Annotated in this window: 413 protein-coding genes, 7 tRNA genes, 1 pseudogene and 1 riboswitch (2 of these 422 only partly in view); of the genes and pseudogenes, 221 read left to right on the forward strand and 200 right to left on the reverse strand. The window is 59.0% G+C overall.

Annotated features, from left to right (window positions below; all coding sequences use genetic code 11):
* On the reverse strand, positions 1-700 hold the 5' portion of the coding sequence (locus tag AC22G1_RS04015) for an oxidoreductase (RefSeq protein WP_487315621.1). The gene continues 404 nt to the left of window position 1, outside the view; 700 of the gene's 1,104 nt are visible here — the first part of the coding sequence; the start codon lies at positions 698-700; its stop codon lies off the left edge, out of view.
* A 168-nt stretch (positions 701-868) separates the two neighbouring features.
* Here AC22G1_RS04015 and AC22G1_RS04020 point away from each other — a divergent pair, with 168 nt between their 5' ends.
* Positions 869-1,780 (forward strand): LysR family transcriptional regulator, encoded by a 912-nt coding sequence (locus AC22G1_RS04020; RefSeq protein WP_115717848.1) that lies wholly within the window; start codon positions 869-871, stop codon positions 1,778-1,780.
* A gap of 664 nt (positions 1,781-2,444) precedes the next feature.
* Here AC22G1_RS04020 and AC22G1_RS04025 read toward each other — a convergent pair.
* The 3 genes from AC22G1_RS04025 to AC22G1_RS04035 form a co-directional block, all read right to left on the reverse strand.
* A complete protein-coding gene (locus AC22G1_RS04025; protein ID WP_487315622.1) occupies positions 2,445-2,969 on the reverse strand; it encodes a hypothetical protein in 525 nt (174 codons plus the stop codon).
* Between the two features lie 11 nt (positions 2,970-2,980).
* Positions 2,981-3,694 (reverse strand): hypothetical protein, encoded by a 714-nt coding sequence (locus AC22G1_RS04030; RefSeq protein WP_487315623.1) that lies wholly within the window; start codon positions 3,692-3,694, stop codon positions 2,981-2,983.
* Positions 3,695-4,480: 786 nt separating this feature from the next.
* Positions 4,481-5,191: a class I SAM-dependent methyltransferase gene (locus tag AC22G1_RS04035; protein WP_487315624.1), complete on the reverse strand. Its 711-nt coding sequence runs from the start codon at positions 5,189-5,191 to the stop codon at positions 4,481-4,483.
* A 78-nt stretch (positions 5,192-5,269) separates the two neighbouring features.
* Here AC22G1_RS04035 and AC22G1_RS04040 point away from each other — a divergent pair, with 78 nt between their 5' ends.
* Together AC22G1_RS04040 and AC22G1_RS04045 are read left to right on the forward strand one after the other, a co-directional pair.
* Positions 5,270-5,728: an Rrf2 family transcriptional regulator gene (locus AC22G1_RS04040; protein ID WP_487315625.1), complete on the forward strand. Its 459-nt coding sequence runs from the start codon at positions 5,270-5,272 to the stop codon at positions 5,726-5,728.
* Entirely contained in the window at positions 5,721-6,107 is a 387-nt protein-coding gene (locus AC22G1_RS04045) for a DUF1360 domain-containing protein (RefSeq protein WP_487315626.1), read from the forward strand. The genes AC22G1_RS04040 and AC22G1_RS04045 overlap by 8 nt, the downstream gene beginning before the upstream one ends.
* 51 nt (positions 6,108-6,158) lie before the next feature.
* On the opposite strand, the gene AC22G1_RS04050 is transcribed toward AC22G1_RS04045, so the two are convergent.
* The 4 genes from AC22G1_RS04050 to AC22G1_RS04065 all read right to left on the reverse strand — a co-directional run bounded on the left by AC22G1_RS04050 (position 6,159) and on the right by AC22G1_RS04065 (position 10,152).
* Positions 6,159-6,878, reverse strand: coding sequence for a YebC/PmpR family DNA-binding transcriptional regulator (locus AC22G1_RS04050; RefSeq protein ID WP_487315627.1), 720 nt, complete (start codon positions 6,876-6,878; stop codon positions 6,159-6,161).
* Between the two features lie 126 nt (positions 6,879-7,004).
* Complete coding sequence (gene ribB, locus AC22G1_RS04055) at positions 7,005-7,670, reverse strand: 3,4-dihydroxy-2-butanone-4-phosphate synthase (protein ID WP_487315628.1); 666 nt, start codon at positions 7,668-7,670, stop codon at positions 7,005-7,007.
* A 94-nt stretch (positions 7,671-7,764) separates the two neighbouring features.
* A riboswitch (FMN riboswitch) is annotated at positions 7,765-7,907 on the reverse strand.
* Positions 7,908-8,002: 95 nt separating this feature from the next.
* Positions 8,003-8,935, reverse strand: a complete 933-nt coding sequence (locus AC22G1_RS04060; protein ID WP_487315629.1) for a TIGR03571 family LLM class oxidoreductase — start codon at positions 8,933-8,935, stop codon at positions 8,003-8,005.
* A 41-nt stretch (positions 8,936-8,976) separates the two neighbouring features.
* On the reverse strand, positions 8,977-10,152 hold the full coding sequence (locus AC22G1_RS04065) for an MFS transporter (RefSeq protein WP_487315630.1): 1,176 nt from the start codon (positions 10,150-10,152) through the stop codon (positions 8,977-8,979).
* Positions 10,153-10,248: 96 nt separating this feature from the next.
* On the opposite strand from AC22G1_RS04065, the gene AC22G1_RS04070 reads away from it, so the two are divergent.
* The 4 genes from AC22G1_RS04070 (at position 10,249) to AC22G1_RS04085 (ending at position 15,349) form a co-directional block, all read left to right on the forward strand.
* Positions 10,249-11,130 (forward strand): LysR family transcriptional regulator, encoded by an 882-nt coding sequence (locus tag AC22G1_RS04070; protein ID WP_487315631.1) that lies wholly within the window; start codon positions 10,249-10,251, stop codon positions 11,128-11,130.
* A gap of 434 nt (positions 11,131-11,564) precedes the next feature.
* A complete protein-coding gene (locus AC22G1_RS04075) occupies positions 11,565-12,239 on the forward strand; it encodes a gluconate 2-dehydrogenase subunit 3 family protein (protein ID WP_487315632.1) in 675 nt (224 codons plus the stop codon).
* Between the two features lie 14 nt (positions 12,240-12,253).
* Positions 12,254-14,023, forward strand: coding sequence for a GMC family oxidoreductase (locus AC22G1_RS04080; RefSeq protein WP_487316686.1), 1,770 nt, complete (start codon positions 12,254-12,256; stop codon positions 14,021-14,023).
* Positions 14,024-14,026: 3 nt separating this feature from the next.
* Positions 14,027-15,349 carry a c-type cytochrome gene (locus AC22G1_RS04085; protein WP_487315633.1) on the forward strand — a complete coding sequence of 441 codons (1,323 nt, stop codon included), beginning with the start codon at positions 14,027-14,029 and terminating at the stop codon, positions 15,347-15,349.
* 29 nt (positions 15,350-15,378) lie between these two features.
* Here AC22G1_RS04085 and AC22G1_RS04090 read toward each other — a convergent pair whose 3' ends face one another.
* Entirely contained in the window at positions 15,379-16,251 is an 873-nt protein-coding gene (locus AC22G1_RS04090) for a LysR family transcriptional regulator (RefSeq protein WP_487315634.1), read from the reverse strand.
* 99 nt (positions 16,252-16,350) lie between these two features.
* On the opposite strand from AC22G1_RS04090, the gene AC22G1_RS04095 reads away from it, so the two are divergent.
* A complete protein-coding gene (locus AC22G1_RS04095) occupies positions 16,351-17,301 on the forward strand; it encodes a TDT family transporter (protein ID WP_487315635.1) in 951 nt (316 codons plus the stop codon).
* A gap of 40 nt (positions 17,302-17,341) precedes the next feature.
* On the opposite strand, the gene AC22G1_RS04100 is transcribed toward AC22G1_RS04095, so the two are convergent.
* The 7 genes from AC22G1_RS04100 to AC22G1_RS04130 form a co-directional block, all read right to left on the reverse strand.
* Positions 17,342-18,427 carry an ABC transporter permease gene (locus AC22G1_RS04100; protein WP_487315636.1) on the reverse strand — a complete coding sequence of 362 codons (1,086 nt, stop codon included), beginning with the start codon at positions 18,425-18,427 and terminating at the stop codon, positions 17,342-17,344.
* The gene (locus AC22G1_RS04105) at positions 18,427-19,521 is read right to left on the reverse strand and encodes an ABC transporter permease (protein WP_487315637.1); all 1,095 of its coding nucleotides are present in this window, start codon (positions 19,519-19,521) and stop codon (positions 18,427-18,429) included. The genes AC22G1_RS04100 and AC22G1_RS04105 overlap by 1 nt, the downstream gene beginning before the upstream one ends.
* The gene (locus AC22G1_RS04110; protein ID WP_487315638.1) at positions 19,515-21,194 is read right to left on the reverse strand and encodes an ATP-binding cassette domain-containing protein; all 1,680 of its coding nucleotides are present in this window, start codon (positions 21,192-21,194) and stop codon (positions 19,515-19,517) included. Before AC22G1_RS04110 ends, AC22G1_RS04105 begins: the two co-directional genes overlap by 7 nt.
* Positions 21,194-22,168: a secretion protein HlyD gene (hlyD, locus tag AC22G1_RS04115; RefSeq protein ID WP_487315639.1), complete on the reverse strand. Its 975-nt coding sequence runs from the start codon at positions 22,166-22,168 to the stop codon at positions 21,194-21,196. The genes AC22G1_RS04110 and hlyD overlap by 1 nt, the downstream gene beginning before the upstream one ends.
* On the reverse strand, positions 22,168-22,833 hold the full coding sequence (locus AC22G1_RS04120; protein ID WP_487315640.1) for a CerR family C-terminal domain-containing protein: 666 nt from the start codon (positions 22,831-22,833) through the stop codon (positions 22,168-22,170). The genes hlyD and AC22G1_RS04120 overlap by 1 nt, the downstream gene beginning before the upstream one ends.
* Before the next feature lie 110 nt (positions 22,834-22,943).
* The gene (locus AC22G1_RS04125) at positions 22,944-23,468 is read right to left on the reverse strand and encodes a cytochrome b (protein ID WP_487316687.1); all 525 of its coding nucleotides are present in this window, start codon (positions 23,466-23,468) and stop codon (positions 22,944-22,946) included.
* Complete coding sequence (locus AC22G1_RS04130; RefSeq protein WP_487315641.1) at positions 23,468-24,496, reverse strand: catalase family peroxidase; 1,029 nt, start codon at positions 24,494-24,496, stop codon at positions 23,468-23,470. The genes AC22G1_RS04125 and AC22G1_RS04130 overlap by 1 nt, the downstream gene beginning before the upstream one ends.
* 115 nt (positions 24,497-24,611) lie before the next feature.
* Here AC22G1_RS04130 and AC22G1_RS04135 point away from each other — a divergent pair, with 115 nt between their 5' ends.
* Both AC22G1_RS04135 and AC22G1_RS04140 read left to right on the forward strand, forming a co-directional pair.
* Complete coding sequence (locus AC22G1_RS04135; protein WP_487315642.1) at positions 24,612-25,130, forward strand: sigma-70 family RNA polymerase sigma factor; 519 nt, start codon at positions 24,612-24,614, stop codon at positions 25,128-25,130.
* Complete coding sequence (locus AC22G1_RS04140) at positions 25,127-25,849, forward strand: anti-sigma factor family protein (RefSeq protein WP_487315643.1); 723 nt, start codon at positions 25,127-25,129, stop codon at positions 25,847-25,849. Before AC22G1_RS04135 ends, AC22G1_RS04140 begins: the two co-directional genes overlap by 4 nt.
* Here AC22G1_RS04140 and AC22G1_RS04145 read toward each other — a convergent pair.
* From AC22G1_RS04145 to mdcA, 11 genes are all read right to left on the reverse strand, one after another.
* A complete protein-coding gene (locus AC22G1_RS04145; RefSeq protein ID WP_487315644.1) occupies positions 25,846-26,415 on the reverse strand; it encodes a hypothetical protein in 570 nt (189 codons plus the stop codon). The genes AC22G1_RS04140 and AC22G1_RS04145 overlap by 4 nt on opposite strands.
* Positions 26,416-26,491: 76 nt before the next feature.
* Positions 26,492-27,403, reverse strand: coding sequence for a LysR family transcriptional regulator (locus tag AC22G1_RS04150; protein ID WP_487315645.1), 912 nt, complete (start codon positions 27,401-27,403; stop codon positions 26,492-26,494).
* 75 nt (positions 27,404-27,478) lie between these two features.
* Positions 27,479-28,249, reverse strand: a complete 771-nt coding sequence (gene madM, locus AC22G1_RS04155) for a malonate transporter subunit MadM (protein WP_487315646.1) — start codon at positions 28,247-28,249, stop codon at positions 27,479-27,481.
* A complete protein-coding gene (gene madL / locus AC22G1_RS04160; RefSeq protein ID WP_487315647.1) occupies positions 28,242-28,652 on the reverse strand; it encodes a malonate transporter subunit MadL in 411 nt (136 codons plus the stop codon). The genes madM and madL overlap by 8 nt, the downstream gene beginning before the upstream one ends.
* Before the next feature lie 67 nt (positions 28,653-28,719).
* Positions 28,720-29,628 (reverse strand): malonate decarboxylase subunit epsilon, encoded by a 909-nt coding sequence (locus AC22G1_RS04165; RefSeq protein WP_487315648.1) that lies wholly within the window; start codon positions 29,626-29,628, stop codon positions 28,720-28,722.
* A complete protein-coding gene (locus tag AC22G1_RS04170) occupies positions 29,625-30,245 on the reverse strand; it encodes a malonate decarboxylase holo-ACP synthase (RefSeq protein ID WP_487315649.1) in 621 nt (206 codons plus the stop codon). Before AC22G1_RS04170 ends, AC22G1_RS04165 begins: the two co-directional genes overlap by 4 nt.
* Positions 30,242-31,024 (reverse strand): biotin-independent malonate decarboxylase subunit gamma, encoded by a 783-nt coding sequence (gene mdcE, locus AC22G1_RS04175; RefSeq protein WP_487315650.1) that lies wholly within the window; start codon positions 31,022-31,024, stop codon positions 30,242-30,244. Before mdcE ends, AC22G1_RS04170 begins: the two co-directional genes overlap by 4 nt.
* Complete coding sequence (locus tag AC22G1_RS04180; RefSeq protein ID WP_008485081.1) at positions 31,021-31,848, reverse strand: biotin-independent malonate decarboxylase subunit beta; 828 nt, start codon at positions 31,846-31,848, stop codon at positions 31,021-31,023. The genes mdcE and AC22G1_RS04180 overlap by 4 nt, the downstream gene beginning before the upstream one ends.
* A complete protein-coding gene (mdcC, locus tag AC22G1_RS04185) occupies positions 31,838-32,149 on the reverse strand; it encodes a malonate decarboxylase acyl carrier protein (protein ID WP_487315651.1) in 312 nt (103 codons plus the stop codon). Before mdcC ends, AC22G1_RS04180 begins: the two co-directional genes overlap by 11 nt.
* Positions 32,149-32,976 carry a triphosphoribosyl-dephospho-CoA synthase gene (locus AC22G1_RS04190; protein ID WP_008485085.1) on the reverse strand — a complete coding sequence of 276 codons (828 nt, stop codon included), beginning with the start codon at positions 32,974-32,976 and terminating at the stop codon, positions 32,149-32,151. The genes mdcC and AC22G1_RS04190 overlap by 1 nt, the downstream gene beginning before the upstream one ends.
* The gene (gene mdcA / locus AC22G1_RS04195) at positions 32,976-34,631 is read right to left on the reverse strand and encodes a malonate decarboxylase subunit alpha (RefSeq protein WP_487315652.1); all 1,656 of its coding nucleotides are present in this window, start codon (positions 34,629-34,631) and stop codon (positions 32,976-32,978) included. The genes AC22G1_RS04190 and mdcA overlap by 1 nt, the downstream gene beginning before the upstream one ends.
* Before the next feature lie 481 nt (positions 34,632-35,112).
* Between mdcA and AC22G1_RS04200 the strand changes: the two genes are divergently transcribed.
* Positions 35,113-37,389, forward strand: coding sequence for a S9 family peptidase (locus AC22G1_RS04200; RefSeq protein WP_487315653.1), 2,277 nt, complete (start codon positions 35,113-35,115; stop codon positions 37,387-37,389).
* 42 nt (positions 37,390-37,431) lie between these two features.
* On the opposite strand, the gene AC22G1_RS04205 is transcribed toward AC22G1_RS04200, so the two are convergent.
* The 7 genes from AC22G1_RS04205 to AC22G1_RS04235 form a co-directional block, all read right to left on the reverse strand.
* Positions 37,432-37,911 (reverse strand): nuclear transport factor 2 family protein, encoded by a 480-nt coding sequence (locus AC22G1_RS04205; RefSeq protein WP_123421164.1) that lies wholly within the window; start codon positions 37,909-37,911, stop codon positions 37,432-37,434.
* Positions 37,904-38,125, reverse strand: a complete 222-nt coding sequence (locus AC22G1_RS04210; protein WP_487315654.1) for a hypothetical protein — start codon at positions 38,123-38,125, stop codon at positions 37,904-37,906. Before AC22G1_RS04210 ends, AC22G1_RS04205 begins: the two co-directional genes overlap by 8 nt.
* A gap of 10 nt (positions 38,126-38,135) precedes the next feature.
* Entirely contained in the window at positions 38,136-40,190 is a 2,055-nt protein-coding gene (locus AC22G1_RS04215; protein ID WP_487315655.1) for a pyridoxamine 5'-phosphate oxidase family protein, read from the reverse strand.
* Positions 40,191-40,241: 51 nt separating this feature from the next.
* On the reverse strand, positions 40,242-40,868 hold the full coding sequence (locus AC22G1_RS04220) for a glutathione S-transferase family protein (RefSeq protein ID WP_487315656.1): 627 nt from the start codon (positions 40,866-40,868) through the stop codon (positions 40,242-40,244).
* 146 nt (positions 40,869-41,014) lie between these two features.
* A complete protein-coding gene (locus tag AC22G1_RS04225) occupies positions 41,015-41,911 on the reverse strand; it encodes a LysR family transcriptional regulator (RefSeq protein WP_487315657.1) in 897 nt (298 codons plus the stop codon).
* A 2-nt stretch (positions 41,912-41,913) separates the two neighbouring features.
* On the reverse strand, positions 41,914-42,828 hold the full coding sequence (locus AC22G1_RS04230) for a LysR family transcriptional regulator (RefSeq protein ID WP_123421159.1): 915 nt from the start codon (positions 42,826-42,828) through the stop codon (positions 41,914-41,916).
* 313 nt (positions 42,829-43,141) lie between these two features.
* Entirely contained in the window at positions 43,142-43,966 is an 825-nt protein-coding gene (locus AC22G1_RS04235) for an oxidoreductase (RefSeq protein ID WP_487315658.1), read from the reverse strand.
* Positions 43,967-44,112: 146 nt separating this feature from the next.
* Between AC22G1_RS04235 and AC22G1_RS04240 the strand changes: the two genes are divergently transcribed.
* Positions 44,113-45,033 carry an AraC family transcriptional regulator gene (locus AC22G1_RS04240; protein WP_487315659.1) on the forward strand — a complete coding sequence of 307 codons (921 nt, stop codon included), beginning with the start codon at positions 44,113-44,115 and terminating at the stop codon, positions 45,031-45,033.
* Between the two features lie 33 nt (positions 45,034-45,066).
* On the opposite strand, the gene AC22G1_RS04245 is transcribed toward AC22G1_RS04240, so the two are convergent.
* Complete coding sequence (locus AC22G1_RS04245; RefSeq protein WP_487315660.1) at positions 45,067-45,462, reverse strand: hypothetical protein; 396 nt, start codon at positions 45,460-45,462, stop codon at positions 45,067-45,069.
* 293 nt (positions 45,463-45,755) lie between these two features.
* Between AC22G1_RS04245 and AC22G1_RS04250 the strand changes: the two genes are divergently transcribed.
* The 5 genes from AC22G1_RS04250 (at position 45,756) to fusA (ending at position 55,645) form a co-directional block, all read left to right on the forward strand.
* The gene (locus tag AC22G1_RS04250; RefSeq protein ID WP_487315661.1) at positions 45,756-48,134 is read left to right on the forward strand and encodes a S9 family peptidase; all 2,379 of its coding nucleotides are present in this window, start codon (positions 45,756-45,758) and stop codon (positions 48,132-48,134) included.
* A 171-nt stretch (positions 48,135-48,305) separates the two neighbouring features.
* Positions 48,306-50,489, forward strand: coding sequence for a TonB-dependent receptor (locus AC22G1_RS04255; protein WP_487315662.1), 2,184 nt, complete (start codon positions 48,306-48,308; stop codon positions 50,487-50,489).
* 206 nt (positions 50,490-50,695) lie between these two features.
* Positions 50,696-52,315: a hypothetical protein gene (locus tag AC22G1_RS04260; protein ID WP_487315663.1), complete on the forward strand. Its 1,620-nt coding sequence runs from the start codon at positions 50,696-50,698 to the stop codon at positions 52,313-52,315.
* Between the two features lie 171 nt (positions 52,316-52,486).
* Positions 52,487-53,275: a thiol:disulfide interchange protein DsbG gene (dsbG, locus tag AC22G1_RS04265; protein ID WP_487315664.1), complete on the forward strand. Its 789-nt coding sequence runs from the start codon at positions 52,487-52,489 to the stop codon at positions 53,273-53,275.
* A gap of 276 nt (positions 53,276-53,551) precedes the next feature.
* The gene (fusA, locus tag AC22G1_RS04270; protein WP_487315665.1) at positions 53,552-55,645 is read left to right on the forward strand and encodes an elongation factor G; all 2,094 of its coding nucleotides are present in this window, start codon (positions 53,552-53,554) and stop codon (positions 55,643-55,645) included.
* A 39-nt stretch (positions 55,646-55,684) separates the two neighbouring features.
* Here fusA and AC22G1_RS04275 read toward each other — a convergent pair whose 3' ends face one another.
* The 6 genes from AC22G1_RS04275 to acuR form a co-directional block, all read right to left on the reverse strand.
* Positions 55,685-56,644, reverse strand: a complete 960-nt coding sequence (locus tag AC22G1_RS04275; RefSeq protein ID WP_487315666.1) for a GlxA family transcriptional regulator — start codon at positions 56,642-56,644, stop codon at positions 55,685-55,687.
* A 79-nt stretch (positions 56,645-56,723) separates the two neighbouring features.
* The gene (locus AC22G1_RS04280) at positions 56,724-57,488 is read right to left on the reverse strand and encodes an SDR family oxidoreductase (RefSeq protein ID WP_487315667.1); all 765 of its coding nucleotides are present in this window, start codon (positions 57,486-57,488) and stop codon (positions 56,724-56,726) included.
* A gap of 30 nt (positions 57,489-57,518) precedes the next feature.
* Entirely contained in the window at positions 57,519-58,319 is an 801-nt protein-coding gene (locus AC22G1_RS04285) for an SDR family NAD(P)-dependent oxidoreductase (protein WP_487315668.1), read from the reverse strand.
* Positions 58,320-58,464: 145 nt separating this feature from the next.
* Positions 58,465-59,100 carry a thiopurine S-methyltransferase gene (tmpT, locus tag AC22G1_RS04290; protein ID WP_487315669.1) on the reverse strand — a complete coding sequence of 212 codons (636 nt, stop codon included), beginning with the start codon at positions 59,098-59,100 and terminating at the stop codon, positions 58,465-58,467.
* An 82-nt stretch (positions 59,101-59,182) separates the two neighbouring features.
* Positions 59,183-60,166 carry an acrylyl-CoA reductase (NADPH) gene (acuI, locus tag AC22G1_RS04295; protein WP_487315670.1) on the reverse strand — a complete coding sequence of 328 codons (984 nt, stop codon included), beginning with the start codon at positions 60,164-60,166 and terminating at the stop codon, positions 59,183-59,185.
* Position 60,167: 1 nt separating this feature from the next.
* On the reverse strand, positions 60,168-60,809 hold the full coding sequence (gene acuR, locus AC22G1_RS04300) for an acrylate utilization transcriptional regulator AcuR (RefSeq protein WP_487315671.1): 642 nt from the start codon (positions 60,807-60,809) through the stop codon (positions 60,168-60,170).
* A gap of 91 nt (positions 60,810-60,900) precedes the next feature.
* Between acuR and AC22G1_RS04305 the strand changes: the two genes are divergently transcribed.
* The gene (locus tag AC22G1_RS04305; RefSeq protein WP_487315672.1) at positions 60,901-61,944 is read left to right on the forward strand and encodes an NAD(P)H-dependent flavin oxidoreductase; all 1,044 of its coding nucleotides are present in this window, start codon (positions 60,901-60,903) and stop codon (positions 61,942-61,944) included.
* A gap of 24 nt (positions 61,945-61,968) precedes the next feature.
* Here the strand turns inward: AC22G1_RS04305 and AC22G1_RS04310 are convergent, their stop codons facing one another.
* The 4 genes from AC22G1_RS04310 to AC22G1_RS04325 all read right to left on the reverse strand — a co-directional run bounded on the left by AC22G1_RS04310 (position 61,969) and on the right by AC22G1_RS04325 (position 66,044).
* On the reverse strand, positions 61,969-63,603 hold the full coding sequence (locus AC22G1_RS04310) for an MFS transporter (protein ID WP_487315673.1): 1,635 nt from the start codon (positions 63,601-63,603) through the stop codon (positions 61,969-61,971).
* A 115-nt stretch (positions 63,604-63,718) separates the two neighbouring features.
* Positions 63,719-64,405, reverse strand: coding sequence for a hydrolase (locus AC22G1_RS04315; RefSeq protein ID WP_487315674.1), 687 nt, complete (start codon positions 64,403-64,405; stop codon positions 63,719-63,721).
* A gap of 208 nt (positions 64,406-64,613) precedes the next feature.
* On the reverse strand, positions 64,614-65,486 hold the full coding sequence (locus tag AC22G1_RS04320) for a LysR family transcriptional regulator (protein ID WP_417357925.1): 873 nt from the start codon (positions 65,484-65,486) through the stop codon (positions 64,614-64,616).
* Between the two features lie 481 nt (positions 65,487-65,967).
* Positions 65,968-66,044: transfer RNA gene (locus AC22G1_RS04325), tRNA-Ile, on the reverse strand.
* Positions 66,045-66,229: 185 nt separating this feature from the next.
* Here AC22G1_RS04325 and AC22G1_RS04330 point away from each other — a divergent pair.
* From AC22G1_RS04330 to AC22G1_RS04340, 3 genes are read left to right on the forward strand one after another with little or no spacing between them, the layout of a single operon-like run.
* Positions 66,230-66,433: a hypothetical protein gene (locus AC22G1_RS04330; RefSeq protein WP_487315675.1), complete on the forward strand. Its 204-nt coding sequence runs from the start codon at positions 66,230-66,232 to the stop codon at positions 66,431-66,433.
* 44 nt (positions 66,434-66,477) lie between these two features.
* Positions 66,478-67,368 carry a LysO family transporter gene (locus AC22G1_RS04335; protein WP_487315676.1) on the forward strand — a complete coding sequence of 297 codons (891 nt, stop codon included), beginning with the start codon at positions 66,478-66,480 and terminating at the stop codon, positions 67,366-67,368.
* A complete protein-coding gene (locus AC22G1_RS04340; protein WP_487315677.1) occupies positions 67,365-67,688 on the forward strand; it encodes a cupin domain-containing protein in 324 nt (107 codons plus the stop codon). Before AC22G1_RS04335 ends, AC22G1_RS04340 begins: the two co-directional genes overlap by 4 nt.
* Before the next feature lie 42 nt (positions 67,689-67,730).
* On the opposite strand, the gene rpoD is transcribed toward AC22G1_RS04340, so the two are convergent.
* From rpoD to rpsU, 4 genes are all read right to left on the reverse strand, one after another.
* Entirely contained in the window at positions 67,731-69,566 is a 1,836-nt protein-coding gene (rpoD, locus tag AC22G1_RS04345) for an RNA polymerase sigma factor RpoD (RefSeq protein WP_487316688.1), read from the reverse strand.
* A 92-nt stretch (positions 69,567-69,658) separates the two neighbouring features.
* On the reverse strand, positions 69,659-71,410 hold the full coding sequence (gene dnaG / locus AC22G1_RS04350) for a DNA primase (protein WP_487315678.1): 1,752 nt from the start codon (positions 71,408-71,410) through the stop codon (positions 69,659-69,661).
* A 69-nt stretch (positions 71,411-71,479) separates the two neighbouring features.
* Positions 71,480-71,926 (reverse strand): GatB/YqeY domain-containing protein, encoded by a 447-nt coding sequence (locus tag AC22G1_RS04355; RefSeq protein ID WP_487315679.1) that lies wholly within the window; start codon positions 71,924-71,926, stop codon positions 71,480-71,482.
* 24 nt (positions 71,927-71,950) lie between these two features.
* Complete coding sequence (rpsU, locus tag AC22G1_RS04360) at positions 71,951-72,166, reverse strand: 30S ribosomal protein S21 (protein ID WP_008485630.1); 216 nt, start codon at positions 72,164-72,166, stop codon at positions 71,951-71,953.
* A gap of 181 nt (positions 72,167-72,347) precedes the next feature.
* On the opposite strand from rpsU, the gene tsaD reads away from it, so the two are divergent.
* The gene (tsaD, locus tag AC22G1_RS04365) at positions 72,348-73,364 is read left to right on the forward strand and encodes a tRNA (adenosine(37)-N6)-threonylcarbamoyltransferase complex transferase subunit TsaD (protein ID WP_487315680.1); all 1,017 of its coding nucleotides are present in this window, start codon (positions 72,348-72,350) and stop codon (positions 73,362-73,364) included.
* A 43-nt stretch (positions 73,365-73,407) separates the two neighbouring features.
* On the opposite strand, the gene plsY is transcribed toward tsaD, so the two are convergent.
* Positions 73,408-74,010, reverse strand: a complete 603-nt coding sequence (plsY, locus tag AC22G1_RS04370; RefSeq protein WP_123421142.1) for a glycerol-3-phosphate 1-O-acyltransferase PlsY — start codon at positions 74,008-74,010, stop codon at positions 73,408-73,410.
* A gap of 108 nt (positions 74,011-74,118) precedes the next feature.
* Here plsY and folB point away from each other — a divergent pair, with 108 nt between their 5' ends.
* Genes folB through AC22G1_RS04385 form a run of 3 tightly spaced genes read left to right on the forward strand, consistent with a single transcriptional unit; the run spans position 74,119 to position 75,755 of the window.
* Entirely contained in the window at positions 74,119-74,472 is a 354-nt protein-coding gene (gene folB / locus AC22G1_RS04375; protein ID WP_050657145.1) for a dihydroneopterin aldolase, read from the forward strand.
* On the forward strand, positions 74,469-74,951 hold the full coding sequence (gene folK, locus AC22G1_RS04380; RefSeq protein WP_487315681.1) for a 2-amino-4-hydroxy-6-hydroxymethyldihydropteridine diphosphokinase: 483 nt from the start codon (positions 74,469-74,471) through the stop codon (positions 74,949-74,951). The genes folB and folK overlap by 4 nt, the downstream gene beginning before the upstream one ends.
* A gap of 3 nt (positions 74,952-74,954) precedes the next feature.
* On the forward strand, positions 74,955-75,755 hold the full coding sequence (locus tag AC22G1_RS04385) for an undecaprenyl-diphosphate phosphatase (RefSeq protein WP_487315682.1): 801 nt from the start codon (positions 74,955-74,957) through the stop codon (positions 75,753-75,755).
* On the opposite strand, the gene AC22G1_RS04390 is transcribed toward AC22G1_RS04385, so the two are convergent.
* On the reverse strand, positions 75,717-76,961 hold the full coding sequence (locus AC22G1_RS04390) for a multifunctional CCA addition/repair protein (RefSeq protein WP_487315683.1): 1,245 nt from the start codon (positions 76,959-76,961) through the stop codon (positions 75,717-75,719). The two genes, AC22G1_RS04385 and AC22G1_RS04390, sit on opposite strands and share 39 nt — an antisense overlap.
* Positions 76,962-77,050: 89 nt before the next feature.
* Between AC22G1_RS04390 and AC22G1_RS04395 the strand changes: the two genes are divergently transcribed.
* A complete protein-coding gene (locus AC22G1_RS04395; protein WP_487315684.1) occupies positions 77,051-78,613 on the forward strand; it encodes an ExeA family protein in 1,563 nt (520 codons plus the stop codon).
* A complete protein-coding gene (locus AC22G1_RS04400) occupies positions 78,610-79,206 on the forward strand; it encodes a general secretion pathway protein GspB (protein WP_487315685.1) in 597 nt (198 codons plus the stop codon). The genes AC22G1_RS04395 and AC22G1_RS04400 overlap by 4 nt, the downstream gene beginning before the upstream one ends.
* A gap of 6 nt (positions 79,207-79,212) precedes the next feature.
* On the opposite strand, the gene AC22G1_RS04405 is transcribed toward AC22G1_RS04400, so the two are convergent.
* From AC22G1_RS04405 to AC22G1_RS04425, 5 genes are all read right to left on the reverse strand, one after another.
* Entirely contained in the window at positions 79,213-80,010 is a 798-nt protein-coding gene (locus tag AC22G1_RS04405; protein WP_487315686.1) for a phosphatase PAP2 family protein, read from the reverse strand.
* Between the two features lie 187 nt (positions 80,011-80,197).
* On the reverse strand, positions 80,198-83,359 hold the full coding sequence (gene putA / locus AC22G1_RS04410) for a bifunctional proline dehydrogenase/L-glutamate gamma-semialdehyde dehydrogenase PutA (RefSeq protein WP_487315687.1): 3,162 nt from the start codon (positions 83,357-83,359) through the stop codon (positions 80,198-80,200).
* A gap of 467 nt (positions 83,360-83,826) precedes the next feature.
* Positions 83,827-84,393 (reverse strand): TIGR04211 family SH3 domain-containing protein, encoded by a 567-nt coding sequence (locus tag AC22G1_RS04415; RefSeq protein WP_487315688.1) that lies wholly within the window; start codon positions 84,391-84,393, stop codon positions 83,827-83,829.
* Positions 84,394-84,474: 81 nt separating this feature from the next.
* A complete protein-coding gene (locus AC22G1_RS04420; protein WP_487315689.1) occupies positions 84,475-85,743 on the reverse strand; it encodes an inorganic phosphate transporter in 1,269 nt (422 codons plus the stop codon).
* 12 nt (positions 85,744-85,755) lie between these two features.
* A complete protein-coding gene (locus AC22G1_RS04425) occupies positions 85,756-86,373 on the reverse strand; it encodes a TIGR00153 family protein (protein ID WP_487315690.1) in 618 nt (205 codons plus the stop codon).
* Between the two features lie 214 nt (positions 86,374-86,587).
* On the opposite strand from AC22G1_RS04425, the gene AC22G1_RS04430 reads away from it, so the two are divergent.
* Complete coding sequence (locus AC22G1_RS04430; protein ID WP_487315691.1) at positions 86,588-88,078, forward strand: CYTH domain-containing protein; 1,491 nt, start codon at positions 86,588-86,590, stop codon at positions 88,076-88,078.
* On the opposite strand, the gene AC22G1_RS04435 is transcribed toward AC22G1_RS04430, so the two are convergent.
* From AC22G1_RS04435 to AC22G1_RS04450, 4 genes are read right to left on the reverse strand one after another with little or no spacing between them, the layout of a single operon-like run.
* The gene (locus AC22G1_RS04435; RefSeq protein ID WP_487315692.1) at positions 87,996-88,820 is read right to left on the reverse strand and encodes an ion transporter; all 825 of its coding nucleotides are present in this window, start codon (positions 88,818-88,820) and stop codon (positions 87,996-87,998) included. The genes AC22G1_RS04430 and AC22G1_RS04435 overlap by 83 nt on opposite strands.
* A 1-nt stretch (position 88,821) precedes the next feature.
* Positions 88,822-89,154, reverse strand: a complete 333-nt coding sequence (locus AC22G1_RS04440; protein ID WP_487315693.1) for a hypothetical protein — start codon at positions 89,152-89,154, stop codon at positions 88,822-88,824.
* Positions 89,147-89,713: an AAA family ATPase gene (locus AC22G1_RS04445; protein ID WP_487315694.1), complete on the reverse strand. Its 567-nt coding sequence runs from the start codon at positions 89,711-89,713 to the stop codon at positions 89,147-89,149. The genes AC22G1_RS04440 and AC22G1_RS04445 overlap by 8 nt, the downstream gene beginning before the upstream one ends.
* Entirely contained in the window at positions 89,710-90,147 is a 438-nt protein-coding gene (locus AC22G1_RS04450) for a YjfI family protein (RefSeq protein WP_487315695.1), read from the reverse strand. Before AC22G1_RS04450 ends, AC22G1_RS04445 begins: the two co-directional genes overlap by 4 nt.
* 58 nt (positions 90,148-90,205) lie before the next feature.
* Between AC22G1_RS04450 and glnE the strand changes: the two genes are divergently transcribed.
* Positions 90,206-93,037, forward strand: a complete 2,832-nt coding sequence (gene glnE, locus AC22G1_RS04455) for a bifunctional [glutamate--ammonia ligase]-adenylyl-L-tyrosine phosphorylase/[glutamate--ammonia-ligase] adenylyltransferase (protein ID WP_487315696.1) — start codon at positions 90,206-90,208, stop codon at positions 93,035-93,037.
* On the opposite strand, the gene lpxL is transcribed toward glnE, so the two are convergent.
* The gene (gene lpxL, locus AC22G1_RS04460; RefSeq protein ID WP_487315697.1) at positions 93,034-93,969 is read right to left on the reverse strand and encodes an LpxL/LpxP family Kdo(2)-lipid IV(A) lauroyl/palmitoleoyl acyltransferase; all 936 of its coding nucleotides are present in this window, start codon (positions 93,967-93,969) and stop codon (positions 93,034-93,036) included. The two genes, glnE and lpxL, sit on opposite strands and share 4 nt — an antisense overlap.
* Positions 93,970-94,089: 120 nt before the next feature.
* Between lpxL and hldE the strand changes: the two genes are divergently transcribed.
* Together hldE and waaA are read left to right on the forward strand one after the other, a co-directional pair.
* Positions 94,090-95,514, forward strand: coding sequence for a bifunctional D-glycero-beta-D-manno-heptose-7-phosphate kinase/D-glycero-beta-D-manno-heptose 1-phosphate adenylyltransferase HldE (gene hldE, locus AC22G1_RS04465; RefSeq protein WP_487315698.1), 1,425 nt, complete (start codon positions 94,090-94,092; stop codon positions 95,512-95,514).
* Complete coding sequence (gene waaA, locus AC22G1_RS04470) at positions 95,511-96,752, forward strand: lipid IV(A) 3-deoxy-D-manno-octulosonic acid transferase (protein ID WP_487315699.1); 1,242 nt, start codon at positions 95,511-95,513, stop codon at positions 96,750-96,752. Before hldE ends, waaA begins: the two co-directional genes overlap by 4 nt.
* A gap of 42 nt (positions 96,753-96,794) precedes the next feature.
* On the opposite strand, the gene tolC is transcribed toward waaA, so the two are convergent.
* A complete protein-coding gene (gene tolC / locus AC22G1_RS04475) occupies positions 96,795-98,180 on the reverse strand; it encodes an outer membrane channel protein TolC (RefSeq protein ID WP_487315700.1) in 1,386 nt (461 codons plus the stop codon).
* A 180-nt stretch (positions 98,181-98,360) separates the two neighbouring features.
* Here tolC and nudF point away from each other — a divergent pair, with 180 nt between their 5' ends.
* Genes nudF through parC form a run of 7 tightly spaced genes read left to right on the forward strand, consistent with a single transcriptional unit; the run spans position 98,361 to position 107,084 of the window.
* Positions 98,361-98,972: an ADP-ribose diphosphatase gene (gene nudF / locus AC22G1_RS04480; protein ID WP_487315701.1), complete on the forward strand. Its 612-nt coding sequence runs from the start codon at positions 98,361-98,363 to the stop codon at positions 98,970-98,972.
* Positions 98,963-99,409, forward strand: a complete 447-nt coding sequence (locus tag AC22G1_RS04485) for a DUF1249 domain-containing protein (protein ID WP_487315702.1) — start codon at positions 98,963-98,965, stop codon at positions 99,407-99,409. The genes nudF and AC22G1_RS04485 overlap by 10 nt, the downstream gene beginning before the upstream one ends.
* Before the next feature lie 60 nt (positions 99,410-99,469).
* Positions 99,470-100,204: a 3',5'-cyclic-AMP phosphodiesterase gene (cpdA, locus tag AC22G1_RS04490; RefSeq protein ID WP_487315703.1), complete on the forward strand. Its 735-nt coding sequence runs from the start codon at positions 99,470-99,472 to the stop codon at positions 100,202-100,204.
* Positions 100,204-100,773: a YqiA/YcfP family alpha/beta fold hydrolase gene (locus tag AC22G1_RS04495; RefSeq protein WP_487315704.1), complete on the forward strand. Its 570-nt coding sequence runs from the start codon at positions 100,204-100,206 to the stop codon at positions 100,771-100,773. The genes cpdA and AC22G1_RS04495 overlap by 1 nt, the downstream gene beginning before the upstream one ends.
* Positions 100,774-100,828: 55 nt before the next feature.
* Positions 100,829-102,718 carry a DNA topoisomerase IV subunit B gene (parE, locus tag AC22G1_RS04500; RefSeq protein ID WP_487315705.1) on the forward strand — a complete coding sequence of 630 codons (1,890 nt, stop codon included), beginning with the start codon at positions 100,829-100,831 and terminating at the stop codon, positions 102,716-102,718.
* A complete protein-coding gene (locus tag AC22G1_RS04505) occupies positions 102,715-104,760 on the forward strand; it encodes a putative bifunctional diguanylate cyclase/phosphodiesterase (protein WP_487315706.1) in 2,046 nt (681 codons plus the stop codon). Before parE ends, AC22G1_RS04505 begins: the two co-directional genes overlap by 4 nt.
* 29 nt (positions 104,761-104,789) lie before the next feature.
* Entirely contained in the window at positions 104,790-107,084 is a 2,295-nt protein-coding gene (parC, locus tag AC22G1_RS04510) for a DNA topoisomerase IV subunit A (RefSeq protein WP_487315707.1), read from the forward strand.
* A 13-nt stretch (positions 107,085-107,097) separates the two neighbouring features.
* Here parC and AC22G1_RS04515 read toward each other — a convergent pair whose 3' ends face one another.
* Positions 107,098-107,820 carry a 3-deoxy-D-manno-octulosonic acid kinase gene (locus AC22G1_RS04515; protein ID WP_487315708.1) on the reverse strand — a complete coding sequence of 241 codons (723 nt, stop codon included), beginning with the start codon at positions 107,818-107,820 and terminating at the stop codon, positions 107,098-107,100.
* 80 nt (positions 107,821-107,900) lie between these two features.
* On the opposite strand from AC22G1_RS04515, the gene AC22G1_RS04520 reads away from it, so the two are divergent.
* The 3 genes from AC22G1_RS04520 to rraB all read left to right on the forward strand — a co-directional run bounded on the left by AC22G1_RS04520 (position 107,901) and on the right by rraB (position 110,161).
* A complete protein-coding gene (locus AC22G1_RS04520; RefSeq protein ID WP_050657172.1) occupies positions 107,901-108,923 on the forward strand; it encodes a glycosyltransferase family 9 protein in 1,023 nt (340 codons plus the stop codon).
* Positions 108,924-109,000: 77 nt separating this feature from the next.
* Positions 109,001-109,723 (forward strand): 1-acylglycerol-3-phosphate O-acyltransferase, encoded by a 723-nt coding sequence (locus AC22G1_RS04525; protein WP_487315709.1) that lies wholly within the window; start codon positions 109,001-109,003, stop codon positions 109,721-109,723.
* A 48-nt stretch (positions 109,724-109,771) separates the two neighbouring features.
* Entirely contained in the window at positions 109,772-110,161 is a 390-nt protein-coding gene (gene rraB / locus AC22G1_RS04530; protein ID WP_123421120.1) for a ribonuclease E inhibitor RraB, read from the forward strand.
* Between the two features lie 112 nt (positions 110,162-110,273).
* On the opposite strand, the gene AC22G1_RS04535 is transcribed toward rraB, so the two are convergent.
* From AC22G1_RS04535 to AC22G1_RS04560, 6 genes are all read right to left on the reverse strand, one after another.
* Positions 110,274-113,840: a S8 family serine peptidase gene (locus AC22G1_RS04535; protein ID WP_487315710.1), complete on the reverse strand. Its 3,567-nt coding sequence runs from the start codon at positions 113,838-113,840 to the stop codon at positions 110,274-110,276.
* A gap of 541 nt (positions 113,841-114,381) precedes the next feature.
* Positions 114,382-116,544: a xanthine dehydrogenase family protein molybdopterin-binding subunit gene (locus tag AC22G1_RS04540; protein ID WP_487315711.1), complete on the reverse strand. Its 2,163-nt coding sequence runs from the start codon at positions 116,542-116,544 to the stop codon at positions 114,382-114,384.
* Complete coding sequence (locus AC22G1_RS04545) at positions 116,528-117,022, reverse strand: (2Fe-2S)-binding protein (protein WP_487315712.1); 495 nt, start codon at positions 117,020-117,022, stop codon at positions 116,528-116,530. The genes AC22G1_RS04540 and AC22G1_RS04545 overlap by 17 nt, the downstream gene beginning before the upstream one ends.
* Before the next feature lie 210 nt (positions 117,023-117,232).
* Positions 117,233-118,420: an MFS transporter gene (locus AC22G1_RS04550; protein ID WP_487315713.1), complete on the reverse strand. Its 1,188-nt coding sequence runs from the start codon at positions 118,418-118,420 to the stop codon at positions 117,233-117,235.
* A gap of 65 nt (positions 118,421-118,485) precedes the next feature.
* Positions 118,486-120,342 (reverse strand): methyl-accepting chemotaxis protein, encoded by a 1,857-nt coding sequence (locus tag AC22G1_RS04555; RefSeq protein ID WP_487315714.1) that lies wholly within the window; start codon positions 120,340-120,342, stop codon positions 118,486-118,488.
* Positions 120,343-120,511: 169 nt separating this feature from the next.
* Positions 120,512-121,009 carry a MarR family winged helix-turn-helix transcriptional regulator gene (locus AC22G1_RS04560; RefSeq protein ID WP_487315715.1) on the reverse strand — a complete coding sequence of 166 codons (498 nt, stop codon included), beginning with the start codon at positions 121,007-121,009 and terminating at the stop codon, positions 120,512-120,514.
* An 80-nt stretch (positions 121,010-121,089) separates the two neighbouring features.
* On the opposite strand from AC22G1_RS04560, the gene AC22G1_RS04565 reads away from it, so the two are divergent.
* Positions 121,090-121,407: a DMT family transporter gene (locus AC22G1_RS04565; protein WP_464950341.1), complete on the forward strand. Its 318-nt coding sequence runs from the start codon at positions 121,090-121,092 to the stop codon at positions 121,405-121,407.
* 27 nt (positions 121,408-121,434) lie between these two features.
* Here the strand turns inward: AC22G1_RS04565 and AC22G1_RS04570 are convergent, their stop codons facing one another.
* The 4 genes from AC22G1_RS04570 to pepA form a co-directional block, all read right to left on the reverse strand.
* On the reverse strand, positions 121,435-123,303 hold the full coding sequence (locus AC22G1_RS04570) for a putative bifunctional diguanylate cyclase/phosphodiesterase (protein ID WP_487315716.1): 1,869 nt from the start codon (positions 123,301-123,303) through the stop codon (positions 121,435-121,437).
* Between the two features lie 164 nt (positions 123,304-123,467).
* The gene (locus AC22G1_RS04575; RefSeq protein WP_487315717.1) at positions 123,468-126,317 is read right to left on the reverse strand and encodes a valine--tRNA ligase; all 2,850 of its coding nucleotides are present in this window, start codon (positions 126,315-126,317) and stop codon (positions 123,468-123,470) included.
* Between the two features lie 14 nt (positions 126,318-126,331).
* Positions 126,332-126,775, reverse strand: a complete 444-nt coding sequence (locus AC22G1_RS04580; protein ID WP_487315718.1) for a DNA polymerase III subunit chi — start codon at positions 126,773-126,775, stop codon at positions 126,332-126,334.
* Between the two features lie 59 nt (positions 126,776-126,834).
* Positions 126,835-128,343: a leucyl aminopeptidase gene (gene pepA, locus AC22G1_RS04585; RefSeq protein ID WP_487315719.1), complete on the reverse strand. Its 1,509-nt coding sequence runs from the start codon at positions 128,341-128,343 to the stop codon at positions 126,835-126,837.
* A gap of 232 nt (positions 128,344-128,575) precedes the next feature.
* On the opposite strand from pepA, the gene lptF reads away from it, so the two are divergent.
* Both lptF and lptG read left to right on the forward strand, forming a co-directional pair.
* Positions 128,576-129,667 carry an LPS export ABC transporter permease LptF gene (lptF, locus tag AC22G1_RS04590; protein ID WP_487315720.1) on the forward strand — a complete coding sequence of 364 codons (1,092 nt, stop codon included), beginning with the start codon at positions 128,576-128,578 and terminating at the stop codon, positions 129,665-129,667.
* Positions 129,664-130,725: an LPS export ABC transporter permease LptG gene (gene lptG, locus AC22G1_RS04595; RefSeq protein WP_487315721.1), complete on the forward strand. Its 1,062-nt coding sequence runs from the start codon at positions 129,664-129,666 to the stop codon at positions 130,723-130,725. Before lptF ends, lptG begins: the two co-directional genes overlap by 4 nt.
* 44 nt (positions 130,726-130,769) lie before the next feature.
* On the opposite strand, the gene AC22G1_RS04600 is transcribed toward lptG, so the two are convergent.
* Positions 130,770-131,231: an RDD family protein gene (locus AC22G1_RS04600; protein WP_487315722.1), complete on the reverse strand. Its 462-nt coding sequence runs from the start codon at positions 131,229-131,231 to the stop codon at positions 130,770-130,772.
* Between the two features lie 98 nt (positions 131,232-131,329).
* Here AC22G1_RS04600 and AC22G1_RS04605 point away from each other — a divergent pair.
* Positions 131,330-131,414 (forward strand) — tRNA-Leu (locus AC22G1_RS04605).
* Positions 131,415-131,527: 113 nt separating this feature from the next.
* Positions 131,528-132,232, forward strand: coding sequence for a substrate-binding periplasmic protein (locus AC22G1_RS04610; RefSeq protein WP_487315723.1), 705 nt, complete (start codon positions 131,528-131,530; stop codon positions 132,230-132,232).
* Here the strand turns inward: AC22G1_RS04610 and AC22G1_RS04615 are convergent.
* Entirely contained in the window at positions 132,226-132,489 is a 264-nt protein-coding gene (locus tag AC22G1_RS04615; RefSeq protein ID WP_487315724.1) for a late competence development ComFB family protein, read from the reverse strand. The two genes, AC22G1_RS04610 and AC22G1_RS04615, sit on opposite strands and share 7 nt — an antisense overlap.
* A 79-nt stretch (positions 132,490-132,568) precedes the next feature.
* Here AC22G1_RS04615 and AC22G1_RS04620 point away from each other — a divergent pair, with 79 nt between their 5' ends.
* The gene (locus tag AC22G1_RS04620; protein WP_487315725.1) at positions 132,569-133,234 is read left to right on the forward strand and encodes a tRNA/rRNA methyltransferase; all 666 of its coding nucleotides are present in this window, start codon (positions 132,569-132,571) and stop codon (positions 133,232-133,234) included.
* Here AC22G1_RS04620 and AC22G1_RS04625 read toward each other — a convergent pair.
* Positions 133,196-134,821, reverse strand: a complete 1,626-nt coding sequence (locus tag AC22G1_RS04625; RefSeq protein ID WP_487315726.1) for an alkaline phosphatase — start codon at positions 134,819-134,821, stop codon at positions 133,196-133,198. The two genes, AC22G1_RS04620 and AC22G1_RS04625, sit on opposite strands and share 39 nt — an antisense overlap.
* 44 nt (positions 134,822-134,865) lie before the next feature.
* Complete coding sequence (gene aceK, locus AC22G1_RS04630; protein WP_487315727.1) at positions 134,866-136,494, reverse strand: bifunctional isocitrate dehydrogenase kinase/phosphatase; 1,629 nt, start codon at positions 136,492-136,494, stop codon at positions 134,866-134,868.
* Between the two features lie 71 nt (positions 136,495-136,565).
* On the opposite strand from aceK, the gene ung reads away from it, so the two are divergent.
* Positions 136,566-137,228, forward strand: a complete 663-nt coding sequence (gene ung, locus AC22G1_RS04635) for a uracil-DNA glycosylase (RefSeq protein WP_487315728.1) — start codon at positions 136,566-136,568, stop codon at positions 137,226-137,228.
* Positions 137,229-137,288: 60 nt separating this feature from the next.
* Positions 137,289-137,822 (forward strand): hemerythrin domain-containing protein, encoded by a 534-nt coding sequence (locus AC22G1_RS04640; RefSeq protein ID WP_487315729.1) that lies wholly within the window; start codon positions 137,289-137,291, stop codon positions 137,820-137,822.
* Positions 137,823-137,868: 46 nt separating this feature from the next.
* Here AC22G1_RS04640 and AC22G1_RS04645 read toward each other — a convergent pair whose 3' ends face one another.
* The 3 genes from AC22G1_RS04645 to tal form a co-directional block, all read right to left on the reverse strand.
* Positions 137,869-138,057, reverse strand: coding sequence for a DUF3545 family protein (locus AC22G1_RS04645; protein WP_050657197.1), 189 nt, complete (start codon positions 138,055-138,057; stop codon positions 137,869-137,871).
* An 84-nt stretch (positions 138,058-138,141) separates the two neighbouring features.
* Complete coding sequence (gene pgi, locus AC22G1_RS04650; RefSeq protein ID WP_487315730.1) at positions 138,142-139,794, reverse strand: glucose-6-phosphate isomerase; 1,653 nt, start codon at positions 139,792-139,794, stop codon at positions 138,142-138,144.
* Between the two features lie 41 nt (positions 139,795-139,835).
* Positions 139,836-140,786, reverse strand: a complete 951-nt coding sequence (gene tal, locus AC22G1_RS04655; protein WP_487315731.1) for a transaldolase — start codon at positions 140,784-140,786, stop codon at positions 139,836-139,838.
* A gap of 148 nt (positions 140,787-140,934) precedes the next feature.
* Here tal and AC22G1_RS04660 point away from each other — a divergent pair, with 148 nt between their 5' ends.
* The 5 genes from AC22G1_RS04660 to AC22G1_RS04680 all read left to right on the forward strand — a co-directional run bounded on the left by AC22G1_RS04660 (position 140,935) and on the right by AC22G1_RS04680 (position 145,951).
* A complete protein-coding gene (locus AC22G1_RS04660) occupies positions 140,935-141,474 on the forward strand; it encodes an O-acetyl-ADP-ribose deacetylase (protein ID WP_487315732.1) in 540 nt (179 codons plus the stop codon).
* Between the two features lie 186 nt (positions 141,475-141,660).
* Positions 141,661-142,650: a porin gene (locus tag AC22G1_RS04665; RefSeq protein WP_487315733.1), complete on the forward strand. Its 990-nt coding sequence runs from the start codon at positions 141,661-141,663 to the stop codon at positions 142,648-142,650.
* 247 nt (positions 142,651-142,897) lie between these two features.
* The gene (gene phoB / locus AC22G1_RS04670; RefSeq protein WP_050657201.1) at positions 142,898-143,587 is read left to right on the forward strand and encodes a phosphate regulon transcriptional regulator PhoB; all 690 of its coding nucleotides are present in this window, start codon (positions 142,898-142,900) and stop codon (positions 143,585-143,587) included.
* Between the two features lie 3 nt (positions 143,588-143,590).
* Entirely contained in the window at positions 143,591-144,907 is a 1,317-nt protein-coding gene (phoR, locus tag AC22G1_RS04675; protein ID WP_487315734.1) for a phosphate regulon sensor histidine kinase PhoR, read from the forward strand.
* 72 nt (positions 144,908-144,979) lie between these two features.
* Positions 144,980-145,951: a PstS family phosphate ABC transporter substrate-binding protein gene (locus tag AC22G1_RS04680; RefSeq protein WP_487315735.1), complete on the forward strand. Its 972-nt coding sequence runs from the start codon at positions 144,980-144,982 to the stop codon at positions 145,949-145,951.
* A 25-nt stretch (positions 145,952-145,976) separates the two neighbouring features.
* Here AC22G1_RS04680 and AC22G1_RS04685 read toward each other — a convergent pair whose 3' ends face one another.
* The gene (locus AC22G1_RS04685; protein ID WP_487315736.1) at positions 145,977-146,747 is read right to left on the reverse strand and encodes an arylamine N-acetyltransferase family protein; all 771 of its coding nucleotides are present in this window, start codon (positions 146,745-146,747) and stop codon (positions 145,977-145,979) included.
* 142 nt (positions 146,748-146,889) lie between these two features.
* On the opposite strand from AC22G1_RS04685, the gene AC22G1_RS04690 reads away from it, so the two are divergent.
* Genes AC22G1_RS04690 through AC22G1_RS04700 form a run of 3 tightly spaced genes read left to right on the forward strand, consistent with a single transcriptional unit; the run spans position 146,890 to position 149,433 of the window.
* Positions 146,890-147,330, forward strand: a complete 441-nt coding sequence (locus tag AC22G1_RS04690) for a MarR family transcriptional regulator (RefSeq protein ID WP_487315737.1) — start codon at positions 146,890-146,892, stop codon at positions 147,328-147,330.
* Positions 147,327-148,394 carry an HlyD family secretion protein gene (locus tag AC22G1_RS04695; protein ID WP_487315738.1) on the forward strand — a complete coding sequence of 356 codons (1,068 nt, stop codon included), beginning with the start codon at positions 147,327-147,329 and terminating at the stop codon, positions 148,392-148,394. The genes AC22G1_RS04690 and AC22G1_RS04695 overlap by 4 nt, the downstream gene beginning before the upstream one ends.
* On the forward strand, positions 148,384-149,433 hold the full coding sequence (locus tag AC22G1_RS04700; RefSeq protein ID WP_487315739.1) for a DUF2955 domain-containing protein: 1,050 nt from the start codon (positions 148,384-148,386) through the stop codon (positions 149,431-149,433). Before AC22G1_RS04695 ends, AC22G1_RS04700 begins: the two co-directional genes overlap by 11 nt.
* A gap of 27 nt (positions 149,434-149,460) precedes the next feature.
* Here the strand turns inward: AC22G1_RS04700 and ppx are convergent, their stop codons facing one another.
* Genes ppx through AC22G1_RS04715 form a run of 3 tightly spaced genes read right to left on the reverse strand, consistent with a single transcriptional unit; the run spans position 149,461 to position 153,545 of the window.
* Positions 149,461-150,954: an exopolyphosphatase gene (gene ppx / locus AC22G1_RS04705; protein WP_487315740.1), complete on the reverse strand. Its 1,494-nt coding sequence runs from the start codon at positions 150,952-150,954 to the stop codon at positions 149,461-149,463.
* On the reverse strand, positions 150,951-153,032 hold the full coding sequence (gene ppk1 / locus AC22G1_RS04710) for a polyphosphate kinase 1 (protein ID WP_487315741.1): 2,082 nt from the start codon (positions 153,030-153,032) through the stop codon (positions 150,951-150,953). Before ppk1 ends, ppx begins: the two co-directional genes overlap by 4 nt.
* 54 nt (positions 153,033-153,086) lie before the next feature.
* Complete coding sequence (locus AC22G1_RS04715; RefSeq protein WP_487315742.1) at positions 153,087-153,545, reverse strand: glycine cleavage system transcriptional repressor; 459 nt, start codon at positions 153,543-153,545, stop codon at positions 153,087-153,089.
* Between the two features lie 188 nt (positions 153,546-153,733).
* On the opposite strand from AC22G1_RS04715, the gene AC22G1_RS04720 reads away from it, so the two are divergent.
* Genes AC22G1_RS04720 through phoU form a run of 4 tightly spaced genes read left to right on the forward strand, consistent with a single transcriptional unit; the run spans position 153,734 to position 159,187 of the window.
* Positions 153,734-155,953: an ABC transporter permease subunit gene (locus AC22G1_RS04720; protein WP_487315743.1), complete on the forward strand. Its 2,220-nt coding sequence runs from the start codon at positions 153,734-153,736 to the stop codon at positions 155,951-155,953.
* Positions 155,954-155,970: 17 nt separating this feature from the next.
* The gene (pstA, locus tag AC22G1_RS04725) at positions 155,971-157,626 is read left to right on the forward strand and encodes a phosphate ABC transporter permease PstA (RefSeq protein WP_487315744.1); all 1,656 of its coding nucleotides are present in this window, start codon (positions 155,971-155,973) and stop codon (positions 157,624-157,626) included.
* A 37-nt stretch (positions 157,627-157,663) separates the two neighbouring features.
* Positions 157,664-158,464 carry a phosphate ABC transporter ATP-binding protein PstB gene (gene pstB, locus AC22G1_RS04730; protein ID WP_336391513.1) on the forward strand — a complete coding sequence of 267 codons (801 nt, stop codon included), beginning with the start codon at positions 157,664-157,666 and terminating at the stop codon, positions 158,462-158,464.
* Between the two features lie 9 nt (positions 158,465-158,473).
* Positions 158,474-159,187, forward strand: a complete 714-nt coding sequence (phoU, locus tag AC22G1_RS04735) for a phosphate signaling complex protein PhoU (RefSeq protein ID WP_487315745.1) — start codon at positions 158,474-158,476, stop codon at positions 159,185-159,187.
* 23 nt (positions 159,188-159,210) lie between these two features.
* Here phoU and ppk2 read toward each other — a convergent pair whose 3' ends face one another.
* Together ppk2 and AC22G1_RS04745 are read right to left on the reverse strand one after the other, a co-directional pair.
* Positions 159,211-159,972, reverse strand: a complete 762-nt coding sequence (gene ppk2 / locus AC22G1_RS04740) for a polyphosphate kinase 2 (RefSeq protein WP_487315746.1) — start codon at positions 159,970-159,972, stop codon at positions 159,211-159,213.
* Complete coding sequence (locus AC22G1_RS04745) at positions 159,969-160,421, reverse strand: EVE domain-containing protein (RefSeq protein WP_487315747.1); 453 nt, start codon at positions 160,419-160,421, stop codon at positions 159,969-159,971. Before AC22G1_RS04745 ends, ppk2 begins: the two co-directional genes overlap by 4 nt.
* 60 nt (positions 160,422-160,481) lie before the next feature.
* On the opposite strand from AC22G1_RS04745, the gene AC22G1_RS04750 reads away from it, so the two are divergent.
* From AC22G1_RS04750 to AC22G1_RS04835, 18 genes are all read left to right on the forward strand, one after another.
* Entirely contained in the window at positions 160,482-160,682 is a 201-nt protein-coding gene (locus tag AC22G1_RS04750) for a hypothetical protein (RefSeq protein WP_050657217.1), read from the forward strand.
* A gap of 294 nt (positions 160,683-160,976) precedes the next feature.
* Positions 160,977-161,885 carry a hydrogen peroxide-inducible genes activator gene (locus AC22G1_RS04755; RefSeq protein WP_487315748.1) on the forward strand — a complete coding sequence of 303 codons (909 nt, stop codon included), beginning with the start codon at positions 160,977-160,979 and terminating at the stop codon, positions 161,883-161,885.
* A 513-nt stretch (positions 161,886-162,398) separates the two neighbouring features.
* Positions 162,399-163,976: a malate synthase A gene (gene aceB / locus AC22G1_RS04760; protein WP_487315749.1), complete on the forward strand. Its 1,578-nt coding sequence runs from the start codon at positions 162,399-162,401 to the stop codon at positions 163,974-163,976.
* A 15-nt stretch (positions 163,977-163,991) separates the two neighbouring features.
* Entirely contained in the window at positions 163,992-165,311 is a 1,320-nt protein-coding gene (gene aceA / locus AC22G1_RS04765) for an isocitrate lyase (protein WP_487315750.1), read from the forward strand.
* A 273-nt stretch (positions 165,312-165,584) separates the two neighbouring features.
* Positions 165,585-166,190: a thermostable hemolysin gene (locus tag AC22G1_RS04770; protein ID WP_487315751.1), complete on the forward strand. Its 606-nt coding sequence runs from the start codon at positions 165,585-165,587 to the stop codon at positions 166,188-166,190.
* Entirely contained in the window at positions 166,180-168,234 is a 2,055-nt protein-coding gene (locus tag AC22G1_RS04775) for an AMP-binding protein (RefSeq protein ID WP_487315752.1), read from the forward strand. Before AC22G1_RS04770 ends, AC22G1_RS04775 begins: the two co-directional genes overlap by 11 nt.
* Positions 168,234-169,010, forward strand: a complete 777-nt coding sequence (locus tag AC22G1_RS04780) for an SDR family oxidoreductase (protein WP_487315753.1) — start codon at positions 168,234-168,236, stop codon at positions 169,008-169,010. The genes AC22G1_RS04775 and AC22G1_RS04780 overlap by 1 nt, the downstream gene beginning before the upstream one ends.
* Positions 169,007-169,630 carry a tetratricopeptide repeat protein gene (locus AC22G1_RS04785; RefSeq protein WP_487315754.1) on the forward strand — a complete coding sequence of 208 codons (624 nt, stop codon included), beginning with the start codon at positions 169,007-169,009 and terminating at the stop codon, positions 169,628-169,630. Before AC22G1_RS04780 ends, AC22G1_RS04785 begins: the two co-directional genes overlap by 4 nt.
* A 7-nt stretch (positions 169,631-169,637) precedes the next feature.
* A complete protein-coding gene (locus tag AC22G1_RS04790; RefSeq protein WP_487315755.1) occupies positions 169,638-170,300 on the forward strand; it encodes a response regulator in 663 nt (220 codons plus the stop codon).
* A complete protein-coding gene (locus AC22G1_RS04795) occupies positions 170,297-171,673 on the forward strand; it encodes an ATP-binding protein (RefSeq protein ID WP_487315756.1) in 1,377 nt (458 codons plus the stop codon). The genes AC22G1_RS04790 and AC22G1_RS04795 overlap by 4 nt, the downstream gene beginning before the upstream one ends.
* A gap of 288 nt (positions 171,674-171,961) precedes the next feature.
* Positions 171,962-173,026, forward strand: coding sequence for a tRNA preQ1(34) S-adenosylmethionine ribosyltransferase-isomerase QueA (queA, locus tag AC22G1_RS04800; protein WP_487315757.1), 1,065 nt, complete (start codon positions 171,962-171,964; stop codon positions 173,024-173,026).
* A gap of 37 nt (positions 173,027-173,063) precedes the next feature.
* Positions 173,064-174,182, forward strand: a complete 1,119-nt coding sequence (gene tgt / locus AC22G1_RS04805) for a tRNA guanosine(34) transglycosylase Tgt (protein ID WP_487315758.1) — start codon at positions 173,064-173,066, stop codon at positions 174,180-174,182.
* 18 nt (positions 174,183-174,200) lie between these two features.
* On the forward strand, positions 174,201-174,533 hold the full coding sequence (gene yajC / locus AC22G1_RS04810; protein ID WP_487315759.1) for a preprotein translocase subunit YajC: 333 nt from the start codon (positions 174,201-174,203) through the stop codon (positions 174,531-174,533).
* 25 nt (positions 174,534-174,558) lie between these two features.
* Positions 174,559-176,406 carry a protein translocase subunit SecD gene (gene secD, locus AC22G1_RS04815; RefSeq protein ID WP_487315760.1) on the forward strand — a complete coding sequence of 616 codons (1,848 nt, stop codon included), beginning with the start codon at positions 174,559-174,561 and terminating at the stop codon, positions 176,404-176,406.
* Positions 176,407-176,414: 8 nt separating this feature from the next.
* Positions 176,415-177,359 (forward strand): protein translocase subunit SecF, encoded by a 945-nt coding sequence (gene secF / locus AC22G1_RS04820; RefSeq protein ID WP_487315761.1) that lies wholly within the window; start codon positions 176,415-176,417, stop codon positions 177,357-177,359.
* 77 nt (positions 177,360-177,436) lie between these two features.
* Positions 177,437-177,727, forward strand: coding sequence for a hypothetical protein (locus tag AC22G1_RS04825; protein WP_487315762.1), 291 nt, complete (start codon positions 177,437-177,439; stop codon positions 177,725-177,727).
* A 138-nt stretch (positions 177,728-177,865) separates the two neighbouring features.
* Entirely contained in the window at positions 177,866-178,216 is a 351-nt protein-coding gene (locus tag AC22G1_RS04830; RefSeq protein ID WP_487315763.1) for a hypothetical protein, read from the forward strand.
* Between the two features lie 103 nt (positions 178,217-178,319).
* Positions 178,320-178,652, forward strand: coding sequence for a hypothetical protein (locus tag AC22G1_RS04835; RefSeq protein WP_487315764.1), 333 nt, complete (start codon positions 178,320-178,322; stop codon positions 178,650-178,652).
* A 46-nt stretch (positions 178,653-178,698) separates the two neighbouring features.
* Here AC22G1_RS04835 and AC22G1_RS04840 read toward each other — a convergent pair whose 3' ends face one another.
* Together AC22G1_RS04840 and suhB are read right to left on the reverse strand one after the other, a co-directional pair.
* Positions 178,699-180,615 carry an LTA synthase family protein gene (locus AC22G1_RS04840; protein WP_487315765.1) on the reverse strand — a complete coding sequence of 639 codons (1,917 nt, stop codon included), beginning with the start codon at positions 180,613-180,615 and terminating at the stop codon, positions 178,699-178,701.
* 122 nt (positions 180,616-180,737) lie between these two features.
* On the reverse strand, positions 180,738-181,535 hold the full coding sequence (gene suhB, locus AC22G1_RS04845) for an inositol-1-monophosphatase (RefSeq protein WP_487315766.1): 798 nt from the start codon (positions 181,533-181,535) through the stop codon (positions 180,738-180,740).
* A gap of 141 nt (positions 181,536-181,676) precedes the next feature.
* On the opposite strand from suhB, the gene trmJ reads away from it, so the two are divergent.
* From trmJ to AC22G1_RS04945, 20 genes are all read left to right on the forward strand, one after another.
* Entirely contained in the window at positions 181,677-182,399 is a 723-nt protein-coding gene (gene trmJ, locus AC22G1_RS04850) for a tRNA (cytosine(32)/uridine(32)-2'-O)-methyltransferase TrmJ (protein ID WP_487315767.1), read from the forward strand.
* A gap of 1 nt (position 182,400) precedes the next feature.
* Entirely contained in the window at positions 182,401-183,213 is an 813-nt protein-coding gene (cysE, locus tag AC22G1_RS04855; RefSeq protein ID WP_487315768.1) for a serine O-acetyltransferase, read from the forward strand.
* Positions 183,214-183,302: 89 nt separating this feature from the next.
* Positions 183,303-183,776: a Fe-S cluster assembly transcriptional regulator IscR gene (gene iscR / locus AC22G1_RS04860; protein WP_050657239.1), complete on the forward strand. Its 474-nt coding sequence runs from the start codon at positions 183,303-183,305 to the stop codon at positions 183,774-183,776.
* A gap of 28 nt (positions 183,777-183,804) precedes the next feature.
* Entirely contained in the window at positions 183,805-185,019 is a 1,215-nt protein-coding gene (locus tag AC22G1_RS04865) for an IscS subfamily cysteine desulfurase (protein WP_487315769.1), read from the forward strand.
* An 18-nt stretch (positions 185,020-185,037) separates the two neighbouring features.
* Positions 185,038-185,424, forward strand: coding sequence for a Fe-S cluster assembly scaffold IscU (gene iscU, locus AC22G1_RS04870; protein WP_050657241.1), 387 nt, complete (start codon positions 185,038-185,040; stop codon positions 185,422-185,424).
* On the forward strand, positions 185,425-185,748 hold the full coding sequence (gene iscA, locus AC22G1_RS04875) for an iron-sulfur cluster assembly protein IscA (protein ID WP_050657242.1): 324 nt from the start codon (positions 185,425-185,427) through the stop codon (positions 185,746-185,748).
* A complete protein-coding gene (gene hscB, locus AC22G1_RS04880; protein WP_050657243.1) occupies positions 185,726-186,250 on the forward strand; it encodes a Fe-S protein assembly co-chaperone HscB in 525 nt (174 codons plus the stop codon). Before iscA ends, hscB begins: the two co-directional genes overlap by 23 nt.
* 14 nt (positions 186,251-186,264) lie before the next feature.
* The gene (hscA, locus tag AC22G1_RS04885) at positions 186,265-188,127 is read left to right on the forward strand and encodes a Fe-S protein assembly chaperone HscA (protein WP_487315770.1); all 1,863 of its coding nucleotides are present in this window, start codon (positions 186,265-186,267) and stop codon (positions 188,125-188,127) included.
* Between the two features lies 1 nt (position 188,128).
* Entirely contained in the window at positions 188,129-188,467 is a 339-nt protein-coding gene (gene fdx, locus AC22G1_RS04890; protein WP_050657245.1) for an ISC system 2Fe-2S type ferredoxin, read from the forward strand.
* Between the two features lie 48 nt (positions 188,468-188,515).
* A complete protein-coding gene (gene iscX, locus AC22G1_RS04895) occupies positions 188,516-188,719 on the forward strand; it encodes a Fe-S cluster assembly protein IscX (protein ID WP_487315771.1) in 204 nt (67 codons plus the stop codon).
* Between the two features lie 113 nt (positions 188,720-188,832).
* A complete protein-coding gene (gene ndk, locus AC22G1_RS04900) occupies positions 188,833-189,264 on the forward strand; it encodes a nucleoside-diphosphate kinase (RefSeq protein ID WP_050657247.1) in 432 nt (143 codons plus the stop codon).
* A 104-nt stretch (positions 189,265-189,368) separates the two neighbouring features.
* On the forward strand, positions 189,369-190,490 hold the full coding sequence (gene rlmN / locus AC22G1_RS04905) for a dual-specificity RNA methyltransferase RlmN (protein WP_487315772.1): 1,122 nt from the start codon (positions 189,369-189,371) through the stop codon (positions 190,488-190,490).
* A gap of 58 nt (positions 190,491-190,548) precedes the next feature.
* Positions 190,549-191,301 (forward strand): type IV pilus biogenesis/stability protein PilW, encoded by a 753-nt coding sequence (gene pilW, locus AC22G1_RS04910; protein WP_487315773.1) that lies wholly within the window; start codon positions 190,549-190,551, stop codon positions 191,299-191,301.
* Complete coding sequence (locus tag AC22G1_RS04915) at positions 191,301-192,233, forward strand: RodZ domain-containing protein (RefSeq protein WP_487315774.1); 933 nt, start codon at positions 191,301-191,303, stop codon at positions 192,231-192,233. Before pilW ends, AC22G1_RS04915 begins: the two co-directional genes overlap by 1 nt.
* Before the next feature lie 14 nt (positions 192,234-192,247).
* Positions 192,248-193,360, forward strand: a complete 1,113-nt coding sequence (ispG, locus tag AC22G1_RS04920) for a flavodoxin-dependent (E)-4-hydroxy-3-methylbut-2-enyl-diphosphate synthase (protein WP_417358937.1) — start codon at positions 192,248-192,250, stop codon at positions 193,358-193,360.
* A gap of 75 nt (positions 193,361-193,435) precedes the next feature.
* Complete coding sequence (gene hisS / locus AC22G1_RS04925) at positions 193,436-194,674, forward strand: histidine--tRNA ligase (protein WP_487316689.1); 1,239 nt, start codon at positions 193,436-193,438, stop codon at positions 194,672-194,674.
* Positions 194,675-194,689: 15 nt separating this feature from the next.
* On the forward strand, positions 194,690-195,301 hold the full coding sequence (locus tag AC22G1_RS04930; RefSeq protein WP_487315775.1) for a YfgM family protein: 612 nt from the start codon (positions 194,690-194,692) through the stop codon (positions 195,299-195,301).
* Positions 195,302-195,303: 2 nt separating this feature from the next.
* Positions 195,304-196,482 carry an outer membrane protein assembly factor BamB gene (bamB, locus tag AC22G1_RS04935; RefSeq protein WP_487315776.1) on the forward strand — a complete coding sequence of 393 codons (1,179 nt, stop codon included), beginning with the start codon at positions 195,304-195,306 and terminating at the stop codon, positions 196,480-196,482.
* Positions 196,483-196,546: 64 nt separating this feature from the next.
* Positions 196,547-198,034, forward strand: coding sequence for a ribosome biogenesis GTPase Der (gene der / locus AC22G1_RS04940; protein ID WP_487315777.1), 1,488 nt, complete (start codon positions 196,547-196,549; stop codon positions 198,032-198,034).
* A gap of 81 nt (positions 198,035-198,115) precedes the next feature.
* Positions 198,116-198,514 carry an OsmC family protein gene (locus AC22G1_RS04945; RefSeq protein ID WP_487315778.1) on the forward strand — a complete coding sequence of 133 codons (399 nt, stop codon included), beginning with the start codon at positions 198,116-198,118 and terminating at the stop codon, positions 198,512-198,514.
* Positions 198,515-198,567: 53 nt separating this feature from the next.
* Here AC22G1_RS04945 and AC22G1_RS04950 read toward each other — a convergent pair whose 3' ends face one another.
* From AC22G1_RS04950 to xseA, 7 genes and pseudogenes are all read right to left on the reverse strand, one after another.
* Positions 198,568-201,696, reverse strand: a complete 3,129-nt coding sequence (locus AC22G1_RS04950; RefSeq protein ID WP_487315779.1) for an efflux RND transporter permease subunit — start codon at positions 201,694-201,696, stop codon at positions 198,568-198,570.
* Positions 201,686-202,753: an efflux RND transporter periplasmic adaptor subunit gene (locus AC22G1_RS04955; RefSeq protein WP_487315780.1), complete on the reverse strand. Its 1,068-nt coding sequence runs from the start codon at positions 202,751-202,753 to the stop codon at positions 201,686-201,688. The genes AC22G1_RS04950 and AC22G1_RS04955 overlap by 11 nt, the downstream gene beginning before the upstream one ends.
* 385 nt (positions 202,754-203,138) lie before the next feature.
* Positions 203,139-203,525, reverse strand: coding sequence for a hypothetical protein (locus tag AC22G1_RS04960; RefSeq protein WP_487316764.1), 387 nt, complete (start codon positions 203,523-203,525; stop codon positions 203,139-203,141).
* Between the two features lie 98 nt (positions 203,526-203,623).
* Positions 203,624-203,764, reverse strand: a pseudogene (locus tag AC22G1_RS04965) (hypothetical protein); the annotation flags it as partial.
* A 546-nt stretch (positions 203,765-204,310) separates the two neighbouring features.
* Positions 204,311-205,402, reverse strand: coding sequence for an agmatine deiminase (gene aguA / locus AC22G1_RS04970; protein ID WP_487315781.1), 1,092 nt, complete (start codon positions 205,400-205,402; stop codon positions 204,311-204,313).
* Positions 205,402-206,283, reverse strand: coding sequence for an N-carbamoylputrescine amidase (gene aguB / locus AC22G1_RS04975; RefSeq protein WP_487315782.1), 882 nt, complete (start codon positions 206,281-206,283; stop codon positions 205,402-205,404). Before aguB ends, aguA begins: the two co-directional genes overlap by 1 nt.
* Before the next feature lie 237 nt (positions 206,284-206,520).
* A complete protein-coding gene (gene xseA / locus AC22G1_RS04980) occupies positions 206,521-207,852 on the reverse strand; it encodes an exodeoxyribonuclease VII large subunit (protein WP_487315783.1) in 1,332 nt (443 codons plus the stop codon).
* A gap of 135 nt (positions 207,853-207,987) precedes the next feature.
* On the opposite strand from xseA, the gene guaB reads away from it, so the two are divergent.
* Together guaB and guaA are read left to right on the forward strand one after the other, a co-directional pair.
* Positions 207,988-209,451, forward strand: coding sequence for an IMP dehydrogenase (gene guaB / locus AC22G1_RS04985; protein ID WP_487315784.1), 1,464 nt, complete (start codon positions 207,988-207,990; stop codon positions 209,449-209,451).
* Positions 209,452-209,513: 62 nt separating this feature from the next.
* Positions 209,514-211,091: a glutamine-hydrolyzing GMP synthase gene (guaA, locus tag AC22G1_RS04990; RefSeq protein WP_487315785.1), complete on the forward strand. Its 1,578-nt coding sequence runs from the start codon at positions 209,514-209,516 to the stop codon at positions 211,089-211,091.
* An 860-nt stretch (positions 211,092-211,951) separates the two neighbouring features.
* On the opposite strand, the gene AC22G1_RS04995 is transcribed toward guaA, so the two are convergent.
* Both AC22G1_RS04995 and AC22G1_RS05000 read right to left on the reverse strand, forming a co-directional pair.
* The gene (locus AC22G1_RS04995) at positions 211,952-212,815 is read right to left on the reverse strand and encodes an SDR family oxidoreductase (RefSeq protein ID WP_487315786.1); all 864 of its coding nucleotides are present in this window, start codon (positions 212,813-212,815) and stop codon (positions 211,952-211,954) included.
* A 47-nt stretch (positions 212,816-212,862) separates the two neighbouring features.
* On the reverse strand, positions 212,863-213,597 hold the full coding sequence (locus tag AC22G1_RS05000; RefSeq protein ID WP_487315787.1) for a DsbA family oxidoreductase: 735 nt from the start codon (positions 213,595-213,597) through the stop codon (positions 212,863-212,865).
* 177 nt (positions 213,598-213,774) lie between these two features.
* Between AC22G1_RS05000 and AC22G1_RS05005 the strand changes: the two genes are divergently transcribed.
* Positions 213,775-214,299, forward strand: a complete 525-nt coding sequence (locus AC22G1_RS05005; RefSeq protein WP_487315788.1) for a TetR/AcrR family transcriptional regulator — start codon at positions 213,775-213,777, stop codon at positions 214,297-214,299.
* Between the two features lie 1,331 nt (positions 214,300-215,630).
* Here AC22G1_RS05005 and AC22G1_RS05010 read toward each other — a convergent pair.
* From AC22G1_RS05010 to AC22G1_RS05020, 3 genes are all read right to left on the reverse strand, one after another.
* Entirely contained in the window at positions 215,631-219,239 is a 3,609-nt protein-coding gene (locus AC22G1_RS05010; RefSeq protein ID WP_487315789.1) for a YobI family P-loop NTPase, read from the reverse strand.
* A 165-nt stretch (positions 219,240-219,404) separates the two neighbouring features.
* A complete protein-coding gene (locus AC22G1_RS05015) occupies positions 219,405-219,773 on the reverse strand; it encodes a hypothetical protein (protein ID WP_487315790.1) in 369 nt (122 codons plus the stop codon).
* 113 nt (positions 219,774-219,886) lie between these two features.
* Entirely contained in the window at positions 219,887-220,750 is an 864-nt protein-coding gene (locus AC22G1_RS05020) for a LysR family transcriptional regulator (RefSeq protein ID WP_487315791.1), read from the reverse strand.
* Between the two features lie 90 nt (positions 220,751-220,840).
* Between AC22G1_RS05020 and AC22G1_RS05025 the strand changes: the two genes are divergently transcribed.
* Positions 220,841-221,338, forward strand: a complete 498-nt coding sequence (locus AC22G1_RS05025) for a lactoylglutathione lyase family protein (RefSeq protein WP_487315792.1) — start codon at positions 220,841-220,843, stop codon at positions 221,336-221,338.
* Between the two features lie 227 nt (positions 221,339-221,565).
* The gene (locus AC22G1_RS05030; RefSeq protein ID WP_487316690.1) at positions 221,566-222,699 is read left to right on the forward strand and encodes an MFS transporter; all 1,134 of its coding nucleotides are present in this window, start codon (positions 221,566-221,568) and stop codon (positions 222,697-222,699) included.
* Between the two features lie 39 nt (positions 222,700-222,738).
* Here AC22G1_RS05030 and AC22G1_RS05035 read toward each other — a convergent pair whose 3' ends face one another.
* Positions 222,739-223,494 carry an SDR family NAD(P)-dependent oxidoreductase gene (locus AC22G1_RS05035; RefSeq protein WP_487315793.1) on the reverse strand — a complete coding sequence of 252 codons (756 nt, stop codon included), beginning with the start codon at positions 223,492-223,494 and terminating at the stop codon, positions 222,739-222,741.
* Positions 223,495-223,689: 195 nt separating this feature from the next.
* Here AC22G1_RS05035 and AC22G1_RS05040 point away from each other — a divergent pair, with 195 nt between their 5' ends.
* Positions 223,690-224,577, forward strand: coding sequence for an AraC family transcriptional regulator (locus tag AC22G1_RS05040; RefSeq protein WP_487315794.1), 888 nt, complete (start codon positions 223,690-223,692; stop codon positions 224,575-224,577).
* A 209-nt stretch (positions 224,578-224,786) separates the two neighbouring features.
* Here the strand turns inward: AC22G1_RS05040 and AC22G1_RS05045 are convergent, their stop codons facing one another.
* Positions 224,787-225,806 (reverse strand): NADP-dependent oxidoreductase, encoded by a 1,020-nt coding sequence (locus AC22G1_RS05045; protein ID WP_487315795.1) that lies wholly within the window; start codon positions 225,804-225,806, stop codon positions 224,787-224,789.
* An 89-nt stretch (positions 225,807-225,895) separates the two neighbouring features.
* On the opposite strand from AC22G1_RS05045, the gene AC22G1_RS05050 reads away from it, so the two are divergent.
* Positions 225,896-226,825, forward strand: a complete 930-nt coding sequence (locus tag AC22G1_RS05050) for a LysR family transcriptional regulator (RefSeq protein ID WP_487315796.1) — start codon at positions 225,896-225,898, stop codon at positions 226,823-226,825.
* 54 nt (positions 226,826-226,879) lie between these two features.
* Here the strand turns inward: AC22G1_RS05050 and AC22G1_RS05055 are convergent, their stop codons facing one another.
* The 3 genes from AC22G1_RS05055 to AC22G1_RS05065 all read right to left on the reverse strand — a co-directional run bounded on the left by AC22G1_RS05055 (position 226,880) and on the right by AC22G1_RS05065 (position 231,357).
* Positions 226,880-229,540, reverse strand: a complete 2,661-nt coding sequence (locus AC22G1_RS05055) for a M16 family metallopeptidase (RefSeq protein ID WP_487315797.1) — start codon at positions 229,538-229,540, stop codon at positions 226,880-226,882.
* A gap of 151 nt (positions 229,541-229,691) precedes the next feature.
* Positions 229,692-230,564 carry an endo alpha-1,4 polygalactosaminidase gene (locus tag AC22G1_RS05060; protein WP_487315798.1) on the reverse strand — a complete coding sequence of 291 codons (873 nt, stop codon included), beginning with the start codon at positions 230,562-230,564 and terminating at the stop codon, positions 229,692-229,694.
* Positions 230,565-230,697: 133 nt separating this feature from the next.
* Positions 230,698-231,357: a DsbA family oxidoreductase gene (locus tag AC22G1_RS05065; protein WP_487315799.1), complete on the reverse strand. Its 660-nt coding sequence runs from the start codon at positions 231,355-231,357 to the stop codon at positions 230,698-230,700.
* A gap of 236 nt (positions 231,358-231,593) precedes the next feature.
* Here AC22G1_RS05065 and AC22G1_RS05070 point away from each other — a divergent pair, with 236 nt between their 5' ends.
* The 5 genes from AC22G1_RS05070 to AC22G1_RS05090 all read left to right on the forward strand — a co-directional run bounded on the left by AC22G1_RS05070 (position 231,594) and on the right by AC22G1_RS05090 (position 235,786).
* Positions 231,594-232,757: an FAD binding domain-containing protein gene (locus tag AC22G1_RS05070; protein WP_487315800.1), complete on the forward strand. Its 1,164-nt coding sequence runs from the start codon at positions 231,594-231,596 to the stop codon at positions 232,755-232,757.
* 195 nt (positions 232,758-232,952) lie between these two features.
* Positions 232,953-233,702, forward strand: coding sequence for an NRDE family protein (locus tag AC22G1_RS05075; RefSeq protein WP_487315801.1), 750 nt, complete (start codon positions 232,953-232,955; stop codon positions 233,700-233,702).
* 96 nt (positions 233,703-233,798) lie between these two features.
* Positions 233,799-234,344, forward strand: a complete 546-nt coding sequence (locus AC22G1_RS05080) for a helix-turn-helix domain-containing protein (RefSeq protein ID WP_487315802.1) — start codon at positions 233,799-233,801, stop codon at positions 234,342-234,344.
* Positions 234,345-234,355: 11 nt separating this feature from the next.
* Positions 234,356-234,871 carry a GNAT family N-acetyltransferase gene (locus tag AC22G1_RS05085; RefSeq protein WP_487315803.1) on the forward strand — a complete coding sequence of 172 codons (516 nt, stop codon included), beginning with the start codon at positions 234,356-234,358 and terminating at the stop codon, positions 234,869-234,871.
* Positions 234,872-234,940: 69 nt separating this feature from the next.
* Positions 234,941-235,786: an alpha/beta hydrolase gene (locus AC22G1_RS05090; RefSeq protein WP_487315804.1), complete on the forward strand. Its 846-nt coding sequence runs from the start codon at positions 234,941-234,943 to the stop codon at positions 235,784-235,786.
* 31 nt (positions 235,787-235,817) lie between these two features.
* Here the strand turns inward: AC22G1_RS05090 and AC22G1_RS05095 are convergent, their stop codons facing one another.
* The 4 genes from AC22G1_RS05095 to ggt all read right to left on the reverse strand — a co-directional run bounded on the left by AC22G1_RS05095 (position 235,818) and on the right by ggt (position 239,530).
* Positions 235,818-236,297, reverse strand: coding sequence for a hypothetical protein (locus AC22G1_RS05095; protein WP_487315805.1), 480 nt, complete (start codon positions 236,295-236,297; stop codon positions 235,818-235,820).
* A gap of 24 nt (positions 236,298-236,321) precedes the next feature.
* Positions 236,322-236,861: an inosine/xanthosine triphosphatase gene (gene yjjX, locus AC22G1_RS05100; RefSeq protein ID WP_050657293.1), complete on the reverse strand. Its 540-nt coding sequence runs from the start codon at positions 236,859-236,861 to the stop codon at positions 236,322-236,324.
* Between the two features lie 50 nt (positions 236,862-236,911).
* Positions 236,912-237,613 carry a DUF3592 domain-containing protein gene (locus AC22G1_RS05105; RefSeq protein WP_487315806.1) on the reverse strand — a complete coding sequence of 234 codons (702 nt, stop codon included), beginning with the start codon at positions 237,611-237,613 and terminating at the stop codon, positions 236,912-236,914.
* Positions 237,614-237,754: 141 nt separating this feature from the next.
* On the reverse strand, positions 237,755-239,530 hold the full coding sequence (gene ggt, locus AC22G1_RS05110; protein ID WP_487315807.1) for a gamma-glutamyltransferase: 1,776 nt from the start codon (positions 239,528-239,530) through the stop codon (positions 237,755-237,757).
* 169 nt (positions 239,531-239,699) lie between these two features.
* On the opposite strand from ggt, the gene AC22G1_RS05115 reads away from it, so the two are divergent.
* Positions 239,700-240,575 carry an NAD(P)-dependent oxidoreductase gene (locus AC22G1_RS05115; RefSeq protein ID WP_487315808.1) on the forward strand — a complete coding sequence of 292 codons (876 nt, stop codon included), beginning with the start codon at positions 239,700-239,702 and terminating at the stop codon, positions 240,573-240,575.
* Here AC22G1_RS05115 and AC22G1_RS05120 read toward each other — a convergent pair.
* Complete coding sequence (locus tag AC22G1_RS05120; protein WP_487315809.1) at positions 240,568-241,452, reverse strand: LysR family transcriptional regulator; 885 nt, start codon at positions 241,450-241,452, stop codon at positions 240,568-240,570. The two genes, AC22G1_RS05115 and AC22G1_RS05120, sit on opposite strands and share 8 nt — an antisense overlap.
* A gap of 90 nt (positions 241,453-241,542) precedes the next feature.
* On the opposite strand from AC22G1_RS05120, the gene AC22G1_RS05125 reads away from it, so the two are divergent.
* Positions 241,543-241,947, forward strand: coding sequence for a CidA/LrgA family protein (locus AC22G1_RS05125; protein WP_487315810.1), 405 nt, complete (start codon positions 241,543-241,545; stop codon positions 241,945-241,947).
* A complete protein-coding gene (locus AC22G1_RS05130; protein ID WP_487315811.1) occupies positions 241,937-242,632 on the forward strand; it encodes an LrgB family protein in 696 nt (231 codons plus the stop codon). Before AC22G1_RS05125 ends, AC22G1_RS05130 begins: the two co-directional genes overlap by 11 nt.
* A 24-nt stretch (positions 242,633-242,656) precedes the next feature.
* Here AC22G1_RS05130 and AC22G1_RS05135 read toward each other — a convergent pair whose 3' ends face one another.
* Entirely contained in the window at positions 242,657-244,240 is a 1,584-nt protein-coding gene (locus AC22G1_RS05135) for an RICIN domain-containing protein (RefSeq protein ID WP_487315812.1), read from the reverse strand.
* 271 nt (positions 244,241-244,511) lie between these two features.
* Between AC22G1_RS05135 and AC22G1_RS05140 the strand changes: the two genes are divergently transcribed.
* Genes AC22G1_RS05140 through AC22G1_RS05150 form a run of 3 tightly spaced genes read left to right on the forward strand, consistent with a single transcriptional unit; the run spans position 244,512 to position 245,492 of the window.
* Complete coding sequence (locus AC22G1_RS05140) at positions 244,512-244,817, forward strand: ElaB/YgaM/YqjD family protein (RefSeq protein ID WP_487315813.1); 306 nt, start codon at positions 244,512-244,514, stop codon at positions 244,815-244,817.
* Positions 244,814-245,212, forward strand: a complete 399-nt coding sequence (locus tag AC22G1_RS05145) for a hypothetical protein (protein ID WP_487315814.1) — start codon at positions 244,814-244,816, stop codon at positions 245,210-245,212. The genes AC22G1_RS05140 and AC22G1_RS05145 overlap by 4 nt, the downstream gene beginning before the upstream one ends.
* Positions 245,196-245,492 (forward strand): hypothetical protein, encoded by a 297-nt coding sequence (locus tag AC22G1_RS05150; RefSeq protein WP_487315815.1) that lies wholly within the window; start codon positions 245,196-245,198, stop codon positions 245,490-245,492. Before AC22G1_RS05145 ends, AC22G1_RS05150 begins: the two co-directional genes overlap by 17 nt.
* Positions 245,493-245,518: 26 nt before the next feature.
* Here the strand turns inward: AC22G1_RS05150 and AC22G1_RS05155 are convergent, their stop codons facing one another.
* Positions 245,519-246,748, reverse strand: a complete 1,230-nt coding sequence (locus AC22G1_RS05155; protein WP_487315816.1) for a YbfB/YjiJ family MFS transporter — start codon at positions 246,746-246,748, stop codon at positions 245,519-245,521.
* Positions 246,749-246,879: 131 nt separating this feature from the next.
* Between AC22G1_RS05155 and AC22G1_RS05160 the strand changes: the two genes are divergently transcribed.
* Positions 246,880-247,440 carry a TetR/AcrR family transcriptional regulator gene (locus tag AC22G1_RS05160; RefSeq protein ID WP_487315817.1) on the forward strand — a complete coding sequence of 187 codons (561 nt, stop codon included), beginning with the start codon at positions 246,880-246,882 and terminating at the stop codon, positions 247,438-247,440.
* A 42-nt stretch (positions 247,441-247,482) separates the two neighbouring features.
* On the opposite strand, the gene pyrC is transcribed toward AC22G1_RS05160, so the two are convergent.
* Complete coding sequence (gene pyrC / locus AC22G1_RS05165) at positions 247,483-248,520, reverse strand: dihydroorotase (protein WP_487315818.1); 1,038 nt, start codon at positions 248,518-248,520, stop codon at positions 247,483-247,485.
* A gap of 200 nt (positions 248,521-248,720) precedes the next feature.
* Between pyrC and AC22G1_RS05170 the strand changes: the two genes are divergently transcribed.
* Positions 248,721-249,839, forward strand: a complete 1,119-nt coding sequence (locus tag AC22G1_RS05170) for a 5-methyltetrahydropteroyltriglutamate--homocysteine S-methyltransferase (protein ID WP_487315819.1) — start codon at positions 248,721-248,723, stop codon at positions 249,837-249,839.
* Positions 249,840-249,879: 40 nt separating this feature from the next.
* On the opposite strand, the gene AC22G1_RS05175 is transcribed toward AC22G1_RS05170, so the two are convergent.
* Entirely contained in the window at positions 249,880-250,728 is an 849-nt protein-coding gene (locus tag AC22G1_RS05175) for a helix-turn-helix transcriptional regulator (RefSeq protein ID WP_487315820.1), read from the reverse strand.
* Positions 250,729-250,834: 106 nt separating this feature from the next.
* Here AC22G1_RS05175 and AC22G1_RS05180 point away from each other — a divergent pair, with 106 nt between their 5' ends.
* Complete coding sequence (locus AC22G1_RS05180) at positions 250,835-252,250, forward strand: MFS transporter (RefSeq protein ID WP_487315821.1); 1,416 nt, start codon at positions 250,835-250,837, stop codon at positions 252,248-252,250.
* Here AC22G1_RS05180 and AC22G1_RS05185 read toward each other — a convergent pair.
* Entirely contained in the window at positions 252,247-253,122 is an 876-nt protein-coding gene (locus AC22G1_RS05185; RefSeq protein WP_487315822.1) for a LysR family transcriptional regulator, read from the reverse strand. The genes AC22G1_RS05180 and AC22G1_RS05185 overlap by 4 nt on opposite strands.
* Positions 253,123-253,254: 132 nt before the next feature.
* Between AC22G1_RS05185 and AC22G1_RS05190 the strand changes: the two genes are divergently transcribed.
* Together AC22G1_RS05190 and AC22G1_RS05195 are read left to right on the forward strand one after the other, a co-directional pair.
* Positions 253,255-254,208, forward strand: a complete 954-nt coding sequence (locus AC22G1_RS05190; protein ID WP_487315823.1) for an aldo/keto reductase — start codon at positions 253,255-253,257, stop codon at positions 254,206-254,208.
* Positions 254,209-254,233: 25 nt separating this feature from the next.
* Positions 254,234-255,028: an SDR family NAD(P)-dependent oxidoreductase gene (locus AC22G1_RS05195; RefSeq protein WP_487315824.1), complete on the forward strand. Its 795-nt coding sequence runs from the start codon at positions 254,234-254,236 to the stop codon at positions 255,026-255,028.
* 50 nt (positions 255,029-255,078) lie between these two features.
* On the opposite strand, the gene AC22G1_RS05200 is transcribed toward AC22G1_RS05195, so the two are convergent.
* Positions 255,079-257,625: a M6 family metalloprotease domain-containing protein gene (locus tag AC22G1_RS05200; protein ID WP_487315825.1), complete on the reverse strand. Its 2,547-nt coding sequence runs from the start codon at positions 257,623-257,625 to the stop codon at positions 255,079-255,081.
* A gap of 348 nt (positions 257,626-257,973) precedes the next feature.
* Positions 257,974-258,801, reverse strand: coding sequence for a mechanosensitive ion channel family protein (locus tag AC22G1_RS05205; protein WP_487315826.1), 828 nt, complete (start codon positions 258,799-258,801; stop codon positions 257,974-257,976).
* 104 nt (positions 258,802-258,905) lie between these two features.
* On the opposite strand from AC22G1_RS05205, the gene tadA reads away from it, so the two are divergent.
* A complete protein-coding gene (tadA, locus tag AC22G1_RS05210; RefSeq protein ID WP_487315827.1) occupies positions 258,906-259,439 on the forward strand; it encodes a tRNA adenosine(34) deaminase TadA in 534 nt (177 codons plus the stop codon).
* Here tadA and AC22G1_RS05215 read toward each other — a convergent pair.
* Complete coding sequence (locus tag AC22G1_RS05215; RefSeq protein WP_157052851.1) at positions 259,394-259,552, reverse strand: hypothetical protein; 159 nt, start codon at positions 259,550-259,552, stop codon at positions 259,394-259,396. The genes tadA and AC22G1_RS05215 overlap by 46 nt on opposite strands.
* A gap of 89 nt (positions 259,553-259,641) precedes the next feature.
* The gene (gene mltF / locus AC22G1_RS05220; protein WP_487315828.1) at positions 259,642-261,117 is read right to left on the reverse strand and encodes a membrane-bound lytic murein transglycosylase MltF; all 1,476 of its coding nucleotides are present in this window, start codon (positions 261,115-261,117) and stop codon (positions 259,642-259,644) included.
* Between the two features lie 125 nt (positions 261,118-261,242).
* Here mltF and purL point away from each other — a divergent pair, with 125 nt between their 5' ends.
* On the forward strand, positions 261,243-265,121 hold the full coding sequence (gene purL, locus AC22G1_RS05225) for a phosphoribosylformylglycinamidine synthase (RefSeq protein ID WP_487315829.1): 3,879 nt from the start codon (positions 261,243-261,245) through the stop codon (positions 265,119-265,121).
* Between the two features lie 373 nt (positions 265,122-265,494).
* Here purL and AC22G1_RS05230 read toward each other — a convergent pair whose 3' ends face one another.
* Positions 265,495-267,435, reverse strand: coding sequence for an AAA family ATPase (locus tag AC22G1_RS05230; protein WP_487315830.1), 1,941 nt, complete (start codon positions 267,433-267,435; stop codon positions 265,495-265,497).
* A 635-nt stretch (positions 267,436-268,070) separates the two neighbouring features.
* Between AC22G1_RS05230 and AC22G1_RS05235 the strand changes: the two genes are divergently transcribed.
* The 3 genes from AC22G1_RS05235 to AC22G1_RS05245 all read left to right on the forward strand — a co-directional run bounded on the left by AC22G1_RS05235 (position 268,071) and on the right by AC22G1_RS05245 (position 270,127).
* Positions 268,071-268,337: a type II toxin-antitoxin system TacA family antitoxin gene (locus AC22G1_RS05235; protein WP_487315831.1), complete on the forward strand. Its 267-nt coding sequence runs from the start codon at positions 268,071-268,073 to the stop codon at positions 268,335-268,337.
* Complete coding sequence (locus AC22G1_RS05240) at positions 268,338-268,871, forward strand: GNAT family N-acetyltransferase (RefSeq protein ID WP_487315832.1); 534 nt, start codon at positions 268,338-268,340, stop codon at positions 268,869-268,871.
* 497 nt (positions 268,872-269,368) lie between these two features.
* Positions 269,369-270,127, forward strand: coding sequence for a COG4705 family protein (locus AC22G1_RS05245; RefSeq protein WP_487315833.1), 759 nt, complete (start codon positions 269,369-269,371; stop codon positions 270,125-270,127).
* Positions 270,128-270,130: 3 nt separating this feature from the next.
* Here the strand turns inward: AC22G1_RS05245 and AC22G1_RS05250 are convergent, their stop codons facing one another.
* Complete coding sequence (locus AC22G1_RS05250; RefSeq protein WP_487315834.1) at positions 270,131-271,318, reverse strand: N-acetylmuramoyl-L-alanine amidase; 1,188 nt, start codon at positions 271,316-271,318, stop codon at positions 270,131-270,133.
* A gap of 118 nt (positions 271,319-271,436) precedes the next feature.
* Positions 271,437-273,350, reverse strand: a complete 1,914-nt coding sequence (locus tag AC22G1_RS05255) for a methyl-accepting chemotaxis protein (protein WP_487315835.1) — start codon at positions 273,348-273,350, stop codon at positions 271,437-271,439.
* Between the two features lie 214 nt (positions 273,351-273,564).
* Here AC22G1_RS05255 and AC22G1_RS05260 point away from each other — a divergent pair, with 214 nt between their 5' ends.
* The 3 genes from AC22G1_RS05260 to AC22G1_RS05270 all read left to right on the forward strand — a co-directional run bounded on the left by AC22G1_RS05260 (position 273,565) and on the right by AC22G1_RS05270 (position 276,046).
* The gene (locus AC22G1_RS05260) at positions 273,565-275,025 is read left to right on the forward strand and encodes a glycosyl hydrolase family 79 N-terminal domain-containing protein (RefSeq protein ID WP_487315836.1); all 1,461 of its coding nucleotides are present in this window, start codon (positions 273,565-273,567) and stop codon (positions 275,023-275,025) included.
* Positions 275,026-275,058: 33 nt separating this feature from the next.
* Positions 275,059-275,619, forward strand: a complete 561-nt coding sequence (locus AC22G1_RS05265) for a hypothetical protein (protein ID WP_487315837.1) — start codon at positions 275,059-275,061, stop codon at positions 275,617-275,619.
* A 67-nt stretch (positions 275,620-275,686) separates the two neighbouring features.
* Positions 275,687-276,046 (forward strand): RidA family protein, encoded by a 360-nt coding sequence (locus tag AC22G1_RS05270; RefSeq protein WP_487315838.1) that lies wholly within the window; start codon positions 275,687-275,689, stop codon positions 276,044-276,046.
* Between the two features lie 9 nt (positions 276,047-276,055).
* Here AC22G1_RS05270 and AC22G1_RS05275 read toward each other — a convergent pair whose 3' ends face one another.
* Positions 276,056-276,562, reverse strand: coding sequence for an RrF2 family transcriptional regulator (locus AC22G1_RS05275; protein WP_487315839.1), 507 nt, complete (start codon positions 276,560-276,562; stop codon positions 276,056-276,058).
* Positions 276,563-276,860: 298 nt separating this feature from the next.
* On the opposite strand from AC22G1_RS05275, the gene AC22G1_RS05280 reads away from it, so the two are divergent.
* From AC22G1_RS05280 to AC22G1_RS05300, 5 genes are all read left to right on the forward strand, one after another.
* On the forward strand, positions 276,861-278,063 hold the full coding sequence (locus AC22G1_RS05280; RefSeq protein ID WP_487315840.1) for an NAD(P)/FAD-dependent oxidoreductase: 1,203 nt from the start codon (positions 276,861-276,863) through the stop codon (positions 278,061-278,063).
* 114 nt (positions 278,064-278,177) lie between these two features.
* Positions 278,178-278,876, forward strand: coding sequence for a two-component system response regulator RstA (rstA, locus tag AC22G1_RS05285; RefSeq protein WP_487315841.1), 699 nt, complete (start codon positions 278,178-278,180; stop codon positions 278,874-278,876).
* 3 nt (positions 278,877-278,879) lie between these two features.
* Positions 278,880-280,193 carry a two-component system sensor histidine kinase RstB gene (gene rstB, locus AC22G1_RS05290; RefSeq protein WP_487315842.1) on the forward strand — a complete coding sequence of 438 codons (1,314 nt, stop codon included), beginning with the start codon at positions 278,880-278,882 and terminating at the stop codon, positions 280,191-280,193.
* A gap of 62 nt (positions 280,194-280,255) precedes the next feature.
* Complete coding sequence (locus AC22G1_RS05295) at positions 280,256-280,537, forward strand: acid resistance repetitive basic protein Asr (RefSeq protein ID WP_487315843.1); 282 nt, start codon at positions 280,256-280,258, stop codon at positions 280,535-280,537.
* 79 nt (positions 280,538-280,616) lie between these two features.
* Entirely contained in the window at positions 280,617-281,780 is a 1,164-nt protein-coding gene (locus tag AC22G1_RS05300; RefSeq protein ID WP_487315844.1) for a pyridoxal phosphate-dependent aminotransferase, read from the forward strand.
* On the opposite strand, the gene AC22G1_RS05305 is transcribed toward AC22G1_RS05300, so the two are convergent.
* The 3 genes from AC22G1_RS05305 to AC22G1_RS05315 form a co-directional block, all read right to left on the reverse strand.
* The gene (locus tag AC22G1_RS05305; protein ID WP_487315845.1) at positions 281,764-282,969 is read right to left on the reverse strand and encodes an iron-containing alcohol dehydrogenase; all 1,206 of its coding nucleotides are present in this window, start codon (positions 282,967-282,969) and stop codon (positions 281,764-281,766) included. The two genes, AC22G1_RS05300 and AC22G1_RS05305, sit on opposite strands and share 17 nt — an antisense overlap.
* 62 nt (positions 282,970-283,031) lie before the next feature.
* Positions 283,032-283,982: a VTT domain-containing protein gene (locus AC22G1_RS05310; RefSeq protein ID WP_487315846.1), complete on the reverse strand. Its 951-nt coding sequence runs from the start codon at positions 283,980-283,982 to the stop codon at positions 283,032-283,034.
* A gap of 125 nt (positions 283,983-284,107) precedes the next feature.
* Complete coding sequence (locus AC22G1_RS05315; RefSeq protein WP_487315847.1) at positions 284,108-284,974, reverse strand: D-hexose-6-phosphate mutarotase; 867 nt, start codon at positions 284,972-284,974, stop codon at positions 284,108-284,110.
* A 145-nt stretch (positions 284,975-285,119) separates the two neighbouring features.
* On the opposite strand from AC22G1_RS05315, the gene AC22G1_RS05320 reads away from it, so the two are divergent.
* Together AC22G1_RS05320 and AC22G1_RS05325 are read left to right on the forward strand one after the other, a co-directional pair.
* Positions 285,120-286,376, forward strand: a complete 1,257-nt coding sequence (locus AC22G1_RS05320) for an MFS transporter (protein ID WP_487315848.1) — start codon at positions 285,120-285,122, stop codon at positions 286,374-286,376.
* Positions 286,377-286,422: 46 nt separating this feature from the next.
* Complete coding sequence (locus tag AC22G1_RS05325) at positions 286,423-286,860, forward strand: CBS domain-containing protein (protein ID WP_487315849.1); 438 nt, start codon at positions 286,423-286,425, stop codon at positions 286,858-286,860.
* Here the strand turns inward: AC22G1_RS05325 and AC22G1_RS05330 are convergent.
* Positions 286,857-288,044 carry a GGDEF domain-containing protein gene (locus AC22G1_RS05330; protein ID WP_487315850.1) on the reverse strand — a complete coding sequence of 396 codons (1,188 nt, stop codon included), beginning with the start codon at positions 288,042-288,044 and terminating at the stop codon, positions 286,857-286,859. The genes AC22G1_RS05325 and AC22G1_RS05330 overlap by 4 nt on opposite strands.
* Positions 288,045-288,249: 205 nt before the next feature.
* Here AC22G1_RS05330 and AC22G1_RS05335 point away from each other — a divergent pair, with 205 nt between their 5' ends.
* Positions 288,250-289,476: an Nramp family divalent metal transporter gene (locus AC22G1_RS05335; RefSeq protein WP_487315851.1), complete on the forward strand. Its 1,227-nt coding sequence runs from the start codon at positions 288,250-288,252 to the stop codon at positions 289,474-289,476.
* Positions 289,477-289,507: 31 nt separating this feature from the next.
* Here AC22G1_RS05335 and AC22G1_RS05340 read toward each other — a convergent pair whose 3' ends face one another.
* The 5 genes from AC22G1_RS05340 to lolB form a co-directional block, all read right to left on the reverse strand.
* On the reverse strand, positions 289,508-291,067 hold the full coding sequence (locus AC22G1_RS05340; protein WP_487315852.1) for an OpgD/OpgG family glucan biosynthesis protein: 1,560 nt from the start codon (positions 291,065-291,067) through the stop codon (positions 289,508-289,510).
* 114 nt (positions 291,068-291,181) lie between these two features.
* A complete protein-coding gene (locus AC22G1_RS05345; protein ID WP_487315853.1) occupies positions 291,182-292,759 on the reverse strand; it encodes a M28 family metallopeptidase in 1,578 nt (525 codons plus the stop codon).
* A gap of 148 nt (positions 292,760-292,907) precedes the next feature.
* A complete protein-coding gene (locus AC22G1_RS05350; protein WP_050657339.1) occupies positions 292,908-293,852 on the reverse strand; it encodes a ribose-phosphate pyrophosphokinase in 945 nt (314 codons plus the stop codon).
* Positions 293,853-293,911: 59 nt separating this feature from the next.
* Positions 293,912-294,760 carry a 4-(cytidine 5'-diphospho)-2-C-methyl-D-erythritol kinase gene (ispE, locus tag AC22G1_RS05355; RefSeq protein WP_487315854.1) on the reverse strand — a complete coding sequence of 283 codons (849 nt, stop codon included), beginning with the start codon at positions 294,758-294,760 and terminating at the stop codon, positions 293,912-293,914.
* Positions 294,745-295,302, reverse strand: a complete 558-nt coding sequence (lolB, locus tag AC22G1_RS05360) for a lipoprotein insertase outer membrane protein LolB (protein WP_487315855.1) — start codon at positions 295,300-295,302, stop codon at positions 294,745-294,747. Before lolB ends, ispE begins: the two co-directional genes overlap by 16 nt.
* A gap of 94 nt (positions 295,303-295,396) precedes the next feature.
* On the opposite strand from lolB, the gene hemA reads away from it, so the two are divergent.
* The 8 genes from hemA (at position 295,397) to AC22G1_RS05400 (ending at position 304,139) form a co-directional block, all read left to right on the forward strand.
* A complete protein-coding gene (gene hemA / locus AC22G1_RS05365; protein WP_487315856.1) occupies positions 295,397-296,656 on the forward strand; it encodes a glutamyl-tRNA reductase in 1,260 nt (419 codons plus the stop codon).
* On the forward strand, positions 296,653-297,744 hold the full coding sequence (prfA, locus tag AC22G1_RS05370) for a peptide chain release factor 1 (RefSeq protein ID WP_487315857.1): 1,092 nt from the start codon (positions 296,653-296,655) through the stop codon (positions 297,742-297,744). Before hemA ends, prfA begins: the two co-directional genes overlap by 4 nt.
* Positions 297,741-298,589, forward strand: a complete 849-nt coding sequence (prmC, locus tag AC22G1_RS05375; RefSeq protein WP_487315858.1) for a peptide chain release factor N(5)-glutamine methyltransferase — start codon at positions 297,741-297,743, stop codon at positions 298,587-298,589. Before prfA ends, prmC begins: the two co-directional genes overlap by 4 nt.
* Positions 298,590-298,622: 33 nt before the next feature.
* Positions 298,623-299,012 carry a SirB2 family protein gene (locus AC22G1_RS05380; RefSeq protein WP_487315859.1) on the forward strand — a complete coding sequence of 130 codons (390 nt, stop codon included), beginning with the start codon at positions 298,623-298,625 and terminating at the stop codon, positions 299,010-299,012.
* Positions 299,012-299,815 carry a transglutaminase family protein gene (locus AC22G1_RS05385; RefSeq protein WP_487316691.1) on the forward strand — a complete coding sequence of 268 codons (804 nt, stop codon included), beginning with the start codon at positions 299,012-299,014 and terminating at the stop codon, positions 299,813-299,815. The genes AC22G1_RS05380 and AC22G1_RS05385 overlap by 1 nt, the downstream gene beginning before the upstream one ends.
* A gap of 18 nt (positions 299,816-299,833) precedes the next feature.
* Positions 299,834-301,081 carry a DUF819 family protein gene (locus AC22G1_RS05390; protein WP_123421026.1) on the forward strand — a complete coding sequence of 416 codons (1,248 nt, stop codon included), beginning with the start codon at positions 299,834-299,836 and terminating at the stop codon, positions 301,079-301,081.
* A gap of 9 nt (positions 301,082-301,090) precedes the next feature.
* On the forward strand, positions 301,091-301,936 hold the full coding sequence (kdsA, locus tag AC22G1_RS05395; protein ID WP_050657348.1) for a 3-deoxy-8-phosphooctulonate synthase: 846 nt from the start codon (positions 301,091-301,093) through the stop codon (positions 301,934-301,936).
* A gap of 115 nt (positions 301,937-302,051) precedes the next feature.
* Entirely contained in the window at positions 302,052-304,139 is a 2,088-nt protein-coding gene (locus AC22G1_RS05400; RefSeq protein WP_487315860.1) for a TonB-dependent receptor, read from the forward strand.
* Positions 304,140-304,337: 198 nt separating this feature from the next.
* Here the strand turns inward: AC22G1_RS05400 and AC22G1_RS05405 are convergent, their stop codons facing one another.
* A complete protein-coding gene (locus AC22G1_RS05405) occupies positions 304,338-304,553 on the reverse strand; it encodes a hypothetical protein (protein WP_050657351.1) in 216 nt (71 codons plus the stop codon).
* A 200-nt stretch (positions 304,554-304,753) separates the two neighbouring features.
* Between AC22G1_RS05405 and gcvA the strand changes: the two genes are divergently transcribed.
* The 4 genes from gcvA to rlmM are packed head-to-tail and all read left to right on the forward strand — an operon-like array spanning position 304,754 to position 307,692.
* Positions 304,754-305,683 carry a transcriptional regulator GcvA gene (gcvA, locus tag AC22G1_RS05410; RefSeq protein WP_050657352.1) on the forward strand — a complete coding sequence of 310 codons (930 nt, stop codon included), beginning with the start codon at positions 304,754-304,756 and terminating at the stop codon, positions 305,681-305,683.
* Positions 305,670-306,257 (forward strand): alpha/beta family hydrolase, encoded by a 588-nt coding sequence (locus tag AC22G1_RS05415; protein WP_050657353.1) that lies wholly within the window; start codon positions 305,670-305,672, stop codon positions 306,255-306,257. The genes gcvA and AC22G1_RS05415 overlap by 14 nt, the downstream gene beginning before the upstream one ends.
* A complete protein-coding gene (locus AC22G1_RS05420) occupies positions 306,257-306,628 on the forward strand; it encodes a DUF423 domain-containing protein (RefSeq protein ID WP_336391506.1) in 372 nt (123 codons plus the stop codon). The genes AC22G1_RS05415 and AC22G1_RS05420 overlap by 1 nt, the downstream gene beginning before the upstream one ends.
* Positions 306,625-307,692 carry a 23S rRNA (cytidine(2498)-2'-O)-methyltransferase RlmM gene (gene rlmM / locus AC22G1_RS05425; protein WP_487315861.1) on the forward strand — a complete coding sequence of 356 codons (1,068 nt, stop codon included), beginning with the start codon at positions 306,625-306,627 and terminating at the stop codon, positions 307,690-307,692. The genes AC22G1_RS05420 and rlmM overlap by 4 nt, the downstream gene beginning before the upstream one ends.
* 24 nt (positions 307,693-307,716) lie before the next feature.
* On the opposite strand, the gene AC22G1_RS05430 is transcribed toward rlmM, so the two are convergent.
* Both AC22G1_RS05430 and AC22G1_RS05435 read right to left on the reverse strand, forming a co-directional pair.
* On the reverse strand, positions 307,717-308,043 hold the full coding sequence (locus AC22G1_RS05430; RefSeq protein WP_487315862.1) for a hypothetical protein: 327 nt from the start codon (positions 308,041-308,043) through the stop codon (positions 307,717-307,719).
* A 43-nt stretch (positions 308,044-308,086) separates the two neighbouring features.
* Positions 308,087-308,431 (reverse strand): PilZ domain-containing protein, encoded by a 345-nt coding sequence (locus AC22G1_RS05435; protein ID WP_050657357.1) that lies wholly within the window; start codon positions 308,429-308,431, stop codon positions 308,087-308,089.
* A gap of 134 nt (positions 308,432-308,565) precedes the next feature.
* Between AC22G1_RS05435 and AC22G1_RS05440 the strand changes: the two genes are divergently transcribed.
* Positions 308,566-308,958: a phosphate-starvation-inducible protein PsiE gene (locus AC22G1_RS05440; protein ID WP_083445700.1), complete on the forward strand. Its 393-nt coding sequence runs from the start codon at positions 308,566-308,568 to the stop codon at positions 308,956-308,958.
* Here the strand turns inward: AC22G1_RS05440 and AC22G1_RS05445 are convergent.
* Both AC22G1_RS05445 and AC22G1_RS05450 read right to left on the reverse strand, forming a co-directional pair.
* Positions 308,955-309,479, reverse strand: a complete 525-nt coding sequence (locus AC22G1_RS05445; RefSeq protein ID WP_487315863.1) for a hypothetical protein — start codon at positions 309,477-309,479, stop codon at positions 308,955-308,957. The genes AC22G1_RS05440 and AC22G1_RS05445 overlap by 4 nt on opposite strands.
* 48 nt (positions 309,480-309,527) lie before the next feature.
* Entirely contained in the window at positions 309,528-310,409 is an 882-nt protein-coding gene (locus AC22G1_RS05450) for a LysR family transcriptional regulator (protein ID WP_050657359.1), read from the reverse strand.
* A gap of 113 nt (positions 310,410-310,522) precedes the next feature.
* Here AC22G1_RS05450 and AC22G1_RS05455 point away from each other — a divergent pair, with 113 nt between their 5' ends.
* A complete protein-coding gene (locus AC22G1_RS05455) occupies positions 310,523-311,626 on the forward strand; it encodes a citrate/2-methylcitrate synthase (RefSeq protein ID WP_487315864.1) in 1,104 nt (367 codons plus the stop codon).
* A gap of 39 nt (positions 311,627-311,665) precedes the next feature.
* Here AC22G1_RS05455 and AC22G1_RS05460 read toward each other — a convergent pair whose 3' ends face one another.
* The 9 genes from AC22G1_RS05460 to AC22G1_RS05500 all read right to left on the reverse strand — a co-directional run bounded on the left by AC22G1_RS05460 (position 311,666) and on the right by AC22G1_RS05500 (position 317,146).
* On the reverse strand, positions 311,666-312,664 hold the full coding sequence (locus AC22G1_RS05460) for an META domain-containing protein (RefSeq protein ID WP_487315865.1): 999 nt from the start codon (positions 312,662-312,664) through the stop codon (positions 311,666-311,668).
* A gap of 146 nt (positions 312,665-312,810) precedes the next feature.
* Positions 312,811-313,704 carry a DUF2167 domain-containing protein gene (locus tag AC22G1_RS05465; protein WP_487315866.1) on the reverse strand — a complete coding sequence of 298 codons (894 nt, stop codon included), beginning with the start codon at positions 313,702-313,704 and terminating at the stop codon, positions 312,811-312,813.
* 95 nt (positions 313,705-313,799) lie between these two features.
* Positions 313,800-314,201, reverse strand: coding sequence for a GNAT family N-acetyltransferase (locus AC22G1_RS05470; RefSeq protein ID WP_487316692.1), 402 nt, complete (start codon positions 314,199-314,201; stop codon positions 313,800-313,802).
* A gap of 34 nt (positions 314,202-314,235) precedes the next feature.
* The gene (locus AC22G1_RS05475) at positions 314,236-314,838 is read right to left on the reverse strand and encodes a GNAT family N-acetyltransferase (RefSeq protein ID WP_487315867.1); all 603 of its coding nucleotides are present in this window, start codon (positions 314,836-314,838) and stop codon (positions 314,236-314,238) included.
* A gap of 68 nt (positions 314,839-314,906) precedes the next feature.
* The gene (locus AC22G1_RS05480; RefSeq protein WP_487315868.1) at positions 314,907-315,485 is read right to left on the reverse strand and encodes a GNAT family N-acetyltransferase; all 579 of its coding nucleotides are present in this window, start codon (positions 315,483-315,485) and stop codon (positions 314,907-314,909) included.
* Positions 315,482-315,691: a hypothetical protein gene (locus AC22G1_RS05485; protein WP_487315869.1), complete on the reverse strand. Its 210-nt coding sequence runs from the start codon at positions 315,689-315,691 to the stop codon at positions 315,482-315,484. The genes AC22G1_RS05480 and AC22G1_RS05485 overlap by 4 nt, the downstream gene beginning before the upstream one ends.
* A gap of 28 nt (positions 315,692-315,719) precedes the next feature.
* Positions 315,720-316,355 carry an alpha/beta fold hydrolase gene (locus AC22G1_RS05490; RefSeq protein ID WP_487315870.1) on the reverse strand — a complete coding sequence of 212 codons (636 nt, stop codon included), beginning with the start codon at positions 316,353-316,355 and terminating at the stop codon, positions 315,720-315,722.
* A 45-nt stretch (positions 316,356-316,400) separates the two neighbouring features.
* Entirely contained in the window at positions 316,401-316,676 is a 276-nt protein-coding gene (locus tag AC22G1_RS05495) for a hypothetical protein (RefSeq protein WP_487315871.1), read from the reverse strand.
* The gene (locus tag AC22G1_RS05500; protein ID WP_487315872.1) at positions 316,673-317,146 is read right to left on the reverse strand and encodes a hypothetical protein; all 474 of its coding nucleotides are present in this window, start codon (positions 317,144-317,146) and stop codon (positions 316,673-316,675) included. Before AC22G1_RS05500 ends, AC22G1_RS05495 begins: the two co-directional genes overlap by 4 nt.
* Positions 317,147-317,961: 815 nt before the next feature.
* Between AC22G1_RS05500 and AC22G1_RS05505 the strand changes: the two genes are divergently transcribed.
* The 4 genes from AC22G1_RS05505 (at position 317,962) to AC22G1_RS05520 (ending at position 322,952) form a co-directional block, all read left to right on the forward strand.
* Positions 317,962-318,423: a (2Fe-2S)-binding protein gene (locus AC22G1_RS05505; RefSeq protein WP_487315873.1), complete on the forward strand. Its 462-nt coding sequence runs from the start codon at positions 317,962-317,964 to the stop codon at positions 318,421-318,423.
* Positions 318,420-320,663: a xanthine dehydrogenase family protein molybdopterin-binding subunit gene (locus tag AC22G1_RS05510; RefSeq protein WP_487315874.1), complete on the forward strand. Its 2,244-nt coding sequence runs from the start codon at positions 318,420-318,422 to the stop codon at positions 320,661-320,663. Before AC22G1_RS05505 ends, AC22G1_RS05510 begins: the two co-directional genes overlap by 4 nt.
* An 18-nt stretch (positions 320,664-320,681) precedes the next feature.
* Positions 320,682-321,998: a c-type cytochrome gene (locus AC22G1_RS05515; RefSeq protein ID WP_487315875.1), complete on the forward strand. Its 1,317-nt coding sequence runs from the start codon at positions 320,682-320,684 to the stop codon at positions 321,996-321,998.
* Positions 321,999-322,118: 120 nt separating this feature from the next.
* On the forward strand, positions 322,119-322,952 hold the full coding sequence (locus AC22G1_RS05520; protein WP_487315876.1) for an acyl-CoA thioesterase: 834 nt from the start codon (positions 322,119-322,121) through the stop codon (positions 322,950-322,952).
* On the opposite strand, the gene AC22G1_RS05525 is transcribed toward AC22G1_RS05520, so the two are convergent.
* Complete coding sequence (locus AC22G1_RS05525) at positions 322,940-323,839, reverse strand: LysR family transcriptional regulator (RefSeq protein WP_487315877.1); 900 nt, start codon at positions 323,837-323,839, stop codon at positions 322,940-322,942. The two genes, AC22G1_RS05520 and AC22G1_RS05525, sit on opposite strands and share 13 nt — an antisense overlap.
* Positions 323,840-323,930: 91 nt before the next feature.
* On the opposite strand from AC22G1_RS05525, the gene AC22G1_RS05530 reads away from it, so the two are divergent.
* Positions 323,931-324,881, forward strand: coding sequence for an NAD-dependent epimerase/dehydratase family protein (locus tag AC22G1_RS05530; RefSeq protein ID WP_487315878.1), 951 nt, complete (start codon positions 323,931-323,933; stop codon positions 324,879-324,881).
* An 18-nt stretch (positions 324,882-324,899) separates the two neighbouring features.
* Here the strand turns inward: AC22G1_RS05530 and AC22G1_RS05535 are convergent, their stop codons facing one another.
* From AC22G1_RS05535 to AC22G1_RS05555, 5 genes are all read right to left on the reverse strand, one after another.
* Positions 324,900-326,264: a sensor histidine kinase gene (locus AC22G1_RS05535; protein WP_487315879.1), complete on the reverse strand. Its 1,365-nt coding sequence runs from the start codon at positions 326,262-326,264 to the stop codon at positions 324,900-324,902.
* On the reverse strand, positions 326,236-326,919 hold the full coding sequence (locus tag AC22G1_RS05540; protein ID WP_487315880.1) for a response regulator transcription factor: 684 nt from the start codon (positions 326,917-326,919) through the stop codon (positions 326,236-326,238). Before AC22G1_RS05540 ends, AC22G1_RS05535 begins: the two co-directional genes overlap by 29 nt.
* The gene (locus AC22G1_RS05545; protein ID WP_487315881.1) at positions 326,919-327,710 is read right to left on the reverse strand and encodes a MipA/OmpV family protein; all 792 of its coding nucleotides are present in this window, start codon (positions 327,708-327,710) and stop codon (positions 326,919-326,921) included. The genes AC22G1_RS05540 and AC22G1_RS05545 overlap by 1 nt, the downstream gene beginning before the upstream one ends.
* Positions 327,711-327,823: 113 nt before the next feature.
* Entirely contained in the window at positions 327,824-329,281 is a 1,458-nt protein-coding gene (locus AC22G1_RS05550; RefSeq protein ID WP_487315882.1) for a serine hydrolase domain-containing protein, read from the reverse strand.
* 138 nt (positions 329,282-329,419) lie between these two features.
* On the reverse strand, positions 329,420-330,367 hold the full coding sequence (locus AC22G1_RS05555) for a diguanylate cyclase domain-containing protein (RefSeq protein ID WP_487315883.1): 948 nt from the start codon (positions 330,365-330,367) through the stop codon (positions 329,420-329,422).
* Between the two features lie 168 nt (positions 330,368-330,535).
* On the opposite strand from AC22G1_RS05555, the gene AC22G1_RS05560 reads away from it, so the two are divergent.
* From AC22G1_RS05560 to AC22G1_RS05585, 6 genes are all read left to right on the forward strand, one after another.
* Positions 330,536-331,099, forward strand: coding sequence for an RNA polymerase sigma factor (locus tag AC22G1_RS05560; protein ID WP_487315884.1), 564 nt, complete (start codon positions 330,536-330,538; stop codon positions 331,097-331,099).
* The gene (locus AC22G1_RS05565) at positions 331,063-331,719 is read left to right on the forward strand and encodes an anti-sigma factor (RefSeq protein WP_487315885.1); all 657 of its coding nucleotides are present in this window, start codon (positions 331,063-331,065) and stop codon (positions 331,717-331,719) included. The genes AC22G1_RS05560 and AC22G1_RS05565 overlap by 37 nt, the downstream gene beginning before the upstream one ends.
* A gap of 79 nt (positions 331,720-331,798) precedes the next feature.
* Complete coding sequence (locus tag AC22G1_RS05570) at positions 331,799-333,340, forward strand: DUF4331 domain-containing protein (RefSeq protein WP_487315886.1); 1,542 nt, start codon at positions 331,799-331,801, stop codon at positions 333,338-333,340.
* A 10-nt stretch (positions 333,341-333,350) separates the two neighbouring features.
* A complete protein-coding gene (locus AC22G1_RS05575) occupies positions 333,351-333,830 on the forward strand; it encodes an Ig-like domain-containing protein (RefSeq protein WP_487315887.1) in 480 nt (159 codons plus the stop codon).
* Positions 333,827-334,795, forward strand: coding sequence for a tetratricopeptide repeat protein (locus tag AC22G1_RS05580; protein WP_487315888.1), 969 nt, complete (start codon positions 333,827-333,829; stop codon positions 334,793-334,795). The genes AC22G1_RS05575 and AC22G1_RS05580 overlap by 4 nt, the downstream gene beginning before the upstream one ends.
* Positions 334,792-335,868 (forward strand): HupE/UreJ family protein, encoded by a 1,077-nt coding sequence (locus tag AC22G1_RS05585; RefSeq protein WP_487315889.1) that lies wholly within the window; start codon positions 334,792-334,794, stop codon positions 335,866-335,868. Before AC22G1_RS05580 ends, AC22G1_RS05585 begins: the two co-directional genes overlap by 4 nt.
* Before the next feature lie 38 nt (positions 335,869-335,906).
* Here the strand turns inward: AC22G1_RS05585 and AC22G1_RS05590 are convergent, their stop codons facing one another.
* From AC22G1_RS05590 to AC22G1_RS05610, 5 genes are all read right to left on the reverse strand, one after another.
* Complete coding sequence (locus AC22G1_RS05590) at positions 335,907-337,562, reverse strand: DUF8614 domain-containing protein (RefSeq protein WP_487315890.1); 1,656 nt, start codon at positions 337,560-337,562, stop codon at positions 335,907-335,909.
* Positions 337,563-337,717: 155 nt separating this feature from the next.
* Positions 337,718-339,979 (reverse strand): Ig-like domain-containing protein, encoded by a 2,262-nt coding sequence (locus tag AC22G1_RS05595; RefSeq protein ID WP_487315891.1) that lies wholly within the window; start codon positions 339,977-339,979, stop codon positions 337,718-337,720.
* 153 nt (positions 339,980-340,132) lie between these two features.
* A complete protein-coding gene (locus AC22G1_RS05600; RefSeq protein ID WP_487315892.1) occupies positions 340,133-340,993 on the reverse strand; it encodes a winged helix-turn-helix domain-containing protein in 861 nt (286 codons plus the stop codon).
* Between the two features lie 107 nt (positions 340,994-341,100).
* The gene (locus AC22G1_RS05605; RefSeq protein WP_487315893.1) at positions 341,101-342,972 is read right to left on the reverse strand and encodes an MFS transporter; all 1,872 of its coding nucleotides are present in this window, start codon (positions 342,970-342,972) and stop codon (positions 341,101-341,103) included.
* Positions 342,969-343,562, reverse strand: a complete 594-nt coding sequence (locus AC22G1_RS05610; RefSeq protein ID WP_487315894.1) for a TetR/AcrR family transcriptional regulator — start codon at positions 343,560-343,562, stop codon at positions 342,969-342,971. Before AC22G1_RS05610 ends, AC22G1_RS05605 begins: the two co-directional genes overlap by 4 nt.
* Before the next feature lie 229 nt (positions 343,563-343,791).
* Here AC22G1_RS05610 and cfa point away from each other — a divergent pair, with 229 nt between their 5' ends.
* Positions 343,792-344,919, forward strand: a complete 1,128-nt coding sequence (gene cfa, locus AC22G1_RS05615) for a cyclopropane fatty acyl phospholipid synthase (RefSeq protein WP_487316693.1) — start codon at positions 343,792-343,794, stop codon at positions 344,917-344,919.
* A gap of 26 nt (positions 344,920-344,945) precedes the next feature.
* On the opposite strand, the gene AC22G1_RS05620 is transcribed toward cfa, so the two are convergent.
* Genes AC22G1_RS05620 through AC22G1_RS05635 form a run of 4 tightly spaced genes read right to left on the reverse strand, consistent with a single transcriptional unit; the run spans position 344,946 to position 347,954 of the window.
* Complete coding sequence (locus tag AC22G1_RS05620) at positions 344,946-345,602, reverse strand: hypothetical protein (protein WP_487315895.1); 657 nt, start codon at positions 345,600-345,602, stop codon at positions 344,946-344,948.
* 2 nt (positions 345,603-345,604) lie between these two features.
* On the reverse strand, positions 345,605-346,756 hold the full coding sequence (locus AC22G1_RS05625) for a flagellar assembly protein T N-terminal domain-containing protein (protein ID WP_487315896.1): 1,152 nt from the start codon (positions 346,754-346,756) through the stop codon (positions 345,605-345,607).
* Positions 346,756-347,202 (reverse strand): LPP20 family lipoprotein, encoded by a 447-nt coding sequence (locus tag AC22G1_RS05630; protein WP_487315897.1) that lies wholly within the window; start codon positions 347,200-347,202, stop codon positions 346,756-346,758. Before AC22G1_RS05630 ends, AC22G1_RS05625 begins: the two co-directional genes overlap by 1 nt.
* Positions 347,202-347,954 (reverse strand): flagellar basal body L-ring protein FlgH, encoded by a 753-nt coding sequence (locus AC22G1_RS05635; RefSeq protein WP_487315898.1) that lies wholly within the window; start codon positions 347,952-347,954, stop codon positions 347,202-347,204. The genes AC22G1_RS05630 and AC22G1_RS05635 overlap by 1 nt, the downstream gene beginning before the upstream one ends.
* A 155-nt stretch (positions 347,955-348,109) precedes the next feature.
* Here AC22G1_RS05635 and AC22G1_RS05640 point away from each other — a divergent pair, with 155 nt between their 5' ends.
* From AC22G1_RS05640 to AC22G1_RS05660, 5 genes are all read left to right on the forward strand, one after another.
* Positions 348,110-349,774: an ATP-binding protein gene (locus tag AC22G1_RS05640; RefSeq protein ID WP_487315899.1), complete on the forward strand. Its 1,665-nt coding sequence runs from the start codon at positions 348,110-348,112 to the stop codon at positions 349,772-349,774.
* Positions 349,761-350,435 carry a response regulator gene (locus AC22G1_RS05645; protein WP_487315900.1) on the forward strand — a complete coding sequence of 225 codons (675 nt, stop codon included), beginning with the start codon at positions 349,761-349,763 and terminating at the stop codon, positions 350,433-350,435. The genes AC22G1_RS05640 and AC22G1_RS05645 overlap by 14 nt, the downstream gene beginning before the upstream one ends.
* Before the next feature lie 106 nt (positions 350,436-350,541).
* Positions 350,542-351,732: a macrolide transporter subunit MacA gene (gene macA, locus AC22G1_RS05650; protein ID WP_487315901.1), complete on the forward strand. Its 1,191-nt coding sequence runs from the start codon at positions 350,542-350,544 to the stop codon at positions 351,730-351,732.
* A gap of 3 nt (positions 351,733-351,735) precedes the next feature.
* The gene (locus AC22G1_RS05655) at positions 351,736-353,688 is read left to right on the forward strand and encodes a MacB family efflux pump subunit (protein WP_417359112.1); all 1,953 of its coding nucleotides are present in this window, start codon (positions 351,736-351,738) and stop codon (positions 353,686-353,688) included.
* Complete coding sequence (locus tag AC22G1_RS05660) at positions 353,681-355,087, forward strand: efflux transporter outer membrane subunit (RefSeq protein WP_487315902.1); 1,407 nt, start codon at positions 353,681-353,683, stop codon at positions 355,085-355,087. The genes AC22G1_RS05655 and AC22G1_RS05660 overlap by 8 nt, the downstream gene beginning before the upstream one ends.
* 26 nt (positions 355,088-355,113) lie before the next feature.
* On the opposite strand, the gene AC22G1_RS05665 is transcribed toward AC22G1_RS05660, so the two are convergent.
* Together AC22G1_RS05665 and AC22G1_RS05670 are read right to left on the reverse strand one after the other, a co-directional pair.
* Positions 355,114-355,806: a tRNA-uridine aminocarboxypropyltransferase gene (locus AC22G1_RS05665; RefSeq protein ID WP_487315903.1), complete on the reverse strand. Its 693-nt coding sequence runs from the start codon at positions 355,804-355,806 to the stop codon at positions 355,114-355,116.
* A 54-nt stretch (positions 355,807-355,860) separates the two neighbouring features.
* Positions 355,861-356,868 (reverse strand): isocitrate dehydrogenase, encoded by a 1,008-nt coding sequence (locus AC22G1_RS05670; protein ID WP_487315904.1) that lies wholly within the window; start codon positions 356,866-356,868, stop codon positions 355,861-355,863.
* Positions 356,869-357,113: 245 nt separating this feature from the next.
* Here AC22G1_RS05670 and AC22G1_RS05675 point away from each other — a divergent pair, with 245 nt between their 5' ends.
* On the forward strand, positions 357,114-359,855 hold the full coding sequence (locus AC22G1_RS05675; RefSeq protein ID WP_487315905.1) for an alpha/beta hydrolase family protein: 2,742 nt from the start codon (positions 357,114-357,116) through the stop codon (positions 359,853-359,855).
* A 26-nt stretch (positions 359,856-359,881) separates the two neighbouring features.
* Here the strand turns inward: AC22G1_RS05675 and AC22G1_RS05680 are convergent, their stop codons facing one another.
* The 5 genes from AC22G1_RS05680 to AC22G1_RS05700 are packed head-to-tail and all read right to left on the reverse strand — an operon-like array spanning position 359,882 to position 366,336.
* Positions 359,882-360,550 (reverse strand): SDR family oxidoreductase, encoded by a 669-nt coding sequence (locus AC22G1_RS05680; protein WP_487315906.1) that lies wholly within the window; start codon positions 360,548-360,550, stop codon positions 359,882-359,884.
* Positions 360,551-360,552: 2 nt separating this feature from the next.
* Positions 360,553-361,290 carry a 5'-3' exonuclease H3TH domain-containing protein gene (locus tag AC22G1_RS05685; protein WP_487315907.1) on the reverse strand — a complete coding sequence of 246 codons (738 nt, stop codon included), beginning with the start codon at positions 361,288-361,290 and terminating at the stop codon, positions 360,553-360,555.
* Positions 361,290-362,645 (reverse strand): nucleotide 5'-monophosphate nucleosidase PpnN, encoded by a 1,356-nt coding sequence (gene ppnN / locus AC22G1_RS05690; protein ID WP_487315908.1) that lies wholly within the window; start codon positions 362,643-362,645, stop codon positions 361,290-361,292. Before ppnN ends, AC22G1_RS05685 begins: the two co-directional genes overlap by 1 nt.
* Positions 362,646-362,647: 2 nt before the next feature.
* Positions 362,648-364,183, reverse strand: a complete 1,536-nt coding sequence (locus AC22G1_RS05695) for a GGDEF domain-containing protein (protein WP_487315909.1) — start codon at positions 364,181-364,183, stop codon at positions 362,648-362,650.
* Positions 364,180-366,336 (reverse strand): tetratricopeptide repeat protein, encoded by a 2,157-nt coding sequence (locus AC22G1_RS05700; protein ID WP_487315910.1) that lies wholly within the window; start codon positions 366,334-366,336, stop codon positions 364,180-364,182. The genes AC22G1_RS05695 and AC22G1_RS05700 overlap by 4 nt, the downstream gene beginning before the upstream one ends.
* A gap of 92 nt (positions 366,337-366,428) precedes the next feature.
* Between AC22G1_RS05700 and AC22G1_RS05705 the strand changes: the two genes are divergently transcribed.
* A complete protein-coding gene (locus AC22G1_RS05705) occupies positions 366,429-368,213 on the forward strand; it encodes a M61 family metallopeptidase (protein WP_487315911.1) in 1,785 nt (594 codons plus the stop codon).
* A gap of 28 nt (positions 368,214-368,241) precedes the next feature.
* Here AC22G1_RS05705 and queF read toward each other — a convergent pair whose 3' ends face one another.
* On the reverse strand, positions 368,242-369,093 hold the full coding sequence (queF, locus tag AC22G1_RS05710; RefSeq protein ID WP_487315912.1) for an NADPH-dependent 7-cyano-7-deazaguanine reductase QueF: 852 nt from the start codon (positions 369,091-369,093) through the stop codon (positions 368,242-368,244).
* A gap of 53 nt (positions 369,094-369,146) precedes the next feature.
* Here queF and syd point away from each other — a divergent pair, with 53 nt between their 5' ends.
* A complete protein-coding gene (gene syd / locus AC22G1_RS05715; protein WP_487315913.1) occupies positions 369,147-369,659 on the forward strand; it encodes a SecY-interacting protein in 513 nt (170 codons plus the stop codon).
* Here syd and AC22G1_RS05720 read toward each other — a convergent pair.
* The 5 genes from AC22G1_RS05720 to AC22G1_RS05740 all read right to left on the reverse strand — a co-directional run bounded on the left by AC22G1_RS05720 (position 369,640) and on the right by AC22G1_RS05740 (position 373,724).
* Positions 369,640-370,410 (reverse strand): Zn-ribbon-containing protein, encoded by a 771-nt coding sequence (locus AC22G1_RS05720; protein ID WP_487315914.1) that lies wholly within the window; start codon positions 370,408-370,410, stop codon positions 369,640-369,642. The two genes, syd and AC22G1_RS05720, sit on opposite strands and share 20 nt — an antisense overlap.
* Positions 370,410-370,691 carry a hypothetical protein gene (locus tag AC22G1_RS05725; protein WP_487315915.1) on the reverse strand — a complete coding sequence of 94 codons (282 nt, stop codon included), beginning with the start codon at positions 370,689-370,691 and terminating at the stop codon, positions 370,410-370,412. Before AC22G1_RS05725 ends, AC22G1_RS05720 begins: the two co-directional genes overlap by 1 nt.
* Before the next feature lie 42 nt (positions 370,692-370,733).
* On the reverse strand, positions 370,734-370,964 hold the full coding sequence (locus AC22G1_RS05730; RefSeq protein WP_487315916.1) for a DUF2789 domain-containing protein: 231 nt from the start codon (positions 370,962-370,964) through the stop codon (positions 370,734-370,736).
* A gap of 1,546 nt (positions 370,965-372,510) precedes the next feature.
* Positions 372,511-372,798 carry a DUF3301 domain-containing protein gene (locus AC22G1_RS05735; RefSeq protein WP_487315917.1) on the reverse strand — a complete coding sequence of 96 codons (288 nt, stop codon included), beginning with the start codon at positions 372,796-372,798 and terminating at the stop codon, positions 372,511-372,513.
* Complete coding sequence (locus AC22G1_RS05740; RefSeq protein ID WP_487315918.1) at positions 372,795-373,724, reverse strand: DUF3549 family protein; 930 nt, start codon at positions 373,722-373,724, stop codon at positions 372,795-372,797. The genes AC22G1_RS05735 and AC22G1_RS05740 overlap by 4 nt, the downstream gene beginning before the upstream one ends.
* 79 nt (positions 373,725-373,803) lie before the next feature.
* Between AC22G1_RS05740 and AC22G1_RS05745 the strand changes: the two genes are divergently transcribed.
* Genes AC22G1_RS05745 through AC22G1_RS05760 form a run of 4 tightly spaced genes read left to right on the forward strand, consistent with a single transcriptional unit; the run spans position 373,804 to position 376,774 of the window.
* Positions 373,804-374,139, forward strand: coding sequence for a YqcC family protein (locus tag AC22G1_RS05745; protein WP_487315919.1), 336 nt, complete (start codon positions 373,804-373,806; stop codon positions 374,137-374,139).
* The gene (gene truC / locus AC22G1_RS05750; RefSeq protein WP_487315920.1) at positions 374,136-374,897 is read left to right on the forward strand and encodes a tRNA pseudouridine(65) synthase TruC; all 762 of its coding nucleotides are present in this window, start codon (positions 374,136-374,138) and stop codon (positions 374,895-374,897) included. The genes AC22G1_RS05745 and truC overlap by 4 nt, the downstream gene beginning before the upstream one ends.
* Entirely contained in the window at positions 374,897-375,346 is a 450-nt protein-coding gene (locus AC22G1_RS05755) for a flavodoxin (RefSeq protein WP_487315921.1), read from the forward strand. The genes truC and AC22G1_RS05755 overlap by 1 nt, the downstream gene beginning before the upstream one ends.
* The gene (locus AC22G1_RS05760; protein WP_487315922.1) at positions 375,347-376,774 is read left to right on the forward strand and encodes a PTS transporter subunit EIIC; all 1,428 of its coding nucleotides are present in this window, start codon (positions 375,347-375,349) and stop codon (positions 376,772-376,774) included. It begins immediately after the preceding gene.
* Between the two features lie 44 nt (positions 376,775-376,818).
* Here AC22G1_RS05760 and AC22G1_RS05765 read toward each other — a convergent pair whose 3' ends face one another.
* From AC22G1_RS05765 to map, 4 genes are all read right to left on the reverse strand, one after another.
* Positions 376,819-377,334 carry a CHRD domain-containing protein gene (locus AC22G1_RS05765; RefSeq protein WP_487315923.1) on the reverse strand — a complete coding sequence of 172 codons (516 nt, stop codon included), beginning with the start codon at positions 377,332-377,334 and terminating at the stop codon, positions 376,819-376,821.
* Positions 377,335-377,482: 148 nt separating this feature from the next.
* Positions 377,483-378,520 carry a 2,3,4,5-tetrahydropyridine-2,6-dicarboxylate N-succinyltransferase gene (gene dapD / locus AC22G1_RS05770; protein WP_487315924.1) on the reverse strand — a complete coding sequence of 346 codons (1,038 nt, stop codon included), beginning with the start codon at positions 378,518-378,520 and terminating at the stop codon, positions 377,483-377,485.
* Between the two features lie 131 nt (positions 378,521-378,651).
* Positions 378,652-381,231 carry a [protein-PII] uridylyltransferase gene (glnD, locus tag AC22G1_RS05775; protein ID WP_487315925.1) on the reverse strand — a complete coding sequence of 860 codons (2,580 nt, stop codon included), beginning with the start codon at positions 381,229-381,231 and terminating at the stop codon, positions 378,652-378,654.
* A 46-nt stretch (positions 381,232-381,277) separates the two neighbouring features.
* On the reverse strand, positions 381,278-382,069 hold the full coding sequence (map, locus tag AC22G1_RS05780; protein ID WP_487315926.1) for a type I methionyl aminopeptidase: 792 nt from the start codon (positions 382,067-382,069) through the stop codon (positions 381,278-381,280).
* Between the two features lie 199 nt (positions 382,070-382,268).
* Here map and rpsB point away from each other — a divergent pair, with 199 nt between their 5' ends.
* From rpsB to tilS, 19 genes are all read left to right on the forward strand, one after another.
* Positions 382,269-382,991, forward strand: coding sequence for a 30S ribosomal protein S2 (rpsB, locus tag AC22G1_RS05785; protein WP_487315927.1), 723 nt, complete (start codon positions 382,269-382,271; stop codon positions 382,989-382,991).
* 98 nt (positions 382,992-383,089) lie between these two features.
* The gene (tsf, locus tag AC22G1_RS05790; protein WP_050657421.1) at positions 383,090-383,980 is read left to right on the forward strand and encodes a translation elongation factor Ts; all 891 of its coding nucleotides are present in this window, start codon (positions 383,090-383,092) and stop codon (positions 383,978-383,980) included.
* Positions 383,981-384,071: 91 nt separating this feature from the next.
* Positions 384,072-384,803, forward strand: a complete 732-nt coding sequence (gene pyrH / locus AC22G1_RS05795) for a UMP kinase (protein WP_050657422.1) — start codon at positions 384,072-384,074, stop codon at positions 384,801-384,803.
* 20 nt (positions 384,804-384,823) lie between these two features.
* Positions 384,824-385,381 (forward strand): ribosome recycling factor, encoded by a 558-nt coding sequence (gene frr, locus AC22G1_RS05800; RefSeq protein WP_487315928.1) that lies wholly within the window; start codon positions 384,824-384,826, stop codon positions 385,379-385,381.
* An 80-nt stretch (positions 385,382-385,461) separates the two neighbouring features.
* Complete coding sequence (gene uppS, locus AC22G1_RS05805) at positions 385,462-386,232, forward strand: polyprenyl diphosphate synthase (RefSeq protein ID WP_050657424.1); 771 nt, start codon at positions 385,462-385,464, stop codon at positions 386,230-386,232.
* Positions 386,233-386,261: 29 nt separating this feature from the next.
* Entirely contained in the window at positions 386,262-387,104 is an 843-nt protein-coding gene (locus tag AC22G1_RS05810) for a phosphatidate cytidylyltransferase (protein WP_244946549.1), read from the forward strand.
* Entirely contained in the window at positions 387,104-388,282 is a 1,179-nt protein-coding gene (gene ispC, locus AC22G1_RS05815) for a 1-deoxy-D-xylulose-5-phosphate reductoisomerase (protein WP_487315929.1), read from the forward strand. The genes AC22G1_RS05810 and ispC overlap by 1 nt, the downstream gene beginning before the upstream one ends.
* Positions 388,276-389,613 (forward strand): sigma E protease regulator RseP, encoded by a 1,338-nt coding sequence (rseP, locus tag AC22G1_RS05820; RefSeq protein WP_487315930.1) that lies wholly within the window; start codon positions 388,276-388,278, stop codon positions 389,611-389,613. Before ispC ends, rseP begins: the two co-directional genes overlap by 7 nt.
* Positions 389,614-389,640: 27 nt before the next feature.
* On the forward strand, positions 389,641-392,106 hold the full coding sequence (gene bamA / locus AC22G1_RS05825) for an outer membrane protein assembly factor BamA (protein WP_487315931.1): 2,466 nt from the start codon (positions 389,641-389,643) through the stop codon (positions 392,104-392,106).
* Positions 392,107-392,114: 8 nt separating this feature from the next.
* The gene (gene udp, locus AC22G1_RS05830) at positions 392,115-392,879 is read left to right on the forward strand and encodes a uridine phosphorylase (RefSeq protein WP_487315932.1); all 765 of its coding nucleotides are present in this window, start codon (positions 392,115-392,117) and stop codon (positions 392,877-392,879) included.
* Between the two features lie 10 nt (positions 392,880-392,889).
* Positions 392,890-393,399, forward strand: a complete 510-nt coding sequence (locus tag AC22G1_RS05835; protein WP_123420973.1) for an OmpH/Skp family outer membrane protein — start codon at positions 392,890-392,892, stop codon at positions 393,397-393,399.
* Between the two features lie 3 nt (positions 393,400-393,402).
* A complete protein-coding gene (gene lpxD, locus AC22G1_RS05840) occupies positions 393,403-394,440 on the forward strand; it encodes a UDP-3-O-(3-hydroxymyristoyl)glucosamine N-acyltransferase (protein WP_487315933.1) in 1,038 nt (345 codons plus the stop codon).
* Between the two features lie 22 nt (positions 394,441-394,462).
* Positions 394,463-394,915, forward strand: a complete 453-nt coding sequence (gene fabZ, locus AC22G1_RS05845) for a 3-hydroxyacyl-ACP dehydratase FabZ (RefSeq protein WP_050657431.1) — start codon at positions 394,463-394,465, stop codon at positions 394,913-394,915.
* Between the two features lie 2 nt (positions 394,916-394,917).
* Positions 394,918-395,688 carry an acyl-ACP--UDP-N-acetylglucosamine O-acyltransferase gene (gene lpxA, locus AC22G1_RS05850; RefSeq protein WP_487315934.1) on the forward strand — a complete coding sequence of 257 codons (771 nt, stop codon included), beginning with the start codon at positions 394,918-394,920 and terminating at the stop codon, positions 395,686-395,688.
* Between the two features lie 4 nt (positions 395,689-395,692).
* Positions 395,693-396,823, forward strand: a complete 1,131-nt coding sequence (gene lpxB / locus AC22G1_RS05855; protein WP_487316694.1) for a lipid-A-disaccharide synthase — start codon at positions 395,693-395,695, stop codon at positions 396,821-396,823.
* The gene (gene rnhB, locus AC22G1_RS05860; protein ID WP_050657433.1) at positions 396,817-397,386 is read left to right on the forward strand and encodes a ribonuclease HII; all 570 of its coding nucleotides are present in this window, start codon (positions 396,817-396,819) and stop codon (positions 397,384-397,386) included. The genes lpxB and rnhB overlap by 7 nt, the downstream gene beginning before the upstream one ends.
* On the forward strand, positions 397,383-400,889 hold the full coding sequence (gene dnaE / locus AC22G1_RS05865) for a DNA polymerase III subunit alpha (protein ID WP_487315935.1): 3,507 nt from the start codon (positions 397,383-397,385) through the stop codon (positions 400,887-400,889). Before rnhB ends, dnaE begins: the two co-directional genes overlap by 4 nt.
* A gap of 29 nt (positions 400,890-400,918) precedes the next feature.
* Complete coding sequence (accA, locus tag AC22G1_RS05870; protein WP_487315936.1) at positions 400,919-401,875, forward strand: acetyl-CoA carboxylase carboxyl transferase subunit alpha; 957 nt, start codon at positions 400,919-400,921, stop codon at positions 401,873-401,875.
* Positions 401,875-403,152, forward strand: a complete 1,278-nt coding sequence (tilS, locus tag AC22G1_RS05875) for a tRNA lysidine(34) synthetase TilS (protein ID WP_487315937.1) — start codon at positions 401,875-401,877, stop codon at positions 403,150-403,152. Before accA ends, tilS begins: the two co-directional genes overlap by 1 nt.
* Here the strand turns inward: tilS and AC22G1_RS05880 are convergent.
* The 15 genes from AC22G1_RS05880 to AC22G1_RS05950 all read right to left on the reverse strand — a co-directional run bounded on the left by AC22G1_RS05880 (position 403,110) and on the right by AC22G1_RS05950 (position 422,647).
* A complete protein-coding gene (locus AC22G1_RS05880; protein WP_487315938.1) occupies positions 403,110-403,949 on the reverse strand; it encodes a GGDEF domain-containing protein in 840 nt (279 codons plus the stop codon). The genes tilS and AC22G1_RS05880 overlap by 43 nt on opposite strands.
* 41 nt (positions 403,950-403,990) lie before the next feature.
* Complete coding sequence (locus tag AC22G1_RS05885) at positions 403,991-405,127, reverse strand: patatin-like phospholipase family protein (protein WP_487315939.1); 1,137 nt, start codon at positions 405,125-405,127, stop codon at positions 403,991-403,993.
* Between the two features lie 112 nt (positions 405,128-405,239).
* Positions 405,240-406,955 (reverse strand): proline--tRNA ligase, encoded by a 1,716-nt coding sequence (locus AC22G1_RS05890; RefSeq protein ID WP_487316695.1) that lies wholly within the window; start codon positions 406,953-406,955, stop codon positions 405,240-405,242.
* Positions 406,956-407,017: 62 nt separating this feature from the next.
* Positions 407,018-408,505 (reverse strand): ABC transporter substrate-binding protein, encoded by a 1,488-nt coding sequence (locus AC22G1_RS05895; RefSeq protein ID WP_487315940.1) that lies wholly within the window; start codon positions 408,503-408,505, stop codon positions 407,018-407,020.
* A 38-nt stretch (positions 408,506-408,543) separates the two neighbouring features.
* Positions 408,544-409,248, reverse strand: coding sequence for a tRNA (N6-threonylcarbamoyladenosine(37)-N6)-methyltransferase TrmO (gene tsaA / locus AC22G1_RS05900; protein ID WP_487315941.1), 705 nt, complete (start codon positions 409,246-409,248; stop codon positions 408,544-408,546).
* Complete coding sequence (gene rcsF, locus AC22G1_RS05905) at positions 409,248-409,628, reverse strand: Rcs stress response system protein RcsF (RefSeq protein WP_487315942.1); 381 nt, start codon at positions 409,626-409,628, stop codon at positions 409,248-409,250. Before rcsF ends, tsaA begins: the two co-directional genes overlap by 1 nt.
* Positions 409,629-410,858: an amidohydrolase family protein gene (locus AC22G1_RS05910; RefSeq protein ID WP_487315943.1), complete on the reverse strand. Its 1,230-nt coding sequence runs from the start codon at positions 410,856-410,858 to the stop codon at positions 409,629-409,631.
* Positions 410,858-413,806 (reverse strand): amidohydrolase family protein, encoded by a 2,949-nt coding sequence (locus AC22G1_RS05915; protein WP_487315944.1) that lies wholly within the window; start codon positions 413,804-413,806, stop codon positions 410,858-410,860. The genes AC22G1_RS05910 and AC22G1_RS05915 overlap by 1 nt, the downstream gene beginning before the upstream one ends.
* A 166-nt stretch (positions 413,807-413,972) precedes the next feature.
* Positions 413,973-414,410, reverse strand: coding sequence for a hypothetical protein (locus tag AC22G1_RS05920; protein ID WP_487315945.1), 438 nt, complete (start codon positions 414,408-414,410; stop codon positions 413,973-413,975).
* A 101-nt stretch (positions 414,411-414,511) separates the two neighbouring features.
* Positions 414,512-415,411, reverse strand: coding sequence for a LysR family transcriptional regulator (locus tag AC22G1_RS05925; protein ID WP_487315946.1), 900 nt, complete (start codon positions 415,409-415,411; stop codon positions 414,512-414,514).
* A gap of 223 nt (positions 415,412-415,634) precedes the next feature.
* On the reverse strand, positions 415,635-416,693 hold the full coding sequence (locus tag AC22G1_RS05930) for a DUF3541 domain-containing protein (protein WP_487315947.1): 1,059 nt from the start codon (positions 416,691-416,693) through the stop codon (positions 415,635-415,637).
* A gap of 3 nt (positions 416,694-416,696) precedes the next feature.
* Positions 416,697-417,770: a DUF3541 domain-containing protein gene (locus AC22G1_RS05935; protein ID WP_487315948.1), complete on the reverse strand. Its 1,074-nt coding sequence runs from the start codon at positions 417,768-417,770 to the stop codon at positions 416,697-416,699.
* A gap of 14 nt (positions 417,771-417,784) precedes the next feature.
* Positions 417,785-419,473: a M3 family metallopeptidase gene (locus AC22G1_RS05940; RefSeq protein ID WP_487315949.1), complete on the reverse strand. Its 1,689-nt coding sequence runs from the start codon at positions 419,471-419,473 to the stop codon at positions 417,785-417,787.
* Between the two features lie 153 nt (positions 419,474-419,626).
* Positions 419,627-422,353 carry a beta-glucosidase gene (locus AC22G1_RS05945; RefSeq protein WP_487315950.1) on the reverse strand — a complete coding sequence of 909 codons (2,727 nt, stop codon included), beginning with the start codon at positions 422,351-422,353 and terminating at the stop codon, positions 419,627-419,629.
* 33 nt (positions 422,354-422,386) lie between these two features.
* Positions 422,387-422,647, reverse strand: a complete 261-nt coding sequence (locus AC22G1_RS05950) for a hypothetical protein (protein WP_487315951.1) — start codon at positions 422,645-422,647, stop codon at positions 422,387-422,389.
* Between the two features lie 341 nt (positions 422,648-422,988).
* Between AC22G1_RS05950 and AC22G1_RS05955 the strand changes: the two genes are divergently transcribed.
* The 3 genes from AC22G1_RS05955 (at position 422,989) to AC22G1_RS05965 (ending at position 427,291) form a co-directional block, all read left to right on the forward strand.
* Positions 422,989-424,101 (forward strand): glycosyl hydrolase, encoded by a 1,113-nt coding sequence (locus AC22G1_RS05955; RefSeq protein ID WP_487315952.1) that lies wholly within the window; start codon positions 422,989-422,991, stop codon positions 424,099-424,101.
* 181 nt (positions 424,102-424,282) lie between these two features.
* Positions 424,283-424,567: a hypothetical protein gene (locus AC22G1_RS05960; RefSeq protein WP_487315953.1), complete on the forward strand. Its 285-nt coding sequence runs from the start codon at positions 424,283-424,285 to the stop codon at positions 424,565-424,567.
* A gap of 21 nt (positions 424,568-424,588) precedes the next feature.
* Entirely contained in the window at positions 424,589-427,291 is a 2,703-nt protein-coding gene (locus AC22G1_RS05965; protein ID WP_487315954.1) for a beta-glucosidase, read from the forward strand.
* Positions 427,292-427,389: 98 nt separating this feature from the next.
* Here the strand turns inward: AC22G1_RS05965 and AC22G1_RS05970 are convergent, their stop codons facing one another.
* The 3 genes from AC22G1_RS05970 to AC22G1_RS05980 are packed head-to-tail and all read right to left on the reverse strand — an operon-like array spanning position 427,390 to position 430,642.
* Entirely contained in the window at positions 427,390-428,364 is a 975-nt protein-coding gene (locus AC22G1_RS05970; protein ID WP_487315955.1) for an alpha-L-glutamate ligase-like protein, read from the reverse strand.
* Entirely contained in the window at positions 428,361-429,872 is a 1,512-nt protein-coding gene (locus tag AC22G1_RS05975) for a UUP1 family membrane protein (protein ID WP_487315956.1), read from the reverse strand. Before AC22G1_RS05975 ends, AC22G1_RS05970 begins: the two co-directional genes overlap by 4 nt.
* On the reverse strand, positions 429,869-430,642 hold the full coding sequence (locus AC22G1_RS05980; RefSeq protein ID WP_050657452.1) for an ATP-dependent zinc protease family protein: 774 nt from the start codon (positions 430,640-430,642) through the stop codon (positions 429,869-429,871). The genes AC22G1_RS05975 and AC22G1_RS05980 overlap by 4 nt, the downstream gene beginning before the upstream one ends.
* 149 nt (positions 430,643-430,791) lie before the next feature.
* Here AC22G1_RS05980 and glsB point away from each other — a divergent pair, with 149 nt between their 5' ends.
* The gene (gene glsB / locus AC22G1_RS05985) at positions 430,792-431,706 is read left to right on the forward strand and encodes a glutaminase B (protein ID WP_487315957.1); all 915 of its coding nucleotides are present in this window, start codon (positions 430,792-430,794) and stop codon (positions 431,704-431,706) included.
* Here the strand turns inward: glsB and cmoB are convergent.
* The 3 genes from cmoB to AC22G1_RS06000 all read right to left on the reverse strand — a co-directional run bounded on the left by cmoB (position 431,703) and on the right by AC22G1_RS06000 (position 434,323).
* Positions 431,703-432,683, reverse strand: coding sequence for a tRNA 5-methoxyuridine(34)/uridine 5-oxyacetic acid(34) synthase CmoB (gene cmoB, locus AC22G1_RS05990; RefSeq protein ID WP_487315958.1), 981 nt, complete (start codon positions 432,681-432,683; stop codon positions 431,703-431,705). The genes glsB and cmoB overlap by 4 nt on opposite strands.
* Complete coding sequence (gene cmoA, locus AC22G1_RS05995) at positions 432,680-433,405, reverse strand: carboxy-S-adenosyl-L-methionine synthase CmoA (protein WP_487315959.1); 726 nt, start codon at positions 433,403-433,405, stop codon at positions 432,680-432,682. The genes cmoB and cmoA overlap by 4 nt, the downstream gene beginning before the upstream one ends.
* 81 nt (positions 433,406-433,486) lie before the next feature.
* Positions 433,487-434,323: a DUF72 domain-containing protein gene (locus AC22G1_RS06000; RefSeq protein ID WP_487315960.1), complete on the reverse strand. Its 837-nt coding sequence runs from the start codon at positions 434,321-434,323 to the stop codon at positions 433,487-433,489.
* Positions 434,324-434,431: 108 nt separating this feature from the next.
* Here AC22G1_RS06000 and aspS point away from each other — a divergent pair, with 108 nt between their 5' ends.
* The 22 genes from aspS to AC22G1_RS06110 all read left to right on the forward strand — a co-directional run bounded on the left by aspS (position 434,432) and on the right by AC22G1_RS06110 (position 455,722).
* The gene (gene aspS, locus AC22G1_RS06005; RefSeq protein WP_487315961.1) at positions 434,432-436,201 is read left to right on the forward strand and encodes an aspartate--tRNA ligase; all 1,770 of its coding nucleotides are present in this window, start codon (positions 434,432-434,434) and stop codon (positions 436,199-436,201) included.
* Positions 436,202-436,319: 118 nt separating this feature from the next.
* Complete coding sequence (ruvC, locus tag AC22G1_RS06010) at positions 436,320-436,847, forward strand: crossover junction endodeoxyribonuclease RuvC (protein ID WP_464950459.1); 528 nt, start codon at positions 436,320-436,322, stop codon at positions 436,845-436,847.
* Positions 436,848-436,856: 9 nt separating this feature from the next.
* Positions 436,857-437,468, forward strand: a complete 612-nt coding sequence (gene ruvA, locus AC22G1_RS06015) for a Holliday junction branch migration protein RuvA (RefSeq protein WP_487315962.1) — start codon at positions 436,857-436,859, stop codon at positions 437,466-437,468.
* Between the two features lie 8 nt (positions 437,469-437,476).
* Complete coding sequence (gene ruvB, locus AC22G1_RS06020) at positions 437,477-438,481, forward strand: Holliday junction branch migration DNA helicase RuvB (protein WP_487315963.1); 1,005 nt, start codon at positions 437,477-437,479, stop codon at positions 438,479-438,481.
* 24 nt (positions 438,482-438,505) lie between these two features.
* The gene (gene tamA / locus AC22G1_RS06025) at positions 438,506-440,260 is read left to right on the forward strand and encodes an autotransporter assembly complex protein TamA (RefSeq protein ID WP_487315964.1); all 1,755 of its coding nucleotides are present in this window, start codon (positions 438,506-438,508) and stop codon (positions 440,258-440,260) included.
* Positions 440,260-443,952 carry an autotransporter assembly complex protein TamB gene (gene tamB / locus AC22G1_RS06030; RefSeq protein ID WP_487315965.1) on the forward strand — a complete coding sequence of 1,231 codons (3,693 nt, stop codon included), beginning with the start codon at positions 440,260-440,262 and terminating at the stop codon, positions 443,950-443,952. Before tamA ends, tamB begins: the two co-directional genes overlap by 1 nt.
* Positions 443,953-444,436: 484 nt before the next feature.
* Complete coding sequence (locus AC22G1_RS06035) at positions 444,437-446,578, forward strand: prolyl oligopeptidase family serine peptidase (protein ID WP_487315966.1); 2,142 nt, start codon at positions 444,437-444,439, stop codon at positions 446,576-446,578.
* Between the two features lie 46 nt (positions 446,579-446,624).
* Positions 446,625-447,020: a tol-pal system-associated acyl-CoA thioesterase gene (ybgC, locus tag AC22G1_RS06040; RefSeq protein WP_487315967.1), complete on the forward strand. Its 396-nt coding sequence runs from the start codon at positions 446,625-446,627 to the stop codon at positions 447,018-447,020.
* The gene (gene tolQ, locus AC22G1_RS06045) at positions 447,017-447,709 is read left to right on the forward strand and encodes a protein TolQ (protein ID WP_336391505.1); all 693 of its coding nucleotides are present in this window, start codon (positions 447,017-447,019) and stop codon (positions 447,707-447,709) included. Before ybgC ends, tolQ begins: the two co-directional genes overlap by 4 nt.
* Positions 447,706-448,143: a protein TolR gene (gene tolR, locus AC22G1_RS06050; RefSeq protein WP_050657465.1), complete on the forward strand. Its 438-nt coding sequence runs from the start codon at positions 447,706-447,708 to the stop codon at positions 448,141-448,143. Before tolQ ends, tolR begins: the two co-directional genes overlap by 4 nt.
* 2 nt (positions 448,144-448,145) lie before the next feature.
* On the forward strand, positions 448,146-449,096 hold the full coding sequence (gene tolA, locus AC22G1_RS06055) for a cell envelope integrity protein TolA (protein ID WP_487315968.1): 951 nt from the start codon (positions 448,146-448,148) through the stop codon (positions 449,094-449,096).
* A gap of 10 nt (positions 449,097-449,106) precedes the next feature.
* Positions 449,107-450,450, forward strand: a complete 1,344-nt coding sequence (gene tolB, locus AC22G1_RS06060; RefSeq protein WP_487315969.1) for a Tol-Pal system beta propeller repeat protein TolB — start codon at positions 449,107-449,109, stop codon at positions 450,448-450,450.
* Between the two features lie 40 nt (positions 450,451-450,490).
* A complete protein-coding gene (gene pal / locus AC22G1_RS06065) occupies positions 450,491-451,012 on the forward strand; it encodes a peptidoglycan-associated lipoprotein Pal (protein ID WP_050657468.1) in 522 nt (173 codons plus the stop codon).
* Positions 451,013-451,015: 3 nt separating this feature from the next.
* Complete coding sequence (gene ybgF, locus AC22G1_RS06070; RefSeq protein WP_487315970.1) at positions 451,016-451,792, forward strand: tol-pal system protein YbgF; 777 nt, start codon at positions 451,016-451,018, stop codon at positions 451,790-451,792.
* 88 nt (positions 451,793-451,880) lie between these two features.
* Positions 451,881-451,956: transfer RNA gene (locus AC22G1_RS06075), tRNA-Lys, on the forward strand.
* Positions 451,957-452,049: 93 nt separating this feature from the next.
* A tRNA-Lys gene (locus AC22G1_RS06080) sits at positions 452,050-452,125 on the forward strand.
* Between the two features lie 62 nt (positions 452,126-452,187).
* Positions 452,188-452,263, forward strand: a tRNA-Lys gene (locus tag AC22G1_RS06085).
* A 62-nt stretch (positions 452,264-452,325) separates the two neighbouring features.
* A tRNA-Lys gene (locus AC22G1_RS06090) sits at positions 452,326-452,401 on the forward strand.
* Between the two features lie 93 nt (positions 452,402-452,494).
* Positions 452,495-453,556 carry a quinolinate synthase NadA gene (nadA, locus tag AC22G1_RS06095; protein WP_487316696.1) on the forward strand — a complete coding sequence of 354 codons (1,062 nt, stop codon included), beginning with the start codon at positions 452,495-452,497 and terminating at the stop codon, positions 453,554-453,556.
* Positions 453,557-453,714: 158 nt separating this feature from the next.
* Positions 453,715-453,802 (forward strand) — tRNA-Ser (locus tag AC22G1_RS06100).
* Positions 453,803-454,721: 919 nt separating this feature from the next.
* Entirely contained in the window at positions 454,722-455,003 is a 282-nt protein-coding gene (locus tag AC22G1_RS06105; RefSeq protein ID WP_487316697.1) for a D-Ala-D-Ala carboxypeptidase family metallohydrolase, read from the forward strand.
* 95 nt (positions 455,004-455,098) lie between these two features.
* Positions 455,099-455,722 (forward strand): LysE family translocator, encoded by a 624-nt coding sequence (locus AC22G1_RS06110; RefSeq protein ID WP_487315971.1) that lies wholly within the window; start codon positions 455,099-455,101, stop codon positions 455,720-455,722.
* 13 nt (positions 455,723-455,735) lie between these two features.
* Here AC22G1_RS06110 and AC22G1_RS06115 read toward each other — a convergent pair whose 3' ends face one another.
* Positions 455,736-455,863, reverse strand: the end of a protein-coding gene (locus AC22G1_RS06115) for a methylated-DNA--[protein]-cysteine S-methyltransferase (protein ID WP_487315972.1). 352 nt of this gene lie beyond the right edge of the window; the window shows 128 of its 480 coding nt (coding positions 353-480); its start codon lies off the right edge, out of view — the gene reads right to left on this strand; it ends in the stop codon at positions 455,736-455,738.

Here is a 455,863-nt window from a genome sequence, read left to right on the forward strand (position 1 = left end):
TTTCAATTTCCGGTACCTCTTCCGGGGTTAAGCGGTAACCGATAATGAAATCGGGGCGCTTTGCCTCTGCCGCCGCCTTTATCACTGTATCGACAGCCGCTAACGGAAAACGGCAACGTTTTTCGAGGGTGCCGCCCCAATCGTCACTGCGCTGGTTGGTGGCGGCAGATAAAAACTGCTGAAACAGATAGCCGTTTGCCCCGTGGATCTCAATGCCGTCAAAGCCAGCGGCAATGGCGCGGTGGGTAACCTCGGCGAAGGATTGCAGCAGTTGCAGCATCTCCGCTTCGCTTATTTCACGTGGGTTGGTGTGGTATTGAAAACGCTCCCGGATGGCCGAGGCGCTAACGATATCGTCAGACAGCTCCGGGCTGGTTGAGCGCCCAGCATGGAAAATTTGCAATATCGCCTTTGCACCGCCGCTGTGAATAGCCTCGGCCAGCGCCGTGAGTTGCGCTAAACAAGCATCGTTGCCGCAAAAGAACTGCCCGGGAAAACCACGGCCATTGGCCAAGGTATGGCTGGTGGCGGTTATTACCATTCCCACTTCCTTGGCGCGCGCCCGGTAATAGGCCAGCTCTTGCTCACTCAGCTCGCCTTTGTCATTACCGGCCCAGGTAGTCATAGGGGCCATCACCACCGGGTTACGAATTTCAGTTCCGTTATTAAAAACAAAGGGTTGGTTAACTTTAGGGGACATAAGCACTCCGCTGGCAGTCAAAGTTGATGCCAAAAAAGTACCCCAGCCAAGACCGCCAGATATATGGCGATGTTAGGAATTCATTATCCCCCAATTGGAATAATTAAATTAAAAAGATAAATTTTAAGAGATAATATTGTCGTCCCCACCGCATCCGCTAAGGCAAACATGGCCAGCCGTTTAGATAACCTGCACGTGTTTTGTACCGTCGCCGACAGTGCCACCTTTAAAGAGGCCGCCATAAAGCTGCACATCTCGGCGCAAGCCGTTACCCGCAGCATTCAGGAACTGGAAAAGACCCTGGGCGAGATTTTGTTTTTACGCAGTACTCGCAAGGTGCAAATCACCCCCTTTGGTGAAGCGGTGTATCGCCAGGCCCAACCCGCCATTGACTCCCTAGACCAAGTCTTTACCCAGCAAAACGCCGCCTTGGCACCGGTGCGCATCGCCGCTCCGGCGCTACTTTATAAACACCTGATGCAGGCCCCCATTGCCAAGCTTCGCCAGGACTACAGCGACATTCATTTTGACCTTCGCCTCTCGGATGCCCGCTCAGATGTGGTGTCAGAACGTATCGATATTGGCTTTCGTATTGGCGCTGGCATTAACGACAACCGCTTTATTGCCCGCTCCTTTGGCCCCTTTAACTTTGTGGTGGTGGCAACCCCGGCACTGATTGCACAATACGGCGCCCCAGCCAGCCTTGAAGCACTAAACCAGCGCCCCACCGTTGCCCTTTATAACCTTGCAAAGCAGCAGCTCTGGCCCTGGTTTTTTAAAAACAACACCACCTTTCGGCCAGAAAACCCGGTGATTGTTAGCAACGATGCCGACAGCGAATTTGAAGCCGTGAAAAACGGCATGGGCTTTGGCCACCTGCCACTGAGCCTTGCCGCCCCCCTTATCGCCGCAGGCAAATTGGTGCCAGTGCTTAGCCACCTTGAACGCCAAGGCCCTTGGGAGCTTTTTATCTACCGCCCGCAAAGCGGCCCGGTGCCCAGCAGGATAAGAACCGTTTACGACAGCTTTGTTAGTTATTTCAGCGACGAAGCGCATTTCGTGAAAAAGTTATTGGTTTGAATAGATTGGGCTTGAATATAAAATCTGCGGCACTAATCGAGCTCATTTGTATGCCGGGTCTCGCCCCGGCAGGCGAGGTACTTTGTTTAACTCGGACCATCGTCGCTGCGTTCCAATGTTCAAAACTGTTCCCGACAATTTTGTCGCACAAAGTCAGCGGGGCTGCCCACCCAACGGCATCGCCCCCGACGTTACGCGATGTCCTTACCTCTGGTCGCTCGATGCAATAGAAAAATGAGGGTCTTTGAAACCTTCCCTGGTGGTTATTCCCTGCTCGCACGTCCTGTGCTCGTGCTCAGCAGCATTAAAGCCGCACTTTGATGCGCAAGCTTCGCCCCGACGCGTCCTCCGCTCGACCAAGCTGGCCGCCTCCCATCCCTGTCTCGCGCCAGCTCACACTCCCAACGGCAAAGCGCTCCACTTAAAGGGGCTCCGGGGTCCCACCTACAGGATGTGGATGAAGATAAGAAGATCTGCAGCTTTGCCCCGTAATTTGTAAGATTTTGATCTTAAAAAAGAATCAAAGTGGGTGTCCCCTTGAAATCCTTCAAGGCTGATTAATACCGCACTGTCGATGTATTGCGAAAAATAGATTTTTGGTTCTTCAGAAGATGGATGTCCTTTATTTTTCTTATTTTTTGCGTTTTCATTTATACGAACCACATTAATGGGCAAGTAAAATGAACGAGTCCATGACGTGAATACACGCTGATTTGACTGTCATAATTTTATTGTTCACTTTCCACAAACGAAGACCAAAAGGGTATTCAACCAACCCCATAGAAAAAGTAAACATTTGAGGATATCCGCCAGTATCGTTCGCTCGAATATGACCATCACCACTTTTATAAAACTTCACTTCCAATCCGCCTCTTTGAATACAGAAGCCAAAGCTTTCATTTCTAATAGTAATCTTTGCTTTACTATCTGCCTTGGAGTTTATCTTTTCAGCTATTTTCTCAATATTGTTTTTGCACTTTTCAAGTGCTGCTGTTGTATCACCAACTAAATGAGATCTTGGATTACTAAATTGCACCCTTGGAAGAGTTTTTGATTTCAATTTAATCAGAGGCAAAACTATACAGTAAGATGAAACCTGTCTTATTAGAGCCTCCAAAAGAGCACCAATTAATTGAATGACCTTGACAGGATAGGCAGCCATCTTTTTTAGAACCCAAACAGGTTTCATTAAATAAAAACCTATATATTCCCCGCTACTCCTTTATAAATTCCGACTTCAGGCTGTTTTAATGATTTGGAAGCTTCTTTCCTTGTAACTGCATTATCTAATAAGGAGTATTCTATGATTCCATTTGGGTCTTCTTGATCGTTGTGCCCCTTAAAGTAATGCGGTGAAAAAGTGCCAACAAATCTCCAGCCCTTTTTGGGAAGATAATATAGCAAATCCATTTTTAAGCTTCCTTCAGGGTTTATGGTGGCTCCCATATATTTTTCAGTCTTAAATTCGACAACAATATTTTTAGTTGATCGCCCTAAAATAGAAACGGGAGAAAATGAGTGAAATTCATCTTTTGCGAAAGATGAAGATATACTTGGTAGCCGCTCAAGAACATTCTCAGCATAAAGCATATAGCCTGAAGGGCAAGTCGCTCTTGAGTCATATACCCTTACTGCAAAATCATCAATTCGACCAATTTTGTTTCTCCCATTAATGGCTTCAATCTTCAATATGAGAGATTCAAGAGTTCTCCCTTGAATTGCTGGGTTTTTCTCTTCAGTTTTATAACGAAAAAACAATCTATTTGAAATGTTCAGTCTTGGTTTAAATTTCAAGATGTAATTATCGAAGAAAACAAAAAAACCTAAGAGACCACCAATCATGCCAATAACGGAGCTTAGTGTTTTTAAGGAATCTAAATTTAAAAAAGCACCTATATTCAAAATCAACTCCATATTTAGCTTCTAACGCCCAAAGCAGCGGCGTGCGTTAGCGCGGGTAAAATCCAGGCGGCACCTCTTTTGCCCGTTAAGTGGAGCGCTTTGCTGGCGGGGCGAGCGCGTTAAGAAATCAGTCGGTGGACTGATTTTAGCTGGTGAGCGCGAGCGGCTTGTCCGCGAGCTGACGTGGAGGGTCAGCCGAGACAAGGATGTCGAGGCAGGTGAATACGTGTCGGGACACGCGTATGAACCGGTGAACCGGGAGCGACCAGAAGCAAAGACATCGCGGAACATGGGCGATGCTTTTGCCTACTTTTGGCGAAACAAAAGTAGGGCGCCTGCCGGTGCGCGAACCGGCGTATAGAACAACGTTCAGGGAAAAATGAACGCAATAAAATCAGTGGCCTACACGCATTGTTCTAAGAACCAAAATTGACGCTACCGCCCCTGAGTCACAGCTCCCACATGCTGATAGCGTCCCTGTTATCACTTAGCCAAGCGTTGGCAAACCTTCCCTGGCGCGTCACCCAGCTCGTACATCCTCTGTACTCGCGTTCACCTGCGTCAAAGCAGTGCTTTGACTTCGAGGTTCACCCCCTGAGTCGCAGCTCCCACATGCTGATGTCGTCCCTGTTATCAGTAAAAGGTCCTTACTCTGGACCCTTCCTTGGTGGGCCTGCCGGCTCGGCCTTCCGGGGGCCAGGGGTAAAGCTGCCCAAGCTCAATGGCGCCACTCGCCAAGCAATAACAGTAACTTAACAAGCACCCGCTAATGGGTAAAGCCGCTAACAGGCTGAATCATCACAAAATCTCGTCATCCCCTCGTTGCCCAAACCAGCCATGGATAAGCCCTGCCTGGAAGAAGGGGGTCACTCCGGTAAAACCGCCTTGGCGGATAAGGGCGGCGACCTGGGGGGAGGGTAGTACTGCGACATCTTGGCGGTAGGCTTGGCGCATCTTGGCGAGGGCTTCGGCAGAGGGCAGGGCCTGGGACATCACCTTGAACCACAGCGCCAGCTGCGCTTCGCCTTCGGCGCTATCAAGATCGGCGGCAAGGTCGCAGCTGGCCAGTATGGCGCCGGGGTGCAGGCGCCGGGCAATGGCCTTGAAAAAGTCGATTCGTGCTTTGTCTTCCAGCAAGAACTGGGAGACCAGCAAGCAGGTGGCGCCATCAAAGGCGGGCCTTGGGGGTAGGGCATCGAGGTAGCCTTCGATAAAGGTGCAGCGTTCGCTGATGCCGGCGGCTTCGGCTTTCTGGCGGCACACCGCTAGCATGGCTGCCGAGGGCTCTACGGCACTAAAGCGCCAGCCGGGAAAGGCCGAGGCGAGGTGGAGCAATTCGCGGCCGGTGCCAGCGCCCACACAAAGTAGATGGGCGTTTTGAGGCAAGCCTGCAAACACTGAGCCCAGCAGCAGGTAAAGGCTGTGGTTGATGGGGGCAAGCCTTGCCCAGTGCTGGTCGTAGCCTTGGGCTTGTTGGTCGAAGAGGGCGATTAACGCGTCGTTGTTCATGGCGGCTCCGAGTTGGCTTGACCTGTGATGATTCACGTAATATTGTTTGTTACATTAAATCGTAACGGATAAAGTTACATGAAGCAAAACAACAGTCTTTCTTCCTGCCTGCACCTGCTGCTGCATATGGCGCAGGAGGACAAAGCCGTGACCTCAGAGCAACTGGCCACCTTTTTGGATACCAACCCGGTGGTGGTCAGGAAGATGCTGGGCGGCCTTCGCGAGCATCAACTGGTGCAGTCGGATAAGGGCCACAAGGGCGGCTGGCAGCTGAAAAAGCCGCTGGCGCACATCACCTTGCTGGATGTTTACCAGGCCCTTGGCTCCCCCGGGCTTTTTGCCATAGGTAACCGCAACGACAACCCCCAATGCCTGGTAGAGCAAGGGGTCAACCGGGTGATGAACCAAACCTTGGCCAGCGCCGAAGCGTTGCTGTTAAAGGAATTTGGCACCCTGACCCTGCTGGATATCGGCAAAGAATTTCTGGCCTATCCCTGGCACGCCGCCCCTAAACACCTTGGAGAACACCATGACTGATCTACTACCTTCTGGCGCCCTGCTGGCGCTCTGGCAATGCCTGGTGGTGGCCGTGGCGGCCAGCAGCATTGCTATCACCGTCACCCAGACCGAGCTGTTTCGGCCCTGGCGGGAATGGATTGCCGCCAGAAACCACATGATTGGTTATCTTTTCAAATGCTTTTACTGCTTTAGCCACTGGGTGGTCTTTGCCGGTATCGCCATCTACCGGCCGGTGCTGGTGGCAAGCGGTGCGCTGTGGGTGGACTGGATAGTCTCGGCCTTCTTTACCCTGACCCTGTCGGCTTTTGTCAGCGGCCTGTTCTTTAAAGTGTTCCAGGCCGCCATGGCCAAGGCCATGCTGGAAAAAGACATGCGCATCAAGCTGGGGCTGGAATAAGCCCATAAAAAAACGGCGCCCTTGGGCGCCATTTTTTCTAGCCGTTACCGCTTAGGCAAATTTGCCGTTGTGGTACACGTCTTGTACGTCTTCCAGATCGTTCATCATGCCCACGAAGCGCTCGAACTGCTCGGCGTCGTCACCGGCCAGCTCGTGGTCAACGTGGGGCAGGTAGGTGATCTCCTCGACTTCGAAATCGATGTCGGGGTTCATTTCCTGCAGCGCGGTCTTGGCTTTGAAGAACTCGGTAGGCGGCACCAGCACGGTGACCATGCCTTCGTCCGCTTCCACGTCGGAGACGTCTACGTCGGCTTCCATCAGCGCTTCCAGTACCGGCTCATCGTCGTCACCGGCAAAAACAAACATGGCGCGGTGGTCGAACATGTGGGACACGGAACCCTGGCTGCCCAGTTTGGCTTTGCAGCGGGAGAACACGCCGCGAATTTCGCCAAAGGTGCGGTTGGGGTTGTCGGTCAGGGCGCTGATCAGCACCAGGGCGCCGCCGGGGGCAATGCCTTCGTAGACGGCGGGCAGGAAGTCTTCACCACCGGCACCGGCGGCCTTGTCGAGGGCCTTTTCGATAACGTGGGTAGGCACCTGGTCTTTCTTGGCGCGGTCAATCAGGCTGCGCAGGGTGGTGTTACCGTTGGGATCGGTACCGCCTTGCTTGGCGCAGACATAAATGCTGCGGCCGTACTTGGAATAGATCTTGGTTTTGGTGGCGGCCGTTTTGGCCATGGATTCTTTACGGTTGTTAAACGCTCGGCCCATGGGAATTCTTCTTGGCTAATTAAAAAAACAGCAGGATTGTAACCGCTGGCGGCGCTGCTGTCTTGTTTGCTTGGTGGGAATCAAAAAGCGGGCCCTTGGGCCCGCTTTTGTGCGCTGTAACCGCTGTTATACCGCTTGTTGCTGGGTGGCCAGGCGGTATTGCACTAAGTCTTCAATGCTGAGCACCGGCATAGCGTGCTTTTTACCAAAGGCGATAATTTCGGGCAGGCGGGCCATGGTGCCGTCTTCCAAGGTGACTTCACACAAGACCCCGGCCGGGGTCAGCCCTGCCAGGCGCATTAAATCGACGGTGCCTTCGGTGTGGCCGCGGCGCTCCAGCACGCCGCCAGCCTTGGCGCGCAGCGGAAACACATGGCCGGGGCGGGCCAGGTGCTCGGGCTTGGCGCCTTGGGCCACGGCGGTCTTGATGGTGGTTACCCGGTCGGCAGCGCTAACGCCGGTGGTCACACCTTCTTTGGCCTCAATGGTCACGGTAAAGGCGGTTTGGTTCTTGGAGTTGTTGGCGGCCACCATGGGCGGCAGCTCCAGTTGGTTGGCCTGGGCGTCGGTAAGGCACAGGCAAACAATGCCGGAGCACTCGCGGATCATCAGCGCCATCTGGGCAGCGGTGAGGTGGTCGGTGCTATAGATGAGGTCGCCTTCGTTTTCGCGATCTTCATCGTCCACCACCAGTACCCCTTGGCCTTGTTGCAAGGCGGCAAGGGCGGCTTCAACGCGCTCGATGGGACTGCCGAATTCGGCCAGTAAAGACGTGTGGTTGGTCTGACTCATGGTAATAACGCTCCTAAAGCTACCAGAATCAGGGCACAGGAATGGCTGCAAAAAACTGCATGCAGGCATGGGCGCAGCCAGGCCGCGCCTATACCCTTATCCTCTTCCATCCGGACTATGACCGTCGGCTCTGGACTTTGACCAGATCTGCTAGACCCCGGCTGTGCCGGGCGCTCGCGGGCTTGCCCCTGGGGGCCTACCGCCGGTGGGGAATTTCGCCCCGCCCTGAGAATAAGTAATCAACAAAGGTGATTGCCGTCACAAAACGGCGGGCACATGCTACTGCGCCCCGCCGCAATTGAAAAGCGCCTGGGCAAAAAAGGCTGTTGCAGTTAATCGATTAATGGCTTCTGGCCATGAAACTGCGGCAGCACGTCGCTGGCGATCTCCATAAAGGTTTCGCTAAGGGGCCGCTGGTTGCGGCGAAAGTGCAGGCCGATATGGTCCACGCCTACCTCTTGCATGGCGGCAAGCTCCGCCACCAGCGCCTTGCTGCCGCCGCTCATGCCAAAGTGGTGGCGCTTTAGGGGAGCGTTTTTGTCGGCCTGCAGATCCAGGTGGATAAAGCTCACATAGGGCTTGTTGCCAGCCAATTGCCGCCACTGGGCAACCCGGCGCTTGTGGTCGCTTGGGGTGCCGGGGTAGGCCAAAAGACCCTGGATGTTGTCCGCCACCCATTGCAGTGATTGCTGGGCAAAACCGGCCACCAACAGCGGCGGCTGTGGGGCTTTGGGCAAAATGGCCTGGCCGGGGGCGAGTTGGTGGTCCCGCTCCCCTTTAAGCACCGCCACGCTTTCGCGAAAGGCGTCCCCTCGGCTGGCAAAATCTTCACCAAAAAGGGGGTATTCGGCCGGCCTGTCGCCACTGGCCACCCCCAACAGCAGGCGGTTGTGGCTAAGGGCTTGTACTGAGGCGGCGGCCTTTCTGACCAGCCAGGACTGGCGCAGCGGCAACACCACCGCCGCCGTGCCTAGCAAGATGTTCTGGGTCACGCCGGCCAGGTAGCCAAGGTAGCTGAAGGTTTCAAATACCTGGGCGGCGTCGCCAAAGGCAGGGTCGTACAAGGGTACGTCTCTGACCCAGGCGGCCCGAAAGCCCAGTTGGTCGGCCAGTTTTACCAGCGCTTGGTGCTGGCTCATGTCTGGCTCGCCCGGTTTGCGGCCGGTGGCCAGGCGGCGGGCTTCACCTTGAGGTGTCCAGTCGTTGTCCAGTGGCAGCTCAACGCCGATGGAAAAGCCGCCTTGAGTGAGGGTATTGATGCTCATGGTGCACTCCCGGGGCAGGTCAGCCCTGCCCCTTGATTGGGTTAAAGGGCTTGGGCCTCGCCACGGCGGTCCAAGAAGCCGGACAAGCGGGTCAGCAGCAGGGCCAGCACCACGATGAGGGCGCCTATCCAGGGGGTGTCCATCAGGTTGAGGCTGTCGATAACAGTGCCGCCGATGATGGAGCCAAGGGCAATGCCGACGTTAAAGGCGGCGATATTGAGGCCAGAGGCCACGTCTACTGCGTGCGGGGTGTATTTCTCGGCCAGCTGCACCACGTACACCTGCAGGCCGGGCACGTTGCCAAAGGCAAAGGCGCCCCACAGCAGCACGGTCAGCACCGCGCCTACCGGGCTTTGAGCGGTGAAGGTGAAGGCCAGCAGCACCAGCGCCAGGGCGGTAAAGATGATGTGCAGCGCTTTGATTGGGCCCATGCGGTCGGCCAGGCGGCCGCCCCAGATGTTGCCCACGGCTACCGACACCCCGTACACCAGCATGATGAGACCCACAGCGCTGGACTGGAACCCAGACACCTGCTCCAAAATGGGGGCCAGGTAGGTAAAGGCCACGAAGGTGCCGCCGTAGCCCACCGCCGTCATGGCGTACACCAGCAGCAGCCGGGGCTGGGTCAGCACTTTCAGTTGCGAAGAAAGCCTGGCCGGAGCCGGTTGCTTGAGGTCCTTGGGCACCAGCAAGGCGCTGCCGATAAGGGCCAACAGCCCCAGCGCAGATACCACCAGGAAGGTGGTGCGCCACCCCAGATGCTGGCCGATAAAGGTACCCAGCGGCACACCGGTGACCAGGGCCACAGTGAGGCCGGTAAACATGATGGCGATGGCGCTGGCTTCTTTATCCTTGCTGACCAGGCTGGTGGCGATGGTCGAGCCGATGGAAAAGAACACCCCGTGGGCAAGGCCGGTCAGTATCCGCGCCAAAATCAGGCTCGAATAACTGGGGGCCTGCCAGGCCAACAGGTTACCCAGCACAAAGAGGGTCATCACCGACAGCAGCACCGTTTTGCGGTTCCAGCGGCCGGTAAGGGCGGTTAGCACCGGGGCGCCGATGGCCACCCCCAGGGCATAGAGGCTGACCAAGAGGCCGGCCGAGGGCAGGGTAACGCCAAGGTCATTGGCGATGGTGGGCACCAAACCGACTATTACAAACTCGGTGGTGCCTATGGCAAAGGCGCTTAAGGTGAGCGCCAGCAAGGCGATGGGCATGACAAATCTCCGTCAGTTTTTGATGACGGCATTCTTGCCAAGCTTACTTTTGTGATAAATGTGCGTTATCTGAAATGATTTTTTCCAAGGTGGAAAATGAAAACCCGTTCCGACAACCTTGCGGTGCTGCTGGCGGTGGTGGACAGCGGCAGTTTCTCTCGGGCCGCCGAGCAGCTGGACGTGCAGGTAGCCACAGTGTCCAAGGCGGTCAGCCGCATCGAGGCGGAGCTGGGCACCACCTTGCTGGCCCGCACCACTCGCCGCCTGGAGCTGACCGAAGAGGGCCGCCACTTTGTCCAAAGGGTGCGCCAGGGTTTGAAATTATTGGAAGAAGCCGAAGAGGAGCTGGACGCCAGCCAGGGCAAGCCTCGGGGGCGGCTGCGTGTGGATGCGGCCAGCCCCTTTGTGCTGCACCAGATAGTGCCTTTTGTCAGCGAGTTTCGGGCCGAGTTTCCGGCCATCGAGCTGGAGCTGACCAGCAGCGACGGCATCATCGACCTTTTGGAGAAGCGCACCGACCTGGCCATTCGTATCGGTGGCCTGAGTGATTCGAGCCTGCACGCCCGCGCCCTTGGCCAAAGCCCGCTGCATCTGGTGGCAAGCCCGGCCTATCTCGCCAAACGCGGGGTGCCCCAGCACCCTTCGGAGCTTGGCCAGCATCAGCTGCTGGGGTTTGTGAGCCCGGCCAGCCTCAACCGCTGGCCGCTGCCGGGTAAGCCCCAGGTAGAGCCCGCCATTAGGGTGTCTAGCGGCGAAACCCTGCGCCAGTTGGCCTTGGCTGGCAACGGCATTGCCTGCTTGTCCAACTTTATGGTGGCGGCCGATCTGAAAGCCGGGACCCTGGTCAAGGTGCTGGTTCAGCATCAGGTTGACCAACCGGAGCGCCAGAGCGTTAACGCGGTGTATTACCGCAACAGCGGTCTTTCTAAACGTATCCAAGCATTTTTGGATTTTTATCAGCCCCGTTTTTCGCTTTGAGCAGGCATGGCGAAAAAAGGCGTTTAATTTTCGATGCTATAAAAAAGTGATTTGCGCGCCAAACAAATTGCCCGGTAAAAACCGGGTTTTTTGCCCCCATTTTTGATTTCAATCAAATAATGCCTAAGCCGCTAACGCCGCGCCCCTGCGGGGGTTTTTCCTGTTCATACTTTCCAAAATCAGGCTTTTTTCTTTTCTTGGACACCCGTTAAAGGCCTCGCCCCGTGCCCTGGGTCTGGTTGGCAAGGGCCCTGCCAATGGCGCTATATTGCCCAGCCCAAATCGGCCTGGGCCACGCCTTTTCTTGTATTTACCTCTGTGGCTTTGTGAGCAGGCTAGGTTTAGCAGTGACGTCATTTTAAAAAAAGACAAAGAGGCAGGTTATGAACCGCAGAGACGCTCTATTTTCCCTTGGGAAGATAGCCGCTTTAGTCGTGGCCCCCGCCGTCGCGGCAAAAGAATTAACGGGCTTTCCCAAAGAGACGCAGCTAAATGCCGACAGCCTGCCCAAGGCGGCGCGCCTTGGTGGCGCCCAGGTACTGACCGACCCCACCGACCGCGCCACCCTGGCCGCGGTGTTTAACCGTTTGATCCCGGCTGACCAATACGGGCCCTCGGCGGTTGAAGCCGGTTGCCTTGAGTTTATCGACAACCAGTTGGCCGGTGATTACGGCAACGGCAAGGCCCTGTACCTCGACAAACCCCTCAACCCCAAGAACGAGGCGGCCATCATGGGTGCGCCCCAGTTTCTGGCTACCCCTAAAGAGCGCTACCTCACCGGCCTTAAAGCCCTGGAGGCATATGCCCGCCAGCAACACGGCAAGGCTTTTGCCGAGCTGGGGGACGACGCCATCGACCAGCTGCTTGGGGGCCTGGAAGCCGGCACTGTCAGCCTTGGCAACGAGGTGGATGGCCAGGCCTTTTTCGAGCTGATGCTGCAAAACGTCCGCGAAGGCTACCTGGCCGACCCCTTATACGGCGGCAACAAAGGCATGGCCGGCTGGAAGATGATTGGCTTTCCCGGCGCCCGTTACGACTACCGCCCCTATATCGATCGCCGCGGCGAAGATCTGCAACTGATCCCGGTCAGCCTCGTTCCTGAAGATTGAGCCAAGGAAATTCCATCATGAAAATACGTCCAAAAGCCGATGTAGTGATTTGTGGCCTGGGCTGGGCCGGTTCAATCATGGCCGAAGAACTGACCCGTGCCGGCCTTAACGTGGTGGCCATTGAGCGTGGCGCCTGGCGTGACACCTCCACCGATTTCCCCCCGGCAGTCGACCCCGACGAGCTTCGCTGGCACACCCGCCGCGAGCTGCTGCAACCGATGAGCGTGGAGACCACCACCTTTCGTAATCGCAGTAACCAAGAGGCGGCGCCGGTGCGCAACTGGTCTGCCTATCAGTTCGGCTGGAACGTCGGTGGCGCCGGTACCCACTGGGCCGGTATGTCCTGGCGCTTTACCCCCTGGGATTTCCAGGTGGCCAGCCGCACTGCCGAGCGTTACGGTAAAAAGCGCACCGAAGGCCTGCAATTGCAGGACTGGGGCGTTACCTACGAAGACATGGAGCCTTTCTACGACCGTTTCGAGCGCATTGCCGGTACCTCCGGTTATGCCGGTAACCTGCAAGGCCAGCAGCGTAAAGGCGGCAACGTTTTTGAAGGGGCGCGGCGCCGCGATTACCCCACGCCGGCCCTCAAAGACACGCACTGGATGCGCATGTACCGCGAAACCGTTGAGAGGATGGGCTACAACCCCTTCACGGTGCCGGCCGGTAATATCTCCCAGGCCTATGTAAACCCCCTTGGGGTCAGCATGGGGCCTTGTACCTACTGCGGCTTTTGCGATTTCCACGGCTGCGGCAACTTCTCCAAATCGTCGCCTCAGGCCTGCATCCTGCCAGCACTGATGCGCCGCCCCAACTTCACGGTGCTTACCGAGACCGAAGTGCTTCATGCGGTAAAACATGACGACGGCAAAACCGCCAAAGGGGTGAAATTCATCACCAAAGAGGGGGAGCTGGGCTTCCAGCCCGCCGATGTGGTCTGTATCACCGCCTACCAGATGGACAACGTGCGGCTGATGCTGCTGTCTGGCATTGGCACCCAGTACGATCCTGTTACCGGCAAAGGCACGGTGGGGCGTAACTACAGCTACCAGACCTGCTCCTCGGTGACCGGCTTTTTTACCGGCCAGAAGATGAACCCCTTTATCGGCGGCGGCGCCCTGGCCGTGCAGATAGACGACTTTAACGGCGACAACTTCGACCACAGCGACCTCGATTTTATCGGTGGCGCCGGCATTATGGGCTTTAGCACCAACGGCAGGCCGATCCAGAACATGAACGGCCTGCGCCCCGGCACCAAACGCTGGGGCAGCGAGTGGAAAAAAGGCTACGCCCGCGACTACCAGGAAGCGGCCACCATCTTCTGCCAGGGTACCTCCATGCCCATGCGCGAAGCCTATCTTGATCTGGACACCCACTACCGGGACCGCCATGGCCAGCCTTTACTGCGCCTGACGTTCGACTGGAACGACAACGACAAAAAGATGGCCCGTTTCGTTACCGACAAAGCGGTGCAGATCATGAAAGAAGTGGGCGGCAAAGACATCAGTATCGACAACCAGGCCGACAGCAGCTGGAACCCCTACAAGCAGCACAGCTCCCACACCATAGGCGGCGCTGTGATGGGGGCTGACCCTGCCACCTCAGCCCTTAACACTTACCTGCAAAGCTGGGACGTACCCAACGTCTTTGTGGTGGGGGCCTCGGCCTTCCCCAATAACGGCGGCTACAACCCCACTCTGACGGTGGGCGCCCTGGCAGTGCGGGCGGCGCGGGCCATTGCCGAGCAGTACGTGAAAAATCCCGGCAAACTGGTGGGGGTGTAAGGCATGGTTAACTGGAAAAAAACCGCCAAAGGCGCGGCGGCTCTGGTAGTGGTAGCAGCCCTTGGCGCCAGCCTTTGGTTGTGGAAGACCCTGGATACCTCCCGCTCGAACGTTGCCGACGCCACCACGCCGCTGGCCAAGGTCAACATCACCGACCAGGCCGCTATCCAACGCGGCGAATACGTGATGCGCCTGGGAGACTGCGCGGCCTGCCACACCGCTGGCAAAGGCGCTTTTGCCGGTGGTTACGCCATTGCCACGCCCTTTGGTACTTTGGTCAGCTCGAACATCACCCCTGACCTTAAAACCGGCATCGGCAGCATGACCGAGCGTGATTTTTTCAATGCCGTGCGCCAAGGCATCGGCTCCCATGGCCTGCTTTACCCGGCCATGCCCTTTACTGCTTACACCCAGTTCAGCGACCAGGACATGCACGATCTGTGGGCCTACTTCTCCACCATCAAACCGGTGGCCAACCCGGTGGACGAGAACGGCGGCATGAGCTTTCCCTACAACATTCGCCTGGCCATGGCCGGTTGGGACCTGTTGTTCTTTAACAACCAGGGTTTTGAGCCCGACCCGCACCAAGATGCCCAGTGGAACCGTGGCAAATACATCGTGGATGGCGGTGGCCACTGCTCGGCCTGCCATAGCCCCCGTAATGCCTTGGGCGGCGAGAAGGGCGGCCAGTATCTCCATGGCGGCAACCTTGGTGAATGGCGGGCGCCAGACATTACCTCCAACCCTCACACCGGTATTGGTGCCAGCAGCGTTGCCGACTTAGCCCGTTACCTGCAAACCGGTACCGACGGTGTGGCCGTTGCCGGTGGCGACATGGCCGAGGCGGTGGAGCACTCTACCCAGTACTTCACCGAGGCTGACCTCAAGGCGGTCGCTACCTACCTTAAAACCGTGCCGCCTTCACCGGGCAAGTCGCGCCAGCCCATGGCCCTTGCTGGCAAAGCCGCTGCCGAGGGGGCGCTCAGTTACGAGGTGAACTGTTCAGCCTGTCACGGCTTGCAAGGGGAAGGCATCGAAGGGTTGGCCCCGGCTTTTGCTGGCAACCATGCCTTGCTGTCGGACGACCCAACCAACCTTATCCACGCCATGCTCATGGGCACCCGGGCACCTCATACCGCCAAGGTGCAAACCGCTGCCGGTATGCCGTCCTTTGCCTGGAAGCTCAGCGACGGGCAGGTCGCGTTGGTGCTCAACTATGTGCGCAACAGTTGGGGCAATGGCGCCGTGCCCATCAAGGCCGAAGAGGTGGCACAGATGCGGGCCGAGCTAAAAGCCAGGGCCAAGCTGGCTGCCCCTCGGCAATAACAGAAAAAAGCTCCCGTTCGGGAGCTTTTTTATTGGCCGGCTTGCTGTTGGCAAAAATGGATAAAGTGGCGCAGCAGGGCGCTGTGGTATTTGTTTTTGTGCCAGGCAAGGCTCAGCTGGCGCGGGTAGCGGCCGGCGACCGGCAAGGCGCAGAGGCGGCCACTGGCCAGGCGGTCTTGCACCGCCAGCTTTGAGACGAAGGTCAGCCCCAGGTTTTGCTCCACCGCCAGCATTACCGCCTCCAGGGCGTTAAGCTCCAACACCTTGCCCACAGCGCCGATGCGGGGCGCCAGTTCCCGGTCAAACTGCTCGCGGCTGCCCGAGTGGTTCTCCCGCAATACCCAGTCGTTACCGCCCAGCGCCTTGAGGCTTACTGCCCTTTGGGCGGCCAGGGGGTGGCTGGGGGCGCACACCACCAGCATTTCGTCTTCCAGCCAGGGCTGGGTGACGAGGTCGGGGTGGTGGTTTTCCCCTTCGATTAGGGCAAGGTCCAGCTCAAAGTGGGCCAGCTTTTCGCAAAGCTCGAAGGTGTTGTTGATCTGCACCCTGGCCTCGGCGCCGGGCACCTTGGCCAGCAGCACCGGCAGCAGGTAATTGCCGATGGTCTGGCTGGCACCCAGGATAAGGGTGCCAGTGGGGGCACCGCCATCGTCAAAGAGATGCTCGATATCCTGGATGCGGCTCAGCACCTCTTCGGCCAGTGGCTGTAGCGCCCGGCCTTGATCGTTGAGTTTGAGGCGGGGGTGAACCCGGTCAAAGAGCGGGGTGCCCAGGCGTTTTTCCAGTTCCCCCAGTGCCTGCGACACTGCGCCCTTACTGAGGAACACCTCGTCGGCGGCCTGGCCCAGGTTGCCATGGCGGGCAATGCTGGCAAAAACCTTGAGTTGCTTGATGCTTGGCATTTGGTTTTTCTAAACGTTTGGTTTGGATCATTTAGATATCACGAACACGAATGCCTTTCTATGATGACGCCATCAAAACAGCGAAGGGAGTATCCCCTCATGCGTGACTTAACCCGTTTTGCCGGCGCCCCCACCCCCATGGCCGGCCTTGCCCTAGGTATTGGCAGCCTCGGCTGGAGCTGGGAGAACATGGGCATTTTCGATGGCAAGGCCCAGGCCCTGGGCGCTGCCATTGCCGGCGTGCTGCTGCTGGTGCTGGCCATTAAATTCCTGCTGCACCCGCACCTGTTGAAAGACGATTTAGCCCACCCTGTGGTAGGCAGTGTGGTGCCCACCTTCGCCATGGCTACCATGGTGGTGTCCAAGGCCATTGGCGGTCAGTTAGGCAGCGGCCTGTGGCTCTTTGCCGTGGCGCTGCACCTGGTGTTTTTGGCCACCTTTGCCTGGCACCGGGCCAGGGATTTTAAACTGCACCACATGGTGCCCAGCTGGTTCGTGCCGCCGGTGGGGATTATCGTTGCCGACGTAGCCAGCCCCGGCGGCGCCCTGGCGCCCTTGGCTCACGGCCTGCTGTGGTTTGGTATCGCCTGTTACGCCGTGATGCTGCCGGTGATGCTGTACCGGCTGATTTTCGCCGCCGAGGTGCCGGATGCCGCCAAGCCCACCATCGCCATCCTGGCGGCTCCGGCCAGCCTGTCTTTGGCCGGTTACCTGACCGTGGTGGCCCATCCTTCGCCGCTGCTGGTGGACCTGCTGCTGGGCATTGCGGTGCTGATGACCGCCATCATCTACCTGGCCTTTGCCAAGCTGCTGCGCCTGCCCTTTAGCCCTGGCTACGCCGCCTTTACCTTCCCCATGGTGATTGGCGCCACCGCGCTCTTTAAGGTGGTGCATCTGTTCGCCGCCTGGGGTATCGACAGCACCTCAATCGCCCAGCTCACCTTCCTGGCGGAACTGGAGCTGTGGGTAGCGACGGTGATAGTGAGCTACGTGGCGCTGCGTTACGCACTTTTCTTTAGCCCCCTTCGCCGAGCGCACCTTGCTGCTTGAAAAAACACACTGCAAAAGCGCCACCTTGAGGTGGCGTTTTTTATGACAGCCGGCTTCGCACCAGCGCCGTGGCGCCGCCCAGGCTCAATAGGGCGGCCAGGGCCATGGGCCAGAGGTGGCTTAAGATAACCGCAGGCGCCAGGGCCTTTAAAAAGCTGCCTTGCACTATCACCAGAAAATGGGTGAGGGGAATGGCCTGGGCCAGGTATTGCAGCAACAGCGGCATGTTCTCTACCGGGGTGGCAAAGCCCGACATCAAGATCATCGGCACCCCCAGGGCAAAGGCCCCTAATATGGCTTGCTGCTGGGTGGCGGCCAGGGCCGAGACCATCAGGCCGATCCCCACCACCGACAGAATAAACACCAGTAGCGAAGCCAGCAGCCACAGCACCTGGCCGGTAAAGGGCACGGCAAAGACCCAATGGGCCGCCAGCACCATCACCAGCCCCAGGCTAAAGCCCACCAGCACCGCCGGCAGGCATTTGGCGATGATGATCTCCATGGGCGTGGTGGGGGACACCAGCAGTTGGTCGAAGGTGCCCAGCTCCCGCTCCCGGGCGATAGACAGCGCCGTGACGATAAGGGAGATAAACATCGCCAGTATCCCCGCCAACCCCGGCACCACAAACCAGCGGTAAATGAGGTTGGGGTTGAACTGGTGGCGAAGGGCCACCGGCTCCAGGCTACCGCCCTGGCGCGCCGCAATGCGCTGCAAATATCCCAGGGCCACCTGAGCGGCGTTGGCGCGCCGGCCATCCAGCAGCACCTGAATGGGGGCGCTTTGGCCGGCCAGGCGTTTACGCGAATAATCCTGGGGAATGTGCACCGCCAGCAGCACTTTGCGGTTATCAAGCAAGCGGCCAAGCTCGGCCGGGTTTTGCACCCGGGTGAGGGTACCGACAAAGCTGGCGTGGCGGATATCGCTAGCCAGGGCCACCGCCGGGGCGCCCTGGTCTTCGCTGTATAAGGCAATGTTGGCGTTTTTGACTTCCAGAGTGGCGGCAAAGGCAAAAACGCACAGTTGCAGCAGGGGCGGCAGCACCAGAATGGCCCTGGCCCTGGGGTCGCGCAGCAGGCTGAGCCATTCTTTGATGATTTGCGCTTTAAGGCGCGGCCAGCTTGGCATCATCCCTCCAGGCTTTTACGGGTTTTGGCCCGGGCCAGGGCGAAAAACAGCAGGCCGATGCCCGCCATGGCGGCCATGTCTTTTAAAAAGAGCGGCCACAAATCTCCCACCAAAAACACCGTCTGCAACGACTCGATAAAGTAGCGGGCCGGAATAAGCTGGGTCAGCCAGCGGATGGGGGCGGGCATGGAGTCGATTTCAAACAAAAAGCCCGACAACAAAAAGGCCGGCAAGAAACCTGAGAACAGGGCGGCCTGGGCGGCAATAAACTGGTTTTTGGCCAGCGCCGAGATCACCAGCCCCTGGCCAAGGGCGGGGATTAAAAACACCGCCGACAGCGCCATCAGGCTCAGCCAACTGCCCCGCAGCGGCACATCGAACACCCCTATGGCCAGCAGCGCCGAGCCCAGGGTGGCCAGTAGCCCCAGAGCAAAGTAGGGCAGCAGTTTGCCCAGCAAAATTTCCACCACCCGGGCCGGGGTGGCCAGCAGCGCCTCCATGGTGCCCCGCTCCCATTCCCGGGCCACCACCAGGGCGGTGAGCAGGGTGCCAATCATGGTCATGATGATGGCGATGGCCCCCGGCACCAAAAAGCGGCGGCTCTCCACCTCGGGGTTGTACCAGACCCGTGGCACTACCTCGGTGGCGGGGCTGATACCTTGCCAGCCGGACACCACCCCTTCGGCATAAAGGGCCACAAAGTTGGCGGTATTGGGCTGGGTGCCGTCGGTAACCACCTGCACCAAAGGCGGGCGGCGCCGGGCCAGGCGCTGGTCAAAGTCGGCGGGGATCACCACAAAGCCCTTGATGCGCCCTTCACTCAGCAGGGCCTGGGCCGGGCGGCGGTCACGCAGCGGCACCACGTCAAAGTAACGGCTGGCGGCAAAAGCGCTACTCAAGGCCTGGGCCTTGGCGCTGTCGCTTTCGCGCACCACTCCCAGGCGGATATGGCTGATGTCCAGCGACACCGCATAGGCAAACAAAAACAGCAGCACCACCGGCAGCACAAAGGCAATGAGGATGGCGGCCGGGTCCCGCAGTACCTGCCGGCTCTCTTTTACCACCAAGGCCCATAGCCGTTTGCCGCTCAGCATGCCTCGGCCTCCTCGATAAGCTTGATAAAGGCCGCTTCCATCGAATCGCTACCGGCCTGCTGGCGAAGCTGGTCGGGGCTGCCAAGGGCGATGATGTTGCCACGGTGCATCAGGGCTACCCGGTCGCAGTATTCGGCTTCGTCCATGAAATGGGTGGTTACCAGCACCGTTACCCCTTTTCGCACCAGACCGTTGATGTGGGTCCAGAATTCGCGGCGGGTCAAAGGGTCGACCCCTGAGGTGGGTTCGTCCAAAAAGAGGATGGGCGGGCTGTGCATCAAGGCGCAGGCCAGGGCCAGGCGCTGCTTGAACCCTAGCGACAGGGCGTCAGGGGCGCTGCCAAGGAGTGGCGCCAGTGAAAAGCAATCCACCATCTCGTCGATGCGCTTGGCGGCCGCCTTACCGGCAAGGCCGTACACCCCGGCGCTAAAACGCAGGTTCTGGGCCACCGACAACAAACCGTACAGGGAGAACTTCTGAGCCATGTAGCCGAGCTGGCTTTTGGCGGCGCTGGGGGCGCGGGCGAGGTCGATGCCCAGCACCCGGGCGGTGCCGGCGCTGGGTTTTAACAGCCCGCACAGCATCTTGAAGGTGGTGGATTTGCCGGCGCCGTTGGGGCCCAGCAGGCCAAAAATTTCCCCCTGGCGCACCGCAAAGGTACTGTCGGCGGTAGCCACGAAATCGCCAAAGCGGCGGCAAAGGTGCTCGCATTGCACCACCGGCGCCTCTTGGCGTGGCAGGGGCGAAAAAGTGTCGGCCAGGGCCGAATGGCCGCCGGGGCCGCCCCCTAGCAAATCCACAAAGGCATCTTCAAAGCGTGGCGCCACCGGGCTTAAGGTGCCGCCAAGGTCGCCAAGCGCCTCGGCGGTTTGCCCTTCGGCCAGCACCAGGCGCAGCGCTTCGCCTTCGATAACCCCGTCTCGCACCGCCGGCATTGCCAGGGCGCGGGCCAGGAGCTGGCGTTTGTCCTCGTCGGTTTTGCTGAGCCGAACGCAGCGCCCTTCAAGGCGGCCGGTCAGGCGGGCCGGCGGCCCTTGGAATACCAGCTCGCCTTCGCTTAGCAGCAGCACGTCTTCACAGCGCTCGGCTTCGTCGAGATAAGCCGTGGCCCACAGCACCGCCATGCCGTCGTCGGTGAGCGCCTTGACCATCCGCCACAGCTCCTGGCGGCTCACCGGGTCGACCCCAACCCCGGGTTCGTCCAGCAGCAACACCTTGGGGCTACCCATCAGGGCGCAGGCCAGCCCCAGCTTTTGTTTCATACCGCCGGAGAGCTTGCCGGCCAGGCGCGCGGTAAAGGGCGCCAGTTGGGTAAAGCTCAGCAGCTTGGCGATATCGGCTTGGCGGCTTTGGGGCGGCAGGGATTTGAGGTCGGCATAGAGATTGAGGTTCTCGATAACCGATAAATCTTCGTAAAGGCCAAAGCGCTGGGGCATGTAGCCCACCACTGTTGCCAGGTCGGTGGAAGCCAGCGGCTCCCTGCCTGCCACTGCCAAGGCGCCGCTGCTGGGGGCCAGCAGCCCTGCCATCAGCCGCAGCAAGGTGGTTTTGCCGGCGCCGTCGGGGCCCACCAGACCGGTCAGGCGGCCAGCGGCAATGTTTGCCGACAAGCCCTTCAAGGCGGCCTTGCCGCCAAAGGCCTTGCTTAGCTTGTCAAAGCGGACGGCGCTCATTACCGGGCCAGGGTGATGGTGACCGGCATGCCCTGTTGCAGGCCGTTGTCGCCGTGGCTGACCACGATGCGAAGCCGGTACACCAAGTCGGTGCGAAGCCCGGGGGTCTGCACCGATTTGGGGGTGAATTCGGCCCGGGGAGAGACAAAGCCCACCTGGCCGTCGAAGCTCTTGGCTGAGCTGTCGGTGCGGATGTGCACTTTGGTGCCGGGAGGCACCAGGCCCAGTTGGGCTTCCGAGACATAGGCGCGGATATACACAGGATCCCGTAGCGCCAGGTTATAAACCGGGCTGGCGGCACTAACCATGGCCCCCGGCTCTACCAGGCGGCTCAGTACCACCGCGTCTGATGGCGCTATCAGCCGGGTGTCCGCAAGGGCGGTGCTGGCTTGGTCGACCCTCGCCTTGGCGGCGGCAAGGTTGGCGGTGGCGGCGGCAATGTCTTCGCTGCGGGCCCCTTCTTGCAGCAACGACAGGTTGGCCTTGGCCGAGTCGCGGCTGGCGATGGCTTCGGCAAAGGCGTAGCGGGCGCTGTCCAGGGCCTGCTTGCTGGTAGAACCGCTTTGCTCAAGGCCTTGCTGGCGCTTGAGTTCGCGCTGGCGGTCAGCCAATGCCGCTTCTTTTTGTGCCAAGAGCGCCTGGGCCTGGGTTATTTCCTGGCGGCGGTTGCCGGCGGTTAGCTTGTCGAGCTCGGCCTTCGCTTGCTGCTGCTGGGCCTTGGCGGCGGCCAGGGCCTCGCGAAAGGGCTGGTCGTCAAGGGTGGCCACCTCTTGCCCGGCGCTGAGGCTATCGCCTTCTTGCAAGGCAAGGCTTGCCAGGCGCCCGCTTTGGCGAAAGGCCAGCGACAACTCGCGAATATCCACGTTGCCGTAGAGGGTCAGGGGGGCGTTTTGTGGCTGCTGGCTTCGGTACCAGCCGTAACCGGCCAGGGCCAATATCGCCAGGGCCAGCAGCAGGAGCAGCGGCTTTTTCATCACAGTTCTCCTTTTACCAAGAGGCGGATGTTCTGGTGCAGCAGCTGTTGGATGGCGGCCAGATCCGGCTGTTGTTGCCACCCCATATGGCGCGCTACCGCCTCCCTGGCAAAGCGCCACACCAGAATTTGCCCCAGCAGGCTGATGGCCAGCATGGCGTGGCCCTTGGCGTCGAGATCGCCTCGCAGCTCGGCCAACAGCCGGGTAAGGGCGCCCAGCATGGGCTGCATTAAACGCTCGAATAACAGCTCGAAGGCCTGGCTGGGGTTCTGCTGCTCGCGCAGGATCAGCTGGGCCCAGTATTCGGTTTGCGGGCTCAGCAGCAGCTCGCTCATCACGTTGCAGAGGTTATCCAAAAGCGGCAGGTACAGGGCCAGGCGGGCAGGGCGGTCAAGGTTGGCCGGGGCGTCGTCCACCACCTGGCGCAGTTTCTGGCCAAGGGGCGAGAGGTGCTGGCCAAGGCTTTGGCCTATGGCCTCGAACACCGCCAGATACAGCCCTTCTTTGTTGCCAAAGTGATAGCCAATCAGCGCCTGATTGACCCCGGCGGCGGTGGCAATGGCGCGGGTGCTGACCCCGTGAAAGCCCTGCTGGGCAAACACCTGGGTGGCGGTTTTAATGAGGGCGTCGCGGGTGTCGATGCCGCGGCTGGCGGTGTCTGGCATAAGTTAGTTAATCGATTGACTAAATTAATGCTCAAACTATAGACAGCAAAAAGCCCCGGCGCAACAACTGCGCCGGGGAAGCAACCAGCTACCACACTGGAAGACGTGAATTACTTACCGAAAGTGATGCTCCTGAGCACGCCGTCACGGCGGATAAGGCCGTGGAACAGCGCCGCCGCCATATGCCCCAGCACCAGCAGCAACAGGCTGTAGGCCAGCAAGGTGTGCAGGGGGCGAAGCACGGCGTAAAGGCTATTGGATTTAGCCACCAATGCCGGCAGTTCGATGCCGCCGCCCAAGGTTACCGGGTAGCCGCCGGCACTTAGCATCAGCCAGCCGATCATCGGCAGGGCCAGCATCAGGCCGTAGAGCAGCACATGGGAGAACTTTGCCACCAACTGCATAAAGAGCGGCATGTCGCTGGGCAGGGGCGGGGTGCGGGTACTGAGGCGCACTACCAGCCGCAAAATGGCCAACACCAAAATGGTGATGCCCAGAGGCTTGTGCAGGTCGTATAGCCAATCGCGATTGGCTACCGAGCTCACCATGCCGGCTCCCACAAACAGCATGGTGAAGATGGCCAGGGCCATCAGCCAGTGCAGCAGGCGAATAACAATATGAAATTGTTCTTTCATCATTTTTTCTCCAGCTTGGCCTGTTCACCAATGCGGCGGGTGAAGTCGTCGGAATACACGGCCGAACGGGCCGGCAGCAGCGGGTCGGCCGAGGGGCTCAGGCCGTCCGGCAGGATGGTGGGGTCGAAGTTGGTGTCGCGGCAGGCGCCGCTACTCTCTGGCTCGGTTTGGATCAGCACCAGGGTACCTACGTCGATATGCTGGCGATCGGCAGGCCAGGCCTTGGTGGCATCAACGATGGGGTCGCCGGGGTTGGCCACCTGCAATTGCAGCTGCCAGCTGACCGGGCCTTTTTTGAGGCGCTGGGTGATGTCGTCAAACAAAAAGTCAGGGCCAGCGTCTGCCGGCTGGGCGGCAAAAGGGGTTTGCGGCAGGAAGGACCAGCGCACAAAGTGATGCTCGCCATTGGCGTTGGTGGCTTCAAAGGCGTTGAGGCTGTTAAACGGCGTGCTGGCAAAGCTGTCGGAGCGCTTGTGGTTTTTGGCCCAGTCAAGGAAGGGCGCGCTCTCGGGGTGCGCCTTGAAGAAAGCGCCAATCTTGGCGCCATCGGGCTTGCCGGTGGCAGGATCTGGCTGCTGAAGTTGCATCAGGCGGTAAAAATCCTTGGGGTAGCTCAGTACAAACACCGGTGAAGACAGCATGGCCATACGCCACTGCTGGCCGGCGCCACCGTCAATCTTAAGGCCCAGGGCGCGGGGCGCCGCTTTGGCGTCATTGCCGTGGGGGTTGCCGCCGGGGAGCGAAAAGCGCCCGCTTACCGGGTAGCGGCCTTTCGCAAACACCGTGGCGCTGGAGATGGCCGAGCCCATGCCGTTGCCCTCGAAGTAACCACTGACACACAGGCCTTTGGTGTGGTTGCGCCGCTCACCGATGTTGTCGCCACCGTTGGCTTGCAATTGGTTGACGAACTTAGCCGGGGTTAGCCTTGATGGGCTCAGCCAGCCGGCCGAGTAGGCAAAAAAAGCTGCCGGCACCGCTACCGCCACGGCGATAATGGCCAGACGCAGCTTGGTGTTGGGAGTGTCCATGTGATGTCCTTGTGGTTAACTACTCAAGCAAGACGCCCGGGACTTTTTTTTATTCCACGGGAATAAAAAAAAGCGCCACACGTTTTATAAGCGTACTTAGTGGATGAACTCGGACATGAATGAACTGGATTCGGTCATTGTTGACCAACTGCCAAGCCTGAGGCGCTTCGCCCTGTCGCTGACCCGCACGCCCTATGACGCTGACGACCTGGTCCAGGCCACGGTGGAAAAAGCCATCCTCGGCTGGCACCAACGCCAGCAGGAAGGTGCGGTAAGGCCTTGGCTGTTCTCCATTCTTTATCGCCATTTTATCGACGGCCAGCGCCGCGCCGGCCGCTTTAAAAAGCTGATGCAGCTTTTTAGCGGTGATGAGGGCGAAACCGCCACCTTGGAGCAGCAACTGGAAGAGGACCACTCCCTGGCCCTTTTTGCGAAGCTTCCTGAGCAGCAGCGCAGCATTCTGGTGCTGGTGTCGGTAGAGGGCATGAGCTACCAGGAAGTGAGCGAGGCCCTTGATATTCCCATGGGTACCGTGATGTCGCGGTTGTCGCGGGCCCGCCAGGCCTATCGCCAGTTACTTGAAGAGGTTCCGGCCCAAAGCAATGCCAAGGGCCGGCTGAGGGTGATCCGATGAAACCGAGCGAAGAGCAGCTCCAGGCGTACCTGGACGACGAACTGGCCGCCACCGAGCGCGCCATGGTGGAAGACTACCTGGCCCGCAACCCCGAGGCGGCCGAGCAGCTGGCCCGCTACCGCCGCGACGCCGAGGTGCTGCGTAAGGGGTTAAAAGCCTTGCCTCAGGCTGCTAACCCGGCGCTGCACCCCTTTGCGGTGCGCCGGGAGCTCAAAGCCCGGCGCCGGCGCCGCTTTGCCACCGCCGCCACCCTGGTGCTGGCCCTGGGCGGTGGTTGGCTGGGTGGCAGCCAATGGCAAAGTCACCTTTATGCCAAGGCCACCTTGCCCATGAACGATGCGGTAGAGGCTTACCGGCTCTTTAGCCAGGCCCCTGGCGAGCGCATCAGCCAAGCCCAGTTGACGGCGCTGTTTAACGACCATTTCAAGGGTGCCAGCCTGCCGCCTGAGCTGAACAACTATGGCCTGAAACGGGTAAGCGCCGAGTTGATGGCCACCGCCGAGGGGCCGGCCGCCATGGTGCTGTATCGCAACGACGAAGGCCAAGCGCTGCTGTACTTTATCCGCCCGCCGGGGCCGCGCCATCACTTGCTGCCCAAGGGCCAGCGCCAAGACGGCGGCCTGTTGGCACGGTATTGGTCAGACAGCGATTTTAACTACGCCCTGGTCAGCCCCCACGACAGCCCGCTGGTGCCCAGCGGCCCCTTCGGCAGCATTTAATACAGGAACAGAGCGCGTACCTGCTGTAGCCCATCTTTGGGAGCCCTCAGTGCCACATGTGCCTCACTGCCGTTACCGCCCAGCGCGGTAACGGCTTTTTTGTCGGTTTCGCTGTAACTGGTAAAGACGAGGGCGCAGAGGTCGGCGGCGCAGCCGTAGTGATAATCCCCGGCGGTGTTGCCAAATTGGTGTTGAAAGGCATCGACTAGGGCGTCCAGGCGCTCGGCGGCGAGGCCATCAGCCAGAGCGTCTAGGTTATCGATAAAGTCCCCAAGGCGTGGCTCGGCCAGCAGCGCCTGAAGATGGCCGCCATTGGCTTTGCCCTTTTGGCCAAGGTACTCGCGAAGCGCCCCGCTGCTGTTGATATCCCAAAGCCCGGTGTGGGGGCGGGCGTTGGCTTGAAAATGGGCAGGCTTTAGCACCTGGGGCTCGCCGCCTGGGCGGCTTGGGGGCGGGGTGAAGGCACCTGGGGGTGCTGGCGGCGTATCGTCCGGCCATAGTTTGGCGCCAAGGGCGATAAAAAAGGCCACCAGGGCGGCAGGGTAGGCAAGGCGTGATAACAGCATCGGCAGCTCCTGTAGAGTGTGCCTGCTGTGACCGGGCGACGCGGCGCGAGTTTGGGGAAAGATGGTGCAGCTTTACCTAGCCTGCCACCTTGCGGGCGTAACTGCGGCACTCTGCAATGCAGCTTAAAATGCGCGGGTCCCGCTCGCGGCTCGCCAGGCACACCATGGAAATTTGCTGGGTCACCTGGCACTCGGGAGTCAGGGGAATAAGGCGGATTTTATTCTCGAACACCGCTTCGACTCGCCGTGGTAGCAGCGCCAAGCCCACCCCGGCGCTGACCATGGAAATAAGCGAGAAAATATCCGACACCTGCATCACCACATTGGGGGTCATGCCGGCCTTGTTAAAGGCACGGTAGCTGTCCTGGCTGGTGGCAAAGCCCTTGGCCAGGGTCACGAAGGTGGCGTCGTTGAGGTTATCAAGGTTGGTCTGGGGCAGGGCCTGTAAGGGCGAATCTGGCGGCACCGCCAGGCAGATATCGTCTTGGTAGAGGGGCAGGGTGATGAACTCCGGATCTTCAAAGCCGGGCTCCAGCGCCACCAGGATCACGTCCAGCTCCAGGGCCTTGAGCTTGGCAAAAAGCTGGGTGTTGGAGTCGAGGGTCAGCTCAATGTTGAGCTCGCCCTTGCGAAGCTTAAGGCCGGCAATAAGCTGCGGCACAGTGCCGAGGGTCAGCGAATAGAGCGCCCCCAACTTGAACTGGTTGGAATACACCCCGGCGGTTTCCCGCACCGCCTTGATGGCATCGTCGAGGGACGCCAGCACCTGCTGGCCTTGCTCGGCCAATACCTGGGCGCTGGGCAGCGGCACCAGCAAGCGCCCCTCCTGGCGAAACAGCGGGCATTTCAATGCCTCTTCCAGGGAATGGATGGCTCTGTGCACGCTCACCACGCTCAGCCCCAGCTGATCGGCCGCTTCCGCTAAGGTGCCGGTGCGCATAAAGGTCAGAAAAATATCGAGTTTTTTAAGTGTTATTCCGTCGTCCACGACGCCCCCAACAAAAAGGGCCGGTTGCCCGGCCCTTTGACTATCTGCTGCCAAGCCATGGCAGGCAATGGGACTTTAGTGGTGGCCGGTGATGGCCAGCATCGCCAGGAACAGTACCGACGGGCCCATCAGGCAGCCGGCGGCGGTGTAGAAGGCGGCGGTCAGGCAGCCGTAAGGCACCAGTTTCGGGTCGGTAGCGGCAAGGCCGGCTGCCACGCCGCTGGAGGTGCCCATCAGGCCGCCGAACAGCACGGCGGTGCGGGGGTTGTTAAGGCCGATGTACTTGGCCACAAAGGGGGTGGTGACCATCACCAGGATGGATTTAACCAAACCGGCGGCGATGGACAGCGCCATCACTTCCGAGCTGGCACCGATGGCGGCGCCGGTAACCGGGCCAACGATGTAGGTTACGGCGCCAGCGCCGATGGTGGTCAGGCTCACCGCGTCGGTATAGCCAAAGGCCATGGCCACCGCTACCCCGGCCACAAAGGAGGAAAGGACCCCCAGCAGCAGCGCCACCACCCCGGAGATGCCGGCTTTTTTCAGCTCCTGCACGTTAACCCCGAAGCCGGTGGCAACGATGGCAAAGTCCCGCAGCATGGTGCCGCCGACAATACCGATGCCAGAGAGCAGTGGCAGATCCATCAGGCCGTGCTTGCCGCCGCTGATAACGCCGCCGATGTAGGCCAGCACCAGGCCGCAAAGGATGGCGATGGCGCTGCCGTGGATGCGGCCGGAGGTGAGCTTGGCCGACAGCCAGTACGACAGCCACATGATAAGGCCGATAACCGCGAAGCCCACCACCATGCTGTAGGTGTTGGATACCTTAAGCAGTGCTTCAAACATGGCGGCTCTCCTCGGCGGTCAGGGGTTCGGTGGGGTCTTCGCTTCGACTTTCCCGCCCCCAGCGGTCCAGTACCGGCACCAGCGCAAAGCCAATTACCACCGCGGTTACGCCAGCGGTAATGGCCATTGGGCCACCGGTGAGAGCGCCGTAGACGTTTTGCTTGGCGGCCATGGCCACCACGACCGGGATGTAAATGGCACTGAAGAACTCGATGCCCTGTTCGCTTTTGATGTCCAGCACGCCGCGTTTTTGCAAGGCACTGCCCACCAAGACCAACAGCACCATGGCGATACCGACGCCGCCCACGTTGGCGGGTATCCCTATCAAGGTGCCAAGAACCTGGCCGATGGCCACACCCAGCAAGGTGCATACCGCCAGTAAGGTAACGCCGTAGATGATCATGTTGTTTCTCCGCTGTCGTCGTTTTTATGTGCCAGGGCGTACAGCTGACGCGCCCCGGTGTTGGCCTTCAGCCGCTGCATAAAAGCTGAAGGCTATCGAGCCGGGTGCTGTCTGCCCCGACGCAGTGCCCCTGCGGCATCACCCGGCGAAATAAGCCGGTGAGAGTGCCGCTGGGGGGCAGTTCGATGGCGGCTTGGATGCCGCGCTCGGCCAGCAGGCGGCTGGCATCGAGCCAGTGCACCTGCCGCGCCATGTTCATGGCCAAATCGTCCCGGATGGCGTCTTTGTCCCGCAGCAGTCGCGCCTTGCTGGCGCTGACATAGCCGATGCGGGGCGCCTGCATGCTTACCTTGTCCAAGGCGGATCTCAGTACCAGGGCCTGCTCGTCCAGCAGCGGGCAGTGCGACGGCACCGTGACACTCAGGGCCTGGCAATGGCCGCCTGCATTGGCAATCAGCGGCTTAAGGGCGTCCAGCTCGGCCCAAGAGCCTGAGAGCACGCACTGGTTGTCGGCATTGATATTGGCCAGATACAGCCCGTTGGAGTCTTGCTGGTCCAGCAGGGCTTGTACCTGGTAACGGTCCAGGCCCGTTACCGCCATCATGCCAAAGCCGCTGGGAAAGGCGTTTTGCATCAGGTCCCCGCGCAGGGCCACCAGTTGCAAAGCGTCTTCAAAAGCCAGGCTGTCGGCCAGCACCGCCGCCGGGAAGGCGCCGATGGAAAGCCCCAGCACAAAGCGCGGCTTGCAGCCTTCGCTCAGCAGGTAGCGGCCCCAGGCAACGCTACTTATCAAAAGCGACAACTGCACGTTGCGACTGTGGCCAAGGGCCTGGGGGCTGTCGAGGGCGCCGAGGGCCAGGCCCAGCACCGCCTCGGCGCTGGCAGCGACTGCTTGGGCGGCAGGATGCGCCGGCAGCTTTTGCAGCATGCCGGGGCGCTGGGCCCCCTGGCCTGGGCAGGTAAAGACGGCGCTCATGCCACCAACTCCTGCCAGGGCTGGCTGGTCAAAAGCGGCCCCTGGTCGGTTTTTAAAAGGACCTTGGTGCTGGGGCCTGCCCACTCGGCAAGCGCCACGGCGCCCCCCGGCAGAGCCAGCTGCACGTCGAGCTGGCAAGGGCCAAGGTTGAGCGCCTGCCAAAGCGCTTTGGCCTCGCTTCTTGCCAAAGGCCCCTGGCAGCGCAGCAGCAGGTCAAGGTCTGAGCTGTCGGTCAGCTGGCGGATGCCGCTTGCCAGTTCATACCCCAGGCTGCCGGTGATGCCCCACTGATAATCGCCAAGGAGCCCGGCTACCCGGTCAAGGGTTACCAGCACCGGGTGCTGGCCGCGAAGAGGGTGGCCGAACCAGCTTTTGTGGCGCACCAGATCAAAGGGCGTCAGGGCCTTTTCCACCGCGGCCTTGGGTACAAAGGCGCCCTGGCGCTCGGCCTTATTGCTGCCGCGAAGCCCCACCGGCACCAAGGTGGCGCTACTGGGGGCCCGGCGCACCACCACCGGGCCGGTAAGCGTATTGGCCCAGGGCGCCAGCTGCTCCCCGGCCGGCGCCAACAGGCTGCCGGGTTTCACCCACAACAAGTCGTGGGGCTGCCAGTTCATGACTCCAGCCCCCATTGCTGGCGCAGCAGCTGGCGCACTTTCTTGGAGGCTTGGCGGTTTTCGCCGTCCAGGCGGTGGGCAAGGCTGGTGCTGCCAAGGGCTTGCTGCTGGGCAGCGGCAAGGGCCGCGTTGACCTTTTCAAGGTCGCTGCCGCTGGGGGCCTCGGCGCTTGACACCTCAATGCGGCCGCTCAGCAGCCCCAAAGAGGCGTAGTTTTTAAGGTCGTAGGCCATGGGCGGGATGCTGGCGGCCAGGCGGTCCAAGTCTTCTTCGCTGCGCTGGGTGACCCTGGCCGCAGCGGCTTTGCCCATGGCGTGCACCATGACACCGGCATCGTCCAGGGCCAGGATGGCGTTGGCTTGGTAGCCGTGGGCCAAAAAGGCGCCGGACATGGCCTTGCCTACCAACAGCGCCAGCACCGGGTGCCCGGCCTGGCGGGCCTTGGCGTAGGCGCCGGCCGCGGCGGCCAGGGCCTGGTGAATACCCAGCGCCTCTTCGCGCCGCCCATAGGCTTGGCTGGGCACATCGACAATGGCCAGCAGGGTGCGCTTATCGCCGGTGGCTTCTTGCACCACCTTGGCCAGCGCCCAGCCTTCCAGCAGCCCCACTTCGCCATGGCGGGCGCGGGGGAAGGGGTTGGCGGCATCGGGGCGCACCAAAATGACCCGGCAGGGGCGGCCGGCCAGCTCGCCGTCGGCAACGCACACCGAGGGCACGGGGCCAGGCTTTTGCTGCATGTTCTGGGTCAGGGCGTCAAACCAGTGTTGGCCACGGCTCATGCTTGCACTCCTTTTAAAATGGCCCGGGCGCCGGCGGCGTCCAGCTGCTGGCTGTTGTCGAGTTCCAAAAGGGCCGGCAGGAAACGGTCAAAGGCGTCGCTACGCTGCACCTTGGGCAGGCCCTTTTTCAGGTAGTAACGCAGGGCGCTGGCAACGCTGCCTGTGCTCTCGCCGGTGCAGGCGTCAACCAGGCCGCCGGCCAGGCGCTGCTCGCCGCCAGAAAGGCTCCAGATAAAGGGGCGGTCGGCGGCGTTGTATTCGCCAATGCCCGCTTCTTGCTCGATAACCAGCGGGCCGTTAAGGCCCAGGCGCCCCTCGCGGGTCATGATGAGGTAGCTGCAAAGGCCAGCGGCGATGGACATGCCGCCAAAGCAGCCCACGGGCCCGGTGATAATGCCGATAACCGGCTGGTGGGCGCGAAGGGCAACAATGGCCGATTGAATTTCGGCGATGGCGGCCAGGCCCAGGTTGGCCTCTTGCAGGCGCACGCCGCCGGTTTCCAGCACCAGCACGGCAGCGGTGGGAATGCCCTTTTGGTTGTCTTCCAGGGCCAGCTCCAGGGCGCCGGCGATTTTGGCGCCGGCGACTTCGCCAAGGCTGCCGCCCTGAAAGCCCCCTTCGATGGCCGCTACCACGGCGCTTTGGCCGTCGATGCGGCCTTTGGCGATCACCACGCCGTCGTCAAACTGCGGCACTATGCCCTGGCGCTCAAGCCAGGGAGATGTGAGGCGGTCAAAGGGGCCTAGGAGTTCGCGAAAGCTGCCGTCATCGAGCAGCAATTTGGCCCGCTGGCGGGCGCTGGCGTCGGCAAAGTTATGCGACATGGTTAGCCTCCTCTTTGGCCAGTTCCAGGGCCTGCTCGATGCGCAGGCGAATCACTCCCGGGGTGGCGGCAAAGTCGTGAATGTCCATGCGCATGGCCGGCAGCGGCTGGCTTTGGGCGATGGCGCTCAGTATTTGTTGCCAGCGGCCGGGGTTGGCGCTGTTGCTGGTGATGTGGATCTGCGCCTTGGCATCGGTGGCCGGCTCAATCATCACTTCCAGGTCCCCTGAGGCAACGCAGCCTACCAGGGCCCGGCCCAGGGGCTGGTTGGTGGCGTCTTGGGTCAGTGCGAAGGTTTCCATTACCCCTCCTGTTCTGGGCAAAGCTTGTCGGTCAGCAAGGTGGCGGCCAGCAGATCGGCAGCGCCCCCGGCCGAGGCATTTAGGGCTAAAAGGGTGGCGTCCAGCCGTTTGAGGGCGCGCCTGCCAGCGAGGGTGCCGGCGCCGCCGGCGTCCAGCACGGCCTGGGCGCCTTGCTGCATGGCATCAAGGCCCTTGAGCCCGGCGCGGTGCAGCACGCAGGTGTCGCTGAGCGCCGTCATGATGGCCAAAAGGCTGTTAAGGCGAGCGGTCTGTTCGCTGTCGCCACGCGCGCGGCTTTGGCGAAGGGCCGGCAGGCCCTGGTCACGAATTTGTGGGAAACCGGCCTGGGCCTGGGCCCGGGCGCCGCCAAGCTTATAGCGGGCCATGGCCTGCTCGCCGTGGCTTGGGGGCAGGGCCGGGGAGAACGGGTCTGCCAGTTGGGCAAGGGTCCCGGCGCTTGCCAGCAGCGCTTCTGCCTGGGGAGCGTCAGGCGCGGCCAGCAGTAACCCCAAGGCCCAGATGGCGCCCTTGTGGGTATTGATGCCGCCGGTGGCGGCAAGCATGGCGCTTTCGGCCTCACGGCCTAAAAGGCCAAGGGCGGCGCGAAAATCTCCGTTGCGGGGGCCGGTTAGCGCCGCCATTTTTTCAAACCAGGGCTCAAGGGCGGCGGCGGAGCGGCGCATCAGCGCCAAGTCCATATCGCCATGGGCGCCGCTTGAGCGCCTGTCCACCAACGCCGGTTTGGGGGTGAGTTCGGCCTCGGCCAGCAAGGCCCAGCGGGCCAGGGCCGCTTTGTGCGCCGAAGGGGTGAGGGCGAGGGCTTTCATCACCAGCTCCGAAATTTGGCAGGGGGCTGATAGAGGCCGCCGGACCAGGCCTGCAGCTCGCTGATGCTCTTGGCGGCCAGTTTGTCGCGGGTGGCCTCCGAGCGTTTGATGCCCAAATCTTCCGGGTAGGCCACCAGCCCTTCGGCGCGAAGGCGTGCGGTCTCAACCGGGTCGCGGGCAAGGCCAATGGCGGTAATGCCCGCCACCGCCGCCACCATGGCCCGGCGCTCCTCTGGGGATTTGGCCAGATACAGGTAGGCAATGCCTTCTTCGGTGAGCACGTGGGTCACGTCGCTGGCGTAGATCATCACTGGCGCCAGGGGCATCTGGTAATCGCTGGCCATGGCGATGGCATCCAGCTCGGCCACCAGGGTGGGTTTGTTGGCGTCCTGGAAGGTCTCCACCATCTGCACCACCAGCTTTTTACCCTTGGTCAGGGGATTGGTGTCGGTGCGCATATCGAGCCACGCCGGGCTGGCGTGGCGGCGGCCGCCTGGGTCGTGGCCCATGTTGGGGGCGCCGCCAAAGCCTGCTACCCGGCCCCGGGTCACGGTTGAAGAGTTGCCATCGCCGTCCACCTGCAAGGTGGCGCCGATAAACATGTCCACTGCGTACTGGCCGGCCAACTGGCAAAAGGCGCGGTTGGAGCGCAAGGAGCCGTCGCTGCCGGTAAAGAAGATGTCGGGGCGGGCGGCCACGTAGTCTTCCATGCCCAGCTCAGTGCCAAAGCAGTGCACGCTTTCCACCCAGCCGCTTTCGATGGCGGGGATAAGGGTCGGGTGGGGGTTTAGGGTCCAGTTGCGGCAAATTTTGCCTTTGAGGCCCAGCTCTTCGCCGTAGGTGGGCAGCAACAGCTCGATGGCGGCGGTGTTAAAGCCGATGCCGTGGTTCAACGATTGCACCTGGTGGCGGGCGTAGATGCCTTTTAGGGCCATCATCGCCATCAGTACGTGCACGTCGGTAATAAGGCGCGGGTCGCGGGTAAAGAGCGGCTCGATATAAAAGGGCTTGTCGGCCAGCACGATAAAATCGACCCAGCTGGCGGGGATATCCACTCGTGGCAGGTCGCTTACATCGTCAACGATTTCATTAACCTGGAAGATAACGATGCCGTCTTTAAAGGCGGCGGCTTCCACTAGCGCCGGGGTGTCTTCGGTAGATGGCCCGGTGTAGATATTGCCGGCCCGGTCGGCTTTAAAGCCGGCCAGCAGCGCCATCCTGGGGGTGAGGTCCACAAAGAGCCGGGCGTAAAGTTCGATATAGGTGTGGATGGCGCCCACTTCCAAGAGGCCGTCTTCCATCAGCTGGCCGATGCGAAGGCTCTGGGGGCCGGAGAAGGAAAAGTCCAGTTTGCGGGCCACGCCGTTTTCAAACAAATCCAGGTGCTCGGGGCGGCCGACGCTTGGCATCACCATGTGCAGGTCGTGGATTTTGCTGCTGTCCACCTGGCCTAGGGAGCGGGAGAGAAAATCGGCCTGCTTCTGGTTGTTGCCTTCCAGCACCACTTTGTCGCCCGGTTCGAGCAGCAATTCCAGGGCCTCGACAATGCGGGCGGTGGGGATTTCCTTACCGGTGGCGAGCGATTCAAGCTGGCTTATGCGCCGGGCTTTGTCCTGGCGGCGGCTGCACCAGTTGCGTTGGGTATCGGCCTGCATGGCGGCTCCTCGTCATAGCGTTTACGTCAACGTTATGGTGAGGTTGCCAGGCTATCAATGAACTTTAGTGTTTAATCATTACCCTGAGAGTAATGAACCCGAGGTAAGCCAGCAGCAAGGCCCTGGCTGTGGGCTTTGGGGGGTAAATGTTGGCTTTGCGGCGACGGCTTTTTCCATTCCAGCAAGGCTAGGGCCAAAGCCAATGACAGCAGAAAAACCACCAGGGCATAACAGAGGATCCGTTTGATGCTCGGCATGGTGCCCTTGTTGTTGTGAGTGAGTGGGGTCACGCATTTTCCGCACTCAATCGCTGCGGTCAACGGCAAGTTCGGGGAAATTTGGCGCAATAATGGCGACAAATGTGCAACTGGCCTTGGCTGGCGGTTTGTCTTTTGCCAGCAGGCATTGGCCGCATTGTGTTGGGCGCCGTCCCGCTTTACAGTAACGTATATCGTATACCGTTTTGTGAGGTGGAAGTCCGGTGAGAAATTTCGTCTTTAAAGGCCTGTCAGGCCTGCTGCTGGCCATGGCCAGCCAGGTTCAGGCCGCCCCTAGCGCTGCTGACATCAACGCCAGTCTGGATCTGCGTGAGCATTGGATTGGCTTGACCCGGGATATCGTGTTTCCTGCCCAGTGGATGCCGGGCAGCCACGATTTTTATTACCGCAAGACGGTCGCCGGCGGCTACGACTTTGTGATGGAAAACGCCGAGACCGGCCAAACCCGCCCGGCCTTTGACAAGGCCATTGTTGCCAAGGGCCTCACCGCCGCCTTGGGCAAAACCGTCACGCCCTTGCAGCTGCCCATCAAGCATTTCAGCCTAAGTGATGGCCGCATCGATTTTGATATCGACTACGAGCCCTGGCATTGCAGCCTGAAAGTGGCCCAGTGTGAAGCCGGCAGCTGGCCGGGCCGCCCCTCGGGCTTTGGGGTGGTGCGTGACCTGCGCTTCCCGGCCGACAACCACCTGCGCGCCGCTCCCAACGGTAAGCTAAGCGCCATGGTCGAGGGCCACAACCTGGTGCTGGTCGATAAAGACGGCCACAAGCGCATCCTCAGCCAAGACGGCAGCGCCGGTAACTTCTACGATCCCGAGACCATTGCGTGGTCCCCCGATTCCAAGCACATCGTGCTGTACCGGGTGCGCCCCGGTTATGCCCGCTTTGTGACCCGGGTGCTCTCTTCCCCCACCGACCAACTGCAACCCAAGGTAGTGAAACAGCTCTACCCCAAACCGGGCGACGCCATCGACATCGAACAGCCGGTGCTCTTTGAGGTGGCAACCGGCAAGGAAACCGTGATTGATAACGCCCTGTTTCCCAACCCCTACCAGCTCACCGACCTGCGCTGGCGAAAAGACGGCAACAGCTTTGCCTTTCGCTACAACCAGCGCGGCTTTCAAGCGGCCCGGGTAATTGAAGTGAGCACCGCCACCGGCAAGGCCCGCGCCGTGGTGAATGAAACCGCCAAAACCTTTATCTACCAGGACCGGGAATTCGGCCATGACGTGAATGGCCTCGCTAAAGAGTTCATCTGGCTGTCCGAGCGTGACGGCTGGGCCCATCTCTACCTCTACGACGGCCGCACCGGCAAGGTGAAAAACCGTATCACCAAAGGCGACTGGCCGGTACGGGAAGTGGTGAAGGTGGACGATGCCAAGCGCCAGATCTGGTTTGCTGCCAGCGGCATGCACCAAGGGGAAGACCCTTACTTTGTGCACTACTACCGCATCGATTTTGACGGCTCAAACCTCACCGAGCTGACCAAGGCGCCAGCCAACCATCACCTGGCCTTCTCGGACGACATGCAGTACTACGTGGACGTTTATTCGCGGGTAGACCTTCCCAATATCGCCGAGCTCCATAAAGCCGATGGCAGCCTGGTGCGCACCATCGCCAAAGGCGACATCTCCAAACTGCTGGCGGCGGGTTTCAAATTCCCAGAGCCTTTCGTGGCCAAGGGCCGCGACGGCAAAACCGATATTTACGGGCTCATCGTCAAGCCCCTGAACTTTGACCCGAACAAACGCTACCCGGTGATTGAGAACATCTACGCCGGCCCCCACGACAGCTTTGTGCCCAAGGATTTTTGGCCCTTTGGCTACCACAGCGGTGGCGACAAGGTGATTGGCATGCAGTCGCTGGCCAACCTCGGCTTTATCGTGGTGCAGATTGACGGCATGGGCACCGCCAACCGCTCCAAAGCCTTTCAGGACGTGGCCTGGAAGAACCTTGGCGATTCCGGCTTCCCTGACCGCATCCTCTGGCACCAGGCGGCCGCCAAAAAGTATCCCTGGTATGACATTGCCAAGGGCGTGGGCATTTACGGCGGCTCGGCTGGTGGCCAAAGCACCCTGAGCGCCCTGGTGTTCCACCCCGAGTTCTATAGCGTTGGCGTGGCCTATGCCGGTTGCTATGACAACCGTATGGACAAGATCAGCTGGAACGAGCAGTGGATGGGCTGGCCGGTGGACGACAGCTACAAAAAAGCCTCGGCGGTGGAACATGCCGCCAATCTCAAGGGCAACGTATTGATTGTCTTTGGCGAGCAAGACAGCAATGTTGACCCGTCCTCGTCCTTGCAACTGGTCAATGCCCTCATCAAGGCTGGTAAAGACTTTGATCTGCTGGAAGTACCCGGCGGCGAGCACTCGGCGGGCCGCTCCACCGGCCCCACCCGCTACGCCTGGCGCCGCCAGTTCGACTTCTTCCTCAATCACCTCAAGGGCGAAGCGACGCCGGATTGGAACAAGCACTAAAAAAGGCCCCGCAAGGGGCCTTTTTGCAGGTACATCGCGCTGTTACAAGCCCAACTCGGACAAACCGGGGTGGTCGTCAGGGCGCCGCCCGAGCGGCCAGTGAAATAGCCGCTCGGATGGGCTTATCGGCAGATCGTTGATACAGGCAAAACGTCTTGCCATCAGGCCTTGCTCATTGAATTCCCAGTTTTCGTTACCGTAGGAGCGGAACCAGTTGCCGGCTTCGTCATGCCATTCGTAGGCGTAACGTACGGCGATGCGGTTGTCGGTGAATGCCCACAGTTCCTTGATGAGCCGGTAATCCAGCTCTTTAGCCCATTTACGGGCCAAAAAGGCCTTGGCTTCGGTTCGGCTGCTGGCGAACTCGGCACGGTTGCGCCAGCGAGTGTCCTCGGTGTAGGCCAAAGACACCTTTTCAGGGTCGCGGCTGTTCCAGCCGTCTTCGGCCAGACGGATCTTCTCGATGGCACTTTCCCGGGTAAAGGGCGGCAAAGGTGGCCTTGATGCAGATTTCTCAGTCATGGTGGCGCTCCTGGTTGGCGGCCGTGCTGCTCTGGGAGTGACCACCAAACCCGCTTTGAAACCAATGCCAGAGTCGTAGCAGCCCATGCCCTTGTGGCTCGGTGGCCGGCTCCGGGCCGTGAAGCTCGCTGCCGTAGTCGCCGTACGGCGAATAAAACATTATCTCGTACTGGGATTCCACCAGCAGGATCGGTGCATCGTAATAGGGTCTCATGGGGGGCTCCTTATAAATCCAGAACAAGGGGGGGGCCGTTATCTTCGCCCTTGGCCGGCACGGCGCAGCAGATCAGCACCTCACCGTTTGGGGGCATTTGTGCCGGTGGATTGGGGTAGTGCACTTGGCCACTTAGCAGGCGGGTACGGCAGGTACCACAGGAGCCGCCCCTACAGCTGAAGTCCGGATTGAGGCCGCTGCTCTCGGACAACTCCAGCAAGGAGCCGCTGTCAGGCTGCCATCTGGCTTCTTTTTTCGAGGCCGAAAACATCACAGGCACCGCCTCGGTGGCGGCCGGCGGCTGAACCAGCACGGCGCCCTTGCCATCGGTATGGCGGCGCAGGCTGGAAGGGCCAAAAGCCTCGGCGTGGATACGGCAATCGTCCATACCCATGGCCCGCAGGCCGTCGTAAACGCCCTGGGTGTAAGGGCCGGGGCCACAGAGGTAGAAGTCGTAGTCGTCAAAGGGCAGCACCGCTTTGAGGTGATCCATACTCAGGCGCCCGACATGGTCGAATGCCTCACCCACTGTGGCCTCCGGCTCGGGTTCGCTAAGCAGCCGAACGACCTTGAATACACCCTGGCTGCCGGCCACCAGGTCGTCCAGCTCCTGGAGAAAGGGCAGCTGCGCCAGGCTGCGGGCGCTGTGAAAGAGGTAGACCCGTCTTGGCTCGGCTCTTTGGGCATTGCGGGCCAGGGCCTCGCGGGCCATAGACAGCAGCGGTGTGATGCCGATACCGCCAGCCAGCAGCACCAAGGGCCGGGACGACTCGACGTCGATGTAAAAGTTGCCTTCGGGGGCTCGGGTTTGCAGCACACTGCCGGCCACGATGGCATCGTGCAAAAAGCTCGACGCCAGGCCCTCGCGCTTGACGCTGATGCGCAAGAACTCGTCCGCCGGCGCACAAGACAGGCTATAAGTGCGCACCACCGCCTTGTCCTGTCCGGGTACTGCCAGGCGCAGGGCCAAATGCTGGCCGGGGGCGAAGTCCGGTAAGGCAGCGCCCTGGGGAGCGAGATAAAAAGAGCGGATCTGCTCGGCTTCGTCCTGCACCGCCATCACTTTCATGTCTTGCCATTGCTGGCTGGTGGACTGCAACCTGGCCTTGGCATCCAAATAAGTGCCGGTTTCCAGGCTGTAGGGCGAGTACGCTTCAAAACGCCAACGCAGTGCCAGGGCGGCAGGACGACGCACCATTTTATCGACATGCACTTTCCACAGCCGCTCGGCTCCGGAAAATACCTCCACTTCCGGTCCTTCCAGTACCAACTCGGTGTGGCCACTAATTTGCAGCAGATCGCCGCTGACAAAATCAATGAATACCAAGCCAGCTTTGGGGTTGACGGCCAGGTTGCCCAGGGTGTTGAAGAACTTGTTACCCGAGTAATCGGGGATGATCAGGGTGTTGCCCTCTACACCGACAAAACCGGACTGGCCGCCCCGGTGGGAAACATCAACTGAGCGGCCGCCGCCCGGGTGGTCCACATAGCTGGCGACAAACAGTGTGTCGGCGGTAGCGATAAAGGCGGCTGCGGCGCTGTCGAGCTGGCTGTGATGCTCGGCAATGCTTTGCTCGGCTTGGCTTGGCGGTACGGCCTCCATTTCACGCAATTGGATGTATTGGGGGCAGTTACCGTAAGAATGCTCGACCTTGACCATCAAAGCGTCCCCGTCCAGAGCCTGAACGTGGCCGTTGATACGGTTTCGCCTGCGGCTATGCAACTCGATACCCAATAACCCCAACGCCCGCCCTGGGCCGATACCTGGCGCGGCCGGATCGCTTGGCGCAGGCCGGCTGGCGATGCGCAGTTGCTGAGGGTTAGGGGAGGTAACAAAACCCGGCTTCCCCTCCAGTAAGGTCGCCCAGGGGTAGCCTTTATCGTCCACCGCACCTACCACCATGAACGGCAATTGATGATAAAAGTCGCGGTGCTGGTCGGGCATGAAATCGCGGATTACCCGCTGACCTATATCGTCCATGCGCTCGGAGACACCTACTTTCTCCTGGAGCAGTTTTTCCCCTTGATGCCAAGGTGAGGAGGCTAGCTTAGATAAGTTGTCCATGGCGCGTTTCCCCTGAGAGAGAAAGGGCCGCAGCGGCGACCCAGACCGGTGTTAGAGGCTTTGCAGGCCGACAGCAGTTTTCTGCATCGGCACGAAATCAGGCAGGGCTTCGATACGTTTTAGCCAGGCCCGAACATGGGGGTAGTCTGACAGCGACACGTTGCCTTCGGGAGCGTGGGCAATGTAGGCGTATGCCGCGATGTCGGCGATGGTGGCCTCGTTCCCCACGAGGAAGGCGCTTTGCCCTAGCTCCTGCTCCAGTACGTTAAGCAGGCTGTGAGATTGTGCGATGAGGTCAGGGGCATGGTATGGGGCACCAAAAACAGTCACCAGACGGGCGCGAGCTGGGCCATAGGCTATCTGCCCCGCAACCACCGACATCCAGCGCTGGGTTTTGGCGGCGGCCACCGGCTCTTCTGGCAGCCATTTGCCTTTGCCGTAGCGCTTGGCCAGATACACCAAAATGGCGTTGGAATCTGCCAGTACTGTGCCGTTATCGTCGATAACCGGTACCTGGCCAAAGCTGTTGAGTGCCAAGAACTCGGGCTGTTTATGGGCGCCCTTGGCTAAATCGACATTGATGATTTCAGTGTGCTGCCCCAGCAAAGACAACATCAGCTCGACACGATGAGAATGGCCGGACAGGGGATGGCGATAAAGTTTGATGGCGTTGGTCATGGCATGGCTCCTTTTGAGGTCAGATGTCAGGGCCGGATTGGCGCGCTGATGGGATTCATACTGATCCTCGAGCCGGGATTGGAGAACGGCTAAGAATAACAATCCACTATTTCACCTCCTGAAAGAATGGCCAGAGTCAAGGAGGCTCATTGTGGTGTTATGGCCGGGTGGGCCCGCATCAGCGGCAGTACAAAATCGATAAAGGAGCGTATCCGTGCCGCCGCTTTGCGGCCTTCGCGGTAAACCAGGTATACGGGGCGGGCAGGTTCGGTTGACCCAGCCAAAAGTTCAACCAGCAGCCCTTGTTGAAGCTCATGGTAAACCTCGTGGCTTGAAAAACGGCCGATGCCTAGCCCCTCTTTAACGGCACTGATGGCCCCTTGCTGAGTTGTGCAGGACAAAATGGGCCGGCACTTAAGCTGTGCAAGCTCGGGGATGCGCCAGTCCAGCTGCTGGGAGTAGGCCCGGGACTGCACCAGAGGGTGCAGGGCGACCTGCTCCAGGCTCTTGGGTGTGCCGTGTTTCGCCAAATAAGCAGGGGTGGCGCAAAAAAGTGGGCGTACTTGGCCTAGGGGCAGGGCAAAGGCCGATGAATCGGGCTGCGCCCCCAGGGTTACGGCCAGGTCGATCCCCTGTTCGTGGAGGTTGACTGGGGTCTCGACGCAACGCAGTGACAAATTCATCTTGGGATAGGCTTTTAGGTACTCAAGCAGGACCGGCAAAAAAAGTTGCTGTGCCATTATCAGCGGCATCGCCAGGATCAGTTGGCCGCTGGCTTCTCCATGTATGCCTTTGGCTGAATCGGCCGCCGAGATAGTGGCGTCAAGGATATGGGCGCAGCGTTCGGCAAAGGCTTTCCCTGCTTTGGTCAACACTATGCCCCGGGTGCTGCGCTCAGCAAAAGTTGCGCCTAGGCGCCGCTCCAGGTTGCCAAGGGCGCGGCTGACTGTCGCCTCCGATAATGCCAAGGTCCGCGCCGCGCCAGCGAGGCTGTCGGTTTGGCTGATTGCCCTGAAAATCGTCATTTCCTGGAACCGGTCCACGTTCAGCTCCTGCCCTGTAATTGCAGAGCCGGGTTGGCCTTGAGTGCCGCCACACAGTGGTCGACAAAGGTGGTTACCTTTGCCGGCAGCATTCGCCCGCCTTGATAGAAGAGTCTTATGGGCAGGGGCGGCGTTTCAAACTCATCCAGAACAATTTCCAACTCGCCAGCTGCCACCTTGTCCGCCACCTGATAGGACAGCACCCTAGTAAAGCCCCAGCCCAGGCTGGCCGCGTTAATGGCCGCCTGATTGGAGTTAACCACCAACCGGGACTGGGGGTGAAAACTCAAGGTGCCCTGGCCGGTTTGGAACTGCCATTCGGTAAGCAGGGCGCTTGCCGAGGATTGCACTACCGGTGCATCGATGAGGTCGCTGGGGCGAGCAGGACGCGTGCGGCGGTCAAGGAAGGACGGCGCGGCACAGATAACCGGCCGGATATGGCCCACCGTTACTGCGCACATGCCGCCGTCAGGCAGGTTGCCGATACGAAAGGCCACGTCGACCCCCTCATCGATGAGGTTGACTACCCGGTCGACCAGCATGGCGTTGATGTTAACCTCAGAATGCTTGGCCAAGTACTGTGCCATCAACGGAACCACATAAAGTTCGCCAAAGAGCACTGGCGCCGTGACCAGCAACTGGCCGCAAGCCTTGGTTTGGTTACCGGCTGCCAGTTCTTCTGCCTCATGGAGCTCGCTCAGAATGCGTTTGCAGTCTTCCACATAACGCCGGCCGGCATCGGTGAGGCGAACACTGCGGGTGGTGCGGGCCAGCAACAATATACCGAGTCGGCTTTCCATGGCTGAAATGGCCCTGGTGACGCTGGGCGCAGACATCCCCAACCGCTGCGCTGCGGCGCTGAAACTTTCCTGCTCCGACACCGCGATAAGCACCTGCATTTCTTGAAACCTATCCACACCTTCCCCTTGGTCACGTCAGCTTGGGCAATGCCCTTGGTGGCGCTGGGCGCAACGGCCGCCTGTGTAGCTGAGCGGTCGATGGGCTTAAGCGAAACCTTGGCCTTTGGGTGCCAGATCGGCACTGGTATTGAAAACCATACCGCTTTTTTACCCCGGAATAACTGTTTTGCCTTCAACCGGTTGCCTCAGCTCCACCGGCCCCACCCGCTACGCCTGGCGCCGCCAGTTCGACTTCTTCCTCAATCACCTCAAGGGTGAAGCGACGCCGGATTGGAATAAGCACTAAAAAAGGCCCCGAAAGGGGCCTTTTTTATCCGTCGGTGGAGCGGGTAAGGGCTTGCCACTCCTCAAAACTGGCGCCAAGGCTTGCCAGCTTTTGCTGCACCAGGGCCAGGGCATCGCTGCCCAGTAGCAAGTGGGCCGGGGGCTTGGGGTGGCGGATAAGCGCGAGGATAGCCTCGGCGGCCTTTTGCGGGTCGCCCAATTGCTTGCCGCTTTTTTGCTGGCGGGCCTGGCGCACCGGGTCAAAGAGGGCGTCGTAATCGCTGATGGCGCGCTCGCTTCGCACCATGGAGCGGCCGGCCCAGTCGGTGCGAAAGGAGCCCGGCGCCACGGCGGTCACGGCAATGTTAAAGCCGGTCAGCTCTTGGCTCAGGGTCTCGCTAAAGGCCTCCAGGGCGAACTTGCTGGCACAGTAATCGCTGATACCGGGCATGGTGATAAAGCCGCCCATGGAGGTGATGTTGATGATGTGCCCGGCGCGGCGCGCCCGAAAGCGCGGTACCAGCGCCTTCATCATCGCCACTGCGCCCCAGACGTTCACGTCGAACTGGTGGCGCATTTGCTCCAGGCTGGCTTCTTCAAAGATGCCCTCGTGGCCGTAGCCGGCGTTATTGACCAGCACGTCGATGGCGCCATGGCGCGCCTCAAGCTCGGCCACCAGGGCCGGGATGCGGGCAAAGTCGGTAACGTCCAGCAAGGCGCCATGGGCGCGCCCTGGCGCCAGGGCGGCAAAGCTATCAAGGGCGGCTTGGCTGCGCACTGTGCCCAGCACCTTGTGGCCAGCTTTCAGGGCCTTTTGGGCCAAGGCTTGGCCAAAGCCGCTGCTCACGCCGGTAATCAGTAAGGTTTTCATGTTGCGCTCCTTAAAATCCAGGGGCGTCCAGCATGCCGGTAGTTAAGGCCGATGATGAGACCCGTTGCTCTGCCGTCCTTGCCTAAAACTCTGGGTTTTTGGTTGTTATGGTGGTGATTGGCCAGATATGCTGCATAATCCTCGCCATGACCGACTTAAGCCTTATCCCGCTGCTGGCCGAGCTGGCGCCCCTTGAGGGCTATAACCTGACGCCCCTGGATGACGTGCGCCTGCTGCGCTCCAACCGCCCCCTGGCTCGCACCCCGGTGCTTTACGACCCAGGCATTGTCTTTGTGCTGCAAGGCACCAAGCGCGGCTTTTTTGGCGACCAGGTGTATCTCTATGACGCTGAGCACTACCTGGCGGTGTCGGTGCCGGTGCCCTTTACCATGGAAACCGACGCCAGCGCCGATGCGCCGCTGCTGGCTATTTATATGCACCTGGATTTACCGGTGGTGGCCGAGCTGTTGCTGCAAATGCTGCAAGGGGGCGCGAGCTTTGACCACCCGCCGACCGGCATGCAATCAACGCCCCTTGATGGCACTTTGCGCCTGTCTTTGCTGCGGCTGCTCAAAGCCCTTCGCAGCCCCCTGGAGGCAAAGCTGTTGGGGCCGGGGCTGGTGCGGGAGATTTACTTTCATGTGCTGGCCGGGGAGCAGGGCGGCCAGCTGCGCTCGGCGCTGACCCAGCAAGGGGCATTTGGCCAAATCTCCCAGGCCCTTCGCCATATCCATGGCCATTTTGCCGAGCACCTAGAGGTGGCAGCGCTCGCCGGCCTTGCCGGTATGAGCCATGCCACCTTTCACAGCCACTTTCGCGCCGTTACCCAAACCTCGCCCATGCAGTACTTAAAATCCATTCGCCTGCATCAGGCGCGGCTACTGATGGTGCGCGAAGGGGTAAACGCCGCTGCGGCCGCCATTGCCGTGGGGTACGAGAGCCCGTCGCAGTTCAGCCGCGAGTTTAAAAGGCTGTTTGCGTTAACGCCCCAGCAGGAGGCGCGGCGGCTGCGCCAGGCTTTTGCCTTGCCGCCCAAGGCGGCGGGAGACTTTATTGCCTCGCACTGAGCATCAAAAAAGCCGCCCGCGGGCGGCTTTTTATCAGCGGTAGTCGACAACCTGGTAGCTGCCGGCGGGAGGCGCCGAGACATACTCGTAACGCTCGCCGCGCTGCTTGTAGTAGACGTTATCAACGATGGCGTAAGTCACCCCGGCCAGCACCGCAAAGGTGGCAATGTTGGCGAGATCGCTGCGGTGGTAGTAACGGTGGCGGGGCGCCGGGCCACGGTGATGGTAACCCTCTCGCACTACTATCACCCGGTCGCGGCTGTAGTGGTGGCCGCCGCGGTCCCAGCGGTCATGGTTGTCATGGCGCTGGTGGTGGTCGTGACCGCGGCCTTTGTCATGGCCGTGGCCATTGCCGTTGCCATGGGCATAGGCTCCCATGGGAGCCAGGATAAAGGCGGCGATGGCAAGACTGGTTGTTATCTTTTTCATGGCGGTTTCCTCCGTCTTCGGACTGCTGCCAAGGTAAAAGCCCCCGCCAAAAGGGGCTCTGAACATTGTGCAGAAAGTTTGCAAGATATTGATTTTTGGTTACGGATAAGCAACCGGCTTCAGGGTGCTGTCAGCTTAAGAAGCGGTTTTGGGGCCAAAAGCGCCACGACCAGCCGCCCCTTATCGCCGCCCAGCGGTAGGATTGTTAGCCGCCAACAGCTTAGAATCGATGCTTTAACGCAGTTTCGTGGCGAGATACGCCAATAAAACATAACAATCACAAGGTGGGATGGATGAAGAGCAGAGTCTCGATGCTGGGAGTTGGCGTGTCGCTGGCCCTGGTAACCCTGGGCGCCAGCGCGGTAACAAAAGACGATTACGCCAGGGCGGAGAAATTCCTCAGTTATAAAACCCAGCCGCTGGTGGACCACGATGTGCGCAGCGCCCACTGGTTTAACGACCGCCAGTTCTGGTTTGTCGACACCGACCACGAGGTGAAAACCTACCTGCGCATGGATGTGGCCAGCCTCAAGCCCGAGCCCCTTTTCGACCAGAAAAAGCTGGCCAAGGCCATTGATAAGGTGCGCGCCAAAGCCGCTGCCGAAGACAAAAAAGCCAAAGACAAACCCAAGGCCCTGGACGCCAGCAAGCTGGCCATCTCCGATATCCGCCTGCCAACAGACGGCCATATCCAGCTGACCCTCGAAGGCGATGTTTACAGCTGCGATTACCCCGCCCTCAAAGCCTGCCAAAGCGGTGAGCTCAGTGCGCTGTTGGCCGGTAACAAAGACAAGGCCGACATTACCAAGCTGCACGGCGTCACCTCGCCAGATGGCAAGAAAGTGGCCTTTATCCGCGACTGGAACCTCTGGGAGCATGACATTGCCAGTGGCAAGGAGCGCCAGCTCACCACCGATGGCGTAACCGATTTTGGCTACGCCACCGACAACTCCGGCTGGATGCACTCAGAGCAAGCGGTGCTGGTGTGGTCCCCTGATTCCAAGCGCATCGCCACCTACCAGCAAGATCAGCGCAAGGTTGCCGATTTTGTGCTGGCCAGCGCCGAGCTGGGTAATCCCAAGATTGAGAAATGGAAGTACCCCTTCGCCGGTGACGAGCATGTGTTCATGCTGCGCCGGGTGGTGATTGACGTGGCCAAAGCCAAGGTGGTGCCGCTGCAAATGGACGCGGACTATCGCCGCTCCACCCTTTGCGACGATGTCAGCTGCCACGGCCACGGCGCCTGGGACGACGTGCAATGGGCCGCCGACAGCAAGAGCCTGGCTTTTGTTTCCACCTCCCGTGACCACAAACACGAGTGGGTGCGCATTGCCAACCCCGACACCGGCGCCATCTTCACCTCTTTTGAAGAGTCGGTACCCACTTACTTTGAAAGCGGCGTCAAAGGCGTGAGCTGGCGTTATCTCTCGGCCAGCCAGCAAATTCTCTGGTACTCCGAGCGCAGCGACTGGGGCAACCTGTATCTCTATGACATTAAATCCGGCAAGCTGATTAACCCGGTCACCAGCGGCCAAGGCCCGGTGGTGGATGTTAAACACCTGGACGCCAACCAGCGGGAAGTCTGGTTTACTGCCGTCGGCCGGGAAAAGGGGGTTAACCCTTACTATCGCCAGTTCTACAAGGCGCCGCTGGACGGTGGCCAACCGCAGTTGCTGACCCCGGAAGTGGCTGACCACAGCATCAGCGTCTCTGAAGATGGCAGCTATTTTGTCGACAGCTACTCCACCCCCACCACCCCGGCGGTAACGGTGCTACGCTCGGCAAAGGACGGCAAAGTGCTGGCGACGCTGGCCAAAGCGGATATCTCCCGCCTCAAAGCCGCTGGCTGGGTAGCGCCGGAGCAAATCACCGTGACCGGCCGTGACGGCAAAACCACCCTCTACGGGTTGATGTTCAAACCGACGAACTTTGACCCCAGCAAGAAGTACCCCATCATCGATTACGTCTATCCCGGCCCGCAAACCGGCTCGGTGCGGGGCCGCAGCTTCCTGGCTGCTCGCGCTGACCACCAGGCCCTGGCGGAGCTTGGCTTTATCGTGGTGGCCATCGACGGCATGGGCACCCCTTGGCGCTCTAAATCCTTCCACGACACCTGGTATGGCGACATGGGCGACAACACCTTGCCGGATCAGGTGAAAGCTGTGAAGGAGCTGGGCGCCAAATACCAGTGGATAGACATGAGCCGCATCGGCATCTGGGGCCACTCCGGTGGCGGCAACACCACCGCCGATGCCATGTTCCGCTACCCGGATTTCTTCAAGGTGGGTTGGGCCGAGTCCGGCAACCACGACAACCGCATCTATGAGGCGGACTGGGGTGAGCGCTACCAGGGCCTGCTGGTGAAAAACGCCGACGGCACCACCAGCTACGACAACCAATCCAACCCGGCGCTGGTGAAAAACCTCAAAGGTAAGTTGATGCTCACCTACGGCACCCTGGACGACAACGTACCGCCCCAGAACACCCAGGTGGTGATTGAGGCCCTTATCAAGGCCAACAAGAAGTTCGACATGATGGCCATTCCCAATGCCCGCCATGCTTACGGCTACGCCACGCCTTACATTACCAAGGCGCGCTGGGATTACTTTATCGAGCACCTGGCTGGCGGCACCAGTGGCGACTACCCCCTCAAAGCCTGGCCCTGGTACTAAGGGCAATACAGAAAAGCCGGCCTTTTGGCCGGTTTTTTTATGCTGTTGCCCAGCAAGCTTGAAAGTGACAAAAAGCGGGCAATACAAAAGCGATTGCTAATAAGATTTGATCTCATCTTTTACAAAGATGATAATCATGCGCATTTCCTGCTGCAGTCTTAAGGCGTAACCGTGAAGCAACGCTCCCTCACTCTTCTCCCGATAGCCCTTGGTGTTCAACTGGCCCTCAGTGGCGGCGCCTTTGCGGCCGACAAAGCCAAAGACGGCGACAACGACGTGGAAACCATCACCGTTACCGCCAGCGCTGACGCCAGTGCCGACGGCCTTATCGGCGCTTACGCCGGCGGCCAGGTGGCCCGTGGCCAAAAAGCCGGCCTGCTGGGCACCACCGACTACATGGACAGCCCCTTTAGCGGCCTGGCCTTTACCGACCAGTACATGAAGGACATCCAGGCCCAGGGCATTGGCGATGTCATTCAAAACGACCCTGGTGTGCGGGTGGCGCGCGGTTTTGGCAACTTCCAGGAAAGCTACTTTATCCGCGGCTTTACCCTTTCTTCTGACGAAATCGCCTACAACGGCCTTTATGGGGTGCTGCCGCGCCAATACGTGGCGGCGGAGCTGATTGAGCGGGTTGAAGTGCTGCGCGGAGCCAGCGCCTTTTTGAATGGCATGGCCCCCGGTGGCGGCGCCATCGGCGGCAGCATCAACCTGGTGCCCAAGCGCGCCAGTAACGACGAGAAAACCGACATCACCCTCGGCTTTAACGACCAGGGCCAGGGCTACGGCTCGGCCGATGTCAGCCGCCGCTTCGGCAGCGACGGCCAGCACGGCATCCGGGTTAACGTTGCCCACCGTGACGGTGACACCGGCGTAGACGGCGAGAAGGAAAAAACCGACCTGGCTTCACTGGGTTATGACTGGCGCGGCGAGCGGGCCCGGGTGTCGGCCGATGCCACCTTCCAGGAGCACAAGCTGTACGGCGGCCGCCCCAACGTGACCTTGTCTGGCACCAGCGACGTACCGGCGCCGCCCAAGGCCGACGCCAACTACGCCCAGGACTGGACCCACTCCAACGAGAAAGACTGGTTCGGCACCCTGCGCGGTGAATACGATCTGAGTGACAACATCACTGCCTGGGCGGCGGTGGGTGGCCGTTACTCCAAAGAAGACAACTCCCTGGCCAACCTCTATGTCACCGACAGCCAAAGCGGCGCGGCCAACACCTACCGGGCCGACAACGCCCGTGAAGATACGGTGTACAGCGGCGAAGTGGGGGTGCGCGGCCATTTTGATACCGGCCCTGTCAGCCATAAATGGGTGGTTGCCGGCTCCTATTACGATCTGGACTCCAAAAACGCCTACGCCTGGAGCAGCTACCTGGGCCTGGCCACCAACCTGTACCACCCGGTGCAGCTGGCCCGCCCCATCACCGACGGCTTTACCGGCGGTGACATGAGCGACCCAAGAACCACCAGCACCACTAAGCTGCCGAGCCTGGCTTTCTCCGACACTCTGGGCTTTTGGGACGACAAACTGCTGCTGACCTTAGGTGGCCGCTACCAGCATATGGATCTGCGCAGCTACGCCTACGGCACTGCCGACCAGACCAGCAAGTACAGCAAGTCGCGCTTCTCGCCCTCGGCCGGGCTGGTGTACAAGGCCACTGATGCTGTCTCCCTGTATGCCAACTACATCGAGGCCTTGGCCCAGGGCGATACCGCCGGTACCACTACCTTGAACCCCGGCACCATGCTGTCGCCTTATGTCTCCAAGCAAAAAGAGCTGGGGGTGAAGGTCGATACCGGTAGCCTGGGCGGTACCTTTGCGGTCTTTACCACCTCCAAGCCCGGCGGTTATGTCAACGAGCAGAACATCTTTGGTGAATACGGCAAGGACCGCCATCGCGGCGCCGAGTTGACCGTCTTTGGCGAGCCGGTTGAAGGGCTGCGGGTTCTGGGCGGGGTAACCTACCTTGATGCCAAGCAAAAGGATGTCAAAATCGCCGCCAACGAAGGCAACCGGGTGATTGGTACCGCCAAGTGGCAGGGTAACCTTGGCCTGCAATGGGACCTGCCCTGGGTCTATGGCCTGAGCCTGGATATGCAAGCCATCAGCACCGGCGCCCGTTATGCCGATGCCGCCAACACCCTGGAAGTGGCTGGCTGGACCCGCTATGACCTTGGCGCCAAATACGGCACCACGGTGATGAACCACGACGTGACCTTCCACGCCCGCCTGGAAAACCTCACCGACAAAGAATACTGGGCCTCAGTGGGTGGCTACCCCGGCAATGGTTACCTGGTGCAGGGCGCGCCCCGCACCTTTAGCCTGAGCGCCAGCATGGCGTTTTGATAAAGGGGCTTAGGCCCCTTTTTTAATACCCGGAGGCGGCCCTAGTGGCCGCTTTTTTTGTCAGCCTTTGTAGACCTGTCCAAGAGAGCGACTTTGTCACACCGTATTTTTCATCAGTTGTAAGCGTATTACTAATGACTGAATTTTAACCGTGCCTGCCTGGGGCTTCGGGATGCCCGGGCCATCATCTCAATGGAGAATCGGTTATGAAAAGGACCTTGCTTTGGGGGGCTGCCTTGTTTGGCGCCATCTTTACGGTGGCCGCCCCTGCCGCCAACTTTGTACCTTATGGCAGCTATCAGCGCAGCTGCACCAATATCAGCGTGTCGGGAGACAGCCTGAGCGCCAGCTGCACCACCCTCTCTGGCAGCCAGCTAAAAACCACCCTGGTTGAGCTGGGCCAGTGCATGAATTCCATCACCCACTACGGCGATATTGCCAACCTCAACGGCAGCCTGGTGTGCATGCCGGACTTACCCAAGGTGGTGGCGGGCTTTGAGTTTCCCCGTGCCGAGAGCGAGATAAACAGCTGGGTATACGGCAGTGACAACACCGCTATGTATCGCCACGGCTGGGGCATTTGGGCGGGGCTGACCCACTATGTGGGCACTGTTGGCGGCGCCGAACTGCGGGCCTTTGAAACCTGGGATACCCCGGATAACATGCTCTACGCCATAGGCCAGGCCAGTAAGGCCAAAACCAAAATGCTGGGTAGCGAGGTGCGAAAAGCACAGGGGCTGCGCCTGCAACTGCCGCACCAGTTTCGTAACACCGCCAAGGCCAAGGGCGATTTAAAGCTGCTGCTAAAAGAGTGGCAATCAGCCAAAGCGGCCACCTCGGCCGACACCAATATCTTTGTGTCGGTGGCTTATAACCCGCCGGCGTCCAGCCATGCGGTATCCAACAAGCTCTTTTATGCCAGCACCCTGAAGAACTACATCAAAGAGGGTTATAAGGAGATCCCCAATTTCCCGGCCAACGCCATCACCATCAAGCCGGTGTATAAGGTGATCACCCAAAGCAAGGTGGTAGACGGTATCTACACCTTCCCCGGCTGGCCCGGCACCCCAGACCCGGCCCGCACCTTCCCCGAAAGTGATTGGGCCAACTGCGTTTATGTGGCGGTCAAAGGCACCGGCAAGGGCGGCAACAGCATCGACCCAAGCTGCGCCAACCCCAATGCCAGCAACACCTTCTACCTGAATAACTTCATCCACCAGACCATCAGCAAGGACGACGCCGCTTACCTCAACAGCCAGTTGGGGCTGACCGCCAAGGCCGGGGATATCGCCATTTTGGTGGGCATGCATGTCACCACCCGCGAGATAAAACGCTGGGCCTGGCAAACCTTCTGGTGGTCGGCCGATGCCAACAGCCCGAAACTGCCAAGCTCAGATACCATTGCCAAGCTGCGGCCCAAGGAGCTGGATGAAGCCGCCGGCCATTACGCCATGAGCCTTGCCTATCAGATGGTGTCGCCGGCCCAGCCCATTAACGGCGGCGCCAGTGAAGGGGAGTCGGTTATCGCCTACAACCCCCACCTGGAAGCGGGCTTTGACCCTGGCGTCTTTCAAATTTTGAAAGCCGTGACCAAGTCGCCCAGCGCGGTGCAGATGAACCAGTACGGGGTGCAAACCAACTGCATGACCTGCCACAACCTGGCCCTGTATTCCCCCAGCACCGATTACCAGGCCGACAACGGCGCCAACCGGGAGCGGCCCTACGGCACCGACTATTACATGAGCCTGGACGACACCACCTTTGACGGCGTACTGCGCCTCGATTTTGCCTGGTCCATCCTCGGTTCTTTGGATACCGACAAGTAAAAAGCAGCGCCCCAAGGGCCTGACAGATAATGCCGCACGATAGTGCGGCTTTTTTGTGGCCCGGGTTTAGGGCAAAGTAGTCAGCTTTGCAATAAAACCTCCCGGGCAACGGTCTTGGAGGTAAGCCCTGGCCCCGAACCTGGCCAGCCATGACGACCAAAAGGAGCCTGTATGGTCTTTAAAAGCGCCCGTGTGGCCTTGTTATCCGCCCTTTTTGTGGGACAGGCCATGGCGGCCAGTACCAGCGAACTGCCAGCCCCCGTTAAGGCCCTGACCGAGCGCGGCCTGGAAGTGGTGGGCACCTTTGCCGCCCCTGGCGGCCTCACCGGTTATGCCGGTACCGTGCAAGGCCAGCCCATCGCGGTGTATCTCACTTCCGACGGCAAGCATGTGGTGGTGGGTAACCTGCTGGACGAGCACGGCAAGGACTTGACCTCGGCGCCCCTGGACAAGCTGGTTAATGGCCCCCGCAACGAAGCAGCCTGGAAAAAACTCCCCGAAAGCGGCTGGGTACGTGACGGCAAGGAAGATGCGCCGCGCATCATCTACATGTTCGACGACCCCGAATGCCCCTACTGCCATAAATTCTGGAAGGAAGCCCGCCCCTGGGTGGATGCCGGCAAGGTACAAATTCGCCACGTGATGGTAGGCATCATCACCCGCAACAGCCCGGACGAAGCAGCGGTTATTCTTGCTTCCAAAGATCCTGCGGCGCTGCTGGCCAAGCACGAGCAAAACTACCGCGGCGAAGGCAAAAACCAACTGGATGCCAGCAAGGTGCCCCAGTCTGCCCACGACAAGGTGCAGGCCAATGCCGAGCTGATGCAGGAGCTGGGCCTGAGCGCCACTCCGGCCATCTTCTATCAAAAACCGGACGGCTCCATCGGCCTGCTCTCCGGCGCCCCGCAAGGGCCGCTGATGGAAGAGGTGATGGGCGGCCCGATGCCCAAAGGCAAATAAGCCAAAGCCCGGCAGCGCCGGGCTTTTTTGTGCCTGTTTGGCAAGACTTTTAAAACGATAGTGACAATAGGGTAAAACCCTCACACCCCGCCAAACGAGCGGCGGCGCCGCTTGCAGCCATTACTACCCTAAAAGGCAACGCAGCTTTCGGTTATGGGCAGTTGTTAGTGCAAAAACAGAGGCATACCTTCTGTCCTGCAAATAAGCAGGCGCCGTGCCCCGGGCTGGAGAATACTCAAAGCTTGGCACCGCGCATTCCTAACCTGGAGACATACCATGACCCGCAAGATCCCTATCGAGCGATACAGGAACATCGGTATCAGTGCTCACATTGATGCCGGTAAAACCACCACCACAGAGCGCATTCTGTTTTACACCGGGATCAGTCACAAGATAGGCGAAGTGCACGAAGGCTCCGCCGTCATGGACTGGATGGCCCAGGAACAGGAACGCGGTATCACTATTACCTCGGCGGCCACCACTACCTCGTGGAAGGGCATGGCCGGTAATTTTGACGAGCACCGCATCAACATCATCGACACCCCCGGCCACGTGGATTTCACCATCGAGGTGGAACGCTCCATGCGGGTGCTGGACGGCGCGGTGATGGTGTACGACGCCGTGGGCGGCGTGCAGCCGCAATCGGAAACCGTCTGGCGCCAGGCCAATAAATACCGGGTGCCGCGCATTGCCTTTGTCAACAAGATGGACCGCATCGGTGCCAACTTTCTAAGGGTGCAAAAGCAGATAGCCGAGCGCCTCAAAGGCCAGGCCGTGCCCATCCAGCTGCCCCTGGGAGCCGAGGACGAGTTTCACGGCGTTATCGACTTGGTGAAGATGCAGGCTATCTACTGGGACGATGCCAGCCAGGGTGTGACGTTCAGCTACCAGGACATCCCTGCCGAGATGCAGGCCGATGCCGAGCATTGGCGCGAGCAGATGGTAGAGGCCGCCGCCGAAGGCTCAGCAGAGCTTTTGGACAAATACCTGGCCGGTGAGGCCCTTAGCGAAGCCGAGATCAAAGCCGGGCTCAGGGCGCGCACCATCAACAATGAAATAGTGCCGATGCTGGCCGGTAGCGCCTATAAAAACCGTGGCGTGCAGGCGCTTTTGGACGCGGTGGTGGAATATCTGCCGTCGCCGCTGGACGTGCCGGCCATTAACGGCCACGACATGGACGATGTGGAAGCCGAGCGCCACCCCAGTGACGACGAGCCCTTCTCGGCGCTCGCCTTTAAGATAATGACCGACCCTTTTGTCGGCCAGCTGACCTTCTTTAGGGTGTACTCCGGTGTCGCCAAAACCGGCGATATGGTGTTCAACCCCACCAAGGGCCAGCGTGAGCGTTTGGGGCGCATCCTGCAGATGCACGCCAACAGCCGCCAGGAGATAAAAGAAGTGCACGCCGGGGAAATTGCCGCCGCCGTGGGCCTCAAAAGCGTCACCACGGGGGACACCCTGAGTGACCCTAACAAACTGATTGTGCTTGAGAAGATGACCTTTCCCGAGCCGGTGATTGCCCAGGCCATCGAGCCCAAGACCAAGACCGACCAGGAGAAAATGGGCCTGGCCCTTGGCCGCCTGGCTCAGGAAGACCCGTCCTTTAGGGTCTACACCGACGAGGAATCGGGCCAGACCATCATCGCCGGTATGGGCGAGCTGCACCTGGACATAATCGTTGACCGTATGCGCCGCGAGTTTGGCGTCGAGGCCAACGTTGGTAAGCCCCAGGTGGCGTACCGCGAGACCATACAGGCGCCGGTGGCCGATGTGGAAGGCAAGTTCGTCAAACAATCGGGCGGGCGCGGCCAGTATGGCCATGTGGTGCTGAACATTGAGCCTTTACCCGAAGGCGGCGGCTACCAGTTTGTAGACGCCATCAAGGGCGGGGTGGTGCCACGGGAATACATCCCGGCGGTGGACAAAGGCATCCAGGAAACCCTTGGCACCGGTGTGCTGGCGGGCTTTCCGGTGGTGGATGTCAAAGTCACCCTGGTAGACGGCTCCTACCACGACGTGGACTCTAACGAGAACGCCTTTCGTACCGCTGCCTCCATGGCCTTTAAGGACGGTATGCGAAAAGCAAGGCCGGTACTGCTGGAGCCGATGATGGACGTGGAAGTGGAAACCCCTGAGGAGTTTATGGGTAACGTGATTGGCGATCTCACTTCCCGGCGCGGGGTGATGCAGGGCATGGACGACATTCCCGGCGGCACCAAGCAAATCAAGGCGCTGGTGCCATTGTCGGAGATGTTCGGCTATTCCACCTCGCTGCGTTCCCTAACCCAGGGCCGCGCCACCTTCAGCATGGAGTTCAAGCACTATGCCGGTGCGCCCCAGCAGGTGCTGGATGAGGTGCTCAAAGGCTAAAATCCCAAAGGGGTAAGGGCAGAGCCCTTACCCCTTTTTTTATCCGGCGATGGGCTCGGCCCTTGCCTGCTGGCGCAGCAGCTGTGGCGAGAGGCCAAAACTGCGCACAAACACTTCCCGCATATGGCGCCGGTCCCGAAAACCGGTCTCCCGGGCCACCACATCCAGGCTGTGGCGGCTTTTTTCTATCATTAGCCGCGCCGCTTCCAGGCGCAGCAGCTCAATGCCTTTGGCCGGTGTCCTACCGGTTTCCTCCCTGAAAATACGGCTGAACTGGCGGGGGCTTAAATGCACCGCTGCTGCTAAGTCGTCCACCGTCAAAGGTTGGCGCAGGTGGTTGCGGGCGTAATCGAGGGCACTTTGAATGCGGTCTGATTTGGGGGAAAGGGCCAGCATCTGTGAATGTTGGCTTTGGCCGCCGGCCCGTTTTTGGTTCATCACCAGCAGGTGGGCAACAGAGCGGGCCACGTCGTTGCCAAGGTCTTTTTCCACCATGGCCAGGGCCATGTCCAGGCCTGAGGTCATGCCGGCTGAGGTCCAGATATGGCCATCGATGATGTAGATGCGGTTGGCATCCATGGCGATGTTTGGGAACTGCTGCTGCATGATGTCTGCCAGGGCCCAGTGGGTGGTGGCGCGGCGCCCGTCAAGCAGCCCAGCCTGGGCCAGGAAGTAGGCGCCGGTACAGATGGCGGCAAGGCGCCGGGTCTGGCCGCTGGCCTTGCGTAAAAAGTGGCTGCGCTCCACCACCTCGGGCAGCAAGTGCGGGTCGTTGACACCGGTAACCACCCAGGTGTCGGCCTGAACGTCCTGCCCGCTAAGGGGCCGGGTCTCTACCCCCACAGCGAGGGATGAGGGAACGCTGCCCCCTTCAAGGGAATAAAGGCTTATCTGGTAGAAAGGCTCGCCGGCAACCTTGTTGGCAAATTCAAAAACCGCCTGGGCCGAGAGCGAGAGGATCTGAAACCCCGGCTCGACGATAAAAGCTACCTTGTGCATGTCTGTCTTTCCTGAGCCAAGTTGCCATCACCCTATACGAGGGGTAAAACCTTGGCCACCTTGTGTGGCCAAGAACGGGTTATTGCAAGGGGATGGGGTTATCCACCAGGGACTGGTTGAACTGGTTAATCAGTGCATGTTCGTTGCTGCCCGGGTTGTCACGGATGGGGGCGATGCTTTGCACCAGTACCTCGATGTTGCCCTCGGCAAGGCCGGCCAGGGTTTCACGGACAAAGGCGTCCAACGGCATGGCGCGCGGGTCGCCGCTTTTATAAATCAGGTCGGTATCCACCCAGGGCGGCGCTATCTCAATCACCTTCACCGAGCTGTCTCGCAGGGCAAAGCGCTGGGACAGGGTGTAGGAATGCACGGCGGCTTTGGTGGCGGAGTACAAGGCGTTGTTAGCCAGGGGCAGGAACGCCACCACCGAGCTGTTGTTGATAAGGTAAGCCTGGGGCTGGGTTTTGAGGTGTTCGATAAAGGCGGCGCTGATGCGGGCCGGGCCCAGCAGGTTGGTATCCACCATGGCGACCAGTTGCTCGTCGTCAAACTGCCCTTGGGACGGGTCGTCAAAGGGCATGACCCCAGCGTTGTTCAGCACCGCATTGAGCTTGGGGTAACGGGCGATAAGGTCTTTTGCTACCGCCGCTATCTGGGCCGGATCGGTAACATCCAGTTCCACGTAATCCATTCCCGGGTTGGCGGCGGTGACCTCTTGTAGCAAGGCCTTGCGGCGCCCGGAGATGATCACCTGGTTACCGGCCTGGTGAAACTGCTCGGCCAGCGCCCGGCCAATGCCGGAGGTACCACCGGTGATGAAGATAGTGTTGCCTGACATATTCATGGGATTTCCTCTTAAGTGTCTTTAACGGAATTAGTGAGTGTTGGTGTAACGGCTGGCGGGGCTGTTGCTGCCGAGGTTTGGCAACATGGCTTGGCGGGCCTGCTCATAGGCGTCCCACAAGGCGGCGTCGTGCAGGGAGGGGATGGTCACTTGCTCGTTACGGTCAAAGCCCACCAGCGCGGCATCCACCATGGCTTCGGCGCTCATCACGATTTGCGGGTCAAGGTGCTCGATGGGCAGGCCACCGGTCGCCCAAAAATCGGTGGCGGTGGCGCCGGGCAGCACTGCCTGCACCTGCACGCCTTTGCCGCCCAGCTCATGGTGCAACGAGGTGCTGAAGGCATGGACATACGCCTTGGAGCCGCCGTAAACGCCGTTAAGGATCTCGGGGCCGATGCTGACGATAGAAGAAATGTTGATGATGGCGCCCAGGCCTCGCTTGGCGAGCCCCGGCGTAACGGCGTAGGTGAGGCGGGTCAGCGCGGTGACGTTAAGGGCGATCATGCTGTCCATCTGCTCGATATCGCTATCAAGGAGCGGGGTGTGGGTACCGACCCCGGCGTTGTTGACCAGCAGGGTGATGCTGGCGTCTTGGCGCAGGGCGTCTTCCACGGCATGAAGGTCACCAGGGTTGGCCAGATCGGCCGCTATCACCTCGACACTTTGGCCGGTCTCATCGCTGATGCGTTTGGCCAGGGCATTGAGGCGGTCTCGGCTGCGGGCAACCAAGATCAGGTTGTAGCCACGTTTGGCCAGGCGGTCGGCATAGATGGCGCCGATACCGGATGAAGCGCCAGTGATGACAGCTGTCCCCAACTCTTTGTTACTCATGATGTTTCTCCTGATTAAATGCGCTGTGTGCAGTTCAGGTTTTCATCATAGGAGGGAGTGGGGTGTCCGAAATGTCGTTTATGGTTATGATTTCAGACATCTTGCGTCTGAAACAAAAAAGCCCGGCTTGGCCGGGCTTTTCTTATCAGGGTTTGGCAAGTTGCCAGAGCGCTTCACTGGCCTCGACCCCTTTAAAGCCGCCGGCCAGGGGCTCTTGGGTGAGCAGGGTGAGCCGATGGCTGGCGCCGTAGTGGCTGGCCACTTCCTGGGGCATTACCGCAAAGGGCGGGCCTTTGAGCGCGCTTTGGTCGTATTCCATGGTGATAAGGAGCTGCGGGGCGCCGGCGCTTAGCGTCTTTAACTGGCGCACATAATCGGCGCGCATGGCAGCGGGCATGGCCACCAGCGCGGCCCTGTCGTACACCCAATCCACCTGACCAAGTAGCGCCGGGGTGAGGGCGAAAATATCCCCTACCCACACATCCAGCATCGGCCCCTGGTAGTGACTCAGGGCGCCGTGGCGCGACACTGTTGGCGCCAGTTTTAGGTCGTCAAACAGCGCTTTGACGGCGGTCTCGCTCAGCTCGGCGCCAGCCACCGGGTAGCCTTTTGCCAGCAGCCAGGCGATGTCGCGGGTCTTGCCGCAAAGGGGCACGAACAGGCGGCTGCCGGCAGGGGGCTTAACCTGGTCAAAGTGGGCGGCCAGCAGCGGGTTGACATCATTTTGGTGAAACCCGGTCTCGCCTTTGGCCCATTTTTGGTGCCAAAAATCTGCTTCCATGGTGGCCTCTTCAAGCATTGTCAGAGCCGCCAAGGCTACCAGTTAAGGGCGCCTGACGGTTAAGGCGCGGCAGAAAAAAGTGTCAGCGGTTTACGTCCACCACCAGCCGGCCACGAACCTTGCCATCGAGCAGGGCCTGAGCCTTGCTGACCGCTTCGCCAAGGATGATTTCTTCGGTGATGGCGGCAAGCTTTGCAGGGTCTAAGTCCTTTGCCAGCCGCTGCCAGGCAATCAGGCGCTCGGCCTTGGGGCGGGTGACGCTGTTGATGCCTAAAAGGCTCACCCCACGCAGGATAAAGGGCGCCACAGTGGCGGGCAGATCCATGCCTTGGGCAAGACCACAAGCCGCCACCAGGCCGTCACTTTGGGTTGCGGCGCAGGCGTTGGCGAGGGTATGGCTGCCCACCGAGTCTACCACCGCAGCAAAACGCTCTTTGGCTAGCGGCTTGCCGGGCTCGCTCAGCTCGCGCCTGTCGACGATGTGGCTGGCGCCAAGGGCCTTTAAGCCATCGGCCAGTACCGGGCGGCCGGTGGCGGCGGTAACCTGATAACCGAGCTTGGCTAAAAGGGCGATGGCGACGCTGCCCACGCCGCCGTTGGCGCCGGTCACCAGCACTTCGCCTTTACTTGGGGTCAGGCCGTGGCGCTCAAGGGCGAGGATGCAAAGCATGGCGGTGTAGCCGGCGGTGCCGATGGCCATGGCCTGGCGGCTATCAAAGGCCTCGGGCAGGGGCACCAACCAGTCGCCGCTCACCGAGGCCTTTTGGGACAGCCCGCCCCAGTGCTGTTCGCCAACCCCCCAGCCGTTCAGCACCACCTTGTCGCCGGTCTTGAAATCCGGGTGCTGGCTGTGGCAGACGGTGCCGGCAAAGTCGATACCCGGCACCATGGGAAAGCGGCGCACCACCGGGCTGGTGCCACAAATGGCCAGGGCGTCTTTGTAGTTGAGGGTGCTGTGGCTGATATCCACCTGCACGTCCCCTTGGGGCAGGGCGCTTTCGTCCAGGCTTTGCAGATTGCAGCGGTAACCTTGCTGGTCTTTTTCGACAACCAATGCGTTGAACATGTTAACTCCGTGACTGTGGCAGACCGGCCATAAAGCCGTTGATAAAGGTGTTCAGAGGGGCCGCCGAGCGGCTTAGGCGAGCGCGCAGCACGGCGCCCTCCCAACCTATCCAGAAAAAGGCGGCAAGCTCTTGGGTGTCGGCGTTTTCGGCCAAGGCGCCTTCTGTTTTGGCACGTTCCAGGCACTGGGCCAGGCGGCGCTGCCAGCCGGTCAACACCGCTTCTAAGCGCTCACGAAAAGGCGCCGGCAACAAGGTAACCTCCTGGCCGAGGTTGCCCACCAGGCAACCGCGCTCAAAGTGGTATCTGACCATGCCGGCCTTGGCCTCTTCGGCAAAGTCGGTGAGCCTTGCAAGGGCCGGGCGGGCAGGGTTGGTCAGGCATTTATCCAGCAGGTGGCAAAAGAAGGCGTCGTAGCTGTCCAGCACCGCCAGGCCGTAGGCCTCCTTGCTGGCAAAGTAGTAGTAAAAAGAGCCTTTGGGCACGGCTACCGAGCGCAAAATGGCGTCAAGGCCGGTGGCGCTAAAGCCTTGGCTGGTATAGGTTTCGATACCGGCCCTTAGCAAGTCGGCTTTGATTTGCTCGGGGCTTCGGTCCTGGCGGGGCGGGCGGCCCCGGCGTTTGGGTTGGGTCGGATTTTCCATGGAAAATTAATTTAGACCAACCGTCTATTAAATGGCAAGGTAAAAGCCCTGCCGGTTATCTGGCAGGCATGAAAGCCAAGCAGGAGGTGCCATGAAATCCCAGTTGCTGTCGCGTCTCGGTATGACAGTGCCCATTATCCAAGCGCCCATGGTGGGGGTGTCTACGGCCCGGCTGGCGGCGGCGGTGTCGAACGCCGGTGGCCTTGGCAGCATTGGCGCCGGTGCCAGCACTGCCGAACAGGCCAGGGCGCAAATCGCCGAGGTGCGGGTCCTCACTGACAAGCCTTTTAACCTCAACCTGTTTTGCCATCAGCCGGCCCAGGCCGACCCGCTGCGAGAGGCGGCCTGGCTGGCGCACCTGGCCCCCTTCTTTGCCGAATTGGGCGCCAAGGCGCCCGCGGCCATTGGCGAGATTTATCAAAGCTTTGTAGGCGACGAGGCGATGCTCGCCATGCTGCTGGAAGAAAAGCCGGCGGTGGTGAGCTTTCATTTTGGCCTGCCGCCGCAAGGGGCCATTGACGCCCTGAAAAAGGCCGGTATCACCTTGCTGGCCACCGCCACCAATCTGGCAGAAGCCAAGCAGATTGAAGCGGCCGGTATTGATGCCATCGTTGCCCAAGGGGTAGAAGCCGGTGGCCACCGGGGCGTATTTAACCCTGTTGATGACGATGAAATTGGCACCCTGGCGCTGGTCAGGCAGCTTACCCAGGCCTGCCAAGTGCCGGTTATGGCCGCTGGCGGCATTATGGACGGCGCCGGTATTCGCGCCGCCATGGCGCTTGGGGCGCAAGGGGTGCAGCTGGGCACCGCCTTTATTCTTTGCCCCGAATCGGCGGCTAACGACGCCTACCGCGCCGCCATGAAAAGCGAGCGCGCCCTGCATACCGCCATTACCAGCAATATCTCCGGCCGCCCGGCCCGGGGCCTACCTAACCGCTTTTACCAGCCGCTTGATGATTTAGCGCCAGCGCTGCCGGATTACCCCATCGCCTATGACGCCGGTAAAGCCCTGGTAGCGGCCGCCAAAGCCTCAGGAAGTGAGGATTTTGCGGTGCAGTGGGCCGGGCAGGGGGCGCCACTGGCCCGCGCCCTGCCAGCCGCCGAGCTGATCGCGCTATTGATGAGCGAGTTATGAAAAAGCGGCCCTGAGGCCGCTTTTTTAGGTCGATTCTTTAGCGCCTTTGGGCAGCACCGGTTTGGGCGCCACAAAGTGCTCAACCTTGGGAGGCTGCTCGCCAATGTGAAAGGCCAGCATGTTCTTTTGCAGATCTTGGTCGGAGCGAGTTGCCCTGTGGTGCTGGCGAAGGTGTTCAAGCCAGGATTGGACCAAAAAATACTCAAGGTAGCGGCCAGGCTTGGCGGTGTCTTCGAACAATCCCCAAGCGTAGGCGCCGTCGCGCTGGCGGTGGCGGCGAAGGTCTTGGGCGGCGCGGCAAAAATCGGCGCCCTTGGCCGGGTCGATTAAATACTCGACGGTGATCATCACCGGGCCTTGGTCTTCATCTACCTGGGCTTCCACCACCGGCTCTGGCCAGTGCATGGACGGCGCCAAATCGAGGCTGGCACCTACCTGCAACTTATTGCGCCAGGTCAGGGGAATGGCCAGCAAGGCTCCACAGGCGGCGATGGTCAGGGCCATGGGAATACCCACCTTGGTGGACAGCTGGCCCCAGATAAGGCTGCCGGCACTCATGGCACCGAAGAACACGGTGACGAAGATGGCAAGGCCCCTGGCCCTGACCCACTCGGGCAGTGCTACCTGGGCCGAGACGTTAAGGCTGGTGAGCACGAAGATCCAGGACACACCGGCCAGCAAACAGACCGCGACGGCAACCAGGTGGCCAAAACCGGCGGCGAGGATCAGCATGGCGCTGGCGGTGCCGATAGTGCCAAGGGCCACCAGTTTGTCGGCGCCGAGTCTGGCTTTGAAAAAGGGCATGATAAAGGCGCCGGAAACCGCGCCTACCCCAACGGCCCCCATCATCATGCCGTACAGGGAGGCGTCTCCCTTAAGTACGTTGCGGGCAATGAGCGGCAGCAGCGCCCAGTAGGCACTGGCAAACAGGAAGAACCCTAGGGCCCTGGCCATGGTGGCCTTCAAGGGCGCACTGTGCAGCGCATAACGCACGCCGGCTCTTACCGCTCCCCACAAGTCTTCATTGGGCAACAGGCGCTCGGGCTTTTGCGGCGGCTTCCACCATAGCAGGGCCATGATCACCATCAAAAAGCTCAGGCCGTTGCTGAAAAACGGCATGGCCACCGAAATACCGATGATGATGCCGCCAAGGGCCGGCCCTATGGCGCGGCTGATATTGATGCCCACGCTGTTGATGGCCACCGCCTGTTGCAGCACCGGTTTGGGTACCAGGCTCGGCACGATGGCCTGCCAAGCCGGAGCTGTCAGGGCTGCGCCAATCCCCATAACAAAGGTGAAGATCAGCAGCAGGGTGGGGGTGATAAGTCCGGTGTAAACCACGTACCCCAACGACAAAGCGGTAACGGCCAGCACGCATTGCACCGACAGCAATAATTTGCGTTTATCGAGGATGTCGGCCAGGGCACCGGCTGGCAGCGCAAACAGGAACAATGGCAGGCTGGTGGCGGTTTGCACCAAGGCCACCAGCAGCGGCGAGGGCGCCATGGAGGTCATCAACCAGCCGGCCCCCACGTCGTGCATCCAGGTGCCGACGTTGGACAACACGGTGGCCAGCCACAGCACTGTAAAGCTGGCATGTGAGAAGGGCGCCATCGCCGATGGCGAGGCCTGGGAAGATGTTGGGGGAGATGAAGACATGTCAGGGTGTATCCTTGTGCCGAAAACTCACTGCGCCTGAAAACGGCAAGGCCCGGCGTTGGCCGGGTCCCAAAATCGCTGAGTAAAAAAGGGGCCGGTGGCCCCCTTTTTTGTGTTACTTGGCAGGTACGGCAGCCAGGATCTGGTGCTCAACCTTGGTGCGCTCAGGGGCACCGTGCACCATGGTGTAAGCGTAATCTACGCCCATACCGTAGGCACCGGAGTGCTCCTTAACGATAGCCATAACGGCGTCATAAGTGTCGCGGCGAGCCCAGTCGCGTTGCCACTCCAGCATGACCTGTTGCCAGGTTACCGGCACGACGCCAGCTTGCACCATACGCTGCATGGCGTAGTCGTGAGCGGCCAGAGAGGTACCACCGGAAGCGTCAGCCACCATGTAGATCTCGTAGTCGCCTTCGAGCATGGCGCACAGGGCAAAGCTGTTGTTACACACTTCGGTCCAAAGGCCGGAGACGATAACTTTCTTTTTGCCGTTGGCTGCCAGGGCGTCACGTACTTTCTGGTCGTCCCAGGAGTTCATGGAAGTACGCTCAAGCAGCTTGTTGTCAGGGAAGACGTCCAGCAACTCGGGATAGGTGTGGCCGGAGAAGCTCTCGGTTTCAACGGTGGTGATGGTGGTAGGGATACCGAACACCTTGGCGGCTTTGGCCAGGGCAACGGTGTTGTTTTTCAATACCTGACGGTCGATAGATTGCACACCGAAGGCCATTTGCGGCTGGTGGTCAATGAAGATGATTTGGCAGTTATCAGGTGTCAGGACTTCGAGTTTAGTATCGGCCATGCTTATAGCTCCTAGGCTGGCTTGTTTAACCTAATCATATGATTAGGCTGGTTTTTTCATAGTAATAGTGATAGTGAGAGTTGCTATCGTTTGGTTTATCTAAGGGAGTGTAATGTAAACGGGATGTGTTCTTTGCAGTCTGGGTGGAGACGGATTGTCTCCACCCAGTAGACTTCTGGGGGTCATGAAGTAGTGTAGTTTTAGCGCATCAATCCAAGTTGTCGACGAGGTGCTCAATCAGTAGGCGTTGGCGTACCGGCATCCCCAGGTTGGGTGGCCACACCGCGAAGATCTCGATGGGCAGAGGCTCAAGGGTAGGCAGGTGTTGCTCAACCAGTTGGCCGCTGTCCAGATAGGGTTGGATGAGGCTGCGAGGCATCAGGGCAATACCCTGGCCATCCAGCGCAGCGCCCATCAGCATTTCGTAGCTGTCTGCGGTAAAAACGGTGGGCAGCTCTTGAGCGCTGTTGTCATGAGATTGCATGACTTCCCACTTGGGCTCTTGGCGCAGGGCCAGGAAGCGTTGGAATTTGAGTTGTTCAAAGCCGATAACGGCATTTTTGCCCTTGGCGTAGGCCGGTGAGGCGCAAAAGCAACGCTCAAGGCTGGCCAGACGTCTGGCGACCAGGTTGCAATCATCCAGGCGGCCCACACACAGGGCCATGTCATAGCCATCGGCAATGGGGTTAAGCTGGCGGCCGGCTTGGTGAAGCTTGAGATGGATATCGGGGTAATGGTTGATAAAATCCATCAAAATCGGTTGCAGCAGCTTGGCAACACACAGGGGAATGGCCAGTTTCAGCTCACCTTCGGGTTTGTCCTGGCCCTGGCGCAGGGTCTCGCTGGCCTGGTTGAAATCGCGAACAATATTGCTGCAGTAGTTATAAAATGCCGCACCTTGGCTGGTTACACACACCTGGCGGGTGTTACGGTTCAGCAACTGCACTCCAAGGTGGCGTTCAAGGGAAGAGACCCTCTTGCTGACCACGGCTTTGGAAAGATGCAGGCGCATGGCAGCGCCACTGAAACTTCCGGCGTCAACCACCGCCTGGAAGGACTCCATAGCTGTTAACCTGTCCATAACTCCTCCTGAACTCTTGCCAATGTACTGATAAGCGAGGGGCAAAATACCCTCTTAAAGTGCGCGGCAAACCACTGATGTCGCTTGGTATAAAGTTAAAACACCGTCAAAAATGCAGAAACTATGCCTAGGTATAAAAAACGCCTTTTGGTCCAAAAATGTCTGTTTTTGGCCCCTGGCATTAAAAACAGTCAATGTGGCTGGAAGTCGCTAATGGCAAGGCTTTCAGCCGTTATCGCGCTTCGTAAATACCATTGAGAAAAAGGTCGTTGTTCAGGTGAAGCAGCACTGGAAAAAGGTCAGGGATAAGCCTTTGGTATAGGCCGGTAGTGCAAAGGTGAGTGTCTGGAACAGAGGATGTTGGGGGAGCTGGAATGGCAAGATTGCCGGAGCGAGTTTGGCGTGTTGAGAGAGGCTTGGCAATGCAGCCTCACAAACGCAAAAAGGGCTAGCGGCAAAACCGGCTAGCCCTTTTGGTATTTGGTGGCCCCTGCCCGACTTGAACGGGCGACCAATCGATTATGAGTCGACTGCTCTAACCAACTGAGCTAAGGGGCCGTGGCTGGGGAGTATAAGGGGTTTGGACTTGGCTTGTCATCACCTTGACCGGGCCAAAACCCAAGGGATTGAAGGGTTTGGCGAAGAATTAAGCATGGCGAACATGCTGTTCGGTTTTCTCAGTTAGATGCGTGTATTCAAATCGGTAATCCTATACGCATCATTTTTCGGCCGGAGACAAGGTCATGGTTATCCGTTTCGTTTTGGCATCGCTGCAGGCAGCTTTTGCCCTGGTTTTGTCCCTGGTGGTGCTGGGGTCGGTGATAGTGCGCAATCTGGCGTTGATGGCAGCCGCCACCGGCAGCCTGGCAGGGCGCGCCGCACTTGGCTTGCAGGGGCGTGTCAGAGCCCTGCGGCGCCAAGCGCACAGGGCCATGCTGAGCATGTAAAAAGGTGATAACCTGCGGCCTTTATTGCCGTCTCTGAGTTATCCATGCTTGCCTCCCTGCTTGTGATCCTGGTGCCCCTGCTGGTGGGCTACGCTGTACCTGTTTTGAATGCATCCTGGATGGCCCGGGTTAACCGGGCTGTCAGCTACCTCGTTTATTTCATCTTATTTTTCATGGGTATGGGGTTGGCGGCTATCGACAACCTAGGGCCGGCTTTAATGAAAATGGCCGGTACCACCGCCGGTATATTCGCTGCCATCACCGCTGCCAATGTGCTGGGGCTGTGGGGGCTGTCCAGGCTCTTTCACGACCATGGCCGGCAAGGGGAGCGCCAGCCCATCGCCTGGGCCAGCGTCTTTAAGGATTCCGGCATCCTGATTGGCACTGTGGCGGCAGGCACCTTGCTGGGCCTGGTGTTACCCGTTAATGCCCATCTCTTTTCAGAGGCTGCGCTTATCCTGCTTTTACTGCTCATCGGTATGCAGCTGCGCGCGGCCGGCATGAGCCTGCGCCAGCTGTTCTTAAATCGCCTCGGCGTCTTTATCGCTTTGACGGTCTTTGCCAGTACCTTGCTGGCCGGTGCCCTGCTGGCCCCTTGGCTGGGGTTGCCGGTGCGCCATGCCATGGGGGTGGTGAGTGGTTTTGGCTGGTACAGCTTGTCGGGCATTCTGGTGAGCGATGCCCTGGGGCCGCTGTGGGGTGCCACCAGCTTCTTTGTGGACCTTTTCCGCGAACTGGTGGCCCTGGCGCTTATTCCTACTTTGATGCAGCGGGCTTTGCCGCTGGCCATAGGCTATGCCGGGGCTACCGCCATGGACTTTTCCCTGCCGGTTATCCAAAAAAGTGGCGGCGCCAGCGCCGTGCCGGTGGCCATTGTCTCGGGTTTTATGCTGAGCCTGGCAACCCCGGTATTGATGGCCATACTCTTGGCATGAACAAAGCCAACTTGTTTACGCCGCTACCCGATGCCTTTGACGGCGAAGTCTTTGAAACCCTGCTAAGGCGCAGCGATATGCGCGTCGAGCGTATTGTCTCCCATGGCCAAAGCTCGCCGGATGGCTTTTGGTACGAGCAAAGCGAAGGAGAATGGGTGTTGGTGCTGGCTGGCGAGGCGGAGCTGGGATTTGAAGACGGCAGCGCCGTGAGATTGGGGCCGGGCAACTACATTGAGCTGCCGCCTGGTTGCAAGCATAGGGTGAACTGGACCTGCCCAGACGCCCCCACCATCTGGTTGGCGGTGTTTTACCCGCCATAAAAAAACGGCACCCTAGGGTGCCGTTTTTGTTAAGCGCTGAGCTTATTCGTCGAGGAAGCTGCGCAAAATCTCGGAGCGAGAAGGGTGGCGCAGTTTACGCAGGGCCTTGGCCTCGATTTGACGGATACGCTCACGGGTAACGTCAAACTGCTTGCCCACTTCTTCCAGGGTGTGGTCGGTGTTCATATCGATACCGAACCGCATGCGCAGTACCTTGGCTTCACGGGGGGTGAGGCTGGACAGCACTTCCTGAGTGGCAAACTTGAGGCTTTCGCTGGTGGCCGCGTCCGCTGGCAGCTCGAGGGTGTTGTCCTCGATGAAATCCCCCAGATGCGAATCTTCATCGTCACCGATGGGAGTTTCCATGGAGATCGGCTCTTTGGCGATCTTCAGCACCTTGCGGATTTTGTCTTCCGGCATAGCCATGCGAATGGCCAGCTCTTCCGGGGTCGGTTCGCGGCCCATTTCCTGCAGCATTTGGCGGGAAATACGGTTGAGCTTGTTGATGGTCTCAATCATGTGCACCGGGATACGGATGGTGCGGGCCTGGTCCGCGATAGAGCGGGTAATGGCCTGACGGATCCACCAAGTGGCGTAGGTTGAGAACTTGTAGCCGCGGCGGTATTCGAACTTGTCTACCGCCTTCATCAGGCCGATGTTGCCTTCCTGGATGAGGTCCAGGAACTGCAGGCCGCGGTTGGTGTATTTCTTGGCGATAGAAATAACCAGACGCAAGTTGGCTTCCACCATCTCTTTCTTGGCACGACGGGCCTTGGCTTCGCCAATGCTCATGCGGCGGTTGATGTCCTTGATGGACTCGATGGTCAGGCCGGTTTCCTGCTCGATCTGTTGCAGCTTCTGTACGCAGCGGCGCAGATCTTCTTCGAGGGCCTTCATGGTGTCGGAATACGGCTTGGCCGCTTCCAGGTGGCCGTCTAGCCAGCCCATGTTGGACTCGTTGCCCGGGAAGGTTTTGATAAACACCTTGCGGGGCATTTTGGAATCGTCCACCGCCAGCTTCATGATCAACCGTTCCTGAGTACGGACGCGGTCCATCATGTCGCGCATCTCGGCAACCAGACGGTCGAACTGCTTGGGCACCAGGCGGAATTCTTTGAAGATCTCCGCCAGTTTCAGTACTTCGTCTCGGGCTTCGTCAGAAGCACGGCCCTTGGCCTTGATGGCAACACGGGCGGTCTCGTACTGAGCGCGCAACGCGGCGAATTTTTCACGGGCCAGCTCCGGGTCGAGGCTGTTGTCGTCCTCGGAGTTGTCCTCTTCTTCTTCCTCGTCGTCTTCATCTTCGTTCTGCTGATCCTGAGTCAGTTCAGAACCGACATGGGTCGCGGTCGGTGCCGCATCTTCAACAGCGTTAGGGTCGATGAAACCGGCAATAATGTCGGACAGACGCGCTTCGCCTGCTTCTACTCGGTCGTATTGATCGAGCAGGTAGGTGATGGCTTCAGGGTATTCGGCAACAGAGCTCTGTACCTGGTTGATACCGTCTTCGATACGCTTGGCGATGTCGATTTCGCCTTCACGAGTCAGCAGTTCAACGGTACCCATTTCGCGCATATACATGCGTACCGGGTCGGTAGTGCGGCCCAGTTCGCTTTCAACGGTGGCAAGAGCTTGGGCAGCAGCTTCGACGGCATCTTCGTCGGTGGAATCTTCAGACATCATCAGGGTATCGGCGTCAGGTGCACTTTCGAACACCTGGATACCCATGTCATTGATCATCTGTATGATGTCTTCTATCTGATCGGAATCGACGATGTCGTCCGGCAGATGGTCGTTCACTTCGGCATAAGTCAGGTAGCCCTGTTCTTTACCTTTAGCGACCAGAAGTTTAAGCTGCGACTGTGGGGTTTGCTCCATAGACATCATCCGCTCAGGTTGAATAGCCATGCCAAAAAGTGAATACGACAGTATAGCGAGTCGTACTGCTCACTGCTAGCACAGTCTGTGTGTCAATCAATCCCGGCCTTCGCCGAAATCAATGCCATAAGTTCTTGAATTTCTTCTTCTGTAGCCTGTTTCCTGTCTTGCTTGGCAACAAGCTCTTGGTAGCGAATCTCAAGCGATTCGTTCAATAGGCGCTCAACGGCGCCAAGTAGTTCCGGGGCCAGATTGTCTTCGACGGCAGAAAGGTCAAGTTCTGCCAGCTTGTTATAGATGGGGGCATGTTGGCTATTTTCAAGCCTGCGCAGTAATTGACCCGTTGTCGGGATACTGCCTTCCTTTATAACCCGCACCGCTTCGTCCAGTACCTCTGCCCCGGGCAGACGTAATGCACGAAAATCCATATCAGGTAAATCGTTGGCCAAGGCCGGGTGTTGCACCAAAATGGCGATGGTCAGCCGCATCAGTGGCGGCCTTCCGGCTTTGCCTTTGGTTTTGTTGGCGGCCCCAGCTGCGTTGGCAGGGGTTTTGGCCACAAAACGTTCTAATTGTTCCTCGGCAACCCCAAGGCGCTTGGCCAGGTTTTCCCGCAGCATCACCCGGTAGACCGAGTCGGGCAGCCTATCGAGCAGCGGCACCGCCTTTTCTGCCAGGCGCGAGCGGCTGTCGGGGCTGCTCATGTCGATGCTCTTTTCCAGCTCCTGAAACAGAAACTGCGACAAGGGCAGGGCACCGGCCAGGGCTGCTTCAAAGGCGGCTTTGCCTTCTTTTCGCACCATGGAGTCTGGATCTTCGCCATCGGCCAGGAAGATAAACTTCAAGGTGCGGCCGTCGCGCAGCAGCGGTAGGGCGTTTTCCATGGCGCGCCAGGCAGCTTCGCGGCCAGCGCGGTCACCGTCGTAACAGCAAATCACTTCCGGGCTGGAGCGAAACAGCAGTTCGAGCTGGTCACTGGTGGTGGAGGTGCCAAGGCTTGCCACCGCATAGGTGATACCAGCCTGGAACAGCGCCACCACGTCCATATAACCTTCCACCACCACCAACCGCTCTAAATCGCGGTTGGCTTGGCGGGCCTCATATAAGCCGTACAGCTCGGAGCCCTTGTGGTAAATGCGGGTTTCCGGCGAGTTTAAGTATTTGGGAGTGCCGTCTCCCAGCACCCGGCCACCAAAGGCGATGGTGCGGCCGCGGCGGTCACGAATGGGGAACATGACCCGGTCACGAAAGCGGTCATAACGGCGGCCGCTGTCGTTTTGCACCAGCATGCCGGTGTCCATCAGCAGCTGTTGGCGCTCAAAGCTGGTGCCGAACTTTTTAAGGACGCTGTCCCATTCGTCGGGCACAAAGCCGATACCGAACTGCTTGACGATATCTCCCGACAAGCCGCGGCCCTTGAGGTAGTCCACTGCCGCCGGGTGCTCTTTTAAATTCTGGTAGTACTGGTGCTGGATGCTTTGCATCAGGGCGTAGGCGTCTTCCCGGCGCTCCTGGGCCTTGGCATTACGCTGCGGGCCTTGGGCTTCGCGGGGCACTTCCAGGCCGTGCATGGCGGCCAGCTCTTCGACGGCTTCGGCAAAGTTGATGCGGTCGAACTCTTCGACAAACTTGATGGCATCGCCTTTGGCACCACAGCCAAAGCAGTAATAAAACTGTTTTTGCGGGCTGACTGAGAAAGACGGCGTCTTTTCGCTGTGAAAAGGGCAGCAGGCGCTGTAGTTCTTACCGGCTTTCTTGAGTTTGACGCGGCTACTGACTAGCTCAACGATGTCGGTTCTGGCCAACAGATCGTCGATGAAATCACGGGGAATGGTTCCAGCCATGATGCTCCAGCCAGCGCGAAAAATAAGGGATCGGGTGAAGGAGTTATCCTATCACCCGTATCAGAATTGTCAGGCGCTTAATTTGGCCTTGACCTGGCCGCTGATGGGGCCCATCTCGGCACGGCCTTGCAGCTTGGGCTTGAGCCACCCCATGACCTTGCCCATGTCCGCCGGGCCGTTGGCACCGGTTTCTTGAATGGCTTGGTCAATCAGCGCGGCGACTTCGTCGCTGCTGAGCTGCTTGGGCAGGAAATCCTGCAGAACTGTTATCTCGCCAGCTTCGGCATCGGCCAGTTCTTGGCGGCCTGCAGCTTCATACTGGGAGATGGAGTCACGGCGTTGCTTAATCATCTTGGTGATGATGGCAATGATATCGTCGTCACTCAGTTCGCGACGCTCATCCACTTCTACCTGTTTAATGGCAGAAAGGGCGAGGCGCAACGTGCCAAGGCGCGGTTTGTCCTTGGCACGCATAGCATCTTTTTGCGCGTCGGTGAGTTGCTCTCTGAGACTCATAACGGCTCCGGATGCCTGAACGAATTAGTACAGACGAACGCGACGAGCGTTTTCGCGAGCCAGTTTCTTGGCGTGACGCTTAACGGCAGCAGCTTTCTTGCGCTTACGCTCAGTGGTGGGCTTCTCGTAGAATTCGCGCTTGCGACACTCGGCCAGCACGCCTGCTTTTTCACAGGAGCGCTTGAAACGACGCAGGGCTACGTCGAAAGGTTCGTTCTCACGTACTTTGATTACCGGCATGTACCATCACCTCAGGGGTTATACGGTTAGGTGGTCTGCAATATGACCACATATGACTAAAAATGGTGCGGAATTCTAACGTAGCCCAAAGGGCAATGTAAAGCCGATATGTCACCATAAAGGTGGAGATGGGGTCTGGCTATGGGTAAGATAGCGGCCCCCTGTGGTTGCGAGGCTCCCCATGCGCGTTTTAGGTATCGAAACCTCCTGTGACGAAACCGGCATTGCCATCTACGACACCGAGCAAGGCTTGTTGGCCCACCGGCTCTATAGCCAGGTAAAGCTGCACGCCGATTACGGCGGTGTGGTGCCTGAGCTGGCGTCTCGCGACCACGTGCGTAAAACCCTGCCGCTGATAAAAGAAGCGCTGAACGAGGTGGGCCTTAGCGGTGAAGACCTCGACGGCGTGGCCTACACCGCTGGCCCAGGGCTGGTTGGCGCCTTGCTGGTAGGGGCCACCATAGGTAAAAGCCTGGCTTACGGCTGGAACATTCCCGCCATTGGCGTACACCACATGGAAGGGCACCTGCTGGCGCCCATGCTTGAAGAGCGCCCGCCTGAATTTCCTTTTGTGGCGCTGCTGGTCTCCGGTGGCCACACCCAGTTGGTGGCGGTAGAAGGCATAGGCAAATACCGCATTCTTGGCGAGTCTATCGATGACGCTGCAGGTGAAGCCTTTGATAAAACCGCCAAGCTCCTGGGCCTTGATTACCCCGGCGGCCCGCGCTTGGCGATGCTGGCTGAAAAGGGTAACCCCGAGCGCTTTACCTTCCCGCGGCCCATGACCGACAGGCCGGGCCTGGATTTTAGCTTCTCAGGCCTTAAAACCGCCGCCGCTAATGTCATTCGCAGCGAAGGGGACGACGAGCAGACCCAGGCCGATATCGCCCGCGCCTTTGAAGAAGCGGTAGTGGATACCCTGGTTATCAAATGCCGCCGCGCACTCAAGGAAACCGGCTATAACCGCATCGTTATCGCCGGTGGCGTCAGTGCCAACAAGCGCCTGCGCGCTGCCTTGGAAAAACTGATGGCTGGCAGAAAAGGCGAGGTGTTCTACGCCCGCCCCGAGTTCTGCACCGACAACGGCGCCATGATCGCGCTGGCAGGTGCCCTGCGCCTGGCCAAAGAAGGCAACCGTGAATTGGGGGTAAAAGCCCAGCCGCGCTGGTCCCTCGAATCCTTGGCGAGCATCGACTAAAAAAGGCGGCCTAGGCCGCCTTTTTTAATGCCCACTGTCACCTTTATTGCGGCTTGGAGCGGCGAAACTTCATCTTGGGCTCGGTGCCGTTCCACAAGCGGCGCAGGTTGTCCTTGTGGCGGATGATTATCAGCAGCGACAACATGGCCACCGGGATCACATAGGCTGGCTTGATAAACCAGGTAAAGAGCGGTGACAGCCCGGCGGTGAGAATGGCCGCCAGGGAAGAGAGCCGGGTCAGAATCACCAGCAGCAGCCAAGTGAGAATTTGCAGCCCGGCGAGGCTCAAACCGATGGGCAGCATGGCGCCAAAGGCGGTTGCCACGCCTTTACCACCACGAAAATGAAAGAAAATGGGGAAGATATGGCCGAGGCAGGCGGCAATGGCGATAACCCCCAGCCAGATGGCCTCGATACCCAGGAAGTAACTGGTCCACACCGGGATGGTGCCCTTGAGTACATCGCTTACCAGCACCATGGCGGCAGCGCCTTTGCCGCCCAGGCGCAACACGTTGGTGGCGCCGGGGTTGCCGGAGCCGTGCTGGCGCGGGTCGGGTAGGGCAAAGAGGCGGCAAACGATCACGGCACTGGAGACTGATCCCATCAGGTAGGCAAGCAGGGTCATCAGTACGGCAGTGGCTATCATGATAGGGCTTAGTTTTTTCCGTTTAATCGATAAGGTAAACTCGGCTGCCGTTGTCACACCAGCAGGCCCAAAGCTTAACAGGGCCGGCGCCTAAACGAGAACCGACCTGTGACCGATCGCATCTTTATAGAAGGCCTGGAAGTCTATGCCGTCATTGGTATTTTCGACTGGGAAAAGACCCACAAGCGCAAGCTGGTGTTTGACTTGGAACTGGCTACCGACATTCAGGCCGCAGCCAGGGGCGATGACTACGGTCAGGCCTTATGTTACGGGAAAATCAGCGCTTTTATTAGCCAATTTGCCGAAACCCACCAATTCGAGTTAATTGAGACCCTGGCCGAGCGTATTGCCGAGCAGTTGCTGAGCCAATTTGGGGTCAGCTGGCTGAAGATGAAGCTCTCCAAACCCGGCGCCGTGCCCAATGCCCGCAATGTGGGGCTGATCATCGAGCGCCGCGCATGACCCCAATGCTCTTTAGCCTCGGCTCCAATGTTACCCCGGAGCTGCACTTGCGGGCCGGGCTCAAGGCCCTGCGCGACGCCTTTGGCGACATTCAGTGTTCGCCAGTGTTTGAGGCCGAGCCGGTGGGGTTTAACGGCACCAATTTTTTGAACATGGCGGTCAAAGCCTGGACCGACTGGCCCGTGGATGCGGTGCTGGCCTGGATAAAAGACGTGGAATTTGCCCACGGCCGCCCCGAAAACGCCAAGAAATACGCCCCCCGCACCCTGGATATCGACCTTTTGACCTTCGGCGACCGGGTTTGCCTGGAACCCACCGTGCTACCAAGGCCCGATATCCTCAAACTCGCCTTTGTGCTCTGGCCCCTGGCCGAACTGGTGCCTGATGAAACCTTGCCGGGCACCCAGTACAGCTACAAGAGCCTATGGCAGGGGTTCGACAAGAACCAACCCCTGTGGAAAGTGCCATTCGAGGAATAAGTCTTGAGTTTTATTGAAATTATTGTCCTGGCGTTGCTGCAGGGCCTCACCGAATTTTTGCCCATTTCATCCTCTGCTCACCTGATTTTGCCGTCCCAGTTGCTGGGCTGGCAGGATCAGGGCGTGGGCTTTGACGTAGCGGTGCACGTAGGCACCTTGTTGGCGGTGGTGTGGTATTTTCGCCAGGACGTGGGCCGCATGCTGGTGGCCTGGGTGCAGTCTTTTAGCGGCCGGCGTGACCAAGACAGCCGCCTGGCCTGGCAAATCATCGTGGCCACTATCCCGGCTGGCGCCTTTGGGCTGCTGGCGTCTGATCTCATCGAACAATACGGCCGCTCGGCCTATGTGATTGCCAGCACCACCATCCTCTTCGGTTTATTGCTGTGGTGGAGCGATGCCAAAGCCAAGGGTAATAAGGATGAGCATCAGGCCAGCTGGAAAGACGCCATCCTTATCGGTTTTGCCCAGGCGCTGGCGCTTATCCCCGGCACCTCCCGCTCTGGGGTAACAATGACCGCCGCCTTGATGCTGGGTCTTAACCGGGTGGCGGCGGCGCGCTTTTCGTTTTTGATGTCCATTCCGGTCATCGTCATGGCGGGGGGCTACGAGGGCCTGAAGATGGTCAAGGCCGGGGCTATGGTCGATTGGAACGAAATCGCCCTGGGTACGGCCATTTCCTTTGCCAGCGCCCTGGCCTGTATTCACTGGTTTTTAAAGATACTGGCGCGCCTTGGCATGTTGCCGTTCGTGCTGTATCGCCAGGCCTTAGGCATCGGCCTTTTTGTGTTTCTCGGCGTTTTTTAAGGCCTGAACCTTCTCGATACGGGCGCGATTTACCGCCTCACCTACCGCAGGGCCTTTGAGGCCCTGCGCCACTATGGCCTTCACATCCACCGTTCTTGCTTCGCTAAAGCACCGTCTTACCCAGTCGGCCTGGGGGTAGGGGTGCTGCTCAAAACCGGTGCGGCCACGGATATCGGCAATGCAGGCCAGCACCAGTTTTTCAACCCGCTCGGGTTTGCGCCAGGCGTCCAGCTTGTCAAAAAGCCGGATAAGGGTGGCGGCCCTCAACTCAAAGGCGGTGTGTACCTGGCAGTGGAGGTCGGAGACCAAGAGCGCCAAATCCCGGCAGCCATTGGGCACCCGAAACCGTTCGCAAAAGTTTTTGATAAGGGGCAGGCCGCTTTGGCCATGGCCGTGATGGCTGGGCCATTTTTCCGGCGGGGTCAGCCCCTTGCCAAAGTCGTGACACAGGGCGGCAAAGCGCACTTCGATGTCAGTGGTGAGCTTGGCGGCCTGGGCCAGCACCAGCAGGGTGTGAATGCCGGTATCCACCTCCGGGTGCCACTTTTCAGGGGCTGGCACCCCAAAGAGGTTGGCCAGTTCCGGGAACAGCACATCAAGGGCGCCGCAGGCGCGAAGCACCTCAAAAAACACCTGGGGCGAGGGGGTGTTAAGGGCCTTTTCCAGCTCTTTCCATACTCGCTCCGGGGTCAGGGCATCCAGCTCGCCGGAGGCGGCCATGGTTTGCAGCAGCGCCTGGGTCTCTGGTGCCACGGTAAAGCCCAGATGGGCAAAGCGGGCGGCAAAACGGGCCAGGCGCAGCACCCGCAGAGGGTCTTCGACAAAGGCGTCTGAGACATGGCGCAGCAGCCGGCTATCCAAGTCGCGCTTGCCGCCGTAAGGGTCAATCAGGGTGCCGTCTTCGGCTTTGGCCATGGCGTTGATGGTCAAGTCGCGGCGGATAAGGTCTTCTTCCAGGGTGACATCGGGGCTGGCCGACACTTCAAAGCCGGTATAGCCGCTGCCTTTTTTACGCTCGGTGCGGGCCAGGGCATACTCTTCATGGGTCTTGGGGTGCAAGAACACCGGGAAATCCCGGCCAACTTGCTCGAAACCGTTTTTTTTCATGGCATCGATTGTTTCGCCTACCACCACCCAATCGCGGTCCTGGACCTCAAAACCCAACAGCTCATCGCGGACAGCGCCGCCAACCAGATAACAGTTCACAAATCCTCCTGCTTGAGCGGCCATTATACCTTGCCAAAGCAGCACTGGCGCGTAACCATATGGGCGGAAAACTGCACAACAGACGAGCCATGTACGAATCTTTCTTTGGGCTGACGGAAAACCCGTTCTCCATCGCGCCAAACCCACACTTCCTTTATATGAGCGAGCGCCACCGCGAGGCCCTGGCGCATTTGAAGTTTGGGCTGCGCGATACCGGCGGTTTTGTGCTGCTGACCGGCGAAGTGGGTACCGGCAAAACCACGGTGTCGCGCCGCCTGCTCAAAGAGCTGCCCGAACTGACTGACCTTGCTTTTGTGCTCAACCCCATGCTCACCGAGAGTGAGCTGCTGGCCACCTTGTGCGACGAGCTCAAGATCCCTTATCCCGAGCAGCCGAGCCTCAAGCAGTTGACCGACGTGATTCAGGCGTTCTTGCTGCAAAACCATCAGCAAGGCCGGCAAACGGTGCTGCTGGTAGACGAAGCCCAGCACCTCAAGGTGTCGGTGCTCGAGCAACTGAGGCTCTTGACCAATCTTGAAACCGATACCCAAAAGCTCCTGAAAATCATCCTTATCGGCCAGCCGGAGCTTAATCAGCTACTGCGCCGCCAGGAGCTTCGCCAGCTCTCGCAGCGCATTACCGCCCGCTACCACCTGTTGCCGCTTAGCCGCAAAGATTGCGCCCAGTATGTGCTGCACCGCCTGCGCATTGCCGGGCGTGAGCGCCCACTCTTTACCCGCGCCGCCGTTAGCCGCCTGCACAAACACAGCGGCGGCATTCCGCGGCTGATGAACCTGCTGTGCGACAGGGCGATGATGGGGGCCTACGGCGCCCAGCAAGACAAAGTAGACGCGCGGATGATGGACGAAGCGGCCCGTGAGATCATCGGCCAGGAGCTGTGCCCGGCCAAAAGGCCGATGCCCTGGTGGCCTTGGGCGCTGCTGGCCTTGGCAGGAGCTGGCGCCATGGCCGCCTACCCCTGGATGCAGCAAGGCCAGCACAGTGCGCCAGCCCCAATGGCACCGGTTGCGGCGCCCGTTACCAAGGCCAGTACTGATGTGGCTGCCGTTGCCGATATTGTGCCGGCGGCCCGAGACCGTATTTCCCTAGCCGCTTTTGATGCGCTTTTTGCCGCCTGGGGCATGCAGGCTCCGGACGGCGAGCCCTGCACCCAGGCCCAGCGCCTTGGCTTTCGTTGCCTGCGCCAAGAAGGCCCCTGGCGAGAACTGGTCGCCCTTGGCCGCCCTGCGGTGCTGGAGCTGCTGGATGACAGCGGCGAGCGCTTTTTTGCCGCCCTTACCAAGGCAGGCAAGGATTACCAACTGGTGCTCAGCAACAAAACGGTGTCGGTGAGCAGCCATTGGCTGGACCAGCATTATCGCGGCAACGCCATTTTGCTGTGGCGCCCGCCGCCGCAATTCGACAACGCTCTGGTGCCTGGTAATCAGGGCGATCTGGTGGCCTGGCTCGATGGCGCCCTAAGCCAGGTGCTGCACGACCAGCCCCAAAATACCCAGCGTTATGACGACGCCATGCAAAACCGGGTGCGCAGTTTCCAGCGCCAGTCTGGCCTAAAGGCCGACGGCCTTGCCGGAGAAAACACCCTGGTACGCCTTAACCGCGCCCTTGGGGCGCCCGGACCCGTGTTATGAGCCTGCTTGCCAAAGCCCTGGCCCGGCGCCAGCCGCAGCCAGCCCCTGCAGCTATTGAAGGGGGCTTTATCGCCGACACGCGCCTGTGGTGGCGCCGCGCCTTTACCTTGGTGGCGTTGCTGGCCTTGGCGCTGGCGTCCTGGCTGAGCCTGTCGGCCCTGGAGCCGGTGTTAACTGCGCCCAACGCCATCATCCCCAAGGCGGCGCCGGCGCCCAGCAACGACTCCACCGCTCCTATGGTGCGGGTACGAGAGCCGGCCATCAGCCAGGACCCTTTCTTTATCAACGCCCAAAAACCGGTCTCGGCGCCGGTGTTAAAAGACGACGCCGCGCCTGCATCTCGCGGCATCAAGGCTGACCATATCTTTTATACCGGCCATTTTTACGCCTCAGAACCCTCTGAGCGCTGGGTGAAATTTAACGGCCGCAAGCTGCACCAGGGCGAGAGCTATGAGCAGATTGATGTGCTGGAGATAGGGCCGGACAGCGCCAAGGTGCGCTTTGACGGCAAGATAATCTGGCTAAATGCTCTGACCAACTGGCCCCTGGACAACAGCGCCCAGGGACCAGCCAATACCAAGACCGCCGATTAACGAAAGTTAAGGCTGCGGGTTGAAGAGCCGGCTGTGGGTTAGTAGCGGCAGCTTGCCAAGGCGGTTCATCAGCGGCGCCGCCAGGCGCTCCACCAAAGCCTCTGCCCGCGCTAGGAAGGGGGTGTAACAGCCCCAGGCGATGGACATCAGGCTGATAAAGAGCCCGCCGACAAAATCATCCGAGCCCCAATGGGCTCCGGCCACCAGCCTTGGCAGCATGAAAAGTGCCGTCAGGGCCCACACCAAGGCAAGCTTCCAGCCCCGGGCAAAGAAGCTTAAAAAGAGCGCCCACAGCAGCACCACCGAGGCGTGATCCCCTGGGAAGCTATGGCCTGCGCTGTCTTTGAGGGCCACCTTTTCCCAATCGGGGAAGAGTTCGGTCAGGCGCACCGCGTGAGACTCTATCAGCGACGGGCTGGCGTGCTCCCAGCCGAGCTTGTAGGACACCGAGGTGAACAGTATCCGGGTGACCAGCAGCACCGCCAGCAAAATTAAAAAGCCAAACAGGGCTTTGCGAAGGTGCAGGGCGCTAAATACCAGATCCCGGCGCACCAGAAACCACATCATCACCAAGCCCACGGCGATGTCCATGGGCCTGATGCTACCCAGCGCCCACACCAGGGCGTAGGAGTGGGAATGCTGCAAGGGGCTGTTGAGCAGGGTAAAAAGCTGGTCGTCAAAACTGTCCCACAAAGCCCGGGTCACGGGCCAGAGCCAGGAAGCGAGCAGCAGCAGGGAAAGGACGTTGAGCGTCAAAAGTGGACGCAGACGCCAGTGGGCGTCAAAAGGAGCAGGGCGCATCATCAAATACCAAGTACGGCAAAACCTTAATGTTTTCTTAAGGCGCCTGTCTTGAATGTGAACGAGCGCTGTCATCGTCCTGAAACATACCGCTATGCCGGGTCATGGCAGTCATAACCGCGCTCAGGGTGATGAGGACTGGAATAAAAAAGCCGCAGCGGATGCTGCGGCTTTTGCCTAGCTTGCGCCCTTAGTCGCCCAGGGTCAGCAGGGTGGCGTTACCACCCACGGCGGTGATGTTGTTGGTGCGGGTCTTTTCGGTGACAAACCGGAACAGGTAGTGCGGGCCACCGGCTTTGGGGCCGGTGCCGGACAGGCCCTGGCCGCCGAAGGGCTGGGTGCCGACCATGGCGCCTATCTGGTTACGGTTGATGTAGCAGTTACCCACGTTGGCCTTGTCGGCGATTTCCAAGGCCAGGCCTTCGTTACGGCTGTGCACACCGAGGGTCAGGCCGTAGCCGGTGGCGTTGATGGCGTCTACCACGCTGTCCAGTTCTTCGGCCTTGAAGCGCACCACGTGCAGGATGGGGCCGAAATTCTCTTTGGTCAGCTGGTCGATGCTGCTTATCTCAACCGCGGTCGGGGTGACAAAAGAGCCGTTGCGGGTGGCCTCACCCATGGGGGTGGTGGCGATGGGCTTGGCAAAGCCTTTGAGCGCTTCGAGGTGAGCTTCCAGCTGGGCCTTGGCATCGTTGTCGATAACGGCGCCGATGTCGGTTTTGTAATCCCAGGGGTCCCCTACCACCAGCTCCTGCATGGCGCCTTTTAACAGCTCCAGAATGCGGTCGGCCACGTCGGCTTGCACGTACAGGACCCTAAGGGCTGAGCAGCGCTGGCCGGCGGAGGTAAAGGAAGAGCCAATGACATCGTTCACCACCTGCTCGGGGAGGGCGGTGGAGTCGACGATCATGGCGTTCTGGCCACCAGTTTCGGCGATCAGGGTCTTGATGGCGCCGTCGTGGTCGGCCAGGGCCTTGTTGATGGCTTTGGCGGTAGCGGTAGAGCCGGTAAATACCACGCCAGCGATACGGTCGTCGCCGGTCAGGGCCGCGCCGACACCGGCGCCGTCACCGGGCAGGAAGTGCAGCACGTCGCCGGGGACACCAGCTTTGAGGGCCAGCTCAATGGCGCGAAACGCCACCAGGCAGGTTTGCTCGGCCGGTTTGGCAATCACGGTGTTACCGGTGGCGAGGGCCGCCGCTACCTGGCCAACAAAGATGGCCAGCGGGAAGTTCCAGGGGCTGATACAAACGAACACGCCTTTGCCTTGCACGTACAGCTCGTTGAGCTCGCCGGTGGGGCCAGGCAGCACTTCGGCGCCGTTGAACATCTTGCGGGCCTGCTGGGCGTAATAGCGGCAGAAATCCACGGCTTCGCGCACTTCGTCGATGCCGTCTTGCAGGATACGGCCAGCTTCACGGGCAACCAGGGCGATCAGCTCTGCCTGATGCTCTTCCATCAGGTCGGCGAAGGTTTCCAGGGCCTTGGCCCGCACTTCGACGTTGCTGTTGCGCCAGGCCGGGAAGGCGGCCTTGGCCAAGGTGATGGCTTCTTTGGCCTGGGCGGCGCCGGCAAAACCGACGGTGCCTACCACATCGCTGTGGTTATGGGGCGACACCACCTGCTGCGGCTCGCCGCTTTGTACCTTGCCGCCGATGATGGGGCCGGCTTGCCACTGGTGATTTTTAAAGGGCGCCAGGGCGTCGAAGAAAGGCTTGGCTTCAGACTGGATATGCAAGTTGGTGCCTCCGGAATTCTTGCGGGTGCCGTAAATGGCCGCGGGCATCGGAATTTTGTGGTTGGCCAGGCTCGGGGCCTCGGCCAGGGTTTTCAACGGGTGGGTGGCCAGGCTCTCAACCGGAGTTTTCGGGTCCACCAGCTTGTGTACAAAGGAGCTGTTGGCGCCGTTTTCCAGCAGGCGGCGCACCAGGTAGGGCAGCAGATCTTTGTGGCTGCCCACCGGGGCGTAGATACGAACTGACTGGCCGGGGTTTTCTTCCAGCACGGTGTCGTACAGCTCGTCGCCCATGCCCCACAGCCGCTGATATTCAAAAGGCCGGCCAGCGGCCATAGCCTTGATGGCGGTGACTGTGTGGGCGTTGTGGGACGCAAACTGCGGGTAAATCACGCCTTTGGTGTGCTCGCTCAGCAAGAAGCGGGCACAGGCCAGGTAGGAGGCATCGGTGCTGGCTTTACGGGTATAAACCGGGTAGCCACTGAGGCCCGCGGCCTGGCACAGCTTGATCTCGGTATCCCAGTAAGCGCCTTTTACCAGCCGCACCGGGATAAGGTCCCCTTGCTCTTGGCCAAGGCGGGCCAGCCAGTTCAGTACCGGCAGGGCGCGTTTGGAAAAGGCCTGTACCACCAGGCCGAAATTGCCCCAGCCCTTGGCGGCATCGCTGCGATACACCGCTTCAAAGATATCCAGGGAGATCTCCAGGCGGTCGGCTTCTTCGGCATCAATTTGCAGGCCGATATTGGCGGCGCGAGCCTTTTCGACCAGTTGGCGAACGATCTCCACCATCTCGGTGCGTACCCTATCGACGTTCTGCACGTCGTAGCGCGGGTGCAGGGCCGAGAGCTTGATGGAGATGGTGGGGCGGGGGGCCTGTTTTTCGTCGTACTCGGCGCTACCCAGGGCGGCAATGGCGCTGGCGTAGTCGTCAAAATACTTGCGGGCGTCTTTGGCAGTCAGGGCCGCTTCGCCCAGCATGTCGTAGGAGTGGGTGTAGCCCAGCTTGCGGGACTTTTGCGAGTTCTTCAGGGCTTCCTTGATGGTGCGCCCCAGCACGAACTGCTTACCCATGATCTTCATGGCCGCGTACATGGCCTTACGCACCACCGGCTCGCCCAGGCGATTGACCATGCGGTTCAATAGGTTCGCCGGGCTGCCGTCAATGCGGCGGTCCATGGTGATCACTTTACCGGTCAGCATCAGGCCCCAGGTGGAAGCGTTCACCAGCAAGGATTCGGACTGATTAAAGTGCCTGGCCCAATCGGCGCCGGACAGCTTGTCCTTGATGAGGGCGTCGGCGGTGTCTGGGTCGGGAATGCGCAGCAAGGCTTCTGCCAGGCACATCAGGATAATGCCTTCCTGGGTGTCTAGGCTGTATTGCTGCAAGAAGGCCTGGATACCGTCGCCGTTGTCGTGGTGGGCGCGGATCTTGGTGACCAGCCGCTCGGTTTCCTTGGTGGTCGCCTGCACCTGCTCTTCGGCGCTTGGCACCAGCTTTAACAGCTCGGTCAGGTAGCTTTCTTCATCTACCGCGTAGTTGTCGGTAATGGCTTGGCGCAGCGCATCGAGGCTGGGCAGCTGGTAATCCGGTGCAATCACCTGGCTTGGATTGAACATAGGGCTAGACACCTTTGCTACAGGGCTCTTTTGTGAGCCAAAGGCTGATGAATTTTCCACCCTCGGCGGGCAGGACGGCGCAGAGTATACAATATACACGGTGCATGAAAATCCCCTTTTCACCGCATTTGAGCAGCGCGTGAAAGCACTGAAGAATGGCTCACAAAACGCCCCTTTACCGCTCCCTTCTATCATTGATGGTCAACTGTTTACAGTGCGAATGATTGTGCTGTTAAGGCACTAAAAATAAGGCTTTGCGGTTAGATGGGTTGGCTGCATGACTAGAGCGTGGGCTCTAAAATGACAAGCGCCGCCTGTGGCGGGTGTTATGGCAGGAATGGTGTTCTTTTGAATGCTGCTGCATTTGGATTTTAATTCTGTATTTTTGGTTTTTTATTTCATCCGTTGCGTTCGGTATACAAATAAAAAGGCCGCTTGTCGCGGCCTTTTTATTTGGGGGCAATATATTAAACCCACATGTCCTTGCGCTTCTTGCGGGGCACTAGGTGCGGCAGCACCAACCCCAGCAGCAAACCGGCACCGGCTACGCCGCCACCGTACATGAACCAACGCATCAGGTTGCTTTGGTCCATGCCTTTCACCTGGCTTTGCAACTGGCTGATGGTGGCCTGTTGTTCCTGCACCTGTTGGGTCAGCTGCACTTTGTCCTGCTTGAGGTTGTCCAGGGTGCTGGCAAGCGCCTCGTGGCCGGAAGACAGCTCAGTGATTTTGTCCTGGGCAGCCTTAAGGGAGGCCTGGAGCTTGGGAATGGTGACCCTGAACGACGGGGTGGTGGTTACGAACTGGCTTTCAACCCAGCCGTCACGGCCCTGATCGTCTTCCACTTTGGTGAAATCACCGCTGTGGTCCAGCACTTTGAGCTCGGTACCGGCGTTGATTGAACCGATGATGCGGTAATCGCGGGACGGACCGGAGTGCAAGAAAATGTATACGTCTTCACTGACGTAGGCAGGATCGGCAAAGGAAAGCCCTGGCGTCAAAGCCAGCAGCAGAAGCAGCGCACGCTTTAGCATTGTGTTGATTATCCGAATAAAAGTCGCCGCACAATCCTAGATAGCAAAAAAGGCCATGGCAAGTGCCATGGCCTTTGATGTTCAGGAGAGGATCAGTGCTTCGAGGATCCAGAAGATGATGATGGACAGCAAAGCCCCTGCCGGCAGGGTAACAACCCAAGACACCACGATGTTGCGGATAACCGACAGGTTAAGGGCGGCGATACCGCGGGCCAGGCCTACACCCATGATGGCCCCTACCAGGGTCTGGGTGGTGGAGATGGGCAGGCCGGTGCCTGATGCCAATACCACAGTGGTGGCGGTGGCAAACTGGGCAGCAAAACCGCGGCTGGGGGTGAGGTGAGTAATGCCGGTGCCGACAGTTGCCATCACCTTTTTACCCATCACCGCCAGGCCCAGTACGATACCGAAGCCGCCAAGGGGCAATATCCACCAGGCGATAGAGGATTTGGAGGCGATCACGCCGCCCGCTTCCACCACGCTCACGACCGCCGACAGCGGCCCAATGGCGTTGGCCACGTCATTGGAGCCATGGGCAAAAGCCATGGCGCAGGCGGTCAGTACCATCAGGATGGCGAACACCTTCTCAACGTTGGCAAAACCCATGTCCTTGTCGTCGGAGGGGTTGTACTGCTTGCGGCCGATAAAGAGGTAGCCGCCAATCATCACCACCAGGGAGGTGAGGAAGGAGTAGAGCCAGTCTTCGCCGTTGCTCAGGTTCAGGCCGATGTGGGACAAGCCCTTTTTCAGGGTGACCAGGCTGATGACGAAAGCGGTCAGGAACATGTACACCGGCACGAAGCGCTTGGCATTTTTCAGCGGATCTTCGGTGTCGAAGATAAAGCGCTGCACGCTGACGAAGATAAAGTAGGCGATAAGGCCTGAGATGGCGGGGGTGATTATCCAGGAGCCGACAATGCCCAGGGTCTTGCCCCACTGCACCGCGTCACTGCCAAGGGCCACGGTGGCAAAGCCGATGATGGCACCGATGATGGAGTGGGTGGTGGACACCGGCCAGCCATAGTGGGAGGCCACAATCAGCCAGATCCCGGCGGCCAGCAGGGAGGCTATCATCCCCAGCACCAACACGTCAGCGTGGCCGACAAAGGCGCTGGAATCGATAATGCCCTTGCGAATGGTGGAGGTGACTTCGCCGCCGGCCAGGTAGGCCCCGGCAAACTCGAACACCATGGCAATGATGATGGCTTGTTTTACGGTCAGAGAACGGGTGCCTACGGAGGTACCCATGGCGTTGGCTACGTCGTTGGCACCAATACCCCATGCCATCAAAAAGCCGACAAAAGCCGCAAGCAGCACCAGAACGGTACCGTAGTTAGCGATGATATCCATGTTTGTTTCCTGTTAGCTGCGCGCCAGGAGCAGCTCCAAGCGTGACCCCACGCCCTCGGCACGGTCGGCCAGATCGCCAACCCATTCGAGGATGGAGTAAAGGAACATGACGTCGATCGGGCTCAGATCTTTCTCAATCGCCAGCAGTTGGCGACGCAGGCGGATCTGCAACTCGTCGGTATCGTGCTCGATGTCATCGAGCTCGTTGATCATCCGATTGACCAGCTCAACCTCACGGCCACGGAAACCGGTTTCGAGTAACTCGTCCAGTTCGTTGATGGCCTTGGCGGCAAGCGCTGTTGCATCCAGGCAACGGGAAAGGTAGGCGCCGAATTCTTCAGCGAAGATGGAAGGGATCTTGAGCTTACGACCCAGCACCCGGCCAGCAATGTCCTTGGCCTTGTTGGCGATACGGTCTTGCTCTTTGACCAGTTCCAGCAGGTCGGTACGTTCAACCGGCATGAATAGGCCGGACGGCAGCGTCAGGCGGATCTCCCGCTTCAGTGCGTCGGCTTCTTTTTCAAGCTGGCTGATAAGGTTGCGCAATTCCCCGGCTTGGTGCCAGTCGTCGGCGAGGACCGCCTCAAAGAATGGCAACAATTTCTGGCAGCATTCGTGGACCTTGTCCATGTGTTGCTGCAGGGGCCGGATCGGCGATTTGGCGAAAAGACCTAAGATACTGTTTGCAGGCATGGTTGCCCCTCATATTTGACGATAATGTCGGCATCAGGCCAATGCGGCGCGAAGAATAGCGCAAAGGTCTGCTGTAATAAAACGGTAATGGCGTTTTTTTTGTGGCTATGGCCGTTATAATCAGCCCGACACCTGTCAACCAAAAGCCACGATGGCCATCGAAACTGAACTTAAATTACGCGTAGCAAGCCAGGTCGACACCGACAGCTGGCTTGCGCCCCTTCTCGGTGAGGCGGCCAGTCGCCACCTCAAAAACACCTACTTTGACACCGCTGACGGTCTGTTGGCCGGCTGGCGCATGGGCCTTCGCATCCGCGAAGTAGACGGCCAGCGGGAGCAAACCCTCAAGCTGGCTGGCAATTCGGGTTCGGCGCTCTCTGCCAGACCTGAATATAACCTGCCCATCGACGGCGACAAGCCAGACTTGCATGCTTTCCCGGCCGAGGTCTGGCCCCAGGGCACTGATTTATCTGCCCTGGCGCAAGCGCTGGTGCCGGTGTTCTCCACCGACTTTGCCCGCCAGAAAACCCTGGTGGCCAATGGCCAAGTGGAGTTCTGCTGGGACCAGGGCGAAGTGTGCGCCGGCGAGCGCTGCCTGCCCATTCGCGAGCTTGAGCTGGAAATGCAGGGCGAGGACCTCAAGGCCCTGTTTGATTTTGCCAGCGGCTTGCTGCGCGACGGCGTGCAGTGCTTTGGCCTGTCCAAGGCTGCCCGCGGCAACTGGCTGGCCAAGGGCCAGGGCAGTCTCGACATGGACGCCCCGGTGCCCGCCGTTGACCGGCAAATGAGCAATGACGACGTGCTGCAACAAGCGCTGGCCTGTGCCATCAGCGAGTGGCAGCAAGCCGAAGATGCGTTTTTGCTGCAACCGGGCTGGCAGGCACTGCTGGCCATCAGCGAGGCCTTGCAGTACTTCCGCCAAGTATTGAGCCTCTTTGGCGGCCTGGTGCCGCGCAAGGCCTCAAGCGAGCTGCGCCAAGAATGCCAATGGCTGGCCGACCAGCTGGCCCAGGCCCAAGCCCAGGTGCGCATTGCCAAGGTGCTGGGCAGCAAAGGCAGCGGCTTTCGAAAGCTCAGCATCAGCGATGAGCTTTTGGAGCAGGCCAATGCCCGCCAACAGGCGCTGCCGAACCTGGCCTTCTTTACCCAACTGCTGGCCGGTGAGCGCGCCAATCGCCTGAAACTTTCAGCCCTGAAGTTTGTGGCGCTCAAAGAGTGGCGAGTCAAGCTTGACGCCTCGGCGCTTGCCGAGCTCGACAAACCCATCAAATGGTTTGCTGATACCCACCTCGCCAAGGCCTTTGCCGATATCAAGCGGCACCTGACCCGGGGCATGAGTCTGACGCAATATGTGGATCAGGAAGGGCGGGTACTGCGTTACCTCACGTGCTGCCGCACTTTCGCCGGCCTCTATCAGGACGGCCTGGCCATGGCGGCGCTGGAGCTGTGGCAGGATTTCCTGTTCGGTCTGGAAGAAGCGCGCCGCCTGGAAGGGCTGGGGCAACTGGCTGGCCGCCTGGATTTGTCCGACGAGGACGAAGAGCAGCTGGAAGCCTGGCTTAATCGCAAGCGCCAGTCGTTGGTGGTGGCGATGGATCAGTCTCGTCAGCTGGGGCTGGATCAGCCGATTTACTGGCCTTGAGTTGGTCGCTGAGCGCGCCAAGCTGCGCGCTCAGTGCCTGCACCTGCTGCTCAAGATTATCGAGCTTATGCTGCACCGTCCTGTGGTGCAGCTCTTCGGTCTCGCCGCTGCGGGTCAGCCGGGCCGCCATCAAACCGCTTAATCCCCCGAAAATAGACACCCCGGTGATGATCACCAGGGCGCTGATGATGCGCCCGGCGGTGGTAATGGGGTAATAGTCGCCATAACCGACGGTGGAAATAGTCACCAGCGACCACCAGATGGCGTCTTCGGCGGTGTGGATATTGGAGGCGGGGTTGTTGCTCTCGGCCAGCAAAATGGCGATGGAGCTGCCCCCTATCACCACCACCAGGGTCACCAAGATGGTGGCCAGCACCGCATGGGTGCTTTCCTTTAACAGCTGCTGGATAACCTGGTTGGCCATGCGCAGTACCCTAAGTACCCGCAATACCTGGAACAGCCGGCCGTAACGCAGCACATCCACCGCCGGGATACTGGACAGCACATCTATCCAGTGGGCACGCACATAAGCCCATTTGTCCTGGGCTTTTACCAGGCCAATGGCAAAGCGGGTCAGGAATATCACGCAGATGACGGTGTCCATCAGCAGCAGCAATTCCCGCTCGTCTCTGTCGAGGGGCGCAAACTGCAACACCAGCACCACCGCTACGGCAATGATCGAGAGGATCATCATCGCCAGTTCGATGGGGGTGGGGGCCAGTACCCTGAGCTCGGGTTTCACGCTAATCGTCCTTTAGTAACGCATCTGCCTGTTCGGCCAATTCTTGCATGACCCTTTTCTTAATTTCCAATTGATCGTCAGGCAGCACCCCGTAACGCTCGCCAAGGCGCAGGTAGTCGTCGCCGCTTAAGGTCACGGTCAGGCGGGGCCGTTTGGGGCGGGTGGTGACTGGCAGATCAAGCATGGCGCGGATTTGGTCCGACGGGCTCAAGCCTTCTTCAAGGGCGGCCAGGCGAATGGCGTACTGGAGCTTGCTGTCCAGGTCAAAGGCTACCTGCACCGCCTTCATCACGGCGATGGACGAGGCCCATTTCTGTTCCAGCTTTCTACTCATCGGCCTGCCCCTTGAGCCGTGCCAGCACAGTGGCGGCAGAGCTGGGGGCCGGCACTTTGGCCTCGGTGTCGGTGCAGGCTTCGCGCTGGCGAATGGCCTTGAGGGCGGCTTGGGTACTGGTGCCCTGGCGCTTTAAGAGTGGGTCCAGGGTGTGCTGCATGCGGGCTAGCTCCCGGGCGGCACTCACCAGGATGAGCTGGCGGCGAAGGTCCACCAGTTGCCGCTCCAGTTGCCGGTAAAGGCGCTCTTCTTCTTCAACGGCCTGGCGGCGGCTGGCGATAAGCAGCAACTGGTTTTCCAGGTTGGCGAGCAGCTCAGCGCCGTGCTGGGCGGCTTTCATATCGCCTTTGGCCAGCACCGCGCGAAGGGCCGCTTCCTGCTCCACTGCCGCCTGCTGGCACTGGGCGTGGTCGCTGGCGATGGTGTCCAGGCGGGCCTGCCAATGGGGAGCTTGGTCTTGCAGCTGCGCCAGGCGCTGGCGGGTGTCTTGCAGTTGCAGGTTAAGGCTCTTGGCGTCGCCCTTGATGTCGCTGGCCAGCAGATCCTTTATCAGCGTCATACCGCCTCCAGGAAGTGGCTCATGTCATCGAGGATGTCCAGGGTGTTGTCCGACAGCACCACCAGTTCGTGTTCGATGTCAAAAAGGCTCGAATGCACCGACAGCGCCCCGAAGATCACAAAGCGCTCGCCCATCTTGGCAAAAGCCGACAGCGGCATGGGAATATTGAGCTCGAGCATGGTCTCCAGCATGGCCAGGCGCCGCTCGGCCAGCACTTCGCTTTCGTCCCATAAAAAGCTCATCACCAGTACCTGATCTTCGGCCACCGACAAAAACACTGGCAGCTCTTCGCGGCCCTGCACCACAATTTGCAGCACTTCCACCTCGCCGCTGATGGGCAGGCAGTCAAAACTGTAGCCGGTGTGGCTGTCGCGGCCTAAACCATTGAGATGGCGCGCGATGATATCGGTGGTAACAGGCTGTGGTGCTGGCACTGAGGGGCCTTTGGGTTTTATGCTCTTGAGGTCCTTTGTCTACCAAATTCGACATAATATGTCTACCGAGCGCCTCCTGACCGGCCAGGCCGACAAAGCCCTGGCCAGCCTTATCGAACGTCACCCCCATTGCCTGGAAGGGCTGGACGAGGCGCGCCTGGAGCGATTGCGCCAAGGCCTGGCCTGTTCCGACTTCCTGCTCACCCACTTGCTGCGCCGCCCCGACTGGCTGCCCTGGCTGCTGGCCCAGAGCGAGCAAAGCCTGGCTGGCGGCCCCTGGCAACCGCCTTTGGAGGCGGGCGCCACCGAGGCGCAGGTGCAGCGCGAGCTGCGGCTTTTTCGCCACCGCTATCTTTGCGCTTTGGCGCTGTTGGGGGCCAACCAAGACATCAGCGAAGAAGCGCGGCTGGCGGCGCTGTCAAAGCTTGCCGAGGGGCTTATCGATTGCGCCCGCAACTGGGCTTATCAAGACCTTTGCCAGAGCCGGGGCACCCCCCGCGATAGCGAAGGCAAGGCAGTGCCGCTGTTGGTGCTGGGCATGGGTAAGCTGGGCGGCGGCGAGCTGAACTTTTCTTCCGATATTGACCTTATCTTCATCTACCCCCGAGGCGGGGTCACCGAGGGCGGGCGCAAGGAAATCGACAACCACGAGTTCTTCGCCCGCCTTGGCCAGCGGCTGATTGCGCTTTTGGATGCGGTCACCACCGACGGCTTTGTCTACCGGGTGGATATGCGCCTGCGCCCCTTTGGTGATTCGGGGCCGCTGGTGATGTCCTTTGACGCGCTGGAAGATTACTACCAGTCCCAGGGCCGCGAGTGGGAACGCTACGCCATGGTCAAAGGGCGGTTGATGGGCGGCGGCTTTGGTTATGAAGAGGAGCTGTCGCAGCTGCTGCGGCCCTTTGTCTATCGCCGTTACCTTGATTACTCGGCCATCCATTCGCTGCGCGACATGAAGCGGCTTATCGAGGCCGAAGTGCGGCGCCGGGGCCTTAAGGGCAACATCAAGCTGGGGGCCGGGGGGATCCGGGAGGTGGAATTCCTGGTGCAGGTGTTCCAGCTTATTCGTGGCGGCCGCGAGCCCAAGCTTCGCACGCCTTCCTTGCTGGCGGCGCTGGCCATGCTGCCGGGGCTGGGGGTAATGAGCGAAGCGGAGGCCCAAGCGCTGGCCGAGGCCTATCTCTTCCTTCGCGCCAGCGAGAACAACCTGCAAGCCATCAACGACGAGCAAACCCAGACCCTGCCAGACGATGCCCTCAACCAGGCCCGCCTTGCCGCCATGCAGGGCTTTGGCAGTTTTGGCGCCTTTATGGCCCGCCTTGAGCAGCACCTGCAACTGGTGCACAGCCTGTTTCGGGATGTGGTGAGCGAAGACAACCCCGAGGACGACCTCCCCGGCGGCCTGCGCTCCTTGATGGAGGCCGACTGGTCGGTAGATGAGGTGGCCGGCAGCCTGAGTGAAGAGGGCCTGGCCGAGCCAGAGGCCCTGGCCGCCGTTTTTGTGTCGCTCAAAGACAGCCTTGAAAAGCGCAGCATGGGCGAGCGGGGCCGCAAACAGCTCGACAAACTGCTGCCCCAGCTGCTGCTTGGCCTTAAAGACCAACCCCAGGGGGTGCGCACCCTACGCCGCCTTGGCAAGCTGCTAGAGCAAATCGCCAGCCGCACCGCCTACCTAGAGCTGCTGGTGGAAAACCCCGGCGCCCGGGCCCAGCTTATCAAGCTGATGGGGGAGTCTGCTTTTATCAGCGACAGCCTCACCCAGATGCCCATCTTGCTGGACGAGCTTATCGACCCGCGCCATCTTTATGCGCCGCTGGCCCTGGAAGATTACGGCTCAGAGCTGCGCCGCTTTATGCTGCGTATCGAGCCGGGTGACTTGGAAGGGCAGATGGAGGCGCTGCGCCAGTTCAAAGCGGCGCAAACCCTGCGCATTGCCGCCGCCGATGTCACCGGGGTGCTGCCGCTGATGAAGGTGAGCGATCACTTGAGCATCCTGGCCGAGACCCTGTTGGCCGCTTGCCTGCCCCTGGCCTGGCAAGACTTGGTTAAGCGCCACGGCGAGCCGCCGGGGCTGAGCCCGGAGCACCCCGGCATCTTGGTGGTGGCCTACGGTAAGCTCGGCGGCCTGGAACTGGGCTACAGCTCGGATCTGGATATCGTGTTTTTAACCGACCTTGGCGCCGAGCAGGCCGACAGCGAAACCCCAGGGCCAAGGGCCATCACCGTCAAAGAGTTCTTCTTTAAATTGGTGCAGCGGCTCAGCCACTGGCTCACCACCCGCACCCTAAGCGGCGTGCTCTATGAAATCGACATGCGGCTTCGCCCCTCCGGCGCCTCGGGGCTGTTGGTGAGCACCCTGGAGAGCTTTGAAGATTACCAGCTCAACGAAGCCTGGCTCTGGGAGCATCAGGCGCTGGTCAGGACCCGGCCGGTGCTTGGCGACAACGCCCTTCGCGAGCGTTTTGCCGGTATTCGCCTCAAGGCCCTTGGCAAGGCGCGGGACGCGGCGGCCCTCAAGGAAGAAGTGCGGGCCATGCGCCAGAAGATGCGCGGCCACCTGGATAAATCCGGCAAGGGCCTTTTTGACCTCAAACAGGGCAGGGGCGGCATTACCGATATCGAGTTTTTGGTTCAGTACTGGCTACTGGCAAGCGCCGAGCCGGCGCTGCTGCGCTACAGCGACAACATTCGTCAACTTGAGGCCCTCAGCCAAAGCCAGGTGATAGATGACGCCACCGCCGAGCGCCTGGCCGAGATTTACGTGGCACTTCGCCAACAGCAGCATCGCCAGAGCCTGGACGAAGGCGGCCGGTTGGTAGAAGACAGCTGCTTTAGCGAAGAGCGCGCCTTTGTGGGCGCGCTCTGGGACAAGACAATGGGCGAGGCTTAGTAGTAAGAGGGGTCGTCCTCGTTGGGGCGGGTTTTAAAGCGCCGGTGCACCCACATGTATTGCTCCGGCTGTTTTTGGATCTCCCGGGCCACGATATGGTTCACAAGCTTGGTGTCTTGTACCTCGTCGCCGCTTGGCAGGGTATTGAGGGCCGGGGAGAAGCTCAGCTTGTAGCCTGAGCCGTCTGCCAGGCGGGTCTGCACGAAGGGCACCACCTTGGCCTTGCCCTGCTTGGCAAACATGGAGGTGGCGGTAACGGTGGCGGCGTCCGGCACCGCGAAAAAGGGCACGAACACGGCGCGGCGGCGGCCGTAGTCCTGGTCGGGGGCGTACCACACCACATCGCCCTGGCGAAGGGCTTGGACCATGCCGCGCACATCGCGCTTGTCCACTAGGTATTTATTGGAGCGCACCCGGCCGTGGTATTGCAGGTACTCCATCAGCGCGTTGTTGTGGGGGCGATAAAAGCCCACCCCCGGCTGCAAGGTGCCGAACATCCGGGCGCCTATCTCCAGGGTCACAAAGTGCATGGCCATCAGGATCACGCCCTGGCCCCGGTCCAGCACTTCTTGTACGTATTGGAAGTTCTCCACCTGCATGTGCTTTTTAATGCGCCACTGGGGCCACCACCAGGCCATGCCGGTTTCCAGCATCGCCACCCCGGTTGCCTCGAAGTTGGCTACCAGCAGCCGCTGGCGCTCGTCTTCGCTTTGCTCGGGAAAGCACAGCTCTAAGTTGCGCTTGGCAATGCGCGCCCGCTTTTTCAAGATTTTTCCCAAAAGGCGGCCAAGGCCCTTACCCAGGGCAACCTGCAACCGGTAGGGCAGCCAGGACAGCAGGTACATCACTATCACCCCCAGCCAGGTAAGCCAGTAGCGGGGATGGAGCAGCCGGGCGGAAAAACGCGGGGCTTCGATTTTGTTGATTGCCAAGGGCTGAGCCTCCTTCCTTCGAGCAACAGGCGGCAAGTTTACCCCAAAGCGGAAGGCTCTGTAGGGGGCAATTGCTATGGTAAGATCGCCGCCAACTGAGTCAGAGGAAGCAATCCCCCAATGAAACTGAATTTGCCCGCTTTCGAAAAGGCCAAAGTGCTGGTGGTCGGTGATGTGATGCTGGACCGCTATTGGCATGGCGCCACCAAGCGCATCTCCCCGGAAGCGCCGGTGCCGGTGGTGAAGGTAGAGCAGCGCGAAGACAGGCCCGGCGGCGCCGCCAACGTGGCCCTGAACGTGGCGGCCTTGGGGGGCAAAACCCTGCTGCAAGGGCTGGTGGGTAACGACGAGCCGGCCCAGACCCTCAAAGACAGCCTGGGTAGTGTTGGGGTACAGAGCGAACTAGTCACGGTAGACACCCACCCCACTATCACCAAGCTGCGGGTGCTGTCACGCCACCAGCAGCTGCTGCGTCTCGATTTTGAAGACGCTTTTAGCGCCGAAAACGCCGCCCTGTTGCGTGCCCCTTTCGCCAAAGCCCTGGGCCAGTGCGATGTGGTGGTGCTGTCTGATTACGCCAAAGGCGCCCTGGCTGATGTTGAGCATTTGATTGTTGAGGCGCGGCTGGCCGGCAAGCCGGTGTTGGTCGACCCCAAGGGCACTGACTTTGGCCGCTACCGGGGCGCCACCCTGCTCACCCCCAATCTCAGCGAGTTTGAAGCGGTGGTGGGGCACTGCGCCGACGAAGAGACCCTGGTCAGCAAAGGGCTGGAGCTTATTGAGCGCTTTGAACTGCAAGCCATGCTGGTTACCCGCTCAGAGCACGGCATGACCTTGCTGCAAAAAGGCCTGCCACCGGTGCACCTGCCGGCCACCGCCAAGGAAGTGTTCGATGTGACCGGCGCCGGGGATACCGTTATCTCCACCTTGGCTTCGGCCCTTTCCGCCGGTTGCACCCTGGCTGAATCTTGCGCCCTGGCCAACCTTGCCGCCGGTATCGTGGTGGGCAAAGTGGGTACCTCCACCGTTTCCACCGTTGAGCTGGCCGCCATTTTGGGCCAGGACCGCGAATTGGGCTTTGGCGCCCTGAGCGAAGACCAACTGGTGCTGGCGGTGCGCGATGCCCAGCGCCGCGGCGAAAAGGTGGTGATGACCAACGGCTGCTTTGACATTCTTCATGCCGGCCACGTCAGCTACCTGCAACAGGCCAGAGCCCAGGGTGACCGGTTGATCGTGGCGGTCAACAGCGACGACTCGGTGCGCCGCCTCAAAGGCGACGGCCGGCCGGTCAACAACCTGGAGCGGCGCATGGCGGTGCTGGCGGCCCTTGGCGCCGTGGACTGGGTGGTGGATTTTGGCGAAGACACCCCCCAGCGCCTTATTGCCCGAGTGCTGCCCAATCTTTTGGTCAAAGGCGGCGATTACAAGCCAGAAGATATCGCCGGTGGCAAGGAAGTGATTGCCAACGGCGGCGAGGTTCGGGTGCTGGGGTTTGAAGACGGGGTGTCCACCACCGCCATCATCAACCGCATTAAAAGCAAATGAGCCGCTTCCTTTATAACCTCGCGTTGCTATGCCTGTTTCCGCTGATTGTGCTCTGGCTGTATTGGCCGGGGCGCAAGCCGGATTTTGCCGGGCGCGCCTTTGAGCACTTCGGTTTTGGGCCGCGCATCGGCGAGGTAGACCTGTGGGTGCACGCGGTCAGTGTTGGCGAGTCCATGGCTGCCATCGCCCTTATCAAGGCCTGGCGGCTGCAATACCCCAAGGCGCGGCTGCTGCTAACCACCAGCTCCCGCACCGGTTATGACCGCCTCAAGGCCGCCTTTGGCGACAAGCTCCTGCACAGCTATGCCCCTTATGATTTCTGGCCCTGCGTGTGGCTGTTCTTTCGCCGGGTTAAACCCAAAGCCTTGTGGGTGATGGAGACCGAGCTGTGGCCCAACTGGCTGGCCTTTTGCCGCTGCCGTGATATCCCGGTCAAGCTAGTCAATGCCCGCTTGTCGGCCAGCTCTGCCAAGCGCTACCGCCGTTTTGCTGGGTTGTCCCGTGGCCTAATGCAGGGCCTGGATAAGGTGCTGGCGCAAACCGCCGAAGAGGCGGCGCGCTTTAAGGCGCTGGGGTTGGCGGCCAGTAAGCTGGCGGTTACCGGGTCGGTGAAGTTCGATTTGGAGGTTAGCCACGAGCAGCGCGCTGCCGGGCAAGCCCTGGCCGAAGGGTTTGGCGAGCGGCCAGTGTGGATAGCGGCCTCTACCCACCAGGGGGAAGACACCCTGATGCTCGCCGCCCACAAGGCCCTTCGTGAGCAGTATTCCGATGCCTTGTTGCTGCTAGTGCCCCGCCATCCCCAGCGTTTTGAGGAAGTGGCTAAGCTCCTTGAGCGCCAAGGCTGGCAGGCGGCCCGGCGCAGCCGCGAGGAGCCGGTTGGCCTGGAAACCGCTGTGTATCTTTGTGACACCATGGGCGAGATGATGACCTTGCTGGCCGCCGCCCAGGTGGCGGTGGTGGCGGGCTCTTTTGTCAATGTTGGCGGCCATAACCTGTTGGAGCCGGCGGCCTTTGCCCTGCCTACCCTAACCGGCCCGGTGTATTTTAACTTCAAGGACATCACTGACGCCCTGGTGGCGGCCGGTAACTGCCAGGTGGTGAGCGCCAATGAGCTGGCCCCAGCTCTTGCCGCGCTCTTTGCCGACCCAGCCAAGCGCCAGGCCGCCGGCCAAGCCGGGCTCAAGGTGCTGGAGGCCAACAGCGGCGCCATCCGCCGCAGCCTCGAACTGCTGGCATAAAAAAGGCCCTCATCTGAGGGCCTTTTCTTTATCAAGCAACCGTTATTGCGGTTTGGGCGCTTCGGCGGCCGGGCTCAGGATGCGGTTGATCATGTCCAGGTCGGAATCGGCCAGGGTGCCGTCGTACTGCTTCAGGGCCAGGTTGTTCAGGATGAAGTTGTAGCGGGCTTGGGCCAGCTGCTGTTTGGCCTGATACAGGTTCTGGTTGGAGTTGAGCACGTCAACGATGGTACGGGTACCCACTTCAAAGCCGGCTTCGGTGGCTTCCAGCGCAGACTGGCTGGAAATGACCGACTGCTCGTAGGCTTTTACCGACGACAGGCTGGCTTTGACGTTGTTGTAGGTGTTGCGCACGTTACGCACCACTTGGCGGTGGATACGCTCCAGTTCCTCGGAGCTGATCAGGAACTGGCTTTGGGCCTGTTCGACCTGGCTGGAGGTACGGAAACCAGAGAAGATAGGTACGCTGACACCAATACCGATGCTGGCATTGTTCAGTGACGGCTGGTCCAAGTCGCGGTTAACCGGCTCGTCCAGGTTGACGTCGGTCTTGCTGGTGCCGTAGCTACCGGTCAGGTTGACGGTGGGGTAGTGGCCGGACTGGGCATATTTGATCTGGTCGCGGGCAATATCCACGCTCATGCGCTGGGCTTGCAGGCTGAGGTTGTTGTCCTCGGCGCGCTTGACCCAATCGCTGACCGCACCCTGGGGCAGGTTGGGGTCAAATTTGTTGGTATTGAGCACGTCCAGGTTGGTGTAGTTAACACCGGTGATCTCGGTCAGGCCTTCGTAGCTGTTGTCCAGGGTGTTCTGGGCGTTGATCACGTTGGCAACGGAGGCATCGTATTGCGCCTGGGCTTCGTGCACATCGGTGATGGCGGTCAGGCCCACGGCAAAGCGCTGCTTGGTTTGCTCCAACTGACGCTCGATGGCCTTTTGCTCGGCTTTACGGAAGGCCAGGGTGTCCTGGGCTTGCAGCACGGCAAAGTAGGCGTTGGCCACACGGTTGATAAGGTCCTGGCGGGCAGAGCCGTAGCTGACTTCAGTCTGGGCCGCGGTCTTTTCGGCCTGGTCCAGCTTGACCCACACACCATGGTCGAAGATCAGCTGTTGCAGGTTCAGGGTGGCGCCCCAGGATTTGGTGTCGCCTTTTTGTTTCACCATGGCCAGGTTACCGTTGGCATCGGTCGTGCTGGTCACAGATTCGTATTTGGGTTGGAATTGGTAGTCCAACTGGCCAGTCAACTGCGGCAGCAGGTCGGCTTTGCTGATGTCCACACCGGACATGGCCACCTTGCGCTGGGCATCGGCCTGTTGCAATACCGGATCATGCTGCAGAGCCTGCTGATACACTTCTACCAGGTTTACGGCCTGAGCTTGTGCTACAAAACCGGCACTGACCAGTAGACTCAAAAGGGTACGCTTCATTCGTTTGCTTCCTCATGTCCGCAACGGCGACAATGGCTGGAACAGTAATTAAGGGACTGATTTCACATCAAGTCGCAAGTGTAACAGATTATAAATTGGGCACGCTTGCAGGTAACAATGTGTTACCTGCCTGACAGGTTCTGGCTGACGCCTCAAACTGCCGGCCTGCGGAGAATGAACATGCACCAGAATTTCACGGCATCCGATGTTGAAGTAAAGGAAAAACAGCCGCTTTACCGGGGGTTTTTCACCATGATGCGCTACGTTTTGCGCCACCGGAAATTCGACGGTGGCTGGAGCCCCTGGCTGACCCGCGAAGTGTTCGAGCGGGGCCATGCCGCCGTGGCTTTGCCTTACGATCCCCGCACCGACGAAGTGGTGCTGCTGCGCCAGTTTCGCGTTGGCGCCATGGCCACTTCCCAGGACCCCTGGCTCTATGAACTGGTGGCCGGGATCATAGAAGAAGGGGAGTCGCCAGAAGAAGTGGCGGTGCGAGAAACCGCCGAGGAATCGGGACTGACCGTCGGCCGGGTCAAGCCGGTGCTGAGTTATCTCGCCTCCCCCGGCGGCACCACCGAGCGCCTGCATATCTTTGCCGTGGAGGTCGACGCCAGTAAGGCGCAAGGCGTTCATGGCCTGGACGAAGAAGGCGAAGACATCGCCGTTTATCGCCTGCCCCGCAAAGAAGCCCTGGCCATGTTGGAACAAGGCCGGATAGACAACGCCGCCAGTGTTATCGGACTGCAATGGCTGGCGCTTCATGTTGAGGAACTGCGCGCCTTATGGCGGTAAAGAAGAAAGGCTACCGGCCCAGTTTACGGGCCTTACACACCACCTGCGAGCACAACTATGCGGCGCTGATGAAGCTGGCGCGGCGGCTCAATAACGTGGGTGACAGCGTGTCCTACCAGGTTGGCCACAGCCAGCGTTATCGGCTGCGCCTGGACGAAGATTTCCCTTACACCTCTACCATCACTATCGAGCAGCAGGGCGGTTTACCCCAGTACCTCAAAGCCTTGATGATGGTGCGCCTCTACCATGATGTACGTATGGCTGAAGTGTGCGCGAGCCAGCACTTTTCACGCCTGGCACCCCGCTACCCATACCCCAATGATAAGATGCATCTGCCTGACGAAAAAATGCAGGTTAATCTGTTCCTTACCGAGTGGCTCAAGCTGTGTCTCAAGGACGGGAGGAGCAGTTCAGATTTTCTTGCCAGCTTGCAATAGAGGCCTTATTTGACCCTGCAGACCCTTGTTCCTAAAAAGGACGTCCTGAGCTTTTGGGTGTTGACCGATCCCCATCTTTTTAAAGATGACAGTGGTGCCCTGATGGGCATACCCACCTGGCAAAGCTTTGCTGCGGCCCAGCAGCTTCTGGACGAAGAGGCCGACGCCTGGTTGTTGACCGGCGATTTGGCGCAGGACCATAAACCACAAACCTATCAGCTGCTTAAAGACGAGCTGGCCGATCGTCCCTGGTTTGCCATTCCCGGCAACCATGACGACCCCGCCGCCATGCGTGCTGTTTTCGGTGAGCCTGTAAAACGTTTGCGCGCCAAGCACTGGCAGGTATTGCTGCTCGACTCGCACGACCCGGGCAAAGTAAGCGGCTGGCTGAGCGACGCCGAGCTTGCCCTTATCGACGAGGCTGCTAACGACAACCTGCACACCCTGGTGGTGGTGCACCATCACCCCTTGCCCTGCGGTTCTTCCTGGCTTGACCAGCACCAGCTGAAAAACGGCGAGGCGCTGCTGGCGCGCATGGCCAACCTGCCCAAGGCCAAGGCGGTGCTCTTTGGCCATATCCACCAGGAAGTGGATCGCCTGGCCGGAGATGTCCGGCTGCTGGCTACCCCTTCTACCTGCGTGCAGTTCATGCCCAACAGCCAGGATTTTGCCGTGGACGCCCTGGGGCCCGGTTGTCGCCAGCTTAAATTGCTGGCAGACGGGCGCATCGAAACCCGGGTGCTGCGGGTGGCGCCAGAGCAGTTCGCGGTGGACAAACACGCCAGCGGCTACTGATGCGGCTCTATTACCTGCACGGCTTCAACTCCTCACCCCAGTCCGACAAGGCCAGGGTGGTGAGCCATTATGTAACCAAACATTGCCCCGGCACTGAGCTGGTGTTGCCGACGCTGCATTTTGCGCCCGCCGAGGCGATTGCCCTTTTGAATGCCGACATTGCCGCCCACCCTGGCCCCAAGGCCTTGATTGGCAGCTCCCTTGGCGGCTTTTACGCCACTTATCTGGCCGAGCGCCATGGCCTAAAAGCGGTGCTGATGAACCCGGCGGTCAGGCCCTTTGAGCTGTTGGCCGATTATCTCGGCCCCCAGGTGAACCCCTATACCGGCGAGACCTTTGAGGTCAGCCACCGGCACATGGCTGAGCTGCAAGCCCTTTTTGTACCGGTGCTCAGCCACCCCCAGCGGTTGTGGCTGTTGCAAAAAGAAGGGGATGAAGTGCTCGACTGGCGCCAGGCCCGCGACCACTACCAAGGGGCGCGCCAAACCATTGAAGCCGGCGGCGACCATGCCTTTACTGACCTGGATAAGCACCTGGGCCAGATGGCCGCCTTTTTAGACTTGTGTTGACAAGTTTTCTGGCAATGAAGACCATTGCCCCTAACTCAGCTTAATTAGCCCTGTCATGAGCAATCAGTACACCTCACAAGATCTGGAAGTCCTCGAAGGCCTGGAACCGGTAAAACGCCGCCCCGGCATGTACACCGACACCACCAGGCCCAACCACCTTGGTCAGGAAGTCATCGACAACTCCGTCGACGAAGCCCTGGCCGGGCACGCCAGCAAGGTGGAGGTGATACTGCATGAAGACCAGTCTCTGGAGGTCATCGACGACGGCCGCGGCATGCCGGTGGATATCCACCCCGAAAAAGGCGTGCCGGGGGTGGAGCTGATCCTCTGTAAACTCCATGCTGGCGGTAAGTTCTCCAGCAAGAACTACCAGTTCTCCGGCGGTTTGCACGGGGTGGGTATTTCGGTGGTGAACGCGCTTTCCAGCCGGGTGGAAGTGGGCATCAAGCGTGACGGCCAGGAATACACCATCGCCTTTGAACACGGCGCCAAAGTCGAAGACTTGACCGTGGTGGGCACCGTCGGCAAGCGCAACACCGGCACCCGGGTGCGCTTTTGGCCGGACGCCAGCTATTTTGACTCTCCTCGTTTTTCGGTCAATCGCCTTAAGCACATCCTCAAGGCCAAGGCGGTACTGTGCCCGGGCCTGACCATAAAGTTCGACGACAGGGTCAACAAGGAAAGCCATGAGTGGCATTTCGAGCGGGGCCTGGAAGATTACTTGAGTGACGCCGTGGCCGATTGGCCCAAACTCCCCCAGGCGCCTTTTGTGGGCTGTATGGCGGCGGCCACCGAAGCGGTGGACTGGGCGGTATTGTGGCTGCACGAAGGCGGCGAGCTGACCCAGGAATCCTACGTTAACCTCATCCCCACCGCCCAGGGCGGCACCCACGTGAACGGTTTGCGCCAGGGCCTGCTGGAGGCCATGCGCGAGTTTTGCGAATTTCGTAACCTCTTGCCCCGTGGCCTGAAATTAACCCCGGAAGATGTCTGGGAACGCTGCGCCTTTGTGCTTAGCGTGAAAATGCAGGACCCGCAGTTTGCCGGCCAGACCAAAGAGCGCTTGTCCTCGCGCCAGTGCGCCAGCTTTGTGTCCGGGGTGGTCAAGGACAGCTTCAGCCTGTGGCTGAACTCCAACACCGAAGTGGCGGAGATGCTGGCCGAGCACTTTATCTCCAACGCCCAGCGCCGCACCCGCAGCGCCAAGAAGGTGGCCCGTAAGAAGGTCACCTCAGGCCCGGCCCTGCCGGGCAAACTCACCGATTGCACCAGCGACGACCCGGCCCGCACCGAGCTGTTTTTGGTGGAAGGGGACTCGGCCGGCGGCAGCGCCAAGCAGGCCCGCGACCGGGATTTTCAGGCGGTGATGCCGCTTCGCGGTAAAATCCTCAACACCTGGGAAGTGGACTCAGGGGAGATCCTTGCCAGCCAGGAAGTGCACGATATTTCGGTGGCCATCGGCATGGACCCGGATTCTGCGGTGATGGACGGGCTTCGCTACGGCAAGGTCTGTATCCTTGCCGATGCCGACTCCGACGGCCTGCACATCGCCACCTTGCTGTGCGCGCTGTTCCTGCGCCACTTTAGGCCGCTGGTGGATAACGGCCATGTCTATGTGGCCATGCCGCCGCTGTTTCGTATCGACCTGGGTAAAGACGTGTTCTATGCCCTTGATGAAGAAGAAAAGCAGGGCGTGCTTGACCGCCTGAGCGGCGAAGGCCGGCGCGGCAAACCCCAGGTCACCCGCTTTAAGGGCCTTGGCGAAATGAACCCGCTGCAACTGCGCGAAACCACCATGGATCCAGCCACCCGCCGCCTGGTGCAGCTCACCGTCGATGACGCCGAGCAAACCCTGGCGCTGATGGACATGTTGCTGGCCAAGAAGCGCTCTGGCGATCGTAAAGAGTGGCTCGAAGCCAACGGCCACCAGGCGGAGCTGGCGTGAAACCACAAGGTGCCATGTTAAGCCTGCGCTGGCAGTTGCTAGTGCCGGTCTTCTGCCTGCTGGTGCTTATCTTTGCCGGCTTTGTGGCGGTGCATCAGCGCAGCCTCGATAACCTCTATGGCAAAATTCGCGACATGGCCGGCCAGTACACCCAAAGCGATGTGCTCTACCGCCTTGACCGCCAGCAATACGCCAACGCGACCTTAAATTGCGCCGACGGCTGCCGGGTGCAAAGTGGCGAGGGCAGCCTGTCTTTGCAAACCCTTAGCCAGCAGGTCAACCTGCCGCTGATGGTGATTAAAGACCAAGGCAGTGTGGCAATAGTGCAAAGCACGGCCGCACTCAAACCCCACCTTAGCCACCAGTGCCTGAGCCGCGCCGTCTGCGACGTGGACGGCTACTGGTATATCCCGATGCTAAAAAGTGGCGATCTGATGCTGGTGGGGGTGCTGGACGCCCAATCCCTTCTTGGCGAAAAAGACCAGGCGCTGCTGACCTCACTTATCCCCGGCGTATTGGGGCTGCTGGTGTGTTTGGGGCTCTTTTACTTGCTGCTGCGCCGCCCCTTGGAGCGGCTTAGCGCCATCAGTGATGCCCTGCCGCTCTTGGCGCGTGGCGCCTACGAGGGCTTTCGCATTCGCCTGCGCGCCATCGGCCGCCAGCAAAAGCTGCTAGACGAGCCCACCTTGCTGGCCCAGCGCCTCGAAGAGATGTCGCTGCAGCTTGAGAGCATGGAAAGCCAGCTACAGCGCCGCGCCGATGAGCTGGAATGGCTGGCCAGCCACGATGTGCTCACCAACCTGATGAACCGGCGCCGTTTTGAAAACGAACTGCAGGGTTATCTGAAAAGCCGCCGGGTGATGACCCTGCTGTTTATGGATCTCGACGACTTTAAATTCGTCAACGACGTGGCTGGCCACAAGGTGGGCGACCGCCTCCTGGTGCGGGTCGCCAAGGTGCTACAGCAACTAATGCCTGAGAGTGCCAGCGTGTGCCGGGTCGGTGGCGACGAGTTTGCGGTGCTTATTCCGGGGCTTTCTGAGGCCGGTGAAGAAGCGCTGCTGGCCAAGCTGTTTCGGGCCCTTCGTGAAGTGCGGGTGAGTGGCGGTGGCCAGCTGCACTCGCCGTCGGTTTCCATTGGTGTGGCGCGGCTGCCGCAAGACGGCGATGACCTTGAAGAAGTGATGGCCCGGGTGGACGTGGCCATGTACAAGGCCAAGGAGCTGGGTAAAAACCGCTTTGTGCGGGCCACCGGCCAGGGCAGCGAGCAAGAGCTTGGCCGCCACCTCTACTGGCTGGAAAAATCCAAGCACGGCATCAATGCCAGCAACCTGTGTTTGTACTTCCAGCCCATCGTCGACACCGAAACCCGCGATGTGGCCCATTTCGAGACCCTGCTGCGTACCCGTGACCGGGACGGCGCCTGGGTGTCGCCGGTAGATTTCATCCGTGCTGCCGAGCAGACCGGCCGCACCGCCGAGCTGGACCTGTGGGTCTTTAGAAGCCTGCTGGCATTGATGGAGAAGCTGCCGGTCGATGACCGGGTGCGATTCTCGGTCAACCTCTCGCCCAAGACCTTCAGCGAGTTGGACGCCATGGCTCAAATAGCCGAAGAGCTGCAGCAAAAGTCGCAGCTGGCGCACAAGCTCATTATCGAGATCACCGAAACGGCGGCGCTGACCAACCTCGAGCAGGCGCGCCGCTCCATCCAGCAGCTCAAGGCCATCGGTTGCCATTTTGCGCTGGACGACTTCGGGGTAGGGTATTCGTCCTTCCATACCCTCAAGACCCTGCCGGTTGATTTCATCAAGATTGACGGCTCCTTTATTCGCGGCCTTGCCAGCCAGGATGCCGACTCTATTTTCGTGCGCGCCCTGGTGGAGATCGCCAGCCATTTTGGCTACCGCACCATTGCCGAATTTGTCGAAGACGAAGAAGTGGCCGAGCTGCTGGATATCCTGCAGGTCAGCTTCATGCAGGGCTACCTGTTCGGCAAGCCCCAGGCGGCAGACGTGCTCTGGCCCGATATGGCCGTAGCGTAACCTATTGATTGATAAAACCGGATAAGCCCATGGATGACATCGCAGCGAGTCTCGACGGCATCGAACGCATGCCCCTGCGCCGCTTCACCGAATCGGCCTATTTGAACTATTCCATGTACGTTATCCAGGACCGCGCCCTGCCGCACCTGGGGGACGGCCTCAAGCCGGTGCAGCGCCGTATCGTGTACGCCATGAGCGAGCTGGGCCTGAGCGCTGCCGCCAAGTACAAGAAGTCGGCCCGTACCGTCGGTGACGTGCTGGGTAAATACCACCCCCACGGCGACAGCGCCTGCTACGAAGCCATGGTGCTGATGGCCCAGCCCTTTTCCTACCGTTACCCGCTGGTAGACGGCCAGGGTAACTGGGGGGCACCGGACGACCCCAAATCCTTCGCCGCCATGCGTTACACCGAGTCGCGGCTGGCGAAATTCTCCGAGGTGCTGCTGTCTGAGCTGGGCCAGGGCACGGTGGACTGGGTACCCAACTTCGATGGCACCCTGGACGAGCCGGCGGTGTTGCCGGCGCGCCTGCCTCATGTGCTCATCAACGGCACCACCGGCATTGCCGTGGGCATGGCTACCGACATTCCGCCCCATAACGCGCGGGAGCTGACGGCGGCCTGTGTGCACCTGCTGGCTCACCCCAAGGCCACGGTAGAAGAGCTGATGCACTTTGTGCCGGGGCCCGATTACCCCACCGAGGCTGAGATAATCACCCCCGGCGACGACCTCAGAAAACTCTACGAGACCGGCCGTGGCAGCGTGAAGATGCGCGCCAAGTATGAAGTGGCCGACGGCGAAGTGGTGGTCACGGCGCTGCCGCACCAGGCCAGCTCCGGTAAAATTTTGGAGCAAATTGCCGCCCAGATGCAGGCCAAGAAGCTGCCGATGGTGGCCGACCTTCGCGACGAGTCCGACCACGAAAACCCGGTGCGGCTGGTGATCGTGCCCAAGTCCAACCGGGTCGATTTGGACGCGGTGATGGCGCACCTTTTTGCCACCACCGACCTTGAGAAGAGCTACCGGGTCAACCTTAACGTCATCGGCCTCGATGGCCGGCCCCAGGTCAAGCCGCTCAATGTGATGCTGGGCGAATGGCTGCAATATCGCACCGGGGTCGTGACCCGCCGACTGCAATATCGCCTCGACAAAGTGGAAGCCCGCCTGCACGTGCTGGCCGGCCTGTTGATTGCTTTTCTCAATATCGATGAAGTCATTCACATCATCCGCACCGAAGACCAGCCCAAGCCGGCGCTGATGGCCCGCTTTGGCCTCTCCGCTACCCAGGCCGAAGCCATCCTTGAGCTGAAATTGCGCCACTTGGCCAAGCTCGAAGAGATGAAAATTCGCGGCGAGCAGGATGAGCTGGCCAAAGAGCGCGACGAGCTTAACCGCCTGCTGGGCTCTGAAAAGGCACTCAAAGCCCTTATCAAGAAAGAACTGGAAGCGGACGCCAAAACCTACGGTGACGACCGCCGTTCACCACTGGTGGTGCGCAGCGAGGCCAAGGCCCTTAGCGAAAAAGAGCTGATGCCCACCGAAGCGGTGACCGTGGTGCTGTCCACCAATGGCTGGGCCCGCACCGCCAAGGGCCACGACATCGAGCCCGAGAATTTAAGTTACAAATCCGGCGACGGCTTCAAGGCGGCGGCGCGCGGCAAGAGCAACCAGCCGGTGGTGTTTATCGACAGCTCCGGGCGCAGCTTTGCCTGCGACGCCTTTGCGCTGCCGTCGGCCCGCTCCCAGGGCGAGCCGCTGACCACCCGCTTTAACCCGGTGGCAGGGGAGACCTTCGACCAGGTATTGCTGGGCGAGGATAACGACCTGTTCTTGATGGCCTCCGACGCCGGTTACGGTTTTGTCTGTAAATTCAGCGACATGGTCAGCCGCCAAAAAGCCGGTAAGGCACTGGTGAGCCTGCCCACCGGCGCCAAGTTGCTGCCGCCGGTGGCCATCGGCAAGGCCGCTGAAGATGCCAGGGTCTTGGCCATCACCAACGAAGGGCGGATGTTGCTGTTCCCGCTGGCCGATTTACCGGCGCTGGCCAAGGGCAAGGGCAATAAGATCATCTCCATTCCCTCGGCCCGGGCCGCCAGCCGCGAAGAAGTGGTGCGCCAGCTGACCGTGCTGCGCCCCGGCGACAGCCTGGTAGCCTATGCCGGCAAGCGCAAGCTGACCCTCAAACCTGACGACCTGGAGCACTACCTGGGTGAGCGTGGCCGCCGCGGCGCCAAGCTGCCCCGAGGCCTGCAACGGGTAGACGAGGTGGAAGTGAGCGCCCCTGGCAGCAGCCAGAGCGAGCCACAGGGCGTGGACGAAGAGTAAGAAAAAGGCGCCTTTAGGCGCCTTTTTCGTAACCGGCCATCAGGGCCTGCCAGTCTTGCTGGGCCTGCCAGTGAAAGCCGGGCAGCTTGCCTTGCTCTTTGTTAAAAGAGCGCAGCAGCCTTGCCAGGTTGTCTTCCTTCCAGACCCCATCGGCGCGGCAGGCGCCGCGATCAAAATCGATAAGCCACAGCTCGCCATCTTCTGCCATCAGGATGTTGTGGGCGTTGAGGTCAGCGTGATAGACCCCGGCATCGTGAAAGCGGCGCACCAGCGCGCCGACGGCTTGCCACTGCTGGGCTGAGAGCGCCTTTTCTTTGAGCCAGGCCACCAAATCCCGGGCGCCGGGTATCTGCTCGATAAGGATGTCGCCGCGATAACGGATGCCAAGGCGCTCCACATGGGCCGCTACCGGCTTGGGTACCGGCAGCCCCATCTGGTGGAGCTTGGCCAGCAGCCTGTATTCGGCCACAGGGCGGGTGCGCTCGATCCCGGTGTAGAGGTAGCTGTCTTTGACCAGCTTGCCCACCATGCCGCCACGGCGATAGTGGCGCAGCACCCAGTTTTGCTGGTCTTGGCGCACAAAGTAGGTGGTGCCGCGGCCATGGGAGGTGCCGGTGACGGCGTCTCGGTCCTGCCAGTATTTTGGGGAGAATTCGTCGGGCCCGGCCAGGGGCATCAGAGCCCTGTCGTGCAGCAGAAAATGGCGGCGGCTCCAGAGCTGGTGTTGGCTGTCCATAAAGGCCCTCAAAAACGCAGGCGGCCATTGTACATCAGCAATTTAGCCCTGCATAATGGCCGCGTCTTTAGGGAGCCCCCATGAAATCCGTCTGTATCCTGCGCCTTTCCGCTATCGGTGATGTCTGCCATGCCCTGGCTCTGGTCAATGTGCTTAAAGCCCGTTGGCCCGAGTGCGCCATTACCTGGGTATTGGGTAAGGCAGAAGCGCAGCTGATGGCGGGCCTTGAGGGCGTGGAGCTGGTGGTCTTTGACAAAAAGGCCGGTTTCAAAGGGATGAAGGCGGTATGGCAGCAGCTTAAAGGCCGCCGTTTTGACGCCTTGCTGCACATGCAAATTGCCCTGCGCGCTTCCTTGCTCAGTACCGGCATCAAAGCCGAACGGCGCATCGGTTTTGACCGCAGCCGCGCCGGGGAAGGCCAGTGGCTTTTTACCCGCGAAAGTATCGCCAGGCCCGAGGGGTACCATGTACTGGATAACTTCCTCGAATTTGCCCGTTACCTTGGCATTGACGACCCTAGGCCCAACTGGCAATTGCCGGTGCCGCAGCAGGCGCTGGAAAAGGCCAAAGAGCTCATTCCCGACGGCAAAAAGACCCTGGTGATTTGCCACAGCGCCTCCAAGCCCCAGCGGGCCTGGCTGGCCGAGCGTTACGCGGCGGTGGCCGACTGGGCGGTGGGCGAGGGCATTCGGGTGCTGCTTTGTGGCGGCCCGGCGCCGGCGGAGCTGGCCCTTGGCAAAGCCATAGAGGAAGAAGCCAGCGAGAAGCTGGTCAACCTTACCGGCCAGACCGACCTTAAAACCCTGTGGGCGATTTTGGGGCGCGCCAGTGCGGTACTGGCCCCCGACACCGGCCCAACCCATATGGCGTCCAGCCAGAAGGTGCCCACAGTGGGGCTCTACGCCCACTCCAACCCCCGGCGCACCGGCCCCTACAATCACCAAAAACTGGTGGTGAATCGCTACGACGCCAATATCCTTGCCCAAACCGCCAAGCCTTGGACCGAGCTGCCCTGGGGCCAGCGAGCCAAGGGTGACCACCTGATGGCCGGTATCGGCGTCGACGAAGTGATAGGCCGGCTCAAGCCCTTATTGATTAAGTGAACAATTGTTCGCTGATCGGAGGTGCACTGCCGGGCACAGCCGTTATAATGCCAGCCGCTCTATAAACAGGTATCGCCATGCTCGCTTTACTACGTCTGCTGTTGTTGGCTGTTTTCTTCCTGCTGGTTTGTGTGCTGGGCTCACTGTTCTGCCTGCTCCGGCCCTTCCACGCCAACCACGTTTACCGCTTTTCGCACCTGTTTGCCGCTTTTGCGCCGATGCTGGGCATCAAGATCAAGGTGGAAGGGAGCGAGCATCTGCCCAAGGGCAACGCCGTTTTCATCGGTAACCACCAAAGCACCTGGGATCTGTTTACCGCCTCCAAAGCGGTGCGCCCCGGCACCGTTACCGTGGGTAAAAAGAGCCTGGTGTGGATCCCCTTTTTCGGCCCCCTTTACTGGCTGACCGGCAATATCCTGATTGACCGCAAGAACAGCTCCAAGGCCAAGGGCACCATCGACCAGACCGCCAAGCGCATCCGCGATGAACATCTGTCGGTATGGCTGTTCCCCGAAGGCACCCGCAGCTATGGCCGCGGTCTGCTGCCCTTTAAAACCGGCGCCTTTCACACCGCCATTGCCGCCAAAGTGCCGGTCGTGCCCATCGCGGTATCGAGCCTCGATAATATTCGCCTCAACAAGTGGAATAACGGCCAAGTGGTGGTGCGCTACCTGCCGGCCATCGAGACCAAAGATCTGGATAAAAGCGATGCCCGGGAACTGACCGAGCGCTGCTACCAACTGATGAGCCAGACCCTTGGCGAACTCAATGGCGCCACGGCCCAAAAGGGCAGCGAGTAACAACACCATTTCGTGCTAGGCTATCGCCACTTGCTATTGGAGGTCGTTATGTCCCTTGCCGCCCGCCTGGAAGCCCAACATCAGGACAACCAGGATATTGTCGATACCCTCATTGAAGACGGTGCCGATCTGAATGACGAATTCGTGGTGGAACACCACTTTGCCTGCGCCAATTTCGACAAATTGGAGAAGCTGGCGGTAGAGGTGTTCAAGCTGGGCTTTGACGTTACCGATGCCGAAGAGATGCGCGAAGGGCGCAACATCCTGTTCTGCTTCGACGCCGTCCGCGAAGGCCCATTGGTGCTCGAAGAACTCAACGAAGACACCGACACCCTGATGAAGCTCGCCGACCGCTTTGGCGTCGACTACGACGGCTGGGGCACCTACTTCGGTGAAGAAGTCGACGAAGACTACGAAGAAGAAGACGAAGACGAGTAACCTCTCATCTCACAAAAAAGCCGGCGCAAGCCGGCTTTTTTGTTGGCAGCGGATGCTTGAGCCGCGTTATGAAAAAGCCCCGCACTGCGGGGCTTTTACTTATGCAGCGTTGTTAGCGGCGGGGCGGAATGTGGCCCGGGCCTGGGTGGGCGCTGTCATCTTTACTGATGGTGATGGTTACCACCCCTGGGCTGCTGGTGCTGCCGGCTTCGTCGGTCAGGCGATAGCCGAAGCTGTCGGTGCCGATAAAGCCGCCCCTTGGGGTGTAGGTGGCGATGCCAGCGTTATCCACTGTCACCCAGCCGTGCTTGGGCTGGCGGAGAATAACGGCGCTGGCAGCATTGCCTGCTGGCGTGACTACCAGCAGCGCCTTGGCGCTGGCGCTTTTCTCGGCGCTGGCTAGTGCCGAGTCAATAACATGGCGACTGCCGGTCAGGCCGGCGCCAAGGTCGATAGTCACGGCGGTGCGCTGATGGGTGTCAACGCTTAGGTCTTCGGCATGGATGGCGCTGGCGGTGATGGCGTAGTCGAGGGTAACGCTGCCGCCTTCTTGATGGCTGACCTGATAGGTCGAGGCCGAAGCCGGGGCGCTGCCGGTGCCGTCAACATAGAGCGAGCTGCCGGTGCCGATGGCGTTTTGCAGGCCGGCAGTGACGTTGGCCGGCATATCGCCCATGGCCACGTAATGCACGTAGGCCTCGTCACTACCCAGTTTGAACAGCACCTGGAAGGTATAGGTGTTGCCACTGGCATCATCCCACAGCGGCACATCCTTCCACTCGAACACCAAGTAATCGGCGCTGCCGTCATTGAGGAACTGATAGTACCAGCCGCCGGTGTTGGTCATGTCCAAGTCGGTCCAGAACGGGGCAAGGGCGGCGCCGCTGACCTTGGTACTGGGCATGGTGTCGTTGTAGTAGGAGGCGCTGATGGTGGCGCCGTTGAAGGTCACATAACCGTTGGTGCCCAGGGTCAGGGTAGAGATGGGCTGGCCCATAAAGTAGGCGCCAAGGCCAGCGAGGTTGAGGGTGAGGGTGCCCTCGTCACAGGCCGCCCCACAGCTCAAGAAGCTGGGGTTAAAGCCATCGGTCAGCGACGGCAGGCTGTCGAGCCAGGCCGGGCCTGGTTGCAGGCTGCCTTCTGGGGTGTTGACGGTACCAGTCCAGGTCGCGGTTTTGGTGGCACCGTCAAAGGCGAGGCTACCGCTGCCGTTAACCACGTTTGCCACCGGCTCGGTACTGACCGTCACCGCCTCTGGGAAGCTTACGGTGACAGTGGCGGCGCCGGTGATGCCTTGGTTGGTAAAGACGGTTTGGCCAAGGGCCGGCGTACCGGCCTCGGTGGTGCCGGCGCTTGAGCGCAGCAAGGCGGCGTCGGTGCTGTTACCGGCATAAACGGCAATGGCCATATGCATGGCCGGCAGCGCCTGGCGGGGGCTGGTGAGGGTTAGGGTGCCGAAATACCAACGGTCACGCTCGCCAAGGTGGGTGTCTACCGTGACATCAAAGCTCGCTTCGCCCCCTGCTTTTAGAGCGAATTGCCCCGGCGCCTTCAGCGGCCCGTGGTGGCCCGGTGTGGCGACGCTGCCCTTGATGTTGGGGTCGTCAAAGCTCAGCTCGGCCTGCCAGGTGGCCCGCTGGCCGATAAGGCTGGTGGCGTTGACCTCAAAGCTACAGGCCGACATACAGCTTGGCGCTGCCAGGGACACTGGCGCCAGCGCCATAGGGCTGTCGATGGCCTGGCTGACATCCAGGCGCCCGGCGCCTTTGGCAAAGGGCGTGGCCGGGGTGATGCCGTCGTCGTCCAGTATCGCGCCGTTACTGGTGTTTACCAGCGCCGATTTGATTTGCAGCGGGCTCCAGTCGGGGTGAGCGGCCTTGAGCAATGCTGCCGCGCCGGCCACATGGGGGCTGGCCATGGAGGTGCCGGTCAGCACCGCAAACTGGGTGTCGGGGTTACCGGCCTGATCCGGGGAATAGGCCGAGAGGATATTGGTGCCCGGCGCGGCGAGATCCGGCTTAATAAAGCTGGCATCGCCGTTGGGGCCGCGGGACGAAGAGCTGTTCATCACATCGACCAGCGCCTCGTTGACATAGGAGCGAAGGGCGGGGTCGAGGGTAGCGCTGAGGCTGGCTGTGCTCGCGGCGGCCACCAAGGTAGCGCCATCGTCTTGGCTTACCATGACCCCGGGGATGGTGGCATCGTCCATGGCCATGGTGATGGGGGCGCCAGCGGCGTTGTTGTAAACAATGATGCCTTTGGCACCGGCGGCAGCGGCGTTGGCGGCTTTGGCCGAGAAGGCGCAAGTGCCACGGGATACCAGGGCGAAGCTGCCGGCAAACGCGTCGCTGGCAAAGGCGCTACAGCCCTCCACATTGGCGCTATCGAGGCTGGCAGCGGCCACCAGCGGCGCGCTGAAATCACTCAGGTCTGCCACCCGGGCAGGGGAAGAGCCTTCCACGGCGTTGAAATCGCCCACCCCATCTACCGAGACGGTTTCGACAAAGCTGCGCCCGGTTTGGGTGTTGGCAACGGTAATGCCCGATTCCACGCAGCCTGGGCAGCCGATGGTGCTGGCCTCGTTGCCGTCGTTACCGGCGGCAGTGACCACCACCACCCCGGCCGCTTCGGCGTTTTCCCACACCTGCTTGTAAGCGCTCTGGTTCGGATCGCCACCAGGGCCACCACCCCAGGAGTTGTTGATGACATCGGCGCCGTCCGCCACTGCGTCTTCCACGGCGGCGATAAGGCTGCTGCCCATGCCGCTGCCGGTGGTGCCGTTGTAATAAAGGGCCTTATAAGCCATCAGGTAAGCGCCGGGGGCAACCCCTGACAAGTCATAACTTTGCGCGCCATAGCTAACTTCGACCGGTATACCCACGGCGGTGCCTGCCACGTGGGTGCCGTGGCCGTTCCAGCCCAGCGGGCTGTCGGTGTATTCGTAACTGGCAGTGCTGGAAGAGGCGGGGTAAAAGCGGGCCACGATCAGCTTGTTGTTACAAAAGCTCGGATCGGTGGTGTGGCAGTAATCGTCGCTCGGCAGGCTGGCCGGCGGTGCCATGCCGGTATCGTCAAACATGGGGTTTTCCGGGCGAATACCCGAGTCCACCACCGCAACCCTGATGCCTTGCCCGGCACTGGCGCGGCCACCGAGCTCGGCCCAGACGGCCGGCGCCTTGATGATGGGCAGCGACTGGTCCATTTTCACGGTGATGATTTCATCCCGGTACACCGCCTTCACATTGGGCAGCTTTTTCAGCTCGGCCATGTCGATGTCTTTGCCCTGTACCACCATGCCGTTAAAGACCAGGTTGAACTGGCGGCGCACCTTGGCGTTGGGGTATTGGCGGTTAAGGCTGCGAATGGCATTGGCCTGCGCCGCTTTGAGGTTGGCGCGGCGGCTTTGCACCTTGCTGCTGGCCAAATCGAGCTTGGTTTTCAGGGCACTGGCACTGGCCACCGTAGTGGCGGCTACCGGGGTGTCGCTGAATTCGACAATGTACTGGTCGGGAATAGACTGGCGCTGGGGCAGGGCCGATTTATCCACCTGTTCGGTGTGAAGTGTGGCCTGGTCCAGTACTGAAAAGTGGGTCGATGGGCTGAGCGTTGCGGCAGTAGCGGACGCAGCCACCAGCGTCAGCATCAAAGGGCTGAGCTTGAATGAAAGCTTGGGTGTCACGGTTTGTCCCTCAGGTTGTCATTGTTGGCGGGCAGGTCTTGCGCCTACTGCGCCCGTTCCTTCATATCGCAACTGAGTAAAGACAAGGATTGCTCAAAAAGAAAACGGCTTGGCACATATTCAGGGCGCTTTGTCCGGAACTCGGCTCTGGGGCATAAAAACGCCATTTATTGTTTTCAGGAAATGGCCGCCATGAGTGAGGCGTTTGGTTTGAGGTGGCAAATTTTGGGCAAAAAAAACCTGGCTCGGGGGAGAAGCCAGGTGTCGAGATGGAAAACGACCAAGACCTGATGGAAATGCGGATAAGTGATAACCAATCAACTTCCGTGGCAACCCCGAGGGGCGCCGCAGGGACACACGAGACAAGCAGCAAAGAATGTCTCTGAAAACGCTGGAGCCCTTAACATCCAGCGTTGAATTAATCCTATAAGGGGGGAGCCTGGTTGTCTGTCATACGTGGGGTTGGGCATTGTTATATCCTGTGGTGTGCTGTTAATACCTTGGTATAAAAAAGGCCGTCATTGACGGCCTTTTCAGCGGATTAGCTCAATTGTCCGGGGTCTATGGGCAAACGGCGGATGCGTTTACCGGTGGCAGCAAAGAGGGCGTTACATAGGGCTGGTAACACCGGCGGCAGCGCCGGTTCCCCCAAGCCGGTGGTGGGGTAGCTTGAGGGCAGGAAATGCACGTCAATCTCTGGCACCTGGGGCATGCTCATCAACCGGTGCTGGTGGAAGTTACTCACTTGCGCGCCCCCCTCAATCGGCACCTGCTGGTAAAGTGCCTGGCTTAGCCCCTCGATGATGGCGCCCTGGGCCTGTTGCATGGCGCCGCTGGGGTTAACGATAAACTCTCCCACGTCTCCTACCGCCCACACCTTGTGTACCACTACCTGGCCGCCGCTAACACTGGCCTCCACCACTTCGGCAAAGTAACCGGCGTGACTGAAATAGCAGCCAAACCCAAGGCCCCGCCCCTCGGCCGGTTTACGGCCCCAGCCACTGCGCTCGGCAACTGCCTTTAACACGCTTTGCATCCGCGTAGCGTTGAAGTTGGTATTGCCTTGAGCTTGGCGCGCCAGCAGCGCCCTTTGAAAAGCCAGCGGATCTTTACCGGCGGCATGGGCCGCCTCATCGAGGATGGACTGAAACACCCAGGCCAGGGCATTACTGGACGGTGCCCGCAGCCAGCCGGTGGGGATCTGGGCCTCGATAAGAGAGCTGTCATAACGCAGGTTATCGACAAAACCAGCCGGGAACTGGTTGTCGCCCATGCTGGCGGCCAGTAGCGGCCGGCCTTGACTGGCAAAGCTGACAAAGTGGTCACTCAGCGCCGTCAGCTCTCCGGCCTGGTTAAGGGCCGCCTTGAAGCGGTGATAGCCGCCTGGGCGGTAGTAATCGTGCTGAAAGTCATCCTCGCGGGACCACAGCAATTTCACAGGGGCGCCATCAAGGGCGCGGGCTATCCAGCCGGCCTCGGCCATGTAGTCGTTAAAAAGGCGCCGGCCAAAGCCGCCCCCCATGCGGGTCACGTTCACTGTGATGTCGCCCTCGGCCATACCCAGCACCTTGGCCACCTGCTGGCGGCCACCGGCCGGGTTTTGGGTTGGTGCCCAAAAGGTCAGTTTGCCGCCTTGCCACTGGGCGGTGCAGTTGATGGGCTCAAGCTGGCCGTGGGCAACGAAGGGGTATTGATAATCGGCTTCAACCACCTGGCTGGCCTCGCTCAGCGCCTTGGCGACATCGCCTTGCCGGGCAATGGCTTGTTGTGGCGGCTTTTGCCATAGCGCCTGGGCCTGGCGGCCAAAGTCGCTGCTGTTTTGGTTATCTCCAGGGGTTTGATGCCATTCAACCTTGAGGGCGCGGCGGGCCTTTTGCGCTTGCCACCAGCTGCTTGCCACTATGGCTACTCCGCCTTGCAGGCCGTAAAAGTCGCCGTCGCCTTCAATAACAAAGGCTTTTTTTACCCCTGGCATTTGCTGCAACTCGGCCAGGTTGGCGCTTTTCACCTTGGCCCCGAATACCGGGCCCTTTTGGTAAACGGCGTAGAGCATGCCGGGCAGGGTGACATCGATACCAAAAAGCGGCCGGCCGTTGACGATGTCGTCGTTGTCTACCCCAGGGGTGAACTGGCCGATAAGGCGAAACTCCCCTGGTTTTTTAAGGGCTACCTTCTCTGGCACCGCCATGGCGGCGGCGTCACTGGCTAACTGGCCATAGCCCAGGCGGCGGCCCGTGGCCTTGTGGACAACTTCGCCTAGCTCGGTATGGCACTGCGCAACCGGTACCTGCCAGCGCTTGGCGGCAGCGGCTTTGAGCATCTGCCTGGCGGTAGCGCCGATACGGCGGTGCTCGTCAAAATGGGTGGGCATGCTGCGGCTGCCGCCGGCGGATTGGCGCCCGTAAATCTCTGGTGCCAATGGCGCTTGCTGCACTTTGACCTTGGCCCAATCGGCGTCCAGTTCATCGGCGATGATCATTGGCAGCGAGGTTTTAATCCCCTGGCCTATCTCCGGTGCCACCGACATGATTTCGACCGTGCCGTCCGGGGTGATGCGGATATAAGCATTAAGGGCCGCTTTTTGCGGCGCGCCGGCGGCGGCCAGAGGCGGCAGGTAGAGGCTTACCATCAGGCCGCCGCCAAGGGCAGCCCCCGCCTTTAAAAAGGCGCGCCGTGACAAACCTTGCTCAGCTATGGGCTGCATCTTCGCTCTCCTTTGCTGGCGCCAGTTCACCGGCTACCTGGTGGATGGCTTGGCGAATACGAAGGTAGGTACTGCAACGGCACAGGTTCATGCCCATGCCGATGTCAATTTGCTCGTCGGTGGGCTTGGGGTGCTGGCGCAGCAGGGCGAGGGCACTCATCATCTGCCCGGCCTGGCAATAGCCACACTGGGGCACGTCAAGGCTCTTCCAAATGTGTTGAATGCGCTGGCCAAGCTCGTCGTCACTGATGCCCTCCACCGTGGTAATAGCGCCATCGCCCACCGCCGCCACCGGGGTCACGCAGCTACGGATGGGGTTGCCGTTAAGATGCACGGTGCAGGCGCCGCACAGCGACATGCCGCAGCCGAACTTGGTGCCCTTCATATCGAGGGTGTCCCTCAGGACCCACAGCAACGGGGTGTCGGCGTCGACGTCAGCCTGAAGCTGTTGGCCATTTATCTTAAGTTGATACGCCACGGCGTCCTCCTTGAGCGGTTGCGAGGGGGCCTCGCGCTGGTATGGGCGCCCGCCTTAGGATGTGGTTATGGCTGTGACGGCAGGCAAAGCAGTTGTTCAAATAAGCATCACACAAGGTTTGGCTGGCCGACAGCGCCCTTCGGCCAACGGTTAGGGCCGAGCGGTAAAGTTAATTTCGTTAACAAAAAGGCCGTCGATGACGGCCTTTTTTCAAGGGTTGCTGCGCTTTTCAATGGCAAAGGCCAGCCAAATAACCAACAGCCCTCCCAGGGCAAGCAGGGCGCCTACCCAGCCGGTGGCGGTCCAGCCAAGGCCGGCGCTGATGGCAAGGCCGCCCAGCCAGGCGCCGTTGGCATTGCCGATGTTAAAGGCCGAGTGGTTAAGGGCGGCCGACAGGGTCTGGGCCTTTTTGCCCACGTCCATCAGCCGGGTTTGCATGGCTGGCACCACCGCCACGCTGCAGCCGATACAAAACACCAGCAGCGCCGCGCTCCACAGCGCCTTTGCGGCAAACACAAAGAGCCCCAGTGCCACGGCGCTCCAGATAAAGGAGCCGAGAATGGTGCCTTTGAGGGAGCGGTCGGCCAGTTTGCCGCCAAAGATATTGCCGGCAATGTTGCCTAGGCCAAACAGGGACAGCAGCCAGGGCACGGTGCTTTCCTGGATGCCGGTGACCTCGGTGAGGGTGGGGGTGATGTAGCTGTACACCGCAAAGATGCCTCCAAAGCCTACAGATGCGGCCAGCAGGGTCAGCCAAATTTGCCCTTCTTTAAAGGCGCTCAATTCGTTGCGCACACTGGCGCCCTCGGCCACTGCCACCCGTGGCACAAATAGCCTCACCATCACTGCGGTCAGCACCGCCAGGGCACCCACTATCACAAACAGGCTGCGCCAACCCAGCCATTGGCCTGCCCAGGTGGCAAGGGGCACGCCAATGACGTTGGCGGTACTGAGCCCGAGCATCACTCGGCCTACCGCCGAGGCGCGCTGGCTATGGGGGACGATGGAAGCGGCCACCAACGAGGCCACCCCAAAGTAGGCGCCGTGGGGCAGGCCCGCTACGAAACGGGCGGCAATGAGCGGCAGGTACTGGCTCATAGCGGCGCTCAGCAGGTTACCGAAGGCAAAGATGGCCATCAGCAGCACTAGCAGCATGCGCCTTGGCATACGGGCGCCCAAGATGGCAAAGAGCGGCGCCCCTACCACCACACCCAGGGCATAGGCGCTGATGGTGTGGCCAGCGGTAGGAATATCCACGCCAATGCCTTGGGCTAGGTTTGGCAAGATGCCCATGGCGGCGAACTCGCCGGTGCCGATGGCAAGGCCGCCAACGGCCAGGGAAAACTCGGCCAGGCCCGTGCCTTGGGGCCGGACCTGAATGCTCTGTGCTTGATTCATACTGCGCTCGGGGAGGGGAGAAAACCGCCCATGCTACCAGAAGCCCCCTGGCCAGCCCAACCGGCTCAGCGGTGCTGAAAGTGCCGGACCAACTCTTCCTGGGCCTGGATAAGCTCTTCGATACGTTGGCTCGAATCACTGAACGCCGCCACGCCCTGGTGGTTTTGCTCGGTGATGTGGGCGATTTGGCTAAGGCTCTGGGCGATGTCTTCGGTGGTGGCCTGCTGCTGGGTGGCGGCGGAGGCAATGTGCTCGCTGTTGGCGGTGACATCGCTGATAAGGGCGCGGATCTGCCCCATGGCCTCGGCGGCCCTGCTGTTTTGCTCCAGCCCCTTTTCCATCTGTTGCTGGCTGTCTTTCATCAGGGAGACAGCCTGGCGGGTGCTTTGCTGGAGGCTATCAATCATGCCGTGAATGGTCTTGGCCGATTCAGAGGTTTGCTGGGCAAGGCCTCTGACTTCACTGGCCACCACCGCAAAGCCGCGGCCATGGTCGCCGGCCCGGGCCGCCTCGATGGCGGCGTTCAGGGCCAGCAGATTGGTCTGCTCCGCCACCCCTTGAATAACATCCAGCACACTGCCTATCTGCTGGGAGTAATTGTGCGCGTCGTCAATGGCCTTGCCGGTATTATCCAGGCGCTGAGCCAGGCTGTGGCTGGCGTCGCTGCTGCCGTTCACCAGTTTTTGGCCCTGGCCGACCGCATCGTCCATCTCCATCACCCGGCTTAAGGTACGGGCGGTGGACTGGGCCACTTCCTGCACCGCCTTTTCCATCTCTGCCATGGCGGTGGTGACCTGCTGGGTCTGGCGCCGTTGCAGCTCCAGGGCCTGGCGGGTCTCAAGGGATTGGTCGCGGTTCAGTTGCGACACCTCGCCCAACTGGCGGGCACCGTCGCTAAGCTGGCTTATCAACTGGCGAAGGTGGCTCAGCAGTTGGTTGGTGCTGGCCGAGAGCAGACCAAACTCGTTATGGCTGGTAAAGGCCACTTCTTGGGTGATGTCGCCATGGGCCGCCGCCCTTTGTACCGACAACAGCTCGGCCAGCGGTTTTTTGATGGAGCGGTACACGCTCCAGGCCACCAATGCCGCCAGCAGCAAGGAAATGCCAAGGGCCAGCAAGGTCAGCCAGAAGCTCAAGCTCAATGAGCGATTGACGGTTGCCGCGCCACTGTCGACCCGGTCATGGGCGGTCTGGTCGACGGTGCCCATCACGGCGATGGCGTAATCGATGGTGCCGCTGGTCTGGTCGGCAAGGGCGGCCACTTCGTCTTTTAAAGCCAGGTACTGCTCTTTGGCATCCATCAGCTGCTGGGCATCGCCTGCCAGGGCGCTGTTACCGGCCAGCAGCGTATCCAAAGCCTGTTTGGGCCTGTTGATAGCAAAGCTGTCAGTGGCGGCCAGCACTTCGTCGATGTTTTCCTGGATGGCGATTTCGCTTGCCAGCTTGGCGCCTTGCAGGGCCTGTCGCCACTGCTGGCGGGCGCTGTTGATATCTTCCTGGGCCTTGAGCAGCGCCTGCTGTTTGTCGCCCAGCTCCTGGCCCAGGGCAAAGTAGTCCTGGTCTAGGGTGCCGAGGGGTTCGAGCAGGTCCAATACGTCCTTGGAGTCTTTGGCCAGGGTTTTGAGCTTATCGAGGGTGCCTTGGAAGCTGGCCTTGAGATCGCCAAAGTTGTTCATGGTGGTAATGGCGATATGGGGGTCGGTGCTACCCGGCACCGCCTTTAATTGGCGGTCGGCGTTGAGCAGCACAACCGACAGCTGGCTGGTTTGCAGCACCAGCGGGGTGGCCTTGGTGGTCATGGCCTGAATTTGGGTGCGAATTTGTTGCCCGGCCAATAAGGTCACCAGGCTGCTGGCCAGCAGGCACAGTACCAGCAGCAGAAAACCCAGCATCACTTTCTGGGTTATGGAAAGTTTCGGCACCAGGCGCCCAAGGCGGGCAAACGGCGTGAAAAGTCTCGTGGGCAGGATAGCCATAGGCCGAAAGACTCCCTTGAACTGCTATCAGGGTCTGAACATGACCCATCCGGGAGCGTATTGTGGCGGCCAGGCTGGTTATCGCGATGACACTTCGGTGACAGTTTGGTGACAGTTAACGCTTTTCTAATTTGCCAAGCCAGTCCTGTAATTGCCGGCTAAGGGCCGGCAGGTGCCCACCAAGGCTGGCGCAGCTTTGGGCTTCAGCAGCCAGCAAGGCCTGGTTGCAACTCTCCACCAAAGCCAGGCCTTTATCGGTGAGTTTTACCCGCTTGGAGCGGCCGTCATCGGGGTTGGCAGGGCGGCTTATCAGGGCTTTGTCTTCCATGCGCAGCAAGATTTTGGTCATGCCGCCGGAGGACACCAGCATCAAGCGGTACAGCTCGGTAGGGCTCAGGCAATGCTCGCCGCCCACCGAGCGCAAGGTGGCCAGCACTTCAAACTCGGCCGGTTGCAGACCAAAGCGGGCAAACACGGCGCCGTCGAGCTCGGCGAAATATTCCTGCAGGCGATAGAGCGCGGCTACCAGCTCGCCAGCCTTGTCGCAGGCCTGGGGCCAATGGTTCTGCCAGTTGTCCTTGAGTTCGCTTAACGCGGCGCGGGCACGGGCCATGGAAGACTCCTTGAATTTATCTTTCCGGGAAGATACTATCACGGCGAAATATCTTTCTGGGAAGATAGTTGGAGGTGTCTATGGGTCCCTGGGGTTTTCTTGTTTTGGCCGGTGTCTTTGAAGTGGGCTTTGCCAGCTGCCTGAAGTTGTCCGAGGGCTTTACCCGGCACTGGGCCACGGCGGCGTTTATCGCGTTGGGGGCGGCCAGCTTTTACTGCCTGACCAAGGCCATGGCCCAAATCCCGGTAGGCACCGCTTATGCCATCTGGACCGGTATCGGCGCGCTGGGTACGGCGCTGGTGGGGGTGTGCTTTTTCAACGATCCGGCCACCTTGGCGCGGATGGGCTTTTTAACCCTGCTGGTGGTGTCCCTGGTGGGGCTTAAGTTGGTGTCATAAAAAAACGGGAGCCGATGCTCCCGTTTTTTATGGCTGAATGCCGCCTCGTACCAGGTTGAAGTTGTGGTACCAGGTGATGAAGTCTTCACTGCCCATGGGCTCGGATACCGCAAAGCCTTGTACCTGATCGCAGTGCTCGTTACGCAGGAAGTTAAGCTGGTCCAGCTCTTCAACCCCCACGGCGCTGGTGCGAATACCCAAGTCTTTACCCAGCCGCAAGATGGCTTTGACCAAGGTCTCGGCATCGGGATCTTTACCCAGCTTGGCGATAAAGTGCCGGTCAATCTTGATGGTGTCGATGGGCAGCTTGGTGAGGTTGTTAAGGGCGCCGTTGATGGAGCCGAACTCGTCGATAGAGAGCCTAATGCCCATTTTTTTCAGTTCATGGAGCTGCTGGGCATAGCGCTGGCCGTCGTTGTGAATGGCCGCTTCGTTAAGCTCAAGCTCCAGAGTGAACTGATCGGCGCCGCCAAGCTGGGCCAGTAATTCACGGGTCTTGTCAAAAAGCCCCTGGCCCTTTAACTGCTGCGGCGAGATGTTCACGGTCAGGCACAGGTTGTAGACCCCGTAATCCAGCCACTGGTTCAAATCGCGGGTCAGCATTGCCAGCACGTGTTCGCCCAGCTCGTTAATCAGCCCCACATGTTCGGCGATATAGACAAACTCCTGGGGCACCAGGGTGCCGTGCTGGGGGTGTTCCCAGCGGACCAGGGTTTCCACCCCCAACAGCTTGTTACCATAGGCGCTGACAATAGGCTGGTAGCGCAGGAAGAACTCGCCCCGGTCGGTGGCGCCGCGCAGATCCTTACCCAGCTCGCGGGTCAGGCGCACCATGGCATCGATGCGCTCGTCGTAAAAACGCACATCGCCGCCGTCTCTTTTCAGTTGGTGCAGGGTTAGCTCGGCGTTGTTAAAGAGGCTGTTGGCGTTGTCGGCGTCGTCCGGGTAAATGGCCACCCCGGCCCGAAAGCCCATCGGCACCGGTTTACCATCTATCTCAAAAGGTTGCTCAAAGGCCAACGCCAGCTTGTGGTGCACCTGGGCCATGGCCTCGGAGTTTTTAAGGTGCACCGCCATGATGGCAAAGCGGTCACCTTCCTGGCGAGCCAGGATGTCGGTTTCCCGCAAGGTTTGCTGAATGCGCTGGGCCACGGCTCTTAGCAGCGCATCCCCCACCTGGTGGCCAAAGTCGTCGTTGATCTGCTGGAAGCTTTTCAGATCCAGCAGCATCAACCCCAGTTTCATCTGGATGCGTTTGGCCACATGGAGCTGTTCATCGAGCTGATGCAAAAACTCGTCGCGGGACATCAAGCCGGTGAGCTTGTCCGCTGACTGCATGGCAGAGAGTTCGGCCTCCATTTGCAACTGGCGGGTGATGTCCCACATCTCGCTGATAATGGCCAAGTGTTGGTCGTTTTGGGTGATAAGGCGCTTTTGGATCCACCAAATTTTGCCATCGGGGCGGCTGACCTTGATGGGCTCAAGGCTGCCATTTTCAAGCAGTTGCTCGCGGCCACTGTCGATTCCTTGCTGGCCGTCGCCACCAAAAAGGCGGCTGGCCTCAAGGCCGATAAGGGCGCTGCGCTCGGAGCCCATGAAGTTGGCAAAGCTGTTGTTGCTGGCCAGCAGGCTGCCGTCGGGGCACTGAATAAAGATGGGGTGGGCCAGCAGGTCCAGCACCGAGCCGTGCAAGTCCACCACCGGCTGGACGAAAAAGAGATAGGCCTTGCTGCCCGGCAAGTGGCTGACATGCACCCGCATCAGCCCTTTGCCGGGCAGGGCGTCGCGCCAAAAGTGGCTGTCCTGGCATTTGGTCAGCCAGTGGCTGCCGGCGCCTTGGGTAAAGAAGTGCTGTGGGTCTTCAACCAGATCGGCAAAGGCCGGGTTGAAACCCAATAGGGTCCCGCCCGGTTCCAGCCAGGCTAAAGGACAAGGAAGGTGTTCAAGCAAGGTATCCGTGTTGGCCACGGCCGTCCTCAGTATTATTGTCGTTACATTAATGTAGCCATTTCTGATGGCGAATAAAAAGGCCCGGTCCTATCAGCCGGGCCTTAATTTGCTTAGAGCGCCTCGATACTGGCGTATTGGGCCTTGAGTTTGGCCTGGGTTTCCTCAAGCTCGGCAAGCTTTTCACGCTCTTTGGCAATTACCGCTTCCGGGGCCTTGGCCACGAAACCTTCATTACCCAGCTTGCCGGCTACCCGGCCACGCTCTTGCTCCACCTTTTCAAGCTGCTTGGCAAGGCGGGCAAGCTCCGCGTCCTTGTCAATCAGGCCTGCCATGGGAATACGCACTTCCATGGCGCCCACCAGTTGGGTAACGGTGGGGGGCAGCTCGCCGCTGGCCACGGTGATGGACTCAAGCTTGGCCATATTGGTGAGGAAGCTCAGGTTCTCTTCCAGGCGGCGTTGGTCGGTCTCAGACACATTCACCAGCAGCACTTCGAGGAGCTTGCTGGGGGCAATGTCCATCTCGGCGCGGATGTTGCGAATGGCCACGATAAACTGCTTCACCCACTCCAAATCGGCCATGGCATCGGCGTTAACCTTGGCGGCGTCAAATTCGGGGTAGGACTGGAGCATGATGGTGTCGCCATCGATGCCGGCCAGCACTTTCACCCGCTGCCAGATGGTCTCGGTGATGTAAGGCATGACCGGGTGCATCAGGCGCAGCAGCGCTTCCAGTACTGTCACCAGGGTGTGGCGAGTGCCGCGCTGCTGGGCTTCTGAGCCTTTGAACAGCACCGGCTTGGTGAGCTCCAGATACCAGTCGCAGAACTGGTTCCAGGTGAACTCGTACAGGGTGTTGGCGGCCAAGTCGAAGCGGTAGCTGTCCATGGCCTGGCGCACCGCCTTGACGGTTTCTTCAAACTGACCCAGCACCCAGCGGTCAGCCAGGCTCAACTCCAGTTCACCGCCGTTAAAGCCGCAATCTTTGTCTTCGGTGTTCATCAGCACAAAGCGGCTGGCGTTCCACAGCTTGTTGCAGAAGTTGCGGTAGCCTTCCAGGCGGCGCATGTCCCAGTTGATGTCGCGGCCGGTAGAGGCCAGGGCCGCCAGGGTAAAGCGCAGGGCGTCGGTGCCGTGGGCAACGATACCTTCGGGGAACTGGGCTTCGGTGCGCTTGGCAATCTTCTCGGCCAGCTGCGGCTGCATCATGTTGCCGGTACGCTTTTCCAGAAGTTCGGGCAAGCTGATGCCGTCAATCATGTCCAAGGGATCGATAACGTTGCCCTTGGATTTGGACATCTTCTGGCCTTCGTCGTCGCGAATAAGGCCGGTCACGTAGACGGTCTTGAAGGGCACCTGCGGCGTGCCGTCGTCGTTCTTGATGAAGTGCATGGTCATCATGATCATGCGCGCCACCCAGAAGAAGATGATGTCAAAGCCAGTCACCAGCACATCGGTGGGGTGGAAGACTTTCAGGTCTTCAAGCTTCTCGGGCCAGCCCAGGGTGGAGAAGGTCCAAAGGGCCGAGCTGAACCAGGTGTCCAGCACGTCGTTGTCTTGTTTGAGCACCACCTCGCTGCCGAGGTTGTGTTTGGCGCGTACTTCGTCTTCGCTACGGCCGACATAAACCTTGCCGGTTTCGTCGTACCAAGCGGGAATGCGGTGGCCCCACCACAGCTGGCGGCTGATGCACCAGTCTTGAATGTCGCGCATCCAGGCAAAGTACATGTTCTCGTACTGCTTGGGCACAAACTGGATACGGCCGTCTTCCACCGCTTCGATAGCGGGTTTGGCAAGCGGGGCGACCCGCACGTACCACTGGTCGGTGAGCATGGGCTCGATAACCACGCCGCCACGGTCGCCGTAAGGCACTGAGAGGTTGTGGTCGTCGACTTTTTCCAAGAGGCCCAAGGCGTCAAACTTGGCGACGATGGCCTTACGGGCGGCAAAGCGCTCCAGGCCCTGGAATTCGGCCGGAATGGAGCCGTCCATCTCGGTGTTGGCGGTGCCGTCAGTGTGCACGCACTCGGCCTCAACCCGGATATGGGCGTCCAGGGTCAGGATATTGACCATGGGCAGGCCGTGGCGCTTGCCCACTTCGTAGTCGTTAAAATCGTGGGCCGGGGTGATCTTCACGCAACCGGTGCCCTTTTCCATATCGGCGTGTTCGTCGCCAACGATGGGAATGCGGCGCCCTACCAGCGGCAGTTCGATAAACTTGCCGATAAGGTCCTTGTAGCGCGGATCTTCGGGGTTAACGGCGACACCGGTATCACCCAGCATGGTCTCGGGGCGGGTGGTGGCCACCACCAGATAGTCTTTGCCTTCGGTGGTCTTGGCGCCGTCCGCCAGGGGGTAGCGCAGGTGCCACATGTGGCCCTTTTGCTCTTTGTTTTCTACTTCCAGGTCGGAAATGGCGGTGTGCAGTTTAGGGTCCCAGTTCACCAGGCGCTTGCCGCGGTAGATAAGGTCGTCTTCGTACAGACGTACAAAGACTTCCAGCACCGCATTGGACAGGCCTTCGTCCATGGTGAAGCGCTCACGCTCCCAATCCACGGAGTTACCCAGGCGGCGCATCTGGCGGGTGATGGTGCCGCCGGACTCTTCCTTCCATTCCCAGATTTTGTCGATGAACTTGTCGCGGCCAAGGGCGTGGCGGTCAGGTGCACCTTCGGCGGCCAGTTTACGCTCCACCACCATCTGGGTGGCAATACCGGCATGGTCGGTGCCCACTTGCCAGAGGGTGTTTTTACCCTGCATGCGCTGGTAGCGGGTGAGGGCGTCCATGATGGTCTGCTGGAAGGCATGACCCATGTGCAGGCTGCCGGTGACGTTGGGCGGCGGGATCATGATGCAATAGCTGTCGGCGCCGGCCGCACCGCTGGGTTTGAAATAGCCTTTTTCTTCCCAGGCCTGGTAGAGCGCCTCTTCGATGGCGGAAGGATTGTAAGTCTTATCCATGGTTTTGCTGTATCTCAGTGGGTTTGCGCCAAAAAGTCCGCGAGTGACAAGTGCTTAGGGGCTGCGCCCTGTTGTTGGTAGCTGCGAAACCGGGTTCGCGCCGCCACCTTGAGTGCCTCGCTGTTTGGCACGGCCTCAAAAATTTGCGCACATTGTACCGCAACATGGGGGATGGCTTCATGGAGATTAATCAACACCGCCCGGCCTCTGGGCGCTGGCGCTTGGGGCCAGTAAATGGCCACCGGTGAGCCGCTTTTGGGGCCTTCGTCGGCCAGGTTATGGGGCACGAAGGAGGCCGGCTCCTTTATCCACAGCGCTTCGTCAACGGCGTCGGCCTGGGCTTTGTCTTGGCAGGTGATCAGCACCGGTTGGCGCAATTGGTAAAAATGCGCGGCCACCTGGCAGGCAAACTCCACCAGGTTATCGTCCGGCAGGGAGCAAAAAGTGACATCGGCCATAAAGACTCCAAAAAGGAAAAAGGGCAGTCAGAGCTGCCCTTGGTTCCGTGGGGTTGCCCTTAATCTTCGGGCTTTTCACCAGCGCGGTTCAAGAGGAACTGGGTCAGAAGCGGCACCGGGCGACCGGTAGAGCCTTTGTTCTTGCCCGATACCCAGGCGGTGCCGGCGATATCGAGGTGAGCCCAGTTGTACTTCTTGGTAAAGCGGCTCAGGAAGGCGCCGGCGGTGATGGCACCGGCCGGGCGGCCACCGATGTTGGCCATGTCGGCAAAGGGGCTTTCCAGCTGCTCTTGGTACTCGTCAAAGAGCGGCAGGCGCCAGGCTTTGTCGCCGGATTGCTCGGAGGCGTTAATCAGCTCATGGGCCAGCGGATTGTGGGTGGACATCAAACCGGAGGCCACCTTACCCAGGGCAATCACACAGGCACCGGTGAGGGTGGCGGTGTCAATCACGCACTCAGGCTCGAAGCGCTCTACATAGGTGAGCACGTCGCACAGCACCAGGCGGCCTTCGGCGTCGGTGTTAAGCACCTCGACGGTCTGGCCAGAAAGAGTAGTGAGGATGTCACCGGGGCGATAAGCGTTGGCATCGGGCATGTTTTCACAGCCGGCCAGCACGCCAATCACATTCAGCGGCAAATCCAGCTCGGCCAGGGCGGTCATGGTGCCCAGCACGCCGGCGGCGCCGCCCATGTCGTACTTCATCTCGTCCATGCCTTCGGCAGGCTTGATGGAGATACCACCGGCGTCGAAGGTCAGGCCCTTGCCTACCAGCACTATGGGCTTGGCAGAGGCGTCAGGGGCGCCGTTATAGCGCATGATGGTCATCATCGATTCGTTGGCGCTGCCACGGCCTACCGCCAGGTAGGAGTGCATGCCAATCTCGGCCATTTGCGCTTCACCCACCACTTCGATGGCCAGCTTACTGTGTTCCTTGGCCAGTTCCTTGGCTGATTCTGCCAGGTAAGCCGGGTTACAGATATTGGGCGGCATGTTGGCCACATTGCGGCACATGGCCATGCCTTTAGTGATGCCCAGGCCGTGACGAATGGCCTTCTCGCCCAAAGAGAGCTCGCGGCGGGTCGGCACGTTGAAGGTCAACTTGCGAAGGGGGCGGCGGGGCTCTTCCTTCTTGGATTTAAGCTGGGTAAAGCTGTAGAGGCTGCTTTCGGTGGCTTCTACGGCTTGGCGCACCTTCCAGTAGGTGTCGCGGCCCTTAACGTGCAGCTCGGTCAGGAAACACACCGCTTCCATGGAGCCGGTATCGTTAAGGGTGGAAATGGTTTTTTGAACGATTTGGCGGTATTGGCGCTCGTCCAGCTCCCGCTCTTTACCACAGCCAATGAGCAGCACCCGTTCGGAAAGGACGCCTGGGACATGGTGCAGCAGCAGGGTCTGGCCTACCTTTCCTTCAAGGTCGCCACGGCGCAGCAAGTTGGAGATATAGCCGTCACTGATGCGATCGAGCTGTTCGGCAACGGGGGAAAGGCGGCGGGGTTCGTAGACACCGACCACAATGCAGGCGCTGCGCTGTTTTTCCGGGCTACCACTTTTTACGCTAAATTCCATGCACACTCCTAAGAGTCATTAAAGACAAGGGCGGCGGATCTATGGATAATGCAGGCAATTGATTTAGCGGGACGAAAGGGCTCGCTAACGCCTGAAATTTTATCCGCCAGGACTTGTCAAAAAGCCTGATAGGTCGATTAAAGCTACTTAAACTTGCAAAAACAAGTGTTAGCTCCAAGATTTGGCCGGATTTTAGTAAAACAGCAAATATTCGCGAAAACAGGGCATTCTCTTGATAGTTTTCCGTTACCTCTTCGCTGAAGCATTCAAGTCCACCATCGCCGTGCTGCTGGTGCTGATGGCCATCTTCGTCAGCCGGGAGTTTGTCTCGGTGCTCTCCGACGCCGCCGACGGCGACATTCCCGGCACCATAGTGGCCCAGGTTATCGGCCTGCACCTGCCGTCGTTGCTGGTGATGGTGATGCCGTTGTCGGTCTTTATCGGCATCCTGATGGCCCACAGCCGGATGTACTCCGAACATGAAATGACGGTGCTGCATGCCTGCGGCATCTCAGAGTGGTACGTGGCGCGGGTTACCCTGACTGTAGCTCTGCTGTTCTCCTTGATTGCCGCTTCCATCACCCTCTGGTTTGCTCCCTGGGCCAAAGAGCAGGAATACCAGATGGTGGAAAAGGCCCATTCCAGCAGCGGCCTTGCCACCTTGCAGGAAGGGCGCTTTCAGCGCACCGCCAATAACAGGGCGGTGGTGTTTATCGAAAACATCGACGATGGCCACCTGGACAAAGTGTTTGTGGCCCAATTGCCCGGTACTGGCGATTCCCCCTCGGTGCTGATGGCCGAAGGCGGCGTGGTGTCTCAGAACGACAAGGGCATGGACACCATGGAGCTCAATCAGGGCTATCGCTATGAAGGCGAAGCCGGGCAGGCGGCGCTGCAGGAAGTGCATTTTGGCCTCTACAAGATGCAGATTGGCGACCAGGAAGTGCAAAAGCGCAACCGTAAACTCTCGGCGCTGCCTCTTGGCGAGCTGCTCAAAGACGATTCGGTGGATGCCCGTGCCGAGCTGCAGTGGCGCATGGCACTGCCTATCGCGGTGTTGCTGTTGTCCTTGATTGCCGTACCTATGGCCCAAACCGGGCCGCGCCAGGGCAAATTTTCCAAAATGCTGCCCGCCCTTGGCCTGTTCCTGGGGTATCTGTTGTTGCTGCTTGCCGGTAACAGGGCGCTTGAAGACGGCAAAATTCCCATTGCCCTGGGACTTTGGTGGATCCATGGCAGCGCACTCTTTATCGGTATCGCGCTTATCATCAAGGGCCGAACCCTCGGCACCCGCATTCGTGGCTGGCTGAGGGGTAGCCGATGAAAATTATCGATTTGTACATCGGGCGGGTGATCCTCACCACCACTTTACTGTGCCTGGCGGTACTGGTGGGGTTGTCTGGGCTTATCAAGTTTGTCGACCAGCTCAAATACGTGGGCCGCGGCCTTTATGACACGGCCGATGCCGGCATCTTTGTGCTGTTCTCCATGCCGCGCGACCTCGAAGTGTTCTTCCCCATGGGGGTGCTGCTGGGCGGTCTTATTGGTCTTGGCATGATGGCCAGCAACTCCGAGCTGACGGTGATGCAGGCCTCCGGCATGTCCAAGTTCAATATCATCGCCTCGGCCATGAAGACCATGTTCCTGCTGATGATCATGGTGGTGCTGCTGAGCGAGTTTGTGGCGCCGGGGGCCGAGCGTTACGCCCGGGACATGCGTACCCAGGCCATGTCGGGGGGGACCTTGCTGTCCGATTCCAATGGCTTGTGGGCGCGGGACGGCAACCGTTTTGTACATATCCAGCAGCTGCTGGAGGCCGATGAAATAGGCGATGTCACCCTGTATGAGTTTGACGGCCTGCAACTTAAACGGCTGCTGCATGCCGACCATGCCCGCTGGAATAAAAACGGCTGGGAGCTCAGCCAAGTGCAGGAAACCTGGATAGACAAAGACAGCACCCGGGTCGATTCGCGGCCCACCATGATGCTCAAATCCGACCTGACCCCGGAAAAGCTCGGTGTAGTCACGGTCAAACCCGAAGCCTTGTCTCTGCGCGGTCTTACCCAATACGTGGAATATCTGGTGGCCAACAAGCAAGATGGCTCTCGCTATAAGCTGGCGTTTTGGCGCAAGATTTTTGCGCCGCTAAACCTTGCTGTGATGCTGCTGCTGGCCTGTTCTTTCGTGTTTGGGCCACTGCGCACCGTGCCCATGGGCGCCCGTATCATCCTTGGCATCATCGCAGGCTTTAGCTTCTTCCTGTTAAGCGAGATCTTCGGGCCCTTGAGCCTGGTGTACGAGGTGCCGCCGCTGCTGGGAGCGATATTGCCGGGGCTGCTGTTTATCGGCATTTCGGTGTATTTACTGCGAAGGCCGGCATAAACCCAAAAAAGGGCGCTTAAAGTGCCCTTTTTGCTGCCTGCGAGTTATTGCTTTGGCGTATCCACCAGCACCACTTCTGTTTGGCTGGCCCTGTCTTGCAGCGCCAGGCGCCGCGAACCGAGCAGCACCCCCAGGGTACCTGCCCCCAATAGCGCACACAGGGCCCTAAGCAGTGCTTGCTTAAGGCTCACCGGCCCGCCTTGCTGGCTTTGCAATTTAAGGCGCCAGGCGCGCATGCCAAGGGTTTGGCCACCGTGGGTCCAGAACCACAAAAAAAAGCCGAGTACGCATAACAGCAGGTAAAGGCTGTAGAGCGGCTGGTCGCGCATAAAGCTTGCTTGGTCGGGATAACCGTCCAGCAGGGAAGGGAAGAGCTGGATGGCCAGCGTCAGCACCGCAAAGCCCAAGAAGTGGGCCAGCATGAATACGGCACAGGCCAGCAGGTAGTCATAACAGAGGGCGGCCAGACGACGCCCGAACGAGGCTCTTGGAAAGTGGCCCTTCATGGTGTGCTCCGATAGCTAAGCGCTTAGAATTGTAGCAAATTTCGCCAATTCAAGAAGGCTTGCAAGGCGAGACTAAATGCGTATAATGCCCTGCACCTGCCTGGGTGGCGAAATTGGTAGACGCAGCTGATTCAAAATCAGCCGGGTAAAACCGTGCCGGTTCGAGTCCGGCCCTAGGCACCAAACATTAAAACCTGCTTTATGCAGGTTTTTTTGTGTTTAAAAATCACCGTTTAACACTTCATTTACTTTTTTTCTTCGGTTAGTTTGAAGATCTCTTGCCGAGGAATGCCGCCATGCGTTTGCTGATTGTTGTGCTGCTGTTCGCCTGCTCCCTGGCCCAAGCCGATGTCATGAAGATGGCCAGCCTGGAATGGCCGCCCTATGCCGGCAGCAAACTGCCTGGCCAGGGCACTGTGATCAGTAAACTGCGGGCGGCGCTGGCAACCCAGGGGCACCAGCTGCAAGTTACCTTCCTGCCCTGGCAACGGGCCTTGTTGTTGGTCAACCAAGACTCCGATTACGTGGCCTACGGCCCCGAATACCAGGATGGTGATCGGGACCTGATGTTTATCAGCTCCGGTGTGGTGGGGTACGGACCTTTGGGTATCGCCTATCGAAAGGCCCACCCTCTTGTTTGGAAGCGCCAGGCGGACCTGTACAAGTACCGCATCGGGGTGGTGCGCGATTACGTCAACACGGCGCTTTTTGACAACGCCGTGGAGCACGGCTTGCAACCCATCGACCAAGCCGATTCAGACCGCCAGAACCTGCTGAAGCTGGCCTATGGCCGGGTTGATGGCGCTGTGGTGGATCTTAAAGTCATGGCCTACTGGCTGGAACACGATGAGAAACTGGCGCCCTTCAAAGATGCGCTGGCCGCTTCCCCCCAGTTACTGGAAAACAAAGCCCTGTATGTCAATTTTCGCCGCGGTGACCGGGGCCAGCGCTGGCAGGCCATCCTTAACCGCGGCCTCAAGGCTCTGGCTCAGGCTCAGTAGCGCACATCGCGGCTGGTGAGAAAATCCAGCGACTCAGTTATAGCCACTCTTATTTTGCGCTCAAGCTGCTGCTTTTCCTGCTCGGTGGTGAAGTAGGCGTTGTCTACGTCATGCCGCACATAGCGGGGCGGTACTTTGTTAAGAACCAGGCAGCAGAGGTCAGCCAGCTGCTCGGAGCTGATGGCGGGAGGATGTTGGGTCAGTTCTTCGGTCAGCAGGCGTTCCATCAGGTTATGAATATCTTCGCTCAGGTGCATGGCGGCGTACTCCCCTTGTGGTTCTCTCTAGTTTAGTGCCCGGCAAATCATTAAGCTTTGGGGCCCTAAAGGAGGCGTGATGGATATTTGTTTTGTGCTGGTTCGCCCCGCCCGCCCGGAGAACATCGGTGCGGCGGCCAGAGCCATGAAGACCATGGGCTTTGGCGATCTGCGCATTGTGGGCTCCAAGGCCCACCTCGAACCCCAGGCCCAGTGGGTTGCCCACGGTGCCCAGGAGCTGATAAGCCAGGCCCGCGATTTTGACACCCTGAGCGAAGCCCTGGCCGATTGCACCCTGGCGGTGGGCACCACGGCGCGAATGCGAAGCGGCAAGCACCAATACCTGACCCCACAAGAGCTAAAAAGCCAGGCCCTTCGCCAACAAGGGGCTGTGGCCAGAATGGCGGTGGTGTTTGGCTGCGAGGAGTCTGGGCTGGCCAACGACGAGCTGGAGCAATGCCAGCTGCGCTCTTACCTGCCTCTATCCCAAACCCAGCCTTCGCTGAATCTTGGCCAGGCGGTGATGCTCTACGCCTACAGCCTGCAACAGCTGCCCGAGCAAACCCAAGTGGCAGAGGTGGACGACGGCTTGTTGGCTACGGCGCGCCAGCGGTTGGAAGCGGTACTGGCCAAGGCCGCCATCGGCGGCGAAGAGATACCGGCCCAGTGGGCATTAGAAAGCCTGCACCGGGCCGGTGAGCGGGATTTAAAGCTGCTGCTGTTTATCCTCAACAAGCTGCTCTGAGGCGGCTTTAGGGGCCTCGGTGGGAGTTGCTTCGGCGGCCGACACCGGCGCTGCGGGTTGCGCCGTCTCGTCTTTTACTGGCGCATCCTTGGGTGCTGGTGCTGGTGCTGGTGCTGGTGCTGGTGCTGCTTGCGGCTTGGCCGCTGGCTCTTCTGCTTTGGGCGCCGGGCTTTGCGCCTTGGGCGTGCTTGGCAGCGGCATGGCCGTGGGAGCGGCGGGAGCCGGAGTCGCAACAACCGGAGCCTTGGTGGCCTCGGCTTTTGGCGCAGGCGGCGTCTGGAACTGGCCAATCAGCTGCTCACCCGGTTGCAGCAGAGCAAAGAGCCGCTTGGCAATCTCGGTGTTATCCATAAAGCCTTCAAAGCGGTCTTTGTCGACCCCGTCAGCGAAGATGGGCACGTCTACCGCCGTGTGGCCTGAAGTGGTCCAGCCGGTGAGGCTGCGCTTGTCGATAAGGGATTTGATGGCGCTGACCAGGGCTTCTTGGCCATCGCTCATGGCGTCCATCAAATTGCTGGCCTCATCCTTGGAAGGGGTAAAGCCCAGCAGTGCCGGCAGGGCTTTGGCTGGTTCGGACTCTTGCGCCAGGCGAGCCGCTATCACCCCTGGTGAGTTGGGGATCTTTCTCAGAAAATCGGCGCGCCACTGGTACTTGCCGGCGGCGCCCAGGGTCAGGCCGCCAGTGGAATGGTCGGCGGTTACCACCACCAGGGTATCGTCCCGGCTGTCGGCAAAGTCTTTGGCCCAGCGGATGGCTTTGGCAAAGTCCTTCATCTCGTGCATGGCGGTGACGATGTCGTTGCTGTGCCCGGCCCAGTCAATCTGGCTGCCTTCCACCATCAACACAAAACCCTTGGGGTTCTGGTTTAGAAGCTCCACCGCTTTGGCGGTCATGGCATCGAGGCGCGGGCCTTGGGTGTCGTCGATGGCGCTTGGCAGGCCCACATCGGCAAACAGCCCCAGCGCCGGCCCTTGGCTGAGGGCGGCAAGGCTGGCGCTGTCGCTGGCAAAGTGGTAACCGGCGGCTTCAAATTCGGCCACCAGATCGCGGTCGGGGCGCTTGAAGTACTGGGTGCCGCCGCCAAACATCACGTCGGCGCGAAATTTGCCGTCGATGCGGTCGTCAAAATAGGCATCGGCAATGGCGTTGTAGTTGGAGCGGTTTTCGTTGTGCACCAAAAACGCCGCCGGGGTGGCGTGGTTGATCTGCGAGGTCACCGCGATACCGGTGCTTTTACCCAGCCGTTTGGCCATGTCCATGATGGAGGACAGCGCCACTTTCTGGCGGTCAACGGCAATGGCGCCGTTGTAGGTTTTATGGCCGGTGGCAAGGGCGGTGGCGGCCGCAGCCGAGTCGGTGACCACGGTGTCGGGCTCGTCAGGGTAGGTGCTGGCCATGCCGGTCAGCATCTGGTCGAAGACGGTGGATTCCACTTTGGGGGTGGTGGGGTCATCGGCAAAGTAGCGGTAGCCGGTGGTGTAGGCCGGGCCCATGCCATCGCCAATCATGATGATGATATTGCGTGGCTCTTTGGCTTGCAGTTGGGTCGTTAGCAGGGCGGCGAGCAGCGCGATGAAATAACGCATCTTCTTGTCTCTTGGATGTTTTATCTGGCCAGTCTAGCAGGAACTTAACCCGGGAAGCGAAGGGCCTGAGGGTAGGGGAAGAAATCTTCCAGTTGCCCCTTTTTGGCATTTTCCTGCGCTTTTAACCAGAAATCGGGGGTGAACAGCTCGGCAAATTCCTGGCCCAATACCTCGGCCGCGTCCTGGCGGGCGCACAGAAAATGCCGGAACTCCTCTGGGAACACGTCCCCTTCGTTGACCGGGTACCAAGGCTCGGCGCTCAGCATATCCTGTTCGTACTCGCTTTTGGGGATGGCTCTGAAGGTCACGTCGCCCAGGGGGCACAGCTCGTCGTAGTCGTAGAAAATCACCCGGCCGTGGCGGGTGACCCCGAAGTTTTTAAAGAGCATGTCGCCGGGGAAAATGCCGGCGGTGGCGATGTCCTTTAAGGCGTGGCCGTATTCACGAAGGATGGCTTTGCTTTCGCCGCTGCGTTCTTTCAGGGCGAGGTTCATGGGGGTCATGCGCCGCTCGGTAAAACAGTGGCTCAGGTGCAGCATGTCGCCCTCTATCCGGGCCCGCCCGGCGCAGGTGGCCAACAGCTCTTGCAGGGGCGCCGGGTCAAAATGGGCCAGCGGCAGGCGCAGGTCGATAAACTCCTGGGTGTCTGCCATGCGGCCCACCCTGTCGTGGCGCTGCACCAGGTGGTAGCGCTCTACCACCTGCTGGGGGGTCACTTTTTTGGAATCCCCAAATTGGTCGCGGATCACCTTGAACACCAAATCCTGGCCTTCGAGGGTAAACACCATCATCACCAGGCCCGGTATCCCTGGTGCGGTGATAAAGCGGCCTTTGCGGGCCAAGGCGTCTTCCAGCTCGGTAACCAGCAGGGTTTTACCGTGCTTGTAGTAGCCCAGGGCGTTATAGAGCTCCGAATGCGGCTTGTGGGGCATCAGGGTTTCTAAAAAGGCGATCTGCGCCGACGGCGCCGGGCTCAGGCTTAAAAAATCGGAGCGGGCAAAGCCGAACAGCACCGACAGGTGGTCGCGTTGCAGGAGCAGCGCATCCACTTTGAGGGCGCCGTCTTTTTGCAAAAAGGCGATGGCAAAGGGCACCGCCATCTGATCGGTGTTAAGGCAGCCCACCAAGTAGCACCCCTTGTTGCGGTAAAAAGGCTCGGTGAGTAGGTCCAGGTGTAAGGGGTAGTCGTGGGGATTAAGGGCCGGCTTTAGCGCCTGGGCAAGCTTGGTGGCCTGGTTGGCAAGGTAGCGGATGGGAAGCGGCAGGCTGGCGCTTTCCAACACCCTTTGCATCACATCGGTTAAATCCCCCTGCATTGGCAGGCGAAGGTAAGGCACCGTTGCCACCTTGGCCAACTCGCGGCCGTTAAAGGGCCGAGGCATGCCCGGTTGCAACCTGGCGTAGACCGAGTTGAAAAAGGTCAGCGCCAACTCCCGGGCCGGGTGGTCTTTGAGCGACTCGACAAAATCTTGCTTCAGGGCTGGCCAGTCCAGCAGGCTGCCGTTAAGGCTCGCCACCAGTTGGCCGACGATATCGTCATGGCGCTCGAAGCGGGCCCGGCTTAGTTGCTGCAATCCCTGCCAATCGGCCTCGGCAAAACAGAGGCTGGCTTTGCCGGTCAAGTGCAGAAAATCCTGCCAGTAAGCGCGAAAGGTGTGACTGATGGGGTTCATTGGCATCCTTTTCTTGCGCCAGGGGGGCAGCTTGGGCAGCATGTGCGCCACAACGAGACAGGAGCCGAGCCATGAGTAAAGAATGGAGCGACATCATCGGTGGCGAGAAGCAAAAGCCTTACTTCCAGGCAGTGATGTCCAGAGTACAGGCAGCCAGGGACGCCGGCCAAGTGATCTATCCCCCAAAAGACGAGGTCTTCAACGCCTTTCGTTATACCGAGTTTGACAAGGTGCGGGTGGTTATCCTCGGCCAGGACCCTTACCACGGCCCGGGCCAGGCCCACGGCCTGTGTTTTTCGGTCAAAGACGGCATCGCGCCGCCCCCTTCCCTTAAGAACATGTTCAAAGAGCTGGCGGGGGATATTCCCGGCTACCGCATTCCCGAGCATGGCAACCTGGAAAGCTGGGCCCAACAAGGGGTGCTGCTGCTCAATACGGTGCTCACGGTGCAGGATGGCAATGCCCACTCCCACGCTGGCTGGGGCTGGGAAACCTTTACCGACGCCGTGATAGCGGCCCTTAACGAGCAGCGCCAGGGGCTGGTGTTTTTGCTGTGGGGCAGCCATGCCCAGAAAAAGGGCGCCATGATCGACCGCCAGCGCCACCACGTGCTGAGTGCGCCGCACCCGTCTCCACTGTCGGCCCACCGCGGATTTCTTGGCTGCCGGCACTTCTCTCAGGCCAATGCCATCTTGATGCGCCAGGGCCTTGAGCCCATCGACTGGCAAAGCTGAGCCGGCGCGTTAGGGCCCTGGCGGGTCTATCCTTAGGGGAGCCGTTAGGAGGTTGTGCCCATGTTGGATTTGCTTCGCCAGGACCATCATCGCATCCGCCGTTTGCTGGCGCTCCTGGACGCCAAAGCGGCGGCCATTCGTGCCGGCCAGGAGGTGCGTTATGACCTGCTCAAGGATGTGCTGGACTATCTTCACCACTATGTTGATGGCGTGCATCACAGTGAAGAAGACGAGCTGGTCGGCAAGATTGATAACGACAAGCTCAAGGCCGAGCTGACCGGCCAGCACCGCAAACTGGATGAGGCCACCCAATGCCTTGGCCAGCGGGTAGAGATGGTGCTGATGGACGCCGTTGTTCCCTGCGACGAAATGCTGCGCGCCCTAGAGGATTTTGTCTGCGAGCAGCGCGCCCACCTGGCCTTTGAGGAAGAAAAGCTGTTCCCGCTTCTGGAAGGCGAGCTTTCTGAAGCCGACTGGCAGCAACTGGCCGCTACCCTGGAAGAGAAGGCCCAAAAAGATCCTCTGTTTGGCGCCGAAGTCAGGGCCGATCACCGGGCCTTGTGGGAGCGCCTGAAGCAGGAAGAGGAAGAGTAAATAAAAAGCCCGGCGATGGCCGGGCTTTTTGCTGTTTGGGTTTTACTTAAAGGTCGATGCGGTCAAGGGAATAGTCGCTGTTCCAGTCGATTTCTTCGAGTTCGCGCTTTAAACGGTATTTCTCTTTGAGGTCTTCGATCTCGCGCCACCGCCGTTTCTTGTTGCTTGCGCCACGGCCTTTGGCATCACGCTTCCCACCGGTAAGAGCCAACTGCAGATCCTGAATATCTTCCATGGAAACTCCCGTTTTAAGGCGTTGTTGACAACCAACTAATTACCACGCACGGGCTAAAAGTAAAACACTTTTGTTGCAGTTGTGTTATCCCTCGCGCTTTTTTGCGGCCAAGGCCCGGAAACGGGCAATGAGGGCATTGGTGGAGCTGTCCAGATCCAGTAGCGCGCTGTCGTCTTCCAGGCGGCTAAGCACCTCGTTACCCAGCACCTTACCCAGCTCAACCCCCCATTGGTCAAAGGAGTTCAAGTCCCAAAAGATCCCTTGAACCAATACCTTATGCTCATAAAGGGCGATAAGGGCACCCAGGGTGGCGGGGCTGACACTGTCCATCAGCAAGGTGTTGGAGGGGCGGTTGCCCGGCATCACCTTATGGGGCGCCAGTTTTGCAATTTCTGCCTCGCTAAGGCCGCTGGCAGCCAGTTCTTGCTTGGCTTTATCAAGGCTTTTGCCTTCCATCAGCGCCTGGCTTTGGGCAAAGCAATTTGAGGCCAGCATGGCGTGGTGGCGGCCAAGGGGGTAATGGCTGGTCAGCGGCAGGATAAAATCGGCCGGAATGAGCTGTTTGCCCTGGTGCAATAACTGGTGGAAGGCGTGCTGGCCGTTGGTGCCCTCGGCGCCCCAGATAACAGGGCCGGTGAGATGCTCAATGGCGCTGGCATCGTTATGGCAGCTCTTGCCGTTGGACTCCATGTCTAGCTGCTGCACGTAGCCGGGCAGGGCGCGCAGGCCGTGGTCGTAGGGCAGCAGCACATGGGAGGTGGCGCCAAAATAGTTGATGTAGGCAATGCCGGTCAGGGCCAGCAGCATCGGCATGTTTTGTTTCAGCGGTGCCGTTTTAAAGTGCTGGTCCATGGCGTTGGCCCCGCCCAGCAGCGCCTTGAAGTTGTCCATGCCGATAGCAAGCGCGATGGGCAGGCCGATGGCAGACCACAGCGAATAGCGGCCTCCTACCCAATCCCACATGGGAAAACAGTTGTCGGCGCTGATGCCAAAGGCCTCGGCCTTGGGCACGTTGGCGGTCACTGCCACGAAGTGTTTGGCAAGATCGCTAAAGTCGGCGCCGGCGGCTTTAAGCCAATCGCGGGCGCTTTCGCTGTTGGTGAGGGTTTCCTGGGTGCCGAAGGATTTGGAAGCGGTAATAAAGAGGGTGGTTTGAGGGTCAAGGTCCGCCAGTTTGCCGCTAAGGGCGGCGCCGTCGATATTGGCTACATAATGTACTTTGACCTTGTGCTGCCAGAACGGCTTTAACGCCTCGGTGACGATTTTGGGGCCAAGAAAGGAGCCGCCGATACCGATACTCACCACATCGGTAATGGCCTTGCCGGTAAAGCCCAGCCACTGGCCGCTGTAGAGGGCTTCAACAAAGCGGGCCATGCGCGCCAGGGTAGCGGCCACCTCTTGGGTGACTTGGCTGCCTTCGCTGATAACGCTGTCATCCACGCTGCCGCGAAGGGCGGTGTGCAGCACGGCGCGCCCCTCGGTGTGGTTGATAAGGGCGCCATTGAACATGGCCTGGATTTTATCCCCAAGGCCCGCCTCTTCAGCCAGCTTTTCAAACAGAGCCAGGGTCTCGCTGGTCAGATGGTTTTTGCTGTAATCGAGGGTCAGGCCGGCAGCGCTCAGGGAGAAGGTTTCGCCGCGTTTAGGGTCGGCGGCAAACAGGCTTTTAAGATCCGGCAGGTTGTGAAGATGGCTGGCCAGTGCGTCATTGCTGGGGTAACGGGTCAATCCGGTCATGGCGTCCTCTAAAAGTAAGGGGCTTGACGCCCCTTTTTGCTTCAAAGCTTTTTCAACAGTAAGGCTTCCAGCTTTTGCTGGTCCTCGGCAAATTTGCGGATGCCCTCGGAGAGTTTCTCCACCGCCATGGCATCTTCGTTGTGCTGCCAGCGGTATTGGGCTTCAGTCAGGGGCTGCGGCCGTGGCTGGCGCTCAGTGCCGGGTTCCAGGCGGCGGCTGATAGGTTCTTCGCTCTGCTCGAGTTGCTCAAGCAGGGCCGGGCCTATGGTCAGGCGGTCGCAACCGGCCAGGGCCAGAATTTCCCCTGTGTTACGGAAAGAGGCGCCCATTACCACAGTGCCGTAGCCGTGGGTTTTGAAGTAGTCGTAGATGCGGCTAACCGATACCACGCCCGGGTCGTCCTCGGCGCCGTAGTCTTTACCGGTGCTGGCTTTGTACCAGTCGAGGATGCGGCCAACAAAGGGGGAGATAAGGTACACGCCTGCTTCGGCGCAAGCGCGGGCCTGGGCAAAGGAGAACAGCAGGGTCAGGTTACAGTTGATGCCTTCTTGCTCCAGCACTTCGGCGGCGCGAATACCTTCCCAGGTGGCGGCGACTTTAATGAGGATGCGGTCTTTTTCGATGCCGGCATCTTTGTAGAGCGCCACCAGCTTGTGAGCCTTGTCGATGGTGCCTTGGGTGTCGAAAGAGAGGCGGGCATCCACTTCGGTGGAGATGCGGCCGGGGATGATACCGAGGATGGCAACCCCGAAATTGACCGCCAGTTTGTCCATGGCGTTGTCTACTACTGTGGCTTGGTCGCCACCCAGGGCGCGGGCATACTCGAGGGCATCCGTTACCAAGTGCTGGTATTCGTCCAGGCCGGCCGCCTTGAGGATCAGCGACGGGTTGGTGGTCGCATCCTGGGGTGCATAGCGGCGGATGGCATCGATTTCGCCGGTATCTGCCACTATGGTGGTAAAGGCGCTGAGCTGAACTAATTGATTGGACATGCTTCCCTCTGTCTTGGAATGTATGAAAATTTCTTACAAAAGGTCGTTTTTGGCAACTGGAAAAATCAGCTTAGCTAGGGTAAGACAGAATTTCAGCTGATAAAAATGGCGAAAACGCTTTCTCATTAAACTGGTCGGATGAGAATAAATGAAATCGAGCAACGTCACTTTTTTTATGCGGGTCTGGCAAGGGGACATTACCCAATTACCCGTTGATGCCATCGTCAATGCCGCCAATCCCAGCCTGTTGGGGGGCGGTGGCGTCGATGGCGCCATTCACAAGGCCGCCGGGCCTGACCTCAAACAGTACTGTGCTGGCCTGGGTGGCTGCAACACCGGCGAGACCAAGTTAAGCCCCGGCTTTAACCTGCCCAGCCAGTATGTGGTGCATACCGTGGGCCCGGTTTGGCATGGCGGCGGCGAAAACGAAGCCGAGTTGCTGGCGCAATGTTACCAAAACAGCCTGTTGCTGGCTGACCGTGAAGGCATTGTCAGCATTGCTTTTCCGGCCATCAGTTGTGGCGTTTATGGTTATCCTGCCAAGGAAGCGGCAGAAGTGGCGATAACGGCATTGAACGCCGCTCTCGAGCAATGTGTGCTGTCCAAACAAATCTGGCTGGTGGGTTTCGACGCCGAACAAGCGGTTATCTGGCAGCAATGTGTCGCTAACCTTCAGCAAATAGCCTAAGAACCTTTTCCTATCCGGCTGTTCTCCCTCCCAGCCTGCGCCATGCGCGGGCTGTTAGAAAAACGTTTGCGATTTTTTCGATTCTGCCCCGTCTGAGCAATAAAACTGTCACAAAGCTTTGCCAAGATGCCCACCGTTCGCCGAGAGGCATTTTTTAGTGTTTTTACACTTTTCTGGGGTAAGAAAATGAACTTTGTAAAGTCTGCTGTTGCTGCTTCCATGCTGCTGGGTTTCGCCGGTTCCGCCGTTGCTGCCGACGTACCGGTTTCCGTATACGGTAAACTGAACGTCACTTTCGAAAACGTCGACAAAGGCGACTCTCAAACCGAACTGAAAAGCAACGCTTCTCGCTTTGGTGTGAAAGGTGCCGCTGCCCTGAGCGACGACCTGGAAGCCGTTTACCAAATGGAATGGGAAGTGAACGCCACTGACCAATCCCACGCCAACAGCTCCGAAGACCAGTTCAAAGCCCGTAACACCTTCGTTGGTCTGAAAGGCAGCTTCGGTACCGCCCTGGTAGGCCGTAACGACACCATGCTCAAGCAGTCTCAAGGCAACGTTGACCAGTTCAACGACCTGGACGGCGACATCAAGACCCTGTTCAAAGGCGAAAACCGTATGGGTGACTCCATCACCTATATGACTCCGTCCATTGGCCTGTTCCAAGCCGGTATCACCTACATTGGTCAAGACAACGATGACCAACGCGTTGACGGCGACGGCCCTGACGGCACCAAGTACAAGTCCGGCGCCTCTCTGGCCTTGATGTACGGTGACGCCAAATTCAAAAAAGCCCCTTACTTCGCTTCTGTGGCTTATGACAACGACGTAGCCGGCTGGGACACCACCCGCGCCACTGTTCAAGGCAAGGTTGGTGATTTCGTTCTGGGCGGTATGTATCAGCGCGGCGAAAAATCTGCCGACAGCAGCCAAGACTACAGCGGCTTCATGGTCAGCGCCGCTTATGAGCTGAACAAAGCCACCTTCAAAGTGCAGTACCAAGACTCTGACCTGCACGACCTGGGCTCTACTTCTTACAAAGATGCCGTTTCTGCCGGTATCGATTACAAACTGGGTAACACCACCAAAGTATTCGGCTTCTACACCAAATTCTCCGCCGTATCCGGCGCTGAAGATGCTGACTACCTGGCTGTGGGCATCGAACAGAAGTTCTAAGCTCCCCCGGTATGAAGAAGGAGGCGAAAGCCTCCTTTTTTATTCGCGTTTTTCCGTGGACCCTAACCGCGCTTAAGTGCTGATGAACAAAAAAACGGCGAGTTGTCGTTTTGTGGCGATGTTCTGCTTTTTTAAATTTATCAGTGGCTTAAATGCATTAAAGAGGTCCGATGCCGCTATCGGGTCATAAAAGTGTCACAATAGTTCACAATAATGTCAGCCGATTGCAATGAGTAGAGATCATCCCATGGCACGACGTGTATTGATAGTTGAGGACGAGGCTCCGATCAGGGAGATGCTGGCCTTTATCCTCGATCAAAACGGCTATCAGCCGGTTGAAGCTGAAGATCTGCCCATGGCCCAGGCCAGGCTTCAGGAGCCCTATCCTGATCTGGTGTTGCTGGACTGGATGCTGCCCGGTGGGTCCGGTCTGCAACTGGCCAAAACCATGAAGCAGAACGAATACACCCGTCAGATCCCCATCATCATGATCACCGCCCGCGGTGAAGAAGAAGACAAGGTGCGTGGCCTGGAAGTGGGCGCCGACGATTACATCACCAAGCCTTTCTCGCCCAAGGAACTGATGGCGCGGATCAAAGCCGTGATGCGCCGCACTTCACCCACCAACGTGGACGATGTCATCGAAGTGCAGGGGCTGCGCCTGGACCCGGTATCCCACCGTGTCACCGCTCATGAAGACTCTGTCGACATGGGCCCCACCGAATTCAAGCTGCTGCATTTCTTCATGACCCACCCGGAGCGGGTGTACAGTCGTGAGCAGTTGCTGGACAACGTTTGGGGCACCAACGTTTATGTGGAAGACCGCACTGTTGACGTGCATATCCGCCGACTGCGTAAAGCGCTGGAGAACCACGGCCACGACCGCCTGGTACAGACGGTACGCGGCGCCGGTTATCGCTTCTCCAGCCGGGTGTAATTAATGCACCATTTTTCCTGGTGGCGTCTTGCCTGGACCCTGCTTCTGTATGGGTCCATTTTGGCCGTGGTGGGGGTGGTTGTTGGCGCCCCCTTGCTGGTTTTGCTCATCGGCGCCCTGGCGCTGGTGCTGTGGCATTACTGGCAGCTGTTTTTGCTGGTGCGCTGGCTTTGGGACGGTCGCCAGTTTACGCCGCCAAGGGGCAGTGGCACCTGGCAGTTCGCCTTTGATGGCGTCTACTTCCTGCAGCGCAAAAACCTCAAGCGCCGCAAAGAACTTGGCCGCCTGCTCAAGCGGTTTCGGGAAGGCACCGAAGCCCTGCCTGACGCGGTGGTGGTGATCAACGAAGAGCGCGAGATTGTCTGGTGTAACAAGTTGGCCACCCATATTCTTGGTGTGCGTTGGCCTGACGATAACGGCCAGCGTATCGACAACCTGCTGCGCCGCCCGGAATTTGTTGCCTATATCAAGAAGCAGCAGTTTCAGGAGCCCCTCATTATTCCGTCACCGGCCCAGTCCATGGCCAGCGTTGAGATCCGCGTCATTCCCTATACCGCCAACGAAACCCTGATGGTGGCAAGGGACGTGACTCGTCTGCAGCAATTGGAGCAGATGCGCCGCGATTTTGTGGCCAACGTCTCCCATGAGCTGCGTACGCCGCTGACCGTGCTACGTGGGTATCTGGAGATGATCGGCGACGATCCGCGCCTGGACGCCGGCCCCTGGGGCAAACCCCACAAGATGATGACCGACCAGGTAGGCCGTATGTACAGCCTGGTTGAGCAGCTTTTGGCTTTGTCGCGCCTTGAAGCTCGCGGCGAAACCGAAACCCCCCGTGATGTGGACGTGCCAGCACTGATGCACAAGCTGGAGTCTGACAGTCAGGCACTCAACAGCGACAAGCAGCACAGCATTCGCTTTGATATCGACAACCTGCACATGCAGGGTGACAGCGAACAGATGACCTCGGCCTTTGCCAACCTGGTGGCCAATGCCATTCATTACACGCCGGCTGGCGGCAATATCGAGGTGAGCTGGAAAAAGCTGCCTGATGGGCGCGCCCGCTTTTCTGTTACCGATACCGGTGACGGCATCGCACCTGAGCATATTCTGCGCATCACCGAGCGTTTCTACCGGGTGGATAAGGCCCGTAGCCGCAATACAGGTGGTTCGGGCTTGGGGTTGTCTATTGTTAAGCACGTACTGAGCCGCCATCGCTCCAGGCTGGAGATCCGCTCCACTTTGGGTAAGGGCAGCACCTTTTGGTTCGATATTCCCAAAGAGCTGGTGAGTGGTCATCAGAGCGTCATCAATGGGTAACCTAAGTGTCATTGAGGCGCCAGATACTGCACGGGTAACGTTTTATTAACACCGCTTCAAAGGAGCGATGCTATGAAAATCAAGCAACTGGTTGGCGTTATCGGGTTCGCCGCCCTGACCACTTTCGCGCTGTCCGCTGCTGCCGCCGTGGACCGCAACCTGCCTGACTACAAAAAGGTGTCCGGGATCTCCGGCAACCTGTCGTCAGTGGGCTCCGATACCCTGGCTAACCTGATGACTTTCTGGGCTGAAGAGTTCAAGCGCCAGTACCCCAACGTCAATATTCAAATCCAGGCTGCCGGTTCCTCCACGGCGCCGCCGGCGTTGACCGAGGGCACTGCCCAGTTCGGCCCCATGAGCCGGCAGATGAAATCCGGTGAGATTGAAGCCTTTGAAAAGCGCTATGGCTACAAGCCTACCGAGATCCGGGTGGCTATTGATGCCTTGGCGGTTTACGTCAATAAAGACAACCCCATCAAGGGCATGACCATGGAGCAGGTGGACGGGGTGTTTTCTTCAACCCTGCGCTGCGGCGAAGGCGCCATCGACCGTTGGGGCCAACTGGGCCTGACCGGCGACTGGGCGGCGCGTGACATCCAGCTCTATGGCCGTAACTCGGTGTCTGGCACCTACGGTTACTTCAAGGAAGAAGCGCTCTGCAAGGGCGATTTCAAGAGCTCGGTGAACGAGCAGCCCGGCTCGGCCTCAGTGGTACAGTCAGTCAGCACCTCCCTTAACGGCATCGGTTATTCCGGTATCGGTTATAAAACCTCCGGGGTGCGCACTGTGCCGCTGTCCAAAGATGGCGGTAAAACCTACATTGATGCCACCCCGCAAAATGCCGTTAAAGGGGCCTATCCGCTGTCGCGCTTCCTTTATATCTACGTCAACAAGCACCCCAACAAACCCCTGGACCCAATGCAGGCCGAGTTTGTGAAAATGGTGCTGTCCAAGACCGGCCAGCAAGTGGTGGAAAAAGACGGTTACGTACCGCTGCCAGCTGTTGTTGCCAAGCGGGAATTAACCAAGCTCGGTATCGAGTAAGAAAAGCCGGGCTTGCCCGGCTTTTTTAATGCCACTTTGCCAGCCACTGGGCGATGTCGGCAAAGGGCAGCGTGATGCCAAAGTGCTCTGCCAGCAATTGGCGGTAGTGGGCTTCGTTATTGATGGGCCATTGCTGGCGCGTCTTGCCTTTTGTCACCAGCAAGGTGTTGTCACTCAGGCTAATGCGGCCGGTGGCGGTTGCCTTTGAGCAAATGCTCTTGCGGGTAAAAGGCGAGGCCTCGGCGCTTTGGTGCCAGTCGGCCATGGCTTGAAACGCCTGAAGTTGCCTGGGCCTTGGGTCTATCAGCAGCTCGGCTTTCCCCTCTCTTTGCATCAGCCATTTTTCTTGTTGGGCGGTGAGCGTAAAAACGCCGGCCCTGTCCTGTTGCTCGCCGCTGGCGAGCGTCAAAGGCGCTAAGAAGCTGTCACCAAAGCCCACGTCTGTCAGCAGCGTCTTGCTGCCTTCTTTTACCTTAAGCAGTAAATGGTCGAAGTCGGGGCCCGGTACGCCGCTTGGGTTAAAGACCCTGGCCTGTATCAAGGTGGTTTCAAAGCCGAGGCTTAGCAGCAGGCAATAAAAGCCGTAGTTGAGCTCGTAGCAAAAGCCGCCGCGTTGCTCATCAAGCAGCTTGGCAAGGATGGCCTCATGGCTCAGCACTATGGGCCTTTTAAAGGTGATATCCAGGTTCTCAAAGGGCAGGGCATAAAGGTGCGCCAAGTGCAGATCGGCAAGGGATGAGCGCGGGCTAACTCCCAGCCGGGCCAGGTAACGCTGTAATTGGGTGGATGTGAGCATCAGGCCTCCTTTTCTAACCCCATGATGATAATGGCTTTGCCTGGCTCGGATTGTTCCGGTTTTTTAGTTTTGCTTTGACTAATTGTTTAGCCTGCTAACTATATGCTATTATTCTTAGCATGCTAAGTAATTGGAGTGGGCTATGGAACGTAACCTCGGTTGGCTGATGAACCGCGCCGGCCTTATCTGGCGCACCGTGGTGGACCGCTACATGGCGGAGCTTGGCCTCACCCAGACCCGCTGGGTCACGCTGCTGGTACTCGATAAGGTTGGTGAAGGCTGCACCCAGACGGTGCTGGCGGCCAATGTTGGGGTTGAGCAGCCCTCTTTGGTGCGCACCTTGGGGCAGCTCGAAGAAGCCGGCCTGATTGCGCGTCGCCCCTCCCCCGATGATGCCCGCTGCCGCACCGTTTGGTTTACCCCGGCCGGTAAAGAGCTGCTGAGCAAAATGGAGCTGGTGGCTGCCGAGGGCCGGGAGCTGCTGCTCAAAGGCCTCTCCAGTGAGCAGCGCCTAGCCATGCACCAGATGCTCGAAATTGTTATTGGCAATGCCCAAGCCGTGCTCGAAGGAGAAAAATCATGACCGCCGATAAGCATTTTAACCGTTGGATGCGCCGCGCTGGCGTGGTGTTCCTGCTGGTGCTTGCTTATGTATTGATGGCCGACATGGCCATCCCCATGACCCCCCATGCCATGGTGCAGCGCCCGGTGCTGACCATTGCGCCACGGGTGGCAGGGGAAGTGGTGGAAGTGGATGTCACCAATAACCAGGCTGTCAAAGCTGGCGATCTGCTGTTTCGCATTGACCCGAGCGATTACCAGCTAGCGGTGCAAAAGGCTGAGCTGGCGCTGCGTGAAGCCCAGCAAACCAACGACAACCTCAAGGCGCAGCTGGCCCAGGCCGATGCCGCCATTACCGAGGCCAAAGCTGAAGACCTTGAAAAGCGCCGTGAACTCAAACGGCTGCGCGCCTTGCATCAGCGCAAACTGGTTAGCCAGCAACAGGTAGACCAAGCGGCCACCGATGTAGACGCCGCTGCCGCGCAGCTCTTGGCCGCCCAGGAAAAACGCCGGGCTATCGCTATCGATCTGGGCGGCGAAGGCGATCAGAACCTGCGCCTGCAACAGGCCCAGAATCAGCTAGACCAAGCGCGGCTGGATTTGTCTCGCACCGAGGTGCGGGCCCCGGAAGACGGCGTGGTATCCAACCTGCAACTGGTGTCTGGTATCCAGGCCCAGGCCAAACAGTCTTTGTTGTCGCTGGTGGTAACCGGCCGTGAGCGCATTGCTGCCGATTTTCGTGAAAAAACCCTCAAGGACGTCGCTGCCGATGCGCCGGCCTGGGTGGTATTTGACGCCTTGCCGGGCAAGGTTTTCCCGGCGGTGCTCAGCAGCCGCGACCTCGGTGTTGCCCAGGGCCAGCTGTCGCCCAATGGCCAATTGGCCCAACCCGACGACAGCGACCGTTGGGTGCGCGATGCCCAGCGCATCCGCATCTACGTGAAGCTCGATGACAACAAGCTGCCCCAAGCCTTGGTCACCGGCTCGCGCGCCACGGTGATGCTAACCGGCACCGACAGCGGCCTGCTGCGCTGGGTTGGTAAGCTGCAGATGAACATCGTGAGCCTGCTCCATTATGTCTACTAAGCCGATGGCGGCAGCGACTGCCGCCGCCTCAAGTCAGCTAACCAGCGCCGAGCAGCTCCGGTTGCTGCGCATTGCTTTTGGCAGTTGCGGCGGCTTTTTTATCTGCAAGCTGATGGGCTGGCCCTATGGGGTGTTCTTTACCGTCTTCCCGATGCTGCTGCTGGGGATGTTGCCCAAGTTTGACCGCCTTATCGCCGCCCAGTTTGTGATTGGCGCCTTTATGAATGTGGCGGAGGTGTGGTTCCTTTACACCTTCTTTGAGCCCTATCCGCTGCTGATGACCATGGGGGTGTTTGCGGTTTACTGCTTTCACTTTCGCTTGATGGCCAGTACCCCCTATTTCTTGCTGGGGGCTACCGGCCTGGTGACCTTGTCGACGCTGCTGCACTTTTCGAGCTACGTAGACACCAACATCATGGATATGGTGGCTTCCACCATCCTGGCCTCGATATTGTCGGTGGTGCTGGCCGCAGTGCTTTATTGGCTTATCCCCGAAGGTGAGCCAGCGCCCATGCCGCCTCGGCAGGCTCTGACCCCCTCACAGATCAATCACCGTACCTTTATGGGCGCCATCCTCGGCACCTTGTCGTTCATGGTGTTCCAAACCCTGGATCTTAAAGACTCGCTGTCGGCTCAGGTGGCCACCATGCTGGTGCTTTTTCCCATGACCTACCAAGGCACGCTGATTGCGGCCTGGAAGCGTTGTAAAGGTGTCGCCTATGGCTGCGCCCTGGCGATTGCAATGCAGCTACTGATGTACGACCTTATCAGCCACCTGCTGCTGGTGACGGTGGCCATGTTTATCACCGTGCTGATGGTAGCGAGGCTGCACCTGGTGGAGAGGGCCGGCTCTGGCCTTGGCTTTGGCGCCCTGACCACGGTGGGCATCCTCTTTGGCCAGTATATGCAGCCCGATAAAGACATCCTCTATGGCACCGCTTATCGGCTGACCTCGGTGGTGTGCGCCATGGCGGTGCTGATGATCTTCGCCTATTTGCTCGATGGGCTGCTAAACCGCTTTAACCTCACCCGCAATTAACAAAGCCGGCAATTGCCGGCTTTGTTTTTAAGCGCCCTGGGCATCTATTACCAGTGGCCAACCGGCCTGGGCCTGGTAGAGCACTTCTTGGTGCAGGTCGGCGCTCACCAATTCATGGCGTTTAAGCCAGATGGCCGGACAGCTCAACACCAGAGTTTTGTCGTCGGTGAGGCTCAGCGTCAGCTCCGGCAGGCGCAGGTTTTGGCGGCGCCGATGCAGCAGTATCGACAGGCGCAGCACCCTTAGCATCAGCATCGCATCTTGGTCGTTAAAGAGGTTGAAGCGGGGCAGAGAAAACTGCTTGAGGCCTTTTCGGGAATAGCGCACCAGGGTGGCCAGCAGTTGCTGCTGCTCTTGGTTAAAACCGATAAGGTCGCTGTTTTCAAGGATGTAAGCCGAGTGGCGCTGAATGCCGTGAAAGTTGATTTGCAGCCCCACCTCGTGCAGCTCGGCGGCCCAGCCCAGCAGGGCTTCGAGCTCGCGGTCTTTTTTCACTTGGCTAAAAAGCCTGATGGCCTTGCTGCGCACCCGCATCGCCTGGGGCCTGTCTACATGGTATTGGGCGGCAAGGGCGAGGGTGGTTCTGTCTCTTGGGTCCAGGTGGCCGGCCCCTGGCGCCATTTGAAACATCAGCCCTTCACGAAGGGCGGCATCTGAGAAGGTTAATGCCTCGATGCCCAGGGCTTTGAAGGAGGCGATAAGGATGGCAAGGCCAGCCGGGAACACCTGAATGCGCTCGTCGTTCACCGCTGGCAGCTTGAGCTTGGCCACGTCGCCCGCCTGCTGGCAAATCTTACGCAGCGCCTTGAGCTTTTTCAGGGTGATGGCGCTTTCCCCCGGCCATTTGGCCTGAATGCAGGCCTGCACTGCTTTAATGGTGCCGGAGCAGCCAATGGCCTGTTGCCAGCCCTCGTCCTTGTAGCTTTGTTCGATGGTTTCCAGCTCTTGGGCGGCGGCGGTTTCGGCTTTATTGAAGGCCGAATCGCTGAGTTTGCCGCCCTCAAAATAGCGCTGCTGGAAACTGACGCAGCCCATGCCAAGGCTCGCCAAGCGCCGGGTTTCAAGGCCACGGCCGATGATAAATTCGGTAGAGCCGCCACCGATGTCCATCACCAAGCGGCTGTCGTTGCCCGGCTGGGTGTGGGCCACGCCGTGGTAGATAAGCCGCGCTTCCTCGGCCCCGGAGATCACCTCGATGGGGTAGGGGTACACGGCCTTGGCGGCTTTTAAAAAGGCGTCGCCGTTGGAGGCGCGGCGCAGGGTGTAGGTGGCCACGGTGCGGACCCGGCTGGCCGGCAGGTTGCCGATGATTTCGCGAAACTTGGCCAGGCAATCGAGGCCCCTGGCCATGGCGGCGTCGGTCAGTTCGTAGTTGTCGCTTAAGCCTTCGGCAAGGCGCACCCGCTCCTTGGCTTTGTTGAGGATGCGAAAGGCGCCCTTAAAGTGGCTGGCTTTTAGTAGATGGAAGGAGTTCGACCCTAAATCCACGCAAACCAGCGGCACTTCCTGCTCTTCTGTCAAATGTTGTCTCCTTCTTCGACACGCTTAAGGTATTCGTAAATGGCCACCTGGGATTGCAGTTTACGGCGATTGCCGCGCCGCACGTACTGGTTCTGTTGGTCCATGTCCAGGACCCGTGCCTTGGTGGTGTCACGAAAATGTAAGGCAAGCATGTCGAGAATACGGTCCCTGAGCACCGGGTCAAGGATGGGTGTGCCTACTTCAACCCGGTGGTCGAGGTTACGGGTCATCAGGTCGGCCGAGCTGATAAATACCTGGGGCTGGCCGTTGTTGTGAAACACCATTACCCGGGGGTGTTCGAGGAAGCGGCCAACAATGCTGATGGCCTGGATGTTCTCCGACAGCCCCGGCACCCCTGGGCGCAGCGAGCACATGCCGCGCACAATCAGCCGCACTTTCACTCCGCTCTGGCCGGCATGGTAGAGGCGTTGGTTGATCTCTTTGTCCACCAGATTGTTGATCTTGAAGGTGATGGACGCAGGCAGCCCCTTCTTGGCGTTGTCTATCTCCTGGTCGATAAGGGCCAGCAGCCGCCGCCGGGCGTTTACCGGCGATACCAACAGGTGATTGAACTTGAACCTTTTGTAGGAGTTGATGATGAAGTCGAAGACGTTCTCGGCTTCCTGGGTCAGCTCCGGGTGAGTGGTGAACAGGCTGTAATCGGTGTAGATCTTGGCGGTTTTCTCGTGGAAGTTGCCGGTACCGATATGGGCGTAGCGCTTTATCTCGCCGTTTTCTTCCCGCCCTACCACGCACAGTTTGCAGTGCACTTTCAGGCTCGGAATACCAAAGGCCACCCGAATGCCGGCTTCGGTCATTTTGCGGGCCCACTCGATATTGGCCGCTTCGTCAAAGCGGGCCCTCAGTTCAATCACCGCCAGCACCTGTTTGCCGTTGTTGACCGCGTCAATAAGGGATTGGACGATGCGCGAATTGCGGGCCAGGCGATAGAAGTTGATGCGAATGGTTTTGACCTTGGGGTCAAAGGCGGCCTGGCGGACAAACTCGGTAAAGTGGCGGAACTTGTAATAGGGGTAATAGACCAGGATGTCGCCGGCGCTGATGGCGTCGAACACGGTGTCGTGCTTGGCAAAAGCGCGGCTGGTGAGCGGCGGCAGCTTATCGCTTTCAAGGTATTTGCGGCCCACGTTGGGGAAGGCGATGAAATCCTTGAAGTTGTGGTAGCGGCCCCCCGGCACCATGGCGTCGAGGTTGGAGATGCCAAGCTCTTTTACCAGCATGTCCAGCATCGGTTGCGGCATTTCCCTGTCGTACACCAGGCGTACCGGCTCGGCGGTAAGGCGCTGCTTTAGGCCAAGGCTGGTTTGCTCCAGAAGGCTTAGGGATATTTCGTCTTCCAGCTCGTAATCGGCGTCGCGGGTCATCTTCATGGAGTAGGCCGCGAGGCTGTCGAACTCGAAAAAGCCCTTGAACACCTGGGTCAGGCAAAGGCGCAGAATGTTGTCGAGCAAGATGAGAGTAGTGCGCTGGCGGGGGCTGTCGTCCGGCACCTTGACGAAACGGGGCACCGAGGTGGCGGGCACTTCCACCATGGCGTACTGGCTGTCGTCACCATTTTTGATGTCTACCACCAGGTAGGTGGCGTCGTCTTTGAGGCTGACCACCAGGTCCACCCCTTTTTGGATGATGATGGGGGCCACGTGGCGCAAAATCTTTTGCTGGAAGTAATCGTCTACCCAGGCTTTTTGGGCGTCGGTGAGCTGCTTTTCGTTCACCAGCACGATGTGGTAGCGGGCCAGGGCCATCATGCACTCGTGGTAAAGCTCGTCAAAACGGCTTTGCAGCGCCATCACCTTTTGCTGAATTTTGGCCAGCAGCACCAGGGCCTCTGGGTCTTGGCCCGTTTCTTCGTGATGCTGGGCGCGGCGGCGTACATCGGCTACCCGCACCCGGAAGAATTCGTCCATGTTGTTGGAGTAGATCCCCAAAAAGCGGATCCGCTCAACAATGGGAACCGACTTGTCTGCCGCCTCCTGCAATACCCGTTCATTAAATGACAGCCAGGACAGTTCTTTTTCAAAAAAGGGGGCGACAGCGCTCATCAACAGCAAATCCATGAAGGTTGGTGACTGCCCGCATTCTAGAGGGCAGGGGAGTCTCCAATATGACGGTTATGTGACACTTGGCTCATCCAGCTCCAGCATCCAGTCGTCACCGCAGGCCTCCAGCAACTCGCGGATCTGCTCATGGGTTACGTCTTTGGGCACCCGCAGCCGGGCCTTGGCGATAAAAAGCTCGCCGTAATTGTGGGCCGGGCGGCACTTGGTGGTCATCTCCTCGATATTGACCCCGAGCTTGGAGAGGGTACTGGTCAGCTCGTGGACGATACCGGTGCGGTCATTGGCCACCAGGCTCAGCTGGCAGTCATGGCCATCGGCGCTGGCCGGGGGCAGCAGGCCACCTTCGGCAATGCGGATATCCAGATCTTCAATATCCTGGAGCGCGGCGGCAAAGGCGATGTAGTGCTCCTCGGGGATTTTGACATCGACAATACCGGCAAAACGGCCGGCCAGGTGGGCCAGGCTGGCGCCAAACCAGCTACCCTGGTGCTCAAATACCAGTCTGGACAACTTTTCGACGATCCCGGGCTTGTCGGGACCGAAAACACACAAAGCCAAGTGTCGCATAAGTATTCCTTATGTTACTGTTATAAAAAGAATTAGCAGTTACTCACCCCTATGTAAAGGCAGCGGCTTGTAACGTAACTGTCATAAAACTTCCATATAATTCCGCTCTTCACTTTTCCCCTGAGGTAACCATGTCGCAGGCGCAATCAGTGCACTTGTCAGCCAATCGCAGGCGTCTTATCAAAGACCGCCTTGCCAAGTATGGCGTGACTCTGGGCGGCGTCATGGTGCTGGTTGCCTTGTTGTTGATCTTCTTTTACCTGCTGTACGTGATTTTGCCGCTGTTCAAAGGCGCCGAAATCACCCAGGACGCCAGTTGGCAGCAAGGCGCCGGCCGTACCTTGGCGTTGGGCCTGGATGAGCAAAACAGCCTTGGCTATCGCATCAGCGACACCGGCGAGCTGGACTTTTTTGCCGTCAAAGGCGCCGAGGCCGGTAAAACCCTCAAAGCCTTCAACTTGGGCGGCGCTGTGTCAGCCATTGCCGCTACCTTGCCGGTACAGCAAAGCTACGCCGTCGCCACAGGCGGCAACAGCGTGAAGGTCATCAAACCCAGTTTTAACGTCAGCTATGGCGACAAGGGCCGGCAAACCACCCCGGCCCTGGCGTATCCCCTAGGAGAAGACGCCATCGAGGTGCTGCCGGCCGGGCGCACCATAAAAGCCCTGGGTTTTGAATACCGCTCTGACGGCGCCGTGATCCTCGCCCTTGGTGATACCGGCCGGTTGTGGCTGACCCGCCTTAGCGCCGAAGAAAACTTTCTGACCGGCGAGAGGGAATGGCAGCAAAGCCGCCTGGAGCTGGCCACCGATGGCCGGGTACTGAGCGCGCTGCGGGTAAACCCCAACCTTCGCCAGATTTACGCCCTGGCTGGCTCGCAGCTGGTGGTGTACGACATTCGTGACCCCGAGCACGCCTCCCTGACCCAGGTGCTGGATTTGGCCGATGCCAAAAACCCGGTGACGGCCCTGGCGTTTTTGTCCGGCGCCAACTCCATTTTGGCCGGTACCCGTAACGGCACCATCAGCCAGTGGTTTGAGGTGGTCGGGAGCAACGGCCGCCATTTTGCCCATATCCGCGACTTCAAGCTGGGCCAATCGGTGGTGGCGCTGGCGGGGGAGTTTAATCGTAAGGGCTTTGTGGCAGCCGGTAGCCAAGGCAAGGTGGCGCTTTTTCATGCCACCTCTGAGGTAGAGCTGGCAGATTTAACCCTGCCGGGCGCCGCCGGTGATATGGCTTACGCCCCAAGGGCCAACGGCCTGCTGGTAAGCGACGATAAAGCGCTGCATTTTTTTAAGGTGGATAACCAGCACCCGGAAGTGAGCTTCAAGGCGCTGTGGCAGAAGGTGTGGTACGAGGGGTATCAGGCCCCGGATTACGTCTGGCAGTCCACCTCGGGTTCTGACGATTTTGAGCCCAAGTTGAGTCTTGCCCCCCTGGCTTTTGGCACCATCAAGGCCGCCTTTTACGCCATGCTGTTCGCCACGCCCCTGGCATTGGCGGGCGCCATCTACACTGCTTATTTCATGTCTGCTGGCATGCGCCGCTTTATCAAGCCGACGGTGGAGATCATGGAAGCGCTGCCGACGGTTATCCTCGGCTTTTTGGCCGGCCTTTGGCTAGCGCCGTTGGTGGAAGAGCACCTGCCGGGCATCGTCGCGCTGTTGATTATGCTGCCGCTTACCATGCTGCTGGTGGCGGTGCTGTGGCAGCGCTTGCCGCAAAAGCTTCGCCACAAGGTGCCTGAGGGCTGGCATGCCCTGGTGCTGGTGCCGCCGCTGGTGTTGGTGGGCTACGGCACCATGGCGCTCAGCCCGGTGCTGGAACACTGGCTGTTTGGGGGCGACACCCGCCTTTATCTCACCAATGTGTTGGGCATGGACTTTGACCAGCGCAACGCCCTGGTGGTGGGCATTGCCATGGGCTTTGCGGTTATTCCTACCATTTTTACCATCGCCGAAGACGCGGTGTTCTCGGTACCCAAGCATCTGACGCAAGGCTCGCTGGCCCTTGGCGCCACTCCCTGGCAGACCCTTACCCGGGTGGTGCTGCTTACCGCCAGCCCCGGTATTTTCTCGGCGGTGATGATGGGCCTTGGCCGCGCCGTGGGCGAAACCATGATTGTGCTGATGGCTACCGGCAACACCCCGGTCATGGACTGGAACATCTTTGAGGGCATGCGCACCTTGTCGGCCAACATCGCCGTGGAGATGGGCGAGTCAGAAGTGGGCAGCTCCCATTACCGAGTGCTGTTCCTGGCCGCTTTCGTGCTCTTTATCTTTACCTTTTTGTTCAACACCGTGGCCGAGTTTATCCGCCAGCGGCTGCGTGAACGCTATAGCTCCCTGTAACCGTCGTGAGGACCGGTATGAAGACATGGTTCAAATCAGGCTCGCCGTGGATCTGGATGACCGCCGGGGCTGTCAGCATCAGCCTTATCTCGGTGATCGGGCTGCTACTGCTTATCGCCTGGCGTGGCTTGACCTACTTCTGGCCTGCCGATGTGTACCAGTTCGAAGTGCGCCAAGCTGACGGCACCGCCCAGCAGGTGATCGGGGAGATTTATGACCGCGAACAGGTGCCGGTGGAGCGCCTTCGCAACAGCGGCATCAAGCTTGAGGGCCTTGCCCCTGACGCTGATGTGACCCGTTACCTCATCAAAACCGGTAACCGTGACCAGTTGGGCCTGGATTTTCGCACCCTGCTGGCGCCAGACGTTATTACCCAGAGCCACCCCAAGGGCATTGCGGTATTGGAGCGCGAAGAAAACGGCAACTTCTATGGCTTTGTCGAGCAGCTGGACGTTAATGGTAAGACCATTTCCGGTGAGCCTCTGAAGGCGGCTCTGGCGGGTGAGATTGCCAAGGTTGATGCGCTGCGCGCCGAGGCCCAAACCCTGCAAAGCCGCGATATTGGCCGGGTGAACTTCGAGTTGGAAAAGCTTCGCTTAAAAGAGCGGCGCTTGGCGCTGGACGGCAAGCTCGATGACAGAGCCAAAGCCGAGCTCGCCGGCGCCCGTGACGCACTGCACCAGCAATATCAGGGCATGGAGAAATCCCTGTTTGCCCTACGCGGCGCCATGGACAAGAGCTTTGTGACGGTGCAGATGATGGGGGGCAAATCGGTGCGCTTGCCTCTGGCCAAGGTGCTGGATGTAACCTACCCCAACGACATGTCTACCGGCCAAAAGATTGGCCGCTACTTCAGTGGGCTTTGGCATTTTGTTTCTGACGCGCCCCGCGAGGCCAATACCGAAGGCGGGGTGTTCCCGGCCATCTTTGGTACTGTGTTCATGGTGCTGCTGATGTCGGTTATCGTCACCCCCTTTGGGGTCATTGCCGCCATTTACCTGCACGAATACGCCGGCAAAAACGTCGCCACCAAAATCATCCGCATCGCGGTCATCAACCTGGCCGGTGTTCCGTCTATTGTCTACGGGGTGTTTGGCCTGGGCTTTTTTGTGTACTTCATGGGCTCGAACATCGACAAACTGTTCTTCCCCGAAGCGCTGCCCACCCCCACCTTCGGCACCCCTGGGGTGCTGTGGTCGGCCCTGACCCTGGCCATTCTTACCTTGCCGGTGGTTATCGTCTCCACCGAAGAGGGCCTGACCCGCATTCCGTCGAGCCTGCGCCAGGGCTCCTTGGCGCTGGGGGCCACCAAGGCCGAGACCCTGTGGCGCATTGTTATTCCCATGGCCAGCCCCGCCATCATGACCGGCCTTATTCTGGCGGTAGCCCGCGCCGCCGGGGAAGTGGCGCCGCTGATGCTGGTGGGGGTGGTGAAACTGGCGCCGACCTTGCCGGTGGACGCCAACTTTCCCTTTGTGCACCTTGATCGCAAGTTCATGCATCTTGGCTTTCATATCTACGATGTGGGCTTTCAAAGCCCCAATGTCGAGGCGGCCCGGCCCCTGGTCTACGCCACGGCATTTTTGCTGGTCACCGTCATCATGACCTTGAACATCACCGCTATCGGAATTCGCAATCACTTGCGGGAAAAATTCCGGTCGCTGGAACACTAAGCTTAAGGGGTAACCCATGATCTCCATCAGACCCGACATGACCCCTAACGAGCAGAAGCTGGACTTGAACCGGCTGCCTGCCGACAAAACCGCTCTGACTATCGACGCCCTGAGCCTTTACTACGGCCAGAAGCAGGCGCTGTTTGATATTTCCATGGCCATTCCCAAGCGCCAGGTCACCGCCTTTATCGGGCCGTCTGGTTGCGGTAAGTCCACCTTGCTGCGCTGCATCAACCGGATGAACGATCTGGTGGATGGCTGCCGGGTGGAGGGCGCCATTGCCCTTAATGGCAATAATGTCTACGCCAAAGGGGTGGATGTGGCAGCGCTGCGCCGCCAGGTTGGCATGGTGTTCCAGCGCCCCAACCCTTTCCCCAAATCCATTTACGAGAACGTGGTGTATGGCCTTCGCCTGCAAGGCATTAACGACAGGCGAGTGCTGGACGAAGCGGTGGAAAAATCCCTCAAGGGGGCGGCGCTGTGGGACGAGGTGAAAGACCGGCTGCATGACAATGCCTTTGGCCTTTCCGGTGGCCAGCAGCAGCGCCTGGTGATCGCCCGCGCCATCGCCATCGAGCCCGAAGTGCTGCTGCTGGACGAACCCACCTCGGCCCTTGACCCTATTTCCACCCTCACCATCGAAGAGCTGATCAACGATTTGAAAAAGCAGTTCACGGTGGTGATCGTCACCCACAATATGCAGCAGGCGGCCCGGGTTTCAGACCAAACCGCCTTTATGTACCTGGGCGAGCTTATCGAGTACGCCGACACCAACAGCATTTTCACCAAGCCGATGAAGAAAAAGACCGAAGATTACATCACGGGTCGTTACGGTTAAGGAGCCAAGATGGACAACATGAACCTTTCACGGCACATCTCCGGCCAGTTCAACCATGAGCTGGAGCATGTGCGCAACATGGTGCTGACCATGGGCGGCCTGGTGGAAAAGCAGCTGGACGACGCCATTCGCGCCGTGCACGACCGCGACGGCAACCTGGCTGAAAAGGTAGTAGAGGGTGACCGCCAAGTGAATGCCATGGAAGTGGCCATCGACGAGGAATGCACCCGTATCATTGCCAAGCGCCAGCCGGCAGCGTCAGACCTTCGCCTGGTGATTGCCATTATCAAGACCATTGCCGACTTGGAGCGCATAGGTGACACCGCTGAGCGCATCGCCAAAATTGCCCTTGGCAGCTACGAAAGCTCCCACATGACCCTGCTGGTGAGCCTCGAGTCCATGGCCTATCACGTGCTGAAGATGGTGCGCGACACCCTGGACGCCTTTGCCCGCATGGACGTTGACGCCGCCCTGACGCTGCACGCCGAAGACGTACGGGTTGACCGGGAGTATGAGTCGCTGTTTCGGGAATTGATGACCTACATGATGGAAGATCCCCGTTCCATCCCCAAGGTCATTGAAGTGATGTGGGCCGCACGCGCCCTGGAGCGTATCGGTGACCGCTGCCAAAACATCTGCGAATACATTATCTATTTCGTCAAAGGCAAGGACGTGCGCCATATCGCCCGGGCCGACTTTGAAATGGACATCAAAGGCCAATAAAAAAGGCGCCTAAGGGCGCCTTTTCAGTACCGCTCTGGTACCCAGTTGCAGTCTTTGTCTGGGGCTAGTTCCTTGCCTTTGACTTCACCCAACGTCACTTCTGGGTAATGCGGCGGGCGGTAGGGCAGTTGGCTCAGCAGGTGGCTGATGCAGTTAAGGCGCGCCTTTTTCTTGTCGTTGGCATCGACGATAAACCAGGGGCAGTGGCGGCTGTCGGTGTCCTTGAACATGCGGTCGCGTGCATGGGCGTAGGCCTGCCAGCGCTCGCGCCCTTCCAAGTCCATTTGTGAGAACTTCCAGCGTTTAAGGGGGCTATCCAGGCGGGCCTGAAAACGCTTTTGCTGCTCATCTGGCGAGACGTTAAGCCAATACTTGATAAGAACGATGCCGTCGTCCACCAGCAGTTTTTCAAAGGTAGGGCAGGCGCTGAGAAAATCCTCGTATTGCTGCTCGCTGCAAAAGCCCATCACCTTTTCTACCCCGGCGCGGTTGTACCAGGAGCGGTCGAACAGCACCATTTCCCCTTTTGCCGGCAGGTGCGCCACGTAGCGCTGGAAATACCACTGGCCCTCTTCCCGCTCCGTGGGCACCCCAAGAGCCGCCACTTTTACATGGCGAGGGTTGAGGTTGGCAGTAATGGTTTTGATGATGCCGCCCTTACCGGCAGCGTCGCGCCCCTCAAACACCACTATTACCCTCAGGCCCTGGTCCTGGATCCACTGCTGCAATGCCACCAGCTCTTTTTGCAAAGGCGCTAACGCCTCCAGGTATTTGTCTTTTTTCATGGTTTTAGCCCCAGAATGTACTGCCATTGCTGCTCGGTAACCGGCATCACTGAAAGGCGGCTGCCTTTTTGCACCAGGGCCATGTCACTCAGCGCCGGGTCGCTTTTGAGCCTGGCCAGGGGCAGTACCGCCGGCCAAGCTTCGACAAAGCCGATGTCCACTCGGCGCCAGCGCGGTTTGGCTGGATCGGATTTGGCATCGAAGTAAGGGCTTTTTTCATCAAACTGGCTGACGTCGGGGTAGCTTTCTCTGACGACTTCGCCAATACCGGCAATACCCACGTCCTTGCAGCTGGAGTGATAGATAAACACAGTGTCGCCAAGGCGCATCTGATCCATGAAATTTCGGGCCTGATAGTTACGCACACCGTCCCAAGGACTGGTTTTTTGCCTGAATAGATCACGAATAGAAAACAGATCCGGCTCGGTTTTCATCAACCAATGGGGCATATCAAATTCCCTGTGCCATAGTTTTTAGTGGCAGCCTAGCAACACACAGGAGGAGCTTCCATGGTTAGTAAGGACGATTTATCCGTTGGTATGTTCTACAAGCGCCTCAACGGCATTGGACGTATCATCGCGATAAGTGAAAAGGACGAAATGGTTACTATCCGCGATCTTGACCACAGCCATACCACCATCGCCCATGTATCCCAGCTTGACCCCGGTCTGGTGCTGGATGAAAGCATGATGTGGGACTGTGAGGACTAAGCGAAAGACAGCGAGATTTCCCCCAATACGAACCCTCTTCACAAGTAGCCTTGGCTACTTGTTTTTTTATCCGTGATTTTTCTCATTACTTTCGGACAGGCAAAAAAAAGCCGGGATAAACCCGGCAAGCTGTGCAATTTCAAGGACAGGAATAAAAGGGAGATGTTTGGTTCAGGAGACGACGGGCCATAACGGCAAATCACTCGCCTCTTGAGAAAACCGCTACAGTCTACGCGCCGAATGCACTATCATCGAAGCGAAGAAAAGTGATGACTTTAATCGGAACCCCCTATTATGAGATTGCCGAGCATCAAGAATCTGACCTACTTGCTGGCACTGGAAGAACATCAGAACTTCAACCGTGCCGCCAAGGCCTGCAATGTCTCCCAATCCACCCTTTCTGCCGGTATTCAAAACCTTGAAGAGCAGTTGGGCTGCCAGCTGATTGAGCGGGACAACAAGTCGTTCCTGTTTACCGCAACTGGCCTTGAAGCCATTAACCGCGCCCGCGATATCGTTAATCACACCCGCGATCTGGTGGAGTTCGTGCAAAACCAGGCTTCGCCCATGAGCGGGGAAGTGCGCCTGGGCTGTATTCCCACCATCGCGCCTTTCCTGCTTTCCAAGGTGGTGACCCAGGCCAATGACGCCTATCCGGAGCTCAAGCTGCTGCTGCGGGAAGACACCACCCAGAACCTGCTGGCCATGCTGGAGCGCGGCGAGCTGGACTTGATCTTGCTGGCCCTGCCGGTAGACACCAAGGGCTTTCACACCATGCGCCTGGGCAAGGACCCCTTCAGCCAGGTGATGCACAAGGAACTGTTTGAAAAGTGGGGCCAGGACCCAGACCCGAAAAAACTGCCGGACCGCAGCGTGTTCTTGCTGGAAAAGGAGCACTGCCTGACCGATCACGCCGTCAGCGCCTGTCACTTGACCGACTCCACCAAGATAAACCCCTTTGCCGCTACCAGCCTCCACACCCTGGTGCAGATGGTTAACGCCAAGCTGGGCACTACTTTCTTGCCGCAGTTGGCCATCGATGCCGGCATTCTGACCGGCACCGATCTGGTGGCCAGCCGCATGGCTGATGAAAACGCCTATCGCGAAATCGGCCTGGTATGGCGCCAAACCTCCAGCCGCATCCGTACCTACCGGCGCTTAGGGGAGCTGATCGCCAAAGAGCTGCCCGAGTCTCTACTGTAAGCTCGCTTTACCTCAACACCCCAAACGCCGGCCTTGTGCCGGCGTTTTGTTTGAGCGGCTGTCTGGCCGCCATATCTTGTACTTCTCTTACACTCATCCTCTCAACTTTCGCTTTTTTTGTCCTGCCTTCCAGATGGCCATGTGGCCGAGAAAACCCGTTAAACATCAACTTATTGATTTAATAGGTTTTTGTTTGTCTTCGGTATTTTTGGCTTTTCTCTTTTTGTAAAAATATTTCATTTTACTTTCATTTTTACTTTCCGTGTTGAAAGTGGCTAATCAGATAATAAAGGTTATTTGGTAATACCAATTAGTGCTTAAGCTCTAAATTTTTAATATTAAAAAGTCATTTAAAATCAATAGTTTGTATTTTACATTTGCTGTTGTTTAAATTTTGTTGTTGATTGACGTTGAAAAATGTCTCAGTGTTTTTGGCAGGTTTTAGGCAACTGCAAACGGTTTCAGGAATCCCTTGTTTGTGGTTGCTACATTTCAAATGTAATTGGAGGCGGAATGCTGAAGGTGCAAAACGGCCTGACTGGCGAGCAAAAGCAGCTGCTGAGTGAATCGGCTCAGGGCTGGATCCAGGAGTTGATGTCGGCGTTCGCAGACAAGGTGCCAGCCTTGCTTGAGGCCCGTAACCAACGTCAGCGCCAGTTTGACGAAGGGCAGCTGCCCGACTTTTTGCCCCAGACCCAAGGCATCCGCGAAGGGCAGTGGCAGATCCGCGGTATCCCGGCCGCCCTTAAAGACCGCCGTGTCGAGATAACCGGGCCTACCGAGCGCAAGATGGTGATCAATGCCCTCAATGCCGGCACCAAGGTGTTTATGGCCGACTTCGAGGATTCTTTGTCGCCAACTTGGCCGGCGGTGATGCAAGGGCAGGTAAACCTGCGTGATGCACTCGATCGCACCATCTCCTACACCGATCCGCAATCGGGTAAGTACTACAGCCTGAACGAGCAGCCTGCGGTGCTGATCTGCCGGGTGCGTGGCCTGCACCTGCCGGAAAAGCACGTCACCTTCAATGGCAAGGTTGTGCCGGGCTGCCTATGGGACTTTGCTTTGTATTTCTTCCACAACCATAAGCGGCTGCTGGAAAACGGCTCTGGCCCGTACTTCTACCTGCCCAAGCTGCAAAGCCACCTGGAGGCGCGCTTTTGGAGCCAGGTGTTCTCTTTTACCGAAGACCGCTTTGGCCTTGAGCGCGGCACCATCAAGGCCACGGTACTGATTGAAACCCTGCCGGCGGTGTTTGAGATGGACGAGATCCTCTTCGAACTCAAAGACCATATCGTGGCGCTCAACTGCGGCCGCTGGGATTACATCTTCAGCTACATCAAAACCCTGGGTAATCACCCCGACCGGGTACTGCCAGACCGCCAGGTGGTCACTATGGACCAGCCTTTTTTGAGTGCCTACTCGCGGCTGCTTATTCGCACCTGCCATAAACGCGGCGCCCTGGCCATGGGCGGCATGGCGGCCTTTATTCCGTCCAAGGAAGCCGACCGCAACCAGTGGGTGCTGAACAAGGTGCGCCAGGACAAAGAGCTGGAGGCCCGTAACGGCCACGACGGCACCTGGATAGCGCACCCAGGCCTGGCCGAAACCGCGCTGGCGGTGTTCGACCAGTACCTTGGCGATAAACCCAATCAGCTGGATGTCAGCCGGGATGGGGACGACCCCATCAATGCCGCTGACCTGCTGGCCCCTTGCGAGGGCGAGCGTACCGAGGCGGGGATGCGCACCAATATTCGGGTGGCATTGCAGTACATCGAGGCCTGGATCGGCGGCAACGGCTGCGTACCCATCTACGGCCTGATGGAAGACGCCGCCACCGCCGAGATCTGCCGGGCCTCCATCTGGCAATGGCTGCGCCATGGCAAGAGCCTGGCCGGCGGCCAGAAGGTTACCGCTGAACTCTTTACCCGTTTTTTGAAGGAAGAAATGGCACAGGTAAGCGAAGAGCTTGGCAGCGAGCGCTTTGAGAGCGGGCGTTTTCGCGAGGCGGCGCAGCTGCTGACCCGGATCACCGTATCCGACAGCTTCGTGCCTTTTTTGACTGAACCCGGTTACACCTTAATCGACTGACAGAAGGACCAACCCATGACTCGTCAACAGCAAATCGATGCCCTGAAACAGGACTGGGCCGAAAATCCCCGCTGGAAAGGTATTGAACGTACCTACAGTGCCGAGGATGTGGTGCGCCTTCGCGGCTCCGTTCAGCCCGAAAGCACCCTGGCCCGTCTGGGCGCCGAGAAACTCTGGGCGCTGGTGAATGAAGGGGCCCGCCCGAGCTTTCGCCCCGAGAAGGATTTCGTTAACGCCATGGGCGCCCTGACCGGTGGCCAGGCAGTGCAACAGGTCAAGGCCGGTATCCAGGCGATTTATCTGTCTGGCTGGCAGGTGGCGGCGGATAACAACAGCTACCAGTCCATGTACCCCGATCAGTCCCTGTACCCGGTAGACTCGGTGCCAGCGGTGGTCACCCGCATCAACAACGCCTTTCGCCGCGCCGACCAAATTCAATGGCAAAAAGGCAAGAACCCCGGCGATGACGGCTACATCGACTACTTCGCCCCTATCGTTGCCGACGCCGAAGCGGGCTTTGGCGGCGTGCTGAACGCCTACGAGCTGATGAAGTCGATGATTGAAGCGGGCGCCGCTGGCGTGCACTTTGAAGACCAACTGGCGTCTGTCAAAAAATGCGGCCACATGGGCGGCAAGGTTTTGGTGCCCACCCAAGAAGCGGTGCAAAAGCTCATCTCCGCCCGCCTGGCGGCTGATGTAGCCGGCGTGCCCACCATAGTGCTGGCCCGTACCGACGCCAACGCCGCTGACCTTATCACCAGCGACTGCGACGACTACGACAAGCCCTTTGTTACCGGTGAACGCACCAGCGAAGGCTTCTACCGGGTACGTGCCGGTATCGAGCAAGCCATTGCCCGTGGCCTGGCCTACGCCCCTTATGCCGATCTGTTGTGGTGCGAAACCGCCAAGCCGGATCTGGACGAGGCGCGCCGCTTTGCCGAGGCTATCCATGCCAAGTTCCCTGGCAAACTGCTGGCCTACAACTGCTCGCCGTCCTTTAACTGGAAGAAGAACCTGGACGACGCCACCATCGCCAAGTTCCAGCGCGAGCTGTCGGCCATGGGTTACAAGTTCCAGTTCATTACCCTGGCCGGTATCCACAACATGTGGTTCAACATGTTCAACCTGGCCTACGACTATGCCCGCAACGACATGTCGGCCTACGTGAAGATGCAGGAAGCGGAGTTTGCCGCCGCCGAGCGAGGCTACACCTTCGTGGCTCACCAGCAAGAAGTGGGCACCGGCTACTTCGATGACATGACCACTGTTATTCAGGGCGGCCAGTCCTCGGTAACTGCCCTTAAAGGGTCCACAGAAGAAGACCAGTTCCATTGAGCACCACAGTAGTTCCTAAGCGTTTGGCGGCCTTGGCCGCCTTTTTTATTTGCCGATTCAGGCGATTAAATCGTCGCTTAAGTCTTTCTTAAGTTTCATTGGCCAGGCTAGTTACCAGATACCTTGTAACGGCCTGGCGCTTTGGCTTCTTGCCTGCAAGGTAGCGGATCCCAGCTCAAAGACGGTTTAACGCTGTCTTAAGTTTGAGCAGCCAGTCTGGGCTCAAGGTTACGGCGAGGTAAGGTTATGTTGGCCAAATTTGCACCTTCTGCGATGGCTATTCATCGCGCAGTAGAGGGCATGGATGCCTTCGATCGCATTAAGCAGTTTGCCTGTCTACGTTATGCCGATTGTCACGATGCCAAGTTGCGGCATTTTCTTCCTACTCAGTTTTTGTTGACCAGCCAAGACAACTGGCTGGCCAGCTGCGGCATGCGCAGCGCCGCAGGCCACCGCCTGTACCTCGAGCAATACCTCGATGGCGATATCGACCAGATTTTGGGCCAGCGCCTAAATGCCGAGGTGGCGCGCAAGCAAATCGTCGAGGTGGGCAACCTGGCCGGTGAAGCCGGTGGCTCGCGCTTGATGATCTTGGTTATCACCCGTTATCTGGCCCTTAGCGGTGTCGATTATGTGGTCTTTACCGCCACCCGCGAATTGCAATCGGCCTTTGGCCGCCTGGGCCTTGAGCCCTGGTTCCTGGCTCAAGCTAGCGCCAGCCGCCTGAGTGACGGCGCTGCCGACTGGGGCCGTTATTACCAGACCAAACCGGCGGTCTTTGCCGGCTCTGTTGCCAAAGGGTGGGAAGCCATCCAGCAGCAGCCGGTGCTGGTACGTATGTTGGAGGCCATAGGCCAGGAGATTAACGATGCTGTATGACGCTCTGGCTAAAGCTCTTGCCAATAACCCTTGCGCCCTTACCACCGATTCTTGCCAGCTGAGCGGCCCTGAGCTGTTAGCAGCGGCCAGCGAACTGGCCGACCGCCTCACCAGCCTTGGGGTTAAGCGCCTGGGCTTGTTGATGGACAACGAGCCTGCCTGGGCCGTGGCCGACTTGGCCGCCCTCAAGGCCAAACGGGTGTTGGTGCCTATTCCGACCTTTTTTAGCCGTGGCCAGCAGATGCACCTGATTGGCGATGCCGGGCTGGACGCGGTGCTGGCGCCGGTGGCGCTGCCCATGGCCAGTAAAACCATTGAGACCGGCCAAGGCGTGCTTAGCCTGCTGAGTGTCGAGGGCGTTAAGCCCTTGCCAGAAGGCACCGCCAAAATCACCTACACCTCTGGCACCACAGGCACTCCCAAAGGGGTTTGCCTGTCAGAAGCCAACATGCTGGCGGTGGCCAGCAGCCTGGTGGCCGCCACCCAAAACCTGGGCGTCGAGCGCCACCTTTGCGTGTTGCCGCTGGCCGTACTGCTTGAAAACCTCGGCGGCCTTTATGTGCCCTGGCTGGCTGGCGCCAGCGTTACCTTGCTGCCCATGGCAAGCCTTGGCATGACCGGCGCCAGTGGCCTGGATGCGGGCAAAATGCTGGCCACCCTCGGCCAGTATCAGCCCCATAGCCTTATTCTGGTGCCCGGATTATTGCCGGTGTTGCTGGCGGGCAAAGCCCAGGGCATGGCCGACAGCTACCGCTTTATCGCCCTTGGCGGCGGCAAAAGTGCCCAAGGTGTGCTTGCACAAGCCGCGCAACTGGGGCTGCCGGTGTTTGAAGGTTATGGCCTGTCAGAGGCGGCTTCAGTGGTGGCCCTTAACAGCCCTGGCGCCCAGCGCCTTGGCACTGTGGGTAAGGTGCTGCCCCATGTAGAGGTAAAACTCAGCGACAGCGGCGAAGTGCTGGTGCGCGGCAACAGCTTCCTTGGGTATCTGGGGGAGAGCGAGCAGCAAAGCGAGTGGCTCGCCACAGGGGACCTGGGGCACTTGTCGGAAGACGGCTTTTTAACCATCCAGGGCCGCTCCAAGGACACCATCGTTACCGCCATGGGCCGCAACGTGGCGCCGGAGTGGCTTGAAGCCGAGCTTGGAGCCATCACCGGCATCAAACAAGCTTTCGTTTATGGTGATGAAGAGCAGGGCATTCACGCCCTGGTGGTGACCGAGCGCAGCGACCTTGACGCCATAACAGCGCAGCTCAATGCCGCGCTGCCCGATTACGCCCACCTGCAAAGCCTCACGGCCACCAATGAGCCGTTCAGTGCCGAGCGCCAGGAAGTAACCGCCAATGGTCGCCTTCGCCGCCAGGTGCTGGCCAAAAGGTTACAAAGCGGCCCGGTGAGCTTTTTCGAGCGCCTGAAAACCGAGACCCGCGAGGCCCAGCAGTATCTGCTGAGCGCGCCTGCTATCCTCGCTTGCCAGCAGGGCGATGTGACCTTGCCCCGCTACCTGGCCTTTTTGAACAATGCCTTTCATCACGTCAAACATACCGTGCCCTTGATGATGGCTTGCGGCACTCGCTTGGGGGACGACAAAGAGTGGCTGCGCGCCGCCATTACCGAGTACATCGAGGAAGAATACGGCCACCACGAGTGGATCCTCGATGACATCGCCTCGGCCGGTGGCGACAAAGAACAAGCCCGCGCCTCCAAGCCCAATTTCGAAACCGAGATGATGGTGTCCTACGCCTACGACAGCGTTAACCGCGGCAACCCGGTCAGCTTGTTTGGCATGGTCTGGGTACTGGAAGGCACCTCGGTCAACCTGGCGACCCCCATGGCCGATGTGATCCGTGCCAAACTGGGCCTGCCCAAAGCGGCCTGCCGGTATCTCTATTCCCACGGCAGCCTCGACCTTGAGCACATCGATTTCTTCGAGTCATTGATGAACCGCATCGATAACCCTGCTGATCAGGCCGCCATCATTCACATGGCCAATCGCATGTACCGCCTCTACGGCGACATGTTCCGCAGTTTGCCCATGGAGGCTTAATGAAGACCATCTTATTGACAGGCGCCAGCGGCGGTATCGGCCAGGAAATTGCCAAAGCCCTGGCCGCCGACGGCCATCGCTTACTGCTGGTGGCTCGCAATGAAGACAAGCTAAAAGCCCTGGCCAGCAGCCTGCCCGGCGAGCATTTGACCCTGGGGCTCGACTTGGCTGCTTCCACGGCGGGCAGCGAGCTTGCCGAACGGGTAAAAGAGCTCGGCGTGACGCTGGATGTGGTTATTAACAACGCCGGCACCAACCAGCTCAAAACCTTTGAGCAAAGCAGCTGGCAGCAAATCGAGCAGCAAATTCGCCTGAACCTGCTGGCGCCCATGGCGGTGGCCCACGGCCTGCTGCCCAGCCTTAAAAGTGGCGCGCACCTGATTAACATTGGCTCGGTGCTGGGGGAGATTGGGTATCCGGGGTATGTGGCCTATGGCGCCGCCAAAGGCGGGCTTAAGCGGTTTTCAGAAGCCCTTGGCCGCGAGCTGCAAGATGCCGGCATCGCCGTCAGTTACCTGGCGCCCCGCGCCACCGACACCCCCCTTAACAGCCCCAACGCCGTGGCCCTTAACAAGGCCCTTGGCAACAAGGTGGACAGCCCACAGGTGGTGGCAAAGGCGGTGCAACTTCTCATTCAAAAACCCAAAGCCAGCATGGTGCTTGGCTTTCCTGAGAGCCTTTTTACCCGGGTGAATGCCCTTATTCCTTCGGCGGTGGACGGCGCGGTGAAAAAGCAGCTGGCCACCATCAAGGCCCATGCAAAGGAGTCATCATGAAAGCGTTGATGCTTGGCGCCCTGGCCCTTATCAGCACCAGCGTGCTGGCGGCGCCAGTGAGCTATTACCAGCAGAGCTGGGCGGAAATCAAATACCAGACCGCAGACGAGCAGCAAAAGCAGGCCTTTAGCGACTTGCGTGACAAAGTGCAGGCCGATGTCAAAGCGCACCCCGATGATGCCGATTACCTCATCTGGGGTGCTATCATCAGCGCCAGCTACGCCGGTGCCAAAGGCGGCATTGGCGCCCTTAAATACGTGAAAGAAGCCAAAGCCGAGCTGGAGCAGGCAATCAAACTCAACGGCGAGGCGCTGGGCGGTTCAGCTTATACCTCCCTTGGCTCCCTGTATTATCAGGTGCCGGGCTGGCCCATCGGCTTTGGCGACGACGACAAAGCGGAAGCTAACCTCAAGAAAGGCTTGGCTATTAACCCAAGCGGTATTGACGCCAACTTCTTTTACGGGGATTTTTTGATGGACCAGGGCCGTTACAAGGAAGCCAAGGTTTACCTTGATAAGGCGCTGGCTGCTCCGGCCCGGCCCGGGCGGGAAGTGGCCGATGCCGGCCGCCGCGGTGAAGTAAAAGAACGCCTGGACAAAGTGCAGGCCAAGTTACGATAGGAAGCTCATGCGTTTAATGCTCGTTGAAGACGATGTACTGCTGGGCCAAGGGCTGGTTACCGCCTTTGGCCGTGAAGGTTATGCCGTTGACTGGTACCAGCGTATCAGCGAGGCGCAAAGCGCCATGGCCGCTGGCCAGCCCGACATGGTGGTGCTGGACTGGCAGCTCCCTGATGGCTCCGGCATCGAGCTTCTTAAAAGCTGGCGCCGTCAGGGCATGTCGCTGCCGGTGCTGATGCTGACCGCTCGCGACGCCATCGACGACCGCATCCAGGGCCTGGACAGCGGCGCCGACGATTACCTGGTCAAACCCTTTGAATCGCGCGAACTGCTGGCAAGGCTCAGGGCCTTGTCTCGGCGCCCGGTCAATCAGGTGGACCCGGTGCTGGCCAATGGCCCACTGAGTCTGGACCCTGCCAGCCATCAGGTGATGTTGGCGAACGAGCAGGTGGCCCTTTCTCGGCGCGAGTTTGCCCTGCTGCACGAACTGATTCGCCAACCGGACCGGGTACTGACCCGCGAGCAGCTGATTGAGCGGCTTTACAGCTGGGGCGAAGAGCTCGAATCCAACACCCTGGAAGTGCACGTGCACCACCTGCGTAAAAAGCTCGGTAGCGAGTTCATTAAAACCATTCGTGGCGTGGGTTACGTGATGCCGAAGCTATCATGAAATCCATCCGCCGTTATTTTGCCATCCGGTTTGTGGTGATGTTCCTGCTGGTGCTGATTGCGGTCAGCATCTTTGGCTATTCCCGCGCCGCCCACGAAGCCGAAGAGCTGTACGACGCCGAGCTGGCCCAGTCGGCTCGCATCATTATGGGTATGGTGGAAAAGCCGCTGGACACCGAGCGGCTCAACGCCATCCGTGACGCCCTGGCCACCGCCACCCGCCACAGCCTGGTAGCCGGGGAGTCTGAGCACGACGAAACCATCTTCGGCCATCACTACGAGAAAAAGCTGCTGTTCCAGGTTTACAGCCCGGAAGGGGAGTTGCTGTTTTCCAACCTCAACGAAGATATTTCCCTTAAATCTCCCGGCTATCACTGGTTGCTGTCGCCAAGCGAGCAGCGCTGGAGGCTCTTTACCGTTTTTGACGACCATGACAGCTACTGGCTGCAAACCGGCCAGCTGGCGGAAGTGCGTGAAGAGATAACCGAAGAGGCGGTGCTGAAACCGGCGCTGTGGCAGGCCGGGTTGATGACGGTGCTGGTGATCATCCTCTCCGGGGTGCTCATTACCCGGGGGCTAAGGCCGGTCAAGGCGCTGTCGGCCCAGGTGGCCAAACGCAGCCCCGATGAGCTGGCGCCCCTTAGCATCGAGGACTCTCCGGCGGAGGTCAAACCGCTGGTGCAGGCCCTAAACTCCCTGCTTGAAGCCCTGGACGACACCTTAAAACGGGAGCGGCGCTTTACCGACGACGCCGCTCACGAGCTGCGCACCCCCTTGGCCGGTGCCCAGTTGCATCTGGATAACGCCCTTAATGCCGACACCGCCGAAGCGCGAGAAGCCTCGTTGGCGGCGGCCCGTAGCGGCATTGCCCGTTTGACCCACCTGGTGGGGCAGCTGTTGACCTTGGCCCGGCTGGAAGGCAAAAACCAGTTGCCGAAGATTGAAACCGTGCACCTGGGCCAGCTTATCCGCGCGCTGTTGGCTGAGATGTACCCCCTGACCCAGCAGCGCAACCAGCAACTGGCGCTTGATGAGCAGCAAGACTGGCAGGTTCAAGGGGATAGGGCGTTACTGGCGGTGATGATCCGCAATTTGGTTGATAACGCCCTGCGTTACAGCCCCAGTGACTGCGAAATTCTAATCAGCCTCGAAGACGGCCAGCTGACGGTGGACGATTGCGGCCCTGGTATTCCGGCCGAAGAGCGCCAGGCCTGCCTAGCCCGCTTTCACCGCCTGGCGGGTAGCCCGGTGGACGGCGCCGGCCTTGGCCTTGCCATTGTGGTGGAGATCGCCCGTCGCCACGGCCTGGCTTTGGAGCTTGACGACAGCCCCCAAGGCGGCCTGCGTGCCAGCATAAAAAAAGCCCGGCCATAAGGCCGGGCACCAAAAATACACAGGAACAGTAACACAACAGGATGTGAAAAAGTGCTGGTAACCAGCTGCCGCCATTGGGGGGGATGCAAGACGCAGAAATCTTGTCTAATGACGACACAATTCGTAGCTTACCCATCGCATTACCCTTCAGGCAAGCTTTTTGTAGTAAAATTACAACAGTGAGTGGGCCGCCATACCCGCACTCTGGCCGCGCCAGGCTGCGTCAAAACTGGCTTCGCGGCCGCTCAGAAGGTAAACTACCGCCCCCTTTAACCCGTATTACCTGCCATGCAACGCGCCGACTTTCATTTTGACTTGCCCGAAGACCTCATCGCCCGCCACCCCATGCCGGAGCGCAGTGCCAGCCGGCTGCTGATGCTCGATGGCCCTACCGGCAGCGTTGCCCACCGCCACTTTACCGATCTGCTTGGCCAGCTTGAGCCAGGCGACTTGCTGGTGTTTAACAATACCCGGGTTATTCCGGCCCGGCTCTTTGGCCAGAAGGCCTCTGGCGGCAAGATTGAGGCGCTGGTGGAGCGGGTGCTGGACGACAAGCGGGTGCTGGCCCATGTGCGCTCCAGTAAATCGCCCAAGGAAGGCAGCGCTCTGGTGTTTGATGACGGCGTTACCGCCACCATGGCTGCCCGCCACGACGCCCTGTTTGAGCTGGTTTTTGACGGCGAAGAAACGGTGCTGAGCATTTTGGAGCGCATCGGCCACATGCCGTTGCCGCCCTATATCGACCGCCCCGATGACGCCGCCGACCGCGAGCGCTACCAGACCGTCTATAACGAAAAACCTGGCGCCGTGGCGGCTCCCACCGCTGGCCTGCATTTTGACGAGCCGCTGCTGGAAAAAATCCGCGCCAAAGGGGTGGAAACCGCCTTTGTAACCCTGCACGTGGGGGCTGGAACTTTTCAGCCGGTGCGGGCCGACAACATCTTCGAGCACAAGATGCACAGCGAGTATGCCGAAGTGCCGCAAGCGGTGGTGGACGCCGTTAATGCCTGTAAAGCGCGGGGCGGGCGGGTGATTGCGGTGGGTACCACCTCGGTGCGCAGCCTCGAGTCTGCCGCCCAGGCCGCCCAGAAGGCCGGCACCGAATTGGCGCCTTTTGCCAGCGACACCGATATCTTTATCTACCCCGGTTACCGCTTTTTGGTGGTGGATGGCTTGGTGACCAACTTTCACCTGCCCGAAAGCACCCTCATCATGCTGGTAAGCGCCTTTGCCGGTTACAGCGAAACCCTGGCGGCCTACCGCGAGGCGGTAGCTGAGCGTTACCGCTTCTTTTCCTATGGCGATGCCATGTTTATCACCAAAAACCCCGAGGCCAAGGGCCCGGGGGCGTAAGGGGCTGGACTGTTTTTCCAGATTCCCAGGAGCAGCAATGAAATACGAACTCTTTAACACCGATGGCCAGGCTCGCCGCGGCCAGCTGGTTTTCGAGCGCGGTACGGTGCAAACCCCGGCCTTTATGCCGGTGGGCACCTACGGCACCGTCAAGGGCATGACCCCGGAAGAAGTGGCTGACACCGGCGCCGAAATTCTGTTGGGAAACACCTTCCACCTGTGGCTGCGCCCAGGCCAGGACGTGATGAAAGCCCACGGCGACCTGCACGATTTCATGCACTGGCATGGCCCCATTCTTACCGATTCCGGTGGTTTTCAGGTGTTTAGCCTGGGGGATATTCGCAAGATCACCGAAGCCGGCGTGCATTTTCGTAACCCCATCAATGGCGACAAAATCTTCCTGGACCCGGAAAAGTCCATGGAAATTCAGACCGATCTCGGCTCTGACATCGTGATGATCTTCGACGAGTGCACCCCGTACCCGGCCACCCATGATGAAGCTAAAAAATCCATGGAAATGAGCCTGCGCTGGGCCAAACGCTCGCGCGATCATTTCGACAAGCTTGAAAACCCCAATGCCCTCTTTGGCATTATCCAGGGCTCGGTGTATGAAGACTTGCGTGATGTCTCCATCAAGGGCCTGACAGAAATTGGCTTTGACGGCTACGCCGTTGGCGGCCTGGCGGTGGGTGAGCCCAAAGACGACATGCACCGCATTTTGAGCCACGTAAACCCGCAGCTGCCGGCCGACAAGCCCCGTTACTTGATGGGGGTGGGCAAGCCCGAAGATCTGGTGGAAGGGGTGCGCCGCGGCATCGATATGTTCGATTGCGTTATGCCTACCCGTAACGCCCGTAACGGCCACCTTTTTGTAACCGAAGGTGTCATCAAAATTCGTAATGCCAAGCACCGCACCGACACCAGTCCCCTGGACGGCGAATGCGATTGCTACACCTGCAAGCATTATTCCAAGGCCTATCTGCATCACCTGGATCGCTGTAACGAGATCCTCGGTGCCCGCCTAAATACCATACATAACCTTCGGTATTACCAGAGGGTGATGGAAGGTTTGCGGGGTGCCATAGAGCAAGGTAGATTAGACGCCTTTGTAAAAGACTTTTACGAGCGCAAGGGTATGGAAGTACCCGCACTTTAATAACCTTTAGGAGAAGTTATGTTCATCAATTCTGCGTTCGCCAGCACTGGCGCGGCCGGTCAACAAGGCGGCGGTCTGCAGCTCATCATCATGCTGGTGCTGTTTGGCGCCATCTTCTATTTCATGATTTATCGTCCCCAGGCCAAACGTGTAAAAGAGCACAAAAACCTGATGGGTGGCCTGAAAAAGGGTGACGAAGTGCTGACCAACGGCGGCCTGATTGGCCGTATCGCCAAAGTAGAAGACGATAAAGACTTCCTCGTTATCGCTCTGAACGACACCACCGAAGTGACTGTCCAGAAAGCCGCCGTACAGGCTGTGCTGCCCAAGGGCACCATGAAGTCGCTCTAATAACAAAAACAGAAGGAAAGCTGGTGTGTTGAACAAATACCCGCTGTGGAAATACCTGATGCTGATCGTCGTGGTCGTCATCGGGTTCCTGTATGCGGCGCCAAACCTTTACGGTGAGGACCCTGCCATACAGGTTTCCGGGGTTCGTAGCGCTGTTGTCGACAACAGTACCCTGGACAAGGTGCGTGCCGCCCTTAAAGAAGACGGCATCACTGCCAAGTCTATCGCCGTTGAAAACGGCCTGCTCCTGGCCCGTTTCAGTGACACTGAAACCCAGCTAAAAGCCCAGGAAGTAGTGACCAAGGCCATGGGTGACGATTACAGCGTGGCGCTGAACCTGGCGCCCGCCACACCGGCCTGGCTGCGCGATGTGCATGCCAGCCCCATGAAGCTGGGTCTTGACCTGCGTGGCGGCGTGCACTTCTTGATGCAGGTGGACATGCCCGAGGCCATCACCAAGGCCGAGAACGACCTGCAAACCGATTTGCGCACCAACCTGCGTGAAGAAAAGCTGCGCTATACCGGTATTCGCCGCATCGGCGAGGGCAAGATCAAGGTCACTTTGCGTGACGACGAGACCGCCCAGCAAGCCGAGACCTTCCTTAAGAAAAGTGCCGGCACCGATTACCAGGTCGACCGAGACGGCAAGGATGTGGTGCTGACCCTCACCCCCGCCCGCATCAAGGAAATTCGCGAGTACGCCCTTAGCCAGAACATCACCATCATCCGTAACCGGGTGAACGAGTTGGGTGTGGCAGAGCCTCTGGTGCAGCGCCAAGGCACCGACCGCATCCTGGTTGAACTGCCTGGCGTGCAGGACACCGCCCGCGCCAAAGAAATCTTGGGTGCTACTGCGACCCTGGAATTCCACCTGGTGGATACCCAGCACGACCTGGGTGACGCCCTGAACGGCCACGTACCGCCTGGCTCCGTGCTCTATAAGAGCCGTGACGGCCGCCCGGTGCTGGCTGAAAAACGCATCATGCTGACCGGTGACCATATTCAAGACGCCCAATCAGGCTTTGACGAATACCAGCGTCCCCAGGTCAACATCAAGCTCGATTCCCAAGGCGGCGACATGATGAGCCGCGCCACCAAGGACAACATCGGCAAGCCGATGGCCACGGTGTTTATCGAGTACAAACCAACCGGCGAGAAAGGCCCCGATGGCAAGCCGACCTTGAAAAAGGTTGAAGAAGTCATCCAGGTAGCGACCATTCAGGCGCGCCTGGGCCGTAGCTTCCGCATCACCGGTATCAACACCCCCCAAGAAGCCCACAACCTTTCTTTGCTGCTGCGTGCCGGTGCCCTGTTGGCACCCATCCAGATTGTTGAGGAGCGTACCGTGGGGCCGTCTTTGGGTGCCCAGAACATCCAGGACGGCATGAACTCCCTGATTTACGGTTCAATCGCCATCCTTATCTTCATGGCCATTTACTACCGCGCCTTCGGCCTGGTGGCGAACCTGGCCCTGGTGATGAACGTGGTGTTGATTGTCGGCATTATGTCCCTTATTCCGGGGGCCACCCTGACACTGCCGGGTATCGCCGGTATCGTGTTGACGGTGGGGATGTCGGTGGATGCCAACGTATTGATATTCGAGCGTATTCGTGAAGAGCTGAATGCCGGTGTCGGGGTGCAGAAAGCCATTCATAACGGCTATTCCAACGCTTTCTCCACCATTGCTGACGCCAACATCACCACCATGATCACCGCTCTTATCCTGTTCGGTATTGGCTCTGGCCCGGTGAAAGGCTTCGCGGTGACCCTGGCCATCGGTATCCTGACCTCCATGTTTACCGCCATTGTCGGTACCCGTGCCGTCATTAACCTCATCTACGGCGGTCGCCGTGTTGAGAAACTGTCCATCTAGGAGACGTCATGCAGTTTTTTAATTTTAAAAGCGACGTCAACTTTATGAAGATGCGCCTGCCGGCGGCCATTTTGTCGCTGGTATTGGTGCTCTCTTCCATTGGCGTGCTGGTCGTTAAAGGCCTTAGTTGGGGCCTGGACTTTACCGGCGGCACCTTGATTGAGGTGAACTTTGCCCGCCCGGCCGACCTGGAGAAGGTGCGCAGCGAACTGCAGCAAAGCGGTTTTGGTGAGCCTTCGGTGCAGTTTTTCGGCACTAGCCGTGACGTGCTTATTCGTATGCCCCCTCAGGACGAAGCCAAATCGTCCAGCCTGGGTGACCGCCTGGTGGCAAACCTCAAGGCCAAAAGCGGCGACGACGTTACCCTCAAGCGCATCGAGTTCGTTGGCCCCTCTGTGGGTAATGAGCTGGTAGAGCAGGGCGGCCTGGCCGTGTTTGTGGCGCTGCTGTGTATCCTGCTGTACGTGTCGGTGCGGTTTGAGTGGAAACTGGCTCTGGGCTCGGTGGTGGCGCTCTTTCACGACGTGACCATTACCCTGGGCTTTTTCTCGCTGCTGGGTATCGAGTTTGACCTTACCGTTCTGGCGGCGGTGCTGACGGTGATCGGTTACTCACTGAACGATACCATCGTGGTGTTTGACCGTATCCGAGAGAACTTTCGCAAGATGCGTAAGGGCACCCCGATTGAGATCACCAACAACGCCCTGACCTTTACCCTCAGCCGGACCATCATGACCTCCGCCACCACTTTGTTTGTGGTTATCGCTATTTTCGCGGTAGGCGGCCCGGTGATCCACGCCTTTGCGGCGGCGCTGCTAATGGGTATTACCGTAGGTACCTATTCTTCCATCTATGTGGCATCTGCCGTGGCCCTGAAACTGGGCCTGAGCAAAGAAGATTTGATGCCAACCGTGGTAGAGAAGGAAGGGGCCGACTTGGACCCGCTGCCTTAATTTGTAAGCAATTGATAAAAGGGGCCGATGGCCCCTTTTTCTTTGGTAGATTAGGCCTTTAACAAAGAGGGATCTCCATGAACGCAGTACGTTTTCTCCCTTTGCTGATGCTGGCCCTGGCCGGCTGCGCCCAGCAAGCCACCATCGACAGTCACGCCAGCACCAACGCAAAGGCCACCAACAAGGCCACTGCTGCCGCTAAGGCCGACGACAACAAACCGCATCTTATCTGCCAATTTACCAAGCCTCTGGGCAGCAACATCACCAAGCGTGTTTGCCGCACACCAGAAGAGATCAAAGCTGCCGAAGAGCAAAGCCAAGAGGCGATGCGGCATATGGAACGGTCTAGTAACCAAACCCATCAGTAAAAAAGCCGGCGTAAGCCGGCTTTTTCACACCAGAGGGGAGTGCTATAAGTGTTTTTGTTTTGTTTTTAATTTGTTGAATTTGTGGTTTTTTGTGCGTAGGCTTGAGATGTGTCCAAATCTTGAGCAAGGAAGCATAAAATGAGAAAAATATTGTTAACCAGTTTTGCCACTGCATTGCTTGCAGGTTGCGCCTCACAAAGCGTTGATGTCTCAAAGTCAGAATATGCTGAAGTGCCGGTACTGCAGGAATATCCTGAGGAAAAAGGCGTCACCAAACTGCGTCAGCAAGAAGATGTGGTGACTGTTGCCGATGGTAAGGTTAAAGACCGGCTAGTATGTGAGTACATCAAGCCTACCGGCTCTCATATGACCAAGCGCTATTGCCGTACCCGTGAAGAGATGGAGAAGGCTGAAAAGGAAGCTAACGAGACGATGCTGCATTTGCCTAACCCCGGCCGCCATGGTGATTTTATTACACATAAACCCTAGGCTAAGAGCTTTCTCAATAAGTAAAAATTGTCGGGTTTCTTTAATTTAATCCTAAATTAATAGAAAAGAGTGTAAGCCCGCTAAAAAGTAAGGATGCTTCAAGATGAAAAGATTATCTCTCTCCTGTGTTGCTGTTTTACTCTTTTCCGGTTGTGCCTCGCAAGGGCCTGAATTGTCGGAGAGTAAGTATGCTGACTTGCCTGTGCAGCATGAGTTCCCTGAAGAAAAAGGGGTGCACAAACTCAGGCAGCAAGAAGACGTGGTCACGGTCGCCGACGGTAAAGTCAAAGAGCGCTTGGTTTGTGAGTACATCAAGCCTACCGGTTCTCACATGACCAAACGCTATTGTCGTACCCGCGAAGAGATGGAGCGATCGGAAGAGTCAGCTCAAAATTTCTTTCGCAACGCTGCCAACCCCGGTCGTCGACAATTTTAATTAACACTGAAGTTTAAAAAGGACCTCTGCAGGTCCTTTTTCTTTTTCAGGGCTTGGTTGCCAGTTGCAGTTTTTCGGCCTGATGTTGCGAGATTTGGGCGTAATAGCCCTGGCGGTAGGCGATGCTGGGCCAAAGGGCAAGAGCCAGGGCATCTTTAGTCTCTTCTGATGATAGCTGGGGCTGGGCCAGCAGCTGACCGCCTTGATAGCGGTATTGCTCCGGCGCTTTGTTAAAGCGCAGTACCGTCAGCAAGTCTCCCTTCAAATATCCAAAGGTGTCGCCGTACTGCATCAAGGCACGGTCCGGGTTTTGGCGGGTGAGATCTTGCCCCAGCATGGGATTGGCGCTGCTGATCCCCGCCAAAGACAGCAGGGTAGGGGCCATGTCGACCTGGCTGACAACGCGCTCATCCTGGCGGGGCGCAACCCCCTTGCCGAGGATAAGGGCCGGGATATGAAAGTGCGGCACCGGCACAGCATTGGCGCCATACACCCGCGAGTCGTGGTCGGCCACCACCAAAAAGACGGTGTTGTCCCAATAAGCCTGGGTCTTGGCTTTGGCAAAGAATTGGCCGATGGCCCAATCGGCATAGCGGGCGCCGTTGGCGCGGCTGGCCGGGTCGCCCTGGGGCTGGATGCGGCCTTTGGGATATTCATAAGGGCTGTGGTTGGACACCGAAAAGGCCACTGTCAGGGTTGGTTGACGGTCCTGGCTCAGCAAGTTATCCAACTCGTGGAACATGTCTTCGTCACTGGCGCCCCAGGAGCCGACAAAAGTGGGGTTGGTGAACTTGGCCCGGTCATGGATTTCGTCAAAGCCGTTCCCCAGGAAGAAGTTCTTCATGTTGTCAAAATGGGATTCACCGCCATAGACAAAGCGGCTGTGATACCCGTACTGCTTTAAAAGGCTCGCCAGGGTAAAGAAGCCGCTCTGGGCTCTGGGCAGTTTTAATACTGCTCGCGCCGGTGTGGGGTAAAAGCCGGTGGTGAGCGCTTCAAGGCCCCGCACCGAGCGGGTGCCGGTGGCATAAGCCTGCTTGAACCACCAGCCTTCGCCCGCCAGTTTGTCGAGATTGGGGGTCAAGTCTTGCCCGCCGAGGCTACCCACAAATTGGGCGCCCAGGGATTCCTCGACAATCATCACGATATTAAGCGGCTTGGCCGGAGCATGGCTGGCTTGTTGATAATGCAGGCTCGGCATGGCCGGGTCTTGGGCATTGGGGCTGAGCCCTGCCAGGGTGCGGACCCGTCGAATCACTTCTTGCTGGTCCATCTTGCCGTAGGCGCCGCCGGCAAAGCTCTCGTTCTTAAGCTGATAAGCGGCAAAAGCGGTGCTGTAGAAGGAATCCAGCGCCAGGGTATTGACCAGCCTGTCATCACTGAAGGCCACCAGCGAGGGGTTGATGGGCCTGTGTTCCAGTGTGCCGCGCGCCGCTAAAAAGCAAAGCAGAAACAGTGCCACCGAGCCGCCGATGCGCCCTGCCCATGGCAAAGCCCTGGCGTCGGTTTTAACCGGCAGGGCTTTCACGGCCAGCCAGGCCACCAGTGCCAGCAGGATAAAGCTGACGGCCAATACCCCTTTGTAACCTTCCCAGAGCATGGCAAAGACTTCATGGGGGCTGACCAGGTATTCAAAGAACAACCGGTTGGGGCGGGTATCGTATTCGAGGATGAACTGCGGCGTGGCTATCTCCATAAAAGCCAGTGCAAAAAAGCACAACCGATACCACCAAGCGGTAAAGACAGTGGGCCAGCGGCGATGGCCAAGCCAGCAAGACAGCAGCAACGGGATGAGGCAAAGCAGCGCCAGCAGGCTAAGATCGATGCGCCAGCCTCCCAGGATAACCGGCCACAGGCCGCCGGCCGCCTCGACGCGGGGCCATAGCCACAGGGCAAGGCCAAGGCGGCTAAGGGTTAACAGGGTCAGGGAAGCAAGGATAAAACGCAGCGACAATGAACGCATGGCAGGGCTCGATAGAACAGCGAGCGTGCATTGGATAAGGTGAATCTTAAGGATAAATTAAGAAGGTTGTCATAAAGTAAAAAACCGCTCAACTGAGCGGTTTTTTGTGACGACACAATAACTTATTTGGCGATTGCGTCGGTCAGCAGCGGCTTGATGGTGCCCAGCAGAGCCGGCAGCATCCGCGCCGGGGCGGCAACGATGTTACCGCTCTTGAAGTAGTCGTGGCCGCCGGAAAAATCGGTAACGATGGCGCCAGCTTCACGGGCGATAAGCTCACCTGCGGCGATGTCCCAGGGCTTGAGGCCCAGCTCGAAGAAACCGTCGATACGGCCAGCGGCCAGGTAGCTAAGGTCCAGAGCGGCAGAGCCGCTACGGCGCACGTCGGCTGCTTTTTCAAAGATGGCGGTAAAAAGGGCCATATAGCTGTTGTAGTGCTGACGCTGTTTGAAGGGCAGGCCGGTAGCCAAGATGGTGCCGTTCAGTTCTTTCACGGCCGATACCCGCAGGCGCTTGCCGTTGAGCTGGGCGCCCATGCCGCGGCTGGCGGTGAAGATTTCGCCACGAATGGGGTCAAAGACCACGGCTTGTTCGGTTTTACCTTTAACGCGCAGGGCGATGGAGACGCAGAAATGCGGAATGCCGCGCAGAAAGTTGGTGGTGCCATCCAGAGGATCGATCACCCACTGGTAGTCGCTTTCACCTTGAGCACCGCCTTCCTCGCCCACAAAAGCGTGGTCTGGGTAAGACTTTTTGATGGTCTCAATGATGAGGCGCTCAGCCTCTTTGTCTATGTTGGTTACCCAGTCATTGGTACCTTTTACCTGAGCTTCAACCTTCTCAGGTTGCTCGAAAGACTTTGCGACAAAGGTGCCGGCAGCACGCGCAGCGCGTACCGCGATATTCAGCATCGGATGCATAAGCGACTCACCAATTGAAAAAGAACGGGCCGGAAATGGCGGGCGCGAATTCTAGCAAGGGTAGGGGGAAAAGAAAAGCGGCGCTGCTCAAATTTGCTTGTGGTACACTGCCTCTCCTTTTCCGACTGCTGCACTCAGGTAATGTTAGACAAGGTCCGTATCGTACTGGTGGGTACCACCCATTCCGGCAACATTGGTTCCGTTGCCCGCGCCATGAAAACCATGGGTTTATCCCGTCTTTATCTGGTCGACCCCCAATGTGAGGTGGACGGTCAGGCATCGGCCCTGGCCGCTGGCGCTACCGATGTGCTGCGCGATGTTACCATCGTTCCTACCTTGCTTGATGCCATTGGCGGCTGCGCCCTGGTGGCCGGCACCAGCGCCCGCTCCCGCACCTTGCCATGGCCCATGCTAAGCCCCCGTGAACTGGGTGAAAAAGCCCAACTCGAAGGCCAGCAAGGGGAGGTGGCGTTTGTTTTTGGCCGCGAACGTAGCGGCCTGACCAACGACGAGCTGCAGCAGTGCCATTTTCATGTCTGCATCGATGCCAACCCCGAATACAGCTCGCTAAACCTGGCCCAGGCCGTGCAGATCCTTTGCTATGAAATGCGCATGGCCTATTTAAGTGCAGCGCCCAAGTCCGACGAGCAGGACCAAACGGTTTATCCCCCTGCCGAGGCAATGGAGGGCTTTTACCAGCACCTTGAGCAGGCACTCGACCATAGCGGCTTTCTTATCAAAGCCCACCAGGGCAAGGTGATGGAAAAGCTGCGCTGCCTTTTTACCCGCACCCGCCCCGACGAGCACGAGCTCAACATTCTGCGCGGTATCCTTTCCTCTGTTTTGCGCCTAAAAAGAGACTGATATGGGGATCTGGCAACGAATCAAAGAAGACATCGACAGCGTATTCGACCGCGACCCTGCGGCCCGCAACGCCTTTGAGGTCTTTACCAGCTACCCGGGCCTCCATGCCGTATGGTGGCACCGCATTGCCCATTGGCTATGGCAGCGCAACGCCAAGTGGCTGGCCAGGGCAGTGTCCAACACCAACCGCTTTTTGACCGGTATCGAGATCCACCCCGGCGCCCGCATCGGCCGGCGTTTCTTTATCGACCACGGCATGGGCGTGGTGATTGGCGAAACGGCCGAGATTGGCGACGACTGCACTCTCTATCACGGGGTTACCCTCGGCGGCACTTCCTGGAAGGCCGGTAAGCGCCATCCCACCTTGGGTAAAGGGGTGGTGATTGGCGCCGGTGCCAAGGTACTGGGGCCTTTGATGATTGGCGACAACGCCCGTATCGGCTCCAACGCTGTGGTTATCAAGGATGTACCGGCCGGCGCTACCGCCATCGGTATTCCGGGCCGCATCGTGGCGCAGCAGGATTTTCACACCTCAGAGCAGCGCCAGATGATGGCCAAAAAATACGGCTTTGACGCCTACGCCGTGTCCCAGGACAACCCTGACCCGGTGGCCAAAGCCATCGGTGCGCTGCTCGACCATGTCCATGTCATGGACTCCAAATTCTCCACCATGTGCAAAGCCATCAACGACTTGGGCGGCAATGTGTGTGAGAAGGAACTGCCCCAGCTGGATCTTGAAGAATTTGCCGGTGACGAGAAAGAAGCCGCCGACAAACGCCACAAGGATCTGGAGCGGTTCGACCCCAGTATTTAACGATGAGGCCAATCGGACCTGCTAATAGTTGACCAAAATAGTCAGGTTTGGGAAAATAGCCCCATCACTCACTAAGGCCGGTTGTACTGATGAGACTGACATCCAAAGGACGTTACGCCGTCACCGCCATGCTTGACCTGGCGCTGCACGCCGACGAAGGCCCTGTTTCGCTCGCCGATATTTCCGAGCGCCAGGGGATCTCGTTGTCCTACCTGGAGCAGCTTTTCTCTCGGCTGCGTCGCCAGGACCTGGTGTCCAGCGTGCGCGGTCCCGGTGGTGGTTATCGCCTGGGCAAGGAACTTGACCAGATAAGCGTGGGCCAGGTGATCCTGGCCGTCGACGAGTCCGTCGATGCCACCAAGTGTCAAGGCAAGGCTGACTGCCATGGAGGTAGTCAGTGTTTGACCCACTCGTTGTGGTCAAACTTGAGCGATCAAATCAGCCATTTTCTGGACGGTATTACCCTGGCTGACCTGGTTGCCCGCAAGGAAATTCGTAAGGTGGCCACCCGTCAGGAAAGCCGCCATCAAAAAGACAGCATAACCGTGCAATGCCAATTGTGAGCGTGGCGAGGCAGTAACGGAGAACGCAATGAAGCTTCCAATCTATCTGGATTACGCGGCCACTACCCCGGTAGACCCCCGCGTTGCAGAAAAAATGATGCAATACCTGACGATGGACGGTTATTTCGGTAACCCCGCGTCTCGGTCCCACCGTTTCGGCTGGCAAGCCGAAGAGGCGGTGGAAGAGGCCCGTGCCAACATCGCCGACCTGATCGGTGCCGACCCCCGTGAAATCGTATTCACCTCCGGCGCCACCGAATCTGACAACCTGGCCATCAAAGGCGCGGCCCACTTCTACCAGAAGAAGGGCAAGCACATCATTACCTCCAAGATTGAGCACAAGGCCGTTCTGGATACTTGTCGCCAGCTCGAGCGCGAAGGCTTCGAGGTAACCTATCTGGTGCCCAACGAAGACGGCCTGCACCCGGTTGAGCAAATCGAAGGCGCCTTGCGCGATGACACCGTGCTGGTGTCTCTCATGCATGTGAACAACGAGCTGGGCGTAATCCAAGACGTTGCCGCCATCGGCGAGCTGTGCCGCAGCAAAGGCGTGATCTTCCACGTCGACGCCGCCCAGAGCGCTGGCAAGATCCCGGTTGATCTCAACGAACTGAAGATCGACCTGATGTCCCTTTCCGGCCACAAAATGTATGGCCCCAAAGGTATCGGTGCCCTGTATGTGCGCCGCAAGCCCCGTATCCGCATCGAAGCCCAGACCCACGGTGGCGGCCACGAGCGCGGTATGCGCTCTGGCACCCTGGCGACCCACCAGATCGTGGGCATGGGCGAAGCCGCCCGTATTGCCAAGGAAGAGCTGGCCGCCGAAGGCGAGCGCATCAGCGCCCTTCGCAACAAGCTCTGGGAAGGGGTTAAAGATATCGAAGAAGTGCATCTGAACGGCACTTTGGACCGTCACGTGCCTGGCATCATCAACATCAGCTTCAACTTCGTTGAAGGCGAATCTCTGATGATGGCTCTTAAAGACCTGGCCGTGTCCTCCGGTTCTGCCTGTACTTCCGCGAGCCTTGAGCCGTCTTACGTGCTGCGCGCCATCGGCCGCAACGACGAACTGGCCCACAGCTCCATTCGCTTTTCCATCGGCCGCTTCACTACCGAAGAGGACGTCGACTACACCATCAGCTGTGTGAAAGACGCCATTGGCCGCCTGCGCGAAATGTCGCCGCTGTGGGAAATGTACAAAGACGGTGTCGACCTCGAATCGGTCGCCTGGGTCGCTCACTAAGATTTAAGGAGCCTTATCATGGCATACAGTGAAAAGGTCATTGACCACTACGAAAACCCCCGCAACGTGGGCTCGTTCGACAAGAACGATCCCAGCATTGCTACCGGTATGGTCGGCGCTCCGGCTTGTGGCGACGTAATGAAGCTGCAGCTGAAGATCAACGATGACGGCATCATCGAAGACGCCAAATTCAAGACCTACGGTTGCGGCAGCGCCATTGCCTCCAGCTCCCTGGTAACAGAGTGGGTGAAGGGTAAGTCCATCGCCGAAGCCGAGACCTTGAAAAACACCTCCATCGCCGAAGAACTGGCGCTGCCCCCGGTGAAAATTCACTGCTCCATCCTCGCCGAAGACGCCATCAAGGCCGCCATCGCCGACTACAAGAGCAAGAAGGGGCTGGCATAAATGGCCATTACCTTGACCGAGACAGCCGCCAAACGGGTTTCGACCTTCCTGGCCAATCGCGGCAAGGGCGTGGGCGTGCGCCTGGGCGTGCGCACCACCGGCTGTAGTGGCCTGGCCTATGTGCTGGAGTTTGTAGACGATACCAACACCGACGATGAGATCTTCGAAGATCACGGCGTCAAGGTGATTGTCGACCAGAAGAGCCTAGTGTATCTCGACGGCACCGAGTTGGATTTCGTCAAGGAAGGCCTCAACGAAGGCTTCCAGTTCAACAATCCCAACACCAAAGGGGAGTGTGGCTGTGGCGAGTCCTTCACCGTCTAACCACTTTGCGCTCTTTGATCTGCCAGAAGGGTTTGAACTGGACAAGGATGAGCTGGCCAGCCGCTATCGTCGGCTGGCCGCCGCCCTGCATCCTGACCGTTTTGCCTCCGGCTCTGAGCGCGACCGCGCTCAAGCCTTGGCCAAAACGGCATTGCTGAACGACGCCTTCGACACCCTGCGCCACGCCACCCGTCGCGCCGAATACCTGCTGAGTCTTAATGGCCTCGAACTGGCCGACGAAAGCCGTACCCTCAAGGACACGGCTTTTTTGATGCAGCAGATGGAATGGCGCGAAGCCCTGATGGACGTGGAAGATGCCGACGGCATCGACACCATGCGCAAAACCATCCTGGCGGCCCGGGCCGAGCTTCATCAGGAATTTGCCGCCCAATACGGGCAGCAGGATTTTGACACGGCCGCCGACACCGTTCGCAAGCTCAAGTTTGTGGACAAAATGCTGATCGAAATTGAGCGGCTGGAAGAATCCCTGCTCGACTACTGACATAGCGAACCTTCATGGCATTACTTCAGATCGCGGAACCAGGTCAAAGCGCCGCCCCTCACGAGCATCGCCTGGCGGTGGGCATTGATCTTGGTACCACCAATTCTCTGGTTGCGGCTGTACGCAGCGGCACCGCCGTTACCCTTAAAGACGAAAACGCCAGGGCCATTTTGCCTTCCGCCGTGCATTACGGCGCCGAGCGCCTGGTTGGGGTAGAAGCCAAAGCCAAGGCGGCGGCTGACCCTGAAAACACCCTTATTTCCGTCAAACGCTTTATGGGCCGTTCCCTTGAGGACATCCAAAAGCGCTATCCCAAGCTGCCCTATCGTTTCAGCGCCACCGAAAACGGCCTGCCGCGTATTGAAACGGCCCAGGGCCCGAAGAACCCCATCGAGGTGTCTTCCCATATCCTTGCCGCGCTCAAAGAGCGCGGCGAAGCGGCCCTTGGCGGCGATCTGATGGGCGCCGTTATCACCGTGCCCGCCTACTTTGACGACGCCCAGCGCCAGGCCACCAAAGATGCTGCCGAGCTTGCCGGTCTCAAGGTGCTGCGCCTTTTAAACGAGCCAACCGCCGCTGCTGTGGCTTATGGCCTGGATTCTGGCGCCGAAGGGGTGATCGCCGTTTACGATTTGGGCGGCGGCACCTTTGACATCTCCATTTTGCGCCTCTCCAAAGGGGTGTTCGAAGTGCTGGCCACCGGCGGCGATACCGCCCTTGGCGGCGACGATTTCGACCACGCCATCGTCGATTGGCTGCGCAGCCAATGGCAACTGGCCGACAAGCTGGGCGTGGTGGCCGAGCGGGCACTGCTGTCTGCGGCCTGCGACGCTAAAGAAGCCCTTACCGATGTGCCGAGCACCACCCTGGCGCTAACCTTGGAAGGGAATGCGTATCAGGCCGAGCTTAGCCGCGAGCAGTTTGACGCCCTGATTGAGCCCCTGGTTAAACGCACTTTGCTGGCCTGCCGGCGCGCCGTTCGCGACGCCGAGGTGGACAACAGCGAGGTGCAGCAGGTGGTGATGGTTGGGGGTTCTACCCGGGTGCCGCGAGTACGCAGCGCCGTGGGCGAATTCTTCGGCCAGCAGCCGCTGACCAGCATCAACCCCGACGAAGTGGTAGCCATCGGTGCCGCCATTCAGGCCGATATTCTGGTCGGCAACAAGCCCGACAGCGAGCTATTGCTGCTGGACGTCATCCCCCTTTCTCTGGGGCTTGAGACCATGGGCGGCCTGGTGGAAAAAATCGTGCCCCGTAACACCACCATCCCGGTGGCGCGGGCCCAGGAATTTACCACCTTCAAAGACGGCCAAAGCGCCATGGCTATCCATGTGCTGCAAGGTGAGCGGGAGATGGTGAAAGACTGCCGCTCTCTGGCACGCTTCGTACTGACCGATATTCCGCCCATGGCCGCTGGCGCTGCCCATATCCGGGTGACCTTCCAGGTGGATGCCGACGGCCTGCTGTCGGTGACCGCCATGGAAAAATCCACCGGCCGCCAGACCAGCATTCAGGTCAAGCCGTCCTACGGATTGTCTGACACCGAAGTGGCGGACATGATCCAAGACGCCATGGCCAATGCCAAAGAGGACATGGCTGCCCGCATGCTGGCTGAACAGCAAGTGGAAGCGCGCCGGGTGAACGAGGCGCTGATGGCCGCTCTCGCCGCCGACGGTAGCCGCCTGCTGGACGCCGGTGAGCAAGACGCCATTTTGGCGGCGCTCGATACCCTGGCCGATGTGGCCCGGGGCACCGACCCCGACGCCATCAAGAACGCCATCGAAGCGGTGGATAAGGCCAGCGAGCAGTTCGCTGCCCGCCGCATGGACGACAGTATTCGCAAGGCCCTGGCCGGCCATAATGTAGACGAGGTGTAAGATGCCCAAGATTGTATTTCTGCCCCACGCCGAATTGTGCCCAGAGGGCCTGGCGGTGGACGCGGCCAAGGGCGAGAGCATTCTCGATGTGGCCCTCAAACACGGCATCGAGATTGAGCATGCCTGCGAAAAATCCTGCGCCTGCACCACCTGCCATGTGATTGTCCGAGAAGGCTTCGACTCTCTGGAAGAATCCGACGAGCTGGAAGACGACATGCTGGACAAGGCCTGGGGCCTGGAGCCCGAATCGCGCCTCTCTTGCCAGGCTAGGGTCGCCGATGACGACCTAGTGGTGGACATTCCCAAGTACACCATCAACCTGGCTCGCGAAGAGCACTGACAAAAGGCGCCTCGGGGCGCCTTTTTTATCAACGATAAGGAGACCGCCATGGGCCTGAAATGGAGTGATACCCGGGAGCTTGCCGAAGCGCTGTTTGACCGGGACCCGCAGCTGAACCCAAAAACGGTGCGCTTTACTGACATGCACCAGTGGATCTGCGAGCTGGACGACTTCGACGACGACCCCAACGCCTCCAACGAGCGCATTCTCGAGGCCATTTTTATGGTCTGGCTGGACGAATTCGACGGTTAACAGTGGGATCTGCAACTTGTCATGGGCCTGACATTTCCAGTTGCGATAACTTGGCTTATACTATGCGGCCATTTTAGAACCCTAAACCCTAATTTTGTTGAGGACGGAGCCCCATGGCTGTTCAACGTACCATCTCCATTATCAAGCCTGACGCTGTTGCCAAGAACGTGATCGGCGCCATCTACAACCGTTTTGAGACCACCGGTCTGAAAATCGTTGCCGCCAAGATGCTGCACCTGTCCCGCGAACAGGCTGAAGGTTTCTACGCCGAGCACAAAGAGCGTCCCTTCTTCAAAGCCCTGGTTGATTTCATGACCTCCGGCCCTGTGATGGTGCAAGTGCTGGAAGGCGAAAACGCCGTTCTGAAAAACCGCGAAATCATGGGCGCTACCAACCCGGCTCAAGCCCTGGCCGGCACCCTGCGCGCTGACTACGCTGCCAGCATCGACGAAAACGCCGTGCACGGCTCTGACTCTGAAGAGTCCGCTGCCCGCGAAATCGCCTACTTCTTTACCGAAACTGAAGTTTGCGCCCGCACTCGCTAAGATTGCGCGCACCTTGTCACAAAGGGGGGCTTTGCCCCCCTTTGTTGTATTGCTTGTAAACTGTACAATGCCGGCCCTTGAGCCGTTGTAACCGAGGTCATGCCATGAGCGAAGGCAAAATCAACCTGTTGGACTTGAGCCGTAAGGAACTGCGCGACTTTTTCGCCGAGATGGACGAAAAGCCGTTCCGTGCCGAGCAGGTCATGAAGTGGATCTATCACTTCGGGGTCGACAACTTCGATGACATGACCAACATCAATAAGGTGCTGCGCAATAAGCTCAAAGAGCGTTGCGTCATTGAAGCGCCCATTATTTCCCAAGAGCAGCGCTCTTCTGACGGCACCATCAAGTGGGCGCTCACCGTCTCGGGCGGCCAGGAAGTGGAAGCTGTTTATATCCCGGAAAAAGACCGTGCCACCCTGTGCGTCTCTTCCCAGGTGGGCTGCGCCCTCGAATGCACCTTCTGCTCTACCGCTCAGCAAGGCTTTAACCGCAACCTCAAGGTCAGCGAGATCATCGGCCAGGTGTGGCGCGCCGCCAAAGTGCTGGGCCCGCAAGGCAACTCCAACGTCAAACCCATCACCAACGTGGTGATGATGGGCATGGGCGAACCGCTTTTGAACATGGCCAACGTGGTGCCGGCCATGGAGCTGATGCTGGACGACCTCGGCTATGGCCTCTCCAAACGCCGGGTGACTCTGTCCACCTCCGGCGTGGTGCCGGCGCTGGACAAACTGGGCGACATGATTGATGTGGCGCTGGCTATCAGCCTGCACGCCCCCACCGATGAGCTGCGCAACGAGATTGTGCCCATCAACAAGAAGTACAACATCGAGACCTTCCTGGCCTCGGTACGGGGCTACTTGGCGAAATCCAACGCCAACCAGGGGCGGGTTACCGTGGAGTACGTGATGCTCGATCACGTCAACGATTCCACCGATCAGGCCCATGAGCTGGCCAAGTGCCTTAAAGACACCCCGGCCAAAATCAACCTTATTCCCTGGAACCCCTTTCCGGGCGCGCCTTATGGCCGCAGCTCCAACTCCCGCATCGACCGTTTTTCCAAGGTGCTGATGGAATACGGCTTTACCGTCATCGTCCGTAAGACCCGCGGTGACGATATCGACGCCGCCTGTGGCCAGTTGGCCGGTGAGGTGGTGGACCGTACCAAGCGGGTTTTGAAAAAACAGATGCAAGGGCCGGGTATTTCAGTAAAAATGGTGTGAAATCTCAACAGATTACACAGGCTTGATTATGGCGCATCGCCGCACTCGACTCTTCACCGTGACACTCCTGTTACTGGCTGTTGGGGGCTGTGTTACCCAGACCTACGACGGCCAGGGTAACCCGGTCAGTACCAAAGAGTTCGACCCTAAAGCCGCCGCCAAATCCCGCATGCAACTGGGCCTTGCTTACCTTCGTAGTGGTGACTCGGCCCAGGCGAAAATGAACCTGCTCAAAGCCCAGGAATATGCACCCGACATGCCGGATGTGTATTACAGCCTGGGTTATTACTATCAGACCGTTGGCGAAACCAGCGACGCCGAAGAGGCCTATCGCCGCGCCATCAGCCTTGACCCTGACAACGGCGAAGCCCTCAATAACTTTGGCGCCTTCCTGTGCGGTATCGGCCGTTACGAAGACGCCATTCCCTATTTCCTCAAAGCGGTAAAGGCCAAGGGCTACATCAAAATAGCCGGGGCCTACGAGAACGCCGCTACCTGTTCGCGCCTTGAAGGCAACATCGGCAAAGCCGAGCAATATTACGCCAGCGCCCTGAGTCATGACGGCCGCCGTGCCAGCTCGCTGCTGGGCATGTCGGAAGTGCTGTACGACAAAGCAGACTACTCGGGAGCCAAGGGCTACCTGCAGCGTTTTGAAAAAGTGGCCAGGCCCAACCCACAAAGCTTATTTCTTGGCCTGAAAGTAGCCAAAGCAACCGGAGATCGGCAGGGCGTTCAGCAATATGGTGAGGAACTTATTTCAAAATTCCCTGACTCACCATTCAGCCAACAATACCGGAGTAATAAATTCTGATGGCAGAACCAAGCGAAGACCAAATCACGCTTAGTGCCGGCCAGCGTTTAAGACAGGCCCGCGAACAGCGGGGTTGGACATTGGATAACGTCGCCAAGCGACTGAACCTGCGTGCCTCTGTGGTCGAAAAACTCGAACAAGACGACTACGACACCGCCTCTCCAGCGACTTACACCAAGGGCTATATCCGCGCCTATTGCCGACTTTTGGAGCTGGACGAGAAAACCGTGCTTGCCGAGCTTTGCAGCGATCGCCTGCAAAGCCAGACTGAAAGCAACATGCAGAGCTTTTCCAAGCGCACCTCCCGGCAAAAATCCGAGAACTGGCTGACCCTCATTACTTGGCTGATTGGCCTGGGGTTTGTGGCCATGCTGATTTACTTTGGCTACCAGCAAGCCACCAGTGGCAGCTCTATCGTCAATAACAGTGCCGCCCCGCAAACCAGCAACAGTGCCGCCATCACGCCGGCAGCCAACAATACGAGCGAGCCAGCAGCGGTGCCCGCTGATGACGACGGCGTCGACCTTGGCCAGGGCAGCAGCGATACCCCCGAGCAAGAGCCACAAGACAGCGCTCCACCTGCGCAGCAGGGTCTGAACCCGGCGCCGGTGCAAAACAGCGCCGCCGGTAGCGCCGCGCCTTCGCAAACGGCAGCAGCCGAGGCTGCGCCGACTGGCACCCAATCCCAAACCCAGACGCTTGAGATCTCCTTTAAAGGTGATTGTTGGGTTAGAATCGAGGATGCCAGTGGCAAGAGGGTGCTGGAAGGGGTGAAAACCGCCGGCCAGTCCTTTACCCTCGATGCCGCCGCGCCCTATACCCTAAGGTTGGGTGCCCCTGAGATGGTAACTGTCCAATACCAGGGCCAACCCGTTGATTTATCGGGCTTCAGAGCCGGCCGCCTTGCCAAGCTGACTCTGCCCCAAAACTAAGGTCGAGTAGAGCCATGCAGCATCAGCCGCCTATCGAGCGCCGCCAGTCCACCCGTATCTACGTAGGTAAGGTACCTATCGGGGACGGTGCGCCCATCGCGGTGCAATCCATGACCAATACCCGCACCACCGACGTGGACGCCACCGTGGCCCAAATTCAGGCCATCGAGCGTGCCGGCGCCGATATCGTGCGGGTGTCCGTTCCCACCATGGACGCGGCTGAAGCCTTCAAGGCCATCAAGGAGCGGGTGTCTATTCCGCTGGTGGCCGATATCCACTTTGACTACCGCATCGCTCTGAAGGTGGCCGAGTACGGCGCCGACTGCCTGCGTATCAACCCCGGCAACATCGGCAAGGAAGACCGCATCCGCGCCGTGGTAGACGCCGCCCGCGACAAGAACATTCCCATTCGCATTGGTGTGAACGGCGGTTCGCTGGAAAAGGATATCCAGGAAAAATACGGTGAGCCGACTCCTGCCGCCCTGGTGGAATCGGCGATGCGCCATGTGGACATCCTCGACAGGCTCAATTTTGACCAGTTCAAGGTGTCGGTTAAGGCCTCCGACGTATTCCTGGCCGTGGGCGCTTATCGCTTGCTGGCTCAGCAAATCAAGCAACCGCTGCATCTGGGCATCACCGAAGCCGGTGGCGCCCGCAGCGGCGCCGTGAAATCGGCCATCGGCCTTGGCATGTTGCTGGCCGAGGGCATTGGCGACACCCTGCGGGTGTCTCTGGCCGCCGACCCGGTAGAAGAAGTCAAAGTGGGCTTTGATATCCTCAAATCCCTGCGTATCCGTTCCCGCGGTATCAACTTCATCGCTTGCCCTAGCTGCTCGCGCCAGGAGTTTGATGTGATTGGTACCGTCAACGCCTTGGAAAACCGCCTGGAAGACATCACCACGCCGCTGGACGTCTCCGTTATCGGCTGTGTGGTTAACGGCCCTGGCGAAGCCCTGGTGTCCGACATGGGCATTGCCGGCGCCACCCGCAAAAGCGGCTACTACGTGGACGGCGAGCGCCAGAAGGAGCGCCTGGACAACGACAACCTGGTGGACGAGCTTGAAGCCCGTATCCGCGCCAAGGTTGCCATGATGAACCAGCGTATCCCCACCAAGAACCAGGACTGACAGGCAGCCTCCGGGCTGCCCAACCCTTTTTGATTGCAGAGTTTTTACGTGAAAAGCATCCAAGCCATCCGCGGCATGAACGATTGCCTGCCGAGCCAGTCCCCTTTGTGGCAGTACGTTGAGCAGGCCATCCGCGACACCGTGTCGTCTTTCGGGTACAGCGAAATTCGCACCCCCATCGTCGAAAGTACCGACCTTTTCAAACGCTCCATCGGTGAAGTCACCGATATCGTTGAAAAAGAGATGTACACCTTCGAAGACCGCAATGGCGACAGCCTGACCCTGCGCCCCGAAGGCACCGCCAGTGCGGTGCGCGCCGGTATCGAACATGGCCTGCTGTATAACCAGGAGCAGCGCCTGTGGTACATGGGCCCCATGTTCCGCCACGAGCGCCCGCAAAAAGGCCGCTATCGCCAGTTTCACCAGTTCGGCGTAGAAGCCTACGGCCTTGCCGGCCCTGATATCGATGCCGAAGTGATTTTGCTGTCTGCCACCCTTTGGGAAAAGCTCGGCATCAAAGAACACGTGACTCTGGAGCTCAACAGCCTGGGCTCTAACGAAGCTCGTGCCAACTACCGCGACGTGCTGATCGCCTTCTTGGAAAAGCACATCGAGGTCTTGGACGAAGATGCCAAGCGGCGCATGTACTCCAACCCGCTGCGGGTACTGGACACCAAAAACCCAGACATCCAGGCCGTTTTGAAAGACGCGCCGCGCCTGCACGACTACCTGGATGACGACTCCAAGGCCCACTTTGACGGGCTCAAGGCGCTGCTGGACGAAGTGGGTATCCCATATCGCATCAACGAGCGCCTGGTCCGTGGCCTGGATTACTACAACCGCACCGTGTTCGAGTGGGTAACCGACAGCCTCGGCGCCCAGGGCACCGTTTGTGCCGGTGGCCGTTACGACGGCCTGGTCGAACAGCTGGGCGGCAAAGCCACCCAGGGCGTGGGCTTTGGCCTGGGCCTGGAGCGGTTGGTGTTGCTGGTTGAAGCGCTGGAGAAAACCCAGAATGTGAAACCGGCGGTAGATGCCTACCTTTGCCCCATGGGCGAAGCGGCAGAGCGCCAGGCTTTTGTACTGGCGGCCAAACTGCGTGGCCAGTTGCCAGAGCTGAGGCTGATGTGCCACTGTGGTGGCGGCAATTTCAAGAAGCAGCTCAAGCGTGCCGACAAGAGCGGCGCCCGTTGGGCCTTGATCCTCGGTGACAACGAGCTGGCCGAAGGCCAGGTAACCGTTAAGGATCTGAAAGAAGGCAGCCAGCAAAGTATCAAGATGAACGAACTGGCCAGCCTCCTCGAGCAAAAATAACAAGGATTATCCGGCGTGGAAATTTACAGCACCGAAGAACAACAAGTAGAAGCCATCAAGCGCTTTTGGAAAGAACACGGTAACAGCATCATTGCCGGTACCCTGATTGGCCTGGCCGCCATTTACGGCTGGCACTGGTACAGCGACAGCCAAAAATCGGCCCAGGAAAAGGCTTCTATTGCCTATGCCGCGGCGGTGAAAAAAGTCGACGGTGGCGATCTGGATGCCGGTGAAAGCTTTATTAAATCCGACGCTGCCGGCCAATACCCCACCTTGATGGCGGCTCGCCTTGCCAAGGAAGCGGTCGAGAAAAACGAACTGGACAAGGCCCTGGGCTATTTGGACCAAGCCATTGCCCACAGCGATAGCGATACTCTCAAAGCCATTTTCAACCTGCGCAAAGCCCGCGTACAGCTGGCCAAAGGCGATGCCAAGGGCGCCAAGGCGACCGTTGAGCTGGTTAAAAATGCCGCATATAAAGCTCAAGCTCAGGAACTTTTGGGTGATATTGCCGTCAAGGAAGGCGACCTGGCTGCAGCACGCAGTGCCTATCAGGAAGCGCTGGCCGGTCAGGAAGGCTCCCCTGCCTTGCAATTAAAACTCGAATCTCTGGATAGCAAAGGCTAAGCATGAGCGGATGGTCAAAATGGTCGGCCCTGGCCGGCGTGGCGTTGGTTGCCCTGGTGGGGTGCAGCTCCAACGATGAAGTACGTAAGCCTGCCGAACTGGCTCCTTTTGACAATAAAGTCAGTGACGACGTGATTTGGAGTACCTCTGTCGGCGACGGCATTGGTTCCTATTTCTCCAACCTCGAACCGGTTTACGCCTACGACAAGATTTTTGCCGCCTCCCGTGAAGGGGTGGTGGAAGCCCTTGACCCGAAAACCGGCGACAAACTGTGGAAGATTGACCTGGGTGAAGCCAGCTCCTTCTTCGGCAACCGTAAAGACATGCGCCTGTCTGGTGGCGTGTCTGCCGGCTTTGGCAAGATTTATATCGGCTCCGAGAACGGCGTGGTCTACGCCCTCGACGAGAAAACCGGCGACATCAAATGGCAAGCTACCGTTCCCGGTGAAGCCATGGCTGCCCCGGTACCGGATTCTGGCCTGGTGCTGGTGAACACCACTTCCGGCAAGCTCGTTGCCCTGGAAGAGGGCACCGGCAAGCAAAAGTGGGTTTACGAGCAAACCGTACCTTCACTGACCCTTCGCGGCGTATCCGAGCCCAGCGTGGTGCAAGGCGCAGCCCTGATTGGCACTCCTGATGGCAAGCTGGCCGCAGTGCTGCTCGACAGTGGCCTGGCCGCCTGGGAGCAGGACGTGTCTCCTGCCAAGGGTGAAAACGCCCTGGAGCTGCTCCGCGACGTAGACGCCACCCCCATCGTGGTTGGCCCTGTGGTGTACGCCGTTGCCTATAATGGTGAACTGGTTGCCATTGACCTGCGTTCAGGCCGCCCGCTGTGGAAACGGGATTACTCTTCCTATCGCTCCATGGCCATTGTCGGTTTTGATTTGATTGTCAGCGATGCCAACAGCACCCTGTACAACATCGACCGTCGCAGCGGCCTTGAGAAGTGGAGCCAGCCGATGCTGCTCAACCGCCGCATCACCGCCCCGGCTATTTTGGGCGACAAAGTGCTGGTAGGCGATTTCGAGGGTTATCTGCACTGGTTTGACAAAAACAGCGGTGAATTGCTGGGCCGTGACGAGATCAACAGCTCCGGTTTGTATGCCCGCCCGGTGGTGGTGGACGGAAATGTCCTGGTACAAAGCCGTGATGGCGATTTGTACATGATTAAGCTGGACTAAGTCCGCCGAAAACGGAACAATACGCGGCCGCATTATGCGGCCGTTTTGCTTTGAGAGGATCATCATGCTTCCCGTAGTGGCCCTGGTTGGGCGCCCCAATGTGGGCAAATCCACCCTGTTCAACCGCCTCACCAACAGCCGTGACGCCCTGGTGGCCGATTACCCCGGCCTCACCCGCGACCGTAAATACGGTCAGGCGCGCTATGGCGAGCATGATTTCATCCTGGTGGATACCGGCGGTATCGAAGGCGACGAAAAAGGCATCGACGCCGCCATGGCCAAGCAATCCCTGCTGGCTATGGAAGAAGCCGATGTGGTGATGTTGCTGGTAGACGCCCGTGACGGCCTCACCGCCGCTGACCAAGCCATTGCCCGCCATATTCGCCAACTCAATAAGCCGGTGTTTCTGGTGGCCAACAAGGTTGACGGTATCGACGGCGACTCCGCCTGCGCCGAATTCTGGGGCCTGAGCCTGGGCGAAGTGTGGCAAATCGCCGCCGCCCACGGCCGTGGTGTTACCCAACTGCTGGACAACGCCCTTATTCCGGTGGTGGCCGAACTGGCCCAGGTGGAAGACGAAGCCTCCGAAGCGCTGTCTGACGTACTGGGCCAAGAGCTTATCGACGTCGACGCCATCGAAGACGAAGAAGAAGCCGAAGCCATCCCTTATGCCGACCTGCCGGTCAAAATTGCCATCGTTGGCCGCCCCAACGTCGGTAAATCCACGCTCACCAACCGCATCCTCGGTGAAGAGCGGGTGGTGGTGTTCGACATGCCCGGCACCACCCGCGACTCCGTGTACATTCCCATGGAGCGCGACGGCAAGAACTACATCATCATCGACACCGCCGGTGTGCGCCGCCGTGGCCGCATTGACGACACCGTCGAAAAATTCTCCGTGGTTAAAACCCTGCAGGCCATCGAAGACGCCAACGTGGTGCTGCTGACCATGGACGCCCGCGAGGGCCTGTCAGACCAAGATCTCAACCTCTTGGGCCACGTGCTCAACGCCGGCCGCGCCCTGGTGCTGGTGGTGAACAAGTGGGATGGCCTGAGCGTTGAAGACCGTGAAGACATCAAGCGCGAGCTGGACAGGCGCCTGGGCTTTATCGATTTTGCCCGGCTGCACTTTATCTCCGCCCTGCACGGCTCCGGCGTAGGCAACCTCTTTGAGTCGGTGAACGAAGCCTTTGCCTCGGCCACCCAGCGGGTATCCACTTCCAAGCTGACCCGTATCCTGCAGATGGCCCAGGACGACCACCAGCCGCCGCTGGTGTCTGGCCGCCGCGTCAAGCTCAAATACGCCCATGCCGGGGGTTACAACCCGCCGCGGGTTATCATCCACGGCAACCAGGTAGAGAAGCTGCCCCAGTCCTACAAGCGCTACCTGATGAACTACTATCGCAAGTCGCTGCAGGTGATTGGTACCCCCATCCATGTGGAGTTCCAGGAAGGGGACAACCCCTACGCCGGGAAGAGAAACTCTCTTACTCTGACTCAGCAACGTAAGCGTAAGCGGTTGATGAAATTCATAAAATCCCGTAAGGGATAACAGAAGGCGCCATTTGGCGCCTTTTCTTTTGGCCGGTCTTACCCTTATGCTGGCGCAATACCTACCCGTGAAGGACCCACCATGATCACCTTAAAAACCGTGGAAGCCGGCAAGCTGCGTCACAGCATCGACGTTGAAGATTTCAACACCCTCTTTACCGACGTACCGGCCAATCTCGGTGGCGAAGGCAGCGCCCCCGACCCCCACGACTACTTTGATCTTTCCCTCGGCGCCTGCAAGGCCCTGACCATCTTCCTGTACGCCCGCCACAAACAGCTGCCCCTGGAAAAGCTCACCGTCACCGTTAGCCGTGACGACAGCCAAGAGCGCAAGGGCCTCTACCAGCTCAGCGTCACCCTGGCCCCAGAAGGGGATCTGAGCGACGAAGACAAAGCCAAACTGGTGGAAATAGGCGAACGCTGCCCCATTCACAAACTGATGACCAGCACCGAAGTGCGAATCGAAACGGCGCTGGCCTAAGCTAGGCATCGGGCCAAAAGAAAAGGCCGCACCCAACTGGGCGCGGCCTTTTTTTAGCCTTTGTGGCGGTTATACCAGCGCTCTTCCATGGCTTTAAACAGCACAAAGAAGGCGGGCACCACAAAAATACTCAGCAGTGTTGAGATGGTCATGCCGCTCACCACCGAAATGCCGATAGATTTACTGGCATTGGCGCCAGCGCCATGGGCCATAACCAAGGGCACCATGCCCAGAATAAAGGCCAGCGAGGTCATTAAAATGGGCCTTAGCCGTAGTTGCCCGGCCTTGAGCGCCGCCTCTGTTAGTGAAAGCTTCTCTTCAACCCGCAGATCCCGGGCAAATTCCACAATCAAAATGGCGTTTTTCGCCGCCAGGGCCACCAGCAATATCAAGCCAATTTGGGTGTAAAGGGTATTGGCAATACCAATGGCCAGCAGCACGCCCACCGTACCCAGCAGCGCCAGCGGCACCGACAGCACCACCGCCAGCGGCGTAAACCAGCTTTCGTATTGGGCCGCCAGCACGAAGTACACCAGTACCAACGCCAACGCAAAGGCGTAATAGATTTGGTCGCCAGCCACTTGCTGCTGATAAGACATGTCGGTCCATTCATGGCCCATGCCTCTGGGCAACTGCTGGTCAGCGACCTTGCTGAGCTTAGCCATGGTTTGCCCTGAGCTTAAGCCGTGCTGGGTTTGGCCAATGAGGGTGGCACTGGGGTAGAGGTTATACAGGGTAATGAGTGACGGGCCGACCTGTGGCGTTAATGTCACCAGGGCTTGCAAGGGCACCATTTTGCCATTGGCACTTTTCACCTTGAGCTGGCCGACTTGAGCGCTTAACAGCCGCGCATCTGATTGCGCTTGAACAAACACCGGGAAGGTGTGGCCAAAACGGGTGAAGTTATTCACGAAGGAAGAGCCTAAGTAGCCCTTAAGCACACTGAAAATATCGTCAACATTCACCCCTAAGGTTGCCGCTTTATGGCGGTCCACGCGCAGGTCATATTGTGGGGCGGTGAAGTTGGCCTTCATCCGCATGCCGCTTAACCCCGACTTATTGGCTTGGTCGGCCACTTGCTGGGCGGCATCGTTTAACCGGGCAAAATCAAAGCTGCCGTCGCGAAGTTCCACCTGCATGGTAAAGCCCCCGCTATTGCCGATACCGGTAATAGCGGGCGGAGGGATCACCAGCGCCGAACCGTCTTCGAGCGCTGATAGCTGCTTTCTTAAGGCTAAATAGGTGGGCAGTAACCCTTCTGACTTGCCGCGCTCATCCCAGGGTTTGAGCACCACATAAGCGAGGCCCGCGCTCGACTCTGACGCATTGCCGTCAATCAGCGAGACCCCCGCCACCGTGACCACGTTTTCTACCCCAGGCACCTTTTGGGCCAAGGTAGTCACTTGCTTTAAGGTGGCATCGGTTCGGGCCAGCGAGGCGCCATCAGGCAAGGTGACGGCCACTGCCATAAAGCCTTGGTCTTCCAGAGGCAAAAAGCCCGATGGCACCCGCGTCAGTCCCCAGAAAGCTAAGGCAACCAGCAGTAATCCGGCACAGGATACCGTTATTGGCCGTTTGAGTAGCAAGGCTAACAGGCGGCCATAGCCACGCTGCAGCTTGCCAAAACCGCGCTCAAAACGGCGGAACAGCCAAAACCGCTGTGCCACGGGTTTGGGCGCGCGCATCCAAAGCGCTGCCTGAGTGGGTTTTAGGGTCATGACATTGATGGCGCTAATCAGCGCCGTTGAGGCAATAACCAAGGCGAACTGTGCGTATAGCTGGCCGGTTAAGCCGGGTAAGAAGGCTGACGGCAAAAATACCGACAGCAGTACCAGCGTAATGCCGACAATGGGGCCAGATAATTCGCCCATGGCCTTTATTGCCGCTTGCCGCCCAGACAAGCCTTCCTCGAGATGACGGGCGGTGCCTTCAACAATGACGATGGCGTCATCAATAACAATGCCTATTACCAGCACCAAGGCAAATAGCGTCGACATGTTTAATGAGTAGCTCAGCAGCGCCATTGCGCCAAAGGCCCCCACCAAGGTAATTGGCACCGTGGTGGCAGGCACCAGCGTTGCTCGCCAGTCCTGCAAGAAAAGTAAAATAACCGCTAAAACGATAAAGCAGGCTTCAATGAGGGTTTTGTAGACCTCGTGCACCGCGGCATCAACGAAGCTGGTGGTATTGAACGGCACGCTATAGTGAATGCCCGCTGGCATGTCAGCCGATAGCTGCTTCATTTTGGTATTAACCGCTTTTACCACATCAAGGGCATTGGCTTGCGGTAACTGGAAAATGGCCAAGGCGGCGGTTTGTTTGCCGTTAAGGCGAAATACCTGCCCGTAGTTATTTGACCCCAGCTCTACCCGGCCTAGATCTTTAACCAACACCAGTCTGCCGCCATGGTCGTTGGCGGCTTTAACCACAATGTTGCCGTAGTCAGGGGCTTTATCGAGGGAGCCATCAACATTGATGGTGTATTGGAAGCCATTTTTACCCACCAAGGGCGGCATGCCCAGCGCGCCAGAGGCGACATTTTGGCTTTGAGCCTTGATGGCTTGAATGACATCGTTAGGGGTCAAGTTGGCGGCAGTGAGCTTGGCAGGGTCTAACCACACGCGCATCGCGTAGGTGCCGGAACCAAAGATATTCACGTCGCCCACCCCAGGCACCCGTGCCAGCTCATCTTGCAAGTGAATACGGGCATAGTTAGCCAGGTAAAGGCTGTCGTATTGGCTTGAATCAGACTCGAGGGTGACAAATTCCAATATCGAGGTTGAGCGCTTGCGCACACTAACCCCTTGGTTTTGCACCGCGCCTGGCAACTTGGCGGTGATGTCGGAGAGACGGTTTTGCACCAAAATGGCGTCTTTATCGGGGTCGGAGCCTATCTCAAAGGTCACCGTCAGTTTGTACTGGCCGTCGCTGCTGCTGGTTGAGCGCATATACAGCATGCCCGGCACGCCGTTCACTTGCTGCTCAATCGGCAGGCCTACCGTTTCCATCACCGTTTTGGCACTGGCGCCAGGAAAGGAGGTGCTTACCTGCACTGTAGGTGGCACCACATTGGGGTATTGCGATACCGGCAGCTGAAAAAAGGCAACGGCGCCTAGCAGCAAGGTAATAAAGGCAATAACGTTGGCGAAGACCGGCCGTTCAATAAAGTATTTAGAAAACATGGTGAGGCGAGCCTAGTGCAGGTGACGTTTGTTGAGCATCAGACAGAAGATGTAAAGGCTCATCGCTGGGGTGGGTGTTAACACTCATGCCTGCGCGCAGCCGGGTAATGTCGCTTACCACCACCTTCTGGTTTGGCTGCAAGCCGCTTTCTACCCTTTGCCAGCCGGTTGGCCCTGCCATCACCGACACCGCCTTGCGCTCGACCTTGTTGTCTTGGTTAACCACCATCACATAACGACCATTCTGCTCGGTGCCAATGGCACTGTCGGGCAGTAGCAGGGCATGGTGATATTGCCCCAGCGTTAACCGCAAGCGGACAAATTGCCCCGGTAGTAGCGCGCGTTTAGCGTTAGTGAACACGGCCCTGAACGCCTGGGTGTCAGTTTGTTCGTCAACACTGGGGGCCAGGTAATCCAAGTGCCCCTCAAGGCCATAATGCGCTGCAGCCGATAAGCCCGCTTGCACCGCTATTGAGGTGACGGCTCGCCCTTGCAGGGCTTGCTGCACTTGCTGGATGTCTTGCGAGGCAAGGGTAAAGTCAACGTAAATTGGGCTTTGCTGTACCAAGGTTGCCAGCGTTGTGGCCCCATTTTGGCCGACCAAACTCTCCACATCTTCCTGGTGGGCTGACATAACGCCGCTAAAAGGGGCGCGAATGCGGGTATAACCCAGGTTCAAATTTGCTAAGGCGATATCGCCTTCGGCTGACTGAATTTGCGCGCGAGCACTGTCTCTGCTGGCCAGGGCTGAGTCCACGTCAGACTGCGCCGTCATATGCCGCTTTAACAGGTTCTGCTCACGCTCAAGCATCAACTGGGCATTGCGGTAGCTGGCCTTCGCCTGCTTTAGGCTGGCCTGGGCTTGCTGCAATTGCGCCTGATAGGTGGCCGGGTCAATCTCAAACAGCAATTGGCCTTGGCTTACCTGCTGGCCGTCTTGGTAATCAATGGCGGTTAAGGTGCCCGCTACCCTGGCTACAATGGCGACTTGGCGGAAGGCGCTGGCTTGGCCTGTTGCCTCAAGGTAGTGCGGTACATCCGCGACTTTTGGGGACATCACGGCAACATTAGGTGTTGCTGTCGATTCGAGAGAGACTTTGGGTTTACAGCCGGCAAGGGAGCATATTGCGATCAATAAAAGACAGGGGTTGTGCCATCCCTTTAAAGAAGCCGTTAAATGAAAAAAAGTTGAGCTGATAGAGCTAACACGATTAAACACAGCACCCTCGACGATAGAAAGCCTTGGGTTCGATCATACGGTCGAGGCCTTGATTGTCGATTCGCATTAAATCTATATGGCCAAAACGAGATTTTCAGATGAAAAACCAAGTTATTTCAGCTGGTTATCTTGTTTTTTGGTGAGGGTTTCATGGTGGCAGGTGTTATTCACTTTCAGGTTTGTGGCTGTTTTTTATGCTGTTTGTTGCAGCACTCAAACGCTGTTACAGCTTGGCTAATGGTGAAAAGGCCACCACTATCTGAAAAAGAGCCTCTTCAAATGCTTGGCTTTTAATAAATGGCACCTCTTCTATCGCCGCTCGCTGTAAAACACCCAGTAAAGCCCTGGTCATCACAAAGGCATCAATACGGCGCTGTTGGGCGGTTTCTTCATCGGTGCAGGGCAGATAAAGCTCCCAGTGAGCCATCGCTGACTCGGTAATTTCAGTGAGCAAGGGCCGTGCATATGGCGATTCAATCATCATGCTGGCAAGTAAGGCAAACTGGCGTTTAGCGCCGCGTCTAGCAGCGAACGACTGTACCAAAATACGAATAAACTCTCTGGCCGATTGCAACGGTGGTGCATTTTTCTGCCGTAAAATATCCTGCATTTTTTTCTAATCAGGTTTTTTTGGCGCTCGAAAATGCCTAACAGGATAGCGTCACGATTTTTAAAATATTGGTACAACGTGCCAACCGACACCCCTGCCAACTCGGCAACGTGAGTTGTTGTAATAGCGGGCTCCCCCTCTTTCTCCAGGATCAGGGTGGCGGCCTCTAGAATGGCATCAACCGTGGTGACGGAGCGTCCTTGGACGGGCTTTTTTCGGTAAACCTTTTCACTGCTCATACTTTTCTAAATACCCGGACGTTGGTCTACGAGTTTACCCATGTTTTTTTGTTGTCGCCAAGGGTGCCTCTTGGCAGCGTAGTGCTCGATGAAATGGAGCTTTTTCGTGTTTTCAGATAAGGAATAAATGTCTCTTCACACTTTTGCTGTGAAGGATTCAGAAAAGGCAAGCTGCCAAAGGTTAAAGCGTAGCGAGCGACGCCAGAATAAGGCGGGGGTCTTTGAAAAAGCGCAGTTCGAGTAAATGAGCGTTTTAACGCCGTATCGGCAAGTCTGGACTTTTATCAGCGGGCTTTCGCGCGTAGCGAGGGAAATCGAGACAAGGTGGAAGCCTCCGAAAAAGCACAGTTTACAGGTCGTAAATGAGCACTTTGAGTAAGGTCGCCAGAGCATAAAACGATGCAGGCGAAGGCGGGTCTGGTGAGTTGTTGAAGCGTAGCGAGCGACGCCAGAACAAGACGGGGGTCTTTGAAAAAGCGCAGTTTACACAGAGTAAATGAGCATTTTGAAAAGACCCCCAACGCGGTTATGGCGAGCGCAGTAGCTTCAAACCCGGGGAATTTGCTGGGTGATACAGTGAATATTCCCCCCCCCCAGCAGGATCTCCCGGGCATTCACCCCGGTAATGAGATACCCCGGAAAGAGGTCGGCCAGCTGCCCGGCTACTTGGTCGTCCTTGGCCGGGTCCAGTAGCGGAAACACCACCTGCTTGTTGGTGATAAGGAAGTTGGCGTAGGAGCCGGCCAGGCGAGCGCCGCCCATGCGGTTCATGCCGCCGGAGTCGTCGATGCCGCTGGCTTCTTCTTCGGTCAAATACAGCGGGCCCGGCATCGGCAGCTTGTGCACCACCAGGCGGCGCCCTTTGGCGTCGGTGGCTTCGCACAGGATGCGGTAGGCTTCCTGGGAGCTGTCATATTGCTCATCGGCCGGGTCGTCGCACCAGGTCATGGCCACCACGCCGGGGGCGATCACCTGCATCAGGTTGTCCACATGGCCGGTGGTTTCGTCCTGGAATACGCCGCGCGGCAACCAAATCACCTTCTCTACGTTGAGGTAGTGCTTGAGCAGCTGTTCCAGCTCGTCTTTACCCAGGCCTGGGTTGCGGCCGGGGCTCAGCAGGCACTCTTCGGTGGTGTAGAGGGTGCCTTCGCCGTCCACGTGGATGGCGCCACCTTCCATGACGATGGGCGCTTTATAGACGCTGTCACCGTAAATTTCGCAGACTTTACGGGCCACGGCGTTGTCGTTGTGCCAGGGGAAATACAGGCCATAGGTCAGGCCGCCCCAGGCGTTGAACTGCCAGTCGATACCGCGGCGCACGCCCATGTCGTTCACCACGTAGCTGGGGCCGGTGTCGCGCAGCCAGGCATCGTCGGTGCTCATCTCCACCACTCGGATCTGCGGCGGCAATTGGCGGCGGGCATTGGCGTATTGGCTGCTGGACACCACCATGGTTACCGGGGTGGTTTGGCTGATGGCACTGGCCACTTCGCTAAAGGCGCGCTGGGCAGGTTTGGCGCCAAAGCGCCAGTTGTCGGAGCGCTCCGGCCAGGCCATCCACACCCCTTCGTGGGGCTCGAATTCTGCCGGCATGCGAAAGCCGTCGGCGGCCGGCAGGGTGGCAATTTCAAAACTCATCAGTGCTCTACCTTGCCGTCCAGGGTCAGAAGGTTGCGGTACAAGCCGGGGCGGCGGTCGCGGAACAGGCCCCAGGCTTCGCGCTGGAAGCGAATTTTTTTCAGATCAAAGCTGTGCACCAGCACCGCTTCTTCATCGCGGCCGGCTTCTTCTACCTTGGCGCCGGTGTGGTCGCTGATAAAAGACGAGCCAAAGAAGCGAATTTCAGTGGGGGTGCGCACGCCCTTTTCCACGCCGATACGGTTGGAGGCAATCACCGGCATGCAGTTGGCGGCGGCGTGGCCTTGCATCACCCGCTGCCATTGGCCGGCGCTGTCCAGCTCGGGCTGGCTGGGCTCGGAGCCGATGGCGGTGGGGTAGAACAGCATTTCGGCGCCCATCAGTGCCATGGCGCGGGCCGCTTCTGGGAACCATTGGTCCCAGCAGATGGCGATGCCAATCTTGGCGTAGCGGGTGTTCCATACCTTAAAGCCGGTGTCGCCGGGGCTGAAGTAGTACTTCTCCAGGTAGCCGTCGCTGTCCGGAATATGGGCCTTGCGGTACACGTCCATCAGGCTGCCGTCGGCGTCGATCACCACCAGAGAGTTGTAACGGGCCACGCCGCTGCGCTCGAACCAGGAGAACGGGATAACCACTTCCAGTTCTTTGGCCAGCTGCTGCAGGCGTTTGACGGTGGTGTTTTCGTCCAGGCTGGTGGCCAGGGCATGGAAGTCTTCGTTCACTTCGATGCAGAAGTAGGGCAGCTCAAAGAGCTCCTGGATCAACACGATCTGCGCGCCTTTGGCGGCGGCCTGGCGCACCAGGGCTTCGGCCTTGGCAACGTTCGCTTCTTTATCCCAGCTGCAACTCATCTGGGTGGCGGCAACAACAACCTGATCCATAAAAGATTCCTTACGCAAAACACATCAAAGAGACAACTATAGAACCTGATACCGAACGAGCCCTGATGGGCCTGCCGACAGCAACGGCTGCTGGCGCCAAAAGGATAAAAGAAAGGCGCGTTTTATAGGGCCAGAAAAGAAGCCGGTCAAGCGCTATTTTTGCATTAAAAAAAGCCCCGTTATGGGGCTTTGTAAAGCTGCCTTTGCAGCGGCCATTTTTACTGGCCTGGCAGTGAGTTAGCTCGGGCTTTTGCCGGTAACAGAGGTGTTAATTACCCCGTCTTTTACCCGCACCCTAAGGGCGCTGCCCGCCTCAACCTTTTGGATGCTATCCACCACTTGGCCGTCCGCGCTTTGAGCGATGGCATAACCGCGCCCCAGTGTGGCCAGCGGGCTTACCAGATTGAGCTTGTCGATAAGCCGTAATTGCCCCTGGCGCTGGCGATACAAATAGCCCTTTAACTGCTGGCCAAGGGCCTGTTGCAGTTGTGCCAGTTGCTGCTGGTGCTGGGTAAGGCGCTTGCCCGGGTGCTGGTGGTTAAGGCGGGCGTCCAGTAGCCGCAGTGGCTGCTGCTGTTGAGCCACCAGCCTTGGCAGGGCGCGGCGTAGCCGCTCTTTTAGCTCGTCAAGCTTTTGGCTGTCGCGCTCAAGCTTGCGCTCGGGGGACTGGCGATAAAGGCGCTGGGCCAATGCCTCAAGGCGGGCCCCTTGCTGGCGCAGCTGGCTTTGCCCAAGCTGGCCAAGGCGCAGGGCAAGTTCGGCAAAGCGGTCTTTGATAAGCCCGGCCTGGCTTGATACCAGCTCGGCGGCGGCTGAGGGAGTAGGGGCGCGAAGGTCGGCCACAAAGTCGCTGATGGTCACATCGGTTTCGTGGCCCACGGCGCTTACTACCGGAATGGCGCTTTGGGCGATGGTGCGAGCCAGCTGCTCGTCGTTAAAGCTCCACAAGTCTTCCAGGCTGCCGCCGCCGCGGCCAAGGATCAGCACGTCCACCTCGGCCCGTTGGTTGGCGGCGATAAGCTGCTGGCAAAGCTGGGCGGCAGAGCGCTCACCCTGCACCTGGGCGGGGTAGAGCACCACTTCCAAAAAGGGTGCCCGGCGTTTTAGCACGTTCAAAATATCGTGTACGGCGGCGCCCGAGGGGGAGCTAATCACCCCGATGCGTTTGGGGTGGGCGGGCAGGGGGCGTTTGCGCTCATTGCCAAAGAGGCCTTCGGCGGCCAACTTCATCTTAAGGGCGTCAAACTGCTGCTTAAGCATGCCGTCACCGGCCGGCTCCATAAATTCCACCACCAACTGGTAGTTGCCGCGCGGCTCATACACTGTGGGGCGGGCCCGCACCAGCAGCTGCATGCCGTCTTGGGGGCGGAAGGTCACGCCGCTGTTTTTGCCCTTGAACATGGCGCAGGTAACCTGGGAGCGGTCGTCTTTAAGAGAGAAGTACCAGTGCCCCGAGCCATAGGCCTTGAAGTTAGACAGCTCGCCGCTCAGCCACACCAGGCCGAGGTTGTCTTCCAGCAAGTAGCGAACCTGGGTATTGAGTTGGGTTACCGAATAGATTTGGCGCATGGCCTGCCCCTTTAAAACTTTGGCGCAGTCTACCAGATGCAAAAACCATTTGCCCAAAGGCAAACTCGACGCTAGAATGCCGCGGCAACACCTATACCAGGTCCCTTCCACTTATCCATCGGTGAGGCTGTTGCCATGCTACGCGTTATCAAAGAAGCATTGACGTTCGACGACGTCCTCCTGCTCCCCGCACATTCCCAAGTACTGCCCAACACGGCCGACCTGCGCACCAAGCTGACGCGCAAAATCGAGCTGAACATCCCGATGGTTTCTGCAGCCATGGACACCGTAACTGAAGCTAACCTGGCCATTGCCCTGGCCCAGGAAGGCGGCATCGGTTTTATCCATAAAAACATGAGCATCGAGCAGCAGGCCGAAGAAGTGCGCAAGGTCAAACGCTACGTGGCCGGTATGGTTACCGACCCTGACTGCGTCTCTGCCGACCACACCATCACCGACGTGCTGCGCCTGACCGAAGAAAACGGCTATGCCGGTTTCCCGGTGGTGTCCAAGTCTGGCGAACTCGAAGGCATCATCACCGCCCGTGACGTGCGCTTTGTCACCGACCACGGCCGCAAGGTCTCTGAGGTGATGACTCCAAAAGAGAAACTGGTCACCGTCAAGGTGGGCACTGCCCGTGAAGAAGTGCAGCGCCTGATGCAGCAGCACCGGGTAGAAAAAGTGCTGGTGGTGGACGACAGCTTCCACCTCAAGGGCCTTATCACCGTTAAAGACTTCCAAAAAGCCGAGCGCAAACCCAACGCCTGTAAAGACGAGCGTGGCCGCCTGCGCGTCGGTGCCGCCGTTGGCGCTGGCGCCGGTAACGAAGAGCGCGTTGCCGCCCTGGTTGCCGCCGGTGTTGACGTACTGCTGATTGACTCTTCCCACGGCCACTCCGAAGGCGTATTGCAGCGTATCCGCGATACCCGCAAAGCCTTCCCCGAAGTGCAAATCATTGGTGGTAACGTGGCCACCGCCGCTGGCGCCCTGGCGCTGGTAGAAGCGGGCGTAGACGCCGTGAAAGTGGGCATTGGCCCTGGCTCCATCTGCACCACCCGTATCGTTACCGGTGTTGGCGTGCCGCAAATCACTGCTGTCTCTGACGCGGTAGAAGCCCTGGAAGGCACCGGTGTGCCGGTGATTGCCGACGGCGGCATTCGTTTTTCTGGCGACATCTGTAAAGCCATCGCCGCCGGCGCCCACTGCGTCATGGTTGGCGGCATGCTGGCCGGTACCGACGAAGCCCCCGGCGAGATTGAGCTCTACCAAGGCCGCGCCTTTAAATCCTACCGCGGCATGGGCTCCCTTGGCGCCATGACCAAAGGCTCAAGCGACCGTTACTTCCAGACCGACAACGCCGCCGACAAGCTGGTGCCAGAAGGCATCGAAGGGCGCGTACCTTACAAAGGCAAGGTCAAGGACATCATCCATCAGCAGATGGGTGGCCTGCGCTCCTCCATGGGTTTGACCGGTAACGGCACCATCGACGACATGCGCACCAAGGCGCAGTTTGTCAAAGTCACCAGCGCCGGTATGGGTGAGTCTCACGTCCACGACGTGACCATCACCAAAGAAGCCCCCAACTACCGCAGCTCCTAAGTTACGGCGCCGGCCTAGGCCGGCGCTTTTATTTTTATCGTTTTGACACACGCAGGGCCAAAATGACCAAGAACATCCACGAAAGCCGCATCCTTATCCTGGATTTCGGTTCCCAATACACCCAGCTTATCGCCCGCCGCATCCGTGAGATTGGCGTTTACTGCGAGCTGTGGGCCTGGGATGTGAGCGAAGAAGACATCCGCGAATTCGCCCCCAACGGCATCATCCTCTCCGGCGGCCCCGAGTCGGTGCACGAGGCAAACAGCCCGCGCGCCCCCGAGTATGTCTTTAACGCCGGTGTACCGGTGTTCGGCATCTGCTACGGCATGCAAACCATGGCCCATCAGCTGGGCGGCAGCGTTGAAGGCTCCATGGAGCGCGAATTTGGCTACGCCCAAATCGAGCTGCTGACCGACTCCAAGCTCACCCACGGCATCGAAGATGCCATTGGCGCCGAAGGTCGCGCCCTGCTGGACGTGTGGATGAGCCACGGCGACAAAGTCGTGGCTATCCCCGCAGGCTTTGAAACCGTCGCCAAAACCGACAACTGCCCGTTCGCCATCATGGCCAACGAGCAAAAGCGTTTTTACGGCGTGCAGTTCCACCCAGAAGTCACCCACACCCGCCAAGGCAAGCGCCTGCTCGAGCACTTCGTGCTGGACATCTGCGGCTGTGACGCCCTGTGGACGCCAAGCGCCATCATCGAAGACGCCGTGGCCCGCATCAAAGAACAAGTAGGCGACGACGAAGTCATTCTCGGCCTTAGCGGCGGTGTGGATTCGTCCGTGGTGGCCATGCTGGTGCACCGCGCCATCGGCGACAAGCTCACCTGCGTGTTCGTTGACAATGGCCTCTTGCGCCTCAACGAAGGCGAGCAAGTGATGGAGATGTTCGGCGACCACTTCGGCCTTAACATCATCAAAGCCGACGCCGAAGAGCGCTTCCTGTCCGCCCTTAAAGGCATCGACGAGCCAGAAGCCAAGCGCAAAACCATTGGCCGGGTGTTCGTGGAAGTGTTCGACGAATACGCCAAGAGCATGAAAAACGCCAAATGGCTGGCCCAGGGCACCATCTACCCCGATGTTATCGAGTCTGCCGCCTCCAAAACCGGCAAGGCCCATGTCATAAAATCCCACCACAACGTCGGCGGCCTGCCAGAAGACATGAAAATGGGCCTGGTCGAACCGCTGCGCGAGCTCTTTAAAGACGAAGTGCGCAAAATCGGCCTGGAGCTGGGCCTGCCCTACGACATGCTCTACCGCCACCCCTTCCCGGGGCCGGGCCTGGGCGTGCGGGTGCTGGGCGAAGTGAAAAAGGAATACTGCGACCTTCTTCGCCGCGCCGACGCCATCTTCATCGAAGAGCTGCACAAGGCCGATCTGTACCACAAAGTCAGCCAGGCCTTTGTGGTGTTCCTGCCGGTACGCTCTGTCGGCGTCATGGGCGATGGCCGTAAATACGACTGGGTTGTCAGCTTGCGCGCCGTTGAGACCATCGACTTTATGACCGCCCACTGGGCCCACCTGCCTTACGATCTGTTGGGTAAGGTCAGTAACCGCATCATCAATGAAATTGATGGCATCAGCCGCGTTGTTTACGACATTTCTGGTAAGCCGCCAGCGACCATTGAGTGGGAGTAATCCTGCCAATAAAAAACCCGCCGAAAGGCGGGTTTTTTATTGGGTGTGAGTTGTCAGTGTTTGGCATTTCTTTCGGGCTGTTTGAACGCTGGCGATTCCTTTATTTCCGGTAATACTCGGGCCGTCCTGGCCCTCGCCCTTACGGGCCATCGTCGCAGGCTCCGATGTTCAAATCTGTTCCTGACAGATTTGTCGCAGTGGCGGGCGAGGCACTTTGTTTTACTCGGACCATCCTTGGTCCTCGCACTCCGGGCTATCGTCGCTGCACTCCGATATTCAAAATTGCTCCCGGCAATTTTGTCGGCAAAAGTCAGCGGGGCTGCCCACCCAAAACCACCGCCCCGACGTTACGCGATGTCTTCGGGATACTTGGCTGTCAGCCTTCCCTGGCGGCTCATTCCAGCTCGCACGTCCTGTGCTCGCGCTCAGCAGCATCAAAGCAGCGCTTTGATGTGCAAGCTTCGCCCCGACGCGTACTCACCTGCACCTGGGCGGCCCCCTGCCATCCTGTCTCGGCTGTCTATCCACGTCAGTTCGCGGACAAGCCGCTCTCGTTCGCCAGCTAAAATCAGTCCGCTGGACTGATTTCTTAACGCGCTCACCCCGCCGCCTCAGTGCTGCACTTAACGGGCGGAAGAACGGGTGGCTTCGTTAGGGTTTTGATTTTATAGGGATTTAGAAGTGGGTGTCTTCTATTCTCTTATTATGGCTTTGATTTTATTGTGGTATCGGAGTGGATGCCCCATCTTATTGTTGTTGATGCTAATGTTCTTAGCCATTCCATTAAGCTTATCCCATTCGGGTTCTGTGTTTTTACTTACTGAATCTCAAGCAGGGGAAGGATATAAACCGGAACTTTATCAATCTGCGAATGTTTGCTTTAGAAATTCGCTTACTGAAACTGGATTACGCTCTATCAAGCTAGCTAAGTCATTAGATGGTTTATCGAAATATCCAGACTTCACTTGGCTCGCAAATCCCACCAATGCTTGTACTGCCACATCTGGAAACGAAGCATCCGTTAAACTCTTTATATAATCATCGGTTTTAGGAGATGAGAACGGAATGTCTTTCCCCGTAACCTTACTTAGCTCATCAATAATTTCACCAAAACTAACGGATTCAATCCCACCCAAATCGTAGGTTTTGAAATCATGGCCCTCAGAACATAGGATATTGGCTGTTGCTAAAGCCATATCGCTACGTGTCGCAAACGAGATCTTACCTTCTCCAACAGGCGCATGATACCCACTCTCTAAAACGTCTTGACCTAAGATTTGAGGGATAGACTCCATGTATGGAGCGTTTCGTAAAATGACATAATTTAACCCAGATTTTTTTAGCGCATATTCAGTCCATCCATGTAGGTCTTCTGACAAACGATTTTCATCAATGGCGGTGCTTCTTTGAGTGCTTGTGTAGATAACCTGTTTTACCTTGGCTGCTTGCGCGGCTTTGATGACATTTTCATGCAGCGTAAAATCGGTAAATGCTTCACCACTTGAAATAAAAAGCAATTTGTCGATGCCTTGAAATGCAGATACAAGGGAGTCATAGTCATTGTAACTACCAAATCTGATGTCTATCCCTCTATCCGATAAATCGTTCGTTTTCTCATTTTGGTTTCTTGCAAGTGCTGCAATACCATTTGAAGGCACATGTTTATTCAGTTCGTTAATCGTCGCGAAACCGAGTTGACCAGTTACACCTGTTACTAAAATCATTTTATCCTCACTATTTCTTCTTTATATTCATAATCTTAATTTGGTATTCATTCGGAAATGATGCAGCCAGTATCCCCACAGCTTCTTGCAGAAGGTATGTTATCTAGTTTTTCTTTTTCTAATACTGACTGGATGTAGTGTTTGAACTGCTCTTTTGAGTTAGCTCCTGATATCTCGTATCGATTATTGATGCGGTAATAAGGAACACTTTCAACCCCCATTTGTTGACCGTTTGAGATGTCATTCTCAACAATATTTTTGAATTGCTTATTGAGTAAGATACTTTTTACGGGTTGCTCGTCTAACCCTGCATCGACGGCTATGGCTATCAATCGGTCGATATCTGCAATATTCCATCCTTTAACAAATGCAGCTTCCATGAGTCGGTCAGAAACTGTGTTCTCAATCCCTTGAGTTTTGGCATAAGCAACCAAGCAATGGGCATCGAATGTATTCACCATCTGTACTCTATTCATATGAATAATGAGTCCTGACTGTTTGGCAGACTGCTCTATTTGCTTCGCTCTATCGCGAGCACTATCAAGATTCATCCCATATTTCAGAGCAACTTCGTAAATAGACTCTGGAGCGTCTTGTGTTGGGTTTGTTTGGTAGCTTCTATGCTCCTTGGTGAAGATTACGCCTAGCTCATTGAGAGCGTTAGTCATGTTCCACTCGCCAATGAAACACCAAGGACAAAGATAGTCTGACCAGATTTCCACGGTAATTGAGGGTTTATGGTCTGCCTGATTCGCTTCTTTATAGTTATCTTGGATCGTCATTGCTTGCTATCGCCTCATTAACACTTAAAATAAACAGATGTTCATTAATCAACATGTGTTGCTTATCTGAAAATTTACGAGACACCTGTAAGAAGTGCAATGGACAGGTTTTTCATTAATGTTGGTTAAGCAACACTAACCAAGAAAGTGTTGATAAAAAGTTTTTAAGGGTGAGTTGTGGATAGAAGAATTGAGCGAACACAGAAAGCCATTTTCAATGCATTGTTAGAACTTATGAATGAAAAAGAGTTTGATAAAATATCAATCAACGAAATCGCCCAAAGAGCCAATGTAAATCGTGGGACTATCTATTCCCATTACACGGACAAAAATGACCTGTTGAAAAAATACATCGCTAGCTGTATTGCTCCATTTCAACAAGAATGTTCAGCAGAAAGCCCAGAAGTGCTCATGCTGAACACATTTGAATACATCGAAGAAAATGTCGAAGTCTTTAAAACATTACTTATGAATGGTGGTGCTACATCATTCAAAGAGACGTTTCAGGAAATGGTATTTTCAGGCTTAACAAAAGAAAATCGAAATCATCACAATGAAGATTCAATTCCGCAAGAAATAAAGTACCATTTTGTCGCTTCTGCTATGACTGGAACCATTGAATGGTGGGTTAAAAGCCCAACACGTTACAAACCAACGATTATGGTTGAACATATTCTGCACCTTCTGAACAAGTTGCGATGACTACTAACTGACTCTTTTTCTCATAGCAGATATGATTAGATTAATTTGGGGACAGTTGACCTTTTGCTGGCACATTGTCGACTGTACGAAAAACAGAATGGGACAAAAGTGTGTATGGGGTTTAGCGTCAGTACCGCTTACTCTGACTCGGTATTGAGGTAGTGTTACTTGGTCGACGATTTACTCGGCTTTAAGCCCGGAGTGTTTCTTGGAATTTTTTTGTTGTCACGTCGACGTTGATCTGGTTTGCCAGTCGACTTGGCTATTTATTGGTCCTGGTTTCAAACCCATAATTTTATCCTTGTTTATAATGAGGTTATTCCTCTCTGTACACTAATTTATCAATGCTAATGGTTTTCAAGATGTGTATGAAAATAATCTAAAAATACGCTTAAGGTTCCTTGCTGATAACTCATTTTTTGATACGCTATCCAAAATGTACAGCGACAAGTTGGAGATATCAGTTGGATAGAGTTGCATCGCGCCCGCTTACTGCTGAAGAGAAACAAAAGCTTCGTCGTGACATGGCAGAATCCTCTGCTTGGGCCAAAGCGAACTAAAACGTCGACGAGCCACAAAAAATCAAAAAATTATGCGCATGGTATCGATGATGGTATTGAGAAAATCAACATTTCTAACTAACTGTTATATAAGTTTATTTTATTCTCATTGATATTCGAGTGGGAGTAATCCTACCAATAAAAAAACCGCCGAAAGGCGGGTTTTTTATTGGGGAGAAGGGCGGGTTTGGGTGTTCTTTTTGGGGTTGGTTTATCGTGGTTGGTTCCTTTATAAGCAGGGGGGCGCCCCTGCACGCGCCCTACTTTTGAGGCCAAAAGTAGGCAAAAGCCTCGCCCATGTTTACTCAGACCATCCATGGTCTTCGCCCTTCGGGCCATCGCAAGCGATGTTCAAACCTGTTTCATACAGGTTTGTCGCTTAATCTTCGTCTCTGGTCGTTCCCTGGCCACCGGTTCATACGCGCTCCCGGCACGTATTCACCTGCCTCGACGTCCTGTCTCGGCTGTCCATCCACTCCCGCCGTCTCAGCGCTTCACTTAACGGGCTCCTGGGTCTCACCAGCAGGACTTTAGAGGTTTTTAAAAGTCGCAGCTTCGTTGCATTACTGGCAAGCAAATGATTCTTAACGAAGTCCCATTGACTCCAAAAGCTGATGGACAAGGTTTCCAACTGCATCATTAACAGCATCTCCGGTAGACCGCCGGTGACGATTGGGTGTGAGTGAAATCCCTCCAATAAAAAAACCGCCGAAAGGCGGGTTTTTTATTCATAGCGCAGCGATCGCGACTTTGCGTGGCAGCCATTTATATTTAACGCCTAAAGAGGTTCACCCTTATTTCACCAGTGAAGTAGCTCTCACTCCATGATGAAATGATATTTTTAGAATCTAACCATTCTACCAACTGCTTATTTTCGGGACTGTTCTTAAGTCTCGGAGTCATGTACCCCGTTTTTATTTCTGAATATGGCGGCGGCAGGTTAGCCAGTAACTGACGTACTTCGTCATTTGTAATAAGAGTATGGAACTTATTTAAGAGTGAGATCTGTGTCGCTATTGGTCTAGCATGTGTTATCAGATCCAGTGCGATGTCCCCATCAACGCCGGATATATTGGCATCAGTGTCGCTAATAATTTTACCTATAAGTGCTGCCCGCTCCGGATTGCTCTCTAACGCTCTTAGATCCATTAGCTCGACTATCCTGATTTTAGCGACATTATCAATATCAGATTGAAGAAGCGCCTCTCGGAAGTCATCGTCGAGTTCAAACTTGTCAGGATTTGCTAAATATAAGTCGATATTTTTTGCGACGAATAGAACCTGCAGTTCCCAGTTGTCTGCGACTGCGTCAAGACTATCCTCAGAGAATGTAAGTTTTCTTTCATCTATCAGAATTCGAAGCTTGGTTGGTTCGAATTCTTTTGGTGGACTATTGAATGCATTCGGTAAGGCATGAACATATTCTCTATAAGCGGCATCAGACAGCGAGCCGGCATTGAAGAGGAATTGACGCAGCTTAAGTGCATCCTGTTCTCTCGGTATGGGATGTTGCAGAATGGCCGCTCGGACATCATCGCTATCAAGGTATCCGGCCAAACTTTCCTTCTTGAACCCTTCGCCTTCCATAAAAGCAAGACAGTTTACCCAGGTTGGTTCGATCACATTTAGCTCAAACAGCATGGCGTGTAATTTTTCTGGCACATCCTCTAGGGCTGGAAGTTGGGTTGTTTGCCGTTCAAGAAACTCCTGAAGATTATTAATATTAAGATTATCGTGGCGAAGCACAGCGAGAATGGTAGGCGCATCTTCCTTTGAGTTATCTGGATGCTCTGAAAGGATATCTTGTAGGTAGATATCGAAATCACGCTCAACTCGCTCAGTCAAATTTAAGTTATTGGTTGAACGGATCGTCGTATAGTTCATAGAACGGAGCGACTCGAGGTCAGTCTCTCCCAATATCGCTTGAAAGATATACTCTAGATTCCCCATCGTTAGTTTATAGAGTCCCTTCTCGAACATAGCATGTACAATATCAGAGTGATCTTTTATTGCAGCTAGGTTTTCCACCTCAAAATCTAGGCACGTAAGGCGTTCCGGTGCTAGTCCGGGTGAACTCACCAAAATTTCAGGAAGGGTCATCGAAACAAACTCCGGTAATTCCTCAAAATCTCTTGCGAGTTTTTTAAGTAAATCTTCCGGTAGATTCGCGACCAGTTGAGTGGCGTGGGAGATATTGTTGGGGCTGGCAATAGCAGTTGGAACTAGACCTTTCCAGTTGTTTGCTAATTCCGATAGTAGTTCTCTAACACAGAGACCGCCGGTGTAATAAGCATCGAAGAACTCCTCACAGTTCTTGAACTCGGATGAGATGTATTCAAATAATTTTCGATTTTTATCAAGATAACGGTTCCGATCGCTTAGGAGACCATCTACGATCCTGATGTTCAATACATAGCTTTGCTGAAAGTCTTCATTTCGCATTGCGGCGATGACTTCCTTTGGATTGTCGATCGGAAAACTCGGCTCCGGCGTGATGAATGCCCGTATCTGAATCAGAAACTTGTTATCATTAGGTGACAATCTGCCTGAGTGAAAGAGCGATGTGTATTGATAGTAGGTATCGTCGAGATATCCTTCTAGGATCAGAAAACGTGCAAGCTCCCCATTTTTCTCGAACTCTTCAAAAAGATCCCGTGCGTGGTCCTCTTTCAGACGTAATAACTCGTTGAGCTTGGTTGTGCGTAGTTCTGCGAGCTTTCTTCTTAGATCATGTACTTGGCGTAAGCTCTTTTTCTTATTTTCGGATGTCTTGTTTTCTATTTCATTCTTGCGTTGATGATAGGATTTCTGAGAGTTTATTTCGCTTTGAATGCTTGAAATGTTGACCTGCTTTTGGTGGCCATGGATGATACTGTAGGTCATATGTGAAGACGTGATCAGCTGATCGAACTTATCGTGCTTGGCCAGCTGTGAAAGGGGTATCCAAGATGTCCCATCAAAATAAACGCTGATAACGTTGGCTGGAAGCTTCTCAATCAGGGCCATAGCGTAAATTTGACGTAACTCCTTCAGGTCCGAAGGAGTCTGTCGTCCGGCGATCTCAATCTTTTTTTCAAGCTCTGCAATCTCAGCTTTATAATGGGTCTCACCATTTTCAATAAGCTCCTCTTTACGAATTAATATCTCGGCGAGATTGCCCTCTCCGCGGTGCAGTAGCTCAAAGTCTCTTGGATATACGTTTTTATAGATCAAAACCGCGAGAAGCTTATTGGCGTCGAGTAAGGTCTCTCCATCAGTTTCTAAATTAGCCACATAGATAGCGTATTCATTGAAGATATTCTGAATCAACCGCAGATCATTTAAATAGCGAGAAACTTCTCTTAAAAATTGCCGATCTAGGCGCCCATCAAGCTCAAGTCTCGTTCCCTGTTTTAATACCATATCGATCGAATTCGATGTATTTATGATAGGAATGACAGGAACGATGAACTCGAAGAACTTGGTTCGCTCTGTGTTCACAAACATGTCGTCGCGCAGCGCGTAGAGAAATCTTATGATGCGTTTCACGCCAATATTTTTATTCACGAGGCTGTTGATTTCACGCAGCGTGATGAATATCTCTGGATTATTAAATCGGTCTAGATCCTCAATGATGACAAGGTCGTATTTGGTTTTTTGGAAAAAATAGATTATTTCATCTAGGTGACGGTTCAGTATCGATGATTGATCATCATTTGCAGGTTTTATCTCAACGTCTTTTAACGATATACTTTTAAGTGATAGACCGAAACTCGCGACATAAAAATGATGCAGTATTGTCCAGAGAAATATTGCTGCAATTAGTGAAATTCCCAAATCTTTCCAATTGCTGAGAGAAATTGGAAGGAAGTAATATCCACTAAATATGTTGTCTTGCTGAACGAAAACATACCAAAACGACAATATTCCAATAGTGATATAGAGTGACTTGAAGATAGACCAAACACTGGGTGACTGAATTCTCTTAAACCGAGATAGTGGAAGCTTATCTGCATCGGCGCCATACAACATCTGCTGAAGAATACTTCTCTCTATCTCTTGACGGTTCACCTCATCAATATCCTTATTGGTATCGGGAACGAATGATGCGAGAGATATGTGAAGGACAGGTCGACGATACTTCTTCAAAAAGGATTGAATTATGCTGCTTTTTCCTGAACCATAAGGTCCCGTCAGAGCAATGTTGGAGACTTTGGGATCCTCTGTTGCAAACTGGAGAGCATCAGAATATACGCCCGCCTTATCAGCTTTATCAGTAGCCGCAAGGTTGACGTACTTTGACTTGGTGACGGGAGAGCGACCTATGTTCTCTAGAAAATCCGAGATCAAGGCTGTTTTTTTTGAAAGCCAGTTTGCTATGGCAATAATTGATTTTTTCATTTTTTATCAATGTGATTTTAGGTTTTGTTAAGTATCCAGACCCTCGTTTGAGGGCATTTTTGTATAACTCAGCAAGTGTCTTTTTAGATTGGATCATCTTGCAAAAAATAAGCTGCCTGGGGCTTATTACATCCTTTGAATGTGCCGTCAGTAACCATTTAGGACTCACACTGCAACCCTAAAAATATCGAGAGGAACAGGGGCTGAGTGCCAAAGTCCGAAGTGGTGGCTGTAATAGTGGCAAGGTACAGCTTGCTTTCTGTTGGCGACGGCAATGTGTGCCGTATTACAGCCCAACCCCTCTTTTGCCGCCGTAAGCGCTAAACGCCTGACGCTGTCATCGATACAATTGCAGGTGAGGGCATATGGCTTCTGCCATTCTGGTGTCTGGCTTTTTTCAATCATCGCCAGCTCAATGGCCTTCGCTTCTCGAGGCTTATCCAACTTTACCGATGCCATTAAGCCCCAAAAGGTTAGGGCCGTTATCAGCAGGGCGCTGAGTAGGATAAGGGTGCGGGTGAGTGCTGCTTTCATGGCCGTCCTTGGGGTGGCGTGCTGCTGTTTACCTTATCAGTAAATACCCCATAAATATCAACCCTCCTTAAGGGGTAAGGCGCGTTTGGCCACAGGCGAACGCGGCTTTGCTGTTACTTCCCTTCAATCGCTGCCAACACCTGCTGGGCCCTTTTTGAGAGCGGCCATTGGGCGCGGTGGATAAGCCAGAGTTTGTCTGTTACCTGGGCGCTAAGGGGCATCACCTGAATGTGCTCTTGGCGGGGAAAGGCTTGGCGGGCAAAGCGGGGCAGCACGGTAAAGCCAAGGCCTCTGGCTACCGGTTCGAGGATAAGGCTTATCTGGTTGATAAAACCATGACAGGGCAGGGCGGCGGGGCCTGGGCTGCCGGGAAAGGCCCTTGCCAGCAGCCGGGTGGCCATGGCTTTGCCGTCGGGGTGGTCGATAAAACCAAGGGCCTTTAGCCCCTGCCAATCGCTGACGGTTACGCCCTTGGGCAATACCAGCTCCAGGGGTTCTTCGGCAAAAAGGCGGGCCGCGATTTGCGGGCTATCGGGCTTTTGGGTCACCAGGCCCAGCTCGAAGCGGTTGTCCAGTACGGCGGCAAGCACCTCGGTATCGGGGGCGAAGCGGTAGTGGATATGGCAGCCGGGGTGTTGTTGTTGCCAGTCCAAGAGTTTTGGGTAGAGATAAAGGCCAATGCTGCCGGGGCTGATGAGGGTCAGCTCGCCGCTGGCTGCCGGATCGTCCGCCAGGCGGTGGGCTAAGAGGGCGTCGGCCTGCACCAAGGTTTGGTGGTAATCCAAAAGCGCAAGGCCCGCCGGGGTCAGCTCTACCCGGCGCGGGTGGCGCACCAATAGCGGCCCCAGTTGGTTTTCCAGGTGCTTGATATGCTGGCTGACGGCGGCCTGGGTGAGGTTCAGCACTTCTGCGCTGCGGGTAAAGGTGCCCTCGGCCGCCAGGGTGGCAAAGGAGCGGAGCCATTGGGGATTAATCATTAGGATATTTTATAAAAACCATAAGTTGGCCTTGGTTTTTATTATACCTATTGAGCCTTAGGCTGGTGCTCCTCAAACCAAGGAGCCGTTATGCAAACCTATCCACGCAGCTTTTCCCATATTGGCCTGTCGGTGACAGACCTAGACGCCGCCGTGAAGTTCTACACCGAGGTACTGGGCTGGTACCTCATCATGCCCCCCACCACCATCACTGAAGACGACAGCGCCATTGGTGTGATGTGCACCGATGTATTCGGCGCCGGTTGGCAGTCTTTTCGCATCGCCCACCTTTCTACCGGCGACCGTGTTGGGGTGGAGATCTTCGAATTCCGGGGTGCCGAGAAGCCGCAAAACAACTTCGAGTATTGGAAAACCGGCGTCTTTCACTTTTGCGTGCAAGACCCTGACGTAGAAGGCCTGGCCGCCAAAATTGTCGCCGCCGGCGGTAAGCAACGTATGCCGGTGCGCGAATACTTCCCCGGCGAAAAGCCCTACCGCATGGTGTATATGGAAGACCCCTTCGGCAATATCCTCGAGATTTACAGCCACAGCTACGAGCTTACCTACAGCGCCGGTGCCTACAGCTAACCCCAGCCGCCTGCGGGCGGCTTTTCCTTTTTTATTCTTCTATTTGAGTGAAAACACCTTTCACTGCCGGTGGCTTTAGCCGGGGCTGGCCGCCGTGGTTAAATGGCCGGCTGCTATACCCTGGCCGCCTTGGCCGGGCCGCGTTTTTTGCGTAAGAGGAATGGAATGTGAGTACCCCCAACCACCGCGCCGAGGGCGATTCCCGGTTGCCGCTGCTGGCTCTTGCCATGGGCGCTTTTGGCATAGGCACCACCGAGTTCTCGCCCATGGGCCTGCTGCCGCAAATTGCCGATGGGGTAGGGGTGTCTATTCCCACCGCCGGTATGCTGATCAGCGCCTACGCCGCCGGGGTGATGGTGGGCGCGCCGTTTATGACCCTCTTTATGAGCCGCTTTGGCAAGCGCCCAGCGCTTATCCTGCTGATGGCCATTTTCACCCTTGGCAATATCATCAGTGCCCTGGCCCCCGATTACCTCTCGTTGCTGGCCGGGCGCATCATCACCAGCCTTAACCACGGCGCCTTCTTTGGCTTGGGGGCGGTGGTGGCCGCCAATCTGGTGCCGGCCAATAAAAGGGCCAGCGCCGTGGCCACCATGTTTATGGGGCTCACCATCGCCAATATTGGCGGGGTGCCGGCTGCCACCTGGATAGGCCAGCACCTGGGCTGGCGCCTAGCTTTTGTGATCTCCGCAGGCCTTGGGGTGCTGACCATGCTGGCGCTACGTTTTGCCTTACCTATGGGCCGCCCCGGGCAAAAGCCCGATATTAAAGCCGAGCTTCAAGTGCTGACCCGCCCGGCCGTGCTCACCGCCCTTGCCACCACCGTGATGGGGGCCGGGGCCATGTTCACCCTCTACACCTACATCGCCCCGGTGCTGGCCACCCTCACCGGCACTGGCGACAGCTTTGTGGCAGTGGTGCTGGTGCTTATTGGTGTTGGCTTTACCCTTGGCAATATCGTCAGCGGCCGCCTGGCCGACTGGTCGTTAACCGGCGCTGCGGCAATCTTCTTTATTGCCCTGGTCGCGCTGATGCTGCTCACCCCGGTTTTGGTAACCAGCAAGGTTAGCGCCATGGTGTTCTTTGTGCTGTGGGGCGCCGCCTCTTTTGGGATTGCGCCGCCGGTGCAAATCCAGGTGATGCAGGTAGCCGCCAAGGCGCCGGGGCTGGCTTCGTCGGTCAATATCGGTGCCTTTAACCTGGGTAATGCCTTAGGCGCTGCCCTTGGGGGCGCCGTTATCAAGCAGGGCCTCGGCTACGCCATGGTGCCCATCGCCGGCGGCCTTTGCGCCCTGTTGGGCCTGGGCCTGGTGGCCCTAAGCCACCGCCACGCCAAAGCCGCCGCGCCAGCGCTGGAATAAAGAAAGCCGCCCTTGAGGCGGCTTTTTTGTGGCTGTTACTCAAATGGTTTGCCCGCCGGAAACTTCAATGCGTTGGGCGTTTACCCAACTGGCATTGTTATCCAGCAAGGCTGCTACAGCGCCACCAATATCTTGCGGCAACCCCACTCGCCCTAAGGCGGTCATGGCGGAAAACTCCTCATTTAGTGCCGGGGTATCACGTACAACACCACCGCCAAAATCGGTTTCAATAGCACCTGGTGCTAGGGTATTTACCCTTATTCCACGCGGCCCCAATTCACGGGCCATATAGAGAGTCAGAGCCTCAACGGCGGTTTTCATAATGGCGTAAGCCGCAAAGCCAGGGTATGTAATTCGGGTAAGCCCTGACGAGATGTTCAGCACTCGGCCACCGTCACGCATCAATGGCAGCAGCTTTTGCGAGAGGAAAAAGGGGGCTTTGATGTGCTCGTTCATCATCTGCATAAATTGGGCTTCGCTGGTTTCCATTAAAGACGCGTAGACACCTGTGCCAGCATTGTTGATGAGGTAATCAAAATCGCTGCGCCCGAATACGCTACCTAAGGTGTCTTTAATTTTGGTTGTAAAAGTGTCGAAGGTGTCAGTGCGCTGAATATCCAGTTGTAGGGCCGTGGCTTTACGGCCTTTGGCTGTAATTTCATTTACCACGGCTAGCGCTTCCTGATCTTTGCTGTGATAGGTCAGGATGATGTCCCGACCCTGCTCTGCAAGGTTAAGGGCCATGCTTTTTCCCAGTCCGCGGCTGCCGCCGGTAATAATGGCAATCTTGGTCATGATGATGTCTCCATGAGGAACACCGGAGGCGGGTGCCTCGGTACGGGGAAGATCCTAAGGTTCAAGTCATCAACACTGAATGCCTGTCTGGCTGATTTTTATGCCTAATCCTATGGGGTTACGCTTCGGTTTTTTGCTTTTAAGTGCATTTTGAAAGCAGTAAAGTGCCCAAAGTTACGATGGTGGTGGTTTTGCTTGAAACAAAAACAGCTGGTTACCCAGTGCGTGAAGCACACACTGCAAGAAGGTGAAAACGCCACGGCCATTGCCGGGGTAAGCCTCTTTAAGGCTTATTCGGGTGAGACACCTTTGCCCAGTGTCTATGAACCCTGTCTTTGCTTTATCGCACAAGGGCGCAAGCAAGTAATGCTGGGCGATGCCATATACAACTTCCAAAGCGGGCAGTATCTTGCCGTATCGGTAGATGTGCCCATGGTCAATTTGATAACCCTGGCAACCCTCGAAAAGCCCTATTTGCTGGTTAAAGTTGACCTGCAGGCTGCGTTGTTAACTGAGCTATTGGAACAAGCAGCTCTGTTGGCAGACCCAGCAGCAAGACCCGCCCGTGGCGTATTCACGGGTTATGTTGATGCGCAGACGCAAGACGCTCTGCTGCGGCTGGTGACACTATTGGATACGCCAAGAGATGTACTGGTACTGGCACAGCAAACCCTGCGTGAACTTCTATATCGCGTGCTCTGTGCTGAAGGTGGCGCTCAAATAGCCTCGCTGTCGCTACAGGACAGCATCGCAGGCCGTATTGCCAAGGCAATACGGCAGATCCGCGGGCATTTTGCCGAATCCTTACCGGTCGAAGAGCTGGCTCAGCTGGCTGGAATGAGCATCTCAACCTTTCATGCTCACTTTAAAACCGTTACCGCCATGAGCCCGAGGCAATACCAAAAATCCCTGCGCCTTATTGAGGCGCGGCGCCTGATGTTGGCGGAAGGCCACGACGTTGCTACAACTGCCTGGCAGGTTGGTTACGAAAGCCCTTCCCAATTTAGCCGCGAATATGCCCGCATGTTTGGTAACCCTCCTGCACGTGATATCAATCGGTTACGTAGAACTGGTGATAATTGATTTACGAGTAGAATGAGCGTGCCGTTATCAAGCTGGGCCTCGGCTACGCCATGGTGCCCATCGCCGGCGGCCTTTGCGCCCTGTTGGGCCTGGGCCTGGTGGCCCTAAGCCACCGCCACGCCAAAGCCGCCACGCCAGCGCTGGAATAAAGAAAGCCGCCCTTGAGGCGGCTTTTTTGTGGCGGCTAAATACAGCATCAAGTCGTGCTTTTAATCGACGCGCAAGACGATTTTCCCTTGAATATGGCCCTTGGCAGCGCGCTCATGGGCCGAAGCGGCGTCGGCCAATGGGTAAACAGAGTCGATAACCGTTTTGATGGTGCCGTCATTCAGTAGCTGGGCCAGAGTGCGCAGCTGGCCGCCGTGCGAGCGCACCTGGGTGGCGGATACGCTAATGTGGCGCGCTTGGGCTTTCTCGTAGGCGTTAAAGCCAAGGGGGTAGGCCAGAAATAATGCGCCACCGGGTGTGATGCATTGCAAAAATCCCTCGGCTTGCTGGCCTCCAACGGTGTCCATTACCAAATCCACGTCGCTGACCTGCTCCGCTGCGTTGGTCTGGGTGTAATCAATGACTTCATCAGCACCGAGGGTATTGAGCAGTGCCTGGTGCCGAGCGGAAGCAACGGCGATGACATGGGCGCCTTGCCATTTAGCCAGTTGCACCGCGAAGTGGCCAACGCCACCGGCAGCACCGTTAACCAGCACCCGCTTCCCTTTTAGCGGTAAAGGCACATGAGGGTGGCTTTGAAAGGGGTTGGTTTCGTTATGGCCCAGCTCAATCAAAAATTGCCAGGTTGTGAGCAATGACATTGGGGCTGCGGCCGCTTCAATGTGGCTAAGCCGGGCCGGTTTTAAGGCCACCTGGTCGGCGGGGATCGTCACATAATCGGCATAGCCGCAGCTTTCGCCCAGCATCCCTTCCGGAAACCGGACCATGGCATACACCTCGTCACCGCTGGCAAGGCCCTGCACATCGCTGGCCACCGCTTCTATCACCCCTGAGACATCGCTACCCAAGATCAGCGGAAATTGCACTGTTGGCTGCCATTGTGGCGGCAGGTCCTTAAAACCCTCTCTGAGGTACCAGTCTGGTGGGTTTACCCCGGCGGCATGAACGCGAACAAGCACCTCGCCTTGTTGCAGTGTGGGCAAGGGAGCCTGTTCGTAAGTTAAGACTTGGGGGCCGCCGAAGCGGTGCTGGCGAATCGCCTTCATCATGTTGCTCATCACGGTATCCTCATCGATCGTCAGGGAATGACAGGCTACCGCTTGTGACGTAAGTTTATAATTGTCTGTAAACTCATCTTAATTGTGCCCCTATGGAACATATTGCTCTTGAGCGTTTGACCGGGCTTATCGCCTTTGCCAAAGCGGGGGCTTTGGGCAGCTATTCTGCGGCGGCTCGTTCACTGTCGGTGACGCCATCGGCGGTAAGTAAAAGCGTGCAGCGGCTGGAAAAGCAGCTCGGTGTGGCACTTTTTACCCGTACCACCCGCTCTTTGGTGTTAACCCCTGAAGGGCAAGAGTTGCATCAGCGGGCGCTGCGTTTGTTGTCCGCGGCCGAGGATATTGAACAGGCTGCCAGCACCCTGCGAGCGGAACCTTCCGGCGTGTTGCGCATTGCGGCGCCGATGCCGCTGGGGATCCACCTGCTGGCACCGGCCTTACCGGTTTTTCGCAAGCGCTACCCGGGGGTCACTCTGGACTTGCGGTTAAATGACCAGTTTGTGGATATGGTTGAACACGGCATTGATGTGGCTCTGCGGATAGGCGATTTGGCCGATTCCAGGCTGCTATCTCGCCGTATGGCTAAACAGCGACTGTGTTGCTATGCCACACCTGCCTATCTGGCTGAGCGCGGCACGCCAAGCCACCCTGACCAATTGCCGGAACATGATCTGATTAATCTGCGTTTTCAAAGCTCAGGGCAGATGCTGCGCTGGCCCTTCCGGCTTGGCGGTAAAACGGTGGAGTGGCACCCGCAAGCACAGATCATTGTTGATTCCAGTGATGCCTTGCTCGCCGCGTTGTTAGCGGGCGCAGGCATAGGCTTGACCTCACAACTGCTTGCCCAGCCCTATATCAACCAGGGGGCCTTGGTACCAGTATTGGCCCCCTTTATGGTGGAAAACCGTGTTATCACCGCTGTTTGGCCCCAAAGCCGCCGTGCCAACCCCGCAGTGCGTGCTTTCTTGGATTTTCTGCCAACCTTGTTTGATAAAGAACCGCCGGTTAAAAGCGGCAGCTAATCGTTACTGGAATAAAGAAAGCCGCCCTTGAGGCGGCTTTTTTGTGGTCAAGGCTCAGGCCTTGGGGGCCGGGCCTTTGATGGCGGTGACGAAGTCGTCCGGGTGCAGGTACTTGGCGTAGGCTGCTTGCACGTCTTTGGCGCTCAGCTGGTAGTAGGCCTTGGCGGCGGCTTCGGTGGCGTCAAGGGGTTTACCCTGCATTGAGAGGCTCAGTAACTGGCCGGCGATGCTGCCAAAGCTGGCTTCGCCCAAAGGAATTTGGCGCAGCAAGATGCCCTTGGCTTGTTTGAGCTCCCCTTCGCTGACCGGCGCGCGTTGCATGGCTTTAAGGTCTTTTATCACCAGGGCGCGAGCTTGTAGGGCTTTGTCTGGGTCGCTGCCGTATTGCACGCTGTAGCTGCCCCGGTTTTTATCTAAATCAAAGCCCGAGGCCACGGTGTACACCAGGCCGTTTTTCTCCCGCAAATCTTTGACAAAGCGCGAGGCGTAAAAGCCGCCGCCCAGCACTTCGTTCCCCAGATTCAGGGCTAAGCGGGCCGGGTTGTCTTCGGTTACCGCCACGTTTTGCACCAGTTGCACGCTGTCTTGCACGGCGGCGCTGTCTGGGGTGGTGAACTGGCTGGCCTTGTTGAGCGGCACTGCCGGGTAGTCCACCTTGGGCTTGGTGCCCTTGGCCTGCCAGGCACCGAAGTACTTGCTCACTACCGCCTTGGCTTCTTCTGGGGTGACGTTACCCACGATCACCAGGGTGGTCATGTCGGGGCGGAAGGTGGAGGCGTAGTAATCCTTCACATCGCTGTAGTGCAGCCCCATCACCGATTTTGGTGTGGCGTGGCGCAGGCTCGGGTCGTGCTTGGGATAAAGGGCCTCGCCCAGTTGCTGGCTGCTGAGAAAATCGGGCGACTGCAAGGCGCCGGCAACGCTGCCTGCCTCCTGGCGCTGCACTATGGCAAAGGCCTGTTCGGGCAGGGCAGGGCTAAGCTCGTTTTCAGCCAATAGCTTCATGCCCTCGGCAAAGTGCGCGGCGGGTAGCGATAGCCCAAAGCGACTGCCGGCCGAGGCGCGGGCGGAGATGGCGTCCAGGGCTTGTTGGTATTGCAGGCGGCCAAGGCGCTGGGTGCCGAAGTTAAAGAGGCTGTCCAGCACATCGGCCACCCCTTCCTGGCCGCTCTTGGCTTGCAAGTCTTCATTGGTGCGGATGGCGCCGCTCACCACTACGGTGTCGCTGACGGTTTCGGGCTGCACTATGACGCGCAACCCGTTGGCCAGGGTGAAGTCCACCGGGTGCAGGTTGGACTTGGGAATGTGCAAGGTGGCAAAGCGTTCTTGTGCCCATTTGGGCAGGGTAACGGCGCTGTCGGGGGTGCTGTTAAAGCTCTCGGCGCCGCCAAAGCCTTTGCTGGCCACCGGTTTGCCGGAGCTTTGCGGGGTCAGGGTGGCGGTAACGGTTTGGTCTGCCTTAAAGGTGCGTTTGGCCAGGGCATTAACCTCGGCCGGGGTTACCGCTTCGATGGCGCGGGCGATGTCTTGGGGGGATTGTAGCCCTTGCTGCACCAGGGCGTCAGACCAGCTGTTGGCAAGGCCGTCTACCGAGTTTTTGGCAAATTCGAGGCTGGCGATGGCGCTTTGTTTGGCAGCGCTCACCAGGGCCGGGTCGATACCTTTGCTGGCAGCTGTGGCCAGGATGTCGCCCATGTGGGCGTCGATGTTCTGGCTATTGCCGCCTTTGGGGAAGATACCAATGGCATAGCCGATGCCGCCGTGGGGCAGAAAGTCGGCGCTAAAGCCGCCGGCAAGGGCGGTGCCGTCCATGCCCATGCCGTAAAGGGCGGCGCGCTGGGAGCCCAAAGCATCACTTAGCACCAGGGCGGTGGCGTAGTCTTTGTCTTGAAGGCCCGGCAGGCGAAAGGCGCGAATTTGGTAGCCGTAGGGGGTGTCAGTATCCAAGGCAATATGGCGGGCCTTGACCGGCGCAAAGGCAAAGCCGGGTTTCGTTGGCAAGGCGTGGCCGGGAATGGGGCCAAACAGCTTTTTCACCTCGGCCAGGGTCTGGGTAGGGTCCACATCCCCGGCAATCACCAGCACCGCGTTATTGGGCACATACCAGGTGTCGTGAAAGTGCTTGAGGTCGCCAGCGGTGGTTTTGTCAAAGCTGTCGCGGGTGCCAAGGGGCGTGTGCTGGTAGGGGGTGCCGGCAAAGAGCGATTGGCGAATACCGGTCAGGGCTTTAAACACCGGGCTTGAGAGGTCGCGCGACACTTCCTGCTCGATGGCGCCGCGCTCGTTCTTCCACTCCGAGGCTTTCATGTCCACCCCGGCCATGCGGATGGCGTGGATGCGAAGCGCCACGTCTAAATCCCCTTTGGGCACGGTGAAGTAATAGCGGGTGGAGTCTTCACGGGTTTCGGCGTTGAAGTGGCCGCCCATATTGGCCGCCAGGGCTGAGATTTGGTCTTTATTAAGGCCCGGGCTGCCGCGAAACATCATGTGCTCAACGGCGTGGGCGGTGCCGGGAAAGCCCGCCGGCACTTCATTGCCGCCAGCCAGATAATTGACCTGGGTGGTCACCACCGGCGCCAGTTTGTCTTCCACTATTACCACTTTCAGGCCGTTGGCGAGGGTGGCGCGGGTGACTTGCGGCGCCGGGGCACTTTGGGCGTGGCTAAGGGGGGCGAGAAGGGCCAGTGCCATGGCCAGGGGTAAGTGCTTGCTCATCAATCCATCCTTCTTCTGGGGAAAGCCAAAGAGAAAAAGAGGGCGACCTCAGGGATGGGACAACAGCCAGGCGGCTCTGGCATGTTTCAATTATTTTGCAAACTGTAAGGGGATGTGTCGGTGCAAAAAAGCCGCCCGGTGGGCGGCTTGGTCAGTCTTGGCAGCTGTAGCGGAAATTACCGTTGAGCTTTTTGGGCAGCACCAGGGTGCTAAGGCCGGCGCTGGCCGCCTCCTGGCACAGCTCGCTCCTGGCGCTGGCATCGCTTACGTACTGGCTGTTGTACTCGATGTTGAACACCGGTTTGTTGGCGTTAACGAAGGGGGTGAGGTAGTCGCATTCGCCATAGTTGAAACACTGCTCGTTGATGGCGAAATCCATGTAATCCACCAAGTCTGTTACTTGGTTGAGGTCATTTTTCAGGCCCACGCTCAGCCCCAGTTCGTGGGCGCTGTTGGCCAGCCAGCGGTTGTATTGCAGCTGGTCGTTGTAACCGAGGTTAAAGCCGGTGCTGTGCTGGTAGCCGTCTACGTTGTCTGGGTCTACCCCGTCGCAGCCCTTGGTTTGGGCCAGCTCAAGCCGCGCCTGCATTACCGCCTGTACCGTGCTGGAGGTAATGTCCAGCCAGTATTCCCCGGGCCAGCCGTCTACCTCGTAGCCGTAATCGTCGGCGGCGAACTGGGAGGCGTCTTCGCGCCAGTCTTCAAAGGTGCCGGCAGAGAAATAGCAAATGACCCGCGCCCCTTGCTGATGGAGCTGCTGGATAAGGGCGGTGGAGGAATCAAACAGGTCGATGTCGTACAGGGCCACGTCATAGCTGGTGTTAACGGTGCCGGTTAGCTGGATTTGCCAGTCGTCTCCCACCTGGGGCTGATACCAGTCGCCGGTGACCGGCGCCGGGGTTTGCGGATCTGGCGTGGGTGTCGTTGGGGTTTGTGGCGTGCTGGCGGTGCTTTCCCCGCCGCCGCCTCCGCAGGCACAGAGCAATAACGAACACAAAAGCAGGGGGACAAGGGATAAGCGCATGGGGTACTGCCGGTAATAAGCCACTGCCACGGATCATAATGCAGGGCCGTTATAACGCCAGTACCCGCTGCGGATAAAACCTGAATTTTCAGATAACAAGCGGTCTGTGGCCGGCGCACCGGCCACAGAGGGCTCAGCCCTGGGTACAAAAGCCGTCCTGGCAGTTGGCCATGGCCGCTTGCAAGGCGGCGGTCAGGGTCGCCTGAGACTGGGCGCCGCTGATGAGCTGCTCGCCAATCTCAAAGAGCGGCACACCGCTGACACCGGCATCGGTCACCGCATCCTCAAAGGCCCTGACTTCCCCTTTACCCTGGTTGCTGGCTAAAAACACCAGCACCTCGGCGCGGTCCAGCCCCACTTTTTCGCCAAGCTCTGCCAGCACCGCGCTGTCGCCGATATCCAAACCTTGCTCAAAGTAACCGGCAAAGATGGCGTCTGCCATGGGCTGGGCCAGGCCGTGCTGGTCTGCCAGCCACATCAGCCGGTGGGCCTTGAAGGTGTTAGGGGTTTTGTCGATGGCGTCGTAATCGAACGCGACATCGTCATGTTCGGCGGCTTTGACGGTGCCCTGGTCGAGCATCTGGCTGTATTGCCAGCTGCCGAACTTGTTGGCGCGGTAGCTGCGCCGGTCAAGGCCGGCTTCGGGCATGGCCGGGTTCAGCTCAAACGGCTGCCAGACAATGTCCACCTCGCTGCCGGCCGGCAGGCTTGCAATGGCTTTGGCCAGGCGGCGTTCGCCGATAAGGCACCAGGGGCAGATAAAGTCTGAGGTCACTTTCACTGTTACTTTCATGGCAAACCTCCAATCGTTGATGGCGCCATGGTGAGCCGGGCTTGCCCCGTTGTGAATGCTGTGTTTCCCGGTAGCTGCGTTGCGCCTGGCGCAATAGCCGGCCGGGTATAGGCGCTTGGGGAAGCAGAGATTTGTGGGCGTTGCGAAAAGTGCAATGCAGCAGCGCGGGCCAGGGCGATGATCCCGCTTTGGGGTGGTCATACAGTGTGAACCAACCTCAAGGTCAGGAGACAGCCATGAACAGTCCCGTTGTAAAAAGCCCCCGCGCTATCGTTGTGGGCGGCTCCCTGGGTGGGCTCTTTAGTGCCAACCTGCTGCGCCAGCTTGGCTGGGAAGTGGACGTATACGAGCGCTCCGCCCACCAGCTCGACAGCCGGGGCGGCGGCTTGGTTCTGCAGCCCGAAGTGGTGGAAGTGTTCCAGCGCCTGGGCACCGGCATCGACCGTGACCAACTGGGGGTTCGCTCCGAGAACCGCCTGGTGATCAATCCCGACGGCCAGCTGGCCAGCAAGTATTACGCGCCCCAAACCCAAACCTCCTGGGCCCTGGTCTACAGCACCTTGCGCCAGTGGCTGGGGGCTGAGCGTTACCATCAAGGCAAAAGTCTGAGCCGCATCGAGCAGCAGCCAGATGGGGTGACCGCCTTTTTTGAGGACGGCAGCAGCGACAGCGCTGATTTACTGATCGGCGCCGACGGCGGCAACTCCATGGTGCGGCGCCTGCTGTGGCCCGAGGCCGAGGTGCACTACGCCGGGTATTTTGTCTGGCGGGGCCTTATCCCCGAAACCGCCATGTCGCCCCTTGCCAAAAAGATGCTCCATGGCGACTTTGCCTTTGCCAACAACACCGGCTCCCATGCCCTGGGTTACCTGGTGCCAGGGCTTAAAAACGACTTGCGTGAAGGCCACCGCCTGTACAACTGGGTTTGGTACCGGCTGGCTGACGAGGCGCTGCTGGCCGATATCATGACCGACGTGGACGGCCGCCAGCGGGGCTACTTTATCCCCGAAGGCAAGCTTGCCCCCAAATGGTTGCCCCATATTCACGCCGAGGCCGAGGCCATGTTGCCGCAAGCCTTTGTGGATGTGATTAAGGCCACCCCCGAGCCCTTTGCCCAGGCCATTCGCGACCTCGCGGTCGACTCCACGGTCTCGGGCCGGGTGGTACTGCTGGGCGACGCCGCCGCCATTCCCCGCCCTCATACCGGCTACGGCAGCGGTAAAGCTGCCGCCAACGCCCTGGCCCTTGCCGATGCGCTAGAGAGCTACCCGGGGGATATCGACCTGGCTCTGGCCCGCTGGCAACCGGGGCAGGTGTCTTTGGGCAAATCGGTGATGAACTACGGCATCGACTTGGGCGATCCCTTGATGTTCAACCGCCCGGCCCGCCGTTACGGCTGATCTTGCCTGAATGTGACGCACTGTCTCAAATGCCCGCTCCGGGGCCAAGGTGCCCCGGGTTTTAGCCTCCAACCCTTTATTTATAAAGGAAAATGCCCCTTTGCCTTAGGGGCATTTGAGGTATCGCCTTTGCGGTAACAGTGATTTGCAGCTCGGTTGGTTGACTCCACCTCGGCCAGGGTTTCTTATGGCGCCATGTGTACCGTTGTCATACTCCGACGTCCGGGCCATGCATGGCCGTTGCTTATCGCAGGCAACAGAGACGAAATGAACAGCCGCCCCTGGCGAGAGCCCGGGCGCTATTGGGCTGAGCAGCCCCAGGTGGTTGCCGGGCAGGATCTCACTGCCGGTGGCACCTGGCAGGGCCTTAATGATTGCGGCCTGGTGGCCACTATCCTCAACCGTGCCGGCACCTTGGGCCCACAAGAGGGCAAACTCTCCCGTGGTGAGCTGCCGCTGCTGGCGCTGGCTCACCGTGACGCCACAAGCGCGGCCGAGGCGATTTCCGGGCTCGATGCGCGCCAATACCGGCCCTTTAACATGCTGCTGGCCGATGCCCGCCACGCCTTCTGGGTGGCCAATAAGGGCGAGGGCTGCATGTTGGTGCAAGCGGTGCCAGAGGGGCTATCTATGCTCACCGCCCACGACCTTAACGACACCCGGCAAAGTCCGCGCATGGCGGTAAACCTGCCGCGCTTTAAAGCCGCCGAGGTGCCAGACCCAAGCTTTGGCGACTGGCGGGCCTGGAGTGAGCTGCTGGCCTTTACCGGCGAGCGGCCCCCGAACGCCGAGCGCTTTGATATTCGCCCCGATGCCATGCAAATCAGCAGCAACATCGGCTTTGAAACCGTTTCATCGTCCCTCATCGCCATCCCTGGCGACCGTCACAAAAAGGCCCAGTGGCTCTTTAACGGTGGCCAAGGCTACCGGCCCGTGTTGGGCTAATTTTCCTGTGAAGCCGGTGCTTGTCGCCGGCCTTTTTTTGCTTGCGGGTTCTCAAATGTGATCATAAATTCCCATATGTGATTATTTGAGGTGGACATGGAACAACAACTCGCCGAGCGCCTGCGCGCCCTTCGCCAACAACAGGGCTGGACTTTAGACCAACTGGCAGGCCACAGCGGCATCAGCCGCGCCACCTTATCGCGGATGGAAAAAGCCGAGGTCAGCCCCACCACGGCGGTACTGGCCAAGCTTTGCGCCGTTTATCACCTCACCCTCACCCAGCTGATGATGCTGGTAGAAGCCGGGCAAACCCAGGCGCTGGTGCGGCGTGAGCAGCAAGTGGTGTGGCGCGATGAGTCCCTGGGTTTTACCCGCCAAAGCGTGTCGCCGCCCGACCCGCATCTGGGCTGCGAAGTGCTGGCCTGCACCTTGCGCGCCGGGGCCCGCATTCATTACGAGCAGCCCAGCCGTCCCGGCCTTGAGCACCACCTGGTGCTGCAACAGGGCCAACTGGCGCTTTGTATCGACGACACCGCCTATCAGCTACAGGCGGGGGATTGCCTGCGCTACAAGACCTTTGGCGCCAGCAGCTTTCATGTGCCTGGCAATGACGATGCCCATTACCTGCTGGTGCTGCTTTAAGGAGAACCGGGATGATCGCTGAAGTACAAGCCTCGCACTTTGCGCGCCTGGCGCCGGGGCTCGCTACATTGCTGCAAGATTGCGTGGCAGACGGCGCCTCCATCGGCTTTATCGCCCCTTTTAGCGCGCAAGACGCCAGCCAGTATTGGCAGCACAAGATGGCCGGTAAACTTGGCCAGCCGCGCTTTTCGCTGTGGGTTGTTGAGGTGGCAGGAGAGGTGGTGGCCACGGTGCAACTGGACGCCCAAACCCCCGCCAACCAACGGCACCGGGGAGAAGTGGCCAAGCTGATGGTCAGCCCTCGCTATCGCCGCCAGGGGCTGGCCCGGCAATTGCTGGCGGCGTTGGAAGAAAAGGCCCGCCAGTGGCAACTGACCCTCCTTACCCTCGACACCCGCACCGGTGACAAGGCCGAGCCGCTTTATCTTGCCATGGGCTACCAGGTGGCCGGGTGTATTCCTGGCTTTGCCCTCAGCGTTGACGGCAGCCGCCTGGACGCCACCACCCTGATGTACAAAGGCATCTAACAAACAAACCTTGGCAGCCATAGGGGGCAGTGGTAAAGATGTTCTTTTGTTCAAGGAAAGGACAGCACATTGATCTCTAACCGCTTTTTGGCAGCCACCCTGCTTGGCGCCCTGGCCCTCGGCGGCTGCGCCGTCAAGGTGACCCCCCGCAGCATGGTCTACCAGGACAAAACCCCCATCGCCCTTGCGGTACCGGCCGATACAGTGGCCGGCGCGGTTATCGCGCCGCTTAACCTTGGCACCCCCGATGGCGCCAAGCTTGCCGGTATCGAGATGACCGTCAAAGGCGCCAAGGCCAATGTGGTGTTCTATGCCGGCAACGGCATGACGATTAACAAAGCCAAAGGGATCTTGGCCCACTTTGCCAAAGTGCCGGTAAACCTGGTCTGGTTTGACTATCGCGGCAGTGGCGCCAGCAGCCAAGGTGGTGAGCTCAGTGTCGACAACCTCAAAGGCGACGCCCTGGCGGTGTTTGACTTAGCCCGCCAGCGCCTGCCCCAAGGGCTGCCGGTGCTGGTAAACGGCCTGTCCATGGGAACCTTGCTGGCCCCTTATGTTGCCAGTGAGCGCCAGGTAGACGGCATCGTGCTGGACGGCGCCATCGAAAGCGTACCGACCCTGGTGGATAACATGGTGAGCTGGTGGAACAAACCCTTTGTGACGGTCACCGTCGCCCCGCAAATGGCGGCGCTGGACAACAAGGCCGTTCTTAAAACCCTGCACCAACCCATTCTCTTTTTGGAAGGGGAAGACGACACCACCACGCCTCCTGCAATGACCCAGCGCCTTTATGAGGCAAGCGCCGCCAAGGTTAAAATTCTCACCTTGCTGCCGGACATCGGCCACGGAAAGCCCATGACCACCGACCGGGCGGTGAGTGATTACCAGCAGTTTATTGCCGACCTTGGCAGCTAAAAAAACCGGGCATCGCCCGGTTTTTTTATGGTTAGCGGTCAACCGCCGGGCGGCTGATGGCGGTGTCGTAGAGTTGCCAGTGCAGCTGCTGGTCGGTGGCGCCGGGCACGTTGTTAACCCTTTTGAGCACCACATTGCCTTTGGCCTTGCCGTTGCTGCCGTCTTTATAGTGGATGGCCAGGCTCACCGGCAGGGTGATGTAAATGCTGCCGGCGGCGCCTTCGGTTTGCGGCTCGCCGGTAAAGCTCACCTCAATGGCGCTGATATTGGCGTTGTCTTGCTGGAAGTTGATAAAGCTCTGGCGCGGGTGCTCCCAAAAGCCAAAGGCCAGTTTTAAATCTTGGCTGGCAATGGCCTGGTAGTAGGTTTGCACCAGGGCTTCGGCGGCCTCGGGGCTGCCGGGCGCCGGTTGCATCTGGGCCGCTTTGGGGGCGGCGTTATCGGTTGCGGCGTTTTCCTGGCCACAGCCTGCCAGCAGCAGGCCAAGGCCTAAAACCATCAATGCACGCATGAGCACGTCCTGTTGTGAAGGGAATTAACGGTCAAAAAGTTCGGGGTTTAAAAAGGGCGCCATGGCTAAGGTCAGGGCCAGCTCGTACGTGCTTTGGCGGGTGGCCAAGTCGCGGGTCAACAGCCCAATGGCGCCGCCTTTTTGCTTGATGTTGGTGGTGCCAAACAGCTTGTCGATAAGGGGGCCCAGTTCTTCGCCTTGCTTGAGGCCCTCAAAGAGCACCGGTGGCAGAGGCAGGTTGGCGCTGCGGCCTACCGAACGGCGGCGGTTGTCGGCGATCACCACCACGGCAAAGGTGGCGGGGCCATCTTCAAACTCATCCACGCCCCCTTCCATGGCCAAGTAATAATCGGCCTCGGTTTGCTGTTGGCACCAGGCTACCCGGTTGATGGCGCCAAGGCGGGTGTCGGCCTCGGTCATGGGCTGGTCCGGCACCCCGGACGGGGCGCTAAGGCCCACGCAATCAATGGCCTGGCCTGGGAAAAACGGCGCCAGGGCGGCTTTGGCGGCGGCAACCTTGACCGGGTTGGTGGAGCCGACCACCAGTTTCAGGGGTTGAGTCATGGAGGGTCCTTCAATCAAAAGCCCGGCCAGTTTACCGTAATTGCCGCGCCTCAGTTAGCCAGCTCTGGCAAGAAGCTAATGTCCATCCAGTACTGGCGCGGGTTGCCGGGGGCGATACGCACGGTAACGTTGTCGCGGTCCAGGTATTCGAGGGGGTCAAACCAGATGTACTCGCTTTGGAACACGAACACCTGCTTGCTGGCCGGGTCTTGCCACTGGGCTTTGATCACAAAGGGCTGGGTGTCGTTGTAGCTAAAGGCGGCTTTTTCTACCGAGGTGATAGTGGCCTCAACCTGCTGGCCGCTGGCTTTAAGCCATGCCTGGCGGCGCTTTTTAATCAGCGTATAAAGCGTGCGGCCAAGGCCGATGGCGCTAAAGCACAGGCCCATGATGGCAAGGATAAGGCTGGCGCCCCACAGCGAGAAAAAGCCGTTGATACGAGCCTTGCCTGGGCGCTCTGGCCTGTATAACACCTCAACCTGCTCGCCGGTGTGGTAAGAGGGCGGGTTGGCGCCGGAGCTGGAGGTAAAGCGGTGGCTTTGGCCGTCTAGGCTACGAAACACCACCTGCGGGAAATAGGTGGTGCCGTCACTGTCGCGGTGAGCTTCCAGCTCCACCACCTCGCCCTGGGCTGTGGCCGCGCTATCGAGAAACTGCACCGTGCTGTAGAGGGTGGCGCCGGCCCCCAGCAGCAGCGCGATTCCGATAAGGGTAAAGACTTTAAAAACGCATCCTGGACCTGACATCTGCATGGCCATTCCTTAGCTGTCAAAAAAGGGCTGGCACCTTAACACGCTGGCAGTGGGCGGGCAGTAAAATGCGGGTAAACGCCAACATTCATCCTTGAAGGCACAAAAAAGCCCGCCATCTGGCGGGCCTTTTTAATGGAAGGCTCAGTAGCCGACGGCCGCGCCTTGTGGGCGGCGAGCATCGTTGGCGCCGTAGTAGAAGCCTTCGCGCACCTTGCCGGAGACGGCGGCGTCGCTGACGTTGGAGTCCTTGGCGTTTTTCACCCCAGGCAGGCCCACCATAATGGCCTCGGCAGCGCCCCAGGGCGGCTGAACAATCATCTTGTAGCCGCGGCCTTCAAGGATTTTCAGGGTGTCGGGCGACAGGCCTCGGGTTTCATAGAACACCGCATCGGGCAGCCATTGCTGGTGGATGCGCGGCGCGTTCACCGCTTCTTGGATATTCATGCCGTAATCAATCACGTTCATCACCGTATTGAGGGTGATGGTGATGATCCGCGAGCCGCCAGGGGAGCCCACCACCATAAAGGTTTTGCCGTCTTTGGTGATGATGCTGGGGGCCATGGAGGACAGCGGCCGCTTGCCGGGGGCGATGGCATTGGCCTTGCCCTGCACCAGGCCGAACATATTGGTGGCGCCCACCTTGGAGGTGAAATCGTCCATCTCGTCGTTCATCCAGAACCCGGCGCCCGGCGCCATCACCCCGCCGCCAAAGCGGCCATTGATGGTGTAGGTGGTGGACACGGCGTTACCGGCCTTGTCTATCACCGAGTAGTGGGTGGTCTGGGGCTTTTCATGGGGCGGCACTCCGGCGGCCAGTTCGGAGGAGGGAGTGGCCTTGACCGGGTCGATTTTGGCGCGGATCTGGGCGGCGTAGTCTTTGCTCAGGAGCTTATCCATGGGAATGCTCACAAAATCCGGGTCCCCCAGCAGGCTGTTGCGGTCCACATAGGCGTGGCGCATGGCTTCTACCGTGTAATGCACCGCGTCTGCCGAGCCATAGCCCATGGCTTTGAGGTCGTAGCCTTCGAGGATGTTGAGGATTTCACACATGGTGGTGCCGCCGGAGCTGGGCGGTGGCGCCGAGATAAAGTCGTAACCGCGGTAGCTGCAGCGCACCGGGGCACGTTCTTTGGCCTGGTAGTTGGCAAAGTCTTTGGCGGTCAGGTAGCCGCCGCCGGCCTTGGCGGCCTTTTCGATGGCTTCGGGGATCTTGCCTTTATAAAAGGCGTCGGGGCCTTTTTGGGCAATGGCTTCCAGGGTGTTCGCCAGGGCCTTTTGCACCAGCCGGTCGCCCGGTTGCAGCGGGCTGCCGTCGGGGCGCAGGAAGATGGCCTTAGCCTGCTTATCGCCGCGCATCTTGCCAAGGCTGGTGTCGATAACGTCGGTGTCGCCCCGGGTAAGGATAAAACCGTCACGGGCCAGGCGAATGGCCGGGGCCATGATCTGGGCGCGGGTCAGCTTACCTGAGCCGTATTTGGTGAGGGCCATTTCCATGCCCCGCACTGTACCGGGCACCCCGGCCGAGCCCCAGCCCAGGGTGCTGGCGTGGGGAATGAGGTTACCGTTTTTGTCCTGATACATGGTGGCGCTGGCTGCCGCCGGCGCCATCTCGCGAAAGTCGATAAAGGTGTCGGTGCCGTCTTTAAGGTGCAAGGTCATAAAGCCGCCGCCGCCGATGTTGCCGCAGCAGGGGTTGACCACCGCTTGGGCATAACCCACCGCCACCGCCGCATCTACCGCGTTGCCGCCCATTTTGAGGATCTCAACCCCGGCCTCGGAGGCAAAGCGCTGGGACGACACCACCATGCCGTTTTTGGCTTCAACCGGCGGCAAGGAGGCGGCAAAGCTGGTTAAGGGCAGGGTCAGGCTAAGGGCCAGTAAAGGGCTCGCCAGAAGGGCGCGTCTAACAAGGGGCATAACGGCTCGGCTCCGCAAGTGGTTGAAATATTGTTGTCATCCTTTTTGTTATATCGAACTCAGCCGCTGATGTGAACGCCAAGCTGCAAGGGCAAGGTTCAGAACAGACTGTTACCTTGTGGCTATACCCCGCGGCGCGCATGCTGTGGCCACAAAAACAGGAGGAATGATGAACATTGGATTTATCGGTCTTGGCACCATGGGTAAGGCCATGGCCTGCAACCTGGTAAAAGCCGGCTTTAGCGTCAAGGTGTGGAACCGTTCCCAAGCGCCGGTAGAGGCCCTGGTGGCGCTAGGCGCCAAAAGCGCCCAGAGCCCTGCCGACTTTGGCGATGTCGAAGTGCTTATCTCCATGCTGGCCGACGACGCCACAGTGCAGCAGGTGCTGGTGGACGACGGCGCCATTGCCAGCCTAAAAACCGGTGCTTTGCACATCAACATGGCCACGGTATCGCTCAAGCTGGCCGAGAGCCTTGATGCCCAGCATCAGCAGCAGGGCCTTGGCTATATCGGTGCGCCAGTATTGGGCCGGGTGGAAGTGGCCGAAGCGGGCAAGCTTAATATCCTGGCGGCGGGCAAGGCGGCGCTTTTAGAAAAGGCCGAGCCGCTGTTTGCGGTGCTAGGGGCCAAAACCTGGGTCTTTGGTGAGGCGCCGGCCCAGGCCAACGTGGTGAAACTGGCCGCCAACTTTTGCCTGGCCAGCGCCATTGAAACCATGGGCGAGGCCTCGGCGTTGGTGCGCGGCCACGGCGGCAGCGGCCAGGCATTTTTGGATATGCTCACCAATACCGTCTTTGCGGCCCCGGCTTACAAAACCTACGGCAACCTCATTGCCAATGAGCAGTACCAGCCTGCGGGCTTCAAGCTCAGCCTGGGCCTTAAAGATGTGCGCCTGGCGCTGGAAGCGGGTGAGGCCGGTAAGGTGCCTATGCCCTTTGCCAGCACCATGAAGGACAACTTTCTCGATGCCATGGCCCATGGCGATGGCGAGTTGGACTGGGCGGCCCTGGCCACCGTTGCCGCGCGCCGGGCTGGCCTTAGCTGAGCGGGTGAATTTCTTTGACGATGGCCAGCCAAGCCCGGGCGGCTGGCGATAAAAAGGCGTCGCGGCGCCAGATCATCGCCATGTCCCACTGGGTTTGCGGCTCGTCCAGCAGCACCCTTGCCACCCGTGGGTGAGGGCGCTGCTCGGCCATGCGCCGGGGCAAGAAGCTCACCCCCATGCCGGCGGCCACCAGTTCGGTAATAAAGTCGATTTGGCTGCTGCGGGCAGCTACCAGCGGCGCAAAACCGCGCCGCCTGGCAGCGCTCATCAAGATGCGGTTTAACGAAAAGCTCGCCTCAAAAAGGATAAAGGGCGTGTCTTTAAGCTCGTCCAGCGACACCGAGTCCTGGTCGGCCCTTGGGTGGTCAACCGGCAGCATCGCCACCAGCGGCTCGCTGCACACCATCTGGGTTTCAAAGGGCTCCGGGGCCGGCAGCAAGATGGCGCCAAGCTCGATATCGCCGTTTTGCAGCATCTCTTGCAGCCGGTCGCTGCCTTGCTCCACCAGCCGCACATCCACCCCCGGGTAGCGCTTTTTGTAGCGGGCAAACACCGGCGCATACAAGGTGCTGCTGCCGATGGGGGGCAGCCCCAATTGCAGGCTGCCGCGTTTCAGGCCACGCAGCTCGTCAAGCTCGGCTTGTAAGTCTTCGCGCTCGGCCAGCATCCTCAGCGCCCGCTGGTACACCACCTCTCCGGCGCTGGTCAGGCGGCTTTTGGGGCCGCTTCTATCCAGCAGCACCATGCCCACTTCGTCTTCCAGCTGTTTTACCGCTTTGCTGATGGTGGGCTGGGTGGCGTAGAGCTTTTTGGCGGCCTGAGAAAAACCGCCTTGGCGCACCACTTCCAGGAACGCTCGCAGGTTTTTGAATTCCATAACTATTCCAATTTGGAATCCGGTGGATTCTATCAATTCATTTTTAACATGTTTTGGCCCGCAGTAAGCTTGCTGTCAAGGAGAAACGCCATGACCGCTCAATACCTGCGCCACCGTTTTCGTTACGGTTTTCAGCAAAGCCGCCTGTTGCAGGTAGGGCTTATTTTCGGGTTTTACCTGTTGGGCCAAGCCCTGGTGAGTCTGACCGGGCTGCCGGTGACCGGCGGCATTGCCGGCATGGTGCTGGTATTGCTGCTGCTGGGCAGCCGGCTGATGAGTCTCGCCTCCATGCGCCGTGGCGCCGACTGGTACCTGGCGCAGATGCTGCTGTTCTTTGTGCCGGCGGTGCTGGCCATTACCGATCACCACGAACTGCTGGGGGTGCTGGGCCTCAAGGTGGTGGTGGTTATCCTCGGCAGCACCCTGGCGGTGGTGGGCGTCACTGCCCTGGTGATGGACCTTTGCCTGCGCCTAAGAGGCCACGATGCTCAGTAACCCTATAGTGCAAGGCCTGTTCTGGTCTGCCGTTACCATCTGCTTTTACCTGCTGGCCAAACGCATTCATGGCCGCTGGCGCCACGGTTTGTTGACGCCGCTACTGCTGACCCCGCTGCTGCTGCTGTTGCCAGTCTTGCTGCTGCACGAAAGCTACCAGGATTACATTCGCGGTACCGGCTGGCTGCTGGCACTGCTGGGCCCTACCACGGTGGCTTTTGCGGTGCCGATTTATGAGCAGCGGGCCGTTATCCGCAAGCACTGGCCGGTGCTGGCAGTAGGGGCGGTGGCCGGTAGCCTGACCGCCATTGCCTCAAGCTATGCCCTGGCCAGCGCCCTGGGTCTTGATGGCCAGCTGCGCCTTAGCCTGCTGCCCCGTTCCATCAGTACCCCCTTTGCCATGGCCATGTCCGGCGATATCGGCGGTATTCCCGACCTTACCGCGGTATTTGTGGTGATAACTGGGGTTACCGGCGGCATTCTCGGCGAGGTGCTGCTGCTGCGCCTTAGAGTGCGCTCCTCTCTTGCCAAGGGCGCCGCCATGGGCATGGGCGCCCACGGGGTGGGCACCGCCAAGGCCCAGGAGCTTGGCCGGGAGGAGGGCTCCTTTGCCGGTTTGGTGATGGTGCTGGTGGGGCTGCTGAATGTGTTGGCAGCGCCGCTACTGAGTTGGTGTTTGCATTGAAAAAGGCGCCGTTAGGCGCCTTTTTTATTGTGGCCCGGTGCCGCCGTCTACCTCACTACCCAGGCCCGAGGCAGGCTCCGGGCTGTAGAGGTAGGGCGGGGTAAACACCGTGGCACCGCTGTCGCGGTATTGGTCGGTGGCAGACACCCCTGTGTAGGTGTTACCCGCCGCGCTGAAGTAGCCCGAGCCTTGGTTCCAATGCGGCTTGGCACTGTTCTCGAAGTAGTTATTTTGCAGCAAAACTTGGGCGCCGTGGTCGGCGCCGACGGCAAAGTAGGTAATGTTCTTCCAGTAGTTGTTAAAGAGGTGCACCTGGCTGGAGGCGCCGTCAATTTTGGGGTTGCGGCCAGCGGCGCGGTCCCAGAAGTTGTGGTGGAAGGTCACCTGGGAGTCGTCCACCAGGTTGGTGTACCAGTGCTGGTTGGCGCACACCTGGGGGTTGTAGCCATAGAAGCGGTTCCAGCTCAGGGTGACGTTGCGGCTGTTGACCATATCGACAAAGCCGTCGCTGATCTTGTTAAAGGCCACATGGTCAATCCAGATATGGCTGCTGCCATCAAGGCTGATGCCGTCGCCAGCTTCTACCAGAGCCGGGTTGATGTCCTCGATGGTGAGGTTGCGGATGATGACATTGCGGGCGCCGCCGAGGTTAAAGCTGCCGCCAATCACCCGGGCGCCGCTGCCAAGGCCCACCAGGGTTTTGTTGGAACGCACGGTGAGGGTGGTTTCGTTGCGCACCACGTTCACGGTGTTGTTATTGGGGCTACCCAGCTCGCTGCAACTTTGGCTGCCCACCGGCACCCGGTACCAGGTTTTACCTGGGTCGTTCCACTGCGCGCAATCAAGAGGGCAGGCCGCCACGGTGCGGTTGGCCGAGTGGCAGTTGATGGTGGTGTTGTCTGGGATTTGAATGACCGCCGCCGAACTTGAGCCAAGGGCCGAGGCCAGGGCGCTGCAACTGGTTACGGTAATGGCGCTGGCGTTGCCGCCGCCAGTGGTGGTGGCCAGGCCATCGCTGCCACTGATGGCGGCAAAACCTACCGGGGAGCTGGCGCTGCCACTCCCGCTCCCGCCACAGCTGCCGTTCACCGGGTTGATATACCAGCGCTGAGAGCTGATACCGGCGTCGCTGTTTTGGTAAACGTTGGACACATTAGTGGCCCCGGCCACGGTCACCGACTTGCCGGTAAGTTTGGAGACAATATTAAAGCCGCCGCTGCTGGAGGCTTTGAGCTGCCATTGCTGGTTGTTGCCGCTCCAGTTGTCAAAGACGATGATGTTGGCGCCGTCCGAGCTGGAGGAATTGAGCACATCCAAGACCTGGCTGTTATAGGCCGACTGGATGCTCCAGTAGCCGTTGCCCAGATCGTTGAAATAAAACTGTTGGTTAGTGCCGCCCCAATACTCATAGGTAATGACATTGGGGGCGCCGCTGGTATCTGAGGTGTTAACGTCCAGCGCCAGGCCTGAGCCACGGTTGATAACGCTATAGAGCTGGCCCGATACCGGCATCTGGTTGCAGTTGTCGGCTAGGGCCGCCTGGCTTACCAGCGCCAGCAGGGTGCAGGCCAGTGTCAGCCAGCCCTTGGGGGTAAAAAACCTGTACATGATGCGATCCTCTAGGGGGAAGTCAGGCCCTTGCAGGCCACCGGCATCGTTTGGTTGCACCGTGTTGTGGGGTGGGCAGGCACCCTGATGTTGTTTGGGGCAGACTGCCTGTTGGCGCCTTGTGCTACAACTGCCCAAAAGCACAGGCCAGCCAGGCAGGTGGATAAACTCAAGCTTATTAATCTTTAAAAACAAAAGCTTGTTGTTGAGTGCCGGGAGGGTGCTGGACTATAACTAAGGCTTGGCCCCTCGCAATGCAAAGGAGTATGTCATGGCTAAAGCCCCCCAAAGCACCGACCCGCAGGACACCGCCCATAGTGCCGTCGAACAGGCCGCCGCCAAGGCCCATGCCGCTATCGACAAGGCCGCCAGCGCCGCCGGCAGCGGTGAAGAAAAGCTGCATCACATGGCCGATGAAATGCGCGCCCAGGCCGAGCACATCGCCGACGCCGCCAAAGAGCGCTCCAAGGAGCTGACCGAGGTGGTGTGCGAATACACCCGCGAGCACCCCATCAAAACCCTCGGCATCGCCTTTTTGGCCGGCGCCCTGGTGGCGTCCTTGGTTCGCCGCGGATGAGCGAACCCTCGCCCGGCCCCGATGAGCCGGGAGACATCGAGCGCTTAAAGGCCCTGGCCAGCGAACACTGGCACTGGCTGGGCGACTGGCTGAACCTCGCCCAGACCGAGGGGCAACTGGTGATCGCCAGCGCCGTGCGAATGCTGGCCCTGGCCATTGCCCTGGCGCTGCTGGCCGCCAGTGGCTGGTTGCTGCTGCTGGCGGCCTTTGCTGTGGCCATTTGGCAGCTTGGCATGCCACTGCCCTGGGTGCTGCTGCTGAGCGCCTTTGCCTGCGTGGCTTCTGGCTGGTTGCTGTGGCGCGGCCTTTGCCGTCAGGCCCGGCAACTGCGCTTTGACCGCAGCCTCAAAGCCCTGGGCCTGGGTAAGGAGAAAGCCCATGCTGGGACTGAATGAAAAATCTCGCCTCAACAAGCAGTTGGCGCTGCAAGAACAGCAACTGGCGCTTCGCACCAAGCAGCTTGCGGCCGAGCGGCAACTGGCCACAGCGCAGGTCATGAAAAAGCTCGCCACCCCCGAGGCGCAACTGGGCGCCTTTTCCTTGGGCTTTGTATGGCGCGGCCCAAAGGGCGGCAAGCCCCGGCAGTTGGGGGGCCTTGGCTCGCTGGCCTGGACCCTGGCGCTGTCTTTGGGCAAGCGCTACCTCTGGCAGCGGCTGGACCAACCCACACCCTAAAAAACGCGGGCTTTAGCCCGCGTTTTTTATGCCTGCTGCCGGGCCGGGGCCTTGCGGCCAGCGCCCAGAGCCAGTAATCCATCCCCCAACAAGATCAGCACCAGTGCCACCACCGCCAGGGCAAACAGCAGGTGGTAACTGCCGCCAGAGCGGGTAAAAAGGTAGGAGTAACCGTAGCCCGCCGTGGCCTGGAAGCTGGCAAATACCACGGTAGCCCGGCTCCAGGTAGCGGCCTGGGCTTGATGGTCCCCCGGCAAAAGCTGGTGCACCTTGTGTAGCACCAGCGGCACGATGCCGGGCGGGAAGGTGCCAATCAGCACAGTGGCAATGGCGGTGCTGACAAGGTTATTGCTGGCCAGCAGTATCATCACCACCAACGCCTGCACTGCCACCAACAGTCGCAGCGCCCTGGACGCCCCCAGTTTGTCGCCCAGTTGGCCATAAAGTACGGGCCCGGCAATGGCGCCAAGGCCGTACAGCACCCAGTACAAGGCCCCAACATGAGCGCCCTGGCCAAGCCCCCTCGCCACGTAATCCGCCATAAACACCATGGCTGGCACCAAGGCGGCGGCCATCAGCCCGTACTGCACATAAAACACCTTGAGGGTAAAACCGGGATGTTCGGTGCCGCTGCTGGTAACGGCTGCCTGAGCCTGATGGTGGCGCGGCCAGCCACGCCAGCTAAGGGCGGTGAGCACAAGGCCGATGGCGCCAAGGCCAAGCCAGGTCGTTTTAAGACCCCAACTCAACAACAAAGGCACTAGGGTGCCGGAGCCGGCGATACCAATGCCAATGCCGAGGAATATGGCGCCACTGGCAAGGCCCCGGCGGCTGGCCGGAATATGGGGCAGCAAGGTGGCGGCCACCAGCACCATGATCACCCCGCCGGTTATCCCTGACAGCAAGCGCCAGCCAAAGAACCAACTGATGGACAGCGGAAAACCGCACGCGAAAAAGGCAGCAGCGGTGAGCAGCAGCATCGTCTTTAGCACCGGCACGTTGCCAAGGCGCCGCCCCAGGGGCCGGGCCAGCAGGGCGCCAATCAGATACCCGGCGAGGTTGGCGGCGCCCAGGTACACCGCTTTGTCGGCGCTGAACCAACCGGCGGCGATAAGCGGCGGGATCAGCGGTGTGTAGGCAAAGCGGGCCAGGCCGATACCAATCAGGCTGGCGCAAAAACCGGCCAGGATGGCGGCCCAGGGAATGCGCTGCGGGTCACTATTCTCGGGGGGCGCGGCGCTGTTGGCGGTGGTCATGAAGGAGCCTCGGTTTTATCTTTGACAGTAGTGTCATGTTTGACATTGTTGTCATGATTGACATGGCTGTCAATGATGCGATCATATGAAGCAACGATAAGCACCAAGATGATTTCCGATAAGGAGCGGCCATGGCGGGCGTTCGGCAATTTGACGAAGAGCAGGTCCTGGCCGATGCCTTGACCCTGTTCTGGCAAAAGGGCTTTGTGGGGACCTCCATGCAGGAGCTGGCGGCGGCCACCGGCGTGCAGCGCGGCTCGCTTTATAACGCCTATGGCGGCAAGGAAGCGCTCTTTATCGCCGCTTACCGCTGCTATCTCGCCAAATACATGCAGGGCATTAAAAAAGCCCTGGCCCAGCCGCAGCTAAAAGACGCCCTGGCGGCGCTGTTTGATTTCAGTATCAACCTTATCCGCACTGACCGGCGCGGCTGCCTGACCACTAAAACCGCCACCAGCGAGAGCGCCACCCCGGCCATCCACGAGGCCCTGCGCGCTCAGATGGACAACCTCAAGGCCTGCATCACAGAGCGCCTTATGCAGTCGCCACAGGAGCTGGCCTTGCCGGTGGCCGACGCCGCATTGCTGCTGCTCACCCACACCCGGGGCATAGTGGTGATGGAGCGGCTCTATGACGACCCAGAGCAGCTTCGCACTAGCGCCAAGGCGCTGATGACGTTGCTGGTGAAATAAAAAACGCGGGCCAAAGCCCGCGTTTTTTATTGATGCCCGGCCTTAGCCCAGGTACTTCCAGCGCAGGCTCTCGCCGGCGCGAAGCGGCACTATCACGTCGCCGGCAAAAGGCAGCTCGGTGGGGGCTACCCATTGTTCTTTAACCAGGGTGATGGTGTCGGTGTTGCGGGGCAGACCGTAGAAATCGGCGCCGTTGAAGCTGGCAAAGGCTTCCAGTTTGTCCAGCACCCCTAAGTCTTCGAAGATCTCGGCATAAAGCTCGATGGCGGCGTAAGCGGTGTAGCAACCAGCGCAGCCGCAGGCGTTTTCCTTGGCGCCTTTGGCGTGAGGAGCCGAATCGGTACCCAGGAAGAACTTGTTGTTGCCACTCACTACCGCGTCTTGCAGGGCCTGCTGGTGGATATTGCGCTTCAAAATGGGCAGGCAGAAAAGATGCGGGCGAATGCCGCCCACCAGCATGTGATTACGGTTGTAGGCCAAGTGCTGCACCGTGATGGTGGCGCCCACATTGGGCCCTTGGCTTTGCACGAACTCGGCGGCGTCCTTGGTGGTGATGTGTTCCACCACCACTTTGAGGGTCGGGTGGCGGGCCACCAGCGGCGCCAGGATGTCGTCCAAAAAGGCCTTTTCGCGGTCGAAGATGTCCACGTGGTTATGGGTCACTTCGCCGTGTACCAACAGCGGCATGTCGTTCTCGGCAAGGGCTGCGCACACGTCGTCCAGCTTACCGAGATCGGTCACCCCGGAGTCGGAGTTGGTGGTGGCGCCAGCGGGGTAGAGCTTTACCGCGACTACTTTACCGCTGGCTTTGGCTTCACGAATGATGGCCGGGGTGGTGTTGTCGGTGAGATACAGCACCATCAGCGGCTCAAAGTTGGAGCCTGCCGGGCGCTGGGCCAGGATGCGGTCGCGGTAGGCCAGGGCCTGGGCGGCGTCCATCACCGGCGGCTTGAGGTTGGGCATGATGATGGCGCGACCCATCTGACGAGCGGTGGCAGGAACGGTATGGGCCAGCACGTCACCGTCACGCAGGTGAAGGTGCCAGTCGTCAGGGCGGATAAGGGTCAGGCGATCGGTCATGGTCTCGGTCCGGGCGGCTAAAAAACGGCGCCATTATAGACAAGGGGCGGGGCAATGTCTTTGGCATCCATCGTGCGGTGAAAAGCAGTGTTACGGGATTGGCCGTTTGGATGTTTAGCCGTCTAAATGTAGAATGCCTTCACTAACGCCCCGTTTTGGCGCGCTTTTTTCGCGCCCGCTGCCTTAAAAAAGGAATGCCCATGTCTGCTTTTAACCTGCCTTCTCGCGCCGACCATGTCGGCAGTTTTCTGCGCCCGCCCTACCTTATTGAAGCCCGCGACCGCTACCTCAAGGGCGAAATCAATGCCCAGCAACTGCGGGAAGTGGAAGACAAAGCCATAGCCGAGGTGGTGCAGCTGCAAAAAGACGTGGGCCTCAAGGCCATTACCGACGGCGAGTTTCGCCGCACCTATTTTCATGTGGATTTCCTGCGCCAACTAGGCGGCGTTTTTACCGATGAGCCTCGCACCCACAAGCGCGCCGACGGCAGCGAAGAGCTGACCCCGCCGCTGATTAAGGTCATCGAGAAGGTGCGCCACGTTAAAGACATCCAACTGGCGGACTTTAACTACCTGAAAAGCCTTACCGGCGAGTCCGGCTTGGCCCCCAAGGTCACCATTCCCAGCCCCACCATGCTGCATTTTCGCGGTGGCCGTGGCGGCATAGACGCCATCGCCTACCCCGAGCTTGACCCGGATTTTTATGACGACGTGGCCAAGGCCTACGGTGAGGAGCTGCAATCGCTCTATGACGCCGGTTGCCGCTACGTGCAGATGGACGACACCAACCTGGCCTACCTTTGCGACGAGAAAATGCGCGAAGCGGCGCGCCAGCGCGGCGACGATCCGAACGAGCTGCCCGGCCGCTACGCCGATTTCATCAACAAGGTGGTGGCCCGCAAACCCCAAGGCATGACCCTTGGCATGCACCTGTGCCGGGGCAACTTCAAAAGCACCTATGCCGCCGAGGGTAACTACGAGCCGGTGGCCGAAGCGCTGCTGAGCCAAATGCACATCGACGCCTACTTCCTGGAGTACGACGACCACCGCTCCGGCGATTTTCGGCCGCTGCGCTTCCTCGGCAAAGGCAAAACCGTGGTGCTGGGGCTGATTAGCTCCAAGTTCGGCCAGATGGAAAGTAAAGACGACATCAAGCGCCGCATCGATGAAGCCGCAACATACGCGCCTCTAGAGCAGCTGGCGCTAAGCCCTCAGTGCGGCTTTGCCAGCACAGTGCATGGCAACGACATCGCCTTTGACGAGCAGCGCGCCAAGCTCGAATTGGTGGTGGATATTGCCCGTGAAGTGTGGGGCGACTAACCCTGAAGCATCGAAAAACGGCGCCCAAAGGCGCCGTTTTTTATCCCCTTGGGGTAATGGCCGCCAGGGCCTCGCGGCTGGCGTCATCCACTGGCACATACACCAGCAACCTTTCGCCGTCCCGAGGGGCCGACCACCAGTTGCTTTGTTGCAGGACAATCTCCCCCGCCTGAGGGTGGAAGTAGCGCTTTTGCAGGTTGCTGACGCATTCCACGTTCTGGCGCTGCCACAGCGCGCCAAATTCGTCGGAGGCGGCCATGAATTTGGCCAGCTGCTGCTGCCAAAGGGGGTCGTCAAAATGGCTGGCCATGTTGGCACGGAAGAACGCCACCAGCCGGGGCAGCACGTCTTGCTCGTCAACAATGCTCTGGCGCCAGGTGCGGTTGGTGAGGGCAAGGTAGATACAGTTGCGCTCCGCCACCGGCACCTCGCCAAGGTTCACCCGGGTGAGATCGCAATAAGCCTGGTTAAAGCCGAGGATGTCAAAGCGGGCGTTTTGCACCATGGCCGGCAGCGGGTCGAGCTTGTCGAGCATCAGTTGGTTGGTGGTGCAGAGTTTTTCGCAAGGGGCTTTGGGGGAGCTGGGTTCGGGTTGCCCTGCCAGGCGAAACACATGGCGTTTTTCGGCCGCCGTGCATTGCAGAGCAGTGGTGATGGCCTCCAGCGCCTTGCTGGAGGCTTTGACATTGCGGCCCTGCTCCAGCCAGGTGTACCAGGTGGCGCTGACATCGGCCAGCTGCGCCACCTCTTCACGGCGCAGCCCCGGCGTGCGGCGCCTGCCCACCTTGGGCAGGCCCAGGCGTTTGGGGTCAAGGCTTTCCCGGCGTGAGCGCAGGAAGGCGGCCAAGTCTTTGGCGCGGGGTAGGGAGAGTTCGGTGTCGGTGGCCATGGCTGCCTCAACAAGGTGGTTTTTATACCAGGATAACCAAGCACTGGTACCAGGTTAATGTCCCCGGCAGACTGCCACCCATTGCTGCTGCTGACAAGGTGAAAATATGGCCAAAACACTCACTCAACCCGCTCTGGCCTGGCCCGGCATCCTGGTGCTGCTGGCCGGGCAACTGCTGCCTTTGGTGGATTTTTCCATCATCAACGTCGCCTTGAGCGCCATCAGTCGCGATCTGGGTGCCAGCCATACCGAGCTGGAGCTGGTGGTGGCGGTATACGGCATCGCCTTTGCCGTTAGCCTCGCCCTTGGCGGGCGCCTGGGTGACAAGCTGGGGCGCCGGCGCCTTTTTATCTGGGGCGCGGCGCTCTTTGGCTTGGCGTCCCTGCTGTGCGGCCTGGCTGTTAACGTGCCCATGTTGCTGGCGGCAAGGGTGCTGCAAGGCATAGGGGCGGCGCTGGCGGTGCCGCAGATCCTCGCCACCTTGCATGTCAGCTTAAAAGGCGAAACCCACTCCAAGGCCATTGGCGCCTACGGCTCGGTGGGGGGCGTGGCTTTTATCATCGGCCAGGTGCTGGGCGGCCTGCTGGTGAGCTGGAACATCGCCGGCCTTGGCTGGCGCAGCGTGTTTTTGATTAACCTGCCCATTTGCCTGGCCATCTTGTGGGCGGCGCCGCGCTGGGTGCCACAAACCCGCAGCGACCACGCCCCAGGGCTCGACCTTAAAGGCGCTGGGCTGCTGGCCCTTATTCTCAGTTGCCTGTTGCTGGCCATGTCGCTGGGGCCGGTGCTGGGTTGGCCGCTGTGGGCCAAGGTATTGCCGCTGGCTGCCGCCGCCTTTGCCTGGGTGCTGTGGCAGGTCGAAAAGCGCCAGCCCTTTCCTTTATTGCCGCCAAGGCTTTTTGCCCTGGTGTCGATGCGCTTTGGCCTGCTGCTGGCGCTGCTGTTCTTTGGGAGCTGGGGCGGCTTTATGTTCGTGCTGGCGCTCACCTTGCAGGCTGGCCTTGGCATGAGCCCGGCGCTCTCTGGCGAGTCCTTTATCGCGCTGGGGCTGGTGTTCTTTTTGGTGGCGGTTAACAGCGCCCGGGTCAACCGCCGCCTGGGGCCGGTGCGCACCCTGGTGCTGGGCCATGGCCTTCAGATACCGGGGCTGGCGCTCCTTATTGCCACCTTTCAAAGCCAGTGGCCGGCGATTTCGGTATGGAGCCTGGTACCGGCCACGGCGCTGGTGGGGGCAGGGCAGGCATTGATTGTCGGCTGCTTTTACCGCATCAGCCTTGCCGATGTGGCTCATAGCGACGCCGGCGCTGGCAGCGCCATGCTCTCTACCATGCAGCAATCGGCCCTGGGCCTGGGGCCCGCGCTCTTTGGCGGCGTTTTTGCCTGGCGCCTTGGTGGTGGCAGCTACCCGGCGGCCCTTAGCCTGGCGCTGGAGCTGGAGATTGGCGCCATGGTGCTGCTGGTACTGTGCGCCTGCCATTACGGCTTTAAAGTGCGGCGCAGCGCCCGCCTGGCGGCCGGTTAAAGGCTTTGCGCCAGAAAATCGATAAAGGCTCTGGCCCTTCGTGACAGGCGCCCGGCCGGGTACACCGCATAGAGGTTAACCAGCTCTTTGGTGTACTCGGTCAGCGCCTTTTGCAGCCGCCCTTGGGCCACATCCTGGGCCACATCCCAACTGGCCTTTTTCACCACCCCGGCCCCTTCGATGGCCCAATGCCGCAGCAAGCCGCCGTCGCTACCCATGCGATCGCCCGCCACCTTTACGGTAAACCCCTGGTTTTGATGGCTAAAGTGCCAGTTGCTCTGCGGGCCTGAAGGGCGGCTCATCACCAGGCAATTGTGCTCGGTGAGGTCGCGCGGGTGGCTTGGCATACCCCGGCGTTGCCAATAGGCGGGGGCGGCGCAAATGCAGGCGCTGCCTTGGATAAGCAGCCGCGCCTTGAGGGTGGAGTCTTGCAAGGGGCCGGTGCGAATGCCGATATCCACCCCGTCTTCTACCAAGTCCACCAGGGAGTCAGACAGCATCAGGCTGATATGCACCTGCGGATGCTCTGTCATAAAGCGGTGCACCAACGGGGCCAGCCGGTTGCGGCCAAAGTCGTGCATGGCGGTGATGCGCAAGGGGCCAGCCAGCGGGCCTTGTTCGGTCATGCTGTCCATGGCTTCGTCCAACTGGCCGAGAATGCGTTTGCAGTCGGCCAGGAACTGTTCCCCTTCCGAGGTCAGCGACAACTTGCGGGTCGAGCGGGTGACCAACTGCGCCCCCAAGCGGGTCTCTAAGCGTTTGAGGCTTAAGGTCACAGTGGATGGGGCCACGGCCCGGCGCCTGGCCACCGCCGACATATTGCCCAGATCGGCAATTTCGATAAAAAGGCGCAGGTCGTCGAGCAGGTCCATTATTCATCCTCACCGAAGAGTGGTTTTAGTTTTTGGTCAATTGTCTCGCTCTGGTGCAATGATAGGCTGGGTGCTGAGCTGTTCGCAATCCAAGACCACAGCCCCGGCCCGCGGGGTAAAAGGAGAAAAGACATGCATCAAGTACAACTGGGCAATACCGGCCTTTCCATCGCACCGCTGGTGTTTGGCGGCAATGTATTTGGCTGGACCATCGACGAGAAACAGAGTTTTGCCGTGCTCGACGCCTTCATCGACCATGGCTTCAATGCTATTGATACCGCAGATGTCTATTCGGCCTGGGCGCCGGGTAACCAGGGCGGCGAGTCAGAGACCATCCTTGGCCGCTGGTTCAAGGCCCGCCCCGGTATGCGCGACAAGGTCACCCTTTTTACCAAGGTTGGCTCGGACATGGGTAAACCCGGCCATAAGGGCTTGGGCGGCGCCTGGATAGCCAAGGCGGTGGAAGACTCTCTCTCGCGCCTGCAAACCGAGGTGATTGACTTGTACTTCTCGCATTGGCCTGACCCTGACACGCCCTATGAAGAGACCCTGGCCGCCTACGATACCTTGCTAAAAGCCGGGAAGATCCGCGCCATTGGCGCCTCCAACCTTGACGCCGGGCAACTGGCCGAGGCCTTGAAAGTGGCAGATACCCAAGGTTTGCCGCGCTACCAGGTGCTACAGCCTGAATACAACCTCTACGACCGGCAAGGCTTTGATGGTGCCCTTGGGGCGCTTTGCCTAAAAGAGGAAGTGGGTGTGGTGACCTATTACAGCCTGGCCTCGGGCTTTTTGTCCGGTAAGTACCGCAGCGAGGCCGATCTCGGCCAGTCTGCCCGGGGCCAGGGGATCGCCAAATACCTCAACCCCAGGGGCCTTAAGATCCTTGATGCCCTGGCGGTGGTGGCCGCTAACCATGGCGCCAAGCCGGCCGAAGTGGCCCTGGCCTGGTTGATGGCAAGGCCCCAGGTAAGCGCGCCTATTGCCAGCGCCACCCGGGTTGAGCAAGTACAGAGTTTTGCCAAAGCCGCCGAGCTAAAGCTGGGGGGCGATGAGCTAGCCCTGCTGGATATGGCCAGCAGCTGAATTTTCATGCCGTTGAGGATTGATGATGAACATTGAGCTAAGAGACAAGGTTGCCATCATTACCGGTTCCACCCTAGGCATTGGCTTTGCCACCGCCAAAGGGCTGGCCGAGGCCGGTGCCAAGGTGGTGCTGAACGGGCGCAGCCAGGCCAAGGTCGATAAAGCGGTTGGCGCCCTCAGAGACTTGGTGCCAGACGCCGAGATAACCGGGGTGGCGGCGGATCTGCAAAGCGCCGAAGGCTGCGATACCTTGGTGAAGGCCTTTCCCTTTTGCGACATCCTGGTCAACAACGCCGGTATCTTTGGCCCCCAGGATTTCTTTGAAACCGACGACGCCACCTGGCAGCGCTATTTCGATGTCAACATCATGTCGGCGGTGCGCCTCTCCCGTGCCTACATGCCGGCCATGGCCGACAAAGGCTGGGGTAGGGTTATCTTTCTCAGCTCCGAGTCGGCCCTTAATATCCCCGAAGATATGATCCACTACGGCATGACCAAAACCGCGCTGCTGAGCATCTCCCGTGGCCTTGCCAAGCTGATGCGCGAAACCGGCGTTACCGTTAACGCGGTGTTGCCGGGGCCCACCTTAAGCGAAGGGGTAGCCGAGATGCTGGCAGAGGAAGTGGCTAAAACCGGCAAGGCGCTGGATGAGGTTGGCCGCGATTTTGTGAAGGCCTTTCGGCCCTCGTCCATTATTGGCCGCCCGGCCAGGGTGGAAGAGGTGGCCAACATGATTGTCTATGCCTGCTCCAAGCAAGCGTCTGCCACCACTGGCGCCGCATTGCGGGTAGACGGTGGGGTGGTAGACACCCTGGCCTGAACCCAGGCAACAAAAAAGGCAGCGAAAGCTGCCTTTTTTTGTGCGCTGACTTAGCTGCGTTGGCGGCGAAGCAGCAGCAATGCTGCCAGGCTCAGCCAGCCGAGGCTGCCGCCACCACCGCCGCCACCACCGGTGTCGCTGGTTGAGGGGGTAACGGTGCTGGTTGCCGGGCTTTGGGTCACGGTGACGCTCTGGCTGGCGCTGGCGCCGCTGGGGTCGGTTACCGTTACCGCAAAGACGTAGCGCTGAGTGCTGCTGCTGGCTGGCAGCGCCGCGCTCAAGGTGGCACTGCTGCCATCAAAGCTCAGGCTAGTGCCGCTGGTTTGCTGCCAGCTGTAGCGCAGGGTATCGCCGTCCACGTCCTTGCCAATGGCGGTCAGGCTGAGGGTAGCGGCGCCGCTCAGGCTGGTGCTGCCGCTCAAGGTCAAGGTCGGGGCGTCGTTCACCGCCGCCACGTCAATCACCAGGCTGCGGCTGGCGGTGCTGGTGATACCCACTACCGACAGGTTAAAGGTCGCCTCGCCGTTGAAGTTGGCAGCCGGGGTGTAGACCAGGGTGTCGCCGTTTTGGCTTAAGGTGCCGCTGCTGTTACTGGACAACGACAAGGTCTGGCCGGCAAGGCCCAGAGCCGACAGCGAAATGGTCAGCGGCTGGTCTTCGCTGGTGCTGAAGGTATGGGTTTCGCCCTGGCTGGTGCTTTGGCTCAGCAGCAGGGTGACCAGGGCCGCGCTGGTGAGGCTCTGGCCGTTGGGGCGGTACTGGTTGCTGGCGCTGCTGCCGGTTTCGGTGGCAAAGCCGGCGTTGGAGGTGACCACCAGCATGGCCGGGCCGGTCAGGGCTTGGCCTGTGCCGAGCATCCAGCGGTGCCAGCCGGCCTCGCCATCAAAGCTACCCAACTGGCTGATAAGGCTGCCTGGGCTGTTGCCGCCGGTCCAGCTATAGAGCGCCAGGCTGACGGTGCCGCTGGCGGGCAGGTAGAAATCCACGCCATCGAGGGTGCTGGAGGTTTTATCAAAACCCCAGTAGAGGTTGCCGGCCACCGCTACCGGGCTTGGGTGATAGTGGTGCTGCAACAGGGCGCTGCGGTCATCCTGGCTGATGGCAAGGCTGTAGGACATGGGCAGAGCCGGGTCGCTGATGGCGCTTATCTGCACCGGGCTTTGCTGGCCGTCGCGGGTAACGGGGCTGTATTGGCGCACCGTGGCGTAGCCGGGGAACAGATCGCCGCTGTCGCCTTGGTTGCTGCCGGCGTCAAGGTCGCCGCGGCCATCGGCCTGCACTATGGCCAGTACCGGGCGGCTGACGTCGGTGTTGTCGCTGACCCTGGGGTCGGCTTGGGCCATCAAAAGGCCAGTGCCGGGCAGGCCAGCGTCATAACCGCCGCCCCGGTATTCCAGATACAGCACTTCTCCCAGTTGCTGGCCGCGAAGATAAGGGTCGATATAGAGGGTTTGCACCTGGTTGTCGGCCAGTTGGATATTGCCGTCGGCGTTTTGCACCTCGGCATCACTAAGGCCTGCGGTGGTTTTGGACCAGGCGGTCAGATCCGCCGGTGTCTGGCCAAGGTAGGTGTCGGTGCTGGCTTTGTTCCAGTTGCCGGTGCCCATCAGGCCCCAACGGCCAATGCCGGAAGGCGCGCCGTCCACGTACAAGTCTGGCAGGCCCAGCAGCAAGTGGCCCAGTTCATGGGCGAAAATGCCCATGGTGGCGCCGTGGTCACCTTGCACTTCACCCACCGCCAGGTAATCGCGCAGGTTAACGCCGTCCAGGCTTTGGGTGGGCATCACCCAGCGGTGAGCCCAGATGGCCGGGCCGCTGGCGCCGTAGCTGGCTTCTTCGCCGGCATAGACAAACTGCACCGCCAGCTCGCTGGGGCTTAAGGTGCCGTCACCGTTGCTGTCGAAGGAGGCAAAATCCACATAAGGGTCGGCGGCGGCCAGGGCGGCGGCCAAGGTGCCGTCGATGCCGTAATCACAATCGTTGCCGCAGGCCGGGTGGTCGCGGTTAAGACTGACGTGGACCACGCCGTCGTTGGCGCCTTCACTCTCGGTTGCCGGCACCAGGGTCAGCTGCTGCTGGCTTTGCTCGAGGTAGTAATTGGCAAGGCTCTTACCGCTGCCCCACAGGGTGTCGGTAACATCAAATTGGCTTTGCACATCGTTAAAAGACACAACGATGGTCAGCACCGGGTGCTTGCCGGCAAGGCTGGCTGCTTGTGCCGAGGCACTTTGAGCCGTGGCAGCGGCGCTAAAGGTCGCTTCGCTGCTTGGCTCTTGTGCCAAGTGGGTCGCTACCGGGCGGTAGTGGCTTACCGCAAAGGCCGGGGCCTTATCGGTTGCCGCAACATCCGAGGGTTGTAAGGCGCCGAGCAGCTCACGGGCATAGACCCAGTTGTCACCGCTTTTAACGATGGCCTGGCCTTCGGCGTTTTCATACCAGTTGTTAAAAGCATTGCCTTTGAGCTGCACCACAATGGTGGCACCGCCCGGTTGGGTGAGGGTGATTTGCCGAGGCGCCGGGGCAGATGCCAGGGCCAAGCCGGAAAACAGGGTGCAAGAAGCCAGCACTGCACTGGGCAGTGAACGCGCAAGGAACATCTCCGCCTCCAGACGTCTACGACGAGGTGGTTAAACACAAGGGAATCGACGGGGCAGATTTTACGAAGTGGATATTTTTTGTGCAATACATTGTGCATGGACTGTGTAAGAGATTGTCCATAGTGGTGACGGATGTTAACAGACAGGTGCTGGATTTTTGTTCGTTAGTAGGTTGTTTTGATTGTTGTTTTTTTAATCAGAAAATGCTGATGAACAAACTGGTATGATCTCTAAAATTTTTTTAATTAAATCAGTAGTGTCAAAACATTGGCACAGAAAATGCGAATTGTTTTCGCCCTGCTTTTTAGCAAAGAAAACCCCGGCACCAGGCCGGGGTTTTTGATGGCCTTAGTTGGCCTGATGGATGTGTACGTCCCGCTGCGGGAAAGGGATCTCGATACCCTTGGTATCGAAGGTCTTCTTAACCGTTTCCATGGTCTCGAAGAACACCGGCCAGTAGTTGCCGGCGTCTACCCAGGCCCGCACCGTGAAGTTCACCGAGCTGTCGGCAAGCTCGGAGAGCACGACCATCGGCGCGGGGTCTTTATGGATGCGCTCGTCGGCTTCGAGAATGCCTTTGAGGGTTTCTTTGACCAAGTCGATATTGGCGCCGTAACTGACCCCAAACACGAAATCCACCCGGCGGGTAGGTTCGGCGCTGAAGTTGATCAAGCTATCGTTGGACACCTTGCCGTTGGGGATGATCACCCGTTTGTTATCGGGGGTGGTCATGATGGTGTTGAAGATCTGAATTTCCCTGACGGTACCGGAATAACCGTTGGTCTGGATAAAATCGCCCACCTTGAAGGGGCGGAAGAACAGGATAAGCACCCCGCCGGCAAAGTTGGCAAGGCTGCCTTGCAGCGCCAGGCCAATGGCCAGGCCCGCGGCACCAATCACCGCCACAAAGGAGGTGGTGGCGATACCGATCAAGGAAGCAACCGAGATCAGCAGCAGCACCTTGAAAATAATGCTGACCAGGCTTTTCAAGAAGTGGCGCAGGGTGGGCTCGACCTTGCGCGCCTCCATGCCCTTGTCCACCACTTTGGCAAAGCTGTTGATCAGCCACAGGCCCACCAGCAGCACGATAATGGCCAGCAGCAGCTTGGGCGCATACTGCATCACCAGCTCGATGCCCTGGTCGACGTATTTATTAGCATCTTCAATATGAAGCATTTTCAGTCCCTTCAATTGGTTATCCGCGATACCAGCATGGAGCAGCCACCTGTTGGCGTCAATTGGTGGCCGCCTTGCCGGGCTCGGCAGTATAATCGCGGCCCATGAACGAGAACTTGCTAGAAGACGACATCCACTGGATGCGCCAGGCGATGGCCCTGGCCGACAAAGCCGCTGCCGCCGGGGAAGTGCCAGTGGGTGCGGTGCTGGTCAAAGACGGCCAGGTGCTGGGGCAGGGCTATAACCTCTCCATATCCTTGAACGACCCCAGTGCCCATGCCGAGCTGCAGGCTATTCGCCAGGCTGGCCCGGCCCTTGCCAACTACCGGCTACTGGACTGCACCCTTTATGTCACCCTCGAGCCTTGCGCTATGTGCGCCGGGGCCATGGTTCACGCCCGCATCAAGCGTTTGGTGTTTGGGGCCAGCGACTTAAAAACCGGCGCTGCCGGCTCGGTGATGGACATCTGCCGCCACCAGGCCCTCAATCACCAGTTGGAGGTGACAGCCGGGGTGCTGGAAGCGGAGTGTGCAGAGCAGTTAAGTGGGTTTTTCAAGATGCGCCGGGCGCAGAAGAAGGCCGAGAAAGCGGCTCAGGCGGCGGCGTCTGCCGAGCGCTGCAATTGCAGCAAGGAGTGAATGCGGTTGCGGTGCAGGTTGCGTTTGTGCAGGCGTTTCATCTTCAGGTGACGGCGCCAGTCGTGGCCGCGTAGGGTCCGTTTTTTGGTCAGGGATGAACGGCGTTTCAGCATAGGCTCCTCCTTGGGTACAAAGCCGTTGTCAGTGCCGCCTGTGGCGGTCTTGTCTCTGACATCATAGATACGGCCTTTACGCGCCTTTTTCAATCCTTGGGCGTGACGTTTTCGTTAACGCTGTCATCCGGATCTTGGTCGCTGTCGTCGTCGTCGTCGTCGTCGGCGTCGTCGTTGTCGCTGTTGGCCACCTGCTGGCCTTGCAGCCACACCAGGGTTTCGTAGTAGCGGCGGATGTTATCCACGTATTTGACCGGCTCGTCGCCGCGGGCATAACCGTGGCGGGTCTGGCTGTACCAGGCCTTTTTACGCAGCAGCGGCAGGTTCTCTTTTACATCCACCCAAGAGTTGGGGTCGCCGCCCCGTTTCTCGGTGATGCGCCGGGCGTCCAGCACATGGCCTTCGCCGACGTTGTAAGCGGCCAGAGCAAACCACACCCGCTCGTCCGGCGGGATGGACTCTGGCATACGGTCAAACAGCTGATGCAAATAGTTGGCGCCGCCACGGATGGACTGGGCCGGGTCCAGGCGGTTGCTGATGCCCAGTAAATCGGCGGTGTCCAGGGTCAGCATCATCAGGCCCCGCACCCCGGTAACCGAGGTGGCTGAGGGGTTCCAGTGCGATTCCTGGTAGCTCATGGCGGCCAGCAAGCGCCAGTCAAAATCCCCGGCGTATTTTTCAAAATTGGCCTGGTAGCGCGGCAGTTTGCGGTCAACGGCGCGCATAAAGGAGCGGGTGTCTACGTAGTCGAAGGTGCGCACGTGGCCGTAGTACTTTTCTTCCAGGCGGGCGATAACGCCGGTCTGGCTCATCTCGCCGAAGAACTCAATCAGGGCCGCGTAGAGGCTGTCGTCGTTGTTCTTTTGGAAGGCCCAGGCCACGGGCTGCTCGTCAGAGACGGTAAAACCCACCATCAAATCCGGGTAGAAGCGCCGGTTAAGGGCGAGGTTGTTGGAGTCGGCCACGGTGTAGTCCAAGTGGCCGGCCAGCACCTGCTGCAACAGTTCGTCGGCGTCCATGTCCGAGGTCTCGGTCCATTTGAGGTCCGGGTGGGTCTTGGCCACTTGGGCCAGGCGCTCGGCGTGGGCCGAGTAGGCCATTACCATCAAAGAGCCGTCGGAGAGATCGTCAAAATCACGGGGGCGGCGGTGGCCGCGTTTGTATACCAGTTTTTGGCTCACCGCCTGGTAGGCAGGGGCGAATCGAAAATGCTCGCGCCGCTCGGGGGTGACGCTAAGGCCGGCCGCCAACAGATCGTATTGGCCCTTTTCGAGCTTGGGGAACAGGTCGCTCAGAGAATAGCTGGGCTCAATCTTGAGTTTGACGCCGAGGTAGTCGGCAAACATGGCGGCCAGTTCGTAGTCCAGGCCCGCCGGGCCGTCGGCCGCTTCGTAATAGGTGGTGTCCGAGTAGCGCGTGCCAACGCGTAGCTCTCCCCGTTCGAGGATGCTTTCCAGCTGGCTGCTGTGCTCGGGGGCAGGCGGGTTACCGCCGTCCTGGCAGGCTGCCAGTAGCAGCACCAACGCCGGCCAAAACCCTCGCCACTTTGGGGTGATTTTGCTCATCTGGTGGCGTTTATATCAGAAACCGGCAAAACCGCGAAATCTAACCGTTCGTCTGGATGGGAAAGCAAACGTTTTTCCTCTATAATGCGGCGCCCGAGAACTCCCTCAGTCTGCCCAGGTGACCAATGCCGATTCAAGTCCTGCGAGGCGCTCCCGCCCTGTCCGAGTTTCGACTGGAAAAACTGCTGGCTTCATGCCAGGCCGCACAGCTTCCGGTAACCCAGATTTCCACCAGCTTCGTGCACTTTGCCGAACTGTCCGAGGCGCTGACCAGCGATGAACAGGTCCGCCTGGAAAAACTGCTGACCTACGGCCCCCGCCTGGCCGCTGCCGAGCTGGCAGGGCAGGAATTTATCGTGGTGCCCCGCTTGGGTACCATCTCGCCCTGGTCCTCCAAAGCGACCGACATCGCCCACAACTGCGACTTGGGTAAGGTCAAACGCCTGGAGCGCGGTATTCGTTACCAGCTGGACGTGGCCCTGTCAGACGCTGATGCCAAAGTCTTCAAAGCCCTGGTGCACGACCGCATGGTAGAAGCGGTGCTGGCCAGCGAAGCCGACGCCGAGCTGCTCTTTAAAAAGGCCGAGCCTGGCCGTTATGCCAGCGTCGACATCCTGGGTGAAGGCAAAGCCGCCCTGGAATCGGCCAACCAGCGCATGGGCCTGGCCCTTGCCGACGACGAAATCGACTACCTGGTCGAGAACTTCAAAGCCCTGGGCCGTAACCCCAACGACATCGAACTCTATATGTTCGCCCAGGCCAACTCCGAGCATTGTCGCCACAAAATCTTCAACGCCGATTGGACCATCGACGGCCAGGTGCAGCCCAAGTCCTTGTTCAAGATGATTAAAAACACCTTCGAACAAACTCCGGACTACGTGCTCAGCGCCTACAAAGACAACGCTGCGGTGATGACCGGCTCCACCGCTGGCCGCTTTTTCCCAGACAGCGACAGCCGCGAGTTTTCATACCATGTGGAACCTATCCACATCCTGATGAAGGTGGAAACCCACAACCACCCCACCGCCATTTCTCCCTTCCCGGGCGCCGCTACCGGCTCCGGCGGGGAAATTCGTGACGAAGGCGCCACCGGCGTTGGCGCGCGCCCCAAGGCGGGCCTCTCTGGCTTTACCGTGTCCAACCTGCGTATTCCAGGCGCGGAGCAGCCCTGGGAGCAGGATTTTGGCAAGCCGTCACGCATTGTCACCGCCCTTGAGATAATGACCGACGGCCCTCTGGGCGGCGCTGCCTTTAACAACGAATTCGGCCGCCCGGCGCTCTTGGGCTACTTCCGTACCTATGAAGAAGAAGTGAACTCCTTCAATGGCCGGGAAGTGCGTGGCTACCACAAACCCATCATGATCGCCGGGGGCCTGGGTAACATCCGCGAAGAGCACGTGCAAAAGGGCGAGATCCCGGTTGGCGCCAAGCTCATCGTGCTGGGTGGCCCGGCCATGAACATCGGCCTTGGCGGCGGCGCGGCATCCTCCATGGCCTCTGGCCAGTCTGACGAAGACCTCGACTTTGCCTCAGTGCAGCGCGATAACGCCGAAATCGAGCGCCGCTGCCAAGAGGTGATTGACCGCTGCTGGCAGCTCGGCAACGCCAACCCCATTTGCTTTATCCACGACGTGGGCGCCGGTGGCCTGTCTAACGCCTTCCCCGAGCTGGTGAACGACGGCGAGCGGGGCGGCAGCTTTGAGCTGCGCAACGTGCCCAACGACGAGCCGGGCATGAGCCCGCTGGAGATTTGGTGTAACGAATCCCAAGAGCGCTATGTGCTGGCGGTGCCGGCCGATAAACTGGCCCTGTTTGACGCCATTTGTGAGCGCGAGCGCGCCCCTTACTCTGTGGTGGGTGAAGCCACCGAAGAGAAGACCTTAAAGCTCAGCGACAAGCACTTTGGCGACACCCCCATCGACCTGCCGCTCTCCGTGCTTTTGGGCAAGCCGCCCAAAATGCACCGCGATGTAGAAAGCCGCAGCGCTGCCGGTAACGAACTCAAGTTCGACATCAGCGTGCAAGAGGCTGCCGAGCGCCTGTTGCGCCTGCCCACCATCGCCGAGAAGACCTTCCTGATTACCATCGGCGACCGCTCCGTGGGCGGCCTTACCGCCCGCGACCAGATGGTTGGCCCCTGGCAAATCCCGGTGGCCGACGTGGCCGTTACCGCTGCCAGTTTTGACACCTACTACGGCGAAGCCATGGCCATGGGCGAGCGCACCCCGGTGGCGCTTTTGAACCACGCCGCTTCGGCCCGTTTGGCGGTGGCTGAATCCATCACCAACATCGCCGCCAGCGCCATTGGCGATCTCAAACGCATCAAGCTCTCTGCCAACTGGATGGCCGCCGCCGGCCACCCCGGCGAAGACGCTGGCCTTTATGAAGCGGTGAAAGCCGTGGGCGAAGAGCTGGCCCCAGCCCTTGGCATCACCATACCAGTGGGCAAGGACTCCATGTCCATGAAGACCCAGTGGGACGGCAAGGCCGTTACTGCGCCGCTGAGCCTTATCATCACCGCCTTTGGCCGTGTTGAAGACGTGCGCAAAACCGCGACTCCGCAGCTGAAAACCGACAAAGGCGCTACCCGCCTGTTGCTGATTGACCTTGGCGCCGGCAAACAGCGCCTGGGCGGCAGCTGCCTGGCCCAGGTGACCCGTCAGCTGGGTACCGAGACCCCAGACTTGGACGACGTAGCGGCCTTTAAAGGCTTCTTCCACGCCGTGCAAGAGCTGCTGCTGGACGGCAAGCTGCTGGCCTACCACGACCGCTCCGACGGCGGCCTGTTCGTCACCCTGGCCGAGATGGCCTTTGCCGGCCACGTGGGTATCGACGCCGATATCAGCGCCCTGGGCGGCGACGCCATGAGCGCCTTGTATAACGAAGAGCTGGGCGCCGTTATCCAGGTGCGCGAAGAAGACCTCGACGCTATCAACAAGGTGCTGGCCGGCCACGGCATCAAGCACCTGGTGCACGACATCGGTACGCTCAATGGCGACGACAGCGTGCGCTTTAGCAAAGACGGCAGCGAAGTGCTGGCGGCCAAGCGCGGCGTGCTTCGCGGTATCTGGGCCGAAACCACCCACCAGATGCAAAAGCGCCGTGACAACCCGGTCTGCGCCGACGAAGAGTTTGCGCTGAAAACCGACGACAGCGACCCTGGCATCAGCCCGGTGCTCACCTTCGATATCAAAGAAGATGTGGCCGCCCCTTACATCATCAAAGGCGTGCGCCCCACCATCGCCATCTTGCGTGAGCAGGGCGTCAACTCCCAGCAGGAAATGGCCGCCGCCTTTACCCGCGCCGGGTTCCGCGCCATCGACGTGCACATGTCCGACATCCTCTCTGGCCGTGAAGATCTCACCAAGATGCAGGGCCTGGCGGCCTGTGGCGGCTTTAGCTACGGCGACGTGCTGGGCGCCGGTGAAGGCTGGGCCAAGTCCATCCTCTTTAACGAGCGTGCCCGCGCCGCCTTCGAGGCCTTCTTCGGCCGTGGCGACACCCTGGCCCTTGGCGTCTGTAACGGCTGCCAGATGATGTCCAACCTCAAAGACATTATCCCCGGTGCCGAGCACTGGTCCCGTTTCGTGACCAACCGCTCCGAGCGCTTCGAAGCCCGGGTAGCCACCCTGCTGCTGGAGAAGACTCCGTCACTGTTCTTTACCGACATGGAAGGGGCCCGCCTGCCCATCGCCGTATCCCACGGTGAAGGCCGCGCCGAGTTCGTCAGTGACGCTCACTTCGCCGCCCTTAACGGTTCCGGCAAGGTAGCTGCCCGCTACGTGGACAACCATGGCCAGGTCACCGCCCAGTACCCCCTGAACCCCAACGGCTCACCGGAAGGTATTGCGGCGCTTACCACTGTGGACGGCCGCGTCACCATCATGATGCCGCACCCCGAGCGGGTACACCGCACCATCGCCCATTCCTGGCACCCCGAGGAGTGGGGCGAGAATGGTCCTTGGATGCGGATGTTCCAGAATGCGCGCAAGGCGATTGGTTAAGCCTGCGGCTTGGCTTTAGAGCAATAAAAAACCCCGCGAAAGCGGGGTTTTTTATTGAGTGTGAATTCTCATTGATTGGCGTTCCTTTAGGGCTGTTTTGACGCGGATGATTCCTTTGTCCGCCGGTTCTCGCACCGGCAGGCGAGGCACTTTGTTTTCGCACAAAGTGCCCAAAGGCACCGCCCAGGCGTTACGCGACGTCCTTCCTTCTGGTCGCTTGCCGCTGACCGCTACACACGCGTGTCCCGACGCGTCTTCCGCTCTTTCGGCATCCCTGCCTCAAGCCAGCTCCCGCTCCCGTCAGTAAGGCGCTCCACTTAAATGGGCTCCAAGAGCGGGTGGCTTCGATTTCTAATCTAATCACTAACGCAGCTTACTCTACATCTAGCCATTTTTTTAAATCAACTACCCAATTTGGAATGTCATTTTCTTTGTCAATCTCAATGTACTTAAGAGCGAACTGATTTTTAATTCCCGTTAGAGAAAAGAATTCTTTTAGTTGCAATATTTCACTCTTTCTCAAATTTAAACCGATTCCAGATGGAAGAGAATGATCTACAATTTCATCAGCTAAAGGTAAGAAGTTTAATAACTCTGGGTTATATTTTTTAAATGACATAAGAGTTTTTAAAAATACTCTTGTATTTAGAGAGTCTTCTATTTCTGTTGGTGGATTAGTTAAGTCATCAGAAGACTTAATTAGTTCTGTCTTATTCGCCCTGTTTATTAATCTGACAATCTTGACTTTATCTTCTATTGGAAAGCTGGTGGCATACTGACTGCCTTTTTCATCTGTATCCAATAGTAAAAGGACTCTGCCTTTAATATCATCTCGGTCAGATTCTAATGCTAATTTTATATACTCATAGATTTTTTTTACCGTGGGAGATCCACCTACAGCAATTACGTTTACCTTGTCCGAAAAAAACTTGTCTAGATATATCTTATCTGAGGAACCTTCACATACGATCCATTTCATGGAATTATTACATGTAATAGATGATATTATTGATTGAACCAGATCATTAATACCTTTAACTTCTACTGAGTCAGGCATCATACCTTTAGTTTTTCTTTTTATCTCTTTTATCTGCTCTCTGTAATATCTAAGATCTAGTTGAAGAATATCATTGTCAGGATTTTGGGAAATATAATAAGCACTACCAAAGGAGACTACAGGCATGAAGCCATACCAATGAGTTGTCAATAATGTTTGAACGTCCTGCTTTGATATCGATTTCAGTTTCGAAAACTGCTCAAAGCATGATCCCGTATGTAAACTGATTTCCGGCTCATCGACAGCTAGGATAAATATTTTGTTATTTTTACTGTCATTTATCTTTAAAAAGGCTTCTGCTACATCTATTAGCGCTCTTCTTTTTTCTCCTGAACTCAAGTGAGAAACCGGAGTTAGCAATTCACTTTCACCAACTAAGCTTAATACTTTGTCTTCAAAGAATGCTTCAATTATCTTGCTGGTAACATGAGATTGATTAAAAAGGCTTTGTTTTTTTGCTGGTTTTTTGAATTTGTAGTTTTTAAGTGATTCAGCTAGTCGGTCAACAAATTCTTGTAGATCTTTGTTTATTCCAGAAATAAAGGAATCGTCCACGAACTCTTTTATTGTGCTGTCTAGACTTCTTCCAAGTAAGGATTGAAGAATCTTGCTTTCAATTTTTGAATACTCTTCATGCCTAATTTCTGAAGGTACATAAATATAGGAATATATATTTCTTACATAGCTATATAATTTTTGAATGGCATTTTCGAAAGAAAAATCCAAGTCAGAAAGTTCCTCCTCAAACCTCTCTCGGTAATCGCTAATCGATTCAAAAATGGACATTGCTGTGGTAAAGGTTATATTTTTATTTTCTTTCTTGACGCCTATTGGAATAAGAAAGTGACTTTCTGCATTGGAAAACTCACTAATGATTTTTCTATGCTCTGTGAATTTATCAGCTATGAGCCTCTGGCTTTGATTGAAGTCACCAGTTTCAACTTGCCATGTTATGTCACTGAATAACTCTAGAACTCGATAAATGTGGGAAGGCTTTTTTACTTTTGATTTCTCGATGAGAAGAATAAATGTCAGTAAAGGTTCTCGTTGATCCCAGCCTTTTTCTAGTGCCTCGTTGTTTATATCCAGTCTATCTAAGTCAGATTTGTTGAAAAATGTATCAGCGGCGGCCAGTATAGAACTCTTGCCAACGCCGTTTTCTCCAATGAATGATGAAAAGTTAGTTCCGTTGCTAATGGGGATATAATTTAAATTTTTATAAATTTTGAAGTTTCGTATTATAGCGCTGACAATCATTTTTAGTATCCATTAGCGAGTCTACTCCTGAATGAAGACATTGAAGCATTGATTGGTTGTTGTCAATTTGTTGCTTTAGTGTGCTTTCATTTTTATTCTTTAATCCAATAAATGGTTTTGGATAGGGTATGCATGGCGAATCGTTTGGCTTGGCGTTCTGCGAACCAACTGGTTAATGCTCTTCTGCCGTTAAGTGAAGCGCTGAGCCGCAGGGAGTGAAGGGGCAGCCGAGACAGGGATGTAGAGGCAGGTGAATACGTGCCGGGAGCGCGTATGAACCGGTGCACCGGGAACGACCAGAGGTGAAGATGAAGCGAAACATGGGCACTGGTTTTGCCTACTTTTGCCAAAACAAAAGTAGGGCGCCTGTCGGTGCGCGAACCGACGTATAAAGGAACTAACTGGTGAATAGTGGACGATAGAAAAACTAAGATGCCGGGGCGAGACCCGGCGTATAAATGCGCTCGATTGGTGCAGCGGATTTCATATTCAAGCTCAACGCCGTACGAAGCAGGCTCCGCTGCAAGCGTTTATTACAACCTATCCGTACACCCTCCGTACAAGATTGCCTTCGCTGTTGGTGATCTTTTATACTGCTCAGGTTGTACGGAATGGCTCCGTACGGGGAGGGTGTGATGGCGACGACGCGGTTGGATATCCGGCTGGACGAGGAAATTAAGGCCAAGGCGGAGAAGGCGACGGCTTTGTTGGGGCTGAAAAGTTTGACCGATTATGTGGTCAAGCTGATGGACGAAGATGCCTCTGAGGTGATTGCCCAGTACGAGAGCATGACGGTGGATAGCACCGTTTTTGACCGCTTTATGGCGGCTTGCGACAAGGCTGAGGCGCCGAACAAGGCGCTGCGTGGGGCGGCGGCTTTTACCAAGGACAGCGGCTTTTAAATGGCCTGGGCCAGGCACTTTGTCGAGCTGGATAAGGCCCTGCACGACAGGGCCAGCTTTGATTGCGGTGAGCCGGAGCTGAACCTCTTTTTGCGCCAGTTTGCCGCCAAACACATGCAGGCGCGGGTGAGCCGGACCATGGTGCTGCCCGCCCTTGAGCCGTTGCCCAATCAAAAACTCCCTGTTTGCGCCTTCTACGCCATAGCCCCGGGCGCCATTCGCCGCGACACCTTACCGGCGGCCCTTGCCAAAAAGCTCCCCCATTACCCGGTGCCGGTGTTCCTGCTGGCGCAGCTTGCCGTACACAAAGCCTTTCATGGCCAGGGGCTGGGTAAAGTCAGCCTGATCAAAGCCCTTGAGTACCTCTGGCAAATCAATGCCCATATGCCTGCTTATGCGGTGCTGGTGGATTGCCTGAACCCAGAGGCCCAGCGCTTTTATGCCAAGTACGGTTTTGAAGTGCTGTGCGAGGTCGAAGGCCGTACCCGCATGTTCCTGCCCATGAACACCCTGGCCCAGCTTTTTAGCCGCTAAGTGAAGGGCCTCCTTTTAGGAAATGGGAGCCTGCATCAGGCAGAGATAAATGGCAGCCATAACAAAGTAACCCGCCTGCCAGTGCGAAAGCCGGTACATAAAAAATGCTCTCTGTGGGACACCCACTTTTTGTTATTAACAAAATCAACTACTTAAACACCAGTACGATATTTTGAGCAATATGGCGCTCAGTTTTGGTTCTGTCCGTTTTTTTTGAGCGTGATATTGCTCAATGTGATTTTTCGGTTCCCAAAAGGGAAATCACCACCATTACTGTCTTTTGGCCTTTTGATGAAGGGTATTGGCTTTGTTTTCGTGTTACCCCCCTGTCTGACCCGGGCTTTGAAAGTGTTTAGGAAGTCCGGGGCGACTCAAAATGCCAGTGCCACAGGGTACTGCCACTTCAAAAGACACCAGCAGAGCGCAGCTTAAAAGCCCCTTAATCCCCCCTTCAGCTTCTCCCGTTACAACCTTGTAACCACTAAGGAGGAGCCACTATGACTGTTTCCGGTAAAGAGATGCTGGCCAAGGTGCCGGCCATCACCTTGGGCTTTTGGCTGATTAAGATTCTGGTGACCACCCTTGGGGAAACCGGGGGGGATGCGGTGTCTATGTCGCTCGGGCTGGGGTATCTCGCCAGTACCGGCATTTTTATCACCGTTTTTGTGGCGCTGGTGGCGCTGCAAATCAAGGCGGCGGGGTTTCGGCCCTTTTTGTATTGGGCCACCATCATTGCCTCTACCACCCTGGGCACCACCCTTGCCGACTTTGCCACCCGCTCTTTGGGCATAGGTTACAGCGGCGGCTCGGCGCTGCTGCTGAGCTTGCTGTTGCTGACCCTCTTTTGCTGGCAGCGCCTCTTGGGGCGCATTGATGTGGGCTCGGTACAAAGCCCAGGGGCCGAGGGCTTTTACTGGCTGACCATCACCTTTTCCCAAACCCTCGGCACCGCACTGGGGGATTGGACAGCCGACACCCAAGGCCTGGGGTATGTGGGCGGCGCGGCGATATTTGGCGGTGCTTTGCTGCTCTTGGCGGCGCTTTATTACGGCACAGCGATTTCTCGCACTGGGCTCTTTTGGGTGGCCTTTGTGCTGACCCGGCCGCTGGGCGCCGTGGTGGGGGATTTTCTCGACAAGCCCCTGGCCGAGGGGGGCCTGGCCATGAGCCGTTTCAGTGCCACTGCCACCCTGGCAGCGGCGGTGCTGCTGCTGATCATCACCTTGCCGCAGCGGCCGGCGGTCAAGGCCCACTAGCGCTCAGGCGGGCTCTTTGGCTGTCAGCCGGGGGCGGGCGAGGGCGGCAGTGCGCAGGTCATGGCTAGGAATGTGACGGTGGCAATAGTCGGTCAGCCCCTGGTGCAGCGCCTGGGCTATCTGGTTTTGAAAGGCGCTGGTACGCAGCCGCCGTTCTTCCCGCGGATTGGAAATAAAGGCGGTTTCCACCAGCACCGACGGAATATCCGGTGATTTGAGCACGGCGAAGGCGGCCCGTTCGATATCACGATGCAAGGCTTTTTCATGCTGGGCCAGGGTACCAATCAGCGCATCAGCGAGCTTGGCACTGGCGCTGAGGGTGCTGGTTTGTGACAGGTCCAGCAGCACTTTAGCCAGTACCTTATCTTTGGTTTTCAGAGAAATGCCGCCGATCAGATCGGCGCTGTTTTCCCGGTCGGCCAGGCGCCGGGCCATGACGCTGCTGGCCCCTTTTTCCGAAAGAATGTACACCGATGAGCCGGTTACCCGCCGGTCCTGGCAGGCGTCGGCATGCACCGACACAAACACATCGGCCTTATGGCGGTGGGCGATACGCACCCGCCCTTGCAGGGGAATAAAGGTGTCGCTGTTGCGGGTCATCACCGCGCGAAAGCCGGGGGTTTGGTCAATGCGGCGTTTGAGCTTGCGGGCAATGGCCAGCACCACGTTTTTTTCATGGGTGCCCCCCTTGCCGGTGGCGCCGGGATCTTTGCCGCCGTGGCCGGGATCGATCACCACGACGATGTCGCGGCGTTTTTCAGCGTCGGGGAGCCGCTGCGGGAAAGGTCTGTTGATGGTCAGCCGTAACCGCTCGCCGGCCGGGATCGCCTGGTAGTGGATGTCGGTATTAGCGCGGAATTCCAAAACCAGGCGCAGGGTCTGGGCGCCATGTTTGGCCCAGCGCACCGATTGGAAATAGCCGCTGTGGGTCAGGGCAGTGAGATCGGTAACATTCTCGGTCTGAGCGAGATCAATGACCAGCCGCGCCGGCTGGGCAAGGGTGAAAATACGATAGTGCGGCAACGGGTGCAGCGTAAGATCGAGCCGGATATGCTCTGGCGCCGCGCTCAGCTGTACCTGGGTCAGCCGGCTGGCACCGGCCCAGGCCAGGTTCGGTAGCAGGATACTGGCACCGACAGCAAGACTGTTGACAATAAAGCGGCGACGGCCGAAGGCGTAGGGCAAGGACATGGGGTGCTCTGCTTTGCATTTGTTATAAAGTAACAAGTGCGGGGGGGGTAAGGTCCAGTGCCGGCCATGGTCAACAAGTAAAAGCCCGGCGGTTGCCGGGCTTTTTGCTGCGGGAGTCTCAGAGCTGAAAGCGGCTTAGCATGCTGTCCAGCTCATGGGATAGCGCCTTGAGGTGGGTGCTGGCCTGGGCCAGCTCTGCGGCGGTAGCGGATGAAAGCTCGGTAAGCTGGTTGATGCCGTCGAGGTTCTGATTGATGTCTTGCACCACCACCGATTGCTCCTCGGTGGCGGTGGCCATCTGGATATTGCGGTCGCTGATGCTGCCAATCTCGTCGTTGATGCGCGACAGCGCCTGGGTGGCGGCTTCGGAGGCCTGCACCCCTTGGTCGGCAACGCTCAGGCTGGCTTGCATGGCCTGCACCGCCTGGCGGGCGCTTTGTTGCAGGCGGCTCACCATCTCTTGAATTTCGCTGGTGGCCTTGGCGGTGCTGGCCGCCAGCTGGCGCACTTCGTCGGCCACCACCGCAAAGCCCCGGCCATGTTCACCGGCGCGGGCCGCTTCGATAGCGGCGTTCAGGGCCAGCAGGTTGGTTTGGTCCGACACCGAATGAATGACATCCAAGATGGCGCCAATGCTGTCGGTTTGGCCGGCCAGGGTTTGCACATCGGTGCTGGCCTGGGCCATGTCGCTGGCCAGGCGGTTTATCACGCTGGTGGCCTGGCTCACCGTCTGGTGGCCACTACGGCAGGCGCTAAGCGAGCTGCTGGCTTCTTCCGAGGCGCGGGCGGCGTTACCGGCTATCTCGTGGATGGTGGCGCCCATTTGGTTCATGGCGGTGACCACCAGCAAGGATTGTTGATGTTGGTCCTGGCTGTGGTTTTGGGCCTGGCCGGCCCGGTCGGCCACCTGCTGGGCGGCGGCCTTTAGCTGGTTGCTGGTGTTGGCCACGGCGCTCATGGAGGCGTGAATTTTATCGATAAAGGCGTTAAAGCCTTCAGAGAGCTGCACCATTTCTTCGCTGCCCTGGGGGCTGATGCGCTGGGAAAGGTCGCCGCCGCTGGAGCCGAGATCCAAAAAGCGGGCCGCCAGGGCGCGGATGGGGCGGGTAATGCCGTTGGCAAGGAAAAAGCCCATCACGATAAAGGTCAGCGCCACTAGGGCGGTGACCAGCAAGATGGCCTGGGTGGTCGCGCTTAGCTCGGCAAAGACTTCGTCCTCCGGCACCACCGCCACCACAAACCAGTCCATGGACGGGATATAGCTGCTGGCTAAAAACACCGCCCGCCCGCCAAGCTCACTGGCCACCAGGTTAAAGGGTTTTTTTTGAAAAAGCGGCGCCATATCGCCACTGAAATACTGGCGAAGATCGGTGCCAATCTTTTGCTGGTCGCGGTGAATTTTAATATCGCCTTTGGGGCCAGCAAGAAAGACGTAGCCAGATTTTTCAATTTTAAATTGATTTAAAAAGGCCACCATTTCGTCAACCGGCTTACCCAGGCCCGATAGCAACTTCCCGTTTAGCTGCTGGTAATCGACAAAGAGTTTTACCTTGCCGCCGGCGTCTTGATAGAGGCTGACCAGCGTTGGGTTACCTGAAGCGACATAGCTGAAAAACCACGGGTCCTGCTGGGGCGTCAGCTGGCGCAAAAAGCCCTGCTGGTTCCAAAAGTAGGCGGTTTTGCGGTCAGACACCGAGGCGTCGGAGAGCCCGTATTGCTCGGCCAGGCGCTGCAACTGGGCCGTTATCTGCTGCTCGTCGCCGGGGCTTAGGTCGGTGCGGGTGGCGAGCTGTTGCAGCAACTGGTTGTTGGTCACCTGGCGGGCGGCGGCCAGCAGCCCTTTGACTTCGGCATCGATGCGCTGCTCGATGCTTTGCACCATCAGCGGCAGCTCGATATTCACCAGGCGGTGCTTAAGGGCTTTTTTACTTTGGCTAAGGGAAATTGCCCCCACCAGGGCGGTGGAGGCGATCACGGCAAAAGTGATGCCGGTAATGATTTTGTTTTTAATACTGAGGTTGCTGAGTTTCATTCCATGGTGCCAAAAGTTAAATCTGATTTAACAAAAGTGCTTTCTTTGTTTGGGCCGCTATTAAATAGAAAACGGGTTTCAAAATCATTAAGTTCAAGGGCCCTTTGCAAAAAGAAAATCGCTGGTGGCGAAAGGGGCAACGCCTTTGGCGAGCGCAATATCGCTGTCACAGAGCGGCGCCACACTGGGTGGGCCCTGGTTATAAAGAGGCCTTATGTTCCCGTTGCTCAAAGGGCGGTTTCGCCGCCACGCGCAAGGCAGCCGCGCCAAGGTGGTGATAAGCCTCAACAAAGCCAAGCCCATCGCCCGGGTAGACGAGCGCTACTTGTCGTTCTCCATTGATATTTCGGTGCTGGCCGGTGGCCAGTGGTGGGACGGCAGTGCCGGCAGCAAAAAGGGCCTGGGCACCGAGAAAACCACGCCCCTTAGCCTGAAAAAGGGCAAGCTCGACAAATTCACCCGTGCCCTGGCCCCGGCCTACCTGCGGGTGGGGGGCTCGGAAGCGGACAACATCCATTACTTTACCGCCCCCCAAGGCGAGAGCGGCTCCCTGGTGCTCACCCAGGGCATGTGGGACGACCTGCACCGCTTTTGCGCCCGTAACGATCTGGCGCTGGCCTTTACCTTTAAATACGGGCTTTTCAAGCGCCGCCTCCATGGCCGCTGGCAGGCCGATGAAGTCAGCAAGCTGCTGGCCTACAGCAGCGAGCGCGGCCAGCCCATTGCGGTGTGCGAGCTTGGCAACGAGCTTAATGCCTACTGGGCTTTTTATGGCCTGGGTTCCCAGCCCATGGCCTCGAAGCTGGCCGCCGACTACGACACCTTTATTCGCACCGTTCGTCATTTGAGCCCTCACAGCAAAGTGGCGGGGCCGGGCAGCGCCTTTTGGCCGCGCATTGGCGAGGCCATCAAGCCCATCACCAACATCACCCCAACCTTCCTGTCGGTGCTCAAAGAGCCCCTGGATATCGTTGACTGGCACTATTACCCCTTCCAAAGCCGCCGCTCGCCGGTGCGCACCCGCTCGGCCACCTTAAGCAACGTGATGTCGCCCCAGGCGTTGAAGGATTTTGATAAATACCTGGGTCAGCTCAAGGGCTGGCGCAACCTGCATCAGCCAAACGCCGCCCTCTGGACAGGGGAAACCGGCTCGGCCCAGTGCGGCGGCGAGGCGCGGCTGTCTGACCGTTTTGCATCGTCGTTCTGGTGGGCCGACCAACTGGGCCGGGGCGCCAGGGCAGGGCTGGCGGTGATGGTGCGCCAAAGCCTGGTGGGGGGCGACTACGGCCTTATCAACCGCCAAACCCTTAAACCCAACCCCGATTTTTGGGTGAGCTGGCTGTGGCAAAAGCTGATGGGCCGGGAGGTGTTTGAGGTGCAAAGCAGCGACGAGAGCGTGCTGGCCTACTGCCACAGCGCCCGCAAGGGCGGCAAATGCACCTTGCTGCTGATCAACATGGCTGCCACCGCCAAGGCGATAGAGTGCCGGGGCTTTGGCATGCAGAAAAAACGCTATGAGCTTACCGCCGATAAGCTCACCGACGATAAAGTGCGCATCAATGGCGTTAAGCCCAAATTCCAGGGCGGCAAGGTAAAACTCAAAGACTTCCCCAGCCTCGCGCGCCAGGAACTGCTTAAGCCCTACAGCATTAATTTTTGGTGCTTCCGGTTATAGTGGCAGCCGGTTTTTCACAAGGACGTTCTGACCATGGCAAGATCTGCCATCCCCAAGCCTCGGGTTGGCCCGCTGGGCTTTTATTGCTGCGGCGCCTTGCTTTGTCTGCTATTTCTGGCCACGAGCCTCGGGCTTGGCTGGTGGTTGGTTGCTGCTATCAGCCAAAGCCGAGCCTATCTGCAAAGCGGTTTAGCCCTTATTGTGCATCCCACCGATCTGGGCTCGTTCCCGGGGCTGGTGCTGTCGACCTTCAGCGTAGGGCTGTGGGGCGGCCAACTGTTGTGGTTGGGGCCCAAAAGCTACAGCGTGAAATCCCCAAATGCTGAGCGGTTAGAGCACGCCATGGCTTATGGCATGTTGGGTGGCTTGGCATTGACCTTGGCGGGGCTCTTTGCCGAGCCACTCCTTTGGCATGCCCTCGCCAAAGGTCAAGGCTACCGGCCTTGCCCGCCTTTTACCCTGCCGCTGATGCGCCTGCGCCGGGAGGTACTGGTCAAGGAGCAATGGCTTTGTACCGATCCTGCCATTGTCGCCATCGTTAGAGCCGGTAACGACGAGGAAGCCAAAGCCGTTGCCAGGAAACTGGCTCAATAACCCATGGCTGGGCGAAGCCGGGCCGCGCGGGGTATGCTGGCAGCCCCTTAACGGCTTGGAACCTGTTATGACCATCACTCGCATTAACCCCGGCCAACGTTGGTCCGACATTACTGTCTTTAACGGCATTGCCCATTTTGTGGAGGTGCCCGAGTGCGGCCAAGCTGACATCGACAGCCAAATGGCCGCCCTGTTTGCCCAGGCCGAAGCCAGTCTTGGCAAGATTGGCAGCGACAAAACCCGGCTGCTGTCGGTCACCATCTATCTCACCGATTTTGCCCTGGCCCCGGCCATGAACGCCGCCTGGGACGCCTGGTTTGAGCCAGGCACGGCGCCCAGCCGCGCCTGCGTTAAAGCCGAACTGGCTGACCCTCACTACCTCTTGGAAATGGCCTTTGTGGCCGCCGCTGGCAGCGCGTTTCAATAAGTCTCGCCCTCAGCCAGGTTCACCCTCCAGCCACACCGCAATACGCTCGCCGTAATCGGCGGGGGTTTTGCGTTTCACCCGGCGGGCGATGTCCAGCAGGGTCTGCTGGGCCAAGGCCTCTTCCATGCGCTGCTGGGCGCTTTGCATCACCGCATGCACCGAGCACACCCCGGCGCTGGCCCAGTCCGGGGCGCAGCCGCCGAAGATGGCGCAGTTCTCGCGGATATTGCGGCACTCGAAAATACTCTTGTTGCCGTCGATGGCCTTAACCACATCCAGTACCGAGATCTCGTCGGCCGGCCTTGCCAGCCGAAACCCGCCACGGGGGCCGGAGGTGCCTTCCAGCAGCCCGGCTTTGGCCAGGCGGGTAAAGACCTTGGCCAGCAGCTCCGCCGGCACGCCCTGCAATTCGGCCAGGGAACGGGCATTGGCCTCGCGGCTCTCGCCCTTGCTGTCGTCCACCAAAAACAGCAGGCAGTGCAGGCCGTATTCCACACCAGAACTGTACAGTGCCATGGTAATCTCCGAATTATTTATTCTGCGATTTAATGTGTCGCTAAAACCTATGATGCCAGCAAGCCTTCGCCCTGTACAGTCCTGGCCGGCAAGGCTTGGTTGGCGCTGAATAAGCTATTTTAGCTAAGGTTATGAGGGATAAGGCAAAGCCGGATCCTTGGCGACGATCGTACCAAAAAAGATCTTGATCCGTTAATTTACGATAACTATTATCGGAAATAAGCGAGGCGAGCGGCCATCACCAAACCGGTTGCATCCGCTTTGGCAACGCTGCCCTTAACCTTTTTGGAGTGACACCATGAAACAGCGCATTTTGATCATCGGCACCGGCTTTGGCGGTATGTGGAGCGCCCTAAGCGCCAGCCGCCTGCTGGATATGCACCAGCGCCAGGATGTGGAGGTAACAGTGCTGGCACCGCAAGCCGAGTTGCGGGTCCGGCCACGGTTTTACGAGCAAGAAGTGCATCGCATGGTGGCGCCCCTTGGCGAGCTGTTTGCCGCTGTCGGGGTGACCTTCATTAAGGGGATGGCAGAGCAGATAGACGTAGCCGCCAACACCGTGAGCTACCGAGACACCAGCGGCCAGGCGCAGCAGCTTGGCTACCACAAGCTGGTGCTGGCCACCGGCTCCAAGGTGGTGAAACCGGCCCTGGCAGGGATGGAACATGTGTTTGATGTTGACGCCCTGGAGCAGGCGGTGCGCCTTGAGCAGCACATCAAGGCCCTGGCCGAGCGCCCAGACAGTGCCGCCCGCAATACCGTGGTGGTGGCCGGTGGCGGCTTTACCGGTATCGAAACCGCCGCCGAGATGCCCGCGCGGCTGCGCGCCGCCTTGGGTGAAGGCACCAAGGTGCGGGTGGTGGTGGTCGATAAGGGCCTTGTCATCGGCGCTGCCCTCGGCGAAGGCCCTCGCGCCGCCATCGAAGAGGCCAGCCAAGCGCTGGCACTGGAATGGCAGCTTGGCCGCACCGTGGCCAGCGTCGACGACCAGGGCGTTACCCTGGATAACGGCGAGCGCATCGAGGCCAGCACCGTGGTGTGGACTGTCGGAGTACGCGCCGACGCCCTGACCGAGCAAATTCCTGCCGAGCGCGACGCCGCCGGCCGCCTCTTTGTGGACGATAACCTCAAGGTCATTGGCCTTGAGGACGTGTTTGCCACCGGCGATACCGCCAGCGCCCGCACCGACGAGGCCGGCAACCGCGCCTTGATGTCCTGCCAGCACGCCATCTCCCTTGGCCGCGCCAGTGGCAACAACGCAGCTGCCAGCCTGCTGGGGTTGGTGCCGCACCCTTATCGCCAGGAAATGTACGTGACCTGCCTGGATCTGGGCCCCTGGGGCGCCATGTATTCCGAGGGTTGGGAGCGGGAAGTGAAGATGGTCAAGGAAGAGGCCAAGGCGCTCAAAACCCAGATTAACAGCGTCTGGATCTACCCGCCGGCTGCCGAGCGCTCTGTTGCCCTTGCCGCCGCCGATCCGGCCATCCCGGTGGTGGCCTGAACAAAGCCCCGCTTGGCGGGGCTTTTTAGTAGCCGCTCTGCCGGGAAATTACCGGGCTGATATTTCCTTTAACGGCAAGCGGAGTATGCTACCGGCACGACTGCAGGAGGGGCCATGCACCGCATTGTGCTTGTAGAAGACGACCCGGACATCGGCCAGCTTATTGGTGGCTGGCTGGGTAAACATGACATGGACGTGCTGGTCGAGCCGAGGGGCGATATGGCCCTGGCGCGGGTGGCAGCGGAGCAGCCAGATTTGGTGCTGCTGGACATCATGCTGCCGGGGCTCGACGGCCTGTCGCTGTGCCGGGAGCTTCGCGGCCGCTTTGCCGGCCCCATCGTCATGCTCACCTCCCTGGACAGCGACATGAACCAGGTGCTGGCCCTGGAGCTGGGCGCCAACGACTACATCCTAAAGACGGCGCCGCCCAATGTGCTGCTGGCAAGATTGCGGGTGCAACTGCGCCAGGTTAAAGCCGCGCCAGCGCCTATCAGCCAGGGCAGCCGCCTGCAGCTTGGCACGCTGCTTATCGACCAGGCCACCCGCACCGTGCGCCTTGGCGGCCAGACGGTGGTGCTAACCACCACCGATTTTGACTTGTTATGGCAACTGGCCAGCCATGCCGGGCAGATCTTGAGCCGCGAGGCCTTGTTTCAGCAGGTTAAGGGCCGCGACTACGACGGCCTTGACCGCTCCATGGACGTGGCCATCTCCAGGCTCCGCCAAAAGCTTGGCGACAGCGCCGAGGCCCCCACCCGTATCAAAACCGTGCGCCAAAAAGGCTACCTCTTGGTGCCGGACGAGTGGAGCTGACCGGTGCGCCGCCTCTTTACCCAGTTTTACCTGTTGGTGTTTGCCTGCTTTTTGGCGGCGGCGCTGCTGATTGGTGGGGTGTATCAGTTCACCGCCGAGCGGGCCAGCAACCGCTATCTCGAAGGGCTGGTGCAGGACTTTTTGGACCGCTTTACCCAGCAGATGGCCGATGTGCCCGCCAGCCAGTGGCCGGGGCAGGTTGAGGATTTTGGCCGCCGCCTGCATCTTACACTGCGCACCGGCGCCCTTAGCGAGCAGCCCCTGGCCCCGGCGGATTTACGCTTTCTGAGCCAGGGCAACATCCTTATCGTCGAAGACGACGCCACCTTTCGCCAACGCATTCCCGGCACCGACCAGGTGCTCATTATCGGCCCGGTGCCCTATCTGCATTTTCAGCACGAATTGCACTGGTTGGTGCTGGGGCTGCTGATTTTGCTGGGCCTGTCCCTGGCCTTTCCCATCCTCTTGTGGATGCGCCCGCACTGGCGCGGCTTGCAGCGATTAGAAGCTGCCGCCAAGCGCCTTGGCCGGGGCGAACTGGATGCTCGGGCGGCGCTACCCAGCAAAAGCAGCCTGGCCACCCTGGGTGCCACCTTCGACCAGATGGCCAGCCAGCTGCAAAGCCTGATAGCCGGGCGCAAGCAACTGACCGACGCCATCGCCCATGAGCTGCGCACGCCGCTGGTGCGGCTGCGCTACCGCTTGGCCATGCAGGAGCCGCCCTTGGCCCCCAAGGCCCTGGCCGAGTTGGAGCGGGATCTCAATGCCTTTGAGTACCTGATTGACGAAATGCTGGTCTACAGCCGCCTTAACGAGCCCGAGCCGGCCCTTAATATCGGCGTCTTTGAGCTGGGCCAGTGGGCCGCCGAGCACCTTGCTGACTGGCAGGCCCAGGGCGCCGGGCGCACCCTGGAACTCACCGGCCCGCCTGCGCCCCTTTATTGGCAAGGGGATGGGCGGCTTTTGGAAAGGGCCATGGACAACCTGGTGGGCAACGCCCTTCGCCACTGCCGCCAGCAGGTGCATATTACGCTCGGCGAGGAAGACGGCCTGGCGGCGCTGAAAGTCACTGACGACGGCCCCGGCGTAGCTGCCGAGGCGGCAGCGCGCATCTTCGAGCCCTTTGTGCGCCTCGATGAAAGCCGCAACCGGCGCACCGGCGGTATCGGCCTTGGCCTTGCCATAGTGCGCAGCATTGCCCATTTGCATGGCGGTGACGTGCGCCTCGAAGGCCCCGGCCCCGGTGCCTGCTTTGCCTTGTTACTGCCTGTACATTCGGTAACAAAGCGTCACCAGGGCGCTACAGAGTTGCCGTAACGGTCACACCTACAATGGCGGCGTTGGAGCAAAACGGCTCCTGGTTGATAACGAGGTCACTCATGAAAAAACTGCTTCCCCTGGCCATTGCCGCAGCCTTTGCCTTCAACACCGCCGCTGTTATGGCTGCCCCTGCCGACGCTCCGGTGAAAACCGAAGCTGCCCAGACTCAAAAAGCGGCCAGCGACAAGGCGGCCAGCAAAACCGAGAAGAAAACCAACCACACCAAGCCCAAGGTCAAAAAGGTGAAAAAGGCCCATCACAAGAAAAAAGCCGCCACCCAAAAAACCGCCAAGAAAAAAGCGGAAAAGACCAGCGAGCAGGACAAGGCCAAGGCCTCCTGAGAAAAGCCCCGCAGCCGCGGGGCTTTTTTTGTACCGGCGGCGGTGTTACTACTGCCTTTGCCAATAAGCAGAGGTGGCTATGACAAGTTGGTCGGCAAGGGCGAGGGAGATTGAATCCTTCAAGGTGATGGATCTGCTGAAAAGGGCCAAGGCCCTGGATAGCGAAGGCCATGACGTGGTGCACATGGAAGCGGGAGAGCCGGATTTCCAGGTGGCCTTGCCGGTGCGCCGCGCCGCCCACGCCGCCCTTGACGCGGGTTTTACCCAGTACACCCCGGCGGCCGGGATCCCCGAGCTTCGGGCGCGCATTGCCAGGTTTTATCAAGAGCGTTATGGGCTGGACATCGCCCCTGAGCGGGTGGTGGTGACCAGCGGTGCCTCGGCGGCATTGATGATGACCTTCGCCCTGCTGGCAGAGCCCGGCCAGGGTTTTATGATGGCCGATCCGGGTTATCCCTGTAACCGCCAGTTCCTGCGCTTTATCGAAGCCCATTCCCAATTGGTGCCAACCGGCGCTGGCGAACGCTATCAGCTCAATAGCGAGCTGGTGCGCCGCCACTGGCAAGATAATACCGCCGGGGTGCTGGTGGCATCCCCTGCCAACCCCACCGGCTCGGTGCTCCATAAAAACGAGCTGCTGGCCTTGAGCGGCGCGGTGAAAGAGCTGGGGGGCCATCTGGTGGTAGACGAGCTTTACCACGGCCTTACCTATGGCTTTGATGCCCCCTCGGTGCTGCAAGTAGACGACAGCGCCTTTGTCATCAACAGCTTTTCTAAATACTTTGGCATGACAGGTTGGCGCCTTGGCTGGCTGGTGGCGCCCGAGGCGGCAGTACCTGAGCTGGAGCGGATGGCCCAGAATCTCTACATCTCGCCGGCGACCTTGTCTCAGCACGCGGCGCTGGCGGCCTTTGAGCCAGAAAGCCTGGCTATCTTCGAGGAGCGGCGCCAAGCCTTTGCGGCGCGCCGGGACCGCCTGGTGGAGGGGCTTCGGGAGCTTGGCTTTGATGTGCCGCTGCTGCCAGAAGGCGCCTTTTATGTGTACGCCGACGCTTCTCATCTGACCGACGACAGCTTCAGCTTTTGCTGGCAGCTTCTTGAAGAGCTGCATATTGCCGCCACCCCTGGCCTTGATTTTGGCCGCCATCAGGCCAGCCGCTTTATTCGCTTTTCGTACACCACCGGCCTTGAGCGCATCGAGCTGGCCCTGGCCCGCATGGCGGGGTTTATCGCCCGGCGCTAAGGCTTGCCACCAGGGCGTTTAGCTCATCCTCTTTTAAATAGATCGGCACCGCGTACAGCCAGTGGGCCTCGTGCTGGGCCTGGCGGCTGATGGCCTCGATGTCGCGCGCTTGAAGCTCTGCGACCCCCTGGCTGATGCCAAGGCCGGTTATAAGCGCCGTTACCTGCTGGCAAAAGGCGTCGGCCAGGGCTTGGTCGTTGTCGCCGGGCAGTGCCAACTGGCGGGCAAGGGCGGCCAGGCGCCCGGGAATACGCTCGTTATAAAGGGCCAATACTTGGGGCAGCACCTTGGCGTTGGCAAGGCCGTGGGGCAGGTGATAGTAGGCCCCCAACTGATGGGCAATGGCATGCACATAGCCCACCCCCGCCTTGGTAAAGGCAAGGCCGGCGTAGCAGGCGGCGATGGCCATGGCGCTTCTGGCCTCAAGGTTGTTGCCGTCGCGATAGGCCACTGGGAGCTGGGTGAAAATCAGGCCCATGGCGGCACGGGCCAGGCGGTCGGTCTCGCGGTTGGCGTTATTGGACAGCAGCGCCTCGATGGCGTGGGTCAGGGCATCAATGCCGGTAGCGGCGGTCACCGCCGGCGGCAGGCCGGTCATCAAGGTTGGGTCCAGGGCCACGGCGCTTGGCAACAGGCAAGGGTCTATCACCGGCTTTTTCTGGTGGCTTTGGCTGTGGGTGATAACGGCGGCAAAGGTTACCTCCGAGCCGGTGCCAGCGGTGGTGGGCACGGCATAAAGGGCCAAGCCCCGGCGGCGAAGGCGAAGCAGCCCCGGCGCTTTATCAAGGGGCAGGTTGCGGGGCGCCAGGGCGGCAATCAGCTTGGCGGCATCAATGGCCGAGCCGCCGCCAAACCCCAGCACCGCCTCGGCGCCATGGTGCCTGGCCGCCTCGATGCCGGCCTGGATTTGCTGATCGGTGGGGTCTGGAGTCAGCTCGTAAAATACCGCCGCCTCTACCCCAAGTTCTGCGAGGGTGGCCAGTATCTTTTCTGCCAGCCCCAGCCTGAAAAGGGCCTGGTCTGTTACCAACAGCAGTTTTTTCACCCCTTGCTGGGCGAGGGTGGTGGCGAGCTGCTGGCTGCTGCCGGGGCCGCAAAACAGCAATGGCGGTGTGGTGGGGATAAGGTAGCCGGCCAGTTTTTGGCCGAACATCAGGGAGCGAAAAAAGGCGGTTTGCAGCTGGAACATCCGTATCCCCAGGTCAGTGGTGTGGCTCTATCCTGCCTGACCTTGGGGCATTTCCCAAGGCGTTAACCTTGCAGCTGTGGCTCGGGCTGCTGGCCGGCGCTGTGGGCTTGCCAGGCTTCAAGCCCCCCTTGCAGCGCCCAGCAATGTTCGACCCCATGGGCCTGGAGCTTCTCAGCGAGAATGGCGGCCGATAGCTCTTTGGGGCAGGCGCAGTAAATCACCACGTCTTGGCCGGGGTGGGCAAGCTGGCCCAGCAGCTCCTCGATGGGAGCCTCCAGTGACACCGCCAGGGCGCCGGGAATACCCTCTTCCATGGTGGGAGTAATGGAGCGGACATCCAGCACCAGCGGGCTCTGGCCACTGTGGTGGCGATCGGCCAGCTCTTGAACCGTAATGCGGGGCACCTTGGCGGTGCGGCGTACCAGTAGGCGCCGCTTCACAAATTTAAAGCCGATAAAGAGCGCCAGCGCCCCCAGCACCACCGCAAAGCCGATGCTGCCGTATTGGCTGAGCCAGGCCAGTACGTCGCCGACGGTGTCGCTAAATACCAAGCCGATAAAAAGGCCGGTGCCGGCCCAAATCAGGGCGCCCATGCCGGTATAGGCCCAAAACACCAGCCAGGAGGTGCGGTGCATACCGGCCATGGCGGTAAAGAGCGCGCCGGCGCCGGGCAGAAAGCGGGACACCAGCAGCGCCTTGGGGCCAGTGCTGGCATAGACATTAAGGCCGGAGCGAATGCAGGTGTCTTGAGACAACGACAGCTTACAGATGGTGCGCAGCAACTTGCTGCCATGGCGGCGCCCGGCAAGGTTCCAGACACTGTCGGCAATGACGCAGGCCAGCACCGCCAGGGCTAAGGCTTCTGGCAGGCTGATAAGCCCTTGCATGGCCAGGGCGCCAACCAGGATCAGCAGCGGAAAGGCAGGAATAGGCAGCCCCAGCTGCTCCAGCAGGACATTGAGAAAGACCAGTAACAGGCCTTGTTGTTCAAGCAGTTGCTGTAATTCGCGCATGGGGTCTCCGTAACCTGCGGCATTATAAGAGGAGCGCCTGGCGGCAGGTTACCTCGGCTAAACGAACACCTTAATCGCCTTTAGCACAAGATGAAATACCCGGGCCAGAGGCCCGGGTAGCGGCTTTAGTCTTGAGAGCTGGCCCAGTAAAACTCGGTTACTAGGCTGTGGCGCTCGCCCGGGGCCAGGGTCACGGCGTCGGCTTGGATATTGGCCGCCTCCAGGCACACCATGGTTTTAAAGCCGTCGTCCGGGAACTGGCCCAGGGTCTTGGCCTTTTCGACCCAGGGGTTCCACAGCACCAGGCTGTGGCTGCCTTCGCGGGCCACCGCTATCAGCCCCTCGCCGGTGTCGATGTGCTGAAGGGGTTTATCCACGCTGTACATGCGGTCCACTTCCTGGCGGATAACGGCCGGGCCTTGTTGCTCGAAGGGGCCTTCGTCAAATTCAAAATAATGGCTGCCGGCCAGGCCGCGCACCGACACCTGGTTGATGTCCGGTACCGCAAAGTAGCTGTGTAGCGCCTGGGTGAAGGTAAAGGGGGTGGTGCCGGTGTTATCGGTGCTGAGTACCAGCCGCGCCCTTTTACCCAGCACCAGCACCATGGTCAGCTCGCTGGCATGGGGCCAGTAAGTCTCGGGTACGGCGCCGGCGGGCAGGGCCAGCTCAATCACAATTTCTCCCTCTTGGTCTTCCACGTCCACCAACTGCCATTCGCTGGTGCGGGCATAACCGTGGGCCGGGGCTTCGGCGGCCGGCTTGTTGTTGCCAAACCAGGGCCAGCACACCGGCACCCCGCCACGAATGGCGCGGCCACGGGCAAAGTCTTCAAGGGGTGAGAGCCACAATAACGGTTTGAGCCCTTTGGGCTGAAAATGCACCAACTGGGCCCCTTGCAAAAACACCCTCGCCTGGCAAAGGGCGGAGTCGATGTCCAGGTAGGCCAGGTCGCTTGGGGTGCGTCCCAGGGTAACGGAAGGGGGTAAGCTCATTGCGGCTTCCTTGCAAAAGTCGAGTCCCATTGTGCTAAGCCTTGGCGCCTATCACAAGCCCCCAGGCGGCACTGGCCGGACAACGCTGACGACGTTAAAAAAATCTGTTAGCGTCCAGTGACTTGCCTTAGTTTGCGGAGTCTTGATGGCAACCGACCGCGCGTTATCCCGTAGTGATGTCAAGGTGCTGACCTTATCGGCCCTTGGCGGGGCGCTGGAGTTTTACGACTTCATCATCTTTGTGTTCTTTGCCAAGGCCATCGGCCAGCTGTTTTTCCCGCCGGACATGCCCGAGTGGCTGCGCCAGCTCCAAACCTTTGGCATCTTTGCTGCCGGTTACCTGGCCCGGCCCTTGGGCGGCATCATCATGGCCCACTTTGGCGACCTGCTGGGCCGCAAGAAGATGTTCACCTTGTCCATCTTTTTGATGTCGGTGCCCACCTTGTTGATTGGCCTGCTACCCACCTACCAGAGCTGGGGCTACGGCGCCGCCATTGCCCTGGTACTGATGCGCATGTTGCAAGGGGCGGCGGTGGGCGGCGAGGTGCCGGGGGCCTGGGTCTTTGTGTCTGAGCACGTCAAAAAACACCATGTGGGCCTTGCCTGCGGCAGTCTCTCGGCGGGGCTGGTGGGGGGCATTTTGCTGGGCTCCTTGATGAGCGTTTTTATCAACAGCCACCTGGCCGACGTGCTGCTGGACTGGGGCTGGCGGGTGCCTTTTATTGTCGGTGGCCTGTTTGGGCTGCTGGCGGTTTACCTGCGCCAGTACCTCCATGAGACACCGGTGTTTGCCGAGATGCAGCGCCGCCGCACCCTGGCCGCCGAGATGCCGGTCAAGGTATTGCTGAAAAACCACAAGCGCAGCATCCTGCTGGCCATGGCCGTTACCTGGATCCTCACCGGGGCCGTGGTGGTAGTGGTACTGATGACCCCAACCCTAATCCAGGCCCAGGCCGGAATAAGCGCCGTGGCGGCCTTTGAAGCCAATGCCCTTGCCACCTTTGCGGTGATGGTCGGGGCGGTGCTGAGCGGCGCCTTGAGTGACCGCTTTGGCCGGGGCCGGGTGCTGGCTTTTTGGAGCCTGTTGCTGGTGGCAAGTTACGGGCTGATGATGTGGCTGCTGCCCACCCATCCCCAGTGGCTGCGGGAGCTTTACCTGCTGGCGGGGCTGGGGGTGGGAATAACCGGGGTCATCCCGGCCATTGCCGTTACTGCCTTTCCGGCTGAAGTGCGCTTTACCGGCTTGTCGTTCTCCTACAACCTGGCTTACGCCATCTTCGGCGGCTTTACCCCGATACTGGTGTCCTTGCTGGTGGCCTGGCACCCCTTGGCGCCGGTGGGCTATCTGGCGGCGTTGGCGGTGCTGGGAATAGTGGTAGGGTTAAAGTTTTCTCAAAGGTAACCTATATAGTAAGTAGGCGGCGCCCGCCTTGTGTTGGAGGTGTTCGATGAAAGTAGCCCAAGCCATGACCACCCGTGTGGTGCACGTTTACATGGATACCTCGCTCAAGGAGATTGGCGATATCTTCGCCCAGCGCCCTTTCTTTCACCTGCCGGTGCTGGACGAAGACAACCGCTTTGCCGGTTTTGTGTCTCTGGTGGATTACCAGGCCAGCACCACGCCTTTTCTGAACACCCCCGCCGAGCGCAATGTGGACCGGGAACTGCTGAAAAAGCCCGCCCACCAGGTGATGACCCGCCAGGTCCCCACCCTGACGCCGGAGCAAGATCTCGTCTCTGCCGCCAAATTGCTGCTGGAAAACCACTACAGCTGCCTGCCGGTGGTGGACGGCGATGGCCAGTTGCTGGGAGTACTTTCTTGGAAGGATGTGATGCGTATCGGTATTGCCCAGGCCGAGCGCCTGCCGGCCGACAGCTTCCTTTAAGCCAGCGCCGGTTCGCCCAGCAGCGGCTCGACCCGGTTGCGGCCCTGGTGTTTGGCGCCATAAAGGGCCTTGTCGGCCCGGCCGGTAAGCTGAGACAGCGACTCGTCCCGGTCCTGGCGCTGGGCCACCCCAAACGACGCCGTTACCTGCAGCGCCTCGCCGCTGGCGCCGGTCAGCTGGGTGCCAGCAATGGCTTGGCGCAATGCATCGGCGAGTTTCACCGCCTGCTCCTGGGTGGTGGCGGGCAAAAATAAGACAAACTCTTCACCGCCAAAGCGGCCAAAAATATCCCCTTTTCGAATGCGCCCTTGCACCAGGGCGGCCAGCTTTTTCAGTACCTCATCGCCCACGCCGTGGCCGTGACTGTCGTTCACGGTTTTAAAGTGGTCGATGTCCATCATCACGCAAGACAGGGCGCCGCCATGGCGGTGCTGGTAGGCGAGGGCCTGTTCGGCCTGGGCCAGGGTGGCACGCCGGTTGTTGATGCCGGTCAGCGAATCGAGGTTGGCCAGGGTTTTAAAGCGCTGCTGTGTGTAGTCGGCGCAGATCATGAAAAACCCCACTGTCAGCAGCGGCGGCGCCAAAATCAGCACAAAGGTGGTGGTTTTGATGATGGCCGAGAAGTCCGGCAGCACCTTATAGCCAAAATCGTGGCTCGACCAGGCCGCCAAGAGCCGCACCAGGCTCACCAGTATCAAGGAGGCCAGGGTCAGGGTCATGAAGATCACATGGGGGGAGTGGTTGGTTTTCCAGGCGCCAATGCAGTGCAGCAGCGCCAGCACCCATACCACCAGGGTCAGGCCCGCCAGCAGCAGGATGCGGTAGCTTGAATCGCCGCGGATGATTTCAAAGTAATACAGGCCAAGGGTGCTGAGCACGATGGAGAGCGCCTTTATCAGCAGGTAGCGGCGCTGGCCAAAGAGACTGGCCAGGGCCAGGGCATAGGCGCCGTAGGCTATGGCCAACAGGAAGTTGGCCAGCACCAGGGTCCAGCTCAAGGGCAAACTGAGGCGGGAGGAGAACAGCCCGTAGGCGATACCCATTACCAGGTTGGCCAGGGCCCACAGCCGCATTTGTTGGCGGTGGGCTTCGTCCCGGGTAAAGCTTGCCGCCAGCATCCACAGGCCCATCAGGATCAGCAAAACGGCCAGTGAAAACAGCGACGTGATGAGGTCTATCTGCATATCACCTAAGCCGCGTGCTTATCTTATTGTTACTTCAATATAAATGGCCTTGAGAATTCTGCCCCCTTATATACCTAAGGTCAGGTTCACCGGCGCCGGGGGAGTGTGATAATCACATTGTCGATAGGGTTAATCGGGTAGTTGCAGTTGATAACTATTATCAATAAAGGCTACTCTGCGCCTATTCCCGTACTTGGAGTCAACCATGGACCAGCTCATGCCAGAAGGTGCTCTTAGCCCAGCCAAAAGAAGGCTGCGCATGTCCATGCTTGGGCCTGCCTTTATCGCCGCCATTGGCTATATCGACCCCGGTAACTTTGCCACCAATATCCAGGCCGGCGCCCAGTTTGGCTACAGCCTGCTGTGGGTGGTGGTGTGGGCCAACCTGATGGCGATGCTTATTCAGTGGCTGTCGGCAAAGCTTGGGGTAGTGACAGGTAAAAACCTTGCCGAGCACCTGCGCGATACCTTGCCCAACAAGGGCTTTGTGTGGTTTTACTGGGTACAGGCCGAGATCATTGCCATGGCCACCGACTTGGCCGAATTCGTGGGGGCGGCCATCGGCTTTAAGCTGCTGCTGGGTATCAGCTTGATGGAAGGGGCGCTTTTGACCGGCGCCGTGACCTGGGCACTGCTGATGGTCCGTGGCCAGCCGATGCTGGAAAAGGTTATCGGCGGCTTGCTGCTGGCGGTGGCGGCGGCCTTTATCATCGAGCTTTTCATCTCCAAACCGGCGGCTGGCCCTCTGCTCAAAGGGGCGCTGATCCCCGGCCTTAAAAACGACGAAGCCCTGTACCTGGCGGCCGGTATCCTTGGCGCTACCGTTATGCCCCATGTCATTTACCTGCACTCGGCGCTAACCCAGCGCCGCTACAGCCATGTCGACCCGGCCAGCAGTCTCAAGGCCACCCGCTGGGATGTAGCGGTGGCCATGGTGGTGGCAGGCTTTGTGAACTTGGCCATGGTGGCGGTGGCGGCAGCGACTTTCCACTTTAGCGGCCACCAGGGCATTGCCGAGATTGAGCAGGCCCACACCATGCTTGAGCCCTTGCTGGGGGACGCGGCGGCCACCATTTTTGCCCTTAGCCTTATCGCTGCCGGTTTGTCTTCCACCGTGGTGGGCACCATGGCCGGGCAGGTGGTGATGCAAGGCTTTATGCATTTCACCATTCCCCTGTGGCTGCGCCGTTTTATCACCATGTTGCCAGCGCTGGCGGTGATAGCCCTGGGCTGGGACCCAACCCGCATCCTTATTGCCAGCCAGGTGGTGCTGAGTTTCGGTATTGCCCTGGCCCTGGTGCCGCTGCTGCGCTTTACCAACAACAAGGCGCTGATGGGCCAATGGGTCAACCGGCCGCTAACCCAGGTGGTGGGCTGGCTTTGTGTGGCGGTGGTGCTGAGCCTCAATGGCTACCTGCTCACCAGCCTCTAACGAAAAACGCCCTGCAATGCAGGGCGTTTTGTTATTGGTTGAGGTTGGGGGTGTTGAGATCCCGCTCGCCCACTGGTGGCGGCGTCCACTGATAGAGCCAAGTCTCGCTCAGGGCCTTGTTGCCCTTTTTCAGGTAAAGACGCATATCGATAGGGGCGGTGCTGTCGTCCGGCACCACATCAAAGCGGGCCCGGTATCCTTTGTGGCCAGCGATGGGCCGCACCGACACCAGCTCAACCTTGCCCCGTGACACGCTGACATCGGCCTTGATTTCCGAGGGCGCGTTCAGCGGCATCATGTTGAAGATGTCCCCTTCAAAATCCACCACGAAGCGGTGGCTGTAATGGTCGCGCTTCTGGCCTACCACGCCGCCAATACCGGTGCGGGTTTCTTTAACATGGGCCAGGTGCGGGGTTTGCGGCATCCGCTCGCCCCAGTACATGTTGTAGCTGTACAGCAGCTCCTGGCCGGGTTTGACCGGCTGGGCCGGCTGCCAGAACGCCACGATGTTGTCGAAGGTCTCGTCGATGGTGGGGATCTCGGTCAAATCGACGGTGCCCTTGCCCCAGTTGCCCACCGGCTCAATCCAGAGGCTGGGGCGTTTTTCATAAAAGACCCCGTCGTCTTGGTAATGGTCGAAGTTGCGGTCACGCTGCAACAGGCCAAAGCCTTTGGGGTTGTCGTCGGTAAAGGTGTTGAAGTGCAGGCTGGCCGGGTTGGTCAAAGGCCGCCACACCCACTCGCCGTTGCCGCGCCACATGGACAGGCCATCGGAGTCGTGGATCTCGGGGCGCCAGTCCCAGCCGGCGCGGTGATCGTTCTCACCCACCTGGAACATGCTGGTGAGCGGCGCTATGCCCAGGCGCTCAATCTCGGCGCGCGGGTAGATGGCGGCGTCCACATGCATCACCAGCGGCTCGCCGGGGGTGATGGTGAAGTGGTAGGCGCCGGACACGCTCTTTGAGTCCATCAGCGCATAGACCTCGGCGGTGTCGTCACTGCCTTGGGGGCGCACCAGGTAAAAGCGGGTGAAGGTGGGGAATTCTTCCGGGCGGGGCAGGGCAGTATCTACCGCCAGGCCGCGGGCCGAGAGGCCGTACTGCATGCTTGAGCCCACCGCCCTAAAATAGCTGGCCCCCAAAAAGGAGATAACGTCCCGCTGCCAATCGGTGAGGCTGTGGAGACGAAACCCGGCAAAGCCGAGGTTTTTAGGGAGCTTGGCGTGGTCGAGGCCGGATTTACCGTAATCGAAAAAGTGCTTGTCGTAGTTGATGGCGCGGGCTTCGCCGTCCACCACCTCATAAAGCTGTACCGGGGTTTTGGCGTACATGCCAAGGTGGAAAAACTCGGCCCGAAAATGGCTGGGCAGTTTGCTCCAAAGGGCCTGGTCGTGCTTGAAGACAATGGACTGATGCTGGTCCCAGTTAAGGTCGGCCACCGCCTTGGGCAGCTTGTCTGCCGGTGGCTGATAGGGGTGGTCAGCCAGGCTACGGGCCTCTCCCTTGAGGGCAGCGAAGCTGAACGGGTCGGCCAGGGCCGCCTGGCTTGCGAGCAGGGCCAGGCCGACGGAAAGGGCAGTCATTGTCTTCATGAGTGGTCCTTGCAGCAAAACAATAGGCGCTAATGTGCCAGAAGCTGATTGGCCATAGCCTGAACCAAAAGTGGGGAATAAAAAAAGGCCCTGAATGCAGGGCCTTGATTTTCTTTACTCTTTGTCTTTCTCGCGGGCGGCTTTGAACTCCGAACCCTGGTACCACTTGGGCCAGTCGCGGCTGTTGGCCAGCTTGTCGGCAATGCCGTACAGCAAGGTCATGTCCTCTTCGGTGCCGCTCAAATCCCAGTTGGGGGAGTACTCATCGGCCGGCTTGTGATAACGCTTGGCGATGTAGTCGGGGCTGTTGGCACCCAGGCTCATGAACAGCAGGCCCGGTACCCCTTTGTGGGCCAGGGCGAAGTGGTCAGAGCGGAAGTAGTAACCGTCCTGCGGCTTGGGGTCGTCCTTGATGTGGCGGTGCTGAGCCTTGGCGCCAGCGGCGAGATACTCTTCCAGCTCGTTTTGGCCACGGCCAAACAGCAGCGCGTAATCCACCTTGCCGGAGACATTCATGCCGTCCATGTTCAGCAGCGCCACCATGTCTTTGGTAGGTGCTGGCGGCTTGGCGGCAAAGGCGGTGGCGCCCAGCAGGCCCTGCTCCTCGCCGGTAAAGGCGGTGAAGATAATGGAGCGCTCGGGGTGCTTGCCTTTAAAGGCTTCGGCCAGGCTCACCAGGGCTGCCACGCCAGTGGCGTTGTCCACGGCGCCGTTGTAGATCTGGTCGCCCTTGAGGTTGGGGTTACGGCCCAGGTGGTCCCAGTGGGCGGACACCACCACGTACTCGTCGGGGTATTTGGTGCCGGGGATCATCCCCACCACGTTGTGGGAGGTGCCGCGTTTGAGGTCGTTATTGAGGGTAAGGTTGGCCGGCAGGTGCAGGTCTACCGCTTTAAAGCCCGGTTTGGCAGCGGCGGCCTTAAGCTTGGCGTAATCCTCGCCGGCGGCTTTGAGGATCTTCTCGGCAGTGGCTTTTTGCAGCCAGCCGCGCACTGCCAGCTTACCGGCGTTGTCGGTGTCGTCCACCAGGGTGAACTTGGCGCCCACGGCGCCGCTTTCCACCACGCCCCAGGGGTAGGCGGCAGGCTTGGTTTCATGAACGATAAGGGCACCGGCGGCGCCTTGGCGCATGGCCTCTTCGTATTTGTAGGTCCAGCGCCCGTAGTAGGTCATGGTGTTGCCACGAAAGACCTCGGGGTCCTGGGTGGCAAAGCCTGGGTCATTGACCAGCACCACCACGGTTTTGCCTTTTACGTTGACGCCTTTGTAGTCGTCCCAGCCAAGCTCGGGAGCGTGGATGCCGTAACCGACAAACACCAGGTCGGAATTATCCAGCTTGGTCTGCTTGGTAAAGCGCTGGGTTACCGCGACAAAATCGCTGCCGGGGGCAAACTGCATGTCGCCCACTTTCAAGGTCATGTCCTGGCTGGCGGTAATGCGGCCCAGTTCTACCGGCTGGAAGTAATCACCAAAATACCCGGGCTTAAGGCCGGCCTTGATAAAGGCGCCCTTGAGGTAATTGATGGTTTTGGTTTCCCCTTCGGAAAGCGGCGCACGGCCTTCGAATTCATCAGATGCCAGGGTTTTTACGTTCTGGCGATATTCGGCCATATCAAATTGCGGGGCGGTAGCGGCGGCGGCCTGCAAACTGGCGGCGGCCAGTACCAGGGCACCCATAGCGGGGGTTTTCATTGTCACTCCTAGATAACCGGGGCTTTTGGCATTGGAGCAGAAATGCCAACACTTTGAAACTGCGGGGTATCCCGCCAAACCGGCGGTACGACGCCGGGGCATAAAAAAAGCCCGCCTAAGCGGGCTTTTTTGCACATAAAGTGCTTATTTATTCGAACATCGCCGAGATGGACTCTTCGTTGGACACCCGGCGAATGGCTTCGGCCAGCATGCCAGACAGGGTCAGCTGGGTGACCTTGCCGCAGGCTTTCATGGCGCCAGACAGCGGCACGGTGTCGGTCACGATCACCTGATCAATCACCGAGTCGGTGATGTTCTGGGGGGCGTTGCCGGAGAAAACCGGGTGGGTGGCGTAGGCAAAGACGCTGCGGGCACCGTGGTTTTTCAGGGCTTCTGCGGCTTTGCACAGGGTGCCGCCGGTGTCGATCATGTCGTCAACGATGATGCAGTCGCGGCCTTGCACGTCACCGATGATGTTCATCACCTGGGCTTCGTTGGCGCGGGGGCGACGTTTGTCGATGATGGCAAGGTCGGTATCGTTCAAGAGCTTGGCCACTGCGCGGGCACGTACCACACCGCCGATATCGGGGCTCACTACGATGGGTTTTTCGAAGTTCTGGGCCTTCATGTGCTCAAGCAGCACCGGCGTGCCGAAGACGTTGTCTACCGGCACATCGAAGAAGCCCTGGATCTGCTCGGCGTGCAGGTCCACCGTCAGTACCCGGTCCACGCCCACGTTGGACAGGAAGTCGGCCACTACCTTGGCGGTGATCGGTACCCGGGCGGAGCGCACGCGGCGGTCCTGGCGGGCGTAACCGAAGTAGGGAATAACGGCAGTGATACGGCCGGCAGAGGCGCGACGCAGGGCGTCGACCATCACCACCAGCTCCATCAGGTTGTCGTTGGTGGGGGCGCAGGTAGATTGGATGATAAAGACATCCAGGCCACGGACGTGATCGTTGATCTGAACGCTGATCTCGCCGTCGCTAAAGCGGGTGACAACGGCATCCCCCAGGGGGATATACAGGCGTTCGGCGATCTTTTTCGCCAGTTCGGGGGTAGCATTACCAGCGAAAAGCTTGATGTCAGGCACGGTAAGGACCTCAGGGGCATTGTGTGTTCAGTTTTGACCGGATATACCGGCCCTGCAAATCAGTCGCAGACTGCAAGCCGCTCATGCAGCGGTGAGCGGTTCACACCCTTGGCAACAAAGCTCTGCCATTGCGGTGGCAGCAGAGATTGGGTAGCTACGGCGGCGACTTGAGAGTCGAAGCGCGCAAAAACGCAGCAGCCGGTCCCGGTCATTCTTGCCGGCGCGTATTCTAGCAACCACGAAAAAACCTTTTCAATAACGCCGTAGTGCTTAAAAACCGTCGGTTCGCAATCGTTTGCCCAATCTGCGGGCTGGATCTCGGCAATGGGGCGCTTGGGGGTATCCCTTTTTAAGTCATCAGCTTGAAACACTAAACCGGTATTTACGCTGACCGGCGGCACCACCACCAGGTACCAAGATTCGGGCGGATTGGCGTCGGTAAAAATTTCTCCCACCCCTTCGGCAAAGGCGGCTTTGCCCCGCACAAAAATCGGCACATCGGCGCCGAGGGTCAATCCCCACTGGGCCAGGGTGTCGAGGCTGACATCGCAGCCCCACAAGCGATTAAGACCCACCAGGGTGGTGGCCGCGTTGGACGAACCGCCCCCCAAACCGCCGCCCATGGGCAGACGTTTGTCGATGCGGATATCTGCGCCAAGGGGGCAGCCGGTTTTTTCTTTGAGAAGGCGGGCGGCCTTGACGATAAGGTTGCTCTCGGCCAGCACCCCTTCAAACTCGGTCAGTAGCCGGATAGCGCCGTCAGCTCTTGGGGTAAAGTGCAGCTCGTCGCCGAAATCGACAAATTGGAACAAAGTCTGCAACTCGTGGTAGCCGTCGGGGCGGCGGCCGGTAATGAACAAAAAGAGGTTCAGTTTGGCCGGCGCCGGCAGGCTTAACGGGGTTGCCATTCGTTTATCTGCAATTTGATTTTGATGTTGTCTTTGCTCATGTCCAGCATGGCCGGAAGGTCGCGGCCGCCGGCTTGGGTCCAGCGCAGGTACTGGATGGTCCAGCCTTCGCTTTGCAGGGTGTCGATGCGGCCCTTGCTGTCTTTTTTGACTATCATGCCGCGCTCGCCGCTCTGGCCCTTGAGCCATTGGGGGAAGTCGTTGACCGGCAGCTGCCAGCCGGTCAATTGATATAACAGATACTGGGCATCGGTATCTTTGAAGGTGCCTTCGCTGTTGGTGAGGCTGACCTTGCCGGGCTTCCCTTCCATGGACAGCACCGAGGTGCCCAGGAAGCTGGTGAGCTTGAGGTTAAAAGTCTGTTTCTGCTGTTGCCAGTAAAGGTTGGCGGAATCGCGCTTGTCGGGGGTGATAATGGCCACCTTGCCCAGCACCGCATAGTTGACCAGCGGCCGGTTGGGACTGGGCCATTGGCCTTTAGGGAAGCTGACGCAGGCACTGAGCCAAAGGGTCGCTAAAACAAGCAGTAATGTCTTTTTCATAGGGCGCCAGTATAGCGGTGGCCGCACTGTGGTTTCCATGGCCTTATAAATTTCAGTAGAATTGCCTCGCCAATTTCCAGAGACCCGCCGTTTCATGACCTTACTGGCTATCGGCCTGAATCACACAACAGCCCCTGTGGCGCTGCGAGAAAAAGTCGCCTTCGGGCCCGACTCGCTGCCCCGTGCCCTGGCACAGCTGCCGGCGCTGCCCGGCATGGCCGAGGCGGTGGTGCTCTCTACCTGCAACCGCACCGAGATTTTTTGCCAAAGCGATAACGAGCAATCGGTGCGCCACTGGCTGGCCCAATTCCATGAGCTGTCTGACGACGAGCTCAACCCCTATCTGTACGTCTACCAGAACGACGAGGCCATCACCCACCTGCTGCGGGTGGCCTGTGGCCTCGATTCCATGGTGCTGGGCGAGCCGCAAATTCTCGGCCAGCTCAAGCAGGCCTACAGCCAGGCCCGCCAGGCCGGTACCGTCAACCAGCTGCTCGACAAACTCTTTCAGCACGGTTTTCGGGTGGCCAAAGAGGTGCGTACCAAAACCGAAATAGGCGCCAACGCGGTGTCGGTGGCCTATGCGGCGGTGACGCTGGCCAAACACATCTTCCCGACCTTGGCCGACACCAAGGTGATGCTGATTGGCGCCGGCGAAACCATCGAGCTGGTAGCCACGCACCTTAAAGAGCAAGGGGTGGATAACCTCACCGTGGCCAACCGCACCCTGGCCCGGGCCCAGGAGCTGGCCGGCAAGGTAGCGGCCAGCGCCATTACCTTAGAAGCCCTGCCCGACAGCCTCCATGAGGCCGATATCGTAATAGGCTCCACCGCCAGCCCCTTGCCCATCATCGGCAAAGGCATGGTGGAGCGGGCCTTAAAAGCGAGGCGCCACAAACCGATGTTCTTTGTGGACTTGGCGGTGCCCCGAGATATCGAAAGCGAAGTAGCCGAGCTGGACGACGCCTTTTTGTACACCGTTGATGACCTTCAGCAGATCATCGATGAAAACCGCGCTAAGCGCGAAGCCGCCGCCGCCCAGGCCGAGGCCATGGTGTTGGAGCAGGTCCAGGCCTTTGCCACCTGGATCAACGGCCTCTCGGCGGTGGACCATATCCGCGATTATCGCCAGCAGGCCGAAGGCATCCGCCAGGAGCTGTTGCAAAAAGCCCAGGCGCAACTGGCTGGCGGCGCCGATGCCGCCCAGGTGCTTGAGCGGCTGTCGGCCCAGCTTACCAACCGATTGATCCATGCCCCCACCAAGGCCCTGTCCGATGCAGGCCGTGAGGGCGACCAGGCCAGGCTGGACACCATTGCCGGTGTGCTGGGCCTGGACAACCGAGAGACTCCATGAACCCATCGATACTGGCAAAGCTGGAAAGCCTGCAAGAACGTTTTGAAGAAGTGCAGGCGCTGTTGTCTGAACCGGCTGTGATTAGCGATCAAAAGCGCTTTCAGGCCCTGTCCAAGGAATTTGGCCAACTCGAAGAAGTCACCAGCTGCTTTGGCCGCTTTAAAAGCGCCCAAGACGACCTGGCGGTGGCTCGCGAAATGCTCGACGGCGACGACGCCGAACTCAAAGAAATGGCCCAGGAAGAAGTCGCGGGCGCCAAGGAACGTATCGAGACGCTGGAGCACGAGCTGCAAATTCTGCTGCTGCCCAAAGATCCCAACGACGAGCGCAACGTTTACCTGGAAATTCGCGCCGGCGCCGGTGGCGACGAGGCGGCCATTTTCGCCGGCGACATGTTCCGCATGTACAGCCGCTACTGCGAAGCGCGCCGCTGGCGGGTGGAAGTGGTGTCCAGCAACGACGGCGAGCACGGCGGCTTTAAGGAAGTGATTGCCCTGGTGAGCGGCGACGGCGTTTTTGGCCGCTTCAAGTTTGAGTCCGGCGGCCACCGGGTGCAGCGCGTGCCGGCCACCGAATCCCAGGGCCGAATCCACACCTCGGCCTGCACCGTGGCCATTTTGCCCGAGGTGCCGGAGGCCGAAGCGGTCAATATCAGCACCGCTGATTTGCGTATCGACACCTACCGCGCCTCCGGCGCCGGTGGCCAGCACGTTAACCGAACCGACTCGGCGGTGCGCATTACCCACATCCCCACCGGGGTGGTGGTGGAGTGCCAGGACGAGCGCTCCCAGCACAAGAACAAGGCCAAGGCCATGTCGGTGCTGGCGTCCCGTATCCAGGCCATGGAAGACGAAAAACGCCGTGTGGCCGAAGAGGCAACCCGCCGCTCCCTGGTGGGCTCAGGGGACCGATCCGAGCGCATTCGCACCTACAACTACCCGCAAAGCCGGGTCACAGACCACCGCATCAACCTCACCCTCTATCGCCTCGAAGAAGTGATGGAAGGCGGCCTCGACCTGCTGATTGAGCCCTTGATGCAGGAACACCAGGCCGACTTGCTGGCCGCCCTGGCCCAGGGCCAGGCATGACCCTGTTAGAGGCGCTGCGCTGGGGCCGCGAAGCGCTCGCTGGCGGCGAGTCTCCCGATATCGACGCCCGGCTGCTCTTGATGCACGCCGCCAAGGTCAGCCGCACCACCTTGCTGGCTTTTGGCGAGCGGCCTCTTAGCAGCGCCGAACAGTCGCTGTTCGAGGCCTTTATCGCCCGGCGCCAACTGGGCGAGCCGGTGGCCCATATCCTTGGCGAGCAGGAGTTTTACGGGCTGGCCCTGGAGGTCAACCCCCATACCCTTATCCCAAGGCCCGACACCGAAACCCTGGTGGATTTGGCCCTGGCGCTGCCAGCGCAGCCGCTGCGGTTTTTGGACCTTGGCACCGGCACCGGCGCCATCGCCATTGCCCTTGCCGCCCAGCGCCCCGGCTGGCAGGGCGTTGCCGTGGATGCCGTCAAAGAGGCGGCAGAGCTTGCCAAGCGCAATGTTGCCCGCCACCAGGTGGCGGTGACGGTGCGAGAAGGCAGCTGGTTTATGCCGGTGCGCGCAGAGCGCTTTGGGCTTATCGTCTCCAACCCGCCTTACATCGACCCCATCGATCCGCACCTTGGCCAGGGGGACGTGCGCTTTGAGCCGCTGTCGGCGCTGATTGCCGAAGAAGCCGGCCTTGCCGACCTCAAATACATCATCGAGCAAGCTCCCGCTTACCTCGAAGCCCCCGGCTGGCTGATGGTGGAACACGGCTACGACCAAGGGGCGCGGGTGCGCGAGCTGATGCAACAACGAGGCTTTAGCGCGGTGCGCAGCGAACGCGATCTGAGCGGCCAGGAACGGGTGACCCTGGGGCAGTGGCGAGACAACGAAGGCCCTGTTGGGGTATAATGGCGGCTTACTTTTTGTAAAGGCCTGTCCTTGATGGCGTTTTTGTACCCAGCCCTGAAACACGTCCATGAGCTCTCCATTTTTGCCAGCCTGTTGTTGCTGACCATCCGCTTTGCCATGGACTTTCGTAACCGCCAGGACTGGCGTCAGGCCAAGGTACTGAAAGTTATGCCAAGGGTGTTTGACACCCTGCTGTTGCTCTCGGCAATAGGCCTTTGCGTGGTGTTGTCGAGCTACCCCTTCCAAAGCCCCTGGGTGACCGAGAAGCTGCTGGGCCTGGTGGCCTACATTCTGCTTGGTATCGTGGCGCTGCAACGCCAGCGCGGCAAGCTGATGCGGGTCTTTGCCTTGGCCGGCGCCTACGGCTGGGTGGTGTTTAACGCCAAGCTTGCCATCACCAAAACCCCGCTGGTGTTCAGTTGATGCTGTCTGCCGACCTCAAAGCGCGCCTGGGTGCGCGCAGCGCCAAACCGGTGATGACCGCCCTGCATCTGGCTGGCGAGTTGTCGCAAACCGACGTGCGGGCCTTCGAAGGCTGCCTTTTAAGCTGGCGTGACCAGCTCAGCCTGCGCCTTGGCCAGCAAGCCAAGGGCCAGCCCCTGGACGCCCTGCTGGACTTTTTCTACCAAGAGCTCGCCTTTCACGGCGACAACAGCCATTTCACCAGCCAGGGCTGCTTGCTGACCTCGGTTATCCGCGAGCGCCGAGGCAGTGCCACCGCCCTTGGCCTGCTGCTGCTGTACTTTGCCGAGGGCCAGGGCATTGCCCTTGATGCCATCGATTTCCCCGGCTACCTGCTGCTTACCAGCCCCACGCGCCCCGGCGCCTTCTTTGACCCCTTGAGCGGTCTTTGGCACCCCATGGCCGAGCTGGAGCTGTGGCTGCGTGGCCTTAGAGGCAACTGGCAGCGGCTCAAGCACCAGCACACCGAGCCGCTGGACAACCAAGGCCTGCTGCTGCGCCTTCTTAAAGCCACCAAGGGCGCCCTGACCCGCGACGGCCGGTTGATGGAAGCGGTTAAAGTGACCCAGGCCATGGTGGAAATGACCCCCAATGACCCTTACCTTATCCGTGACCGCGGCTACCTGCTGGCGGAGCTGAACTGCGTGGCCCCGGCCAGGGACGATCTGAGCTATTTTGTGGAACATTGCCCGGACGACCCGGCCTGCGCCCTGCTGAAAAATAAAATGAAGGCCCTGCCAACGGACAGCGCCACCCTGCACTGAAATTCAAAGGAGAGATGAATGCAGACGCCGCTCTTGCAAAATGATGCGACGGTTCTGGGGTTATTGGCGGTGTTACTGGGGGCGGTGTTCTACACCAGCCATTCCCAAAACCGTTATTTCAAGGCCTTCTACAAGTACGTTCCCGCCCTGCTGCTGTGCTACTTCCTGCCCTCGTTGTTTAACAGTGCCGGCATCATCAGCGGCGAGCATTCCAAGCTGTATTTCGTGGCCTCGCGCTACCTGCTGCCGGCTTGCTTGGTGCTGCTGTGCATGTCCATCGACTTTAAAGCCATCCTCGGCCTTGGCCCCAAGGCGGTTACCATGTTTTTGGTGGGCACCTTGGGCATCGTGCTGGGCGGGCCCTTCGCGCTGATGGTGATGGGGCTTTTTGACCCGCAGGATGTGGGCGGCGGTGACGGCGCCGATGCGGTATGGCGCGGCATGACCACCATCGCCGGTTCCTGGATTGGCGGCGGCGCCAACCAGGCGGCCATGAAGGAAGTCTACGGCGTGGGTGACGGCATCTTCTCGGTGATGGTGACGGTGGATGTGATTGTCGCCAATATCTGGATGGCAGTGCTGCTGTACATGGCCTCCAAGGCCGATGAAATCGACGCCAAAACCGGCGCCGACACCCGTGGCATTCAGCTGCTGCGCAAAAAGGTGGAGGCCTTCGAGGCCGAACATGCCCGCATTCCCAGCATGAACGATTTGATGCTGATTGTAGCGGTAGCCTTTGGCGCTACCGGCCTTTCCCACTGGGTGGCCGATGTGGTGACCCCCTGGATGGTGCAAAACGTGCCTTGGGGTGAGCGATACAGCCTGCATTCGGATTTCTTCTGGATGATTGTCACCGCCACCACCATCGGCCTGGGGCTGTCTTTTACCCGCGCCCGTAAGCTCGAAGGGGCAGGGGCCTCCAAGGTGGCCTCGGCATTTTTGTATATTCTGGTGGCCACCATCGGCATGAAGATGGACGTGCTGGCCATTGCCGACACCCCCGTTTATTTTGTGATTGGCGGCATCTGGATGGCGTTCCACGCCGCGCTGATGCTGATCGTCGCCCGCCTTATTAAGGCGCCGCTTTTTTACATGGCGGTGGGCTCGCAGGCCAATGTCGGGGGCGCCGCGTCGGCCCCGGTGGTGGCTTCGGCTTTTCATCCCTCACTGGCGCCGGTGGGGGTGTTGCTGGCGGTACTGGGCTATGCCCTGGGTACCTATATGGCTTGGCTCTGTGGCCAGCTGATGCACTTTGTTTCGTTGTAAGGAATGACCATGCAAGAGAACATCCAACTGGGTGGTTTTGAAGTCGGCAACCACAAGCCCTTTACCCTGTTCGGGGGCATGAATGTGCTCGAATCGCGGGACCTGGCTTTGCGCATCTGCGAATATTATGTGGACGTCACCGGCCGCCTGGGTATTCCCTTTGTTTTCAAGGCGAGCTTTGACAAGGCCAACCGCTCGTCCATCAATTCCTACCGTGGCCCTGGGCTCGACGAAGGCCTGAAGATCTTTGAAGAGATCAAAAAGACCTTTAACGTGCCGCTCATTACCGACGTCCATGAGCCGCACCAAGCCGCGCCGGTGGCCGAGGTGTGCGACGTTATCCAGCTGCCCGCCTTTTTGGCCCGCCAGACCGATTTAGTGGTGGCCATGGCTAAAACCGGCGCCATCATCAACGTTAAAAAACCGCAGTTTCTGGCCCCCCACGAGATGCGCCACATCCTCAAAAAATTTGACGAAGCCGGCAACCAGCGGGTGATGCTGTGCGAGCGGGGCAGCAGCTTTGGCTACAACAACCTAGTGGTGGACATGCTGGGCATGGACGAAATGAAGCACTTCAAGGTGCCGGTTATTTTCGATGCCACCCACGCCCTGCAGCGCCCAGGCGGCCGCAGTGACAGCGCCGATGGCCGCCGTGCCCAGGCGGCTGAACTGGCCCGAAGCGGCATGGCCCTGGGCCTGGCCGGGCTCTTTATCGAAGCCCACCCTGACCCGGACAAAGCCCTGTGCGACGGCCCCAGCGCCTTGCCGCTGGCCAAGCTTGAGGCTTACCTCAAGCAGATGAAGGCGGTAGACGAGCTGGTGAAATCCTTCGAGCCCCTGGACACCCAGGGCTGATACCCAAGGGAGGCTGCGGCCTCCTTTTTGTTTGCTGCATCGCTGCTTATTTAGATTGAATTGTTTCTGATAATCGTTACTATTTGCGTGTTTCTTCCCAAACACTCGACTAACGATGCGTAAATCCAGCCTGGCCCTACTTGTTGTTTCCGCTTTTCACGCCCCGCTTTTCGCCGATACCCAAGACGACACCGAGCACCTTGTGGTCACTGCCAGCCGTGGCGATAAACCGGTTTCGTCCATCCCCAATATGGTGACCATCATCAGCGCCGAGGATCTTAAGCGCCAGAGCCGGGTGAACGACGATCTCTCCTCTATCCTTGCGCAACTGGTGCCGGGCTTTGCCCCGCCCAGCCAGCAGCTATCGAGCCGGGGCGAGTCACTGCGCGGCCGCCAGCCGCTGTACATGATTGACGGCGTGCCGCAATCGAACCCACTGCGCGACGGCAGCCGTGATGCCCACACCATCGATATCTCCATGATTGAGCGTATCGAGGTTATCCAGGGAGCCAACGCCCTTCATGGCCTGGGTGCCAGCGGCGGCATCATCAACATCGTCACCAAAACCCCCAGCGAAGACGGCCTGAGCCTCCATGGCGGGTTGGACAGCAGCGACAGCTTCAACGGCAAAGGTATTGGCTACAACGCCGGCCTGACCGGCGCCAAGGTGCTGGGCAACACCCGACTGCTGATGGGCCTTGAATACCGTGACCGTGGCCTTTTCTATGACGCCGACGGCCGCACCCTGGGCACTAACCCCACCCAGGGCGATCTGATGGACAGCCACTCGGCAGACCTTTTTACCAAGGTGGTGCACCAGTTCGATGCCAAGCAGAAGCTTACCTTCAGCCTCAACGCCTTTGAGCTGAAAAACCGTGGCGACTATGTGGCGGTGCCGGGGGATGTGGCCAGCAACACTCCCAGTAGCAGCGCGCGGGGCGATAACGGCGGCAAGCCGGCTCACAACAAGGTAGCCACCTACAGCCTCGATTATCGCCATGGCGATATCTTTTGGGGCCAGCAGCTGCAAGCGCAGCTTTTTTACCAGGATTTTGAAGGGCTTTTTGGCGGCGGCACCTACGCCACCTATCAAGATCCGGCCCTGGGCCCGGACTATTACGATCAGTCCCGCATCAACTCCCAAAAGACCGGCCTTAAGCTGACCATGGTCAAGGACGCGCTGCTGGAGCTACCGGTAAAACTGGTTTACGGCCTGGATCTCTACCGGGATAAAACCGACCAGGACCTGGCCCGCTCCGGCCGGACCTGGGTGCCGCAAAACCGCTACGACAACCTGGCGCCCTACCTGCAACTGGATTGGCAGTTGGGCCCGGTACTGCTGACCGGCGGCCTGCGCCACGAAAAGGTGGATCTGCACATCCCCGATTACCAGACCCTCTACAGCTACGGCGCTTATCAGGTCAAAGGGGGCACCCCGAGCTTTAGCGAGACCATGAAGAACATCGGCGCCAGCTGGCAGATTGACCCCCAGTGGCGGCTCTTTGCCAGCTACAGCCAGGGCTTTTCCATGCCGGACGTGGGCCGAGTGACCCGTGGCGTCAGCGAGCCTGGGGTCAGCATCGCCAACTACCTGGTGCTCAAACCCATCATCACCGACAACCGTGAGCTGGGCTTGGCCTACCAAGGCGACTGGGGCCATGGCCAGGTGAGCCTGTGGAAGAACGACTCGGATCTGGGCTCGCGGCTGGTGGCCGGCAGCGATGGCATCCTTGAAGTCAAACGAGAAGCCACCGAAGTGCACGGCTTCTCCGCCGATCTGGGGCTTTATGTCGGCCAGCAGAGCACCCTGGGTGTGGTGTACAGCCAACTGGATGGCCGCTACGACAGCAACGGCGACGGTGACGTAGACGCCGACTTGGATGCGGCCAACGTCAGCCCAGACAGCCTGACGGTGTATTTTGACAGCACCCTTGCCGAGCTCGACTGGCGCCTTTCTGCCAGCCATTACTTCAGCAAGGATTTCAAAAGTGGCAGCGGCGTCACCACCAGCCGCTTTGACGGCTACACCCTGGTCAACCTGTCGCTGGGGTACGACATCGGCCGCCAGCAATGGTCCCTCGGGGTCGACAACCTGCTGGACAAGCAATACATCGACTACCTGGCCCAGACCCTGGCCAGCGACGACAACTACCAGGCCGGCCGTGGCCGCAACTGGCGCCTGGGGTATCGCTACCAGTTCTAAACGCGTTGGCTTATCAAAGCATGATTGAACAGCGATAAGGCACCTCGCAGCGGTTGCTAAGGCCTCCTCCGATAGCGGGCGTAATTCTGTTTATTGGAAGCCCCGTCAAACCATTGCTGCAGGTCCATTACCTGGCAAATCTGACGATAGAACAAAAAAGCCCGGCATTGCCGGGCTTTATCAAACACCATGGGGGTATTATTGGGCGCTGGTCAAAGGGCTGGCCACATCGGCCTTGGCCACTTCAACGCTTGGGCTCTGGGCCGGTTCCTGGTTTTGCACATCAATGGCGGCAACCGCCTTGTTGATGCTCAGCGCCAGTTCGGCAACAGGCAGGGCCACGGGGGCAACAGGTTCAGGTTTTTCCACCGGCATCAGGGTCAAGGCGGTGGCGGCAATCAATCCCGCAAACATAATTCACCTCAAAAAAGCTTCAATCCGAGAAGGGCCTGGAGCACTTTGAATGGCACAACGAAGCGTTTTCCTAACTGCTCGTTTTCAAAGTAATTGCCCCAGAAAGTGGCGCCAATATAGTTTTCGGTTGGTGGTTTTTCAAACGATGAAATATAATACCCAGGCATTAGAAAAATTTATGAATTGCCAGGACAGCAACCATGGCCCGTCAACTGCCTCCCCTCAACGCGCTCAAGGCTTTTGAAGCCGCCGCCAGGCACCTGAGTTTTACCCGGGCCGCCGAAGAACTTTTTGTCACACAGGCGGCCATCAGCCACCAGATCAAGACCCTCGAAGACCACCTCGGCCTGAAGCTATTTAAGCGGCGCAACCGCTCCTTGCTGCTCACCGAAGAAGGCCAGAGCTACTACCTGGACATCAAGGATATTTTCTCGAGCCTGGCCGAAGCCACGGCCCGGGTGCTGGCCCGTAGCGCCAAAGGTACCTTGACGGTGGCCATGCAGCCCAGCTACGCCATTCAGTGGATGGTGCCGAGGCTGGCGCGCTTTTCCGAGGCGCACCCGGATATCGACGTGCGCATCAAGGCCACCGAGACCGAAGAAGGCGGCCTGACCGACGATGTGGACATCGCTATTTACTACGGCCGCGGCTATTGGCCGGGGCTGAGGGCCGACAGGCTGCAAACCGAGTACCTTATTCCGGTGTGCAGCCCCTTGCTGTTGGCCGGCACCAAACCTTTGGAAAAGCCGGAAGACTTGGCCAACCACACCCTCTTGCATGACGGTAGCCGCAAAGCCTGGCAAACCTGGGTCAAGCACCTGGGGCTGTCGCACCTTATCAAGGTCAACCAGGGGCCGATTTTCTCCCACTCGGCCATGGTGTTGCAGGCGGCCATGTACGGCCAAGGGGTGGCGCTGGCCCACTCGGTGCTGGCCGAGCCCGACATCACCGCCGGGCGCCTTATCAGCCCTTTCAAGGAAGTGCTGCGCTCCCCCAACGCTTATTTCCTGGTGTGCCAGCAGTCCCAGGCCGAGCAGGGCAAGATAGCGGCCTTTCGCGACTGGATCTTGTCGTTGGTGAAGGTCGAGGAAGAAAAGCTGCTGCCGGAGGACGTGCATGTCACGGGCTAAGCTGGTGTTGGCCCACGGCAGCGGCGCCGGGCAGCATCACCCCTTTATGCAAAGCATCAAAGCCGGCCTTGAGGCGGGTGGGGTAGAGGTGGTGACCTTTGATTTTCCCTACATGCAAAAGGCCATTGCCGCCGGTAAGCCAAGGCCCCCGGATAAAATGCCGGTACTGGTTGAGGCCATGGCCGAGCATTGCCAGGGCGAGCCGCTATTTTTGGCCGGTAAATCCCTCGGCGCCCGGGTGGCGATGACCCTTGCCGCCGAGCTTTTTGAGGCTGGTCAGCAGGTTAAGGGGGTAATGGCCCTGGGTTATCCCTTCCATCCCCCTGGCAAGCCCGACAAGCTGCGCCTGGCGCCCATTGAAAATTGTCCGGTGCCGGCCTTGATCCTGCAGGGGGAGCGGGATACCTTTGGCGCCCGCGATGAGGTGGCCGGCTATAAACTGGGCACCGAGCTGCAGTTTTTAGCCGATGGCGACCACAGCTTCAAACCCCGTAAGCGCAGCGGCCATACCGAGGCCGGCAACCTGGCCGAGGCCGTTGCCGCCATGCTGCGTTTTATCAAGGAGCACTGCTGATGCGCATTATTCTCATGCTGAGCGCCCTGTACGGCGCCACCGGTGTCGCCATGGGGGCCTTTGCCGCCCATGGCCTTAAAAAAGTCCTGAGCGCCGAGATGCTGGCGGTAATGGAAACCGGGGTGCGCTATCAGCTGATTCACGCCCTGGCTATGATGGGCCTGGTGGTCCTGGCCGGGCGCATGACCAGCCCCTGGCTCAGCGCCGCCGGCTGGCTGATGGCGGCCGGGGTGCTGCTGTTTTCCGGCAGCCTCTATTTGCTGGGACTGACCGGCATTAAGTTTTTCGGTCCCATTACTCCCCTTGGGGGCCTTTGTTTGATCCTGGGCTGGCTGGCTTTGCTGGTGGCCGCCCTCAAGGAGAATGTGTGAAGCACCTTTTGCTCTACTGCCGCCCCGGCTTTGAAGGGGAATGCGCCCAGGAAATCGAGGTTCGCGCCGCCGAGCGCGAGGTGTACGGTTTTGCCCGCTTAAAGGGCAACACCGGCTATGTGCTGTTCGAGTGCTACGAGCCGGGCGACAGCGCCAAGCTGCTCAACCAACTGCCGGTCAACAAGCTTATCTTTGCTCGCCAGATGATCCGGGTAGCGCCCCAGGTGCTGGAGATGTCTACTGACGATCGCCTAAACCCCCTGTATATGGCGGCGGCCGAAGATCTGCCCGAATGCGGCCAGCTGTGGGTGGAGAGCCTCGACACCAACGAGGGTAAAGAGCTCAACCGCCTTTGCCGCTCCATCGCAACGCCGATGAAGGCTTTCTTTAAAAAGGCCGGCAAGCTCACCGCTAAGGACAGCAGCGACAAACCGGTGCTGCACGTCTGCTTTACCGGCACCGACAGCGCCTTTATCGGCTACTCCCAGCCCAAGAACCATTACCCGCACCTGATGGGGATCATGCGCCTGAAGTTTCCCAAGGACGCCCCCAGCCGCTCGACCCTGAAACTGGAAGAAGCCTTCCATTACTTCTTGTCGAAAACCCAGCGGGAAAAACGCCTGGAGTCGGGGATGAACGCCGTGGACTTGGGCGCCGCCCCCGGTGGCTGGACCTATCAGCTGGTGCAAAAGGGGATGATGGTCACCGCCATCGACAACGGCCCCATGGACCAAAAACTGCTCGATAGCGGGCAGGTGAAACACATCCGCGATGACGGCTTTAAATGGCTGCCCAAAAAGCACAACGTGCACTGGCTGGTGTGCGACATGATTGAAAGCCCCAAGAGGGTGGCCAACCTGATGTGCGACTGGTTTATCGACGAGTGGTGTATCGAGGCCATCTTCAACCTCAAATTGCCGGTAAAACGCCGCTTTCACACCGTTGAAGAGTGCCTGGAACTGATTTACGAGCGTTTGGATAAGGCCGGCGTGCCTTATCGCCTGGCGGCCAAGCATCTTTACTATGACCGCGAAGAGATCACGGTCCATTTGAGCCGCAAATAAAAAAGCCCGCTGATGCGGGCTTTTTTATCGCAAGGTGGCGCCTATGGTGTCGAGGTAATCGAGCAGGGGCTGGTCGTTGTCGTCAAAGAGCACGATGCCAAGGCGGGTGCCGTAGTCGGTGTCAGAGATGTAGCAAAGCTCGCCCTTGAAGCAGCAGGGGCTGGTTTCGTCGCAAATTTCGATGGTGCAGGTGCGGCTGGGTTGGTCGTATCCGTCCATCACCACCACCCCCATGCTCATTTCTCCGGCGTCAAAGAGCATGCCCTCGGCGGTATGGTCGCCGTTTATCAGCAGGACGGGGATGGGGGTAGAAAGGGCGCGGCGCTGTTCCTGGCGAAACTTATGGGTCATCAGCTTTCCCGTTACAGGCAGTTTTATGACCCAGTGTAGTGGCTTATTCGAGCTCTGCGCTGATCTCGCCCAGATATCCCAAAAAGCGGGCGCTGCCGTCGTCGTCCAGCTCAATGCCTAAGCGGATGCCGTATTCGGTCTTGGTGGCATAGCAAATTTCGCCGCGAAACCGCGACGGTTTGTCCTCGTCGCAGACCTCGATGGTGCAGCGGCTGGCCAGCTCTACCGGCTCCATCACCAGCACCCCCATGCCCTGTTCACTGGCATCCAGCAACAAGCCTTCCACCACATGTACATCGCTGCGGCGCAGGCTGCGATGGCGCACTAAAACCGGGATAGGGTGACGAAGCGGATGGCGTAACTGCTGGCGGCGCTTGAGGTTATTCACGATACACCTGTTTTCATGGCAACGAAGAGTAAGGAGCGACGGCTTTAACCGGCAACTTTAGCGAACACGGATTGATTGTGCCTGAAGCTGCCAGTAGGGTGAAGACATCACCTTTTTCAAGATAAGGACTGCGTATGAACCGCTTGCAAACCTGGGGAAAAGACAGCCTGGCATTGGTGCAGGATTTGGTTCTGTTAATCGTGGCGTTAGCCACCCTTATCCTGATCGTCTCCGAGGTGTGGTTGATGGTCGATGCCCGGGCCGTGACCCTGGCCGACTTACTGCTGCTGTTTATCTACCTCGAAGTGCTGGCGATGGTGTCGCTGTATCTTGAGTCGGGTAAATTGCCCATCCGCATGCCCCTTTATATTGCCATTGTGGCCCTGGCCCGTTACCTCATCCTCGATATGAAGGAGATGGATAACTGGCGCATTCTTTCTGTGGCGGGGGCCGGTTTTATCCTGGCGGCCACGGTGCTGGTGATCCGCTACGGCCATATCAAGCTGCCATACCCTCACAAGGACTAGGGCAGGGTAAAGGCGGCGTCGAAGTGGCGGCCGCTGCGATCCAGGCGATAGTGCAGTTGGCCGCCTTCCAGGCTGAGCTCCCAGACATTGAAGGTGGCGTCCTTCATGTTGTTGTCCATAAACAGCGCCTTGGACATGGCGTCGGCGGGGAACTGCTGGCGCGCTGGGCTGCCAGGGTCTTGGGTTCGCCCGCCAAAGCGGCTCAATTTCCCCTCGCTGCCGTCAGGTAGCAGGTAGCGGTGCTCAAGCTGCAGGGAAGCGGCGCTTTGCCGAAGGGTGAGCATCAACGGCTTACGGTCGCCGGTGCTAAGTACCATGACCACATCGCTGTGGCTGCACTGGCCTATGGCAAGGCGCAGGGTTTTACCGTCCCAGAAGGGGTCGGCAGGCTGGTTGACCAGCACCTTACCGCTGAGGGTTTGGCCGCAAAGGGCGCTGATATTATTGAAAAAACGCTGATGATTGCCGGCGGCAATGGCGTTGGCGCTGCAAAGTGCCAGCAGCAGTATCGATAGGCGCATGGCAAGCCTCCCTGGCGAAAAAGTCCCTCCCCAGTATGGCGGCCTGACTTAGGGCTGCCAGTAATCCTTGCACACCCCGATAAAATCCAGCGCCGCCGGGCTCAGATCCCGGCCCTTTCGAAAGAACAAGCCCACCTGGCGCTGGATGGCGGCAAAGTCGAATTCTTCCAGGGCGCGCAGGTGCTGTACCTGGGGCAGCTCCATGGTGACCTTGTCGGAGATGTAGCCCACCGCCAGGCCCCTGTCGATAAGGTTAAGGCGCAGGTTGAGGCTGGAGATCTGCCAGATCATCTGGAAGCGGTCTCGCAGTTTATCCGGGTAGGGGCGCTGGTCTGGCTCATCCAGGGACGACACCACCAGCGGTAACTGGCGCAGCTGGGCCGGGGTCATCACCTCTTGGTGCAACGGGTGGCGCGGGCTTATCAAAAGCCGCCGGGTTTCTTCGTAAATGGCGATGGTCTCGAACTGGCGCATCCGCGTTTCAAAGGGGCCAAGGCCCAGCTCCACCTCGCCGCTCATCACCGATTGCACGATATCCCGCGACGGCTGCTCGATGATCCGAAGGCGGGTTTCAGGCCACTGTTTGGAGAACTGGGCGATAAGGTCGGGGCCGGCAAAGCGGTTGTTGGTGCTGTCGATGGCCACACTCAGCTGCTGGTTGGCGCCCCGGGCCAGGCGAGCCAGATCCCCCAGTACCAGTTGCTCTTGGCGCAATACGTCGTCGGCGTAGCGGTACAGGCGGCGCCCGGCGGCGGTGAGTTTGATGGGCCGGTCGCGGGTCACCAGTGGCTGGCCGAGCTTGGCTTCGAGCTGTTTTATCGATTGGCTGACCGCCGACTGAGTCAAAAATAGCTCCTTAGACGCGGCCCTGAATCCACCGGTGCGGGCCAGGGTGTGGAAGGTGCGCAGCTCGCCGGTTTCCAATCGCATGATAAGTTCGCCTAATCGAATGGTTATTTAGTTTGATTAGATTAACAACTTTAGAGGGCCTTTAATATCGGCACTCTGATAAGTAGACCCATAAAACATCGTGCGAGGACCCTATGACAGACGAAATCAACATTGGCCTTGAAGGGGTGCTGGTTGGCAAAACAGCCATTTCCAACGTGGAAGGCGACATTGGCCGCCTGAGCTACCGCGGCAAAGACATCAACGAGCTGAGCAAACAATCCCTGGCCGCTGTTATCGCTCTGGTACTGGCCGACACTGAGCTGAGCGAAGCCCAGGCCAAGACCCTTGACGCTTGGCTTGCCAGCGAATCTGAACTGAGCCCGGTAGAGCTTCGGGTACTGGAGCAACTGGGCCGCAACCTGCACCCCATGGCGGTGCTCCAAGCCCTGGCCCCCATTACCGACACCAAGGCGCGCCAGCCGCTGCCCGATTTCATTCCCGCTCACTTGGAAGCGGCCATGGTACTGGCGGCCAAGCAATCTGCGGTGGTGCGCACCTGGCATAACCTCTGCCAGTTTGGCGCCGTGGTTGAGCTGCCAGAGGGCCTTGGGTTTTGTGAAAAACTGCTGTACGCCTTCAACCGCGAGCAGCCCAGCGCTCACGCCGTGCGCGCACTTGAAACCGTACAAATTCTGCAAATGGACCACAGCTTCAACGCCGGCACCTTTGCTGGCCGCGTCGTGGCCTCCACTAAGGCCAACCTCACCGCCAGTGTGGGTGGCAGCCTTGGCGCGCTGTCAGGCCCGCTCCACGGCGGCGCCGACGAAGCGGCAGTGATGATGGCCCGCAGCATCGGCAGCCCCGACAAAGCGGCAGCCTGGGTTAGCGATGCCCTGGCCAACAAGGTCAAGATCATGGGTATGGGCCACCGCGAGTATCGCCGTCTCGACCCCCGCGCCGGCATCCTCAAGCCCATGGCTCGTCACTTCTGTGAAGGCACCCAGTACCAGGAGCTGATGGAGACCCTGGTGGCGGTAGAAGAAGCCTGCCAGGTAGAATTTGCCAAGAAAGACAAAGAAATCTACGCCAACCTGGAGTTCTACAAGGGCGCCGTTTATCTGGCCCTTGGCATTGAAGAGCGCTTCTTCACCGCCCTCTTTGCCTGTTCCCGGGTTGTGGGCTGGGCTGCGCACTTCTACGAGTTCAACCAGGACCCGCGTCTTATTCGCCCCCGCGCCCTGTACGCAGGCAAGTAAGCCGCCCACAAAAAGGCCCGCCAAGAGCGGGCCTTTTTTTCACTCTTTTTTCAGCTCGGCTTTGATGCTGCTGCCCTCTGGGCCGTAGAGCAGCAAATCGCCGCTGTTGGTAAAGGCAAAATGCTGGGCGTCCCCCAGGGCCTGCAAGAACTGCTGCTCCTGTGTCATCAGCGCCGGCACACAGGCCTTTTGGGTGCTGGCCAGGCCATGAAGGGTGAGGCGATCGCCGCTGACATCGTAACTGCCAAAAAAGGCGTTGCATGACGCCTTGCCCAGCACCCGGCCGTCGCTGCCGAAAGTGACGCTGACCTCGCTGTTATCCAGCACCTCTTGGCCGTTCACGCTATCGACCTGCCAGCTTTGGTCGGTCAGGGCCAGCGTGTTGGCCTCGCCCACGCTCTGGCATTCGGGCAGGGCTTTGCCCTTGACTGTGACCCAGTTGTCGCTGCCCTTGTTCCAAAGCACAGTGCCGGGCTGGTCTGTGGCTTCATAACGGGCGCCGGAGGCGGCGCGCACCTGGGCCATGGCGTAGCGGGTGTTATCCACCGTCATTTGCATCTGGGTAGGGGTAAAGCTCACCTGCACCTGATGGCTGCCACATTGCAGCTGGCTGGCAAACGCGCCGGGGGGCGCCGCCTGTAACTCAAGCGTCCCCAGGTCTTCTTGGTTGGCAAGGGGCGTCAGGCTTTTGGGCTCGGCAACCCAAGCCGGGCGGCCACTGACGAAAATACTGGCTTCAAGGCGATACGGCCCTTGGCTGTGGGCGGGCAAGGTCAGGGTAAAGGGCAGCGGCACCTGCTTGCCGCCGAGGCGCCACTGGCTTTGGGCGGCCACTTGGCCGGTGCTGTCACGCACCATCACTCGCGCGTAGGCCTGGGGCGGCAGGGCTATGCGGGCCCGGTAGCTGAGCTCGCCGGTGAGGGTAACGCTTTGGCTGGCATCAAGGGTGGAGACCGGCGCTTCGGGGGCTGAGGCGCAGCCCGCCAGGGCCAGGGCACAGAGCAGGCCCGTCATGGGCAGTAAGGGGGATTGCGGCATGCGACGCTCCTTTTGCATGAACAGTGTGCCAAGCCTAAGGCGCCTGGCCTGAACATGGGCACAATTAGTGGCCGTCTGTTAAAAGCGGCCGGAGCGGTGCGGGCAAGTGGCAGGTATAAAAAAGCCCGCGGCAGCGGGCTTGGGCGTTATTCGCTGGTAGCGTTTTTCTTGCCGAACATCTTCTTGCCCAGCCAAGCAAGACCTGCCAGCAGGAACACGCCGAACTTTTTCAGCAGCAGCAGGGCGGCGGCGAAAAAGCCGGTTTTGGTCAGTACGGTGCCGGCGATCAGGCCGCCGATACCGTAGGCTGCCACTTTATCGAGCTCGGGGTTGAAGTCCTGGTAGCGGGCGCCTTCGTCAAAGTTGGCCATGGCCAGTACGGTGTCGAGGTTACGGTCGATCTCCGCTTTTTGGTCCATGCCGGCGATAAAGTTGAGCACCAGTACCCCTTTGCGGCCCAGCACCCGAATATTGAAGTTCAGGGTGTTGGTGTCGCTGTGGTCAAAGTTCATTTCCTTGGCCCAGTAAAGCTTGTGGCTCACCGCATCGTAGTAGGGCTTCTCGGCCCAGCCCACCAGGGCAACGGCGCCGTAGCCGTTTTTCTCGCGTTGGGCGCTTTCATCGGCCACGTCTTTTTTCATGCTGCCAAGCAGATCGTCGTAGTCGATATCGGCCGCGTCGCTGTCGGAGACATAACCGTCTTGCTCGTAGTCGATGGTGACGCCCCAACTGTCGTCGTCAAAGGGCGTGGTGCCGGCCGGGAACAACATGCCCTGGCCCAGGGTTTGAGACGGCGGGTTACCCCACACATCCACCAGCACTGTTTCGGCATCTTTGGGGGAGAGGTAATAGAAGTTGTCGGGCACCTCAAGGGTGGCCACGCCGTTTGGCAGGGTAATGGTGCCGGTTTGGCGGTCCAGTTTGTTCCAGACGCCTTGGGCCCACTGGTCATACTGCTCGTCGGTCATGCTGGCGGTGTCTACCGCCAGGGCGTTAAGGCTCATCAGCAGAGCACTCAGGGCAAGAAGCCACTTTTTCATTGTTTTCAGTCCTTTGTTATTTGCAGGCAAGGGGGTAAAGAACAGCCTTCACCCAAGATGGGGCCAGGGCCCCGAAAATCCTTTATGTCGCTTTTTCAGCCCAGCACTTTGGCAAAACAGATGGCGTCGTCTCGGCCCTGGTAGCGGCCGTAGTTGTCGATAACCTGATAGCCCCGGCTTTGGTAGAAATTCACCGCCCGCTGGTTGACCTTGCGGGTCTCGAGCCACAGCTGGCGATAACCAAGCTCCTTGGCTCGCTCTTCCAAAAAGGCCAGCAGCGCGCTGCCCACCCCTTGGGTGCCGCTGCGGGCATACATGCGTTTAAGCTCACCGATGCCGTGCTCTAAGGGGCGAAGGGCGCCGCAGCCGATGGGGCGCCCTGCGTCATCAAAGGCCAGGGCAAAGAGGGCGTCGGGGTGCTTGATGTCGGTGACATCAAAGGAATTGGTGCCGCTGCTGCCGGTAATGGTGGCCAGCACTTCGCTGAGCTCGGCCATCAGTTCGGTAGCAATGGGGCTCAGCGGGTCCGTTTTAACTATCTTCAAGGCGGCGTCCCAGCAGGTGATGGAGGTTACGGCGCACCGCCGGCCATTCGCTTTGGATAATGGAGAACACCACGGTGTCTCGGTAGCTGCCATCTGGCATCAACTGATGGTTGCGCAGTATGCCGTCCTGCTTGGCCCCCAGGCGGCTGATGGCGGCCCGGGATTTGTGGTTCATAAAATGGGTACGAAATTCCACGGCAATGCAGCCCAGGGTGTCAAAGGCGTGGCCGAGCAGCAGTAGCTTGGCTTCACTGTTGATGCCGGTGCTTTGGGCGCTGGCTGCAAGCCAGGTTGAGCCTATCTCTACCCTGTGGTTGTGGGCGTCGATATTCATCAGGGTGGTCATGCCGCAAAGCTCGCCGTTGTCTTGGCGGCGCAGGGCAAAGGGCAGCATGGTACCGGCCTGGTGCAGGGCAAGGCGGCGGGCGATTTCAGCGCCCATTTCAGCGGGGTGCGGCACCTTGGTGTACCAAAGGCGCCAGACTTCACCGTCTTGTGCCGCTTGTTGCAGCCCGTCAAGGTGCTCGCTGGCAAGAGGTTCAAGTTGGACTTTCTGCCCGCTAAGGACGACGGGGGCGGTAAAGGACATGGCAGCCTTCCGTGGAATAAGAAGGCGCTATTTTAAACGCAGTAAAAAGACTGCTTACAAGTAAATTGTTAAGTTTTATGTGAAGTTTTATCGCCCGCGCCTTGCCAGTGGCGGCGCTCAAGCCGGTAGTGATACTCGCTGTACCACTCGCCTTTGAAAAAGGCGGCGTCCTTATGACAGCTGGTGCGGGTAAAGCCGCAGCGCTCCAGCAGCCGGTAAGAGGGGGCGTTGCGGGTATCCACCGCCGCCTTGACGCTCAGGCAGCCTTGGCCAAAAAGCCAGGCCAGCAGCAGCTTAAGGGCCTCGCTGGCATAACCCTGGCCTTGGCTGGCCGGGGCCAGGGTAAAGCCCACTTCCGCTTCTTGCGCCGTGAGCCAGTGGAGCGCCAGGTCGCCCAGCAGCTCGCCGCTGGCATCATGGATGGCCAGTTGGTACCAGCTGTCAGGGTGGGGAAAGGGCAGGGCGCACTGGCTGGCAAAAAGGGCCTCGGCATCGCTCAGCTGATAATCCTGCCAGCCCTGGTAACGGGCAATGGCCGGTTCGGCCCGATAAAGGGTAAAGGCGATAAGGTCGGCCTTGCTCAAGGGGCTGATACTGACCCTTTGCCCGCGCAGGGTGGCAAAGCCCTCATAGATGGAACGGCTCATTTGGCGGCGCGCTGGCGGCGGATAAGCCAGACGATATAAGGCAGCACTAAGGCCGCCCCCAGCACCATCAGCACGATGCCATAGCCCGGAAATTGCAGCGCCGCCGGTACGAAGGATTTGTCGCCAAAATGGTCGGCAATACCCAGGGCCAACAGCATCGACCCTAACAGATCCAGCACCCACAGCGATAACGGCGGTTTTTGCATGGCATTTATCCTTGTTGTCGTCCGTCTTTTATTTATCAAATCTGCCGAACAGGAGAAAGTGCAGCACCTGCGCTATCACCTGGGGGTTTTGCATCATCATCGGGTGGGTAACGGGTAAGGTCAGATGCGCCTTCATGCCTTTAAGGCGGGTGCTGGCCACCGTGACCTTGCCGTCGTTGGCGCCGGGTAGCAGCATCGACAAAAACGGGTTGATGCTGCGCGAGCCGGCAATAACCCCCAGCTCGAAGTTGGCCCGCCCCAGGCGGGTGACGATACCGTCGGTGCCAAGCTCCATCCCGGCCGGGCCGTTAAGGGCAAAATAGCCCGGCAGCTTTTTGAGCTTGTCCACCACCTGGGAGCCCTGGTTGGGCGGGCCCAGCATCACGACCCTGCCTAGCAGGGGGATGTGGTGGTACTTGAGATACTGGCGCAGCAAGATGCCGCCAAGGGAGTGGGTAACAAAGTGGATGCGGTGGCCGGGCTTAACCTGGCCCAGGGCCTCTGGCAGCACCTGCTGGGCCAGGGAGGCAATATCGTTTCGCCTGGAATCATAACCTTGGTTGATGACATGAAAGCCGGCCTTATCCAGGGCTCTTGCCAGCTTCCACATGGACTTGTGGGTGCGGGCCAGGCCGTGAAGCAGGATCACCGTTTCGCGTTTCATGGATAACCTCGGTTGCTACGCAGCTGGCCATGATAGCAACTTTCCTCAGGTCATGGGCAGCAGCAAGTACAACAGGGCTGCCGCCACGGCAAGGGCCAGCAGGCCTTGCCAGTGGCCGCTTTGCCGGCCCCTTAGCCAGGGTGCCAGCATCACCATCAGGCCAGCAGCAATAACGCCCCAGGCCCAGGCTCGTTGGCGCCGGCCAAGTTCGGAGATAAAACCGTCAGGAAAGCCGAGCTGATAGATAAAGGTGAAATAAAGGGCGGCGCTGCCCACAAGGTAACCAAGAAGCGCCAGCCACTTCCCCAGCCCCGGTTTCATTGGCTGGCCAGCACCTGTATTTGGCGCCGGTCTTTCACCAAGACATGGGTCTGGTAGTAATAGAGCTGCTTGGCGCTGGGTTTGTCGGCGTTAATGTCGATGCGCACCCGGCTGGCAAAGCCGTCCACCAGCAGGGTTTTACCGATAAAAAGCGGCTCTGGGCTCAGCTTGCCGTTATCCAGCAACTGCTTGGCCACCTTGGGCGGGATCTCGATACTGATGCTGCGCTGGTCGCGGTAATCCAGCTCGGAGTTCAAATACAAATAGCCATGGACCATGCCCACGGCCTTGACGGTGAGCTCGAAGCGGCCGGGAAAGCCCTTTGGCGCCACTTCGGCCGCTCGCCAGATGGTCTGGTATGGGGTTAGCCCCAGCGGCCGGTTTTGAGGGTCGGCTTTGGGCGTACTTTGTTGGGCGCAGCCGGTGGCTAATAGGCACAAAAGCAGAGGGAGCCATTTTTTATTGTTCATCGGGTTAACCTGCATGGATGGGGCGTTTTTTGGGGTGGCTGTAGCGGTGGACCCACCAAAAACCGTAGCTACAGAATGCGCAGCCAAGGCTCAGGGCTAGGGTGAATAGGGCGTCTTTTTCATCCTTTGCCCAGTAAAGGCCAGCGAGGTTTGCCAGGGTAAATAAGGCACTAAGGCCTGAGCCCAACAGAGCCGACAGTGGGATAACACGGTTTGTAAACGAGGCGGGGCGGGTAAGTTCCATTTACCGGTTCCTTTGAAGATGCCCGCCGATAATGCCTTGAAAATCTGTATTTTCAAATAGCTGGGCTGCATTTGGCCGGTAAGTGGAAAATAGGGCAGGGCCATGGCCTGCGCGGCTTTTTATTGCATTGGCTGGCGGCTATTTTTAAATATCGCCACAAATGAAAATAGTTATCGTTAATTGCATTCGGTATCACGGCGTTACCGTGACAGTAACAATGAGGTTATTTTTTTGCGCTAAGGTAATAAGCCTTAAGTGCACTGATTGATGAATTTCCCTCATAACGGCATTGTCTGTTGTCGGCAAGATAACCAGTTGGTTTTCATATTATTATCAGGGGTCGTAATGGCCTTGCTGGCGGCTTTGCCCGGCGCTGGCAAAGGCGGTTGGCCTCGTAAATGTGGTATCCGTTCAGGATCTGTTCTTTTTACAGCCGAGGCACGGATGATTAACGCCGCGCTCTGGCTTATACCTGTAACCAGTCAGGGTCACTGCAACGGTGGCCGGTAATAAGCTGGATGCCAAACAGCTAACTCCGTTTTAATTCCAAAAATACAAGGTGGTCAGCGAGATGATGAATTTTACAATCAACGGTCAACCTGCAGCCTTTGATGGCGACCCGCAAATGCCGCTGCTGTGGTTTTTGCGCGACGAAGTTGGCCTGACCGGTACCAAGTTCGGTTGCGGCATGGCCCTTTGTGGTGCCTGCACCGTGCACGTGGACGGCTTGCCGCTACGCTCCTGCGTGACCCCGGTGAGCGCCGTGGCCGGCAAGAACGTGGTGACCATCGAGGCGGCCGAAAAAGACAAGATTGGCCAAATCATTCAGACCGCCTGGGTAGAAGAGCAGGTGCCGCAGTGCGGTTACTGCCAGTCCGGGCAGATCATGTCTGCGGTGGCGCTGCTCAGTCACAAAGCCGACCCTTCAGACGCCGACATCGATGCTGCCATGAGCGGCAACATTTGCCGCTGCGCCGCGTATCCGCGCATTCGTGCCGCCATCCATAAAGCAGCAGAGGCCCTGAAATCATGATCATCAAAAAAGATAACCTGATGGAAACCCCAGCCGAGGGCGCAGCCCGTTTTAGCGTCTCTCGCCGCCAGTTCCTGGCAGGGCTCGGCGCCCTGACCCTGGCGGTCAGTTTCAAAGGCCCGGTGGCACTGGCCGCCGAATCAGACAGCCCCTTGGGCTTTGTGCCCAACGCCTTTATCCGGGTCGGTAAAGACGGCCTGGTAACGGTTATCTCCAGCTACCTGGAAATGGGCCAGGGCACCTTCACCGGTATTGCCACCATGGCCGCCGAAGAGCTGGATATCCGCCCTGACCAACTGAAAGTGGAAGCGGCGCCGGCCAACGTGAAGGAATACGCCAACCCGGTACTGGCCGCCATCGGCTTTGTTGTGCAAGGCACCGGCGGCAGCACCGCCATGCGCGGCGCCTGGGACACCATGCGTAAAGCGGCCGCCTCGGCCCGGCTGATGCTGCTGCAAGCCGCCGCCAAAACCTGGAAGGTGGATGTCGCCAGCCTCACCGTTAAGGACGGGGTGATAAGCCACGCCGGCTCTGGCAAAAGCGCCGGTTATGGCGACTTTGTGGCCCTGGCTAGCACCTTGCCGCTGCCCGATGAAGCCAGCGTCAAACTCAAAGACAGCGCCGCTTTTACCAAAATCGGCAAACGCGGCAGCATGGCGCGGGTAGATATCCCGGCCAAGGTCAACGGCAGCGCCATCTACACCCAAGACATCAAAGTCCCCGGCATGCTGGTGGCGGTCATCGCCCACCCCCCGACACTCTTTGCCAAGGTGGGGAAAGTCGATGCCAGCAAGGCCAAGGCCATTGCCGGCGTTGAAGCGGTGCTGGAAATTCCCGGTGACGACATCATCCAGGGCGGCGTGGCGGTACTGGCCAAAAACACCTGGATAGCCAAGCAGGGCCGTGACGCCCTGGAGATCACCTGGGTGGAAGATACCAAGGCGCCGGTCAGCTCCGAGGCCCTGTTCAGCGAGTTTAAAAAACTGGGCGCTACCACCGGCACCAAAGTGGTGGAGCGCGGCACCCAGCCCGATGCGGTGCCGGCCGGCGGCCAGGAAATCGCGGCGGTATTCGAGCTGCCTTATCTTGCCCACGCCCCCATGGAACCCATGAACGTGCTTATCCACAAGGACGGCGACAGCTGCCATGTGTGGAACGGCGAGCAGTGGCACACCGCCGACCGCGCCGCTGTGGCCAAAGAGCTTGGGCTGGCGCTGGACAAGGTCAACATCACCCAGCTCTATGCCGGTGGCAGCTTTGGCCGCCGCGCCAACCCGCGCTGCGACTACGTGATTGAAGGGGCCCGTATCGTCAAGGTGGCCCAGCAACAGAACATCATGGCCCCCATCAAGCTGGTGTGGATGCGCGAAGACGACATGCGCGCCCTGCAATACCGGCCGATGACAGTACACGACACCCGCCTGGTGCTGGACAAAGACGGCAACCTGGTGAGCTGGCGCTGGCGTGTGGTGGGGGACAGCTTCTTTGGCCTGCCCACTACCAAGGTGGACGACAACCTGGTGGAAGGGGCCAACGATCTGCCCTATGCCGTGCCCAACCTGCTGGTGGAACAGCACATTCCCGGCACCAAACTGCCGGTGCAATGGATGCGCTCGGTGGGCCATACCCACACCGGGGTGGTGGGGGAAACCTTGATTGACGAGGCGGCCCGCAAGGCCGGTAAAGACCCTTATCAGTTCCGCCGTGCCCTGCTCAAGGAGCACCCCAAGATGCTGGCGGTACTGGACTTGGTGGCGCAAAAATCCGGGTGGGACAAACCGCTGGCGAGCGGCATTAACGGTGACCGCCGTGGCCGCGGCATTGCCATTCGCGAGTCGTTCAACACCATCGTGGCCCAGGTAGCGGAAGTGACCCTCAAAGCCGACGGCTCCTACAGCGTCGACAAGGTGTACTGCGCCGTGGACTGCGGCCAGGTTATTAACCCCGCCATCCTCGAAAGCCAGGTTGAAGGGGGCATTGGTTTTGGTTTGTCGTTCCTGCGCCAGGAGATCACCCTGGACAAAGGCCGCATCGTGCAGGGCAACTTCAACACCTACCCGGTGCTGCGCATCAACGCCATGCCAGCGGTGGAAGTGTACGCCGTGCCCTCTACCGAGCACCCCACCGGTATCGGTGAGCCCGGGGTGCCGCCTTTGGTGCCAGCGGTGATCAACGCCCTGGCGTCCTTGACCGGCAAATACCCACGCAAATTGCCCCTTGGCAACGAAGTTGACGTTTAACAGGCCCAGGAGCTGACGATGAAATGGAAAAAACTGCTGGGTAGCGCGGTATTGGTTGTGGTGGTCGTGGCTGGCGGCCTGCTGGCTTACGGCCACTTTGCCCCGCGTGGCGCCGACCCTGTGCCGCCGGTTGCCGGCGTGCCGGCGGATTTGAACGGCGCCATGAGCCACGGCGAGTATCTGGCCAAGGCCGCCGATTGCGTGGCCTGCCACACCGCCCGTGACGGCGGTAAGCCTTACGCCGGTGGCCGCGCTTTTGCGCTGCCCTTTGGCACCATCTACGCCACCAACCTGACCCCGGACAAGGAAACCGGTATCGGTAACTGGAGCGACGACGCCTTTGTGGCTGCCGTGCGCGAAGGTATCGGCTCTCACGGCCGTCTGTACCCGGCCATGCCCTACACCTCCTATGTGCAAATGAGCCGCCAGGACGTGCTGGACATCAAAAAGTACCTGATGACCCTGGAGCCGGTTAAGCAAGCCACCCCGGCCAATACCCTGTCGTTCCCCTTCAATCAGCGCTGGGGCATGGCGTTTTGGAACGCGGTGTTCCTCGATGCCAAACGCTATCAGCCCGACATGGCCAAAGGTGAGGAGTGGAACCGAGGCGCCTATCTGGCTGGCGCCCTTGGCCACTGCGGCGAGTGCCACACCCCGCGCAATATCGGCTTTGCCACCCAGTCTCATGACTACCTGGCTGGCGCCGAAATTGAAGGCTGGAAGGCGTACAACACCACCTCGGACGACGCTTACGGCCTTGGCGATTGGACCGATGCTCAGCTGACCGGTTATCTGTCCCGTGGCCATGCCCCAGGCCGCAGCTCCGCCGCTGGCCCTATGGCCGAAGTGGTAGAGCACAGCCTCCAGTACCTGACCCAGAGCGACATCCATGCCCTGGTCACCTACCTTCGCAGCGTGTCACCGCGCACCAGTGAAGGCAGCGGCGAGGTAAACCTGGACCCTGCCACTCTCAAAGGCGCCACCGCCGTGCTGCCGGCCAACGCCGCCATGGCCGCCGACAACCGTGGCAAGCTGTTGTTTGAAGGAGACTGCGCCGGTTGCCACCAGTGGGACGGTGCCGGGCGCCAGACCGAGTACGCTTCCCTTAAAGGCAGCCATGCGGTGAACGACCCCGAAGGCAACGCCTTGGTGCAGGTGATCCTCAACGGTACTCAGCTCAAGGTTGGCGGCGCGACCCAGTTCATGCCGGGCTTTGGCGCGATTTACTCCGACAAGGACATCGCCGCCATCTCCAACTACGTGCTGTCCCATTTTGGTGACCAGCAAGGCAAGGTTACGGCCGAGCAGGTGAAAAAAGCCCGTCAGCAGCCTTAAACCACTAGCGATGAAAAGGGGCCTTGATGGCCCCTTTTTTGTGTCCGCTATCTGGTTTGACTTGACTCATCGGATGAGTGACTATCAATACGGTAGTTTTAGATCATCACCGAGGCCATCATGGACAGTTCCGCAAGCCCCCTCAGCCACCCTTTTGATAACGCCATCCGCCTTACCGGCAGTAACGGCCATTACCAGGGCCAAACCACCGCGCCTTATGCCAACATGGTCGGCCCCTTTGGCGGCGTGCTGGCTGGCGTGATGCTAAAGGCGGTGCTCCAGCACCCCCAGTGCCAGGGCGAGCCGGTAGCGCTGACGGTAAACTTCCTGGCCCCGGTGGCCGACGGCGACTTTACGGTGGATGCCAAAGCGGTGCGCACCAACCGCTCAACCCAGCATTGGTACGTGGAGCTTAGCCAGCAGGGCCAGGTGGCCCTGACCGCCACCGCCGTTTTTGCCACGCGCCGCGAAACCTGGTCAGCGCCAGAAATGCCTTACCCCGGCGCGCCGCGCTGTGAATCGGTGCCGGCCATGCCCAAGGTGCCGGGGCTGCCCGGCTTTTTTGCCAATTACGATCTGCGCCTGGTGCGCGGCGGTATTGCGCCTATGCCCCAGGCTGAAGCGCGGCTACCCCATTGCTCCGACACCCTGCTCTGGGCCAGGGACAACCCGCCACGGCCGCTGGATTTCCCGGCCCTGGCCGCCCTGAGCGACATTTTCTTTCCACGGCTTTTCGTACGCCGCCAGGGCCCGGCCCTCATTGGTACCGTGTCCATGAATATTATCTTTCACGCCGACGCCAACACCCTTGCCCGCCAGGGCGAGCAATACCTGCTGGGTGAAGCCCGTGCCCACCGTTTTTACAATGGTTATTTCGACCAGAGCGCCGAGCTTTGGAGCAGCGATGGCGAGCTGCTGGTTACCACCAACCAGGTGGTGTACTACAAGGAATAATCGGCAGGTTCGGCAAGCCCCGCTGCCAGGGCGTCAAACACGGCGCGGCAGCCTTTGCTGGATTTGAGGTCCTCGTGCATCACCACCCAGATGTCCAGTGCAAGGCCCATTTGCTCTGCCAGTACCGGCTCCAAATGGTATCGCTCGGCGAGGGGGGCTTGGCAAAAGCCAATGCCGAGGCCGGCTTTGATCATCGCCATTTGTGCCACGTTGGAGTCGCAGGCAAGGGCAAAACGTGCGCGGTCATAGCTGGTGACGGCCAGTTTTTTACCCGCTTGGCGGATAAAACGGGTCGTTTGGTCGTATCCCACCAGAGCGTGCTGCGCCAAGTCCTGTATTCGTGATGGCTTGCCGCGCCTGGCTACATAGTGGGGGCTGGCGTAAAGGCCAAGCGGAATGTTGCCGACCTTGCGGGCGATCAATTGTGTCTGGGTGGGGCGAAACATGCGCACGGCAATGTCCGCCTCCCTGTGCAGCAGATCCTGGGGATGATCGGAAAGGTCCAATTCAATCTGTAGGCGGGGGTGCTGCGCATTAAGTCGGCTTAACACCGGCGGCAGCCATTCCACCCCGATAATGTCACTGGCGGTAACACGCACCACTCCCTGCACCACCTTACCTTGACTGCTTGCCAGGCGATTAAGGGCGGCCGCTGTGCTGGCCATTTGCTTGGCGTAAGGCAGTAAAGCGGCCGCTTCTTTGCTGGCCACCAAGCCGCCCTGGGTACGGGTGAACAGCACCAGACCCAACTGTTTTTCAAGGGCGGCCACATGGCGGCCGAGGGTAGGCTGGGTGCTACCCAATGCACGGGCCGCGGCTGAAAGTGACCCATGCTGCATCACCGCTAAAAAGGAGCGATACCGTTCCCAGCTGATATTTTCATCCATGCATTAATGTATGGCTGCCCATCTATTTTCGTCAATTTTGTTTGTTTGGTCCGGGCGTTAGCCTAGTGCTTAACGTATTGATGAGGGAAAGATGATGAGCAATGGCAAGGTGTTGGTGCTGGGCGCGACTGGCGGTATTGGCGGTGAAGTGGCGCGTCACTTGGCTGATACCAACTGGCAGGTCAGCGCTTTGGCCCGGCGGCAAGTGGTTGGCGAGCACCCTGCCGTGCATTGGTTACTGGGCGATGCCATGGATGCCAGCGCAGTTGCCAAGGCAGCCAAGGGCTGCGAGGTGATAGTGCATACCGTAAATCCGCCGGGCTATAAAAACTGGGCGGGCCTAGCCCTGCCAATGCTTGAGCACACCCTGGCGGCGGCCAAGGCTCAGAAGGCGACGGTGTTACTACCCGGCACACTTTATAACTACGGGCCAGACAGCTTCCCTTTGATTGATGAAGCGGCGCCCCAGCAGCCTCTTACCCGCAAAGGAGCTATCCGGGTGGCAATGGAACAGATGCTCCGGGCCTTTGCCGATGAAGGCGGGCAGGCCATTGTGGTGCGTGCTGGAGACTTTTTCGGCCCGCGAGCGGGGAACAACTGGTTTGCCCAATGGGTGCGCCCCGGCAAAAAGGTGACCCGGGTGGTCAACCCCGGCCGCTGCGGCCATCAATGGGCCTATCTGCCTGATCTGGCTAAAGCCATGGTTGAGGTACTTGTAAAGCGCCAGCAACTGCCTGCTTTTTCCAACCTGCATTTTGAAGGGCATTGGGATAGCGATGGCAAGCAGATGGCCAATGCCATTGCCGATGTGGCGCGCCGTCATACCGGTAAAACGCCGAGGATGGTGGGTTTTCCCTGGGCATGGGTACCGGCGCTGGGGCTCTTTAACGAAACGCTGCGCGAACTCAAGGAAATGCGTTACCTGTGGCAGCAACCGGTGCGCCTGGATAACAGCCAGCTGCACGCGCTGTTGGGCACTGAACCGCACACGCCGCTGCACCAGGCGGTTGAAGAGAGCCTGCGGGGCTTGGGCTGCTTGTGAGGGGCCTTCTCTAACTGCTTAGGCGACGGTTAGCGTTATTAGCAGCCCCGGCTCTTGGCGGGATGCCGCCAGGTGCCAATCGTGGGCGAGGGCTATCTCCTGGCAAATGGCAAGGCCAAGGCCAGCGCCACGGTCACGGCGATGAGCGCCTCGCCAGAAGCGTTCGAAAAGGTGCGGCAATTGGCTTTCATCTACCCCTGTGCCCCAATCACGCACGCTAAGTTCGTTTGGTAAAAGTGCAACCTGCACCTGGGAGTGGGGCGGGGCATGCTCGATGGCATTTTCCAGCAAGTTTTTGAGCAGGGTGAACAGCGCGCCTTTGTCGGCATGCCAAAGGATGTCGTCATCGGTGCAGGTTAGGGTCAAAGAGACATCTGCCGACTGCGCCATCCGCTGCAAATAGTCGATAGCACTGGCGGCCACGTCGGCTGGTTTGATGTCTTGGCGCTGGTAGTTAAGGGCCTCGCTGGCTTCGGCCAACAGCAGCAACTGCTGAACCTGGCGAGACATGTATTCGGTATCCTGAAGCAGGTTTCGCTGCTCCTCACTACTGTCCATCAATTCCAGTTGCGCCCGGATCAAGGTCAGGGGGGTCTTCAGCTCATGGGCGGCCGTAGCCAAAAACTCTTTTTGCCGCCGGTAACCTGTCTCAAGCTGCGCCAGGGCCCGGTTGAAGTTATTGACCAGCGGGGCAATTTCGTAAGGCACGTTGGTTGTTTGCAGCCTTGCTTGAAGGTTGAGCGGGGAGATGGCTGCTGCGGCATCTGACACTTTGCGCAGTGGCTTGAGGGTGTGCCAGAGGGTGATTTGCGCGCAAAGGCCAAACACAAACAGCAACACCAGGGCGAACAGTTCGATACCGTCCTGCATGAATCGCAGGGCGAAGATCCGGTGAGAAAAGTGCATGAAACGGCGACTGACAGCGCATTGTACGTACCAGGTTTTCTGCTGGTGAGTCGCAATTTCGGTGGCGCCGTCCAGAGTCAGCGCGTTGTGGCTAAAGGCAAAGGTGCCAGCCTTTAACGGGACCTGCTCGCTGCCTTGCCAAAAATCGTTGCTGGCATTGGAAGCCAGCACGGTTTTGCCTTCGGCGTCGAGGACTCGATAGGCCACCTCCTGTTGCAAGCTGTTAAAGAGCCATGGCTGGATATTTTCATCCTGGCGCATTGCAACGGGTATGCCGTCGGCATCGAACACCAGGGCATTGGCCAGGCTCTGGGTGTAATCGCTGACATCGGCTTGAGACAGAATGTTGTTGTTGGCGATCAGTATCAAAAAGAAGGCGCCAGCCATCAGAGCAATACTCAGGGCCACCCCTATCACGTAGGCCAGCAGGATCTTAACGCTGATACTGTTAAATTTTGCCGGTATCGCTAAGCGCATAGCCAATGCCCCTTATATTGACGATGCGAATGCTGCACCCCAGAGCCGCCAGTTTACGGCGCAGGCGATGTATGGCGACATCCAGCGCATTGGGAGTTACCGCATCAGCCAGCCCCCAACCGGCTGACTCCAGTGCCGAGTGCCTGGCCACGTCTCCTTGCTTTCGCATCAGCAGCAGCAGGATCTGTAGCTCGGCAGGCGCCAGCTGCTCGCTTGATTCGCCCCATTGTATAAGGCTGGTTTCGGGAAAGAGCGCCAAATCACCAAAGTGCGCAACCAGCGGCTGGGAAGCCGCCGGGCGGCGCAACAGAGCCTTGACTCTCGCCACCATTTCTTCCATGGCAAAAGGTTTAGACAGGTAATCGTCAGCGCCACTGTCCAGGCCTTCTACGCGGTCATGCAGGGCATTTCTGGCTGTGAGTACCAGGCAAGGTAAGGCATTGGCCTGGCTTCTCAGGCGCTTTATCAGCGAAAGACCGTCACCGTCGGGCAGCCCCCTGTCAATAACCAGCGCCTGATAGGGCACCTGGTTTATGGCGTCCAACGCATGGTCGATGCGACTGAAAACATCCACCGCAATGCCCGCCGGGCGAAGCCCTTTGCAGATCAACTGGGCCAGACGTTCGTGATCTTCCAATAACAGAATGCGGCTCATCAGAAATAGTGTATGTAGGCCAAAGAAATGCGGCTCTGCGTACTGGTATCTGTCAGCGGACTGTCTTTAATGCCGCTACCCAGTTTTTGCCACTGTGCGTCGAGCAAGAACAGATTCGTGCGTGTCAACCGGTAGCCAAGCCTGACGCCCAGTTCGCTGTTAAAAGTGCTTTTACCCTCGTAGTAGGGGCGGTCTGGTCGCACTTCTGACAGGCGCACACCGTAGTAGTAAGCCACGTATTTTTTATCAAGCCAGCGCCCGGCAAGCCTTGGGGTCAGGCTCCATTTTTTATTCAATTGCCAGGTTTTCTCAAGGCCAAGGGTGACGGTAGTGCCTTCGTTGTCTCCTGCAGCGGCAGTGGTGGCCTCAAAACGCAAGGTAGCCAGCGGGTTTTGCCAGTCAAAGCCGACACCGGCCAGCAGCCCGCCTTTGCGATCCTCCATGCCATTAAGGATTGGCGCGTCGCCAGCGTCAAAGCCGGTGAAGTCATATTGCACCAGTAGGCGAGGGCGCAGGCTGTTGCCCTCTGTCCCTAGTTCAGGCAGTTTGATGGCGAGTTCTGGGCCTTGCAATTGGATATAGCGGTTTTCATAGCTAACCAGTGGCAACACCCTGTTTTTACGGTCGATGTCCTTGTAGGCCTTTTGTTTGCTCGAGGCGCCTATCCCAAGCCCCCAATGAGACCCTGCTGTCTCTTGCGTCGTGCTTGGCGTAGCAGCGGCCGTTTGGATAAAGCCGAGGGTCAACAGCGATAACCCGGCAGCCGTGCCGGATAGGTAAGAGCGGTGCATTGAGACAATCCTCTTGTTGGCGTTGATGCACCTATCTTGGGTTGGCGAGACTTACCGCCTACTTACGCCTTGGCATTGCGCCATACCGGCTTTGAGCGTGGCGAAACCAAGGCTCATTCGTTACCCGCTAAAGCTTCAAAGCGCATGCCGCCCAGCAAAAGGGCGTTGACCTTGCCATCAGCTACCTCAAATCGGACTACCTGGGGGTGGGTGGGGCGCAATTTGACCCTGATACTGTCGCGCTCGCCATAGGCGGTAACGGCCGAGTGCAGCGGCCCCCAGCTGAGGTTAAAGCCCTTGGCAAGAGAGCCGGTAAAGACAATATCGCCGGCCAGCGGGTGGTGGTAGCGGCCGGTGTAGCGCCTGGGGTCTTGGCTGAACTGATACGGCTGCTGCCGGTAAGCCTCTTCCTTTGCCAGCAGCTTTTGCCGGTAGCCAAAGACCATGGCCTTAAGGGCCTGCTGGCGTTGGCCAAGGCGGGCATCGAGGTGCGCCTCGCCCAGCATCAGGCCGTAGCCGTAATCGGCGATAAGGTCGGTGAGCTTGTCGTTAAGCTCGCTCTCGTTATCGAGAATAACCAGGCCGAGCCCGGCGCCGGGCATAAAAGACAGGTGCGGGCGAAAGCCGTCAAAGCTGCCGAAATGGTGATAGGTGCGATGGCCCTTGTACTTGCCCACATACCAGCCGAGGGCGTAGGCGGTGCGGGCAAAATCGCCTCTTTTGGCCTCAAGGCTGACCGCCGGGGTTTGGCTCAGGGCGATGATACCGGCCGGCAGGGCCTGGCGGCCATCAACCCGGCCCTGGTTAAGCTCCGCCGCCAACAGCTTGGCCATATCGCCGCTGGTGGCAAAAACGCCGCCGGCCGGGTGCAGGGTCTGTTGGGTCTTTTTCAGATAAAGGGGCTGGTAACGCTGGGCGCTGAAAAAGGAATAGGGCAGGGCCGCCTCTGCCGGTACCGAGGCGCTGGTGTGGGTCATGCCAAGGGGGCGCAGCACCTGGTCGGTGAGCACCTGCTGCCAGTCGGGGCTAAGGGCTTCGCCCAAAATGTCGTAACCGAGGTTGGTGTATTGGAACTGGCCACGGGGGGCCTGCGGGTTGACTGCCAGCAGGCTCAGCATCTGGCGGCGCCGGGGCTGGTCGTGCAGGCCGGTGATGGCCACGGCGTTTTCCAGCAAGTCGCCACTGAGCCCGGCGCTGTGGGTCAATAGCGCCTTGACGGTGACCTTATCTGCCTCAATGGCCGGGGCAAAGGGAATGGCCGGGAACTGCTCGGCCAGGGTGCTTTTGAGGCTCTGCGGGCCTTTGGCCTGCAACCAGGCTAGGGCAAACAGCGGTTTGGTGATGGAGGCGATATAAAAGCGGGTGTCGTCTGTCACCGCCTTTTGGGCGGCAATGTCGGCATAACCGAAGTTGCCCCGGTATATCACCTTATCGCCCTTGATCATCACCACCGCCATGCCTGAGCGCACGGCAAAGTCCTGGCGCAGGCTGTCAATGAAGTTGTCCATACGCAGCTCAAGAGGCGGCTCGGCTGTGAGGGTTAAAGCGAGGGCGATAAGTGGCAGGCTCATGGAACGTCCTTTTCGCAAAAAGAAGGTATCAGAGCAATGCCCGTGCCAGCTGTTAATGGTCTGTTTTTACTTGGGTTTTCTTGCGGTGCTTAATCTGGAGTTGTGATTATTGCCGCATTTTGGCGGATATCGCCAGCCTCAGCGGTTGCACTGAAAGCCGTGTTTGCCGGCCTTTTTGACCTGATACATGGCCAGATCGGCTCTGACCATCACTTCGTTGAAGCTGTCATCTGCTGTCACCCTTTCGATACCGATGGACATGCCAACCCGCGCCTGGCCGTTATCCAGCTCAAAAGGTAGCTCCAGGGCGTCGATGCAGCGCTGGGCCAGTGTTTGCAGGGCGGGGTTGGCGGCGTCCAGGGGCAACAGCATCACAAACTCATCGCCCCCCAGCCGGCCCAGGCACACGTCTTCTGGCAGCAAAGCCAGTAACCGTTCGGTGAGTTGTATCAAGAGCTCGTCGCCGCTGCGGTGGCCTAAGTTGTCGTTGACGGCCTTGAAGTCGTCAAGGTCGATAAAGGCCAGGCACAGCGGGCCGGCGGCCTTGAGCCTGGCAAAGGCCTTGGCCAGGGCGCTGCGGTTGGCAAGGCCGGTGAGCGGGTCTTGATGGGCGAGCTCGGCGAGTTTGAGCTCGTATTCCTTTTCCTTGGTGATGTCGATGTGGGTACCCATTACCCTGAGCGGCTTGCCGTTTTCATCCCGCTCTACCACCCGGCCCCGGTCTAGCACCCAGGTCACGCTACCGTCTTTACCCAGCATCCGGTGCATAACCTGGTAAAAGGGGCTGTCGCCATCGAGGTGGCTTTGAAAGGCGGCCAGTACCTGGTCGCGGTCATCCGGGTGCAGACGGTCGCGCCAGACATCAAAGTGGGCGTTAAGCTCCTTGGGTTCAAAGCCCAGCATGGCGCCCCAGCGGCGGTTGAAGATCACCAGCTTGCCGCTGGGAATATGGTGCTGCCACAGGCACAGGCCGGTGCCGTCCATGGCGGCATCGAGTTTTTCCTTGGTGTCGGCGGCTAAGCGTTTGAGGCGGGCATTTTCCCGGCGTAGCGCTGCCAGTTCCTGCTGTAGTTGTTCTGAGCTCATGGCGTAAGGCGGTGGTCTGTCTGCCGATATGCTTGCCCAAATGTTATCTGGCTGTAAACCATTGTCGCGCCTGGTCCGTAGGCTGCCTGGTGATCCTTTTGTAATCAATATGTTGGTTGTTCAGGTTAAGGGCAACTAGGCTCTAGAGGCCAATCGCAAGGAACCCTTATGCAAGAAAACACCAGTTTGCCGCAGTTAATGGCCGGCATAGTCCGTAAGGACAAGGCGGCGTTTTCCCACTTTTACCGCATCACCTCTGGCAAGGTTTACGGGCTTTGCGTGTCCATGGTGGGGCCGGGGGGCCGCGCCGAAGACTTGATGCAAGACACCTATCTGAAGATCTGGCACCAGGCGGAACGTTACCAGCCTGAGCTGGGTACGGTGATGAGCTGGCTGATGGCCATTGCCCGGTATCGCTGCCTGGATGCGCTGCGCGCCGAGAAGCGCCATGGTGAAGTGCCGGTTGAGCAAGACTGGCTGGCCAGCGGCGCGCCGGAGCAAAGCGAGCAATGGCAGCACCAGGAACTTAAAGCCCATATCAACGAATGCTTGGGGCAGCTGGCCGAGCGCCAGCGCCGCAGCTTGTGGCTGGCGTTTTTTCACGGCTTTAGCCACCTGGAGATCACCGAGCGCATGGACCAGCCCTTGGGCACAGTGAAAAGCTGGATCCGCCGGGGCCTGATGAGACTACAACAATGCCTGCAAACCAAAGATACCGAAATCCAGAACTGATCCAGCTGTTGGCGGGGCACTACTTCCTGGGCACGTTGCGTGGCCGGGCCAGGGACCGCTTCGAGACCTTGCTGGTGAGTGAAAAAGGTGCCCGCCAGGCCTTGGTGTACTGGGAGAAAAGGCTGGCGCCCTGTTACGAGTTGGTACCTGAGCTTTCCCCGCCAGAGCGGGTTTGGCAGCGCCTGCAGCGCCAAATCGCCCCCGCTGCCAACAGTGCCCAGCGGCCCAGTTGGTGGATGGCTGCCGCCGCCATTGTGTTGGCGGTGCTGCTGACTTGGCAATGGGCCAAACCCGGTGCGCCCATCTCGCCTCAGGTGGCGGTGATCCAGGGGGGCGACTCGCAACCCCTGTGGGCCGTGAAACGCCAAGGCCAGCAATTGCAGGTAAAAGTGCTGGGTGAGGTGGCCAACCCTGACAAGGACTACCAGCTGTGGCTGGTCAGCAGTACCAGTGGGCCTTTGTCCTTGGGGTTATTGCCGCAGGCGGGCAGCCGCAGCCTGGCTTGGCCATCGTCCTACAGTGGCAAGCAGCTGGCGGTGAGTCTTGAGCCGGTAGGCGGCTCTCCCACAGGCCAACCCACAGGGCCCGTGCTTTACCTGAGCCAATTGGTAGTTTTGTAAAGTAAATGTGAAAAAGTGCATCCAATGCTGCAACCGGGGCGTTTGAGACAGGAACCTTCATCCAAACAAGGACACTGTCATGAAAGTCAGCTCCGTTGCACTCGCCTTGGCTCTGGGCCTGGCGGCAAGCGCCAGCCAGGCCTCCAGCCACCGCGAAGCCCCGGCCATCAGCCGGATGCCGGCCCTGGACTCCACCGATTTTTATGTCTTTCGCAGTTATGAGTCGGGCCGGGAAGGCTTTGTCACCCTGCTTGCCAACTACATTCCGCTGCAAGATGCCTACGGCGGCCCCAACTACTTCACCCTGGATCCCAAGGCGGTCTACGCCATCAAGATTGATAACGATGGTGACGCCGTTGAAGACTTAACCTTCGAGTTCCGCTTTGCCGAAAGCACCCCCGCCGTCACCCTGCCCATTGGCGACCAGTCGGTGGCGGTGCCCCTTAAACACGTGGGCGCCCTGGCCAGCGGCAACACCGCTGCCCTTAACTTCCATGAAAGCTACAGCCTGAGCCTAGTTACCGGTGCTCAGCGCAGCGGTAACCGCACCAAGCTGGGGGATTTCACCAAGCCTTACGACTTTGTTGGCCTTAAAACCTTTGGCTCGGCCGACGCTTACAGCCAGTACGCCCGGCAATATATCGCCGAGGTGTCCCTGCCCGGTTGTGCCAGCAGTGGCCGGGTCTTCGTCGGCCAACGCAAGGACCCCTTTGTGGTGAACCTGGGCGAGACCTTTGACTTGGTCAACTATGTGCCGGTGGAAGGGGACTCAGCCCCCGGCGCCGGTGACGGTGGCGGCTTTCCCGGTGGCATCAGCCAAAGCAGCGACAATGACGATCTCAAAGACAAAAACGTCACCACCCTGGCCCTGGAGCTGCCCATCAGCTGCGTTGTCGGCAGCGGTAACGGCGTGATTGGCGCCTGGACCACCGCCAGCCTGCCCCAGGCTCGGATCCTCAATCCCAGTGCCAGCTTTGCCAAACCCAATGTTCAGGGCGGCGCCTTGGTGCAGGTGTCCCGGTTGTCCAACCCCCTGGTCAATGAACTGGTGATAGGCCTGGCGGATAAAGACCGCTTCTCCTCGTCCGAGCCCAAAGACGACGCCCAGTTCGCCACTTATGTTACCAACCCAACCTTGCCGGCCATTTTGGACTTGCTGTTCCGTGACGCGGTGAACAGCACCCTTGGCACCAGCATCAGCAACCTGGCCCCCAGCAACCTGCCAAGAACCGATTTAGTAGCCGCCTTTTTGACCGGCTTTGCCGGGGTCAACCAGCAGGCCACCGTCACCCCGTCCGAGATGCTGCGCCTCAATACCGCCATCGCCCCCAAAGCGGCAGCGCAGCAATCGGCCTTTGGCGTGGCCGGTGACGACCTGGCCGGGTTCCCCAATGGCCGCCGCCCCGGTGACGACGTGGTGGACATTGCGCTGCGGGTAATGATGGGCCGCCTTTGCTACCCCATTCCGGTGGGCGGGGTTGATACCGACCTGGGCTTTTGCACCAGCGACGATGCCCCAGTGGGCAACGTGCCCTTCACCGATGGCGCGCCATTGGATGCCAGCATGATTGACAGCCAGTTCCCGTACCTCAAAACCCCGGTTGCCGGTTCACCCAACTAAGGAGCCTGTCATGAAACGCCTTATCTGCCTGCTCACTTTGTTGCTGGCCGGCTGCGGCTCTGACGGCGACGGTCAGACCAACCTGGCCCCCATGGCCGAGGACGCCAGCTTTACCCTGGAAGCCGACACCACCCTTAGCGACAGGCTAAGGGCCAGCGACGCCAACGGCGACTCGCTGAGCTTTAGCCTGGCGAGCGTTGTCAGCAACGGCACCCTGACCCTGTCGGCCAGCGGCGCCTTTAGCTACACCCCGGCCGCCACCTACACCGGTAGCGACAGCTTTTCCTTCACCGTCAGCGACGGCGACAAAAGCGACACCGCTACTGTCACCCTCACCATTACCGCCCAGCAGGTGGCTTTTAGCAGTTATTCCCGCGCCGCCTTTATGCAACAGATGGATGCCGAGCCCCTGGCCATCAACGGCCGGGCCTTTACCCAGGACGTGACCGACACCGCCGAATATGCCGATTTGCTGGAGGGGGGCCAATGAGGCTGTGGTGGCTGGCCGCCTTGCCGATGCTGGCCAAGGCGGCCTGGATACCGGCCGCCGACGAGGTGCTGGCAAAAGTGGACACCAGCCCCTTGCCGGCAACGCGCGCGGCCATCACCCAGGCCATGGACCAGGCATTTTTGTCCGCCAATCCGCGTTTGATGGACCGCCTGGATTCGGCCCTTGCCGCCTTGCCCGAGCCCAAGCCCGACTGGTACTGGTGGCAAAAGGCCAGGCTCTTGCAGCACACCCATCGGCTGGAGGAGGCCGGGGTTTTTTTAGGGCGCTGGCTGGCGCTACACCCCGAGGACCCCAGCGGCCAGTTATTGGCGGCGCGGCTGGCCTTGATGCGCGGCGAGCCTAAGCGCGCCGAGGGCCACTGTCGGCATTTGATGGGGCAGGTAGCCCTTGAGATCAGTGCGGCTTGCCTGCTGGAAGCCAGAGCCGATGCCGGGCAACTGGCCGACAGCTACCAGCGCTTATCGGCCTTGCTGGCCAAGGCTCCCTTGCCCCAGAACGGTGTTGGGCTGTGGCTGGCCAGTATGGCGGCTGACTTAGCACTGCAACTCAAATCGCCGCAGGCGGCCCTTGATTGGCTGGCGCCCTTTGCCGGGCGGCTCGACTTACCGGCCTCGGTGTTGTGGGCCCAGGCCATGCGCGAAACAGGCCAAGGGCAGGCGCTTGCCGCGCATTTTCGGCAGCAGGATATCAATAACCTGGCCGATGCCTTGCTGCTTGAGCTGACCCTGGCTGACCCGGCCGGCCCCTGGCGGGCGCGGCTGGATGCGCGCATTCAATGGCTCAGTTGGCGCCAGGACAGCCAGCATGCGGCGGTGCTGGCCCGTTACTATCTGGAGGTGGCCCCCGATGCCAAGGCTGCCCTTTACTGGGCGCAGCAAAACCTCAGCCAGGTTAAAGAACCCAAAGACAGAGCCCTGCTGGCAAGGGCCGAGGAGGGGCGATGAGAGGCTGGCTATTGCTGCTGTTGCTGGCCATGCCAGCCTGGGGCCACCAGGCCAGCACCGCTTTTCTGCGCCTTGACGGCAACCAAGGGGTGCTGGAGCTGAGCCTGATGGATTTGGCCAGCCGCCTTAACCTCGACAGCGACGCCGATGGCCAACTGACCTGGGGTGAAGTCACCCAGCACCGCGCGGCGGTCGAGGCGGTGGTTGGCCAGGGGCTGCGTTTTCGCCGAGGCGAGCAGCCCTGCGCCCTGAGCCTTACCGGCAACTGGCAGGCCGAGCGTCATTTCAACGAGGTGTTTTTATGGCTGCCGCTGCGCCTTGATTGCCCAGAGGTTGGCGCGCTTGCTTTGGATTACCGGCTTTTTAGCAAGACCCCGGGCCATAAGCTACTGCTGGCCATGGCCGGGCACCCGGCGGGCATGATAAGCCCGGGCCAGGGCGAGGTGGCCCTTGGCCAAAGGCCGTTGTGGCGGGTGTTGGCCGAGTACCTGCTGCAAGGGGTTTGGCATATCTGGACCGGTATCGACCATGTGCTTTTTTTGCTGGCGTTGCTGCTGCCGGCGGTGCTGGTGGCGCGGGGGCGGGGCTGGGCGGTTGAAGTTAGTCGCAAGCGCGTTTGGCAGCAGGTGCTGTGGATAGTCTCGGCGTTCACCCTGGCCCATTCGGTGACCCTGACCTTGACTGCGCTCGGCGTTGAGCTGCTGCCTGGCCCCTGGGTGGAGCTGGCTATCGCGGTGTCGGTACTGGCGGCGGCGCTCAACCTGATTTGGCCCTGGTGCCGCCAGGTATTGTGGATGACCGCCGGTTTTGGCCTGCTGCACGGTATGGGCTTTGCTGGCGCATTGGCCGCCCTTGGCCTGCCGGCCGATGCCAGGCTGCCAGCGATTTTGGTCTTTAACCTGGGGGTGGAAGTGGGGCAGCTGGCCATCGTGCTGCTGGTGCTGCCGCCTTTATTGTTCTTTCGCTTTAACCCCGGTTACCGGCGCCGCTTTTTACCGGCGGCAGGCAGTGTGATGTCGCTGGTGGCGGTGGTGTGGACCTGCCAGCGGCTCTTGGTGGCCATCGGCCATTAAAAAAGCCGCCCGAGGGCGGCTTTTTTGTGCAAGAGAACTTAAATCTTGCTGGGGTAGATGGGCTGGATATCTACCGGCACATCGCCAAGGCTGGCATTGACGTGGCGCACGCCATCGTCGATATGGCCGTATTGGGTGAGGAAGGCCTTGGCTTCGGCATAGTTGCCGTCGCCTTGCACCACCACTACGTCATGCACCAGGCCGGTGATGGCGCTTTCTAGCTTTTTGAAGTCGATGCGGTACAGGCCGTCTTTTTGCAAGGTCAGGGCGCCGTGGTCCACATAGTAGCTGTACTGGTAGGCAGCGCCGATGCCGTGGGCCTCGTGCACGCCAAAGCGCATGGAGCGGAACAGGCCGGCGGCGTAGGTGGCCAGCAGGTTGTTCTTCTCACTCTCGGGCAGCTCGCCTTTTTTCATCAAAAACAGGATGTTGTAGGCGCCCATCACGTCGGCTTTGCCTTCCTCTATGCCGGAATAGAGCTCCTGGAGCTGGGCGGCAACGGTGGTGGGCTTGCCGTCAACCACGATGGAGCCTGGGCCCAGGGAGTGGGACATCTCGTGAAAGAGGGTCTCGTAGCCGAAGTATTTTTGGTCCAGCAGCTTGGCTTGCTCTGGCACCAGAATGTGGGCGGCCATGGGCTTCATGATGCGCTCGAACTTGGCAGCCATCACGTTGTTCAAAAGCACCTTCTTGGCGCCTTTGGCTTCGCGGACCCGCTCGTCGTTGGGCAGGTTGAAAGCGATGGTCTGCACGCCGGGGACGTTGTCACCGCCGCCCTGGATTTGGTCGGCCACGGCGATGGGGGAGGCAAAGCCGCGCTTGAAGTTCTTGTAGTGCTCCGGTACCGGCAGGTTGGCTTCCATGTCGCGCAGGTATTTCTTGAAGCGGTCGAGCTTGCCGGAGGCCACCGGATCCTTGATGGTCACGAAGGCTTCAAAGGCGGTTTTGTAACCAAAGAGGCCATCGGTGTAGTTCTCGTAAGGGCCGATGGCCACTTCGATGGGGGTATCCTTGAGATCCATCCAGGCGATTTCGGAAGCAAAATAATCGTCGGTACGGAAGGCCTTGGCCCGCAGGCTCAGGAAGTTTTTCAGGCTCTTGTTGCTGGTGATGGCAGCGGCCTCATCCAGCAGCTTGGCGGCCGGCTCCAGCCACTCTTTGTAGTACTGGGAATAGGGAATGGCCACCAGCTTGTCGCCGTCGCGGCGAATCACGGTATAGAGGCTGGTAAAGGCTTCTTTATCTTCCGGGTGCTTGGCAATCCAGCCGTTGAACTCTTCTTTGGTCATGTCGGCCGGGTAGAAGCCAGCGCCCAGAGAGTTTTGCTTGTTGCCAAAGAAGGGGTGGCCAGCGGCCAGGCTGTCCCAGGGGCCGAAGTGTTCGTCGAACATGTTCAGCAGCAGGGCTTTGTCCGGGCGGTTGGAGGCGGCAATCTCGGCGCGGATGGCCGGGTTTTGCTCGTTGATTTGGCGCAAGTAGATGGCGCTCATCAACTGGGCGGCCTGGATCAGCTTATTGACCACCTGCTTTTGCTCGGCGTTCAAAAAGGCGGTGTTGACCTGCATTTTCACCGGCACGATTTTGTCGCGCTGGGCTTGCAGGTTATAGCTGCTGCTGGCGGTGTCGGCGCTGGCATTAAAGGCGGGCGCGGCCATCAGGCCGGCCAGGGCCAGGGCGATAAGGGATTTTTTCACCTGGAGGTCCTCTTGTTTTGGTCAGCCCCGTTACGGCTGGGGCATAGGCGGCAGACAACATGGACCAAGGCGCCTAAGAGTGCAAGGAAAAGCGCGGCAGACTGTGCGCTGATACGACAAGGCCCCGCCGAGGCGGGGCCTTGTCAATTGCCGCCTTATTTGCGGGGGCGTTTGGTGCGGTTGCTGGGGTAGGCCACAACCCGGTTATTGCTGCTAACGGCCCTGTCTACCGTCAGGTTTTGCCAGTCGCGGTAGATGTTAAGACGCGGCGGTATGGATAAATACTCGCCGTTGCCGTCATCGCGATAGGCGCGCTCCAGCACGATAAGCTCTTCGCCGTCGTTGTGCAGTGACAACCACTGGCGCCGCTCACAGTTGCCGGCCACAAAGCAGCGGTTGAAGTTCAGCACGTCGTCTTCGTCGATGGACCAGGTGCCGTAGTAGCGGCGGTCCATGACTTCACTGGTGTTGCCATCGCCGTCTTCATCGCCTTCGTCGTAGTAGTACTGCAGGTTGTCAGAGGTGCCGTCGGCATAGAACTCCCAGCCAAAGGCGGAGATAGCCATGTAGTCCAGCACACCATCTTGCCAGTAGCTGGCGTCCCAGGCGTTAACAAAGGTGGCCCAGTGGTGGCCTGCTTGGGTAAGGACATTGGTGGCGGTAAAGGGGTTGGCCTCGTCTTTCCAGGTGCCGAAGTTGTAGCTAAAAGCCAGCACCTTGCCGGTGCTATCTCGGGTGGTCAGGGCCAGGCCGTTAAGCTCCCCTTCTTCATCAAGCTTGATGATGCTAAGCACGGTGCCGTCGGTAAAGGTAAGGGTGACGGTGTTGCCGCTCAGGCTCCAGCTAAAATCCCGCTCCGAAAGGTCAGCATGGCCGCTGCCGCTGGTGGCGGTACCGCTGGAATTGAACACCAGCAGGTCACCGTTGTAGGTGAGCCCATAGGCGCTGTCGTAATAGGTGGACACGGCCCAGTCGTCGGCCAGGGCGTCTTGGTCGATGTCCATGGGCACCGAGCCATCGCCGTTACGCAGCAGTTGGCGAAAATCGTCGCTGTCATCGGTCAGGTTGGGCAGGTCGATTTTCTCGCCCCCTATCCAGACTTCGTCGTAGACGATGTCATAGGTCACCGCGACGTTGACGCTGTCGATGACATCGCCGCTCACCAGCAGGGTGTAGCTGTAGCCTTTGTCATAGCGGGTACCGCCCAGTTGGGAGGTGCCGTATTCGTCCATAAACTGATCCGCCTGGGCAGCAGGCAGCAGATCGTAGACGTTATAAAAACCGTAGTTTTCCAGCGGCGTGGCAAAGGTGACGTTGAGCTTGCCGTCGCTGATGGCCCAGGTGCAGCTTTGGGTATTGTATTCGTTGGCAAAGAGGCAGCTGTTGTCGCTAGCAAGGGTGATGAGGTCGCCGCCTCTGGCCAAAAAGCCGGACGCGGCGGCGCTAGTGACATAGTAATGACTGGCCAGGTTGTCGCTGGTAAAGGCGGTAGTCAGGACCGGATCGCTGATAATGGCGGCCATGGCCTGAGTCAGGGCATTGTCGTCTGGGTTGGCGCTGGTTACCTCTTGTACAAAGTCGTTGTAGGCTTCGGTATCGGCTACAAAGTCCAGCACGTTATCAAAGCCTTCCGGTAGGCTGTAATCAGGATTGTCCAGCATCACCTTGATCACTGCCGCCACTTCCAAGAGCTTGTCGGCGTCGATGGCATCTTCGGCGCTGGCCATCTCGCTGTTGGAGGTGATCTCCCCACCATTGGCTTCTACCGCCAGCACGTAACGGGCAGTGGTGACGTTGGTCACGTTGTTATTGACGGTGCCGCCTTCAGCAACCAGACTGCCGGCTTCGCCGACCAGGCTCACCAGCAGCACATCCGGGCTGGTGCTGCTGGTGGCTACCAGCTTGACGTATCCCCCCAGATCCAAGGTTTTGAGATCCAGCACATAGTCGCCGTTGGCATCGGCGGTGGCGGTAAAGGTTTGACCGTTGATGGTCACGGTCACAGTGGCGCCGGGGATGGGTTCGTCCACCACCGAGCCGCTGATGGTCAGGCCCTGGTAGGCATCAATACTGAGCTCGCCGCTGACATCATGCTGGCCGTCGGTCAGCACCACGCTAAAGGTGTCGGTGCCGGCGTAGTTGTCGTCCGGGTCATAGCTCACCACCAGGCCGCTGGCACTCAGGCTGCCGTGGGCGGCCTCGCCCAGGGTTTTGATGGTTAGGGTGTCGCCATCGGCGTCCTGGCTCATGGTGGCAAGGTCGATGCTGACCGGGGCACCGTTCAAGGTTTCAACGGCGAGTGGACTGAAGGTGGGGGCGCTGTTGGTAACAGGCGTTGGGGTGTCGTCGTTGTCACTGCCACCGCATGCGCTCAGTAGCAGGGCCAGGGACGCCACAAGGATTGACTGGCTTTTCATCACGGGAATGCTCCATTTCAGGGACAAGACCAAAAGCCGCCAGGTGCTGGGTCTTGCGCCATTCCCTGGCTGGCCCTTGAGACGCTGCAAGGGATCATCTGTCTTTGCTAATGAATGTACGTGATTTAACTTGAAGCCTTGTAAATCAGTTGGTTATTTACCTTGATTGGCGGCGGGACGGGCAGGGAAGAAGGGCTGTAATTGCTGGTAAAGGGCGGTGGAATCAAAGGCGATACCCTGGGCACCCTTGGCCATCACCAACTGCCTTTTTTCATCCGAGGGTATGATGGTGTAGAAGAGTACCGGGGTCAGATCGCCCCTGGCCCGCATCTGTTCCAGAAGATGCACCCCGGCCAGCACGTCGTCGTCCCGGCCCATGTCGGTAATAACGGCATTGTGGTGATGGAGCGACAGTATGGTCAGGGCCTCCTCGGTGGAGGTGGCAATGTAAGTGGCAATGCCTTTGGCCTCCAAAAAACGCCGCTCGGCGGTGTTGTTGCTGGGGTGGTCGTCTACCCACAGCACCCGGCCAAGGGCGTTATGCGGCTCGGCAATTTGCAGCGGCGTGTTGTTGGCCGACAGCGGCAGGTACAACAGCAGCGCCGCCAAGGCCATCAACGGCAGCGCCGCCAGCCACAGTTTGCTGGGGCGATTGTTGAGCTTGGGCAAGGCTTGCGGAGGCTCAGAGGGTTGCCTCGGGGCGGCCATCTGCCAGGCATGGCTTTCCAGCCGGTAACCCCGGCCCTTGAGGGTTTGGATCATGGGGGCGTCCAAGCCGTGGTCCTGGCAGAGCTTGCGAAAATCGCTTATTAGCCTGGACAGGGACCAGTCGGACACCACCGTTTCTGGCCACAAGGCATCCAGCAGGGCCTGGCGCGAGCAGCATTCTGGGTAGGCCTCATACAGCAGGTCCAGCAGCTTACCCATGCGGGCATCCAGAGTGACCGACCGCTCGCCGTCACCCAGCTTCAGGTGGTGGGTGTCGAGCAGGAATGTCTCGTGGCGAAATTGCATGGTTGGCGCATCCTACCGCCCTGATTTTTCTGGGCAAAATTTCATCTGTCGATTTTTATTCTGCCTTCTTTTGTAGGAAACGCGATCACTTTTTTGTTTCTTTTTAATTACATTTGTTCGCCGCGCAAGTCTCGTACCTGAGCCTCCAGCTCTGCGGCATCGGTGTGGGCACCGTCCAGGGCCGGGCCAGCAACTATGGCGATTTTTGACCAAAAACGGCCGCGCCCCGGTTTAAAGGCCCCTTTGCCCTGGTGGCTGAAAAAGCTGCCCCACAGGCCCTTCAGTGCCATGGGCACCACCGGCACCGGGCGTTGTTCAAGAATTTTCTCCACTCCTGGCCGGAAGCTGTTGATGTTGCCATCCCGGGTCAGCTTGCCCTCGGGGAAGATACACACCACCTCGCCGGCGGCCAGTTCGGCGTCGATGCGCTCAAAGGCCTGCTGGTAGGTGTCGGGGTCTTGCTTTTGTGAGCAAATGGGAATGGTTTTGGCCACCTTGAACAGCCAGTGCAGCACCGGCAACTGGTAGATGCTTTTGTCCATCACAAAGCGCACCGGGCGCCGGCAACTGCCGGCCAGCAGCAGGGCATCGACAAAGCTGACGTGGTTGCACACCAGCAGCGCCGGCCCTTCTTTGGGGATCTGCGCCAGGCCTTGGCTTTTCACCCGGTAAAAGCTGTGGCTGAGCAGCCAGATGCAAAGACGCAGCACGAACTCGGGCAGCTGGAAGTACACATAGAGCGCCACCGCCGCGTTCATGATGGCCAGCACCCCGAAGTACTGGTCGATGGACAATTCCATCACGCTTAAAAAGAGGATGCCAAAAAGGGCGCTGGCCACCATGAACAGCGCGTTCATTACGTTGTTGGCGGCGATCACCCGGGCCCGTTGGTCTTCATCGGCGCGAGATTGTAAGAGGGCATAAAGGGGCACGATAAAAAGGCCGCCAAAAACCCCGATAAGGGTTAAATCAATCAGCACCCGCCAACCGTAAGGCTCGGCGAGATATGCCCCAAGGCCCATCAGCTGCGGCGCCACTTCGGTGGGTGAGGCAAAGGCCAAGTCCAGGCCAAAGAGGGTCAGCCCTACCGAGCCGATAGGCACCAGGCCCAGCTCCACCTGGCCGCCACTTAAGCGCTCACAGAGCATGGAGCCGATGGCCACCCCCACCGAAAACGCCACCAGCAGCGCCGTGACCACGGTGTTGTCGCCGCCGAGGTTAAGGCGGGCGTAGTTGGCAAACTGGGTGAGGTAACCGGCGCCCAGGAACCAGAACCAGCTGATGGCCATCAAGGAGAGAAACAGGGTGCGGTTTTGGCGGCCGATGCGAAACATCTCCCGGCTTTGCTTCCAGGGTTTGAATTGAAACGGCGGGGCCTTGGGGCTGGCCGGGGCGGCGGGAATAAACCGGGCGGCCAGATACCCGGCCACGGCCAGCACCAGCAGCCCCACGCTTAACCAGCGCAGCGCCGCCTCCATGCCCACCACCAGGCCGCCAGCGATGGTGCCAAGCAAAATGGCCACAAAGGTGCCCATTTCCACCCAGGCATTACCGGCCACCAGTTCCGAGGGCTTTAATAGCTGCGGCAAGATGGCGTATTTGACCGGCCCGAAAAAGGCCGACTGGCTGCCCATCAAAAACAATACCCCCAGCAACAGCAGGTATTGCCCTGCCCACAGCGCCAGCACGGCGCCAGCCATGATGAGGATCTCCCACAGCTTGATGTAACGGATAAGCCGCGCCTTATCCATGCTGTCGGCAAGGCTACCGGCCGTGGCGGAGAACAGCAAAAACGGCAGAATAAAGAGGCCAGCGGCAATGTTCACCGTCAGTGAGCTGTCCTGCCAGGGCAATAGCTGGCTGCCGCCAAAGGTCAGCAGCAGCATCAGCGCATTTTTGAACAGGTTGTCGTTGGCAGCCCCCAGGGCTTGCGTGAAAAACAGCGGCCCGAAACGGCGTTGGCTGAGCAGGGCTTTCATAGGGACTCCTTGTCCAAAACATGGCCGAGCAGGGCGCAGATAAGGGCCTGGCCCTCGGCGCCTTGCAAGAATAATTTGTTGTCGATATCCAACTGGCAGATACCGTGGACGCTGGCCCACAGCATGCGTGCATGAAGATGCAGGGCACTGGCGCTAAGCTCTGGGCGTAGCTCACTAAGGGGGGCTTCTACCAGGCCAAACATGGCTTCGAGCTTGTCGCAAAAATGCGGTGGCAAGCTCTGCCCCTCGGCCAGCTTGTGTTCAAAGATAAGCCGAAAGGCGTGGGGGTGTTCCCGGGCAAAGTTGAGGTAACCAAGGGCGGCGTCCAGCAGCCTGTCCCTGGCCGGCGCTTTGGGGTCGGTAACCGCCAAGCTTTGGGCCAGGCGGTCGAGGGTGGCGCTGTTCACCCTCAGCAGCAGCAGGGCGTAGCTGCCGTACACCGACACCAGAGTGCTGGGGGCATAGCCAATCAAACTGGCGATTTTTCGCAGGCTAAGATCGCTTGCGCTTTGGTTTTGCAGCCACTGCCAGACGGTGTCCACCACCATCTTGTCGAATTCCACCGGGCTGTGATCGTTGCGTCGGCCCATCTCTACTCGCCTAATCGAACACTGTTTTATTGCAATCTACGGCACTGTCAAAAATAACGCAACTTTCCTTTGCACAGAACTTCCCCCAACGATACTCAGGTATGGGTTGATTATTTTTACAGCAATGATGCATGTTTATAAAGATTGGGGGGAACCATGACAGTAACCAACCGACGCTTGCGTAAAGGAGGTTCGGGTGACCAATACACCAAGCAAAGTCAGCACCTTGATGAAGCCGCTTAAAGGTGGTGCTTCCATGACCCTGGCAGCACAGCTGCTGGCCAAGGCCGACATTCAAATCAACGGCGACCGCCCCTGGGACATGCAAGTGCATAACTCCCGGGTGTTCGACGATGCCCTGGCCAGGGGCAACCTGGGCTTAGGCGAGTCCTACATGCATGGCGACTGGGACGCCGAGTCGCTAGATCTGTTCTTCTGCAAGTTGCTGCGCGCCGACATTCCGCAATACCTCAAGCCCTGGAAGCTGGTGGGCAACGTGGTTCGGGCCAAACTCTTCAATTTGCAAAACCGCCGCCGGGCCTGGCAGGTAGGGGAGCAGCATTACGATCTGGGTAACCGCTTCTACGAGGCCATGCTGGATAACCGCCTGGCCTATTCCTGCGGCTATTGGAAAAACGCCACCACCCTCAATCAAGCCCAGGAAGCCAAGCTCGATTTGGTGTGCCGCAAACTGGGGCTGCGCCCCGGCATGAAGGTGCTGGACATCGGCTGCGGCTGGGGCAGTTTTTTAGGCTACGCCGCCGAGCATTACGGCATTAAAGGGGTGGGGGTGACCATCTCCCGCGAGCAGCAGCAATATGCCCTTAAGCGTTATCGCCACCTCAAGCTTGATATCCGCCTTGAAGACTACCGCACCCTTGATGAGCCCTTCGACCGCATTGCCAGCATCGGCATGTTCGAGCATGTGGGGCGCAAGAACCACCGTACCTTTATGGCGGTGGCCCGGCGCTGTCTGGCGCCAGACGGCCTTTGCCTGCTGCACACCATCGGCAAGAACAAGCGCACCAGCACCCCGGACCCCTGGGTAGACAAATACATCTTCCCCAACGGCGACCTGCCGTCGGTAGGGCAGGTGGGGGATGCCGCTGACGGGCTGATGGTGATTGAAGACTTGCACAATTTCGGCAGCGATTACGATAAAACCCTGATGGCCTGGTACCAGAATTTCGAGGCCATCTGGCCTGACTTTGCCGACCACTACCCGCCGCGTTTTTACCGGATGTGGCGCTATTACCTGCTGTCTTGTGCCGGCGCCTTTCGGGCCCGTGACATTCAGCTGTGGCAATACCTGCTCTCGCCCCAGGGGGTGATAGGCGGGGCGCCGAGGGTGAGTTGACAAAAGCCGGCTGATGCCGGCTTTTTTCATGGGGTTTTGGTGGTGCTGGCGGTTTTGGCGGCGGTGTCGTCACCGGTGATTTTATCTGTCACATAATCGACCGGGTTTTTCCCCAGCACTTCGGTGGCGCCAATACTGGCGAGCGTGGTGGCAGCGCCCAACGCGCCGCCATAGAGGGTAGAGCCCAACATCTGCGGCACGTAGCCTTGCTCATCGCCGGTCCATTTCTGGTAGTAGCGGTCCACCACCGGGATATGCTGCAGCGGATTGACTATGTCTATAAAGTCCCCCAGCGACGGGGTGTTGCCATCGGCAAACATCTTCAGGCCGCCGCTGTCTTTGGCGGTCTGCTTGGCGGCGCTCTCGGTGCTATTGGCGGTGGGTAGCATGGCCATGGTCAGCCCCGACACCAGGCTTTGGCTTAAAAAGCTCACCGCCTGGTTGCCGCTTTGCTGGGTGAGAGTGGCGCTGCTGCCGATACCGCCAATGGCTTGTTGCATCACCTGGCCAAGTACCAGATCAAAGCCGCTGTCGCTTGCCGGCTGGGTGGCAGCGCCAGTCATGGTGGCCAACGTGCTGCCAAGGCCGGACAGCCCGGCCAGGGTGGTATCGGTATCATCACTCTTGGTTTTGTCGGTGGCGCTTTGGCCGCCAAGCCCGGTAAAGAGGTTACTGATCTCCATGGTTACTCCCAGAAGCTGTCCAGTTGCACAAGATCCCTGATCTGGATATTCATCGGCATATCACTGTTCAGGGGCGAAAGCTGGCTATGGTCGGGGTAGACCTTAACCACCTCAAATTCGCTGTTTTCGTCGTTAAGGCTGCTGTAGTCGATGCCGTCGGAGCCGGTAAAGTTGTACTGGTGAGACAGGCGGAACACGTCGCCTATCCGCACCCCTTGGCGCCCACCCATGGCGACATCAAGGCTGCCGCCTTCAACCCGGATCACCCGGGTCTTGGGGTGTACGCACTTGAGGGCTTCGCTCATGTCTTCTATTCCGGCCCGCACCAGGCGGCTTATCTCCAGGCCATAGGCCGATTGCCACAGCTGGTCACTTTGCACATCCACCTGGGCGTTAACGGCAAAAGGCCACAGGGTGCGGCTCTCATAACGCTTGCTGAGAATGGGCAGGCCCGAGACGCCGTCGATAAGGTAGAGGGTCATGCCATATTGGCGGATCAGTTGGTCGCTGCTCAGCAGCCCCCCTTCGATTTTACCGAGGGTGAGGTTGTTGATGCTGCCAAGCACCAGGTACTGGGCCTGCTTTTGCTCGGCCAGGCTTTGCAGCTCCTGGCGGTCGTGAGGTTCGAGGCGAGCGGGGTTAACCGCCAGCGGCGCGCTCAGCAGGCTTTTGGGCAGAAAATCGGCGTGGGCCTTGGTCATTTCCTCAAAAAGCCGCGCCGACACTTCTTCTGGCAGGTTCTCAAGGCCGCCCCAGATGGCCTGCTCCGGGTGACTCAGGGTCAAAGGCGCTACCACCACCGATTTGCTGGTCAGGTGGCCGTCGCAGACGGCGCCGTCGTTCCAGATATCGGCCCGCACCGTCACCGACACCTTGTCGTCGCGGCTGTATTCTTCGAGGCGCTGCAGCTGGGTGATATGGCCCTTGGCCCGGACTTGAAAGGCGTTGCCGGTGAGGCTGCCGTTGTCTACGTCGTTGACGATAGACACCGAAGCGCCAGCTTTAAGCACGGCGTCACGGATGGCGGCGCGGGTGGCCTGCTGGCGAGCCAGCTCCTTGTTGCTGTTGATAACAGGCGCGGTGCCGGTGCCGGTATACCAGGCGGCCTGGGCAAGGTGTGGCAGCAGCAGCGCGGCCAGCAGCAAGGGGCGCATCAATACCACCACTTGGTTTCGCTCTCCACCGCTTCATTCTCTACCGTGCCAAGGTCGGCCAGCACGGCGGTGTCGAGTTGCAATTTGGTGGTGTAGAACTTGCCTTCGATATAGTTGCCCACCAGGGTGGCGCCCCTGACCAGACCCTGGACCCGGGTTTCCATGACCTGGCGGTCTACCGTTGAGCCTTTAACCCGAGACAGCGCGCGCACCTGCTGGCCATAGAGCTGTTCTGCCAGGCGCCGGTAGGCGTCAAGGCGCGAGGCTTGCTGGGCCTGAATGAGCTTTTCTTCGTAACTTGGCCCAAGCTGCGCCTCAATGGGGGCGTAGCCGGTGGCTTTGAGCACGGTGCTCTTCTCCGGGGCCTTTAGTTGGTAGCGCACCAATTGTTCGGAGCTGCACCCGGCCAGGGTCAGCAGCGCCAAGGTCAGCAGCAGCGTGCGCATCAGAACGGCCACACTGTGGGGTTATTAAGCTTGTCGGTCAGCCAGCCCAGGCGCTGGCTGTTGGCCAGGGCGCCGGTGCCGGAGTATTCAATGCGGGCGTTGGCGATTTTGGTCGACTGCACCGTGTTGTCAGGGGCCACGTCTTTGGCGCGGATCACCCCGGTCAGGCGGATGTATTCCTTGCCGTTATTAATGAGCAGCCACTTGTCACCGCGCACCAGCAGGTTGTCGTTGCGCAGCACCTTCATCACCGTTACCGTCAGCTCCCCTTCAAAATCGTTGCTTTGGCTGGCGTTGCCGTCGCCTTTGAAGTTCTGCTCCTGGTTGATATCAAGGTTCACTTCCCGGCCGGCTATCTTCAAATTGCCCCCCGGCACCCCGATGGGGTCGAGGGTAAAATCGTTCTTTTTCTTTATTTCGGTGCTGCCTTTTTTACTGGCCTTGGTGGACTCGGCCAGTTGCACCGAGATGATGTCGCCAACCCGGTAATGGGACTGCTCTACATAGAGGCTGCGGGCCTGGGCGGCGTTAAACAGCGAGCCGGTGGGCTCCACTTGCATCGGCTCCGGGCCGGGCTCCAGGGCTGCGTAGTAGGGGTCGTTGGGGGTGGCTTCATCCATTTTTTGGACCGGGGTGCCGGGGGCCGGCAGGGCGCGGGCTTCGGCGCCTTTGGGCGGGGCAGACGGGCCGGATGCACAACCGCTGGCAAGGGTTGCCAGCGCAAGGCTCAAAGCAAGCAAGTGGCGTGACATGGACGCACTCCTCCTATTAGGTATGCAGGCGAGCATAATTTTCAAATGTGCAGCAACGGCGCAAACAGAGTGCAAAGTCCTGTAAAGAGTGAGGATGAAAATGACGAATGCTTGCAAAATTGGCTGGTATTTTTACAAAGGTAAAAAGCAGAGCCGTGGGTAGATTCAAGTTGCTGAGCAGTATCAAGGGGAAATTGCTGCTGGCTATCTCGTCGTTGCAGATCGCCGTCCTCATCGCCGCCATTTTGGCAACGGCCTGGGTGTTTGACCGTGGCTTGGAAACCTACCAAGAGTCGGTGGAAAAACAGCGGCTAACCCCTATCGTGGTGGCTCTTAGCGAGGCTTATCAGAGCCACAATAATGACTGGCAGTGGCTGGCCAAAGATCGCTGCTTTTTGTTTGGGCTTATCAACAAATACCTGTTTGACCACGCCGGGCCGGCGCCGCGCTGCGCCGATGAAAACGGTAAGGTCAGCATCGCTTTCGATGGCGGCGCTGAAGCCTCCTATAAAGGGCCAAGCCCTCAACGGGGCCAAGACCACGACCCACAAATGGGGCCACCGCCGCCGCAGTGGTCTGGTGAAGGCCCAAAGCCCGAACCTGGCCAAGACCGCTTTGCCCCGCCCGGGCAAGGGGATGAACGGATGGACGGCCCCCCTGAGCGCTTTGACGATCGCGGCGCCTTTATCGGCCCGGCAATAACCCGGACCAACGACGACGGCTCGCTGCTCTCTCCCATGCTGCGGGTATTCGACGCCAACGGCGAGCAGATAATGGGGCCGCCCCAAGAGCCCCATAACCTGCAATTTAAACCCATAGTGGTGGACGCCAAGGTGGTGGGCTACCTGGGGTATGAACCTCGCACCATGCTGGGCCAGAACATCGTCAACGCCTTTAAGCAGCAGCAGCTGTGGGGTTACTTGGTGGTGCTGATCGTGGCCATGGTCATGACAGTGGGAGTCGCCTTGGTGCTAACCCGCTGGTTTGGTACCCCCATGGAGAAGCTGGCGGTAGGCACCCGAGCCCTGATTCGCGGTGAACACGGCATCAAGGTCGATATCGCCGGTAACGATGAATTTGCGCATCTTGCCAAGGATTTCAACCGGTTATCTGAAGCGCTTTATCAAAATCGCGAGGCCAACCAGCAGTGGATAGCGGATATCGCCCACGACCTTCGCACCCCGATGTCGGTGCTCAAGGGCGAGCTGGAAGCCTTGCAAGACGGCATCCGTAAATGGACGCCACAGACGGTGGACTCGCTGATCGTCGAGGTGGAACACCTGGTGCGGCTGGTGGATGACCTGCACGTGTTGTCGGTGTCGGAAGTGGGCGCCGTCAACTATCAGCTTAAGTCCTTGAACTTTTCACAATTGCTGTGGCGTTCGCTGGAACTCCACTCCCAGGGGCTCAGTCGTAAGGGCATCCGCCTGACAGTGAATGTGAAGAACAACCTGTGGGTGGTGGGCGACAGCAGTTATTTGTCACGGTTACTGGACAACCTGATGAAGAACACCCTGGCCTACACCGAGGCCCCGGGCAAGCTGCATGTCGAGCTGGTGGACTCCGGTGGCGAGCTGTTCTTGCACTGGTCGGATTCCTCGCCGGGGGTGAGCGATGCCTCCCTCAAGCGGCTGACCGAGCGGCTCTACCGGGACGAGCGCTCCCGTAACAAGGGCAGCGGCGGGTCGGGGTTGGGCCTGGCCATCGCCGAAGCCATAGTCCAGGCCCATCACGGGCATATGCAGGCAGATCACAGCCCTATGGGCGGTCTGTCGTGGATCATCAGATTGCCGTTGGAAGAGAGTCATGAATACGAATAGTCGCGTTCTTATCGTTGAAGACGAGCTGAAAATTGCCACCCTGCTGGTGGAGTACTTCCAGGCCGCTGGCTTTGACTGCGTGCACCTGGACCGGGGCGACGTGGTGATGACGGTCTTTCATGAGCAGGAGTTTGACCTGGTGCTGCTGGACCTGATGCTGCCGGGCATCGACGGCCTGGAGATCTGCCGGCGCATCCGCGCTATCTCCATGGTGCCTATCATGATGCTCAGCGCCCGCACCGACGAGGTAGACCGGCTGCTGGGCCTGGAGCTGCAGGCCGACGACTACATCTGCAAACCCTTTAGCCCCCGGGAAGTGGTGGCCAGGGCCCGTGGCCTGCTGCGCCGCACCCAGAGCCAGTGGCACAGCGACAAGGTGGTGCTGGATAACCACTCCTACCAGGTGCGCCACGGCGCCAGCACCATCGATTTGACCAAGGTCGAGTTCGAGCTGTTAAAAATCCTCTACCAGCAGCCGGGGCGCATTTATTCACGGGCGCAGCTGATGAATGCCATGTACCGCGATTACCGGGTGGTGGCTGAGCGCACCGTCGACAGCCACGTGAAAAAACTGCGTAAAAAGCTCAAGGATCTCACCCCAGAGCACGAGCTTATCCAGTCGGTCTATGGCCTTGGCTACAAGTACGAGCAATGCCGTTGATTGCCACTTCTACAACACTGTAAAGTTGTTAAAAGATAAGGATTTCAGTGCTTTCGTCATGGTTAACTAACACCATGACAAAGTACCCACAGTGTTGGATAAGGGAATGAATAAACAGCTTTTGCGTAAATGGCCCTGGTTGCTACTGGCCCTGGTGTTGGTGGTAGCCCTGGCCTGGTGGTTCTGGCCCCGGCCCCCCAAGCACAACTTCCTCACCGTTGATGTTAAAAAAGCCAACATCGAAAGCGCGGTGCTGGCGAGCGGTGTGCTTGAGCCCTTCCAGGAAGTGGACGTGGGCGCCCAGGTGTCGGGCCAGGTGCAAAAGCTTAACGTCACCCTTGGCGAGACGGTCACCAAAGGCCAGCTGTTGGCGGTGATTGACCCCACCATCAAAGAAAACGACCTGCAAACCGCTGAAGCTTCTTTAGATAACGTGCGTGCCCAGAAGCAGGCCAAAGAAGCGCTGCTGCGCCAATACCTGGCCCAGTACCAGCGCGAGCAGGCCATGAGCCGCCAGGACGCTGCCGCCAAGGCTGATCTGGAATCGGCCGAAGCCAACTACCAAACCACCTTGGCCGACATTGCCGCCATCAAGGCGCAAGTGGTGCAGGCCGAGCTGGAAGTGAACACTGCCAAGACCAACCTCGGTTACACCCAGATAACGGCCCCCATGAACGGGGTGGTCACTTCTATTGTCACCAAGGAAGGGCAGACCGTTAACGCCAATCAAAGCGCCCCGACCATCCTGGTGCTGGCCAACCTCGACACCATGACCGTCAAGGCCGAGATCTCCGAGGCCGATGTCACCAAGGTCAAAGCCGGCCAGCATGTGTACTTCACCACCCTTGGCGAGCCCGACAAGCGTTTTGAAGCCACCTTGCGCAGCATCGAGCCGTACCCCACCACCATCAGCGGCAGCTCGTCCAGCGAGTCGTCCAGCTCCGACGCCACAGACGCCGTGTATTATTACGGCCTCTTTGATGTGCAAAACCCCGGCCACGAACTGCGTAAATACATGACCGCCGAAGTGCACATCGTACAAAGCGAAGCCAAGGACACCTTGTCCATTCCCATCTCCCAACTGGGTAAATCCCTTGGCGATAACCACTATCAGGTGCTGGTGCTGCAACATGGCCGCCCCCCTCATCCCCAGACCATCACCACCGGCATTCGTGACAACATCAATGTGCAGGTGCTCGATGGCCTCAAGGAAGGGGACAAACTGGTGGTGGGCGATAACGCCATGACCTTCAGTGAAGAAGGCCGCCGCCGCCCCCGTGGTCCGTTCGGGTTCTAAGCCATGGCAGCCTTATTGGAACTGACCGGCATCTGGCGTTATTTTCGCTCCGGCGACGACGACGTAGCAGTGCTCAAAAATATCAACCTGACGATAAACGCCGGGGAAATGGTGGCGATTGTCGGGCAATCTGGCTCGGGTAAATCCACCCTGATGAACATCCTCGGTTGCCTGGACAAAGCCTCCAAGGGCCAGTACCGGGTGGCGGGCAAGGATGTCAGCACCCTGGACTCTGACGAGCTGGCCACGCTTCGGCGCGAACACTTCGGGTTTATCTTCCAGCGCTATCACCTGCTGACCCACCTGGACGCCGTGGACAACGTGCTGATGCCCGCTATTTACACCGGCGCCGGCAAGCAAAGCCGCCGCGAGCGGGCCCAGCAATTGCTGGCACGGCTTGGCCTGGCCGACCGTGGCCACCACAAACCGGGGCAGCTTTCTGGCGGCCAGCAGCAAAGGGTCAGTATTGCCCGGGCCTTGATGAACGGCGGCGACGTTATTCTCGCCGACGAGCCCACCGGCGCCCTGGACACCCAGAGCGGCAAGGAAGTGATGGCCATCCTCAAAGAGCTTAATGAGCTTGGCCATACGGTGATCATCGTGACCCACGACATGGACGTGGCCAACCACGCCAAGCGGGTTATCGAAATTCGCGACGGCGACATCATCGCCGACCGCGCCATCGACCATGCCGTGCCCCTGGAAGGGCCGGCGGCCGTGGACAAACCCGGCCAGCGCAGCGCCCCCTGGTTTAGTGGCTGGGGCCGCTTTGGCGAAGCTTTCAAGATGGCGGCTATCGCCATGGCGGCGCACCGGATGCGCACCTTGCTGACCATGCTTGGGATCATCATCGGCATTACTGCCGTGGTCACGGTGGTGGCGGTGGGGCAGGGCGCCCGTCAGCAGGTGATTGAGAACATCAATGCCATCGGCACCAACACCATCGATATTTTTGCCGGTACCGGCTTTGGCGACCGCCATTCCAACCGCATCCAAACCCTGGTGCCCTCGGATCTTGAGGCCCTGCAGGCCCAGGTCTATATCGATAGCGCCACCCCCAACCTTTCTACCTCGGTCAAGGCCCGCTACGGCAATGTGGCCTCCGATGCCACGGTGCGCGGGGTCTCGGAGCAGTACTTCGATGTAGAAGACATGACCATGGCCACTGGCGAGCGCTTTTCGGCCCTTGACGTGAAAAACCTGGCCCAGGTGGCGGTGGTGGATAAAAACACCCAAAAGACCCTGTTTGGGGAAAACGGCAATGCGCTGGGCAAAGTGGTGATGCTGGGCAATGTGCCCTTTACCATCGTCGCGGTGGCCAACGACAAAGACAGCGCTTTTCGGTTTGACCAGAACCTGCAAATTTACGTGCCCTACACCTCGGTGATGACCCGCATGCTGCGCCAGCACTTTTTCAGCTCGCTGACAGTGCGGGTAGCCGACGGCGTATCCAACGCGCTGGCTGAGCAGGGTATTACCCAACTGCTCACCAACCGCCACGGCACCAAGGACTTCTTCACCCGAAGCTCCGACAGCATCTTGCAGGCGGTCACCAAAACCACCGCCACCATGACCCTGCTTATCTCCTCTATCGCCGTTATTTCCCTTATCGTCGGCGGTATCGGGGTGATGAACATCATGCTGGTGTCGGTGACCGAACGGACCAAGGAGATTGGTATTCGCATGGCGGTGGGTGCCCGCCAGACCGATATCCTGCAGCAGTTTTTGATAGAGGCGGTACTGGTGTGCCTTTTGGGCGGCACCATCGGCATTTTGCTGTCCTTTGCGGTTGGCGCCGTGATGTCGGTAATGGCGAGCTCTCTGAGCCTGAGCTTCTCCGCCACCGCCATTGTTGGCGCCTTTGTCTGTTCTTCCCTGATTGGCGTGGTGTTCGGCTTCTTGCCGGCCCGTAACGCCGCCAGGCTCGACCCCATTGAGGCCCTTGCCCGTGAATAACGCCAAACCCCTGTTACTGGCCCTGGCCGTCGCCCTGGCCCTTGGCGGCTGCGCCCGCACCCAGTACCAACGCCCCGATGCGGCCATCCCCAACCAATGGAGCCAGCCGCTCTCGGGCCAGGCCTATGCGGCCGATGCGCGCTGGTGGGACAGCTTTAACGATCCGGCGCTCAGCGCCCTTATCGACAAGGTGCTGGCCAACAACAACGACTTGGCTGCCGCCACCCTGACTCTGCGCCAGGCCATGTTGCAGTCCGATCTTACCAATACCAACCTGACCCCGGATGTCTCGGCCGGTGTCAGCGCCAGCAAGTCCAAGGACATCAAGCACGGCGCCAGCAGCGACCCGAGCTATTCTGCCAATCTCAGCCTCTCCTACGAGCTGGACTTGTGGGGCAAGCTGGCTGCCGCTCGCGACCAGGACGCCTGGGAGGCCATTGCCACCGGCTATGACCGCCAGGCAACGGCGCTGGCGCTGGTGGGCACCACCGCCCAGCTGTACTGGCAGCTGGGTTACCTGAACCAGGCGATTCGCGACGGCGAGGCCTCCATCGGCTACGCCCAAAAGACCCTGGAGCTGGTTAAAGTGCGCTATGAGGCCGGAGACGTGTCGCGCCTTGAGCTGCTGCAAGCCCAGCAATCGGTGGCCTCGCAGCAATCGAATCAAGCGGCCCTTGAGCAGCAGCGCAGCGAAGCCCGCAGCGCCCTTGCCATCCTCTTTAACCAAGGCCCCAATAACCAGGAGGCCGAGCCTGCAAGCCTGCCGGCCATCACCTTGCCTTTGGTGCCAGCCGGGCTGCCGGCCGATGTACTGGCCCGCCGCCCCGACCTGGAAGCCGCCGAATGGCGCCTTAAGGCAAGCCTTGCCAATGTCGACGCGGTGACCGACAGCTTCTACCCCAGCCTGACCCTCACCGGCAGCCTGGGCTCAAGCTCCGATGCCCTTAAAAACGTGCTGCAAAACCCCATTGCCACCCTCGGGGCCGGCCTGGCACTGCCCTTTATCCAGTGGCACACCCGGGATCTGAGCATCCAGGTGGCCGATACCCAATACCAAAAGGCGGTGGTGAATTTTCGCCAGAGCCTCTACAGCGCTTTCAAAGAAGTGGAAGACAGCCTCTCGGCCCGCGACAACTACCGGCGCCAGGGCGAGGTGTTGGCGCAATACCTGGCGGCGGCCAAGGAAGCCGAGCAAATCGCCCGGGTACGTTATGAAAGCGGCGCCACCGACGTGCAGGACTTTTTGGATCAGCAGCAGCAGCGCCGTACCGCCGAGCTCTCGGTGGTGCAAAATCGCTACAACCAGCTCAGTAACCTGATGACCCTCTATCAGGCCCTGGGCGGCGGCATAGAAAAGACGTTGGTTGAAAACCCGCCGGCCAGTAGCGCCGGGCAATAAAAAAGGCAGCCTGATGGCTGCCTTTTTTATGATTGGGCGCTTAAGGCCGTTAGCGCCGAAAGCGCCTCTGGCCCCGGCAGACCGTGGCGCTTGGCGGCCAGGTAATGGGCCGAGAAGGCGCCAAGCCAGGCGGTGAGGTACTGGCCGTTAAACCCTTCCCCGGCTTGCTCCAGCAGCAGCGCCGCCACTTCGGCGGTGCATAGGTGGCCGTCCTGGTGCTGGTTTCTCAGCAAAAAGCCCGACAAAAGCTCGCCGTCGATGGCGGTCACTGGATAAGGGTCCAAGTAGCGGCTGGAGCGCAGCATTTTGGCCGCCTGGGGCCAGGTGGCATCGAGGATAAGGAGCTTAACCGGGCCGCTCTCGGGCAGCGGCGCCAGGCGCGCGGGCGCCACATAGTGGCTGGGAAAGACGATACGGGTGGTTTCGTCCAGCCAGTCAAGGAGCGCCGGCTCGGGTTCGGTGCGGTGCCAGGCAAAGGCGCGGGTCTGGGGGAGCAAGTCGCAAATCAGCTTGCCGGTATTGCTGGGCTTAAAGGGCTCGTTGCGGTGCATCAAAAGCGCGAATTCGAGGCGGCTTTTGAGCGCCCGGCGATGGGGGCACAGGCAAAACTCTGGCACCAAGGCGCAGCCTTCGCAGCGTACCACCTTGTGGCCACGGGCAAGATAAGGCCGCTGGCTTTGGGCCTTGAGGCGCTGTTTGAGTTCCAGTACGGCGTTCATGCGGCGTCCATAAAAAAGGCCCCGGTTGGGGCCTCTTTTTAACTAAGCCGGGGCTTAGAGGCGGTCCAGGATGGACTGGGTGAAGTCGGTGGTAGAGCCGGTGCCGCCCAGATCGCGGGTGGTACGGTCGCCAGAGTCGATGACTTCGGTCAGGGCTTTGCGGATCTTCTCGGCTTTGTCTTGCATGCCCAGGTATTCGAGCATCTGGATGGAGGCCAGAATAACGGAGCTGGGGTTGGCAATGTTCTTGCCGGCGATGTCAGGGGCAGAGCCGTGCACCGCTTCGAAGATGGCAGCGCCGGCACCGATGTTGGCGCCAGGAGCCATACCCAGGCCGCCTACCAGGCCAGCGCAGAGGTCGGAGACGATGTCGCCGAACAGGTTGGTGGTCACGATGACGTCGAAACGCTCGGGGTACATCACCAGGTTCATGCAGCAGGCGTCAACGATCATCTCTTCGAACTGGATGTCGCTGTTTTCCTTGGCCACTTCGCGGGCCACTTCCAGGAACAGGCCGGAGGTGGTTTTGAGGATGTTGGCCTTGTGAACGGCGGTGACTTTCTTGCGGTTTTCGCGGCGAGCCAGGTCAAAGGCAAACTCCACGATGCGTTTGGCGCCGTCACGGGTAATGAGGGACTTGGCTTCGGCCTGGGTGCGGTCTTCGTTCACCACTTGGCCGGCACCGGAGTACATGCCTTCGGTGTTTTCACGCACGGTGATGATGTCGATGTTGTCGTAACGGGCCTTGGTGCCTTTAAAAGACAGTACCGGGCGTACGTTAGCGTACAGCTGGAATTTTTTACGCAGGGAAACGTTGATGGAGGTAAAACCGCCGCCAACCGGAGTCGTCAGTGGGCCTTTGAGGGTAACTTTGTTCTTTTCAATCAGATCCAGGGTTTCCTGGGGCAGCAGCTCGCCGGTTTCTTCCAGGGCGGCAAGGCCGGCCTTGGCAAAATCGTATTCAAAGTCGCAGCCTGCCTTGTCGAGGACCTTAAGGGCAGAATCGATGATATCGGGACCGATCCCGTCGCCTGGGATCACGGTAATACGTTGTTTGCTCATGACGCACTGACTCCGTGCAATTTTGCATGCTTGGTATTGTAGTAAAGGCGACCACAACTGCCGCACTATTAACAGTCAGGTGCCTGTGAAGCGCGCTTTTATAGCATATTTAGCCGCTGTTCTCCACGTAATGCGTTGTTACGTCTTATCAACTTGTCGTTTGCTGGCAGCTGTCCGTGGCCTGTGCGTTGGCCGCAGCCAAGGCCGTTGCTAGACTCGCCCAAAACCCCATAAGCGTGACTGCCATGTTTGCTATCCGTACCTTGCTGCTCAGTGCCGTGCTCAGCACCGGCGCCTACGCCGAAGGCCGCCCTGTTACCTTGCAGGATTTGATGGCCTTTAAATCTATTGACCAACCGGTGCTCTCCGACAACGGCGCCGTGGCGGCCTTTAGTGCCCAGCCCGACCGGGGCGATGCTACCGGTGTGGTGCGCCTGACTGACGGCAGCAAAAAGCTGACCGTAGTCGGCGGCACCGCGCCAGTGCTCACCCCAGACGGCCGCTATGTGGCTTTTTGGCAGCCTGCCGGCCTCCTTGAGCAGTTACAGGCCGAGCAGGCCAAGAAAAAGGACAAGCTTAAAAAGGCGCTGGTGGTGATAGACAGCCAAACCGGCCGCCAACAACGCTTTGAGGCGGTGAGCCGCTTTGCCCTGGCCGACAAAGGCGGCCGCCTGGCGGTGGAGCTTGAAAAGGCGCCAAGCACCGATGAAAAAGGCGCTAAAAAGGCCAAGGCCGAGAAAACCCTGCTGCTGGTGAACCTTGAAAGCGGCCAGCAGCACTCTTTGGGTAAGGTGGCGGATTTTGCCTTTAAACCCGGCAGCGACGCCCTGCTGTATGCCATCGACCCCAAGGCCGAGGGCGACAAAGGCGAACTGCGCCTTTTTACCGGCCAAAGCGAGCTGGTGCAAAGCCGCACCGGCCAGCTCTATCGCCAGCTGAGTTTCAGTAAAGACGGCAAGCTCTACGCCGCCCTTCGCGGTAATAAAAACGATGACGAGCAAAGCCGCCCCTACCAGGTGCTGGTCTCTCAAGGCGGCAAGCTCAAAGAGCTGCAAACCCCGGAAGACGGCTTTTACGTCAGCGCCCCCAACGAGCTGCGCTTTACCCTCGATGACCGCCGCCTCTTTGTGGGCCGCAAGCCGGTTGCCGCCCCCGACACCCGGGTCACCCCGGATGTGCACAGCCAAAGCGATTTGACCAACATCGACAAAATCGTTGCCGGCCGCACCCTGGAGGTTTGGCAGGGCGACGACCCGCGCATCAAGCCCCAGGAAAAGCTCACCTACAAGGAGCGGCAAAAGCACCGCTACCTGGGGGTATTTCACCTCAATAATGGCCGGTTCGTGCCTCTGGCCGATGCAGCGGTGCCGGATGTGGCCATGGGCGAGCAAAGCGGCTACCTGCTGGGTTCGAGCGACATTCCTTACCTTAAGGAAGTGACCTGGAACGGCTTTTACCGCGACTACTACGCCGTCAACCTCTCCACTGGGGAAAAGCAGGTGATTGCTCGCCACCTGGGCCAGGCCCCGAGCCTGTCGCCCCAGGGCCACTTTGCGGTGTTTTTTGACGCCGGCGACGTGAAAATCGCTGATATTCGCAAGCAAAAACTGCTGAACCTCACCAAAGGCCTGCCCATCGGCTTTGGCGACGAAGACAACGACTACCCGGCGCCCGCTCCCGGTTACGGCTTTGGCCCCTGGTACAGCGACGGCTCGGCGGTGCTGGTGTACGACAAGTTCGACATCTGGCAGATGGGGGCGGACGGCAAGGCCAAGCAACTTACCCACAAAAGGGCCGATAAGCTTGAGCTTCGGGTAGTGAGCCCAGACCCAGAGCTGCCCGAGGTTAAAAATGGCGACAAGCTGCTGCTAACCGGTTACTCCGACAAAGACAAGTACACCGGCTTTTTCCGCCTGACCCTCGGCCAGGACGGGGTGTCGCCGCTGATGGTATCGCCCAACACCTACCAGTTTGTGGCCAAGGCCAAGCGCAGCGACACCTGGCTTTTTACCCGCGAGGCGTTCAACGAGTTCCCGGATTTGTGGGTGGATAACGGCGATTTTCGCGCGCCGCGCAAGCTCACCGAGGTTAACCCCGTCACCAAAGAATTGGCCTGGGGCAAGCCGGAGCTGGTGCACTGGCACAACCTGGACGGCACACCGCTGGACGGGGTGCTGATTAAGCCCGCTGGCTATGAGCCCGGCAAGCGCTACCCGGTGCTGGTCTATTACTACCGCTTTATGACCGACCGGCTTTATCGCTTCAACGAGTTCAAGGTTAACCACAGGCCCAACTTTGCCTATTACACCTCCAATGGCTATGCCATGTTCCTGCCCGATATCCGTTTTGACATCGGCACCCCGGGCAAAAGCTCGGTGTCGGCGCTGGTGCCGGGGGTGCAAAAGCTGGTCGACATGGGCATCGCTGACCCCAAGGCCATCGGCCTGCACGGCCATAGCTGGTCTGGCTACCAGACCGCCTATGTGGTCACCCAGACCAATATCTTTGCCGCCGCCGCGGCTGGCGCGCCGGTCTCCAACATGACCAGCGCCTATTCTGGCATTCGCCTGGGCACTGGCCTTTCTCGCCAGTTCCAGTACGAAACCGGCCAAAGCCGTATCGGCCAGAGCCTTTTTGAAGCGCCGGAGCTTTATATCGAGAACTCGCCGCTGTTCTATGCCGACCGCATCCACACGCCGCTGCTGATTGAGTTTGGCGACAAAGACGATGCCGTACCCTGGCAGCAGGGTATTGAGCTGTACTCGGCGCTGCGCCGCCTCAACAAACCGGTGGTGATGCTGCAATACGAAGGGGAGCCCCATCACCTCAAGCAGTATCCCAACAAGCTCGATTACACCATCAAGATGAAGGCCTTTTTCGACCACTTCCTAAAAGGGGCGCCAGCCCCCACTTGGTGGAGCCAGGGCGAGCCCTATCGCCCGGCCCCCAAGGCCAAGGAAGAGAAAAAGACGCCCGAAAAGGCATGAAAAAAGCGGCCCTCGGGCCGCTTTTTTTACCAGGGCAGGGGCGTGCCGTCGTGATTGAAAAAGCGCCCCGAGCGGGTTTCATCCAACTCGTCGATACGAGCGGTGAGCCCGGCTACCGAGGTGCCGACATCAATCAGCGCCCGGGGGCCGCCCATATCGGTTTGCACCCAGCCGGGGTGGTAAATCCCTACTTTGACGCCGTCTGAGGCCAGATCTACCGCCAGGGTTTTGGCCACCGAATTCAGGGCCGCCTTGCTGGCCCGGTAGCTGTAATAGCTGCCGGAGCCGTTGTCGCTCATCGAGCCCATCAAGGAGGTGATAAACACCAGCTTGCGGGTTTGACCGGCCAACAGATTGGGCAGCAGCGCCTGGGTCAGCAGCAAGGGGCCAAGGGCGTTGACCTGGATGCTGTGGGCGAAGTTAAAGGCGTCTACCTCGTCCAGATCCCCTTCGGGGTGCAGCACCCCGGCGTTATGGATAAGGATGTCGATGGCTTCGCCGTCCAAGGTCTTGGCCAGATCGTTGATGGATTGCTGCTGGTTAAGATCCAAAAACAGCGGCCTGGCGCCGAGGCTGGCCACCTTGTTGGCGTGGCGCTCGTCGCGCACCGTGACGCTGACCTGATGGCGCATGGCGTAGAAGCTGGCCATTTCCAGACCAATGCCACGGCCACCACCGGTGATGAGAATCTTCATTGCTAACCCCTTCTCAAATCGGACAAACCAAAGGGCAGAGGCAGGTCGCCGCGCAAGGTGGCCAGGGTTTTGGCCAGTAACGCTGCCTTGGCGTCGGCCTTGACCTTCAGCACCGCTTTGTCATCAGCCTCTGATGCCAGTATGTCAGCAAGATGACGGTATTGCCCAAGGAGCTGGGCCGCGGTTTTGGCCCCGACACCACTGACCCCGGGCACGGCGTTGGTGCTGTCGCCGGTCAGGGCCAGGTAGTCGGTGAGCTGCGAGGGGCTGATGCCCAGCTTTTGCTGCCAGTGCTGGGCGCCGAGAAACTGGCGGCCAAAGGGGTCGTATTGCACCACTCCGGCGTCAAGGAGCTGGGCATAGCCTTTGTCGGTCGAGACCACCGCCACCGCCACGTTGTGGCTGCGGGCGGCCAGGGCGGTGCTGGCGATAAGGTCGTCGGCCTCTTCGGCTTCGGGGAACCAGCTTTTGAGACCGCTTTTTTGCCAGGTGGCGGCGATGTCGCCGAGCCTTGGCACCAAGTCTTCTGGCATCGGGCTGCGCCCGGCTTTGTACTGTGCAAAATGCTGGTAACGCCAGGACGGCGCCTTGCCGTCAAACACCGCCAGGGCATGGCTTGGCTCCAGCTCCTTGGCGATGCGCTGCCAGGCGCCATCGCAGGCGGCCACCACCTGCGCGCTGTTGGCAGCATGCAGGCGGCGGATAAGGTTTAAAGCATCAATCAGAACAAGACGGGGCATTAGCGTTGGGCGATTTTATAGCAGGGGTGGTAGGTGCTGCCGGGCAGCTTCATGCGGCCTTGAAAGACAAAGTCTTTTAGGAGTTTGTCCATGTCGGCCATGATTTTCGGGTCGCCGTCGATAACAAAGGGGCCGTGTTTTTCCACCGCCTTGATGCCTTGCTCCTTGACGTTGCCGGCGACAATGCTGGAGAACACTCGGCGCAGGTTGGCCGCCAAGGTCACCTTGCTTTGCGACGGGTACAGGTGCAGGTCTCGGATGCTGTCGTGGGTGGGCTCAAAGGGCAATTGCAGCTCGGGCTCGATTTTCAGCGACCAGTTGAAGTAAAAGGCGTCGCCTTCGGTGCGGCGATAGGCCAGCACTTCGGGCATGGCGGCTTTGAGATGGCGCGCTACCAAGTCGGCATCGTCGATGATGATTTGGTAATGGTTGGCGGCCTCAGGCCCCAAGGTGGCGCGGATAAACTCGTCGAGCTTGGCAAAGTAGCTGGCGCTTTGCTCGGGGCCGGTAAAGATAACCGGCAAGGCCTGCTTGCGGTTCTCCGGGTGCATCAGGATGCCGAGCAGGTAGAGAATTTCTTCGGCTGTCCCCACGCCGCCGGGGAAGACGATAATGCCGTGAGCCATGCGCACGAAGGCTTCAAGGCGTTTTTCGATATCCGGCAAAATCACCAGTTCGTTGACGATGGGGTTGGGGGGCTCGGCGGCGATGATGGAAGGCTCGGTAAGCCCCATGTAGCGGGCGCCGCCTACCCGTTGCTTGGCATGGCCGATGGTGGCGCCCTTCATGGGCCCTTCCATGGCGCCGGGGCCGCAGCCGGTCACGATATTGAGCTCGCGCAGCCCCAGCTGATACCCCACCTCGTGGCAGTAGTCGTACTCCACATCGCTGATGGAGTGGCCGCCCCAGCAGACAATCATGTTGGCTTCGCTGCTGGGCCTTAAGGCGCCAGCGTTACGGAGCATGGCAAACACCAGGTTGGTGATGTGGCTGGCCTGGGTGAGATTGAGGTCTTGGGTGTCGATGCGGGACGACACATAGAGGATGTCCCTTAGCACCGAGAACAGGCTTTCGTGGATGCCGCGAATAAGCTTGCCGTCGACAAAGGCGTCGTCAGGCGGGTTAATCAGTTCAAGCTTGACGCCCCGCTCGCGGCGCAGCACGTTGACCTCGAAGTTCTTGTATTTCTCTAAGATCTCTTTGCTTGAATCGGTCTGGCTGCCGGAGTTGAGTACCGCCAGGCAGCAGTTGCGGAACAGTTGGTAGATGCTGGAGCGGGAGCTGGCCTTGAGGCTGTCCACTTCCAGTTGCGACAGCAAGCTCATGCTGCCGATGGGACTGAGTTGTACGATCATCCTTACTCCCTGGAAAGGATCACTACCTGGTCGCGGCCGTTGTTCTTGGCCTGATAAAGACCCTGGTCGGCGCGTTCAAAGGCCACCATGGGTTGCTCGGCGGCATGCACTTCGGTCGCCCCGATGGATACCGTGACCCTGACACTTTCGTCTTTGAATTTAAAGGGGATATTGCGAACCGCCTCGCGAATCTTGGTGAGCGGGCGGTGTAGGTCGGCTTCTTCGAGTTCAGGAAAGAGAATAACGAACTCTTCGCCGCCGAAACGGGCGATAAAATCGGTGTCGCGCAGGCTACGGCGGATGGTGTGGGCAATCACCCTTAAGGTTTTATCGCCGGCGATATGGCCGAAGCGATCGTTGATGTCTTTGAAGTGGTCCACGTCCAAAATGGCCATCCACAAGGGGTGGCCAAAGCGTTGCAGGCGTTTGTGTTCGGCCAGCAACCGCTCGTCAAAGGCGGCGCGGTTGGGCAACTGGGTGAGGCTGTCGCTGAGGCTGTCCAGGCGCTGCTGGGCCAGCTGATTGCGAAACTGCTCGGCGCGGGTTTCCAGGTCGGCAACCTGTTGCTGCAGCTCTTCGAGGCGCAGGCGCTGCTCGTCAAAAAGCCCTGCCTCAAGTTGCATTTTTTCCTGCCACAGGCTGCTCAGTTGCTCCATGGACTGGCCGGCCTGTTGCAGGTTATTGGCGTCAAGACCGCTGGTCAGCTCGACCAGCAGGTTATCAATGCGGCCATTAATGACCTGCTGCTGGCGATTGCCCAGGTGGTGCTCGCCCAGGGTGCGGGTGGTGCGCTGGTGCAGATCCTTGAGGCTGTCGCTGGCCAGTTGCAAAAACTGTTTGGCCTGGCGCCGCTCTTTATCAAGCACCTTGATCACCACCTGCAAGAATTCGATGGTCAGATCCAGCAGCCCGTCCTGGGTGATGGGGGAAAGCAACTGGCGGCGTATCTGGTGCAGCTCATGGTCGGCGCCGGAAAGATTCAGGCTTGATACCATGGCGACTAATTGGTCCACCATGGCTGCCAAGGCATCGTTGCCAGCGTCGCCTTCGGGTTGGCGCCGGTGAAGGGTAGCCACTTTTAGCAGCAGGCTAAGGGCTTCTTGGGTGAGCGGCAACAGCCGATAGAGACTCACCCTGGGTAGGTGCAAGTCGCTTATCAGGGCCTTTAGCTGGCGGCGAAGTTCCCCAGGTAGGCCGTTGATTTGATTGAGTTGTTTAAGGGTGTCGTTGAGACTTGCCTGCCAGTTGGCGAGGCGCTTTTCGTATTTGTCCTGTTGCAGGCCCAGCTGATCGCTAAGGCCAGCCAGTTGCCCTTGGCTGCGGGTGAGCTTTTCCGGGGTGAGCATCAGGTTAGAGAGGCGCTGCAGATCGTTATCCAGATCTGGGTCCAGGCCAAACGACAGATGACAGGTACGGCGCAGTAACTGGCTTACCAGATCAAGTTGTTCAAGCAGGGCACGGTTTTGCTGCTCCTGCAGGCGAAGACCGACAGACAACGATTCGGGCGATTTGCCATCCATATCAACAGGGTCACTCATACAATGGGCTGAGCCTCTTCTACTGTTGGCCAGTTTACCTTGAAAGTTTCCTGACGGGCAGCCAGCTGTTGCAAACGCTGGGTCAACTCTCCATAAGGTAGCCCCACAACCTTGACCGTGCCGTTTTGCATGGCCTCACCCAGGCTCTCTCTGAGCGGGTCGGCCATGGCTGAGGGCAGGGTGCAGCTTTGGCCAATCAACCACAGATCGCTAAAAGGTTTGTCGATGCAGCCAAGGCTTAGGGTAAAGAGCAAGGTCTCGAACACGGTCATGGCCGAGCCCACCCGCGGGTGATAGGGCAGCAGCGGCAGCAAGGTGCCAGCAAAGCACAGCTCTTTCATGTCCAAAAAGGTGTCTTTGGCGGCCAGGCCGATGGCCTGGCGCAGCCGCTCGGTGAGCAGCATTTCCTTACCGGCAACCGGGCTTGGCAGTACGAAGAGCAGGTAATCCCGAGAGGGCTGGACCATCATCCGCGCTTCGGGTAACAGGTTTTGCAGCTGTTTGGCAAAGCGGCGAAGCTCTTGGCGGCTTTGCTCAAAACCGTAGGTTTCGTAGGCGCTGGCCATGCCGGGCAAATTACACAAAATAGCAGCAAGGGGCTGATGGTCTGGTTTGGTGCTACCGGTATTGGTGACATCCATGGCTAGGCGCAGCTCGCCCAGCAGTTTGTCCCCTTCGTTTAAAAAGCCCTGCATGCTTAAAAAGCCGCTGGCCGGATGCAGAGCCACTTTGTCCTTGCGTGGTTTAGCTGGCCGGCGCCGGCGAGTCAGCAGCCATGTCAGGGCGATGCCCACCAGCAGCCCTACCAGCCCGGCGAGTGCCATTATCCAGGGCGGCATACCGTCTTCGTGAGGCTTGGGGGGCGCCGGTGGCGCCACCACTTCAACGGTAACCGGCTGGCGAGGGGCGTCATGTACCGGCAACGCTACCACCGCTTTGGCCATCTCCAGGGCCGCTTGGTATTTGCCTTGGCGCTCGTAAAGCGCCACCAATTTGTTCATGGCGTCCAGTTCTAACTGGCGTTCGACGGTGGGGTTTTTGCGGGCCCCATCCAGGGTGGCATTGAGCTCAATGGCGGCTTTGTCGTCCTGCTTTTTATCTTCATAAAGCAGTGCCATTTGGTAGTGGGCGCGGGGCAGATACAGGCTGAGATTATGGGCCTGCATGGTAGCCATGGCGCGGCTTAGGAAGTCTTGGGCCTTTTTAAGGTTACCCATCTGGCGATAGGTTTGGCCGATGTCCAGCATCAGTCGACTGGCGGTAAGCTGCCAGTGCAACTGGTTGGCGATATCCAGGGCGTTGTAGAACTGCACTATGGCGAGGTTGGTTTTGTTCTGGGCCAGCATCATTTGGCCCAGGTAGCGAAAGGTCTCAGCAGTGTCGGCCTTATCGCCTTGTTGCTCAAACAGCGCCAGGGCATCCATCAGGTTTTGCTCGGCCTGAGGGTATTGGCCCAATTCCAGGTAAATCATGCCCTGGCGGCTAAGAGCCCGGCCTTGGCGCTGCTTTTCGCCCATTTGCTGGGCTTCGAGTTCGGCTTCTTTTAACAGTGTTAAGGCTTTTGCCGAGTCGCCCTGGCGCCGGGCAAGGGCCGCTTCCAGCAGTTTAACGTCGAGGTAGGTGCCGTTGCTGCCCCCTAGCTTGGCAAAGCGGTAGCTGTCACCAATCAAGGTTTTGGCTTTGGCCAGATCGCCGCTGAAAGCATAACTATTGGCGGCATAAGCGGTGATCTCGGCGCAGTAACGGTAGGCCGCCATCTGGCTAAAAGGCCGGCAGTAACTCATGGCCTCTTCCAGCAAAGGTTGGGCGGTGTTGCTATCGGCGTGCTGCTCCATGGCCACCGAGGCGCGAAGAAAAGCGTAATCGGCTTTAAGCAAAGGGGTCGTCCCCTCTGCTGCCAGGGTTTTAAGCTTCTCCAACGCTGCTGAAATGTCTGTGTTTTGCGGGTTCTCTTTTAGCTCAGCCCAGCTTTTAAGAAGCAGCGCCTGAAAATACAGGGCCTTGGTGTTGGGGTCGGCCAGGGTGTGCTCAGCCAGCGCCAGGGCGGCGGCGGGATTTTCCGACACGTCCAGGCGGGCGTCCTGAAGTTCGTCGGTAGTGACGGCCAGCGCCGGCAGGCTGGCCAGCGCCAGGCAAAGCAGTAGCGTTCTCATGTCCGTTTTGTCGTTATCCTGCTACCGGCGGTCGAAGCGCCGTTGTGTGTCTTGGCACAGTTGCTAACATAACCTTCATATTCAAAAACATAATGACCAAGAGACGCCATTACATGAAACCTCTTTTTGCCATTTTGTGCGCCGCTGCCAGCCTCTCGGCCCAGGCCGACGTGCAATATCAGATGACAATCACAGATCCGGCTCACCACCTGGCCCAGGTAGAGATGACCCAGGCCAAAGGGGCGGGCAAGGTGGATTTGATGATGCCTGCCTGGCGTACTGGTCGCTACCAAATCCTTGATCAGGCTGACACTTTACGTGCCGTTACCGCCAGCATAGACGGCCAACCGGTGGCTATCGAGAAAATCGACAAGAGCACCTGGCGGGTGATGGCAGAGCAAAGTGGCACCCTCAAGGTCAGCTACCAGCTCTATGCCAATCGCCTGGGTGAACGCCTGCACCATATCGACGACAGCCATGCCTTTATCGACGCCAGCGGCGCCTTTCTTTACAGCGCTGCCACCCGCCAGCAGCCGGTAACGGTGGCGCTGAGTGTGCCTAAGGGCTGGCGCTCTGCTTCCGGTATGGAAAAAACCGGCGAGCACAGCTTCAAGGCGGCCAACTATGACGTACTGATCGACTCGCCCATCGAAACCGGTATCCAACAGGATTACGCCTTCGGCGCTGGCGGCAAGGACTACCAACTGGTTATCTGGGGCGACGGCAACTACCAGGGCCAGCAAATGGCCGACGATCTTAAAAAGATGGTTACCGCCAGCCAGGCCATCTGGCAAGGCTACCCCTTTGACCGGTACCTGTTCATGGTCCATGCCACCAGCGGTGAGCGCGGCGCCACCGAGCACTTCAATTCCACCATTATCCAGACCAGCCGTTACAATTTTGCGCCCCGCGAAGCCTACCTGCGCTTTTTGGGGACCGCCGCTCACGAATTTGTGCACACCTGGAACGTCAAGGCCTACCGGGGAGAGGGCCTGGTGCCTTACGACTACCAGCACGAGAACTACGCCACCCTCTTGTGGCTGGCCGAAGGCTCCACCAGTTATTTTCAAAACCAACTGCTGCTGCGGGCCGGTTTGATGAAGCCGGAGGAATACTTCAAAGTGCTGGCCGGCAGCATCAAGGCGTACCGGGCCAATCCGGGCCGGTTTAGCCAGTCGGTGTCGCAAGCCTCCTTTGACAGCTGGATAGAAAAAGGCGGCGATTACGGCCACAACTTCAGCGTCAATATCTACTCAGAAGGGGCCTTGGTGTCCTGGCTGCTGGATGCCGACCTTTTAAGAACCACTGCCAATAAGGTCAGCTACCGGGACCTGCACCAGCGCCTTTACGCCAAGCACCGCATCCCTGAGACTTTTAACGACCAGACCCTGCTGGACGAGCTGAAAAGCCTCTCCGGTAAGGACTACAGCGCCTTTTGGGCCAAAAAGGTCAAAGCGCCGCTGGGGGATATCGATTTTGACGCGCTGCTGGACCAGTTCGGCCTCAAGCTCGACGCTGGTGACCAAGCCCTTTTTACCGGCCTGACCCTGGATGACAAAGGCGCGGTGCTGGGGGTGGAGAAAGACTCTCCTGCCTGGCAGGCGGGGCTGAGCGATGGCGATATCCTGGTGGCCCTCGATGGCCTACGCCTGGTGCCCGGCACCTTGGAGGAGCGCCTCAAAGCCCATAAGGCCGGCGACAAGGTCAAACTGACCCTGTTTCGCCGCGACGCCCTGCAAAGTCTGGAGGTAACCCTTGGCGAGCGCCCGGCCGAGTACAAGGTGGTACCGGTCAAGCATCCTTCCCGCGCCCAGAAGGTGGCGTTTAAGGCCTGGCTTGGTATTGACCTGCCGGCGCCGGATGCCAACAAGGCCTGATAAAAAAGCCCGCGTAAAGCGGGCTTTTTTATTGGCGGGGCAGGCGGGGATTGCTCATCAATACCGGCTCGCTGGCGCGCCAGGGGTTGATGTCGAGACCGCCGCGGCGGGTGTACCGGGCCGATACCAGCAGAAACTCGGGGGCCAGGCGACGGCTTAAATCCATGTAAATGCGCTCGACACATTGCTCGTGGAATTCGTTGTGCTGGCGAAAGCTGATGAGGTAGCGCAGCAGCTTTTCCCGGTCTATTTTCGGGCCGCGGTAGTGAATTTGCACCGAGCCCCAGTCGGGCTGGGAGGTAATAAGGCAGTTGGATTTAAGAAGGTGACTGACCAGCTTTTCTTCCACCTGCTCAGCGGCGCCCAGGCCGTCGAGCAGCGCGGGGTTGAACTGGTAGTCGTCTACCTCGATATCCAACTCGTCAATGCACTGGCCATCAAGGTCAGCCAAAGGCATGGCGGCAAGGTCTGCCGGGCCGTACAGGCTGACCGACGCCTTGCCACCGGCGGTGGCGCTCAGGTCTGCCTCCAGGGCCGCTTTCACTGCATCTGCGCTTTCAAAACGGGTCTGGTTAAAGCTGTTGAGGTAGAGCTTAAAGGACTTGGATTCAACCAGATTGGGGCTGGTGGCCGGGAAGCGAAACTGCGCCAGGGCCACCACCGGTTTGCCTTTGGCGTTGAGCCAAGACAGCTCATAGCCGTTCCAGATGTCTTCGCCCACAAAAGGCAGGGTATCGTCAAGGGCCAGGCTGTCGCGGTTGAGGCTTCTTGGCACGGCGCGAAGCTGGCTTGGATCGTACTGGTCCTGATACTGGCTGGTTTTGCCCAGCGGCAGATCGGCAAGCTCATGGGCGCCGTCATAAAGGGAGTTTTTTGGCATTGGCGTTGGCCTTGGCTAAACTGGCCTGCCATTGTATCCAAGAGCCCGCCCCGATGGACAGCCTAAGCGCCCTTGAACGCCTCTTTAGCCGTATCCCCCAGGACCACGATTGCTGGCGCTACCAGCCTGACCCCGACTGGCCGTCTCCCTGTGAAGGCGACGGGCGCTGGCAACCGGTAAAGCGCGAACCTGCCGGCGATTTTGCCAATGTCGAGAGCGCCCTTGAGCTTGAACTGCACCCCAGCATCAAAGCCTATTTCAGCCATTACTTTATGGAGTACCTGCGGGTGGGCCATCAGCGTGGCGAAGTGCAGCTGTTAGGTGCCTGGAATGCGCAGGACTTTGAGCGATTGCAGCAAAACATCATTGGCCACGTGCTGATGAAGCGGCGCCTAAAGCAACCGGTAACGGTATTTTTTGCCTGCACCGACGACGACAACTTCATGCTCAGCATCGACAACCAAAGTGGCGAGGTGGTGCTGGAGCCGGTGGGTAAAGAAGCTACCGAAGTCTTAGCGCCGTCCCTGGCCGCCTTTCTCGACAGCCTTACTGAAAATCCCAGCTGAGATTGGACACCAGCCGGCAGTCGTCGCATTTAAAGTCGATGATGCCGTGCAGGGTTTCGGCTAGTCGCCAGGGCTGGCTGCAGCCAGGGCAGGGGCGCTGCGCTTCGGCCTCCTGGCTCTCGCCGCCCACCCGGTACAGATAGTAATAGGTGGGGATCTTGGTCAGGTACTCGAGGCGTTTGGCAAAGTCAGTGCCGCGCCGGCCAAGGGGGCTTTTGGGGTCACCCAATTCAACCAGCGCCGCCTGTTCGGCGCTGACACCGTTCATCTGCAACTGATCGCATGCCATCCAATCGTCTTGCCAGCGCAGCAGCAGTTTATGGTCGCCGTTGGCGATAGCCGGCACCCGGTAAAGGGGAATAGGCGCCAGGGTTTCGCCGCTGCGAAGCGGGCTGCAGTTGTGCACAAAGGTGGCGTAGAGCAGCTGCCAGCTAGGTGGTTCTGGCTCGGCGGTGGTGTCGGAAAACAAGTCTCGCCCCAGCAGTTTGACCCGAGGTTGGGTCAAACCCGCTTCACCCAGTTTCTTCAGGGCATGGCGCCCGGCCGGTGACAGATGGCGGCTGTGCAGGCTGTCAGGTTCGGGGCACACCACCCGCAGGTTGAGGCTGCCGTCTTTTATCCAGGTGGGCAGCTCCCGGCCCAATACCTGGCCCTGATGGCGCCAGGCGTCAAAGACGCGCATCACCGCCCCTTCTACCAGGTGCACGGCGCTGTCTTCATACAGATCAAAGGTCACGTCAACCAGGTACATCACGCATCCTTGTCTGCAAAGGCGATGCCGTGGGCGGCTAGAGCCGCCTGATATGGGGCCAGTTGGGCTGCCACGTACTGGGCTATCCAGGCTTGCTGGGCCGGTGTGAAGGGCGGAGGAGGGGGAGTATCGGCAACCTCGGCGATGTTGCCACCCTGCAACGCCCTGATGATGGTGGGCAGCGGCACGGTGCTGGTCAGCCTGGCTTTAACCAGGGCCAGGGTGGGCTTTCGCCCTTCTGCCTTGATGGCAGAAATTACATCGCTCAGTTCACGGGACATGGCAAGGCTCCTCCGTTCGAAGGAGCCCTATGATCCACAAATTCAGCGCAAACGCACGTTCAACTCATCAATAGGCTCGGCCCAGTCAGAGTCAGCCTTTAGCCCCTCACGCAGGAAGCTGGCCTGTGACTTGCTCCAAAACGGCGCATCGGCCAGGTTGGTTCTGGCGTTCAGGCCCTGGTGAGTCGCAATAAATTGCTCAATATCGTCGTGGCTGTCGGGTAGGCCCAACTGCGCAAAAAGCTCGCGCAAGTAATGTACCGGTTGTTCCATGGTGCTCTCCTGCAAAGGCTCTTCTAGCCAGTGTAATCCCACAAAAGGCAATTGATACCTTGTTGTCAGCATTGCTGCTCGGGAAATTATGGAAAAACTTTGTAAGCCATATCTCACAAGGGGTGGGGTTTATTCCGCTTTTCACTGTCGGTTAACATCGGCACCTGCTTTTTGAGGCCTATTTAAATCAATGGATTAGGCTTTTGTTGCTGATTTTTTGTTCTTGCGCTGTTAAGCCAGTGCTTGGCAGGCTTGCTTGTTATCAAAGCCTGCTCGCGTATTCTTATCCCTGTCGACAGGACGTTGGCAGCAAGGACGAAAGCAAGGAAGACACCGCAGGACGCGGTAACCATCAGGAAGATGTGGCGGGACAGGAGTCTGGCCAGGTAAGGATACCGAACGGAACATCGGCAGGACGCCGTTAATAAGGAATGCCCAAGGATTGGGAGCATCAAGGAACGATGCAAGGAGCATACAGCGCAAGGAATCGACACCGAGCCGCTCTTGGCCGGGATGGGGAGACCCGTCCCGGCCACCTTGTTTCTGGTGCTTGGTAAATTTCCTGCTCATCCCCCCTCTACAGGCAGTCGCCTTCTTTACCCGCAGTCTTGTGCGAGATCTCTTACAAAGCTAGGGGCAATCTCCGTATTTAGTAGCGTGCTTCATCCCACTTCAATTTTTTATTGTTTTATAAAACAGCCATTTGTTGTTTTTATACGCGTTAGCTTGCCTGAGTCATTGGTGTTTTTCTGTTCGTTACCTGCTTGTTATCAACGGCCCAGACGCTAATCTAGACACTGTCAGATGGATACTGACAAGGACAAGCAAGGAAGAGGTCATCGGGATGATGACAGGCCTCAGGAAAGAGGTGGCGGGGCAGGACGCTTAGCCAGGTAAGGATACCGAAAAGGACCAAGGCAGGAGCCTTATTAAAGGAAATCCCAAGGATTGGGAGAATCAAGGAACGATGCAAGGAGCATAAAGCGCAAGGAATCGACATCCAAGCCGCTCTTGCCGGGAAGAGGTTACCTCTTCCCGGCTTCTTGTTTTTGGGGCCTTGTCATCGAACCAGGGTGCCCTTTGTTTGGCTGCTTAGCTTGTTTTTTAACCGCGCCTTTACCTTCTTCCCCCTTCCTTTGTGCGAAATGGCTTACAAGGCTGTGCGCCTTTTGGGGTTTGAACCGGGTGTGATGTCGGCGAATTTTTTATAACGTTTTGTTTTTATTTGAAATAGTATTTTTTCTTAAAGGTTCGCCATGGCTGAGATGGGGTGTGGAGGCGTTGTTTCGGCCGGGAATGACAGTAAACTTTATTACGTGGCTAGGGACAGACCACAAGGATAAAACCAAGGTTGGTAAGGAACAGGAACACGCTTCACGGATGAAGATGGTGGGCAGGACGCTGGCCAGGCAGGATGCCGAAACAGGACTGCGGTAGGACACCGAAAGGGAAAGGCAAGGAAGCCGGAAAGGACGCCAGAAAAACGGATTTTCTTTTTAGTTACGCGCCGGGCAATGGAATGTGCCCGGCGCGCCTGTTTTTGGCGTTAGATATCCCGCATTACCGGCCACTCCACGCTCACGATCTTCCTACCCTGCATCTCAAAGACAGCCTGATAGCGGGTATCCGCCGACTGGCTAAAATCCAGGGCGTAGCGGTGAATAAGGCCGCCTTTGCCCAGGCGCCGTTTGACCAGCGCCACTTCCAGCAGTTGCAATTGCTGCTGTTTGCACAGATTAGCCGCCGCCAGGCGGGCCCATTCTTCTTGTTGGCGCAGGCGCCAGAAAATAAAGAGCCCGATAGCACAGGCCAGCAACCACAGTAATTCGGTCAAAAGAGCCTCCCAATGGCTTGGCCCAGGATGTCGGAGCGCGCTGGGTCGCGCAGTTTGGCCAGCAGCTGGCTGCGAAGCGCCGGTATCATCACAAGGTCTGCAAATAGCGCCTGAAAGTGGCGCCCGTCATCACAGCGGGCCGCCGCTTCCAAAAAGCGACCAAGGCGGCTGTTATCGGTAAGGGCTTCCCAAAGCCTGCCTGCAACCACCAGCAGCGATTGAATATCCCCAAGTGCCAGCAGTTTATCGGCCGCTTCAGCCTGTAGCGGGCTTTGGGCTAGCGCACGGGCAACAGGCTGGGGCAGGGCGTCAAGGCGCTGCCACAAGGCCTCTGCCAGTGCGGCGTCAATGGGGTAGTTTTCCAGTTGGATGGCAATTTGCGCCAACACCGGCGCAGGGGCTGTGGCAACAAATGCAATGAAATGCGCGCTTTGCCGGTCTCTTGCTACCAGATCGGCCAATCCCTGCAAACCCAGGCGCTGCCAATCGTCAAGCTGGCCACGGGCAAAGGCGGCGGCCTCTTCGTAGAAGAGCGAAGCGCCCTCGCCCAAATACAGCCGTGCCTGGCTATGAAAGGCGGCCCGCTTTTCTTCGCTGGGCACAAAGGTGTAGGGATTGTCCGGCAGGGCGTCCTGGCCTTCTTTCATAGCAGCCAGCACTTGGGCCATAAATTGCGCAGCCTGGCCTTGGTTTATGAGGCCCTGCTCGTCAAGCCCTAAGCGCACAAACCAAACGTAAGGCTGCTCTTTCCAGAACAGAATGCCAAGCCAGGCTTGGCGCTGCAGCGGAAAAGGATAAGGAGCCTGGCCGCTGGCGTAGCGTTCGAAGTCACTTTGGGGCAAGGGGCTGACGCGCCGGCCAAGATCAAAGACCTGATAACGTGCGCCGCTAGCGGCCAGAAAATCGGCCAGGTTGTGAAGTTCCATGGTCGGGCTCTTAACGGAAAAAGGGGCATTATAGGGAGCCTGGCTTTGCTATCCTAGACGCCCTTGCAAAGGAGTCGATATGAGCGACAAACATCAACAGGCGCTGCTGCTGCTCGAGCAAATCGAAATGGAGATGCGCCTTCAAAAATTGTGGGCCCAGCAACACCCTGGTGAGCAGGCTCTGGCCAGCACCGAGCCCTTTGCGGTGGATACCCTGGATTTCGAGCAATGGGTCCAGTTTATCTACTTGCCCAAGCTTAAATTCTTGATTGGCGAAGACCAGGCGCCCAGTAATGTCAGCGTTTGCCCCATGGCCGAAGAGTCCTGGCGCCACCACGGCTCGCGGCTGGTGCCGCTGCTGGAATTGATAGCCGACCTCGATGAACTTTTGAGCGGGAAACGCGTTCGCGAATGATGCTACCCATCTGTTATCAAGACGAACACCTGGTGGTGATAGACAAGCCCGCCGGGCTGCTGGTGCATCGCTCTAAAATCGCCAGCGGCGAGAAGCTCTTTGCCATGCAGCTGCTGCGTGACCAACTGGGCCAGCATGTGTTTCCGGTTCACCGGCTGGACAGGCCTACCTCGGGGTTGCTGCTGTTTGCCCTGTCTAGCGATGTTGCCCGCCAGCTCACCACACTTTTTACCGAACGCCAGGTCAAGAAAAGCTACCTGAGCCTGGTGCGCGGCTGGGTCAAGGATGGGGCAGTACTCGATTACCCGCTGGTGGAAGAACATGACGCGGTTATGGGCCAACCTCGCCTGGAAAAAAGTGCCCAGGATGCGGTCACCGCTTATGCACCCCTGGCCCATGGTGAACTACCTTTTGCCGTTGGCCGCTACAATACCGCCCGTTACAGCCTGATGAGCTGCTCGCCCAAAACCGGCCGGCGCCACCAGCTGCGCCGCCATTTTGATCATCTGCGTCACCCCATCATCAACGACACCACCCACGGTGACGGCAAACACAACCGTTTTTTCCGTGAGCAGATGGCCTTTAACGAGTTGGGGCTGCGCGCCTGGCGACTCTCTTTTACCCATCCGGTCACCGGCAGCCAACTGGACATCAAAGCGGGCTTACCGGCAAGCTGGACCGAATTATTCAATCACTTTGGCTGGGACAGTCAGGCCGTGATGGCCAAAGCGGCTGCCTGGCATGAACAGGAAATCTAATGGCCATTATCCATCTGGTGTGCGGCACCGTGTACGGCGCCGCTGAACAACTGGCACAGACCCTTGAAAAAAAACTGAACGACAGCGGCCATCAGGCTGTGCTGTTTGCCGAGCCTACCGTTGCGGCAGTGATTTACGACAAGCCCGATGCCTTGCTGGTGGTCACTTCCACCACCGGCCAGGGGGATATCCCGGACAACCTGGTACCGTTTTTCATCGAACTCAAAAATACCTTCCCGCTGCTTAGCCAATTGCCCTACGGCATTATCACCCTTGGTGATTCGAGCTATGGTGATACCTACTGCGGGGCTGGCAACCAGTTTGAAGAGCTGCTCGAAGAGCTGGGCGGCAAGGCCCTACTGCCACGCCTTAACATCGACTCTTTGGAAACCCTGGAGCCAGAGCAGGACGCCTTACCCTGGCTTGCACAATGGAGTGCCGCGCTCTAAGTGAGAAAACACCTATTCGCAAAAGCCCAGCGCTTGGGCCAAGCCTTGATGCTGCCGGTGGCAATTTTACCGGCGGCAGGCTTGGTGCTGGGCCTTGGCGCGGCGGCACCCGGCTGGTGGTCCAGCGCCGTTTCGACCTGGCTTTATCAGACCGGCGATGCGGTGTTTGCCCACCTGGGGCTACTGTTTGCGGTGGGGGTGGCCACCGGCCTTAGCCGTAACGATGGCAGCGCCGCCCTTGCCGCTGTCATTGCCTATCTCATCACCAATGCCGGCCTCGACGCCTTTGCCGGCGGCCCGGTGGATACCGGCGCCGCCGGTGGGGTAGTAGTCGGGCTGATGGTGGCCTACGTGGCCTCATTTAGTCGCCATTGGCAGCCACCGGCGGCGCTGGCGTTTTTCTCCGGACCTAGGCTGTTGGCGGCCCTTATCGTGCTACCGGCGCTGGTGTTGTCGGCAAGCTTGGCCACCGTCTGGCCTACCTTATCCCACTGGATAGCCCAGTTTTCCCATTGGGTGTCCGACGGCGACCCGGTGGCGGCCTGGGGCCTTTATGGCGTGGTGGACCGGCTACTCTCCCCCCTTGGCCTTCAGCACATCTGGAACGTGCCCTTTTTCACTGAGTCCGGTGGTGTGTGTGTGCTGGATGGGCAAATCTTGCCGGTGGGGCAAGATGCCTGCTACGGCAGCTGGATCCGCGGTGAAGTGCGGCGCTTTTTGGCCGGTGACCCTACCGCCGGGCACCTGGCTGGCGGGTATCTGACCAAAATCGTTGGCCTGCCGATGGCGGCCTTAGCCATTTGGCTACGGGCGACGCCAAGTAACAGGGCCAAGGTAGGCGGCATCATGCTCTCCGGCGCGCTGGCCTCCATGGTCACTGGGGTGACCGAGCCGCTGGAATTCGCCTTTTTGTTCGTGGCGCCGTCCCTGTACGTCTTTCACGCCATCATGAACGGCCTTGCCTTCGTGCTCTGCATCCTGCTGGGAGTGCATCATGGCATCAGCTATTCCCAGGGGCTGATTGACTTTGTGGCCTATTGGCCGCTGGCCAGTCACCTTGGCCCGCTGTTGTGGCTGGCGCCGCTCTGGGCCGGGCTGTATTTCGTGGTGTTTTACGTGGCCATTGGCGCCTTCAAGCTGCCCACCCCGGGGCGGGCCGAGGCGCCGGTGCAAGAAGCGGTACCGGCAACCAATCAGGTGGTGGCCGATGCCCTGCTGGCAGCCCTTGGCGGCAAGGAGAACCTGCTACAGGTGGATGCCTGTATCACCCGGCTGCGGCTGCAAGTAGCCGACCCCGGCATGGTGGACAAAAAGGCCTGTCGGCGCCTTGGCGCCAACGGCGTGTTGGTGATTGGCCAGGGGGTGCAACTGGTGTTTGGGGTGCGGGCGGCCAGTTTGCGTGACGCCCTGCATCGGCAGTTGGCATAAAAAACAAGCGGCATAAAAAGGCAGCCCTCGGGCTGCCTTTTTACTTAAAGCACATCTCTTGGGTCTTGATAACGCAGTTGGCCGCGGATGGCGCCATTGGGGTATTGCGGGTTGTGGACGTTGATGTAGAACTGCTCGGGGTTTTCCAAAATACGCTGCACGATACCTGCCTCAGCGCTAGGGAACTTGCCGTCTTCATACTCGCTCAGGCAGTCTGCGGCGTTGCCGTCCTCAGGGCCTGCTAAAACAGCCACCACTGGGCCATTCGTTCCTCTGGGGCCTTCGTGGATGTGAGCCGCCATTCCGGCACCAACCGGCACCAGTTGGATTTTCTCCACCGTCAGCACATAACAAAGCGTCTGCGGATCGCCGTCGATACCAAAGACGTAGGCTTCGCCTCGGCCGTTGGGGTCCCCGGCGATACGCTGGCTCATGCCGTTACTCACTTGTTCTGTGCCATACAGGTCGGTGGTCAGCACGTTATTGGTGTGCCCAGCAATGGCGCTGGCTGAGGCGATTGTCAGTGCGGTAGCGATACAAGCCAATGTCGGTTTAAACATGAGTTTATCCTCTTGATTAACAGGGCTCAGACAACAGCTAAACAACTGCCTGCAGGTATCAAACGGCGGCTGGGGGCATTTGGATGCATGGTGCGTCAATTTTTTGACAAAAGCCGCCCGAGGGCGGCTTTTGTCGGCGAGCGGGGGCTCAGTTGTGTGAGTGCAGCTCGGCGTTGAGCTCGATGGCGGACTTATTGGTCTTCACTTCGATGCGGCCATTTTGCGAGTTGCGGCGGAACAGTAAGTCCGGCTTGCCAGCCAGGGCACCGGCTTTGACGGTTTCCACTTCCTGGCCGTTTTCATCCAGCACCACCACTTTGGAGCCGCCGGTCACATAAAGGCCGGCTTCCACGGTGCAGCGGTCGCCAAGAGGAATGCCAAGGCCAGCGTTGGCGCCGATAAGGCAACCTTCGCCCACTGAAATAACAACGTTGTTGCCGCCGGACAGGGTGCCCATGGTGGAGCAGCCGCCGCCCAGATCCGAGCCATTGCCCACTACTACCCCAGCCGAGATGCGGCCTTCGACCATGCTGGTGCCGAGGGTGCCGGCGTTAAAGTTAACAAAACCCTCGTGCATGATGGTGGTGCCTTCGGCCAAATGCGCGCCCAGGCGTACCCGCGAGGCGTCGCCGATACGGATGCCGGCCGGCACCACGTAGTTGGTCATTTTCGGGAATTTGTCTACCGATTGCACGTCCAGTACCCGCCCTTCGGCCCGGGCCTTGAGCTGGCGCATCGGCAGCTCGCTAAGGGCAATGGCGCCCTCGTTGGTCCAGGCTACGTTGGGCAGCAGGCCAAACATGCCGGTGAGGTTGATGTCATGGGGTTTGACCAGGCGCTGGGACAACAGCTGCAGCTTCAAATACACCTCGGGGGTGGAGCTTGGCTGGGTGTCGTTTGCGAGGATGCACAGTACCAGCGGCTGGGCGGTGCCTTTGAGGGCGGCGCAAATGCCTTGCTGCTCGCTGTCGCCAGCCTTGGCAAAAGCGGCCGTTACCGCCTCAAGCTGGTCGGCAGAAAGGGCAATCGCCTCGTTGCCGCCTTGATAGCCCATGGCTGCGGCCAGGGCCTCGACAAGGGCCGCGCTCGGGGCCAGCACCGGTTTGCTGTAGAACACTTCCAACCAGTCACCGGCCGCACTGCGGGTGCCGATCCCCAGGCCCAGGCTAAAGTGATTACCGCTCATGAAAGTGTCTCCTGTGATTGTGCTTGGTGTCGGCCAGGGCCGATAAAACGGGGCGCCAAGGCGGCGCCGGGTTTGCAAAGATGCCAGCCACCGGCCCGGCCTGCAAGGGCCAAGGGGCGGCTGGGGTTTGATTATCCCTGGCTTGGCGCCAAGGCGCCGACCAGTGCGTCGCGCAATTGTTGCTGTTCGTCCCCGGTCAGGGCGTCGCCGTCGCCGGTAGTGAGGATAAAAAAGTCCTCGGCCCGCTCGCCGATGGTGGTGATCTTGGCCGCTTTAAGGGACACGTTGCAGCCAGCAAAAATTTGCCCCACCTGAGCCAGCAAACCGGGCCTGTCCAAGGCCACCAGCTCCATCAAGGTTTGTTTGCGGCTCGACGGCAGGAAGGTGACGTCCGTTGCCACGGTAAAGGGTTTTAGCTGGCGAGGCAGGGGCCGGCGGGAGGTCTCCGGCTTTTGGTTTTGCAGCAGGGCCTTTTCGATGGCGCGGCGGGTACCCTGCACCCTTGAGGGGCTTTCTACCGGGCTGCCGTCACGCTCCACTATCACCAGGGAGTCGAGGGCCCAGCCGTCTTTGCTGGTCATGACCTGGGCGTCGAAAATCGACAGGTTTTTACCGTCGAGAATGCTGGCGATGGTGGCAAAGAGGTAGGCCCGGTCGCGGGTATAGACAAAAAGCTCGGTGCCGCCCCGGGTGGTGTGTTTGGAGAGTTTTACCAGCGGTCCGTCACGGTGCTGGTGCTTGAGAATGGCCTCACTGTGCCAGGCGATTTGTTCGGGGGTGTGGCGCAGGAAGTAATCGGCCCTGAACCGGCGCCACAGCTCTTTGAGGCTGGCCGGGGTGATGGCCCTTTTGGCCAGCAGCCGGGCGCTTTGCTCTTTGGCTTCGCGGATGGCCGGGCGGATGTCGATGGGCTTTTCAAGGCCGCGGCGCAGCGCCTTTTGGGCGGCAAAATAAAGCTCGCGCAGCAATGACCCCTTCCAGTCATTCCAGAGTTTGTCGTTGGTGGCGCGGATATCGGCAACGGTTAGGCAGTAAAGATAATTAAGGTGCACTTCGTCGCGCACTAGAGCGGCAAACTGGCGGATGACCTCTGGGTCAGAGATATCCCGGCGCTGGGCGGTCACCGACATCACCAGGTGATGCTCCACCAGCCAGGCCACCAGCCGGGTCTCGATATCCGACAGGCCATGGAGCTGGCCAAAGGCGAGGGCGTCGGCGGCGCCGAGCTCGGAGTGATCGCCGCCCCGGCCCTTGGCGATGTCGTGAAAGAGCGCCGCCAGATACAACAGCTCCGGCTTACGCATTTGGCGCACCAGAAGGCTTGCCAGAGGGAACTCCGTGGCACGGTCCGGCAGCGAGAAATGGTAGGTGTTACGCACCACCTTGTAGGTGTGCTCATCGACGGTAAAGGCGTGGAACAAATCGAACTGCATCTGCCCAACGATATTGCCCCAGGCCGGCAGGTAGGCGGCCATGATGCCGTGGCGGTGCATCAGCTTAAAGGGCCGGCCCATGCCACGCGGGTGGCGGATAAGGCTCATAAAGCGTTCGCGGCAGAGGTGGTCTTCACAAAGGGGGGCGGTCAGCTCGCGCCGGGCGGCCCGCAGCGCCCGCAAGGTACCGGCGGCAATGCCGCTGAGGTTGGAGTCCCGGGCCAGGTGCAAAAACAAATCCAGCAAAAAGTGAGGGCGCTCAGCGAGTTTTTCCGGGGCGCTGCACACCAGCAGGTTGCCGCGAGCTTCAAAGAGGTCGTCCAGGCGCCGGCTCGGCGGATGCGGCTCTGGGCTTAGCTCCTCGGCCAGCACCTCGAGCAAAATGGAGTTGAGCTCGGTGACCCGGGTCAGGGTCTGGTAGACCTGCTGCATCATGGCTTCCACGGCCTGGCGGTTGTCCCCTTCAAAGCCCAGGCGCCGCGCCACTTCCGGTTGCAGGTCAAACAGCAATCTATCTTCACTGCGCCCGGCCACCAGGTGCAGGGCAAAACGCACCCGCCACAGTAAATCGCGGCAGGCTATCAACTCGTCCAGCTCGCCCTGTTCCAGCCAGCCGTGTTCGGCGAGGGTGGATAAGTCCTGGCGGTTGAGGTGGCGCAGCAGCACCCACACCACGGTTTGGATGTCCCTAAGCGCCCCGGGGTTACCTTTGAGGTTGGGCTCGAGGTTGTAGGCGGTGGAGTCGTAACGGGCGTGGCGAGCGATTTGCTCGTCGACCTTGGCTTTGAAAAACTCCGCCACCGGCCAGCAATGGGCCGGCGACATGCCCCGTTTCAAGGCATCGAACAGGGATTGCGAGCCACAAAGTAGCCGCGCTTCCAACAGGTTGGTGGCGATGGTGATGTCGTCTTTGGCCTTTTCCAGGCAATCTTCCAGGGTGCGGGCGGCGTGGCCCACTTCCAGGCGGGCATCCCAAAGCTCGGTGATGAACTGGCTGATGGCCTCCTGCTCCGGGGGGCTCAGTTCCTTTTCGGACAACACCAGCAAATCGACGTCGGAATAGGGGTGCAGCTCGCCGCGGCCGTAGCCGCCCACCGCGATCAGCGCTAGGCGTTTGTTATCCAGGCCCAAGGCTTGCCAGCGCTCCACCAACAGCCTGTCCATTACGGCGGCGCGCTCGTGGATGAGGGCGATGATGTCGGCGTCGGGGCTTTGCCGGGTCTTGAGGCTGTCGATATGGGCTTTTAGGCGTTCGCGAAGGGCCAGGGCGGCATTCATTCTGTTCTTCCGTCTATAAAAAAGCCCCATTCAAGGGGCTTGGCAATCAATGCTCGATAACGCGCGGCAGGTCGGTCTCTTCGTCCCTTAAGGTCAGGACTTCGACACCGTTGTCGGTTACCAGCAAAGTATGTTCCCACTGTGCCGACAGGCTGCGGTCCTTGGTGACCACGGTCCAATCATCTTTAAGCACTTTGCAGTGATATTTACCCACATTGACCATGGGTTCAATAGTCAGGCACATGCCAGCTTGCAGCGCCGGGCCAGTGCCGGGCTTGCCATAGTGCAGTACCTGGGGCTCTTCGTGGAATTCGCTGCCGATGCCGTGGCCGCAGTAATCCCGTACCACTGAGTAGTTATGCGCTTCCACGTGCTGTTGGATGGCGGCGCCAATGTCACCGAGCTGCACCCCGGGTTTGACCATCTTGATGCCAATTAACAGCGCTTCTCTTGCCACACGACTGACACGTTCACCCTGGATACTGGGTTTGCCGACGATAAACATCTTAGAGGTGTCGCCGTGGTAGCCGTCTTTGATGACGGTCACGTCGATGTTGATGATGTCGCCGTCTTTGAGGATTTTTTCCTCGTCGGGAATGCCGTGGCACACCACATGGTTGACCGAGGTACAAATGGACTTGGGAAACCCGTGGTAGTTGAGCGGCGCCGGAATGGCCTGTTGTTCATTGACAATGTAATCGTGGGCCAGGCGGTCCAATTGCTCGGTGCTTACCCCCGGTTTGACGTGGGGCGCCAGCATATCCAGCACCTCGGCCGCCAGTTTACCGGCAACGCGCATCTTGGCAATTTCATCAGCGGTTTTGATTTTGACAGTCATTCAACTACTCTTTTGGGCGCAAAAAGCACGCTCTGTCTTGGTTTCAGTCAGGGCTTTATGGTATAAAGCGCGCCGGCAATTTACAAACCGATTGCCGCAAACCTAAACCCACACACGTATCGGCACATGCGCCGGGGTGCCCGCAAGGGTCGGATGCATGGGATACGTGGAGGCCTAACCCCAATTTTGGAGACAAAAAATGTCCAAAGTTTCTATGCGCGACATGCTGCAAGCCGGTGTTCACTTCGGTCACCAAACCCGTTTCTGGAACCCCAAGATGAAGCCTTTCATCTTCGGCGCCCGTAACAAAGTGCACATCATCAACCTCGAGCAAACTCTGCCGATGTTCCATGATGCCCTGAACTACCTGTCCTCCGTGGCCGGTAAGAAAGGCAAAATCCTGTTTGTAGGCACCAAGCGCGCCGCCAGCGAAGCCGTTAAAGAAGCGGCCAACAGCTGTGGTCAATACTACGTAAACCACCGCTGGCTTGGCGGTATGCTGACCAACTGGAAAACCGTTCGTCAGTCCATCAAGCGTCTGAAAGACCTGGAAACCCAGTCTCAAGACGGCACCTTCGAAAAGCTGACCAAGAAAGAAGCGCTGGATCTGACCCGCGAAATGGAAAAGCTTGAGAAGTCTCTGGGCGGTATCAAAGACATGGGCGGCCTGCCTGACGTGCTGTTCGTGATCGACGCCGACCACGAGCACATCGCCATCAAGGAAGCCAACAACCTGGGTATCCCGGTTGTGTCCATCGTTGATACCAACTCCAACCCGGACGGTGTTGACTATGTGGTTCCCGGCAACGACGACGCCATCCGCGCCATCCAACTGTACGTTGGTGCCGTGGCTGCAACTGTGAACGATGCCAAAGGCGCCGCTCCTATTGCTGAAAGCGAGTTCGTAGAGGCTGCCGAGTAAGGCATCGGTCTCACCCTTGATTGACCATCGAGGATTGATTGGTTGACAGGGGCCCCAAAGGCCCCTGTTTTTTGGCAAGTAAAACCGAGGAATTTCACATGGCAATTACTGCTGCCCTGGTAAAAGAACTGCGTGACCGCACCGCTGCGGGCATGATGGATTGTAAAAAAGCCCTGACCGAGACCAACGGTGACATCGAAGCCGCCATCGAGCTGATGCGCAAAAACGGTCAGGCCAAGGCTGCCAAGAAAGCCGGCCGTATCGCCGCTGAAGGCACCATCGTTATCGCTTCTGAAGGCACCAAAGCTGCCATCCTGGAAGTGAACTGCGAAACCGACTTCGTCGCCAAGGACGCTTCCTTCCTGGCGCTGGCCAAAGCCGCTGCCGATGCCGCCCTGGCCAACAGCATCACCGACATCGAAACTCTGGGTAACACCGAAGTTAACGGTGAGACTCTGGACACCACCCGCCTGAACCTGATCGCCAAAATCGGTGAGAACATGAGCTTCCGTCGTGTGACCATCGTTGAAGGTGCTAACTTGGGCGTGTACAACCACGGCAGCCGTATCGGCGTTGTGGTTAGCCTGACCGGCGGCAGCGAAGAGCTGGCCAAAGACGTGGCCATGCACGTGGCTGCTTCCAAGCCTGAGTTCGTCAAGCCTGAAGACGTGTCTGCTGAAGTGGTTGCCAAAGAGCGCGAAATCCAAATCGATATCGCTGTTCAATCCGGCAAGCCCCAAGAAATCGCCGAGAAGATGGTTGAAGGCCGCATGAAGAAATTCACCGGTGAGATCTCTCTGACCGGTCAGCCTTTCGTTAAAGATCCTTCCGTGTCCGTAGGTGACCTGCTCAAGGCCGCCGGCGCCGACGCCAACAGCTTCGTACGTTTCGAAGTGGGTGAAGGTATCGAGAAAGAAGTGGTCGACTTCGCTACCGAAGTGGCCCAGCAAGCTGCCGCCGCTGCGGCTGCCGCAGCTGCCAAGCAGTAAGAAGTACAGAGGCCGGCTTGCCGGCCTCCTTTTTATCCGGGCCGTGGCTCAGTGCCGCGGTCGATTTGTGTCTGCAAGGTGAGAAAGGATCATGAGCACCAGTTCCAAGCCCCAATACCGCCGCATCCTGCTGAAACTCTCCGGTGAAGCCCTGATGGGAGAAGAAGGTTTCGGCATCGACCCGAAAGTTCTTGACCGTATGGCCACCGAAATCAAAGAGCTGATTGAACTGGGCGTCCAAGTGGGCCTGGTGATTGGCGGCGGCAACCTGTTCCGTGGCGAAGGCCTGGCACGGGCCGGTATGAACCGGGTCGTGGGTGACCACATGGGTATGCTGGCCACCGTGATGAACGGCCTGGCCATGCGCGACGCCCTGCACCGTGCTTATGTGAATGCCAAGCTGATGAGCGCCATTGACCTCAAAGGGGTCTGCGACAGCTACAACTGGGCCGATGCCATCGGTATGCTGCGCGACGGCAAAGTGGTGATCTTCTCTGCCGGTACCGGCAATCCCTTCTTCACCACCGATTCCGCTGCCTGTCTGCGCGGTATTGAAATCGAAGCTGACTGCGTGCTTAAAGCCACCAAGGTCGATGGCGTATATTCTGCCGACCCGGTAAAACATCCTGACGCAGTGAAGTATGATAAGTTGACCTACGCGCAAGTGCTGGACCAGGAACTGAAAGTGATGGACCTTGCTGCCTTCACCCTGGCTCGCGATCACAGCATGCCGATCCGCGTATTTAACATGAACAAACCTGGGGCCCTGAAAGCCGTGGCCATGGGCGAGCCGGAAGGCACCCTGATTAGCCACCAGGCCTGATAAGAAGAGGACGTCAATCCGTGATCAACGAGATTAAAGCCGACGCCAAAGAGCGTATGGAAAAAACGCTGGAAGCGACCAAGAGCCAGATGGCCAAGGTGCGCACCGGCCGGGCCCACCCGAGCCTGCTGGACACCATCCGTGTCGATTACTACGGCTCGGCCACGCCCCTCAAGCAGGTTGCCAACATCACCGCTGAAGACGCCCGCACCCTGGCGGTAACGGTGTTTGACCGCAACATGATCCAGGCCATTGAAAAGGCCATCATGATGTCCGATCTGGGCCTGAACCCGTCTTCTGCCGGCACCACCATCCGCATCCCGCTGCCGCCGCTCACCGAAGAGCGCCGCAAGGATCTGGTCAAGCTGGTACGGGCCGAAGCCGAAAACGGCCGTGTTGCCATCCGCAACGTGCGCCGCGATGCCAACAGCGACATCAAATCCCTGCTCAAAGACAAGGAGATCTCCGAGGACGACGACCGTCGTGCCCAGGAAGACATCCAGAAATTGACTGACGCTTTTGTGAAGCAGGTCGATGAAGTCCTGGCCGCTAAAGAAACCGAGTTAATGGAATTCTAAGGCCTGATCGGGTAAGGTTTTGACGCCGCATGGCCCTGCTGTGCGGCGTTTGTTTATTTAGGAACCAAGGTAACCCATCAATGACCCAGAGTCCCGCCACCGAAGCAGTAGTCGGCAAGGTCAGTCCCCGCCATATCGCCATCATCATGGATGGCAACGGGCGTTGGGCTCAAAGCCGTGGCAAGGCCAGGATCATGGGCCACAAACAGGGTGTAGAAGCGGTCCGGGAAACGGTGCGCTGCGCCACCCGCCTGGGGGTTGAGTCCTTGACCCTGTTTGCCTTTTCCTCCGAGAACTGGCGGCGCCCCGAAGAAGAAGTCAATTTCCTGATGGAGCTGTTCTTGCTGGTGTTGGGCCGGGAAGTGAAAAAGCTCCATAAGAACAACATCAAGCTCAATATCATCGGCGATTGCAGCGCCTTCTCAGAACGCCTGAAAAAGAAAATCGGCGAAGCCCAGGCGCTTACCGCCGGCAACACCGGTTTGGTGCTGAATGTAGCGGCCAATTACGGCGGCTGTTGGGATATTACCCACGCCGCCCAGCAGCTGGCCGAGCAGGTGGCCAGAGGCGAGCTGCAAAGCAGCGACATCACTGAGTCGTTATTTGCCCAGCAGCTGAGCCTAAGCGAGCAGCCGCCGGTGGATTTGATGATCCGCACCGGTGGTGACCATCGCATTTCCAATTTCCTGCTTTGGCAGCTGGCCTATGCTGAGCTGTACTTTACCGACACCCTCTGGCCTGACTTTGGGGAGCAGGCGTTTTCAGAGGCAGTGGCCGTCTTTTTGAGCCGGGAACGCCGTTTTGGCTACACCGGCGCCCAGGTCAGGGCCTGGATGAACGATTCAAAATAAGGATAACGATTTTGCTAAAGCAAAGGATCTTGACCGCTTTACTCTTGCTGCCGTTGGCTCTGTTGGTGATTTTTTGGTTGCCTATCAATGCCTTTGGCTGGGTTGCCGCCGTGCTGGTGGCGCTGGGTGCCTGGGAATGGGCGCCGCTGGCAGGCCTTAAGGGCCGCTTTTATCAAGTGCTGCTGGCCCTTATCGCCTTTGCCGTACTGGCCCTGGTGCAATACGTGGTGCCGGTTTCCAGTGTTTGGGCCTTTGGCCAACCGGCCGGCTTTTACAGCCTGATGGTGCTGCTGGCCGGGTTCTGGTGGACGGTGGCGGCGGTGCTTATCACCCAATACCCTGAGCCCAAACGTTTTTGGCAGCAAAACAAACGCTGGCGCATCCTCTTTGGCGCCCTGACTTTGCTGCCCACCTGGACCGGGCTGATGGTGCTGCGTGATTGGCGCCACGACACCGACCCGCTGCTGGGTGCCTGGGCCATCCTGTTTGTACTGCTGCTGGTGTGGGCTGCCGACACCGGCGCCTATTTTGCCGGCCGCGCCTTTGGCAAGAACAAACTCTCCCCTCGGGTTAGCCCCAATAAGTCCATCGAAGGCGCCATGGGCGGCCTGGCTCTGGCCATGGTTATTTGCGCCATCTTTGTTTACCTGCGCCCGGTGACCATCTCGCCAAGCGCCATGGTGGTGGCCAGCCTGCTGACGGTATTGGCCTCTATCCTCGGGGACTTGAGCGAGTCCATGTTCAAGCGCGAAGCCGGTATCAAGGACTCGGGCTCCATCCTGCCGGGCCACGGCGGCATTCTTGACCGTATCGACTCCATCACCGCCGCGGTGCCGGTGTTTGTACTGGTGATGCTGGCCATGGGGGTTTGATGCAAGGCATCGTTGTACTGGGCGCCACCGGCTCCATTGGCGACTCGACCCTGGATGTGGTGGCCCGGCATCCGGATAAATACCGGGTGGTGGCGCTTTCTGCCCACTCCAATGCCGAGAAGCTGCTGGCCCTTTGCCTGCAATTTAAGCCAAGCCAGGCGGTGCTGGTAGACGACGCCAAAGCGGCCTGGCTTGCTGGCGAGCTAAAGGCTGCCGGCGCCAACACCGAACTGCTGACCGGCGCAGATGCCCTTTGCGAAGTAGCGGCGCACCCTGAGGCGCGCCAGGTGATGGCGGCCATAGTCGGCGCGGCGGGGCTGCTGCCGACTTTAGCGGCGGTCAAGGCTGGCAAAAGGGTACTGCTGGCCAACAAAGAAGCGCTGGTGATGTCCGGCGAGCTTTTTATGGCGGCGGTCAAGGAACACGGCGCCGAGCTGCTGCCCATCGATTCTGAACACAACGCCATCTTCCAATCCCTGCCTTATGCCTGCCAGAAAGGGGAAGGCTATGGCCAGCACGGGGTGACGCAAATCCTTTTGACCGGCTCCGGCGGCCCCTTTCGCACCCGCGAACTGGCGAGCTTTGCTGCCATTACCCCGGCCGAGGCCGTTGCCCACCCCAACTGGTCCATGGGCCAGAAAATTTCGGTGGATTCCGCCACCATGATGAATAAGGGCCTGGAGTTTATCGAAGCGCGCTGGCTGTTCGATTGCGCCATCGATGACATTCAGGTGGTGCTGCACCCGCAAAGTATCATCCATTCCATGGTGCGTTACAGCGATGGCTCGGTGCTGGCCCAAATGGGTAACCCTGACATGCGCACCCCTATCGCCCATGCCATGGCTTACCCGCAGCGCATCGACGCCGGGGTAGCGCCGCTGGATTTTTTCAGCCTGGGCCAATTCAGCTTTGACTGCCCCGATGCCGCCCGCTATCCCTGCCTCTATCTGGCCATGGACGCTTGCCGGGCCGGGCAGGGTGCAACCACGGTCTTGAACGCCGCCAACGAAGTGGCGGTGGCGGCCTTTTTGGCCGGGCAGTTGCCCTTTACCGGCATCGCCAAAACCGTTGAGCAGGCCCTTGGCCGCTTTGCCGGCGAGACAGCCAGCGACTTAGCCGGTATTCTGGCTCTGGACCATGAAAGCCGCCTTTACCTGAGATCGCTCCTGCCATGCTGACCCTGCTGTGGAACCTGTTTTTCTTCATCCTTGCCCTTGGCATCTTGGTGACCATCCATGAGTTTGGCCACTTCTGGGTGGCTCGGCGCTGTGGCGTCAAGGTGGAGCGGTTTTCCATCGGTTTTGGCCCGGCACTGTGGAAAAAAGTGGCAAGTGACGGTGTGGAATACGTAGTCGCTGCCATTCCCTTGGGCGGTTACGTCAAAATGCTCGACGAGCGGGTGGCCGAAGTGGCGCCCGAAGAGCGGCACTTGGCTTTTAACAATAAATCCCTTAAAGCCCGCACGGCCATTGTGGCTGCTGGCCCTGCCGCCAATATCCTGTTCGCCATTTTGGTGTACTGGCTGATGTGGATGGTGGGTCTGCCGGCCATCAAGCCGGTGATTGGCGATGTGCTGCCCGGCTCTATTGCCGCCGAGGCCCGGTTGCCGGTAGGCGGCGAGATAACAGCCGTTGGCGGCCAGCAGACCCGTAGCTGGGACGAGGTTAACCTGGCCTTTGTGGCCCATATTGGCGACAAGGCCATTGACCTGACCGTGGCCGATAAGCGCGGCATCAGCCGCCAGCTGACCCTCGATACCCGCCAGTGGCACTTTGACCCAGACAAGCAAAGCAGCCTGCAAAGCCTCGGCATCAAGGCCTTTAGCCCCCGCTTCCAGGTGGTGGTGGATAAGCTGGTGCCAGGGGGCGCGGCCGCCAAGGCCGGGCTCAAGCCTGGTGACCGTATCGTAGCCCTTGAAGGGCAGGGAGATGTGGACTGGGAAGCCTTTTCCAAGGCGGTTCAACAAGGCCCGGGTAAAGCATTAGTATTCGATATTGAACGAGACGGTGAACGAATGGCTATCACCGTGGTCCCAGATGAGCGAGATGGCCAAGGTTATGTCGGCCTTTATCCCAAGGCGCCCAAGTGGCCCGAGGGCTTGCTGACCAAACTGCGTTTTGGCCCTGTGGACGCCATGGCTGAGGGGGCAAAATCAGCCTGGCAGATGGTCAGCCTGACAGTGTCGACCCTGGTCAAATTGATAACCGGAGAATTGTCACTGACGAATCTGTCCGGCCCGGTAGCCATAGCGCAGGGGGCGGGCATTTCAGCCGAGATCGGCTTCGCACATTTTCTTCAGTTTTTAGGGCTTATCAGTGTTAATCTGGGCATCATTAACTTGCTGCCTTTACCTGTTCTGGATGGAGGACATTTGATGTTCTTCTTCCTTGAAGCAGTGCGCAAAAAGCCCCTGTCGGAGAAAGCCCAGGAAGTGGGTTTTCGGATAGGTGCGGCCTTGCTGTTGATGCTGATGGGTATTGCCATATTTAACGACCTCGCAAGGTTATAGCGGGGCAAGGACGGATAAATAAAATCAATGAGAGCCGTGCAATCATTGCTGTGCGCCTCCGTACTGGCGGCCGTTTCTGTGCCCAGCCAGGCGATGGATGCCTTTAAAGTTAACGATATTCGTATTGATGGCCTGCAGCGCGTGGCGTTGTCTGCTGCCCTTACTTATGTTCCGGTCAGAAAAGGTGACGTAGTCGACCAGGCGCGTGTCGCCCAGTTGATCCGCTCCCTCTACAGCTCCACCCATTTCGAAAACATCGAAGTGCTGCGTGATGGCAATACCTTGGTGATCAAGGTCAAAGAGCGTCCCACCATCAGCTCCATCGAGTTCAGTGGTAACAAGGACATCAAGGAAGAACAGCTTAAGCAGAGTTTGGAAGACTCCGACGTGAAAGTCGGCGAGCCTCTTGACCGCACCATGCTTACCCAGATTGAAAAAGGTCTGGTGGATTTTTACTACTCGGTTGGTAAGTACGACGCTTCGGTCAAGGCTCAGGTCACTGCACTGCCTCGCAACCGGGTTGGTCTGAAGTTTATCTTCAAGGAAGGTAAAGCGGCCGATATTCAGCAGATCAACATCGTTGGTAACAAGGTGTTCTCCAACCAGGAGCTGCTGGACCAGTTTGAGCTGAAAGACAAGCTCGCTTGGTGGCAGGTGTTCTCCGAAAAACGCTACCAGAAGCAAAAGCTGGAGTCGGACTTGGAGACCCTCAAGTCCTACTACTTGGACCGCGGCTACCTCAAATTCAACGTGGACTCCACCCAGGTGTCCATGAGCCCCGATCGCACCGGTATTTATGTCACTGTAAACGTCACTGAAGGGGACGTTTACAAGATCAAAGAGGTCAAGCTGGTCGGTAACCTGCTGGACAAAAAAGAACTGTTGGAAAAGTTGGTGCCGATTAAGCCCGGCTCCACCTACAGCGGCGCCGAAGTGACCTTCACCGAAGACATGCTGGCCAAGTTTCTGGGCCGGTTTGGTTACGCTTATCCCAAGGTCACCACTTATCCTGAAGTGGATACCAAGACCAAGGAAGTGACCCTCAATATCAATGTGGATCCGGGCGCCCGCATCTACGTGCATCGGGTCAACTTCGAAGGCAATGAAACCACGTCTGACGAAGTACTGCGCCGCGAAGTGCGCCAGATGGAAGGCACCTGGCTGTCCAACAGCTTGGTTGAGCTGTCAAAGGACCGCCTGAACCGTCTCGGTTACTTTGAAACCGTTGATAACACTACCGATCGACTGACCGATCAGCCCGATCAGGCTGACGTTAACTTCAAGGTGAAAGAGCAGCCCTCCGGCTCCTTGAATGCTGGTATTGGTTACGGTTCTTATGGTGGTTTGTCACTGACGGCCGGTATTACCCAGAATAACTGGCTGGGTACCGGTAAGACCGTGGGTATCAACAGCTCCACCAACCGTTACCAGAAGCAAATCAGCCTGAGCTACCTCGATCCTTATTTCACCATCGATGCGGTGAGCTTGGGCGGGCGTCTTTACTACACCAAAGTCGACTACGGTAGCGCTTATCTGGAAGCCTATGACCAGAGCTCATGGGGGGTTAACACTAACCTGGGCTTCCCGGTCAACGAATACAACCGCCTGACCTTCGGTGTCGGTTATAAGAACTCCAAGCTGAGTTCCATCGGTTCCTACGAGCAGGCGCTGCAGTTCTACAACGTTTATTCCGACCAGAATATTCTCGATGGCCGTATCCATTACGACCAGTACGAGCTGACTGCCGGTTGGAACCGCCGCACTCTGAACCGCGGGACCTTCCCTACCGCCGGCTCTAGCCAGAGCCTGGGTGTGGAAGTCACCACCCCCAACTCGGATCTGAAGTTCTATAAGTTGAGCTTCAATGCCAACAACTATTTCCCGCTGGACCGCGAGCAAAACTGGGTATTCTCAACCAGCCTGGATCTGGGCTATGGCCAGGGGTATGGCAAGGTCAACGGAAACGATACCGTGCTGCCATTCTGGGAAGACTATTACGCCGGTGGTAGCCGCACCTTGCGGGGCTTCGAGTCTAACTCCGTTGGTGGTCGAGCCATCTATCGCCGTAAAACCGGCCTTGATGGTAATGTCACCAGCACGACTCCTTTCTTGCCTTCTTCGGAAGACCAGATCTATGTCAGCGGCTCGCTGGGCGGTAATGCTAAGGCTGTGGCGACCTTTGAGCTGATCACCCCGACCCCCTTCCTCGACGAGGCCTATAAGCACTCGGTGCGGACCTCGGTGTTTGTGGATGTGGGTAACGTCTGGGATACCGAGTTTGACTACAGCAAGTACAAGGATCTGGCCTTGCAGTCCGGTAGCCGCGAGTTTTACGACTACAGCGACCCCGGTGCCTACCGCGCCTCTTATGGTCTGAGCCTGCAGTGGCTGTCCCCCATGGGCCCCATGGTGTTCAGCTTTGCTCGCCCCATTAAAAAGCAGCCTGGTGATAGCACCGAGTTCTTCTCATTCAACATCGGCACCACCTTCTAAGGCAGGCTATGGGACAGTTTCATATTGGCGTAACCAAAGCCGACCTTAACGGTGCAACCCTGGCCATAGTGCCAGGGGACCCGGCCCGGGTAGAGCGTATTGCCAAGTACCTTGAGGAGCCCAGGTTCCTCGCCGCTCAGCGTGAGTTTACCCTGTGGGGTGGCAAAATAGCCGGGCAAAGCGTGGTGGTGTGCTCCACCGGTATCGGCGGCCCTTCTACGTCCATTGCCGTGGAAGAGCTGGCGCAACTGGGGGTTCGCACCTTTCTGCGCATTGGTACCACCGGTGCCATTCAGCCGGAGATTACGGTAGGGTCCATTATCGTGACTACCGGCTCGGTGCGCCTCGATGGTGCCAGCCAGCATTTTGCGCCGCTGGAATTCCCGGCGGTGGCTAATTTCGATTGTACCGAGGCGCTGGTTAATGCGGCTCGGTCCTTGGGCGTTAAGCCCGTGGTAGGGGTGACGGCGTCGTCCGACACCTTTTATCCCGGCCAGGAGCGGTATGACACCTTTTCTGGCCGGGTTGTTCAGCGCTTCCAGGGTTCACTCAAGGAGTGGCAAGCCATGGGCGTGCTGAACTATGAGATGGAGTCGGCCACGCTTCTGACCATGTGCGCCAGCCAAGGATTGAAAGCTGGTTGTGTGGCGGGAGTGGTGGTAAACCGAACCCAGCAAGAGATCCCCGATGAGTCTTTGATGGCCAATACCGAGGCCCAGGCGATTCAGGTGGTGCTGGGTGCTGCCAAGCAGTTGCTTGTATCTGAACAATAAGGAGAGAACCTTGAAGAAGTCATTGATTGGTGCCGTTCTGGCCATGGGTCTGACTGCTGCCGTGGCAGCGCCGGCTTCTGCCGAAACCCGCATTGCTGTTATCGATATGGCCAAGATTTTCCAGTCTCTGCCCCAGCGTCAGCAGGTTGAAGACAAGCTGAAAAAAGAGTTCAGCGACCGTATCGAAGAAGTGCGCAAGCTTGAAACCCAGATGCAGAGCATCCAGGAGCAAGCCCGTCGTGATGCTTCCATCATGACCGACACCCAAAAAACCGATCTGTCCCGCAAGATGGAACAGCTCGATGCCGATTACAAACTGAAGCGTAAAGCGCTGGACGAAGACATGCGTGCTCGCCAGGGTGAAGAGCGCAACAAGCTGCTCGCTTCCATCGAAGACGCGGTAACCAAAGTGGCCAAAGGCAAGTACGACGTCGTACTGCAAAGCGGCGCTGTGGCCTACATCTCCAACGATGTGGACATCTCCGACAAAGTTATCGCTCAGGTTTCCAAAGGTAAGTGATCCATGGCATATAGCCTGGCCAAATTGGCCGAGCTGGTAGGCGCCACGGTAGTTGGGGACGGCAATCTGGAAGTATCCCGGGTTGCCACCCTTGAAAGCGCAGGCCAAGGCCAGGTCGCGTTCCTGGCCAACAGCAAATACCGCAAGCATCTGGAGCAAACCCAGGCGTCGGCGGTGATCCTATCCGAGGCGGACTTGCCCTTTTGCAAGTCCGCCGCTTTGGTTATGAAGAACCCCTATCTTGGCTTTGCCAAGGTGGCGCAGCTGCTGGACAGCACCCCGGCTCCAGCCGAGGGCATTCATCCTAGTGCCGTAATTAGCCCTGGCGCCGTCATTGAAGACGGAGTCAGCATCGGTGCCAATACCGTTATCGAAGACGACGCCTTTATCGGTGCCGGCAGCGCCATTGGCCCCAACGGTTTTGTGGGTAAACACAGCCGTATTGGTGCGCGGTGTATTATCTGGTCCAACGTGGCCATTTATCACGGCGTTACCCTGGGCGATGAGTGCAAGGTCCATGCAGGAGTGGTGATTGGCGCCGACGGTTTCGGCTATGCCAATGACAAAGGCAAGTGGGAGCCCATTCCCCAGACCGGCGGTGTACGCATTGGCAACCGCGTCGAAATAGGGGCAGGCACCACCATTGACCGGGGCGCCCTTGACGACACCATCATCGAAGACAACGTCATTATCGACAACCAGGTACAGATCGCGCACAACGTGGTGATCGGTACCGGCAGCGCTGTTGCGGGCACAACCGTCTTTGCGGGCTCGGTGACAGTGGGAAAATATTGTATCATTGGCGGCGCCTGTGCCATTGCCGGGCATTTGAGCATTGCCGATGGCACCACCATCACCGGTATGTCTATGGTTACCAAGGCTATTACCGAGCCTGGAGTCTATAGCTCCGGTACGCCCGCCCAACCCAATCGCGAATGGCGTAAAAGTGCAGCAAGGTTCCGCCAATTGGACGACATGCACAGGCGGCTCAAAAGCCTGGAAGAGAAGCTGGCCGCCCTCGGTGGCGATGCTGGCGAATAATATTTAGCGGACGACATCCAACATGACTGAAATGAATACCATGGACATCCTTGAGGTGCTGGACCATTTGCCACACCGTTATCCTTTCCTGCTGGTGGATAAGGTGCTGGACTATACCCTTGGAGAGCGCCTGGTAGCGCAGAAAAACGTCACCATCAACGAGCCGTTCTTCCAGGGGCACTTTCCCCAGAAGCCGGTTATGCCTGGGGTGTTGATCCTCGAAGCCATGGCTCAGGCCACCGGCATCCTGGCCTTTAAAACGGCCAATCAGAAGCCCACCGACGGTGTGCTCTACTATTTTGCCGGCATCGACAACGCCCGTTTCAAGCAGCCTGTGGTACCGGGTGATACGCTGATCTTTGAAGTTGAAATCGTCAAACTCAAAGCGGGCATCGGCAAGTTCCACTGCAAGGCCCTGGTTGATGGCAACCTGGTCTGTGAAGCCGACCTGATGTGCGCCAAACGCGAGATCTGATTGTGATCGACCCTCAAGCCTTCGTACATCCCGACGCCAAGCTTGGCAATAACGTCAAAGTCGGCCCCTGGACATACATCGGTGCGGACGTAGAGATCGGTGACGACACCGAGATCATGTCCCACGTGGTGATCAAGGGCCCCACCGTTATTGGCAAGCGTAACCGCATCTTCCAATTCGCCTCGGTAGGCGAAGAATGCCAGGACAAAAAATACCAGGGTGAGCCTACCCGGCTGGTGATTGGCGATGACAACATCATCCGCGAATCGGTCACCATTCACCGTGGCACAGTCCAAGACCAGGGCCTGACAGCCATCGGCAGCAACTGCCTGCTGATGGCCTATGTGCACGTGGCTCACGACTGCATCATCGGCGACAACGTGATCATGGCCAACTACTCGGCCCTGGCTGGTCACGCCCATGTAGGCGACTGGGCCATCCTTGGCGGCCAGAGCGGTATCCACCAGTTCTGCCGGGTCGGCGCCCACGCCTTTGTAGGAGCCTGCGCCCTGGTGGTACAAGACGTACCGCCTTTTGTCACCTGCGCCGGCATGCGCGCCGAGCCCTTCGGCATTAACTTCGAAGGCCTCAAGCGCCGCGGCTTTTCCAAAGACAGCCTGCAGGCCCTTCGCAAGGCCTACAAGGCGCTTTATCGTCAGAACCTGACGCTGGAGCAAGCCAAGGAAGAGCTGGCCAAGCTGGCGGCCGACGAGCCAGCCGTTGCCCAGATGCTCAGTTTTATCGACAAGTCCGAACGCGGCATCATTCGCTGAGGTGATCATGTCCAGACCATTACGGGTGGGCATGATCGCAGGCGAGGCCTCCGGCGACCTGCTGGGGGCCGATCTCATGGCTTCCTTGCAGGCCCAACATCCCGACATTCAGTTCTATGGCATCGGCGGCCCGCGCATGCAGGCCCTGGGCTTTAACAGCCTTTTTGACATGGAAGAGCTGTCGGTGATGGGGCTGGTGGAGGTGTTAAAACACCTGCCGCGCCTGCTGCATATCCGCAAACATATCGTCCGCCATTTCATCGACAACCCGCCCGATGTGTTCATCGGTATCGATGCCCCTGACTTCAACCTGGGTGTTGAAAAGCGCCTCAAGGACAAAGGCATCACGACGGTGCATTACGTCAGCCCCTCGGTGTGGGCTTGGCGCGAAAAGCGGGTGTTCAAGGTCAAGGCCGCCACCGATCTGGTGCTGGCCTTGCTGCCCTTTGAAAAGGCTTTTTACGACCGTTACCAGCATCCTTGCGTATTTGTCGGCCACCCCCTTGCCGACCGCATGCCGCTGGATGTAAACGTGCCTGCTGCCTGGGCCGAGCTGGGCCTTGCCGAGCAGCACCCGACGCTCGCCATTTTGCCGGGCTCTCGGGGCGGTGAAGTGGCCCGCATGGCGCCGCTCTTTAAAGAAGCGGCGCTAAAGCTCAAGGCCGACAACCCGGCGCTGCACTTTTTGGTGCCGGCGGCCAACGCCAAACGCCGCGAGCAAATCGAAGCCGCCTTTAGCGATGTGGCCGATGTCACTGTGGTGGACGGCAAGGGCAGGGAAGTGATGGCCGCCAGCGACGCTGTCTTGCTCGCCTCTGGCACCGCCACCCTGGAAGCCATGCTGGCTAAAAAGCCGATGGTGGTGGCTTATCAGGTGCACCCCTTTACCTATTGGCTGGCCAAAAGGCTGGTGCGCGTTAAACGCTTTAGCCTGCCTAACCTCCTGGCCGACGCCGACTGGGTGCCAGAGCTTATCCAGGACGACGCTACTTCGGACGCCATCTTTGCTGCCGTCAAAGGGGCTCTTGGCGAAGAACAGCAGGCCAACCCGGCGCGTTTTCGTGCCCTTCATGAGCGTATTCGCCAAAACGCCTCAGAGCAGGCGGCCAAGGCGGTATTGGAGTTGTTATGTTGATTGCCGGTGTCGATGAAGTGGGCCGCGGCCCACTGGTAGGAGACGTGGTCACCGCCGCGGTGATTTTAGACCCGGCCAACCCCATCGAAGGCCTGACCGATTCCAAGAAACTCAGTGCCAAGCGCCGCGAGGCCCTGGCGGTAGAAATTCGCGAAAAAGCCCTGGCCTGGTGCGTGGCAAGGGCCAGCGCCGCTGAAATCGACAGCATTAACATCTTCCAGGCCACCATGCTGGCCATGAGCCGGGCCGTGGAAGGCCTGAGCCTGGTGCCCAGTGAAGCCCTGATTGACGGTAACAAAGTGCCCAAGCTCGCTATGCCAGCCCGGGCCATCGTCAAGGGTGATGCGCTAGAGCCTGCCATTGGCGCCGCTAGTATTCTGGCCAAAGTGGCCCGCGACGCCGAGATGGTTGAACTGCACCAGCGCTACCCCCACTATGGCTTTGACAAGCACAAGGGCTATCCCACCGCCGAGCACCTAGCAAAGCTCGCCGAGTATGGCCCTATCGACGAACACAGACGCAGTTTCAAACCGGTGCGCCTGGCACTGGGAATAGAGTCATGAGCACACCGAGCTTTATCCATCTTCGGGTTCATTCCGATTTCTCCATGGTCGACGGGGTGGCCAAGGTCGGCCCCATCGTCAAGCAGGCCGGCGAAATGGGCTTTCCGGCCCTGGCCATCACCGACCAGGGCAACCTGTGCGGCCTGGTGCGCTTTTACGGCTCGGCCCACGGCGCCGGCATCAAGCCCATTGTCGGGGCCGATTTGTGGCTGCAAAGCGGCCCCATGGAAGATCAGCTCTATCGCCTGACCGTATTGTGCCAAGACAACACCGGTTACCAGAATCTCACCATGCTCATTTCCAAGTCCTACCTGCGCGGCCATGTGCAGGGCCGCCCGGTGGTGGACAGGGAGTGGCTGGCCCATCACAGCGAAGGGCTTATCCTGCTGTCTGGCGCCAAGGAAGGGGATGTGGGCATTGGCCTTTTGAAGGGCAATAACGTGCTGGTGGACGAAGCGGTGGCTTTTTACCAGCAGCATTTTCCCAGCCGCTATTACCTGGAGCTTATCCGCACCGGCCGCAGCGACGAGGAAAACTACCTGCATTACGCGGTGGCGCTGGCCCAGCAGCAGGGCTTGCCGGTGGTAGCGACCAACGAAGTGGTTATTCTCAAAAAGGACGACTTCGACGCCCACGAGACCCGGGTGGCCATTCGCGATGGCTACGTGCTGGCCGACCCCAATCGCCCCAAACGCTACAGCAGCGAGCAGTATTTGAAATCCGCCGAGGAAATGGCAGAGCTGTTCTCTGATATTCCCTCGGCCCTTGAAAATACCGTGGAGATTGCCAAGCGCTGTAACGTCACCATCCGCCTGGGCGAATACTTCCTGCCCAACTTCCCGACTGGCGATCTGAGCATCGAGGACTTCTTGGTCAAGGTGTCCGAGAAGGGCCTTGAGGAGCGTCTCCAGTTCCTGTTCCCCGATGAAACAGTGCGGGCCGAGCGGCGCGGCGAATACGACGAGCGCCTGAAAATCGAGCTCGGCGTAATCAACCAGATGGGTTTTCCCGGCTACTTCCTTATCGTGATGGAGTTTATCCAGTGGTCCAAGGATAACGATATCCCGGTAGGGCCGGGGCGCGGCTCGGGCGCCGGCTCCCTGGTGGCTTACGCCCTTAAAATTACTGATCTGGACCCGCTGGAATTTGATCTGCTGTTCGAGCGGTTTTTGAACCCCGAGCGGGTGTCCATGCCCGACTTTGACGTCGACTTTTGCATGGACAAACGGGACCAGGTGATTGACCACGTCGCCGAGCTTTACGGCCGCGACGCGGTATCGCAGATCATCACTTTCGGTACCATGGCCGCCAAGGCGGTGGTGCGGGATGTGGGCCGGGTCATGGGCCATCCCTACGGTTTTGTGGACCGTATCTCCAAGCTCATTCCCGGCGACCCGGGCATGACCCTTAAAAAGGCCTTCGAGGAAGAGCCGCGCCTGCAAGAGGTTTACGACGCCGACGAAGAAGTGCGCGCCGTCATCGACATGGCCCGCAAGCTCGAGGGGGTGACCCGTAACGCCGGTAAGCACGCCGGGGGCGTGGTTATCGCGCCTACCACCATCACCGACTTTGCGCCCATTTATTGCGATGATCAGGGCCACAACCCGGTTACCCAGTTCGACAAAAACGACGTGGAATACGCCGGGCTGGTTAAATTCGACTTCCTGGGCCTAAGAACCCTCACCATCATCGACTGGGCGCTGGAGATGATTAACCCGCGCCTGGAAAAGGCCGGTAAAGCGCCGGTGGATATCGCCGCCATCCCTCTCGATGACAAATACAGCTTTAAAAAGCTGCTGAACGCCGAAACCACGGCGGTGTTCCAGCTTGAATCGCGGGGCATGAAGGAGCTGATAAAGCGCCTCAAGCCCGACTGCTTCGAGGACATGATAGCCCTGGTGGCCCTGTTCCGGCCGGGCCCGCTGCAATCGGGCATGGTAGATAACTTTATCGACCGTAAGCACGGCCGCGAGGAAATTTCCTACCCCGACGCCCAGTACCAGCACGAGAGCCTCAAGCCCATCCTCGAGCCCACCTACGGCATCATCCTCTACCAAGAGCAGGTGATGCAGATTGCCCAGGTGCTGGCCGGTTATAGCCTGGGCGGCGCTGACCTTCTGCGCCGGGCCATGGGTAAGAAAAAGCCGGAGGAGATGGCCAAGCAGCGCTCTACCTTCGAAGACGGCGCCAAGGGCAACGGCGTTGACGGCGAACTGTCGATGAAGATCTTCGACTTGGTTGAGAAGTTCGCCGGTTACGGCTTTAACAAGTCGCACTCTGCCGCCTACGCCCTGGTTTCCTATCAGACCCTCTGGCTCAAGGCCCACTTCCCGGCGGAGTTCATGGCGGCGGTGATGTCCGCCGATATGGACAATACCGACAAGATAGTGACCCTGGTGGACGAAGTGCGCCGCCTGGGGCTTGTGATGCAGCCGCCGGACGTTAACGTTGGCCTTTATAAGTTTACCGTTAACGAGCAAGGCGAAGTGATTTACGGCATCGGCGCCATCAAGGGCGTGGGTGAAGGCCCCATCGAGGCCATATTGGAGGCCCGCAGCGAAGGCGGCCCCTTTAGCGACCTTTTCGATTTTTGTAACCGGGTCGACATCAAGCGGGTGAACCGCCGGGTGCTGGAAAAACTGGTGCAATCGGGCGCCATGGACAGCCTTGGCCCCATCAAAGGCAGCCTCAAAGGGCGCCTTGGCGAGCAGCGGGCGCGGCTTTACGCCACCTTGCCAGAGGCCATCAAAGCGGCCGACCAGCACGCCAAGGCCCAGAGTATCGGCCAGGGGGATCTCTTTGGCCTGGTTAACGAGTCCCCTGACGACAACCAGCAAAGCTTTGCCCAGGCACAAACCTGGCCTGACGAGCAGTGGCTGATGGGGGAGCGCGAAACCCTCGGGCTTTACCTTTCCGGCCACCCCATCGACCGTTACCTGCCGGAGCTCAAGCACCTGGCCCGTTGCCGGTTGTGCGACGTGCAGCCCACCCCAAAAGGGGGTAGCGTGGTGTTGTCAGGTCTGGTTCTGGCGGTACGGCCCATGATCAACAAGCGAAACGGCAAGCGCTGGGGTATTGTTACCCTCGATGATGGCTCGGCACGCCTCGATGTCATGCTATATGCTGACACTTACGAGCAATATCAGGATCTTTTGGCACCGGATTTGGTGTTGGTGGTTGAAGGACAGGTCAGCTTTGATGACTTTTCCGGGGGCTATAGAATGACGGCACGTAATGTGATGACCATCACTCAAGCTCGCGAACGCCATGCCCGGGGCCTGAAATTGCAGGTAGGGGGCCAGGTTGAACCGGAGCAGCTGCTCAATGTGCTGGAACCGTTCAGCCAGGGCACTTGTCCTGTTACCCTGAGCCTTGCCAACCAGCAGGCCCAGGGGGAAATGAAACTGGGTGTTCGCTGGCGGGTCATGCCGGAAGATGCCTTGCTGCATCAATTGGGGACCCTTTTGGGTAAAGAAGCGGTCACGCTTCAGTATGACGCTTAAGGCGAAGCCTTCAGGATAACGGACAAAACATGAGCCTTAACTTTTTACAATTTGAACAACCTATTGCTGAACTGCTGGCACAAATCGAAGAGCTAAAAGCAGTGGGCGATAGCAATGGCGTAGATCTCAACCTCAGCGAGGAGATCGGCCGTCTTAACGACAAATGCGATGAGCTGACCAAAAAGCTGTTCAGCGATCTGACTCCCTGGCAAGTGGCGCAATTGGCTCGCCACCCCCAGCGCCCCTACAGCTACGACTACATCAAGCACATCTTCACCGAATATGACGAGTTGGCCGGCGATCGCGCCTTTGCCGACGACAAAGCCATAGTCGGTGGTATTGCCCGCCTTGAAGGCGAGCCGGTGATGGTGATTGGTCATCAGAAGGGCCGCGACGTGCGTGAGCGCACCAAGCGTAACTTCGGCATGCCGCGCCCCGAGGGCTACCGTAAGGCGCTGCGCCTGATGGAGATGGCCGAGCGCTTCAAGATGCCCATCCTCACCTTTATCGACACTCCCGGCGCCTACCCAGGCGTGGGCGCCGAAGAGCGCGGCCAGTCCGAAGCCATTGCCCGCAACCTCAAGGTCATGTCCACCCTCAAGGTTCCGGTGATTTGTACCGTCATCGGTGAGGGCGGCTCCGGCGGCGCCCTGGCCATCGGCGTGGGCGATAGGGTCAACATGCTGCAATATTCCACCTATTCGGTGATCTCCCCCGAAGGCTGCGCCTCCATTTTGTGGAAAAGCGCCGACAAGGCCAGCGTGGCGGCCGAAGCCATGGGCATCACCGCCGAGCGCCTCAAAGAGCTCAAGCTGATTGATACCGTGGTCGAAGAGCCCTTGGGCGGCGCCCACCGTAATCCCAAGCTGATGGCTGAGCGCCTCAAGGCGCGCCTGCTGGCCGACCTGAACGGCCTGCGTGACCTTGACGGTGACACCCTGCTGGACAAGCGTTACGAGCGCCTGATGGGGTACGGCTACGTCTGATGCAGGCCGTGCTCGACGCCCTTGACCAACAACTGGGCCCCCGCCTTGGCGGGGGCTCTGTCGTTTTAGCGCTCTCAGGTGGTCTGGACTCTGTGGTGCTGCTCCACGCCCTGGCGCCCTGGTGCCAGGGACGAGGGGCGAGACTAAAAGCGGTGCACGTTCATCACGGCATCTCGGCCAATGCCGATAGCTGGGTTGAGCACTGCAAAGCGCTTTGCGCCGCCCTTGGCGTGCCTTTGGCGATAGAGCACCTCGCCCTTAACAAAGGGCCGCGCCAAAGCCTGGAAGCCATCGCCCGTGACGGGCGCTACCGGGTGCTGGCCGATGCCATGGCGCCTGGCGATTGCTTGGTGACCGCCCATCATTTGGATGACCAAGCCGAGACTTTTCTGCTCGCTGCCCGGCGTGGCGCTGGCCTGGATGGCCTTTGCGCCATGCCGTTTGCCCGGCCCTTTGGCCCCGGCACCCTTATCCGGCCACTGCTGGCCCTGAGCCGAAAAACCTTGGAAGCGGCAGCTAAGGGCTTGGCTTGGGTGGAAGACGAGTCCAATCAAGACACCGCCTTTGACCGCAACTTTCTGCGCCAATCCCTGCTGCCGGCGGCAGAGGAAAGGCTTAGCGGCTTTAGCGCAGGCCTTGCCCGCAGTGCTGAGCTGTTGCAACAAGAGCTGCCGGCCAGAGACTGGCTGCTAACCCAGGAGCTGGCGCGGCGGGTGGGGCTTGATGGCAGCCTGGATCTTAGCGGCGCCCCGGTTGAGGCGGCGGCGCTGCTGCTGCGCGCCTGGGCCGCGGGTTTTGACCAAGGATTGGCACTGGGGCACAAGGCGGTTGCCGAGATGCTGCGCCAACAACACGCCGCAGAAGATGCCACGGTGCGGGTGGGGGATTTTGGCCGCTTTAAGGGGCGCTGGTTTTATCTGCCGCCAACCCTTGGGGCCGATAAAGCAGCCTTACTCACCGCCATTGCTTGGCAATCCGGGGGCGGTTTGCTGCAAAAAGGGCAGTGGCGTTTTGACTTGCCGGGCTCAACCCGTTTTCAGCCCCACGACAGGGACCAGGGCCGGACCCTTAAAAAGCTCTGGCAGGAATGGGGCGTGCCGCCCTGGCTGCGCCCCCACTGGCCACTTTTAGTGGGTGAGGGCGGCGAACTGCTGGCGGTCGCGGGTATGGCGGTGGCCAAAGGCCATTTTCAGCCCCAGGGGCAATTCCCGGCTTGGGATGCCCCTGGCGCCTTTCAGCCTTTTCTCAGGCAGCCGCGGCCGGCGCCTTTGGCCTGATAGAGCGCCAAGTCGGCCCGCGCTTGCAATGAGCGGGGGTGTTCTCCGGGTTGCCACTGGGCCAAGCCCATGCTGACGCCAATTTTATGGCTGGCCAGGAACTCGTTGTCTTTGAGGCTTGCCAACAACCGCTGGGCCAACTTTTCGCCGCCGTCCTGGTCGGTGTCGGCCAGCAACAGGGCAAATTCGTCTCCTCCCAAGCGAAAGCACCGATCCTCAATGCGGGCCTGGCTGGTCATCAGCTGGGCTACCCGGTAGAGAACGGCATCTCCCCGTTGATGGCCGTAGGCGTCGTTAACCGGCTTGAAGTTGTCCAAATCCAGCAGCAGCAGGCAAAAGGGATGCTGATGGCGGTCGGCCCTGGCCACCAGGCGGGTTTCTTCCTCGGCAAAGGCGGTGCGGTTGCCAAGGCCGGTCAGTTGGTCGGTGCGGGCTTGGCTCAGGGCCTGGCCATGCATCAGGGCGTTGCCAAGGGCCGGTACCAAGGCGTCGTGCCAGTGCCCCAGCAGTTGCTCCTGCCACAGGCTCAGGGGCCCTTTGAGGCTGTAGTGCACGCCGTCCACTGCTGGGCTGTCGGTGGTGAGATAGCGCTCGGTATTGCCGCTTCGCCAGCGCAGCTGCACCGCGTCATTGACCCGGATAGCGGCAAGGGGGAGGCAATGTTTTGCCAGGGCGGCAAAACGCATCAGCACCTGCTGGGGATCCAGGGTCTGGTACAGGCCTATCACATCTTCTGCCCGCGGCGTGATGGCCAGGGGCAGGGTCTTGGAATTGGCGGTATAGGGATGTAACTGCATGGGCACGCCCTCGGTAATACCTGGGCAAATCTGAGCAAGATCTAGGCCAAAATGCCAAGGTGGCTGGCAATGGCGGCCTTCTGGCGCTCGGCGTCTTGTTCCCCAAGGGCGATAAGCTCCTGACAATAAAGACTTTCAAAGAGCAGGTAAGAGAGTAGCGAGGCATCTTCTTCGTCGGTTACCCCAAGCCGTGCCAGCAGCCAGCGAATGGCTCTTGGCAGGGTTTGGTAGTGGCGAGCGGCAATAACGTCAATATCCTGACTGGGCTGGATAACCAGGGTATCAATGGCCCGAAGCGGCAGCTGGTGGCGCTTTCTTGGCGGGATCAGCTCCAGGGTCTGGTTGATCCGCCAAGCCCGCTCCAGGTCGGCGTTAAGGGCGTCGGTGAAGATACTTTCCAGCAGGTGGCCGGCGATAAGGCCGGCGGTTGGGGCATGGACCATGGCTGGCTTTTGCACCGGTAGTTGTTGGTGTTGGGTCCCTATCACCAGGATGCGGCTAGCCCCCAGGTGAATAGCCGGGCTCAGAGGGCTGAGTTGATGGATGGTGCCGTCACAGAAGAACTGGTTTTTTATCCGCACCGGCGGGAATAAAAAGGGCAGGGCGGTGCTGGCCATCAGATGGGTTTCGTTGATGTGAGCCCGTTGGCCAAGGCGCCGGGCCCGTTGCCATGGCTGGCAGTCGTCGGCACCAGTGAAAAAAGTTACCGAACTGCGCTCGGTGTAGGACGAGGCGGTGATGCCAATGGCCCTGAGCCTCCCGGCGCTGATTTGCCCTGCCAGGCGGTGAAAGGGCAGCCGCTGGGCAAGCAGTTTTTGCAATGGCCGGGGGTCTAGCAGGCAGGGCTGGAGCTTACGGGCGTAATCGGCCTGGAAGAATCGCACCATGCGCCGGGTGATATGGCCCGCCAGGTGCCAAGGGTCGGCATGAAAAACCTGCCCTGTATGAAACTGCCCCCAGACCCGCTCCAGATGCCGCACTCCCCGGCACAGGCAGTGGGCCCAAACCCCGAGGGCAGTGGCATTGACGGCGCCAGCCGAGGTGCCGCAAAGGATATGAAAAGGCAGGCCCCTTTTGGTGCCTTGCCAATGGCCGATGGCTTTGAGAACACCCACTTGGTAGGCGGCCCTGGCGCCGCCGCCGGTGAGGATAAGGGCTGTAGTGGCAGGGCTGTGCATGGCGCGTCCCGTGTGCTTTTATTCTGCCAATCAGCTTAGTTTACAATGCCTTATCTTGCCTCTTTGGCAACAAAAAGCCCCGCAGTTGCGGGGCTTTTTTAAGCATCAGGCCTTACTGGCCAAGGTGGCCTTTAAGGGTGGCCAGCACATCGCTGATGGCCAGCTCCACCTTCTCGCCGTCGCGGCGGTTTTTGTATTCCACCAAGTCGTTGTCGAGGCCGCGCTCGCCGATGATGATGCTGTGGGGAATACCAATCAGCTCCATGTCGGCAAACATCACGCCGGGGCGCTCTTTACGGTCATCAAACAGCACTTCGATACCGGCGCCGGTGAGTTCGGCGTAGAGCTTCTCTGCAGCGTCCTGCACCCGGTGCGACTTGTGCATGTTCATGGGGATGATCACCACCTGGAAGGGGGCGATGGCGTCCGGCCAGATGATGCCTTTGTCGTCATGGTTCTGCTCGATGGCAGCGGCCACCACCCGGGAGACACCGATACCGTAGCAGCCCATTTCCATGACGGTGGCCTTGCCCTGCTCGGACAATACCGTGGCCTTCATGGCTTCGGAGTACTTGGTACCCAACTGGAAGATGTGGCCCACTTCGATGCCGCGTTTGAGCTCGATGGTGCCGTTGCCGCAGGGGCTGGGGTCACCGGCTACCACGTTGCGGATATCGGCAACGGCGGTAAATTGGGCGTCGCGGTCCCAGTTGATGTGGGTGTGGTGCTTGCCATCGACGTTGGCGCCGGCGGCAAAATCGCTCATCACCGCTACGCTGCGGTCAACAATCACCGGCAGTTTCAGGCCAACCGGGCCCAGGGAGCCGGGGCCGGCACCGATGGCGGCGCGAATGTCGGCTTCGTCGGCAAAGGCGAAGGGGCTGGCCACCTGGGGCAGCTTCTCGGCTTTGATGTCGTTCAGTTCATGGTCGCCACGGACCAGCAGCGCCACCAACGGAGCTTCTTCGCTGGCGCCTTTGACGATGAGGGTTTTGACCGTTTTCTCAATGGCAATACCGAACTGGCTGACCAGCTCATCGATGGTCTTGGCATTGGGGGTGTCGAGCTCGGCCAGCTCGCCAGTAGGGGCGGCGCGCTCGGTGCTGGGGGCCAGGGCTTCGGCCATTTCCACGTTGGCGGCAAAGTCGGAGCCGTTGGAGATGGCAATCACATCTTCGCCGCTGTCGGCCAGTACCTGGAACTCATGGGAGGCGCTGCCGCCGATGGAGCCGGTGTCGGCTACCACGGGGCGGAAATCCAGGCCCAGGCGGGTGAAGATGTTGCAGTAGGCTCGGTGCATGCGCTGGTAGGTGTCTTCCAGGCTGGCTTTGTCCAGGTGGAAGGAGTAGGCGTCCTTCATCAGGAATTCGCGGCCACGCATCACCCCGAAACGGGGGCGCACTTCGTCGCGGAATTTGGTCTGAATTTGAAAGAGGTTCAGGGGCAACTGCTTGTAGCTGCTCACCTCACCGCGCACCAGGGCGGTGATCACTTCTTCGTGGGTCGGGCCCAGCACAAATTCGCGGTTGCCACGGTCCTTGATGCGGCAAAGCTCAGGGCCGTAGTCTTCCCAGCGGCCGGATTCTTGCCACAGCTCGGCAGGTTGCACCACCGGCATGGACACTTCGATGGCACCGGCCTTTTCCATTTCGTCGCGCACCACCGCTTCCACCTTTCTCAGGGTGCGAAGACCGGTGGGCAGCCAGGTGTAGAGACCGGCGGCGATTTTACGCACCATGCCGGCACGCATCATCAACTGGTGGCTTTTAACCTCAGCGTCGGCTGGGGTTTCCTTGAGAGTGGACAGCAGGTATTGGCTGGTACGCATTTCCAAACAAGGCCGTGGTGAAGTGTTAAAAGGAGACGTAGTGTAGCAGCACCCGGGGCCCCCTAGAAGCCCCGGTGGCCCTGGCGTTTTTCTTCAAGGCGGGCCAGCAGTTTGTCGACGTTCTGGCGGTCGGTTACCGCCAGTACCGCCCAGGACAACACCAGCCCCAGCGGCGGCCCCAATTGCAGGCAAAGGGCCTCGGCAAAGCTCTCGCCATGGGGGTGGTTGCGTCGCGGCAGATAAAGTAGCAGCCGGGCGCCGTCGCCCTTGGCCAGAATATCGTCCGGCAGGCACTCCTTTTTTAGGCGCTGGCCCAGGGCCTTTAACTGTTTATCGCCACCGGCAAAGCCGGCATCGAGGTTAATGGCCCGCAAGTTATCGACGTGGATCATCACCAGCCAGGCATCCAAATCGCCCTTTTGCACCATCCGGCACAGCCTGCCACGGGTAGGCAGGCCGGTGGCGGCGTCGTGGTCCAGGCGATGCTCAAGCTTGGCCAGCCGCGCCATGTTGCGATAGAGCCGCTTCTGGGCAAGGCGCCAGCGCCACAGCAAATACAGCGGCGGCGGCAACAGCAGTAGCATCAGCAGCCAGGGCCAATAGCCGGTGCGGGTTTGCGGCCCGGGGTGGTAGAGAAAATCGCTGATGTTATCGACTTTGGGAATTTGGCCGCTCTCGGCGAGGATGTCGGCAATGTGCTGCCAGCGCCTGGGGTTCATATGCCCGATGCTCACCAGATCCGGCATGATCAACTGGCGGGCGGTATCGAGCTCAAAGCGCATGTGGCCTTGAGATTTGTCGGTCTGGTAGTGGTTGTTGATGATGGCCAGGGTTTCTTGGGGGTGGTCCAGGGCGTAGTCCCAGCCCTTGAGGGACGCGGCCCGGAATTTGGCCACTTCCTGCGGGTGTTCTTTGAGGAAGGGCGTGGAGGTAAAGAGGATGTCGGAGTAAAAATCCATGCCCATGGCGCGCGGGTCGAGGATCACATAGGGCAGCCCCAGTTTATCCAGCTGATAAGGCTCGTTGGTGAGGTAGGCATTAAAGGCGTCCACCTTGCCGGCGATAAAATCCTGGATATTGGTGGAGGTGTCCTGGCGGATAAGCTGGCTGGGTTTGATACCGGCCTTGCTGAGCATGGCCAGGATCTCCGGGTCCAGGCCGCCGGGGAAGAACATCACCTTGTGGCCCACCAAGTCTTTTACGCTCTTGATGCCGCTGTCGGTGCGGGCCACCAGCACCGAAGGAGAATGCTGGTAGATGGCGGCCAGGGCCACAAAGGGATAACCCTCGGCCCAAAAGCTCAGCACCTCCATGTTGCCCACCCCGAACTGGGCGCGGCCTTCAAACACCTCATTGACCGGGAAGCGGTTGGCGTTGCCCTCGCGAATGGTCACGTCCAGGCCCGCGTCTTTGTAATAGCCCTTGTACAGCGCCACGTAGTAACCGGCGAACTGGGGCTGGTGGTGCCAGCGCAGCTGCAACACCAACGGGTCGGCAAAAAGCGGGCGGCTTAACAGCAGCAGGGTGAAGGCAAGGGCCAAACGCAGCATGACGGGTCCTGTGTCATCAAAACTAAAGCCACTATGGTTCAAGCACTTGGCTTAGTAAAGCGGGTTATCTCTTCCACTTCCACCCCTTTGGGGTGAACGCGAAAACGCACGTTAAGGCCAGCCAGGGTTACCCCGTACTGGCGCTCATCGGCCTGCTGCTTTTTGTAGGCAGGCCTTGGGTCTTGCGCCAATACCTCGCTGATAAAGCCCTCCAGCTCGCCTTTGCCCAAAGCGTTAAGGGCGGCCCGCGCTTCGGGCAGCCAGCTAACAGCGAGCGCCGCAGGCGGCTCTGGGGCATAACCGCCACGGGCCTCTGGCAAGGCATCGGCGTAGGGCAGGTAGGGCTTGATGTCGAGGATAGGGGTACCGTCCACCAAGTCCACGCCGCCCAGGGTCAAAATGCCGCTGGCGGCGTCTACTGCCAGTAGTTCTACCACCGAGAGCCCCATGGGATTGGGCCTGAAGGTGGAGCGGCTGGCAAAGACCCCGGTTTTGGCGTTGCCACCCAGGCGCGGCGGGCGCACCAACGGCTGCCAGTCGCGGCCTAGGTGTTCGTGAAAAACAAAGCTCAGCCACAGGTGCGAAAAGGCCTCGATGCCGCGCAGGGCATCGCCCCGGTAAGGAGGGGCCAGCACCAGCCTTGCCCTTGCCGATTTCACCAGCCCTGGCTGGCGGGGCACGGCAAACTTCTCGGCGTAGGGACTTTCGATATGGCCGATGGCGGTAAATGAAAAGGCGCCCATCAGGGCGCCTCCACTGCAATGGCCTGGGCCTGGCAAATCACCTGGGTCAGGCAGCCTGGGGCTGCCTCCTTACCGCTTAGGCTCAAGCACTGGCGGATCACGATGGCGTTGGCCCCCATCTTGGCCGCCTGGGTACGGGCATCGGTACGGGCGTCGCTGGCCTGGGCCGGCGGCAGGTTGGCCTCTTCCTGGCACGAGTCGCCGCTGACCAGCCCCAGTATTTTGTAACGTTGGCCTGCCAGGGCGTCGCTGCCCACCACCTCGACCTTACCCGGCGTGAAGTAGTCGCTGATGCGTTCCTTATCGAGATTGGTATTGACCTGGTAATCACCGGCGCAGCCGGTCAGTAGCAGGGCCATCAGCAGCAGGCCTTTGTTCATTTACTGTCCTTTTTGAAGATACTTGCGGTACAGGCGTTTCTGGCGATTATCCAGATCCACGGCGGCGCCGTCGATATAAAGTGCCTTCACGCTGACCCCGGCATAATCAAAAAGCGGGTGGTCGGTCACCATCAAGGTGGCGCTGCGCCCAACGGTGAGGTCGCCATATTGCTTGGCAATGCCCAGCAGCTCGGCCGGCACCAGGGTCACAGAAGCCAGGCCCTTTTTCGGGTCAAGGCCCCAGGCCTGGGCCTGGCCAACGGCGAAAGGCAGGTCCCGCGACGACCAAGAGCTTGGCAGGGCGATGGCGACCTTGACTCCGGCCTTGTCGAGGATGCCAGCCAAGGCATAGGCCTCGTCATAGGGGGCGTCGTCGCTGGACGGCAGGCCCTGGGGATTGGTGACCGCCACCGCCACGCCGCGGCGGGCAAGCTCGTTGGCGTAGCGCTCGGCGCCGCGGCCGCCCACCAGGGTCCATTTCAGGCCAAAACGGTCACCAAAGCGCAGCACTTGATGGATGGCGGCGCTGCCGTCGGCGTGGATAAAGAGCGGAATGCGCTTTTCCATCACCCCGGTCATGGCTTCAAGGCTGGCGTCGATGGTTTGATCTTCGCTGTCGATGCGGCGCTGGCGATAGGCCTCGGCATTGGCAAAGAAGGTTTCCAGCTTCTCGCGGGCCGCTTCGTCGCCCACTTCTGGCCAATAAAGGTGCATGGCGGTGTCGGCGCGCACCAGCATGTCACGGCGGTTCCAGCCGTCCATGCGCATGGTGGCGGAGCGGCCGGCAACCAGGCCACCCTGGGGCGCCACTTCCACCAGGGCAATGCCGTTGGAGCGCACGGTAGGAATAAGCTCGGAGTCGGCATTAAAGGCGGTCTCGGCGGCCACTTCCGGGGTGAAGCTGCCCACTTCTTCCACGTCGTTGGTGGAGCGTACCGCTTCAATTTCCTGAATGCCCAGGAGGGTGGAAAGACCGATAAGGCCGGCATACAGGTGCTTGCCGGTGCCGTCCACTACCTCGGCGCCCGCCGGGGCCTCAAGGTTCTGGCCTATGGCTTTGATAACGCCTTTTTCAAACAGCAGGTCAGTATTGGGCTGGTCGCCCCCGGCCACGCTGTGCAGGGTGGCGCCCTTAATCAAAATGGCTTGGCTCTGGGCTTTACCGGGGACCATGTCATGGGCCAGCACCGGCAACGCCAACAGCATTAGGGCGGCAAAGAGTGCGCGCATCACATTTCCTCCAGGTGGTTGTCCATGTCTTCACAGTGCCAATGCACCACGGCCGGGCGGTAGCCTTCGCGGTTCTCGGCCGGTTTTTCACCGGAGGCGAGAATTTTGTCGATAAGGGCTGCCTTCTCGGCTTTGATGGCCTGGCGTTCCACCAGATCCTGCTTGCGGTCAAAGTAGCGTTTGCCATCTACCCAGGTGATTTGTACCCGGGCACGGGCGCTGAGAGGGTCTGCGTCCCACAGCACCAGATCGGCCGCCTTGCCTTCCTTGATGGAGCCGGTGTACTGGTCCACTTTCAGCTGCTTGGCCGGGTTGATGGTGGCCATCTTCCAGGCATCTTCCGGGCTCATGCCGCAATAGGCCATGGACTTGGCCGCTTCCAGGTTCAGGCGGCGAATGAGATCTTCGGAGTCGGAGTTGATGGAGGTCACCAGGCCTTTTTTGTTCATCAAGCAGGCGTTCTGGGCTATGGCGTCATACACCTCGAACTTGTAAGCCCACCAGTCGGCAAAGGTGGAGGCGGTGGCGCCGTGTGCCTTCATCTCGTCGGCCACTTTGTAGCCCTCGAGGATGTGGGTGAAGGTCTGGATATGAAAATCAAAGTCGTCCGCCACTTCCATCAGCGCCAGGATCTCCGAGGCCACGTAGGAGTGAGCATGCACGAAGCGCTCCTTATTCATGATCTCCACCAGGGCGTCCAGGCGATAGTCGCGGCGCGGCGGCAGCACTTCGCTTTTCTGGCGGCGAGACAGCAAGTCGTAACGGGTGCGCTGCTCCTGGTATTCCCGGGCGGTCTGGAAGGCGTCTTCCATCAGGCTTTTCACGCCCATGCGGGTTTGCGGGTAGCGGATGGTGAAATCATCCCCCCAGTTGGACTGCTTAACGTTCTCACCCAGGGCGAACTTGATGGTGCCGGGGGCTTCTTTGAACTTCATGTCGTTGGCGGTTTCGCCCCAGCGCAATTTAACGATCTGGGCCTGGCCGCCAATGGCGTTGGCCGAGCCGTGCAGCAGTTGGGCGGTGGTGGTGCCGCCGGCCAGGGCCCGGTAGATGCTCACATCATTGGGGTTGACCACATCGCCGACGCGCACTTCCGAGGTCACCGATTCACTGGCCTCATTCACCCCACCGCTGATGGCAATGTGGCTGTGCTCGTCGATGATGCCGGCGGTCAGATGCATGCCGGTGGCGTCAATCACCTGGGCGCCACGGGCTGACAAGTCTTTGCCGACCTTCTCAATCACGCCGTCTTCGATGAGTACGTCGGTATTTTGCAAAATACCGGCGTCTTCGGAGGTCCACACCGTGGCGTTTTTAATGAGCAGTTTTTCCGCCTTGGGATGGGCGGCAAGGCCGTAGGCCTGGTTGGGGAAGGTAACCCGGCTGACCAGGGCGTCGTCGCTGTTGGCGGCTTTGTCGTCCTTGGCTTCGGGGGCCACGGCGCGGGCCTCAAGGCTCTGCCAGGTATCGCCGCTCAGCACGCTCAGGCTTGGCGCCTGGTTGCTGCCGGTCAGCGTCCAGTAATGGCTGCCGTTATCGTCGGCCCAGCGCAGTTGCAGGTGCTCATCTTCGTAGTTGCTGGTCAGGCCCTTCACCTCGGCGTCGCCGTCTTTGAGGCTGACACTGCCGTCGTCGTTGACGCTGAGCTGGTATTGGCTACCCACTTGGTACTGGCCCCAAAGGGCGGCAAGGCCCAGGGGGATTTGGCTGTGGGCCTGGCCTTGGGTCCAGGTGGAGAGCACCTTGCCCTTTTCAAAGAGGTTGCCGGAGGCAATCACGAAGTCGGCCATCATGCCGGGCTTGAGCTGGCCTGCCAGCTGCTCGACGCCACTGATTTTGGCCGGCACCGTGGTCAGGGCCGCCAGGGCCTTGTCTTCACTGAGCCCGGCCTTGATGGCTTTTTTCACTTCTGGCCAGATGGAGCCATCTACCCCATGGCGGCTAAAGGCCACGGCCAGGCCGCGCTTGCTAAGCTCGGCGGCGCTGCTGGGGGCGCGCTCCCAATGGCGAAGGTCGGCCAGCTGGGCCCGCTCTACATCCGCCTCGGAGGTGACTTTCGGCGGTTTGGGGAAATTAAGGGGCAGCACCACTGTCTTGGCGGCCTTGGCCACTTCGTCGGCGCGGTCGTATTCAAAATTGGAGCCCAGATACACCGGGTTTAGGCCAAATTCCTTAAAGAGGCTGGCCGCTTCCAAAAGCTCATCTTCGTGGCGGGTCGCCATCAGGATGCCGCGGTCCTTAAGGGCCGCCAGGGCGGTTAAGTCGCTGTTGGCTTCCAACTGGTTGCGGGCGCCGTCGTGGGTTTGGGCTTCTTTGTACCAGGCCGCATCGGAGAGGGTCTGGCGCACCAGGGCGATAGCCCCCATCAGCGAGGTGGGGTAGACCTGGGGCGAGCTGCCTTTGTCAAAGGCCATGAACTGGCGGCCAGTATCTTTGTAAATCAGTTGGTTGCTAGGTAGGTCTGCCAAAGAAAGGGAGACACTGTAACCGCGAAAGATGCCGTCCAGGCGGGCGCTTTCCACACTGGTGAAACCGTCGTTGAGGTAGGCCTTGGCTTTTTCACCGTCGGCTTTGACCTGCTCGCGCCAGACATCCGAGCCGTGCACGGCGGCGTTATGGGCCTGGGCGCCTTGGCGGGGCCAGTCGTAATGGGGCTTGTCGTCACCCTCGGGATAGGCTTTTTCCGGCAGGCCGTAATTGGAATAAGGGTCCACGAAACCGGGGTAGATCCAGGCGCCCTTGGTGTCGATGACCATGGCGCCGCTCGGCACCTTGCCGCCTACGCTGAGGACTCGGCCATCGCGGACCACCAGGGTGGCGTCGGTGAGCTTCTCACCGGGGCTGGTTATCAGGGTGGCGTGGGTCAGGGCCAGGGTCTGGCCGGATTTGGGATACAGGCCGTGCGGATCTGCCGTCTGGGTCTGGCTTGCGAAAGACAGAAAAGGCATGAGCGCACTGGCGAGAAGGGACAGTTTGACTGCCTTATTCCTTGCCGTCATGAGAGATTTTCCCTGTTGGTTTTATTAGCAGTATCTCAACACAGGGCTTACAGGGGTGCAACGGCTCAGAGGCCAACCGCCGGTAATTTGGGGACAAGGGAAAAGCCGCGATTTATCAGGAAGAAAAAGTCTGAAGGTGGCGGCGTAAAAACTGCTCCAACTGGCTCAGCTCGTCTTCGTTGGGCGGCGCGTAAAAGGCCTGGATGCGAAGCTGCTTGCCGTCCAGGCATTGCACTTCCAGTTCCGCCGTTTCAGGGCCGGTAACGGGGCGTACATCGCGGATCTGCGCCAACGGCACAGTCTCCAGGCGGCGGCTGCGGGTAGGGCGGATACGCAACTGGCCTTTTTGGACAATCAGGAATTCTTCGGCGGGGTTGTTCAGTACCCAGTACACCAGGGTGGCAGACATCGCCGCGCCCAGCAGCGGCAGCCAGTCGGGCAGGCCCAGCAGCGGCAGCAGCAACGACACCAGTGTAATACCGATGGCAAAGGCCAAGGTACCGACACTGAGCGGCTTGGCACGATGTAGGCTGTGGCGATGGGTACGGGTCATTTGGACATCTTTGCTTCCATGCATGGGCGTTAGTGTGTCTCAGCCACCGCCTGTACACAAGTAATAAATATGTTAAAAAGCGTTTGTTTCACAAGCGTTTATTAATTGTCCACTGGCAAACCATGCAGGTCCTTGATGGTGTCTACCAGCAGCCGGGTGCCGGGGCCTATTTGGTCTGGGTCCGGCACCACCAGGTTCATCACCGCCGTGCGCCGGCCACCGTCTTTGATGGACAGCAGTTTCAGGCTGCCGTCGGCCAGTTTCCCCTCTACCCAGTGCTGGGGGATCCACATAAAGCCCATGCCGCCTTCCAGTACCTGCAGGGCGTCGTAGAAGTGGCTGAAGGTCCATCGGTTTTCGGCTTTAAGCCAGCCGGACACCTCTTTGGGGCGATGGGCGGTGTCGCGGATAACCAGCTGCAGCTCTTGGGCCAGTTCGTCGGCGTTGATGGCGCCTTCGCGGCTGGCCAGAGGGTGGCTGTGGTGCACCACCGGTATCAGGTCGACGCTCATCAGCGCCAGGCCGATAAAACCGCGGGGGATGATGCTGGTGATGGCCACATCCACCAACCCTTCGAGGATAAGCTCCTCGGAGCCGGTGATAACAGAGTTAAAGACTTGCAGGCGCGAGCCACGGCTTTGCGGGCCAAAACGTTCCAGCAGCTCAACCTGCAGGGCGTAAGGGTAAACCGCTTCCACCGACAGCCGAATTTCCGGCTCCCAGCCGCTTTCAATGTTCTTGGCCAGGCCTTCGAGGGTTTCCACCGTGTCGGTCAAGGCTCTTGAGCGGCGCAGCAGCACTTCGCCGGTGGGGGTCAAGAAGGCTTTGCGGCCTTTGACTTCCAACAGCGGCACGCCCAGTTGGTCCTGGAGCTTGGCTACGGCGTGGTTCAGGGACGACTGGCTCTTGTTCAGCGCCGCGGCAGCCTGGGCGTAACCACCATGGTCCACCACGGCTTGCAGCATCCGCCATTGTTCGAGGGTGGTCTTGGGCCTGTACATGGCAATGTCTCTTATCGGTATAGGGGCAGCTTGCCGAAAAGGGGTCTGGGAAAAAACCCCCTTTGCCGGTAATTTTTTCACGAAAACGTTTTCTTTTTGTTTTTCCCTATGGCATATTCGCCTCAATGGTGGTTTGAAGGACCGCCATTCCTCAAAAGCATGTTTGTTTATCAATCATCCTGTGAAGCCAAAACCCCGTAGGGATTTCCTACGGGGTATTTTTTTATTTGGCCTCTAAGCCAAAAGGCAATTTGGCCGCTGTGCCCAGGTTTGGGCCGTCAAATCGCTTGGCAGGCCAGGCCAGTAAAGCGATGGCCAGCACATTGCGGTGCTCGCCGCTGGACAGGGCAACTTTGCCTGAAACCGAGGGAATCAGGCCGGCTTTGATGTTAATGGCCTGTTTCAGGCGGTCTTTGATGGTGCGCACCAGCGGCTGGTCGCCCTGGCCGGTCAGCTCCAGGCACAAGGCCACCTCGGCCATCACGTCTTCCGAGGTGCGATCGAGGATCTGTTGGCCGTGGCTCAGGAAGTAATCGGTTATCCAGCGATAATCGGCGTGGTTGAGGTCATGCTGGTAGTAGCCGGAGGCGGCTAGCACGATGTGGGTCATGCCGTACACCTTGTTTTTAAACTGCTTTTTGCTGAGCTTGCCGTCTTTGGCATCGGGGTAGGTGTGGCGCATGGCCTGGTCAAAATCCTGGCGAAGGTCCGCCACCCCCAGTTGCTCCATCCAGTACACGTAGTTGGCCGCCTGGGCGGCGTAGGCTTTGATGAATTCGGGGTCCAGCATCACCTTTTTTAGGTCCGGGTGCGCTTTTAAGTAGCTTATCAGCTCGCCTTGGCGCTCATGTTTAAGCCCCAGATCGTCGAGCTTGGCCAGCAGGTAGGTCAGGTACATGGCAAAGCGCAGATCCCCAGAGCCTTCCAAGACTTCCTTGCGGCGCTGGCCACGGGGGCCATCGGAAATATTACCGATAAGCCGGCTCGACTCGGCCTTGCGGGCCTTGGGGTCGCCCAGCATCGCTACATAGTGGTTCAGGCGGCTGGCGGTTTCATAGGCGTCGGAGACGATATCGGGCAGGTAGCGCTTGTCGCCGCTAAGCCGGTACAGGCGCAGGGAATAGTGCTGGCGCGCGCCGCTGCCTAGCTCGATGTAGCGGCTCTCAAAGGTGTGGCGCAGCAAGCGGGTGGCATCGCTGTCACTCAAAAGCGGCGCCGTTGCCGCATGAGCCGGCTGGGCCAGGGCCAGCAGCAGGGGAAGGGTAAAAAGTGCCGCTTTCATCCGTTACTCCTTGTTGTGCTTGGGGGTGACCGACATCGGCAGGTCTTCACGCAGGGCCTTGAATTTGCCCAGCAGCGGCCCTTTGTGCAGTTTGTCCGGCCAGTTGAGCAGCATCCAGGCCAGCACGTTGCGATGCTCGCCAAGGGCGAGGTCCGGGTTGCCTTGCTCTGAGAGGATCACCTGATGGCGGCTGTCCACCGCCTTGACGATGGCGGCCTTAGCCTGGGCCAGCACCGGGCTGTCTTTTTTGCCCAGCAGTTCATAGACGATGCCCACCTCGGCAATCACGTCCGGCTTGGCCCTTTGGATGATCTGCTGGCTGTGGCTGTCCATGTAGTCGGTTATCCAGGCGTAGGCCTTGGGGTCGAGGTGGTGCTGATAATACTCGGAGGCGGCAAAGACGATGTGGGTCATGCCGTAAATTTTATTGTCAAACTGCTGGTTCGAAAGCTGTTTGTCCTGGCTGTCCGGGTAGGTGGCGCGAAAGGCGGCCACAAAATCTTGCCGAAGGTCGACAATCCCCAACTGATAGAGCCACCAGACATGGTTGGCAAGCTGCGCGGCGTAGGCGCGGATCATGCGCGGGTCGGTCACCGCCGGCTTGAAATCGTAGCTTTTGAGCAATTGGCGAAAGGCGGTGTCGTTGGGGTGCACAAACCCCAGCTCGTCCAGGCGGCTCATGTAACGCAGCAGCTCGTCGGCGTAAAAAAGGTAAGAGGCACGGCCTTTGACGGCGGCTTCGCGCAACCTGCCGCGCTCGGTATTGGGCAGGTCTTTGACCAGGCGCTGGCTGTAGTGCTCGATAAAGCCCGGCTGGCTCAAGCCATGGGAGATGGCTTCGAGGCGGTCGGACACCACGTAAAGGTCGTAAAGGGCGCTGTTGAGGTATTGCTTGTCGCCGGTCAGGCGCCACAGGCGAATGCCGTAGTGGCCCTGCACCCTTGGCGGCAGTTGGTACAGGTGATGCTCCAACTGCTGCTGAATTCCTTGGCTGACATCGGCAGCTTTGGGCGTGTCTGCCAGCGCAGGCAGGGCCAGGGCCAGCAACAGGGCGAGAGCGGTGTGCTTAGCGGTCATGTCTGCTCCTTTTATCAATCGACTGGCGTGGCGCAGGCCAGCTGCTCGCGGGCCGGTACGCTGCCGCCGGGGCTTAGCATGCAATCGGCAAAGCGGCGCAAGGTCAGCTGGCCACCGGTGATGGCCTCGCTGATGTCGCTGGCCTTGGCGTCGGCATAAAGGTAGGTGAAATAGGCCGGCCCATAACTGGCCAGGTGGCGAAAGGCGTACTGGGGCGAGAGGCCCTTGATGTAATCCTGGCGCAGGTATTTGGGGTAGAGCCTGACGTTGATGGCTTCCATGTCCGGCGCGCCGCTCTGGTGGTAGGCAAGGGCCATGGCCGAATTCAAAATGCGCTGGTCAAGGGCGATGCCCTGCTGGCGCACATCTTCGGGGGGCGCTTCGCGAACGCCGGTTATGGCCTGGTGAATAGCCGGGTCCCAAGCCAGTTGCTCCAGCACTTTTGAGGGCACTTCGACCAAGTCGGAAGGCAGGCGGATACCGGCCAAAATTTCATAGGGCTGGCTTGCCAGCAGGTTGTTAAGGGCATGGCCGCTTTCGTGCATCAGGCTTTTAAGGTCTTTGTGGTGCCAGCGGTCTTCGGGGAGGTTCATCACCAGTACCGAGGCCGGTAACTGCACGCCGGTCACGCCGCGTTGCAGCTCGCGGTGGCGGTTGTGGCCGTATTTGCCGTCGCGGGGGTAGAGGTCGAGATAGAGCCTGCCGATGGCCTTTTGTCCTTGGCGAAGCTCATAACCGCTGATGCCCTTGGCCCAGGGGTGCTCAACCTCGATGGGCACAAAACGCAGATCCAGCGCCTTACCCAGCCAGGCAAAGTAGTTGTCGATAACGGCTTGAGGCCGGTAGCTGGCTGGCTTGTCTTCGGCCTTGGGGCTTTGCAGTGCCCACAGCGGCGGGTTGTGGAGCGCGGCGCGCTCGGCCTCGGCGGCGGCGCGGTTTTTGGCTGAGAGCTTATCAAGGTAGCGCCACACCGCCTCGGCGCTGCCAAGCTGGGTGCGGGCTAGGCGCCGGTCGGCATAGTCTTTAAAGCCATCGAGGCTGGCCTGCTGTTGGCGGTTTTCCAAAAGCGCCGTTAATACCGGGGCGTTGGCAGCACTCAGGCGGCTTTCATAGGCGACAAAAAGCGCCTCGCGGCAGTGGGGCGGCACATCGTTAAGGGCAGCTTTTACGGCGCCACCACGAAGCGGCACGCTTTTTTGCCACTTGCCGGGCAGCTTGCCTTGGCAGCCCTCTGGCACCGGGTAGCGGCTCTCGAAGTTATCGATATTGGCCCGAAAACGCTGGCTGAGCTTGCGGCCCTTATCCACCACCGCCCGGTATTCGGGGCTTTTGAGCGCCTTGGTGGAGCCAGCCCAGGCGCCAAGGGCGCGCGCTTCTAACCCCGAGGCGCCGGGAAGCAGCGCCTTGGCTTGGCTGCGAAGGCTATTGGTGTGTTTTTCAAATGCCTTGGAGAGGCTGTTGATGCACTGGCGGGCGCTTTGGCGGCTTTGCGGGTCGCTTGCCACATCGTTATAGACATAAGCGGCTAACAGCTTATTGCGGGCCGGCAGCCGCCAGTTATCTACCGCTTGCAGCCAGGCTTTGGGCTGCTGGGGCAGGGTAGGCAGGTTTTGCAGGCGTTCAAGCTCCGGCTGGCAATTAAACTCGGCGGGGCTGGCAAAGAGGGGCAGGCTAAATACCGCCGTCAGCAATGTCCATTTCATGGCGCGCGGGTCCTTAGTGAGGGCAGAGAGCTGCCAGGTTCCTTTAGCATTTAATGATGGGCTATGGCGCCTTACTGCCTGATGAATAGCAGGTTTTTCGTGGGCAACGAAAAAGGCAGCCCGCAGGCTGCCTTGGTGTTGAGGACTTTTCTATCAGTAGAGATCGCTACCCGGGGCGGTGTCGTCGTCCCCTGATTGCGGCTCGCCAAAAGGCGCCGCCGGTACCTGCACCGCCGCTTGCACCGGCCCCGGCAAGGGGTTGGAGTCGCGGGTAGTGAGGGTGATGGCGTTTTGGGCGGCCACCTTGGCGCTTAGGGGCAGGTTGACGGAGCTGTCACCGACTTGCAGCACAAAGCGGTTGCCGGCGTCCACCTGCCAGCTGTCGGTCTTTTGCAAATAGTAGGCAAAGGAGCGCGCGTCCAGCGGCAAGGTTACCTGTTTGCTTTGGCCGGCTTCCAGATAGACCTTGGCAAAGCCCTTGAGCTCATGCTCTGGCCTGTCGATTTGGGCATTGACCGGCTTGACGTAAAGCTGCGCCACTTCATAGCCGCCCCGGCCACCGGTGTTGGTGACGGTGAAGGTGGCGTTGATGGTGCCGTCTTCGGTGATGGCGCTGCTGTCGAGCTTGAGATCGCTAAAGGCAAAATCGGTATAGCTCAGGCCAAAGCCGAAGGGGTAGAGCGGCTTGTGCCCGGATTTGTCATAGCCGCGGTAGCCGATATAAAGCCCCTCGGAGTAGGCCATGGTGGTTTTGGCATCGTCACCGATGTAATCGTCCGGGTTGGAGTAGGACGTGTAGCTGGGGTTGAACTTGATTTTCTTATCCAGGGTGATGGGCAGTTTGCCCGACGGGTTCACGTCACCGTAGAGGATCTCGGCCAGGGCCTGGCCGCCCAGCTGGCCGCTGTCCCAGGCGTGAAGTACGGCGCCGGCTTTGTTGCTCCAAGGCTCCATGTTCATGCCGCCACCGGCATGCATCACCACCACGGTGTTGGGGTTAGCCTTGGTGAGCTTTTTCAGGAGCGTCTGCTGTTGGTCAGGCAGATCAAAATCGCTGTCGGTGCCTTCCCCTTCGTATTCGAAGTTGCGGCCCACTACCGCTACCACGGCGTCATAGTCGCCGATGTCTGCCGGCGGGTTCAGGGCCGCCCAGCTCATCTCTACGCCGTTAAGGCCGCCGAGGTTGCCCTGGTAGCGGTTCTCGCGGGCGTATTCGAGCTTGACGCGATAAAGCTTGCCGGCTTTTAACGCCGGGGTCTGGGCCGTTACCGGCCTGGCGTTCGGCACGTCAAAGGTACGCGGCACGCCGTCGCTTTCCAGGATGAGCTTGCCGTTCACCCACAGCTTGAAGGCGCCGTCGGCGCGTACTTTAAACACCTGCTTGCCGTCGATACTGGGCTTGAACATGCCGGTAAAGCGGGCCGAGAACGCATCCTGGGTAGGAGTGATGTCGTCAATGGCGCGGCTGCCTTCGGCGGTGTCATCGGTCATGGCGTTCCAGTCGAAATTCACCCCGGCTTCTACCCGGGTCAGCACCGGCTCGCCGTCCAGCTCGGTGTTGTCAAAGTACTGGGCTTTAAGGCCGGTCTCGCACTTATCGCTGTTGCCGTGGCAATCGGGTTGGTACCAAACCGCCGTCTTCGGGGTCAGGGCCATGGCGCTGATAAAGGTCACGTTATCGCTGCTGCTATTGAGCTGCTTGAGGCCGGAGAGCTCGCTGACGTAGTCGGCGTCCGGTACTGACCAGGCGGTGCCGAAGGGAGAGCTTGGGGCATGCTGGGCCAAGTCGCCAATCACGGCGATTTTGGCGTCTTTGCTAAGTGGCAACAGGCCGCTGTTTTTCAGCAGCACTATGCCTTCGCGGGCGGTATCCAGCGACGCTTCCTGGCCGTACTCGGGGTGGGTGAGGGCCTGGGCGCTGTAACCTTGTTCGTCCACCCCGTAGCGCACTAGGGCCCGCAAGTTACGTTTGACCTTGTCGTCGATAACGTTCTGGGTCAAGGCGCCGCTTTGCAGCAGCGGCACCAGGTTGGCCTCGGTAAATTGAATGCCAGAGGGCATGTCCAAGTCGGTGCCGGCCCAGGCCCCTTCAAAGGGATGCTGGATGGAGTTGAAATCCGACATCACAAAGCCCTGGTAACCCCATTCGCCTTTGACGATGTCGGTTATCACATGGTGGTTTTCGCAGGCGTACTCGCCGTTGATTTTGTTAAAGCCGCACATCAGCGCCGCGATGTCGGCATTTTTCACCAGGGATTCAAAGGGCGGCAGATACAGCTCGCGCAGCGGCCGCTCGGCTACCTGCACATCAAGATCATGGCGGTTGGCTTCCTGTTCGTTGGCGATAAGGTGCTTGGCGCCGGCCATCACCCCCTGGCTTTGAATGCCGTTGGTAATGGCCGGGGCCATTACTGCGCAAAGGTAAGGGTCTTCACCGCACACCGACTCGGCGGCGCGGCCGTTAAAGGGAGTGCGGTAGAGATTGACCACTGGCGAGAGCATCTGCTCGCCGCCGGCGATGCGGGTTTCGTAACCCAGCGCCTGGCCCAGCTCTTTGGCGCGGTTGATGTTCCAGGTGGCGGCCAGGGCGCTTTGGGACGGATAAGCCGCGCCGAAGTTAACGCCGTCCACGTGCACCGCCATGGACGAGTCATAGGCCACGGTGCCGGGAATGCCAAACCGCTCGGAGGGCGGGATCATGTGGCCGTCGTCCACGCGGATAAAGGCAATTTTTTCGGCTAGGGTCATGTTCTCGACAATGGCGCTGACCCGTGCTTCAACCTCATTCCAGCTTTTACCGCTGTAGTAATTGGCATACACCGTCGCCGGCAGGCCAATAAGTACCAGGCTGCCTAGCAGCTTCTTTTTAAAATTAGGCATTTGTGTCTCTCGAAAAGAATATTCGCTAAAAAATCAGTGGTCGTTTTCTTTTGGCGCGGCGTTCACCGGGGCGGCGTCGCCTTTTTTTATGGGATGCACCATCAGTTGCCGTTCTTTGGTCTGGCCTTGTTCTTTGAAGTCTTTAGCGTGGGTGAGGTTTTCTTTTTGTTTTTCCAATCGTTGATGGGCGTCGACGCCGTTGTTTTTTTCATCAGTCTTAACCGCTGCTGATGCACAAGTGGTTATCAGCATGGATAAGGACACCATGAGCAAGGGGGCTATGGTCTTTTTCATGATTAGGCTCCTTTTTATATGCCTTATCTAATTTGCCTAAATTAGATTTGTGAAGGCGTATCCTTTCTACCGAAGCGTAGTGAACCTTTCATTAATAAAAATCCATGCCGTTGATGCTTCGTGCGCCATGATTTTAACCTTCATGAAAATTAACGGATTTAAACGTGACATTGCGAAACACGGCGTTGATATCGCGTAATAAATTGTTGTTGTAGTAATAAGGAAAAAATGTGCAAGGTTGGCGGGCTTTTATTTTTCGGCTGCTGTGGGCGTGGCTGATATTTAACACAGCGCAGGCAGTAGCGGCGCCTTCTTACAAACGCGGGCTTGCCAACGGCCAGATGCAAGAGGCGGATCTGGCGCTTGCCAGTGGCCATATTGCCTGGTGGTACAACTGGTCGGTGGCCCCTGGCCGCGCCGCCACAGGAGCAACCCCGCCCAAAGACGTGGCCTTTGTGCCCATGGCCTGGGGGCGACGCTTTGACGAAAAGGCGCTGGGCCAATACCTTCGCCTGCATCCCAAAACCCGTTATCTCCTTGGCTTTAACGAGCCCAATTTTGCCAACCAAGCCAACCTGTCTCCTGCGGCGGCAGCCAAGGCTTGGCAGCGCCTGCAACCCCTTGCGAGCGCCTTTGGGGTCAAGCTGGTAGCCCCGGCTGTTAACTTCAGCCCAGGGCCTTACCATAATCCTTTCAAATACTTGGACGCCTTCTTCAAGGCCTGCCAGGGTTGCCGGGTTGATGCCATTGCCGTGCACAGCTATATGGCCTCGCCCCGGGCCTTTGAGCGCTATGTCAGCGCGTTTTACCGGCGCTACGGCAAACCGGTGTGGGTTACCGAGTGGGCTTTTGCCAAAAAACGCGGCCAGGCGACCTTAAACGAGCAACTCGACTACCTGGCCGAGACTTGCCGCTGGCTGGAGCAGAGCGACTTTGTCGAGAGTTATGCCTGGTTTGCTGGGCGCAGTAAAAGCGGCCCCTCGGCCCCGCCTTTTCGGGATCTTCTCGCTGGCCCCGGCCAATGGACTCCCCTTGGCCTTCTGTACAGCGCTATTCCTGCCAAGGGTGAGCGGCTGGCGGTACCCGGCACTTTTCTGGCCATTAACGCCAGCACTATCCATGGCGTGTCCCATTGGGTGATCAACAATAAAGAGCCGGCGGTTGCCTTGCGCGCAAAAGGCACCGGCAGCTATTTCTCTTTTGATTTACACGTTAATGACCCTGGCCAATATCGCCTTGCTGGCGATTATGTTGTCGTGCAATCGGCAAAGGTGAAGGTTTATTTAGATGGAAAAGAAATCGGACCTCTTAACTTAAAGGCCGGGGAAAAAACAACGGACTGGCAAATGACGCAGTTGCCGTTTTCGTTAACGGCGGGTAACCACCAAATTAAAATAACCGTTGAACGGGGTTCGCCATCTTTTCATCGCTTTCAGGTAAATAAATTAAAGTAATTGTTCAGGGCTTTTTTGGGTGGCGCTTATTTGTGCTTGCTCTATTGAATTAGTAAATGGCGAAGTGGTTTTTGGGGTTTGGATTTTGTTCTAGTGATCTTTGCTGGCAATAACCAACCTCGTAAAAATATAACAACAATATCTCAGCTGAAAATGCAGCCTGTTTTCATAGGAGAGAAACATGAAATCAACCTTAATAAAGACGTTATCTTGTTCGATGCTGCTTTTGAGTGCCGGTCAGGTTCTGGCCGATACACAAAATAATGCCCAGTCTGCCGATCAGGCGATAAAGGCCCGGATGAAAATGGAGGACCAGCAAGAACAGCTGACCCATGCCAGTGACTTCGTTCCCAACAAAAAAGGTGAAATGAAAGGGCTATTGCAGGCGCCGCTAAAAACCGACGACGCCTTGCCGGAAGCGCCACCTGCCACCGCCTCAGGCGATTCGCCCAAGACCCACCATTAAGCCCTGCCGGAGTTCACTGACATGATGAATAAATACAGGCTGGCACTTTGCGTGCTGGTCGCCAATAGCCCTGCCTTTGCCGCTGGTAATGCGCAGCTGTCTCCGGCCGAAACCGAGGCCAAGGTTGAGTCGCTGATGAGCCAGATGACCAGCAGCGACAAGTACCGCTATATCCATGCCAATAACGGGTATCTGCTGCCACCGCTCTCTGCCCTGGGGCTGGTGGGGACCAACTCGGTGGATTCGTCCATGGGGGTGCGCCTTAAATCCACCGGCCAGACCTTTGGCACCTCTTACCCATCACAAACCGCCGTGGCTGCCACCTGGAACATCAACCGCGCCAAAGAGCTGGGCCTGGCCTTGGGTTATGAGACCCGCCTTTCCGGCGCCGAGCATCAGCTCAGCCCGGTGGTGAACCTTTATCGCACGCCGCTCAACGGCCGCGCTGCCGAGTCTATTTGCGGGGAAGACCCCTTCTTATGCTCGGTGATGGCACCGGCCCTGACCAACGGTATCCAGCGCCAAGGTGTGACCTCCACCGTCAAGCACTGGCTGGCCAACGAGCAGGAAGCCAACCGTTACAACCTCAACGTCAAGGTGGACCAACGCACCTTGCGCGAGCTGTACATGGAGCCCTTCGAGTCCCTGGTGAAAAACGCCCGGGTGGCGTCGGTGATGTGCGGCTTTAACTACCTTAACGGCGTGCATTCGTGCTCCAGCAAAGCCCTTATCCAAGGGGTGCTGAAGGACGAATGGGGCTTTGACGGTTTTGTCAGCTCCGACTACGACTCCATTGTCGACCCGTTGGCCGCCGCCAATGCCGGCACCGACATGGATCAGCCCACCGGCTACAAATTTACCGAGAACCGGCTGGCGCCTTATGTTGAAAGCGGCGAGCTGAGCCAGGCCACCATCGACGACAAGGTCAAGCGCAACCTCGGTACCCTGGTGCGGTTCGGCTTTGATGAACAAACCTACGACGCCCAGGCGTTGGCCGAGCCCGAGCATGGCCGCCAGGCGTCTATCGATATTGCCCGCGAAGGCATTGTGCTGCTGAAAAACAAGGGCGCCAGCGCTGGCCAGGGCGGCTTGCTGCCGCTGCCCAAAAACGCCCGCATTGCGGTGATTGGCGAGATGGCTCGCCACGCGCCGGCATCACCTTTCGGCACTCCCTACTCGCCGCCGGCGTCTGACTATGTCACCGAGCTGGGTGGCCTCAAGGCCCTGGCCGATAACGGTGCTGACATCACCTTTATCGAAGGCATGGCGCTTAGCCCCGAGAACAGCCGCTGGTATCTTCCTGGCTGCACCCGCTTTGACAGTGACTGCCAGCAAGGGGTGAAGGTGGAGTACTTTGACAACACTACGCTGGCCGGCACCCCGGTGCTGACCCGCGAAGAGTCAGGGGTGAACTTCGACTGGGCGGCTCTGACCAATGCCACCGCCGAGGGTACCCGCGAGCTGACCGACGTTAACCCGGAGCTGGGCGCCTTCAGCACCCGGGTAAGCACCAAGTTCCGCCCACAGATAGGCGGCCGCCAGGCCATCAAGGTGCGGGCCGACGGCCCCTTCAAACTGTGGCTGGACGGTGAGCTTATTTTGCAAAGCGACGGCCAACCCCACGCTAACGAAAACTCCCTGGTGGTAACCCTCACCAAAACCGCCAAAACCAAACGACTCAAGGCTGGCCAGCTTTATAACCTTCGCCTTGAATACTGCCGCGAGCGCCACTTCTCCGCCAGGCTTGGGGCCATTACCGGCCTGCAAATGAGCTGGGCGTCTTTGGAAGCACCGAGCGACCTTGGCGATTACGACGCAGTGGTGGCCTTTGTGGGCCGCAACAACGAAACCGAAGGCGAGACCCTGGACCACGATTTCACCTTGCCAGACCGCCAGGGCTATCTGCTTGAGCAGGTCACCCATGCCAACCCCAACACCATAGTGGTGATGCACGGCGGCGGTGGCATGTTGATGCTGCCCTGGGCCAACGACGCCGGTGCCATCCTCCATGCCTGGTATAGCGGCCAATTCGGCGGCCAGGCCCTGGCCGAGATCCTCTATGGCGATGTCAACCCATCAGGCAAGCTGCCCATCACCTTGGACAAGTGGTTCAAGTTCAACCCCAGCTACGCCTCCTACCATGATCCGAGCCTGTACTACGGTGACAACTCCGCCACCGAAATGACCTACAGCGAGGGCCTGGGCGTGGGCTACCGTGGCTACCAGATGAGCAAGCACAAACCGCTCTATCCCTTCGGCTTTGGCTTGTCCTACACCGACTTTGCCTTTAGCGGCCTGAGCCTGTCGCGGGCCACTTTTGGCCAGAATGACATCGTCAATGCCACCTTCACCGTGACCAACACCGGCAGCCGCGCCGGCTACGAGACCGCCCAGGTCTACGTGGCTCCGAAGAACCGCCCGGTGCCCGGCCCCGACCACGAGCTTAAAGGTTTTGCCAAGGTGTATTTGCAAGCCGGAGAAAGCAAAGAGGTCACCATCCCGCTCAATGCGCGTTCCTTCTCTTACTACGATGTGGACAGCAACCGCTGGGACGTACCTGCCGGCAGCCAGTTCGCGGTCATGGTGGGGGACAGCTCCGAGCATCTGCCGCTGTCGGCGCCAATAAGCGCGCCTGCGGCCATCAGCGTCAACACCTACTACTCCAATCCGCTGCCCACGCCGGTGCAGATGGCAGTACAGGTGCCCTTGAGCGCAGCCTATTAAGGCGCTCGTAATGGAAAAGCAGGCGTGAGCCTGCTTTTTCTGGTGAATGTGAGCCTGCGTTATGCCAATAAAAAAGCCCCCAACGGGGGCCTTTTTCGTTACTGGCCAGAGGCCTTGGCGGGGGGCTCGGCCTGGCCAAATGCGGCCTTGGCGTAGGCCACTCGCTCGGCGGGGCTGTGGTGGCGCTTTTTCATCTTCTCGATGTGTTTTAGGCGCGGCAGCAGCCCGCAGCCGTTGGCCACCTGGATAGACAGCCCCGGCCGGGCGTTCAGCTCCAGCAGCAGCGGCCCCTTGTTTTTATCCAGCACCAAGTCGGTGCCGATATAGCCAAGGCTGGTCATGTCATAACAGGTGGAGGCCAGCTCCAGCATCTCGGTCCAGTAGGGAATGGTGATTTGATTGAGCGCCTTGCCGGTGTCTGGGTGCTGGCTGACCACCTCACCAAACTGCACGGCGTTCAGGCAGCGGCCGGTGGCGATATCCAGCCCCACCCCCACAGCGCCCTGGTGCAGGTTAGCCTTGCCGTCAGAGGCGCGGGTTGCGCAGCGCAGCATGGCCATCACCGGGTAGCCCTGGAAGATGATGATGCGAATATCCGGCACCCCCTGGAAGGAAAAGCCGTCGAACCTGTCGTCGAACTCGATAAGCTCTTCGATGATGGCCACGTCCGGCTTGCCGCCCAGCGAATAGAGCCCGGCCAGGATGTTGGTCATGTGCCGCTTGACGTCTTCCTGGCTGATAACCGACCCCGAGGCTTTGACGAAATCGTCGCCGTCGCGGCCGGTTATCACCAAAATGCCTTTGCCGCCGGAGCCCTTGGCGGGCTTGATGGCAAAAGAGGCAAAGTTGGTGACCAGCTCCGCCACGTGCTCAATCTCGTGCTGCTGCTGCACCACTCCCAGCAGCCTTGGCACCGTTACCTGGTGCTTTTCGGCCAGCAGCTTGGTCTTGAGCTTGTTGTCCACCAGCGGGTAGAGGCTGCGCTTGTTGTACTGGCCGATGTAAGCGACGTTACGCCGGTTCATGCCAAGGATGCCGGCCCGTTTCAGGGCAAAGGGGCTGGCCCACTTCATGTGCGGTCCACCATGGCTTTAAAGCGCTTGAGCTCGGTGATCTTGTAGCCCTTGTATTGCCCCATCAACAGGATCATCGCCAGCAGCACAAAGTGCAGCTCGGGGAAGTTGAAGGTCAGGTGGCTGACCAACTTGGACTCCATGGCCAAGAAGGCGAGGATGGCCACCAGCAACGAGCCGCCCCCTTGTTTGAGCACTTCTTTGGGGCCGTCCTCTTCCCAGAGGATGGACATCCGCTCTATGGTCCAGGCCATGATGATCATCGGGAAGAAGGTGATGGTCATGCCGGTGTTAAAGCCAAGCTGGTAACCGACGATGCTCATAATGGCGATGATAAACACCACCAGGATCACCAAGGTGGCTATCCTTGCCACCAGCAGCAGGTTAAGCCTGGAGAGGTAGCCGCGCAGCAGCAAGCCCAGCGCCACCACGGTAATAAAGCTGACAATGCCGGGCAGCAGGGAGGTCTGCAAAAAAGCCACTGCGATCAGCACCGGCATAAAGGTGCCCGAGGTTTTCACCCCGACGATAATGCGCATAAACACCACCACCGCCGCGCCGATGGGCAGCAGCAGCAACAGCTTGAACATGGATTGCTCTTCAATGGGCAGCTGGTAGATGGAGAACTGGCCAAAGCCGTGTTCTTCAGCCTGGGCCCGGGCCAGCTGCAAGGCCGGCACTGTCTGGCGGATGATGGAGAACGACACATTCGAGCCGCTGCCGCCGTTCACATCCAGCAAGGACACGCCTTTTTTGTGCCACATCAGCACGTTGTCTGGCAGGCCTTGCTCACCGGTTTTGGGGTCGAACACCAGCCAGCGGTTGTCGGCGTACACCTCCACAAAGGAGCTCAGGCTCTGGCGGCGGCGCGCATCTTCAAGATACAAACCCTGGGATTCGCGGGCCGGCAGGCCAGCCTGGTTCAACAGTTTGACCAGCAGGTCGGCCTCGGTGTGGCCTTGCAGCAGCAAGGCCGCGTTTTGGCCGGGCTCGGGCTGGTTCAAGAGCTTAATCAGCTCGCGGGTCAAAGACTGCGGGGTTGAGGAGCGCTGCTGAGCCTGGGCCAGCAATTGGGTGGCAGCGGTGCCTTGGGGGCCGTCCCAGTCGATGCTTTGGGCCTCGGGCGGGGTTTGCTCCGGCAGCTCTTCGATGTCGGAGGCTTGCAGGAACTGCGCCTTGTAGTAGAGGGTTTGCGGCCCTACGGCGCGGCGGATAGACCACTCGCCCCGGCGGTTACCGTCATGGCGAATAACCGAAAAGCCGTAACCGGGGCTGGCGGCTTGCTCGGTAAAAAGCCGAAAGCCTGGCGGGCTGTCGGGCAAGTCCATGCTCACCAGCACCGGCTCGTTCTTGGCGTTAAAATCGATGCGCGCTTCCACCAGCCACACCGGCCGCTCGGCGCCCGGCAAAAAGGGGATCTCCATCTGGGCGTGGCGGGCCATAGCCAGCCCCAAGCCCGCCAGGATGAAGAGCACGACAATGGTATAAAAGGGAACCCGGGAAATCATTTAGCGTCCTTGTCCTCGGCTTTCATCGGCGGCAGTTTCAGGCTGTATTCCTTGCCTACGTCCACCACCATTACGTCTTTTAAGATGTTGCGGCCAATGAGCACCGGAAATTCCAGGTGCGAGCGGTCAGAGAGGTTGAACTCGGCCTTTTGGGAAATGGGGCCGATGTCGAATTTAAATTCCACCACCGGGCGACGTTCACCGTCTTCGGAGCTCGATTGGATAATGCGCACCCAGCGCAGCACCTTACGCTCCACTTCCATGTAGTCGCTGCCTTTATCGTCGGTAGGCACCTTAAAGCGCACCCAGTCGGCGCCATCGCGCTCAAACTTCTGGATGTCGCGGGCATCGAGGGACGCCGAGGTGGCGCCGGTGTCGATACGGGCGGTCAGTACTACGTCAGAAGGATGCAGGCGTACCTTTTCCAAGGCGCCAACCACCAGTTTGTCGTCCTTTACCGGCATAGGTTTGGTCTCCGGGCATTGTAGTTGTGGTGTTTGCGGACAAACCACAGGTTGTTGTTTTTCGTTAAGTTTTGCGGCGATAGCAGCCAGGGTGGCCTGTTGGGCGGCCTGGGCGCTTAGGATCTGCTGTTGGGCCTGGGCCTGCTTGGCTTCCAAGGTGGCCAGGTGCTGGTTCTGCTGGTCGTGCAAGGTGTCGAGCTGAACCTGGAGGTGGTTGATGTCCTTTTCAGCTGGGGCGGGGGCCTGGGTTTGGGCACAGGCTTGCAAAAGCAAGGTTCCACCGAGCAACAAAAGCGCTTTGCGCATATCCGTACGTCCTTTTTTGTTCGGGGCTTTGAAGTTCAACATAGGTTTTATCAATCAAATCTGAATTGGCCGGTTAAGCCCGGCTTGGCGTTGCTTTTATCCATTCAGTGGCGACAATAAACGCCACCGTCTAAAAACCTCGGGCCAACGTGGACCTTCAACAACTTCTCGACGACATTTGCGCCGGCGCTGCCAGCCATTACGGCCAGGGCAGGGTGGCGGATTATATCCCGGCTTTGGCCTCTGTTGCGCCCGCGCAATTTGGCATTGCCATCCACACCCTCGAAGGTGACCTCTATTCTAGCGGCCAAGCGCAAAAAAGGTTTTCCATTCAAAGCATTTCAAAGGCATTTTCCCTCACCATGGCCATCAATCGCCACGGTGACGAGCTGTGGCAGCGGGTAGGGAAGGAGCCGTCCGGCACCGCCTTTAATTCCCTGGTGCAGCTGGAATTTGAAAAGGGCATTCCCCGCAACCCCTTTATCAACGCCGGCGCCCTGGTGGTGGCCGACAGCCTGTGTTCGCGGCTCTCGGCGCCGGTGCACGCCATGCTCGAAACGGTGCGGCTGATGGCCGGAACCGCCAGTATCACCATCGACCGCAAGGTGGCCGATTCCGAATACGAGCACCGCTATCGTAACGCGGCGATGGCCAACTTGATGAAAAGCTTCGGTAATTTTGAAAACGAAGTGGACAGGGTGCTGCGCGCCTACTTCAGCTATTGCGCCCTTTCCATGAACTGCGTGGAGCTGGCCCGGGCCTTTTCCTTTCTGGCCGCCGACGGCCGCTGCCTGCAAAGTGGCCGCCAGTGGCTGACGAAACGCCAGACCCAGCAGCTGAACGCGCTGCTGCTCACCTCGGGGCTTTACGACGCGGCGGGGGATTTTGCCTACCGGGTCGGCATGCCCGGCAAAAGCGGGGTAGGGGGCGGCATCATGGCGGTGGTGCCGGGGCGCTTTACGGTGTGCGTGTGGGCGCCGGAGCTAAATGAATACGGCAATTCGGTGGTGGGGCTCTGGGCCTTGGAGGAATTGTCCAAGGCCCTGGACTTGAGCCTTTTCTAGCAGGCGGTGGCCACCAGCACCGCCCTTTGGGGGGCGGGGTAGCCTTCGATGGTTTTGCTGGGATCTGTTGGGTCTAAAAAGTCCTTGAGCGACTCGTTGCGCATCCAGGCCGTGGCCCGCTGCTCATCGGTGCTGGTGGTGTCGATGTCCACCACCTTGATGTCTTTAAAGCCGCAGCGGCTAACCCAAAGCTTAAGGGCCTCGGCGGAGGGCAAAAACCAGACGTTACGCATCTGGGCGTAGCGGTCTTGGGGCACCAGCACCGCGTTCTCGTCACCGTCGATAACCAGGGTCTCCAGCACCAGCTCGCCGCCTTCTTTTAACTGGGCGCGCAGCTGCTCTATGTGCTCGATAGGGCTCTTGCGGTGATACAAGACCCCCATGGAAAAGACGGTGTCAAAGGCCTTGAGGGCCGGCAGCTGCTGAATGCCAAGGGGCAGCAAATCGATGGGCAGCTCAGGGCGGGCCGCTTTGGCAAAGTGCTTGATGGCCTGGAACTGAATCAAAAACAGCTCCGATGGGTCAATGCCCACCACCCGCCAGGCGCCTTCGCCGAGCATGCGCCACATGTGGTAGCCGCTGCCGCAGCCCACATCCAGCACAAAACGGTTTTTAAGGGGCGAAATATGGGGCAGCACCCTGTCCCACTTCCAGTCCGAGCGCCATTCGGTGTCGATATGCACCCCGTGCACCTGGTAGGGCCCTTTGCGCCAGGGGTGGAATTTTTGCAACAAGCCCTCGATGGCCTTTTGGGTGCCGCCGTCTACGTCCCCCGGCGCGCCGATGGTGACGCTGTCTTTGATATCAAGGTGCGCGGTCGTCACCTCTGGCAATTGGCCAAGAATCCGCTGCCAGTGGCGAAACTCGCCGTGCAGGCTTTGCTCTTCCCACTGGCGCAGCTGTTTTGGCAGCACTTCCAGCCAGTGGCTCAGCTGGCCTTCGGCGATGTCGGCGTAGAAACGTTGAAACCAGTTCATTTGATGGCCACCAGGGAGGCGAAGTTGTAGCACTGGTACCAAAACTGGCTGTGGCTAAAGCCGGTGTCTTTGAGGCGCTTGAGGTGAATTTCTGGGCTGTCGGGGCGCATTACGTTCTCAATGGCGGTGCGCTTTTGGGCGATTTCCAGCTCCGAGTAACCGTTGTCCCGTTTGAAATCCCAGTGCAGCTCAGAGAGCAGGTCGTTGATGGCGCTGTCTGCAAACACCAGTTTTTCTGAGAGCAGCAGCAGGCCGCCGGGGCGAAGGCCAGCATAAATTTTCTTGATAAGGGCGTCGCGGTCCTCCGGGGGAAGGAACTGCAAGGTGAAGTTAAGCACCACCAAGGAGGCGTTTTCGATGTCGATATCGCGGATGTCGGCTTCTTTAAGGCTCACTTCTACCTTGCCCTTGTAGGCGGCCAGTTGCCGCTCGGCGCGGCTTATCATGGCCGCCGAGCTGTCCACGGCAATCAGCTCCACCCCTTCGATATCGACGCTTCGCTTAATGGCGAGGCTGGCGGCGCCCAAAGAGCAGCCAAGGTCGTAGATGCGGCTGCCGGATTTGGCAAAGCGCGGCGCCAGTTTGCCCAGGGTGTGCAAGATGGTGGTGTAGCCCGGCACCGAGCGGTTAATCATGTCGTTAAAGACATCGGCTACTTGCTCGTCAAAGGCAAAATCCTTCACGGCGCCGTGGGGTGTGGAATAGATGCGATCCTGGGACATGGGCCACCTCGATAAAAAAGCGGCCGCTATTTTGCCACCCTTTGCCAAGGCTCGCAGCCCTTAACGGTAAAACCCTTGCCCTTAAAACAAGGATGCCTGGGCAAAAGGGGCCAGGGCCGGCAGCGGATAGCGCTTGGCCACTTCCTCGTAAAACCAGCGGGCCAGCAGTGGCGCTTGGTCGTTATCGGCGGTGTGCACAAAAAAGGTGGGGCTAAGGCCTTCATCCAGCCAGGTGGCCACCTTGCCCACCCAGGGCGCTAAAAAGCCATGGTTAAGCTCCGGCTCGGGCAGGCCCACAAAGCGCACCACCGGCTTTTGGCCAGTGGCGATGGCATGCACCGGCACCTTGGGCTTTTTCTGCTGGGCTTCCACCAGCACCGGGTTGCTGGCGGGTACGGAAAACACTGGGCGGCTGTCCATGACGATGCGGTCGATGCCGCTATCCAGCAAAAAGCGGTTAAGGGCTCTTTCTGCCTCGCCTTTGTCAAAAAAGGCGCGGTGGCGCACTTCAAGGGCCAAGGGCAAGCCCTTGGGGAGCTGCTCGATAAAGCGCACCAGGGCGCCGGCTTGCTCGGGGCCAAACTGGGCCGGCAGCTGCAGCAGGTAGTGGCTGATTTTGCCGTTAAGGGGCGCAAGCCTGGTCAGGAAGGTGTCCAGCTCTTGCTCGACGCCCACCAAGGCCTTGTGGTGGCTGATTGCTTGGGGGAATTTAAAGGTGAAGCGAAAATCGGCCGGGGTGCTGTCTTGCCAGCGTGTTACCGTGTCTTCGCTTGGCAGCGCATAAAAGGTGGTATTGCCTTCAATGGCGCTAAACACCCGGGCATAATGGGCCAGGTGTTGATTTTGAGGCGTGCCCGGCGGATACAACAGGTGTTTCCAGGCCGGGTGCGACCACATGGGGCATCCGAGATACAGCATGGCCGCCATTATAGCGAGTCAATTGAATCCCCCAAGCCCTGGTCGCTATAATCGGCGGTCATTATTGGCTTAACAGCCACACTTCTTCGTCAAAGGACTTAAAGTTTCATGCGCAGCATCTATTGTGGACAGATCCGCGAAGCCCACGTCGGCCACAGTGTTCAATTGGTCGGTTGGGTACACCGCCGCCGCGACCTGGGCGGGGTTATCTTCGTTCAGCTTCGTGACCGTGAAGGCCTGGTGCAGGTGGTTTTCGACCCGGATCTGGAAGACGTCTTCGAGACCGCCAACAGCCTGCGCGCCGAATTTTGCGTCCAGATAGAAGGTGTGGTTCGTGCCCGCCCTGAGTCGCAAATCAACAAAGACATGGCCACCGGCGCCGTGGAAGTGCTGGGTAAAAAGCTCAGCATCATCAACAAGGCCAAGCCGCTGCCCATCGCCCTGGACGACCACCAGAAGAACAGCGAAGAGTCTCGCCTTAAGTACCGCTACCTGGATCTGCGCCGCCCGGAGATGACCGAGCGCTTGATCTTCCGTGCCAAGGTCACCGGTTTTGTGCGCCGCTACATGGAAGAGCAAGGGTTTTTGGATATCGAAACCCCCATCCTCACCAAGGCCACCCCCGAAGGGGCCCGCGACTACCTGGTGCCGAGCCGTACCCACAAGGGTAAATTCTTCGCCCTGCCGCAGTCCCCGCAGCTTTTCAAACAGCTGTTGATGGTGGCCGGCATGGACCGTTACTACCAGATAGTTAAATGTTTCCGTGACGAAGATCTGCGCGCCGACCGTCAGCCGGAATTCACCCAGATTGATATCGAGACCTCCTTCCTGACCGCGCCGCAAGTGCGCGAAATCACCGAAGGCCTGGTCACCGAGCTGTTTAAAGAAATGCTGGGCGTCGAGTTTACGACCTTCCCCACCATGACTTACCTCGAAGCCATGACCCGCTTTGGCTCCGACAAGCCCGACTTGCGTAATCCGCTGGAAATCGTTGACGTAGCCGACCTGTTGGCCCATGTGGAATTCAAGGTGTTCAACGGCCCGGCCAACGATGCCAAAGGCCGCGTGGCCGTGATTAAAGTGCCCGGCGGCGCCAGCCTTTCCCGTAAGCAGCTGGACGACTACCAAAGCTTTGTGGGCGTGTACGGTGCCAAAGGCCTGCCGTGGCTTAAGGTCAATGAACTGGCCAAAGGCGCTGAAGGCCTGCAATCGCCCATTTTGAAATTCCTGGACGATAAAGCCATCCAAGGCCTGCTGGCCCGCACTGAAGTAACTGACGGCGACCTGCTGCTGTTCGGTAGCGACTCCTACAAAGTCTGTACCGACGCCCTGGGCGCCCTTCGCCTGAAGCTGGGTGAAGACTTGGGCTTTACTCGCCAAGGCGAGTGGGCACCGCTGTGGGTGGTGGATTTCCCGATGTTCGAGGAAGACGACGGCCGCCTCTACGCGCTGCACCACCCATTCACCGCGCCCCTTAACGCGACCCCTGAAGAGCTTGCGGCCAACCCGGTTGCCACCATCTCCAACGCCTACGACATGGTTTTGAACGGTGTGGAACTGGGCGGTGGCTCGGTGCGTATCCACGACAACACCATGCAGCAGGCGGTATTTAAGCTGCTGGGCATCAGCGAAGAAGAAGCCGAAGAGAAATTTGGCTTCCTGCTTGAAGCCCTGCAGTACGGCGCCCCTATCCACGCTGGCCTCGCCTTTGGCTTGGACCGCCTGGTGATGCTGATGACCGGCGCCAGCTCCATCCGCGACGTGATGGCCTTCCCCAAGACCACCACCGCCGCTTGCCCGCTGACCGAAGCCCCCAGTTTTGCCAACCCGCAAGCCCTGGAAGAGCTGTCGCTGGTGGTCAAGAAAATCGAAGACTGATGGTCCCTGCCTGGCAGGGAGCCAAAGGCCCGGCCCCGCGCATCGACGCGCGGGGCCGGGCCCCAACCCCGCGTTTTAGTGCATCAACTTGGTGCGGCAACCCGAAGGAACCACAGGGATGACCCGCATTATCCTGGGCATTGACCCCGGCTCCCGCATTACCGGCTACGGCGTTATTCGCCAAGAAGGGGTACGTTTTGGCTACCTCGGCTCCGGTTGCATCCGCATTACCGCCGAACCCTTACCCGAGCGCCTCAAGCAGGTGTTTGACGGGGTGAGCGAGATCATCCGCCAGTTCCAGCCCGACGAGCTTGCCATCGAGCAGGTGTTTATGGCCCGCAATGCCGATTCGGCCCTGAAATTGGGCCAGGCCCGGGGCGTGGCCATCGTGGCCGGGGTGAACGCCAGCCTGGCGGTATCGGAATATTCGGCCCGCCAAGTCAAGCAAGCGGTAGTGGGCACCGGCGCGGCCGACAAGACCCAGGTGGCGCATATGGTGGCCCATATGCTCAAACTGCCCGGCACCCCCCAGGCCGACGCCGCCGACGCCCTGGCCATCGCGCTGTGCCATGGACACACCAGTACCAGCCTGACTAAGATGGCCCTGGATAAGCACAAGCTGGTGCGCGGCCGCCTGAGAAAATAACGGAAGCTTATGATTGGAAGATTGACCGGACTGGTGGCAGCCAAGCAGCCGCCGGAGATTTTGATTGATGTGGCCGGCGTGGGCTATGAAGTGCAATGCTCCATGCAGTCGTTTTTCGCCCTGGGCGAGATTGGCGCCAAGGCGGTGCTGCACACCCATCTGATTGTGCGTGAAGACGCCCACCTGCTGTTTGGCTTTGTCACCAAAGAAGAGCGGGCGCTGTTTCGCCAGCTGATCAAAGCCAATGGCGTTGGCCCGAAACTGGCCCTGGCCATTTTGTCGAACATGACCGTCGGCCAGTTTGTGCAGGCGGTGCACCATAACGACATGTCCACCCTGGTGAAATTGCCTGGTGTCGGTAAAAAGACCGCCGAGCGCCTCTTGGTGGAGATGCGCGACAAGCTCAAGGATTTTGGCGCCGACTTGTCGGTACCGGTGCTGGACATGGCGCCGCTTACCGATACCCTGGCGCCAGCCAGCTCGCCCAGGGACGACGCCATGGCGGCGCTGGTGGCCCTCGGTTACAAACCGGCCCAGGCCGAAACCGTGGTCAAGAAGGTGGCCAAAGACGGCATGAATTCCGAGGCCATCATCCGCGACGCCCTCAAGGCGATGCTCTGAGGTAAGCCATGATTGAAGCCGACCGCCTTATCAAACCCCAGGCCGACCGCGAAGACGATGTCATCGACCGCGCCATTCGCCCCAAGAGCCTTGCCGACTACCAGGGCCAGGACCATGTGCGGGCGCAGATGGAGATCTTTATCGAGGCGGCCCGTGGCCGGGAAGAGGCGCTGGATCACCTGCTTATCTTCGGCCCGCCGGGCCTGGGTAAAACCACCTTGGCCAACATCGTTGCCAACGAGATGGGGGTGAACATCAAAACCACCTCCGGCCCGGTGCTGGAAAAGGCGGGTGACTTGGCGGCCATGCTCACCAACCTCGAACCCCACGACGTGCTCTTTATCGATGAAATTCATCGCCTGAGCCCGGTGGTGGAAGAAATCCTCTATCCAGCCATGGAAGACTACCAACTGGATATCATGATTGGCGAAGGCCCGGCAGCCCGCTCCATCAAGCTGGACTTGCCGCCCTTCACCCTGATTGGTGCCACCACCCGAGCCGGGTCTTTGACCTCGCCCCTTCGCGACCGCTTTGGCATAGTGCAGCGCCTGGAGTTTTACAAGGTTGAAGATCTGGCTACCATCGTTGCCCGTAGCGCCCAGTACCTGAACCTGGAGCTGGACGCCAGCGGCGCCCTGGAAATAGCACGCCGTAGCCGCGGCACGCCCCGTATTGCCAACCGCTTGCTGCGCCGGGTGCGGGACTTTGCCCAGGTAAAAAGCGACGGCCGGGTGGGAGCCACCATCGCCGCTGCCGCGCTCGACATGCTGGATGTGGACAACGAAGGCTTCGACTATATGGATAAGAAGCTGCTGATGGCCATTATCGACAAGTTCCTGGGCGGCCCGGTGGGCCTCGATAACCTGGCGGCGGCCATCGGCGAAGAGAAAGACACCATCGAAGACGTGCTGGAGCCGTTTTTGATCCAGCAGGGTTTTTTGCAGCGTACCCCCAGGGGGCGCATTGCCACCGACCGCGCTTATCGCCACTTTGGGCTGAGCCGCGGCGAATAACCGTTATCTGTGTCAGGGATGTATGTGACGTATTGCAACGCCATCGCGCGCCGCATTTTGTTTTTGGGCCTGCTGGCCGGGGCGCTGGCACCTGCCGCCGAGGCTGCCGACAAGCCCACCGTCAAGAACGTCAGCTATGACGTGTCTGGCCTTGGCGGCGAGCTGCAAAGCAACGTGGAGATTTACCTCTCGCAACTGCCGCCGGTAAAAAGTGACAGGGTAGGGCGCTACGAGGACGATATTACTGAGGCGGTTCGCAGTGGTTTGCAGGCCCTGGGGTACTACCAGCCGCAAATCACCTTCGGCAAGCTCGATGGCGCCACCCAGCATTTGGACGTTACCTCCGGCGAGCCGGTGCGTTTTCGCCATATCAAGGTCACCTTGAGCGGCGATGCCGACCATGATGCACTTTTCAAAACCCTCCTTGAGCAGTTGCCCATCAAAGAAGGCGATGTGCTGCGCCACGACCGCTACGAAAGCACCAAGAGCCGGTTGCAGACCCTGGCTCTGCAGCGCGGTTACTTTGATGCCCAGTTTGTAACCAACCAAGTGAAGGTGTATCCCGAGGCTCACGCCGCCGATGTGGATATCGCCTTTGCCAGCGGCCCCCGTTACCGTTTCGGCGCCCTGAAAATCGACAGCGACAAGGATGTGGGCGACTTATTAAACCCCCTTATCACCATCAAGGAAGGGGAGCCCTACCAGGCCTCGCAAGTGACCGACGTGAGCCGCAGCGTTTCGTCCACCAAGTATTTTCGCAGCGTCGATGTTATTCCCCTTATCGACCAAGCCGACAGCGAGCACCGCATCCCGCTGATTTTAAGGCTAAGGGCCAAGGCCGATAACCAGGTGGAGCTGGGGCTGGGGGCATCGTCCGATGAAGGGCCACGGGCGTCGGTGTCCTGGACCAAGCCGTTTTTAAATAAATACGGCCACAGCTTTACCACCGATTTAACGGTCTCGGCGCCGCGCCAGGAAGCCACCTTTGAGTACCGTATTCCTCGGGGCGACCCCATCAACCAGTTCTACAGCTTCCAGGGCGGTTATCAGTACCTGGACCAGGAAGATACCGAGAGCCAGCAGCTCACCTTTGCCCTGCATCGCTGGGACAAAAAGACCAACGACTGGAGCCGGGATCTGTTCTTGCGCACCTTGTTTGAGTCCTATAAACAGGCTGACCAGGAAGCCGACGTGTTCCTGGTGATCCCTGGGGTGTCCTTCAACCGCACCCGTACCCGAGGCGGGGTTGATTTGACCTGGGGTGACAGCGAGCAAATCACCATCGAAACCTCCGACGAGGCGCTGGGCTCCGATACCCACTTTGTGCGGGTGTGGGGGCGCACCAAGTGGCTTAGAAGCATCGGGCAGAATGGCCGCATCATCGCCCGCGCCGAGCAGGGCGCGGTGTTTGTTGACACCATCGGCGATCTGCCGCCGTCGCTGCGGTTTTTCACCGGTGGCGACCAGACGGTGCGCGGCTTTGGCTACAAGACCATCGCCCCGCGCAACGCCGATGGCGAGCTGGTGGGGGGCAAATTCACCACCGCCCTTAGCCTCGAATACGACCACCGCATCGCCGAAAAATGGCGGCTGGCGGGCTTTGTGGATACCGGCACCGCCACCAACCGCTACACCGGCTTTGACGACTGGAAAGTGGGCACCGGTTTTGGGGTGCGATGGCTAACCCCCATCGGCCCCATCAGTATCGATTTGGCCTTTGGGGTCAGCGAAGAGCATGTGCCCTGGCGCATTCATTTCACCATGGGGCCCGAACTCTGATGCGTTGGTTAAAGTGGGCCGCCTGGGTCTTTTTGGTGTTATTCACGCTGCTGGTGTTATTGCCGGCCAGTATCTTGCTGACCGACACCGGCAACCGTTGGGTGTGGTCTTTGGCCAAGGACAACGTGCCGGGGCTCTCTGGCGAGATGCTGGACGGTAACCTCAGCCGAGGCTGGCATTTTAAAAACCTGCAATACAAAACCCAGGGCCTGGGGCTGGCCTTTACCGAGCTCAAGCTCGCCTGGGCGCCGTCGGCCTTGCTGGACGACAAACTGCGCATCACCGCCCTTGAGGTCAGCGGTGTGGCGGTGGATGTTGCGCCCGGCAGCGACCAACCGGCCAGCGAGGATGATAGTGGCGGCGTGACCAAGCCGTTGGTACTGCCACTGACATTGGTGCTGGATCAGGCTGACCTTAGCGATATCAAGGTTTCGGTGCCGGGTATGGAAATTGGCGCCGCCAGTGTCGGGCTCTCCGGTATATGGGACAAAAAGGGCCTTGCCGTCAACGGGCCCAAGGTCAATGGTTTGTCGCTGGTGATGGCGCCGAGCACCGAGGCGCCCAAAGGCAATAGCGCCACCGCCGCAGCGAGCGATGCGCCCTTAACCCTGCCCACCGTTACGTTTCCTATGGCCATCACCGTTAACGGCATGGTGCTGACCGATACCCGTTTCCAGCAGGGCGATATCAAAGAAGCCCTGCCAATGCTGAGCTTTGCAGGTAGCGTCAGCGGCAGCGACCTGAGCATTACCAGCCTGCACCTTGAGCACCGTTTTGCCGGCGCTTTCCTTAAAGGCAAACTGAGCCTTAAAGGTGAGTACCCACTGTCGCTGGATGTAAACGCCACGCTCAAAAAGGCGCTGTTGGACGGCGAGCTTAGCGGCGAAACCTTGGCCCTGAGTGCCAAAGGCTCCCTGGCAAACCTTGAGCTTGATACCCGCGCCAAGGGGCCAATTACCTTTAACCTGGCTGGCAAGCTGGCGGCCCTTGAGCCAGCCCTGCCTTTTGATGTGACTTTGGACTGGCAGCCCCTTGGCTGGCCCCTCGATGCCCCCCAGTACCATCTGGAACAGGGCAACTTAACTGCCAAAGGCAGCCTGCGTCAGTACCAACTTACCCTTGAAACCCGCGCCAGTGGCCCGGCCATTCCCCAAACCGCCATCAACCTCGACGCCGGGGGCGACCTGGCGCATCTGGATATCCGCCAACTGCTGCTGGATATGGCCAATGGCAAGCTGAGCCTCAACGGGCGCCTCGGCTGGCAAGACGGGGTGGACTGGCAGGGGCTGGTGGCCCTCGACAACCTCGACCCGAGCTTTTGGGCCAGCACCCTCAAAGGCCAAGTCTCGGGCCAGCTGCCCAGCCACTTTCAGCTGCAAGGGGCAAATTGGCAGCTCGATGCCCAGCCGGACCTCAACGGTACCCTGGCTGGGCAGCCGTTGGCGCTCAGTGGCGATGTTGCCCTTAATGAAGCGCTGCACGGTAAGCTAGCGCTGACCTTGGAGAACGGCCCCAATAGCCTGGATGCCAAGGGTAGCCTCGCCGACAGCCTCGATATAATGGGCCACTTGGCGCTTAATAACCTTGGCCTTTACGGCTTTGGCGCCAGTGGCAGCGCTAAAGGCGACTGGCAGCTGGGGGGGAGCCTCGATAAGCCTCGCCTCAAGCTGCGCCTGGCGGCAGAGCGCCTCGGCTTTAACGATCTGATGGCCAAAAACCTCAACCTTGATGCCGACGCCACCCTGAGCCAGGACCCCAGCGGCGCTTTGAGTGTCAGCCTTGAGAGCCTGCGCCAGGGAGGCGAGCTCTCCCTTGGTGATATTCGCCTGGCCCTAAAAGGCAGCGGCAGCGATCACCACCTGACCCTGGCTTTTAAAGGCCAGCCGGTGGCAGGGGAGCTGGCCCTGGACGGGCACCTTAATGGCAGTAACTGGCAAGGCAGTCTTGCGAGCGCCCAGTTTGATACCCCCTTGCAGCACTGGCAGCTTGAAAAGGCGGTAGCCCTTGCCTGGCAGGATCAGAGCTTTAGCGCCAGCCAGCATTGCTGGGCCTCACAGCAGGCCGCCCTGTGCCTTGACCCCATCAGCGCCTCGGCCAAGGGCGGCCAGGCCGGCTTAACCCTCACCGGCTTGCAACTGGCTCGCCTGCAACCCTTTATGCCGGATAACTTCCACTGGCAGGCGGTGCTGTCGGGTAAGGCGAGCGCCAGTTGGCAAGGCAGCAAACCCAAGGTGTCGGCCCATTTTGAAACCACCCCCGGTGAGCTGACATCCGGCAAAAACCAGGTGGGCTACCAGCAGCTTCGCATTGACGCTGACATGGACGACAAAGCGCTGACCAGCCAGGTGGCCTTTGTCTCCGATACCCTCGGCACCCTGAGCCTTGATGCCAAGGTGACCGATCCGCAGCAGGCCAGGGCGCTTTCCGGGAACCTTGCCATCAAGGGCCTGACCCTCGATTGGCTGGCGCCGCTGCTGCCCCAGGTGTACAGCATTGCCGGGCAAATCAACGGCGAAGGGCGCCTGGGGGGCAACCTCAGCCAGCCGCTTTTCTTCGGTAACCTTGCCCTGACCGGGGGCGGCGTCACCACCGACGGCGACATGGTGACCCTGAGCGAGCTCAATACCCGCCTCGATATCGACGGCGCCAAGGCCAAGCTCGATGGCACCGGCAAGCTTGGCGGCGGCCAGTTGCAGCTAAGCGGCGACATGGACTGGGCGGCGCTGCCCATCAGCGGCGAGCTGCATATCAAAGGCAATGAACTGGAAGCCGGCTACCCCGGTTACGGCCAGCTTAAGGTGAGCCCGGACTTGACCCTGACCATGGGCCAGGAAACCAACCTCACCGGCAAAGTGGTGGTGCCCTGGGCGCGTATTGCGGTCAAGGAGCTGCCACCCAGCGCGGTTACGGTGTCTAAAGACGTGGTGGTGATCACCAATAACCCGGATATCGCCCCGCAACCGGTCAGCGCGCCCTTTGCCATGAAGGTGCTGGTGGAGTTGGGTAAAGACGTGCGCCTTGAAGCCATGGGCCTTAAAACCAAACTGGGCGGCACCCTCTTTATTACCCAAGACCCGAACCGGGCCATGCGCGGCAATGGTGAAATTCGCCTGGTGGACGGCACCTACAAGGCCTATGGCCAAAACCTGGTTATTCAAACCGGCTCGATTTTATTCTCCGGGGCCCTGGACAGCCCCAACCTCAACATCGAGGCCATCCGCAACAAAGACACCTTGTCGGACAGCTCCATCACCGTTGGGGTCAAGGTTACCGGCGATGCCGCCAGTCCCAAGGTGGAATTGTTCTCCGACCCCGATATGCAGCAAAGCGAGCAGCTCTCCTATCTGCTGCGTGGCAAGGGGCTCGACAGCCAAGAAGGCAGTGACAGCAACGGCTTGATGCAGTCGATGCTGCTGTCGGCCGGGGTCAGCCAACTGGGTGGCGTGGTGACCGGCGCCGCCGAGAAGGTGGGCTTTTCCGATGTCACCATCGACACCGCCGGCTCCGGCGACAGCAGCCAGGTAGCTATCTCCGGTTACCTGGCGCCGGGCTTGCAATTGGAATACGGGGTAGGGGTGTTTAACTCGGTGGGCGAGGTGAAACTGCGCTACGAGCTGCTGCCACGGCTTTATCTGCAAGCCATCAACGGCGTTAACCAAGCGCTGGATATCTTCTACAAGTTCGAGTTCTGAGCCTGAGGGCGAGGCAAAAAAAAGCCCGAGGCATTGGCCTCGGGCGAAACAACCACATTGAAGGAAGGAATATGTCCAGGGAAGAACAACGTCGACATTGCCTAGTGGGGCAATAGCCAATCAATCACACTACCAAAACAGTGCCGGACGGCCTGTGGCACCCAAAGTCCTTGGTGCCGCCATCCGACGCTGCGCATTATGGTGATCTGCACGGCGGCCCTCAACCGAGAAAAATTGCAATTTCTAATAAGAAAATCTAATGCTAAATGGCTATTCTTCTTTCCGCGCACGTCAACTTTGCGTGTTTTTTCTGATAAATTCCTTTTGAAACATGCAAATAGTTTTCTGGTTAATATTTGCGCTACATAAAAATATTCATGCGCCAGTGAATAAATTTGCAATGTTATGCTAGTGAGCGCGAATAAATCGGCTATTGCCCCCTGTTGCTGCCCCAAAGGGCGCCTCCCAACATCAGGAATAACCCATGAAAGGACACCTCTTTTCCCTTATCGTTGCCGCCAATCTGCTGGCCGGTTGCCAGCAGGCCTCGGCGCCGCAGCCAGCGCCCGCTGCCGCTAAAACCGAGCCGCTGGTGTATCCCGCCGCTCGCCGTGGCAACCAGGTGGATAACTATTTTGGCACCGAGGTAGCCGACCCCTACCGCTGGATGGAAAGCGACAGCAGCGAGCTGACCGATTGGGTAGCCAAGGAAAAGGCCCTGGCAGAGCGCTACCTTGACGGCATCAAGGTGCGCCCGGAGCTGGAAAAACGCATCACCACCCTTTGGAATTACGAGAAATTTTCGCCGCCGTTTTTTAAAGGCAACAACCTTTTCTATTTCCGTAACGACGGCTTGCAATCCCAGGACGTGCTCTATGTGCAGGACGGCCCCCAGGGCAGTGCAAGGGTGCTGCTGGACCCCAACCGTTTTGCCAGCGATGGCACTGTGGCGCTGTCCGGCTATGCGGTGTCCGGTAGCGGCAAGACGCTGGCGTACGGCATCTCCCGCGCCGGCTCCGACTGGCAGCAATGGCAGTTTTTGAATGTGGCCACCGGCAAGCCTCTTAAAGACGAACTCAATTGGATAAAATTTTCCTCGGCGGTGTGGAGCAAGGACAATAAAGGGGTGTTCTACGCCCGCTACGACGAGCCCAAGGGCGACAGCCTGTCCGGGGTTAATTACAACCAGAAGCTTTACTACCACCGCATCGGCACCCGCCAGAGCGAAGACAAACTCATCTACCAGCGCCCCGACCACAAGGACTGGGGCTTTGGCGCCGATGTCTCGGAAGACGGCCGTTACCTGCTTATCTACGTCTCCAAGGGCACCGACTCTCGTAACCGCTTCTTCTACAAAGATTTAAAGACCAATGGCCCGGTGGTGGAACTGCTGCCGGCCCTGGAAGCGTCCTACAGCTTTGTGGGTAACGACGGCCCGGTGTTTTACTTTCAAACCAACCTTGATGCGCCGCGCGGGCGCATCATCGCCATCGATATCCGCCGCCCGGCCAAGGCCCATTGGCAGACCCTCATTCCCCAGGGGGATAACCCCATTGCCGGCGCCGCGCTCTTTAATCACCAGTTTGTGCTGCTGACCATGAAGGACGCCCTGTCAGAGCTGAAGATCTTTGATCGCAAAGGCACCTTTTTAAAAACCGTGCCGCTGCCGGGCAAGGGCTCGGTGTCGAGCCTTTATGGCCGCCTGGACAGCCCCGACTTGTACTTCTCGTTCAGCTCCTACATCCAGGCGCCGAGCGTCTACAAGCTGGACATGGACCAAAACCAGGTAGCGGTGTATCGCCAGCCGGTGCTGGCCTACAACCCCGACGATTACGTCTCCGAGCAGGTGTTTTACCGCTCCAAGGACGGCACCCGGGTGCCGATGATGATCTCTCATAAAAAGGGCATCAAGCTCGATGGCTCCAACCCGACCCTGCTTTATGCCTACGGCGGCTTTAATGTCCCGCTGACGCCGCGGTTCAGCCCTGCCAACATCGCCTGGATGGAGCGTGGCGGCGTGTACGCCGTGCCTAACCTTCGTGGCGGCAGCGAATACGGCGAAGCCTGGCACCAGGCTGGCATGAAGGAGAAAAAGCAAAACGTTTTTGACGACTACTTTGCCGCTGCCGAGTACCTTATCGAAATGGGCTACACCCGCCCGGCCAAGTTAGGCGCCTATGGCCGCAGCAACGGCGGATTGCTGATGGGGGCGGCGCTCACCCAGCGTCCGGATCTCTTTGGCGCCGTGCTGCCGGCTGTCGGGGTGCTGGACATGCTGCGCTTTCAGAAATTTACCATCGGCTGGGCCTGGACCAGCGAATACGGCAGCGCCGATAACGCCGCCGATTTCCCTTACCTTTATGCCTACTCGCCACTGCATAACCTGAAAAAACAGCCCTATCCGGCCACCATGGTGATGACCGCCGACCACGACGACCGGGTGGTGCCATACCATTCGTTCAAATTTGCCGCCACCTTGCAGGCCGACCAACAGGGCAATGCCCCTGTCATCTTGCGGGTGGAACATAACGCCGGCCACGGCGCCGGTAAGCCCACGGCGATGAAGATCCGTGAGGCCTCCGACATCTTTGCGTTTTTGCTAAAAAACCTGGGTGAAACCCAGTAAAGTGTTCAGGGGAGCTTAAGCTCCCTTTTTTCATGATGAGGGCCCTATGAAGCATCAATGGCCAATTCGTATTTATTACGAGGATACCGACGCCGGTGGCATCGTGTATCACGCTAACTATCTCAAGTACTTCGAACGGGCCCGCACCGAGTGGCTCAGAAGCTTTGGGATAGAGCAGGACGACCTGCTGGCGGCCGGTATCGCCTTCGTTGTTCGCTCTGTTAAGATGGATAACTATTTACCGGCCCGCTTCAATGAGTTACTGACGGTGGTCAGCACAGTGCCGGCACTTAAACGTGCCAGCCTGACCTTTCACCAACAGCTGCTCAGGGAAGGGGGTCAAATTTTGTGTGAAGCCGAAGTGTTGGTGGCCTGCGTCGATCAAAACAAAGGAAAAGCCACGGCCATCCCTTCGCAAGTTTTGGGAGTGCTCAAAGGGTGAACGATATGTCCTTTTTTGGTCTTTTCTGGCAGGCGAGCCTGTTGGTGAAGATCGTGATGCTTATCCTGCTGGCGTTTTCCGTGTTCTCCTGGACCCTGATCTTCCAGCGCCACAAGGTGCTGAAGTCGGCCAAGAGCAATGCGGACCGGTTTGAGGATAAATTCTGGTCGGGTGTGGATCTGGGTAAGCTTTACCACGAACTCAATGCCCGCCAGGAGCAGCTGGGGGGCATGGAAAAGGTGTTTACCGCCGGCTTCAAAGAGTTTGCTCGCCTCTCCAAAAGCTCCAGCCGCAGCCCCCAATCGGTGCTGGACGGCGCCGACCGCTCGATGCGCGTTACCCTCAACCGGGAAGTGGAGCACCTAGAGAGCCACCTGTCGTTTCTGGCGACCGTCGGCTCCATCAGCCCCTATATTGGCCTGTTCGGTACCGTGTGGGGCATCATGAACTCCTTTATCGCTTTGGGTAATGTCCAGCAAGCCACTTTGTCGATGGTGGCGCCGGGTATCGCCGAGGCGCTTATCGCCACCGCCATGGGCCTGTTTGCGGCCATTCCGGCGGTCATGGCTTACAACCGTTTCTCCCATAACGTCGAGAAGCTGGAGCTGAGCTACCTCAACTTCCAAGAAGAGTTTCACACTATTTTGCACCGCCAGGTGTTTGCCAATGACGGAGGCCAGGCTGCATGAGTGCCGCGCCGCGTAAACGCCGCCGCCCTGTTGCCGAGATCAACGTCGTTCCGTACATCGACGTGATGCTGGTGCTGCTGATCATCTTTATGGTGACCGCACCCCTTATCACCCAGGGTGTGAAAGTAGACCTGCCCAAGCAATCGTCCCAGCCGCTGCCGCCGGATTCCAAACCGGCCGCGGTGGTGTCCATCACCAAGGACGGCACTTATTTCCTGCAGGTGGGGTCCAAGAAAGCCGAACAGTATGACGACGTGGCCATGTTGGCTGCCGTGGTCAAGGCCCAACGGGAAGTGGAACCCCAGACGCCGGTGGTGATCCGCGGCGACGGCGCCGTGCCTTACGCCAAGGTGGTGCAGCTGATGGGGACCTTGCAAGGCGCCGGTGTGGATAACGTCGGGCTGATGACCGATCCGCCCGAGGAGAAGAAGTAACGATGCGCAATGAAGGCATGGGGCTGCCGGCCGGGCTGTCCATAGGTTTACATGCCCTGATCCTGGCGCTGCTGGGGTTGTCACTGGATTTTTCCAAAACGCCGGAAGTGCCCCAGCCTCAGGGCGAGCCCATTACCGCCAAGGCGGTGGACAGCGCCGTTGTCGAGCAGCAGGTCAAACGTATCAAGGCGGCCCAGGCCGCTGAGCGCAAGGCTGAAGTCGATCGCCAGCAAAAGTTGGCAGCCGAGCGCCAAGCCGAACAGCAACGCATAGCCCAGCTCAAGCAGCAGCGCGCCCAGGAAGAAGAGGCCAGGATCGAGGCGCAAAAACAGGCTGAAGAAGCCAAACGTATCCAGCAGCAGGAACAGCAAAAAGCCAAAGAATTGGAAATTGCGCGCCAGAAAAAGCTGGAAGAGAAAAAACAAGCTGACGCTGCCGCCAAGGCAGCGGAAGAAAAAAGGCAAAAAGAAGAAGCCGCTGCCAAAGCGGCAGAAGAAAAACGGCAAAAAGAAGAAGCCGAGCGCAAACGCAAAGAAGAAGAGGCCCGTAAAAAGGCCGAAGCCGAGAAAAAGCGCAAAGCCGAAGAAGCCAAACAAAAAGCCGAGCAGGAAAAACAACTGGCCGATCAAATGGCCCAGGAAGCGGCGCAACGTTCCGCTGCCCGGCAAAAACAGGTTTTGAGCGAGTTGCAAAAATACCAGGCGCTGATTAAGGACGCCATCGACCGCAACGTTATCCGCGACGACAGCATGCGTGGAAAAGAAGCGAAGGTGGCGGTGCAATTGGCGCCCTCCGGCCTGGTGCTGGATGTGCGTTATCTGTCTGGCGACAAGGCCCTGTACGACGCCGTACAGCGGGCGCTGTGGAAAATACAGACCCTGCCGGTATCCAAGGACCCGGATGTGTTTGCCCAGATGAAAAACCTGAACATTACTTATCGACCCGAGTTCTAACGAGGTAAATGTGCGAATTCTCAGTGTGATCTTTGTTGGCCTGCTCAGCATCAGCCTAAGCGCTCGTGCTGCCCTGGACATCGTCATTACCGGCGGGATGGACACGGCCCGGCCGGTGGCGGTTCTGCCCTTTACCTTTGAAGGCGGCGACCAGCCGATGCAGCCGGCCGAGGTGATAAGCGACGACCTTCGCAACTCCGGCAAGTTCTCGCCCCTGGCCCTTAGCGCCATGCCGGAGCAGCCTACTTCGGTTGACAACATTCACTACCAGGCCTGGGCCACCAAAGGGGTTGAGGCGGTGGTGATGGGAACCGTCAAGCCCTACGGCCAGGACAAGTACCTGGTGAGCTTTGACTTGGTGGATGTGGTGCGTGGCCAGGCTATTGGCGGCAACATGGAGCGGCTCAAAGACGGCAGCTTGGTGAAGTCTTCCGGCCCGGTGCTCGAATCGCGCCAGGCCGTTATCAGCGCCCGCCAGTTCCGCCAGTATGCTCACCGCATCTCCGACATCGTCTATGAGAAGCTGACCGGTGAGCGCGGCGCCTTTTTGACCCGCATTGCCTACGTGGTGGTGGACAACACCGACCCGGTCTACCCCTACCGTTTGATGGTGTCCGATTACGATGGTTACAACGAAACCATGGTCACCAAGGCCAAAGAACCGCTGATGTCGCCTTCCTGGTCACCGGATGGAACAAAATTGGCTTATGTTTCTTTCCAAAATCATAAATCCGAGATTTTCATTCAGGATCTTTATAACCAACATCGTGAAAAATTAACCTCGTTTCCGATGATTAACGGTAACCCCGTTTGGTCACCGGACGGTAAAAAGATGGCCATGGTTTTATCCAAAGATGGCAACCCTGAAATTTATGTTATGGACCTGGCGACGAAACAAGAAACGCGCCTGACCGATCATTACGCTATTGATACTGAACCCTCTTGGTATCCCGATTCCAAATCTTTGGTATTTACATCGGAGCGGGGTGGTCGTCCACAGCTTTATCGTGTAGATTTGGGCACTAAAGCTGTGAAACGCTTGACTTTTGAAGGTGAGCAAAACCTGGGCGGCTCCATTAGCCCGGACGGCAAATACCTGATTATGGTCAATCGTACCCAGGGACATTACCGGATAGCGCGACAGGATTTGCAAACCGGTGCTTTGCAGGTGTTGACGCAGACAGAATTGGATGAATCGCCTAGCCTGGCCCCCAATGGCAGCATGATCATATATGCCACGCTCTATCGGGGGCAGAAGGTTTTGGGCCTAGTGTCGGTAGATGGGCGTTTTAAAGCCCGCTTGCCGGCCCGCCAGGGACAGGTGAAGGCTCCGGCCTGGTCACCCTTTTTGTAAAAAAATAACTTGCAGTCATTGACAACATAAGGACCTGACGATGCAACACAATAAACTTCTGAAAGGGATGCTGTTGGCTCTGCCAATCCTGGCCCTCTCAGCCTGTTCTTCTACTTCTGGTACTGATAAAACAACTTCTAAAACCAGCTCTAACCAGCAGCAAGAAGTGGTTACCGGTACTGTTGAGCCTGTGATGAGCGCCGAAGAGCAGCGTAAGCAGCGCATGGAAGAGATGCGCCGCGAGCACATCATCTACTTCGAATTCGACAAGTACGACATTCGCCCCGAGTTCGCCGAACTGCTGGAAGCCCATGCTGCTTACCTGCGTGAGCATTCGGACGTTAAGGTCCTCATCGAAGGCCACGCTGACGAGCGCGGTACTCCCGAGTACAACATCGCCCTGGGCGAGAAGCGTGCCAAAGCCGTTAAGCAGTACCTGCTGGGCCTGGGCGTGCTGGACTCCCAGATCAGCATCGTCTCCTACGGTGAAGAGAAGCCCCTTGATCCTTCTCACACCGAAGCGGCCTTTGCTAAGAACCGCCGAGCTGTACTGGTTTACTAAGTTATGAAAAAACCGCTGACAAGTGTCATCTTGTTGGTCGGCCTGTCCGGCGCCGCTCACGCGGCGCCGGCGCCCGTTGTGGAGGCCGGCGGGGATTTGGAGTCCCGAGTCGCCCGCTTGGAAGCGCAGTTTGAATCCCGCAGCCGTGCGCAGCTAGAAATGATGCAGCGTTTAAGTGCTTTGCAGGATGATTTGCGCGACTTGCGTGGCATTACCGAAGAGCACGACCACCAGCTGCAACAGCTGCTGGACAGGCAACGGGAGATCTACAAAGAAATCGCCCGCCTGCAAGCCGGTGCACCTGCCGCTGGCACCGATACCGCAGCGCCAAGTGGCACTCCTGCCAGCGCGCCTGCAGCCGCAACACCGCAAGTGGTAACCACCACCCCTGACTACTCCAGTAACTTGAGTGAAAACGAGGCGTATGACCGTGCGGTCGGCCTGGTGCTCAAGCAAAAGGATTATGCCAAGGCGACGGATGCTTTCAGAAAGTTCATCCAGGATTTTCCGAAATCTTCCTACATCGACAATGCCCATTACTGGCTGGGGCAGTTGCTGTACAGCGACCGCAAGCTGGATGAGGCAAGCCAATCCTTCAGCGTGGTTGTAAACCGCTACCCCAACTCCACCAAGCGCGCCGACGCCTTGCTCAAGCTCGGTATCATCGCCAAGGAGAAAGGGGACAAAGCGGGGGCATCGAGCTACTTCAACCGCGTCATCAAAGAGTATCCGGACAGCACCTCTGCCCGTATGGCCAAGGACAGTTTGGGCAGTCTTTAAGCTGCCTGTTGGCTTTTTGCGCAATCGATGCCTGGCCGTGATTTTCTGCTTGCACGGTCAGGCAAATTCAGTAAGATAGGCGCCCGTCGGGTCGTTAGCTCAGTTGGTAGAGCAGTTGACTTTTAATCAATTGGTCGCAGGTTCGAATCCTGCACGACCCACCAGACACCCAAAAGCCTGCCAGCGCGGGCTTTTTTAATCGGCAACGCCGAGTCGGCTCTGAAGCAACGCGATGAGCGACAAAAAACAATTTAGATGGGTCGTTAGCTCAGTTGGTAGAGCAGTTGACTTTTAATCAATTGGTCGCAGGTTCGAATCCTGCACGACCCACCATCATTCAAGGGGCTTGGCCCGGCAGCAAAGTGCAGCTTTACTGCAAACTCAAGAGACAATTTGGGTCGTTAGCTCAGTTGGTAGAGCAGTTGACTTTTAATCAATTGGTCGCAGGTTCGAATCCTGCACGACCCACCATTATTCAAGGGGCTTGGCCCGGCAGAAAAGCGCAGCTTTACTGCAAACCCAAGAGACAATTTGGGTCGTTAGCTCAGTTGGTAGAGCAGTTGACTTTTAATCAATTGGTCGCAGGTTCGAATCCTGCACGACCCACCATTATTTGAAACCCCGCCTTGTGCGGGGTTTTTTGTTATCGCCGGGGGAGGGGGTATAATGCCCGGACGCAAAGACTCAGTTGGTTTTGAGGTTATGACCCAGATCCCCCAGGTAAACCTGGATTTACCCTTCCCGCCCAAGCCCAAACCCTTGAGCGATGACCAAAAAGCAGATTACAAAGCCCGTATTAAAGCGCTCCTTAAAGCCCGGGATGCCGTATTGGTCGCCCACTACTACACCGACCCGGAGATCCAGGCCCTGGCTGAAGAAACCGGCGGTTGTGTCTCCGATTCACTGGAGATGGCTCGGTTCGGCAAAGAGCATCCGGCCAAGACCCTGATCGTGGCTGGCGTTAAGTTTATGGGCGAAACCGCCAAAATTCTCAGCCCCGAGAAAACAGTACTGATGCCGACCCTCGAGGCCACCTGCTCTTTGGATCTTGGCTGCCCGGCAGAGGAATTCAGCGCCTTTTGTGATGCCCACCCTGATCACACCGTGGTGGTATATGCCAATACCTCGGCAGCTGTAAAAGCGCGGGCCGATTGGGTGGTAACTTCGTCCATTGCCCTGGAAATCGTTGAGCACCTCGACAGCGAAGGCAAAAAAATTCTTTGGGCACCGGATAAGCACTTGGGCGGGTACATCAATAAGAAGACCGGCGCCGACATGCTGCTGTGGCAAAGCGCCTGTATCGTCCATGACGAGTTCAAGACCCGCGCCCTTAAAGACATGAAGGCCCTGTACCCCGACGCCGCCGTGCTGGTGCACCCCGAGTCGCCGGCCAGTATTGTCGAGATGGCCGACGCGGTAGGTTCTACCAGCCAGTTAATCAAGGCGGCCCAAACTCTGCCCAACAAGCGCCTTATCGTGGCCACCGACCGCGGCATCTTTTATAAGATGCAGCAGCTATGCCCTGATAAAGAATTCGTGGAAGCGCCTACCGCCGGTGACGGCGCCACCTGCCGCTCCTGTGCCCACTGCCCCTGGATGGCTATGAACGGTCTTAAAGCCATTTACGAGTCGCTGAGCGCCGAAGAGCTGCAACCCCATGAGATCCATGTGGATCCGGCCTTGGCTGACAAAGCCATGGTGCCCCTTAACCGGATGCTGGATTTTGCCGCCGACCTAAAACTCAAGGTCAAAGGCAACGCCTGAAAAAACGCCACCCTAAGGTGGCGTTTTGGTGTTTGCTCAAATCCTCGCCTAACGCGCTTATTTGCTTGAAAAAGCGGTTGACCCTCCAGGGCCTTGCCCCTAATATAGCGCCCCGTTGAGAGGCAAATCGCAGTGCGATGCCCCTTAACAAACAATATGGTGAGGTGTCCGAGTGGCTGAAGGAGCACGCCTGGAAAGTGTGTATACGGCAACGTATCGGGGGTTCGAATCCCCCCCTCACCGCCATATTAAAAGCAAAAAGCCCGTCCTCTGGACGGGCTTTTTGCTTTTGGTGTGTCGGCGACGTGAGACTCGATTCGAAGCCCAGGGTTCGACCGGTTGCAGGAGCAACCGGGACCGCCGTAGGCGCCCGAAGGGCAAGGCACAGGAAGTGCTTTGGTCTATCCCCCTCACCTTAGACCGGGCTTTTTCGTACATGCGGTTCGGTGGGGATTTCATCTTGCTTGGCAAGATGTCGAATCCTCCGGCCAGGGCGCCATGAATGCCGCCCGCTTCGCCCGGTACAAAGCTGTGCTTTGCCGATAACCGGGCTTCACCCTCATCGCCATATTAAAAGCAAAAAGCCCGTCCTCTGGACGGGCTTTTTGCTTTTAATATGGCGACGTGGGACTCGATTCGAAGCTCAGGGTTCGACCGGTTGCAGGAGCAACCGGGACCGCCGAAGGCGCCAGAAGGGCAAAGCACAGGATGTGCTTTGGTCTATCCCTCCCTCATGCTTCTTCTTTTTTGGACCCCTTCTGGGGCAAATTTGGGGCAGGATCGGCCCTCTCCTGTTCTTCACTGTCCGTTTTAACCCCCATCACCTGCGAAGTCATTGCCACTTTATTTGGTGTGATACACAGCACATGCACTACTAAGCCTTCTTTTCTTCTCGAGGGTCCGTCTTTTCGGGTTTCAGCCGGCTGGCTCGTATGTGTCCTGGCCGCCGTATTTGTAGGAGTAGGCAACAGGCCTGGCCTCGCTACAATTTGTCACTCACCTCCTGCAGGTTCTTCGGTTATAAAGGCTTCGGTTTGTGTCCGTTCCTATTCCACCGCCTGCAGGTTTTCTGCAGGCTTTTTTTTGCGAGATATTCTTGGGCGATCTAACGAGTAACTTCAGCCGAGCCGAGTTTGCATGCCGCTGCGGATGCGGTTTGGCTTGTGTGGCACCGGAGTTGGTGTTTTTGTTGCAACAGGTAAGAGACGTGCTGGCTGTGCCTATTCGGATAGTCGAAAGCAGCCGTTGTGAGTGCCAGGATCTGCGCGTGGGGGGAGCCCCCGGTAATCGTTACCGAGCAGGAGACGCCGCCGATATCGTGGCTGAAGGCATCGATTTGAAGCTTCTGGCCGATACGGCTAGGCGCGTTGCTAGGCAAGGTTGGTTAGTAAAAGATGAACGCCAGTTTGTGCACATTGAACGCGATTGCGAGAGTCGCCCTCGTTAAGAGCTGCCGGTAAGACTTTCCCTTCTGGAAATCCCACCTGACTTTTATGCGGCCCTGAGGTGTAATGGCGGCTTGATGATTGGAGGGATTAGCTGATGCAGGAGTTGATGTCGGTGGCGGCCATTACCGGCGCCCTTGCCATAGGGGCCATGAGCCCGGGGCCCACCTTTGTGGTGGTGGCGCGCACTGCCGCTGGGGTGTCTCGTAGCCATGGCTTTATGACCGCTCTTGGTAGTGGTCTTGGCGCCGGTGTTTTTGCGCTGGTGGCCCTGTTGGGGCTGCACGCCGTGTTGGCTGCCGTGCCCATGGCCTTTTGGGTACTGAAGATTGGTGGCGGCTGTTACCTGCTTTACCTTGCCTATAAGATTTTGCGCCACGCCCGTGCGCCGCTGGCCTTTGACGGTAACGGCGGTAAAAAGTGCGGTTTGACCAAGACCCTGCTGTTCGGGTTGCTAACCCAGCTTGCCAACCCCAAAACCGCCATCGTCTTTGCCGGGGTCTTCTCGGCCCTGCTGCCGGCCCAGATCTCCCCCTGGATGTACGTGGCGTTGCCCCTTTGCGCTTTTACCGTTGATACCCTCTGGTATTTGCTGGTGGCCTTCGCGCTCTCGGCTGAAAAGCCCCGCCAGACTTATCTTAGGGCCAAGACCGCTATCGACCGCACCGCAGGTTTCGTGATGACAGCGCTGGGGTTAAAGCTCTTGCTGGGTAACAGCTGAAAAAAGGCCGCATTTAGCGGCCTTTTTGTTCCAGTGCCAACAGCCAGGCCTTTCGCTCCAGGCCGCCGGCGTAACCGGTCAGGGCGCCATTGCTGCCCACTACCCGGTGGCAAGGCACAATCACCGACAACGGGTTGCGGC

The sequence above is a fragment of the Gallaecimonas zhanjiangensis genome (assembly GCF_057624825.1).

Coding starts and splice junctions, on each gene's coding strand:
- AC22G1_RS04020 (WP_115717848.1), top strand. CDS start 869: ATGGCCAGCCGTTTAGATAACCTGCACGTGTTTTGTACCGTCGCCGAC.
- AC22G1_RS04025 (WP_487315622.1), bottom strand. CDS start 2,969: ATGAAACCTGTTTGGGTTCTAAAAAAGATGGCTGCCTATCCTGTCAAG.
- AC22G1_RS04030 (WP_487315623.1), bottom strand. CDS start 3,694: ATGGAGTTGATTTTGAATATAGGTGCTTTTTTAAATTTAGATTCCTTA.
- AC22G1_RS04035 (WP_487315624.1), bottom strand. CDS start 5,191: ATGAACAACGACGCGTTAATCGCCCTCTTCGACCAACAAGCCCAAGGC.
- AC22G1_RS04040 (WP_487315625.1), top strand. CDS start 5,270: ATGAAGCAAAACAACAGTCTTTCTTCCTGCCTGCACCTGCTGCTGCAT.
- AC22G1_RS04045 (WP_487315626.1), top strand. CDS start 5,721: ATGACTGATCTACTACCTTCTGGCGCCCTGCTGGCGCTCTGGCAATGC.
- AC22G1_RS04050 (WP_487315627.1), bottom strand. CDS start 6,878: ATGGGCCGAGCGTTTAACAACCGTAAAGAATCCATGGCCAAAACGGCC.
- ribB (WP_487315628.1), bottom strand. CDS start 7,670: ATGAGTCAGACCAACCACACGTCTTTACTGGCCGAATTCGGCAGTCCC.
- AC22G1_RS04060 (WP_487315629.1), bottom strand. CDS start 8,935: ATGAGCATCAATACCCTCACTCAAGGCGGCTTTTCCATCGGCGTTGAG.
- AC22G1_RS04065 (WP_487315630.1), bottom strand. CDS start 10,152: ATGCCCATCGCCTTGCTGGCGCTCACCTTAAGCGCCTTTGCCATAGGC.
- AC22G1_RS04070 (WP_487315631.1), top strand. CDS start 10,249: ATGAAAACCCGTTCCGACAACCTTGCGGTGCTGCTGGCGGTGGTGGAC.
- AC22G1_RS04085 (WP_487315633.1), top strand. CDS start 14,027: ATGGTTAACTGGAAAAAAACCGCCAAAGGCGCGGCGGCTCTGGTAGTG.
- AC22G1_RS04090 (WP_487315634.1), bottom strand. CDS start 16,251: ATGCCAAGCATCAAGCAACTCAAGGTTTTTGCCAGCATTGCCCGCCAT.
- AC22G1_RS04095 (WP_487315635.1), top strand. CDS start 16,351: ATGCGTGACTTAACCCGTTTTGCCGGCGCCCCCACCCCCATGGCCGGC.
- AC22G1_RS04100 (WP_487315636.1), bottom strand. CDS start 18,427: ATGCCAAGCTGGCCGCGCCTTAAAGCGCAAATCATCAAAGAATGGCTC.
- AC22G1_RS04105 (WP_487315637.1), bottom strand. CDS start 19,521: ATGCTGAGCGGCAAACGGCTATGGGCCTTGGTGGTAAAAGAGAGCCGG.
- AC22G1_RS04110 (WP_487315638.1), bottom strand. CDS start 21,194: ATGAGCGCCGTCCGCTTTGACAAGCTAAGCAAGGCCTTTGGCGGCAAG.
- hlyD (WP_487315639.1), bottom strand. CDS start 22,168: ATGAAAAAGCCGCTGCTCCTGCTGCTGGCCCTGGCGATATTGGCCCTG.
- AC22G1_RS04120 (WP_487315640.1), bottom strand. CDS start 22,833: ATGCCAGACACCGCCAGCCGCGGCATCGACACCCGCGACGCCCTCATT.
- AC22G1_RS04125 (WP_487316687.1), bottom strand. CDS start 23,468: ATGAAAGAACAATTTCATATTGTTATTCGCCTGCTGCACTGGCTGATG.
- AC22G1_RS04130 (WP_487315641.1), bottom strand. CDS start 24,496: ATGGACACTCCCAACACCAAGCTGCGTCTGGCCATTATCGCCGTGGCG.
- AC22G1_RS04135 (WP_487315642.1), top strand. CDS start 24,612: ATGAATGAACTGGATTCGGTCATTGTTGACCAACTGCCAAGCCTGAGG.
- AC22G1_RS04140 (WP_487315643.1), top strand. CDS start 25,127: ATGAAACCGAGCGAAGAGCAGCTCCAGGCGTACCTGGACGACGAACTG.
- AC22G1_RS04145 (WP_487315644.1), bottom strand. CDS start 26,415: ATGCTGTTATCACGCCTTGCCTACCCTGCCGCCCTGGTGGCCTTTTTT.
- madM (WP_487315646.1), bottom strand. CDS start 28,249: ATGTTTGAAGCACTGCTTAAGGTATCCAACACCTACAGCATGGTGGTG.
- madL (WP_487315647.1), bottom strand. CDS start 28,652: ATGATCATCTACGGCGTTACCTTACTGGCGGTATGCACCTTGCTGGGT.
- AC22G1_RS04165 (WP_487315648.1), bottom strand. CDS start 29,628: ATGAGCGCCGTCTTTACCTGCCCAGGCCAGGGGGCCCAGCGCCCCGGC.
- AC22G1_RS04170 (WP_487315649.1), bottom strand. CDS start 30,245: ATGAACTGGCAGCCCCACGACTTGTTGTGGGTGAAACCCGGCAGCCTG.
- mdcE (WP_487315650.1), bottom strand. CDS start 31,024: ATGAGCCGTGGCCAACACTGGTTTGACGCCCTGACCCAGAACATGCAG.
- AC22G1_RS04180 (WP_008485081.1), bottom strand. CDS start 31,848: ATGTCGCATAACTTTGCCGACGCCAGCGCCCGCCAGCGGGCCAAATTG.
- mdcC (WP_487315651.1), bottom strand. CDS start 32,149: ATGGAAACCTTCGCACTGACCCAAGACGCCACCAACCAGCCCCTGGGC.
- AC22G1_RS04190 (WP_008485085.1), bottom strand. CDS start 32,976: ATGAAAGCCCTCGCCCTCACCCCTTCGGCGCACAAAGCGGCCCTGGCC.
- mdcA (WP_487315652.1), bottom strand. CDS start 34,631: ATGCAGGCCGATACCCAACGCAACTGGTGCAGCCGCCGCCAGGACAAA.
- AC22G1_RS04205 (WP_123421164.1), bottom strand. CDS start 37,911: ATGACTGAGAAATCTGCATCAAGGCCACCTTTGCCGCCCTTTACCCGG.
- AC22G1_RS04210 (WP_487315654.1), bottom strand. CDS start 38,125: ATGAGACCCTATTACGATGCACCGATCCTGCTGGTGGAATCCCAGTAC.
- AC22G1_RS04215 (WP_487315655.1), bottom strand. CDS start 40,190: ATGGACAACTTATCTAAGCTAGCCTCCTCACCTTGGCATCAAGGGGAA.
- AC22G1_RS04220 (WP_487315656.1), bottom strand. CDS start 40,868: ATGACCAACGCCATCAAACTTTATCGCCATCCCCTGTCCGGCCATTCT.
- AC22G1_RS04235 (WP_487315658.1), bottom strand. CDS start 43,966: ATGAAAACCTTACTGATTACCGGCGTGAGCAGCGGCTTTGGCCAAGCC.
- AC22G1_RS04240 (WP_487315659.1), top strand. CDS start 44,113: ATGACCGACTTAAGCCTTATCCCGCTGCTGGCCGAGCTGGCGCCCCTT.
- AC22G1_RS04245 (WP_487315660.1), bottom strand. CDS start 45,462: ATGAAAAAGATAACAACCAGTCTTGCCATCGCCGCCTTTATCCTGGCT.
- AC22G1_RS04250 (WP_487315661.1), top strand. CDS start 45,756: ATGAAGAGCAGAGTCTCGATGCTGGGAGTTGGCGTGTCGCTGGCCCTG.
- AC22G1_RS04260 (WP_487315663.1), top strand. CDS start 50,696: ATGAAAAGGACCTTGCTTTGGGGGGCTGCCTTGTTTGGCGCCATCTTT.
- dsbG (WP_487315664.1), top strand. CDS start 52,487: ATGGTCTTTAAAAGCGCCCGTGTGGCCTTGTTATCCGCCCTTTTTGTG.
- fusA (WP_487315665.1), top strand. CDS start 53,552: ATGACCCGCAAGATCCCTATCGAGCGATACAGGAACATCGGTATCAGT.
- AC22G1_RS04275 (WP_487315666.1), bottom strand. CDS start 56,644: ATGCACAAGGTAGCTTTTATCGTCGAGCCGGGGTTTCAGATCCTCTCG.
- AC22G1_RS04280 (WP_487315667.1), bottom strand. CDS start 57,488: ATGAATATGTCAGGCAACACTATCTTCATCACCGGTGGTACCTCCGGC.
- AC22G1_RS04285 (WP_487315668.1), bottom strand. CDS start 58,319: ATGAGTAACAAAGAGTTGGGGACAGCTGTCATCACTGGCGCTTCATCC.
- tmpT (WP_487315669.1), bottom strand. CDS start 59,100: ATGGAAGCAGATTTTTGGCACCAAAAATGGGCCAAAGGCGAGACCGGG.
- acuI (WP_487315670.1), bottom strand. CDS start 60,166: ATGTTCAACGCATTGGTTGTCGAAAAAGACCAGCAAGGTTACCGCTGC.
- acuR (WP_487315671.1), bottom strand. CDS start 60,809: ATGGAAAATCCGACCCAACCCAAACGCCGGGGCCGCCCGCCCCGCCAG.
- AC22G1_RS04305 (WP_487315672.1), top strand. CDS start 60,901: ATGAAATCCCAGTTGCTGTCGCGTCTCGGTATGACAGTGCCCATTATC.
- AC22G1_RS04310 (WP_487315673.1), bottom strand. CDS start 63,603: ATGTCTTCATCTCCCCCAACATCTTCCCAGGCCTCGCCATCGGCGATG.
- AC22G1_RS04315 (WP_487315674.1), bottom strand. CDS start 64,405: ATGGCCGATACTAAACTCGAAGTCCTGACACCTGATAACTGCCAAATC.
- AC22G1_RS04320 (WP_417357925.1), bottom strand. CDS start 65,486: ATGGACAGGTTAACAGCTATGGAGTCCTTCCAGGCGGTGGTTGACGCC.
- AC22G1_RS04330 (WP_487315675.1), top strand. CDS start 66,230: ATGGTTATCCGTTTCGTTTTGGCATCGCTGCAGGCAGCTTTTGCCCTG.
- AC22G1_RS04335 (WP_487315676.1), top strand. CDS start 66,478: ATGCTTGCCTCCCTGCTTGTGATCCTGGTGCCCCTGCTGGTGGGCTAC.
- AC22G1_RS04340 (WP_487315677.1), top strand. CDS start 67,365: ATGAACAAAGCCAACTTGTTTACGCCGCTACCCGATGCCTTTGACGGC.
- rpoD (WP_487316688.1), bottom strand. CDS start 69,566: ATGGAGCAAACCCCACAGTCGCAGCTTAAACTTCTGGTCGCTAAAGGT.
- dnaG (WP_487315678.1), bottom strand. CDS start 71,410: ATGGCTGGAACCATTCCCCGTGATTTCATCGACGATCTGTTGGCCAGA.
- AC22G1_RS04355 (WP_487315679.1), bottom strand. CDS start 71,926: ATGAGTCTCAGAGAGCAACTCACCGACGCGCAAAAAGATGCTATGCGT.
- rpsU (WP_008485630.1), bottom strand. CDS start 72,166: ATGCCGGTAATCAAAGTACGTGAGAACGAACCTTTCGACGTAGCCCTG.
- tsaD (WP_487315680.1), top strand. CDS start 72,348: ATGCGCGTTTTAGGTATCGAAACCTCCTGTGACGAAACCGGCATTGCC.
- plsY (WP_123421142.1), bottom strand. CDS start 74,010: ATGATAGCCACTGCCGTACTGATGACCCTGCTTGCCTACCTGATGGGA.
- folK (WP_487315681.1), top strand. CDS start 74,469: ATGACCCCAATGCTCTTTAGCCTCGGCTCCAATGTTACCCCGGAGCTG.
- AC22G1_RS04395 (WP_487315684.1), top strand. CDS start 77,051: ATGTACGAATCTTTCTTTGGGCTGACGGAAAACCCGTTCTCCATCGCG.
- AC22G1_RS04400 (WP_487315685.1), top strand. CDS start 78,610: ATGAGCCTGCTTGCCAAAGCCCTGGCCCGGCGCCAGCCGCAGCCAGCC.
- AC22G1_RS04405 (WP_487315686.1), bottom strand. CDS start 80,010: ATGATGCGCCCTGCTCCTTTTGACGCCCACTGGCGTCTGCGTCCACTT.
- putA (WP_487315687.1), bottom strand. CDS start 83,359: ATGTTCAATCCAAGCCAGGTGATTGCACCGGATTACCAGCTGCCCAGC.
- AC22G1_RS04415 (WP_487315688.1), bottom strand. CDS start 84,393: ATGCTAAAGCGTGCGCTGCTTCTGCTGCTGGCTTTGACGCCAGGGCTT.
- AC22G1_RS04420 (WP_487315689.1), bottom strand. CDS start 85,743: ATGGATATCATCGCTAACTACGGTACCGTTCTGGTGCTGCTTGCGGCT.
- AC22G1_RS04425 (WP_487315690.1), bottom strand. CDS start 86,373: ATGGACAAGGTCCACGAATGCTGCCAGAAATTGTTGCCATTCTTTGAG.
- AC22G1_RS04430 (WP_487315691.1), top strand. CDS start 86,588: ATGGCCATCGAAACTGAACTTAAATTACGCGTAGCAAGCCAGGTCGAC.
- AC22G1_RS04440 (WP_487315693.1), bottom strand. CDS start 89,154: ATGAGTAGAAAGCTGGAACAGAAATGGGCCTCGTCCATCGCCGTGATG.
- AC22G1_RS04445 (WP_487315694.1), bottom strand. CDS start 89,713: ATGACGCTGATAAAGGATCTGCTGGCCAGCGACATCAAGGGCGACGCC.
- glnE (WP_487315696.1), top strand. CDS start 90,206: ATGTCTACCGAGCGCCTCCTGACCGGCCAGGCCGACAAAGCCCTGGCC.
- hldE (WP_487315698.1), top strand. CDS start 94,090: ATGAAACTGAATTTGCCCGCTTTCGAAAAGGCCAAAGTGCTGGTGGTC.
- waaA (WP_487315699.1), top strand. CDS start 95,511: ATGAGCCGCTTCCTTTATAACCTCGCGTTGCTATGCCTGTTTCCGCTG.
- tolC (WP_487315700.1), bottom strand. CDS start 98,180: ATGAAGCGTACCCTTTTGAGTCTACTGGTCAGTGCCGGTTTTGTAGCA.
- nudF (WP_487315701.1), top strand. CDS start 98,361: ATGCACCAGAATTTCACGGCATCCGATGTTGAAGTAAAGGAAAAACAG.
- AC22G1_RS04485 (WP_487315702.1), top strand. CDS start 98,963: ATGGCGGTAAAGAAGAAAGGCTACCGGCCCAGTTTACGGGCCTTACAC.
- AC22G1_RS04495 (WP_487315704.1), top strand. CDS start 100,204: ATGCGGCTCTATTACCTGCACGGCTTCAACTCCTCACCCCAGTCCGAC.
- parE (WP_487315705.1), top strand. CDS start 100,829: ATGAGCAATCAGTACACCTCACAAGATCTGGAAGTCCTCGAAGGCCTG.
- parC (WP_487315707.1), top strand. CDS start 104,790: ATGGATGACATCGCAGCGAGTCTCGACGGCATCGAACGCATGCCCCTG.
- AC22G1_RS04515 (WP_487315708.1), bottom strand. CDS start 107,820: ATGGACAGCCAACACCAGCTCTGGAGCCGCCGCCATTTTCTGCTGCAC.
- AC22G1_RS04520 (WP_050657172.1), top strand. CDS start 107,901: ATGAAATCCGTCTGTATCCTGCGCCTTTCCGCTATCGGTGATGTCTGC.
- AC22G1_RS04525 (WP_487315709.1), top strand. CDS start 109,001: ATGCTCGCTTTACTACGTCTGCTGTTGTTGGCTGTTTTCTTCCTGCTG.
- rraB (WP_123421120.1), top strand. CDS start 109,772: ATGTCCCTTGCCGCCCGCCTGGAAGCCCAACATCAGGACAACCAGGAT.
- AC22G1_RS04540 (WP_487315711.1), bottom strand. CDS start 116,544: ATGCAGCCCATAGCTGAGCAAGGTTTGTCACGGCGCGCCTTTTTAAAG.
- AC22G1_RS04550 (WP_487315713.1), bottom strand. CDS start 118,420: ATGAATCAAGCACAGAGCATTCAGGTCCGGCCCCAAGGCACGGGCCTG.
- AC22G1_RS04560 (WP_487315715.1), bottom strand. CDS start 121,009: ATGGCCCGTGCCCGCGCCGCGTTAAGCGAACTCAAGGACAACTGGCAG.
- AC22G1_RS04565 (WP_464950341.1), top strand. CDS start 121,090: ATGGGTCCCTGGGGTTTTCTTGTTTTGGCCGGTGTCTTTGAAGTGGGC.
- AC22G1_RS04575 (WP_487315717.1), bottom strand. CDS start 126,317: ATGGATAAGACTTACAATCCTTCCGCCATCGAAGAGGCGCTCTACCAG.
- AC22G1_RS04580 (WP_487315718.1), bottom strand. CDS start 126,775: ATGGCCGATGTCACTTTTTGCTCCCTGCCGGACGATAACCTGGTGGAG.
- pepA (WP_487315719.1), bottom strand. CDS start 128,343: ATGGAATTTAGCGTAAAAAGTGGTAGCCCGGAAAAACAGCGCAGCGCC.
- lptG (WP_487315721.1), top strand. CDS start 129,664: ATGAAAATTATCGATTTGTACATCGGGCGGGTGATCCTCACCACCACT.
- AC22G1_RS04600 (WP_487315722.1), bottom strand. CDS start 131,231: ATGAAGGGCCACTTTCCAAGAGCCTCGTTCGGGCGTCGTCTGGCCGCC.
- AC22G1_RS04610 (WP_487315723.1), top strand. CDS start 131,528: ATGCGTTTGCTGATTGTTGTGCTGCTGTTCGCCTGCTCCCTGGCCCAA.
- AC22G1_RS04615 (WP_487315724.1), bottom strand. CDS start 132,489: ATGCACCTGAGCGAAGATATTCATAACCTGATGGAACGCCTGCTGACC.
- AC22G1_RS04620 (WP_487315725.1), top strand. CDS start 132,569: ATGGATATTTGTTTTGTGCTGGTTCGCCCCGCCCGCCCGGAGAACATC.
- AC22G1_RS04625 (WP_487315726.1), bottom strand. CDS start 134,821: ATGCGTTATTTCATCGCGCTGCTCGCCGCCCTGCTAACGACCCAACTG.
- aceK (WP_487315727.1), bottom strand. CDS start 136,494: ATGAACCCCATCAGTCACACCTTTCGCGCTTACTGGCAGGATTTTCTG.
- ung (WP_487315728.1), top strand. CDS start 136,566: ATGAGTAAAGAATGGAGCGACATCATCGGTGGCGAGAAGCAAAAGCCT.
- AC22G1_RS04640 (WP_487315729.1), top strand. CDS start 137,289: ATGTTGGATTTGCTTCGCCAGGACCATCATCGCATCCGCCGTTTGCTG.
- AC22G1_RS04645 (WP_050657197.1), bottom strand. CDS start 138,057: ATGGAAGATATTCAGGATCTGCAGTTGGCTCTTACCGGTGGGAAGCGT.
- pgi (WP_487315730.1), bottom strand. CDS start 139,794: ATGACCGGATTGACCCGTTACCCCAGCAATGACGCACTGGCCAGCCAT.
- tal (WP_487315731.1), bottom strand. CDS start 140,786: ATGTCCAATCAATTAGTTCAGCTCAGCGCCTTTACCACCATAGTGGCA.
- AC22G1_RS04660 (WP_487315732.1), top strand. CDS start 140,935: ATGAAATCGAGCAACGTCACTTTTTTTATGCGGGTCTGGCAAGGGGAC.
- AC22G1_RS04665 (WP_487315733.1), top strand. CDS start 141,661: ATGAACTTTGTAAAGTCTGCTGTTGCTGCTTCCATGCTGCTGGGTTTC.
- phoB (WP_050657201.1), top strand. CDS start 142,898: ATGGCACGACGTGTATTGATAGTTGAGGACGAGGCTCCGATCAGGGAG.
- phoR (WP_487315734.1), top strand. CDS start 143,591: ATGCACCATTTTTCCTGGTGGCGTCTTGCCTGGACCCTGCTTCTGTAT.
- AC22G1_RS04680 (WP_487315735.1), top strand. CDS start 144,980: ATGAAAATCAAGCAACTGGTTGGCGTTATCGGGTTCGCCGCCCTGACC.
- AC22G1_RS04685 (WP_487315736.1), bottom strand. CDS start 146,747: ATGCTCACATCCACCCAATTACAGCGTTACCTGGCCCGGCTGGGAGTT.
- AC22G1_RS04690 (WP_487315737.1), top strand. CDS start 146,890: ATGGAACGTAACCTCGGTTGGCTGATGAACCGCGCCGGCCTTATCTGG.
- AC22G1_RS04695 (WP_487315738.1), top strand. CDS start 147,327: ATGACCGCCGATAAGCATTTTAACCGTTGGATGCGCCGCGCTGGCGTG.
- AC22G1_RS04700 (WP_487315739.1), top strand. CDS start 148,384: ATGTCTACTAAGCCGATGGCGGCAGCGACTGCCGCCGCCTCAAGTCAG.
- ppk1 (WP_487315741.1), bottom strand. CDS start 153,032: ATGGATTTGCTGTTGATGAGCGCTGTCGCCCCCTTTTTTGAAAAAGAA.
- AC22G1_RS04720 (WP_487315743.1), top strand. CDS start 153,734: ATGTCGCAGGCGCAATCAGTGCACTTGTCAGCCAATCGCAGGCGTCTT.
- pstA (WP_487315744.1), top strand. CDS start 155,971: ATGAAGACATGGTTCAAATCAGGCTCGCCGTGGATCTGGATGACCGCC.
- pstB (WP_336391513.1), top strand. CDS start 157,664: ATGACCCCTAACGAGCAGAAGCTGGACTTGAACCGGCTGCCTGCCGAC.
- phoU (WP_487315745.1), top strand. CDS start 158,474: ATGGACAACATGAACCTTTCACGGCACATCTCCGGCCAGTTCAACCAT.
- ppk2 (WP_487315746.1), bottom strand. CDS start 159,972: ATGAAAAAAGACAAATACCTGGAGGCGTTAGCGCCTTTGCAAAAAGAG.
- AC22G1_RS04745 (WP_487315747.1), bottom strand. CDS start 160,421: ATGCCCCATTGGTTGATGAAAACCGAGCCGGATCTGTTTTCTATTCGT.
- AC22G1_RS04750 (WP_050657217.1), top strand. CDS start 160,482: ATGGTTAGTAAGGACGATTTATCCGTTGGTATGTTCTACAAGCGCCTC.
- AC22G1_RS04755 (WP_487315748.1), top strand. CDS start 160,977: ATGAGATTGCCGAGCATCAAGAATCTGACCTACTTGCTGGCACTGGAA.
- aceB (WP_487315749.1), top strand. CDS start 162,399: ATGCTGAAGGTGCAAAACGGCCTGACTGGCGAGCAAAAGCAGCTGCTG.
- aceA (WP_487315750.1), top strand. CDS start 163,992: ATGACTCGTCAACAGCAAATCGATGCCCTGAAACAGGACTGGGCCGAA.
- AC22G1_RS04770 (WP_487315751.1), top strand. CDS start 165,585: ATGGCTATTCATCGCGCAGTAGAGGGCATGGATGCCTTCGATCGCATT.
- AC22G1_RS04775 (WP_487315752.1), top strand. CDS start 166,180: ATGCTGTATGACGCTCTGGCTAAAGCTCTTGCCAATAACCCTTGCGCC.
- AC22G1_RS04780 (WP_487315753.1), top strand. CDS start 168,234: ATGAAGACCATCTTATTGACAGGCGCCAGCGGCGGTATCGGCCAGGAA.
- AC22G1_RS04785 (WP_487315754.1), top strand. CDS start 169,007: ATGAAAGCGTTGATGCTTGGCGCCCTGGCCCTTATCAGCACCAGCGTG.
- AC22G1_RS04790 (WP_487315755.1), top strand. CDS start 169,638: ATGCGTTTAATGCTCGTTGAAGACGATGTACTGCTGGGCCAAGGGCTG.
- AC22G1_RS04795 (WP_487315756.1), top strand. CDS start 170,297: ATGAAATCCATCCGCCGTTATTTTGCCATCCGGTTTGTGGTGATGTTC.
- queA (WP_487315757.1), top strand. CDS start 171,962: ATGCAACGCGCCGACTTTCATTTTGACTTGCCCGAAGACCTCATCGCC.
- tgt (WP_487315758.1), top strand. CDS start 173,064: ATGAAATACGAACTCTTTAACACCGATGGCCAGGCTCGCCGCGGCCAG.
- yajC (WP_487315759.1), top strand. CDS start 174,201: ATGTTCATCAATTCTGCGTTCGCCAGCACTGGCGCGGCCGGTCAACAA.
- secF (WP_487315761.1), top strand. CDS start 176,415: ATGCAGTTTTTTAATTTTAAAAGCGACGTCAACTTTATGAAGATGCGC.
- AC22G1_RS04825 (WP_487315762.1), top strand. CDS start 177,437: ATGAACGCAGTACGTTTTCTCCCTTTGCTGATGCTGGCCCTGGCCGGC.
- AC22G1_RS04830 (WP_487315763.1), top strand. CDS start 177,866: ATGAGAAAAATATTGTTAACCAGTTTTGCCACTGCATTGCTTGCAGGT.
- AC22G1_RS04835 (WP_487315764.1), top strand. CDS start 178,320: ATGAAAAGATTATCTCTCTCCTGTGTTGCTGTTTTACTCTTTTCCGGT.
- AC22G1_RS04840 (WP_487315765.1), bottom strand. CDS start 180,615: ATGCGTTCATTGTCGCTGCGTTTTATCCTTGCTTCCCTGACCCTGTTA.
- suhB (WP_487315766.1), bottom strand. CDS start 181,535: ATGCATCCGATGCTGAATATCGCGGTACGCGCTGCGCGTGCTGCCGGC.
- trmJ (WP_487315767.1), top strand. CDS start 181,677: ATGTTAGACAAGGTCCGTATCGTACTGGTGGGTACCACCCATTCCGGC.
- cysE (WP_487315768.1), top strand. CDS start 182,401: ATGGGGATCTGGCAACGAATCAAAGAAGACATCGACAGCGTATTCGAC.
- iscR (WP_050657239.1), top strand. CDS start 183,303: ATGAGACTGACATCCAAAGGACGTTACGCCGTCACCGCCATGCTTGAC.
- AC22G1_RS04865 (WP_487315769.1), top strand. CDS start 183,805: ATGAAGCTTCCAATCTATCTGGATTACGCGGCCACTACCCCGGTAGAC.
- iscU (WP_050657241.1), top strand. CDS start 185,038: ATGGCATACAGTGAAAAGGTCATTGACCACTACGAAAACCCCCGCAAC.
- iscA (WP_050657242.1), top strand. CDS start 185,425: ATGGCCATTACCTTGACCGAGACAGCCGCCAAACGGGTTTCGACCTTC.
- hscA (WP_487315770.1), top strand. CDS start 186,265: ATGGCATTACTTCAGATCGCGGAACCAGGTCAAAGCGCCGCCCCTCAC.
- fdx (WP_050657245.1), top strand. CDS start 188,129: ATGCCCAAGATTGTATTTCTGCCCCACGCCGAATTGTGCCCAGAGGGC.
- iscX (WP_487315771.1), top strand. CDS start 188,516: ATGGGCCTGAAATGGAGTGATACCCGGGAGCTTGCCGAAGCGCTGTTT.
- ndk (WP_050657247.1), top strand. CDS start 188,833: ATGGCTGTTCAACGTACCATCTCCATTATCAAGCCTGACGCTGTTGCC.
- rlmN (WP_487315772.1), top strand. CDS start 189,369: ATGAGCGAAGGCAAAATCAACCTGTTGGACTTGAGCCGTAAGGAACTG.
- AC22G1_RS04915 (WP_487315774.1), top strand. CDS start 191,301: ATGGCAGAACCAAGCGAAGACCAAATCACGCTTAGTGCCGGCCAGCGT.
- ispG (WP_417358937.1), top strand. CDS start 192,248: ATGCAGCATCAGCCGCCTATCGAGCGCCGCCAGTCCACCCGTATCTAC.
- hisS (WP_487316689.1), top strand. CDS start 193,436: ATGAACGATTGCCTGCCGAGCCAGTCCCCTTTGTGGCAGTACGTTGAG.
- bamB (WP_487315776.1), top strand. CDS start 195,304: ATGAGCGGATGGTCAAAATGGTCGGCCCTGGCCGGCGTGGCGTTGGTT.
- der (WP_487315777.1), top strand. CDS start 196,547: ATGCTTCCCGTAGTGGCCCTGGTTGGGCGCCCCAATGTGGGCAAATCC.
- AC22G1_RS04945 (WP_487315778.1), top strand. CDS start 198,116: ATGATCACCTTAAAAACCGTGGAAGCCGGCAAGCTGCGTCACAGCATC.
- AC22G1_RS04950 (WP_487315779.1), bottom strand. CDS start 201,696: ATGTTTTCTAAATACTTTATTGAACGGCCGGTCTTCGCCAACGTTATT.
- AC22G1_RS04955 (WP_487315780.1), bottom strand. CDS start 202,753: ATGTCCCCAAAAGTCGCGGATGTACCGCACTACCTTGAGGCAACAGGC.
- AC22G1_RS04960 (WP_487316764.1), bottom strand. CDS start 203,525: ATGCAGGATATTTTACGGCAGAAAAATGCACCACCGTTGCAATCGGCC.
- aguA (WP_487315781.1), bottom strand. CDS start 205,402: ATGAGTTTTGAAATTGCCACCCTGCCGGCCGCCGACGGCTTTCGCATG.
- aguB (WP_487315782.1), bottom strand. CDS start 206,283: ATGGATCAGGTTGTTGTTGCCGCCACCCAGATGAGTTGCAGCTGGGAT.
- xseA (WP_487315783.1), bottom strand. CDS start 207,852: ATGCGCCAAATCTATTCGGTAACCCAACTCAATACCCAGGTTCGCTAC.
- guaB (WP_487315784.1), top strand. CDS start 207,988: ATGCTACGCGTTATCAAAGAAGCATTGACGTTCGACGACGTCCTCCTG.
- guaA (WP_487315785.1), top strand. CDS start 209,514: ATGACCAAGAACATCCACGAAAGCCGCATCCTTATCCTGGATTTCGGT.
- AC22G1_RS04995 (WP_487315786.1), bottom strand. CDS start 212,815: ATGATTTTAGTAACAGGTGTAACTGGTCAACTCGGTTTCGCGACGATT.
- AC22G1_RS05000 (WP_487315787.1), bottom strand. CDS start 213,597: ATGACGATCCAAGATAACTATAAAGAAGCGAATCAGGCAGACCATAAA.
- AC22G1_RS05010 (WP_487315789.1), bottom strand. CDS start 219,239: ATGAAAAAATCAATTATTGCCATAGCAAACTGGCTTTCAAAAAAAACA.
- AC22G1_RS05015 (WP_487315790.1), bottom strand. CDS start 219,773: ATGAAAGCAGCACTCACCCGCACCCTTATCCTACTCAGCGCCCTGCTG.
- AC22G1_RS05020 (WP_487315791.1), bottom strand. CDS start 220,750: ATGATTAATCCCCAATGGCTCCGCTCCTTTGCCACCCTGGCGGCCGAG.
- AC22G1_RS05025 (WP_487315792.1), top strand. CDS start 220,841: ATGCAAACCTATCCACGCAGCTTTTCCCATATTGGCCTGTCGGTGACA.
- AC22G1_RS05030 (WP_487316690.1), top strand. CDS start 221,566: ATGGGCGCTTTTGGCATAGGCACCACCGAGTTCTCGCCCATGGGCCTG.
- AC22G1_RS05035 (WP_487315793.1), bottom strand. CDS start 223,494: ATGACCAAGATTGCCATTATTACCGGCGGCAGCCGCGGACTGGGAAAA.
- AC22G1_RS05050 (WP_487315796.1), top strand. CDS start 225,896: ATGGAACATATTGCTCTTGAGCGTTTGACCGGGCTTATCGCCTTTGCC.
- AC22G1_RS05055 (WP_487315797.1), bottom strand. CDS start 229,540: ATGAGCAAGCACTTACCCCTGGCCATGGCACTGGCCCTTCTCGCCCCC.
- AC22G1_RS05060 (WP_487315798.1), bottom strand. CDS start 230,564: ATGCGCTTATCCCTTGTCCCCCTGCTTTTGTGTTCGTTATTGCTCTGT.
- AC22G1_RS05065 (WP_487315799.1), bottom strand. CDS start 231,357: ATGAAAGTAACAGTGAAAGTGACCTCAGACTTTATCTGCCCCTGGTGC.
- AC22G1_RS05070 (WP_487315800.1), top strand. CDS start 231,594: ATGAACAGTCCCGTTGTAAAAAGCCCCCGCGCTATCGTTGTGGGCGGC.
- AC22G1_RS05075 (WP_487315801.1), top strand. CDS start 232,953: ATGTGTACCGTTGTCATACTCCGACGTCCGGGCCATGCATGGCCGTTG.
- AC22G1_RS05080 (WP_487315802.1), top strand. CDS start 233,799: ATGGAACAACAACTCGCCGAGCGCCTGCGCGCCCTTCGCCAACAACAG.
- AC22G1_RS05085 (WP_487315803.1), top strand. CDS start 234,356: ATGATCGCTGAAGTACAAGCCTCGCACTTTGCGCGCCTGGCGCCGGGG.
- AC22G1_RS05095 (WP_487315805.1), bottom strand. CDS start 236,297: ATGCGTGCATTGATGGTTTTAGGCCTTGGCCTGCTGCTGGCAGGCTGT.
- yjjX (WP_050657293.1), bottom strand. CDS start 236,861: ATGACTCAACCCCTGAAACTGGTGGTCGGCTCCACCAACCCGGTCAAG.
- AC22G1_RS05105 (WP_487315806.1), bottom strand. CDS start 237,613: ATGCAGATGTCAGGTCCAGGATGCGTTTTTAAAGTCTTTACCCTTATC.
- ggt (WP_487315807.1), bottom strand. CDS start 239,530: ATGCCCCTTGTTAGACGCGCCCTTCTGGCGAGCCCTTTACTGGCCCTT.
- AC22G1_RS05115 (WP_487315808.1), top strand. CDS start 239,700: ATGAACATTGGATTTATCGGTCTTGGCACCATGGGTAAGGCCATGGCC.
- AC22G1_RS05120 (WP_487315809.1), bottom strand. CDS start 241,452: ATGGAATTCAAAAACCTGCGAGCGTTCCTGGAAGTGGTGCGCCAAGGC.
- AC22G1_RS05125 (WP_487315810.1), top strand. CDS start 241,543: ATGACCGCTCAATACCTGCGCCACCGTTTTCGTTACGGTTTTCAGCAA.
- AC22G1_RS05130 (WP_487315811.1), top strand. CDS start 241,937: ATGCTCAGTAACCCTATAGTGCAAGGCCTGTTCTGGTCTGCCGTTACC.
- AC22G1_RS05135 (WP_487315812.1), bottom strand. CDS start 244,240: ATGTACAGGTTTTTTACCCCCAAGGGCTGGCTGACACTGGCCTGCACC.
- AC22G1_RS05140 (WP_487315813.1), top strand. CDS start 244,512: ATGGCTAAAGCCCCCCAAAGCACCGACCCGCAGGACACCGCCCATAGT.
- AC22G1_RS05145 (WP_487315814.1), top strand. CDS start 244,814: ATGAGCGAACCCTCGCCCGGCCCCGATGAGCCGGGAGACATCGAGCGC.
- AC22G1_RS05150 (WP_487315815.1), top strand. CDS start 245,196: ATGCTGGGACTGAATGAAAAATCTCGCCTCAACAAGCAGTTGGCGCTG.
- AC22G1_RS05155 (WP_487315816.1), bottom strand. CDS start 246,748: ATGACCACCGCCAACAGCGCCGCGCCCCCCGAGAATAGTGACCCGCAG.
- AC22G1_RS05160 (WP_487315817.1), top strand. CDS start 246,880: ATGGCGGGCGTTCGGCAATTTGACGAAGAGCAGGTCCTGGCCGATGCC.
- pyrC (WP_487315818.1), bottom strand. CDS start 248,520: ATGACCGATCGCCTGACCCTTATCCGCCCTGACGACTGGCACCTTCAC.
- AC22G1_RS05170 (WP_487315819.1), top strand. CDS start 248,721: ATGTCTGCTTTTAACCTGCCTTCTCGCGCCGACCATGTCGGCAGTTTT.
- AC22G1_RS05175 (WP_487315820.1), bottom strand. CDS start 250,728: ATGGCCACCGACACCGAACTCTCCCTACCCCGCGCCAAAGACTTGGCC.
- AC22G1_RS05180 (WP_487315821.1), top strand. CDS start 250,835: ATGGCCAAAACACTCACTCAACCCGCTCTGGCCTGGCCCGGCATCCTG.
- AC22G1_RS05185 (WP_487315822.1), bottom strand. CDS start 253,122: ATGGACCTGCTCGACGACCTGCGCCTTTTTATCGAAATTGCCGATCTG.
- AC22G1_RS05190 (WP_487315823.1), top strand. CDS start 253,255: ATGCATCAAGTACAACTGGGCAATACCGGCCTTTCCATCGCACCGCTG.
- AC22G1_RS05195 (WP_487315824.1), top strand. CDS start 254,234: ATGAACATTGAGCTAAGAGACAAGGTTGCCATCATTACCGGTTCCACC.
- AC22G1_RS05200 (WP_487315825.1), bottom strand. CDS start 257,625: ATGTTCCTTGCGCGTTCACTGCCCAGTGCAGTGCTGGCTTCTTGCACC.
- AC22G1_RS05205 (WP_487315826.1), bottom strand. CDS start 258,801: ATGCTTCATATTGAAGATGCTAATAAATACGTCGACCAGGGCATCGAG.
- tadA (WP_487315827.1), top strand. CDS start 258,906: ATGAACGAGAACTTGCTAGAAGACGACATCCACTGGATGCGCCAGGCG.
- AC22G1_RS05215 (WP_157052851.1), bottom strand. CDS start 259,552: ATGCTGAAACGCCGTTCATCCCTGACCAAAAAACGGACCCTACGCGGC.
- mltF (WP_487315828.1), bottom strand. CDS start 261,117: ATGAGCAAAATCACCCCAAAGTGGCGAGGGTTTTGGCCGGCGTTGGTG.
- purL (WP_487315829.1), top strand. CDS start 261,243: ATGCCGATTCAAGTCCTGCGAGGCGCTCCCGCCCTGTCCGAGTTTCGA.
- AC22G1_RS05230 (WP_487315830.1), bottom strand. CDS start 267,435: ATGATTGTCAGCGCTATAATACGAAACTTCAAAATTTATAAAAATTTA.
- AC22G1_RS05235 (WP_487315831.1), top strand. CDS start 268,071: ATGGCGACGACGCGGTTGGATATCCGGCTGGACGAGGAAATTAAGGCC.
- AC22G1_RS05240 (WP_487315832.1), top strand. CDS start 268,338: ATGGCCTGGGCCAGGCACTTTGTCGAGCTGGATAAGGCCCTGCACGAC.
- AC22G1_RS05245 (WP_487315833.1), top strand. CDS start 269,369: ATGACTGTTTCCGGTAAAGAGATGCTGGCCAAGGTGCCGGCCATCACC.
- AC22G1_RS05250 (WP_487315834.1), bottom strand. CDS start 271,318: ATGTCCTTGCCCTACGCCTTCGGCCGTCGCCGCTTTATTGTCAACAGT.
- AC22G1_RS05255 (WP_487315835.1), bottom strand. CDS start 273,350: ATGAAACTCAGCAACCTCAGTATTAAAAACAAAATCATTACCGGCATC.
- AC22G1_RS05260 (WP_487315836.1), top strand. CDS start 273,565: ATGTTCCCGTTGCTCAAAGGGCGGTTTCGCCGCCACGCGCAAGGCAGC.
- AC22G1_RS05265 (WP_487315837.1), top strand. CDS start 275,059: ATGGCAAGATCTGCCATCCCCAAGCCTCGGGTTGGCCCGCTGGGCTTT.
- AC22G1_RS05270 (WP_487315838.1), top strand. CDS start 275,687: ATGACCATCACTCGCATTAACCCCGGCCAACGTTGGTCCGACATTACT.
- AC22G1_RS05275 (WP_487315839.1), bottom strand. CDS start 276,562: ATGGCACTGTACAGTTCTGGTGTGGAATACGGCCTGCACTGCCTGCTG.
- AC22G1_RS05280 (WP_487315840.1), top strand. CDS start 276,861: ATGAAACAGCGCATTTTGATCATCGGCACCGGCTTTGGCGGTATGTGG.
- rstA (WP_487315841.1), top strand. CDS start 278,178: ATGCACCGCATTGTGCTTGTAGAAGACGACCCGGACATCGGCCAGCTT.
- AC22G1_RS05295 (WP_487315843.1), top strand. CDS start 280,256: ATGAAAAAACTGCTTCCCCTGGCCATTGCCGCAGCCTTTGCCTTCAAC.
- AC22G1_RS05300 (WP_487315844.1), top strand. CDS start 280,617: ATGACAAGTTGGTCGGCAAGGGCGAGGGAGATTGAATCCTTCAAGGTG.
- AC22G1_RS05305 (WP_487315845.1), bottom strand. CDS start 282,969: ATGTTCCAGCTGCAAACCGCCTTTTTTCGCTCCCTGATGTTCGGCCAA.
- AC22G1_RS05310 (WP_487315846.1), bottom strand. CDS start 283,982: ATGCGCGAATTACAGCAACTGCTTGAACAACAAGGCCTGTTACTGGTC.
- AC22G1_RS05315 (WP_487315847.1), bottom strand. CDS start 284,974: ATGAGCTTACCCCCTTCCGTTACCCTGGGACGCACCCCAAGCGACCTG.
- AC22G1_RS05320 (WP_487315848.1), top strand. CDS start 285,120: ATGGCAACCGACCGCGCGTTATCCCGTAGTGATGTCAAGGTGCTGACC.
- AC22G1_RS05325 (WP_487315849.1), top strand. CDS start 286,423: ATGAAAGTAGCCCAAGCCATGACCACCCGTGTGGTGCACGTTTACATG.
- AC22G1_RS05330 (WP_487315850.1), bottom strand. CDS start 288,044: ATGCAGATAGACCTCATCACGTCGCTGTTTTCACTGGCCGTTTTGCTG.
- AC22G1_RS05335 (WP_487315851.1), top strand. CDS start 288,250: ATGGACCAGCTCATGCCAGAAGGTGCTCTTAGCCCAGCCAAAAGAAGG.
- AC22G1_RS05340 (WP_487315852.1), bottom strand. CDS start 291,067: ATGAAGACAATGACTGCCCTTTCCGTCGGCCTGGCCCTGCTCGCAAGC.
- AC22G1_RS05345 (WP_487315853.1), bottom strand. CDS start 292,759: ATGAAAACCCCCGCTATGGGTGCCCTGGTACTGGCCGCCGCCAGTTTG.
- ispE (WP_487315854.1), bottom strand. CDS start 294,760: ATGGCAACCCCGTTAAGCCTGCCGGCGCCGGCCAAACTGAACCTCTTT.
- lolB (WP_487315855.1), bottom strand. CDS start 295,302: ATGAAAAAGACATTACTGCTTGTTTTAGCGACCCTTTGGCTCAGTGCC.
- hemA (WP_487315856.1), top strand. CDS start 295,397: ATGACCTTACTGGCTATCGGCCTGAATCACACAACAGCCCCTGTGGCG.
- prfA (WP_487315857.1), top strand. CDS start 296,653: ATGAACCCATCGATACTGGCAAAGCTGGAAAGCCTGCAAGAACGTTTT.
- prmC (WP_487315858.1), top strand. CDS start 297,741: ATGACCCTGTTAGAGGCGCTGCGCTGGGGCCGCGAAGCGCTCGCTGGC.
- AC22G1_RS05380 (WP_487315859.1), top strand. CDS start 298,623: ATGGCGTTTTTGTACCCAGCCCTGAAACACGTCCATGAGCTCTCCATT.
- AC22G1_RS05385 (WP_487316691.1), top strand. CDS start 299,012: ATGCTGTCTGCCGACCTCAAAGCGCGCCTGGGTGCGCGCAGCGCCAAA.
- AC22G1_RS05390 (WP_123421026.1), top strand. CDS start 299,834: ATGCAGACGCCGCTCTTGCAAAATGATGCGACGGTTCTGGGGTTATTG.
- kdsA (WP_050657348.1), top strand. CDS start 301,091: ATGCAAGAGAACATCCAACTGGGTGGTTTTGAAGTCGGCAACCACAAG.
- AC22G1_RS05400 (WP_487315860.1), top strand. CDS start 302,052: ATGCGTAAATCCAGCCTGGCCCTACTTGTTGTTTCCGCTTTTCACGCC.
- AC22G1_RS05405 (WP_050657351.1), bottom strand. CDS start 304,553: ATGTTTGCGGGATTGATTGCCGCCACCGCCTTGACCCTGATGCCGGTG.
- gcvA (WP_050657352.1), top strand. CDS start 304,754: ATGGCCCGTCAACTGCCTCCCCTCAACGCGCTCAAGGCTTTTGAAGCC.
- AC22G1_RS05415 (WP_050657353.1), top strand. CDS start 305,670: ATGTCACGGGCTAAGCTGGTGTTGGCCCACGGCAGCGGCGCCGGGCAG.
- AC22G1_RS05420 (WP_336391506.1), top strand. CDS start 306,257: ATGCGCATTATTCTCATGCTGAGCGCCCTGTACGGCGCCACCGGTGTC.
- AC22G1_RS05430 (WP_487315862.1), bottom strand. CDS start 308,043: ATGACCCATAAGTTTCGCCAGGAACAGCGCCGCGCCCTTTCTACCCCC.
- AC22G1_RS05440 (WP_083445700.1), top strand. CDS start 308,566: ATGAACCGCTTGCAAACCTGGGGAAAAGACAGCCTGGCATTGGTGCAG.
- AC22G1_RS05445 (WP_487315863.1), bottom strand. CDS start 309,479: ATGCGCCTATCGATACTGCTGCTGGCACTTTGCAGCGCCAACGCCATT.
- AC22G1_RS05450 (WP_050657359.1), bottom strand. CDS start 310,409: ATGCGATTGGAAACCGGCGAGCTGCGCACCTTCCACACCCTGGCCCGC.
- AC22G1_RS05455 (WP_487315864.1), top strand. CDS start 310,523: ATGACAGACGAAATCAACATTGGCCTTGAAGGGGTGCTGGTTGGCAAA.
- AC22G1_RS05460 (WP_487315865.1), bottom strand. CDS start 312,664: ATGCCGCAATCCCCCTTACTGCCCATGACGGGCCTGCTCTGTGCCCTG.
- AC22G1_RS05465 (WP_487315866.1), bottom strand. CDS start 313,704: ATGAAAAAGTGGCTTCTTGCCCTGAGTGCTCTGCTGATGAGCCTTAAC.
- AC22G1_RS05470 (WP_487316692.1), bottom strand. CDS start 314,201: ATGGCCGAGCTCAGCGAAGTGCTGGCCACCATTACCGGCAGCAGCGGC.
- AC22G1_RS05475 (WP_487315867.1), bottom strand. CDS start 314,838: ATGTCCTTTACCGCCCCCGTCGTCCTTAGCGGGCAGAAAGTCCAACTT.
- AC22G1_RS05480 (WP_487315868.1), bottom strand. CDS start 315,485: ATGAGCCGTTCCATCTATGAGGGCTTTGCCACCCTGCGCGGGCAAAGG.
- AC22G1_RS05485 (WP_487315869.1), bottom strand. CDS start 315,691: ATGCAAAAACCGCCGTTATCGCTGTGGGTGCTGGATCTGTTAGGGTCG.
- AC22G1_RS05490 (WP_487315870.1), bottom strand. CDS start 316,355: ATGAAACGCGAAACGGTGATCCTGCTTCACGGCCTGGCCCGCACCCAC.
- AC22G1_RS05495 (WP_487315871.1), bottom strand. CDS start 316,676: ATGAAACCGGGGCTGGGGAAGTGGCTGGCGCTTCTTGGTTACCTTGTG.
- AC22G1_RS05500 (WP_487315872.1), bottom strand. CDS start 317,146: ATGAACAATAAAAAATGGCTCCCTCTGCTTTTGTGCCTATTAGCCACC.
- AC22G1_RS05505 (WP_487315873.1), top strand. CDS start 317,962: ATGATGAATTTTACAATCAACGGTCAACCTGCAGCCTTTGATGGCGAC.
- AC22G1_RS05510 (WP_487315874.1), top strand. CDS start 318,420: ATGATCATCAAAAAAGATAACCTGATGGAAACCCCAGCCGAGGGCGCA.
- AC22G1_RS05515 (WP_487315875.1), top strand. CDS start 320,682: ATGAAATGGAAAAAACTGCTGGGTAGCGCGGTATTGGTTGTGGTGGTC.
- AC22G1_RS05520 (WP_487315876.1), top strand. CDS start 322,119: ATGGACAGTTCCGCAAGCCCCCTCAGCCACCCTTTTGATAACGCCATC.
- AC22G1_RS05525 (WP_487315877.1), bottom strand. CDS start 323,839: ATGGATGAAAATATCAGCTGGGAACGGTATCGCTCCTTTTTAGCGGTG.
- AC22G1_RS05530 (WP_487315878.1), top strand. CDS start 323,931: ATGATGAGCAATGGCAAGGTGTTGGTGCTGGGCGCGACTGGCGGTATT.
- AC22G1_RS05535 (WP_487315879.1), bottom strand. CDS start 326,264: ATGCGCTTAGCGATACCGGCAAAATTTAACAGTATCAGCGTTAAGATC.
- AC22G1_RS05540 (WP_487315880.1), bottom strand. CDS start 326,919: ATGAGCCGCATTCTGTTATTGGAAGATCACGAACGTCTGGCCCAGTTG.
- AC22G1_RS05545 (WP_487315881.1), bottom strand. CDS start 327,710: ATGCACCGCTCTTACCTATCCGGCACGGCTGCCGGGTTATCGCTGTTG.
- AC22G1_RS05550 (WP_487315882.1), bottom strand. CDS start 329,281: ATGAGCCTGCCACTTATCGCCCTCGCTTTAACCCTCACAGCCGAGCCG.
- AC22G1_RS05555 (WP_487315883.1), bottom strand. CDS start 330,367: ATGAGCTCAGAACAACTACAGCAGGAACTGGCAGCGCTACGCCGGGAA.
- AC22G1_RS05560 (WP_487315884.1), top strand. CDS start 330,536: ATGCAAGAAAACACCAGTTTGCCGCAGTTAATGGCCGGCATAGTCCGT.
- AC22G1_RS05565 (WP_487315885.1), top strand. CDS start 331,063: ATGCCTGCAAACCAAAGATACCGAAATCCAGAACTGATCCAGCTGTTG.
- AC22G1_RS05570 (WP_487315886.1), top strand. CDS start 331,799: ATGAAAGTCAGCTCCGTTGCACTCGCCTTGGCTCTGGGCCTGGCGGCA.
- AC22G1_RS05575 (WP_487315887.1), top strand. CDS start 333,351: ATGAAACGCCTTATCTGCCTGCTCACTTTGTTGCTGGCCGGCTGCGGC.
- AC22G1_RS05580 (WP_487315888.1), top strand. CDS start 333,827: ATGAGGCTGTGGTGGCTGGCCGCCTTGCCGATGCTGGCCAAGGCGGCC.
- AC22G1_RS05585 (WP_487315889.1), top strand. CDS start 334,792: ATGAGAGGCTGGCTATTGCTGCTGTTGCTGGCCATGCCAGCCTGGGGC.
- AC22G1_RS05595 (WP_487315891.1), bottom strand. CDS start 339,979: ATGAAAAGCCAGTCAATCCTTGTGGCGTCCCTGGCCCTGCTACTGAGC.
- AC22G1_RS05600 (WP_487315892.1), bottom strand. CDS start 340,993: ATGCAATTTCGCCACGAGACATTCCTGCTCGACACCCACCACCTGAAG.
- AC22G1_RS05605 (WP_487315893.1), bottom strand. CDS start 342,972: ATGAAAGCCCTGCTCAGCCAACGCCGTTTCGGGCCGCTGTTTTTCACG.
- AC22G1_RS05610 (WP_487315894.1), bottom strand. CDS start 343,562: ATGGGCCGACGCAACGATCACAGCCCGGTGGAATTCGACAAGATGGTG.
- cfa (WP_487316693.1), top strand. CDS start 343,792: ATGAAGCCGCTTAAAGGTGGTGCTTCCATGACCCTGGCAGCACAGCTG.
- AC22G1_RS05620 (WP_487315895.1), bottom strand. CDS start 345,602: ATGGAGATCAGTAACCTCTTTACCGGGCTTGGCGGCCAAAGCGCCACC.
- AC22G1_RS05625 (WP_487315896.1), bottom strand. CDS start 346,756: ATGCGCCCCTTGCTGCTGGCCGCGCTGCTGCTGCCACACCTTGCCCAG.
- AC22G1_RS05630 (WP_487315897.1), bottom strand. CDS start 347,202: ATGCGCACGCTGCTGCTGACCTTGGCGCTGCTGACCCTGGCCGGGTGC.
- AC22G1_RS05635 (WP_487315898.1), bottom strand. CDS start 347,954: ATGTCACGCCACTTGCTTGCTTTGAGCCTTGCGCTGGCAACCCTTGCC.
- AC22G1_RS05645 (WP_487315900.1), top strand. CDS start 349,761: ATGAATACGAATAGTCGCGTTCTTATCGTTGAAGACGAGCTGAAAATT.
- macA (WP_487315901.1), top strand. CDS start 350,542: ATGAATAAACAGCTTTTGCGTAAATGGCCCTGGTTGCTACTGGCCCTG.
- AC22G1_RS05655 (WP_417359112.1), top strand. CDS start 351,736: ATGGCAGCCTTATTGGAACTGACCGGCATCTGGCGTTATTTTCGCTCC.
- AC22G1_RS05665 (WP_487315903.1), bottom strand. CDS start 355,806: ATGAACGCCGTACTGGAACTCAAACAGCGCCTCAAGGCCCAAAGCCAG.
- AC22G1_RS05670 (WP_487315904.1), bottom strand. CDS start 356,868: ATGAGCAAACAACGTATTACCGTGATCCCAGGCGACGGGATCGGTCCC.
- AC22G1_RS05675 (WP_487315905.1), top strand. CDS start 357,114: ATGTTTGCTATCCGTACCTTGCTGCTCAGTGCCGTGCTCAGCACCGGC.
- AC22G1_RS05680 (WP_487315906.1), bottom strand. CDS start 360,550: ATGAAGATTCTCATCACCGGTGGTGGCCGTGGCATTGGTCTGGAAATG.
- AC22G1_RS05685 (WP_487315907.1), bottom strand. CDS start 361,290: ATGCCCCGTCTTGTTCTGATTGATGCTTTAAACCTTATCCGCCGCCTG.
- ppnN (WP_487315908.1), bottom strand. CDS start 362,645: ATGATCGTACAACTCAGTCCCATCGGCAGCATGAGCTTGCTGTCGCAA.
- AC22G1_RS05695 (WP_487315909.1), bottom strand. CDS start 364,183: ATGAGTGACCCTGTTGATATGGATGGCAAATCGCCCGAATCGTTGTCT.
- AC22G1_RS05700 (WP_487315910.1), bottom strand. CDS start 366,336: ATGAGAACGCTACTGCTTTGCCTGGCGCTGGCCAGCCTGCCGGCGCTG.
- AC22G1_RS05705 (WP_487315911.1), top strand. CDS start 366,429: ATGACCAAGAGACGCCATTACATGAAACCTCTTTTTGCCATTTTGTGC.
- queF (WP_487315912.1), bottom strand. CDS start 369,093: ATGCCAAAAAACTCCCTTTATGACGGCGCCCATGAGCTTGCCGATCTG.
- syd (WP_487315913.1), top strand. CDS start 369,147: ATGGACAGCCTAAGCGCCCTTGAACGCCTCTTTAGCCGTATCCCCCAG.
- AC22G1_RS05720 (WP_487315914.1), bottom strand. CDS start 370,410: ATGTACCTGGTTGACGTGACCTTTGATCTGTATGAAGACAGCGCCGTG.
- AC22G1_RS05725 (WP_487315915.1), bottom strand. CDS start 370,691: ATGTCCCGTGAACTGAGCGATGTAATTTCTGCCATCAAGGCAGAAGGG.
- AC22G1_RS05730 (WP_487315916.1), bottom strand. CDS start 370,964: ATGGAACAACCGGTACATTACTTGCGCGAGCTTTTTGCGCAGTTGGGC.
- AC22G1_RS05740 (WP_487315918.1), bottom strand. CDS start 373,724: ATGGAACTTCACAACCTGGCCGATTTTCTGGCCGCTAGCGGCGCACGT.
- AC22G1_RS05745 (WP_487315919.1), top strand. CDS start 373,804: ATGAGCGACAAACATCAACAGGCGCTGCTGCTGCTCGAGCAAATCGAA.
- truC (WP_487315920.1), top strand. CDS start 374,136: ATGATGCTACCCATCTGTTATCAAGACGAACACCTGGTGGTGATAGAC.
- AC22G1_RS05755 (WP_487315921.1), top strand. CDS start 374,897: ATGGCCATTATCCATCTGGTGTGCGGCACCGTGTACGGCGCCGCTGAA.
- AC22G1_RS05765 (WP_487315923.1), bottom strand. CDS start 377,334: ATGTTTAAACCGACATTGGCTTGTATCGCTACCGCACTGACAATCGCC.
- dapD (WP_487315924.1), bottom strand. CDS start 378,520: ATGAGCGGTAATCACTTTAGCCTGGGCCTGGGGATCGGCACCCGCAGT.
- glnD (WP_487315925.1), bottom strand. CDS start 381,231: ATGAATGCCGCCCTGGCCCTTCGCGAACGCCTAAAAGCCCATATCGAC.
- map (WP_487315926.1), bottom strand. CDS start 382,069: ATGACTGTCAAAATCAAAACCGCTGATGAAATTGCCAAGATGCGCGTT.
- rpsB (WP_487315927.1), top strand. CDS start 382,269: ATGTCCAAAGTTTCTATGCGCGACATGCTGCAAGCCGGTGTTCACTTC.
- tsf (WP_050657421.1), top strand. CDS start 383,090: ATGGCAATTACTGCTGCCCTGGTAAAAGAACTGCGTGACCGCACCGCT.
- pyrH (WP_050657422.1), top strand. CDS start 384,072: ATGAGCACCAGTTCCAAGCCCCAATACCGCCGCATCCTGCTGAAACTC.
- uppS (WP_050657424.1), top strand. CDS start 385,462: ATGACCCAGAGTCCCGCCACCGAAGCAGTAGTCGGCAAGGTCAGTCCC.
- ispC (WP_487315929.1), top strand. CDS start 387,104: ATGCAAGGCATCGTTGTACTGGGCGCCACCGGCTCCATTGGCGACTCG.
- rseP (WP_487315930.1), top strand. CDS start 388,276: ATGCTGACCCTGCTGTGGAACCTGTTTTTCTTCATCCTTGCCCTTGGC.
- bamA (WP_487315931.1), top strand. CDS start 389,641: ATGAGAGCCGTGCAATCATTGCTGTGCGCCTCCGTACTGGCGGCCGTT.
- udp (WP_487315932.1), top strand. CDS start 392,115: ATGGGACAGTTTCATATTGGCGTAACCAAAGCCGACCTTAACGGTGCA.
- lpxD (WP_487315933.1), top strand. CDS start 393,403: ATGGCATATAGCCTGGCCAAATTGGCCGAGCTGGTAGGCGCCACGGTA.
- fabZ (WP_050657431.1), top strand. CDS start 394,463: ATGACTGAAATGAATACCATGGACATCCTTGAGGTGCTGGACCATTTG.
- rnhB (WP_050657433.1), top strand. CDS start 396,817: ATGTTGATTGCCGGTGTCGATGAAGTGGGCCGCGGCCCACTGGTAGGA.
- dnaE (WP_487315935.1), top strand. CDS start 397,383: ATGAGCACACCGAGCTTTATCCATCTTCGGGTTCATTCCGATTTCTCC.
- accA (WP_487315936.1), top strand. CDS start 400,919: ATGAGCCTTAACTTTTTACAATTTGAACAACCTATTGCTGAACTGCTG.
- tilS (WP_487315937.1), top strand. CDS start 401,875: ATGCAGGCCGTGCTCGACGCCCTTGACCAACAACTGGGCCCCCGCCTT.
- AC22G1_RS05880 (WP_487315938.1), bottom strand. CDS start 403,949: ATGCAGTTACATCCCTATACCGCCAATTCCAAGACCCTGCCCCTGGCC.
- AC22G1_RS05885 (WP_487315939.1), bottom strand. CDS start 405,127: ATGCACAGCCCTGCCACTACAGCCCTTATCCTCACCGGCGGCGGCGCC.
- AC22G1_RS05890 (WP_487316695.1), bottom strand. CDS start 406,955: ATGCGTACCAGCCAATACCTGCTGTCCACTCTCAAGGAAACCCCAGCC.
- AC22G1_RS05895 (WP_487315940.1), bottom strand. CDS start 408,505: ATGCTGCGTTTGGCCCTTGCCTTCACCCTGCTGCTGTTAAGCCGCCCG.
- tsaA (WP_487315941.1), bottom strand. CDS start 409,248: ATGGGCGCCTTTTCATTTACCGCCATCGGCCATATCGAAAGTCCCTAC.
- rcsF (WP_487315942.1), bottom strand. CDS start 409,628: ATGAACAAAGGCCTGCTGCTGATGGCCCTGCTACTGACCGGCTGCGCC.
- AC22G1_RS05910 (WP_487315943.1), bottom strand. CDS start 410,858: ATGCGCGCACTCTTTGCCGCCCTAATGCTGTTGGCGTTGCCGGTGCTG.
- AC22G1_RS05915 (WP_487315944.1), bottom strand. CDS start 413,806: ATGCCTTTTCTGTCTTTCGCAAGCCAGACCCAGACGGCAGATCCGCAC.
- AC22G1_RS05920 (WP_487315945.1), bottom strand. CDS start 414,410: ATGACCCGTACCCATCGCCACAGCCTACATCGTGCCAAGCCGCTCAGT.
- AC22G1_RS05925 (WP_487315946.1), bottom strand. CDS start 415,411: ATGTACAGGCCCAAGACCACCCTCGAACAATGGCGGATGCTGCAAGCC.
- AC22G1_RS05930 (WP_487315947.1), bottom strand. CDS start 416,693: ATGAAAGCGGCACTTTTTACCCTTCCCCTGCTGCTGGCCCTGGCCCAG.
- AC22G1_RS05935 (WP_487315948.1), bottom strand. CDS start 417,770: ATGACCGCTAAGCACACCGCTCTCGCCCTGTTGCTGGCCCTGGCCCTG.
- AC22G1_RS05940 (WP_487315949.1), bottom strand. CDS start 419,473: ATGAAATGGACATTGCTGACGGCGGTATTTAGCCTGCCCCTCTTTGCC.
- AC22G1_RS05945 (WP_487315950.1), bottom strand. CDS start 422,353: ATGCCTAATTTTAAAAAGAAGCTGCTAGGCAGCCTGGTACTTATTGGC.
- AC22G1_RS05950 (WP_487315951.1), bottom strand. CDS start 422,647: ATGAAAAAGACCATAGCCCCCTTGCTCATGGTGTCCTTATCCATGCTG.
- AC22G1_RS05955 (WP_487315952.1), top strand. CDS start 422,989: ATGCAAGAGGCGGATCTGGCGCTTGCCAGTGGCCATATTGCCTGGTGG.
- AC22G1_RS05960 (WP_487315953.1), top strand. CDS start 424,283: ATGAAATCAACCTTAATAAAGACGTTATCTTGTTCGATGCTGCTTTTG.
- AC22G1_RS05965 (WP_487315954.1), top strand. CDS start 424,589: ATGATGAATAAATACAGGCTGGCACTTTGCGTGCTGGTCGCCAATAGC.
- AC22G1_RS05970 (WP_487315955.1), bottom strand. CDS start 428,364: ATGAAGTGGGCCAGCCCCTTTGCCCTGAAACGGGCCGGCATCCTTGGC.
- AC22G1_RS05975 (WP_487315956.1), bottom strand. CDS start 429,872: ATGATTTCCCGGGTTCCCTTTTATACCATTGTCGTGCTCTTCATCCTG.
- AC22G1_RS05980 (WP_050657452.1), bottom strand. CDS start 430,642: ATGCGCAAAGCGCTTTTGTTGCTCGGTGGAACCTTGCTTTTGCAAGCC.
- cmoB (WP_487315958.1), bottom strand. CDS start 432,683: ATGAACTGGTTTCAACGTTTCTACGCCGACATCGCCGAAGGCCAGCTG.
- cmoA (WP_487315959.1), bottom strand. CDS start 433,405: ATGTCCCAGGATCGCATCTATTCCACACCCCACGGCGCCGTGAAGGAT.
- AC22G1_RS06000 (WP_487315960.1), bottom strand. CDS start 434,323: ATGCTGTATCTCGGATGCCCCATGTGGTCGCACCCGGCCTGGAAACAC.
- aspS (WP_487315961.1), top strand. CDS start 434,432: ATGCGCAGCATCTATTGTGGACAGATCCGCGAAGCCCACGTCGGCCAC.
- ruvC (WP_464950459.1), top strand. CDS start 436,320: ATGACCCGCATTATCCTGGGCATTGACCCCGGCTCCCGCATTACCGGC.
- ruvA (WP_487315962.1), top strand. CDS start 436,857: ATGATTGGAAGATTGACCGGACTGGTGGCAGCCAAGCAGCCGCCGGAG.
- ruvB (WP_487315963.1), top strand. CDS start 437,477: ATGATTGAAGCCGACCGCCTTATCAAACCCCAGGCCGACCGCGAAGAC.
- tamB (WP_487315965.1), top strand. CDS start 440,260: ATGCGTTGGTTAAAGTGGGCCGCCTGGGTCTTTTTGGTGTTATTCACG.
- AC22G1_RS06035 (WP_487315966.1), top strand. CDS start 444,437: ATGAAAGGACACCTCTTTTCCCTTATCGTTGCCGCCAATCTGCTGGCC.
- ybgC (WP_487315967.1), top strand. CDS start 446,625: ATGAAGCATCAATGGCCAATTCGTATTTATTACGAGGATACCGACGCC.
- tolR (WP_050657465.1), top strand. CDS start 447,706: ATGAGTGCCGCGCCGCGTAAACGCCGCCGCCCTGTTGCCGAGATCAAC.
- tolA (WP_487315968.1), top strand. CDS start 448,146: ATGCGCAATGAAGGCATGGGGCTGCCGGCCGGGCTGTCCATAGGTTTA.
- pal (WP_050657468.1), top strand. CDS start 450,491: ATGCAACACAATAAACTTCTGAAAGGGATGCTGTTGGCTCTGCCAATC.
- ybgF (WP_487315970.1), top strand. CDS start 451,016: ATGAAAAAACCGCTGACAAGTGTCATCTTGTTGGTCGGCCTGTCCGGC.
- nadA (WP_487316696.1), top strand. CDS start 452,495: ATGACCCAGATCCCCCAGGTAAACCTGGATTTACCCTTCCCGCCCAAG.
- AC22G1_RS06110 (WP_487315971.1), top strand. CDS start 455,099: ATGCAGGAGTTGATGTCGGTGGCGGCCATTACCGGCGCCCTTGCCATA.